The sequence below is a fragment of the Klebsiella sp. WP3-W18-ESBL-02 genome, assembly GCF_014168815.1.
In the GTDB taxonomy this organism is placed as follows: Bacteria; Pseudomonadota; Gammaproteobacteria; order Enterobacterales; family Enterobacteriaceae; genus Kluyvera; species Kluyvera ascorbata_B.
Genome location: NZ_AP021972.1, coordinates 857690 through 1319062, shown reverse-complemented (window position 1 = coordinate 1319062; position 461373 = coordinate 857690). Strand labels below are relative to the sequence as shown.

The window sequence follows — 461373 nt, the reverse complement described above, 5'->3', positions numbered from 1 at the left end:
AGCATCGACGTACGGCGTCCAACCTTATCTGACAGCAGACCAAAGAAGGGCTGTACCAGCATATAAACAAACAGCGCAGCCGTCATTATCACGCTTGCCAGATTAGCGCTCATTCCGGCCGTGTTTACCAGGTACTTCTGCATGTAGGTTGTAAAGGTATAGAAGCTCAGCGAGCCTGCTGCGGTAAAACCTAGCACCATCAGAAACGCTTTGCGGTTACGCCACAGGCCTTTGAACGAGCCCGCTTCCTTCAGCGTGCGGGTTTCTTTTTGCGAGGTTTCATCAAGCTGGCGGCGCAGCCACAACGCAACAATAGCCAGCACCGCGCCCATCGCAAACGGTATGCGCCATCCCCAGGCGTGAAGGTCTTCGCTGCTGAGAACGTTTTGCAATATCACGACCACCAGAACGGCAAGCAGTTGGCCGCCAATAAGAGTGACGTACTGGAATGATGCGTAGAATCCCTTGCGTCCTTCGACTGCGACCTCGCTCATATAGGTCGCGCTGGTGCCGTACTCCCCGCCCACGGAGAGCCCCTGGAACAGACGAGCGAGCAGCAGTAGCGCCGGAGCCCAGGTGCCGATAGCGCTGTAGCCGGGCAGGCAGGCAATCACCAGCGAGCCAAAGCACATCATGCACACGGAGATCAGCATCGAGACTTTACGGCCACGGCGATCGGCAATTCGCCCAAACAGCCATCCTCCGATAGGACGCATCAAAAAACCCGCGGCAAAGACACCTGCGGTTTGCAGTAGCTGAGTGGTGGTGTTACCGGACGGGAAAAAGATGTGAGCAAAATAGAGCGAGCAGAATGAGTAGACATAAAAATCAAACCATTCAACAAGATTCCCTGATGATGCTCCGACGATTGCCATGACGCGACGGCGAGTATCGCTATCGGTTAGCGTCCTTTCTGGGGTTACACTGGTTACGGCCATTTGTTAACTCCTGCCAAAAGCGCCCTCCTGCCTTACCGGGCGTACACGTCACACAGGCAGGTATTTTAGTAAATGAAATGTTATATAATTGTTATATTTAATTTAGTGACGAACATCACGTTTTTTATTAGCAGGATCACGATTTAGGAATAGGTGCAGGCAATGAGGGGCGGTTAACGTGAAAAAGTTTGAGTAGGCCGGATAAGGCGAAGCCGCCATCCGGCAATATGCACAATGCCGCATTTCACAAAACACAGACGCAAAAAAGCCCATCCGTCAGGATGGGCTTCTTCACTTAATTGATGCCTGGCAGTTCCCTACTCTCGCATGGGGAGACCCCACACTACCATCGGCGCTACGGCGTTTCACTTCTGAGTTCGGCATGGGGTCAGGTGGGACCACCGCGCTACGGCCGCCAGGCAAATTCTGTTATTAACCCGCTTTTCGCCGGTCAATGTAATCTGTAATCAAGCTGAATATGATGTCTGTCTCTTCGCCAAAACAGCTTCGGCGTTGTAAGGTTAAGCCTCACGGTTCATTAGTATCGGTTAGCTCAACGTATCGCTACGCTTACACACCCGACCTATCAACGTCGTCGTCTTCAACGTTCCTTCAGGACTCTTAAAGAGTCAGGGAGAACTCATCTCGGGGCAAGTTTCGTGCTTAGATGCTTTCAGCACTTATCTCTTCCGCATTTAGCTACCGGGCAATGCCATTGGCATGACAACCCGAACACCAGTGATGCGTCCACTCCGGTCCTCTCGTACTAGGAGCAGCCCCCCTCAATTCTCCAGCGCCCACGGCAGATAGGGACCGAACTGTCTCACGACGTTCTAAACCCAGCTCGCGTACCACTTTAAATGGCGAACAGCCATACCCTTGGGACCTACTTCAGCCCCAGGATGTGATGAGCCGACATCGAGGTGCCAAACACCGCCGTCGATATGAACTCTTGGGCGGTATCAGCCTGTTATCCCCGGAGTACCTTTTATCCGTTGAGCGATGGCCCTTCCATTCAGAACCACCGGATCACTAAGACCTGCTTTCGCACCTGCTCGAGCCGTCACTCTCGCAGTCAAGCTAGCTTATGCCTTTGCACTAACCTCCTGATGTCCGACCAGGATTAGCTAACCTTCGTGCTCCTCCGTTACTCTTTAGGAGGAGACCGCCCCAGTCAAACTACCCACCAGACACTGTCCGCAACCCGGATCACGGGTCTACGTTAGAACACCAGCCATTAAAGGGTGGTATTTCAAGGTTGGCTCCACACGAACTGGCGTCCGCGCTTCAAAGCCTCCCACCTATCCTACACATCAAGGACCAGTGTTCAGTGTCAAGCTATAGTAAAGGTTCACGGGGTCTTTCCGTCTTGCCGCGGGTACACTGCATCTTCACAGCGAGTTCAATTTCACTGAGTCTCGGGTGGAGACAGCCTGGCCATCATTACGCCATTCGTGCAGGTCGGAACTTACCCGACAAGGAATTTCGCTACCTTAGGACCGTTATAGTTACGGCCGCCGTTTACCGGGGCTTCGATCAAGAGCTTCGCGTTGCCGCTAACCCCATCAATTAACCTTCCGGCACCGGGCAGGCGTCACACCGTATACGTCCACTTTCGTGTTTGCACAGTGCTGTGTTTTTAATAAACAGTTGCAGCCAGCTGGTATCTTCGACTGATTTCAGCTCCATGGGTAAACCACTTCACCTACATATCAGCGTGCCTTCTCCCGAAGTTACGGCACCATTTTGCCTAGTTCCTTCACCCGAGTTCTCTCAAGCGCCTTGGTATTCTCTACCTGACCACCTGTGTCGGTTTGGGGTACGATTTGATGTTACCTGATGCTTAGAGGCTTTTCCTGGAAGCAGGGCATTTGTTACTTCAGCACCGTAGTGCCTCGTCATCACACCTCAGCGTTAAAAGAAGTCCGGATTTACCTAAACTTCCCGCCTACATGCTTAAACCGGGACAACCGTCGCCCGGCTAACATAGCCTTCTCCGTCCCCCCTTCGCAGTAACACCAAGTACAGGAATATTAACCTGTTTCCCATCGACTACGCCTTTCGGCCTCGCCTTAGGGGTCGACTCACCCTGCCCCGATTAACGTTGGACAGGAACCCTTGGTCTTCCGGCGTGCGGGTTTTTCACCCGCATTATCGTTACTTATGTCAGCATTCGCACTTCTGATACCTCCAGCAAACCTCACAGTTCACCTTCAACGGCTTACAGAACGCTCCCCTACCCAACAACACATAGTGTCGCTGCCGCAGCTTCGGTGCACAGTTTAGCCCCGTTACATCTTCCGCGCAGGCCGACTCGACCAGTGAGCTATTACGCTTTCTTTAAATGATGGCTGCTTCTAAGCCAACATCCTGGCTGTCTGAGCCTTCCCACATCGTTTCCCACTTAACTGTGACTTTGGGACCTTAGCTGGCGGTCTGGGTTGTTTCCCTCTTCACGACGGACGTTAGCACCCGCCGTGTGTCTCCCGTGATAACATTCTTCGGTATTCGCAGTTTGCATCGGGTTGGTAAGTCGGGATGACCCCCTAGCCGAAACAGTGCTCTACCCCCGAAGATGAATTCACGAGGCGCTACCTAAATAGCTTTCGGGGAGAACCAGCTATCTCCCGGTTTGATTGGCCTTTCACCCCCAGCCACAAGTCATCCGCTAATTTTTCAACATTAGTCGGTTCGGTCCTCCAGTTAGTGTTACCCAACCTTCAACCTGCCCATGGCTAGATCACCGGGTTTCGGGTCTATACCCTGCAACTTAACGCCCAGTTAAGACTCGGTTTCCCTTCGGCTCCCCTATACGGTTAACCTTGCTACAGAATATAAGTCGCTGACCCATTATACAAAAGGTACGCAGTCACCCCATAAAGAGGCTCCCACTGCTTGTACGTACACGGTTTCAGGTTCTTTTTCACTCCCCTCGCCGGGGTTCTTTTCGCCTTTCCCTCACGGTACTGGTTCACTATCGGTCAGTCAGGAGTATTTAGCCTTGGAGGATGGTCCCCCCATATTCAGACAGGATACCACGTGTCCCGCCCTACTCTTCGAGTTCACAACCTGTGCATTTTGGTGTACGGGACTATCACCCTGTACCGTCGGACTTTCCAGACCGTTCCACTAACACACAAGCTGATTCAGACTCTGGGCTGCTCCCCGTTCGCTCGCCGCTACTGGGGGAATCTCGGTTGATTTCTTTTCCTCGGGGTACTTAGATGTTTCAGTTCCCCCGGTTCGCTTCATTACGCTATGTATTCACGTAATGATAGTGTGACGAATCACACTGGGTTTCCCCATTCGGAAATCGCCGGTTATAACGGTTCATATCACCTTACCGACGCTTATCGCAGATTAGCACGTCCTTCATCGCCTCTGACTGCCAGGGCATCCACCGTGTACGCTTAGTCGCTTAACCTCACAACCCGAAGATGTTTCGTAAAACACCATCGTGTTGCGAAAATTTGAGAGACTCGAACACACCGCTTATCTGTTCTTATTACGGAGAACAGACACAGTGTGTCGTTTCAATTTTCAGCTTGATCCAGATTTTTAAAGAGCAAATATCTCAAACAAGACTCGGAAGTCTGTTTTGAGATACTAAGGTCGGCGACTTTCACTCACACTAACCAGCAAGTGGCGTCCCCTAGGGGATTCGAACCCCTGTTACCGCCGTGAAAGGGCGGTGTCCTGGGCCTCTAGACGAAGGGGACACTGAAGTCTCAATCGCAAGACGCCTTGCTATTTACTTTTCATCAGACAATCTGTGTGAGCACTTCAAAGAACGCTTCTTTAAGGTAAGGAGGTGATCCAACCGCAGGTTCCCCTACGGTTACCTTGTTACGACTTCACCCCAGTCATGAATCACAAAGTGGTAAGCGCCCTCCCGAAGGTTAAGCTACCTACTTCTTTTGCAACCCACTCCCATGGTGTGACGGGCGGTGTGTACAAGGCCCGGGAACGTATTCACCGTAGCATTCTGATCTACGATTACTAGCGATTCCGACTTCATGGAGTCGAGTTGCAGACTCCAATCCGGACTACGACATACTTTATGAGGTCCGCTTGCTCTCGCGAGGTCGCTTCTCTTTGTATATGCCATTGTAGCACGTGTGTAGCCCTACTCGTAAGGGCCATGATGACTTGACGTCATCCCCACCTTCCTCCAGTTTATCACTGGCAGTCTCCTTTGAGTTCCCGGCCGAACCGCTGGCAACAAAGGATAAGGGTTGCGCTCGTTGCGGGACTTAACCCAACATTTCACAACACGAGCTGACGACAGCCATGCAGCACCTGTCTCAGAGTTCCCGAAGGCACCAAAGCATCTCTGCTAAGTTCTCTGGATGTCAAGAGTAGGTAAGGTTCTTCGCGTTGCATCGAATTAAACCACATGCTCCACCGCTTGTGCGGGCCCCCGTCAATTCATTTGAGTTTTAACCTTGCGGCCGTACTCCCCAGGCGGTCTATTTAACGCGTTAGCTCCGGAAGCCACTCCTCAAGGGAACAACCTCCAAATAGACATCGTTTACGGCGTGGACTACCAGGGTATCTAATCCTGTTTGCTCCCCACGCTTTCGCACCTGAGCGTCAGTCTTCGTCCAGGGGGCCGCCTTCGCCACCGGTATTCCTCCAGATCTCTACGCATTTCACCGCTACACCTGGAATTCTACCCCCCTCTACGAGACTCAAGCTTGCCAGTTTCAAATGCAGTTCCCAGGTTGAGCCCGGGGATTTCACATCTGACTTAACAAACCGCCTGCGTGCGCTTTACGCCCAGTAATTCCGATTAACGCTTGCACCCTCCGTATTACCGCGGCTGCTGGCACGGAGTTAGCCGGTGCTTCTTCTGCGAGTAACGTCAATCACTAAGGTTATTAACCTTAATGCCTTCCTCCTCGCTGAAAGTACTTTACAACCCGAAGGCCTTCTTCATACACGCGGCATGGCTGCATCAGGCTTGCGCCCATTGTGCAATATTCCCCACTGCTGCCTCCCGTAGGAGTCTGGACCGTGTCTCAGTTCCAGTGTGGCTGGTCATCCTCTCAGACCAGCTAGGGATCGTCGCCTAGGTGAGCCGTTACCCCACCTACTAGCTAATCCCATCTGGGCACATCCGATGGTGTGAGGCCCGAAGGTCCCCCACTTTGGTCTTGCGACGTTATGCGGTATTAGCTACCGTTTCCAGTAGTTATCCCCCTCCATCGGGCAGTTTCCCAGACATTACTCACCCGTCCGCCACTCGTCACCCGAGAGCAAGCTCTCTGTGCTACCGTTCGACTTGCATGTGTTAGGCCTGCCGCCAGCGTTCAATCTGAGCCATGATCAAACTCTTCAATTTAAGTTTGATGCTCGTGAATTAAACTTCGTAATGAATTACGTGTTCACTCAGAGACTTGGTATTCATTTTTCGTCTTGCGACGTTAAGAATCCGTATCTTCGAGTGCCCACACAGATTGTCTGATAAATTGTTAAAGAGCAGTGCCGCTTCGCTTTTTCTCAGCGGCGCGGGGTGTGTATATTACGCCACCCCACCACGAAGTCAAGCTTTTATTTTCGCTTACTTCGCTGAAGTTCTTGAAAGAACTTCGCTGACCCGGCGACTTGTTTGTCGTTGTTCCGTGTCAGTGGTGGCGCATTATAGGGAGAAAATGAGAAGCTGCAAGCATAAAATAGGAAAAACTTTTCGTTCGTCTATTTTTCATCCAATCATCTTATTTTCGCCTGGTTTATAAACAAAAACGAGCCCTTTAGGGCTCGTTTTCTTCTTTTTGTGACTTACTGCACTGCCACAATATGGTCGTCTTTCACTTCCAGGCGGATAGTTTTCCCCGGCAACAGCTCGCCAGACAAGATTTGCTGTGCCAGCGGGTTTTCAATCTGCTGCTGGATAGCACGTTTCAGAGGACGTGCGCCATATACCGGATCGTAGCCATTTTTACTCAGCAACTGCAGAGCTTCATCGGAGATCTGCGTTTCATAGCCACGCTCTTCCAGGCGCTGGTACAGACGCTGCAGCTGAATCTGGGCAATTGATGCGATGTGTTTTTCCCCCAACGGATGGAATACCACAACCTCATCGATACGGTTAATGAATTCTGGGCGGAAACTGTGGCTTACAACACCCAGCACCAGATCTTTCATATGCCCGTAGTCCAGTTCACCGAAACGCTCCTGAATCAGATCCGAACCCAGGTTCGAGGTCATGATGACAACCGTATTGCGGAAATCGACCGTTCTCCCCTGCCCGTCGGTCAGGCGACCATCGTCCAATACCTGCAGCAGAATGTTGAACACATCCGGGTGCGCTTTTTCCACTTCATCCAGCAGGATGACGGAATAAGGACGACGGCGTACCGCTTCTGTCAGATAACCGCCCTCTTCATAGCCGACGTATCCTGGAGGTGCACCCACCAGACGCGACACGGAGTGTTTCTCCATAAACTCGGACATGTCGATACGCACCATCGCGTCATCGCTGTCGAACATAAAGTTAGCCAGCGCCTTACACAGCTCAGTTTTACCTACCCCGGTTGGCCCCAGGAACAGGAATGAACCGATCGGACGGTTAGGATCGGACAGCCCGGCACGGCTACGGCGAATCGCGTTCGATACCGCTTCAACCGCTTCGTTCTGCCCAATCACGCGGCTGTGCAGATCCTGCTCCATACGCAGCAGTTTCTCACGCTCGCCTTCCAGCATGCGGGCAACCGGAATCCCGGTCCAGCGTGCCAGTACTTCGGCAATCTCGGCATCCGTCACTTTATTACGTAACAGGCGCATGGTTTTACCTTCAGACTGCGTGGCCGCTTCCAGCTGTTTCTCCAGCTCTGGAATTTTGCCGTACTGCAGTTCGGACATCCGCGTCAGGTCACCGACGCGACGCGCCTGCTCGATGGCAATTTTCGCCTGCTCCAGTTCAGCTTTGATTGTCTGAGTGCCAGAAAGCGAGGCTTTCTCTGCCTTCCACTCTTCTTCCAGCTCGGAATACTGACGCTCTTTATCATTCAGCTCGTCATTAAGCATGTCGAGACGTTTTTTACTTGCCTCGTCAGACTCTTTCATCAGCGCCTGCTGTTCCAGCTTGAGCTGGATAATACGACGGTCGAGTCTGTCAAGTTCCTCCGGCTTGGAGTCAATCTGCATACGAATGCTGGAGGCCGCTTCATCGATCAGGTCGATGGCTTTGTCCGGCAACTGACGGTCAGCAATGTAGCGATGAGACAGCGTTGCCGCCGCTACAATTGCCGGGTCAGTAATCTGCACGTGGTGGTGCAGTTCATAACGTTCTTTCAGACCACGCAGAATCGCGATGGTGTCTTCTACCGAAGGCTCAGCAACGAATACTTTCTGGAAACGACGTTCCAGCGCCGCATCTTTCTCGATGTACTGGCGATATTCGTCCAGCGTAGTGGCGCCGACGCAGTGCAGCTCACCACGAGCCAGCGCCGGTTTCAGCATATTACCGGCATCCATCGCGCCGTCGGCTTTCCCCGCACCTACCATCGTATGCAGCTCATCGATAAACAGGATAACGTTGCCTTCCTGCTTCGCCAGATCGTTCAATACGCCTTTCAGACGTTCTTCAAACTCACCGCGGTATTTCGCCCCAGCCACCAGCGCGCCCATATCCAGCGCCAGTACGCGACGGCCTTTTAAACCTTCCGGGACTTCACCATTAATGATTCGCTGCGCCAGCCCTTCGACGATCGCCGTTTTACCGACGCCCGGTTCACCGATTAACACCGGGTTATTTTTGGTACGACGCTGCAGTACCTGAATGGTACGGCGGATTTCTTCATCACGGCCGATAACCGGGTCGAGTTTGCCCTGTTCAGCACGCTCGGTCAGATCGACGGTGTATTTTTTCAATGCCTGACGTTGGTCTTCGGCACCCTGGTCATTCACGCTTTCACCTCCGCGCATCTGTTCAATTGCCTGAGTGATATTGGCGGTGGTAGCGCCTGCCGTTTTTAGCAGGTCGGTCAGTGTGCCACGAGACTCAAGCGCCGCCAGAACGAACAGTTCCGACGAAATAAAGTTATCGCCGCGTTTTTGCGCCAGCTTGTCGCAAAGATTCAGCACGCGCATCAGATCCTGCGACGGCTGTACGTCTCCCCCGGTACCTTCTACCTGGGGTAAACGGCTCAGCGCCTGATCGATAGCCGTGCGTAGCTGGCCGGCGTTGATGCCCGCGGACGTTAATAAAGGACGTACCGAGCCCCCTTCCTGATTCAGCAAGGCGCTCATTAAATGAAGAGGTTCGATAAATTGGTTGTCGTGCCCCAGCGCGAGCGACTGGGCATCGGCAAGAGCAAGCTGGAATTTATTGGTAAGACGATCCAGACGCATGACTCCTCCCATAATAGGTCAATTTTGCTACAGGAGATTAAATGAGGTCATCCCTCAATTATTCAAGGTTAAATGACCTAATCGATGAGAAAAAACTGTCTGCCTTCTGGATCGTCTTGATTCTATAGGTTATATCAGCCAGATGAAACTTGCCATACGACCCGTAATACGGTCGCGGCGATAAGAGAAAAAATCATCCTTTTCGCTGAAGGTACAACGGTCGCCGCCGAACACGGCATTCACGCCGACGTTGCCCAGACGTTGGCGCGCCAGCTGATAAATATCGGCGAAATATTTATCGCCTGCGGGATAGAATGCGCTTTCCGCGTTGGCATCTTTCGCCATAAACGCCTCACGCACTTCCGGCCCGACTTCAAACGCCCGCGGGCCAATTGCTGGGCCAAACCAGGCAAGAAGGTTTTCAGGACTATCGTTAAAGCAGGCGACGGTTTCTTCCAGTACGCCATCGCACAGACCGCGCCAACCCGCATGCGCGGCTGCCACTTCGGTCCCCGCGCGGTTGCAGAACAGCACGGGCAGGCAGTCCGCCGTCATCACCGCACACACTGTCCCGGGCGTATTGCTGTAGGAGGCATCTGCACGCTTTGAGGCATAAGGCTCACCGGTGAGGTGCAGCACGTCTTTACCGTGGACCTGCTCCAGCCATACCGGTTTCGACGGCAGTTTGCCCGCCGCAAACATACGCTTGCGGTTCTCTTCAACGTGCTCGAGGTTATCGCCACAGTGGGCGCCGAGATTCAGAGAGTCCCACGCGCCTTCGCTGACGCCGCCGACGCGCGTTGAACTACAGGCGGCCACGCCTTGCGGCAGCGGCCATTCCGGGACAATGATTTTGGTCATAACCAGTCTACGTCATCCTTATGTTCTTCAAAGTCAGCGCGCATCGCAGCGATCAAATCGACCATATCCTGCGGGATAGGCGCATGCCATTCCATTTCAATGCCCGAGATCGGGTGATACAGACGCAGCATGGTCGCATGCAGCGCCTGGCGGTCAAACTTACGCAGAACCGAAATGAACTCATCCGATGCGCCCTTCGGCGGACGCGGACGGCCACCGTAGACCTGATCGCCCACCAGCGGATGGGTGATGTGCGCCATGTGCACGCGGATCTGGTGCGTACGCCCGGTTTCCAGACGCAGCCGCAGACGCGTGTGCACACGGAAGTGTTCCATAATGCGATAGTGCGTCACCGCCGGTTTCCCCATAGGGTGAACCGCCATGTGGGTGCGTTTGGTCGGGTGACGGCTGATCGGTTCCTCAACGGTACCGCCAGCCGTCATGTGACCAATCGCCACCGCTTCATACTCGCGGGTGATTTCACGTAGCTGCAGCGACTCAACCAGACGCGTTTGCGCCGGAACGGTTTTCGCCACCACCATTAAACCGGTCGTGTCTTTATCCAGACGGTGGACGATGCCCGCACGCGGTACATCGGCAATCGGCGGATAATAGTGCAGCAGCGCATTCAGCACCGTACCGTCCGGGTTACCGGCGCCAGGGTGAACCACCAGGTCGCGCGGCTTGTTGATGACGAGAATATCTTCATCTTCATATACAATATCGAGTGGGATATCCTGCGCTTCAAAGCGGATCTCTTCATCGATTTCCGCATCGATAGCGACGGACTCGCCACCCATGACTTTTTCTTTCGGCTTGTCTGAAACTTTGCCGTTGACCTGAACGCGCTGGTCGAGGATCCACTCTTTTATGCGCGATCGCGAATAATCAGGGAACATTTCGGCCAAAGCCTGATCTAAGCGTTGACCGAGTTGTGACTCGGACACCGTTGCGGTGAGTTGTACTCGTTGTGCCATATACAGCTTCTTCGTTAACGTTGGGTTTTTACGGCTTCGCCGTTTAATATAGTGTGCTATTGTAGCTGGTCTTAATCGGGAACAGGAACTGTGAATATCCCGTATAAACATTTTGAGGAAAGTCAAAACGTCATGACGCGCATGAAATATCTGGTGGCAGCGGCCACGTTGAGCCTGGCTTTGGCGGGGTGCTCTGGTTCAAAGGAAGAGGTTCCTGATAATCCGCCTAATGAAATCTACGCAACTGCTCAGCAAAAGCTGCAGGACGGTAACTGGAAACAGGCAATAACGCAACTGGAAGCGTTGGATAACCGCTATCCGTTCGGGCCATATTCTCAGCAGGTACAGCTGGATCTGATCTATGCATACTACAAAAATGCCGATCTGCCGCTGGCCCAGGCCGCGATTGACCGTTTCATTCGTCTGAATCCGACGCACCCGAACATCGACTACGTCATGTACATGCGCGGCTTAACCAACATGGCGCTGGACGATAGCGCGCTGCAGGGCTTTTTCGGCGTTGACCGCTCCGATCGCGATCCGCAGCATGCCCGTGACGCGTTTAACGACTTCTCGAAGCTGGTGCGCGGCTACCCGAACAGTCAATACGTCACCGACGCCAACAAACGTCTTATCTTCCTGAAAGACCGCCTGGCGAAGTACGAACTTTCCGTTGTTGATTACTACACCGCGCGTGGTGCATGGGTTGCGGTAGTAAACCGCGTCGAAAACATGATGCGTAACTATCCAGATACGCAGGCAACGCGTGACGCCCTGCCGAAAATGGAAAATGCCTATCGCCAAATGCAGATGACGGCGCAGGCGGACAAAGTGGCGAAAATCATCGCCGCCAACAGCAAGACCACCCAGTCCTGATTCGGATCTGTAAAAGTAAAACGGCAGCCCGATGGCTGCCGTTTTTTTATCCATTTTAATGACTTGCTGAAGCGCTTTAGCCTCAAGTCATCCTATCAAATATGGCCGTATTTTCCCGCGCCGACAAGTAAAAAATCACGTCTTCCTGTTCTGACTCACAAAAAGAATGCACTGACAAAAAGTGACAAAATAATGTGATATTCATCACACATTTTAACCAAATCCGAGGTATGCTGGAATCACCAAGACGGAAAGACAAGAGGTAAAATTTATGACAATGAACATTACCAGTAAACAAATGGAAATTACTCCGGCTATTCGCCAGCATGTCGCAGACCGTCTCGCAAAATTGGATAAATGGCAAACCCACTTAATCAACCCACATATCATTCTGTCTAAAGAGCCACAGGGATTTGTAGCGGACGCCACGATGAATACCCCGAACGGGCATCTGGTCGCCAGTGCGAAACATGAAGATATGTACACCGCCATTAACGAATTGATCAACAAGCTGGAACGGCAGCTCAATAAGGTGCAACACAAAGGGGAAGCCCGTCGTGCCACCACATCGGTGAAAGACGCAAGCTTCGTGGAAGTTGAAGAAGAGTAAACTGTACTTTAATGTGTATCGCCAACGCGCCTTCGGGCGCGTTTTTTATTGACAGAACGAAAACAGAACGAGTACTGTAAAACCTCATCACGCTAAGGATTTAAGCCAACTGTGAAACGTCTACCGTTTTTCTTCGCATTCTTTTTTACCTTCCCCTGATTGGGAGGCGTTTCGTCGTGTGATAAAGAATGCGAAGACGAACAACAAGGCCTCCCACTCCGGGGGGCCTTTTTTATTGATAACAAGAAAGGCAAACATGATGACTTCGGAAAACCCGTTACTGGCGATACGCGATAAAATCAGCGCGCTGGATGAGAAATTAGTGAGCCTGCTGGCCGAGCGACGCGGTCTGGCTATCGAGGTGGGTAAAGCGAAGCTGGCCTCTCACCGACCGGTGCGCGACATTGACCGCGAGCGCGATCTGCTTGAGCGCCTGATTACGCTCGGCAAAACCCACCAGCTCGACGCGCATTATATTACCCGGCTGTTCCAGCTCATCATTGAAGATTCCGTTCTTACCCAACAAACGCTGCTTCAGCAGCATCTGAACAAGATTAACCCCCACTCGGCACGTATCGCGTTCCTTGGCCCGAAAGGCTCCTACTCGCATCTTGCGGCCCGCCAGTATGCCGCTCGCCATTTTGAGCAGTTTATTGAAAGCGGCTGCCTGAAATTTGCCGATATCTTCAATCAGGTCGAAACCGGCCAGGCCGACTATGCGGTGGTGCCAATTGAAAATACCAGCTCCGGCGGCATCAACGACGTCTACGATCTGCTACAGCACACCAGCCTGTCGATCGTCGGCGAGATGACGGTACCCATTGACCACTGCGTCCTGACCAACGGCAGCAGCACGCTGGAAACCATTGAAACGGTCTACAGCCATCCGCAGCCGTTCCAGCAGTGCAGCCAGTTCCTGAGCCACTATCCGCAGTGGAAAATTGAATATACCGAGAGCACCTCGGCGGCGATGGAGAAAGTCGCGCTGGCCAACTCACCGACCGTCGCGGCGCTGGGCAGCGAAGCCGGTGGCAAGCTGTATGGTCTGCAGGTGCTTGAACATTGCCAGGCCAACCAGACGCAGAACATTACGCGTTTCCTGGTTCTGGCGCGTAAAGCGGTAAACGTCTCTGACCAGGTGCCGGCGAAAACCACGCTGCTGATTGCAACCGGCCAGCAGGCCGGTGCGCTGGTTGAAGCACTGCTGGTGCTGCGTAACCACAATCTGATCATGACCAAGCTCGAATCGCGTCCGATTCACGGCAACCCGTGGGAAGAGATGTTTTATCTCGACGTCCAGGCGAACCTGGACGCACTGCCCATGCAAAAGGCGCTGAAGGAACTTTCCGGCATTACCCGCTCAATGAAAGTGCTGGGCTGCTATCCCAGCGAAAACGTCGTACCGGTCGATCCGGTCTAACGTTCGATAAACGGCCGCTTCTTCATGCCTGCCACCGCAACCGGCAGGGTGAAGATAGCCCCGGAAAGTGGATATTTTGCCACCTCCTGTGCCGACATATTCTCACGGGTGGTGGTGATAAACAGCGTCCGCATATCCGCGCCGCCGAAACAAACCATAGTTGGGCAACGCACCGGTAGGTGATACTCAGCAAGCTGCTCTCCCGTTGGTGAAAAGCGCGCGACACGCCAGCCGTCAAACATGGCGCTCCAGTAGCATCCTTCTTCATCCATCGCCGCCCCGTCCGGGATCCCCTCACCCTCGCTAAACACGCGAAAAACGTCTCGTACGCCGGGCTCACCGTCCGCATCCAGCGGCGTACGGTAAATGACGCCGTTGGGCGTATCTGAGGTGTACATCCAGCGCTTATCCTCGCTGAATGCCAGACCGTTGGCGCCATGAATATCGCACTGAATCACCTTCGGTTTGAGTTGATTATCGATCCGCATCAGCAGCGCACCGTTATAGTCGCCTGGCCCCCAAAAGGTTCCTGCGTAGAAGCGCCCGTCTCTGTCCGTTCCACCGTCGTTGAACCGCGCAAGCTGGGGGTTACTCGGGTTATCACAGATTTTATGCTGTAGCAGGCCGCGGCTGTCGGCCAGCCAGATAGCGCTGCGCAGCGCGACGATAAAGCCACCTTTTTCCCGCAGCGCGAAGCAGCCAACTTCTTCCGGAAACTGTAAGACCTGATGCATGCCGGTCGCGGGCACATAGCGGTGAATTTCACACTCCATGATATCCGCCCAGTATAGCGCCTGTTCGGCACCGCTCCAGGTTGGGCATTCCGGCAGGTGTCCGGTGTAATCAAACAGCAGGTTTACATCAGCCATTGTCTTTATCCCATAAAAAAAGCCAGAGGATTTCCCCTGGCTTTCAAGTATATACAGTTTTTACTTACTGCCGACTGTCATTCGCCTGGCGTAACAAGACCCGGCTCTCACTCTGGAAACGTTGTGCGTAGTCGCCGAACCAGTGTTCAACCTTACGGAAGCTATCAATAAACGCCTGCTTATCGCCCTGCTCCAGCAGGCCAATCGCCTCACCAAAGCGCTGGTAGTAGCGTTTAATCAGCGCCAGGTTGTTGCCGGACGACATAATAATGTCGGCATACAGCTGCGGATCCTGAGCAAACAGTCGCCCGACCATTGCCAGTTCAAGGCGGTAAATCGGCGAGGAGAGCGCCAGCAGTTGCTCCAACTGAACGTTTTCTTCCGCCAGATGCAGCCCGTACGCAAAGGTAGCAAAGTGACGCAGCGCCTGGATAAACGCCATATTCTGGTCATGCTCAACGGCGCTAATACGGTGCAGACGCGCTCCCCAGACCTGAATCTGCTCCAGGAACCACTGATAGGCCTCTGGCTGGCGGCCATCGCAATAGACCACTACCTGCTTCGCCAGACTGCCGCTGTCCGGGCCAAACATCGGATGCAGCCCGACAACGGGCCCCGAATGCGCCGACAGCATCGCCTGCAACGGCCCGGCTTTTACCGAGGCCAGATCAACCAGAATACAGTCCGCCGGCAGCGGCGGCAGCTTCGCAATCACCTGTTCGGTAATGTGAATAGGGACGCTGACAATCACCATACCGGCATCCGCCACAATGTCCGCCGCACGCGGCCAGTCTTCTTTTTCCAGCGTCCGCACCTGGTAGCCGGAAAGGGTCAGCATCTTTTCAAACAGCTGCCCCATCTGGCCACCGCCGCCAACAATAACCACCGGGCGCAGCGACGGACGCAGCGTTTTGAACCCCTTGTCGTTTTCGCTGGAATAAGACTCACGCATGACGCGACGCAGCACGTCTTCAATCAAATCGGGCGGCACGCCCATCGCCGCCGCCTCTTTGCGGCGCGAAGCCAGCATCGAGGCTTCACGCTCCGGTACGTAAATGGGCAGGCCATACTGACTTTTTACTTCGCCAACTTCGGCCACCAGCGCCATACGCTTCGCCAGCAGGTTCAGCAACGCCTTATCGACTTCATCAATTTGATCGCGTAACGCGGTCAGTTCAGCAACCATACAATCCTCTTACGCCAGACGAGCCGCCAGATGGCCGCGTAAATCCTTGTCGAGTTCACGCAGCAGCGCATCGGTGGTTTCCCAACTGATGCAAGCATCGGTCACCGAGACGCCGTATTGCATCTCACTGCGCGGCTGCTCGGAAGACTGACTGCCTTCGTGAATATTACTTTCAATCATCAGACCAATGATAGAACGATTACCGTCCTTAATCTGCGCGACAACGGATTCCGCCACCGCTGGCTGACGGCGGTAGTCTTTATTGGAATTACCATGGCTGCAATCTACCATTAGCGATGCACGCAGTCCCGCCTGTTCCATCTCTTTTTCGCACTGCGCCACATCTTCCGGGCCGTAGTTCGGTTTTTTACCGCCACGCAGAATCACATGGCCATCCGGGTTACCATGGGTACGCAGCAGGCAGACCTGACCGGCCTGGTTGATGCCCACAAAACGGTGCGGCATTGCCGCCGCGCGCATCGCGTTGATCGCCGTCGCCAGCGAGCCATCTGTGCCATTTTTAAAGCCAACCGGCATCGACAGGCCTGAAGCCATTTCACGGTGAGTCTGCGACTCCGTCGTACGTGCACCAATCGCCGACCAACTGAACAGATCGCCAAGGTACTGCGGGCTGTTCGGATCCAGCGCCTCGGTGGCCAACGGCAGCCCCATGCTCACCAGTTCAACCAAAAGACGACGAGCGATTTTCAGACCGCCTTCCACATCAAACGAGCCATCCATATGCGGATCGTTGATAAGCCCTTTCCAGCCGACGGTGGTACGCGGCTTTTCAAAGTAGACGCGCATCACCAGGTAGAGGCTATCGCTGACCTCTTCCGCCAGTGTTTTAAATCGACGCGCATATTCAATCGCAGCTTCCGGATCGTGAATGGAGCAAGGCCCGCATACCACCAGCAGGCGCGGATCGCGGCCGGCAATAATGTCAGTAATCGTTTTACGTGACTGGGCGATTTGCGCTTCCTGCTCAACGGAGAGCGGGAATTCAGCTTTCAGCTGATCCGGCGTGATCAAAACTTCTTCATCGGCGATATTTACGTTATTCAGCGCGTCTTTTTGCATGATGGCATTACCTGTTATGACTCGTTTGCGATAGTTGTTGCCTCAATGAGGTAGAACCTACAATACCACAGAAAGTAAAGATTTCAATCCAAAATACGTACACTTATATTTACACTTGCAAATTTATTGCCGAAAACAGCCCATAAAATGGTAAACTAATTGTTACACCTCATTGCTATAGGATCGTTATCCGCCGTAAAAAATGGCTCCCACCGCGTTTAACTCCCGACGGTTGCCCGATAGATATCCGCTCCCCCTCGCAGGCCAAAACGCCTACGATGACATTCGACTTAAAGAAAACCTGAAGTTAGCCGATAAATTTAACAATACGGCCAACCATCCCTTATAAATAAGCCTATAGTGAGATCGATGGCCCACAGGAAATGGATAACCCGACATTTATCCATCGCAAAGAATTAGCGGGCGAACCTTTTCCCTTTGCGGCTCACTCACTACGCTGCGCCGGAAGCCGAGGAGATCAACATCGCCACCAGCCGTAATTTATTGCCTTTTGACATGCTGAAATAAATACAACTGTGGGATTTAACCTAAATTTCATCAATCGAATTTCTGACATAATGATGGTTTTAATAAACAATGATCTTCTGCCTACAACTCCCCCGGGTAACACGCTCCAGAGCGGTATGGCGGATTCTCGTGAGAAATTCATTCTTGATAGCTTTGTCCCGACTGATTCTACTGCTGATGCTGCCACTATCGTTGGCCTCGGTAAGCGCCGCTCCGCTGACTGAAACCGATAAATCGGTGCGCTCGATTGTCTCCGGCATCGTCAGCTACACGCGATGGCCGTCACTTTCCGCGCCTCCCAGACTCTGTATCCTGACCTCTTCCCGATATGTCGACGCCCTCAGTATGTCCGGTGGTCTGCCTTATACGGCTGAGCGGGTCGGTAACGCTCAGCAGGCCGTCGCCGCAAAATGCGATGGTATTTACTTTGGCACCGAGTCGCCTGAACAACAGCTTGAATTAATCAACCAATATCGCAACCGACCGTTACTATTAATCTCCGAACATAACCCTGAATGTGCTATTGGCAGCGCGTTTTGTTTAATAATAGAGGACGATGAGGTCCGGTTTTCCGTTAATCTGGATGCACTGTCTCGCAGCGGCGTAAGAGTGAATCCGGATGTATTAATGCTTGCCCGGAATAAAAAGCATGAATAAGGATTTCACCTTCACTCCGCGACCTACGTTTAAAAGAACGCTGCGCCGGATTAACATAATAAGCGTCATCATAACCATGACCTTTATATGGCTTTTGCTGTGCCTCGCGTCGGTGGTGACATTAAAGCAATACGCGCAAAAGAACCTCGAGTTGACCGGTGCGACAATGAGCCACACCCTTGAAGCATCGCTGGTTTTCAACGATCCGCAGGCGGCAAATGACACCCTGGAAACGCTCGGGAAACAGGGGCAGTTTGCGATGGCGGAGGTCTACGATGTGCATAAAAAGCGCTTTGCTCACTGGTCGTGGAACCCTGAAGACAATACCGATACATTGGGCGCGCTGGTCAGTCGCTGGCTGTTTCCGGAACCCATCGCTCAGCCCATCATGCATAACGGCAAGCCAATCGGCGAAATTTATCTGACCGCACGCGACAGCCTGATTGGTCACTTTATCTGGATGTCCTTTGCCGTCCTCACCGGTTGCATACTTTTCGCTTCAGGCATCGCGCTCACGGTTACCCGCTCCCTGCACCACGGGATGGTTGAGGAAATGCAAAATATCACCGATGTCGTACATGATGCGCGCACCAATCGCAACTTCTCCCGTCGCGTCAAGCAGGGTCGAATCGAAGAGTTTCACCGTTTCGGCGAAGACTTCAACAGCCTGCTGGCTGAAATGGAAGAGTGGCAGCTGAAACTGCAGGAAACCAATGCTCAGTTGCTCCGTTCCGCCATGCACGATCCCCTTACGGGTCTGGCGAACCGCGCGGCGTTCGGCAACCGCATAGCGGCGTTAATGAATGATGACGTTGCTAAAACACACTCAGCCCTGCTTTTTCTCGATGGGGACAACTTTAAACACATTAACGATACCTGGGGGCACAACGCAGGCGACTTCGTACTGACAGAAATTGCCAGTCGAATGATTGCGTTCGGCGGTCAGCGTCATCAATCGTACCGCCTTGGCGGCGATGAGTTTGCCATGGTGCTCTCCGGCGTCCATTCAGAACACGACGTTCAACGGATTTGTCACGCGCTGGCACAGCAGTTTACCCGTCCGTTCGATCTGCATAACGGCCAAAATACATCGATGTCTCTCAGCATCGGCTTTGCGCTAGCGTGGGAAAGTACCTCGCTGGAGGTACTACTGGAAAAGGCAGACCGCAATATGTATCAAGCCAAAAATCAGCGGTCTAAGACACTATATTAGAAAGGAAAACGATATGTTAAAGCGATATCTTGCTCCATGCTTACTGGCATCACTGCTGCTGACCGGTTGTCAGACACCGCAGGGCAAATTCACCCCTGAACAGGTCGCAGCGATGCAATCTTATGGCTTTAACGAATTAAATGGCGACTGGTCGCTGGGCCTCTCGGATAAGATTCTGTTCGATAAAAACGAAGCCGGGCTGCGACCTGAAAGTGAAACACAGATCCAGGCCATGGCGTCACGCCTCGCGGCAACCGGTTTAAACCACGCCCGGATGGACGGGCACACAGACAATTACGGCGAAGACCGCTATAACGAAGTCCTATCGCTGAAACGCGCGAATGTCGTCGCCGATGCCTGGGCAAAAGGCGCTCATATTCCGCGCAGCAATCTCACCACGCGCGGCTTAGGCAAAAAATACCCTGTCGCCAGCAACAGCACCTCGCAAGGGCGCGCTGAAAACCGCCGTGTGGCGGTGGTGATCAGCGCGCCGTAAGGTTACTCGACGGACGATTCGACGAGCGGCATCCGCACAGCCGCTCGCCAGCGTAGCCAGTCAAACAGCATAAACAGCGCCAGACTGATGCCCATAACCGGAAGCGCAAACCCGCATGCTACGGCGAGTAGTAATGTGCCACAGCGGGCCGGTAGCGACAGCGCCCGCCAGCTGTGCGTTAGCGTCAGCAGTGGGTTTGTCTCCGCCTGAGACGGGCGTTTGATCCACCACAGACGATAGCCCATCACAATAGCCACGCACAACGCCAGGCCAAAGGCGATCAGCAGCAGCTGGTTCGGCAAGCCGAACAAGATCCCCATGTGAAAATCCACGCCCCAACGCGTCAACTTAGCCATCAGCGGGAAGTCAGCAAACTGTGTGCTATCGATTATCGCCAGCGACTGCGGATCGATGGCGACCGCATCAACCTGCGTTGGCCAGCGCCGATCGATCTCGGTGACCGTCCAGGCGCGATCGTCACTGCGCGGCGGGCGGATCTCCAGAGACCTTGCGTTGATGCCGCCTCGTTGGGCCACATTGAGGACAGTATCAATACTGTCCCAACCGATCGTCGACTCATGAGCAGCCTTCTCGCCATGATGCCCGCGGTGCTCCGCATGCGGATCCATCGGCATCGGGCTGGCGCCGTGCAGTTGGGTATTAACCTGTGGCGTTAACCAACCTAACGACGCCCGCAGCTTATCGACGTTGCCGCCCGCCCACTGTGACCAGGTTAGCCCGGTGGCTGAAAACAGCAGCATTCCCGCCAGCAGGCACCAGCCAAGGGTAACATGAACGCGGCGGGTATTTTGCAGGCGGTTTTTTATTCGCCGTTTTGGCCGGGTAAAAGCCCACAGCACCACACCTCCCAGTGCCGCGACCCACATCCATGAGGCAGCCAGTTCGCTATAAAGGCGTCCGACATCGCCCAACAGCAGCGAACGATGCGCGTAGTCTATCCACTGACGTAGCGGCAGAATGCCGCTGGTGCCGTAGACCGTCATGTCCCCTTTCACCGCCAGCGTGACCGGGTCGATAAAAATCGCACGGTTTTCTGATGGCTGTAGCGCAGGGTCAGCGAACATCACACGCGTCGTTATACCCGCGTCCAAAGCCGGTCGAACCGCGCTCAGACGCAGCGGTGTATCCAGCGCGCGTTCCGCGACGGCAATTTGTGCTGCAATAGGCTGACGCTCACCCTCGGTGCTGCCGTGCAGCGCCTGGTGATACAGCACGTTTTCGAGCTGAGGCGTAGCCACATACAGCGTGCCGGTCAGGGCCGCAACGAAGATAAAGGGCCCGACAAACAGGCCGATAAAAAAATGCAGGCGGCGCAGCAGGTGCACCCATGCCGCCCGCGAGGTGCAGGTTGTCATACTTTTCCTTTGTTCATGCGAAATGAAGCGTGACGCTGAAGCGTCATTTATCGTTATTAAGCAGGTAAAGCAGACCCTCGCGGCGGCGCGCGGGTATCGGGAAAGAGCCAGGGGAAGAAATGCCAGTGGCTTATCGTTGGCAGGAAGGGAACAACGTTAACGCGCAGCAGTAGCGCGCATAACAGCACGCACAACGCCAGTATCATCCCCGGCACGTGGGTCAACAAAACGCAGTAGCCGCAGGCCTCGCCATGGTCAACGGGCATGTTTTGCGGCACGGAGTGGTGTGCCAGCATAGGCATGCTCATTTCATGGTGCATGCCCGGCATCGCGCTCATCGCCGTTGGCTGGAGCGATATGGAAACCAGCGGTGCAAAAACAATCAGCGCCATAGCAAACAGCGCAAGCCAGGCGGCCCGCCGTTTAAATGCGATGATATGGGTGATTTTGCCGTTCACGCTACCCTCCAGAGAACAAGGGTATTGTAAATGATTTAGCAACCAAATGTTAACGCAAGGTGCGCATGAAGATAAAAAAAGGGCCAGCCTTTCGGCCAGCCCTTTTTAACAGGATGTCGCTTGCGCGAATCTTAGTTAAGACGCTCTTTGATACGAGCAGACTTACCAGTGCGCTCACGCAGGTAGTACAGTTTAGCTTTACGTACAGCACCACGACGTTTAACAGCAATGCTGTCAACTACCGGAGAGTGAGTCTGGAAGACACGCTCAACGCCTTCGCCGTTGGAAATTTTACGAACAGTGAATGCAGAGTGCAGACCGCGGCTACGAATAGCGATAACCACGCCCTCAAATGCCTGCAGACGTTTTTTGGAACCTTCAACAACCCATACTTTCACTTCCACGGTATCACCCGGACGGAAGGAAGGTACGTCCTGCTTCATCTGTTCTTGTTCAAGTTGCTTAATAATGTTGCTCATAATTTAATCTCTTATCCTGGGTAAACTGATATTTGGGGGTCTCAGACCAGCCCATCATGTTTATGTTGCTGTTGTGCGTGTTCCTGTTTGAACTCCGCCAGCAACCTTGCTTGCTCTTCAGTCAGAGCCAGGTTTTCCAGAAGTTCAGGTCTTCTAAGCCAGGAGCGGCCCAGCGACTGCTTCAAACGCCAGCGACGTATCTCAGCATGGTTTCCCGACAGCAGAACCGGCGGTACTTCCATCCCTTCCAACACTTCAGGGCGAGTGTAGTGCGGACAGTCCAGCAACCCATCGGCAAACGAATCTTCGAATGCTGAAGCTTCATGACCCAGTACACCCGGAATAAACCGGGAAACGGAGTCGATCAGCGTCATTGCCGGTAACTCTCCACCGCTGAGAACGTAATCGCCGATAGACCATTCTTCGTCAATCTCGGTCTGAATCACGCGCTCATCGATACCTTCGTAGCGACCGCATACCAGAATCAGCTTTTGATTCGTGGCCAGTTCACTGACGCCCGCTTGATCAAGCTTGCGTCCCTGAGGTGACAGATAAATCACCTTTGCGCCTTCACCTGCCGCGGCTTTTGCTGCATGAATGGCGTCCCGTAAAGGTTGCACCATCATTAACATCCCCGGTCCGCCGCCGTAAGGACGATCGTCCACGGTACGGTGCCGGTCATGCGTGAAGTCACGAGGACTCCAGCTCTGGATGCTCAGCAGGCCATTTTTTACTGCCCGGCCAGTTACCCCGTAATCGGTAATTGCGCGGAACATTTCAGGAAACAGGCTAATTATGCCAATCCACATAGCGCCGTCTTTTACCGTTTATCCGGTGGTTTAAAAACCAGGATCCCAATCTACTTCGATAGTACGAGTAGCGAGATCGACTTTCTTGATAACCTGCCCATCGAGGAACGGAACCAACCGCTCCTTGATACCAAATGCATCTTTCAGGTTTGCCTTAATGACGAGAACGTCATTCGACCCGGTTTCCATCATATCGATGACTTTACCGAGACCGTAGCCTTCCGTAGTCACTACCTGGCAGCCCATCAGGTCTTTCCAGTAATAGCTTCCATCTTCCAGCGCCGGCAGCTGCGAGGAATCCACGATAATTTCGCAGTTCGTCAGCAGATTCGCGGCATCGCGATCGTCAACGCCTTTCAGCTTAATGACGATATCCTGATTGTGGTAGCGCCAGCTTTCCAGCTCAACGGTCTGCCACTGACCCGCCTTCTGGATTAACCAGGGCTGATAGTCAAAAATGCTTTCGGCGTCTTCGGTGGAGGAAAACACTCTGAGCCAACCACGGATACCGTAGGAAGAACCCATTTTCCCCAATACGATCGGATCAACAGGTGCTTGTGCGGTGTGTTGCTTGCTCATCATGACCACCGTGACAGATTAAGCTGCTTTTTTAGCTTCTTTGATCAGCGCAGATACGCGATCAGAGATAGTTGCGCCCTGGCCAACCCAGTGTGCGATACGATCCAGATCCAGGCGGGTGCCTTCTTCCGAACCAGAAGCGATCGGGTTGAAGAAACCAACGCGCTCAATGAAGCGACCGTTACGTGCGTTACGGCTGTCAGTAACAACAACCTGGTAGAACGGACGCTTTTTAGCGCCGTGACGAGCTAAACGAATAGTTACCATAACATCCTCTTGTGTGAATAGAACAACCGGGCCCCATCGAGGGAAGGGGCCCGGTGTCATATTAAAAGCCCGAAAATTTTACTCATTTTTGGGCAAAATGCAATCCGTATTATCTGCCAGGGAATCCCGGGGGCATCATACCCTTCATTCCGCGCATCATTTTCATCATGCCGCCTTTCGACTTCATCTTCTTCATCATGCGCTGCATGTCATCGAACTGCTTCAATAGACGGTTCACGTCCTGCACCTGCAGGCCACAGCCCTGAGCGATACGACGCTTGCGGGAACCCTTGATGATTTCCGGCTTCGCGCGCTCTTTCAGCGTCATCGAGTTGATGATCGCTTCCATACGCACCAGCACTTTGTCATCCATCTGCGATTTGACGTTGTCAGGAATCTGACCCATGCCCGGCAACTTGCCCATCAGGCTCGCCATGCCGCCCATGTTTTTCATCTGCTTGAGCTGTTCCAGGAAGTCATTCAGGTCGAAACCGTCGCCTTTCTTCAGCTTGGTCGCCAGCTTCTCAGCCTGCGCGCGGTCAACCTTGCTCTCGATATCTTCAATCAGCGACAGTACGTCGCCCATGCCGAGAATACGGGACGCGATACGATCCGGGTGGAACGGCTCCAGCGCTTCGGTTTTTTCACCTACGCCGAGGAACTTGATTGGCTTACCGGTAATGTGGCGAATAGACAACGCCGCCCCGCCGCGTGCATCACCGTCGACCTTGGTCAGCACCACGCCGGTCAGCGGCAGCGCTTCGTTAAAGGCTTTAGCGGTATTCGCCGCATCCTGGCCGGTCATGGCGTCAACGACAAACAGGGTTTCTACTGGCTTAATGGCCGCGTGAACCTGTTTGATTTCGTCCATCATCGCTTCATCAACGTGCAGACGACCGGCGGTATCCACCAGCAGCACGTCGTAGAATTTCAGCTTCGCTTCTTTCAGCGCCGCGTTAACGATGTCGATAGGCTTCTGGCCAACGTCGGACGGGAAGAAGTCCACGCCCACCTGCTCGGCCAGGGTTTCCAGCTGTTTAATCGCCGCCGGGCGATAGACGTCGGCAGAGACCACCAGCACTTTCTTCTTGTGCTTTTCACGCAGGAATTTACCCAGCTTACCGACGCTGGTGGTTTTACCCGCACCCTGCAGGCCCGCCATCAGCACCACGGCCGGCGGCTGCGCGGCCAGGTTGAGCGTCTGGTTCTCTTCGCCCATCGCCGAAACCAGTTCGCTACGGACGATTTTGACGAACTCCTGACCCGGGGTCAGGCTTTTGTTAACTTCATGACCAACCGCTTTCTCTTTTACGCGATTGATAAAATCACGCACTACCGGCAGCGCAACGTCAGCCTCCAGCAGCGCCATGCGCACTTCGCGCAGCGTCTCTTTTACGTTGTCTTCAGTAAGGCGTCCACGGCCACTGATATTGCGCAGCGTGCGCGACAAACGATCGGTTAAATTATCAAACATTGTCTCTCGCCTGGGGTGGAAACGGTGAGTCGCTTGCGCGACCAAAAAACGGAAATTTGCGGGAGTATAACACGACACCGAGCGAGTTGTGAGGCCACGGTGGGCGCTGATATCGCGTAACGTGACATCGCCGCCTTCACATAGCCTGTGCGCCTTGATACAACTCGATGGATTTTGCGTATATACTGCTTCTCTTTCTTCTTTTTGACGACTGCCGACTCTTTATGCCTGTTTTTGCCCTGCTCGCGCTTGTTGCCTACTCCGTCAGCCTGGCGCTGATTATTCCCGGTCTGCTGCAAAAAAACAGCGGCTGGCGGCGTATGGCGATTCTCTCCGCCACCGTCGCGCTGGTATGCCACGCCTTCGCGCTGGAAGCCCGCATTCTGCCGGGCGGTGAAAGCGGGCAAAACCTCAGCCTGTTAAACGTCGGCTCGTTGGTGAGCCTGATGATCTGCACGGTGATGACGATCGTCGCCTCGCGTAACCGCGGCTGGCTGCTGTTGCCTATTGTCTACGCGTTTGCGCTCATCAACCTCGCCTTCGCGACCTTTATGCCCAACGAGTTTATTACCCACCTGGAAGCCACGCCGGGCATGATGGTGCATATTGGGCTCTCGCTGTTCTCCTATGCCACGCTGATCATCGCCGCCCTGTACGCGCTACAGCTGGCGTGGATTGACTACCAGCTCAAAAACAAAAAGCTGGCATTCAGTCATGAAATGCCGCCGTTGATGGTCATTGAACGCAAAATGTTTCACATCACTCAGGTGGGCGTCGTCCTGCTCACCCTGACGCTTTGTACCGGTCTGTTTTACATGCATAACCTGTTCAGCATGGAAAATATCGACAAGGCCGTCCTTTCCATCATCGCCTGGTTCGTCTATATCGTGTTGTTATGGGGCCACTATCATGAAGGGTGGCGAGGCCGCCGGGTAGTCTGGTTTAACGTCGCGGGCGCAGGCATTCTGACGCTCGCCTACTTTGGTAGCCGCGTCATTCAACAATTCGTGAGCTAAGTACTAAGGAATTCTCTTGGAACATATTTCTACCACCACGCTGATCGTGACGCTGATCATCATGGTGGTCATCTCCGCCTATTTCTCCGGCTCTGAAACCGGCATGATGACGCTAAACCGCTATCGGCTGCGCCACCTTGCCAAACAGGGAAACAAACCCGCAAAGCGCGTTGAGAAGCTGCTGCAAAAGCCCGATCGTTTAATCAGCCTCGTGCTGATTGGCAACAACCTCGTCAATATCCTGGCCTCTGCGCTCGGCACCATCGTCGGGATGCGCCTGTACGGCGACCTGGGCGTCGCTATCGCCACCGGGGTGCTGACCTTTGTGGTGCTGGTGTTTGCCGAAGTGCTGCCGAAAACTATTGCCGCACTCTACCCTGAGAAAGTCGCCTACCCCAGCAGCTTCCTGCTGGCACCGCTTCAGATACTGATGATGCCGCTGGTCTGGCTGCTGAATCTGATCACCCGCATCCTGATGCGCATGATGGGCATCAAAACCGATATCACCATCAGCAGTTCGCTCAGCAAAGACGAGCTGCGCACCATCGTGAACGAGTCGCGCTCGCAGATCTCCCGCCGCAATCAGGACATGCTGCTGTCGGTGCTGGACCTGGAAAAAGTCAGCGTCGACGACATCATGGTGCCGCGCAATGAGATCGTCGGCATCAACATCAACGACGACTGGAAATCCATTGTGCGCCAGCTGACGCATTCGCCGCACGGCCGCATTGTGTTGTATCGCGACTCGCTGGATGATGCCATCAGCATGCTGCGCGTGCGCGAAGCCTACCGGCTGATGACCGAGAAAAAAGAGTTCACCAAAGAGGTGATGCTGCGCGCCGCCGATGAGATTTACTTCGTCCCGGAGGGTACCCCGCTGAGTACTCAGTTGGTTAAATTCCAGCGTAATAAAAAGAAAGTGGGCCTGGTGGTCGACGAATATGGCGATATTCAGGGGCTGGTGACGGTTGAGGATATTCTGGAGGAGATCGTTGGCGACTTTACCACCTCGATGTCTCCTTCGCTCGCCGAAGAGGTTAACCCGCAAAACGACGGCTCGGTGATTATCGATGGCGGCGCCAACGTACGCGAACTCAATAAAGCCTTCAACTGGCATCTGCCGGAAGACGAAGCGCGTACGATGAACGGAATGATTGTCGAAGCGCTGGAAGAGATCCCGGCGGCAGGCACGCGGGTGCGTATCGCCCACTATGATATTGATATTCTCGACGTGCAGGATAACGTGATTAAGCAGGTTCAGGTGAACCCGATAAGACCGCTGCGCGACAGCGTCGCGGAGTAAGACGCACCCTCTCCCCTGGCGGGGAGAGGGTTAAAACAACGTCAGGCCTTCGCCTTCGCGACGGACACCATCGCCGCACGAATGGTTCGGCCGTTCAGGGTATACCCCTTCTGCATCACCATCAGCACGTTGCCAGCGGCAACGTCATCGGACTCAACCATCGCAATGGCCTGGTGTACGTTCGGGTCCATCGGCACATCGATATCCGCAACCACCTGCACGCCAAACTTCGCCACCACATCCAGCATCGACTTACGGGTCAGTTCGATCCCTTCGACCATTGCCGCCATGGTTTCGTTGTCTTTGTTCGCCACTTCCAGCGCGCGGTCCAGGCTATCCAGCACCGGCAACAGTTCGTTGACGAATTTTTCCAGCGCAAACTTATGCGCCTTCTCAACGTCAATCTCAGTACGACGACGCAGGTTTTCCATCTCAGCCTTCACGCGCAGCACACTTTCACGCTCGCGGGTTTCAGCTTCCGCTAACTGCGATTCAAGGTTCGCAATTTTTTCATCGCGCGGATCCACCTGTTCAGCAGAAGCGTTTGGTTCAACCGCCTCAACTTCTTCGTGCTGTTCCATGATAATTTCTTCCGGGGATTGCCCCTCAGGCGTTTTCTGTTCTTTACTACTCATGAATTTCTCCGCGTTTTTTCGCAATCATCTCGCTAACCTGGATTATTATGGGGATCTGATTCCGGGTTTCAAGGGAAGCTCTCACATTGTCACCAATCTTCGACACAAGGACATTCAGAAAATGAACAATCATTTCAAGTGTATCGGTATTGTAGGACACCCCCGTCACCCGACGGCCCTGACGACACATGAAATGCTCTATCGCTGGCTGAGTACCAAAGGCCTCGATGTGATTGTCGAACGCCAGATTGCCCAGGAGCTCAAGCTGGACAATGTGAAAACCGGCACGCTGGCAGAAATTGGTCAGAAAGCGGACCTGGCGGTGGTGGTGGGCGGCGACGGCAACATGCTTGGCGCAGCGCGTACGCTGGCCCGCTACGACATCAGCGTCATCGGCATTAACCGTGGCAACCTCGGTTTTCTTACCGACCTCGATCCGGACAATGCCCATCAGCAGCTTGCCGACGTGCTGGACGGCAACTACATCGCCGAAAAACGCTTTCTGCTGGAGGCGCAGGTCTGCCAGCAAAATTGCCAGAAACGCATCAGTACCGCCATCAATGAAGTGGTGCTGCACCCGGGCAAAGTGGCGCACATGATTGAATTTGAAGTCTACATTGATGAGACTTTCGCTTTTTCACAGCGCTCCGATGGCCTGATAATCTCCACGCCGACCGGTTCTACCGCTTATTCACTCTCCGCCGGAGGCCCGATTCTCACGCCGTCGCTGGACGCCATCACGCTGGTCCCCATGTTCCCACACACGCTCTCGGCGCGCCCGCTGGTGATCAACGGCGACAGTACCATTCGCCTGCGCTTCTCGCACCGCCGTAGCGATCTGGAGATCAGCTGTGACAGCCAGATAGCCCTGCCTATCCAGGAAGGTGAAGATGTGCTGATTCGCCGCTGCGATTATCACCTGAATCTGATTCACCCCAAAGACTATAGCTATTTCAACACATTAAGCACCAAGCTCGGCTGGTCAAAAAAATTGTTCTAATTTTACCGCCACCTCTTTACTGGATAAAAAACCAGTCTATACTGTATGAAAACACAGTTATGGGTTTTCATACAGGAAAGCGGCTATGTTGGCACAACTGACCATCAGCAATTTTGCAATCGTTCGTGAACTTGAAATCGACTTCAACAGCGGCATGACGGCCATCACCGGGGAAACCGGTGCCGGTAAATCTATTGCAATTGATGCCCTCGGCCTGTGCCTGGGCGGCCGCGCAGAGGCCGATATGGTACGCGCCGGTGCCAGCCGTGCCGACCTATGCGCACGCTTCGCCCTAAAAGATACGCCTGCCGCCCTGCGCTGGTTAGAAGAAAACCAGTTGGAAGACGGCCGCGAGTGCCTGCTCCGCCGCGTCATCAGCAGCGACGGTCGCTCACGCGGCTTTATTAACGGTACCGCGGTACCGCTCTCGCAGCTACGGGAGCTGGGCCAGCTGTTGATTCAAATCCACGGCCAGCATGCGCACCAGCAGTTGGTCAAACCCGAACATCAAAAGCATCTGCTCGACGCCTACGCCGGCGAGTCCGAACTGGCTCGCCAAATGGCGGAGCACTACCGTCAGTGGAACCAAAGCTGCCGTGACCTTGCCACCCATCAGCAGCAAAGTCAGGAACGAACCGCCCGCGCAGAGCTGCTGCAGTACCAGTTGAAAGAGCTTATCGAGTTCAATCCGCAGCCGGGTGAATACGAACAGATCGATGAAGAATACAAACGCCTTGCCAACAGCGGGCAACTTATCGCAACCAGCCAGCACGCGCTGGCTATTCTGGCCGACGGCGAAGAGGTCAATCTACAAAGCCAGCTTTATACCGCGCGTCAGTTAGCCGGAGAGCTCGCCAGCATGGACGGTAAACTGTCCGGCGTGCTGTCCATGCTGGAAGAGGCCGCAATTCAGCTGAGCGAGGCCAGCGATGAACTGCGTCATTACTGCGACCGTCTGGATCTCGATCCTAATCGCCTGTTTGAGCTGGAGCAGCGGCTGTCTAAGCAGATTTCGCTTGCGCGGAAACATCAAATCGCGCCGGAAGCCTTGCCGGAATACTACCAGTCATTACTTGATGAGCAGCAACAGCTGGACGATCAAAGCGACTCGCTGGAGACGCTGAAACTCGCGGTCTCGCGCTATCACGATCTGGCGCTGGAAACCGCACGTCAGCTGCACGATCAGCGACAGGCAAGCGCTCAGGAGCTGGCACAGCTGATTACCGACAGCATGCACATGCTCTCCATGCCGCACGGCGTCTTTGATATCGACGTTAGCTTTGAAGAACAGCACCTGACGGCTGAAGGCGCTGACCGTATTGAGTTTCGCGTCACGACCAACCCGGGCCAGCCGCTGCAGGCCATTGCGAAAGTGGCGTCCGGCGGTGAACTGTCACGCATTGCGCTGGCCATTCAGGTCATCACGGCGCGTAAAATGGAAACCCCGGCGCTGATTTTTGATGAAGTGGACGTCGGCATCAGCGGTCCGACGGCGGCGGTTGTTGGCAAACTGCTGCGCCAGTTGGGTGAATCAACGCAGGTGATGTGCGTTACCCACCTGCCGCAGGTGGCTGGCTGCGGTCATCACCACTTCTACGTCAGCAAAGAAACCGACGGCGCCATGACTGAAACGCACATGCAGCCGCTGGACAAACGCGCGCGCCTGCAAGAGCTGGCACGCCTGTTAGGCGGCAGTGAAGTCACGCGGAATACGCTGGCGAATGCGAAAGAGTTGCTGGCCGCATAAACTTTTTGGATTTCTTACAGTCTGAGTTCACAATAAAAACGCCGTCAGACCTGATATCAAAGGTTTCCAACTTACCTCAGGTCTATTATCATCGGCACATGACATATGAGCCGCGTACTGCTCGGGCCCGAAAAGGAATCAAATCACTATGCGCTGTAAAACGCTGACTGCTGCCGCAGCGGTTCTTCTGATGATGACTGCAGGCTGTTCCACTCTGGAGCGAGTGGTTTACCGTCCTGATATTAGTCAGGGGAACTACCTGGCACCTAACGATGTAGCCAAAATCCATACGGGTATGACCCAGCAACAGGTAGCCTACACCTTAGGTACCCCGATGATGACCGACCCGTTCGGCACCAACACCTGGTTCTACGTGTTCCGCCAGCAGCCAGGCCATGAAGCCGCGACCCAGCAAACGCTGACGCTGACCTTCAACAGCAGCGGCGTGTTGACCAATATCGACAACAAGCCAGCGCTGACCAAATAAGCTAGCCTGTAATGACAAAAAAGCGCTCACTGAGCGCTTTTTTATTGTCCATTCGTTAGCGGCGGCTATCCCTTTTTCTGTGCTGATTTCTCGGCACGCTGGCGACGCAGCTCTTTCGGGTCGGCAATCAGCGGGCGATAAATCTCAACCCGGTCGCCGTCATGAACTTCGTCCTGCAGCTTCACCGGGCGACTATAAATACCCACCTTATTTTTGCTCAGGTCGATATCATCACGCAGCGCCAGCAGCCCGCTGGCTTGAATAGCGTGTTCTACCGTCGCCCCTTCATCGAGCATCACGCGCTGCAGATACTGCTTTTGCGGCAGCGCATAGGCCACTTCAACGGCTATTTTACCCGACACGGTAAACCTCTCTCGCGCGCATCGTAAACGCTTGCACCATGTTCAGCGCCAGCTCTTTAAAGATGCGACCAAACGCCAGCTCTATCAGTTTGTTGGTGAACTCAAAATCGAGCTGAAACTCAATCTTGCAGGCGTCAGCACTTAACGGCGTAAACTTCCAGCCGCCGATCAACGTCTTAAACGGCCCATCGACCAGATGCATCAGGATGCTTTGGTTATCGGTTAACGTATTGCGCGTGGTAAAGGTCTTACTGATGCCAGCCTTTGAGACATCGACCGCCGCCGTCATCTGCGTAGGACCAGACTCCAGAACGCGGCTGCCGGTACAACCAGGCAGGAAATCCGGGTAGGCATTCACATCATTCACCAGTTGATACATTTGCTCTGCGCTGTAGGGCACCAGCGCAGTACGGCTAATCTGAGGCATAGCAATTTCCATGATCAAACACGGCGTAAATAGTATCATTTATCTCCGGTTAAAAAAAACGGACGCGGGCTATATCGTGCTAAGATAGCGTATTGCGCCTCGCGGGAGCTTGAGGCTATGTTTATCAGATTAGCGATAACTTCAGGATATTATGACAAAGAAAAAAGCACACAAACCTGGATCGGCCACCATTGCGCTGAATAAACGCGCCCGCCACGAATACTTTATCGAAGAAGAAATTGAGGCGGGTCTCGCCCTCCAGGGTTGGGAAGTCAAATCTCTGCGCGCAGGTAAAGCCAACATCGGCGACAGCTACGTCATTCTGAAAGATGGCGAAGCTTTCCTGTTCGGTGCCAACTTCACGCCGATGGCCGTGGCCTCCACCCACTACGTCTGCGATCCCACGCGTACCCGTAAACTGCTGCTTAACCAACGTGAGCTGGATAACCTGTACGGCCGCATCAACCGTGAAGGCTATACCGTCGTCGCCCTCTCCCTGTACTGGAAGAACGCCTGGTGTAAAGTCAAAATCGGCGTGGCGAAAGGGAAGAAACAGCACGACAAGCGTTCCGATCTGAAGGATCGTGAATGGCAGCTGGATAAAGCTCGCATTATGAAACATGCCGGGCGCTAGGCCATAGGCCATTTCTATAACCCCGATATTCTCCAGCAGCAACAGAGAGTATCGGGTTATCGGTTCTTGCCGTGGGGGGAAACCGTCAGTTATTTTCTCACTGACCGATGTTTATCCTTATTTGAAAAATAAAAATAACCTCTGTTTATTATTCATATCATCAATAATGAATAATATCTTTAACCCGTAGCTTGCTGAATATTTAAATAATCATGATATAGCATATATCATATTTCAAATGGCTTATATAAACATTACCCAATCAGGCCATTTCTTCATTTAAAATCAATTCAGACATTTCCTAAGACAGCAATTAAAACATAAATACCCACAATGATTAAGTAAGTACTGTCGCATGCCCTTAGCGCATGATTTAATATAAAAGCAGCGTGAATCAAGAGATTGATTACCTTCAACGCTTTCGCAAGCATCGTTTAACCTTGCTGTATTCAATGAAAAAAAAGCGCAATTCATCAGCTATTAACCATAGTTAAGTCATGCTTAATTTGTGATATGCGTTATTTTTAAGCTATACCGTAATCAACGGATAATTTAAAAACCATGGACGATCGCACAGCAATCGTCGTTATAAAAACAACGACAACCTAAATCAAATTTTAATTTGAGAATTATCTTAAAAACCCGTTCTGCAAGCGGGGCGGGATATTTTTGTCTGAAAGCCAGAAAACATTTATGCATTAACCAAAAAGTGATTTTAAAAACGACAGGCACTATCAGTTGATACCTCACTGAATGGAGTGAACCTATGGGCACCGTATCCGTCATTTCAAAATTGACCGCTGTCGCCAGCAACGTTGATGGCAACGTTATCACCCTCACTTCGCCTTCCATCGTGAAGCTACATCTGGATAGGTCCGATATCGCCTCCATGAAGCAGGTAAACCACGATCTGGTAATTACCCGACACTCTGGCGAAACGATCACCATTAAAAATTTCTACGCGGCCACTGGCGCCGATGCAAACCAACTGGTGCTTGAGGATGGCCAGGGGGCGCTATGGTGGGTGCAGGATACGAATGGAGCCGTTCATTTCGAGCACCTTGATAACATTGATGCACTGTTAGCCCTTTCAGGAACTCAACATGAAGGGGCCGCCGTTTGGCCGTGGGTGCTGGGCGGTCTGGGTGCAGCAGCCGGTATCGGGCTGGCTGCCGGTGGCGGTGGTGGTAACTCAAGCGGTGCAAGTACCGGCTCGTCGACCAATAGCAACGGCAACAACGGCGGTACCAGTAACAATAATAATGGCGCTGGCGATAATGGCGGCACCAGTAATAATAGTAGTGGTAATGATAATAGCCTGAATAACACCGGCACCCCGCCAGCGGCTCCGGCTATTGTTAGCGTAACCGAGAGCAACAAGCCAACGACGCCGATGGTCACCAGCGGTGTCGCAACTAACGATAGCCACCTGCAAATTAACGGTACCTCCGTTGCAAATGCCAAAATCATTATTTACAGCAACGGTACGGCTATCGGCAGCACCACCGCCGACGCCAACGGTAACTGGTCCTATCGTCCGGCAGACGGAACCTTTAAAGACGGGCAATACCAAATCACCGCCACCGCATCGGTGCTCGGCCAGGAAAGTAAAGAATCCGGCACCTTTGTACTGGTGCTGGATATGAGCGCGCCGGACGCCCCGCACAACCTGCAAATCTCTGCCGACGGCCTGCATCTCAGCGGCATTGGCGAAGTGGGCAGCACCATTACCATCACATCAGACTCCGGCAAAGTGCTCGGTACCGTCGTCGTTACCGACAGCGGCGGGGCGTTTACCGTCGATCTGAGCAGCAAACAGCTGAACGGCGAAACGCTGGACGCTTACGCGACCGATAAAGCAGGCAACACCAGCCTTCCCGGGATTATCGTGGCTCCGGACACCACGCCGCCGGACGCGCCTGTTCTGTACAGCCTCTCCGTTGACGGAACGCACCTTTATGGCCTGGCCGAAATCGGCAGCACGGTTACCGTCACCGACGGTCACGGCACGCCCATTGGTTCTGTGAAGGTCACGTCTAACGACGGCAGCTTTACGATCGATCTGAATCCGGCACAGCTCGCTGGTGATTTATTGACCGCCGTTGCCAAAGACGCGGCCAATAATATCAGCCTGCCGTCAACGATCCTGTCCACCGACTTAACCCCGCCAACCGCACCGGACCAACTCCAGATTGCCGACAACGGCGCCACGCTCAGCGGCCATGCGGAGGCCGGTAGCCTGGTGATTATCACCGGGCCAGATACCCACGAAATCGGCCGCGGCTACGCGGATGAATCAGGTCATTTCAGCATCGCACTGCAGCCGCAGCAAATTAACGGCGAGCTGCTGAGCGTTACCGCCACCGACGCCTCGCACAATCAGAGCCTGCCGGCAACGATCGCCGCGCCGGACATCACTCCGCCAGCTCAACCCGTCATTACCGCGCTGGTTAACGATGCCGAGGCGCTGATTGATAAATTAACCAATGACGCCACGCCAAAACTGACCGGTACCGCCGAAGCCCATGCGACGGTAAAAATCTACGATAATACCAACACCTACCTCGGCTATACCCAAGCAGATGGTCAGGGTCACTGGAGCTTCACGGCGAACGGCAATCTGCCCAATGGCGGCCATGTGTTCACCGCCGTCGCCGTCGATAGCGCGGGCAATCTCAGTATACCTTCGGCCCCGGTGAGCGTCGTTATCGACACGATCCCGCCGACAACGCCAGCGATCATTCAGCTCAACGACGCGGTTTCCCCGGCCGTTGGCGCCGTACTCAATAACGGAGCAACCAACGATCCGGCCGCGAAGCTCACCGGCAGCGGCGAAAGCGGCTCCACCGTACATATCTCGCTGAATGGAACCGAGGTGGGTACCGCACTGGTCGATCAAAACGGCGTCTGGTCATATACCCTCAGCGCCATGCAAAGCGATAAAACTTACGTTGTAACGGCGACGGCAACCGATGCGGCGGGCAACACCAGCGGTATCTCCAACAGTTTTACCTTTACCTTCGATAACACGCCGCCAGCAGCGCCGGTCATCACCAGCGTCACCGACGATGTCGGGCTGTATCAGGGGACGATTAATCCGCTGAAGCCCATCACCGATGATACCAAACCCACGCTGAACGGCACCGCCGAAAAAGGTGCCGTCAGCGTCAGTATCTATGAGGGTTCCCGCTATCTCGGCAGCGCAACGGTTGATAGCACAACCCACACCTGGAGTTTTACCTTAGACGTACCGCTCACTAACGGTGACCATACCCTCAGCGTCTTCGCCGTCGATGCGGCCGGTAATGTCAGCACCACCTCCGCAGACTTTACGCTGAACGTCGATACGATTGCGCCAACCGCGCCTTTGTTCACGGTGACGGATGATTCAAGTGGTATTGGCCTGCCGCTGATTACGGGCCAGGTGACCAAAGATACGACCCCGACGCTCAACGGTATCGCGGAGGCGGGTTCGACGGTCGATATCTATGACAACGGTAACAAAATTGGCACGATTAACGTGGATAGCAGTCTCATATGGTCATTTAGCCCGACGCTGAGCGCGGGTTCCCATACGCTGACCGCTACCGCTACCGATGCTGCGGGCAACATCAGCAACGCCGCCGGGCCGTTTAACCTGTATGTCCAGAGCCCGACCGACACCGGGCCGGTCATCGTGGCAATTATCGACGATACGCCCCTCAATATCGGCAGCCTGGGTGATAATCAGGTGACGAACGACACGACCCCGCTCCTGACCGGCCTCGGCACTGCGGGGCAGTACGTCACCATCTACGTCGACGGCAAGGTAGTTGACTCGGTGTTAGTCGGTCTCGACGGCCAGTGGAGCTACGAGCTCTCGCTGAGCGAAGGTGCACACACCTTTTACGTCACTGAGCCGGACTTTGTCGACCCAAGTCCTCTCTTCCATACCACCATCGATATCACGCCGCCGGCGGTTTCAACGTTAGTGATCACCGACAACACCGGTGTCCTGAAAGGGCCGATTCTTAACGGTACCGTCACCGATGAAACACACCCCACCATCAGCGGTAAGACGGAGGCCGGCGCGCAGGTTATCATCTATGACAACCTCCTCGAACTGGGCCGCGTTACCGCCGACAGCAACGGAAACTGGTCATTTACGCCGGATAGCACCTACGCCGCCGGGTTGTTCCACAGCGTGTACGTCACCGCCACGGATGCCGCAGGCAATACCAGTACATCGCTGCCGATCGCCTATACAGTCTTCACGGTTCAGCCGCTGGCGCCGACAATTTTGACCGCAGATGACGACGTCGGAACCCTCCAGAATGTGCTCTATAACGGCAGCGCTACCGACGATAGTCGCCCTCTGCTGCACGGCACAAGCTTCGAAAGCAATGCCACGATCGCCATTTACGACAACGGTGTCTTTGTCACGAATGTAACCACCACGGTACTCGGTATCTGGTCCTGGCAGCCGTCCACCCCGCTGAAAGATGGTCCGCACAGCTTCACCGCCACGGTCACTAACGCTATCGGGGTAACCAGCGTAGCGTCCGGCTCATTCACCCTAACCATCGATACCGTTGCGCCGTCCGCACCGATTATTCTGCAGGCCAGCGACGGCAGCACGCCTATCGTCGGCATCCCAACCAATAAACCCAATCTGACGCTCAGCGGTACCGGGGAGGCTGGCGCCAAAATTATCATCTACGACAACGTGACCCACTCCGCCATAGCGACAACCACAGTCAACGCCGACAACAGCTGGAGCGTCTCCTTGACGGGGCTGTCTGACAACACCCACACGCTGACCGCGACGGCAACGGACGCCGCAGGCAACACCAGTATTGATTCGTCACCTTTCACCGTGATCGTCGATACCCAGCCACCGCAGGCTCCGATTATTATCACCGTGCATGATGATGTCGGCACACTGCAAAACGACCTGACGCAAAATCAGGTCACCGACGATAATCGTCCGACGCTTACCGGTACGGCAGAGCCGGGGGCAACCGTCACCATTTATGACGGCAACAAATCGATTGGCCAGGTGAAAGCGGACGCCTTAACCGGCGTGTGGTCCTTTACCCCAACCACCGCGCTGGCAGATGGCTCCCACACCTTAACCGCGAAAGCGACCGATGCCGCAGGCAACACGGGATTAGCCTCTAACTCGTTCACCGTCGTGGTCGATACCGCGGCCCCCAACGCGCCGGTCATCACGACCATTCTGGACGATACATTGCCGCAGGTCGGTAACGTAGCGGATCAGGGGGCCACCAACGACGTCATTCCGGTGCTCTCCGGTACAGCGGAAAAAAATACGCTCGTTGAGATTTTTGACAACGGCAAAAGTATTGGCACGACCACCGCCGACGGCTCCGGTAACTGGACATTTACGCCGCTCGTGCCGCTGCTCACCGGTACTCACGTGTTAACGGCGAAAGCCACCGATGCGGCTGGCAACGTGAGCGGCAGCTCCTCCAGCCGTACGCTAACCGTCGATTTGATCGCGCCGGATGCGCCAAAAGATCTCAGCGTCAACCTGGCAGGCAACATCCTTTCAGGAAGCGCCGAAGCTGGCAGTAAAGTCACCGTGGTGAGCGCCACCGGCGTCGTATTAGGCACCGGCACCGCCGACGCCACGGGCAAATTCAACATCACGCTCTCTCCGACGCAATCTAACGGAGAAAAACTGAGCGCCTACGCGACCGATGCGGCGGGTAACCAAGGGTTGCCGACCGACGTTTATGCACAGTTCAGCACCCTACCGGGCGCGCCGGTGATTAGCGCCATCATCGATGATTTTGGCAGCATTCAGGGCAGTATCGGCAACGGTAAAACAACCGACGATACCCTACCGACCCTCAACGGCACCGCCCAGGCGCGCGCCAGCGTCAACATCTATGACAACGGGAAACTGCTCGCCACCGTTACCGCAGACAACAACGGCGTCTGGCAGTATCAGACCACCACCGCGCTGGTAGAAGGCCCCCATATCTTTACCGCCACGGCGACCAACAGCACCGGCACCGGTCTGGCATCTGCTGCAATAACCATCATCGTCGATACCACCGCCCCCGCAGCACCGGATGCGCAGGTCAGCGCCGACGGCTATAGCATCAGTAACACAACGGGCACCCATACGGAAGCCAATGCGACCATCACCATCACGCTGCCTAACGGGAGCAAACTGACGGTGACGGCCGATGCCAGCGGCAACTGGTCCACCCTGCTGCCTTCACGGCTGGTGAGCGGCGAAACCCTTATCGTCAGCGCCACCGACGCGGCGGGGAATAAATCAGCGAATACCACGATCCACGCCCCCACGCTGCCGATCGCCGCTAACGATGACATCATCAACCTGACCGACATTACCACCAATGCCGTTGTCACCGTCAAACAGGCCAGCGGCTACGGCGCGCAGCTGATTAACGCGCTCGGCAACACCATTACCGTGCTGGCGGATAAAGTGGCGAAGGCAGAATTCACCGTCGACGCCAATAACACCGGCAGCGCCACCATCAATGCTATTGCGACCGGCACCGTCCTTTCACTGCTCAGCTCGCAGCTGATTGTGGTGCAGGTGTTTGATACCAATCTTCAGGCGTGGACAACCATTGTCGACTCCTCCCAGGCACAGTTCGCCAATCTGCTGACCCTCGGCGCCAGCGGTATATCTCTGCAAATGGACGGGCTGGCGGCGGGTAACTACCGGGTACTGAGCTACAACACCAGCATTCTGGCCGTTGGCGCCTATACCGGCATTAACGTCACGCTGACCGAAACCACCCCGGGAGTACTGACGGAAACGACGCCGCATCAGGGCAATCTGCTTACCGAAGGCAACGACGTCGCGCCAATTGGTACCGTCGTCTCGGCGATTACCCTCAACGGCGTATCCACCCCTGTCACCGCCGACCCGGCCGGAACGACCATTAACGGGAAGTACGGTAAGCTGGTGATTAACGCCAGCGGCGACTACACCTATACCCTTTATCCCACCACCACGGCGACGGCCCTCGGGCATTCCGACAGCTTTACCTACACCATCGTGCAGGGGGGCGTCAGCAGCTCCGCCAACCTGGTGATTACCCTGGGTGCTGGCAGTACCAGCGCGCTCACCGCGGTGGATGACAGCGTCAGCATGATTTACAACACCCAGGTCAACGCGGCAACGGCGGCTACGCTGCCTGCCAGCCAGACGAGCTATACGATCGTCAGCCTGGGTCTGGGAGACGTCATCTCCGTCGGCCTGCTGAAAGATATGCGTAACCCCACGCTGCTGAGCGTGGCCGAAGGTACCGACCGCGTCATCACTCTGCAAAGCTCTGCGGGCGGCGTGATGATCGGCGCGACCTTTGACCTCTATGTTTACCGCCTGAACGTGGTCACGCAGCAGTACGAGCTGTTCCAGTCAAAAACCAACTGGCTCATCGTGCCGCTGCTGGGGGGAAAATCGGACGCCACCACCCTGACGCTGCCGGGAGGCGAGTACCTGATTGTGATGAACTCCGCGCAGGGGCTGAACCTGCTGGGCGGCTACACCATCACTTACCTGGCGGACTACACCTATCGCGTCGATAGCCTTAGCGCGGCCGCCAGCGGCAACGTTCTGAGCAACGATGCCGGCATCGCCGCCACCGGCGCCCACGTCACCCAGGTCAACGGCGTCACCGTTGCCGGCAGCGGGACGACATCGATCGTCGGCAAATTCGGTACGCTGGTGATTGATGCCAACGGTAACTATACCTACACGCTGAAAAGCGGGGTCAGCGCAGGCAGCATTACCTCGCCGGACAGCTTTATCTACACCATCACCGCGCAAAACGGGACACAGGCCTCCGCGACGCTGAATATTCAACCTAGCGCACACGCGCTTGATGCGGTAGATGACGTCAGCAGCGCCATGTCGCTCAGCACCACGCAGGTCACGACCGCCGGGGCCAGCCTCATCGGCGCGGCCACCACGCTGGCAAAATCGACGTCGCACCTGGAAACCGATACCACCTTTACGGTGGCCGCCGGAACGGCGCTGAAGGCGGTGTCTATCAGCTTCAGCGTTGCCTCAAGCGTCGCCATCAGCAGCCTGGCGCTGAAATGGGTGCTGTATGAAGATGGCGTCCAGGTCGCCACTAACAGCGTCGCGAAAGGGGCGTTAACGCTGTTCAATAATGTGAATACGCTGAGCCTAAGCGGGTTGGAACTGAGCGCTGGCCATACCTATACCCTGCACCTGATTGCCGATATGGGCATTCCACAACTGGGCGCCATTACCATCACGCCGTCGTTCGTCGGCACCTCGTACGATCTGGACAACTTCCTGATCACCGGCAGCCACAACGTGACGGGGAATATTTACGACGGCAGCGACGCCGCTGGGGCGATGGACCAGCTCTCCGGCTCGCACACCACATTAACCATTAGCGGCTTCAACGGTAGCGTCGCCACCCTGACGCCGCTGCTCAACGCCACCACCACTAACCCGCTCAGCAGCCTGACCAGCGCGACCATTACCGGGCATTACGGTACGCTGACCGTCAATATTGACGGGTCGTACTCCTATACCCTGAACAGTAACGTGCACCCGTCCGACATCGTCAATAAAGAGGTGTTCACCTATACGCTGAACGATCAAAACGGCCACACCGATACCGCCACCTTAACCATTAACATGAATCCGCTGTTCACCAGCACTAACCAGTCGGACGTGATTATCGGCTCTGCTTACGGCGATACGCTGATTTATAACCTGCTGAACAGCACCGATGCTACCGGTGGTAACGGCGTGGATCACTGGAGCAACTTCTCGCTCGCTCAGGGGGACAAAATTGACATTCACAGCCTGCTGGTTGGCTGGGACGGCCAGTCGTCATCATTAGGCAATTTCCTGACGGTAACCGACACAGGAAAAGGGACGGTGATCTCAATTGACAGAGATGGCGCCAGCGGAACGAAATATTCTTCTACAGATTTGCTGGTTCTTGACGATGTACACAATATCAAGCTTAGCGATCTCGTCGAACAGAACCATATTGTTGTCGGATAAGTCATCGGCAAACGCCGGGCGCGGCCACGCCCGGCGTTAAACAATAGGGAACTGTGCCGTTTTTATAAGGATCCATAATGAGCATTAAAATACCCGTCAGTTGGGGTCTACTCTGTGCCTTATATTCCGCTCCGCTTCTGGCGCAAAACGCCGCATTGCCGATTTCCCCGCAAGGACTGCAAGACCAGCAGGAACTCCCCGCGCTCGACGGCGCACGCGCGCTGCCGCTAAACGATGCCATTCCCGGCGTCCTCACGCTGAACGACGCGGTAAGCCGAGCCGTCAGCTGGCACCCTTCCATCAGCGAAGCCATCGGTAAGCTAGCCAGCCAGAACGCGCAGGTCGATGTCGCCAAATCGAAATACTATCCGCAGGTCAGCGCGGGGATGAACAACGGCTACACCAACACCTATCTTGATCACGGCTTCAGCCCTTCGCTGGTGCTGTCGCTTTCCCAGATGCTCTACGACTTCGGCAAGGTGGCAAGCCAGGTCCGCGCCGAAAGCGCAGGCGTCGCGCAGCAGCAGGCTAACGTCCTGCTGGCGATTGACACCGCCGGGCACAGCACCGCCAGCGCAATGGTGCAGGTGCAAACCTGGCAACAGATGGTTGACGTCGCCAAAGAGCAGCTCGACGCGCTCATGGCGATAGGAAAACTCACCCAACAGCGCAGCGACGAAGGCGCGACGTCGCAGTCCGACGTCGTACAAACCAACGCACGCATCGAAGCCGCGCGCGCCCAGCTCTTACAATACCAGGCGACGCTCGACAGCGCGCAGGCCACGCTGATGAGCTGGCTGGGATGGCAGAACCTGAATGGGATCAGCAATGACTTCCCCGCCAAACTGGGCAACAGCTGTGAAGTGGCCCGGACGGATGACCGGCTGGTGCCCGCGGTGCTGGCGGCCTGGGCGCAGGCCACCGCTGCACAGGCTAACGTCGACTACGCTAACGCGCAGATGACGCCCACGATCTCGCTTGAACCGCAGGTGCAGCACTACCTGAACGACAAATACCCCAGCCACGAGGTGCTTGACCGCACGCAGTACTCCACTTGGGTGAAAGTCGAAATGCCTATCTATCAGGGCGGCGGGCTGACGGCGCGGCGCGACGCCGCCAACTATGCGCTACAGTCGGCGCAGGCGACCGTCCAGCGCGTTCGGCTGGAGGTCCGGCAAAAGCTGCTCGAATCGCGCAGCCAGTCGATGAGCCTGATGAGTTCACTGCAGGTGCAGTACCGCCAGCAGGCCCTGAGCACCCGCACCCGCGAGCTGTACCAGCAGCAGTATCTTGACCTCGGCTCCCGCCCGCTGCTCGACGTACTTAACGCCGAGCAGGAGGTGTTTCAGTCGCGCTTTGCCGAACTGCAAACCGAAAACCAGCTGCACCAGCTGCAGCTTAACTGCCTGTATAACACGGGACGGTTTCGCCAGGCGTTCGGGTTAGAACATCACAGCATCCAGTCCGTGGAGATCCAGCCATGAATCGCGCCGACATCAGCGAAAGCTATCTTAACGAGAAAACGTTAAGCCACTGGGCGCGGGCGATGAGCTATGTCGCCGCGCACTATCGCATCGCCTGCTCGCCGGGCATGCTTCAGGCCAACGCCCCGTGGTTTAAGGACAAAAGCCTGCTGCCCGCCCTCACCCAGCTCGCCCGCCAGGCCGGGCTTTCGGTACAGCTGCTGGAGGCCAATTCCACCACCCTCGGCAGCTGGCGCCTGCCGGTTGTGGCAACGCTCGACGATGGGCAGTTGGCCATCGTCGAGCGCTTTGACGGCGAAAGCACCGTTGACGTCTGTTTTATTGATGATGAGCACCAGCGTAACCGGCTGCCTCTCGCCGACCTGATGCCGCGTATTGAATATGTTGTGGCGCTGCGCCCGCTTTCCGCCCTGCGCGACAGCCGGGTGGACAACTACGTATCCCGCTTCAGCCCCGACTGGCTTAAGGTACTGGTCCTGAAGGATCTGCGCCCCTACGGCCCGGTCATGCTGGCCGCCTTTCTCGTCAATGTGCTGTCGCTCGGCGGGATCATCTTTTCAATGCAGGTGTATGACCGGGTGATCCCCGCGCAGTCCTACCCGACGCTCTACGTGCTGGCTTTTGGGGTGCTGCTGTCGGTGATCTTCGGCTTTATCCTGCGCGTCGCCCGTAGCCACATCATGGATGTGCTCGGCAAGCGGGCGGACCTGCGCATTTCCGACCGCATCTTCAGCCACGCATTACGCCTGCGTAACAGCGCTATCCCGCGTTCTACCGGCAGCTTTATCTCTCAGCTGCGCGAGCTTGAGCAGATCCGTGAAACCATCACTTCATCGACGCTGTCGACGATCGTCGATCTGCCCTTCTTCTTCCTCTTCGTGGTGGTCCTCGGCATTATCTCGCCGCCGCTGGCGTGGATTGCCCCGGTCGCCGCCATCGTCATGGTGCTGCCCGGTATCCTGATGCAAAAACGGCTGGCGAAGCTGGCCAACCAGAGCGCCCATGAATCAACCCTGCGCAACGCGGTGCTGGTTGAGAGCGTGCAGGGACTTGAAGACATCAAGCTGATGCAGGCGGAAAACCGCTTTTTACAGCAGTGGAACAGCTACATTCGCATTACCTCGGAATCGGCGCTGCGTACCCGCGAGCTGAGCCAGGGACTGATTAGCTGGGGCATCACCGTACAAAGTCTGGTCTATAGCGCCGTCATTCTGTTCGGCGCGCCGATGGTGATTGAAGGCGAGCTGACGACCGGCTCGGTGGTCGCCGCCTCAATGCTGGCGTCAAGAATGATTGCGCCAATGGCCAACCTGTGCGGCGTGCTGACCCGCTGGCAGCAGGTAAAAATCGCCAAAGCGGGGCTGGACAGCATTATGCAGCTACCGACGGAGACCCAGCGCAGCGGCAGTGTCGTGCACCGGGAGATTTTCCACGGTCATTATCTGCTGGAAGAGGCCCAGTTCCGCTACCACAGTGAAGATCAGCGCATCCCGCTGAAAATTGCGCGTCTGGAAATCCGTCAGGGCGAGCGAGTGGCGCTGCTTGGCCGCAACGGCGCGGGAAAATCGACCCTGCTGCACGCGCTGGCGGGCGGTATTGATTTAGTCAGCGGCGAGGCGCGGCTCGACGATCTCAGCCTCGCGCAGATCGACGTCGCCGACCTACGACGCAACATTGGCCTCCTGAGCCAGAATGCGCGGCTGTTCTACGGCACCCTGCGCGAAAACCTGACGATGGGCGCGCCGCACGCCAGCGACCAGGACATTTTTGATGCGCTGGACATCGCCGGTACCAGCCAGTTCGTCCAACGGCTGCCTAAGGGTCTGGATCACCTGATTATGGAGGGCGGCAACGGTCTTTCCGGCGGCCAGCGCCAGTCAATTCTGCTGGCGCGCATGCTGCTGCGATCCCCGAATATCGTGCTGCTCGACGAACCAACCGCCTCGCTTGACGATCATACCGAGCGCGAATTTATCCAGCGGCTGAATCAATGGCTGGGCAATCGTACGCTGATCGTTGCCACCCACCGCGTGCCGGTGCTGGATCTGGTCGATCGGGTCGTGGTGCTTAATGACGGATATATCGCCATGGATGCGCCAAAATCACAGGTGTTAAACCAGGGTCGCGCCAGCGCGCAGGCTGTAAGCGGGAAGGAGTGGAAACATGAAAACCAGCCAACATGATAGCGCGATGGAGGACCTGGACATCGGCCGCGACGTGGCCTTTTCCGGCGCCAGCCGCATTGTCCTGCTGAGCACGCTGATGTTTATTGCGCTCGGCGTCTGGTCGTGGTTCGGTACGCTCGACGAAGTGGCCACCGGCACCGGCAAGGTGATTCCCAGCTCACACGAGCAGGTGCTGCAATCACTGGACGGCGGCATTCTGGCCGAACTGAACGTCCGCGAGGGCGATAAGGTGCACGCCGGGCAGATTGTCGCCCGCCTCGACCCTACCCGTTCGGAATCCAACATGGGCGAAAGCACCGCGCGCTACCGCGCGTCGCTGGCCTCCAGCGCCCGCCTGTATGCGGAAGTAAACGACAGTCCGCCGATCTTCCCAAAAGAACTGAAAGCCTGGCCGGACCTTATCGCCAGCGAAACGCGCCTCTATCGTACCCGCCGCGCGCAGCTGTCAGATTCTGAGGCTGAGCTGAAGGATGCGATGGTGTCGGTGGATAAAGAGCTGGCCATCACCCAACGCCTTGAGAAGAGCGGTGCCGCCAGCCACGTGGAAGTGCTGCGCCTCCAGCGCCAGAAAAGCGATCTCGGGCTAAGGCTTACCGACCTGCGATCGCAGTACTACGTACAGGCGCGCGAGGCACTTTCCAAGGCCAACGCTGAAGTCGACATGCTGCAGGCGATCATTCGCGGTCGTGAAGATTCGGTCACCCGTCTGACGGTGCGCTCCCCGGTGCGCGGGATTGTGAAAAACGTGCAGGTAACCACGCTCGGCGGCGTCATCCCACCGAACGGTGATCTGATGGAAATAGTCCCTATTGACGATCGGCTGCTGATTGAAGCCCGCCTGTCGCCGCGCGATATTGCCTTTATCCACCCCGGACAGCGGGCGCTGGTTAAGCTTACCGCCTACGATTACGCCATCTACGGCGGGCTAGACGGAGAAGTTGAGACTATCTCGCCGGACACCATTCAGGACAAAATTAAGCCTGAAATCACCTATTACCGCGTGTTTATCCGCACTCATCAGGATTACCTGACCAACAAAGCCGGACGCCATTTCTCCATTACCCCAGGAATGGTCGCCAGCGTCGATATCAAAACCGGTGAAAAAACCATCTTTGAATACCTGATGAAACCGTTCAACCGGGCAAAGGAGGCGCTACGTGAACGATAAATGTACGCTCAACGGCCTGTTACGCCACGTTTTTCACTGGCAACGGCACGCCTGACTCTGTTATACTTGCTGTACACATTGGGGCTGATTCTGGATTCGACGGGATTTGCGAAACCCAAGGTGCATGCCGAGGGGCGGTTGGCCTCGTAAAAAGCCGCAAAAAATAGTCGCAAACGACGAAAACTACGCTTTAGCAGCTTAATAACCTGCTCTGAGCCCTCTCTCCCTAGCTTCCGCTCTTAAGACGGGGATCAAAGAGAGGTCAAACCCAAAAGAGATCGCGTGGAGGCCCTGCCTGGGGTTGAAGCGTTAAAACTAATCAGGCTAGTCTGGTAGTGGCGTGTCTGTCCGCAGGTGCCAGGCGAATGTAAAGACTGACTAAGCATGTAGTGCCGAGGATGTAGGAATTTCGGACGCGGGTTCAACTCCCGCCAGCTCCACCAAAATTCTCCATCGGTGATTACCAGAGTCATCCGATGAAGTCCTAAGAGCCCGCACGGCGCAAGCCCTGCGGGCTTTTTTGTGCCTTCAATTTGTCCTGCGAAGTCTGATGCCAACTAATTAAATCCGAACCTTTTAGGCACCTTGTTAGGCACCTCATAAAGCTTTATTGTTTTTGAGGTGCCTAAAACTATGGAAACCCGGCAATGGCAAGACAAACCAAACCTCTATCCGTTAAAGAAATCGAATCTGCTAAACCTAAGGAAGCGGACTACGTTCTCTATGATGGCGATGGCCTTGAGCTACTTATCAAATCCAGCGGGAGTAAAATCTGGCAGTTTCGCTACATTCGCCCTGTCACCAAGAAACGTGCGAAGAAGAGCATAGGCCCCTACCCGTCAGTTACGCTTGCCGATGCCAGAAACTATCGAGCAGAGTCACGCTCTCTCCTGGCGAAACAAATCGACCCACAGGAACATCAGCAAGAACAACTTCGCAGTTCGCTGGAAGCCAAAACCAATACTTTCCAGCTCGTGGCTGAACGTTGGTGGAATGTGAAGAAAGCCAGTGTGACCGAAGACTACGCAGAGGATATCTGGCGCTCTCTTGAGAGAGATGTCTTTCCTGCGATTGGTGACATTAGCGTTACAGATATTAAAGCTCATACACTGGTTCAGGCCGTCCAACCGGTTCAGGCCAGAGGAGCTCTGGAAACCGTTCGTCGCCTGTGCCAGCGCATTAATGAGGTCATGATCTATGCCCAAAACACAGGGCTGATTGATGCTGTTCCCAGCGTTAATATCGGTAAAGCCTTCGAGAAACCTCAGAAAAAGAACATGCCCAGCATTCGACCGGATCAGCTACCACAACTGATGCAGACAATGCGAACAGCCAGCATTAGCCTTTCCACACGCTGCCTTTTCATGTGGCAACTTCTTACTATTACCCGCCCTGCCGAAGCGGCTGAAGCTCGCTGGGAAGAGGTAGACATAGAAGCGCGAGAGTGGAAGATTCCTGCAGCACGCATGAAAATGAACCGCGACCATACTGTTCCATTGTCAGATGAAGCAATTGCGATACTGGAGATGATGAAGCCGTTAAGTGGAAATCGAGAATTTATCTTTCCCAGCCGCATCAAGCCAAACCAGCCGATGAACAGTCAAACCGTTAACGCATCGCTGAAACGCTCAGGTTTTGGTGGGGTGCTCGTTTCACACGGTTTGCGATCTATTGCCAGTACAGCTCTCAACGAGCAAGGTTTTCCGCCTGATGTGATTGAAGCTGCATTAGCCCACGTGGATAAAAATGAGGTTCGCCGTGCTTATAACCGCAGCGATTACCTGGAACAGCGTCGCCCGATGATGCAATGGTGGGCTGACTTCGTTATGGCTGCTGAGCACGGAAGTATAATTGGAGATGGCATTCGAGGTATAAGGCTTGTCGGCTAAAAATGGTGTAAGCGCTCAGCACGGGCGCTTACACCTTTGTCGGTAATCTGGATTTTCATTTAATCATCTTAGTTTTGTTATTTTTTGATACCTTAGCATTAAAGGCATGTTTCACATCATCAATCTGTAATGACCATCTTTTTAAGATTATCTCGCGCAGTGATTCTTCACTGCTTACATGTGTTCCTTGAAAGTTATTTTTTTCGATGAAATCCCACAATGGATTTATGACATCATCAATCACAGCGCTCTTGTTTTTCCAACCATCCTCAGGAGAATTTTTATAAATTAACCTCACAAGCTCCCCCTGTATAATTTTATATACATCGGCCTTCTTAGTACCTCCTTTTTTTCCTGCGTTAAACCTGATCTTAGAAAGATTCTTTATTTTATCATCTTCGATTTTAAACCAAACCATTCCGAGACATTTATCTAATAGCTCAGAAGCCATAAGTAGTGCATCAAACGCAACTTGTTCATCATCTTGTATAATGGATACTCCCCACTGATACGACATTGAGGCGTACACCAAATGTGAGATGAATACATCTTCTATCGAACTATCTAAGACAAATGGTCTCATTGTCTCCCTAAAAATCCGATTTTCTAAATCTCTCCAACATTCTTTTATAGGATTATATATTGCGTTGTACTCGTCCTTTCTTTGCAGAACTCCGTTGACCTGATGGTGTCTGGATACTCCTTGTGGTGGCTCAACATACGACGATACTTCTGTACCCATCCTTGCAGGATCAAAATACACCAATTTCATTCTTGCAAGCTCCTCCTGCATCGCTGGGCAATGTTCATCCAATGCGTGAGCGTGTTCCTTCCATTCGCAACCAGTCATCGCCTGCGAGAGCTGTTCAAACTTACGTCTACTTTTTTCATACAACTTATCAAGAGATATCATTTTTACCTTTTATATCAACAAATTAATTCATGTAAAAAATGTTTTTTTGGTAGCTGCATTTTTTACATTTCTGATCCCAGCTAATCTCTCATAACTAAAGTGAACCAATGAGAGGCAAACAAGTATGATCCCTTCACATGCAGTCAGAATACTCCGATTACCTGCTGTTATCCATAAAACAGGCATATCACGGGCTACGATTTACGACTGGTTAAATCCTAAATCACCACGTTACGATCCAACCTTTCCTAAGAAAAGAAAACTTGGGACACAATCTGTTGGTTGGCTTGAATCAGAAATCGATGAGTGGTTGTTGCATCGTAGTTTTATTAATTAACCTAAAAGAGGAGCCAGATAGGATGTATGTATAAAAAAAACAGCTCAACGCAAAATAAAGAACTCACACTCAAATTTCAGACGCTACCCACTTTTGCACAACGGTTGATCAGTTATATACATTATAAAACAGGCGCTGCGGCTGAGCTTATTTTAATAGTATTGCTTGGAGCCATGGCATATGCCTGCCAGGATAAATTTGATGTTCAGCTTAAAAATGGGAGAACCTTTACATCGCTTTATCTCATGCTTTTAGCAAGGTCTGGTAGCAGGAAATCAACAGTATTCAAAATGTTGATGGAAACAATCTATCGACTCGAGAAAGGGCTGAAAGATGACTTTCTGGTTGAGAAAATGCTTTATGAACGGAAACGAGCAGCCTGGAAAGCTGAATTAAAAAAGCTTAACAAGAAATTCAACAAAGCTGATGCCGCTGAAGAGTTCGAAGCTCTCAAAGCACTGGAGGAATGCCAGGGAAGAGAGCCAGTAGAGCCCGTGAGGCCGCGTCTTATTATTCATGATTCAACAATTGAGGGACTTATAAAGGCATTAGCATTGGGTTCTCCTTCATTGATGCTCGGTTCTGATGAAGCTGGAGGGCTATTTGACGGTAACCTATTCCGCAACACACCAGCACTCAACTCTATTTGGGGGGAAGGGAGAATTGCAGACAGCAGGGCTTCACGAGACAGTTATGATGTTGATGACGCGCGGCTAAGCATGCTGCTAATGATGCAACCTAGTTTATTTGATTACTATCTTGGAAAACAGGGAAAAATTGCAAAAGACTCAGGGTTCTTAGCCCGTTTATTATTGATTGATCTGGAGCAAGTTCCTGAACTATGCGACATTCCTGATGCGTGTTCATGGTCTGATGAACCAGGACTTGATGGTTTTTTCTCTATTCTCGTTAAGCATTTGCAAGACGGGATAGAGCGTAGAGAAAAAAATGAAGAACGTATCTGTATTACTTTATCTGAAGAGGCGAAAGCGTTATGGGATACACAAAGTAAACGAATCAGGGAACTCATGCAAAAAGGAGAGGAGTTGCATCACTATGATGATTTCGGTTCCAGAATTATGGAACAAGGTACGAGAATCGCAGCAGTAATGCAAATGTTTATTACACCCGACTTGCCAATAATTACTAAGGAGACATTAGAATCAGCTACTAAAATAACACAATGGATTATTAATCATCTTATCACTAAGGTTGATGCGACCCGAGAGCCTACAACTACAGAAAAATTGGTATGGTTCATGGAAGATCATCTTGTTAGTAATGGTTCTTACGACTTCAGGAGGAATGATCTCATTAAAAAAGGCCCATATTCAGCCAGGCGTTCTGAAATTCTGATGCCTGCTTTAGAAAAACTTGAATCTGAAGGAATAGTTCAATTATTTGAGCGAGGTGGGATTAATTATGTCAAGTTTATTGGTTCTAAAATGGAACCAGCCGAATTAGCTGAAAGAACTAATATCCCGTTAATAAACTCAGGATCAGTTGCGATGAATAAACTACGTTTACCTGAATAACTTCAGAGTAACTGAAGTCTTTCTTATTAATGTTTTTTTGTTCTTAAGACCAGTAACGCTGCGGCTTCAGTTTAAATTACCAGGGAGGGTAACCCATGAATTTAAAGTGGTATATGTAATATATCTTGATTAAGGAACCATACCTAATCAGTACTTATCAATAGTAATAGTAACTCCCCTACAGGAGTTATATCCAACATCACATGGGTAGCGTGAGGGCTACCCATTATCCAAAGATTATTTACATACTTAAGGATTATTATGGAATCACAATATTCACTTACCAATGAAGAAATCGAGGAATTGGTAAGTACAGCAGCCCAAAAGTATAAATCCCCTATTGACCTCAATATTCTCAACCGACTGCTTAACATGGTCTACGGCACACTGGTGCAGAATAACCGAATACTCGGTATTCGTACTGACTCGAGATTCGCCCAGTCCCATGTACCAGGGGAGCCTGACCTACCAATATGCTTCCAGCGGGATGATGAGCAGGCAATCACTCGCTTCTACGAGTCACTGAAAAGCCAGTTACGAGCAGATCATAACCGGTCCAGAAGACCGGGAGATCCGACATTACCATCTTATGGATGGTGCAGGGAACGCGATACAAGCGTACACCCACATTATCACCTTGTGTTGTTGTTCAATGCAGACGTCTATGGGTACCTGGGGAATTACCAGGACCCCGATGCTGACAATATGGCTACCCGAATACAGAAAGCCTGGTGCAGTGCTTTAGGGAAGGTGCGAATAAGCAGGTCATTTCTTCCCAAGCTGACTCGCTGATTAAAATTTCGCGGATCTGGGCCGATTTTTTTCCCGCAAATACATCGAATCAGCCTATTTAGGCTATTTTTTCCACCATTTCTGGCGTTATTTCCGGTTTTTACTGAGATCTCTCCCACTGACGTATCATTTGGTCCACCCGAAACAGGTTGGCCAGGGTGAATAACATCGCCAGTTGGTTATCGTTTTTCAGCAGCCCCTTGTATCTGGCTTTCACGAAGCCGAACTGTCGCTTGATGATGCGAAACGGGTGCTCCACCCTGGCCCGGATGCTGGCTTTCATGTATTCGATGTTGATGGCCGTTTTGTTCTTGCGTGGATGCTGTTTCAAGGTTCTTACCTTGCCGGGGCGCTCGGCGATCAGCCAGTCCACATCCACCTCGGCCAGCTCCTCGCGCTGTGGCGCCCCTTGGTAGCCGGCATCGGCTGAGACAAATTGCTCCTCTCCATGAAGCAGATTACCCAGCTGATTGAGGTCATGCTCGTTGGCCGCGGTGGTGACCAGGCTGTGGGTCAGGCCACTCTTGGCATCGACACCAATGTGGGCCTTCATGCCAAAGTGCCACTGATTGCCTTTCTTGGTCTGATGCATCTCCGGATCGCGTTGCTGCTCTTTGTTCTTGGTAGAGCTGGGTGCCTCAATGATGGTGGCATCCACCAAAGTGCCTTGGGTCATCATGACGCCTGCTTCGGCCAGCCAGCGATTGATGGTCTTGAACAATTGACGGGCCAGTTGATGCTGCTCGAGCAGGTGGCGGAAATTCATGATGGTGGTGCGATCCGGCAGGGCGCTATCCAGGGATAATCGGGCAAACAGGCGCATGGAGGCGATTTCGTACAGAGCATCTTCCATCGCGCCATCGCTCAGGTTGTACCAATGCTGCATGCAGTGAATGCGTAGCATGGTTTCCAGCGGATAGGGCCGTCGGCCATTGCCCGCCTTGGGATAAAACGGCTCGATGACAGCGGTCATATTCTGCCATGGCAGAATCTGCTCCATGCGGGAGAGGAAAATCTCTTTTCGGGTCTGACGGCGCTTAGTGCTGAATTCACTATCGGCGAAGGTGAGTTGATGGCTCATGATGTCCCTCTGGGATGCGCTCCGGATGAATATGATGATCTCATATCAGGAACTTGTTCGCACCTTCCTTAGGGCTTGATTACCCAGATTACGCAGCATTAACTGAATTTCCACCAAATACTGTTTACAGGTTTAGCAGATTTGATGCACTGGATCGTAACCCAGTCTACTGGAATTTCCTGGTTCGACTGGCGTATTTGGCCAAAACCAGAACTAAGGATGTCCACAGCGGTTACCGCAACTTTGGCACAAGCCAATACTCAGGCTAATTATTCGTAAGGCATAGTGCTCAACCCAATAACCGTTGCGCCGGGAAAGATGTGATCTTACTCGCATAAAAAACACTCTCCCTAGCGAAGAAATTTTAAATCGTGAATCCAAACCCTGCTACAACCCGCTACATGTAGCAGCTGTAGCAGCCTTTCAGAAAACAAGACGTAAGCGATACGGCTTATAACAACCGGCTTGAACGTTCAAATATCAGCTATCAGCGTAAACAGGCGATGTACACGCGGATGGCAGCCTTCCCGGCGGTAAAGACGTTCGAGGAGTACGACTTCACCTTCGCCACCGGCGCTCCTCAGAAGCAAATCCAGTCGCTGCGATCCCTGAGCTTCATAGAGCGTAATGAAAACATCGTGTTGCTGGGGCCATCGGGCGTGGGAAAAACGCATCTGGCGATAGCCATGGGCTACGAAGCAGTACGGGCGGGCATCAAGGTTCGCTTCACAACAGCAGCGGACCTGCTGCTACAGCTGTCCACTTCACAGCGTCAGGGCCGTTACAAAACGACTCTCAATCGTGGTGTCATGGCCCCGAAGCTGCTTATCATCGATGAAATAGGTTATCTGCCGTTCAGTCAGGAGGAAGCCAAGCTGTTCTTCCAGGTCATCGCCAAACGTTACGAGAAGAGCGCGATGATCCTGACCTCCAACCTGCCGTTCGGGCAGTGGGATCAGACGTTCGCCGGTGATGCAGCGCTGACATCGGCGATGCTGGACCGGATCTTACATCACTCACACGTCGTGCAAATAAAAGGGGAAAGCTATCGACTGAAGCAGAAACGAAAGGCCGGGGTTATCGCTGAAGCTAATCCTGAGTAAACAAGGTGGATCAATATTAAACCGTTGGTGGTGGCGGTAAGTGGATCACTTTTTACCCGTTGTTGACACCCAGCTTCGGCTTCGCGGAGAATACTGATGATCTGTTCGTCGGAAAAACGCTTCTTCATGGGGATGTCCTCATGTGGCTTATGAAGACATTACTAACATCGGGGTGTACTAATCAACGGGGAGCAGGTCATGGGTATTCTGGTTGGCTCCTTGACAAGTTTTTCGCGTATCCCTAAGGATCATTAGCTCATTTCCTTTTTGTTTTAGGCGGATTCAAGTCCGAAGATAAGCGTTAAGCCGCCCATTATCGTCATGCTAATATTGCCGATGACTGCATGTTCCTCAGACACTGGTTCAGTCTGCTGCTTCACGCGCTCAGATAAGCTAATCGTAGCTAAGTATCTTACCTCAAAGCATTACACGGCCGTTCTCAGATGAGAACTAACGCCGTATTACAAAAGCAAACAATAGATGCCGGATGAAAGCTCAGATGTGGCCATGTGTATAGGTGGCAATTTGTGTACGCCATAATCTCCCCACCACATGGCCAATCCTTTGTATCTTACTTCACCACTTCCATCAGCTTACCGAAGCTATCCACTACGTCATACTTCACGTTTTCTGGAGCAAACTTCTTGTTAATCTCATCGAAGAACTTACGGGCACATTTAATCTTGGTGGCTTCAATAGGCCGTAAATCCAGTGACGACATCGAGCCCTTGGTCTCAGCAACGAAATACACATGCTTGACCGAGCCTTCTTTAAAGGAAATGGCCCAGTCGGGGTTGTAATCGCCGACTGGGGTTGGGATCAGAAAACCACGTGGTAACTTGGCATATACCACCACATCCTTGCTGGTATCCAGCTCTTCGACGAACTTGCGCTCAATCGCAGAGTCGGTAAGCACGTAATCATAGATGTGATTTTGCAATTTATTCCCAGCCTTACTGAGATCCTGTTTGCTCTGACCCGTGGTAAAGATGTCCAAATCAAACTTGTCTTCTAGCGTGTCATAGGCCAAATGCTCGATAATGACATTGGCCTTTTGTTCGTTGACCAAGCGAATGGCTTCGGCAATGAAGCTTTCCGGGTTGTTCTTGAATTGTGCGAAGACGTCGGCATTGAGGCCTTTAAGAATTTCGGCAACGGTGCGTCTTGTAAGCAAAGTCCCCTCTGCTAACTTGCCAATCAGATCGTACTGCACAGCGGAGTGGATGGAGACGTTGTGCGATTCTGTTTCGGTAACTTTCAACTCGAAGGCATTACCCTTTTTGAGGTCATCGTAAGTTGCCGTATCAGCCTGCTCGCCACGGTGAATGGTGTATTGCAACGGCGTCACTCGCAACCCAGCATTCTTGTCATTGAGCGCCTTGATCGCATTGTTCACTAGCTCAACATCATCAAACAACACGTTGTAAGTAGCCTTGCGATTGATTCGCCCCCACAGCGCCTTAAATTCCTGTTTTTCAAAGTTGGCGTTGGTCTGCAGTCTTTTGGGCTTGCGACCATCGTCTATCTGCATGAGTTGGCTTTCGCTGAATACGCTATCAATCAGCTGAAATATCTGCTCTGCATAGGGTTGCAGTTCATCCGGCAATGCCTCCAGCGTGCCGTCTTTCTTAGCTTGATGGTACTTCTCCGTGATATTGCGTTTTTTATCGACGTAGCCGTTCTGGATCAAATAAAACTCAATGTCCGTGGCCTGGTCGTCTGAGACCGTAACCGGGCCTTCGTTCGTGTTCAGCATCTTGCCCGTGAAGTAGGCCTTATCCGCCACACGCGGACGAGCTGACAAGGACTCGCTAATGTCCTTCTGCAAGGCTGTTACGAAGTCCTTGTAACTTTCGCTGGCCACAACTGTCAGTACGTTAATGTCATGAACAATGGACGGGTGATCCATGCGATCACCATTCTGATTGACGGACAAACGCAGGCCACGCCCGACCTCCTGGCGACGTGAAATGGTGTTATCACTATGCTTGAGCGTGCAGATAACAAACACGTTCGGGTTATCCCAACCCTCACGCAAGGCCGAGTGTGAGAATATAAAACGCACCGGCTCAGCGAGTGATAATAGCCGTTCCTTGTCTTTGAGGATCAGATCATAAGCATCTACGTCATCAGACAAGCCCGCATTTTCACCGCGTGCAGCGGTCTTGGGATCGGTGAGGCGCTTGCTCTTCTTGTCGATGGAAAAGTAGCCGCTGTGCGTCTTATCGGCCGCAATGCGGCGTAGATATTTAGCATAAGGGGCATCCCCCTCCATAAACCCATTATCAAAGGCTTCTTGAAGGTGCTTAGCGTACTCCTCTTCAAAGATTTTTGCGTACTCGCCTTTTTCATCGGCAGCAGAGTAGTCCCGGTATCGGGCTACTTCGTCGATAAAGAACAACGAGAGGACCTTCACTCCTTTATCGAAGAGCTCCATCTCCTTGTCAAAGTGCGCCTTGATCGTCTCACGGATCTGAATACGGCGCAGCGCTATCTCGGAAATATCACCAGTCGCATCACCCACCGTCAGCTCTACGCCATTGGTAAAGCTCAAGGTGTCCGTATTGGCATTTATGTCCGATACCACAAACCCATCGCGGTATTGATCCAGCTCGTTCGATATCACAAACAGATTGTCACCTTTGCCCAGCTTGCGGGTGACGCGCTTGATGTTGCCACCGCTGAGTTTCTGTTCGAACTCCACAACCGCGACTGGCGGTTTTTTGTTTGAGATTTCGATGGCTTGTAAATAGAAATAGGCATTGGTTCCCGCCAGTCCCTTCACCGAGATCCCGCGCACCTCAATCTTCTTCACCAGCTTCTGGTTGTAGGCATCAAGCGCATCCAGGCGGTGGATCTTGTTGTGTGTGGTCTTGTGGGTAGCGGAATAGCGCAACACCATCAGCGGTTTGAAATTTGCGAGGGAATCCAGCGTCTTGCTCCCCTCCATCCGCTGTGGCTCATCGAGGATCAAGATGGGCCGGTTTGCGCTGATCACATCGATCGGGCGACGTGACTGAAAATCATCGAGCGCTTCGTAGATGCGGCGATTATCTTTGCCGGTGGCGTTAAACGCTTGTACGTTGATCACCATGACATTGATACCAGCATCGGAAGAAAAACTCTCAAGATGGTGTAGCTGCTTAGAGTTGTAAATAAAGAAGCGCGCCTTCTTGTGGTAGGTCTCCTGAAAGTGCTCAGCCGTGATTTCCAACGACTTGGTGACACCCTCGCGGATGGCAATGCTCGGTACCACTATGACGAACTTACTCCAGCCGAACTGTTTGTTCAGCTCGAAGATTGTTTTGATGTAGCAATAGGTCTTACCAGTACCCGTTTCCATCTCGATATCAAGATTTAGCTTGGCGACCTTGGTCTTGACTAAGTTCTCCGATAACGGCAGGTTTTGCTGGCGCTGCACCTGTTGGATGTTATCACGCAAGGCAACCTCACTGAGGGTTAGCTCAGCATTTTTAAAACCAGTATCTACCGCAAACAGATCCCCCATGCCGTTTTTGGTATTACCAGGATCAAGGCGATAGCTCTTGGCTGAATCAGAGGCCGGTGGCTGCCCCTGAAAAATATCTACGACCGCCTGCACGGCGGCAGCCTGATAGGGCTGATGTTTGAATTTAAGCTTCATTGCGCGCCTACTCAGATACATTTCACTTCGGTGACGGGCGACACGAGCTTGAAAATCTGCTCGACGTTGATCTTGGCCGCACTGTTCTTGTAGCCCGCGTCGCGGAACACCACGCGCAAAGGCTGATGCTTGGCCAGTTCTTTCACAAAAGCTTCGTCGATGCTGCCACTGGCGTCAAAGCAGGCTGCAAGCACATTGTCATCAACAAAGAACACGTCTTTGCCTTGAATAGACTGTTTGTTGATGGGCAGGGATAAATCGACCCCCCAATCCAGCATCACCTGGAACAGTAGATCTTCAGGCGTGCGATCAGGCTTGATGTTGTCAACGAACAGGTCGAGGTTGGCCTCGTGCAGCGCGTCGGGTGTGTAATAGACGTCGGCCATGTTGGAGGTGTCGATTTTGAAGACACGGAAGCCAACATCGATACTATTAACGTCAGCAATTTCTCTTAGTTCTGTACCGGCACGACAAAGTCGCTCTTTAGTGATTTCAGAAATATGTGCAGTCTTCCCAAGCTTAGTCAGGGTCTTAATGGCGCTCTTGGCACCTTTGGCCTTTGGATTGATTGCTTCTGGAAGTTGAACAAGGATGAAGCGCAAATTTTTTTTCTCGGTTGCCGCAATTTGCATTACAGCGTGCCCTGTTGTTCCAGAACCAGCGAAGAAATCAAGTACGACATCCCCCTCCTCTGTCCCGACATAATTTATCCATCGCGCCAATACTTCACGGTCTTTCGGATTGCTGAATATTTTAGAGCCAAACATTTTTGTTAGCTCGCTACTGGCCTGGAGCCCCCTCTGTCAGGATAGTTGTCACCCCCATCGAAAATACTAATGACAAGATGGGAACAGATCGTGAAACGAATTTCACCAGAACGTAAATCGGCTGCACTGGCTAAATTACTACCGCCTTACAACATGACCGTCACCGCAGTTGCGCAGATGGAAGGGATATCGGAAGCTACCCTTTATTACTGGCGTAACAAGGCGAAAGCAGAGGGAATACCGGTGCCGGGTGCAAACAAAACTACAGACCAATGGTCAGCCGAAGCCCGGCTGGCTGTGATTATCGAAACAGCTACACTCAGCGAAACAGAACTCGCGCAATACTGCCGTAAAAAAGGGCTTTACCTGGAACAGATTAGTCAGTGGAAACAAGGCTTTTTGCAGGTGTCTTCGCCCACTGACAAAGCGGCGCTCAAACAAAGCCAGAAAGAAGTTAAACAACTAAAACGCGAACTGCTTCGTAAGGAAAAGGCGCTGGCGGAGGCGGCAGCGATACTGGTGCTGCGAAAGCAGTTGCGGGATTTTTACGGGGAAACCGACGAGGACGACTGACGCCCGGAACAGAGCGGCAGGCACTTATCGGTTACGTGCGGGACGCGATGGCGTCAGGAGCTCGGCTGTCAATAGCGCTGACGGAAGCGGGATTAAGTGAACGGACGTGGCGACGCTGGCAAACGTCGTGGGAAGACAAGCGTGTCAGCACGGTCAGGCCCTCCCCGGTGAACCAGTTAAGTGAGCAAGAAGAGCAACAGATACTGGCAGTGTGCCATCAGCCAGACTACGCCAGCCTCCCCCCGTCACAAATCGTACCGGCGTTGGCGGATAAGGGGATTTATCTGGCAAGCGAGTCAACCTTTTACCGGGTACTGCGTCGTCATGGAGAGGTGCATCGCCGGGGACGGCAACGGGCAGCGCAGAAAGTCACCCCGGCTACGAGTTGGCAGGCCAGCGGGCCGAATGAGGTGTGGACATGGGACATTACATGGGTTCCGTCAACCGTAAAGGGGCGCTGGTTTTACCTGTATCTGGTGGAAGACCTCTACAGCCGAAAAATCGTGGGATATGAAGTGCATGAAACTGAAAGTGGTGAGCAGGCGGCAGCCCTGATACAACGCACGGTCCTTCGGGAAGGATGCTGGCAAAACCCGCCGGTACTGCATGCGGACAACGGCGCGGCGATGAAGTCACAGACGTTGCAAATGAAGCTACACGAGCTGGCGATAACCCCCTCTCACAGCCGGCCGGGAGTGAGTAACGATAATGCGTATGTGGAGTCGCTGTTCCGGACACTGAAATATGTCCCGCAGTGGCCGTCATCAGGGTTCGGCAAGCTGGAGGAGGCGCGTGAATGGATAGAGGTTTTTGCTCAGTGGTATAACGAAATGCACAGACATAGCGGCATCAGGTATGTGACGCCGGGTCAGCGACATCGTGGAGAAGACGGTGTGTTGCTGAAAAATCGGGATGAGGTGTACAAAAAGGCAAAAGCGGAACGGCCTGAACGCTGGTCTGGCAGAACACGAAACTGGCATCCGGTAGGCAAGGTAATGCTGAATCCAGAACGGGAAAAACAGGCAGCCTAAATCAACCGGGGGTGCCAACTACCTTGACACTTACCGGGAGCGCGCTTCTATAGAAATAACTTCCAGCCACTTGAATTGGGAGGTCTTCCGAATCATCAGTTTCCGACAGGTCATCCGAATCGATATCCTCATCTTCTTCTGCAGATTCAATATCTGTTTCGATTAGGTAGGTTTTCCGAATTGGGGGCTCTGAGTGGTCTTCCCTGAAGACAACTTTCCCTTGATTTATCATTTCCTGCATCTTTTCTGTAGTGCTATATCTCCATCCTCCATCAGGAATGGCACACGCCAACCCTGTCACCGGATGCAGAACCTCATATCTCGGACCGTCTCCACCAGGCCAAGACATATTGTCGTCACGCCATACACCTTTCTCATCAACTTTGTTGTATCGAGAATGCTTTTTCGATGGGTGTGTTTTAGGGAGGGAATCGTAAAATTCACGCAGTGCTGCCTCCACTTTTTGATTATCTTTACCATAAATCTTTCGCAGGCGAAGATATTCATCGTGGATCTCTCTTGCGCCCGGCTTCGCTTCTCGCCACTTTGTTTTTCTCTGTTTCAATAGCTCCTTATTCTTGCAATAAAGAAGAATGTACTCATGGCCGACTGATACAAGTTTTGCGTCATTTTTCCTGCCCTTCTCCCAAATCAAGCTGGCAACAAAATTCGACTCGCCAAAGATTTCAGAGCAAATTGACTTCAGGTTGGAAACTTCTGAGTCATCAATGCTAATCATGATGACACCATCCTCCTTAAGCAGGGTTCTGGCAATCTTCAGGCGTGGATACATAAAACTAAGCCAGTCCGAATGAAAGCGGCCATTGCGCTCAGTATTGACTACTAGCTTGCCTCCGTCGGTGGAGACCTGATTTGAAGATTTCAGGTATTCATCTGAATTTGTCGCAAAATCATCTCGATAAACCAAATCGCTCCCAGTGTTATAGGGTGGATCGATGTAGATAACCTTGACCCGGCCAAGATAGTTCTCTTGCAACAACTTAAGCGCATCGAGGTTGTCGCCTTCTATAAACAGATTCTTTGTGTCATCGAAGTCCACGCTTTCCTCGCGGCAAGGCCGCAGCGTTTTGGCAATCGGTGCGTTGGCCGCCAGCAAGGCCTCACGCTTACCAGGCCAATTCAGGTGATAGCGTTCCTGCGGCCCTTCCACAACCGACTCAGCAAGCTCCTGCCGCAGTTGGTCAAAATCCACCACCAGCTTCACGCTGCCGTCTTCGCTCTTGGCTTCGGTAACACAGCCGGGAAATAGATCGCGAATGTGGGCGATGTTGTCCTGCGTGAGATTGGGTGAATGCATTTTTAGCTTTTCCATGTTCTTTTCCTCTGGACGCCGCACTATTGCGCAGTGTCCTAATTCTTTCTGGGCTGGCTTTATTCGGCGTCAGAATTGTTTTGGTGTTTGAGCTCGGCAAATTTGGCGGCCATTGTTGGGTTGCCGCGGGTGAGCCGCTTGACCGTCAGGTCTTCAGCTTTGTCGTTGGCAAGCCGTAGATTGTTGGCAGACTTGTGCAGGGCTTCTTTGGTCTTTTCAAGATCCTTAATGGCTTCGTCGATGCGTTTGACCGCTTCTTCAAACCCATCTGAAGCCAAACGCCAGTTGCGACCGAATGCGGTCTTGAAGTCATCGAGCTGGGTTTCAAATTGGGTGATGTCGATGTTCTGCGCCTTCACCAGCGCCAACTCGGACTTGTATTGAAGTGACTTCATCGCCGCATTGCGTAGCAGCGTGATGATGGGGATGAAGAACTGCGGCCGGACGACGTACATCTTCGGGTAGCGGTGAAACACGTCAACGATCCCAGCGTTGTAAAGCTCACTGTCGGGCTCCAGCAGGGATACCAGCACGGCGTATTCGCAACCTTTTTCGGTGCGGTCCTTGTCGAGCTCCTTGAAGAAGTCTTCGTTTTTCTTCTTGGTGGCTGTTTCGTCACCTTCGTTCTTCATCTCGAACATGATCGAGACGATCTCGGTGCCTGTATCATCCATGTCCCGGAAGATATAGTCGCCCTTGCTGCCGGTGCGCACGTCGTTGTCTTTTTCGAAGTAGGCCTTTGGGAATGCGGTGGCCCGGAGACGGTTAAACTCAATCTCGCAATGCTGCTCCAGGGTTTCCCCAATCATCTTGGTCGACAGCCGTGCCTTCATGTCCCGCAGACGTACGATCTCACCATCGCGATCCTTGAGCTGTGTTTCGTATTTATCCTTGAGCGCAGTCTCGGCAAGTTGCTTCTCCAGAGCCGCTCGATCTAGTCCGCTTTTGAGTTCGTCACGTTCCTTAGTAACCACGCTGACAGCTTCGGTGAGCGCGAGCTTTTGCGCTACTTCGCCTGCTGCAAGCTTGGCCTGCAGACGCTGAATCTCCGCATCCTTGGTGGCCTCGGCTTGCTGTAGCTCACTTAATCGCTTCGCCTCGGCCAGTTGAGCTTTAGTTTCATTCTCTTGCTTTGCTTTTTCCAGCGCGTTCGCCAGCGCATCGCGATCTTTTTCTACCGCGCTCAGCGCCTCACTGACAGCAAGCTTTTGCGCCACCTCTCCTGCATCCAGCCTAGCCTTTAATGCCTGGATTTCGGCATCCTTTGCAGAAGCAGCCTTCTGCAATTCACTGGTAATCTTGGCTTGAGCCAGCTCGACCGCATTTTGCTTGTCCGTCTCGGCCAGCTCAAGGCGTTCATGTAGCTGCTTCTCAAAGTCAGCATCGCGAACCTGTTTCAGAATGTCTGCGTAACCAGTTTCATCAATCTTGAAAGCCTTGCCGCAATGGGGGCAGATGATTTCATGCATGGTCATTCTCCTTTTGCCTTGGCTAAGATTTGCTGGAGCATCTCTGGCACCGCCCCTGCGGCTTTGAGTGTCGCCGTGCGGTATGCTAGTTGATTCTTCGAGAGACTGATACCTGTGGCAGCCTCGATTTCACTGCAGGCGGTTAGCCACTCAGTCCAGTTGGCTACGAGAAATGATTCCAGATGGTCTTCAAAAATGGCGACTGTGTCGCCGACGACAGCGTCTGGAAAATCCTCTTCAGCAATGCCGAAGTATCTCAATGTTGTCCGGTTTTCTCGGGCGTTTTTTGCAATTTCTTCATCGATCTTGTTTTGCTGTTTTCCTTTGGCTTTTGCTCGTGCCTCACATGCTCTGTCAGCATCGAAAAGCGCATAAACCGGGATGCCGAGCGCGGACAGGATGGCATGGACAAGAGGGATCGACGTCTTGCCTCCAACGGGGACAATGGAAATGCCAGCGGCTTCAAGCGCACCAAAAGATATTTTGTCGCCTATACCGTGGAACACCGATGACTCGGTGGTACCCTCCACCAGAAAAGCGCGATGGGCAAAGAGCGCTACAGCCAGTTGATCTGAAACGATGCCATCTAACTGACGTTCGACAACATCAGCGTTCACTATCTGGAGCAGTCTGGTCTTCACATCATCAACGGAGGCAAAGTGGATAGTCACAGTTGGAGTCTCTCCAGATGATCGTGTCAATCGCCTAACTTGATCAAAATGGCGGGCCTCAAGGAAATAAGGGCTATGTGTCGCATACGTCACCTGGATGCACTTGTCGGGGTCTTCGACAAGTGAGCGGAGCACTTTTGCAAACGCCTGTGCCTGAATCGGGTGCTGAAAGAGTTCTGGCTCCTCGATTGCTAAGCAGATGACTCCGTCGGCTGATGCAGAGCCGGACTGTGCCAAGAGCTGGAGCGCCGAGATCAAAATCGTCCGTTGAAAACCATGCCCCTGTCGTTCTACCGCAGTTTCGGTTGTGCCATCGAGCACGGCTACTTCGAACGTGGTTTTGGGGGCTTTGAGCTCCACATCTGCCGGGGAAACAGTGACTGCCCGACCCGGTGAGTAGGACGCAACGACGGCATTAAGCTGAGTCGTCATAACATCAAGTTGCGCTTTGAATTTCTCGTCGTACACTTTTTGCTGCTGTGTTCGTGATTCCTCGACGATCTTCGCAATCTCTTCATCAGCCGAAGCACGATCAACCGAACGCTCAAGAATACGTCCAATGATGCTCGACTTTCCGTCGATTGATTCTTCACTTGCGCGAAGGTCTGCAGTCACCAACACAAAATCGAAAAGGCCGCTCATCTTGCCGCTGCTGTTGAAACCGAAAAAGTTGGTCTGAAGTGATTCGGGGGCGTCTACAAGTTGTTCTGTATGTGCCGCTTCCCAAGTAGTCATTGCATGTTCAATAGCAGTGCCGGTTGTGGCTGTCGGGAGTTCCAGCTCTGGGCGACTAGCTCTAAGATTGGCATAAAGCTCCCTCTTTGCGGCTACGCTATTTGCAGTTTTGATGGCGTTGAACTCTGGGAATCCCTTTGCGTTTGCAGAAAGCACATCAGTCCCGTCAGGTGAATGGCGCCTCCACGCAGTGAATTTGGTGGCACCCTCTGGAGTGTACTTACCAAGCGCCTCCCGATCCTTTTCGGTGAGATCTGCGAACGTGACTTGCACCTCGATGTCTTCGTCAGTCTCTCCAAAAAAGCAGTCTTTTTCTGTAAGCGAACCGGGCTTGCCGTTGAAGAACCAATCGAGTGCCCGTAGCACTGTCGACTTGCCAGCTCCGTTCGGCCCAATGAATGTCGTGACGGAGTCGAAGGGGATCGTGACGTCTTTGAGTGCACGGAAGTTCTTGATGCGAACGGATTGAATTTTCATTTCAGTTTTATTCCCTTACACCTGTTGTGATCTATCAATGTTTGAGCTCTTCCAGTTCAATTTTCAATATCCGCAGTTTGGCGTTGATCTCTACCTTGCGGTTGAATTGTTTTTCTTTGGCAAGTCTGCTGGCGGCTTTTTCAACCTCACGCTGCTTGGCTGCAATCAGTTCGACACGTGCGACCAAGTCCGCGAGACTTTCTTGTGGGCGCACAGGGGGGGGGATCAGGCGGTGAAGCATATGTTCATACAAACCGCCCAAGTCGAGAGCCAGGGGCATGGCGGCGCGCTCATAGTCACTCGGCAACCAGGCTGTCGCAAAGTAGTCACTCAAGACCCAACGGCTGCCGTCTGACTCATTCGGTCGTTTGTATGCAGCGATCACCTTTGTTCGGCCATCAAAGCTCAGCTCGAAGATGATGGGAAACTGCACCGCACCATCGATGCAACGTAAAACGTCCATATTCAGCTCCAATGTCTTGAGCTGAATTGAGAAAATCTGAAGCTCTGGTACTCCCGGCCTGGCGGGCAGGTTGATCGTTTCCGGAGCCAACTTGTATTGCCAGACGATTTGCTCCACCTGCTCGACGAACAAGTCCTTCAGCCTTGTATTAGCGCCGCTGTGTTCGTAGATCTTATTCTTTGGCAGGGTACGACCAAAGACAGCCTGCTTCGGATAGTTAATGAAGGCGGTATTCGACTCAAATCGCGCAGACTGACTCATCCGGCCTCCTGAATCACGAGGAAGGTAATCAGTTCGAAGTCGTCCAGTCCGACGATAGTATTGACCAACGCGGTGGTCTTTCCGCTACAGAAGAGGCTGTCCAGATCCTTCTCTTCCTTCACCTCGATCATTGAGCGGATGGCCTTGCCAAGCAGGTCCGAATACATATGCATCTTGCGGCCATCGGCCGTTTCCTTATTGAACAAGAGACAGGCATCTGTAATAGGCTGGGCTTGTCCCTTACAGCATGTGCGAACCAGATCCAGCAAACGTTTGACTTCGGTGTGATCGTGAATGACTTCCCCCTCGCGATTAATGTAGACGAGGTAATAAGGGTGCAGGCGGTTGTGTTGACTGACGTTGACGCTTGGATTCCGGTTGCGTAGCGTGAAGATCACACCCGGGCGTAGGCCCATCTCCGGCTTGGCAGGCACTACGGCGTGCATCCCGCTTGGCACGTTGCTCAATTCGCCATTGACCTTCACATAGTTGAGCAAGTCCATTCGGAAGTCATTGAGCCCGAGATCAGTAATCGACACTCCGGTTTTCAGGTCTTCCAGCTCAATCACTTCCTCTTGCAAACGTCGCAATTGCTCTTTGCGATAAGACACATCGTTGGCTTGGGCGCTCAGCACATTGTCATCACCAGTGGCTGTAACATCGGCAATCATCATTCGGCTCTCAACCCGTTCCTTCAGGTTGATGTATTCGTCGAGCGAGATGTCTGGCCAGTAGTTAACCAGTTGGATGCTGCTGTTGGGTGAGCCGATGCGATCCACACGGCCGAAGCGCTGGATGATGCGCACGGGATTCCAGTGGATGTCGTAGTTGATGAGGTAGTCGCAGTCCTGCAGGTTCTGACCTTCAGAGATACAATCGGTGCCGATCAACACATCTATCTCTGCCTCCTCATTTGGCAGCACGATGGCTTTCTCCTTCGAGTGCGGCGAGAAGAGGGTAAGCAGTTCCTGGAAGTCATAGCTCTTCTTGAGCGTGCTCTTCGGTGCCCCTTTGCCGGTGACTTTTGCACTGTGCAAGGTCTGTGTAGCCAGCAATTCCTGAGCCAAATTGGCATACAGATAGTCAGCGGTGTCGGCGAAGGCGGTGAAGATCAGCACCTTCTTGTTGCCGGGATTCAGAGGTGCTGCGATCTTCTCCAGAACCAGTGTCTTGAGATGCTGCAGTTTGGCATCATCGGCAGCCGTGATCTTGTTCATCGACGTCAGCAAAGCATCAATGATTTCCAGATCGACCTTCAGCTCGTGCTCCCAAGAAGGCAAGTCCATATCGGCGAGGCTGATTTTGACCTTGCCTCCGATCTCACTGTCGCCATTGATTGGCAGGTCGTCGTCCGCGTCGAGGTTTTCTAACTGGTCGGTGAGGTCATTGATTCTGCTGTCAATGCCACTGAGGCCGCCAGTCTCATTGAAAGTGCTGATCTTGCCTAGTGTATTCGTGTGGTTCGCACGCAGGGACTTGAGCGTCAAGCGGAAAGACTCAATCGAGCTTTCCAGGCGCTTGAGCAGGTTGGTCGTCATCAATGCCTGCAGGCTCTTTTCTCGGTCGACTTGTTTAAGCTTGCCTTTCCCTGCAACCTGAGTGTCATACATTTCCTCGTACTTCTTGAGCCGACTGGGCAGGATGTAGCTGATCGGCGCGTAAACAGCGAGCTTGAGTAACGACAGCTGCTCGAAAATTTCGTTGAAGCTCATCACATCCGTTCGCTGCGTGAGCGGGCTATGGAACGACAAGGGTTTGCGGCGCTCAGGGAATTGGCCGATTTCCTTGGTATCATAGAAGGTCTGAATATGCTTGCGCGAACGTGCGATGGTGACGCTGTCGAGCAATTCGAAGAAGTCGAAATCCAACGAATCCAGGATGGCCCGCGCTGTGCGCTCTTCCGATGGAAGCTTTGCCCACGCATTGAAGCTGGCCTGTGCACTACGGAAAATGTCCTCTACCGTCTTGCCGGTGCGCAGCTTCTTGCTGAGGTTTTCGGAGTCGCCTTCGTAGGCCAGTGCCAGTTGGTTGCGCAGGTCGTTGAAGCGGTTGTTCACCGGGGTGGCCGAAAGCATCAATACCTTGGTTTTCACTCCCTCCTTGATAACCTTGTTCATCAGCTTCTGGTAGCGGGTTTCCTTGTCCTTATAGGCGTCATTGTTGCGGAAGTTGTGCGACTCGTCGATGACGACAAGGTCGTAGTTGCCCCAGTTGATACGATTCAGCGGTGTGCCGAACGACTCACCGCTCGTACGGCTGAGGTCGGTATGACAAAGCACGTCGTAGTTGAACCGGTCGCGAGCAAATATGTTGGTCTTGAGGTTGCGGCTGTAGTTCAGCCAGTTGTCCGCCAGCTTCTTAGGGCATAAAACCAAAACTGACTTGTTGCGCAGTTCGTAATACTTTACCACGGCCAGCGCGGTAAAAGTCTTTCCCAAACCCACGCTGTCGGCCAAGATGCAGCCGCTGTAGCTTTCAAGTTTGTTGATGATCCCGGTAGCAGCATCTTTCTGGTAATTGAAGAGTTTGTTCCAGATGAGCGTGTCTTGATAGCCCGTGCGGTCGTTCGGCAGGACATCCTCGTTGATGTCGTCCAGAAACTCATTGAAGATATTGTAGAGCATCAGGAAGTAGATGCTCTCTGGCGAGTTTTCCTGGTAGACGGATGCAATTTGATCGCAGATCTGCGCCGTTACATCCTCCAGCTTCTCGGGGTCCTGCCAGATCTGGTTAAACAGACTGAGGTAGGTCGCCGTAAATGTCGGTTCGTCCATCTTGTTGACAAAGTTGGAGACAGCGTTGCCCTGCTGATAGCCGAGATCGACGGCGGTAAAGCCGTGCAGTGGCATGTAGGCAGTATCTGCGGCAGCAGCCTGAATGCAAGTAAACTGCTGCATCGGTGCCTTGCTGCGATTGGACTTGAATGTTGCCTTGCGCCGCATCCAGTCCGCGCACTCTTTTGCAATTGCGCGCTGGGTCAGTTTGTTACGCAACTGAATTTCGAACTCACTCCCGTACAAGCTCCGTTCGCGGTCAGCCTTCGGTATGTGGAATTCTCTGCGTTCCTTGCGAATCTTGTCGGTAACCTCGTTAGCGGTAAACGTCGGCGAGGTAAAGATGAATTGCAGCTCGTCGATTTTTTCCAGCTCTGCTTTGAGCGCTTCGAACGCGTACATCGAAAAGCAGGAAGCGGCGATCTTCAGGCGAGCACCAGGTTTGAGCGTCTGCTTTAGGTCGTCTCCGAGCAGGCGGTTGATATTGTCGATCAGTTCCATTAATAGTCAGCCTTCTTAGTGGCGCTATAGCCTGGTGCCAGTAAGGCATTTTTTACGCCGTAAATTGCGAGATGATCTTTGAGCCATAACCGGTACTCCGGTCCACGAAGGCAATGATCGGGTGAGCAGTCTACCCGCCAGCGCTGCAACATATAGCCCACCACCGCAGCGCGAACGCGCATTCTGATCGAACCATCTGTCATCCCGTAGTCCATCTTGATAATATCGGGCCGCTCAACGCTCGGGTGCGGCACTAAATCTAGCTCGACGATGCGCGTCCACTGGATGTCGTTATCCTGCCGTTCGTTGTCCTGTGGCTCCTCGTCGAGCAATGTTGGTACTTCGATGCGGGTGACGACGAAATCCCGAAACTCTCTACTCTTGCGATCAAAGGCCCGGACGTGCCAGCGCAGGCCGGTATCAACCAAGGCAAAGGGCACAATTACCCGCTCGGACTCGCCGCCGCTCATCGAGTGGTAGCGGATGGCGACAGGTCGCTTGGCGTGGATGGCTCGGCAAATCGCTGCTAACACATCCATCTTGGGGATGCACAGGGCTGCGGGGGATTCACATGGTAGCAGCGCCTGCATTGAGCCGTTCACGCCATCGCCAAAGCCGAAAGCTAGCGCAGACAGAACACGCTGCGATACGTGTTTGAACAACGGGGAAAACGCCTGCCCGATGCGATAGATCTTGTTGCTACCATCGAAGGTGATGTTATGCGGCACGATTTCCCGGTACAAAGCCAAATCGCGTGTCGCCCCTGCTGGAGCCACGCCGAAGCGCTCAATCAGATCTGGGCGACCGATCTCACCGAAGAAGTAGAGCCGAAAATCGATGTAGGCCAGCCGCTCTCGCTGGGCCACACTCAAGTCCTCAAGCCGCTTAGAAGGGGAGCTAGGCATAAATCATCACTATAGGGAAAAAATGATATTTAAGGAAGGTGCGAACAAGTTCCTGATATGAGATCATCATATTCATCCGGAGCGCATCCCAGAGGGACATCATGAGCCATCAACTCACCTTCGCCGATAGTGAATTCAGCACTAAGCGCCGTCAGACCCGAAAAGAGATTTTCCTCTCCCGCATGGAGCAGATTCTGCCATGGCAGAATATGACCGCTGTCATCGAGCCGTTTTATCCCAAGGCGGGCAATGGCCGACGGCCCTATCCGCTGGAAACCATGCTACGCATTCACTGCATGCAGCATTGGTACAACCTGAGCGATGGCGCGATGGAAGATGCTCTGTACGAAATCGCCTCCATGCGCCTGTTTGCCCGATTATCCCTGGATAGCGCCCTGCCGGATCGCACCACCATCATGAATTTCCGCCACCTGCTCGAGCAGCATCAACTGGCCCGTCAATTGTTCAAGACCATCAATCGCTGGCTGGCCGAAGCAGGCGTCATGATGACCCAAGGCACTTTGGTGGATGCCACCATCATTGAGGCACCCAGCTCTACCAAGAACAAAGAGCAGCAACGCGATCCGGAGATGCATCAGACCAAGAAAGGCAATCAGTGGCACTTTGGCATGAAGGCCCACATTGGTGTCGATGCCAAGAGTGGCCTGACCCACAGCCTGGTCACCACCGCGGCCAACGAGCATGACCTCAATCAGCTGGGTAATCTGCTTCATGGAGAGGAGCAATTTGTCTCAGCCGATGCCGGCTACCAAGGGGCGCCACAGCGCGAGGAGCTGGCCGAGGTGGATGTGGACTGGCTGATCGCCGAGCGCCCCGGCAAGGTAAGAACCTTGAAACAGCATCCACGCAAGAACAAAACGGCCATCAACATCGAATACATGAAAGCCAGCATCCGGGCCAGGGTGGAGCACCCGTTTCGCATCATCAAGCGACAGTTCGGCTTCGTGAAAGCCAGATACAAGGGGCTGCTGAAAAACGATAACCAACTGGCGATGTTATTCACCCTGGCCAACCTGTTTCGGGTGGACCAAATGATACGTCAGTGGGAGAGATCTCAGTAAAAACCGGAAATAACGCCAGAAATGGTGGAAAAAATAGCCTAAATAGGCTGATTCGATGTATTTGCGGGAAAAAAATCGGCCCAGATCCGCGAAATTTTAATCAGCGAGTCAGCTTGGGAAGAAATGACCTGCTTATTCGCACCTTCCTTAATACGGTAATCCATAAAGTGCCATGATTATAATCAAATTGATGACAATCAGCATTAATACTTATGTAACAGCAAGAATTTATGTCTTGAATGTAGGCAGTCATCGTATGGGTTGATGTTTCTATACCGTTAAATTGATGCCATCCAACTATAAAACCTTGCTGCCCAAGGCCCTATAGCCCCCTCAGGCAATTTGCCCTTATCCACTATTTTGGTATTGGGATGAGGGATACCAGAATAACCTAACGACTCAGGGACCGGGATCACAGGCGGCTGTGGCTCGTCGCTTACCTTAATTCAAATTATTTTCAGATAGATATCATTCTTCTGAACATACCCGATTAACGGCAGAATCTCACGATTCTGCCGTTTTTGTATTATTTTTCAGAGGAGTAGTAATGAACAATTCTGAAGGTTTGAAGTCGTTTCACCAATCGCTTTCTGGTCTGCCACAGTGGGCATCAGAGCGGATTCTGCAGCAAATAAACCAGTTAACCGACTACGAGCCAGTGATCGGCATTCTGGGTAAAACCGGCGCGGGAAAGAGTAGCCTTTGCAATGCCTTGTTTGTCGGCGAAGTATCGCCGGTCAGCGATGTGGCGGCCTGCACCCGTGAACCTTTACGCTTTCGTCTGCTGGTTGGCGACCGCCATATGACGCTGGTGGACCTGCCCGGTGTGGGCGAAAGTGGCGCTCGCGATAACGAATATGCTGCGCTGTATCGCGAACAGCTTCCCCGGCTTGACCTGGTGCTGTGGCTGATTAAGGCCGATGACCGGGCGCTGGCAGTGGATGAACACTTTTATCATCAAGTGATTGGGGAGGCATACCGGCATAAGGTGCTGTTTGTTATCAGCCAGTCGGATAAGGTCGAGCCCACCAGCGGTGGGGGGCCATTGTCCAAAGAGCAGAAGCAGAATATCAGCCGTAAAATCTGTCTGCTGCATGAGCTGTTCCAGCCCGTACATCCAGTGTGTGCCGTGTCGGTCCGTCTTCAGTGGGGACTGCGGGTGATGGCCGAGCGAATGATTAAGTGCCTGCCACGTGAGGCCACCAGCCCGGTGGTGTCGCAACTCCAGCCTTCCTTTCGCACGACGGTAGTCCGGGAACAGGCGCGTAGCGATTTTGGTGAAACCGTCGGTGCTGTACTCGATAGCATCAGTGCCTTTCCCCTGATACCCGCCCCGGTGCGGGCCGTCATTCAGGCCGTGCGCACCACCGTGGTGTCAGTGGCCCGTGCCGTCTGGGATTTCTTCTTCTGAGTATTTAACCCATCCCTGTTATTTCCCTAACCCTGTCGCCGATGCGACGGGGATTTCTTTTATTTGTTTTCCCATTATGAGGAGTCTGCTTATGACCCGTCTGGCTTCGCGCTTTGGCGCAGCAAACCTTATCCGTCGCGACCGCCCGTTAACCCGTGAGGAGCTGTTTCGCGTGGTGCCCAGTGTGTTCAGCGAGGACAAACATGAATCCCGCAGTGAGCGTTATACCTATATACCTACCATCTCCCTGCTCGACAGCTTACAGCGAGAAGGCTTCCAGCCATTCTTTGCCTGTCAGACCCGGGTACGTGACCCGGGTCGTCGTGAACATACGAAACACATGCTGCGCCTTCGTCGGGAGGGGCAGATTACCGGTAAGCAGGTGCCGGAAATCATTTTGCTGAATTCACATGATGGCACCAGTTCGTACCAGATGTTGCCGGGACTATTTCGCGCAGTTTGTCAGAACGGGCTCGTCTGTGGTGAGTCGTTTGGCGAGGTGCGGGTGCCGCACAAGGGGGACGTGGTGAGTCAGGTAATTGAAGGCGCGTATGAGGTACTGGGCATTTTTGACCGTGTGGAAGAGAAGCGTGATGCGATGCAGTCGCTGATGCTGTCGCCCCCTGCACAACAGGCGCTGGCACAGGCTGCACTGACGTACCGTTTCGGGGAAGACCACCAGCCGGTTGCACCGTCACAGGTGCTTTCTCCGCGCCGCTGGCAGGATGAAAGTAACGACTTGTGGACCACGTATCAGCGTATTCAGGAGAACCTGATTAAAGGCGGGCTCAGTGGCCGGAGTGCGAAAGGCGGACGAACGCATACCCGTGCGGTGCACGGCATTGACGGTGATGTGAAGCTTAACCGGGCACTGTGGGTGATGGCGGAAGCCATGCTCAGTGGTTTCCGGCCTGCGTGAGTTCACATTTTACCTCTGGCATGGTTATGAAAATGTGAATAAATGACACACCCTGTCATTTCGGGTGCACAGAACTTGCCGGTTAAATCATCCGAAATCCGCGCAGGCTTGATAATCACAGGCTTCATGTACTTCCCAAAATAGTTCCCGCCGTGGACATATCCTGTCAACGCCCTCCTTTAGAATCTTATTTCTTTCAGTCAGTTAACAATACGGAGGAACCACCATGCCACTGACAGAGCGCCGCTACGACAGGCTGGCGGTCAGACTGTCGCTGATTATCAGCCGTCTTGTGGCGGGTGAAACGTTAGAGATGCAAAAACTGGCGACCGAGTTTGATGTGTCGGTCCGTACCCTGTACCGGGATTTTCGCGAACGACTGATGTACCTGGACCTCGAATGTCATCAGGGATGCTATCGCCTGCGGACCGGTGCAGGTCCGCAGGGTGAACTGGATGTGCTGACTTTTGCATACCGGGCCGGGCTGGCCGATATCTTTCCGGGGCTGGACCGGCGTCTGGCGGGCGCACTGCTGGCATCGGATGGAACCCCTTGCCTGGTGTGGCAGTCACCACAGCCGATAACGACCACCAGCCCGCTGGTATTTTATCGACTGGTCAGCGCCATCACCGGCAGCCAGCGTGTATTGCTGCTCGCGGACGGTGAACGTTGTGACGGACTGGCCCCGTACCGTCTGATATTTCTCGACGGCTGCTGGTACCTCACCGGTGAACTTAACGGGCATATAACCGTGCATCCTCTGGCGACCATCCATGCAGTGACAATCCTGAACACCACTTTTACCCCTCGAAAACGACTCAGCCTGTTAACCACTCAGGCAGGCTTTATCCGGGCACTTCCTCACTTCAGCTGTATCCGTGAAGTTTTGTCACAGGCTGCCGATAACGGGGGATCGGGATGAGCTTTGGTTTAATGACCTCTGTTAACAAGGAAAAACAATGATATGGTATTACGAGATAAATGGCGTACGTCACGACAATGTGACCGAAGACGACATCACCGGCCTGATTGTTCACGGTGAACTGACTGCCGCCACTCTGGTTTGGCGACAGGGAATGACGGAGTGGCAACCGGTCTCCGCCACCCCACTAGCTTCGGTGCTACTTCAGAGCGCCATACGCGAGCATACGCCCACAGCCCCTGACGCATCAGGGGTTTTATAAGGAGTCTTATAATGAAAAGAAAATCTTTCTCTGCAAATGTGAAATGGAGTTGGTTGGCATTGTCTGTGGCACTGATGGCCCCGACTGTAGTCCAGGCAACCGCAAAAACGGCGGTAGAAGCCAAGAACTGTCAGTCAGAAAACAATACCTGCCCATATCCTTTCGACCTGTACAAAACCGACCCAGCGTACAAAAAGTCGTTTGATGAGACCATGAATCAGAATGGTTTACCGGCGATGCTCGACGAGATGAATGGTCCAGCGGGTCCGATGGAACCAGTAAAAATTGACGGTAAAGTCTACCTGAAAGGTTTTATGTGTGAAGACGGTAACTGTGGTAACCACAATCTGACATTCTTGTACCAGCCTGACCTCAATAACTTCGTGGGCTTCTACAGCAACGGTAAAGATGGGCAGTGGGTTAACACCCCAAGTGATGGTGAGTTGAAAGTTTTACGTGCATTAGTCAATGGGACTGCGGAACCAACACACACGCCAACCGCCACTACCACGTCCAATGATGCACCACCAGCGAATACCATCTGGGAATTTACCGGGGGTAACGGTGACACTCTGTGGAACATGTGCGGCGGTAAACATAACAGTTGTGTGATTGTTGGTAATACCAAACACGTGGCCGCCGTGTTAAATCACAAATCTGCAAGTGGGTGTTCATTAGGTGATTTTTACATCATTGACAAGGATGACCGTTCCTGGCAACAGCGAGATACTGGAACCTGTAGTCCAAATGCCTGGGTGCGCAAAGGCTCCATTAAAGGTGGTCAATATCTGTCTGTTGACATCGGCGTCGGTGATGAAACTGTTATCCAGTACCCTATCGGTTACTGGTCAGACATGAAAGAGTTTTCCGGCCCGAACCGACCATCCTGGGAAAAAGCAAAACAAGCTGCTAAGCAGTAGTGTTATCGTTACGACACGAAACATACCCTATTTTTCCTTCCTCTCTTTCAGTCCCCTGTCGCTTTTGCGACAGGGGATTTTGCTTTTAAGGTACACCGAATGTCTGAACCTAAATGGTTACCACCGGGACCTTTCATCCGACAGCAGGCCGAAGCGATTACCCGCCGATATCACAACATCGCCATTGAAGACGACCAGGACAGTCACTTCCGTCTGGTGGTTCGCGACCCCGAAGGCCGGATGGTCTGGCGGGCGTGGAACTTTGAACCGGATGCCGGTACGGCCCTCAACCGGTATATCGGGCAGGATGGCATTTGCAGAGCATTATCCACCGACTGACTGCAGTCATTTTTCAGACCCTGATTACCCCACCTCATACGCCAGCCATCGCCGCTGGCGTTTTTTATTGACGGAGAAACCCTATGACAACACAGACACAGCACGAGTTTGTTCCCGCTAACGAACCGCAGTTCACCCTCAGTGCCACGCTGGTACCCGACGAACAGCGTATCAACTTCTGGCCACTGCACTTTGGCGCTATCCCGCAGTGGATAACGCTGGAACCCCGTATTTTCGCCTGGATGGATCGCTTCTGTTCGACCTACAGCGGTGGTATCTGGTCCTTTTACACCCTCAGCAATGGCGGGGCGTTTATGGCTCCCGAGTCTGACAATGATGAGATATGGCGTCTGTTTAATTGCCTGAACGGCAACGATGCCCAAATGAGTGCAGAAGCCGCAGGTATTGCTGTCTGCCTGATTGCGTACAGCCATCACGCCTGTCGCACCCAATGCGATGCCATGACTGAACACTATTACCGCCTGCGGGACTACGCCCTGCAGCATCCAGAGGCCCACGCCATTCTGCGCATTATCGACTGACCGAAGGAGCAACAGATGAAACAGCTTTCCTTTTTACCCGGCGAGATGACGCCACAGGACCGGCGTCTCATTCAGCGGGCGCTCAGGGCTCTGGACCGCCACCTGCATGAGCCCGGCGTGGCCTTCACCTCTACCCACGCCGTACGTGAATGGCTGCGACTGCATATGGCCGCGCTTGAGCGGGAAGAGTTCCGTGTGTTGTATCTGGACAACCAGAATCAGTTGATTGCCCATGAGACGCTCTTCACAGGCACGATTAACCGTACCGAGGTGCATCCCCGGGAAGTGGTAAAACGTGCCCTATACTTCAACGCGGCGGCGGTGATACTCGCGCACAACCATCCCTCTGGTGAGACAACACCCAGCCAGGCTGACAAAACCCTCACGCAGCGACTGGTGCAGGTGCTTCAGCTGGTGGATATCCGCGTCCCTGACCACTTGATTGTCGGCGGCAGGCAAATCTATTCGTTCGCAGAACACGGTCTGCTGTGAGGTATGACATGAAAATTATCAGTAAACGCCGGGCAATGACGATATACCGCCAGCATCCTGAGTCCCGAATCTTTCGCTACTGCACCGGAAAATATCAGTGGCACGGTAGCGTCTGCCATTACACCGGCAGGGACGTTCCGGATATCACAGGAGTCCTGGCTGTGTACGCCGAACGCCGCCAGGACCGCAACGGGCCTTATGCCTGCCTGATGAGCATCACCCTAAACTGACAATAGTGGAGAACTGTAATGAGCAACATCACTTGGGGCTTGCAGCGCGATATCACGCCGCGCCTGGGAACACGTCTGGTGCAGGAGGGCAACCGGCTGCACTACCTAGCTGACCGGGCCAGTATCACCGGTAAGTTCAGTGACGCCGAATGCCAGAAGCTGGATGAAACATTCCCGCACTTTATCCGCCAGATGGAATCGATGCTGACCACCGGTGAACTCAGCCCCCATCATGCCCACTGCGTCACCCTGTATCACAACGGTTTTACCTGCGAAGCCGACACCCTTGGCAGTTGCGGCTACATATACATCGCCATTTACCTCACTCAGCGTTAATTACCTTCACGAGAGCAAATATGAAAACTTTACCTGCAACAACTCAGCGGGCGGTGAAGCACTGCCTGTCACCCGTGGCTGTCTGGCAAATGTTACTGACACGTTTGCTGGAACAGCACTATGGCCTGACACTGAATGACACGCCATTCAGTGATGAAACTGTGATTAAGGAACATATCGATGCCGGTATCTCTTTAGCCGATGCCGTTAATTTTCTGGTGGAAAAATACGAACTGGTTCGCATCGATCGTAAGGGGTTTAGCTGGCAAGAACAGTCGCCTTTTATTACTGCTGTAGACATTCTAAAAGCCAGACGGGCTATGAGGGAAATGAGAACTTAAGTAGTGTCAGTTTTCTTTCCGCAACCCACCTCTTTACTGAGCAAAAAGGGGTGAAAAAATTTTTAGGCACCTATATAGGCACCAAAGAAAAGTTGAATTAGAAGTTAGCTAATTTATTTCAATTAATTACAGCACCAATTCAGACTCCGCCAGCCCACCAAAATTCTCCATCGGTGATTACCAGAGTCATCCGATGAAGTCCTAAGAGCCCGCACGGCGCAAGCCCTGCGGGCTTTTTTGTGTCTGTCGCTTCCAGGAATAACCCGCCAGAAGCCCATAAAATCGGTACCCGCAATGCAGCGGTCTACCGAACGTGCACCCATGATAAAAGGGAGCCAGACCAAGCGCGCATCACCGCCTTTTCACCAGCAATGCGCTCCTGTGCGCGTCAGTCACCTGCCCATCGCGCACAGCCTGCATTTGCTTAATAACTCCAGCGCCGCCTGCAGCATGGTCATCAGGCGTTACGACCCGCCATCACGCCGCCATCGATATCCCAGATAGCACCGGTGACCCACTCAGTCTTATCAGAGAGCAGGAAGGCAATAGTTTCAGCAATATCCTCCGGCGTTCCCACGCGGCCAATCGGGTGGAAGCTGTCGAAGCTATTCATCACATTCTTCACGTCAGCTTTCGCAATAAAACCTTCATAAATTGGCGTGTGAACAACCGCCGGAGAGACGGCATTGACGCGGATGCCTTTCCCTCCCAGCTCAATGGCCAGGTTTTTAGTCAACGCATGCAGGCCCGCTTTCGCCATAGAGTAGGCTGAAGACGGGGTAGCACCGATAGCCTGCTGCGCCCACATAGAGCCGATGTTAACGATGGAGCCTTTCAAACCGCCGTCAACCATATTACGCACCACATCGCGGGTGATGAAGAAGGTCGCGCGGTTGATACTCATATACTTATCGTAATCAGACATGTCATGTTCGGTGAACGCTTTCGGAAAGAACACGCCAGCCGCGTTGACCAACAAATTGATATCTTTATGTTCAGCGTTAATGGTCTTCATCACTTGCTGCATTCCGTCTTCTTTCATCAGGTCTGCAACGATGATGGAAACCTGCCCATCAGCGGCCAGCGCCCGGCGAGCCTGCTCGGCTTTATCCTGACGATGGCCGATCAGTACCACGCTGCCACCATTTTTCAGGATCAGCCTCGCCGTTTCGAACCCCATACCACTCGTCCCGCCAACCACTAACAGTTTTTTACCGGCAAAAGATGCGTTCATCGCTAACCTCGTTCAAATCATCTGGTTGTCATTGATGAAGAGCGCTGCTTTTCATCGTGTGGCAGCAGAATGTCACCCAGAGCGGTGATTGACGACTGAGAAGAAATAACGGCACAGAAAAGAAAATCTTTCTTGGCGGCGTATACTGAAGAAAATAATCAATCAGGACAGAGGTCATGCGATCGCTTAACCGACTGAAATGGCTGCACGCCTTTGAAGCCACCGCTCGGCACGGCAGCTTTACCGGCGCAGCACAGGAACTGGGCGTCACATCTGCGGCCGTAGGCCAGCTTGTTCGCTCGCTGGAAGACTGGGTTGGGCATCCGCTGCTTCACCGTACCCGTTCAGGTAAGGAGCGTCTGACGCTGGTGGATGAAGCGCAGGACGCCTTACAGGACATTACCCAAGGGCTTGATAAGCTGGAGTCCGGATTAAATAAACTACGTGGGCGGCGGGCTCGTTCTGTTGTTGTCGTAACCGCCTCACAGGTGCTGATGATGAACTGGCTGATGGAACGGCTGAATCGCTTTTCTGAAACCCATGAAAGCATTGACCTACGGCTCAACGTCACCGAAAAGCTCATGGACGTGTCACACGGCGAAGCCGATATAGGCATTCGCTGCGGTCAGGGAGACTGGCCGGGCGTGAATAAAACCTGGCTAATGGACGAAGAAGCGGTGCTGGTCTGCAGCCCGCGCCTGGTACCCGCGGAGAAAACCACCTGCGGTGAATGGCTCGCCGCGCAGAAACTGATCCATGATGACACGCCGCACCCCGGCGCGCATTTTCCCTCATGGGATGATGTCCTCAGCGCGGTCGGCGCGCCCGCGGCCCATGAAAACGGCTTGCACATCAATTCCACAGCCGCCGTCGTTTTGTCGGCCCTGAGCGGACGTGGAGTGGCAATTGTACGATACGCGCTGGTGAAGCAGCTTATCGCAACCGAACAACTGGTCCTGCTGCACCCCAGGCATCGCTGGCCGCTCACATGGTCCTATTATCTGGTGACCCCGCAACATCACACCATGCGGCATGAAGTAAAAATATTCCATGACTGGCTGGTCCAGGACGTGATCGCCGAAAAGGCTTAATCCCCTACTCAACCATTGTGCCGTGTACCCAGACGGCACAATACGCTACCGACCGCGAAGAGAATAAAGGCCTGAAATTTAAATTCGGGAGAAGACTTTTGAGCAGCAGCCATTAATATCACCATCACTGCTGGCTGGATTTATTTTTATAAAAATTACAAAGATAAAAAATCTGCCATAACGGCAGATTCTTTTAATATATAATTAGAGATTTGCAACGTTATGATAAACTTTCTGAACATCATCGTCATCTTCAAGGGCATTAACCAGCCCTTCAAAGACTTCTAAATCTTCTGGCGAAAGTTCAATTTCTGATTGCGCGATCAGTTCTAATTCTGTTGATGTGAACTCAGTAATCCCGGCTGCTTTAAGCGCTGCAATGCCTTTATGAAGATCAGTTGCTTCGGTATAAATAACGATATTCCCTTCTTCTTCGGTTACATCGCGAACATCAACTTCAGCTTCCAGCAAAATTTCAAAAATACGGTCAGGATCGGTTCCTTTAAATACGATCACGCCAGTATTGTCAAACATATAGCTGACAGAACCCGTCGCACCAATATTTCCGCCTTTTTTATTGAAAATGTTGCGAACATTAGCAATGGTACGGTTTACATTGGAAGTCAGCGTTTCAGCGATAACCATGGAACCATTCGGCCCAAAGCCTTCATAACGCCCTTGTACGAACGTTTCGTCGCTGCCACCTTTAGCTTTATCAATGGCTTTATCGATAACGTGCTTTGGAACCTGCGCTTGCTTCGCACGTTCAATAACGAATTTTAAAGCTGAGTTTGATTCCGGGTCCGGCTCACCTTGTTTCGCAGCAGCATAGATTTCCACACCGAACTTTGCATATACGTTAGATGTTGCACCGTCTTTGGCGGTTTTTTTAGCAACAATGTTGGCCCATTTACGTCCCACTGGAATAGTCTCCTCGAAAATTTATTCACATTACATACCGGTTAATAACCCGCATGTTTTTCCGCCGCATTATATCATGACAGTTAAATACTCGTCTATGAAAATGAAAACACCTCGATTTTACGAGGTGTTACTTTAAATTCAACAATAGTTAACATTATGGATAAACCCTTTCAAATTCACCTTCCTATTCCTCTTTCATTATTCATAATTGGACCATCGTAATAATATTTAAAACCACAGCAATAACATTGGGAACTCTGGTATTAAAGCTGTTTATATCTTAGCGCCTCAACAATGACATTGAACGCCGCCGACGATTTCAAGCGACTGGTATAATATAAATAATATTCCGGATAGGTAATGGTGAAACGTTCAAGTACCGAGAGCAGTTTGCCAGAGGTAATATCATGTTGCACTAATGCCTGCGGAACATATGCAAATCCATAGCCGTCAAGGCAGGCTTGATGAACTTGATTAATGCCGTTAACAATAATCTGCCCCTGCACGCGTAACTTTTGCTCCTGCCCATTAATCAAAAACGTCCATGACAAATTCTGCCCATGCGTAGGCAACTGCAAATTAATACAGGGTAATGCCAGTAGCTGTTCCGGGTTTTCTGGTAAACCTTGCGCGGGCAGATGATCGCGCGACACCACGACCGCCATACGATGCTCGGCGCTAATCGGTATCGCAACCATATCCTGGGCGATCAGCCCTCCTCGGCGTACGCCAGCATCGAAACGCTCTTTGGCAATATCCACCAGGCCGTAATCCGTGATGAGCTCAAGGTGAATATCGGGATAGTTTCTCAGCACCGGCGCCAGTTTCGGCCACAATACCTGCTGGATAGCATATTCATCGGCGGAAATGCGCACCCTGCCCGCAGGCTTATCCCGCCATTCAGCCAGCTGATCCAACCCCTCGGCAATCTCTTCAATGGCTGGGCCAATCCGCTGCGCCAGACGTTCGCCCGCTTCGGTTAGCGTCAGGCTTCGGGTGGTGCGATTGAGCAATTTAAGCTGCAAACGGGCTTCCAGATTACTGATGGTCTGGCTCACCGCCGACTGCGACGTCCCGGCTTTTGCTGCGGCGCGCGTGAAACTGCCTTCCCGAACCACCGTCAGGAATATGAGGAGATCGTTGAGGTTCTCTTTGATCATATTAATAAGCCACGCTAATAACTGACATCACATTATTCCGTCTAATCAAAAGCAGTGTCCAGCCCTATCATCACTTCATCGTCACCGCACACGTCGCCCACGCTTTCGAAAACAGCGGAATGAATGACGATGGTCCGTTCGCCAAGGCGTCGTGTATTACCGCGGATAAACTGGCGAATGACGCAGGTAGCTGTTTGAAAGCAACAGTACGTTAGGCACCGCAACCCGTTTCAGGAGTTCATACAATGACGAACCAACAATCCGTTTCCTTTAGGCACAACAGCTGGCAGGTTGCAGCGACTCTCCGCTTCCCGGAGGGATTTACCCCGCATCAAAAATACCCGGCCATTGTCTGCGCTCACCCCATCAGTAGCTGCAAAGAACAGACATCGGGCGCAATCTATGGGCAAAAGCTGGCTGAGGCGGGATTTATCACTCTGGCTTTTGATGCGTCGACGCAGGGCGAAAGCGGGGGCGAGCCGCGTTTCAGCGAAAACCCGGCCACTCGGGTGGAAGATTTTCGCTGCGCCATCGACTATCTCGTGACCTTACCCTATGTCGATGAAGATCGCATTGGCGTATTAGGCGTCTGCGGCGGCGGCGGGTATGCCGTGAATGCCGCGACCACTGACCACCGTTTCCGTGCAGTGGCAACCGTGGTTGCTGCCAACTATGGACGCATCTTGCGTGAGGGAGACGCGAGCCCTGATGCCGCACTCAAGACGATTGAGGCGCTGGGTAAACAACGCACCGCGGAAGCCCGTGGAAGCGACCCTCTGGTGGTGGGCTACATTCCTGCCGATATGGCTGAGCTGGCCGAATCAGGCATTACCGATATCGACATCGCTGAAGCGGTGGATTATTACACCACCCCACGAGGACGTCAGACCGGCTCACCTAACAAACTGCGCTTTACCAGTATCGCCCCTGCGTTAAATTGGGATGCATTTGCCTTTACGGAAAAATTACTGACGCAGCCGCTGCATATTGTTATTGGCGATGTTCCCGGCGGTTTTGGCTCATACCGCGACGGCTATGAGCTGTATCAGCGCGCCCGCTCCACGGAAAAAACGCTTCAGGTTGTACACGGTGCCTCTCACTACGATCTGTACGATCGCCCGGAAGCCACGTCGCAAGCGCTGGCGCAGCTTATTCCCTTTTACCATCGGTATTTAGGTTCACCGGCAGGGCAGCCATCCTGATATTCCTGACGCACCAGCTCCGTGCCGGGATGGGCCTGGTGCGTTGAGTCAACGGCCGCCAATGTGGCACGCTGTCTCGCTACCAGCTCCCTCCCCGCCAGAGGTAGAGCGCCGCCGCTACCGCCGCGAGGTTTAAAACCACGCTGCCAAAAAACCAGCGTCTGAACGGCTGTTTCTGCGTTTTGTGGCGGAACGCCTGCTGCGCAAGCCAGGCGGCAGGCCACCCGCCTGCCAGCCCAAACGCCAGCAGCGTTTTTTCCGGTACGCGTTGCCAGCTTTTGCGGGAGGCAAGCTTATCCGCACCGTAAATCAGAAAGGTCAGGATGTTGATCAGTAGCAGCCACGCCAAAACGGGATAAACGAACCCAAAGCTGGCTATCAACGCCAGCACCAACAACCCCCAGCAAATTTTATTTATCATCACCCGCTAATCACCCAGAACCATGACGTCTCTACTCCCCTGAAAATGCAAACCGGAACAGTTTACCTGACGGGTCGCTACAGCGTTACTCGGCCGCCGGCTTTCCCGGCAAAAAGCCGAAAAAATTAGGCGCATAATTATTAACAGTGACAGGTAATTAACTGGAAAAACAGTCTGTTACCACCTGCATAAATTGACCAAAATCAAAGATGCATTTCGTTTGAATGTTCAATGCTGGACGCAACAGACCTTCATATGTAAGTCTATTTGATACTAATTATCATTATCATACTCATATACATTTACAGGTTTAATGATGCTACACACCGTCTCACGGGGGTCATTCGCACTCTCGGCCCTAGCGATATGTATTTCCACCACCGTGGGCACGACCACGGCAAACGCAGCACAAAACGCAGCGCCTAAAGAAGAAACGCTTGTGGTGACGGCGAATCGTGCGCAGAGCAGCCTCTGGGAAAGCCCGGCAACCATTCAGGTGATTGACCAGCAAACGCTGAAAAATGCCACCAGCACCTCCATTGCTGACGATCTGCAAGATATCCCCGGCGTTGAAGTCACCGATAACTCGCTGGCCGGCCGTAAGCAGATTCGCATTCGTGGCGAAGCCTCTTCTCGCGTATTGATCCTCATTGACGGGCAGGAAGTAACCTACCAGCGTGCTGGCGATAACTATGGCGTCGGTCTGCTGATCGATGAATCGGCGCTGGAACGTATTGAAGTCGTGAAAGGCCCTTATTCCGTGCTCTATGGCTCACAGGCCATCGGCGGCGTGGTGAACTTTATCACCCGGAAAGGCGGCGACAAGCCCATCGCGGGAACCGTAAAAGCGGTCTACAACTCCTCAACCGCAGGCTGGGAAGAGTCGGCCGCGGCCTGGGGCAGCATCGGACAATTCGACTACCGCATTAACGGCAGCTATTCCGACCAGGGCGACCGAAAAACCCCTGACGGCCGCCTGCCGGATACCCACAACCGCAATAACAGCCAGGCTATCTGGCTGGGCTATAACCTCGACAACCAGCACTTTGGCCTGTCGCTGGATCGCTACCGACTCTCTACCCAGACCTATTTTGAAGATACCGAAGGGGCTTATGACGCCTTTAGCGTAAAAATTCCGAAGCTGGAGCGCGAAAAAGTGGGCCTGTTCTACGATATAGACGTAGACGGCGACTACCTGAAAAAGATCCATATTGACGCTTATCAGCAGACGATCGAGCGCCAGTTTGAGAATGAGGTGAAAACCACGCAGGCCATTCCGAGCCCGATGATTCAGGCGCTGACCGTGCATAATCAGACCCACACGCACGATAAGCAGTATACCCAGGGCCTTACGCTGCAAAGCAATTTTACCCTGCTAGCGGATAACAACCTGGTGCTGGGCGCACAGTATAAACGCGACCGGGTATCTCAGACGTCAGCCGGGAATACCACCAATCAATCGGCGACCGGTTTGATCAATACCGCAACGCAAACCCGTTCTTATTACGAGTCAGAACAAAGCAATACCTCCCTGTTTGCGCAGAACGACTGGCACTTTGCCGACAACTGGACGTGGACGCTGGGCGCTCGCCAGTACTGGCTGTCATCAAAACTGACCCGCGGTGACGGTCAATCAACCGCTTCCGGCGTCACCAGCGATGCCTCGATCCCAGGGCAGTCAGCGCATGACAGCGAGCTGGTTACGTCGACCAGCCTGCGCTACTCCGGTTTCGACAACGTTGAGCTGCGCGCAGCGTTTGCCCAGGGCTACGTATTCCCTACGCTTTCGCAGCTGTTTATGCAAACGTCCGCCGGCGGCAGCGTGACCTACGGGAATCCGGACCTGAAAGCAGAACACTCCAATAATGTCGAATTGGGCGCTCGCTACAACGGTAACATGTGGCTGGTCGACGGTGCCGTCTACTATTCCGAAGCCAAAGACTATATCGCCAGCGTAGCCTGTGCAGGGGAAGCCGTCTGCAAAGGCAATAGCGCCACCTCACGCGGCGGCTACTATTACTACGACAACATGGACAAAGCCAAAACCTGGGGAATGGAGCTAAGCGCGGAATATAACGGCTGGGCCGTTTCCCCTTACATCAGCGGTAACCTGATTCGCCGCCAGTACGAAACCGCGACGCTGAAAACCACTCACACCGGTGAACCCACGATCAACGGCCGCGTTGGGCTCAAACACACGCTGATGCTAAACGCCGCGAACGTCACCTCTGACGTCTTTATCCGCGCTGCCTCAAGCGCTAAGGACGACAGCAGCGGTACCGAAACACGCAGCCCCGGCTGGGCAACGCTGAACCTGGCCGTCAATACCGAATTCGGTGCTAACGACCAGTATCAGGTCAACCTTGCTCTCAACAACCTGACCGATAAACGCTACCGCACGGCGCACGAATCCATTCCTGCGGCGGGCTTTAACGCGGCCATCGGCTTTGCCTGGAACTTCTGATGATGAAAAAACTCGCCATAGGATTACTGGCCTTAACCTGTGCGCTTAGCGCGCAGGCAGCCGAGCGCATTGTGGTTGCGGGCGGTTCGCTGAGCGAACTGATTTATGCCATGGGCGCGGGTGACCGCGTAGTCGGCGTTGATGAAACCACCAGCTACCCGCCAGAAACCGCGGCCCTGCCGCATATTGGCTACTGGAAACAGCTCAGCAGCGAAGGCATTTTGTCGCTGCGACCCAGCCGCTTTATCACCTGGCAGGACGCGGGGCCGCAGCTCGTCTTCGATCAGCTCCGGGCGCAGAAAGTAGACGTCGTTACGCTGCCGCGCGTTCCGGCAACCGTCGAGCAGATGTACGCCAATATTCACGCACTGGCGAAAACGCTGAACGAAGACGACAAAGGCAACGCGCTGGTTAACAACATTCGCCAGCGTCTGGCCAACGTCGCCCAAAGCACCGCCAGCCAGCCGGCGCCGGTTACCGCCCTGTTTATTCTCAGCGCTGGCGGCAGCGCGCCGCAGGTTGCCGGACAAGGCAGCGTTGCCGACGCCATTATGACGCTCGCGGGGGCGAAAAATGTCGCTCAGCATCCGCAGTATCGCAGCTACAGCGCCGAAGCGCTGATCGCCGCCAATCCGCAGGTCATTATCGTTACCTCACAGATGGTAGAAGGCGATATCAACCGCCTGAGCACCATCGCTGGCATCACGCGCACCGCCGCGTGGAAAAATAAACGGATCATCACTCTCGATCAGGCACTGATCCTGGGAATGGGCCCGCGCGTCGCCGACGCCGTTGAAACGCTGCACCGCCAGTTGTGGCCAAACTAAAGGATGTTGAAATACCCGTTATGCTGAATACCGACAACGAACTGGATCTCACCCCGCACTTCGCGCAGGAGGGCGGTCAGCCCTTCAAAGATCGCCGGGCGACGATGCCCTGGCGAGGCGCCGTTCCGATCGCCAAAGAACAGCTGGAGCCCACCTGGCAGCAGGTACTGAGCCAGGCCGCGCCGCCGCGCAAACGCCTGCTGTATCTGCACATTCCGTTTTGTGCCACCCACTGTACCTTCTGCGGCTTCTATCAGAACCGTTATGAAGAAGATAGCTGTGCGCGTTATACCGACGCGCTGCTGCATGAAATTGCGATGGAAGCCGATAGCGTTTTGCATCAGTCCGCGCCGATTCATGCGGTCTACTTCGGCGGCGGCACGCCTTCTGCGCTCTCCGCTCGCGATCTGGCACGCATTATTACCGCCCTGCGCGAACGTCTGCCGCTGGCACCGGACTGTGAGATAACCATTGAAGGCCGCGTGCTGAACTTTGATGACGCGCGCATCGACGCTTGCCTGGACGCGGGGGCAAACCGTTTCTCGATTGGTATTCAGTCATTTAACAGCAAAATCCGTAAAAAAATGGCCCGCACCTCCGACGGCCCTACCGCCATCGCCTTTATGGAAGGCCTGGTGCGCCGCGATCGCGCCGCGGTGGTGTGCGATCTGCTGTTTGGCCTGCCGGGACAGGATACCACGCTGTGGGGCGAGGATCTGGCGATCGCCCGCGATATCGGCCTGGACGGCGTAGATCTCTACGCATTGAACCTGTTGCCAAATACGCCGCTCGGCAAAGCGGTTGAAAATGGGCGCACTCAGGTACCGCAGCCAGCGGAGCGCCGCGATTTGTACCTCCAGGGCTGCGACTTTATGGCGCAGGCCGGATGGCGCTGTATTAGCAACAGCCACTGGGCGCGCACCACCCGCGAACGCAATCTCTATAACCTATTGATTAAGCAAGGCGCAGACTGCCTGGCGCTGGGTTCCGGCGCGGGCGGCTCAGTCAATGGCTATTCGTGGATGGTCGAACGCAATCTGAACAACTGGCATGACGCCATCGCTGCCGGCAAAAAGCCGCTGATGATGATGATGCGTACCGCCGACCGCGGCTTCCAGTGGCGACATACGCTACAGGCTGGCGTTGAAACGGCTCGCGTACCGCTGGACGATCTGACGCCACACGCCGCCCGTCTCGCTCCGCTGCTGGCACAGTGGCACCGCGCGGGATTAACCCAGGACGCTTCCACCTGTCTGCGTCTGACCAACGAAGGCCGTTTTTGGGCCAGCAACATTTTACAGTCTCTTGATGAACTGATTCAGGAGCTTAACGCACCGCGTATTGCGGTAGAAACCCCATAACAGGAGCTAATGATGAGCAACGTTTCTCTGCACGACTTTTTAAAAACCGAGCCCGACGGCACGCTGGAAGCCATCGCCGGGCAATACAACACCACGCTGCTGGACGTGGTACGCCATCTGCCGTCCCACACGCTGGTGAGCGGCGATCGGTTTGACACCATCTGGGACAGCGTTTGCCAATGGGGCAAAGTCACCACGCTGGTGCATACCGCTGACGTCATTCTGGAATTTACCGGCGAGCTGCCGTCCGGTTTCCACCGCCACGGCTACTTCAACCTGCGCGGTAAAAAGGGGATGACCGGCCACATCAAGGCGGAAAACTGCACCCACATCGCGCTGGTCGAACGTAAATTTATGGCGATGGATACCGCCTCAATCTTGTTCTTCAACGCCGCGGGTAGCGCGATGTTCAAAATCTTCCTCGGCCGCGATGATCACCGCCAGCTGCTGAGCGAGCAGGTTGATGCCTTCCGTACCCTGGCCGCCGCGCTGAAAGGGGATGCCTGATGAGCCCGTGGCTGATTTTTGGTGCCGGTGGACAGGGCGTGGGGGCCATGACGCTTGAGCGCGCGCGGGTCGAAAAACGCCCGGTCGTGGCGCTTGTGCGCACCGCTGAGGCCGCTGCACGTCTACAGGCTAGCGGCGTAACGACAATCGTCGGCGATGCCTGCGACGCCGAGTGCGTTGCGCAGGCCTGCCTGGCCGCGGGCCCGTCGGCCACGGTGATATCCACCATGGGCGGCGCGCACGACTACCTGGCGCACCGGACGGTCATTGATGCCGCGGAGCGCGCGGGTATCCGCCGGATGATTCTGGTGACCTCACTGGGCTGCGGCGACAGCTGGCCGTTCCTTTCCGAACGTGCGAAGGCGGCATTTGGTCAGGCGGTCAGAGAAAAAACGCTGGCGGAAAGCTGGCTTCAAACCAGCACGCTGGACTATGCCATATTGCGCCCCGGCGGCCTGCTTAACGGCGCGGGCAGCGGCAAAGCGCAGCGCATTCAGCAGCAGGAAGTACATGGTTTTGTGCAGCGTGCCGACGTGGCGGCGCATATTCAGGCGCTGGCCAGCGCCCCAACGCTCAATCATCAGGTTTACAGCCTGATCGAGCCGGGCCTTAAACCGGCCTAATCCCTTCGCGGCGCTGCCCGGCAGCGCCGCATCGATGTTATGGAGATTTGCGTGTTCAAGGATTCACTCTCATCCTTCAGCGTTTTTATCGGCCTGCTGCTGATACTGGCGATGCTCGTACTGGTTGGCGCCAGCCAGGGGGCGCTAAAAATCACCTTCACCTCCCTGCTGGACGAGCAATATCGCGATATCTGGCTCAATATTCGCCTGCCGCGCGTGCTGCTGGCCGTGCTGGTTGGCGGCGCGCTGGCAACGGCGGGGGTCATCATGCAGGGACTGTTCCGCAATCCAATGGCCGATCCGGGCCTGTTGGGCGTCAGCAGTGGTTCGGCGCTGATGGTCGGCATGGCGATTATCTTTCCGCTTTCACTCCCCGCGGTGATGATGCTGTATGAACAGATGATCTTCGCCGTCGCCGGCAGCCTGGTGGTTTGCGCGGTGATCTTTCTCATCAGCCTGCGCCACACCCACGGCGGCATGATGCAGCTGCTGCTGGCGGGCATCGCCATCAATGCCCTGTGCGGCGCGGCGATAGGTATCCTGAGCTACATCGGCGACGAGCAACAGCTGCGCCAGCTTACGCTTTGGATGATGGGCAGCCTCGGGCAGGCGCAGTGGCCCACGCTGATCGTAGCAGCCTCCTTTGCGCTTCCCGCCATGCTCGCCACCGCCTGGCTGGCAAACACGCTTAACCTGTTACAGCTCGGGGACGAAGAGGCGCACTACCTCGGCGTCAACGTCAAACGCAGGCGCCAGCAGCTGTTATTGCTGAGTTCGCTGCTGGTCGGCGCGGCGGTATCGGTCAGCGGGGTGATTGGCTTTATTGGTCTGGTTATCCCGCATCTTATCCGCATGACCATCGGCGCCGACCACCGCTGGCTCATCCCCTGCTCAACGCTGGCAGGTGCCAGCCTGCTGCTGGTCGCCGACACCCTGGCGCGTACGCTGGTCCAGCCCGCAGAAATGCCGGTAGGTCTGCTGACCAGCCTGATCGGCGGCCCCTACTTTTTATGGCTGATTTTACGTACCCGGAGAGCGCTATGATTGACGCCCGTAACCTGACGTACAGCATTCAGGGGCGACGCCTGACGAATAACGTCTCTCTGACGCTACCCGGCGGCGAAATTGTGGCTATTCTCGGGCCGAACGGCGCGGGGAAATCCACCCTGCTACGCCAGCTAACCGGTTATCTGCAGCCGGATAGCGGCCAGTGTTCGCTGTTAGGTAAGCCACTTAGCGAATGGCCAACGGCAGAGCTGGCGAGAACGCGAGCGGTCATGCGCCAGAACTGTCACATGGCCTTTCCGTTCAGCGTGATGGAAGTGGTGCGTATGGGCCGCCACCCTCACCGAACCCGCAATCCGGGTGACGAAAGCGAGCGCATTCTGGCACTCTGCGGCTGTAGCGAGCTGGCCGCTCGCGACTATCGCCATCTTTCCGGTGGCGAACAGCAGCGGGTGCAGCTGGCACGATTACTGGTACAGTTGTGGGAGCCCGAGCCCTCGCCTAAATGGCTGTTTCTTGATGAACCCACGTCGGCGCTGGACATTCACCACCAGCAGCACCTGTTTCGCCTGCTCCGTCAACTGGTGCAGGAACGTCAGTTTAACGTCTGCTGCGTGCTGCACGATCTCAACCTCGCCGCACGCTACGCCGATCGCATCATACTGCTGGAAAAGGGGCGAGTCGTCAGCAACGGTACGCCGCAGGAGGTGTTGACCGAACCGGCGCTGCGCAGCCTTTACCAGGCCGAAATGCGCGTTACGCAGTCCCACGATGACGCGCCGCTCATCGTGCTGGAACGATGATAATTGTCAGGTGGTGAAAACCGCCTTGGGAACACAATGATTCAATTACAGTTTATTCCTAGAGCCGCATCAGAATGTCTGTGCCATGCTTTCTAACGCTCACAAACTGATGAGGATTTAAGATGAAAAAAACAACGATTGCACTTTCAGCACTCCTGCTGGCTTCCCCGGTTTTCGCTGCGACCACACACGCTACCGATGAGACGGTCGCCGAGGCTCAGGCGCACGCGAATACTGCCAAAGAGAAACTGCATCAGGCGCAAAATCAGGGCGAAGAGCTAAAACTGAAATCCAAACACGCCGCTGAAGGCAAAAGCGACAGCGTCGGCAGTCAGGTCAGCGAAGGCGCTCAGAAGACCTGGCACAAAACCAAAGAAGGCACGGAAAAAGGGTGGGATGCCACCAAAGAAGGTGCGCAGAAAGGCTGGAACAAAACCAAAGAGACGTCCCAGAAAGGCTGGGACGCCACGAAAAAAGGTGCTGAAGAAGGCTGGGATAAAACCAAAGAAGGTGCCGCTGACCTGCAGAAAAAAGTTAGCGAATAACGTTCTTCCCCCGCTCGACACCCGACGCCCAATGGAAACATTGGGCGTTTTTTTTCGCCTGATCTACCCCTTCGTTATATATTGACTTATATATCGAAAGCTCACATCATATTCATCACACAAATAATAATAGCTGTTCCCCTCATGCGTCGATGGTAACTCGCTTACCACCAGTCTTTCCGCTAACACACTGAATTCAAAATGTTCTCTTATAAAAGCAAACCGTTCAATATGGGCCTACTGGCGCTGTCATGCCTGGCCATCACCCATCCTGGCTACGCTGAAGACACCATGGTGGTCTCCGGTAGTTCCACAGCGGCAGCAGAAGGCACGCAGCAAGAGCCGCTGGCCTCACAAAAAGAAGCCACGATCGGCGGGCTGGGTAAGCGCGCACTGATTGATGTTCCATGGTCGGTACAAACCCTGTCGTCGTCGTTGATAAACCAACAGCAGCTAAAAAGCGTTAAGGATGTTTACCGCTATATGCCTTCCGTTCAGGGAGAGGGCGTCCGACCGCAAACCCGTGGCATGCAGGGCAGCGTGGTGCAAAACCATATGATTGATGGCCTGAACGCTGTCTCCACCACAGAATACGCCGCTGAACAGTTCCAGAGCGTGGAGGTCCTGAGCGGTCTTGCGGGATCGCTTTATGGCCCAGCCAACCCTGCCGGGATGTTTAATCTGGTCTCCAAACGCCCCACCGACACTCCGCTGCACCGCGTCACTGTAGGTGCTAGCACCGGCAACGGCGCGTTAACCGCGCTGGATTTCAGCGGACCGATTGACGACGGTGACCGCGTCAAATATCGCCTCAACCTGCTCAATGACGAGGGCCATGGCTATACCAGCGGCAGCCATAAACGCCGCCAGCTGGCGAGCCTGGGCCTGGACTTCCAGCTGACCGATAAAACGGTACTGGAGAGCAACTTCAGCTACTACCACTATTATGAAAAAGGCATGGCCGGGTCGTTTGCATTGGCCAAAGGCGTACACTTCCCTTCCCCGCTTGACGCAACCAAAGCGAAATACGGTCAGCGCTACGCAGGTAATGACGATGAAACCAGCACCGCCAGCCTGCATCTGAAGCATGATTTCGACGGAAACTGGCTGCTGGACGTCGGCGTGCTGCGCCAGATAGCGGATCGGGAATCAACCACCGTGACCAACACGCTGACCGACAATCGCGGCAGTTACACCACCACCACCGCCAACTCGGCCGCCAGCCGCTTTACGATCAATAGCTATATGGCTAACCTGACCGGCAGCGTCGACACCGGCTGGTTAACGCACGATATCAGTACCGGCGTACGCGGCTTCGTGTGGAAAAACTATAATCCGGTAAACGGAGGGACCTTCACGCTCGGTCACTCCTCGCTGGATCAGCACCCAACCTATCCACGACCGCCGTACCCGGACTTTAACCGTCGCTATCAATCCGCCACCACGACTCAGCACGCTTTTCTGCTGAGCGACACGCTGCACTTTAGCCCGCAGTGGAGCCTGCTGCTTTCCGGCAGTGAAAACCTGTTCACGGTCAGTAACTACAATAAGTCCCGTCAGCAGACCAGCGATAAAAAGGATCGCGGGGCCAGCGGTTCAGCCAGCCTGATGTATAAGCCACTGGACAATATCACCCTGTACACCACCTGGGCTGATAGCATGCAGCAGGGTGATACCGCACCGGCAGGCGCCAGCAATGCCGGACAGATCCTCGACCCGTACCGTAGCCATCAAATTGAAGTGGGGGCCAAATATGCTCCGATTGACGATCTGATGCTCTCTGCCGCGTTATTCCAGGCGAAACGTCCGTTCGCCTACACCAATGAGAGCGGCGATTTTGCCGAAGACGGCACGCAGAAAAACCGAGGTCTGGAGCTGATGGCTGACGGGCACGTCACGCGTAACCTGCGCCTGTTCGGCGGTGCCACCTGGCTCGATCCGCGTCTGCACGACACGGCAAGCGCAAGCGCTAACGGCAAACAGGTCGTCGGCCTGCCGCGATTCACCGCCAGCATGCTGGCGGTATATAGCCTCGAGCAGTTGCCGGGCGTCGATGTTGACACCAATGTACGCTACGTCGGTCGCCGCGCGACCGATAATGCCAACGATAGCTGGGTCGGAAGCTATACGACCGTCGACGTAGGCGGGAGCTACGCGACACGCATGTTCAATACGCCGGTCACCTTCCGTCTGGACATCACCAACCTGACCAATCGCCGCTACTGGACCAACGTGGTCCCGGGCGCGCTGACCGGTTATACCGGCGCGGGCTACGCCAGCGCACAGCTGGGCGCACCGCGTCAGGCTGAGCTCTCCATGCAGATTGATTTTTAAGGAGCACTCATATGAAACGTCGCCATGCGTGGTTACTCTGCGCGTGGCTAGCCTTCCCCGCCCTGGCCTCACGTCAGGTCGGGGATGATGCTGGTCATACCGTAACAGTACCCGATCGGGTTAGCGCAATTGCCGACGGCTGGTTTGCGCACCATTCGGTGCTGATGACCCTGGGTGCAGGCAGCCTGATTGTCGCCACCGTTAACCATCCCGAAAGCCAGCCGTGGATGTTTAAAATCACCCCGACGCTCCATCACGCCCTCCAGGTTCGCGGCACGGCCTTTAACCCGGAAAGCCTATTGGCAAAACGGGTGGATCTGGTCTTTACCGCCAGGGGTAACGATCGCGCAGAAAGCTACCGTCAGGCTGGCTTACCGACGCTCGAGATGGCATTTACCGATTATCCCTCATTGATGAAATCCGTCACTACCACCGCTGAAGCGCTGGGAACACAAACGGCACGTCAGCGTGCGGCGGATTACAACCAGTATCTACAATCGGTCCTCCAGAACGTGCAGCATAAAACGCAGGGGCTTACCGACGCACAGCGTCCAACGGTACTGCATATCCAATCGCTCAAGCCGTTGAAAGTGGACGGAAGCAAAACGCTGATCGACACCTGGATAACGCTGGCCGGCGGCAAAAATGCGGCGGCGGGTATAGAGGGAAATATGAGAGAAGTCTCGCCGGAACAGGTACTGGCCTGGCAACCCGATGTGATCATTCTGGGCGCGAACTGCGGTTCTCTGGCGAATTCTGCCTACGCCGGGCTGTTCGCCGGGCTGAAGGCGGTGAAAAACAATCGAGTGCAACAGAACCCTGCGGGCGTTTTCCCGTGGGATCGCTATGGCACCGAAAGCGCGCTACAAATTCAATGGGCGGCAGCCATGCTGCATCCAGACTTATTTCCGGACGTTAACATGGCAAGCGTGACGCAGGCGTTTTACCGCCGTTTCTTTGACTACCCGCTGAACGACGCAGAAGCGCTGCGCATTTTACAGGCGCTGCCGCCATCCGACGTTTAGCCGCGCCGGATGGCGCGGCATAGCAACGGCAAGCGTCAGTTATAAATCAGCGTAAATGTCGCCATGCTGTTGGCCGTGCCGGCACTCACGGTACTGCCCGTCTGTACGTACTGCGCAGTAAAGTTGATACGCTCGGCGCTGGAGACGCTGCTGGCCTTCACGTTCTTCAGCACCGGCAGATTCGCCGATTCGTTAAGCTTCACCGCGGTGCCAGCGGTCGGTGCCGGCGCGTCGTTACTGCCATAGCTCAGCTTAATACCCACGCCTTTAGCCGTACCCTCGCCCTGGGTTAATGCCAGCGTATCCGGCAGGCTGGCGTCGGCCTCCAGGCCGAAAAAGCCGATGCGTACGTCCGTTGGCTGCGAGCAGTACACCGGGATGGCAAAGTTTTGCGCGCTGCCGCCGGTGGTATTGACGCCTTTGAACGCGGATTTATTGACTGATCCCAGGCCAACATTGATGGTCGTTGTCGCGACCTCGCAGCTGCCGCTGGAGCCAATATCCACGTTCAGGGCCGACAAACTCAGGAACGTCGGCGACGAGGTGGCCGTGCCGTTTCCTGAAGCATCCTGCTGTTCCATATACAGCTTCCCGACCTGCGGCTGCGACTCCACGTTAGCGTGGTTACCGCTGACCAACTGCACATCGCCAATTTTATAGAAGGTGACATACGCCTTCACAATAATCTCACGCTCGGAAAGCAGTGAAGGCAGATCGGCACTGTCGCACACGGTGACCGACTCTTTCCCTGCCGGAGAAGACGTGCCATCGATGTAGTGCACCGCCCCGCCGTTGCACTGAAAGCCCAGCGAATAGCCCAGCCCGCTGAGCTTACTGGCAAAAATGTGCACCCCGTTCACCGCGATAGCGGCACCGGAAGTATCTACCTGCTGGTAAATCAGCCTTTTCCAGGCGGAAGCCGGTGCCTGCAGGTCACAGGTAAAGTGAATACCGCTGCCGTTATCCGCCAGCGAATGCGACATCTGCGAATTGACCGGCAGCGTCGGCAGGTACTGCACGTTCTGGGTGTTAATGGTCATGTCGCCAACGGTGGTGTTGCAGCTTTCCGCCCACACCCGTGGGCTGCTGATCCCCGCGACCAGCAATATCAGCCAGCCAAAAAGAGCATATCTTCGATTCATATTCGCGACCTTTTATAAACAGGTGACGCTGGCGGTTTTGACCGGCCGACGTTGCTGATTGTCAGGAAGATGGAAGTGGGCCACGCAGGTTTGCGTAGCGTTATGGTCATCCCAGCGCACCTCAAGGGTGCCTTCATCCGGCACGCCGCTCAGGTACACCTGCCCCTGATCGGCGACGATACCGGTCGCCGCATCGTCATCGCCTTTAACCCTCGCGCTGGCGCCAAACGGCAGCGGCCCGCCGCGTCCGCGCAGGGTGAACAGCACCCGATTCCCCAAGTGCGTGGCATAATCCGCCTCGACGATAGCGCCGCCGCCAGGGATGACCGTTTGTCCCAGCAGCTCCACGTCGGCATCATCTGGAATGGTTTCGGTATTCAGGCTGATGTCGTTTTTACGGTAGGCGGTCAGCGTGGGCACAATCGCATAGCCGCGCCAGTCGGTGTGCACGTCCGTGCCATTCTCGATATCCACGTTGTCGGCGCCTGGCGCGCGAACCACGGCAAAGCTGTCGCCGGTGTACTGGCCGAAAGTGACGCCGTGAGGATGGGCTACGATGGAACCGGAAGCGCCCCAGGTTATCTGATTGCTGATTTTGTCATGCTGGTAACCCACCTGCGCTTCACCGTAGCCGCCGCGATAGTCCAGAGACACGCCGCTGTTGCTGCCCTGGCCGTTGTTACCGTACCCCTGCTGCACGCTGTAGAAGAGATTGTTTTTCTCCAGCGCCGAGCCGTAGAGTGAAGCCTGCTGCGAGGCGTGGCCTGCGTTATCGGTGGTGCTGCTGTAGCTGACAGAGCTGCCCGGCAGCATTTTGCCCAGCGGTACGTTCAGATTAAATGACCACGAGCGATCGGCTTTTTTATATTCTGACGATGCGGTGTAGTAGTAGCCCACGCCCCAGGAGACGCCTTTCCAGGCGCTATAAAAACCGACGTGCACTGTCTCATCATGGCCGCGAGCGTGCCAATAAGTCTGCGTCCAGGCCGATGCGGACAGGCTGCCAAGGCTGCCCAGCATTTGTGAAAGCGAGAACTCTTCGCGCGTGCGTTTATTATCCGTGACGCCGTAGCGGCCTTCCAGCGCATTCGCCTCGCTGAAGTCATAGTAACCGCTGGAGGAATAGCGATAGCTTGCCAGGCTGAGCGATGTGCCGCTGCTGGCAAACTCTTTCTGGTACTGCAGGCGCGCTGAGTTGCCGCTGTAGCGCCGATTTGACGGCGTGCGGGTCGTCGCGCGGATGTAATCAAAGCCTAACGATCCCAGTTCGCCAAAACCGTGTCCCAGCCCGGCGGACCAGGCCTGATAATCGTCCGCCACCTGCGCGCCGCCGTAGAACGTGATATCGGCAGGCAGCCCGTAGAACAGCGTCGACTGCACAAACTGCGGCTCACGGGTCTGTGGCTGCGTGGAATAAAAGCGTCCGGCGCTGACGCTGTACTTCACCCGTCCCTGTCGCAGCATAAACGGCACGGCGGAAAACGGCTGGGTAAACTTTCGCTCAGAGCCGTCGCTTTCTTTAACCGTCACCTCCAGATCGCCGCTCTGCGAGGTCGGATAAAGATCGTTAATCGCGAACGCGCCGGGGGCGACGAAGGTTTCATAAATCACATAACCATGCTGGGAGACGGTTACTTTGGCATTGCTGTGGGCCATACCGCGAATAACCGGGGCGAATCCGCGCTGGCTGTCCGGCAGCATCTCTTCTTCCGACATCAGCTGCGCGCCGCGGAACTGCACGCTATCAAACACGTCGCCGCTGGTATAGGTATCACCAATGCGCAGCTGGCTCTTCAGCGCCCGCACATCGTGCTGCAGGTAGGTACTCTGTGAACGCCAGCGGCGGGTTTTGTCATACTGCATGGAGGCAATATTACGTAGCCGCCAGCCGCCGAGGTTAACGCCGCTGCGCAAATTGAGGTAGTCCGTTTGCGTTGTGCGTTCGTCTTCATGGGACTGGGCGCCGCTGAGGTTATAGTCAACAAACGCCGCCGGAATGCCGTCGTCCCAGCGTGACGGATCGACGTACCCGCGGCTTTTAAGGTTCAGCGCCGCCTGCGGAATGCTCAGATTCAGCCGCTGGCTGGCGAAATCAAAATGGCTGCTGGCATCGGGGATAAAGCGTTCAATATGGGTTAACGTTTCGCCATCATGTAACTGCTCGAACGCGGGGAAGGCGCTGATGTTGACGCCATAATCCGCCAGCTTCTCTGGCGTAAGCACCGGCAGCAGACCATCACCGCCGTCGATAAATTCCACCGTCTCCTGTGCAACCTGCTGGTTGTTCACCCACACCGTTACGGGGTAGCTCCCCGGCTGCTGGCCGCCCGACCTGGCGAAGTAATGTAAATCGGCGGTTTTTTGCTGCGGGTCAGACAATTCAACGGCCGCCGGGTCAAAGTAATCGTCAGCCCAGACTGCAGGGTTGTAACACAAGACGAACAGTGCCGTCGGCACGCAGGCCAGCAGCACGGCGGTACCGAGTGTAGTATCGTCGTTCCGGGAGTCTGAGGTTGTCGTCTTCACGCTGGGGCCCGTAATAATTACCGTTGAGTGAAATCAGTCACACCGCCAAAATCATTTATCGCCCGCCATTTCACGGTACCTAAGCGGCTAATCGGCCACGTTTTGTCGCTGAACGGCGCAATCATGCCCGGAGACTCCAGCTCCTGACCGCCGACCGAAAGGGAGAAAAATGAAACAAAATAAGGGGTAGGATTATGAGCGGTCAGTTCTGAACCCACGGAATGGAACGTTAGCTGTTTCCAGGCTTCCGTCACATCACCGGCAAGATGATTTGGCCGATAGAAGATCTTAAATTTTGACTTAATATTGACCTGTAATTTATTGTCTTCACCCTGTTTCGAGGGGGCGATACTTTTAACGTTTAACCAAAATACGGACTCACGGTCGTTGGGTAAATTTGCGCCAGTGTAGTTAATACGTAGTATATTTTTTTGTTCAGGGTCAAGGCGAAACAATGGCGGGGTCACAATAAAAGGCGGCTGACTTTTATCTGTGGCGGAAAAATTCTCCACCCACGACTGTACTAAATAGGGTGTAGACGTATCGGCATTACTTACCGAAATAGAGGCTTCTCGTTTTCCTTCTTGGTAAATTACGCGAGTTCCTCCCATGACAATACCGGCCTGAGCCGTCGTCGATAAAATAAATGCAGAAAGAGCTATGCTCGCGATAAATCGATTCATAGGAATGACCAGCGTTATTAGATAAAGCAAAAATTGAGCAGAAGTTGCCTTCTGCTCACGGCTTAATTAGTTATAAACCATATTAAAATCGGCCACGCCATTCGCGGTACCGGTCGTTACCGTTGCGCCTGTAGAGGCGTAGTCAGCGTAGAAGGTCAGATCGGCAGAGCCGGCATCATCGCCTTCAACAACCGCGTGTTTTGCCGACACGACGCCAGGGATAACCTGTTTAGTCTGGTCATCTTCATACAGTTTGATGCCCACGCCGGTTGCGCCAGATTCAACGGCCAGCAGGGAAGAATTGATTTTATCTTTGTTACCGTCAAACAGTACGGAGACCTGCTCTACGGAATCCGGGCAGTCTTTGACCTTGATGTGGAAAGCGGTTTTGGTGGTTTCAGTGCCTACGCCGGTGAAATAGGATTTTGCCCATTTACCAAGGTCGACGGTCTGGTTAGCGGTGCTGCTATCAACGTTACAAGATGAATCGGTGATTGAACCGGTGAATTTTACCTGGCCGCCGGTGCCCTGTGTACCCGCATCGGAACCTGGGTTCGTCGATACGGACGCGATAGCTGCGCCAGATACGAGTGCGGCTACGACACATGCCATAATGCGGAGTTGTGATTTCATTCTTGGTCTCTTCTTAACTTAATATTTATGCAGGAATATCTGAGAATAAATATTATTCCCCAGCGTCCCGCCGTCATATCCTCCCTGTTTATATGGTTTTGTTCCGTCTGTAGAGTATAACGTATTCATTCGACTCAAATAATAACCAGTAAAGGCCGAATAATTATTATTCAGCAAGATCGGTTAATCATTAATGTATTAGGAATACGTAGCTAATAATATTCTTATTTAGATATGATGCAACCTGTGATTAAGTAAAATACCCGTGACAGTATTTAATTCAGATACAAAAGTTTCAACAAGCGTGACCACATGTTGTATTTGAAATTACATCACACAAAACTCCCAGCGAATCAGAGCTATTGAATTTAACACTTAATGAGATAATTTAACCGAGTTAACGTTGTTATGCATATTCTCGCCTGTCTTTTATGACAAAAAATGCGGTGCTCAAATAAAACTAGGAATATTCCCATTATTATTCCGTTTATTTATTTTCAACTCACTTAACCATTAGCATACTAATGAGTTTGCCGACTGCGCAAATATCTCTCGCAATGTATTCCCGATTAGTTTAGCATTTACTAAATTAAGTAAAACCTAAACTAACTATGACCCCAAATGAACTGCTTCAGTCCCTTGCCGGCGAGGCCGCCGCGCTACTCAAAGCGATGAGCAACCCTCGCCGGCTGCTGATCCTTTGTATGCTCTGCGACGCACCGGGCACCAGCGCAGGCGATTTAGCCAAAGCCTGCGGGTTAAGCCCGTCCGCGACTTCACAGCACCTTGCGCGCATGCGGGAAGAGCGGCTGGTTGACTGTCGGCGCGAGGCACAGCGTCTTCACTATTTCATCAAAAACGAGGCGGTGCAGCAGATAGTCGCCACCTTAAAAACGCTCTACTGCCCCTGAGGAGCCCCTGCATGACGACCGAAACGATTTCCCCGAAAGAAGCCTTCGCCCTGACCGAACAGGGTGCTCTGCTGATTGATATTCGCGACGCCGATGAATATGCCCGCGAACATATACCTGCCGCTCGCCTGCTTCCGCTCAGCGCCATTGAGCAAGGTGCAACCGTGCAGGCGTCCGCAGCGGACGTGGTGATTTTTCACTGCCAGTCCGGTAACCGTACCCGTAACAATCTCGCCCGCCTTGTCGCAGCGGCCGCGCCTGCACAGGTGAACATTGTTGAAGGTGGGATTGATGGCTGGCGTCAGGCCGGTCTGCTCACCGTTGAAGATAAATCACAGCCGCTACCCCTAATGCGCCAGGTACAGATTGCGGCTGGCGTGCTAATTTTACTGGGCGTTATCCTCGGCTATAGCGTTTCCAGCGCCTTCTTCCTGCTCAGCGCATTCGTTGGCGCGGGCTTAACCTTTGCCGGGGTGACGGGTTTTTGCGGCATGGCGCGGCTGTTAGTCTCGATGCCGTGGAACCGTCGTTGACGGCTGCCGCCGCGGCGACAAGATATCACCCTCTATAACAAAGGAGTTCGTGGATGTTTGCACCTGGCGATCTGGTTCAGTCCAAAATGGGCGGACCAAAACTCAAAGTCATTGAAGCGCATGAAGATAGCATCGTCGCCGTACAGGCAAGCGATGAGCACGGTAAACAATACACCCTGAAAAACGACGACGTTGCCCCGTACCATGAAGAGGGAGACTTTGGCGTCTGCTGAGTGCTTTCTGCGGTGAGCATCGCTCGCCGCTTCCTTCCCCCCTTCAGTTGCATGATTACCCAAATTTCACGCATATCTCAAAAATCTAACATCCAACATTTAATGCTAATAAAAAGCCCAAAATCTGGATAAAAAAACCAATAGCGATAGCGATCACAATAAAATCAGCATCGCACGCCGACGCGTGAATCATGCCGGCATTTACGCCCATCACACTCCGGCGAACTCACCACATAACACAATGATTTTAATCATTAAAATAACCTTCAAAAACAAAAATAGCGTAGCGCTCAAAAAACAATCAACGGCAGAGTATTTTATTGACAAAAACGCATTAAATAAAAATATTTCACTAGTTGTTTGTTTTATTGTAGATGGATAACCTATACGCGTCGTACAAACCAATCCAAAACGCCTAAAAAAACGTTTTCACTCAGTTATAACGTCCATTTTCGAGGAGCATACCGATGTTCTCTGCGCAGTCACGCCTGCGTCATGCGGCAGCAGACACTTTCGCCATGGTGGTCTACTGTTCCGTCGTGAACATGATGATTGAAATATTTCTCTCGGGAATGACCTTCGAGCAGTCACTTTCATCACGTCTGGTTGCTATTCCGGTCAACATTATTATTGCCTGGCCATACGGTCTGTATCGTGACTTTATTATGCGCCAGGCGGCGCGTATCAGCCCGGCAGGTTGGGTGAGAAGAGCGGCGGACCCGCTGGCGTACGTGACCTTCCAGTCGCCGGTGTACGTTATGATTCTGCTGAGCGTTGGCGCCGACTGGCACCAGATTGCCGCGGCGGTCAGCTCTAACGCGGCGATCTCGCTGGTGATGGGGGCGGCTTACGGCTACTTCCTCGATTTCTGCCGTCGCCTGTTCCGTGTGGAACAATATACCCAGGCAAAAGCCTGATAGACGCGCAATAAACGACTGGCGATGCCAGTCGTTTATTCATACGTTCTCGCCAAATAACCCATCTAAAAAGCGTTCTAACGCCATTCGTGAACTAAAACCGTGCGGAATGCCGTAGTGCTGTTCAACATCGCCGCCGAGATACAGCGGGAACTGTTCATAGTGATCGCAAGCTTTAATATCAGACGCCGGTTCGGCAAATTTATAGCTTCGGTCTTTAAGCCCCGGATGAATAATCAACGCAGTGCGCCCCATCCGCGCTTCGCGGTTAACGTAGACGTAATTCTCACCGCGGCGATAGCCGTAGGCTTTGGGGGTTACCGCATCCATGGTAAAGCCCGCTTTTTCAAGCACGCGCGCTACCTCGTCAGGTCGTAAATACATATTTTTTCCTCGTTATCTTTTACTGCATCGCCACCTTACATGAATCAGTATTCGTCTCGCTTTCAGATAATTCCAGAAACTCATTAATTCCCGGCAATTTATAGCGTATGGCCTACACTTAACGCTCAATACAAATTCGAGGAGGCCGAGATGCCAAAGTTGTTTAATCGCAATGAAGCTGACGACGAAGTACAAGATATTCATAACGATGTCAGCCAATTAGCCGACAGTCTGGAAGATATTCTGAAGAGCTGGGCCAGTGAAAATAAAGATGAGGTAGATACCGCTCGTCGTAAGGCTAAAGCGTTACTCAGCGAAACCCGCGCACGTATTCACGGCCGTAGCCGCATACAGCAAAGCGCATGCGACGTTGCCGAAACGGCAGACAGCTATATTCGCGATAAACCGTGGCAAAGTGTGAGCGCGGCCGCGGCGGTAGGTATTTTTATTGGCGTATTATTGGGATCGCGCCGATAATATAACCACAATGATGTTGATAATAAAAACGCGTCTCCCCCGGAGTGTCTCTGATGCTCCGGGGTTTTTATTTTAGCGCCCGCCGTAGCGCCGCCACCTGCTCGTCAGCCATCGCCTGCGAAATAAGATTCGTAAAGCTCATTATCAGCCCGCCTCGTCCACCTGTCGCTATCCGCCAGTCGCTGATAGCCTGTACCGCCAGGCCAGCCTCACGGGCCCTGCGCGCCATCGCGAGATCGTCCCCCTCGACCGTCACCACCAGTTGAATGCCGCCGGATTGCGCCACAACCTGAAAACCCTGAGCCACGAGCGCGGTTTCCAGCCAGCGGCGACGCTGGGCATAGTGAATGCGCATTTTCTTCAGATGGCGCCAGAAGTGACCTTCGCGTAGAAAGTCTGCCAGCGTGTGCTGCCAGAGCAGCGGCACCGGGCAGGCCGCACGCTGAGCCTGACGACGAAACGCCGCCACCAGCGGCAGCGGAACCACCAGCCAGGCGGTCCGCAGCGCTGGAAACAACGATTTGCTGAACGTCCCTACATAAATCACCCGCTGTGGCGCATCCAGACTCTTCAACGGCGGCAGCGGCTTGCCGTGATAGCGAAACTCGCTGTCATAATCGTCTTCAATGACCCACGCCCGCTGGTGTGCCGCCCAGTCGAGCAGCTGTCGCCGACGCGGCAGCGACAGCGCCACGCCGGTCGGGCTCTGGTGAGCCGGAGTTAATAGCGCAAATCGCGCGTCGCCGGCATGCTGTAATGCCCAGTCAATATTCATCCCCTCGTCGTCAACCGGCACCGGGTGCAGGCTTACGCCCTCCTCTGCCAGCGTCGGGCGGATCAGCGGGAAGCCGGGATCTTCTACCCACATGCTCTCACCGCGCCCATCCAGCGCTTTAAGCGCCAGGCTCATAGCCGCCGCATAGCCCGAAGTGATAAACACCTGACCGGCATCGCACTCAATGCTCCGCGACAGCCGCAGGTACTCGACTATCGCCTGACGCAGCGCCAGTTCACCACACACATCGCCCAACGCGAGGTCAAAGCGGGTTTGCGTACGCAGCCTGCGCCCCATTACCCGAGCCCATAGCCCGCGCGGAAAGAGATCCAGCGCGGGCAAGCCAAGCTGGAACGGCAGCGGCTGGAACTGCTCGCCGCCAAAACCAAGCGGCTCCGCTGGCGTGGCTTCCAGCGTTAAGTGATGACTGACATACGTCCCTGCCTGCCCGCGTCGTTCAAGCCACCCCTGCGCCACCAGCTCCGCATAGGCGTTCTCCACCGTCACTCTGGAGACACCAAGCTCCTGAGCGTAGAGGCGACTGGACGGCAGACGCCTGCCCGCACTCAGTTCACCTTGTTCAATCGCCGCCTTCAGCTGACGAGCGATTTGCTGGTATCGCGGTACATGGCGCGTTTTCATGGTCTTATTTTTTACCCAGAATATGGCTATCTTTTTAGGGCCATTATAGTGCTATTTTTGTCTCATCTTGAACGAGGAGAAAGACAATGACTGCACTACGCCAACCCTATAGTGAACTGAGCCCAGCGGTCTATGCCGGGCTGGTACAGGCGAGCATCGCGCTGGAAAAGAGCATGCTGGAACGCCCGCTGCTTGAGCTGCTGTACCTGCGGGTGTCACAAATTAACGGCTGCGCGTTTTGCCTGGAGATGCACAGCAACGCGCTGCGCAAAGCCGGTGTGGAACAGACCAGGCTGGACGCGCTAGCTGGCTGGAGAGTGAGCGATCGCTTCAGCGATGCAGAACGCGCCGCGCTGGCCTGGGCGGAAGATCTGACGCACATCGCCGAAACACACGCCGAAGATGACGTCTACCAGCCGCTGCTGGCGCATTTTAGCGCGGAACAAATTAGCGATATGACCTTTGCTATCAGCCTGATGAACGCCTTTAACCGTCTGGCTGTCGGTATGCGGATGTAAGCCAGAATCGCCCGTGACTATTCATCATTCACGGGCGATTTGACGTTGTAAATAATGCCTCAATCCTCGCCAATATACGCCCACATTTTTCGCCGGGATATTTCTTATCAAACGGCCATGATCATACAAATAACTCACGCTAATTCACGGTGATTTTTCCGACAATATTCATGCCATTTTTCCGATCGCCTGCAAATTTTCCAGCTTAATTTACAAAAAAATCAACAGGCGCTAATTTGCGGCTCAGCCCTTATATCATGGGAAATGAGCGCACGATCGCCCTGCCTGATATTTCTGATAAGAACAGGTTGAGGGTTGTCACATCATCTGAATGTGCTAGGGTATAAAAAGGTAATTATTCTCATCAGGTACCATATCGACATAAACTAAAAACAGGAAAACGCATATTGCATGGCAGTTAAATTAGAAGTTAAGAATCTTTATAAAATATTCGGCGAGCATCCACAGCGAGCATTTAAATATATCGAGAAGGGTTTCAGCAAAGAGCAAATTCTGGAAAAAACAGGGTTATCGCTTGGCGTCAAAGACGCCAGTCTGGCCATTGAAGAAGGCGAGATATTTGTCATCATGGGGTTATCCGGCTCCGGCAAATCCACCATGGTACGCCTTCTCAATCGTCTGATTGAACCCACCCGCGGTCAGGTGCTGATTGACGGTGTGGATATTGCCAAAATATCCGACGCCGAGCTCCGCGACGTGCGCCGCAAAAAAATCGCCATGGTATTCCAGTCGTTTGCGCTGATGCCGCACATGAGCGTGCTGGATAACACCGCATTCGGCATGGACCTTGCGGGCGTGCCGGTACAGGAGCGCCAGGAAAAAGCACTGGACGCCCTGCGTCAGGTGGGCCTCGAAAACTACGCGCACGCTTATCCGGATGAACTGTCCGGCGGGATGCGACAGCGCGTCGGTCTGGCGCGTGCTCTGGCCATCAACCCTGATATTCTATTAATGGATGAAGCCTTCTCGGCGCTCGATCCCTTAATTCGTACTGAGATGCAGGATGAGCTGGTAAAATTACAGGCGAAACATCAGCGCACCGTGGTATTTATTTCCCACGATCTCGATGAAGCAATGCGAATTGGCGATCGCATTGCCATTATGCAAAATGGCGAAGTCGTTCAGGTGGGTACTCCGGATGAAATTCTGAATAATCCGGCCAATGATTATGTCCGCACCTTCTTCCGCGGTGTGGATATTAGCCAGGTGTTTAGCGCCAAAGATATTGCACGTCGTAATCCGGATGGCTTAATCCGTAAAACGCCGGGCTTTGGCCCACGCTCCGCGCTGAAATTATTGCAGGATGATGACCGCGAATTTGGCTACGTCATTGAACGCGGAAATAAGTTTGTCGGTATTGTCTCCATCGACTCCCTGAAAGAGGCGTTAAAAGCTAACCAGGGAATCGACGCGGCGCTGATTGACGAGCCTCTGGCCGTTGATGCGCAGACGCCGCTCAGCGAATTGCTCTCTCATGTGGGCCACGCGCCCTGCGCCGTTCCGGTGGTGGGAGAAGAACAGCAGTACGTCGGCGTGATTTCAAAACGCATGCTGCTACAGGCATTAGATCGCGAGGGGGCAAACAACAATGGCTGATCAATCTAACCCGTGGGATACCACACCGGCCGCAGACAGCGCGGCAAATTCTGCCGACGCCTGGGGCTCTCCGGCATCGACGCCGTCCGGCGGTAGCGCAGACTGGCTGCACAGCGCGCCCGCTCCGCAGGCTGAGCATTTTAATATTATGGATCCGTTCCATAAGACGCTGATTCCACTCGATAGCTGGGTGACTCACGGCATTGACTGGGTGGTCACGCACTTCCGCCCGCTGTTCCAGGGGATTCGCGTTCCCGTCGACTATATTCTGAGCGCCTTCCAGCAGCTGCTGCTGGGAATGCCCGCACCGGTGGCGATTGTGATTTTCGCCCTCATCGCCTGGCAGATCTCCAGCCTCGGCATGGGCGTAGCGACCTTTATCTCGCTGATTGCCATCGGTGCGATTGGCGCCTGGTCACAGGCCATGGTGACGCTGGCACTGGTACTCACTGCGCTGCTGTTCTGTGTGTTAATCGGCCTGCCGCTCGGTATCTGGCTGGCGCGAAGCCCGCGGGCGGCGAAGATTATTCGTCCGCTGCTTGATGCCATGCAGACGACTCCCGCGTTCGTGTACCTGGTGCCGATTGTCATGCTGTTCGGTATTGGTAACGTCCCGGGCGTCGTCGTGACGATTATCTTCGCCCTGCCGCCCATTGTGCGCCTGACCATTCTTGGAATTAACCAGGTGCCTGCAGATCTTATCGAGGCATCGCGATCCTTCGGCGCTAGCCCACGTCAGATGCTGTTTAAAGTGCAGCTGCCGCTGGCAATGCCGACCATTATGGCGGGGGTCAACCAGACGCTGATGCTGGCCCTGTCAATGGTCGTGATCGCCTCCATGATCGCCGTCGGCGGTCTCGGCCAGATGGTCCTGCGCGGTATTGGCCGTCTGGATATGGGGCTGGCAACGGTTGGCGGCGTGGGGATCGTTATCCTCGCCATCATTCTCGACCGCCTGACCCAGGCCGTTGGCCGCGACTCCCGCAGCCGTGGCAATCGCCGCTGGTACAGCACCGGCCCGCTGGGTCTGCTGCTCCGCCCTTTCACTAAGTAACCATCGTGTTGGCCTGCGCTGCGGGCCAACGCTCCACGACTATCACTATTAAAGGAACAACGATGCGACACTCATTTGTTTTTGCGACAGCGTTTGCCACGCTGGTTTCCACCAGCGCCTTTGCCGCCGACCTGCCGGGGAAAGGCATGACCGTACAGCCGGTACAGAGCACCCTGTCCGAAGAAACGTTCCAGACGCTGCTGGTCAGCCGCGCGCTGGAAAAGCTCGGTTACACCGTCAGTAAACCCAACGAAGTCGATTACAACGTCGGCTACACCTCTATCGCCGCCGGCGACGCGACCTTTACCGCCGTCAACTGGATACCGCTGCATGACGATATGTATGCAGCGGCTGGCGGTGACAAGAAATTTTACCGCGAAGGGACGCTGGTTGGCGGCGCGGCGCAGGGGTATCTGATCGATAAGAAAACCGCCGACCAGTACCACATTACCAATATCGAGCAGCTTAAAGATCCGAAGATTGCCAAACTGTTCGATACCAACGGCAACGGTAAGGCCGATCTGACCGGCTGTAACCCAGGCTGGGGCTGTGAGGCGGTGATTAATCATCAGCTGGATGCCTATGATCTGACCAAAACGGTCGAGCATAATCAGGGCAACTATGCGGCAATGATGGCCGATACCATCACCCGCTTTAAAGAAGGCAAGCCGATTATCTACTATACCTGGACACCGTATTGGGTGAGCGACGTGCTGAAACCGGGGAAAGACGTGGTCTGGCTGCAGGTGCCGTTCTCCTCCCTGCCGGGCGTACAGAAAAATATCGACACCAAGCTGGCTAACGGCGCGAACTACGGCTTCCCGGTAAGCACTATGCATATCGTCGCCAATAAGGCCTGGGCCGAGAAAAACCCGGCGGCGGCGAAGCTGTTTGCCATTATGAAGCTGCCGCTGTCCGACATTAACGCACAGAACGCGATGATGCATGACGGCAAGGCTTCAGAAGCCGACGTTCAGGGCCAGGTTGATGGCTGGATTCAGGCTCACCAGCAGGTATTTGACGGCTGGGTAAAAGAGGCGCTGGCCGCGCAGAAGTAGGCCTGAACAGCCTCGTGCCATCAGGCATGCCCACTCGGGGCGGCATAAAGCAGCATCCGAGTGTGGCGATGCCGAGAATGTACCTGAGCCGCCTCCGACTGCCGGATGGCGGCTTTGCCTTATCTGGCCTACAGACACTTTGCTTACCCGGCCTACGGAAAGATAGGGCCCCGTAGCCAAAAAGCACATTCCGCTACGCGACATTTTCCCCGCCCTTCCCGCCTTTGGTTATTATCACTCTCTCTTTCTTAATCATTTCAGCCATTATGACTAAACCTGCCCACGGGCTTAGCCCAGCCTTAATTGCCTTAATGTCCGTCGCCACCGGCCTGGCCGTTGCCAGCAACTACTACGCGCAGCCGCTGCTGGAGACCATTGCCCGCCACTTTTCGCTTAGCGCAGGACAGGCCGGGTTCATCGTTACCGCCGCACAGCTTGGCTATGCCGCCGGGCTGCTGTTCCTGGTGCCGCTGGGCGATATGTTTGAACGTCGCTCGCTTATCGTGACCATGACGCTGCTTGCGGCGGGTGGAATGCTCATTACCGCAAGCAGCAGCACTCCGGCCATGATGATCCTTGGCACCGCACTTACCGGGCTATTCTCCGTCGTTGCCCAGCTGCTGGTGCCTATGGCGGCAACCCTTGCTTCGCCGGAAAAGCGCGGTAAGGTCGTCGGCACGGTGATGAGCGGGCTGCTGCTCGGCATTTTGCTGGCGCGAACCGTTGCTGGCCTGCTGGCGAATCTGGGCGGCTGGCGTACCGTCTACTGGGTTGCCGCCGTGCTGATGGTGCTGCTGGCCTTTGCCCTGTGGCGCGGCCTGCCGAAACTCAAGCAGGAGACGCATCTCAATTACCCGCAGCTGCTGGGCTCTATCTTCAGCCTTTTTGCCCGCGATAAGCTGCTGCGCACCCGTGCTATCCTCGGCTGTCTGACCTTTGCCAACTTCAGCATTCTCTGGACCTCGATGGCGTTCCTGCTCTCCGGCGCGCCGTTCAACTACTCGGAAGGGGCTATCGGGCTGTTCGGGCTGGCGGGCGCGGCTGGCGCGCTGGGCGCACGTCCGGTCGGCGGGCTGGCGGATAAGGGCAAAGCGCACCTGACCACCACCTGGGGCCTGTTGCTACTGCTGCTTTCCTGGGTGGCTATCTGGTACGGTCACACCTCCGCTATCGCGCTGATCGTCGGTATTCTGGTGCTCGACCTGATGGTACAAGGCGTGCATATCACTAACCAGACGGTCATCTATCGCGTGCAGCCCGATGCCCGTAACCGTCTGACCGCGGGCTACATGACCAGCTACTTTATCGGCGGCGCGGCCGGGTCGCTGCTTTCCGCTGCGGCCTGGCAGCACGCAGGCTGGGCCGGCGTATGTGCGGCGGGTGCAGCAATCTCTCTCGCTAACCTGCTGGTCTGGTGGTGGGGCTATCACCGTCAGGAAGCCGAATAACACAAATGCGATGAGCGTTACGTATACAGCATCTCTATGTCATAGGTAAATCACATAAATTACGGGCATTAATTCATTTACTTTATTTGTCACCATCGTTACTATATCGACTGTAACTAATGAGGTAATGCCCAGATGGATAGTTCGTTTACGCCCATTGAACAAATGCTGAAATTTCGCGCCAGCCGCTGCGAAGAGTTTCCTTTCCAGGAAATTCTTCTGACACGCCTTTGCATGCACATGCAGGGTAAGCTGCTGGATAACCGCAATAAAATGCTGAAAGCTCAAGGGATTAACGAGACGTTGTTTATGGCGCTAATCACGCTGGAGTCTCAAGAAAACCACAGTATTCAGCCTTCCGAGCTCAGCTGTGCGCTGGGGTCATCGCGTACTAACGCGACCCGCATCGCCGATGAGCTGGAAAAGCGCGGCTGGATTGAACGTCGTGAAAGTGACAACGATCGTCGCTGCCTGCATCTGCAGCTGACCGACAAAGGTCGTGAGTTCCTGAACGAAGTTCTGCCACCGCAGCATCACTGCCTGCATCAGCTCTGGTCGTCGCTTAGCCCGGCCGAGAAAGATCAGCTCGAACATATCACCCGCAAACTTCTTACTCGTCTGGATCAGATGGAAGAGGACGGCTCAGTACTTGACGCCCTGCGCTGATACTACCGCGATAACAATGAAAACAAACAGGCCAGCAGATAACCCCTGCTGGCCTTTCTGGTAAACAGGTCGGCGTCGCCGATATTAATAATAAGAATGTGGAGAATCACATGAGCGCAAATGCGGAGACTCAAACCCCGCAGCAACCCGCCAACAAGAAAGGCAAACGCAAACGCGCCCTCGTCTTGTTGACCTTGCTCTTTGTTATTATTGCCGTGGCCTACGGGGCCTACTGGTTTTTGGTACTGCGTCACTTCGAAGAAACCGATGACGCATACGTGGCAGGGAACCAGGTTCAAATCATGTCGCAGGTGTCCGGCAGCGTGACGAAAGTCTGGGCCGACAACACCGACTATATCCAGCAGGGTGATGTTCTGGTCACGCTCGATCAGACCGATGCTCAGCAGGCGTTTGAAAAAGCGCAGACGGCGCTGGCTTCCAGCGTGCGTCAGATGCGCCAGTTGATGATCAACAACAAACAGCTGCAGGCCAATATCGATATCCGTAAAACGACGCTGGCGCAGGCGCAGACCGACCTCAACCGTCGTATCCCACTGGGTAACGCCAACCTGATCGGCCGCGAAGAGCTGCAGCACGCGAAAGATGCGGTCACCAGCGCGCAGGCGGCTCTCGACGTCGCTATCCAGCAGTACAACGCTAACCAGGCGATGATCCTGGGAACGAAACTGGAAGAGCAGCCGACCGTGCGTCAGGCGGCGACGGAAGTCCGTAATGCATGGCTTGCCCTGCAGCGTACCAAAATCGTCAGCCCGATGAGCGGCTACGTCTCTCGTCGCTCCGTTCAGCCTGGCGCACAGATTAGCCCAACCACGCCGCTGATGGCGGTGGTGCCGGCCAATAACCTGTGGGTCGACGCGAACTTTAAAGAGACCCAGCTGGCCCATATGCGTATTGGTCAGCCGGTCACCGTGATCAGCGACATCTACGGCGATGACGTGAAGTACACCGGGAAAGTTGTCGGCCTCGATATGGGTACCGGTAGCGCCTTCTCCCTGCTGCCGGCGCAGAACGCCACCGGTAACTGGATCAAGGTCGTGCAGCGTCTGCCGGTACGTATCGAACTGGATGCCGACCAGCTGGCGAAACACCCGCTGCGTATCGGCCTGTCTACGCTGGTGAAAGTAGACACGTCCAACCGCGACGGACAAATTCTGGCCAACCAGATTCGTAACAGCCCGGCATACGAGAGCAACGCGCGTGAAATCAGCCTCGATCCGGTTAACAAGCTGATTAACGATATCGTTCAGGCCAACGCCAACTAATGCTGGGGTGCGCGTAATGCAACAGCAAAAACCGCTGGAAGGCGCGCAGCTGGTCATTATGACCATTGCGCTGTCGCTGGCTACCTTCATGCAGGTGCTGGACTCCACCATCGCTAACGTGGCCATCCCCACCATTGCCGGGAACCTTGGCTCATCGCTGAGCCAGGGGACGTGGGTCATCACCTCGTTTGGGGTCGCTAACGCCATTTCCATTCCGATTACCGGCTGGCTGGCAAAGCGCGTCGGTGAGGTGAAGCTGTTCCTGTGGTCAACCGTCGCCTTTGTCATTGCGTCATGGGCGTGCGGGATGTCCAACAGCCTTAGCATGCTGATCTTCTTCCGCGTTATTCAGGGGATTGTTGCCGGGCCGTTGATCCCACTGTCGCAGAGTCTGCTGCTGAGTAACTATCCGCCAGCCAAGCGCTCTATTGCGCTGGCGCTGTGGTCGATGACGGTCATCGTTGCGCCTATCTGCGGGCCAATTCTCGGCGGCTACATCAGCGATAACTATCACTGGGGCTGGATCTTCTTTATCAACGTGCCCATCGGCGCGGTGGTCGTGCTATTAAGCCTCCAGACCCTACGCGGGCGCGAAACGCGAACCGAACAGCGCCGTATCGACGGCGTGGGCCTGGCGCTGCTGGTGCTCGGGATCGGTAGTCTGCAGGTGATGCTTGACCAGGGTAAAGAACTCGACTGGTTTAACTCGACCGAGATCATCGTTCTGACCATCGTCGCGGTGATATCGCTGAGCTTCCTGATTGTCTGGGAGCTGACCGACGATAACCCGATTGTCGATTTGTCGTTGTTTAAGTCGCGAAACTTCACCATCGGCTGCTTGTGTATCAGCCTGGCCTATATGCTCTACTTCGGCGCGATCGTTTTACTGCCGCAGCTATTGCAGGAGGTCTACGGCTATACCGCGACCTGGGCCGGTCTGGCATCGGCACCGGTCGGGGTGATCCCCGTGATTCTGTCGCCGATTATCGGCCGCTTTGCCCATAAGCTGGATATGCGCCGTCTGGTGACCTTCAGTTTTATTATGTACGCCGTGTGCTTCTACTGGCGCGCCTACACCTTCGAACCGGGAATGGACTTCGGTGCGTCGGCGTGGCCGCAGTTTATTCAGGGCTTTGCCGTGGCATGCTTCTTCATGCCGCTGACCACCATCACGCTTTCCGGGCTACCGCCCGAGCGTCTGGCGGCCGCCTCGAGCCTGTCGAACTTCACGCGTACGCTGGCGGGCTCCATCGGGACGTCAATTACCACAACGCTTTGGACCAACCGCGAAGCCATGCACCATGCGCAGCTAACGGAGTCGGTAACGCCGTTTAACCCTAACGCCCAGCAGATGTACGATCAGCTACAGGGTATGGGGATGACGCAGCAGCAGGCTTCCGGCTGGATAGCCCAGCAGATCACCAACCAGGGGCTGATTGTTTCGGCCAACGAAATCTTCTGGATTTCAGCGGGGATCTTCCTCGTGCTCCTGGGGCTGGTGTGGTTTGCCAGGCCGCCGTTTGGCGCCGGGGGCGGGGGCGGAGGCGCTCACTAGTTAAAAAGCCAGCTCGGTTGAGCTGGCTTTTTTTTGCCCTGTCGCGTCAGGCGACGGAAGATTAATGCGATGAGTTCGCGAATGCCCCTTGTTTAAGGTCGTCCACAATATGGTTCATTCGGCTTTCATTGAGCCCATAGAATTTAATGGAAAATGCCGTGAGGACATAAAAGAGAGCCGGCACCAGCGTAAATAGCAGCATGACACCTTGCGCCGCCGACGCCGACTGTACGGCAACGTTAGATTCATAATGGAAATAAGCCAGTACCCAACCTAATACCGCTCCGCCAACGGCGACGCCCAGCTTAATCACAAATATATTGGCTGCCACATTCATACCTGTAATTCGTCGCTGCGTTTTCCATTCACCATAATTATTTGCATCAGTAATCATTGACCACTGCAGCGCGCCGTTGCCGCCCTGGATCAGCATAATAATCAAATGAATTAACAGCACGACAATCCATAACTCCGGCGGCATAAAGAAGCATAGTACGCCGAATACCGCAATCAGCAGGTTGATCCAGAAAGACAGTTTTACCTTGCAGAAGCGGGTGCCAAAGGGTTTAGCAAGAACGGAGCCAGCCATTGATGCGAACATACCGCCCAGCATAAACAGCGTGATGATATCCGAGCCTTTATTCAGCACCGTATTAATGTAGTACACCACCGCGCCGCCGCGCAGCACCACGGCCACCAGCATCATGAAGTTGTAGACCGACATAATCAGCCACTGATCGTTTTTGAACAGAATCTTCACGTCGCGCACGATGTTCAGGTTCTCCTCTTTCACCGGCTGCACGCGCTCTTTGGTTGTAAAGAAACAGACGATGAACATCAGGCAGCCTATCACCCCGAACAGCGCCATCGACACCTGAATACCGGTAGCGCGGTCACCCGGATAGAGGAAATCCGCCAGCGGTAGAATCAGCGCAGTCCCTAGCGCGCCGCCGATAGGCGTTATCGCAAAGCGCCACGACTGCAGCGACAGGTTTTCACGCGGATCGGCAGTAATCGCTGCGCCCAACGAGCAGTAAGGGATATTAATGGCGGTGTACATCAGCGTCATAAAGATATACGCCACCACCGCATAAACCACCTTCCCGGTGTCGGAGAATGACGGGATGGAGTAAACCAGTACGCAGCTGACCGCAAACGGGATGCAGATAGCCAGCAGCCACGGGCGGAAGCGCCCCCAGCGCGTCGAGGTGGCATCGGCAATCGCCCCCATGATGGGATCGGTTATCGCATCCAGCAGGCGCACCAGCAGGAACATGGTGCCCATCACCGCCGGCGGCAAACCATAAATATCGGTGTAGAAATAAGCCAGAATAGCAACCGATGAGTCAAACACGATATGACTGGCGGCATCTCCCAGGCTATAGCCAATTTTTTCCTTAATAGAGATCCTATCCCCTGAAGACATATAAACTCCTGTATTTTTAGCGAATGCAACCGATTTCAACAGGCGCTATTTTTTACGCATTCAGGAACAGGATCTATTATGTTTTTCGGCTAACTGATTATGTTTTTCATTTTATGTGATCGATATTTATCTTAATCCCACTATTAAAGAGAGATTTTATTTTCTGCGCGCGCCTTCCGCCTCAGATAAATACATAAAATAACTATCTTCTATTTTTATTATTTTATTTATGAATATGCTTTCGCGCATAAAAAAGCCCCTGCGCTCGCGCAGGGGCTCGATATTATCGATACCAACAGAAACTAGATGTGCAGTTCCTGCAGTTTTTCTTTCGGCAGCGCCAGTTCATCATTGCTGTTGATACGAACGTCGCGTTCGATAATATGACGGGCAATGTCCTGCGCTTCGCTCAGGGAGTGCATTTCGTAGGTACCGCACTGATACACGTTCAGCTCTGGGATCTGGTTTTGATCCTTCACCTTCAGCACGTCAGCCATCGCCGCTTTCCAGGCATCCGCAACGCGCTGCTCGTCCGGCGTACCGATCAGGCTCATGTAGAAACCGGTACGGCAGCCCATCGGAGAAATGTCGATAATCTCAACGCCGTTACCGTTCAGATGATCGCGCATAAAGCCCGCAAACAGGTGCTCCAGGGTATGGATCCCTCTTTCCGGCATCACTTCTTTGTTCGGCACACAAAAACGCAGATCAAAAACGGTGATCGCATCGCCGTGCGGCGTGTTCATTTTCTTCGCAACGCGAACGGCTGGGGCTTCCATACGGGTATGATCGACTGTGAAGCTATCTAACAACGGCATTTCGTAACCTCCGATATCACCTTCATGCTCCCGGGCGTGCAATTTTTTCTATCCGATTATCAACATAACCATTTGAATAGAATCAATTTTCTGTAATACGCCGCGTTCTGCTTCAGGTTAATGTGATTTTTTTTAAAATAAACTGAACTCTTTGTTCCCATGCCAGTCTTAGTATATGAAAGACGCGCATTTGTTATCATCATCCCTGATTCAGAGATGTATATTTTGGCCACAGTGATGTGGCCTTTTTCTTTTGTATCAGGCGTGTCTTGCCAGCAGCGCTTCAAACGATTCGTTATCCGCAGCTTCAATCTGACGCTGACGCGCTCTTGAAGCATCCCGCTCGTTGGCAAAATCCTCTTCGCTGAGAATCTCCAGCGGCTCTTCACGCAGCATCGTGCGGTACTGTTCCGCCAGAGCCTTACCGGTCCCCCCAATGCCCTGATCAAGCATAGAACGCAGAATGCGCGCCGAGAAGGTTAAATCCGGATTATCAAAGCAGGCCACCAGTTCATCGCATACTTTCTGATACGCCGTCCCGCCATTCATACCGTCCATAGTCTGGGCTACGCGTTTCAGATCGTGGAACAAATCTTTACCCACTTTGGTCAGCGGGAACTGCGCCGTTTCACAGCCAATCCCCAGCGTCAGCCCCGGCTTACGCCCTTCCAGAATCACGCGATTCCAGTTAGTGCGAGTGCACAGCAGCTCATCGCTGCTCATCTCCGGCGCATCGGCCAGCACGCACCAGACCATAAACAGGTCGAGGAAGCGAATCTGCTGCTCGTCCACGCCAATCGGTGAGAACGGGTTGATGTCCAGCGAGCGTACTTCGATATATTCGATACCGCCGCGCAGCAGCGCATCGGATGGGGTTTCGCCATCGCGGGTCACACGTTTTGGGCGAATCGGTGCATACAGTTCGTTTTCAATCTGCAAAATGTTGCTGTTGATTTGCAGATGCTTGCCGTCTTTCTCCAGACCAATACGCGCATATTCTTCAGACGGTGTTTTAATCGCGCGCTTCAATCCTGCCACATACTCGTGCAATTCGTTAAACGTAATTCCGAGATTGCTTTGCGATTTATTGGTATAGCCAAGATCGCTCAGACGCAGCGAGGTTGCATACGGCAGGTAGTACATGCCGCAGTCGGTTTTCTCAAACGGCAGCGTCGTCGGCTTGCCCTGCAGGAAAGAGGAACAGATTGCCGGAGACGCCCCGAACAGGTACGGAATCACCCAGCCAAAACGGTAGTAGTTACGAATCAGACGGAAATAGCCGGCGGAAATGGCCTCTTTATCGTGTACGCCGCATTTCGCCTGCCAGAATGCCATCGGTAGCGAGAAATTGTAGTGTACCCCGGAGATGGTCTGCATCAGCGCGCCGTAGCGGTTTTTCAGCCCTTCACGGTACAGCGTTTTCAGACGGCCGATGTTAGACGTACCGTACTGTGCCAGCTCAATATCCTGACCCGGTGCGATGTAGCACGGCATGCTCAGCGGCCACATGCGCTCGTCGCCCAGCTGGCGTGCAGTATGACGATGCACGTCGCGCAGGAACGTCAGCATGTGATTGATATCGCCGTCGACCGGAGTAATAAACTCCAGCAGCGCTTCAGCGAAGTCGGTAGTGATCCATTTGTGGGTCAGCGTGGCGCCCAGCGCCTCCGGATGACCGGTTGTTGCCAGAGAACCGTCTGCATTAACGCGTAGGGTTTCGCGCTCAAGACCGCGCTGGATCCCTTCAAGAGCCTGAGGGTGTTTTTCCAGCCAGGTCAGCGCCTGTGATACGTCCGGGATCAAATTGACCTCCCGCCTGTCGAATTCATGTTATTAAGCATAATTGTCATCGTGGAGATGAGGACTGCTCCACAAGCCATCCAATTAGTGCCACCACGTCATGCCTTGCAGCGTCAGCGCCGCCACTGCGATATAGCGCAGCGCCTTACCCAGGCATAAAAAAAAGAGTACCGGTCCCCAGGATATGCGCATCCAGCCTGCGAGCAGGCACAGCAAATCACCGATAACGGGCATCCAGCTCAGCAGCAACGTAGCCGCGCCGTAGCGGCGCAGCCATCCCACTGCTTTTTCCTGCCAACGCGATGTTTTGCGTAATGGAAAAAAACGACCAAGAATAACGTTAGTAGCCCCGCCAAGGCTATTACCCATTGTTGCTATTACTACCAGAAGCCATGGCTTACTCGCGCCCGCAAGCAGCAGCCCGACCAGCACGGCTTCAGAGTTCCCCGGCAGCAGCGTCGCGCTGAGGAAGCTGCTTGCCAGCAGCGATCCCAGCGCCAGAAGTTCATTCACAGCAGGCGTACGTCGACGGCGTCCATCCCCGCAGCGGCAGCAGCCTGAAGGCCAAAATCGGCGTCTTCAAACACGATGCAGCGTTCCGGCGCCACGCCCATCCGCTCCGCGCACAGTAAGAACGTGTCCGGTGCGGGCTTATGCAGCTTAACGTGATCGGCGGCGACAACGGCATCGAAATAGTGACGCAGCCCGAGGTGCGCGAGCAGCGCCTCGGCCACCGCGCTTTCGCTGCCGGTACCAACGGCCATAGGCCGACGGCCGTGCCACGCTTTCACGACTTCAATAAGCGGCAGCGGTGTCACAGAATCGAGCAGCATGGATTTCACCGCATCGGTTTTTTCGCGAGCGAGAAGATGGGGATCCAGATCGGCCTGATGACTGTCAATAATCGCCTGCGCAATCCGCCATGTTGGCGAACCGTTAAGCGCGACCATCGCCTGTTCGTCAAAACGCATTCCATAACGACCCAAAACCTCACGCCAGGCCTTACGATGCGTGGGCTCTGTATCCAGAATGGTGCCGTCCATATCAAAAATCAATCCAGCATAGCGTTCGTACATCGTCTTCTCACCCGTCGGATAATGTGACGTTACTTTATCGTAAATAGGGATGGTTGTCGCTGTTAGCCGCAGGAACAACAAAGGCGCTCTCCGGCGCCTTATCGCTACCGCTCGCTGCGGATTATTTAATTTGCATATCGTTTTCAACTACTCGTACGCCCTGAACCCGTCGGGTAACTTCGACCGCACGTTTGGCATCCGCAGAGGATGACACAAAGCCGCTTAGCTGTACGCGACCTTTAAAGGTCTGCACGTTGATCTCACTCGATTTGATGTTTTTATCGCTGAACAGCGCCGTTTTAACCTTTGTGGTGATCACCGTATCGTCAATATAGCCACCGGTGCTTTCTTTCGTTGACGAGCCAGCACAGCCGGACAACGAGATAGCCACCAAAAGCGCAGCGCAAAACGCTGACGTTGCCTTGAACCATTTCATGGATTTCTCTCCTTGCAGTCATGTCACCAGGATAAAGGCGTATACAAGGATAAATTATAGAGGAAAGAATGGGTTGCCAATGGGAAAAGCGTGAAGAAGATTTTACGATGAAAAAAACAGAGAGGGAACTACGGAGAAGATGGTGCATCCGGGAGGATTCGAACCTCCGACCGCTCGGTTCGTAGCCGAGTACTCTATCCAGCTGAGCTACGGATGCATCGGTAAAACCAGATTGGAGAAAACAAGAGATGGTGCATCCGGGAGGATTCGAACCTCCGACCGCTCGGTTCGTAGCCGAGTACTCTATCCAGCTGAGCTACGGATGCATCGGGAAACTTGCTTTACTGCCGATATTGATACCGCTAAGAAAGCGACATCAAGTAAGAGATGGTGCATCCGGGAGGATTACTCGGCTGCGCCTCGCCCTACGGGTCGTTGCTAAAGCAACGCTATTCTCCCTGGTGCTAGCGATCATCTCGCAGACCTTGAAACAACAGCGTAGCTGCTATTCCGGAGAATATGGTGCATCCGGGAGGATTCGAACCTCCGACCGCTCGGTTCGTAGCCGAGTACTCTATCCAGCTGAGCTACGGATGCATCGGGAAACTTACTTTACTGCAGATTCGATACCGCTGCTAAAGCGCTATCTGTTTTCTGTTACAACGCTAATGCGTTATCTCAGAGAAGATGGTGCATCCGGGAGGATTCGAACCTCCGACCGCTCGGTTCGTAGCCGAGTACTCTATCCAGCTGAGCTACGGATGCAAATGGCGGTGAGGCGGGGATTCGAACCCCGGATGCAGCTTTTGACCGCATACTCCCTTAGCAGGGGAGCGCCTTCAGCCTCTCGGCCACCTCACCAACAACACCTCTTGCGAGTGCTTCGAAGAACTTGTTTCTGCTCATCGTCGCTGTGTGGCGCACATATTACTTTCTGGGACTTATAAGTCAAACAATTTTCCGCAGATTTTTTTCGTTTGCACATTTCACAGACAATCAGGCGTTAAAAAAAGCAGAACGGGCGTTTTATCAACAGATAAAACGCGATTACGGCCGCAAAACGGCAATACGAAAAAATGGCGCTAAGGGAGAGAACAGAAGAAAAAAGGGCTGACGCAGAAGATAAAACGGGAAAAACGGCGGGAGTTGCGTCTCACCCGCTGGGTGAGACGCGAGAACTTAGTAACTGGACTGCTGGGATTTTTCAGCCTGGATACGCTGGTAGATCTCTTCACGGTGGACAGAGACTTCTTTCGGGGCATTTACGCCGATGCGCACCTGGTTACCCTTCACTCCTAAAACTGTCACAGTGACCTCATCTCCGATCATGAGGGTCTCACCAACTCGACGAGTCAGAATCAGCATTCTTTGCTCCTTGAAAGATTAAATGAGTCGGGTCTCTCTGTATCCCGGCATTCTCCATCATATAACGCCAAAAGGTCAGCGATGACAAACACCTTATGTGTAAGCAGTCACGGCATCACATTCTGTTAAATGTAAGTCTAGCCGATTTACATGACTTCAACCTGACTTTATCGTTATCAGTACCGCATATGCAAGACGCCTGAACAGATAACGTTAGGCGTCTGCATGCGTTTATTGTTATTACAGTTTAGCGCTTACCCAGCCCTTCACGCTGGCCAGTGCAGCCGGGAGAGCCGCAGCGTCGGTACCGCCAGCTTGCGCCATATCCGGACGACCGCCCCCTTTGCCGCCCACCTGCTGAGCGACCATACCAATCAGTTCCCCTGCTTTCACACGGTCGGTCACGTCCTTAGACACGCCCGCAATCAGAGAAACCTTACCTTCTGCAACCGTCGCCAGCACGATAACCGCCGAACCCAGCTGGTTCTTCAGATCGTCGACCATGGTACGCAGCATTTTCGGCTCAACGCCGGCAAGTTCGCTCACCAGCAGATTAACGCCGTTAATCGTCTCAGCTTTGCTGGAAAGATTCGCGCTTTCCTGGGCTGCGGCCTGCTCTTTCAGCTGCTGCAGCTCTTTTTCCAGCTGGCGGGTACGTTCGATAACGGTACGTACTTTCTCCGTCAGGTTGTGGCTATCACCTTTCAACAGCTGAGCAATGTCGTTTAAGCGATCGCTTTCAGCATGCAGAGAGGCTATTGCACCCTCACCGGTAACGGCTTCAATACGACGCACGCCTGCCGCTGTGCCAGATTCCGACACAATGCGGAACAGACCGATATCACCGGTACGAGAAGCGTGGGTACCTCCACACAGTTCGGTAGAGAAGTCGCCCATGCTCAATACACGCACGTGGTCGTCATATTTCTCGCCAAACAGCGCCATTGCGCCCTTCGCTTTCGCCGCATCCAGATCCATGATGTTGGTTTCGATCGGCAGGTTGCGACGAATCTGGGCATTGACCAGATCTTCAACCGCGCGGATCTCTTCCGGCTTCATGGCTTCAAAGTGGGAGAAGTCGAAACGCAGCACTTTATCGTTAACCAACGAGCCTTTCTGCGCCACATGCGTGCCCAGAACCTGACGCAGCGCCGCGTGCATCAGGTGCGTAGCGGAGTGGTTCAGACGGATGCGAGCACGACGTGCGTCATCCACGTCAGCCTGCACGGCATCGCCTACTTTCAGCGCGCCGGTCGCCAGCTTGCCAAGATGGCCAATAGCCTGACCGTATTTCTGGGTATCGCTAACGGCGAAGCTAAAGCCCGCGCCTTTCAGCTCACCCTTGTCGCCAACCTGGCCGCCGGATTCCGCATAGAACGGAGTCTGGTCCAGAACGACAACGGCTTCCTGGCCCGCAGCAATAGACTCTACCGCTTTACCGTCAACGAACAGGGCGGTGACTTTACCGTTCAGTTCCAGATGGTCGTAGCCTTTAAACTCAGATGCGCCGTCAACGCGGATCATGGCGTTGTAATCCGCGCCAAAACCGCTGGATTCACGCGCACGACGGCGCTGTTCTTCCATTGCGGCTTCAAAGCCAGCTTCGTCAACCTTGATGTTACGTTCACGGCAAACGTCCGCCGTCAGGTCAACCGGGAAACCGTAGGTGTCGTACAGGCGGAAAGCGGTTTCGCCATCCAGCGTATCGCCGGTCAGCTTCGCCAGCTCTTCGTCGAGCAAGGCCAGGCCGCGCTCCAGCGTACGAGCAAACTGCTCTTCTTCGGTTTTCAGAACCTGTTCAACCTGCGCCTGCTGGCGTTTCAGCTCTTCGCCTGCGGCACCCATCACGTCCACCAGCGGGCCAACCAGCTTGTAGAAGAAGGTGTCTTTCGCGCCCAGCATGTTGCCGTGGCGGATTGCGCGACGAATGATACGACGCAGCACATAGCCACGGCTTTCGTTGGACGGCATCACGCCATCGGCAATCAGGAACGCACAGGAACGAATGTGGTCCGCGATGACGCGCAGCGACTTGTTGCTCAGGTCGGTTGCGCCAGTGACTTTAGCCACGGCATCAATCAAGGTGCGGAACAGGTCGATTTCGTAGTTGGAGTTCACGTGCTGCAGAACGGCAGTTATACGCTCCAGACCCATACCGGTGTCCACGGACGGCTTCGGCAGCGGTTCCATGGTGCCGTCAGCCTGACGGTTGAACTGCATGAAGACGATGTTCCAGATTTCGATATAGCGGTCGCCGTCTTCTTCTGCGGATCCCGGAGGCCCACCCCAGATGTGGTCACCGTGGTCGTAGAAAATCTCGGTGCACGGACCGCAAGGACCGGTGTCACCCATCTGCCAGAAGTTATCGGATGCATACGGCGCGCCTTTGTTGTCGCCGATGCGAATAATGCGCTCACGCGGAATACCGACTTCTTTTTCCCAGATTTCGTAAGCTTCGTCATCGCTCTCATACACGGTAACCCACAGGCGCTCTTTCGGCAGCGCAAACCAGTTTTCACCGGTCAGCAGCTCCCAGGCGTACTGGATAGCATCGTGTTTGAAGTAGTCGCCGAAGCTGAAGTTACCCAGCATTTCGAAGAAGGTGTGGTGACGTGCGGTGTAGCCGACGTTTTCCAGGTCATTATGTTTACCGCCCGCACGCACGCAACGCTGCGCGGTGGTCGCGCGCGAATAATTACGTTTGTCGAGACCGAGGAACACGTCCTTGAACTGGTTCATCCCGGCGTTGGTAAACAACAGAGTGGGGTCGTTATTCGGCACAAGGGAGCTGCTGGCAACTACCTGATGGCCTTTACTATGGAAAAAGTCGAGAAACGCCTGACGGATCTCAGCGGTGCTCTTGCTCATAATTATCCTGAAATCAAGCTACACTTCATCCTTCAAACCGCCTCTTCGTTGGCTGCGCTCGATCACCCCAGTCACGTACTTATGTACGCTCCTGGGGATTCACTCACTTGCCGCCTTGATGCGGCTTGAATGATTTCGTGTATTTAAGGAATATTCGTCGCAGACGCGGGCCGCCGTAAAAGCAACCCGCATCCAAACGGAAAAAGTGGGAATAAGATAAGTTTTCTTTAAAGGGAAGTAAAATCCCGAGTGCGGTCAATCAGCAAAATTTCGCCATATTTCCTGGATATCTTCCATAAGGTAGCCGCGGTAGAGCAAAAAACGCTGGATTTTAACCTTCTCGGCAAACAGCGTCGGCAACGGATCGCCGTATTTTCGCTGCGCCTGTTCGCGCGCAAGCATCCCCCAGTCGATCTCGCATTCCCGCATCGCCTGTTCGATATCGTGACGGTTTATCCCTTTTTGCCCCAGCTCCTGGCGAATGCGCGCCGGGCCATAGCCTTTACGGCTACGGCTGGCGAGAAACTGCCGCACAAACCGGAGATCGTCCAGATAGCGGTTTTCAAAGCACCAGGCAATCACCTTTTCAACATCTTCCGGCGGCGCGTCAACGGCTTCCGGGCCATTTTTGGTCATCACCGGAGCGGTCAGCTTGCGCCGCAGCTCCTGCTCACTGTGGTCACGCATCGCCAGAATGCGGATTGCGCGGTCCAGCAGACGGGCATAGGCGGAGCGGCGCGGTGAGTTTTCGGTCATCGTTTTTCTGCCATTGTGATAAATGCAAAAAGGGCTGCATCAGCAGCCCTTCGTCTTCGTTCTGAGGTTATCAGAAGTCTTCGTTGGTTTCTTCAACGTTGTTGTTATCAACAACGAAGTCAGGTTTATCGTCCTGGTTATTGAGCAGCAGTTCGCGTACCTTCTGCTCAATTTCTTTCGCCGCAGCCGGGTTTTCTTTCAGCCAGGAGATCGCGTTCGCTTTGCCCTGACCGATTTTATCGCCGTTGTAGCTATACCAGGCACCTGCTTTTTCAATCAGCTTCTCTTTCACGCCGAGATCGACCAGTTCGCCGAAGAAGTTGATGCCTTCGCCATAGAGGATCTGGAATTCAGCCTGTTTGAACGGCGCCGCAATTTTGTTCTTCACAACCTTCACGCGGGTTTCGCTGCCGACAACGTTGTCGCCCTCTTTCACCGCGCCGATACGACGGATGTCCAGACGAACGGAGGCGTAGAACTTCAGCGCATTACCGCCGGTCGTGGTTTCCGGGTTACCGAACATCACGCCGATTTTCATACGGATCTGGTTGATGAAGATAAGCAGGGTGTTGGACTGCTTCAGGTTACCCGCCAGCTTACGCATCGCCTGGCTCATCATACGTGCCGCGAGGCCCATGTGAGAGTCGCCGATTTCGCCTTCGATTTCCGCTTTCGGCGTCAGCGCCGCGACGGAGTCGACCACGATAACGTCTACTGCACCGGAACGTGCCAGCGCGTCACAGATTTCCAGCGCCTGTTCGCCGGTATCCGGCTGGGAGCACAGCAGGTTGTCGATATCGACGCCCAGCTTGCGCGCATAAACCGGGTCCAGCGCGTGTTCAGCATCGATGAACGCACAGGTTTTACCTTCACGCTGAGCTGCGGCGATAACCTGCAGCGTCAGGGTCGTTTTACCGGAGGATTCAGGACCGTAGATTTCGACGATACGGCCCATTGGCAGACCGCCTGCGCCCAGCGCGATATCCAGTGACAGCGAACCGGTGGAGATGGTTTCCACATCCATGGTACGGTCTTCACCCAGACGCATGATGGAGCCTTTACCGAATTGCTTTTCGATCTGGCCCAGCGCTGCCGCCAACGCTTTCTGTTTGTTTTCGTCGATAGCCATTATTACTCCTGTCATACCGGATGAAACCGGATAGTGAATTCTGTTCTGTTGAGGCAATTATACTGTATGGTCATACAGTATCAAGTATTTTGTAGAAATTGTTGCCAGAGGAGTTTTAGCGCGAAAGCCGTCGCCTGTCGGCGCACTGATTCACGGTCGCCGGAGAAACATTCACACTGGGTCACCCCCTGCCCGCTGGCGCTGGCAACGCCAAACCACACGGTGCCTACCGGTTTTTCCGCGCTGCCGCCGTCCGGCCCGGCAATGCCGCTAACCGAGACCGCAAAGTCTGCTCGTGCCGCGCGCAGCGCGCCAATTGCCATTTCGACGACCACGGGCTCGCTAACCGCACCGTTCTGTTCCAGCGTCACTTCCCGCACGCCGATCATCTGCGATTTAGCCTCATTGCTGTAGGTGACAAAACCGCGTTCAAACCATGCAGAACTGCCCGCTACGTCGGTGATGGTTTTGGCAATCCAGCCGCCGGTGCAGGACTCGGCGGTGGTCATCGTCGCGCCGCGCGCTTTCAGCGCCAGGCCGACCTGCTCACTCAGCTGCAGTAATTCTGAATCTGTCATTGTCGCTCCGCTTAAGCCGGATAAAGAGGCCATCAAAGATAGCACTTTCAGCACAGATATGGGGATGGGGTGGCGATTTTACGAGGGGCATTCCGAAATTGCATCGCCCCGACGACGTCGGGGCGAAACGGCGAGAAATTTAGCGCATGCTGGCGGCAATCAACTGGACATTATGACGCAACATTTTCACGTAGCTGTCTGCCACGCCGCCGGGCTTTGACAGCGCTTCGGGATAAAGTTCGCCACCCGGCTGCGACCCCGTGGCCGTGGCAATCTGTTGCACCAGACGCGGATCGAGCTGGTTTTCCATAAACCAGGTGTGCACGCCGTCGGCCTGAATCTGCTTAATCAGCGCCGCAACCTGCGCCGCACTGGCCTCGCTTTCCGACGACAGCCCCTGCGGAGCCAGGAAGGTCACGCCGTAGGCGCGGGAGAAATAACCGAAGGCATCGTGGCTGGTTAAGACTTTACGTTTCGCCTGCGGAATGCCGTCGAACTGTTTTTTCGCCCAATCATGCACTTCGTTCAGTTGCCCGATATAACGCTCGCCGGAGGCTTTTAACGCCGCGCTATCCTGGGGGTCGGCCTTGATCAACCCGTTCATGATGTTTTGCGCATACAGCGCGCCGTTAGCCGCGCTGTTCCAGGCATGCGGGTCGGTCACTATTTTTCCATCCTCATCCAGCGTGTGCGTCTTCACGCCGGTTGATGCAACCACCAGCTCCCCTTTAAAGCCAGAGGCTTTAATTAACCGGTCGATCCACCCCTCGAGCCCCAGCCCGTTCACCACCACCACATCCGCCTTGCTGAGCAGCGCGCTGTCTTTCGGCGACGGCTCAAAGGTATGCGGGTCGCCGTCCGGACCAACCAGCGTGTCGACATGTACGTGCTCGCCGCCAATTTGCTGCACCATATCCCCCAGTACGGAAAAACTGCTGACCACGTTCAGCGTTTTCGCCATTACCCCCTGCGCCGTTAGCCCGAGCGCCAGCGCCAGAATCACCCCAATACGCTTCATGTTTTCCCCTTATCGTCTTCAATTTCGCCAGCTGACGGTCAGCCGACTACGCTTGCCAAAAAATACCGAAACCAAAAAAACGCCGCTGGCGGTCAGCACAATCGACGGTCCAGCGGGGAGATTAGCCGCCCACGACAGGCTCAATCCCATCCACGCACAGACGCTGCCCATCAGCGCCGCCAGCAGTAAAATCCCCGGCAGCGTTTGCGCCCAACAGCGTGCAGCCACGGCAGGCAGCATCATCACGCCCACGGCCATCAGCGTACCGAGCACCTGAAAACCGGCGACCAGGTTAAGCACCAGCAGCGCCAGGAACAGCCCATGAAGCACAATCGGCAGCCAGCGTGCATTGACCTGTAGCCAGGCGCTGTCAAAGGCTTCGCTCACCAGCCCACGATAAAACAGCGCGATACAGATAAGCGTCAGGCTGGCAACGCCCGCCACAAACAGAGCCGCGTTGCTGTCCACCGCCAGTATTGAGCCAAAAAGCAGGTGCAGCAGGTCGACGTTAGAACCGCGCAGCGAGACCAGCGTGACGCCCAGCGCCAGCGAGCCAAGATAGAACCCGGCAAAACTGGCGTCCTCCTTTAACGGCGTTCGGCGGCTCGCCCAGCCGGCAATCAGCGCCACCGCTATTCCGGCGATAAAACCGCCGACGGTCATCGCCAGCAGCGACATGCCGTTCACCAAATACCCCACCGCCACGCCCGGCAGAATGGCATGCGACAGCGCATCGCCCATTAAGCTCATGCGCCTTAGCAGCAGAAAAACGCCGAGCACGGTGGTACTCAACGACAGCGCCAGGCAGACCACCAGCGCACGGCGCATAAAGCCAAACTCAATAAAGGGTTGAAAAAAGGTATGCCAGATCATGCGCGCCTCAACGATTCAAACGCGGGCAATACATCATGGGTATGCCCCCAGCAGGCGTTGTTTTCCGCCAGCAGCAGCGTTTGCGGAAAGTAATCAGCCACCCGCTGGTTATCGTGCAGCACCGCCAGCACGGTCTGCCCCTGCTGATGCATTTCCTCAATCACCCCCATCAAATCAAACGTGGTCGCTTCATCAATGCCGGTAAACGGCTCGTCCAGCATGACCAGCGGCGCGCGTTGCACCAGTACGCGGGCGAACAGCATGCGCTGAAACTGACCGCCGGAGAGGGACTCAATCGGTGCGGTGGCCATGGCCGCCAGCCCAACCCGCGCCAGCGCGGCCTGGATGCGGCGCCGTACGTCGCGGCCAATTCCGCGCAGCAGCGAAATCCGCGGCCAGGCTCCCTGGCTGACGACATCAATCACCGTCAGCGGGAACTGCGACTCCAGCGCGTGACGCTGCGCCAGCCAGCCGATCGTTGGCCGCGACGGCGTCCAGCGCATAACGCCGCTGACCGGCGGAATAAATCCGGCCAGCGTTTTTAACAGGGTAGATTTGCCGCAGCCGTTCAGACCGACAATGGCCGTCATGCTGCCCTTGTGAATCATGCCGCTGAGAGCAGGCGTAATCGCCCGCCCTTCATAGCCGACAACGAGGTTATCGAGTTCAATCATGGCAGCGCGACCGCCCACCATACCGCCAGCCACAGCGCAGCCAGCAGCATCCCCGCCAGCCAAAGCCGCGCGCCGGCGGAAGCCATAAAAACAGGAGTCAAAATCTTCGCCTCATAATTTAATGTTATAACATAACAATATAGAATGAGCGCTACGATGTAAACGGCTGGAAATGATGCAAGATGTAACTGACACCTCTCCGGACGGAGAGGTGCAGGAGAGGAAAGATTACTGCGCGCGAGCCTGAGACACCGCCAGGCCTAGCTGCCACACCGCCATAGCGTAGTGGGTGCTGTGGTTATAGCGCGTGATGGTGTAGAAGTTCGGTAAGCCGTACCAGTACTGATAGCCAGTACCGATATCCAACCGCAGCAGGCTGGCCTGCTGGTGGTTACCTAAAGGCTGCATCGGCGTCAGGCCAGCCGCCGCCAGCTGCGATACGCTGTATTTGGTTTTAAAGCCGTTGTCCAGGCCCGGCGCCTGACCCATCGCCTGTACGGCCACCGCATCGCCGCTCACCCAGCCATGCTGCTTGAAGTAGTTTGCCACGCTACCGATGGCATCTTCAGGGTCCCACAGGTTGATATGGCCGTCACCGTTGAAGTCGACGGCGAACTCCTTATAGGACGACGGCATAAACTGTCCGTAGCCCATCGCACCGGCGAACGAGCCTTTCAGATCCAGCGGATCGTCTTGTTCATCACGCGCCATCAGCAGGAAGGTTTCCAGCTCGCCGGAGAAGTACGCCGCGCGGCGCGGGTAGTTGAAGGAGAGCGTCGCCAGCGCATCAAGAATGCGGGTTTTACCCATTACACGGCCCCAGCGGGTTTCAACGCCAATAATACCGACGATGATCTCAGGCGGCACGCCGTACACCTGCTGCGCGCGCTGTAACGCGCCTTGATACTGGTTCCAGAACGCCACGCCGTTCTGCACGTTATCCGGGGTAATAAACTGTTTGCGATAGCGCAGCCACGCACCGTTCGGCCCGGTCGGCGGCAGACCGGTCGGCGCCTGTCGGTCCATCAGGCGCAGAACATAGTCCAGACGTTTCGCCTGAGAGAGAATTTCGTGCAGCTGCTGTCGGTCAAAGCCGTGCTTGCTCACCATCTTGTCGATGAACTGCTCCGCCGCCGGATTATTGGCAAAGTCGCCGCTCGGCATCATGGCATTATGCTGGGGTTCAAGAAGGAAACCGCCGGAGGTTTGTGCCGGTGATTCAGCCGTTTTCGGTTTGCTGCTACAGGCAGCGAGCAGGACACACAGGGGGAGTAAAGCCAGAACGCGACGCTTCAACATGGGACTTCCATTTAACAATATCAGCAAGAGTTAAATATGGTAAAGCATCCGCCGCGCTGCAAGGAAGCGCCTTCGCATCCGGCGGGGAAAAAAATCGCCGCCGTCGAACAATCATGATGCAATCGATGATCTCAACGGCCGGAATGTTTTATCATCGCCGCGCAAAACGGACCGTGTACGCGCTAATTATCGGAGAAAGTCATGAGTGATTTTTTGTTAGACGCCGGGCGTAAGGCCCTGTTACTGGAACTACAGGAAGCCAGCCGCCTGCCCGATCGCCTCGACGATACCTTTGTTCAGGCGGCAAAAGCCATTCTCGGCTGCCAGGGCAAACTGATCGTTTCCGGAATGGGCAAATCCGGCCATATTGGCAAAAAGCTGGCCGCCACCTTTGCCAGCACCGGCACCCCGGCTTTCTTCGTCCACCCTGCAGAAGCACTGCACGGCGACCTGGGTATGGTTGAAAGCCGCGACGTCATGCTGTTTATCTCCTACTCCGGCAGCGCCAAAGAACTCGACTACATTATTCCGCGCCTCAAAGAGAAAGCAGTTACGCTGCTGGCGATGACCGGCAAAGCCAATTCACCGCTGGCGCTGGCCGCCGACGCGGTGCTGGATATCTCCGTCGAACGCGAAGCCTGTCCAATGCACCTGGCGCCGACGTCCAGCACCGTCAACACCCTGATGATGGGCGATGCGCTGGCGATTGCCGTTATGCAGGCGCGCGGCTTTAGTGAAGAAGATTTTGCCCGCTCGCATCCGGCCGGCGCGCTCGGCGCGCGTCTGCTTAATCGCGTGCACCACCTGATGCGCAAAGAGGCTGATATTCCCCAGGTCAACGTGCATGCCAGCGTGATGGACGCCATGCTTGAACTGAGCCGCACCGGTATGGGGATGGTGGCGGTGTGCGATGATGTTTTGCAGGTTCACGGCGTGTTTACCGACGGCGACCTGCGCCGCTGGCTGGTGGGCGGCGGTTCACTGGCCGATAGCGTCAACGAGGCGATGACCAAAGGCGGCGTAACGATTCACGACCAGGCGCGCGCGATCGACGCCAAAGAAAAGCTGATGAAACTGAAAATCAGCGCCGCCCCGGTGGTGGATGAAGAACACCGTCTGGTCGGCGCGATTAACCTGCAAAACTTCTATCAGGCCGGGATCCTTTAATCCTTCAGGCCCAGACGCTTCGCCAGCCGATGCAGGTTGGCGACGTCTGTCTCCAGCGCTCTGGCGCTGGCCGCCCAGTTATTCTGATGCGCCGACAGCGCCTGGCGAATCATCTGCCGCTGAAAATGCTCGGTCGCATCGCGCAGGTTTTGCACCGTTGGCGCAACCGGCATTGTTTCAACAACCGCCGTATGCGCGCCTTCCTGTAAGGCAAAATGCGGCGCCTCCAGCACCACTTCACCGCTGCTGCGGGTCGCCCGCGCCAGCACCACCGCGCGATGTACCGCATGTTCCAGCTCGCGTACGTTTCCTGGCCAACCATAGTTTTGCAGATGCGCACGCGCTCCGTCGCTCAACACTACGCGGGAAAGGCCCAGCCGCAATCGGCACTGTTCGCAAAAATAGCCCGCCAGCAGCAGCACATCGTCGCCACGCTCGCGCAGCGGCGGTACGGAAAGCGGAAACACGCTCAAACGATGGAACAGGTCGGCGCGGAAGTGACCGGCCAGCACTTCTTCACGCAGATCGCGGTTGGTCGCCGCCAGCACGCGCACGTCAACCCGCAGGCTTCGGTCATCGCCCACTCGTTGAATATCGCCATACTGCAACACGCGCAGCAGCTTGGCCTGTAGCGCCAGCGACAGCTCGCCAATTTCATCTAAAAACAGCGTGCCGTTATCGGCCATTTCAAACTTGCCGCTGCGGTTGCTGATGGCGCCGGTAAACGCGCCTTTCACATGGCCAAACAGCTCGCTTTCGGCCACGCTCTCCGGCAGCGCGGCGCAGTTAAGGTACACCAGTGGGCTGACCGCCCCCTCTGTCAGGATAGTTGTCACCCCCATCGAAAATACTAATGACAAGATGGGAACAGATCGTGAAACGAATTTCACCAGAACGTAAATCGGCTGCACTGGCTAAATTACTACCGCCTTACAACATGACCGTCACCGCAGTTGCGCAGATGGAAGGGATATCGGAAGCTACCCTTTATTACTGGCGTAACAAGGCGAAAGCAGAGGGAATACCGGTGCCGGGTGCAAACAAAACTACAGACCAATGGTCAGCCGAAGCCCGGCTGGCTGTGATTATCGAAACAGCTACACTCAGCGAAACAGAACTCGCGCAATACTGCCGTAAAAAAGGGCTTTACCTGGAACAGATTAGTCAGTGGAAACAAGGCTTTTTGCAGGTGTCTTCGCCCACTGACAAAGCGGCGCTCAAACAAAGCCAGAAAGAAGTTAAACAACTAAAACGCGAACTGCTTCGTAAGGAAAAGGCGCTGGCGGAGGCGGCAGCGATACTGGTGCTGCGAAAGCAGTTGCGGGATTTTTACGGGGAAACCGACGAGGACGACTGACGCCCGGAACAGAGCGGCAGGCACTTATCGGTTACGTGCGGGACGCGATGGCGTCAGGAGCTCGGCTGTCAATAGCGCTGACGGAAGCGGGATTAAGTGAACGGACGTGGCGACGCTGGCAAACGTCGTGGGAAGACAAGCGTGTCAGCACGGTCAGGCCCTCCCCGGTGAACCAGTTAAGTGAGCAAGAAGAGCAACAGATACTGGCAGTGTGCCATCAGCCAGACTACGCCAGCCTCCCCCCGTCACAAATCGTACCGGCGTTGGCGGATAAGGGGATTTATCTGGCAAGCGAGTCAACCTTTTACCGGGTACTGCGTCGTCATGGAGAGGTGCATCGCCGGGGACGGCAACGGGCAGCGCAGAAAGTCACCCCGGCTACGAGTTGGCAGGCCAGCGGGCCGAATGAGGTGTGGACATGGGACATTACATGGGTTCCGTCAACCGTAAAGGGGCGCTGGTTTTACCTGTATCTGGTGGAAGACCTCTACAGCCGAAAAATCGTGGGATATGAAGTGCATGAAACTGAAAGTGGTGAGCAGGCGGCAGCCCTGATACAACGCACGGTCCTTCGGGAAGGATGCTGGCAAAACCCGCCGGTACTGCATGCGGACAACGGCGCGGCGATGAAGTCACAGACGTTGCAAATGAAGCTACACGAGCTGGCGATAACCCCCTCTCACAGCCGGCCGGGAGTGAGTAACGATAATGCGTATGTGGAGTCGCTGTTCCGGACACTGAAATATGTCCCGCAGTGGCCGTCATCAGGGTTCGGCAAGCTGGAGGAGGCGCGTGAATGGATAGAGGTTTTTGCTCAGTGGTATAACGAAATGCACAGACATAGCGGCATCAGGTATGTGACGCCGGGTCAGCGACATCGTGGAGAAGACGGTGTGTTGCTGAAAAATCGGGATGAGGTGTACAAAAAGGCAAAAGCGGAACGGCCTGAACGCTGGTCTGGCAGAACACGAAACTGGCATCCGGTAGGCAAGGTAATGCTGAATCCAGAACGGGAAAAACAGGCAGCCTAAATCAACCGGGGGTGCCAACTACCTTGACACTTACCGACCGCGCGCGGTGAACCTTCATGAATCGCTTTCGCTACCAGCTCCTTCCCGGTGCCGGTCTCACCGCTGATCAGCACGTTAAGATCAGAGGCAGCAACAATCTCAATCTCTTTTTTGAGCTGCATCATGCCCGGCGACAGGCCAATCATCTGCGTCTCTTTTACCTGCTCAAAATCGCCCGGCGTACCCGGTAACATGTTCTGGCTTTCGAGCTGTTCAATCAGCAGCGCGTTACTCAGCGCACCGGCCGCCAGCGCAGCAATCAGCCTGAGCTCTTCATCGCTGAAGATGTCGAACTGATCCGGTGACATACCGTCGAGCGTCAGCGCACCAATCAGGTTCTGCCCGGCAAATAGCGGCAGACCAACGCAGGCGTGCACTTTGAGGCTCTCCTGGCCGGGAATCAGCCCGTCGTAGGGATCGGGCAGCGAGCTGTCCGCCGGGAAACGCACGACGTCCCCCGCACGAGCAATCGCCTCTAACCGCGGGTGGCCCTCCAGCGTAAAGCGCCTGCCCAGCACATCTTTGGCCAGGCCATCAATGGCCAGAGGAATAAACTGCCGCGCTTCATAGCGCAGCAGCGCCGATGCATCGCACTCCAGCACCTGGCGCAGCGTGGTAATCAGCCGCTGGAAGCGATCCTGATGGCCGACACCGCGCTGCAGTTCGATGGCAATACCGGCCAGTACGTTAACGGAGAAACTCATCGCTACCTCACTGTCATTTTGACAATGCATCATGTCATATTGACAATATAATGCATAGTCATTTTGACTAACAAAAAAGAGGTATAAATAAATTAAACTATAAAAATCAATGCATTAAAAAGTTGGCACGCAACCTGCAATTAGCAATACATCTTTTTTGAAAAACGCTGAATTAATTGAGGTTGCTATGTCTATTCTGGTTAAAAATAACATTCATTGGGTTGGCCAACGTGACTGGGAAGTGCGCGATTTCCACGGGACGGAATACAAAACGCTGCGCGGCAGCAGCTACAACAGCTACCTGATTCGCGAAGGCAAAAACGTCCTGATCGATACCGTTGACCATAAATTCAGCAGTGAATTCGTCCAGAACCTGCGCAGCGAAATCGACCTTGCCGATATCGACTACATCATTATTAACCACGCGGAAGAGGACCACGCCGGTGCGCTGACCGAGCTGATGTCGCAAATCCCGGACACCCCCATTTACTGCACCGCCAACGCCATTGACTCCATCAACGGTCACCACCATCATCCGGAATGGAACTTCAACGTGGTCAAAACCGGTGACAGCCTGGACATCGGCAACGGTAAACAGCTGATCTTCGTCGAAACCCCGATGCTGCACTGGCCGGACAGCATGATGACCTACATGACCGGCGACGCCGTGCTGTTCAGTAACGACGCCTTCGGCCAGCACTACTGCGACGAACGCCTGTTCAACGACGAAGTTGACCAGACCGAGCTGTTCGAACAGTGCCAGCGCTACTACGCCAATATCCTGACGCCGTTCAGCCGTCTGGTGACGCCAAAAATCACCGAGATCCTCGGCTTCAACCTGCCGGTCGATATGATTGCCACCTCCCACGGCGTGGTATGGCGCGACAACCCGACGCAGATCGTTGAGCTGTACCTGAAATGGGCGGCGGATTATCAGGAAGACCGCATCACCATCTTCTATGACACCATGTCCAATAACACCCGCATGATGGCGGATGCGATTGCCCAAGGGATCAACGAAGTCGACCCGAACGTGGCGGTAAAAATCTTTAACGTCGCCCGCAGTGATAAAAATGAAATTCTGACCAACGTTTTCCGTTCTAAAGGGGTTCTGGTCGGCACCTCCACCATGAACAACGTGATGATGCCGAAAATTGCCGGCCTGGTGGAAGAGATGACCGGTCTGCGCTTCCGTAACAAACGCGCCAGCGCCTTTGGGTCTCACGGCTGGAGCGGTGGTGCGGTCGACCGTCTGTCCACCCGTTTGCAGGATGCCGGTTTCGAGATGTCGCTGAGCCTGAAGGCGAAATGGCGACCGGACCTGGATGCGCTGGAGCTGTGCCGCCAGCACGGTCGTGAAATCGCCCGGCAATGGGCGCTGGGTCCGCTGCCGGAAATGACCGCCGCTTCCACCAGCGCAAAAGAAGCGTGCGCCTGTGCCGCAGCAGCTGCTGCCGACCTCGGCCCAAGCATGCAGTGCAGCGTGTGTCAGTGGATCTATGACCCAGCCAAAGGCGAACCGAATCAGGACGTCCAGCCTGGCACCCCGTGGAGCGACGTTCCGGATAACTTCCTGTGCCCGGAATGTTCATTAGGCAAAGACGTCTTCGACGTACTGGCAACGGAGGCAAAATGACTCATGGCATTGTGATCGTTGGCTCGGGCTTCGCCGCCCGCCAACTGGTGAAAAACATCCGTAAACAGGATGCGAGCGTCAGACTGACGCTCATCGCCGCCGACAGCATCGACGAGTACAACAAACCGGATCTGAGCCACGTGGTCAGCCGGGGGCAAACGGCCGCCGACCTCACGCTGCAAACCGCCGGCGAGTTTGCCGAGCAGTACAACCTGAATCTGTTTCCGCAGACCTGGGTGACCGGAATTGATGCCGAGGCCCATACGGTGAAGAGCCAGAATCAGGTCTGGCAGTACGATAAACTGGTCCTCGCCACCGGCGCCTCGGCGATGGTACCGCCGGTACCGGGCAAAGAGCTGATGCTGACCCTTAACAGCCAGCAGGAGTTCGGGGCCGCACAGAGCACCCTGCGCGATGCACAACGGGTGCTGATTATTGGCGGCGGTTTGATCGGCAGCGAGCTGGCGATGGATTTCTGCCGCGCCGGTAAAGCCATTACCGTCGTCGACAGCTCAGCCAGCATTCTGGCGTCGCTGATGCCGCCGGAAGTCAGCAGCCGCCTGCAGCATCGCCTGACCGACATGGGGATCCATCTGCTGCTGAAAACCCAGCTACAGTCGCTGGAACAAACCGCCACCGGCATTCGTGCCCGCTTCGATCGCGATCGCCACATTGAAGTCGATGCCGTTGTGGCCGCCGCCGGCCTGCGCCCGGAAACGGCGCTGGCCCGCATGGCGGGTCTGGAGATTAACCGCGGCGTGAAGGTCGACGGTACGCTGCGCACCAGCAATCCGGATATCTACGCGCTGGGCGACTGCGCCGAGATTAACGGCGCGGTAATGCCATTCCTGCAGCCGATTTTAATGAGCGCCATGTGCCTGGCGAAAAACCTGCTCGGTCAGTCCGGGGAGCTGAAGCTGCCAAACATGTTGGTGAAGGTGAAAACGCCGGATCTGCCGCTGCATCTGGCCGGTGAAACCCGCCGTCAGGATTTGAACTGGCAGATCGAAACCCGCGCCGACGGTATGCTGGCGCAGGGCTACGATGCCGACCAAAAATTACGAGCGTTCGTGGTCAGTGAAGAGAGAATGAAGGAAGCGTTTGGGTTGTTGAAGCTGCTCGCCAGCTAAGCACGAGCAGCTTGCCGGATAGCGGCGTAAACGCCTTATCCGGCCTACCGCACCACCAGCGCGTCATAATTACGCCAGCGATAGTTCACCATCGACACCAGCCAGCACAGAGCGAACAGCCCAATCACCACAAACCCCGCATTACCGAGGTTATCGCTCAGCACGGCAACGTCATTCCACAGGCCGCCGGTCAGCCCGAACTTATCCATAATCAGCCCCAGCGCTTCCAGCCCGCCAATAAACAGAGCCACCACCACAGAAGCACCGGTAATGGTCATATTGTAGTAAAGCTTACGCTGCGGCTTATTGAAGGCCCAACCATAGGCGCCGACCATCAGAATATTATCCAGCGTATCCACCAGCGCCATACCGCTGGCAAACAGTGCCGGGAATACCATAATCGACCACATCGACATCCCGCTGGAGGCGCTGGCGGCAGAGATACCCAGTACGCCAATTTCGGTCGCTGTATCAAAGCCCAGGCCAAACAGGAAGCCGACCAGGTACATATGCCAGCTTTTGCCAATCAGCCGGAAGGTACGGCTGAATAGCGCGTTCATCAACCCACCGGAGATCGGTGCGTCAGCGGAAACCGATTCCCCTTTCTTCAGCGCCTGGAAGCTGCGCCACACGCCGCGCAAAATCACCAGGTTCACCAGCGCCATCGCCAGCAGGAACACGGCGGATACGGCGGTACCAATAATGCTGCCGGTGTCGTGGAACCAGCCCATCTTATGCTGGAAGGCCGTCGCCGTCGCGGCAATCGCCACTGACGCTAACACCACAATCGAGGAGTGCCCCAGCGAGAACCAGGCGCCGACGCCAAACGGACGTTTGCCCTGCTGCATCATTTTGCGGGTGACGTTATCAATGGCCGCGATATGGTCCGCATCGACCGCATGGCGCAGACCGTAGCCCCACGCCAGCAGGCTGGCGGCCATCAGCGCGCCGTTATGACCAAATGCTTGCCATGCCCAACCCCAGGCCAGTAAGTTCGCCATCACCAAAGCCAGCACCAGCAGCGACGCACGCGGCTGTTGACGAAGAACATTCCACAACATGAATTACTCCTTTAAATCAGATGACGAGCCGCCGCAATCACGGCCTGTCCGTATGAAATTGCTCCGTCCCCGGCGGGTAACCGCTTCGGAAAAAGCAAAGTGAAATCGTGTAAATAGTGCATCAGCCGCGCACGCAGCAGCGCGTTGTGCAGCACGCCGCCGCCGAAGGCCAGGGTGGAGACGCCTGCCTGCCGCGCGTGATGGCGCATCAGCTCGGCGATGCCCTGCGCCAGCGTGTCGTGAAACGCCCACGCTTTTTGTGCAGGCGTCGCCTGCCAGCGCAGCCAGGTTTCCCAGAACGACGCAAGATCGAGATAGCGCTCGCGTACCGGCATCGTGACCGGGTGGCGAATGCCGTCACAGACCGCGGCCAGCGCTTCAAGCCGGCATGCTGCTTCGCCTTCATAGCTCAGCGTCTGCGGCGCACAGCCCAGCGCGCAGGCCACGGCGTCAAACAGTCGGCCACAGGAAGAGGCCTGCGGGCTATTGATCCCGCGCGCCATAGCCTGCTTCAGCAGCGGCCAGTTTTGTTGCTGTAAAGTCCGGGTTTCGCTGAAAGACAACCAGTCAGGCACAAACGCCAGGCATTGAGCCAGCAGGTTACGCCACGGCTGCTTCGCCGCCAGATCGCCCCCCGGCAGCGCTACCGGCGGCAGACCGCCGAGATGTTCGCATTCCCGGTAGCTCACGCGCAGGCACTCGCCGCCCCACAGCGCGCCGTTTTCCCCCATGCCGATGCCATCGAGCGCCATCGCAATCACTTCTCCGCCGTCAAGCGGCCAGTCGTGCTCCGCCAGGCAGGCGGCAATATGCGCGTGATGATGCAACACGCGCTGTACCGGTAGCGGGCTGTGTTCGGCCCAGTGTGACGAGCGGTAGCCATCATGCGCGTCAGCCACAACCGCCTGCGGCGTAAAATCATAGATGGCCTGCATCAGGCCCAGCGCCTGCCGCCACTGGCTTTCTACGCCGTCGTCGGTCAGATCGCCAAAGTGCTGGCTCACCACCGCCTGGTCACCGCGCACCAGGCAGAAAGTATTTTTCATGTCTGCGCCAAGACACAGCATGGGCGGCACGTCGCGAAAGCCCGGCGGCAGCGGCAGCGCGTCCGGCACAAAGCCACGTGAACGGCGCAGCATTTCGCCGCTCTGACGCACCACGGAGTCATCCATACGCTGCACGATATCGCGGTTGTGCAGCAGAAAACCGTCGGCAATGTCCGCCAGATCCGCCAGCGCCTGCGCGTTACTCAGCGCCGGTGGTTTGCCGCTCAGATTGCCGGAGGTCATCACCAGCGGGCGATCCGCGCCCTGTATCAGCAGGTGCTGAAGTGGGTTGGCGGGCAGCATCACCCCCACCTCGGCAAGCGCTGGCGCAATGGCCTCGCAAAGCTGCGCCACGCGGGCTTTATCGACCAGCACAATCGGCGCGGCGGGCGTTTGCAGCAGCGAGCGGGCATCCATCGGCAGCGCATCGGCGTTTGCTAGCATCACCGCCAGCGGTTTCGCCGGGCGACGTTTTCGTTCGCGCAGTCGGGCTACGGCCTCGCCGTTTGTGGCATCACAGGCCAGATGAAAACCGCCAATGCCCTTTACCGCCACGATGCCGCCGGCCTTCAGCAGCGCGATGGCGGCGGTCAGCGCGGCCTCTTTCTGCTCGCGCTGGTCGCCGCTGTGCCACGTCAGCCAAGGCCCGCATTCCGCGCAGGCCACCGGCTGGGCGTGAAAGCGCCGATCGTAAGGGTTGCGATACTCCGCCGCGCACTGCGGGCAAAGCGGAAACGCCGCCATCACCGTGAAAGGTCGGTCATATGGCATGGCGTTGATAATGGTAAAGCGCGGCCCGCAGTGGGTGCAGTTAATAAACGGATAGCGGTAGCGCCGCTGCTGCGGGTCGTTCATTTCCGCCAGACAGGCTGGACAGGTTGCGGCATCCGGCACGATTTGCGTGCTCATCGCCCCCGCGCCGCTCTGACGGATAGTAAATTCGCTGGGTAAGGTCGGCCACGCAAAGGGCTCGACCTGGGTACTGTCGATGCGTGCAAGCGGCGGACAGTGCTGGTACAGCGCGGCGATAAAATCGACTTCATCGCCGTACAGGCGCAGCAGTACGCCCGCGCCGTCATTACAGACATCGCCCAGGCAGCCGCGCTGCTGCGCCAGCTGCCACACAAAGGGCCGGAAGCCCACGCCCTGTACTTTTCCGCAAATGCGGATCTGCACACCGTTTGCACGCATAGTGATTTACCCGTGTACCGCCGCTTTCAGACGCATTTTCATCGACTGATAGCTTTGTAACGCATGATTTTCGGCCCAGTGTTGATCCTCAATCGCTTCCACTTTTACCGCGCAGTACTTGGTTTCCGGCGTTTTGGAAATCGGGTCGAGATTGTCCTGGGTCAGTTCGTTGCAGGCGCCAATCCACCATTGGTAGGTCATGTATACGCTGCCTTGGTTGATACGTTCGCTGACGTTAGCGCGGGTGATAACTTTGCCACGGCGTGAAGAAACCCAGACCAGCTGTTTGTCCTGCACGTTCAGCAGTGCGGCATCCTGCGGGTTAATCTGCACGAAGCCAGGTTCATCGGCCAGCGACTGCAGCGCTGCGCAGTTACCGGTCATCGAGCGGCAAGAGTAGTGCCCCACCTCACGCACCGTACACAGCACCAGCGGGAATTCGGCGTCCGGGCTTTCCGCAGGCGCACGCCACGGCGCGGCAAACAGATGGCCCTTACCGTCCGGCGTGGCAAACGCGTTGCCTTCATAGAGGTATGGCGTACCGGGATGGTCCAGCGTCGGGCAAGGCCACTGCACGTGGCCCATGTCACCCATTTTTTCGTAGGTCACACCGTAGAACAGCGGGCACAGCTCGCGCATTTCGTCCCAAATCTGCTGGTTATTGTCATAGTGCATCGGATAGCCCATTTCGGTGGCGATCAGGCTGATAATGTCCCAGTCACGCTTCACGTTATAGGTCGGTTCGATGGCTTTTTCGAAACGCTGGAAGCCGCGGTCAGCACAGGTAAAGACGCCGCCGTGTTCGCCCCAGGAGGTCGCTGGCAGCAGCACGTCCGCCTGTTCGGCGGTTTTGGTCATAAAGATGTCCTGCACCACCACGAAATCGAGCGCCTCAAACCCTTTGCGCACCAGGCCCAGATCGGCCTCCGTTTGCAGCGGATCTTCGCCCATGATGTAGTAGGCTTTGACCTTCCCTTCGAGCGTCAGGTGCGGGACTTCGGTAATGCGTACGCCGACTTTGTCATCCATTACGCTGGCATCAATGCCCCACGCCTTGGCGAACTTCGCGCGTACCTGCGGGTCAACCACATCCTGATAGCCGGGGAACTGGTTTGGCAGCACGCCCATATCACAGGCGCCCTGTACGTTGTTCTGTCCACGCACCGGGCCCACGCCAACGGCTTCGCGCCCGAGGTTGCCGGTCAGCAGCGCCAGGCTTGCCAGCCCTTTCACCACGTCAACAGCCTGACCAAACTGGGTCACGCCCATCCCCCACATAATGGTCGCCGACGGTGCCGCCGCATAGGTGCGCATCGCCTGACGTACCTGTGCAGCAGGAATGCCGGTCAGCGATTCCACCGCTTCCGGCGCGTAGTCTTTCACCACTTCACGCATCTCTTCCAGCCCGGTGGTGTAGCGGGCGACGTATTCTTTGTCGTACAGCTCTTCTTCCAGCAGCACGTGGGCAAACGCGTTCACCAGCGCCATGTTGCTGCCGTTACGCATCTGTAAGTGCTGATCGGCAATGCGCGCGGTTTCAATTTTGCGCGGATCGCAGACGATAATTTTGGCCCCTTTCTCTTTGGCCTTAATAACCCGACGCGCCACGATCGGGTGCGAGTCAGCGCAGTTGTAGCCAAAGACCAGCAGGCAGCGGGAGTTTTCAATATCGCCGATGCTGTTACTCATCGCGCCGTTGCCCAGTACGTCCTGTAAACCTGCGACGGATGGGCCGTGGCACACGCGGGCGCAGCAGTCGACGTTATTGGTATGCAGCACGCCGCGGGCGAATTTTTGCATCACATAGTTGGTTTCATTGCCGGTACCGCGCGATGACCCGGTAGTCATAATGGCGCGCGGGCCGAATTCAGCTTTAATGTCGCCAAGGCGCTTCGCGGTGTAACGAATCGCTTCATCCCAGCTCACGGGGGTCAGTTTGCCGCCCTTCTCATAGCGGATCATCGGCTGCGTTAAGCGAGGCGTCAGCAGCTGGGTGTCGTTAAGGAAGTCCCAGCCGTAGTAGCCTTTCAGGCACAGCTCGTTCTGGTTGGTTTGGCCGTTGGCGGCTTCGGCACGAATAATTTTACCGTTGTCGACAACCAGTTTCAGTTTGCAACCCGCGCCACAATAAGGGCATACGCTCGTGATTTTTTTCATCAGTAACAGACCTGTTAAAAGAGAAATCTAAGGATGATTAAAGAGAGATAGACGCGGCGCTTTCCAGCGCGGCGCGACGGCGTTTTTCCGCGCTCAGCTGTTCCAGCTTGTCGCGGTCAACGCAAAACAGCGCGTGTGTCGGGCACGCTTCCATACAGGCAGGGCCGGCTTCACGATGGAAACAGAGGTCGCATTTATTGGCTTCCGCTTTTTCCGCGCGTACCTTCAGGCCCGCGCCGCTGTCGCGAACGACCGGACGCACCACCACTTCCATGGCGCCGTACGGGCAGGCCACCACACAGGTTTTACAGCCGATGCAGCGCTCCTGCATGACGTGAATAAACCCTTTGTCGCGAATGATAGCGCCGTTCGGACAGACGTTGGCGCACGGCGCGTCTTCGCACTGACGGCAGGCGGTGGCGGTCGATACATCCACGCCTTTGATAACGTGAATACGGGGCAGGAAAGACTGTGGCGTCAGTGCGGCGCAGTCCTGGTCCTGCTGGTGAGAAACAACGCAGGCGACTTCGCACGTACGACAGCCAATACATTTACTCGCATCAGCGATGATGAAACGGTTCATCAACTTCTCCAGCTATGACAGTGATTGCGCGGGAGGATGCATTATTCGAGCCAACTTTTACAAAGTTGATTTTTAAGGATATTCTTTAGATTAACCGTGAAGATTCGCTGTCATCGTCACTAATGACGATGACAGCTGACGACGCTAGCGGTGGGGACCCGCCGCGATGGAGTCACGGGCGATCAGTTCACCGGGGAAGGTTTGCTGGTATTTAAAATCGCCGCCGTCGAGCATAAAAATAAGCCGGTGGATGGTCTCTTTAATCATTTCCGTCACCGGAATACGTACGCTTGAAAGTGACGGAACCATATAGGGTGCCAATGTGATATCGTCGAAGCCAATCACCGACACCTGCTGTGGCACCGCGATATCGCGATCGTGGAGGCGCTTGATTGCCCCCACAGCCATATCATCGTTACTTGCCACCAGCGCACTAAACGGCACCTGCCGCGTCAGCAGCGTGTCAACGCCCGCGGCACCGGTGGCCGGCGTCCATTTACCTTCAACAATCAGCGCGTCACGCACCGCAATGCCGTGCTGAGCCAACGCGTCTTTGTAACCCGAGAGGCGCTCAATGCCGGTTGGCGAATCGAGCGAGCCGGTAATAAACGCAATATCGCGATGGCCCAGCGCGATTAAGCGCTCCACCGCCATCTGGCTGGCATTTTTTTGATCGCAATAGACACAGTGGCTGCTGTTGCGCCGCAGCCGACGGTTAATCACCAGCACCGGCTGGGGCTGCTGCTCAATCATGTCGTCAATTTCGTCGACGCTTAAAAAACGCGGATAAATAATAATGCCGTCGCAGCGCAGGTCGAGCAGATACTGAATGGCCTCCCGCTCTTCCTCCGCGCTGTGCTTGCCGTCCGCCAGCACCAGCCGTCGCCCCTGATCTTCCGTCATGCTTGCCGCGTGGTACAACAGTTCACTGAAGTACACGCCGTGATAAAGGGTATTGGTGACCACCAGCCCCAGCGTCTGCGTCTTTTTCGTCGCCAGGTTACGCGCCAGCAGATTCGGCCGATAGCCGCTCTCTTCAATGGCCAGAAACACCCGATCTTTTGTTTCCTGGCTGACGTAACCGTTGCCCGATAGCACCCGCGATACGGTGGCTTTCGATACGCCCGCCCGTCGTGCCACCTCTAGCATCGTCGTCATCGTTGTTCCTTTAAGAAATGATCTGTCAGCAGTGTACTTCACCGTCTGAGGATTTTCAGCAACGGCAAAACCGCGGCAAAAGGGGTCTTCGCGCTTTCATGTGATCGGTTTCACGAATTAATTAAAAACAAAAATTAGATCTTGCCGCAACAAAATAAACACCAGATGATTATGTGGAACCGGTTTCCTATACAACGTTTCATCGCCGACCAGCCTCGGCCGATGCGCGACAAGTACCCTACTGATAAAACAGGATTTTCCGATGGCTAAAAATTATGCGGCTCTGGCGCAATCCGTGGTGAACGCGCTGGGCGGCGTGGATAATATCGCCGCCGTCACACACTGCATGACCCGTCTGCGCTTCGTGCTCAAAGACGATTCGCAGGTTGATAGCGCCACGCTTAAAGGCATCAGCGGCGTGATGGGCGTGGTACGTACCGACAGCCAGTGCCAGGTGATCATTGGCAACACCGTCTCGCAGGCCTACCGCGAAGTGGTCAGCCTGCTGCCCGGCGATCTTCAGCCAGCCGTTCCGGTCGGGAAGCCCAAACTCACCTTCAAGCGCGTCGGCGCGGGAATACTCGACGCGCTGATCGGCACCATGTCTCCGCTGATCCCGGCGATTATCGGTGGATCGATGGTCAAACTGCTGGCCATGATCCTCGAAATGACCGGCGTGCTGTCGAAAGGTGCGCCAACGCTGACCATTCTGACCGCGATCGGCGACGGCGCGTTCTTCTTCCTGCCGCTGATGGTCGCCGCCTCGGCGGCGGTAAAATTCAAAACCAATATGTCGCTGGCAATTGCTATCGCCGGGGTGCTGGTGCATCCCAGCTTTATTGAGTTGATGGCAAAGGCCGCTCAGGGCGAGCACGTTGAGTTCGCTTTTATTCCGGTGACGGCGGTGAAATACACCTACACCGTGATACCGGCGCTGGTGATGACCTGGTGCCTGTCTTATATCGAGCGCTGGGTCGATCGGATCACACCGGCAGTCACCAAAAACTTCCTGAAACCCATGCTGATCGTGCTGATTGCCGCCCCGCTGGCGATCGTCCTGATCGGCCCGATTGGCATCTGGATCGGTAGCGCTATCTCCGCGCTGGTGTACACCATTCACGGCTATCTGGGCTGGCTGTCTGTCGCCATTATGGGCGCCCTGTGGCCGCTGCTGGTGATGACCGGGATGCACCGCGTGTTTACCCCCACCATCATTCAGACCATCGCCGAAACCGGCAAAGAAGGGATGGTGATGCCGTCAGAAATCGGCGCTAACCTGTCGCTCGGCGGCTCGTCACTGGCGGTCGCATGGAAAACAAAAAACCCGGAGCTGCGCCAGACCGCGCTGGCGGCAGCGGCTTCGGCGATTCTTGCCGGTATCTCTGAACCGGCGCTGTACGGGGTGGCGGTTCGCCTGAAACGCCCGTTAATCGCCAGCCTGATTAGCGGCTTTATCTGCGGCGCCGTCGCCGGTATCGCCGGTCTGGCGAGCCACTCAATGGCCGCACCGGGTCTGTTCACCAGCGTACAGTTCTTCGATCCCGCCAATCCGATGACTATCGTATGGGTGTTTGGCGTCATGGCGCTGGCGGTGGTGCTGTCGTTCGTGCTGACGCTGATCCTCGGCTTTGAGGATATTCCGGTAGAGGATGCCGCCGCCGATGCGCGTCAACGCCAGGCAACCGCCCCGGCCGCCGCGGCCCGCGTGGCATAATTTTTAATAGCGAGGTAACGCATGTCGACATTTCCGCAAGGATTTCTCTGGGGCGGCGCCATTGCCGCCAACCAGGCCGAAGGGGCCTATCTGGAAGGCGGTAAAGGCCTGACAACCGTGGATATGATTCCGCACGGCGCCAACCGTCTGCCGGTCAAACTCGGCCAGGAAAAACGCTTTGCGTTGCGCGATGACGAGTTCTATCCAAGCCATCAGGCCATCGATTTCTATCATCGCTACAAAGAAGATATTGCCCTCATGGCAGAGATGGGCTTTGGCGTATTCCGTACCTCCATTGCCTGGAGCCGTCTGTACCCCAACGGCGATGAACTGACGCCAAATGAGGAAGGTATCGCCTTTTACCGCGACCTGTTCCGCGAGTGCAAAAAATACGGTATCGAGCCGCTGGTCACCCTGTGCCACTTTGATGTTCCGATGCATCTGGTGACCGAATACGGTTCGTGGCGTAATCGCAAAATGGTGGCGTTTTTCACCCGCTATGCGCGCACCTGCTTTGAGGCGTTCGACGGGCTGGTGAAATACTGGCTGACCTTCAATGAAATCAACATCATGCTCCACAGCCCGTTCTCCGGCGCCGGGCTGGTGTTTGAAGAGGGGGAAAACCAGGATCAGGTGAAATACCAGGCCGCGCATCACGAACTGGTGGCCAGCGCATTGGCCACCCAAATTGCCCACGAGGTCAACCCGCAAAACCAGGTCGGCTGTATGCTGGCGGGCGGTAACTTCTACCCGTACTCCTGTAAGCCTGAAGACGTGTGGACAGCGCTGGAGAAAGATCGCGAGAACCTGTTCTTTATCGATGTACAGGCGCGCGGCGCGTACCCGGCCTATTCCGCCCGCGTTTTCCGCGAGAAAGGCGTCACCATCGCGAAAGAAGCGGGAGACGACGAGGCGCTGAAGCACACCGTCGATTTCGTGTCGTTTAGCTACTACGCCTCGCGCTGCGCCTCGGCGGAGATGAACGCCAACAACACCAACGCGGCAAACATAGTCAAGTCACTGAAAAACCCGTACATCGAGGCCAGTGAATGGGGCTGGGGCATCGACCCGCTCGGCCTGCGAATTACCATGAACATGATGTATGACCGCTACCAGAAGCCGCTGTTCCTGGTGGAAAACGGCCTGGGCGCCAAGGACGTGGTCAACGCCGACGGGCAGATCGACGACGATTACCGCATCAGCTATCTGCGCGAACATATCCGCGCAATGGGTGACGCCATTGAAGACGGCGTACCGCTGATGGGCTACACCACCTGGGGCTGTATTGACCTGGTGGCAGCCTCTACGGGGGAGATGAGCAAGCGCTATGGGTTTGTCTACGTTGACCGCGACGATGCGGGGAACGGCACGCTGGCGCGGACGCGTAAAAAGTCGTTCTGGTGGTATAAGAAGGTGATTGCCAGCAACGGGGAAGATTTGGCGTAAAAATAGGGTGCCGGATGGCGGCGTTGCCTTATCCGGCCTACCAGAAACGTGCCGTACGTAGGCCGGATAAGCGAAGCGCCACCCGGCATCACAAACGGATCAACACGACTCGTCGTCCTCAGCCTCTAACTGCGCAAACCCGCCGTTCTCCTGCCAGTTTTCCAGCCGCTGATACACCACCTCAACCGCGTCTTTAATGGCCTGAGTCATTGGGTAATAAAAGCCCACGATATCCGGCTGAATGCCGAGGAAAATCACCTCGCCCACGTCGTCTTTCAGCTGATCGACCAGATAGTTCAGCGGCATATTGTGGGTGGTCATCATAAACATCTCGGCGATGTCGTCCGGATCGATAATACGTATTTCGCCCGGATTCAGCCCCATATCGGTAGCGTCAACAATCAGCAGACGTGCAGGGTTCAGCTCGCGAATCGCCACGATGTCATTTTCCGGCGCACTGCCGCCGTCAATCACGACCCACGCCCCTTTCGGCTGGGCGGCGCACATTTCAGCGAGCAGCGGACCGGCGCCGTCATCGCCCATCATGCTATTGCCAACACAGAGTAAAACGTCAGTCACGGAGCCTCCTGACCATCAGGTAGATGGCGCTTTCTTGATAAATGGCATGCAGCATATTGAGCATCGCTTCGCTCCACGCCTGCTGTTCCGGCGTCTGGCGTGCGCGCGCTTTGTCAAACGCGTTGGCCAGCATCGACACGTGGTTACTGTCGATAACAATTTCGCCGTATTTCGGCACCCCTTCCATTTTCCGCCGCGCCGTACTGCCCTCTTCCAGCGTAGCTATCCACGCCCGATAGTCATCCCACGGGCAGGTCAGCGCGGCTTCCAGGCAATCGATGACCCCAAGGTGGTGGCCAATCGCCAGGCTGTAATAGACAACCTGCTGCGCCTCGGAAGGCGTTGCATCGTTCTCATCAATGAATTTACGGCTCAGTTGACTGAACACCACCTGTTCGCTCATCGAATTCGCGCTCCTTCTACCACATGGCCCAGCTGCGTGACGATTTCCGTCAGACGCGGATCGTTTTCTGCCTCCAGCCACTGCTGAACCCGCTCGTCACCCTGCCCCAAATGCAGCATATAGTCGTCCGCAATCTGACGACCGTAGCGGTAGCCCGCCAGGCGACGCGCGGCGCGGTCAACCTGAACGCGCAGCGGCTGCACCATATCCGGATGGAGGATTTCGGCAGGCTGGGCATCCAGCTCGCCCGGCGCGCGGGCATGGATTTTCTGCTCCAGCAGACCCAGCGCCATGGCAAAGCCGTACAGCGTAGCGGCAGGCGTTGGCGGGCAGCCGGGGATGTACACGTCGACCGGCACGATTTTGTCGGTGCCGCCCCAGACGCAGTACAAGTCGTGGAAGATACCGCCGCTGTTACCGCAGGCTCCGTAAGAGATACAGATTTTCGGGTCCGGCGCAGACTGCCAGGCGCGCAGCGCCGGTGAGCGCATAGCGCGCGTCACCGCACCGGTAAACAGCAGAATGTCGGCGTGGCGCGGCGATGGCACCACTTTAATGCCAAAACGTTCAGCATCAAACAGCGGTGACAGCGTGGCGAAAATTTCGATTTCGCAGCCGTTGCAGCCGCCGCAGTCGACGCGGTAAACGTAGGCGGAACGCTTAATGTTTTTTAGCAGCGACGCTTTCATGCTGGCGATAGATTCGTCTACCGTCATCGGCACTGGCATGCCGTTATCGTCGCGTGGCCCGATTAAGTTGCTCATCAGATGGCCTCTTTCATGTGGCGAGTCAGGTCAATACGATCGGAGGGCACCAGACATTTCTGACGCTTACATTCCGGGCAGGTTTCAAAGCTTTCACGGTGGTGTTCCGCGCGGCTGTCACCGTTGTGCTTGAGAATTTCAATCGCGTAATCAATCTCTTTTTGCACCGCAAACGGACGCTGACACACGCGGCAGTTGCAGATATCGAAGCGAGACTGCTGGAGGAAATCTTCTTTTTTCCACACCGCCAGCTCATATTCCTGAGACAGCTTGATCGCCGCGGTCGGGCACACTTCCTCACAGCGACCGCAGAAAATGCAGCGACCGAGGTTGAACTGCCACGCCAGCTGATTGGCGGCGAGATCGGTTTCCACCGTCAGCGCGTTCGACGGGCAGGCGTTGACGCACGCCGCGCAGCCAACACACTGCTGCGGGTTGTGTTCCGGTTTGCCGCGGAAGTTTTTATCCACCGGCATCGCTTCCAGCGGATAAGACGAGGTGGTCACGCCGGTTTTAATGGCTTTTTTAATAAAGGTAAACATAGTTGCTCCCGGATGCGTGCGGGGTTTTACCCTCACCCTAGCCCTCTCCCTGAAAGGGAGAGGGAACAGATCGGCGTTGTCAGTGAATACGCACGCGATCTGCCCTTCCCCCTCGCCCCTTTGGGGAGAGGGTCGGGGTGAGGGGCCCCCACGCAATGCCCCAATTATTTCAGCGGCGAGTTCTTACGCTCGATGCTGTAGCGCTCAAGCTCTTTATACGGCACGACCTTGCTTTTCTTCTTACGCACGTCGACCACGGTCATGCGGTCGGTACAGGAGTAGCAAGGATCGAGGCTACCGATAATCAGCGGCGCATCGGAAACGGTGTTACCACGCAGCATATAGCGCAGGGTCGGCCAGTTGGCGTAGGTCGCCGCACGGCAGCGCCAGCGGTACAGCTTCTGGTTGTCGCCGGTCATGCTCCAGTGGATATCATCGCCGCGCGGCGCTTCCGAGAAGCCCAGCGCAAAGCGATGCGGAATGTAGGTGAAACCTTCCACCGCCAGCGGGCCGCCCGGCAGGTTATCAAGGCCGTAGTCAATCATGTTCAGCGCGGTGAACACTTCGTTGATACGCACTTTCAGACGGGAAATCACGTCGCAGCCCTGTTCGCTGTGCACTTCCATCGGCAGCAGACCGTAACCGACAAACGGGTGATCGGCGCGGGTGTCGCGGGCGTGGCCGCTGGCGCGGACCATCGGGCCGACGTTACTGAAGTCACGGGCGATTTCCGGGTCCAGACGGCCGATACCGACGGTACGCTGTTCCATGTTCGGCGTACTCAGCAGAATATCCACCAGATCCTGCACGTCGCGGCGCATCTGCTGCGCCAGCTGACGGGTCTGGATCATGTCGTCTTTCAGGAAGTCACGACGAATACCGCCAATCAGGTTCAGGCCGTAGGTTTTACGCGCGCCGGTGAGGATTTCTGCCATTTTCATAGAGGCTTCACGCACGCGGAAAAACTGCATAAAGCCAGAGTCAAAGCCGGTGAAGTGACACGCCAGGCCGAGGTTCAGCAGGTGCGAGTGCAGGCGCTCAACTTCCAGCAGGATGGCGCGAATCATCTGTGCGCGTTCCGGTACCACGATGCCCATCGCATTCTCGACGGAGGTGGTGTAGGCGGTGCTGTGGGCAAAGCCACAGATGCCGCACACGCGGTCAGACAAGAAGGTGACTTCGTTGTAGCCCATACGGGTTTCCGCCAGTTTCTCCATGCCGCGGTGGACATAGAACAGACGGTAGTCGGCGTCGATAATGTTCTCGCCGTCAACGAACAGACGGAAGTGTCCCGGTTCGTCGGACGTCACGTGCAGCGGGCCAATCGGCACCACGTTGTTTTTCTTGGTGCCCAGCTCGTTGATGAACTCGTAGGTTTCCGCATCGGTGGTCGGTGCCGGGCGCTGGCGGTAGTCCATGCTGTCTTTACGCAACGGGTACAGCTCGTCCGGCCAATCGTCCGGCAGCACCAGACGACGCTCGTCCGGCAGGCCGACCGGGCGCAGACCGTACATGTCACGCACTTCGCGTTCGCCCCATACGGCGGCAGGTACGCGCGGCGTAACGGACGGATACTCCAGGGTGTTGGCGTCCACTTCGACGCGCACGGTGATCCAGCACTTAGTGCCCTTCTCCATCGACAACACGTAGTAAACGGCGTAATGACCGTTCAGCTTACGTTCATCGTTGCCAAACAGCACCGACAGCCAGCCGCCCTGGTGGTAGTAAAGAAACTCGACGACTTCCGGCAGGTAGTTCACCTTCACGGTAATCGTTAACTGGTCTTTGGTCTGCCAGGCTTCGTCCAGCACCACGCCCGGGTAGGCCTGGTGCAGCGCGGCGAGGTAGTGTTGACCCACTTTTTCTTCAGACATGCTCACAACTCTCTTATCACGCCACCAGCAAGGAGACGAAGGCTAAAAAGGCTAAACCGAACCCGGTCCAGGTAATGCGGCCGGTGATATCCAGACGCAGACGCGCCATGCTGTTTTCGAACAGGGCAATAATCAGCACCCCGACCACCAGCTTGACGATGGCGGCAATCACCGCAAGAACCAGGCCGCCGACGCTAAAGCTGGTCATCTGTCCCCACGGGATGAAGACGCCAACAAACATCTGCAGCACCACCAGCTGTTTGAGGCTGATGCCCCACTTCAGCACGCCAAAGCCGCTACCGCTGTACTCGGACAGCGGGCCTTCCTGCAACTCTTGCTCTGCTTCCGCGAGATCGAACGGCAGTTTGCCCATTTCGATAAAGGTGGCGAAGGCGCAGGCGCAGAAGGCCAGCACCAGCGGAATGCTGCGGCTGACCGGCCAGTGGTACAGGGTGTTGGTGATATTGCTGATATGAGTAGAGCCCGCAACCAGCGCGGCGACCCACAGTCCGAGCAGCAGGATAGGTTCCACCAGCACGCCGAGCATCGCTTCACGGCTGGCGCCGATGGCGGTGAACGGGCTACCGGTGTCCAGACCGGCAATGGCGAAGAAGAAACGCGCCACGGCGAACAGGTAAATAAGGGTGATAAGGTCGCCCAGACCCGGCATCGGGGAAGCGACCGTCACCACCGGCAGCGCGGTCGCGATCGTCAGCATCACGCCGACCATCACAAACGGCGTCAGGCGGAACACCCAGCCGGAGGCATCCGGGCCAACGCTCTGACGGCCCAGCAGTTTGATGATGTCGCGATACTCCTGCATCACGCCCGGGCCGCGACGGTTATGCAACCGTGCGCGCAGCACGCGGGTGATACCGGAAAGCAGCGGCGCGACGGCGAATAGCACCAGCGCCTGCAGTACAGCAAATAGGAACGTCATGTTCAGGCTCCTCGAGAGATGACAATCACGACCAGCACCGCCAGTTCAACCAGCGCCAGACGTTGCAGCAGCAGCGGCGCCGCCGCGTTCTGCCAGCCCGGAACCCACGACACCGGATTCAGCCATTGACGCAGCTTCAGCACCGGTGCAAACGCCTGTTTCACCGGCATCGCGAAGCCGTGTGCGGTAATGACCATTGATTTTTCATGGTCGTAGCCGCACACCCACGCCGCGCCGCGCGAACGGCTCGGCAGACGGTTGCCTTTAAACAGCGCCAGAATAATGAACGGCAGCAGTGGGCAAGCAATCAGCAGCAGGGTAATCATCGGCTGGGAGACCACGGTATGTGCGGTTGCCATCGGCAGCGGCACGGCGGTACTCAGCATGGGCAACAGCCACGGTGCAGCAACACCGCCGACGATACACAGCAGCGCCATCGCGACGGTGCTCGCCGACATCAGCAGCGGCGCGCAGCAGGCGTTTTCCGCTTCTTGCGTCCGCGGCGCGCCCAGGAAGGTGACGCCGTAGACTTTCGCCATACACATCACCGCCAGCGCACCGGTGATCGCCAGGCCAACCGCCAGCAGCGGGCCAAGCAGACGGCCGATAAACGCGCCGCTGGTGCTCAGTTTGAAGAACGACTGATAGATAACCCACTCACCGGCAAAACCGTTCAGCGGCGGCAGCGCGGCCATCGCCATCAGCCCTACCAGCATCGCCAGCGAAATCATCGGCATACGCTTGCCGATGCCGCCCAGTTTTTCGATATCGCGGTGGCCGGTACGGAACCAGACCGCACCCGCGCCGAGGAACAACGTGGTTTTAAACAGACTGTGATTGAGCAGATGGTACAGGCCACCGACCAGCCCCAGCGCCACCATCACCGGCTGTTGCAGCGCCAGGCCGGTGATGCCCACACCTAAACCGAGCAGAATAATGCCGATATTTTCCAGCGTGTGGTACGCCAGCAGCCGCTGGATATTGTGTTCCATTAACGCGTACAGGCCGCCCACGAAGGCGGTGATCATCCCCAGCACCAGCAGGGCTATCCCCCACCACAACGGCTGTGCGTTACCCAGCAAAGACACGGTGAGAATGCCGAGCAGTCCCACTTTCATCACCACGGTAGAGAACAGCGCGGCGGCCGGTGCGCTGGCGTTGGCATGCGCCTGTGGCACCCAGCCGTGCAGCGGGATAATCCCGGCCAGCAGGCCAAAGCCGATAACGCACAGCAGCCAGATGTCGGAGCCAATGGGCAGCTGCTGCGCGCGTTCATTCAGCAACAGCAGGTCCTGCGTGCCGTAGCGCTGCCACAGCAGCAGGCAGGCAATCGCCAGCAGAATCGTGCCCAGTCGACCTAGCGCGAACCACAGCTTGCCGGATGAAGCACAGCCGGTAAGAAATGCACCGCACAGCGCCATAATTTCGGCCATCACCACCAGTGAGCCTACGCTGCTGGCGACAATCGCGCACACGGCGGCGGCCAGCAGGACGTTAATCAGCAGGCCGTTATTACGCACCTTCGGATGACGATGCCAGTCAATGTTGTACAGGCTGACAAACAGACCACACAGGCCCAGCGCTATCAGCCAGACCGCATTCAGCGGGGTGACCAGTACGCTGTAGTGCACCAGCCGTAGGCTGCCCATCGCCGGGAAGCCACGAACCAGCACCTGCACGCCAGCCAGCAGCGCGCACAGGCTACCCAGTGCGCCACCGATACCGGCAATCACACCGCTCAGCGATTTTTTCAGCGACAGTAAAAAGGCGAATACCGCGGCAAAAGCAAACCACGCCACCGCGCTATTAATTAAGGTCATCACGCTCATTTCACCTCTCCTTGTTGCGCCTGAAACAGCGAAAGATCGCCCAAATCAGTGTGGAAGGTCAGCTCACGCTTGCGTTTGCTGGCGCGGGCGATGTCCATGTTATTGACCAGATGCAGCGCTTTCGTTGGGCAGGTGCGTACGCAGGCCGGGCCCTGTTCATCGAACTGGCACAGATCGCACTTCACCGCGATGGCGCGAACGCCCGGCACCCAGTCCAGTAACGTACTGACGCGAGCCGGCGCCGGCGGAGCCGGTAGCGCTTTTGGCGTATTGGCGTTGGCCGGGATATCCAGCGGACGGCTGCCGGAAAATTCAATGGCGCCAAACGGGCAGGCAATACCACACAGTTTGCAGCTCACGCAGAGGCTTTCATTCAGCTGAACGGCTCCGTCTACGCGGGTAATAGCATTCACCGGACAAACGCCAGCGCACGGCGCGTCTTCGCAGTGGTGACACATCTGCGGCGCGGATTCTTTTTCATTGAGCATGACTCTGAGCCGCGGCATGGATTGCAGGCCGTGCTGGCGGTGCGTTTCCGCACAGGCCGCTTCACAGGTGCGGCAACCAATACAAACGGTAGAGTCAGCAATTACAAAACGATTCACCAGGTCTTCCTCAGGTGACAGTCATTTTTGACGAAATCATGCAGAGCAGGTGTCATTTCGACACCCGTCGACACACCAAATATTCAGGCGATGGATGCCCGATGAGGGTCCTGCGCCAGTTTGTCGAAACTCACCGGGCTGTCGCTCTCCAGCGCGGCATACAGGGTGTCGTATACCGGCGAGATTTTGTCCAGATAGTGTTCCAGCACCTGCTCGCGATCGCGGATGTTGACCGTACCGTCGATAAAGCCGCTGTCGCTCAGCTCAGCGCGCGCAACGCATTCTTTATTCAGGCCATCTCGCGTTTCCACGTAGTACTCAACGGTGTGGCTGTTAAAGTTGTCAGCCAGCGTAACGGAGACGATGAAATGCTTGAACAGCACGAAGCTCAGCTCTTTATCCGGTGCGCAGTTCATTGCATGATGCAGACGCGCTTTTGACAACGTGATCCCTTGAACCAGAGCGTTACAGTACACACGCCATTGATCCTGATGGCGGCGGTGACGATCGGCGATGTAATCGGCCTTCTCGCTAATTTCCCAAATAGTCATGTCGGTTACCCGGTTAATAGAAACAAGCCTCCTAAGCAGATTTCATGCCATGTTTTTAACCAATTGATTTTTATTATATTTATATAAATGACATGCCGTAGACGACATGTCATTTCGTCAGCATGACATCGTCATCGACAGTCTTTTACGACGCCATTCCATCTCTGGCATCGTTATTGCATTACATCTGCGAGTCATCAAAAACGAGAGGCGATATGCACGAAATCACGCTCTGCCAGCGCGCGCTGGAAATTGTCGAACAGCAGGCGAGACAGAACGGCGCTAAGCGCGTGACTGGCGTTTGGATCAAGGTCGGGGCGTTTTCTTGCGTAGAGACCAGCGCGATGACCTTTTGTTTTGATCTGGTGTGCCGCGGCACGCTGGCTGAAGGCTGTACACTCCACGTCGAAGAGCAGGAGGCAGAATGCTGGTGTGAAGCCTGCCAGCAGTATGTCCAGCTCGTGTCGGTACACGTCCGCCGCTGCCCACAGTGCAACAGCGACAACCTGCGTATCGTCGCCGACGACGGTTTACAGATTCAGCGAATTGAAATTGATCAGGAGTAATGTATGTGTAGCACCTGTGGTTGTGCTGAAGGCAACCTCTATATAGAGGGCGATGAACGTAACCCGCATTCGCTGTTCCGCAGCGCCCCCTTCGCACCGGCGGGCCGTCCGGCTCTGTCGATTACCGGCGTCAGAACACAAGAATTTCAGCCGCAGGCCGCGGACAACGGCGACCTGCACTATGGCCACGGCGAGGCGGGCACCCACGCGCCGGGCATGAGCCAGCGCCGGATGCTGGAAGTGGAAATTGACGTGCTGGATAAAAACAATCAGATTGCCGCACGTAACCGCGCGCGTTTTGCCGCCCGCGAACAGCTGGTGCTGAATCTGGTTTCCAGCCCGGGATCCGGTAAAACCACCCTGCTCACCGAAACCCTGATGCGCCTGAAAGACCGCGTCTCCTGCGCCGTCATCGAAGGCGACCAGCAAACGGTTAACGATGCCGCGCGCATTCGCGCAACCGGTACGCCGGCCATTCAGGTCAACACCGGTAAAGGCTGTCACCTTGATGCGCAGATGATTGCCGATGCCGCCCCGCGCCTGCCGCTCGAGAGCAACGGGATTCTGTTTATCGAAAACGTCGGCAACCTGGTTTGCCCGGCGAGCTTTGATTTAGGCGAACGACACAAAGTCGCCGTGCTGTCGGTCACCGAAGGTGAAGACAAGCCCCTCAAGTACCCGCATATGTTTGCCGCCGCGTCGGTCATGCTGCTCAACAAAGTTGACCTGCTGCCGTACCTCAATTTCGACGTTGAGAAGTGCCTCGCCTGCGCGCGTGAAGTGAACCCGAATATTGAAATCATCCTGCTCTCCGCTACCAGCGGTGAAGGCATGGAGACCTGGTTAAACTGGCTGGAGGCGCAGCGATGTGCATAGGCATTCCAGGACAAATTGCCGCCATTGACGGCGTGCAGGCGAAGGTTGACGTTTGTGGTATCAAGCGTGATGTCGACCTGACGCTGGTCGGCGCAACCGATGAACACGGCCAGCCGCGTATCGGTCAGTGGGTACTGGTGCACGTAGGCTTTGCTATGAGCATTATTAACGAAGACGAGGCTCGCGATACCCTCGCGGCGCTGGAAAACATGTTTGAAGTCGAGCCGGACGTCGGCGCCCTGCTCTTTGGCGAGGAACGGTAATGCGCTTTGTTGATGAGTACCGTGCGCCGGAACAGGTGATGCAGCTCATCGCCCACCTGAAAAACCGGGCACAGCGTCTGGCCTACACCGCCGAACGCCCGCTGCGTATTATGGAAGTGTGCGGCGGCCACACGCACGCGATTTTTAAATTCGGTCTCGACCAACTCCTGCCAGAGAATATCGAATTTATTCACGGACCAGGCTGCCCGGTATGCGTGCTGCCTATGGGGCGAATTGACGCCTGCATCGAGATTGCCAGCCACCCCGACGTCGTTTTCTGTACCTTCGGCGATGCCATGCGCGTGCCGGGGAAAAACGGCTCGCTGATGCAGGCGAAATCACGCGGCGCGGATATCCGCATCGTGTATTCGCCAATGGACGCCCTCAAACTGGCGCAGCACAATCCGGATCGTAAAGTGGTGTTTTTCGGCCTCGGTTTTGAAACCACCATGCCGACAACGGCAATTACCCTCCAGCAGGCCAAAGCGCAGAACGTGGGTAACTTCTTCTTTTTCTGTCAGCACATTACGCTGATTCCAACCCTGCGCAGCCTGCTCGATCAGCCGGACAACGGCATCGATGCTTTTCTCGCACCGGGCCACGTCAGCATGGTGATAGGCACTCACGCCTACGGTTTTATCGCCAGCGACTACCATCGCCCGCTGGTGGTCGCCGGGTTTGAACCGGTCGATCTGCTCCAGGGGGTGAACATGCTGGTGGAGCAGAAGATTGCCGAAGCGCCTTGCGTGGAAAATCAGTATCGCCGCGTGGTGCCGGACGACGGTAATCGGCTTGCGCAAGAGGCCATTGCTGCCGTGTTTGCCGTGAAAGGCGACAGCGAATGGCGCGGCCTGGGGTTAATTAACGACTCTGGCGTGCAGCTGACGCCCGACTATCAGCGCTTCGACGCCGAAGCCCACTTTAAGCCACAGCCGCAGCGCGTCTGCGACGACCCGCGCGCCCGCTGTGGCGACGTATTGACCGGCCGCTGTGGCGACGTATTGACCGGCCGCTGTAAGCCGCATCAATGCCCGCTGTTCGGTGCCACCTGTAACCCACAGAGCGCGTTCGGCGCGCTGATGGTGTCATCCGAAGGGGCGTGTGCCGCCTGGTATCAATATCGCAGTCAGGAGTCCGAAGCATGAAGACAATCCAGTTAGCCCACGGCAGCGGCGGCCTGGCGATGCAGCAGCTGATCGACAGTCTGTTTATGAAGGCGTTCGCCAACCCCTGGCTGGCGGAGCAGGAGGACCAGGCGCGTCTGTCGCTGGCTTCTCTGACCGCCCACGGTGACCGTCTGGCCTTTTCTACCGACAGCTACGTGATAGACCCCCTGTTCTTCCCCGGAGGCAATATCGGCAAGCTGGCGGTCTGCGGCACGGCGAACGACGTGGCGGTCAGCGGTGCGGTACCGCGCTATCTTTCCTGCGGTTTTATTATTGAGGAAGGGCTAGCGATGGAGACGCTGGAGGCCGTGGTCAACAGCATGGCGGCGACCGCCCAGGCGGCGGAAATCGCCATCGTCACCGGCGACACCAAAGTGGTCGGTCGCGGCGCGGCGGACAAGCTTTTTATCAACACCGCCGGAATGGGCGCCATTCCGGCGGATATCCACTGGGGCGCGGCAACGCTGACGCCAGGTGACGTGCTCATCGTCAGCGGTACGCTAGGCGATCACGGTGCGACCATTCTCAACCTGCGTGAACAGCTCGGCCTCGACGGTGAACTGCAAAGCGACTGCGCGGTATTAACGCCGCTGATTCAAAGCCTGCGGCCCATCGACGGCGTCAAAGCGCTGCGTGATGCCACTCGCGGCGGGGTCAATGCGGTCGCCCACGAGTTTGCCGCGACCTGCGGCTACGGCGTTGAAATCCAGGAACAATACCTGCCGTTAAAAGATGCCGTACGCGGCGTGTGCGAATTATTGGGGCTGGACGCGCTTAACTTTGCTAATGAAGGTAAACTGGTTATCGGCGTCAGCCGGGAGGCCGCCGATACGGTACTCGCCGCACTGCGCGCGCACCCACTGGGCGCGGATGCCGCCATCATCGGCGAAGTGACCGAACGTCGAGGCGTTCGCGTGGCCGGGCTCTACGGCGTGAAGCGCACGCTGGATCTCCCCCACGCCGAACCGCTGCCGCGAATTTGTTAACCGGCCGCTCAAGGTCAGCATTTTATTATTATTATTATTTATCGCACCCAACGCGGTGCATTTATGGGCAAGTTACATGTCGTATACACCGATGGGCGATCTCGGGCAGCAAGGGCTGTTCGATATTACCCGGACTCTTCTTCAACAGCCGGATCTGGCTGCGCTAAGCGAAACGCTGGCGCATCTGGCTAAACAGGCGGCGCTGGCCGACAGCGCAGCAATTATCCTGCTCCAGCCGGGCAACCTGCGTGCGGGCTATCATACCTCGCGCGGCGCGGGCCAACCGCTGGCCTACGAGGACGATAATATCCTGGCCAACGGCCCGGTCAGACGTCTGCTCTCGCGCCCCGACGCGCTGCACTGCAGCTACAGCGAGTTCAACGAAGCCTGGCCACAGCTGGCCGCCAGCGAGCTGTATTCGCCTTTCGGTCACTACTGCCTGCTGCCGCTGGCGGCGGAAGGGCGCATTTTCGGCGGCTGCGAGTTTATCCGTAAAGACGATAGCCCGTGGACGGAAAAAGAGTACCAGCGTCTGCATACCTTTACGCAGATCGTCGCCGTGGTCACCGAGCAGATCCAAAGCCGGGTCACCAACAACGTTGATTACGATCTGCTGTGCCGCGAGCGCGATAACTTCCGTATTCTGGTGGCTATCACCAACGCCGTGCTATCGCGTCTGGATATGGATGAGTTAGTCAGCGCGGTCGCCAAAGAGATCCACTACTACTTCAATATTGACGCCATTAGCGTGGTGCTGCGCGGCAACCGCAAAGGCAAACTGAATATCTATTCGACGCACTACATCGACGTTAACGATCCGGTGCACGATCAAAGCGAAGTTAACGAGTCCGGCACGCTGACGGAGCAGGTATTTAAGAGCAAGGAGATGCTCAAGCTCAACCTCGACGAGCGCGATAAGCTGGCGCCGTACGAGCGCCATCTGTTTGAAATGTGGGACGACAAAATCCAGACGCTGTGCCTGCTGCCGCTGATGTCGGGCGACAAAATGCTCGGCGTGCTTAAGCTTGCCCAGTGCGACGAAAAGGTCTTTTGTGCCGCCAACCTGAAGCTGCTCAAGCAGATAGCGGAGCGCGTCTCCATCGCCGTTGATAACGCCCTCGCCTATCAGGAAATCCACCGTCTGAAAGAGCGCCTGGTGGATGAAAACCTGGCGTTGACCGAATAGCTGAACAACGTCGACGGCGAATTTGGCGAAATCATCGGCCGCAGCGAAGCGATGTTCAACGTGCTTAAGCAGGTTGAGATGGTTGCCCCAAGCGACAGCACGGTGCTGATCCTCGGGGAAACCGGCACCGGGAAAGAGCTGATCGCCCGCGCCATCCATAATCTCAGCGGCCGCAACACCCGCCGAATGGTGAAAATGAACTGTGCCGCGATGCCAGCCGGCCTGCTGGAAAGCGACCTGTTTGGCCACGAGCGCGGCGCGTTTACCGGCGCCAGCACCCAGCGAATCGGCCGCTTTGAGCTGGCGGATAAAAGCTCGCTGTTCCTCGACGAAGTGGGCGATATGCCGCTGGAGCTACAGCCTAAGCTGCTGCGCGTACTACAAGAACAGGAGTTTGAACGCCTGGGCAGCAATAAGCTGATCCAGACCGACGTACGCCTGATCGCCGCCACCAACCGCGATCTCAAGCAAATGGTGCTCGATCGCGAGTTCCGTAGCGATCTTTACTATCGTCTCAATGTGTTCCCGATCCACCTGCCACCGCTGCGCGAACGCCCGGAAGATATTCCGCTACTGGTGAAGGCGTTTACCTTCAAAATCGCCCGTCGGCTGGGCCGCAATATCGACAGTATTCCAGCGGAAACGCTGCGCATCCTTAGCCAGATGGAATGGCCAGGCAACGTGCGCGAGCTGGAAAACGTGATTGAACGCGCGGTGCTGCTGACGCGCGGCAGCGTGCTGCAGCTGTCCATGCCGGAGCTGGCGTTTGCCTCAGATGACGCGGAGCCCGTTCCGGCCGCCGAAGCGCCGAAAGAAGGCGAAGACGAATATCAGCTGATCGTTCGGGTGCTGAAAGAGACGAACGGCGTGGTCGCCGGGGCGAAAGGCGCGGCGCAGCGTCTGGGGCTTAAGCGCACCACATTGCTCTCAAGAATGAAACGTCTGGGCATTGATAAGGATTCGTTAATGTAGAAACTGTGGCTATACTGACCTCTGATTCGATAACAAGTGAATGGAGGCAGTATCGTATGGCAGTTTCAGCACGTAACCAATTAACGGGCACCATCAGCGCAGTCTCAACCGGCGCGGTCAACGACGAAATCGAACTGACCCTGCCGGGCGGCGCAAAGCTGGTGGCTATCGTCACCCACAGCAGCAAAGAAGCGCTGGGCCTGGTCAATGGGAAGGAAGCCATTGCCCTGATTAAAGCCCCGTGGGTAACGCTGGCAACCGAAGACTGCGGTCTGAAGTTCTCTGCCCGCAACCAGTTTGCCGGTGAAGTGACCCAGGTCACCGAAGGCGCGGTAAACGCGACCGTGCATATCAAAACCGACGCAGGCTTTGAGATTGTTGCGGTCATCACCAACGAAAGTCAGAGCGAGATGAAGCTGGCGAAAGGCAGCCGCGCTATTGCGCTGATCAAGGCTTCTGCAATCCTTATCGCCACACGCGCGTGAGTTTTCCCCGGCGTCGCGCTGCTCAGTTGGGCTACGCGACGCCGGGAATAACACCCACCTCACACCTTCTTGTTTCTCTATTTATGAAACACCATTGTGTGAATGCATTCCCGTTCTCACAATTTAATGGATGATAAATAAGCGTTTTCCCCGTGGAGACGTTTATGATGCGCTTACCTCTGTCCGCTGCTCTTGTTCTGGCATTTTCCGCGCAGGCGGCTTTTGCCACTCTGCCTGTCCTTTCCGTCTGGCCCAATGGCGAAGCGCCGGGGGCTAAAAACAGCCCGGTAACCTACGCGCTGGTGGAACGTAGCAAAGATCCCAAACTGCCGGATCGCGCCGTGACCGGCATCCGCGCGCCACAAATCACCGTCTACGCTCCGGCACATCCGAACGGCGTGGCGCTGCTGGTGACGCCGGGGGGCTCCTATCAGCGGGTGGTGCTGGATAAAGAAGGCAGCGATTTAGCCGCGCCGTTTAACGCCAAAGGCTACACGCTGTTTGTGATGACCTACCGCATGCCCGCCGACGGTCATGCCGAAGGGGCCAATGCGCCACTGGCTGACGCCCAGCGAGCGCTGCGCACCGTGCGCGCTAATGCCACAAAGTGGCATATTAACCCGCAAAAAATCGGCGTGATGGGCTTCTCTGCGGGCGGGCACGTGGCGGCAAGCCTTGAGACGCGCTACGACGAAGCGGTTTACTCGCCGCTCGACGATGTCGATAAACAGAGCGCACGTCCTGATTTTGTGGTGCTCGGCTACCCGGTTATTTCGATGGATAAAGCCATTGCTCACCCCGGTTCACGCACCGCATTAATTGGCGACACGCCATCCGCCGAGCAGATTAAGCGCTACTCTCCTGAGCTGAATATCACCGCTCAAACACCGCCAACCTTCCTGATGCACGCGGTGGATGACCCGTCAGTACCGGTCGAAAATTCGCTGGTGATGTTCAACGCCCTGCGCGCGCATAACGTGCCGACGGAGTTGCATCTGTTTGCCGAAGGTAAACACGGGTTTGGCATTCGCGGAACCAAAGGCCTGCCCGCCGCCGCATGGCCGGAGCTGGCGATGAATTGGGTTGCTTTGCTGCATTAGTCGCGCCTGATGGCGCTGCGCTTATCAGGCCTACAAACCCAATAACGGCACGGATCTGTAGGCCGGATAAGGCGAAGCCGCCATCCGGCAATCTGGTTTACCACCCAGACAAAATTGAGATCTCATTTTTCCCTTTCGATCACAATAATCCAGTAAATCACCTCATTCTCTTCTGTCTCCCAGCCCTGCATTTGCCTAACGTAGAAGCCATAAGAAACGTCAGGTTAATCTCCCGAGGAGCCCGCAAAATGACTAATCGTATCCAGCGCCTGAAAGACGCCCTCTTTGCCAACCCGCGCGAAATCTCCCTTGAGCGCGCCGTCCTCTACACTGAAAGTCACCGTCAGACCGACGGCGAGCCGGTCATCATTCGCCGCGCCAAAGCCACCGCTCATATTCTCGATAACGTCGCCATCAGCATTCGCGACGATGAACTGATTGCCGGCAACCGCACCATCAAACCGCGCGCCGGGATTATGTCGCCGGAGATGGACCCGTACTGGCTGCTAAAAGAGCTGGACCAGTTCCCAACCCGCCCGCAGGACCGTTTTAATATCAGCGACGACGACAAGCGCCTGTACCGCGACGAGCTGTTCCCGTACTGGGAAAAGCGCTCGATGAAGGACTTCATCAACGCGCAGATGACCGACGAAGTGAAAGCTGCCGTCAGCACGCAGATATTCAGCGTCAACCAGACCGACAAAGGCCAGGGCCATATCATCATCGACTATCCGCGCCTGCTGAATAACGGCCTGGACGCGCTGGTTAATGAGATGCACGCCCATCTGCGCGAACAGCCGGATAACGCCTTTTACCAGGCGGTGCTGATTCTGCTGGAAGCCTCCCAGCGCCACATCCTGCGCTACGCCGCGCTGGCCAATGAGATGGCGAGCCGTTGCCCTGACCCGCAGCGTCGTCAGGAACTGGAGACCATCGCTAGCGTCTCGCGCCATAACGCCGGGCAGAAGCCGGAAAACTTCTGGCAGGCCTGCCAGCTGTTCTGGTACATGAACATCATTTTGCAGTATGAGTCGAACGCCAGCTCCATCTCGCTCGGCCGCTTTGACCAGTACATGCTGCCGTTCTGGCAGGCATCGCTGAACCACGGCGAGGACCCGGCGTTCATGCAGGAGCTGCTGGAGTCATTGTGGGTGAAATGCAACGACATCGTGCTGCTGCGATCCACCAGCAGTGCCCGCTATTTCGCCGGTTTCCCGACCGGCTACACCGCCCTGCTCGGCGGCCTGACCGAAAACGGCCGCAGCGCGGTGAATATCCTCTCCTTTACCTGCCTGGATGCCTACCAGAACGTGCGTCTGCCGCAGCCGAACCTCGGCGTGCGGGTCAACGAACTGATCGACCGCCCGTTCCTGCGCAAAACCGCCGAAACCGTGCGCCTCGGCACCGGCATTCCGCAAATCTTCAACGATGAGGTCGTGGTGCCCGCGTTCCTCAACCGTGGCGTGTCGCTGGAAGATGCCCGCGACTACGCGGTGGTGGGCTGCGTCGAGCTATCGATTCCTGGTCGCACCTACGGTTTGCACGACATCGCGATGTTCAACCTGCTGAAGGTCATGGAGATCGTTATGCTGGAGCACGAAGGCGATGAGCACCTTACCTACGACGGCCTGCTGGCCAGCATTCGCGATAAAATTCGCCACTACATCAAGCTGATGGTGGAAGGGAGCAATATTTGCGATATCGGCCACCGCGACTGGGCGCCGGTGCCGCTGCTCTCTTCGTTTGTTGAAGACTGTATCGCCAACGGCAAAGACATAACCGACGGTGGCGCGCGCTATAACTTCTCCGGCGTGCAGGGCATCGGTATCGCCAATCTGAGCGACTCGCTTCATGCGTTGAAAGGCATGGTGTTCGATCAGCAGCGCATGAGCTTCGATGAGCTGCTGACGGTGCTGAAGGCCAACTTCGCCACGCCGGAGGGGGAAAAAGTCCGCGCGCGGCTGATTAACCGCTTTGAGAAGTACGGTAACGACATCAATGATGTTGATAACATCAGCGCCGATTTGCTGCGTTTTTACTGTAAAGAGGTCGAAAAATACCGTAACCCGCGCGGCGGTCAGTTTACCCCTGGATCTTATACCGTTTCCGCGCACGTGCCGCTTGGTTCGGTCGTCGGCGCGACGCCAGATGGTCGTCTGGCCGGCGAACAGTTGGCGGACGGCGGGCTGTCACCAATGGTCGGCCAGGACGGTCAGGGACCCACGGCGGTGCTGAAGTCGGTGAGCAAGCTGGATAACTATCTGCTTTCAAACGGCACGCTGCTGAACGTTAAGTTCACCCCGGCGACGCTGGAAGGGGAAAGCGGGCTCAACAAGCTGGCGGATTTCCTGCACGCCTTTACCAAGCTCAAGCTCCAGCATATTCAGTTCAACGTGGTAAACGCCGAGACCCTGCGCGAAGCCCAGCAACGACCGCAGGATTTCGCCGGTCTGGTGGTGCGCGTCGCGGGCTACAGCGCCTTCTTTGTTGAGCTGTCGAAGGAGATTCAGGATGACATTATCCGCCGCACCGCGCATCAGCTGTGAGGTGATTGAGACGCGCGCCGACACGGCGCGCATTTTCAATATCCAGCGCTATTCGTTAAACGATGGTCAGGGCATCCGCACCGTGGTGTTCTTCAAAGGCTGCCCACATACCTGCCCGTGGTGCGCCAACCCGGAGTCGATGTCGCCAAAAATTGAGACCGTCCGCCGGGAAAGCAAGTGTCTGCACTGCGCCACCTGTTTGCAGGATGCCGACGAATGTCCGTCGGGCGCGTGGGAGCATATTGGCCGCGACGTGACGCTGGAGTCTCTCGAACGGGAAGTGCTCAAAGATGAGGTGTTCTTCCGCGCGTCCGGCGGCGGGGTGACACTCTCCGGCGGCGAAGTGCTGATGCAGGCCGAGTTCGCCACCCGCTTTTTGCAGCGCCTCAAACAGTGGGGTATTCGCACCGCCATTGAAACTGCGGGCGATACCTCCCCTCGCCGCCTGCTGCCGCTGGCACAGGCCTGCGATGAAGTGCTGTTTGATCTCAAAATCATGGACTGCGCGCAGGCGCGCCAGGTGCTGAGCATGAACCAGCCGCGGGTGCTGGAGAACTTTCGCCTGCTGGTCGCGGAAGGTATTAAGGTGATTCCACGGCTGCCGCTGATCCCCGGTTACACCCTCAGCACCGAGAACGTCGCCCAGATTCTGGCGTTTCTGGCACCGCTACCGGTTGAGGAAGTGCATCTTCTGCCGTTCCATCAGTACGGCGAGCCGAAGTATTCCCTGCTGGCGCGTGAGTGGGCAATGGCAGGGATAAAAGCGCCGGAAGCCGAAGAGATTGCGCCAATTCGGGCGAGGGTGGAACAGGCGGGGTATCGGGTGGTGATGGGGGGCTAGTCCCGCACAAAACCTGTAGGCCGGATAAGGCGTTTACGCCGCCATCCGGCACGGCACAACAAATTGCCCGATGGCGCTACGCTTATCGGGCCTATAAAAAACGCTAATGCATGGCGTTATTCCACATCCAACAGCCACTTCTGCGCCGGGGTTAACCGGCTCGCCGTTTCCGGCGTTAACCAGCGGCGCTGATCCTGCTGCGCGGTATCCGCCCGGTCGATATACAGCCCGTGCAGCACGCGGCGGCGCGAGCCTTCGCGGTTCGTGGTGCCACCGTGCCACGCGTGGGCGTTGTAAATCATCACGCTGCCCGCTGGCGCAGCAAAAATCACCTCATCCGGATGCGGTGCTCCTACGTCTTTCAATACATCTTCCGGCAGCTCCGGGCGCAGGTGCGTAGCGGGGATGATACGCGGCGCGCCGTTGGCGGCGTACAGGTCATCAATCGCCCAGATAGTATTCACCAGATGCACCTTCGGGAAGTCGGGACGCGGTTTTTTCCAGTCGGCATGCAGCGGCTGATGACCGCCGTTATACAGCGCCTCACGGGCGTTGAGGCTGGACACTTTAAATCCTCCGTCAAAGATATAGCGACACGCTGACAGAATCAGCGGATGCGACCAGACCTTTTCCCAAACCACGCCCTTGTTAATCAGATTCGCCACGCGCGTCGCCGTCTCTTCCTGATGGTGTTCCACCGCCAGGTTCTCGCCTTCCAGCTCCACCAGATAGTCAATACGCTCGCGCATCGCATGTAGCCAGTCGGCATCCGCCACGCCGTGCACAATCGTATAGCCCTGGGTATCCAGCTCATGTTTCATCGTGGCCGACAGTTCGCCGTTGGCGCCCAGTGCATCCAGCCAGAATGCCGCTTGCTTGTCCATATCGCCTCTCTTTTGTTAACTATTTCACAACATGTATGAAAAGTTACTGCACGAGCGGTCGGCATTCTGTATGAGATAGCTACACAACGCTGGATTTTTGTGTACAGCAAAATAAAGTGTGATGAGATTCAAAATCCAGAATAATAACCAGGACATGAGCATGTCAGAGCAATCCCTCGTCCCCGTGCTGGAGCAGTTGCTTGCCCGCCAGGGTGAACTGGTCGTGCGTTTTCCGCAAACGTTGCAGCCCGCACCGGAGCTGGCCATGAGCGTATCATTCCCGCGGCTGGAGATCGTATTGGACGGTGAACTGGTAGACGGCTGCCTACAGGAACCGCTTGGCCCGATGCAGGCACTGTATATACCAGGCAATCGCTGGAATGCCCCGCGGTGGCACGGCCCTGCCACCACGCTGAGCGTTCTGTTCAGTAAGCAGAAGCTGGGCTTTAGCCTGCAACGCTTCGACGGCAAAAAATTCGTTGAGATTCGCAAACAGCACGTCGCCAGGCTAGGCCCGCGAGTGGGGTCGTACCTGCTACTGGCGTTAAACGAGCTGGCCATTCGGCCGGTGGTGCCAACGGCACAGATTGTCCTCAGCGGGCTGCTGAGCCACTGTATCGATCAGCTTACGCATCTGGCCGATACGGTCAGTAAAAGCAAAGAGCTGTTTCTGGCGATTCAGGAGTACATCGACGAACACGCCGCCGAAGCACTCAGCCGTGAAACCGTCGCGCGGAAGTTCCACATTACGCCAAACTACCTGTCGCACCTGTTCCAGAAATCCAGCACCGTTGGTTTTAATGAATACCTCACCGCCGTACGTCTGGAGCTGGCGAAGAAATTACTGCGCGGGTATGAACTGAAAATTAAAGAGATTGCCCACCACTGCGGCTTTGAGGACAGCAACTATTTCTGCCGGATTTTTCGCAAGCACACGGCGCGATCGCCGACGGAGTATCGCCGTCACTGCCGCACCCTGTGAGGGCTATTTTTTCGGCCGGTATTTCTCCGGCAGTTCGGGCACCGGACGCCGGTCATCAAGCAGATGAAGAATCGTGAGGATCGGATGGCGCCAGAGCATGCGCGGCCCGGCCCAGCGCATAATCTGCTTCATCTCTTCACGCTTGGCCGGCTGATAGCAGTGCACCGGACACTGTTTACAAGCCGGTTTCTCCTCGCCGAACACGCACTTATCCAGCCGCTTATCGGCATAATCGTTGAGCGCCTGATAGTGCCCGGCGTCATCCAGCGCCTGCGGGCAGCGGCGCTGATACAGCGTAATCATGCTGCTGATGGTCTGTTTTTCACGACGAATGCGATTGCCTGGCATAGTCCGTTCCTCACCATTAAAGATGCATTAATAATACACATTTAGTGATGCGTTGGCAGCCGCTTTATCCGTCGTGCTTGTCCACGTGGCCCAGCGGTTTCTCCGGGAAGCAGACGTCGCGTACCCGGCGCTTAAGCTCGGCGGCATCCGGGAAGCCCTCGTCCCGCTTGCGATCCCACACCAGCATCTCGTTCACGGTAATCGTAAAAATTCCGCCGGTTCCCGGCACCAGCGTAACGGCGGCGATATCGGTACTGAAGGTGTGCAGCAACTCCTGCGCCATCCAGCTGGCGCGCAGCATCCAGTTGCACTGAGAGCAGTAGGTAATCGTAATGGCGGCTTTCTGCGTCATAACGTTCTCACAAAAGATTAAAGCTTAAAGTGTAAATAAATTGTTGCATAGAGACAGAATTATTTGCAAACATTATTGCAAATGATAATACCTATCATTACTATTCGCGTTGATAAAAATGGGACAACGTCATAACGCTTAAGGAAAAGCCGACGCTGGGAGCGTCGCGTGAGCCAATACTAATAACGATGAAGGCATGGCAACTATGTACAAATCTATTCAATCAGAGGCGTGGCACAAGAAAAGCCTACTGGTGACCTCATTGCTCGCAGCACTCTATCAGACGTCCGCGGGCGCGGCTGAAACACAGGATAAAACCGCCGCCGTAGATAGCGCGGAACAGATGACCGTTACCGCGCCCGCGCCGCTTCTCAAACCGGGTAGCCAACATGCGGTCAGCGCGCAGGAGCTGCAGGATAAAGGGGCCAACGATTTTGGTTCTATCATGCGTTACGAACCGCTGATCGGCGCAACCGGCGCCAGCGGCGGTTCAGGTAACGGCAAGAGCGGTTTCGACCGCGGCGGCTACACGGGTTATAACATCCGCGGTCTGGAGAGCAACCGCGTCGGCATCGATGTTGACGGTATCGCCCAACCGAACGCAACCGGACGCAGCTATGTCAGCCGCGCCGGGCTGAATACTTTTGGCATCGGTCGTGACTACATCGATCCGTATATGTACGGCAGCGTGGATATTCAGTCCGGCGCAACCGACACCGAAACCGCCAACACGTCCATCGGCGGTAACGTCTCCTTCAAGCCAAAATCGGCAGATGACTACCTGCATCCCGGCAAAACCAGCGCCTTCAGCTACCGCAGTGAGTATGACTCTTCGGACCGCAGCTGGCACAACGGCCTGACCGCCGCAGGCGGCGACGATACCCTGCGCGGGATTTTCGTCTACAGCCGTCGTGACGGCCAGCAGACAACCACCAACAGCACCCGTGTTGATGCTTATCCGGCAAACTGGCACTCCGACGCCTTTATGACTTCCGGGATCTGGCAACCGAACGATGAACACAAGCTGACCGGTACCCTCGACTACTACCATAAAACGAATCACACCCATTACGATGTGTGGAACGACAGCGGCAGCAAAACTATCGGCGATGCGCAGCAGACCAGCCAGACCCGCCGCTGGGGCCTGAGCCTCAAAGACGACTGGACGCCGATGAATGACGTTATCGACAGCGTCTCAACCAAAGTGTACTACCAGCACACCGAGGCACATGACCGCACCTGGATGCCAGACAGCAGCAGCGGAACGATGGAGACGGTGTACTCCAACTACGACACCGATACCTGGGGTATGCAGACGGCGCTGGCGAAAACCCTTGGCCGCCATGACCTGAGCGCGGGCTTCAATGCCAGCACCACGAAAACTCAGCGTCCGTTCAGCCAGTCGCCGATCCCGAGCGTCTACAGTGAGATCATGCAGCCGGAAGCGGACAGCCGCGATTACACGATCGCCGGTTTCTTACAGGATCAGATCAACTTCGATCTCGACAGTCACAACTTTGCGGTGATCCCCGGCATTCGCGTCGTGCATCAGTCAACCAAGCCGGAGAATCTCTCCAGCCTGACCACCAACAGCACGGTGCTGACCGAATCCTCGGTTGCCACGCTGTACGGGAAAAATGCGGATACCCAGGCGCTGCCGTCGCTGACCTTCCAGTACGACATCACGCCGCGCATGATGACCTACCTGCAGTACAAACGCGGCGCGGAATTCCCGAACACCAGCCAGTTGTACGGTTCATGGAATCTCGGTTCCAGCTATGCGGGCCGCGGCCAGTATGCGCTGATCGGCAATACCGATCTGAAAACCGAGACCAGCGACAACCTCGAATGGGGAATGAAGGGCGAAGTCACTGAAGGGATCACCCTGCGTACCGCCCTGTTCTACAACAGCTATAAAAACTTTATTGCCTACACCCGCTACACCCGCTCGAATAACCCGAGTCAGTTCACTAACGTACCGTCAAACATTTACACCATTTATCAGGCGGAAAACCGCGATAAAGCCTATATCTACGGCGGGGAGATCAGCACGAAGTTCAACTTCGGCACCTGGTTTGAACAGGTCGACGGGCTGAGCGCAACGCTGGCCTACGGCTACAGCGAAGGGAAATCGAAGTCCAGCTACTACGGCGATAAGTACGTTGATCTCGACAGCGTAGCGCCAATGAAGGCCATCGTTGGCGTCGCGTGGGATGACCCGGCGAAACGCTACGGCACCGCCCTGACCGCCACCTTTGTGAAGGGTAAGCGTGCGACTGCCACCAACCGCGAAACCTATACCAATACCGGCAGCGCAATCACCGATTCCACCAGCCAATACATGCGCGTACCGGGTTACGGCATGCTCGACTGGACGGCCTACTGGCGCGTGGCGAAGAACGTCCGTATCAACGGTGGCGTGTATAACCTGACCGACCGGAAATACTGGGACTATCTGAGCAGCCGCAATATTGAAACGTCAACAAACCAGGATGCCAACGATAAGTCGCTGGCGGTCATGCCGGGCCGCACCTGGCAGCTGGGCATTAACGTCGACTTCTGATAACAACATACCCTAAACCTGCACCCGGCCGCTGGCCGGGGAAATTATAAGGAAGAGAGCCATGCAAAACACACCCGCCGAACTGTGGCAGCGCTATCAGGCCGTGAAAGCCAACGGCACCGCCAAATACGCCCGCGACATCGCCGCGGAAATGGGTATCAGCGAAGCCGAGCTAACCGCAGCCCGTGTCGGCCACGACGCCGTACGCCTGCACGATAACGCCCGCGCGCTCCTCGCCGCGCTGGAGAGCGTCGGCGAAACAAAATGCATCTGCCGTAATGAGTATGCGGTCCACGAGCAGGTGGGAGCCTTTACCCACCAGCATCTCGACGGCCACGCGGGCCTGGTGCTGAACCCGCGCGCGCTCGATCTGCGTCTGTTCCTGAGCCAATGGGCCAGCGCGTTTTACCTCAACGAGGCGGGACGTGAGAGCATCCAGTTCTTCGATCCGCACGGTGATGCCGTACTGAAGGTTTACACCACCGATGCCACGGACCACACAGCCTGGCAGGCGCTGATTGCCGAGCATACCCAGAATACCCCAACGCCGCTGGCTATCCGCCCTGCGGAAAGCGCCCGCTACGCCGACACAGCCGACGGCGCGGCGCTGGAAAAAGCGTGGCGCGCGATGACCGACGTTCATCAGTTCTTCGTGCTGCTGCGCAAATACAACCTCTCGCGCCAACAGGCCTTCCGCCTGGTAAGTGACGATCTCGCCTGCCGTATTGATACGGATGCACTGCCCCGCCTGCTGGAGACCCTTCAACAGGACGGCAACGAATTTATGATCTTCGTCGGCAACCGCGGCTGCGTACAGATCTTCACCGGCACGCTGGAAAAGCTGACGCCAATGCGTGGCTGGATCAACATCTTCAACCGTACGTTTACGCTGCATCTGCGCGAAGAAACGATTGACGAAATCTGGGTGACACGTAAACCGACCGTCGACGGCCACGTCACCAGCGTGGAGCTGTTTGCTAAAGACGGCACACAGATTGCTCAACTGTACGGCCAGCGCAGCGAAGGTCATCCGGAACAGGCACAGTGGCGCGCGCAGGTCGACAGTCTGACCGCGGAAGGCCAGACCGTATGAAACGGCTAGTGATTCTGCTGGCGGCCCTGCCGCTGTTCGCCAACGCCGCCGAGCGCATTATCACCCTCGGCGGCGACGTCACGGAAATCGTCTATGCGCTGGATGCACAGCCTCAGTTGGTGGCGCGCGACAGCACCAGCACCTGGCCCACGGCAGCACAATCGCTGCCGGACGTAGGATACCTACGCCAGCTCAACGCGGAAGGTATTCTCTCGCTGCGCCCGACATTAGTTCTGGCAAGCAGCCAGGCGCAGCCGTCGCTGGTACTGCAAAAGGTAGAAGGCAGCAAGGTGAAGGTGGTTAACGTGCCTGGCGGCTACGACACCGCGGCGATGGAACGCAAAATCAGCGTTATCGCCGACGCGCTCGACAAACGGCCGCAGGGCGAGGCGCTGCGTAAAACGCTCGATGAGCAGATGGCAAAAATCTCGCCTCAGGCGCTGAACAAACGGGTGCTATTCATCCTCAGCCACGGAGGTTCCGGGGCGCTGGTCGCCGGCCAGCAAACGGCCGCAGACGGAGCGATAAAACTCGCCGGTTTGCAAAACGCCATGCAGGGCTTTGACCACTATCGCACGATGTCGCAGGAGGGGGTGATTGCCAGCCGTCCGGATCTGGTGGTGATTTCCGCCGATGGGCTGAAGGGCATGGGCGGCGAAGCCTCGTTGTGGAAGCTGCCGGGCCTGGCGCAAACGCCCGCCGGTCGTCATCAGCAGGTGCTGGTGATTGACGACATGGCGCTGCTGGGCTTCGGCCCCCGTACGCCTCAGGCGCTGCAACAGCTGCGGCAAAAAGCGGAGCAGCTGCCCTGATGCGCATCACCGTCTCCCGCCAGCTGTGGCTCATGGTACTGCTATTGCTGGCCCTGACGATGCTGGCTACCACGCTTGGTGCCATGCGGCTGCCGTTAACCAGCCTGTGGCCGTCCGGCGATGAAGTGCTGCGTCATATCTGGCTCACCATCCGTCTGCCGCGGGTGCTGCTGGCGCTGGTAGTGGGCAGCGCGCTGGCGCTCTCTGGCTGCGTGATGCAGGGCCTCTTTCGCAACCCGTTAGCCGACCCGGGGTTACTCGGTATCAGCAGCGGCGCGGCGCTAGCGGTTGCCTTCTGGCTGATTCTGCCGATTTCGGTCCCGATGCTGGTGGCGCTGTATGCCCCGATGCTGGCAGCGTTTATCGGCAGCCTGGTGGTGATGGCGGTGATTTTTATCCTCAGTAAAACCGGCGGCGGTTCGCTCTCCCGGCTACTGTTGGTTGGCATTGCCATCAATGCGCTATGCGGCGCGCTGGTTGGCATGCTGTCGTGGATCAGCAACGACACGCAGCTGCGCCAGCTTTCACTCTGGGGAATGGGCAGCCTCGGGCAGGCCGAGTGGCCGACGCTGCTGGTCGCCGCGACGCTGATTATTCCGTCATCCCTCGCGGTGTGGTGGATGGCCTCGCGCCTCAACCTGCTGCAATTGGGTGATGAAGAGGCCCACTACCTCGGCGTTAACGTCCGCATGGTGCAGCGTCTGATGCTGCTGTGCAGCGCCGTGCTGGTCGCCGCCTCGGTCGCCATCAGCGGCGTGATTGGATTTATCGGTCTGGTGGTTCCGCACCTGATGCGTATGTGGCTGGGGCCAGATCACCGCGGTCTGGTGCCAGGCTCGCTGCTGGCGGGCGCTATCCTGCTGCTGATTGCCGATACGCTGGCCCGCACCGTCGCCGCGCCCGCCGAAATGCCGGTGGGGCTACTCACCAGCCTGCTTGGCGCGCCGTGGTTCCTATGGTTGATATTCCGCCAGGAGAGATCCGCTCATGGATAAACACTATATTGCCCGCGCGCTGTCGCTACGCCTGGGGAAACGGCGGGTGATTGATAGCGTTTCACTCACGCTGCGGCCCGGTGAAGTCACCGCGCTTATCGGCCCTAATGGCGCAGGAAAATCGACTCTGCTGCGGCTGCTGACCGGTTTTTTAGCCGCCGACAGCGGCGAACAGCGCATAGAAGGCAAGCCGCTTAGCGAATGGTCCGCTGCCGCCCTCTCCCGCCGTCGCGCGGTGATGTTGCAACGCACTCAGCTGAACGCCAACTGGCCGGTTGAAACGGTCATCGCCATGGGGCGCGCACCGTGGGGGGCGCAGGACGATTCCGCGCTCATTCAACGCGTCATGGTGGAAACAGGCTGCACTCATCTGGCGGGACGCCCTTACCCGGCGCTTTCCGGCGGCGAGCAGCAGCGCGTTCAGCTGGCACGCAGCCTGGCACAGCTGTGGCACGGCGATGGGCCAAAGGGCTGGCTGTTTCTCGACGAGCCCACCTCAGCGCTGGATCTCTTTTATCAACAGCATTTGCTGCGGCTGCTAAAAAGACTTACCCGTCGCAACGAGCTGCACGTCTGTGTTGTGCTTCACGACCTCAACCTTGCCGCACTGTGGGCCGATACCATTCTCTTACTGCATCAGGGTAAGCTGGTGGCGCAAGGCACGCCGCATGAGGTCATCCAGCAGTCGATCATCCATCGCTGGTACGGGGCGGATATCAGCATGAATACGCACCCGGACGCGGCGGTTCCGCAGGTTTATCTGGCGCCCTGACGGGCGTTAGATTCATCTACTGAATCAATCGTGACCAGATTCACAATTGAATAGGTTGGGAATAGACAAAAATATTAAATCTAATAATGTATGCCTGTGTCTAATGGAGAACATACATTATGAACATCCGCACGCTAACCTATAACACGTCAAAGTGGTTTAATATTGACAGCATTATTGTCAATCACCGTCCTTAACGCCTCTCACGCCTCCTGATAAATATTTCTGACAACAGATTTATCATTATCTGTTTCGGATACCTATACCTATTTCATGATTTCTGATTAAGGTCAGCAATATTGTTGCGCCGGTTATTATACGCGCCGTATTTATTGCAACCAAAATACAGAAAGCGGAAGCGGGCATGCTTATTACGTTAAAAATGACGTATTGATTTTTATCGACGTCAGCGGAATACGCTTGCCAAAAAATTGAGGATAACACCATGAATAACTTTAAACATCTGCCAGAGCCTTTCCGTATTCGCGTTATTGAGCCAGTAAAACGCACCACCCGTGAGCACCGCGACAACGCCATTATTCAGGCTGGAATGAACCCGTTCCTGCTCGATAGTGAAGACGTCTTTATTGACCTGCTGACCGACAGCGGCACCGGTGCGGTAACGCAAAATATGCAGGCGGCAATGTTACGCGGCGATGAAGCCTACAGCGGCAGCCGCAGCTACTATGCGTTATGCAACGCGGTAAAAGAGATTTTTGGTTACCAGCACACTATCCCCACCCACCAGGGGCGCGGCGCCGAGCAAATTTATATTCCGGTACTGATTAAAAAACGCGAGCAGGAAAAAGGCCTCGACCGCAGCAAAATGGTGGCGTTCTCCAACTATTTCTTCGACACCACCCAGGGCCACAGCCAGATTAACGGCTGTACCGTACGCAACGTGTATACCAAAGAAGCGTTCGACACCGCCGTACGTAATGATTTTAAAGGCGATTTTGACCTTCAGGGCTTAGAGCACGGCATTGAAACCGTTGGCCCGAATAACGTGCCGTATATTGTTGCCACCATTACCTGTAACTCTGCGGGCGGCCAGCCGGTTTCACTGGCAAACCTCAAGGCAATGTACGCGATTGCTAAAAAATACGATATTCCGGTGGTGATGGACTCCGCGCGCTTTGCGGAAAACGCCTACTTTATTCAACAGCGCGAGCCGGGCTATCAGGACTGGAGCATTGAAGAGATTACCCGCGAGACGTACAAATATGCGGATATGCTGGCCATGTCGGCGAAGAAAGACGCCATGGTGCCCATGGGCGGCCTGCTGTGTATTAAAGACGACAGCTTCTTCGATGTTTATACCGAATGCCGAACCCTTTGCGTCGTACAGGAAGGCTTCCCGACTTACGGCGGTCTGGAAGGCGGTGCGATGGAGCGTCTGGCCGTAGGCCTGTACGACGGTATGAATCAGGACTGGCTGGCCTATCGTATTGCGCAGATTCAGTACCTGGTCGACGGCCTGGAGGCGATTGGCGTGACCTGCCAGCAGGCGGGCGGCCACGCGGCGTTTGTCGATGCTGGCAAGCTGCTGCCGCACATCCCGGCCGAGCAGTTCCCGGCCCAGGCGCTGGCCTGCGAGCTGTATAAAGTGGCGGGGATTCGCGCCGTCGAAATCGGCTCTTTCCTGCTGGGCCGCGACCCGAAAACCGGCAAACAGCTGCCGTGTCCGGCTGAGCTGCTGCGCTTAACTATTCCGCGCGCCACCTACACCCAAACGCATATGGACTTTATTATCGAAGCGTTCGGCCACGTTAAAGAGAATGCGGCCAATATTAAAGGTTTAACCTTCACCTACGAGCCGAAAGTACTGCGTCACTTTACGGCAAAATTAAAAGAAGTCTAATTAACCACTGACCCGAATGGCCCTGCTGATAGCGGGTCATTCGGGTTCTTGTTACCTGGCGTCATAGTTTGTTCCTGACGAAAGCATTGACTTAAACGTTATCAACAAGGGAAAGCCATGGACGAAGATTCAAATACAAAACATTCCTCATTCTGGGGAATTATGGTCATTGCCGGCACCGTCATCGGCGGCGGAATGTTTGCTTTGCCGGTTGACCTTGCCGGAGCCTGGTTTTTTTGGGGCGCATTTATTTTAATTATTGCCTGGTTTTCAATGCTTCATTCCGGCCTGCTTTTATTAGAAGCTAATCTTAATTACCCCGTTGGCTCAAGCTTTAATACCATAACGAAAGATCTGATTGGCAATAAATGGAATGTGCTTAGCGGTATTACCGTGGCCTTTGTGCTGTATATATTGACCTACGCCTATATTTCAGCCAACGGCGCGATTATCAGTGAAACCATCGCCATCAACACCGGGACGCACGTCAACCCGCGTATTGTCGGCATCGGCAGCGCCATTTTTGTCGCGGCAGTGCTGTGGTTCAGCTCGCTCGCCGCCAGCCGCATTACCTCTTTTTTCCTCGGCATCAAAATTATCGCCTTTATCGTGGTATTTGGTTCGTTTTTCTTCCAGGTCGACTACTCCATTCTGCGGGACATTGCCGCGCCGGAAGGCCATAGCAGCTACTTCCCGTACATACTCATGGCGGTGCCGGTTTGCCTTGCCTCGTTTGGCTTCCATGGCAACATTCCCAGCCTGATCATCTGTTACGGCAAGCGCAAAGATAAGCTAATCAAAAGTATCGTATTCGGTTCGCTGCTGGCGCTGGTGATTTATCTGTTCTGGCTATACTGCACCATGGGCAATATCCACCGCAGCAACTTTAAGGAAATTATTGCCTCGGGTGGCAACGTTGACTCGCTGGTGAAATCGTTTTTAGGCACCAATCAGCGCGGCGTCATCGAATTCTTCCTGCTGATATTCTCTAACCTGGCGGTTGCCAGCTCGTTCTTTGGCGTCACGCTGGGGCTGTTTGACTATCTGGCAGACCTGTTCAAAATGGACAACACCCCCGTCGGCCGCTTCAAAACGCTGCTACTGACCTTTTTACCGCCCGCCGCACTGTACCTGATTTTCCCCAACGGTTTTATTTACGCCATCGGCGGCGCCGGGCTGTGCGCGACAATCTGGGCAGTCATCGTCCCGGCCTTCCTCGCCCTGAAATCGCGCGAGCGTTTTCCGGATAAAATATTTACCGTCTGGGGCGGTAAAGCGATTCCTGCCGTGGTGATTCTGTTTGGCGTGACGGTCATTCTGTGCTGGTTTGGCAGCACTTTTAACCTGCTTCCGCGCTTTGGCTAACACCATCCGGCGGCGCGCCGTTTTGGCGCGTCGCCGGACATATGCCCAGGGGCGCATCCCCGTTAAACGGCGATCCCGACTTTCGATTTCGCCGCTTTCCCTGAAATAGCTATCTCCGTTATCATAGCCACCCCTTGCGACAAAAACGAAAATGAAAAAGTTCGCTTTACACTATTAATCAGGGATCTGGATAACACCCCATGAGTAAAATCGACAATCTCGACGCCCACACCCCCATGATGCAGCAGTATGAAATTAAATAAGCAACTAATTGTATTTTAGGTTAATTTTATAATTTAGAAAAACTTAGCATACATATGGCATACATTTTATAATGTGTAAAAAAGACTTTAAGATCAATCAGATTTCTGGTAAAAATTAGTTGTGGGACGAATACCTCACTTGATGAAAATGGAAGCGTTAAAGCAAGAAGACCTGTCCTTAAGTCTAGGACGACCGAAAGGTCTTTCTGGGTGCACTCTGGCGAGCCATGCGAAAGCTAGACCACGGAGTACAGTACACAGTTGGAAAAAGTTAGTGAAGGTGGGGTGGACTTTATACTCTTGCGTTGCTTCCCTCGGATTCAACTGCCCTTCCTGGCCGTGAGGACGCTAACTTTTATCTAAGAAGGATCACATGGCTAAGGATTTCTCTTTCAAAAACACTTTCACCCCCATTCAGAAGAAAGAAAGCTTATTTGCCTTATTGGGTATAAGTGATATCGATAAATTTGAAAAGCTGATTTCCGATGGTGTAGAAAAAGCTTACTACATAAAGCCACCAATTGAAAAAAAGAACGGTGGTCATAGAATTGTATATGCACCAAACCGAATGCTGAAATCGATTCTAAGAAAAATAAACAATAAAATTTTCAGCCAAATTAATTTTCCAGATTACCTTTACGGCTCTATTCCTGACAAAGAAAATCCTCGCGATTATATCTTGTGTGCCCAACAGCACTGCAAATCTAAAATCCTTGTAAAAATGGATATCGAAAATTTTTTCCCAACGATGAAGTCAAAATTTGTTTATCAAATTTTTAAAGAGTTATTCAGATTTTCAGATGAAGTTTCCAATATATTAACAACTTTAACAACATATGAAGGTTTCGTTCCTCAAGGCGCACCAACGAGTACTTATTTAGCCAACTTATATTTTCATGATTGTGAGCCAAGCAAAGTCAGTTATCTTCGTAAGCTTGGATTCAGATATACTCGTTTGATTGATGACATAACAATATCCCGTTTAAATAAAGAGGAAGATTGGAAGTTTGTTGAGTCTGTTATTTCTAACTTTATTAAACAAAAAGAATTGACTGTAAATAGTGAGAAAACAAAACTTCTATCTGCTAAATCGCCACAATCATTTAAAGTTCACGGATTATGTATTGAGCATGATACGCCACGATTTACTAAAACTGAAAGAACTAACATAAAAACACAAGTACACCAAGTTGTAAGGACCGGTTATGGGCGAGATCAAATCCGAATGCAACCAAGTTATCACAAGAAATATTTTTCTGTGAAAGGTAAAATAACGAAACTTAAGCGTGTAGATTGTCCTGATTACCCAGTTCTTAAAAATCTTCTAAAAAAGCATTGCGATCCTCTTCCTGAGCATAAAGAAATAAAAAGAATTAATCGTGTTATATCAAACTTGTCGAAAGATCATGTTAGCATTGGTCATACAGAAAGATACAAAAGTAGGTACTTTCAAGTTGTTTTTCGTTTAGATATATTAAAAAAACTATATCCAGTTGAAGCAGATGAATTTAGAACACGGTTAAGACAAATAGGTCCAATTAAGAATGAGAATTAAAAAGCCTTTAACTGATATAATTTCCTATACCATCATCATAATTGTAACATTGTGTTTCATCTCAATGATTACCGCTGCGATAATTGTCTGCATAGATATAGTTAGGACAAGAGATTTACATCTTTGCTTCTCTGAAAATTGCGTATTAAATGCTCAAGAAATTTTTAAAACTCCAATATCTCTTCTGAAGCAATCATTAATACTCATACCTATTTTTGTATTTTTTATAGGCCTATATAATTATAAACTGGCGATAATAAATGCGAAAAACAACAACACACTGAACAAAGAGCGTGATTTTTATTCTTATTTAAAAGAAAATACAAGCGAACACAAGGAATTGATAGAAACACTTAACAAGAAAAAACTGTACAACGCACTTTTTGATGAGCAGTTAAACTTCAAGGCCGACGCCCAAGAAAAAATACATTTCTATCTGAAATTAAGAGGAACGACTGGCTTACTCGGCGAACTCAATGGTGATAAAAAAACGAATTATGAAGAAGTTCTAGCTTCTATTACAATACACTTCGGTTTCAACATCGAAGAAGAAGTTGATATAAAACGCTTTGATGCAATCACTAATAATATATGTATTCTATTGATAGAAATTATTGAGGTATGGTTTAATATCAACATATCAAAAAAATAGCTTCATATATAAAAGCAAGGGCTAACTCATCGAAGCTCCGCTTCTTTGAGTTCCCTTGTTTTTCGCCCTTCGGTTGAAAAAGAAAGTCAAAGTCTAACCTAACTCATTGACATGAATTGCATTTCCACTATAAATATATAATGTGTTGCAAAGGAATTGCTCACTTTAAAGCGAATAAATATATAAAAAGGAGTTTATATGGGTAAAATGATAACATTGTCGTATACAAATAATTTCAAGCCTATTAGCGATAATAAATCTCAATCATTGCGAATACACTGTGTAAGTGTACGATTAAATAAAGAAGAGTTAGAGCTTCTCAATGCAAGCCGTGGTGATAAACGCAAAGGTGAATGGCTTCGCATGGCATCACTTCAAAAGCTTCCTCCGACCATTCCTGCAATCAATTTAGAAGTTTGGCAATCATTGTCTGATATATCTCAAAAGCTAAATCGTCTAATAATCCACCTTGATACTAAAAGCAGTAATAGTGAACTGACGAAAACAGAGATCTTCGCTGTTAAAAAGCAGATTAAAGAGCTTCGCTCATGTCTTACAGGTTCTGATCCGTCCGTAAGGTAGTTTTTCGCATGAAAGGAATGCAGAAGATCAAAAGGGGTAAGAGCTTCTCAGGTGTGGTTCTCTATGTGTTAAAGCCAGGCTCACACCATAGAACCGTTCCAGAAGTAATTGGTGGCAACATGACAGGTGATTGCTCACAAGAGTTAATCGACGAATTTAACCTTACGAAAGAGCTTCGCTCAGATGTGGCAAAACCTGTGTGGCACAATTCACTTCGATTACCCCAGGGAGAATCTCTTACCAACGAACAATGGAAGCGAATTGCTGACGATTACATGAAGCGAATGGGGTTCGGTGATACACACCTCCGTTGCTATGTTCTTCATGATGATCAGGCTGGTCAGCACATACACATTATTGCAAGTCGCATAGATCTCAATGGCGGGAAGCTCTACTTAGGCAAGAATGAGAACCTTATCAGCACTCGAATCATTAGTGAACTCGAAACCAGATATGGTCTCATTGAGACAGCCCAGCATAAGAAGCCAAGGCAAGTAAAGCGGAGAAAAATCTCCCGTAATGAAGAGATGCTATCCCGAAGAACAGGCATTCCCTCCCCTAAAGAAGCTCTCCAACAGATACTTGATAAAAGTTTGGCAAATACACCTGACCTTTTAACTTTTATCAAGAGGCTGGAAGAAGCAGAAGTAGGCTGGACGGCGAATGTCGCAAGCACAGGTAAAATGAACGGGTTCTCTTTCGAATACACAGGAATAGCTTTCAAAGCTTCCCAGTTAGGCAAGAGCTATTCATGGGCAAATCTTCAAAAGCAGCTTAACTACAACCCGGATCACTTAGAAGCTCTGCGAAAGGATATACAGACCAAGGAAGTTCCTGTTCCTGTTCCTGTTCCTGTTCCTGTTCCTGTTCCTGTAGAACAGATTGCCAGAGCGACTGTGCGAGGCGAGAGCATAGGCGACAAAATTGCTGAAATCGAACTGCGACTCAGCGAAGACAGACGAAACGAGATCGTTGAAAAGATTCTTCAAAAGAATGCAGTTAAACAGCAAAAGCATCTCAGTTTCGTAGCGTGGCTTGCTTCTCTAAAGCAATACATTGAGCTTCTGAGAAGCTTTGGTAAGACCATTCTTCACAAAACCCACACGACCTTCTCAAATATCTACTCAATGAAACCTTTAAACAACGTGATAAAAATTCGTTTATAGACAGTCAATTACAAATTCCTTTCGTAAATGCACTCTATCACATAGTAATAGATTTATGTTTAGTCAAGAAAATATTGATCGTTATTACAGATCTATAACTCAATTATGATAGATATAACCTATCGACCAACGATCATCGATCGGTACAAGTGATTTTACTTTAGACAGCCAGCCATCGAGAATCCCTACAAACACGCAGTAAATCTTCTACCCTGGGGTTGCTATGAAAAACGAAACAATTAAGTGCCCGTTCTGCTTTCAGGAGAGTCCGTTTGGTGTCCGTGTCTGCACCGGTTGTCATTCAACCATCAAATATGGAGCCGTTTCAGCCTGGTTAGCTTTACTAATAGGAATTGTGCTGTTAGCGATTGCTTTCTTCATATTCGCTATCAGTCAAAGTTTTATATTAACTGTCGTTATCTATTTTGCATCAGCAATTTCTTTGAGATTTTATTTACGTAAGAAATTTGCACACAGAGCCGTTTTCACACATAAAAGCTAACCCTGGTCAAATATAATAAGGATCATTAAATGAAAAAAATTATTGTTACATCCTTTTTTATTGCAATATGCTTAATTACCGGTTGCTCAACATCAGGGAACCAAAAGATTAAAAATGAAACTGCTCAAAGTCTACAATCAAAAATAATTAAAAACAAAACAACTAAGGCAGAGCTACTTGCTCAACTTGGTGAGCCTGACACTAGAACGACTCTTGACGATGGCAACGAGCAATGGAGATATTTCATGTATAACAATCAGTTCAATGCCTCGACTTTTATCCCTGTTGTCGGTTTGCTAACGGGCGGTTCCCAGACTCAGTCTAGAACTCTCGAAATCGACTTCAATGGAGAAACCGTAAGCAAATGGACATTCTCTACTGATAATAACAATACAAAATCTGGCATTCTCCAGTAAAATACTTAATCAGGAACAAGTCTAATGAAAATATCTTCGGTTCTTGCTGTTATTATTTCTGCTTTTGTTCTTACTGCATGTAGCAGTGAGCCTTCCCAAGATGATATTTTTAAAGCTATGCGAAAATGGACTGGAAGCTATCTGACTTCAGTAAAAAAAGTAGATTGCACAAAAGAATCTGATATAAGCTATAAGTGCAATATAATTATGGATATGAGCGGAACAAAGCAAGCTGGAACAGTTAAATTAATAAAATCAGATGATGGCTGGCAAGTAGGAAGTTATTAATAAAGTAAATTAGTAGGATGAAGCTCCCTTTCGGGAGCTTTTATAATCTAACATTTTTTACTCTAACAACTTCATGGGTTAGTTCTTTCTCTATTGCTTTTATCTCATATTGAGTTTTAAAGGCTGTATAGATTTCTTCTGCTTTTTCTTGATTATCATCTATATAATTAACAAGAGAGTTTAGTTCTCTAAGAACAGCTTCTTTATTGTTTAATCGCTGTAACAGATTACTTGTAAGGCATTTATATACTGAACTAAACATCGTCATGATGTTGTCTATGTTTCGATTAGAACGGGTGTAGATCTGTCTGGGATAAAAATATTTCAAATGGTACCCAACAAATATCAAATACAACTGGTGAGAAAAACTTTTATCATGTGGCTGATATCGTTTCGAGATATACTTATCTACGATGACAATAAGCTGTTCTTCAAGTGTCATTACTGAATTAAAATTGTTTTTGTTCATAAGTTGCATCCTTGCAAAATTTGATTTTGTCTTCCTGACAATACATATATAATTACCACACATTTAAAAAATATCAATAGACAAAACCTATTAATATTAAAATTATTTTTTGTTTTTGGAAAAAATTTGATCTTCTCTAAGACCTTTGCTGTATGCGACCATCTGAAGGTCTCTAACCATAACAAGAAGTCTATTATTCTCATTTAGTAATCTCGCATTTTCATGTTCTAATTTATTGATTTTATTCGAAGCATAGGCAAGACTTTGAGGACTTTTAATATGCTTAACAGTTTCACCTTTACTTTTCTTTTTCTGCTGATATGCATAAGCTATTACTGCATGTCTTGAAAGAGCTTGTCGTGATGGTTTTTTCCCAAAATGCTCTTCAAGCGAGCCACAAATGCCAATCCAAGTTATATCCCCTTCCCAACTGTTTATTTTATCAAGAATAAATTCAAGATCTTTACTACTAAACTTTTTGCTCATGTTCGTCACCTTTATTGTAATATCTAATGATATGGTTTATGATTTTATCGATTTCTTTAATTTCCTTAATAAGTATTTTCACTCGTTGATTATCATGCTGGCTTTTATATAATTCATAATTATTGCGCAGTGATTCTAAATTCTCTTTGATCTTAGCAATTAGTTCAAATCTAACTCCTTCTCCTAAATCAGATAACATTTCTTCGGAAAATAACACCTTCCTCTCGATATTTCTCAATTCTTCCCAACTTCTGTTGTCATAAACACTATTTTGTTCCACACTTCGTCTTCCTGACCAAAATGCTATTTCCACCTCAGATAACATAGCCCTTTGAGCAAGCGTATTCAAAAGATGCCGTGGCTGATGGCTTCTAAACACTTCTTTCATACCATCTGGTTGTAACGATTTATGCCTTTGAAAGAAATTTAAAGCACTATCTTTCCCTGCACCTGATCTTTTCTTGAAGTCTGCAAAAAATAATTTTTTAGTTGCAGGTGCAACATGAAATAAGTCACTTCCCTTTTTCATATGCAATTGATCTTTAGCTAACAGTAAGAGTTTATTGCTGAGTTTGGTAGGAATAAAAAAATCATTCCAATGATCTGTTTTTTCCACATAATTTAAAACTTCGTTCCAAAATTCTTTTGCACTAATTCTCTCCTCTTCGACCTTTGCCAAGACATTTTGTGTTCTGATATTAAAGGGGTTTTTTTTTTTTTATATTCAAAATATCGCACAGCTTTGTATAAAAATCATTTGCCTCTGGTTCTGTTCCTAACAGGTTGTAAAATTCTAATTCACCATTTTCGCGGATAGCAGCGATAGCCCTTGCTGTATGAGATAAATTTTTTAACCTTTGGATAGCTAATCTGGCTATTGGTTTCATATTACTTGGAATCCACTTAATACTATCACCATACCCTTTTGCGCAGAAATAGCGAATGCCATAAGTAGCTTTTCCCTCAGAATCAGTCCCTTCAACTTCACAATCTACTTCAAGGTTTATGATCTCAGATATTCTCGTAGGGGCACAAAGAAGTAAAGCTATAATAGAGGTGGTAAATATATCTCGTTCACTTTTTTCTTCAGAACGAAATACTCTACCTATAAAATCAATCACATCGTCTTCGGGTAACTTCTTTTTAACATTATTGTGTTCTGAAATATCCCTTGCTGATTTATTTGAAATCCCTCTCAACCTGGTGTTAAACCTGCTGAGTCTTGGGTTTATTATGTTTTTGGTTGCTAAGACTTCTAAAATTTCTTTCAGTGTTTTTTCTATTGCACATGCACGATTGATTGAGTAATGTTTTTCAGCTTGATCTACAATATTGAATATAATTTCAGAATTTAAGTTAACGATATGAAGATCAACATTTAATTCCATATATGAATATTCCATAAGCTTGATTGTTGTCAGATAAATCAGTGATTTATGCACATTAGGGAAACATTCTCTATATATAAGGACTTTCGCTAACTGTTGAAAATGCTCCCCCATATTTATATCATTTATTTTATAACTAAACTTTTTGAAAGCCACTCCTTTCCCCCATGATAGGCTACTCCAGTTTATTATATTGTCTCTTTCTGCTTGAACTCTTACTTCATTTGCGAAAAAATCATAATTTTTAAAATACATGGTATTTATTCCTCTTCAGTGTTAAGAAACTTTATTATTGTATTGATTTTACTCTCTACACTTGCGAATAAAGCAACCAATAGTTCTACTTCTGATTGTTTTGAATGATTGGATATTAATTGATTAGTTAGTTTATTTATATTAATCAAATCCTCAACCATTTTGAATGTGATACCCTCACTATCCATTAGAAATGAAGAAGCATAGGGGCTTATTGATTCATTAATTGCTTGTTCTATTCTGAACGAAAACTCCTCGTTATTTTTCGCATAAGATAGTACGGATTTCAAATTTGTATGATCCAGAACTTTAGCTAAAGTACTTAACCCATATCCTCTTTGAGCAAGTCTTGTTGCCAGAGTAATCCTTAACTGTCGGGAGTTTATTGTAGAATTTTTATTACCACTAACTCTACGGTGAACAGATTGCAATCGACTTGTAATTGTCTTTGAACTCATATGCAAGTTTACAAAGTTATTTTCATAAAATTCGTTAATATTATAACCAGAATTAAAAAAGCTTGGGTCAATAAATAATGGGAGATTATCTAATTCTTCTTTGCTTAATTTATCCTGAGCTTCATTTTGTGCAAAAGCTTTAACTATGGCTTTAAGCTCGGATAATGAATCAAATAAATTATCACTAATTTTCAATTCAGTGAAATCAGTTCGAAACTTCCCACCTTGTTTTAATCTCGGAATATTTAAATAATTACCTTCATTTTTAATATAAAGGTCTTTTATCTTAAGTTGTGCTATCTGCATTGGTCTTCGACCAGTATAAATTAGTAGCATAACCAAAAGATAATCATTCATGGTTATGTTGCCTTCATTATATTCTTTTGTAATACTAAATATTAAGTGCTTCATTTCATTATCAGGCAGTGGCCTTAAGTATTTTTGCCTTTCATTATAGGCCGTAGTTGTCCTGGGTTTTGCGACTTTCCATTTTGAGATTAAATCTATAACCTCTTGTTTTAAGACTTTATTGTGTAACTCATGAAATTTTATTAGAAAGTACTTCATACTTTCTACATGCGTATAGTTTATTTTTAAGAATGTATTGTAGAACCGTTTCAACAAACCACACTCAAACTCTTTCAACTCACCATTATTAAATACAATTAATTTCTTAATGGCAAAGTAGAACTTTCTCGTATAAGCAGAGCTAAAATGTACAGCGGTATATGCAAGAGTTTCTTTTACAAGTGATAATAAAGATAAGTTGATTGTATTTTCTAAATATAACAAATTCAACTTTATGTCTTTACTAAGAACCCAAACATTATCATTTACATTGAATTCAAATCCGCTATCTTTTACTTTTAATACCGAGAGTTTTTCTAAAATCGATTTCTCCATTCACTCCTCCTTTATTATTATTTATTTTTTCTTCTTTCAGTAAATCTGCTTCCTGGAAAGCCCTGGAAGCCTCTTCGCTTATAAATCTATTATTATAAATCAGAACTGATTTTGAGTTTACTTTCCAACCCATTCTAATGCACCGGATTCTATCTAACTCGTTTAATTTATATGGGTCTGTTACACCTATATACTTTAAGCTGTATATATAGTTCCATGTATGTCGTAAACAATGTCCAGTGAAGTGTCTGAAAGAGCTTCCTTCATGTTCAATTTCTTTTATTTTTCTCATAATTTTGTTATATGCACTTATGGTTAATGGTAATCCCTCTGTAACTCCGGATTTGTGAGTAACCAATAGATAATCATGATTCTTACATTTAGCATGATATGATCTCTCACCTTCAATATATGAACTTATCTGCATACATAACCTTTCACTGATATTAATCTCTCTCTCAACCGTTTTTACGAGTGGTTGAAATACTCTGGGATCTTCTGGGTCATTTATTCTTTTGGATATTTTCAGATATCTTTGCTTTCTTTTAAAATCTGATATCTTTAAGTTTAAAAGCTCCCCTCCTCGCATTCCAGTTTCATAAAGTATTAATATAGCAAGTTGATTTCTTTTCCGACAATTCCTCTCAAATGGATTGTATTCGCTTTCAGGACTGACACATTCCAGTAGAGCTTCTACAGTTTCTTTTTCTAAGAACCTATCCCAAAAGGAATTGTCAGATAATAAAATATGATAATTTCTGAGGGCGAAGCGTGGCGGGCAACAAGTGGCAGATCAGTGATGGACTCTGGGAGAAAATGGCTCCACTCATCCCGGAGCATAAAACTCAACACCCGCTGGGTACGCACCGCAAGCGGGTTGATAATCGCGCTGCAATGAACGCCATTTTCTTCGTACTCAGGACGGGCTGCCAATGGAATGCGCTGAATGCCACCGGTATATGCTCGTCAAGCTCTGCTCATCGCCGATTTCAGGAGTGGCGAGATGCTGGAGTATTTGAACGCTTCTGGCAAAATGGGTTGCTTGCTTGCGAACAGTTGGACTCTATTGACTGGTCGTGGCTGTCGATGGATGGTTGTATAACCAAATCACCGCTGGCAGGCTCAAAAAAACAGGCAGGAACCCTACAGACCGGGGGAAACAGGGCGTAAAGCGCAGTCTGATGACTGACGGGAACGGGCTACCGCTTGCACTGGTTGTTGCCGGAGCAAATACGCACGACATAAAGTTGGTTACGGATACGCTCGATGCCCTCCAGACGGGCAGACCGGGCAAGAGGCTCCGGTTGTGCATGGACAAAGGGTATGAAGCGGAATGGCTGGAATCGTATCTGAAAAGTCGTCGCTATGAACCTCATATCCAGTCACGAAAGGATGAGTCAGAGGCCATCAAATACACGGATTTTAAGGCTCACCGCTGGGTTGTAGAGAGAACACACAGTTGGATGAATCGCTACCGCCGTGTCCTGACTCGTTGGGAGAAGAAGGTCGAGAATTATGAGGCGATGCTGCATTTTGCCTGTGGTGTCATTGTCTGGAACAAAACCCTATTGGGATAGGCTCTAAAGATTTGAAATTATCGCTCATATAAGAATATGAAGTTATCTTAGGTTTATGCTTTTGAAAGTTGGATTTAATGAATTTTAGCAATGAATTTGTTTCATACACAGAACCTCTATAAAACGAGTCATAAATCCATGATATATAGTCGCTAATAACTGTAAGTCGATAATGTAGGTTTTCTTCGTTAACCTTTTTGTATGTTACCATATCAATTATTTTACGTTTCTTCCTTTTCACTCTAAGAAACTCTGATAATGAATATAACTCTGTATAGCTTAAAAAAGTCTTGTTACTTACTCTTTCGAGTATACTTATATTTTCCTTAATCAAGTATTTTTCAAAAAGGATCAAAACATAGGCGTTTCTCAATATAGTATTGAACGACTTATTTTTCTGTCGCCCAAGCAAACCAAGATATATATTTTGATAGTATAACGGCAGGCCAGAGTTTGAATTTAATATCATACAAAATCTTTCTCCCCCTTTCGTCATTATTTTTTTAACTAAATATTCACTTTTCATTGTTACCCCATAATTTAATTTTTATTTATAGGTAACATAATTTTTTAGCAAGTTACAAATTTATTTTCCATTATTTTCAACAACCTTATTAATTGCGGCTCCAATAACGAATCGGCCATATATTCACCTTAAGGTGAATATATAGTCCCCTATATTTACCTTAAATAGTAACCAATTGATTTTAAATATTAAAATAGGATATTGTAATTCATTTTGTAATGTGCAAAATGAAAATTGACATTTTTATTAGCTACTAATTTGGTGAACCTTAATTTGTTAATAATAGTTTAATTTTCTTTGTATGCTTTCTAAGTCATATGATATATTATATATTAATGAATGAAGTTAAGTGCTATCTACTTCTTAATCATAACATAACTAGACGTTAATCACTGTAATATAGTAACGTTGATAACCTATTATGAGAGTTCTCATTACAGTATCGTTTGTTGCAGTAGTATCGTATTTTATCAATGCTCATTTTAGGCAACTTATGGAAAGACTTGTTGACCTATAAAAATGTCATTTTTCTAAAGGAACAGTGATGGAATTTAAAGATATTGATTTAAAAAAAAGACAACATTATGTACCGCAGTTTTACTTATCTCATTGGCTCGGTCGAGAAGGTATATTGGTGCGGAATAATATATCTAAAAAGTCTTACCCCAAAAAAAACACCATAGAGATTGCTGAAGAAAACCTTTTCTATGGTATAAAGATGGACGATGTCGTATGGGATCTGTTGTTATATAAATACTCTGATGACATTGATTCCAATCCATATCTTAAAAATTTATTCAATGATTTAGCATTGTTAAAAGATGCTGATGCCGTTATCAATAAAGGATGGTTAGTAGTTAATGATGACGAAGAACTCATGAAGTTCGCCAAAAGGAATCTCGATATATTGAATAAAGTTTTCCTTGAAAATAAATACTCTGATATTGAAGGTGCTATTTCTGAAATAATAAAAGAAATGATAAAAGAACAAGAGTCTAAAATCATTACACCGATCAATGACAAGATGTACTTAAATCTTTTGATTTTTTACAGCCTGCAATTATTCAGAACAAAAAAAATGATATCAGCGGCTCAAGAAAATATTGAGAAGTTGACTTTGGTACGAGGGAATGTAGAAATAGTATTAGATAATTGTCAAAAGGAAACCTTCCTTAAATGTATGCTATATATAATGTCTTTCCAATTTGCTCTTAAAATAGAGAAAGAATGCTTCAGTATCAAAATACACAAAAATCATACTAAAATTAACTATATAACATCAGATTCGCCTGCAATATATCACAATGATGGTTCTATTGCTGCGATGCCACTTTCACCTCGTTTATTTGTAAACTTCAGTTTGAATAAAAATACAGAAGCAATCCCACCGACAAGCGGTAAGTGTCAAGGTAGTTGGCACCCCCGGTTGATTTAGGCTGCCTGTTTTTCCCGTTCTGGATTCAGCATTACCTTGCCTACCGGATGCCAGTTTCGTGTTCTGCCAGACCAGCGTTCAGGCCGTTCCGCTTTTGCCTTTTTGTACACCTCATCCCGATTTTTCAGCAACACACCGTCTTCTCCACGATGTCGCTGACCCGGCGTCACATACCTGATGCCGCTATGTCTGTGCATTTCGTTATACCACTGAGCAAAAACCTCTATCCATTCACGCGCCTCCTCCAGCTTGCCGAACCCTGATGACGGCCACTGCGGGACATATTTCAGTGTCCGGAACAGCGACTCCACATACGCATTATCGTTACTCACTCCCGGCCGGCTGTGAGAGGGGGTTATCGCCAGCTCGTGTAGCTTCATTTGCAACGTCTGTGACTTCATCGCCGCGCCGTTGTCCGCATGCAGTACCGGCGGGTTTTGCCAGCATCCTTCCCGAAGGACCGTGCGTTGTATCAGGGCTGCCGCCTGCTCACCACTTTCAGTTTCATGCACTTCATATCCCACGATTTTTCGGCTGTAGAGGTCTTCCACCAGATACAGGTAAAACCAGCGCCCCTTTACGGTTGACGGAACCCATGTAATGTCCCATGTCCACACCTCATTCGGCCCGCTGGCCTGCCAACTCGTAGCCGGGGTGACTTTCTGCGCTGCCCGTTGCCGTCCCCGGCGATGCACCTCTCCATGACGACGCAGTACCCGGTAAAAGGTTGACTCGCTTGCCAGATAAATCCCCTTATCCGCCAACGCCGGTACGATTTGTGACGGGGGGAGGCTGGCGTAGTCTGGCTGATGGCACACTGCCAGTATCTGTTGCTCTTCTTGCTCACTTAACTGGTTCACCGGGGAGGGCCTGACCGTGCTGACACGCTTGTCTTCCCACGACGTTTGCCAGCGTCGCCACGTCCGTTCACTTAATCCCGCTTCCGTCAGCGCTATTGACAGCCGAGCTCCTGACGCCATCGCGTCCCGCACGTAACCGATAAGTGCCTGCCGCTCTGTTCCGGGCGTCAGTCGTCCTCGTCGGTTTCCCCGTAAAAATCCCGCAACTGCTTTCGCAGCACCAGTATCGCTGCCGCCTCCGCCAGCGCCTTTTCCTTACGAAGCAGTTCGCGTTTTAGTTGTTTAACTTCTTTCTGGCTTTGTTTGAGCGCCGCTTTGTCAGTGGGCGAAGACACCTGCAAAAAGCCTTGTTTCCACTGACTAATCTGTTCCAGGTAAAGCCCTTTTTTACGGCAGTATTGCGCGAGTTCTGTTTCGCTGAGTGTAGCTGTTTCGATAATCACAGCCAGCCGGGCTTCGGCTGACCATTGGTCTGTAGTTTTGTTTGCACCCGGCACCGGTATTCCCTCTGCTTTCGCCTTGTTACGCCAGTAATAAAGGGTAGCTTCCGATATCCCTTCCATCTGCGCAACTGCGGTGACGGTCATGTTGTAAGGCGGTAGTAATTTAGCCAGTGCAGCCGATTTACGTTCTGGTGAAATTCGTTTCACGATCTGTTCCCATCTTGTCATTAGTATTTTCGATGGGGGTGACAACTATCCTGACAGAGGGGGCAAGAATACAATTTGAGATTGTAGACATCTACGATCCTGAAAAAATAAAAATCACAAATAGACTCGTCCATGAATTTTCTAATAATTTTTTGTTTGCTAAGAAGAATGTAGACTTGAAGTTTGATCTTTAACTCTAAACTCAACAACAGTTTTCATCTCTTCGTCTATTGAACATGGATTTAGGAAAGGTTAATAGCCTATAATTTATGGTAGGATCAGTATTGTAACATCATGTTTGGTATTGTTTTATAATGTTTTCTTTACTGTTCGCATTGCTTAGACTTAGTACCGAGACTCAAAAAGCTGTGGTTCTCATTTTCTAACATTCAAATGATAAGGAATCTATGTATGGAAAAATTTTCCAATAACGATAAAAAAAGAACTTGTTGGTTAATTTTATTTTGTTCTATTATCCTTCTGTTAATTGGGTATAGATTACAGGCTAATTTTTTTGGTTACATATTAATATTCTTGCCTTTAATATTTTCATTGGTATTAACGCATTTTGTTTATCCGAAATATAGCAAATCTTTAAAGGCTGTCGTAGATTTTATCATTTATATACCTACATCTATTGCTGCTTCTGTTTTTTTGCTAAGACTTGCGTTGGATATTCCTGTGTCAACTCTAACTGTTCTCTTTAATTCATATCTAATTGCAGGATATGCATATTTTATAGCAATTGCTGTAGCAACTAAGTGCTGTATCTCTTTTTGTGATGCGGTATTTTCTTATAAATCAGAACATTCCACACACATAGATTCAAAAAAATAACGGACTTATGCCTGAATGTATTTATATATGTTCAGGCTTTTTTTTGCTCGTGGTCATCAATGCTTATAAAAACAATTATTGGGAAATAAGCTGCTGAAAACGCAAGTATCAGTGAGGATAATACCCCCTGAAAGTCAGTTACATATAAGGAACCTTCACTTAACAAATGAAGTACAGAAATAATATTTATTATAATGAATATTAATAGTGCGATTTTTTTCATTTTATATCTCCTTTTTAATAAAATATATTCACATTTAATTTCCCTTGTCAAATTTAATTTATATTTCGATGATTTGCATTTCAAAAAGACAAGCACCTTTAAATTCTATTTCTTAATTTTCTAAATTCTCCTGTACGTTCTTCATAGTAGTCATAACGATTATATGATTCCTTCTACACCTTTCAGTTTACGAATTTAGTCATTCCTCTGCTATGTGCGGTTGTATAAGGCTACAAATACATTTACCAGTGAGTCAGCAAACCCTCAATAAAATCATATAATAAGCCAGTACTTTAGAACAGTGTAAAACATCATTAGTAAACCAGTTTATTTCTTGCATCTCCTGAATTACTGATATTGTAATTTATTTTAAAATTGGTTTATCAAATTCCCTTTAATAATTAAGTAATAACTGACAATCACAATCAACTATTTAAACAAAAACTAATTATTTCTTGAAAATATGATTTATTTCAAGAAGTTCTTGTGCTGAGTTCGAAAGCTGGATCAGGTTATTCAGCAACTCAACGAAAGAATCATTGAATACTTGTCGTTCATTCAAATCCGTCCAATCCCAGGATAAAGCTTCTTCTATTGACACCCAAACAATGTGTACTCGTTCTTCATTTAAATAAAGTTTAAATCGTTCGTCTGGTGTTCTAAGTGCATGTGATAAAATTTTATTTCGATTCTGTAACTCAGCAGAATTATTAATTTGCCAGAATGGTTGCGGGATCGTGAAGTCGATCAGTGAATTGAATGCCAATCCACGAACTTGCGCCGCTTTCATCGTACTTACTACTTTATTCCCATTCCTCCAAATCCTTAAATCACCCAGCAAATAATTTACTCGCTGATTTCGAGCCTTACTGTTACCTGTTGGATATTGAATGTAAGGTGGTCCATCACCATTTTGGCGATATCTTGCTAAGGTCTTAACACTGATTCCCAGGTAAAGGGCCGTTAATTCAACATTCAGTGTCGTATCGTCAGGCATATCACCGAATAGCTTCCAGACTTCCGATAATTCTCTCAGTGTCTCAATGATCTTCATATTTCATTTCTCCCGATAAAGATAGAGTGTATTTAAAACTAATCATCCAGTCTGCTTAGATAAATCATCGCTCACCGATAGAAAGAATTCGCCTAAAATTCTCTTCTAATTTATACTCAACAGTTTCTGAATCACACCCCCATATTTCGGATATACCTCTAATGGCTTTATCAACATCCCAAGGGAATAGATTTTTTCCGCTGAATTTTGCGAAAGGTGCATCTGTCTCTGTTAATAATCTATCTTTTGGTATTAATCCTATTATCTCTTTTCCTTTTTTTGAGTTTAACATTGCAGGACCAACTGAGAACCAGGCCCCAATATCTATGGCTTTATCCAGCTCAGCTTTTGTGCCAGTAAACCAATGAAATATTGGAACTCCATCAATCCCCTTCAATTCATCCACAACTTTATCTGCACTACCTCGTGAATGTATTGACATAATCTTCCCGCCCCGATGATGAACCTTTCTTAAAATATGTCTAAAAACTTTCAGTTGGATCTCAGCATGTTTTTTATAATCTTGTCCACCATCAAGTCCTATCTCGCCAACATACTTTACTTGGGGTAGCAAAATATCAAAGATAGCTAACTCTTCGTGCCGCAAGTGTGCCAACTCAGGATGTAGTCCTAAAGCAGTTTTTATTCTTTTACAGCCAGAAACAAGCCTATTGCTACCAATATACGCATTTGGTGTAGTCGTGACAGAAAGAACATATAGTCCTTTCTTATCACATTGATAAATAATATCCTTTGGATCTTTGTATAGATCCAAATGACAATGCATATCAAACTTCAAACTAATTTTTCCTTCTTCAAGAAAGCTTCTACTTCTTGTAATCCTTCAATGAATACATTTTCATACTTGCCAATATCCTGCTCTTTAAGCTTTCCAGATTTCAATACCCACGCCTTCAAATTACTTTTTTTAGCATTTTCAATAGCCATTATCACTGAAAAGATATCATCTCTTCCATCTTGTTTATTTTTAACAAAATTCAGTAAATTAGCATATGAAGCTTGATGATATGTTATTGATTCTTTTACTCCCCCTCTTAATAGGGAGGCTCGTCTAATCATGCAAGGCACACAGTAGCCACATTGCTGATGCTTTCTTTTCCAATGACTGCACGAAACTGTAGAATCAACGATATCAGCGAGTATATTCTTATCTTTGCATTCACTAACCATTTGTCCTTTTGTTTTGAATTGGTACGGGTTAGTAAACTTCATCTTAAAACCAACGTTATCAAAAATAGTTTGTATCATTTCGATAAAATATGGATGAGTAGTTCTTGTGCTAAGAGAGCCAATTCTTCGATTTGTCAATGGTGCATTCAATGAGATAAAACCATTCTCAGGTACATATATAGATATATTATTTTTATTATTAGCTTTCATCACAGCATCTGCACCAACAGCAGCAAATGCTAAGAAATTCAAGCTACGTGTTCTCATCGTAATATCTCTTTGCATTCCCCTTCCTATAGGATTTGCACTGGTGCAAAGCCTTGAGAAATCCCCCTTACCTTTGATCCTTTTTGATATTTGTTCCTGTTTTGCCTTATCTCCTTTGTATGAATGACTTATTAATAACGGTTTCTCACCTGTTGTTAAAATATCAATAACACCGATTGCACTGTCTAACCCACCAGAAAACAGAGAAATACAATCTAATCCATCTAAATTTATTAATCTACGCCCATTGACTGGTTTAAATGGAACAGGAGGTTTCATTCCATCTTTTTTAAAATCGAATTTCCAGACATCTCCACTTAAAAACTGTAATGCTTTTTCAATATATGCTTTATTCTTTATCCAGATAGTTGGATTTATGACCCTAACAGATACGTTTATATCCCGTGTCCAACCATCAAAACAATCATCACGAACTATAAAGGTGTCAGCGGCTGTCACAGCCATTGATATTGTCAGGAAATCCATTACCTCGTCTGATATTTGAACTCCTAATCTTTTAATTGCGTCATATACAGGCTTTCCTATTGTTGCAATATCATTTCGAGGCTTTATTCCATTTTTGGCAACGACTCCATCTCTCGAATAAATTTGAACTGAAATCGTAGAATCATTCGATGCAGGCAACCGACTATAATCATGGTCTATATAAATATTCATTCGCTATACCCCTTCCATTCATCCCAAACTTCAGTAATAACATCTTTTTGAATTTTAATTATATCTGATTTTGAAAACGATCTAATGTTTTTACTTATTTTGGGTTCCATATGGTTATCAACTATTGCACTAATATACTCATGCAATTCATTTTCTGCTCTCTGCAATTCTTTCGCTGACTGTGCATTATTCCAAGATTTTCCTGCGTCCATTGTAACTTGAATAAAAATACTATCAGTTAAATAGCAAATCATCGTTTCAATAAGAACATCGTCTGTAATATCTTGTGGGTTAAACGTGGTCTTTCCATCTAAAGCTTCAACTAAAGCATCATTCATTGCAGTTTGAATTTTATCAGCATCCTCACTGCCATCAGAAAGGGCTTGGGATATTCTTGCAATTGCGTCTTCACATGAGAGCCCATTAAGGCTACTTAGGTCAATAATAGGATTACTGTTCTGATCGTTTACAACCCCATCATTCAGTAATTCAAATAAGCCACCACCAGCACTAACAATATTACCAAGTCGTTCGTTAGCTGAATCTCCTCCACCTGTTACTTGTCGAGAATAGCGTCCAAGAGCACCTTTTAGTGAAGAGATATCTCGGCTTCGAGCAAATCTACCAAAAAGAGTTCTAAAACCGCTTAGATTTTTATTTCCTCCATTTTTTGCTTGATCTGCCCAAGGTGGAACAAGTGGATTCCCATTTTTAGGTCCTTTACTTGACTGTGACGTTCCCATATCTTCTCCTTATTTAAACCATTTTTTTTCTTTTATAAGAGCATTCATCCAATGCGGATTATCGTTTATACCACTTATAAATCTTTTAAAGACTTTCCCTGCTTCGATATGCTTATCTGCAACTAATACAGCCCCAGCAAAACCAGCAGGTTGTTTGCTCCATTCAGTTATAGTTCGAAGGTGTTCAATCAAACTTTCCATAACTGGAACAAATTCATCTTGAGATATATCCCGTAATGCAGTTACAGCAGCTTGAGAACTTTTCCTTGTCGTAGTAATCAATACACTTAACGCATCTCTTGCTTTTGGAGACAAACCTATTACATAATGGGCTGCTGGCATTGTTTCGCGTGATAAATATATTGACGCTCGTAAATCCTTATCACTCAGTTTTGGTTCGAGATCAAACCACTTTAAAATAAAATCACTGGTTGCATCATCTTTCGTCCAAGATTCTGGTACAGAATCAGGCAAATTCTTTGGTTTCGTGCTTTCTATTTCACTAAATAATTCCTTGTAGCCTTTATTAGTATCTATCATTGAATATAAATCATTGGCAGCAGTCTCTCCTGCACATCTTTCAAAGATTACTAACTTCGTAATGACATTCTCATCTAATGAAATACTTCTTCTTCTAGCAATGTTTGATCTCATTTTTACAATATTTAGTAATCTCTTAACTATTCTTGGATTGCCATGTATTATTGGTGAGGTAGCAAATATAGGTGCCAACCGGTCTACTTGATCATATGCCCTTGCTAATTCTAAATTATTCTCTCCTTCTAATATTTTTATTGCATCTTCTTTCTTCATAGGATCTTTATGCCATGATTCCTGTAAAGATTTTTCCAATGCTATCCTTAGCTTTTCTACCAAATTACTATCTACCCCTGCATTTACTGCATGAAGCATGAAAAGATACGATCTTATTTCTAAAAGGCCTGTTCTTGGGACTCGGATAGGGACTTGTATTAGTTTATCCAAATAATCAATATGATGTCTTGCTGATGTTCCTTTGAAATACTCTGATACGGATGTTCTTATCATGTCTTCATCAGCAGCAATCACAAATGCCGTATTTGGTAGGAATAAAAATAATCGTATTGCTTCTAATGTTTGTATAGCATTTTGTGGTAAACAACGATCTAGGTTATCTATAAAAACAATTAAATTCTTCCCTAACTCTTTTAAAATACCACTATATTCATCTCTAAATAAATTTATTTGCTGTGGTGGGGTCAATGCTTCTTTATCTTTAATTAACCCACTATTTGCAACCTCCTTACCTGTACTAATGGCTTCTTGGTATGTATTTTCATTAACACCGTTACTAAAAATATTTTTAATTGCCCCAACCCCCTTAGAAACCATTCCCCCAGTAGGAATCCCCATAGCTAATGCAATTCCTTCAAGGGTGTAACCTAATGCCCTCACTTTATCTACTCGGTTAAATAAACTGAATGTCTTCTCTACAAGGTTTGGATTTCCTTGGGCTGCTTCGTTAAGTTTTGTTGCAATAACTTCCAGTAATGCAGCCCTTGCGTCATCATAGCCTTGATACAGCCAAGCATCGAAATTTACAACTAAGATATCTTTACCATCTTCTTGATTTATCTGTTTTTCTATAATTTTAAGTAATGATGATTTTCCAGCCCCCCAGTTACCAAATATTCCAATAGACACTGGCAACATATTTTCAGACTTCAATATATCTACTGCGAGACTTGAAACTTCGCCAAAATTTAAGTAATCAATGTTGGATTCTACGTCAGCCCACATACACACTCCCTATTGTTAAATGGCTAACAAACACTTTCATTAGTTTCAGCTTGTAATTATTTCGTGGTAATATATTTACAATGCAACAGTATTAACTAACAAGTTTCGTTTAAGGGGGGATACTTAGCCGAAGCAAGTAACACATTGTATAATTTAGGAGCAGTCATAAGCATATGCAACTCAATCCTTTGTAATGCTTCAAAAATCCGTTCTTGATCAGGTTCTGCATACCTTTCTGTTGGATCTGTTGTATTTCTGTGATTGAGCAGTCTCTTAACGACGGCATATGAAACAAGTTCTTCAGCAACCCTACCAAATGTCCTTCGTAGATCGTGCATACCAAGCTTCAGGATTCCCGCCTCTTGGCAGATATATTCCCTTAGACTTTTGCTATCGGAATAGTGACCAACTTTACTTCGAGAAGAACGGGCCGGGAAAACCCACTTCTGTTTGTCCTTCCGGGTTACCGTATCGTTTACTATGTCTCTTCTATCTTCCAAAATTCTTTTGACGGCATCACAAATCGGAAGCTCGTGATCGTTTCGATTCTTAGTGTCGTAAAAACGGATAGTTCTGTTACTCAGGTCAACATAGCTTGTCGTTTTTGCTTCTTCATTGGTGAGAGCTTCCCTCCAACATAAAGATGCTGTTTCTTCCTTACGAGCACCTAAGAGAACGGTGAGTAGCAGATAATCGCACCCAAGGCGGTTGAAGCTTCTCTTGTTATGCAATGCAGTCAAAAACCTACCTAAGGTGTCTTTTGGAGAAAGTGGGTTTCTTACACCTTTCGCACGATAGCTATCTTCCAGTTCAGAACGAGTCCTGAACTTCTTCTGCACTTTTAAAATGGAAAAAGGGTTATATGACAATGAAGGTTGTCGTTGTTGTGTCTGGGCATTGCTGGCTTCAATTTCGATTGCATGTCTGACAGCAACATTGGCCCAACGGAAGGTTTGTTCAGCAGCGGTTCTTGCTCTACTTGCGATTTCATCAAACTTACGAAGAATTTCATTACCGGTTAAATCCTTCACTCGAAGCCCTGACCATTCAGAAAGCCTGTTTTCTGCTTTGTTCAGGACATTAAGTGTGTTGGGTTTAGCTGGTTTAGACCTGCCAAGAAGGTGTTGACGATATTGAGCAAACACTTCACTGATAGTGAGCTCAGAAGCATCGGACTCCCGTTTTATCTTGTTAGGGTTCCTTTTGGTCAACTTCATGGTTTGAACTAAATTGCGAGCAACCTCGCGGGCTTGATCGATGTTAGCGAAATCAGAGACATTGCCAATTGTAGACCTGATAACCTCCGATGGAGATTTCCCCCCTGTCTTAGGGCGATTGCCAGGAGAAGACACTCGTCGCTGAACGATATAGGTCTTTTTCGTTGCACTGATTTTGACACCGAAACCGACTGGTGAATCACGATGGCTGTCAGTGATAAGATAAGGTTTTCTATCTATGTTGGGTAAGTACACTACTCGCCCATCTTGATCGAGACCTGGTTTGACGTCGATAGATAACTTATTGATTATAATCGACTGATTGAGTGTCATTTTCATCGATGTATACCAGCAGTTCAAGTGTGTATACCAGATAGTAGCTAGAATACTTCTGGTATACAAATTTAACGATTCACATGGGTTTTAAAGGGTTTCACATGGGGTCACCTGAGTACCCAAAAGACTTAAAAAACGAGTAAAATCAATATGAATGAGTCTATTGACAAGGATCTATCAGACCACACACCAATGATGCAGCAGTATCTGAAGCTAAAAGCACAGCACCCGGAAATTCTGCTGTTCTACCGCATGGGCGACTTCTATGAACTGTTCTACGATGACGCAAAGCGCGCATCGCAGCTGCTGGACATCTCGCTGACCAAGCGCGGCGCCTCCGCCGGGGAGTCGATTCCAATGGCGGGTATTCCGCATCACGCGGTAGAAAACTACCTCGCCAAGCTGGTGAATCAGGGGGAGTCGGTCGCGATTTGTGAACAAATTGGCGACCCGGCCACCAGCAAAGGGCCGGTTGAACGTAAAGTGGTGCGTATCGTAACCCCCGGCACCATCAGCGATGAAGCGCTGTTGCAGGAGCGTCAGGACAATCTGCTGGCGGCTATCTGGCAGGATAACAAAGGCTACGGCTACGCGACGCTGGACATCAGCTCCGGGCGTTTCCGCCTGAGCGAACCCACCGACCGCGAAACCATGGCGGCAGAGCTGCAGCGTACCAATCCCGCCGAGCTGCTGTATGCCGAAGACTTCGCCGAGATGTCGCTGATTGAAGGCCGTCGCGGCCTGCGCCGCCGCCCGCTGTGGGAATTTGAAATCGACACCGCGCGCCAGCAGCTGAATATGCAGTTTGGCACTCGCGATCTGGTTGGCTTTGGCGTCGAAGGCGCCCCCCGGGGTCTGTGCGCCGCTGGCTGTCTGTTGCAGTACGTAAAAGATACCCAGCGCACCTCGCTACCGCACATTCGATCCATCACCATGGACCGCCAGCAGGACAGCATTATTATGGACGCCGCCACCCGCCGGAATCTGGAAATTACCCAGAACCTGGCCGGGGGCGTAGAAAATACGCTGGCAGCCGTGCTGGACTGCACGGTAACCCCAATGGGCAGCCGCATGCTCAAACGCTGGCTGCATATGCCAGTACGCGACACAAAAATCCTTACCGAGCGTCAACAAACCATCGGCGCCCTGCAGGATGCCACCGCCGAGCTGCAGCCGGTGCTGCGCCAGGTAGGCGATCTGGAACGTATTCTCGCCCGTCTGGCGCTGCGTACCGCGCGCCCGCGCGACCTTGCCCGTATGCGCCATGCTTTTCAGCAGTTGCCAGAGCTGCGCGCTCAGTTGGCTAGCGTCGACAGCGCGCCGGTGCAGATGCTGCGTGAAAAAATGGGTGAATTTAGCGAACTGCGCGAGCTGCTGGAGCGGGCGATCGTTGATGCGCCGCCGGTGCTGGTCCGCGACGGCGGGGTTATTGCCCCCGGCTATCACGCCGAGCTGGACGAGTGGCGCGCGCTGGCCGATGGCGCGACCGACTACCTTGACCGTCTGGAAATTCGCGAGCGTGAACGTACCGGGCTGGACACGCTGAAGGTGGGCTATAACGCCGTCCACGGCTATTACATTCAGATCAGCCGCGGCCAAAGCCATCTGGCGCCCATCAACTACGTACGCCGCCAGACGCTGAAAAACGCCGAGCGCTATATTATCCCCGAGCTGAAAGAGTACGAGGACAAAGTGCTGACCTCAAAAGGCAAGGCGCTGGCGCTGGAAAAACAGCTGTATGACGAGCTGTTTGAGCTGCTGCTGCCGCATCTGGCCGATCTTCAGCAGAGTGCTAGCGCGTTAGCCGAGCTGGACGTGCTCATCAACCTCGCCGAGCGCGCATATACGCTGAACTACACCTGCCCTACCTTTACCGACAGGCCCGGCATTCGCATTACCGAAGGCCGCCATCCGGTAGTGGAACAGGTGCTTAACGAGCCGTTTATTGCCAACCCGCTAAACCTGTCGCCACAGCGCCGGATGTTAATCATCACCGGCCCCAATATGGGCGGTAAAAGTACCTATATGCGGCAAACGGCGCTGATTGCGCTGCTGGCCTATATCGGCAGCTACGTGCCGGCGCAAAGCGTCGAAATTGGCCCCATCGATCGTATTTTCACCCGCGTGGGCGCGGCGGACGATCTGGCATCCGGCCGCTCGACCTTTATGGTCGAGATGACTGAAACGGCCAACATTCTGCATAACGCCACCGAGCACAGCCTGGTCCTGATGGACGAAATTGGCCGCGGAACCTCAACCTATGACGGCCTGTCGCTGGCGTGGGCCTGCGCCGAGAGTCTGGCAAATAAAATCAAAGCGTTAACGCTGTTTGCCACCCATTACTTTGAGCTGACCCAACTGCCGGAAAAAATGGAAGGCGTAGCTAACGTGCACCTCGATGCGCTTGAGCACGGCGACACGATTGCCTTTATGCATAGCGTGCAGGACGGTGCGGCGAGTAAAAGCTACGGGCTGGCGGTCGCCCAGTTGGCTGGCGTGCCGAAAGACGTGATTAAGCGCGCGCGGCAGAAGCTGCGCGAGCTGGAAAGCCTCTCGCCAAATGCGGCTGCGACCCAGGTTGATGGTACGCAGATGTCGCTGCTGTCGGTACCAGAAGAGGTGTCGCCGGCGGTAGAAGCGCTGGAAGGTCTGGATCCGGATGCGTTAACCCCACGTCAGGCGCTGGAGTGGATTTATCGGTTGAAAGGCATGGTGTAAATCGTTCCCGATGCCGCAGCGCGCGGCCGGGCTACGCCTGTAGCCCGGCAGGTGGAAATAAATGGGTGCTGGAGGGTAAACCCGGGCAGTCAATACGCGGGGTTGCCCCCGCGTCGTCGCTACTTCTTCGGTTCGTAAGCGAGAATAGCTTTAAACTCCATACCACGCTCCCGGATACTCAACTCACACAGCGAATCGCGCACCATTAGCGTGAACCCTAGTGCTGTGGCACACAGCACGATGATTGCCACCAGGGCATACTTCGTCAGCATATCTGTTAACACCAAGCTGTAATGTCCCCTTTGAACCATTCTAAAATGTCCCCAGACAATTCTCTGGGGGATTTTTCATGATCAAAGAGACTGTTACGATGAGTCATAAGGAACTCGACCGACTTCACATTATTCAGGAGTCACTTAATCGCCATATTACTCAGGAACAAGCTGCGGCACGCATTGGCATTTCTATTCGGCAGGTTAAACGTCTGGTGCAACGGTATAGAAATGAAGGGCCTTCTGGTCTAGTTTCCCGCCGACGTGGAAAGCGTCCCAATAATTCCTTTTCTACCGAATTCAGAGCAACAGTAATTTCACTCCTCAAAGGCCGCTACGCTGATTTTGGACCTACGCTTGCGTGCGAAAAATTGCGCGAGATACACGGCTTGTGTTTATCCATTGAAACTCTCAGGAAGTGGATGGTAGAGGAGGGTATATGGCGCGAACGTCGTCGTAAGTTTGCCCGAATTTATCAGCGCCGGATGCGGCGCCCATCCTACGGTGAACTCATCCAGATTGATGGCTCGCCTCATGACTGGTTTGAAGGTCGGGGCCCCAAATGCACACTGATAGTCTTTATCGATGATGCTACCAGCGCTCTGATGGCGCTACGATTCGCTCCTGCAGAAACAACCCGGGCTTACATGGAAACCCTCCGGGGTTACCTTAATGATCATGGCGTACCACTGGCTCTCTATTCTGACAGACACAGTATATTCAGAGTAAATAACCCGGAGCGGGAAGGAGAGTTGACTCAGTTCACACGTGCGATAAAGACACTGGGCATCGAGCCAATCCATGCCAACAGCCCGCAGGCAAAAGGGCGGGTAGAGCGTGCCAATCAGACACTGCAGGACAGGCTGGTCAAAGAAATGCGGCTTCAGGGTATCAGTGATATTGAAACAGCAAACGCATGGTTGCCGACCTTTATTGAAGCCTATAACAACCGGTTTGCTACGCCGCCTCGTATTGCTGATAACGCCCATCTTGATGTACACCATTCTGAAGAGGAACTGGGTTATATCTTCAGCCTCCAGGCGAAGCGCGTTCTCTCCAAAAATCTCACTTTCCAGTACAAAAGCAGTGCGTTTCAGATTCGCAGTGAAGGCCGGGGATATCGACTTCGGCATTCGGTTGTCACGGTATGCGAAAGCTTTAACGGTGAAATTAAGGTTCTGTATGATGGGAAAGCGTTGGGATGGGAAAAATATGTTGATGGCCCGGAGCCTATACCACTGGATGATGAAAAAAGTGTCCATGAACGTGTGGATAATGCCCGTTTTGATTTACGCTCAAAATTCTACGTAAAACCTAAAGCTGACCATCCTTGGCTCACGCGCCGCACGCAAAGTAATCAGCAAGTGAAGCCCCCTAAATTACCCAGAAAGAAGGCTGATCCCGATAAAATGGACTGAAACCAGGCGTTATTCAGTTGAGTGCATATCCAGTCATAGGATAGATTCTTACGTAGCGTTTCTGGCGTGCATTTTCGGGTGGTTTGTTACTGTTTTTAACGGGGACACGTCAGAAACGCGCTCAGGCCGTCTGAGCGGTACGCGTAATGCGGCGTTATGGTAAATAGCCTATGCTAATGTCCGCTAAGAGCGAGAAGCGGACATTGCAGACTGCCCAGTAGAAAAAGTGCTATCAGAATTATCTAAAGGAAGATCGTATTTACCATGTCTCATTCTAACTGTTTAATAAATTACAAAAATTAAAATTTCCATTTAATATCATCGCGTTAAGCAAGAGAATTAAACCTCTCATTTAATTTATGATTCTTATTTAATTCATGAGTTGGTGTAAAAATAGGTTGCCGCACTATAGAAAGACACATATTTAAACCCAGCAGGAAATCATATTTGAAAGTAATGTGTTTAAGGGGCTGCGTAACAAGAACAGCAAGTAAACACATAGTAATAACAGTTACCATTCCCATTTCGCAAGTGGCCATATCAGAGGTGAACTAATGCCTGCTGCAATTTTAAGAATTAAGGTTATCCTAATAATTCTTTTGTATGATTAAGATCATCGATAAATTTACTAAGGACTCATTAATGAAATTGCGACTCTGGAATCTATTACCCCATGATTACGCTCCTTTTTTTCGTATTCTTCACATCATTGTGGCATTTCTAATATTATCACAAATTATTAACTCTAATCTGACAGAGACCGAAGCAATTGGTGAACATAGTCTTGAAGGAGTTATAACCTGGATGCACATTATTTCAGGGTTAGGACTGATTATTTGTGGTTTTATTATGTTAAGTTGGATGCTTACTCAAAGAGGTTTTACTTATTATTTTTCATGGGTAGGGCTTGACTTTAGTGGTATTAAGCAAGATATAAAAACGTTGACTAGTTTCCGACTGCCCGATGCACATTCGGGAGGTATTGCCAGTACAATCCAAGGATTTGGAGTTCTAGCATTGCTAATTGTAGCACTTTCAGGTGGCCTATGGTTCTTGTTGAATACCATGCAGTCAAATCTGGCTGAAACAGTAATCCACTGGCATAAGTTCTTTACTACTTTCATTGAGGTCTATTTTTATGCACATGGTGCAATGGGAGTTTTGCATATTTTAATTGAAAAATATAAAAGCCGCTCAGTTAACCTAAGTGACTAATCTGTTGTGAGATAATATTACTTCAAGTTGAAGAAAACCCTAAAAATAAAATTTAGTTTACTAGAAGATGAAACAGCACTTGCAGAGACTTTTTAATTAAATTTAATAAAAACGAAAAAATATTCATGGCGAAATGATTGTTTAATTATCTATCATGGATAGAAATGTGAGTTAGTCGTCCTATTTTAGGAAGTTAATAATGACTAAAACAAAAGGGTTACCTCGTCCGCTGACGCACTACGCTTGGCTTTCCATTGCCACGGCTATTGCCACTATCGGACTCAAAGGTGTGGCGTGGAAAATGACCGGTTCGGTCGGTCTGCTATCTGATGCCATCGAATCCGTAGTTAACCTCGCAGGAGCCCTAATGGCGCTCTGGATGCTGACCTTGGCTGCGCTTCCGGCCGATGAGAACCATGCATATGGGCACGGCAAAGCCGAATATTTCTCGAGTGCTTTCGAAGGATTTCTGATCCTATTGGCGGCAGCCAGTATCGCCTATACCGCAGTTGAGCGGATGTTAACTCCACAGCCGCTTGAGGAGATTGGTCTCGGATTACTGGTTTCAACAGTCGCATCAATCCTTAATTTTGTGACGGCTCGCATTTTGTTAAGGGCTGGCAGGCAGCACAACTCTATCACTCTTGAGGCAGATGCTCATCACCTGCTGACCGATGTCTGGACGTCGGTCGGTGTCATTTTTGGTGTCGGACTGGTTTATCTGACCGGCTGGTTTTGGGTCGATCCGATCGTTGCATTGCTGGTCGCAGCCAACATCGTTTAGACTGGTTATCAGCTTATGAGTCGTTCAGCTGCAGGTCTGATGGACGTATCGCTACCCACGGAAGAACTCAAAAAAATCGAGTCACTGCTGGCAGGATATCGTGAACAGGGGCTTGATTTCCATGCACTACGTACACGCCAGGCTGGCGGGCGGGCGTTTATGACAATGCACATCCTAGTTCCTGGGCGATGGACTGTTCAATATGGGCACGACTGGGCCGAGCGTATAGAGAATGATATCCGCACCGCACTGCCTTTTATCCATATCACCACTCATGTGGAACCGTTGGAAGATCCCGCGTCAATGAACGACCAAACGCTCGACATTTCTGATCACTAAACTAACCACATGTCGCTGGTCGGGCAGGGTAACAAACCTCGCTCTACAAAAATTTCAGGTATTCTCTATAATTCTGAGGGTACTTGATGTGACCTGCGCCCAATTGTTGGGCACGCAATATTTTTAAAAAGTCCGCTTCTGGCACAAAGCGGACAGTGATCACCGTTCTTACGACTACTTTCTGACTTACTTCGTGACTTGCCCTAAGCATGTTGTAGTGCGATACTTGTAATGACATTTGTAATTACAAGGGGTGTAAGACATGGGTAGCATTAACCTACGTATTGACGATGAACTTAAAGCGCGTTCTTACGCCGCGCTTGAAAAAATGGGCGTAACTCCTTCTGAAGCGCTTCGTCTCATGCTCGAGTATATCGCTGACAATGAACGCTTGCCGTTCAAACAGACACTCCTGAGTGATGAAGATGCTGAACTTGTGGAGATAGTGAAAGAACGACTTCGTAATCCTAAGCCAGTACGTGTGACGCTGGATGAACTCTGATGGCGTATTTTCTGGATTTTGACGAGCGGGCACTAAAGGAATGGCGAAAGCTGGGCTCGACGGTACGTGAACAGTTGAAAAAGAAGCTGGTTGAAGTACTTGAGTCACCCCGGATTGAAGCAAACAAGCTCCGTGGTATGCCTGATTGTTACAAGATTAAGCTCCGGTCTTCAGGCTATCGCCTTGTATACCAGGTTATAGACGAGAAAGTTGTCGTTTTCGTGATTTCTGTTGGGAAAAGAGAACGCTCGGAAGTATATAGCGAGGCGGTCAAACGCATTCTCTGAACCAAAGCATGACATCTCTGTTTCGCACCGATGGTGACACTTCTGCTTTGCGTTGACAACTTCGTCAGCATATCTTGCCTCCCTGCAAAGAAGAGGCTAACATCTGAACTGTTCGGGTTCAGTCGCTAGCCTCAGGTTGATAGAAATATCGTCTGGGGCTTTCGTCTTTCTGGAACCCTGAAAATGCTCAAAGCCCACAAAGCCTCAAGCACCCGCCGCTATTCTATGTCCGCTTGCCGCATCGCGAATAAATTCAGTCCGTTGCTACGAGGCTGCTCGCAAAATAAAAAAGCCCGGAGAGTCCGAGCTTTAGAGAGAGCGGGATGGCCTGATGGCGCTTCACTTATCAGGCCTACCGACAGTTTGCCGACCCGTTTATCAGCGCTTATCTTCCGCCAGCAGCGGCGGAATGCTCGGCACCATCGGCGCGTCGTCGATATCCTTCTGCGTCATGCGGAACGCTTCCGGGTAATGTTCGCGATGGGTGCGGCGTAGCGGCTCGGTATCTCGCCAGGTGTACAGACAGTGCTGGCACTGGTATACGGTCCAGACATCTTTGACCGGCGATTTTGCCATGATTTCAATATGTTCATCGGCGCAACGTGGGCAAATCATCATTTTCTCCTTACTTGCGGTTAGCCAACATAGCTGTCAGTTTTTCAGCCCATGCTTTCGTTTCAGGCAGATCCTGTACGGGCTGGCTGTAGTGACCGCGGTTGTCCGGCGCAACCGGGGTCGTCGCGTCGATAATCAGTTTGTCGGTAATTCCCGCCGGGCTTGATCCCGGATCGAGTTCCAGTACCGACATGTTCGGCAGTTGCACCAGATCGCCCGCCGGATTGACCTTCGAGGAGAGCGCCCACATCACCTGCGGCAGGTTGAACGGGTCAACGTCTTCGTCAACCATAATCACCATCTTCACGTACCCCAGGCCGTGCGGCGTCGTCATTGCACGCAGCCCGACCGCGCGGGCGAAGCCGCCGTAGCGTTTTTTAGTGGAGATAATCGCCAGCAGGCCGTGGGTGTACATCGCATTCACCGCCTGCACTTCCGGGAATTCAGCCTTCAGCTGCTGGTACAGCGGCACGCAGGTCGCCGGCCCCATCAGGTAATCGATTTCGGTCCACGGCATGCCGAGGTAGAGCGATTCAAAAATCGGTTTTGTACGATAGGAAACTTTGTCGATGCGCACCACGGTCATGTTGCGACCGCCGGAGTAGTGACCGGTGAATTCACCGAACGGACCTTCAATTTCACGCTTACGGCCTTCTATTACCCCTTCGATAATCACTTCCGAGCCCCACGGTACGTCGAAACCGGTCAGCGGCGCGGTGGCAATGGGGTACGGGCTTTCACGCAGCGCGCCGGCCATTTCATATTCGGACTGATCGTACTTCAGCGGCGTGGCGCCCATCAGGGTGATGATCGGGTCGTTGCCCAGGGTAATGGCGATCGGTAAATCCTCACCGCGCTCTTCCGCTTTATGCAGGTGCAGCGCAATGTCGTGCATCGGCACCGGCTGCAGGCCAAGCTTGCGCTTGCCCTTCACTTCCATACGGTAAATACCGACGTTCTGCTTGCCGAAGTTATCCGGGTCCAGCGGGTCACGCGAGACAACGCACGCTTTGTCGAGGTAGAAGCCCCCGTCGCCGTCATTCAGGCGGAACAGCGGTAGGATGTCGAACAGGTTAATGTCGTCACCGTCGACGGTGTTTTCCGCCCATGCCGGGTTAGCACGGCGTTCCGGGGCAATCGGGAAGTTGTCCCAGCGGCGAATAAATTCATCAATCTGCTTTTTAACCGGCGTGTTGATTGGCAATCCCATCGAGATGGCATGGTTCTGCCATGAGCCAATCGTGTTCATCACCACACGCGCATCGGTAAAGCCGCGAATATTGTCAAACCACAGCGCAGGTGCGCCGTCGCCAATGCGCCCGGTCGCATTGGCCGCCGCCGCCAGATCCGGCTCGGCGTTAACCTCTTCGCTTATTTTGAGCAGCTGACCCTGGTCCTCCAGCGCCTGCAAGAACCCGCGTAAATCATCAAAAGCCATTATGCATTCTCCTGTGAAAGTGGTGTCGCCGTCGACAGCCCCTGCCAGCGGCGCGCCTTATCATGTTTGAGGCCGAACTGATCGAGCACGCGGGTCACCACGTGCTGCACGATGTCGTCCACCGTTTCCGGATGGTTATAAAACGCCGGCATAGGTGGCACCATGGCAACGCCCATGCGCGAGAGCGCCAGCATGTTTTCCAGATGAATGGTGCTAAGCGGCATTTCGCGCGGCACCAGCACCAGCTTGCGCCCTTCTTTCAATACGACGTCGGCCGCACGGCCAACGAGACCATCGGCATATCCCGCGCGAATACCGGCAAGCGTTTTCATACTGCAGGGGATCACAATCATGCCGTCGGTCTGGAATGAGCCGGAAGAGATGGTCGCAGCCTGATCGGCCGGGCTATGGCTGAAGTCGGCCATTGCCGCCACTTCGCGCACAGTCCACGGGGTTTCCAGTTCGATGGTGGTTTTGGCCCATTTCGACATCACCAGATGCGTTTCCACCTCCGGCATGTCGCGCAGCGCCTGCAGAAGCGCAACGCCCAACGGTGCGCCGGTTGCGCCGGTCATGCCAATAATCAGTCTCATCGTTCACCTCAAATTCGTTCGTGTACGAACAATGTACTTAACCTACTCCTGTCGACGGTATCTGGCAAGGTCGTTCGCATTTTTTGTTCAATGACTCGTGAGCGGCTATCATAGTCGCAGGGTTATCGTCGGAGAGCGTTCGTGGAAATTAAAAATGAAGCCTTTCACCTGCTTCGCCATCTTTTTCAGCAACATACATCACGCTGGCAGCAAGAGCTGCCCGAGCTGACGAAACCGCAATACGCGGTGATGCGCTCCATTGCCGAATGCCCCGGTATTGAGCAGGTGGCGTTGACCAGCGTGGCTGTCAGCACGAAAGCCACGCTGGCTGAGATGTTGAGCAGGATGGAAACGCGCGGATGGGTCAAACGCGAGCACGATCCCGACGATAAGCGCCGTCGGTTCGTCTTTTTAACGCCGGAAGGTGAAGCGCTGCTGGCGGCCAGTCAGCCGGTGGGGAATCGTGTCGATAATGAATTTTTACAGCGCTTAACCGCCGAAGAGCAGCAGCAGTTTACGCAGTTGATTCGTAAAATGATGGACTAGCGCGGAAAAATGGCAAAGAAAAAGGCCAGTCTCTCGACTGACCTCTTTGAATAAAACAGGCTTATTCGCGGAACAGCGCTTCGATATTCAGCCCCTGCGTCTGCAGGATTTCACGCAGACGGCGCAGACCTTCAACCTGAATCTGACGCACGCGTTCGCGGGTCAGGCCAATCTCGCGGCCGACATCTTCCAGCGTCGCTGCTTCATACCCCAACAGACCAAAACGACGCGCCAGCACTTCTCGTTGTTTGGCGTTCAGTTCGAACAGCCATTTCACGATGCTTTGCTTCATGTCATCGTCCTGCGTGGTGTCTTCCGGACCGTTTTCATTTTCATCGGCCAGGATATCCAGCAGCGCTTTCTCAGAATCGCCCCCCAGAGGGGTATCAACTGAGGTGATGCGTTCATTGAGACGCAGCATACGGCTAACGTCATCAACCGGCTTATCCAGCTGTTCAGCTATCTCTTCTGCGCTCGGTTCATGGTCCAATTTATGGGACAGCTCGCGCGCAGTACGCAGATAGACGTTCAGCTCTTTAACGATATGGATAGGCAGACGGATGGTACGGGTTTGGTTCATGATAGCCCGTTCAATCGTCTGACGAATCCACCAGGTGGCATAGGTTGAGAAACGGAACCCACGCTCCGGGTCAAACTTCTCTACGGCACGAATCAGCCCCAGGTTGCCCTCTTCGATCAGATCCAGCAGCGCCAGACCACGATTGCCATAACGGCGGGCAATTTTCACCACCAGACGGAGGTTGCTTTCAATCATCCGACGGCGTGAGGCCACATCGCCACGCAGAGCACGGCGTGCAAAATAGACTTCTTCTTCAGCGGTCAATAACGGAGAATAGCCGATCTCGCCTAAGTACAGCTGGGTCGCATCGAGTACACGTTGAGTAGCACCCTGCGATAAGAGCTCTTCTTCTGCGAGTTCGTTGTCACTGGGTTCCTCTTCATTTAAGGCCTTCTCATCGAACGCCTCTACTCCATTCTCATCAAATTCCGCGTCTTCATTTAAATCATGAACTTTCAGCGTATTCTGACTCATTTTAAGGTGGCTCCTACCCGTGATCCCCAGGCAATGCACCTTATCATGTCACTCTTCAGGCGACCTCTGCGGCTGCCGATGCCGCCTGAAAGCGTTCATGTGAAGGACTTTGCCGACTTATCGCTGCGGTAAGTACTGCAGCGGGTTGACGGATTTCCCCTTGTAACGAATTTCAAAATGCAAACGTGTTGAACTGGTTCCGGTGCTACCCATGGTAGCGATTTTCTGCCCCGCCTTGACGTCCTGTTGTTCCCGGACCAGCATTGTATCGTTATGAGCGTAGGCACTCAGGTAATCATCGTTGTGTTTGATGATAATAAGATTACCGTAACCGCGCAGTGCGTTACCGGCATAGACGACGCGCCCATCGGCGGTTGCGACGATTGCCTGTCCTTTACTGCCCGCAATATCGATGCCTTTATTGCCACCGTCGGTGCCGCTAAAGTTTTCGATGATCTTGCCGTCAGTCGGCCAGCGCCATGAAGAAATTGGCGAACTGGTTGAAGTACTGCTGGCAGTCGGTACGGTCGTGCTCGCAGTCGGTGCCGTTACAGGCGCTGTGACAGTCGTCGCAGGCTTGTTGTTAGGCAACATTTTGTTAGCACTTTGTTCACCTGAATCCTCAGAATACGTAATTGTCGGAGTCGACGCAACAACCGCGGTTGATTTTTGTGCAGGTTTTGAGACTAATCCGGTATTTCCACCGCTGGCCTGCGCGCTGGCCACAGCGACCGGGTTATTGCCGGTAATCGGTTGGCCGGAAGCGTTGCCGACCTGCAGTACCTGACCCACGTTCAACGCGTACGGGGCCGCCACGTTATTACGCTGCGCCAGGTCACGGAAGTCGTTGCCGGTCACCCAGGCAATGTAGAACAGCGTGTCGCCGTGTTTGACCGTATAGGTGCTGCCACCGGTGTAGCTGCCTTTTGGAATATCGCCGTATTTACGGTTGTAGACGATATGGCCGTTCTGCATCTGCACCGGCTGCTCGGCAACGGGCTGAGACACGCGAGGCTGGGTTTGAACGGGCTGGGTCTGCACCGGCTGTACCGGCTGAATCTGAGGCGTTGACTGCGCCGTGCTGCCCATTTTTGGCGGCGGCGTAATCAGCATGCCGGAGTTGGTGCTGCTGGTGCCTCCGCTGTTCACGGAGCTCACTGGCGCTGGCGCATTATTTGAAGAAGAACAGCCGGCCAGCCAAAGTGAAACCAGTGATAATGCCACAACACGATTGACGGTAAATTTAGGGCTTCCCGCGCTCATTTATCCCCCAGGAATAGGTTAACTGCCAGTGACTTAATACCGTGCAACGCAGGTGATGAACACTGGAAAATATGCTCACCATACGCTGAATTGGGCTGAAAACCCTCAGAAAAATCCGGGTCTCAGGCCAGTTCCCCCTTAACAAGAGGAACGAAGCGAACGGCCTCAACGGTATCAATAATAAATTCGTCTCCCCGCCGATGAACGCGCTTAAGATACTGCTGATCATCGCCCACGGGTAAAACGAGAATTCCGCCTTCATCCAGCTGCGACATCAGCGCAACCGGGATCTCCAGCGGAGCTGCCGTCACGATGATGGCGTCAAACGGGGCGCGTGCCTGCCACCCCTGCCAGCCATCACCGTGGCGGGTAGATACATTATGCAAATCAAGCTGCTTCAGGCGACGCCTGGCGTGCCATTGCAGACTTTTGATGCGCTCAACCGAGCAGACGTGATGCACCAGATGCGCCAGAATCGCCGTCTGATAGCCTGAACCGGTGCCGATTTCCAGCACCCGGGACTCCGGCGTCAGCTCCAGCAGCTCGGTCATCCGCGCCACCATATACGGCTGCGAAATCGTCTGCCCCTGACCTATCGGTAGCGCAACGTTCTCCCACGCATTGTGTTCGAACGCTTCATCAATAAATTTATCGCGCGGCACCTGCGCCATTGCCTCAAGCACGCGCTCATCGCGTATGCCCAGCTGACGAAGCTGATTAAGCAGGCTCTGGATACGTTTACTGACTACCATTGTGTATCGACCCTCGCCTGCTCAAGCCAGCCGGTGACCACGTCGTGGGCGCTGTGTGCCGTGAGATCGACATGCAGCGGCGTAACCGACACGTAGCTGGCATCAACGGCAGCAAAATCGGTATCCGGGCCGGCATCGCATTTGTCGCCCGGCGGGCCAATCCAGTAGAGCGTATTACCGCGCGGATCCTGCTGCGGGATGACTTTATCCGCCGGATGGCGGCTGCCACAGCGGGTAACGCGAATCCCTTTGATTTGATCGAGCGGCAGATCCGGAACGTTCACGTTCAGGATACGCCCGGTACGCAGCGGTTCGCGAGAAAGCGCCCGCAGCAGCGAGCAGGTCACGGCGGCAGCAGTATCGTAGTGCTGATGACCGTTCAACGACACCGCCAGCGCGGGAAAGCCTAAATGGCGGCCTTCCATCGCGGCCGCCACCGTGCCGGAGTAAATGACGTCATCGCCCAGATTGGGCCCGGCATTGATGCCGGAGACCACGATATCAGGGCGCGGGCGCATCAGCGCATTGACGCCCAGATAGACGCAGTCCGTCGGTGTGCCCATTTGTACGGCGATGTCGCCATTATCGAAAGTGAAGGTACGAAGCGAGGATTCCAGCGTCAGTGAGTTCGATGCGCCGCTGCGGTTACGATCGGGTGCAACTACCTGAACCTCGGCAAACTCCCGCAAGGCTCTGGCCAGCGTCTGAATACCTGGCGCATGGATCCCGTCATCGTTACTCAGCAATATTCGCATAATCACCTGTTGTATTGATAAGTTCCCTTACCACGCTGGTTGCAAAGCTGCCCGCCGGAAGCCAGAAACGCAGTTCGACGGTAACGTCGTCCCACCAGTTCCAGCTTAGCTGCTGTGGATACAGCAGCATCGCGCGACGCGCGGCCTCGACTTTTTCGCGCAGCAGCAGCGACTGCAACGCCGTCTCGTCGGCCAGCACGGTCTGTTCAAATTCCAGGGCGCTACGCTGTGGCCCCCAGTCGCCGCTCCCGGGCAGCGCTGCGGTAATCATCAATTCACGCGCGTCGACGCGAGCCTGCAATTCGGCCCGCTCTTCTTCGCTGGCAACAAACCAGCTGCCGCGTCCCGCTAATTGTAGCGCATCGCCGTCAACAACTTGATTAAAGTCCGGTTTTTTTAGGCGCTCGCTCACTAGCTGATTAAACAACGCGCTGCGGGCCGCCGACAACCAAAAACTGCGTTTATTCCGATCGCGTACCGGCGCGCCGCTTTCTGCCCAGCGCAGTGCGCCCTGCAGGTTGCTGCCGCCGATGCCAAAACGCTGGGCCCCGAAGTAATTTGGCACGCCGCGCTCGGCGATGGCCTGCAGGCGCGCCTCAACGTCGTCACGCCCGCGAACCTCGCGTAGCACCAGCGTAAACTGGTTGCCCTTCAGCGCCCCTAAACGCAGCTTACGCTTATGGCGGGCATATTCCAGCACCTGACAACCTTCAAGCTGAAACTGGCTTAAATCCGGCATGGTATTGCCCGGCACGCGTGCGCATAGCCACTGTTCGGTCACCGCATGCTTATCTTTCTGCCCGGCAAAGCTCACTTCGCGGGCGTGGATTTTCAAAAACTTCGCCAGCGCGTCGGCCACAAATCGGGTGTTGCAGCCATTTTTCAGGATGCGCACCAGAATATGTTCGCCTTCGCCGTCAGGCTCAAAGCCTAAATCTTCGACCACCAGAAAATCTTCCGGATTGGCCTTTAACTGCCCCGTCCCCTGCGGTTTACCGTGCAGCCAGGTGAGTTCATCAAACTGAATCATGACGTTGCCTTATGCAGCAGTGCGACCGCCTCACAGGCGATACCCTCGCCGCGCCCGGTAAAGCCGAGCTTCTCGGTGGTGGTCGCTTTGACGTTAACATCGTCCATATGACAGCCGAGGTCTTCGGCAATAAAAACGCGCATCTGCGGAATGTGCGGCAGCATTTTCGGCGCCTGGGCGATAATCGTGACGTCGACGTTTCCCAGCGTGTAGCCTTTGGCCTGAACCCGTTTCCACGCTTCGCGCAGCAGCGCGCGGCTGTCGGCGCCTTTAAACGCCGGATCGGTGTCCGGGAACAGCTTGCCAATATCACCCAGCGCCGCAGCGCCGAGCAGCGCGTCGGTCAGCGCGTGCAGCGCAACGTCGCCATCAGAGTGCGCCAGCAGCCCTTTTTCGTAAGGGATACGCACGCCGCCAATGATAATCGGGCCAACGCCCCCAAAGGCGTGTACGTCAAAACCGTGTCCAATTCGCATTATGCATTCTCCGGGTTACCCGAGCGGGTGAGGTAAAATTCAGCGAGCGCCAGGTCTTCCGGGCGAGTCACTTTAATATTATCAGCGCGTCCGGCGATCAACTCGGGGTGAAAGCCACAATATTCTAATGCCGATGCTTCATCAGTGATCGACGCACCGTCGTTCAGCGCGCGGGTCAGGCACGCTAACAGCAGCTCGCGCGGGAAAAATTGCGGCGTCAATGCGTGCCACAGATCGTTACGATCGACGGTATGCGCAATGGCCACTTTCCCCGGTTCGGCGCGCTTCATGGTATCGCGCACCGGTGCGGCCAGAATTCCGCCCACGCGGCTACGTTCGCTGAGCGCGAGCAGACGAGCAAGGTCGTCCTGATGCAGACACGGGCGTGCGGCATCATGCACCAGCACCCATTCGGCATCATCAATCGCACGCAGGCCCGCCAGCACGGAATCGGCACGTTCGGCACCGCCTTCTACGACGGTAATCTGAGGATGTTGCGCAAGAGGAAGCTGCGCGAAGCGTTCGTCTCCGGCAGAGACGGCGATAATCACCCGCTGGACGCGGGCGTTAGCCAGCAGCGCATCCACCGAGTGTTCAAGAATCGTTTTGTTACCGATTGAGAGATATTGCTTTGGGCAGTCCGTTTGCATGCGGCGGCCAAATCCGGCTGCCGGCACCACGGCGCATACGCCCGGAAAAGTCACGGCCATGTCGTCATCCTGGGACTGGTTATCGATTAGTTTGCGTTTGCCCCGCGCTCTGCGTGCGCTTAGACGCATCCGGAACCAGACGATAAAACGTTTCGCCCGGACGGGTCATGCTGAGTTCGTTACGCGCGCGTTCCTCGATCGCTTCCTGACCGCCGTTGAGATCGTCAATTTCAGCGAAAAGCTGATCGTTACGCGCTTTTAATTTTGCGTTCGTTGATTGTTGTACGGATACATCATCACGGACCCTGCTAAAGTCATGCAGGCCGTTTTTTCCAAACCACAACGAATATTGTAGCCAGACCAGCAAAGCCAGTAATAGCAGCGTTAATTTACCCATCCTGCCCCCTGAAAAACGGCACTATCATCCCATAACTCGCCGTCATACTCCACTCCGGCCGCGGGCAATACCGTATATCGCCGGAAATGTACCACATTTCACCCGCACAGGGGACCGGCTAACGCGCTGGACCAGGCCGACTGCGCAAGGATTAACTCATAATCCACATAAATAACAAGCTGCACAGCACGGCAACGGTCAGCAGCGTGGCAACAATAGTGTAGGCAAGTTTGCCTTTCATCAGCGAATGAAAAGCCACGCCAACGACAACCGATACCGGCATCAGGGCAAGGAAAAAAGGCCAGGTGTAGAGGAAGAAGAACAGCGTGTTATTGCCGTAGTGCAGGTAGGGAATTCCCAGCGCCATCAACCACGCCGCAAAGCCAACAAAGGCCCCTGACAAAGACCAGGTGGTTTCGTCATAAGCAGGGGCGAGTGACTCGGGCGGGGCCACGTTGATGTTCTGAGTATTACGCATAAATAATCCTGTTAGGTCGGAGCAGGCACACGCCGACACGTTTTCAGGATCTGATAATATCGCTCTGCCTCAGTAGATCTAATAATTGAGCCACCAAATTTGTTACTAATTGTTCACCGTCGAGATGGATTGCTGGTCGCTCGGGAGATTCATATGATGAATCAATCCCGGTAAAATTACGCAGCTCGCCGGCGCGCGCTTTTTTGTACAACCCTTTTGGGTCGCGCGCTTCGCAAATGGCCAGCGGCGTATCAACGAACACTTCAAAAAAGCGTCCTTCGCCGACGCGTTCACGCACCATCTGACGCTCAGCGCGGTGTGGCGAGATAAAGGCCGTTAATACCACCAGCCCGGCATCCACCATCAGCTTTGCCACTTCGCCAACGCGACGGATGTTCTCTTTACGAGAGTCATCAGTAAAGCCCAGATCGTTGCACAAGCCGTGACGTACGTTATCGCCGTCCAGCAAATAGGTGCTGACGCCCAGCTCGTGCAATGCCTCTTCCAGCGCTCCGGCTACGGTTGATTTGCCCGATCCCGACAGACCGGTAAACCACAGCACAACGCCACGGTGACCGTGGAGTTGTTCGCGCTGCTGGGCGGTGACGGGATGCGCGTGCCAGACCACGTTCTCGTCGTGTGCCGCCATTATTTGCCTCCCAGCAAATCGCGCGCGCCCCAGTGCGGGAAGTGCTTACGCACCAGCGCATTCAGCTCCAGCTCAAAGGCACTGTAGTCAGTATTGACCACCGCCTGCTGGGTATTGGGCTCGCGAACCATACCGGCACCCACGGTAACGTTGCTTAACCGATCGATAAAGATAAGCCCGCCGGTCACCGGGTTTTCCTGGTATTTATCCAGCACCAACGGCTCGTCAAAGGTCAGATCCACCAGACCTATCCCGTTCAGCGGCAGCGCTTCCACTTCACGCTGGGTCAGGTTGTTGATGTCCACCTGGTACTGAATGCCGTCGACACGTGCGCGCGTCTTCTTGCCGGCAACCTTAATGTCATAGCTCTGCCCCGCCGCAAGCGGCTGTTCGGCCATCCACACCACATCAACGCTGGCGCGCTGTACCGACGGCAGCGCGTCCTTTGCGTCAAGCAGCAGGTCACCGCGGCTGATGTCGATTTCATCTTTCAGCACCAGCGTAATGGCTTCACCGGCGGCCGCTTCCTGCAGGTCACCGTCGAAGGTGACGATACGCGCAACGGTTGACTCAACGCCTGACGGCAGCACCTTGATGCGCTGGCCGACCTTCACGGTGCCGGAAGCCAGCGTGCCGGAGAAGCCGCGGAAGTCCAGGTTCGGGCGGTTAACATACTGTACGGGGAAACGCATCGGCTGGCTGTCGACCGTGCGGCGAATCGCTACAGTTTCCAGTACTTCCAGCAGCGTCGGGCCGCTGTACCACGGCAGCTTTTCGCTGCTGTTGGCCACGTTATCGCCTTCCAGCGCGGAGAGAGGCACAAAGCGAATATCCAGATTGCCCGGCAGCTGCTCAGCAAAGGTCAAATATTCTTCGCGAATGCGGTTAAAGGTCTCTTCGCTATAGTCGACGAGATCCATTTTGTTGACTGCCACGACCAGGTGTTTGATACCCAGCAGCGTTGAAATAAAGCTGTGACGACGAGTCTGATCGAGCACACCTTTACGCGCGTCAATCAGCAGGATCGCCAGGTCGCAGGTGGATGCACCGGTGGCCATATTTCGGGTGTACTGCTCGTGCCCCGGGGTGTCGGCGATGATGAATTTGCGCTTCTCAGTCGAAAAATAGCGGTAGGCCACGTCAATGGTGATGCCTTGCTCACGCTCGGCCTGCAGGCCATCCACCAGCAGCGCCAGATCAAGCTTCTCGCCCTGGGTACCGTGGCGTTTGCTGTCATTGTGCAGCGAGGACAGCTGGTCTTCGTAAATCTGGCGCGTGTCGTGCAGCAGGCGGCCAATCAGCGTACTTTTACCGTCATCCACGCTGCCGCAGGTCAGAAAGCGCAGCAGGCTTTTATGCTGCTGAGCGTGCAGGTATGCTTCCACGCCGCCTTCGTCGGCAATTTGTTGTGCAATAGTGGTGTTCATGGCGGCTCCTTAGAAATAACCCTGACGTTTTTTAAGCTCCATGGAGCCGGCCTGGTCGCGGTCAATCACGCGCCCCTGGCGTTCACTGGTGGTTGAGACCAGCATCTCTTCGATGATTTCCGGCAGCGACTGCGCGTCGGACTCTACCGCGCCGGTCAGCGGCCAGCATCCCAGGGTACGGAAACGCACCATGCGTTTTTTGATCACTTCGCCTGGCTGCAAATCAATCCTATCGTCGTCGATCATCATCAGCATGCCGTCACGCTCCAGCACCGGACGCTCGGCGGCCAGGTACAGCGGAACAATCTCGATGTTTTCCAGATAGATATACTGCCAGATATCCAGCTCGGTCCAGTTAGAGAGCGGGAACACGCGAATGCTTTCACCTTTGTTGATCTGGCCGTTGTAGTTGTGCCACAGCTCCGGGCGCTGATTTTTCGGGTCCCAGCGGTGGAAGCGGTCGCGGAAGGAGTAAATGCGCTCTTTAGCGCGCGACTTTTCTTCATCGCGACGCGCGCCGCCGAATGCGGCATCAAAGCCGTATTTATTCAGCGCCTGCTTAAGGCCTTCGGTTTTCATAATGTCAGTATGCTTGGCGCTACCGTGGACGAACGGGTTAATGCCCATCGCCACCCCTTCCGGGTTTTTATGCACCAGCAGCTCGCAGCCGTAGGCCTTGGCGGTACGATCGCGAAACTCGTACATTTCACGGAATTTCCAGCCGGTATCGACGTGCAGCAGCGGGAACGGCAGCGTACCGGGGTAAAACGCCTTGCGCGCCAGATGCAGCATCACGCTGGAATCTTTACCGATGGAGTACATCATCACCGGATTGGAAAATTCGGCGGCCACCTCACGGATGATATGGATGCTTTCCGCCTCCAGTTGCCGCAGGTGAGTAAGTCGTTTTTGGTCCATAACCGTTCCTTAAGCCTGATTCATTGCACGTCTGTTGTGTTGAGGGCCGATCTTGTCGTTGGCGCTTATTGGGTCGTGCTACAACTCGCTAACAATCAGCAATAGAGGGACTATAGGGGTAGGTTTAGACCAAATGAAATTACGAAAAGGAATGAGTAGTTACTCAAAGGAATAACGCCCTGGAAAAGCAAATATCAAAAAGTGCTTAACATGCTATTTTTCGGGCATTTAAGCGTATTGGAAATTGTGTAATGAAAACCTTGGTTTCATACTAGGCGCGTCTATTTTTTTGCACTGTTGTAAGGACGTCCTATGTTCTCCGCACTGCGCCACTGCATGGCAGCCCTGGTGCTCGGCGTATGTCTTACCCTCCCGGCGCACGCGGCATCCGCTTCGCTGGGCGCTATCGCCAATACGCAGGCTCGCTATATCGCCACTTATTTTCCCGGCCGCATTACCGGCACACCGGCGGAAATGCTCTCCGCAGACTACATTCGCCAGCAGTTTGCGCAAATGGGCTACCAGAGCGATATCCGCACGTTTCACAGCCGCTATATCTACACCAGCAAAGATAACCGTAAGAACTGGCATAACGTGGTCGGCAGCACCGTCATTGCCGCGCATGAAGGTCAATCCAGTCAGCAAATTATCATCATGGCACATCTGGATACCTACGCCCCGCGCAGCGACAGCGACGTTGAGCAGAATTTTGGCGGCCTGACGCTACAGGGCATTGATGATAACGCGCTGGGCCTGGGCGTGATGCTGGAGCTGGCTGAGCGCTTTAAAGATATTCCCACCCAGTACGGTATTCGTTTTATTGCCACCAGCGGCGAAGAGGAAGGCAAACTCGGCGCAGAGAATTTACTTAAACGCATGAGCAGCGCGGAGAAGAAAAATACTCTGCTGGTCATTAACCTCGATAACCTCGTCGTTGGCGATAAACTCTATTTTAACAGCGGCGTAAAAACGCCTGCCTCGGTGCGCAAACTCACCCGCGATCGCGCGCTGACGCTGGCCCGCAGCCACGGTATTGCCGCCGCGACGAATCCGGGCCTTAATCCTCAGTATCCGCAGGGCACCGGCTGCTGTAACGACGCAGAAGTGTTTGATAAAGCAGGTATTCCTGTCCTGTCTATTGAGGCGACTAACTGGTCGCTCGGCAAAAAAGACGGTTACCAGCAGCGCGCCAAAAGCGCCAGCTTCCCGGACGGCACCAGCTGGCATAATGCGCAGCTCGATAACCAGCAGCATATTGATAAAGCGCTACCGGGGCGCATTGAGCACCGCAGCCGCGATGTGGTGAAAGTGATGATGCCGCTGATGAAAGAGCTGGCGAAGGCGGGAAAGCACAGCTAACCCGTCTCCCTTAAAAAAGCCCCCGGTACGGAGCCGGGGGCGTGAAATGTGCAGAAAAAGACCTTAGCCTTCGTGCAGCCCGCACTCGCGCTTGAGCCCAAAGAATCGCGTCTCTTCTTCCGCCATCCCCGGTTCCCACTTACGGGTGGTATGCGTATCGCCCACCGACAGATAGCCCTGATCCCACAGCGGATGGTATTTCAGGCCGTGCTTTTGCAGGTACTGATACACCGTGCGGTTATCCCAGTCGATGATCGGCAGCACCTTAAAGACCCCGCGCTGAATCGCCAGCACCGGTAGCGTGGCGCGGCTACCGGACTGTTCGCGGCGCAGACCGGCAAACCAGGTTTGCGCGTTGAGCTCTTTCAGCGCCCGGTTCATCGGCTCAACCTTGTTGATGTCATTGTATTTCTCAATGCCTTCGACGCCCTGCTCCCACAGCTTACCGTAGCGTGCTTCCTGCCAGGCCGCGCTCTCTTTCGCGCGATAAACCTGCAGATTCAGCTTGAGTTTGTCCGTTAACTCATCAATAAACTGGTAGGTTTCCGGGAACAGGTAGCCGGTATCGGTCAGGATCACCGGGATATCCGGGCGAATCTGATTCACCAGATGCAGGCTTACTGCGGCCTGAATACCGAAGCTTGATGACAGCACATATTCACCTGGCAGGTTTTCCAGCGCCCACGCCACGCGTTCCTCGGCGCTCAGCTTTTCCAGTTCGGCGTTGGTTTCAGCCAGCGCCAGCACGCGATCGACTTTTGGCAGGTCGTTCAGCGCGTTGAGATCGAGTTTGGACATATGTTCCTCGCTGTTTGCCTTGCCTGATGGCGCTGCGCTTATCAGGCCTACGCGGTTGGTAGGCCGGATAAAGCATTTATGCCGCCATCCGGCAGTTCAGGTTATTCCCAGAAATCACGCGCGGGATCGAGCACCGGGCGAATGATGCCCGCACGCACCGTAAAGTCACCGAAGCCTTCACCCGCTTCGCGCTCTTTCGCCCAGCGCCCGACCAGTTCGTCAACGGCGTCGAGAATTTCCGATTCCGTAATATTTTCGCGATACATACGCGGGATGCGCGTGCCCATGCGGTTACCGCCCAGATGTACGTTGTAGCGGCCCGGTGCTTTACCCACCAGCCCCAGTTCCGCCAGCATCGCGCGGCCACAGCCGTTCGGGCAGCCGGTGACGCGCATCACGATATGCTCGTCAGGAATGCCATGCTTTTCCAGGATCGCTTCCACTTTGTCAGTGAATGACGGCAGGAAACGTTCGGCTTCGGCCATCGCCAGCGGACAGGTCGGGAACGACACGCAGGCCATCGAGTTTTCACGCTGCGGCTTCACTGCATTCATCAGCCCATGATCGCGCGCCAGCTTCTCTACCTTCGCTTTCTGGCTTTCCGGTACACCGGCAATAATCAGGTTCTGGTTAGCGGTAATGCGGAAATCGCCTTTGTGGATCTTCGCGATCTCCAGCAGCCCGGTTTTCAGCGGACGGCCCGGATAATCCAGAATACGACCGTTTTCAATAAACAGCGTCAGGTGCCAGTTATTGTCGATCCCTTTCACCCAACCAATGCGATCGCCACGACCGGTGAACTCGTACGGGCGGATCGGCTCAAACTTGATCCCCGCACGGCGCTCCACTTCCTCTTTGAACGTGTCGATACCAACGCGTTCAAGGGTGTATTTGGTTTTGGCATTTTTACGATCGGTACGGTTACCCCAGTCGCGCTGGGTCGTGACCACCGCTTCCGCCACCGCCAGGGTGTGCTCCAGCGGCAGGAAGCCGAATTCGCTCGCGGTACGGGCATAGGTTTTCTTGTTGCCGTGTTCGATTGAGAGACCGCCGCCGACCAGCAGGTTAAAACCGACCAGCTTGCCGTTTTCGGCAATCGCCACGAAGTTCATGTCGTTGGCGTGCAGATCGATATCGTTCTGCGGCGGGATCACCACCGTAGTTTTAAACTTACGCGGCAGATAAGTTGAACCGAGGATCGGCTCTTCGTCCGTCGTCGCGACTTTTTCCTGATCGAGCCAGATCTCTGCATAGGCGCGAGTACGCGGCAGCAGATGTTCGGAGATCTTTTTCGCCCACTCATAGGCTTGCGCGTGCAGCTCGGACTCATATGGGTTCGAGGTGCACAGCACGTTACGGTTCATGTCGTTGGCGGTCGCCAGTGCGTCCAGGCCAACGGAGTGCAGCATCTGGTGCACCGGCTTCACGTTCTTCTTCAGAATACCGTGGAACTGGAAGGTCTGACGGTTAGTCAGACGGATGCTGCCGTAAATGGTGTTATCCGCGGCAAATTTGTCGATGGCCTTCCACTGGGTTGGGGTGATCACCCCGCCCGGCAAACGGCAGCGCAGCAGCATGGCGTGACGCGGCTCCAGCTTCTGCTCGGCACGTTCGGCGCGGATATCGCGGTCGTCCTGCTGGTACATGCCGTGGAAACGGATCAGCAGGAAGTTATCGCCGTGGAAGCCGCCGGTCAGGCCGTCGTTCAGGTCTTCCGCGATGGTGCCACGCAGGAAATTACTTTCACGCTTCATGCGCTCGGCGTCAGTCAGTTTGCCTTCGACCACTAAAGGCCCTGGGTATTTTTCGCTCATTAGTAGACATCTCGCTGATAACGGCGCTCAATGCGCAGCTCACTTAAAAATTCATCCGCCGCTTCGATGTCCATTGCACCGAATTCAGCAATCACTTCCAGCAATGCCTGCTCAACGTCTTTCGCCATGCGATTAGCGTCGCCGCAGACATAAATGTGGGCACCGTCATTGATCCAGCGCCACAGCTCTGCGCCCTGTTCGCGCAGTTTGTCTTGGACGTAGATTTTTTCTTTTTGATCGCGAGACCAGGCCAGATCGATTCGGCTCAGCACGCCCTCTTTTACATAGCGCTGCCATTCCACCTGATACAGGAAATCTTCGGTGAAATGCGGGTTGCCGAAGAACAACCAGTTCTTGCCTTCGGCGCCATCGGCCGCACGCTGCTGCATAAAGGCGCGGAACGGGGCAATACCGGTGCCCGGGCCAATCATAATCACCGGCGTCTGCGGGTTTGCCGGCAGGCGGAAGTTATCGTTGTGTTCAATGAACACGCGAACTTCACCTTCTTCTTCCACGCGATCGGCGAGGAAGCTGGACGCGCCGCCTGCGCGGGCGCGCCCTTCAATGTCATAACGCACGACGCCGACGGTCACGTGCACTTCACTTTCGACTTCCGCCTGTGCCGAGGCGATGGAGTAAAGGCGCGGGGTCAGCGGACGCAGCAGGCCGATTAACGCTTCGGCGTCGAGCTGTGCCGGGGAGAAGCGCACCATATCGACGATTGGCGTGGTCGCCGCATATTGCTGAAGCTGGGCTTTATCACCGACCAGCGGCAGCAGCGATTCACTGCGCGTTAAGGTGGCATAGTTTTCCACGATATTGGCGGTGTTGACCGTCAGCTCAAAGTGCCACTGCAGGGCTTCCGCCAGCGGCAGCGTTTTGCCATTAACCGTGACCGGTTCATCGCCCTTCAGCCACAGCAGTTCAACCAGCTCTTTGACCAGCGAGGGATCGTTCTGATACCACACGCCCAGCGCGTCGCCCGGCTGATAGCGCAGGCCGGAGTCACCGAGATCGATTTCGATATGACGGACATCTTTTTGCGAATCACGGCCGGTGATTTTCTGGTTCACCGAGAGCGATGCCGATAGCGGCGCTTCTTTGGTGTACGGGCTGGAGTGAACCTCATTGACCGCACCGCTTGCCACGGCCGCGACGGAAGACGCTGCTGGCGCACGGGCTTTTAGCACCTCAACCAGACGCTCGCGCCACTGCGCAGCCGCGGTCTGGTATTCGACGTCGGCATCGACGCGATCGAGCAAACGCTCGCCGCCCAATTCAGCCAGCTTGCTGTCGAAGTCTTTCCCCGCCTGGCAGAAGAACTCATAAGAGGTATCGCCCAGACCCAGCACCGCAAAGGCGGTATCGGTCAGCTTCGGCGCTTTTTTCGAGAACAGGAACTTATGCAGCGCAACGGCCTCTTCCGGCGTTTCCCCTTCACCCTGCGTAGAGGTCACTATCACCAACAGCTTTTCTGACGCGATTTGTTTGAATTTATAATCCCCGGCGTTCACCAGGTTCACGTTCAGTTTGGCGGCCAGCAGATCGTCACGCAGCGCTTCGGCAACACGGCGCGCGTTGCCGGTTTGCGAGGCGGAAATCAGCGTGATGCTCGGGACTTCAGCGGCTACCGGCGCGGCTGTTGCGACCGCTGCGCCTGGCTGCTGGTTAAGCACGCCCCAAAAATAGCCGGAAACCCAGGCAAGCTGGGTCGGTGTTAAATCGGTAGTGGCGGCCTGTAAGCGCGCCAGCTGCTCCGGATTAAGCGGGAGCAAAGCTGAAGGGGGAGACTGTGTTGTCATGCGTCGTTATGTTCCAGTAGCAAAGCTGTTTCTAATCAGGAAAAACAAAACTGAATGTAAGGTTAACGACGACGATAATAACAATTAAAGAAGTGATAGAAATATCAAATAACCAAATGGACTAACCTGTTTTCCTGGTAGTTAATAGCGATAAAACAGATTTAATAACCAATTGATATAATTGAAAAATAATTATCACCATGACCAATATTTGCACGCATTGCCCGTTTAGCCGTTTTAGTTAATGCAGAAAAATGTGCATTCGGGTACTATGCGGCGTTTTTTTTTCCGCAAGACTGAGAGTTCATGATGTCCACCACACTGTTTAAAGATTTCACCTTCGAAGCCGCCCACCACCTGCCACATGTGCCAAAAGGGCATAAGTGCGGTCGCCTGCACGGCCATTCGTTTATGGTGCGTCTTGAGATTACCGGTGAAGTCGATCCCCATACTGGTTGGATCATGGATTTTGCCGAACTGAAAGCGGCGTTCAAACCGACCTACGATCGTCTGGATCACTACTATCTGAACGATATCCCTGGCCTGGAGAACCCGACCAGTGAAGTGCTGTCCCGCTGGATCTGGGAACAGGTTAAACCGGTTGTGCCGCTGCTGAGCGCGGTCATGGTTAAAGAAACCTGCACCGCTGGCTGCGTTTATCGCGGCGAGTAATTTCTCCCGCACGCGGGGAGCCGGTACACGACTCCCCCGCCTCGTTCACCATTTCCGCTATCGTCCTCATTTCACTGATTTTTCATTCTGCGGCCTGCCGCGCGGAAAAATTGCCCGCATCTGCCAGACTCATTAGGTTGGTAAATACATAATGAGGAAATAGGGATGAAGAAAACGTTTCTTGCGGTAGCGCTCTCTGCGCTGTGCATTGCCTCTGGCGCGAGCGCCGCGACAACGACCGAGGATGGGTATCAGCTTCAACAGGTGCTGGTGATGAGCCGTCACAACCTTCGTGCACCGCTTGCCACTAACGGCAGCGTGCTACAACAGTCGACGCCAAACGCGTGGCCTACGTGGGAAGTTCCTGGCGGCCAGCTCACCACCAAGGGCGGCATTCTGGAGGTGTATATGGGGCACTATATGCGCGAGTGGCTGGCGCAGCAGGGTCTGGTCACCAGCGGAGAATGCCCGCCGCCGAACAGCGTTTACGCCTATGCCAATAGCCTGCAACGTACCGTCGCCACCGCTCAGTTCTTTATCAACGGCGCCGTCCCCGGCTGCGATATTGTGGTCCACCATCAAGAAAAAATGGGCACAATGGACCCTACGTTTAACCCAGTGATCACCAATGATTCTGACGCCTTCCGCGAAAAAGCGGTGCAGGCGATGGAAAAAGAGCGCCAGGGTAAACATCTGGACGAAAGCTTTAAACTGCTGTCGCAAATCATTCGCTATCAGGACTCTCCGTCCTGCAAAGAAAAACAGCAGTGCTCTCTGAGCGAAGCAAAAGACAGCTTTAGCGCTAACTACCAAAAAGAGCCGAGCGTGAAAGGCCCGCTGGCGGTGGGTAACTCGCTCGTCGATGCGTTTACGCTGCAATATTACGAAGGTTTCCCGCTGGATCAGGTGGCATGGGGTGAAATTAAAACGGATAAGCAGTGGCAACTGCTGTCGCAGCTGAAAAACGGCTACCAGGATAGCCTGTTTACCTCAACGGAAGTGGCGCAGAACGTCGCAAAACCGCTGGTAAAATATATCGATAATGCGCTGGTGACCGAGGCGGCAAAAGCGCCAAAAGTGACCGTATTAGTCGGCCATGATTCCAACATTGCTTCGCTGTTAACCGCGCTCGATTTCGACGCCTACACGCTTCCTGGCCAATATGAGCGTACGCCCATTGGCGGAAAAATCGTTTTCCAGCGCTGGCATGACGCAAAAGAAAATCGGGACTTAATGAAAATTGAGTACGTTTATCAGAGCACCGAACAGTTGCGTAATGCCGATAAGCTGACGCTGGAAACACCGCCACAGCGCGTCACGCTGGCGTTGAAAGGCTGCCCGGTGGATGCCAACGGTTTCTGTCCGATGGACCGTTTCTCGAAGCTGATGAATGAGGCCGCCAGGTAATAATCAGCAGGCCTGCTAAGCGCAGCGCAATCAGGCACTACGGTGCAAATTGACCAGTGCCGGCGTCGCCTTATCCAGCCGACGAAAAAACCACGGGCGAGGCGGATTGCCCCTCGCCCTGGGTTAAGAACAGCGTCTTAGGCGATATTCAGATACTTATGCGTCTGCATCGATAAACGCCAGTTACGTGCGATACAGGTTTCAATGCACAGGCGCGTAGCGTCTTCTTTCTGGCTGATAGGCTGCAGGGCAATAATGCGGGGCTTATCGTCGGAGAGCGTCTCAAGCAGTTCGTCCAGCGCTTCGATGTCGCGCACGCGGCCTACCGGGTGCTTGATTTCATCGGCGCGGGCCAGCGCCTGCGACAGCACGTCGAAGCCGCCGCGCATATTCACTTTTGGTGAGACGGTAACCCAGGTACTGTGTGAACAGCGCACTTCATGCGTGCCGCTGGTTTCAATCTGGCAGCTGAAGCCATTCTGCTCGAGCATTGTGGTAAGCGGGGTCAGATCGTGAATACACGGTTCACCGCCGGTAATAACCACGTGGCGCGCCGTCCAGCCCTGGCGGCCAATAATCGCCAGCAGGTCTTCGCTACTTGCCGCGCCCCATTTATCGCTCTCTTTGGTTTTTGCCAGGATACTGAACAGAGAAACTTCCCGATCCTCGAGCTTCTCCCAGGTATGTTTAGTGTCACACCAGGCACAGCCTACCGGGCATCCCTGTAAACGAATAAAAATGGCGGGAACGCCAGTAAAATAACCTTCGCCCTGCAGGGTCTGGAACATCTCGTTAATCGGGTACTGCATCGTCAACTCTTCAATAGTGGTAAACCGTTATTATTGCATACTTCGCCCCAACGATCCCGCGCACTTCTTGCGCAACCGCGAGTACACGCCGCACGCCGCGCTTCTGATTAAAGATATCTTTTAAAACGACACGCCGCGAAAATGAATTAACTCCGTTGTCGAAACGTTGATTGTATTATTATTCAATTTAACCATACCAACCATTATAAAACTTAGCCTGCAAACATTTCGCCACTAAAACCGGATAATTCATTTATTTCACAAAGAAAAAATGCCACTTTTGATGTAACAAATAATGTTTTAATTTACAACTCAGAAATTAATAAAATTACAATAAAATCAACAATATATAATTATAATTAATTTTTATTTAATTTTTACAAAGCGCGACTTGTCGAATGTAATCCACATTAATGCCGAGTCTTAAAATAAGCTTAAGACACGCCATAAAGAGGCCATTCTTTATTTAATCACCGTTTACTTTTCTCATCCTAGAATCCGCAAACCAACCCTGATGAGACAGTACTCATGAATACATTATTAGTGACGGGCGTTACCGGTTTTTTGGGTGGAGCGGCGCTGGAAGCGATCCTCAATGGCAATAACCATCCTCAATTACTGCTTTTAGTACGTGCTGAAAACGGTGCAGAGGCTGTCGCACGGGTGAAAGCAAACCTGCGCAAGTTCAATCTCAGCGAGGAGCAGCTCGCGGGTTTAAGCGAACGCAATATCCTGCTGGGCGATTTAGCCACACCGGAAGGGTTTCTTAATGACCCACGTCTGGCGCAGGTTACCCACGTGCTGAACTGTGCCGCCGTAGCGTCATTCGGTAACAACCCGCTGATCTGGAAGGTCAACGTGGAAGGTACGCTGAAGTTTGCCCAGCGCATGGCACAGGTAGAAGGCCTGCAGCGTTTTCTCCACGTTGGCACAGCGATGTCCTGCTCGCCGGAACCAGACTCTCTGGTAGCCGAGAGCGCCGCATTTCGCGAGCGCGCGGAACACCTCGTCGAGTACACCCATTCTAAATCGACCATTGAACAGCTGATGCAACAACAGTGCCCTGCGCTGCCGTTAGTTATTGCTCGCCCCTCAATCGTGGTGGGTCATACTCACCACGGCTGCCAGCCGTCCAGCAGCATCTTCTGGGTGTTTAGCATGGGGCTGATGCTGCAAAAATTTATGTGTTCAATGGAAGACCGCATCGACGTGATTCCGGTGGACTATTGCGCCAGCGCGCTGCTGATGCTGCTTCATTCACCGCTCGCACAGGGGGAAGTGGTGCACATCTCCGCCGGGGAAGAGAACAGCGTTCGTTTTGCCGACATTGACAGTGCGATGGCGACAGCGCTGGAGCAGGCACCGGTTGGCGACCGCTATGCGCAGGTAAGCTATGAGACGCTGGTGAAAATGCGCCGCGAGCTTAAAGGCATCTTCGGGCCCTGTAACGAGCGGCTGATGTTGAAAGCCATGCGGCTGTACGGCGCGTTCGCCACGCTGAACGTGCGCTTCAGCAACGATAAGCTGCTGAGCATGGGCATGCCCAAACCCCCTCGTTTTACCGACTATATCGATCGCTGCGTGCAGACAACCCGCGGGCTATCGATCCCTCAGCAGATGGCGGTCGATTTCAAATAAAAAAAATGCCAGCCCGAAGGCTGGCATTTTTATATCAGATAAAGACAGGATTACGCCTGGCCTTTGATCTCTTTACGACCGTTGTACGGAGCCTGTGCACCCAGCGCTTCTTCGATGCGAATCAGCTGGTTGTATTTAGCAACGCGGTCAGAACGGCTCATAGAACCCGTTTTGATCTGGCCAGCAGCGGTACCAACAGCCAGGTCAGCGATGGTAGCGTCTTCAGTTTCGCCAGAACGGTGAGAGATGACAGCGGTGTAGCCAGCGTCTTTCGCCATTTTGATCGCAGCCAGAGTTTCGGTCAGAGAACCGATCTGGTTGAATTTGATCAGGATGGAGTTAACGATGCCTTTTTCGATGCCTTCTTTCAGGATCTTGGTGTTGGTTACGAACAGGTCGTCACCAACCAGCTGGATTTTGTCGCCCAGTACTTTAGTCTGGTATGCGAAACCATCCCAGTCAGACTCGTCCAGACCATCTTCGATGGACACGATCGGGTACTGTTTGGTCAGTTCTTCCAGGAAGTGAGTGAATTCTTCGGAGGTGAATGCTTTGTTGCCTTCGCCAGCCAGAACGTATTTACCGTCTTTGTAGAATTCAGACGCTGCACAGTCCATCGCCAGAGTGATGTCTTTGCCCAGCTCGTAGCCAGCTGCTTTAACCGCTTCAGCGATAACAGCCAGAGCTTCAGCGTTGGAGCCCAGGTTAGGAGCGTAGCCGCCTTCGTCACCAACAGCAGTGTTCATACCTTTAGCTTTCAGAACTTTAGCCAGGTTGTGGAACACTTCGGAACCCATACGTACGGCTTCTTTCAGGGATTTCGCGCCAACTGGCTGAATCATGAATTCCTGAATGTCGACGTTGTTGTCAGCGTGCTCGCCGCCGTTGATGATGTTCATCATCGGAACCGGCATGGAGTATTTGCCCGGAGTACCGTTCAGCTCAGCGATGTGAGCGTACAGCGGCAGGCCTTTAGCGGCAGCTGCTGCTTTGGCGTTTGCCAGAGAAACGGCCAGGATTGCGTTCGCGCCAAAGTTGGATTTGTTTTCAGTACCGTCCAGATCGATCATGATCTTGTCGATGCCAGCCTGATCTTTAGCATCTTTACCCAGCAGAGCCTGAGCAATCGGACCGTTAACAGCGGCAACCGCTTTCAGTACGCCTTTACCCATGAAACGGGATTTGTCGCCATCGCGCAGTTCCAGCGCTTCGCGGGAACCAGTAGAAGCACCTGACGGGGCAGCTGCCATACCGACGAAACCACCTTCCAGGTGTACTTCTGCTTCAACAGTCGGGTTACCACGGGAGTCGATGATTTCACGACCGATGATTTTAACGATTTTGGACATTAGGTTTTCCTCAGTACAAGTTAAACTAAAACTCCAGACAAACAACGCCCCTCGTGGGGCGCTGCCGTTCTAACTTTTTTTACTTCGCCTGGCGCTTCTGGTACTCGCCTGCGGCTTTCACAAAGCCAGCAAACAGCGGGTGCCCATCACGCGGCGTGGAAGTAAACTCCGGATGGAACTGACAAGCAACGAACCACGGGTGATTCGGTACTTCGATGATCTCGACCAACTGATCATCACCGGAACGGCCCGCAACGCGCAGACCTGCAGCTTCAATCTGTTTCAACAACATGTTGTTGACTTCATAGCGGTGACGGTGACGTTCAACGATAGTGGGTTCGCCGTACATCTGACGTACCAGGCTGTCATCGCTAAGCTGGCACTGCTGCGCGCCAAGGCGCATGGTGCCGCCGAGGTCGCTCTTTTCAGTACGAACTTCGACATTGCCTTCTTCATCACGCCATTCGGTAATGAGCGCCACAACCGGGTACTTACAGTCTGGCACAAATTCCGTGGAGTTGGCGTTGTCCATCCCCGCAACGTTGCGCGCAAACTCAATCAGCGCAACCTGCATACCCAGGCAGATGCCCAGATAAGGAATATTATTTTCACGCGCATAGCGCGCGGTCGCGATCTTACCTTCTACACCACGGTAGCCGAAGCCGCCAGGGATCAGGATAGCATCCAAATCTTTCAGAATTTCGACGCCGCGCGTTTCCACATCCTGCGAGTCAATCAGCTTGATGTTGACGCTAACGCGGTTTTTCAGACCACCGTGCTTCAGCGCTTCAATCACGGATTTGTAGGCGTCCGGCAGTTCAATGTACTTGCCGACCATACCAATCGTGACTTCGCCTGCCGGGTTCGCTTCTTCGTAGATAACCTGTTCCCATTCGGCCAGGTTTGCTTCCGGGCAGTTTAAGCTGAATCGTTTACAAATATAATCGTCCAGCCCCTGAGATTTCAACAGGCCTGGAATTTTATAAATGGAATCGACGTCTTTCATCGAAATAACCGCTTTTTCTGGCACATTACAGAACAATGCAATTTTTGCACGTTCGTTGGCCGGAACCGCGCGATCGGAGCGGCAGATCAGAATATCTGGCTGAATACCGATAGAAAGCAGTTCTTTGACGGAGTGCTGAGTCGGTTTAGTTTTCACTTCACCGGCAGCCGCCAGGTAAGGCACCAGAGTCAGGTGCATGAACAGCGCGTGTTCACGACCAATATCAACCGCCAGCTGACGAATCGCTTCCAGGAACGGCAGGGATTCGATATCACCTACGGTACCGCCGATTTCGACCAGTACCACGTCGTGACCTTCGCCACCGGCAAGGACACGCTCTTTAATGGCGTTGGTAATGTGAGGAATGACCTGTACGGTCGCGCCCAGATAGTCACCGCGGCGTTCTTTACGCAGAACGTCGGAGTAGATACGACCGGTCGTGAAGTTATTGCGGCGCGTCATTTTGGTGCGGATGAAACGCTCGTAGTGACCCAGGTCCAGGTCGGTTTCAGCGCCGTCTTCGGTAACGAACACTTCCCCGTGTTGGATCGGGCTCATGGTGCCTGGATCGACGTTGATGTACGGATCCAATTTCATCATGGTCACGTTGAGGCCACGGGCTTCAAGAATGGCTGCCAGGGAGGCTGCGGCAATGCCTTTACCCAGAGAGGATACGACCCCGCCGGTCACAAAAATATAGTTCGTTGTCATGCTGAACCTGAGAAGTTAGGGTGAAACGATGGAATAACCAAGACGGGAAAGTAGTATACCCGAACATGGCGAGCGCCACAAACTTTCATTCTCGCTCCTCAATCGCCGCAGAAACAAACATGGGGAGTGAGAAAATAGCCCCTTTTGGGTAAATGTTTTTGACGCAAATCAAGCGCTTGTCATTTAAGATTTCGCACTTTTCGCCCTTCCCCGCAAAAATTCTTTAGAGATCATGTTCCTGCTGCTTTACCTGCTGCCAAACTTCTTCCATCACATCGAGGTCTACGCCGGTCATTTCCAGGCCGCGCGCCGCGACAATTCGCTCCACTTCGCGGAAACGGCGTTCAAATTTTTCGTTGGCTTTTTGAAGCGCGGTCTCGGCTTTTACCCCTAAATGGCGAGACAGATTAACGGTCGCGAACAGCAGATCGCCCATCTCCTCTTCCAGTTTAGCCTCATCAACCACCGCCTGCCTGGCTTCGTCCATGACTTCGTCGATCTCTTCGTACACTTTGTCCAGCACCGGGCCCAGCGTCGTCCAGTCAAAGCCGACAGCCGAGCAGCGCTTCTGGATTTTGTGCGCTCGCATCAGGGCCGGGAAAGCGCGTGGAATGTCGTCCAGCGCAGAATGCTGCGCCTTTTCCGCGCGTTCGGCGGTTTTGATTTGCTCCCAGCGGGCCAGCACTTCCTGGCTGTTGCTGGCGCGCGCGTCGCCAAAAATATGCGGATGGCGGCGTTCCAGCTTGTCGCAGATGGCTGCGCAAATATCGTTGAAATCAAAGCGCCCTTCTTCCTGGGCCATCTGGGCGTAAAACACGACCTGGAATAGCAGGTCACCCAGCTCGCCGCGCAGGTCGTCAAAGTCTTCGCGCGCAATCGCATCGAGCACTTCGTATGTCTCTTCGAGGGTGTAAGGGGCAATAGAGCTGAACGTCTGCTCTTTGTCCCACGGGCAGCCGTTTTCCGGGTCGCGCAGGCGCTGCATGATGCCGAGCAGTCGGTCGATTTGAGTCATGTGACAATCCTGGAAATTTAAAAATAGCAGGCCGGATAAGGCATTTATGCCGCCATCCGGCGTGGTGAAATTGCCGGATGGCGGCTTCGCCTTATCCGGCCTACAGAAAGATTACCCGCCGTGCAGGCGGCGCGCGTCGATCACGTCCGGCACCTGATTGAGCTTGCCAAGCACGCGTCCCAACACCTGCAGGTTATAGATTTCAATCGTCATATCGATAGTTGCCATCTGCTGTTTGGTGTCGCTGCGGCTGGCAACGCCCAGCACGTTAACCTTCTCGTTGGCGAGAATCGTGGTGATATCACGCAGCAGGCCGCTGCGGTCGTTGGCCTGCACGCGAACCACCAGCGAGTAGCCCGCCGAGTAGCTTTCGCCCCAGACGGCATCAACGATACGCTCAGGGGCATGCGACTGCAGCTCCGCCAGCTGTTCACAGTCGGCGCGGTGTACGGAAATCCCGCGTCCCTGAGTAATAAAGCCAACAATCTCGTCGCCGGGAATCGGCTGGCAGCAGCGGGCAATGTGGTGCATCAGATTACCCACGCCTTCTACCACCACGCGGCCGTTATCTTTGCTGCGATTCTGCGGCGTGTAGGTTTTCTGCTGCAACTGCTTGAGCGCTGCCGCGTCCTGCTCGGCGGCGCTTGGTTTATTGAACTGCGCCTGCAGGAAGTTGACCATCTGGTTGAGGCGAATGTCGCCGCCGCCAATGGCCGCCAGCAGCTCTTCAACGTCGTTAAAGTTGTAGCGCGGCAGCAGGTGTTTTTCGGCTTCCTTGAGGCTGATCCCCAGCTGCGCCAGCTCGTCGTCGAGGATTTGTCGACCGGCCAGCACGTTCTTGTCTTTGTCCTGTTTGCGGAACCAGGCGTGGATTTTTGAACGCCCGCGGCTGGTCGTTACGTAGCCCAGGTTCGGGTTCAGCCAGTCGCGGCTCGGGTTCGGCTGCTTCTGGGTGATGATTTCAATCTGATCGCCCATCTGTAGCTGGTAGGTAAACGGCACAATACGCCCGCCAATTTTCGCGCCAATGCAGCGGTGACCGACGTCGCTGTGAATGTGGTAGGCAAAGTCCAGCGGCGTTGATCCCGCCGGCAGATCCACCACGTCACCTTTTGGCGTAAACACGTAAACGCGGTCATCAAAGACCTGGCTGCGCACTTCGTCGAGCATTTCGCCCGAGTCAGCCATTTCTTCCTGCCACGCAATCAGCTTACGCAGCCAGGCAATACGATCTTCATGGCCGGAGCGTGGCCCGCTGGCAGTACCTTCTTTGTACTTCCAGTGCGCGGCGACACCCAGCTCGGCATCTTCATGCATCTGTTTAGTACGAATCTGGATCTCAACCGTTTTGCCACCCGGCCCCAGTACTACGGTATGGATAGACTGATAACCGTTGGGTTTTGGGTTAGCCACGTAGTCGTCGAACTCATCAGGGAGGTGGCGATAGTGAGTGTGCACTATCCCCAACGCGGCGTAGCAGTCCTGTAAACGCTCGGCGACGATGCGCACCGCGCGCACGTCAAACAGCTCGTCGAAGGCGAGGTGTTTTTTCTGCATTTTGCGCCAGATGCTGTAGATATGCTTCGGACGGCCATAAACCTCGGCCTTCACCCCTTCGGTTTTCATTTCGCTGCGCAGGTGGCCGACAAACTCATTGATGTAATGTTCGCGGTCGATGCGGCGCTCGTGCAGCAGTTTGGCAATGCGCTTGTACTCGGCCGGGTGCAGGTAGCGGAAGCAGTAATCCTCCAGCTCCCATTTCAGTTGGCCAATGCCGAGACGGTTGGCGAGCGGAGCGTAGATGTTGGTACACTCTTTCGCCGCCAGCACGCGTTCATCTTCCGGCGCGTCTTTCACTTCGCGCAGGTGAGCAATGCGCTCGGCGAGCTTAATCACCACGCAGCGAAAATCATCGACCATGGCCAGCAGCATGCGGCGCACGTTGTCGACCTGTTCGGAGGATACCGCGTCGGTATGCGTCGCCTTCAGCTGACGAATCGCCGCCATATCGCGCACGCCGTGAATCAGGGTAACAACCGATTTTCCGGCGCTCTCGCTGAGCACTTCTTCACTCACCACGTTAGCGTCGACTAACGGGAACAGCAGCGCCGCACGCAGCGTGTCGTTATCCATACTCAGCGTGGAGAGGATCTCGACCATCTCAACCCCGCGCCAAAGCATCAGCTCGGCGTCATCGCGCCCTACGGTCTGTCGGCGACAATAATCCCAGGTCTCGGCTAAGCGTTCACACGACTGCTGGCTGGAAATTCCCAGACTTGCGATCCATTTCTGTGGGTCAAACTCACCAGCTTTATTGAGATGTGCACTTCTTACCGCAACCATTGTCCTCTCCTTTCAGGGACCGGCCTGTCGAAGTCGACAAGCCACCGTTATTACCGACGCTCAAACAGCACCATAGATTCCTGGTGCCCAGTGTGCGGGAACATATCAAGCATTGCCAGACGCTGAATTTGGTAACCCGCACTCAGCAACGCCTCGCTATCGCGCGCAAGTGTAGCCGGGTTGCAGGACACGTACACCACCCGCGTCGGCGCTAATTTTATAACATGCTGCATCACGCCCGGTGCGCCAGCACGGGCAGGATCGAGTAAAACTTTGTCAAAACCATGCTTCGCCCAGCTCTGACGGGTGACGTCGTCCTCCAGATTCTCATGGAAGAAAGTGACATTTTCGAGATGATTCTGCGCGGCGTTCTCACGCCCCTTCGCCACCAGCGCCGGAACGCCTTCTACCCCGACGACGCTCGCCGCACGCTTCGCCAGCGGCAGCGTAAAGTTACCCATACCGCAGAACAGATCCAGCACTCGGTCTGTGGGCTGAACATCCAGCCATGCTAATGCCGTGGCCACCATCTGCTGGTTTACGCCGTCGTTCACCTGAATAAAATCACGCGGGCTGAAGGTTAAGCGTAGACCGTCTGAAGAATACCAGGGGGCTTCACCGGTAACGCGTTCAAGTATCTCGCTTTCCGGCGCCAGATACAGCGCCACGCCGGAAGAATGCGAAAAGCGTTCCAGTTTTTCTTTATCGTCGTCGCTCAGCGCCGCGGTGTGGCGCAGCACCATCAACGCGCCGTTGTCCGCGCCCACCAGCTCCACATGTCCGAGCTGACGTTGCCCCTTCAGGTTACTCAGGCATTCACGCACCGCCGGCAGCAGCGCCTCAAGAGCGGGCACCAAAACGGGGCATTGCACCACATCGATAATATCGTTCGAATTCGCCTTGCGAAAACCCATCTGCAACTGTTGGGTCTTCGGCTGATAATTCAAGCTCAGACGCGCACGGCGGCGGTATCCCCAGGCGTCACCGGCGATAACCTCATCAACCTCATGCTTCATTAAACGATTAAGCGCCGCGCGCTTGCTGCGCTGTTGTAGTGCAACCGCAGCATGCTGCTGCTGGCAGCCGCCACAGACGCCAAAGTGCGGGCAGCGCGGCAAAACGCGCTCCGGGCTGTCGTTCAGACGACGTTTGACCTGGCCGCGCGCATACTGTTTTTTATCTTCCGTGAGGGTAATTTCAGCCCGTTCTTCTGGAAGTAAGCCATTGATGAATAATGCTTTACCGTTGTGGCGCGCCACACCTTGCCCAAAGGGATCAAGATCGCTGACTGTCACGGTTATGATCTGACGCGTCGTCACGCGCCGTTTTGCAGAGTAGAATTGCGCCATCGTAGAGATTTTTCTCAATCAAATATATTGCCCTGATTCTCCCACAACGGACCTCCATGACCAACTACAGCCTGCGTGCAAGAATGATGATTTTGATCCTGGCGCCGACCGTACTTATCGGTTTACTGCTCAGCATCTTCTTCGTCGTACACCGCTATAACGACCTGCAGCGTCAACTGGAAGACGCCGGCGCGAGTATTATCGAGCCGCTTGCCGTCTCCAGTGAATACGGTATGAACTTACAAAACCGTGAATCGATCGGTCAGTTGATAAGCGTACTTCACCGCCGCCATTCCGATATCGTGCGGGCCATTTCAGTTTATGATGAACACAACAAGCTGTTTGTCACCTCGAACTATCAGTTGGACCCCGGCGAGCTTCAGCTGCCGCGCGGTATGCCTTTCCCGCGAAGGCTAAGCGTGACGCGCCACGGCGATATCATGATTCTGCGAACGCCGATTATTTCCGAGCACTACTCGCCGGATGAGTCGCCGCAGTCAGATGCGAAAACCCCGGTCAATATGCTGGGCTACGTCGCGCTGGAGCTGGACCTCAAATCCGTGCGTCTCCAGCAGTACAAAGAGATCTTCATCTCCAGCGTGATGATGTTGTTCTGTATCGGCATTGCGTTAATCTTCGGCTGGCGATTGATGCAGGACGTGACCGGGCCGATTCGCAACATGGTGAATACCGTTGACCGTATCCGTCGTGGGCAGCTCGACAGCCGCGTTGAAGGCTTTATGCTCGGCGAACTGGATATGCTGAAAAACGGCATCAACTCGATGGCCATGTCGCTGGCGGCCTACCATGAGGAGATGCAGCACAACGTCGACCAGGCCACCTCGGACCTGCGCGAAACGCTGGAGCAGATGGAGATTCAGAACGTCGAGCTGGATCTGGCCAAGAAACGCGCCCAGGAAGCGGCGCGCATCAAGTCTGAATTCCTGGCGAACATGTCGCATGAGCTGCGCACGCCGCTGAACGGCGTGATTGGCTTTACTCGCCTGACGCTCAAAACCGAGCTGAACCCGACCCAGCGCGATCACCTCAATACCATTGAACGATCGGCCAACAACCTGCTGGCGATCATCAACGACGTGCTGGACTTCTCGAAGCTCGAGGCCGGTAAACTGCTGCTGGAAAGCATCCCGTTCCCGCTGCGCAATTCGCTGGATGAAGTGGTCACGCTGCTGGCGCACTCGGCGCACGATAAAGGTCTGGAGCTGACGCTAAACATTAAAAATGACGTGCCGGACAACGTCATCGGCGATCCGCTGCGTCTTCAGCAGGTGATCACCAACCTGGTCGGCAACGCCATCAAGTTCACCGAGAACGGCAATATTGACGTACTGGTCGAACAGCGCGCCGTCAGCAATAACAAAGTGCAGATTGAAGTCCAAATCCGCGATACCGGCATCGGCATTCCGGAGCGCGATCAATCGCGGCTGTTCCAGGCCTTCCGCCAGGCCGATGCCAGCATCTCCCGCCGCCACGGCGGCACCGGGCTGGGGCTGGTTATCACCCAGAAGCTGGTGCGCGAGATGGGCGGTGATATCTCCTTCCACAGCCAGCCAAACCGCGGTTCGACCTTCTGGTTTAACATCAATCTCGATCTCAATCCGAACGTGATCGCCGACGGGCCCGATACCCGCAGCCTGGCAGGCAAACGTATCGCCTACGTCGAGGCTAACGCCGCCGCCGCGCAGGCGACGCTGGATATTCTGGCCTCAACGCCGCTGGAGGTGGTGTACGCGGTGAGCATTGCCGCCCTGCCCGCCGAGTTCTACGATATTCTGCTGGTTGCCGTACCGGTGTCGGTACGCGACCTCGCAATCCACCGCGATAAGCTGAACGCCGCGCTGGGGATGACCGATCATCTGGTGCTGGCGCTACCGTGCCACGCACAGGTCGACGCTGAGTCGCTTAAACAGAACGGTGCGGCGGCCTGCCTGCTGAAACCGCTGACCTCAACCCGCCTGCTGCCGGTGCTGCTGGAGTTCAACCACGTCACGTCGTCAACGATAGCGCTGCCAACCAGCGAACATCGCCTGCCAATGACGGTGATGGCCGTAGACGATAACCCGGCGAACCTGAAGCTCATCGGCGCGCTGCTTGACGATCAGGTGCAGCACGTCGAGCTGTGTGAAAGCGGTCAGCAGGCGGTTGAGTGCGCCAGACAGATGAAGTTCGATCTGATTCTGATGGATATTCAGATGCCGGATATCGACGGTATTCGCGCCTGTGAGCTGATTCGCCAGCTTCCGCACCAGCAGCAGACGCCGGTGATTGCCGTCACCGCCCACGCGCTGGCTGGGCAAAAAGAGAAGCTCATGGCCGCCGGCATGAATGACTATCTGGCCAAACCGATTGAAGAAAAGCGGCTGCACGACCTGCTGCTACGCTACAAACCCGGCCTGAACACTCCGCCGCGCCCGCTGCAAATGGAGCCGATAGAACCGCCGGTGGATCTTAACGCCACGCTGGACTGGCAGCTGGCGCTGCGTCAGGCAGCCTACAAGCCAGACCTGGCGCGCGAAATGCTGCACATGCTGATCGCCTTCCTGCCGGAAGTCCGTAACAAAGTTGAGGAACAGCTGGTCGGTGAAGAGCCGGAAAATCTGGTCGATACCATTCATAAACTGCACGGCAGCTGCGGCTATAGCGGCGTGCCGCGTCTGAAGCATCTGTGTTATCTGATTGAAAGCCAGCTGCGCGGCGGCACCCCGGCAGAGGAGCTGGAGCCTGAACTGCTGGAGCTGCTTGATGAAATGGATAACGTCACGCGCGAAACAAAGAAAATGCTGGGTTAGCGCAAACAGGGCGGCCTGATAAGCACCGCGCCATCAGGCCGCCCGGCGCACATTGCCGGATGGCGGCGTTGCCTTATCCGGCCTACAGAGACTGCCCAATCTTGATGACTGCGGCAATATTCCTCGCCGCCATCCGTACGTTTGCTCCCGCTTCCGCCAGCGCGTCGTCCAGCGAACAAATGCGATACAGCACGCTAAACACGGCATCAAGACCATGCTGATGTACCACGCCAACGTCTGCCGTCAGGCTGCCCGCAATACCAATCACCGGGATCCGGTGGCGCTTAGCCACCCGCGCAACCCCCACAGGGACTTTGCCGTGGATGGTCTGGCTGTCGATACGCCCTTCACCGGTAATGACCAGATCCGCATCCGCCAGCAGCGCATCAAGGTGCAGCGCTTCGGTGACAATATCAATCCCCGGACGCAGCTGTGCGCCGCAAAAAGCGTACAGCGCGGCGCCCATTCCCCCCGCGGCACCACCGCCTTCCAGAGTCAGCACGTCGAGCCCTAAGTCGTCGGCAATATGCCGGGCATAATGTGCCAGCGCGTGGTCAAGCTGGGCGACCATCTCCGGCGTGGCGCCCTTCTGTGGGCCAAAGATGGCCGATGCGCCTTCTTCACCAATCAGCGGGTTCGTCACATCACAGGCTACGTCAATCCGACAGCGCGCCAGGCGTTTATCCAGCCCGCTGATATCGATTTTCGCTAACGTCGCCAGCGCCGCGCCGCCGGGGGCGAGCGGCTGACCGTCGGCGGTCAACAGTTTCGCCCCCAGCGCCTGAACCATGCCAGCGCCACCGTCATTGGTCGCGCTACCGCCGATGCCGATAATGATCCACGTCACGCCAAGATCCAGCGCATGGCGGATCAGCTCACCGGTTCCCCATGAGGTGGTCTTAAGCGGATTACGTGCTGCGGGCGGAAGCAGCGCCAGCCCGCTGGCGGCGGCCATCTCGATAAATGCACAGCGCTCATCGCCGGAGATACCGTAAAAGCCCGCCACCGGCTCGCCAAGCGGGCCGGTCACCGTCACCTGCACCACGCGGCCTTGGGTGGCAGCCACCATCGCTTCCACCGTGCCTTCACCGCCGTCGGCAACCGGCACCTTGATATACTCGGCATCGGGGTATATCGCCCGAAATCCGTCCTCAATGGCGCTGGCCACCTCAAGGGCGCTCAGGCTTTCCTTGTACGAATCAGGGGCAATCACAATCTTCATAAGCAGTCCTTGTACGAAGTAGCGGCTGTAAGCTTAGCGCACCATGCAGGGACGTTTATTATCAAACGTCCAGTTTGGGATCAGATACTGCATGCCTATCGCATCGTCGCGAGCCCCCAGGCCGTGCTTTTGATACAGCGCGTTGGCCTGCATCACCCGGTCCATGTCCAGCTCAACGCCCAGCCCTGGCTTATCGGGCACCTGCACTTTGCCGCCCGCAATGACCAGCGGCTGTTTCGTCAGACGCTGGTTGCCCTCTTGCCAGATCCAGTGAGTATCAATGGCGGTAATGTTTCCCGGCGCAGCGGCGGCCACGTGGGTGAACATCGCCAGAGAAATATCAAAGTGGTTGTTTGAGTGAGAACCCCAGGTAAGACCAAACTCATGGCACAGCTGCGCCACGCGCACCGAGCCCTGCATCGTCCAGAAGTGCGGGTCCGCCAGCGGGATATCGACCGACTGAAGTGCCAGCGTGTGCCCCATCTGCCGCCAGTCGGTGGCAATCATATTGGTGGCGGTCGGCAGGCCGGTTGCCCGACGGAACTCGGCCATCACCTCACGGCCGGAAAAACCCTGTTCAGCGCCGCACGGATCTTCCGCATACGCCAGCGTCCCCTTCAGATATTTGCCGATCCGAATCGCTTCATCCAGCGACCACGCGCCGTTCGGATCCAGCGTCACGCGCGCCTGCGGGAAACGCCTGGCCAGCGCCACGATAGACTCGGCCTCTTCCTCCCCGGCCATTACGCCACCCTTCAGCTTGAAGTCATTGAAACCGTATTTTTCATAGGCCGCTTCCGCCAGGCGCACCACCGCATCGGGAGTCATCGCCTCCTCATGACGCAGCCGGTACCACGCGCAGTCGTCGTCAGGTTGGCTCTGGTACGGCAGCGGCGTTGCCTTACGATCGCCGATAAAGAACAGGTAGCCCAACATCTGCACTTCGCTACGCTGCTGCCCGTCGCCCAATAGCGTCGCGACGTTCACGCCCAGATGCTGCCCAAGGAGGTCCAGCATGGCCGCTTCAATAGCGGTCACAACGTGGATCGTGGTGCGTAAATCAAAGGTTTGCAGGCCCCGACCGCTGGCATCACGGTCAGCAAAAACGGCGCGCACGCGGTTAAGGACGTTTTTGTATTCCCCGAGCGTCTTCCCGACCACCAGCGGCACGGCCTCTTCCAGCGTGGAGCGAATCTTCTCGCCGCCGGGAATTTCCCCCACGCCCGTATGCCCTGCGTTATCCTGAATAATCACAATATTGCGGGTAAAGAACGGCGCATGGGCGCCGCTCAGGTTCATCAGCATGCTGTCATGCCCGGCTACCGGAATGACCTGCATGGCCGTTACCACGGGCGTGGAAGAGTGAATCGTCATGGTTAAATCCTTGTCTACTGAAATGACGGCCGAAAGCAGGACATCGTCCGGCCCGACGCGTCGGAGCGAGAAATCTCGCGATCGTCAAAATGATGCTAAACGCAGTATAGGAACAGGCGAGCGACAGCTCATCGTGCATATGCACAATATTAGAGGGGAAATTTCTTCAATAGTGTGGCCGATCAACAAATAGCAACCGGTACGACGCCGTCGTACCGGTGTGGAAAGGAGAAAGGGCTATTTCAACAGCGCCGCCCACTGCGTGACCCACGGATTAGAGACGCTTTCCGGCTCCGGGTCTTCCGAGGCATCAATCATCAACATCTCGCCAATGCGCTGCGCGCCCTGCTCCTGCAACAGCGCGTCGAATCGCTTGCCGCCGCCGCAGAAGTTCGCATAGGTGCTATCGCCGAGGGCGATAATGCCGTAACGCAAATGAGGCTGGTACATATCCTGGAGATCGTTAAACAACGGCACGATACTGTCAGGCAGATCGCCCTGGCCGGTCGTCGACGTGACGACCAGCGCATATTTCCCGGTGTAGCTTTCCCAATCCGCGACCGTCGGATCTTCAAAGACCGCCGCCTGATGGCCCAGCCCTTCGAGAATCGTCTGCGCTTCTTCCGCCACCAACAGCGAATTGCCGTACATGGTGCCGACAAAAATCCCTACTTCAGCCATGATTTAACTCCCTGTTTACTTCTGGATAGCTTCATCCTGACCGCAGTCGGCAACAAACTCAACCCTTTCATTATCGGGGAGAAGCCCGCGCCAGCCGAAATGTGATAAAGCCTGCATCCAGACCTCGTCCAGCCCGGCGCGAAGGGTCAGCGGCTCGCCGGTGAACGGGTGCGTCAACGACAGCTGGCTGGCGTGCAGCATCAGGCGGTGACAGCCGAAGTGTTCAGCGGCGCTGCGATTCTGGCGCAGATCGCCGTGCTTGCTGTCGCCAATGATCGGGTGACGCAGGTGCGCCAGGTGGCGGCGTAGCTGATGCTTACGGCCGGTCTGCGGGTCCAGCTCGACCAGCCCATAGCGGGTCGTTGGGTAGCGGCCGGTCGCGACCGGCATTTCCACCGTTGCCATACCGCGATAGTGCGTCACCGCAGGCTGCGGGTCTTTATTCTCGCGGGCAAACTTATCGGCGATTTTATCCAGCTCTTCTACCAGCGGGTAGTCCAGCGTCGCCTCATCGGTCAGCCAGCCGCGCACGATAGCGTGATAGCGCTTGCGAATTTGGTGCTGCTCAAACTGCTGGGACAGCAAACGCCCGGCTTCGCTGGAGAGCCCCATCAGCAATACGCCGGAGGTTGGGCGATCGAGGCGATGGGCGGTAAAGACGTGCTGGCCAATCTGGTCGCGTACCGTCTGCATCACCACCACCTTCTCGTCGCGATCGAGCCAGCTACGGTGCACCAGCCAGCCGGACGGTTTATTGACCGCCACCAGCCATTCATCCTGGTAGATAATTTCCAGCATCAGTGAGGGTCACTCGTAAAGAAGGCATCCAGCTGTTCAAGCGGCGGCAGAATGATGGCGCGCAGCGGGTGCGCGGCGTCAAGCGCCATCTCGTAGTAGGGCGCGATGGCGAAATCTTTTGGCAGCGGCATTCCGCTGTCCAGCAACTGATGCATACGTGGAATCAACACCCATTGCAGCCACTCAAGCGGCTCCAGGGTATCCATGCAGAACGGCTGGTCGCTGGCAAAGGCGCTTTCGTGCGGCGCATCATCCTGCCAGTGCTGATGCTGGCGAAGCAGCGTTTCAATAAGCAGGAGTTGGTCGCGAAGGCTATCGTGGCGTGTCATGGAAAACCTCTGAGGAAACAAAATCGCGCGCAGGATACCACTAGTTGGTGGGAAACAAAAAAAGGGAGCACTGTAAAAACAGTGCTCCCGGTTCGTTTCGCAGCAATCCAGCTACTTTTAGTGCTCCCTGCTCATCCGTGACAACTTTTCCTGTGGTCTCCTGACCAGTTCATCCTTAAACGGTTGCTTCCTGCATCACACCACCCCGATGCGATTTCACCCAATCCTTGAGTGTGTCCCGATCTTCCTGATCCACCAGATATCCTGTCTGGCTCTCATTCTCCGTCCTGGAGGTGTCCTTTAACGCGCTCCTGCGCTATCCTCTTGCTTCTTCCTGAAGCCTTTCCTTGAATCACCTTCCCGGTGTGTCCTATGAAGCGTCATCATCCTGATGTTCACTTCATTGTGCGACTCCCTGTCGACGTAGATAGAATCCGCTATTTCCCTTCGTCTTACAAGCGTCTTACAGGCAAATCCTTAAGGCTTACAGACGTAAAAATTGCCTGACAAAATTAATAACATATTGAAATAAAAAAGAATTACTAAAATGATGGGATAAGTGTCTTACTGATATTCTGGCGATCTCTCACAGAGCGTGTAAGAGATCTCTCACAAAGGGATGGGTACATTTTCCTACAGAATTGGCTCAAGTTGAGTCAGAAAGCTCGCAAGAGAGGAGGCAAGAGGCAGGCGATTGCGCGTTCCGAGCGTCTCTTTAACCACTTCACCGGTCACGTTGCAGACGGAAATCACGTCGAGCTCGCTGTCCAGCGTGGCAATAAATAGCGTCGGCGAAAGCTTCAGGCGCTTTTGCGTGACCAGGTGACCAATCAGGTTTTCCTGCACGCGCCGAAAGTCTTCGGGGCTCCACACCTGCAGCAGCATCAGGGGTTCCCCCATGAAAAGCGCTTGCATATCACCCGCATACTGAGTGGTATAATATGTGTGAATGGGTTGTTGTACCACAATATCCATAGCCCGTTCAACGCCATTTACATTCTGCTCGCCGTCAAACGCCTGCGGCTGCCAGTACACCGCCTCGCCGGTGGTAGACACCTGACACGGTGAGGGAATACCGTACAGCTCTTCGCTGCGCGGCAGGCTGCCATAGGTGCGCTGCCAGGCATCGCAATAGCGTTGGGTAAATGCGTGTAATGCGTCTGCGGTCTGCTGATCCACGAATTTCTCTCTTCAGGTTAGCCAGGGTACACTTAAAACCATAGTGTACCTGCTTTATAACGGTGAAACATGTCTTCTTATGATAACCATCAGGCGCTTGCCGGCCTGACGCTCGGTAAAACCACAGATTACCGTGATACCTACGACGCCAGCCTGCTGCAGGGCGTCCCGCGTAGCCTGAACCGCGATCCGCTGGGGCTGCATGCCGATTCCCTGCCGTTTCACGGCGCGGACATCTGGACGTTGTACGAACTCTCCTGGCTCAATGCCAAAGGCTTGCCGCAGGTGGCCGTCGGCCACGTTGAGCTCAGCCATGAGACGGAGAATCTGGTCGAATCGAAAAGCTTTAAACTCTATTTGAACAGTTTTAACCAAACGCGTTTTGCCTGCTGGCAGGACGTGCAGGAAACGCTGGAGCGCGATCTGAGCGCCTGCGCGCAGGGTAAAGTCACCGTAGCCCTGTACCGCCTCGACGAAATCGAAGGTCAGCCTATCGCCCATTTCCACGGCAGCTGCATTGACGATCAGGATATTGAGATTGATAGCTACCAGTTCAACGCCGACTACCTCGACGGCGCCGCCGGTGAAAAGGTGGTGGAAGAAACGCTGGTCAGCCATCTGCTGAAATCAAACTGTCTGATTACCCATCAGCCAGACTGGGGCTCGGTGCAAATTCAGTATCGTGGCCCCAAAATCGACCGCGAAAAGCTGCTGCGCTATCTGGTCTCTTTCCGTCACCATAATGAATTCCACGAGCAGTGCGTCGAGCGTATCTTCAACGATATTCTCCGCTTCTGCGCGCCGGAAAGCCTGAGCGTTTATGCCCGCTACACCCGTCGCGGCGGGCTGGATATCAACCCATGGCGCTCAAATGCGGAATTCGTGCCGGCTATTGGCCGCCTGGTACGTCAGTAACGTGAACAATGTCTCAATGTGTTGCACATTGTTCCGCATCTAAGGTTGTCGTTCCCGCGCCAGCAAGGCTATTGTAATCACTAAGGAAGACGATTTTCGTCCCGTTAAGGAGTTCACTTGATTACACATATTAGCCCGCTTGGCGCAATGGATATGTTGTCGCAGCTGGAAGTCGACATGCTTAAACGCACGGCCAGCACCGACCTGTATCAATTGTTTCGCAACTGCTCATTGGCCGTACTGAACTCAGGCAGCCTGACCGATAACAGTAAAGAACTGCTGTCCCGCTTCGAAAGCTTTGACATCAACGTACTGCGCCGCGAACGCGGCGTGAAGCTGGAGCTTATTAATCCGCCGGAAGAGGCGTTCGTTGACGGGCGTATTATCCGCTCGCTGCAGGCCAACCTGTTTGCGGTGCTGCGCGATATTCTGTTCGTCTACGGGCAGATCCATAACACCGTGCGTTTCCCGAATCTGGATCTGGAAAGCTCAACCCATATTACCAACCTGGTGTTCTCCATCCTGCGTAACGCGCGTGCGCTGCACGTCGGCGAAGCGCCAAGCATGGTGGTGTGCTGGGGCGGCCACTCTATCAATGAAAACGAGTACCTGTACGCGCGCCGCGTAGGTAACCAGCTTGGCCTGCGCGAGCTGAACATCTGCACCGGCTGTGGGCCAGGCGCGATGGAAGCGCCGATGAAAGGCGCCGCGGTCGGCCATGCGCAGCAGCGCTACAAAGAAGGCCGCTTTATCGGTATGACCGAACCGTCCATCATTGCCGCCGAGCCGCCTAACCCGCTGGTTAACGAGCTGATCATCATGCCCGATATCGAAAAACGCCTTGAGGCGTTTGTCCGTATCGCCCACGGCATCATTATCTTCCCGGGCGGCGTGGGAACGGCGGAAGAGCTGCTGTATCTGCTGGGTATTCTGATGAACCCGGCAAACAAAGACCAGGTGCTGCCGCTGATCCTGACCGGCCCGAAAGAGAGCGCTGACTACTTCCGCGTGCTCGACGAGTTCGTCGTGCACACGCTGGGTGAAGGCGCGCGTCGCCACTATAAGATCATCATCGACGATGAAGTCGAAGTGGCGCGTCAGATGAAAAAAGCGATGCCGCTGGTCAAAGAAAACCGCCGCGACACCGGCGATGCCTACAGCTTCAACTGGTCAATGCGCATTGCGCCCGATCTACAGATGCCGTTTGAGCCGTCGCACGAGAATATGGCTAACCTCAAGCTCTATCCGGACCAGCCGGTGGAAGTGCTGGCCGCCGACCTGCGCCGCGCCTTCTCTGGCATCGTTGCCGGAAACGTGAAGGAGGTGGGCATTCGGGCAATTGAAGAGTTCGGGCCGTACAAAATTCATGGCGATAAAGAAATGATGCGCCGTATGGACGAACTGCTACAGGGTTTTGTGGCGCAGCACCGTATGAAGCTTCCCGGCTCTGCCTATATTCCTTGCTACGAAATCTGCGCCTGACCGTCAGCCACAGCGCATTTCACTTCTCACCGGCGGATTTTCCGCCGGTTTTTTTTTAGCTAAAACATCGCTAAAACTGTGTTACAGCTCTCATGCCAATCGTTTGCGTGCAAATGCCAACCGCATTTTATTAGCAATAATTATGATTGGGCGCTAAAAAACGCCATTTTCATCATTTTTATCAGCAAAAACATCGTATTTACCCCTATCCCCATTTACCACACATACTGCCAATGCTAGCCTTCGCGCCCATAAATATCCGCTTAAAGAGTTATCACAGGAAAATTACCTGCCATATCCCGCACTAAAAGTGGATTATTACATTTGAGATCATGATCACTGATACATTCACCAGTTAAATGTACATTTGCGCTCGTCAAAACGGCGTTGGGTAAAAATCACAAAAACACCGACACTTATAAAATTTAATATTACTTTTATCTTTTTTTTCACTTTATTTGACTAAAAAATTAGCATTTTTCCTTCCTCCAGGAGATACAGATGGAAAACACTCAAACCAGCACTATCGTCACAGCAGAATCTGCTAGCGGATGGCGCAAAACAGATACAATGTGGATGCTGGGTCTTTACGGCACCGCAATCGGTGCAGGCGTACTGTTCCTGCCAATCAACGCCGGCGTAGGCGGTATGATTCCGCTGATCATCATGGCAATCCTCGCCTTCCCAATGACCTTCTTCGCACACCGCGGCCTGACCCGCTTCGTGCTCTCCGGTAAAAATCCGGGTGAAGACATTACGGAAGTGGTTGAAGAACACTTCGGTGTCGGCGCAGGTAAACTGATTACCCTGCTCTACTTCTTCGCCATCTACCCTATCCTGCTGGTTTACAGCGTGGCTATCACCAACACCGTTGAGAGCTTCCTGGCTCACCAGCTGCACATGACGCCGCCGCCGCGCGCTATCCTGTCTCTGATTCTGATCGTCGGTATGATGACTATCGTTCGCTTCGGTGAGCAGATGATCGTTAAAGCGATGAGCATCCTGGTGTTCCCGTTCGTTGCGGCACTGATGGTGCTGGCTCTGTACCTGATTCCTCAGTGGAGCGGTGCGGCGCTGGAAACGCTGTCCTTTAGCAGCGCAGCTTCAACCGGTAACGGTCTGTGGATGACCCTGTGGCTGGCGATTCCGGTCATGGTGTTCTCCTTCAACCACTCACCGATCATCTCCTCCTTCGCGGTAGCGAAGCGTGAAGAGTACGGCCAGGGCGCAGAGAAAAAATGCTCCTCTATCCTGGCACGTGCCCACATCATGATGGTGCTGACCGTAATGTTCTTCGTCTTCAGCTGCGTACTGAGCCTGTCCCCAGCGGACCTGGCGGCGGCAAAAGAGCAGAACATCTCCATCCTGTCTTACCTGGCGAACCACTTTAACGCACCGGTTATCGCCTGGATGGCGCCGATCATCGCGATTATCGCTATCACCAAATCTTTCCTGGGCCACTATCTGGGCGCTCGTGAAGGTTTCAACGGGATGGTTATCAAGTCTCTGCGTAGCAAAGGCAAATCCATCGAAATCAACAAACTGAACAAAATCACTGCGCTGTTCATGCTGGTTACCACCTGGATCGTGGCAACCCTGAACCCGAGCATCCTGGGTATGATTGAAACCCTGGGCGGCCCAATCATCGCGATGATTCTGTTCCTGATGCCGATGTATGCGATTCAGAAAGTACCGGCAATGCGTAAATATAGCGGTCACATCAGCAACGTCTTCGTTGTCCTGATGGGTCTCATTGCTATCTCCGCCATTTCCTACTCTCTGTTTAGTTAATCCCCCTGCGCCGCCTTTCGGGGCGGCGCACCTCGATACACAATGGACGCCTCATGATTAGCGTATTCGATATTTTCAAAATCGGCATTGGTCCTTCCAGCTCGCACACCGTCGGGCCAATGAAAGCAGGCAAACAATTCACGGACGACTTGATTGCGCGTGGGATCCTGACTGATATCACTCGCGTGGTCGTCGATGTTTACGGTTCACTTTCTCTGACCGGTAAAGGTCACCATACGGATATCGCCATTATTATGGGTCTGGCAGGAAATCTGCCGGATACGGTTGATATCGACGCCATCCCAGCGTTTATTCAGGACGTGAATACTCACGGCCGACTGATGCTGGCTAACGGCCAACACGAAGTGGAGTTCCCGGTTGACCAGTGCATGAACTTCCATGCGGACAATCTCTCTCTGCACGAAAACGGCATGCGCATTACCGCACTGGCGGGCGACAAAGCCGTGTACAGCAAAACCTACTACTCCATCGGCGGCGGTTTTATCGTCGACGAAGAACACTTTGGCCAGCAGTCCGAAGCGCCGGTCGCGGTGCCATACCCGTACAGCAGCGCCGCCGACCTGCAGCGTCACTGCAGCGAAACCGGCCTGTCGCTGTCCGGCCTGATGATGCAGAACGAACTCGCGCTGCACAGCAAAGAAGAGCTGGAAAAGCACTTCGCCGACGTCTGGGCAGTGATGAAGGGCGGAATCGAGCACGGCACCACCACCGAAGGCGTTCTGCCTGGTAAACTGCGCGTACCGCGCCGCGCCGCCGCGCTGCGCCGCATGCTGGTCAGCCAGGATAAAATCAGCAGCGACCCGATGGCGGTGGTTGACTGGATTAACATGTTCGCGCTGGCGGTCAACGAAGAGAACGCTGCCGGTGGCCGCGTGGTCACCGCACCCACCAACGGTGCCTGCGGGATTGTCCCGGCGGTTCTGGCCTACTACGACAAGTTTATCCGCGAAGTGAATGCTAACTCGCTGGCACGCTATATGCTGGTTGCCAGCGCCATTGGCTCACTTTACAAGATGAACGCGTCCATCTCTGGTGCCGAAGTCGGCTGCCAGGGCGAAGTCGGCGTCGCCTGCTCCATGGCGGCCGCGGGTCTGGCCGAACTTCTGGGTGCCAGCCCGGCCCAGGTGTGCATTGCTGCGGAAATCGGCATGGAACACAACCTTGGCCTGACCTGTGACCCGGTAGCCGGTCAGGTACAGGTGCCGTGCATTGAGCGTAACGCCATTGCATCGGTGAAAGCGGTCAACGCCGCGCGTATGGCCCTGCGCCGTACCAGCGAGCCGCGCGTGTGCCTCGATAAAGTGATCGAGACCATGTACGAAACCGGCAAAGACATGAACGCGAAATACCGCGAAACCTCACGCGGTGGCCTGGCAATGAAAGTGGTTGCCTGCGACTAACGTTTGTTCGCCACAGAGGCCTCGTTTTGCGAGGCCTCTTCCCGTTTTCCCCCCCACCAATAGCCTCTCCTGCCCTTGAATGTTACCCTTAGCGCCCTGTCTGTTAGGGAGAACGCCCGTGGCCGTCCATTTGCTTATCGTTGACGCACTCAACTTAATTCGCCGTATTCATGCCGTTCAGGGTTCGCCCTGCGTCACGACCTGTCAGCACGCGCTGGACCAGTTGATTGCGCACAGCCAGCCCACTCATGCGGTGGCGGTATTTGACGATGAGGCCCGCAGCAGCGGCTGGCGGCACCAGCGCCTGCCGGATTACAAAGCCGGGCGCCCGCCAATGCCGGAAGATCTCCACGCCGAGATGCCCGCCCTGCGTGCCGCCTTTGAGCTGCGCGGCGTGCGCTGCTGGGAGTCGAGCGGCAACGAAGCCGACGATTTAGCGGCAACGCTGGCGGTTAAGGTCGCCGGTTCAGGGCATCAGGCCACTATCGTGTCGACCGATAAAGGCTACTGTCAGCTGCTCTCCCCGACGCTGCGCATCCGCGATTATTTCCAGAAGCGCTGGCTGGATGTCCCGTTTATCGAAAAGGAGTTTGGCGTCCAGCCGCAGCAGCTACCGGACTATTGGGGATTAGCCGGTATTAGCAGTTCGAAAGTCCCGGGCGTCGCCGGTATTGGTCCGAAGAGCGCCACGCAGCTGTTGACGCAGTTCCCTACCCTGGAGGCGCTGTATGCGCATCTCGATGAAGTGCCAGAGAAGTGGCGTAAGAAGTTGGTAGAGCACCAGGAAATGGCGTTTTTATGCCGCGATATCGCGCGGCTACACACGGATTTGCACATTGATGGCAATTTGCAGCAGCTGCGGCTGGCGCGTTAGTGGCGTTGCCGGATGACGGCGTGAACGCCTTATCCGGCCTACAGGATGGTGTAGCATGTAGGCCGGATAAGCGCAGCATCATCCGGCAAAATCACCATGCCGCCTGATACAACCCGACGATATCCGCAATACTCGCCTCGCGGGGGTTCCCTCCCGTACAGACATCGTCAAAGGCGGCTTGCGCCAGCGCCGGAATATCCTCTTTACGCACGCCAACATCGCGTAAATACAGCGGGATCCCAACATCGCGGTTAAGCGCAAATACCGCATCAACGGCAGCATTACGCGCCTGCGCCAGGTTCAGCGATTCAACCTTCTCCCCCATCGCTCGCGCAATATCACGAAACTTCTCGCCGGTATGCTCGGCGTTATAGCGCATGACATGCGGGAGCAAAATAGCATTGGCCACACCGTGCGGCGTGTTGTAGAAAGCCCCCAGCGGATGAGCCATCCCGTGAACCAGCCCCAGACCCACGTTGGAAAACCCCATTCCGGCTACGTACTGCCCCAGCGCTATCGTTTCCCCGGCGCTGCGTTCACCGGCAACAGAGCCCCGCAGCGCGCCCGCAATCATCTCGATGGCTTTAATATGCAGTGCATCGGTTAACGCCCACGCGCCGCGGGTGATATACCCCTCAATGGCATGCGTCAACGCATCAACGCCGGTTGCTGCCTTCAGCGCTGGCGGCATGCCGTCCATCATATCGGCATCAATAAACGCAACCTGCGGAATATCGTGCGGATCGACACAGACAAATTTCCGCCGTTTCTCCTCATCGGTGATGACGTAGTTAATGGTCACTTCCGCCGCCGTGCCTGCCGTCGTTGGAATGGCCATCACCGGAACGCTGGGCTGACGCGTTGGTGACAATCCTTCAAGGCTGCGAACATCCGCAAACTCCGGGTTATTGCTGATGATACCGATGGCTTTACAGGTGTCCTGAGGTGAGCCCCCGCCAATCGCAACCAGATAATCAGCCCCACTCTGTTCAAAGGCCTTCAGCCCCTCCTTTACGACGCGGATCGTCGGGTTAGGGATCACGCCATCGTATATTTCCCACGCCAGCCCCGCTGCCGTCATTTTGCCCGTCACATTTGCCACCACGCCGCATTCCACCAGCGTTTTATCAGTGACAATCAATGCCTTATGATAGCCGCGACGCGCCACCTCATCGGTTAACGCCGCTACCGCGCCACGACCAAACCAGGCCGTTTCGTTCAAAATCATTCTGTTTGCCATTGCCCTTCTCCTGTTCGCGCGCCACGATCACTCTTCAATACGCAAGCCATAGGTTTTGAATTTTTCCAGCACAATGGCGATGGCTTCATCATCCAGCACCGGCACCGGATCGGTAATAGCCAGCGTGCTGAGGTACAGCTGAGCCAGAACCTCAACCTCATGGGCCAGCCACAGCGCTTTTTCCAGATTCTCTTCGCAGGCGATCAGGCCATGATGCTGCAATAGCGTCGCTTTGCGATTTTTAAGCGCAACGGCCACATACTCGGACAGTTCACGCGTGCCAAACGTGGCATACGGCGCACAGGGAATAGAATTCCCCCCGGCAGCCGCAATCATGTAATGGATGGCCGGGATAGGACGGTTGAGGATAGAAACGGCGGTACAGTGCACCGCATGGTTATGGACCACCGCATGGGCATCCGGGCGCGTCTGATAGGCGGCCATATGAAAACGCCATTCGCTGGAGGGCAGTTTTCCCTGTTCATGCTGACCGTTGGCATCAATGTAAACAATGTGCGACTCGGTCAATTTTTCATAGGGAATTCCCGTTGGCGTAATCAGCATACCGCCCTGATAGCGGACGCTAACGTTGCCAGCCGTACCCTGATTCAACCCCAGGCGAGTCATTTCCAGGCAGGTATCAATAATCTGCCGAGCCAGTTTATTTCGTTCCATTTATTACCTCTCTTGATGATTCAAACCACCAACAGAACAATCATATTTATTCTGTTGCACTAACCGTGAATTTGTTCACCATCATCATATTGAAAAGCACCAATGGAATTTTCATGGCTTTATTTTGTGACCCCCATCAATTAACACCGTTAAAACCAGCCATTATTGACATAACATCAGCCATGTGAAATGACCGCAATTAATAATATTTATCAAAACGGGCATTTTATTTTTCCCGAAGGCAATAAATGCCCGTTTTTTGCGTAATAAAATAAATCGGTCATCAGCCCTGTGGTTTTTAAGATTTATTTTCTCAAACGGGCATTACTTTTAACAAATTAAAGTGACAACTATCACATAAAGACAGTGCATTATCATTAAATGTGACCATCATCATATTAAACAACCTTTTTTACTCGAAAATGAATTCATGAGTTCACTCCTGGCAACCGTTTTATACCGGCGAGCAAAAAGAACTCTTCAGTTTTTACGGTCTGATAAGCAAGAACGACCACACTCTGACGCTTCTGAACCAATGAGGATGTTATGGGAAACACAACAATACAAACGCAGAGTTTTCGTGCGGCTGATGCCGGACAAACTCAGCGCTACATTATTCCATTCGCTCTGCTTTGCTCACTCTTTTTTCTTTGGGCTGTCGCTAACAATCTGAATGACATTTTATTACCCCAGTTTCAGCAAGCCTTTACCCTAACCAATTTTCAAGCGGGGCTAATCCAATCCGCGTTCTATTTTGGCTATTTCGTCATTCCAATCCCGGCAGGGATACTGATGAAAAAACTGAGTTATAAAGCAGGTATTATTACCGGATTGTTCTTATATGCTTTCGGTGCCGCTTTATTCTGGCCTGCTGCTGAAATCATGAACTATACCTTATTCCTGATCGGCCTGTTTATTATTGCCGCTGGATTAGGTTGTCTTGAAACTGCGGCCAATCCATTTGTTACGGTATTAGGCCCGGAAAGCGGCGGTCATTTTCGCCTTAACCTGGCGCAAACATTTAACTCTTTCGGTGCCATTATTGCCGTTGTGTTTGGGCAAAGTCTTATTTTGTCTAACGTGCCACATCAATCTCAGGATGTGCTCGATAAAATGTCGCCCGAGCAGTTGAGCACCTACAAACACAGCCTGGTGTTATCCGTACAAACGCCTTACATGATCATCGTGGCCATTGTGTTACTGGTCGCCCTGCTGATCATGTTGACAAAATTTCCGGCCCTGCAGAGTGACGATCATACCGATACCACGCAGAGTTCATTCTCGGCCTCCCTTTCCCGTCTGGTACGCATTCGCCACTGGCGCTGGGCGGTGTTGGCGCAGTTCTGCTACGTCGGGGCACAAACCGCCTGCTGGAGCTATTTGATTCGTTACGCTATTGAAGAAATCCCCGGTATGACGCCCGGTTTCGCCGCCAACTACCTGACCGGCACCATGGTGTGCTTCTTTATCGGCCGCTTTACCGGCACCTGGCTTATCAGCCGCATCGCGCCGCACAAAGTCCTGGCAGCCTATGCTCTGCTGGCGATGGTGCTGTGCCTGATATCCGCATTCAGCGGCGGTCATATTGGCCTGCTGGCGCTGACGCTGTGTAGCGCATTCATGTCCATTCAGTACCCAACCATCTTCTCTCTCGGGATCAAGAATCTGGGCCAGGACACAAAATACGGCTCGTCATTCATCGTCATGACCATTATTGGCGGCGGTATCGTCACCCCGGTCATGGGCTTCGTCAGCGATGCCGCAGGCAATATTCCGACAGCAGAGCTGGTTCCAGCGGTGTGCTTTGCCGTCATCTTTATCTTCGCTCGTTTCCGTTCACAAATGGCAACGCGCTGAGCATCTTTCCGAATAACGTGAGGAATCTGTCATGAAAAAAATCAGCTTACCGAAAATTGGTATCCGCCCAGTGATTGATGGTCGTCGCATGGGAGTGCGCGAGTCGCTGGAAGAACAAACCATGAATATGGCCCGCGCCACCGCCGCGCTGCTGACGGAAAAACTCCGCCACGCCTGCGGCGCGCAAATTGAATGCGTGATTGCCGACAGCTGCATTGCCGGAATGGCTGAATCAGCCGCCTGCGAAGAAAAATTCAGTAGCCAGAACGTGGGCGTCACCATTACCGTCACGCCGTGCTGGTGCTACGGCAGTGAAACCATCGATATGGACCCGATGCGTCCGAAGGCCATCTGGGGCTTTAACGGCACCGAACGCCCGGGGGCCGTTTATCTCGCCGCGGCGCTGGCCGCACACAGCCAGAAAGGCATTCCCGCCTTCTCCATTTACGGCCACGACGTGCAGGACGCCGACGATACGTCCATTCCTGCGGATGTCGAAGAAAAGCTGCTGCGCTTTACCCGCGCGGGCTTAGCGGTGGCCACCCTGAAAGGCAAAAGCTACCTCTCCGTCGGTGGCGTATCGATGGGGATTGCGGGTTCCATCGTCGACCATAACTTCTTCGAGTCCTGGCTGGGGATGAAAGTCCAGGCGGTCGACATGACCGAACTGCGTCGTCGCATTGATCAGAAAATTTATGATGAAACCGAGCTGGAAATGGCGCTGGCCTGGGCGGATAAAAACTTCCGCTATGGCGAAGATCAGAATGCCCAACAGTACAAGCGCAACGAAGAGCAAAGCCGCGCGGTGCTTAAAGAAAGTCTGCTGATGGCCATGTGCATCCGCGACATGATGCAGGGTAATGAAAAGCTGGCTGAAAAAGGGCTGGTTGAGGAGTCGCTCGGCTATAACGCCATTGCGGCGGGCTTCCAGGGGCAGCGCCACTGGACCGATCAATACCCGAACGGCGATACCGCCGAAGCGCTGCTCAACAGTTCCTTTGACTGGAACGGGGTGCGTGAACCCTTTGTTGTCGCCACCGAAAACGACAGCCTGAACGGCGTTGCGATGCTGATGGGGCATCAGCTAACCGGCACCGCTCAGGTGTTCGCCGACGTCCGTACCTACTGGTCCCCTGAGGCCGTAGAACGCGTGACCGGGCAAGCGCTTAGCGGGCTGGCCGAACACGGTATCATCCACCTGATTAACTCCGGCTCTGCGGCGCTGGACGGTTCGTGTAAACAGCGCGGCAGCGACGGAAAACCGACGATGAAGCCACACTGGGAAATCAGCCAACAGGAGGCCGATGCTTGCCTGGCCGCCACCGAGTGGTGCCCGGCGATCCACGAATATTTCCGTGGCGGCGGATTCTCTTCCCGTTTCCTGACCGAAGGCGGCGTACCGTTTACCATGACCCGCGTGAATATCATTAAAGGCCTTGGCCCGGTACTGCAAATCGCCGAAGGCTGGAGCGTCGAGCTGCCAAAAGAGATGCACGACCAGCTTGATGCACGCACCAACTCCACCTGGCCAACCACCTGGTTTGCCCCACGGTTAACCGGCAAGGGGCCATTTACCGATGTATATTCCGTGATGGCTAACTGGGGCGCAAACCACGGCGTACTCACCATCGGTCACGTCGGTGCCGACTTTATTACCCTTGCATCCATGCTGCGTATTCCGGTCTGTATGCATAACGTGGAAGCGTCGGCTATCTATCGCCCTTCCTCCTGGGCCGCGCACGGCATGGACAGCGAAGGCCAGGATTATCGTGCCTGCCAGAACTACGGCCCGCTGTATAAACGTTAATGCGGCTTTGCCCGGTGGCGCAAGCTTACCGGGCCTGCGGGTGTGTGAGCCGTAGGCCGGATAAGCGCAGCGCCATCCGGCGACGTTTATGGAGTTATATATGAAACAAGACGTTATCCTGGTCCTCGACTGCGGTGCTACCAACGTCCGGGTGATTGCCGTCAACCGGCAGGGGAAAATTGTCGCCCGTGCCGCCACCGCAAACGCCAGCGAGATCGCCGTCGAGAATAGCGCCTGGCACCAGTGGTCGCTTGAGGCTATTTTGCAACGCTTTGCGGACTGCAGCCGAAAGCTGACGGCTGAGCTCTCATCCTGCCAGATTCGGGGAGTGACGGTGACGACCTTCGGCGTGGACGGTGCGCTGGTTGATGAACACGGTAAGCTGCTCTACCCGGTTATCAGTTGGAAATGCCCACGAACCGCAGCCGTCATGGAAAATATCAGCCGTTTAATACCCGAGCAGCGGCTTCAGGCCATCTCAGGCGTCGGCGCGTTTGCGTTCAACACGCTCTATAAAATGGTGTGGATAAAAGAGAATCATCCGCAGCTTCTTGAACAGGCGCACGCCTGGCTGTTTATTTCATCGTTGATAAATCATCGCCTGACGGGCGAGTTCACCACCGATATCACCATGGCGGGTACCAGCCAGATGCTGGATATCCACCAGCGAGATTTCAGTGCAGACATTCTCCAGGCCACCGGCCTGCCGCGTCGTCTGTTCCCACGGCTGGTTGAAGCGGGAGAGTACATTGGCACGCTGCAATCCGATGCCGCAAACTTGCTCGGTCTTCCCGCAGGTATTCCGGTTATCTCTGCCGGCCACGACACCCAGTTTGCCCTCTTTGGTGCGGGTGCCGGCCAGGATGAACCGGTCCTCTCATCCGGTACGTGGGAGATCCTGATGGTGCGTAGCGCCAGGGTTGATACGCCGCTGCTGAGCCACTACGCCGGCTCAACCTGCGAGCTCGATAGCCTGCCAGGGCTGTATAACCCCGGGATGCAGTGGCTGGCGTCGGGCGTACTGGAGTGGGTGCGCAAACTGCTGTGGACGGAAGAGACGCCGTGGCAAACGCTGATTGAGGCCGCTCGCCTCGTTCCCGCGGGAGCAGAAGGGGTAAAAATGCACTGCGACCTCCTCGCCTGCCAGAACGCAGGCTGGCAGGGCGTCACCCTCAACACCACGCGCGGCCATTTTTACCGCGCAGCGCTCGAGGGGCTAACCGAACAGCTGGCCCTGAACCTTCGTACGCTGGAAAAAATTGGTCATTTCAACGCCACTGAACTGCTGCTGGTCGGCGGTGGCAGCCGCAATGCGCTATGGAACCAGATCAAAGCCAATATGCTCGACATCCCTATCAAGGTGCTCGACGACGCAGAAACCACGGTGGCGGGCGCTGCAATGTTCGGCTGGTTCGGCGTCGGCGAATTTACCAGCCCCGAGCAGGCACGAGCGCAGGTGCACTATCAATATCGCTACTTCTATCCGCAAACTGAACCCGAACTTATTGACGGAGTGTGAGATGCTAAAAACGATTTCCCCTTTAATCTCGCCCGAACTGCTGAAAGTGCTGGCTGAAATGGGCCACGGCGATGAAATTATTTTTTCTGATGCCCATTTCCCCGCCCACAGCATGGGGCCACAGGTTATTCGTGCCGATGGGCTGAAGGTCAGCGACCTGCTGCAGGCTATTATTCCGCTGTTCGAACTCGACAGCTACGCGCCGCCGCTGGTGATGATGGCAGCGGTCGAGGGGGATGCGCTCGATCCCGCCGTCGAGACTCGCTATCGCGAGGCGCTATCCTGCCCGTCCCCTTGCCCGGAGATCAGCCGTATTGACCGCTATGCGTTTTATGAACGTGCGCAAAAAGCCTTTGCGATCGTTATCACAGGTGAGCGCGCTAAGTACGGGAATATTCTTTTAAAAAAAGGAGTAACGCCGTAATCTCTTGCCGGTGCGCCCGCCCAATGCGGGCGCGTATCGAATGATGGGGTGAGAAAAGATGAAAGCGGCACGCCAGCAAGCGATAGTAGATCTGTTAATTCAGCATCAAAGCCTGACGACGGAAGCGTTATCCGCTCAGCTTAACGTCAGCAAAGAGACTATTCGCCGCGATCTCAGCGAGCTCCAGGCGCAGGGCAAAGTGCTGCGCAATCACGGTCGCGCCAAATACCTCCACCGGGAAAACCAGGACAGCGGCGATCCTTTCCATATGCGCCTGAAGAGCCACTTCGCGCACAAAGCCGATATTGCCAGAGAGGCGCTCAGCTGGATCGAGGCAGGCATGGTGATCGCACTGGACGCCAGCTCCACCTGTTGGTATCTGGCGCGGCAGCTTCCCGATATTGATATTCAGGTCTTTACCAACAGCCAGCCGATTTGTCTGGAGCTGGGCAAGCGCGAACAGATTCAGCTTATTAGCTCCGGCGGTAAGCTTGAGCGTAAGTACGGCTGCTACGTTAACCCTTCGCTTATTTCACAATTAAAGCCATTGGAAATCGACCTGTTTATCTTTTCCTGCGAAGGGATAGACGGCCACGGCGCGCTGTGGGATTCCAACGCCATCAATGCCGACTTTAAGTCCACGCTGCTCAAGCGCGCGTCACAGTCTTTACTGTTGATTGATAAGAGTAAATTTAATCGCTCGGGGGAAGCGCGGATTGGGCATCTGGATGACGTGACGCATATTGTGTCTGACGAAGTAGGCCTGATAAGCGCAGCGCCATCAGGCAATTCGCCATAACTTCACGGTATCGCTGCGCTTGTTATTGCCGGATGGCGGCTTCGCCTTATCCGGCCTACCTTATTAACGTTCGTCGCGACGCCCGCCAACCGCAGCCCACAGGCGGCGCACGTGGACGGTCACTTCTTCACGGTCATGGTACAGCTGTCGCGCCTGAATCTGCGCATTAATGCCGTGTTCGTCCAGTTTGGCCTGGATGTGCGCCAGGTTCTGCGACAGCTCCTCATAGCGCTTTTTCATCGGCAGCTTCAGGTTGAAGATGGTCTCGCGGCACCAGCCGTTGACCAGCCATTCAGCCATCAGCGCGGCGACTTTCGCCGGCTTCTCTACCATGTCGCACACCATCCACGAGATGTTGTTGCGCGTCGGGCGGTAGCGGAAGCCATCTTCACGCAGCCAGGTCACCTGGCCGGTGTCCATCAGGCTTTGCGCCATCGGGCCGTTATCCACGGAGGAGACCCACATGTTGCGCTTCACCAGTTGATAGGTCCAACCGCCAGGGCAGGCGCCCAGATCGACCGCGTACATGCCGTTTGCCAGACGTTCATCCCACTCATCGGCCGGGATAAAGACGTGGAACGCCTCTTCCAGCTTCAGGGTTGAGCGGCTTGGCGCATCGGCCGGGAACTTCAGGCGTGGAATACCCATGTAGAACGGCGAGTTATTGTTGCTATAGGAGTACCCGGTATAGCAGCAGCCCGGCGCGATAAAGAACACGTGCACCACCGGACGCTTAGTGGTTTCGTACGGCGCCAGCACGTTAGCTTCGCGTAGCGCAGCACGCAGCGGCACGGTGAATTTACGGCAGAACTTCATCAGCTCTTTGCTTTCGTTGGTGTCTGCCACTTCCACGCGCAGATCGCCACCTTTCTCCACCACGCCTTGCAGCATGCCGACAACCGGCGTTACGCGGTCTTCGGCAGGTAAATCTTTCAGCAGTTCGCCAACCACAATCATCTGGCGGGCAAACACCAGCGAGCTAAACGGCAGCTCTCGCGCCAGCTTATCGGCGTCCCCTTCCTGATAACATTCGAAAATCACATAGCCGGAGTTATCTTTAACGCGCGCAAAGCCATATACCTCGCGGCGACCGGCTTTATCGGTAATTTCCGCAGCACACTCTTTCTCAAACCCAGGGCGGCAATACAGCACAACCTTATTCATGAACAACACCCTTACGCTTAAGTCGAATAGCACCAATTAACATCAAAACCCAGCCGGCAAGGAAACTGACGCCGCCGACCGGGGTAACAAACGCCCACAGGCGTAAATGCGAGAGCGCAAGGCAGTACAGGCTGCCGCTGAACAGCACGGTTCCCAGCGCCAGGAACACGCTGCTCCAGTAGAACCAGATACTGATCCGACGCTGCATGGCAACCGCCAGGCCAAAGATGGCCAGCGTGTGAAACGCCTGGTATTCCAGACCGGTCTGGATCCACCCCATTTCAACAACGCCGAGTGATTTACTCAGCACATGTGCGCCAAACGCGCCCAGTGCCACAAAGATGAAGCCGCTGATGGCGGCAAAAATCAGCATAAAACGGCTGGTCATGATGGTCTTACCCTAAATTCATTTATTGTTCGTAACGGAAACGAAAAGTTTCTTGCTCATGGGCCGCTTTCGCCAGAATCCACTGACGAAAGGCCGCTATTTTACCCAGTTCTGCCTGACTGTCATGACAAACCAGATAAAAAGCGTTCTTACTGACCAGAACATCATTAAACGGGCACACCAGACGGCCTGCCTCTATCTCTGACTGCGCCATGACGTTATTGGCCAGCGCAATCCCCTGTCCGTGGATAGCAGCCTGAAGCACCATGGCGCTGTGGCTGAAGATCGGTCCCTGTTGTACGTTAATATGGGTGAGCCCCAGCTGGCGCGTATACGTTTGCCAGTCGCGGCGGGAGGCGTCGTGCAGCAGCGTGTGCTTGGCCAGGTCGGCAGGCGTTTTTAACGCCTTTTCGCCGGTGAGCAGCAAAGGGGAACAAACCGGGAGCAGATACTCAGCGTACAGTTTTTCTACCCGCAGCCCCGGCCAGTTGCCGCGACCGTAAAAAATTGCCACGTCGACATCGTCCGCCAGCTTGTCTTCCTGACGGTCTACCGCCTGGATTCTGACGTCGATTCCCGGATAAGCTGAGTTAAAGCTTGAGAGGCGCGGCACCAGCCATTGAATGGCGAAACTGGGCAATAAACTCACGGTTAACGCCCCTTTAGCGCTTCGTGCCTGTAGTTTACGCGTTGCCTCTGTTAATTGCGAAAAGATCTCTTTGATATCCTGAAAATAGCTCTGCCCCTCTTCGGTCAACAGCAGTGAGCGATTGCGGCGGCGAAACAGTTTCAGCCCCAGAAAATCCTCGAGAGACTTGATTTGGTGGCTTACTGCGGCCTGCGTCACAAAAAGCTCATCGGCCGCGCGGGTGAAGCTTAAATGACGCGCGGCTGCATCAAATACACGTAATGCATTAAGAGGTGGCAAACGCTTTGACATGGTCCCAGAACCCAATTGTTAATTGAATTTAACAAATAGGAAACAACAGTTAACCTATTAGTTTTTTTTATCTGAGCCATTATAATTTGTCCGTTGAGCTTCTACCAGCAAATACCTATCATGGCGGCACTTCCTGAGCCGGAACGAGAAGCTTTTTTCGGAATGCGTGTTCTGAAGGGCTTTTGGCTTACGGTTGTGATGTTGTGTTGTTGTGTTTGCAATTGGTCTGCAATTCAGATCACGGTAGCAAAGCTACCCTTTTTCACTTCCTGTACATTTACCCTGTCTGTCCATAGTGATTAATGTAGCACCGCCTGATTGCGGTGCTTTTTTTTGCCCGGACGATCGCCCCTTATTTCTCCAGCGCGACCATCTCTTTCACTTCGCTGTGATTAATCTGCTGTTTCACACCGTTCGCATCTTTATACGAAATCAAACCGGTATCATTATCCGTCTGCGGTTTCCCTTCAGACACGATGCTTCGACCATCATTGGTGTGTATCACGTAGTTCGGCCCAGCGCAGGCGCTCAGCGCGAAAGTCAGCATACAGGCAGAGATAATGGCGGCAGTCTTTTTCATTTTTTCTCCTTACAGCGACTTATGCTATTCAATATTAGATTAACAACAGGGATTAATTTTTCCCCAACACTAAACAGCATAAGACACTGACGCGGCTGCGTATGCAGTTCCGGATAATTCCGACGATGAGCACAAGTCTTGTATCAACGCGCATTTTGCGCGACGATCTCCTTATTGATATGAGGAATTCCATGAACGCCTTCTCCCCAGCACAGTTTCGCGCCCAGTTTCCCGCCCTGCATGATGCCGGGGTGTACCTTGATAGCGCCGCCACCGCGTTAAAGCCACTGGCGGTGATCGAGGCGACAAATCATTTTTATTCGCTCAGCGCGGGTAACGTGCACCGCAGCCAGTTTGCCGAAGCCCAGCGCTTAACCGCGCGCTATGAGGCCGCTCGCGAGCAGGTAGCCCGCTGGCTGAACGCCCCGAGCGGCAAAGACATTGTCTGGACGCGCGGCACCACCGAGGCCATCAATATGGTGGCCCAGTGCTACGCCCGCCCGCGTCTGCAGCCGGGCGATGAGATTATTGTGAGCGTGGCCGAGCACCACGCTAACCTGGTGCCATGGCTGATGGTTGCCGAGCAGACCGGCGCAAAGATTGTGCAGCTGCCTCTCGGCACCGATCGTCTGCCGGATGTCGAGCAACTGACGACGCTCATCACCCCGCGCAGCCGCATTCTGGCGCTGGGGCAAATGTCGAACGTGACCGGTGGCTGTCCGAATTTATCGCGCGCCATTGCCCTCGCCCATCGGGCAGGCATGGTGGTGATGGTGGACGGAGCCCAGGGGGCGGTGCACTTCCCCGCCGACGTTCAGGCGCTGGATATCGACTTCTACGCTTTTTCCGGCCATAAGCTCTACGGGCCCACCGGCATCGGCGTGCTATACGGTAAAAGCGAACTGCTGAATGCCATGACCCCATGGCTCGGCGGCGGCAAAATGATTAGCGAAGTGACCTTCGACGGTTTCACCACTCAGCCGGTGCCTTATCGTCTGGAGGCCGGTACGCCAAACGTTGCCGGAGTGATTGGTCTCAGCGCGGCGCTGGAGTGGCTGTCCGATATCGACATGGAACAGGCCGAATCCTGGAGCCGGGGTCTGGCGACGCTTGCGGAGGAAGAACTGGCAAAACGCCCGGGCTTCCGCTCTTTCCGCTGCCAGGACTCCAGCCTGCTGGCCTTTGATTTTGCTGGCGTTCACCACAGCGATATGGTGACGCTGCTGGCCGAATACGGCATCGCCCTGCGCGCCGGTCAGCACTGCGCTCAACCGCTGCTGGCGGCGCTGGGCGTGAGCGGTACGCTGCGCGCCTCGTTTGCCCCTTACAATACGCAGGACGACGTACAGGCGCTGGTCAGCGCCGTCGACCGTGCGCTCGAACTTCTGGTGGACTAATGACGACGTCTTCACTCGCCGGGCACCCGTTCGGCACCACCGTAACCCCAGATACGTTACGAAAACAGTTTGCGGCGCTTTCGCAGTGGGAAGAGAAATACCGCCAACTGATCCTATTAGGAAAACAGCTTCCAGCGCTGTCGGAAGATCTAAAAGCGCAAGCGCGCGAGATCCCCGGCTGCGAAAACCGCGTCTGGCTGGGTTATACCCAGGCGCCAGACGGCACGCTGCACTTCTTTGGCGATAGCGAAGGAAGGATTGTACGTGGGCTGCTGGCGGTGCTGCTGACGGCGGCAGAAGGCAAACAGCCTGCGGAGATTCTGGCAGGCGATCCGCTCAACCTGTTTGATGAACTGGGGCTACGTGATCAACTGAGCGCCTCTCGCTCTCAGGGCCTGATGGCCCTGAGCGAGGCCATGATAGAAGCCGCGCGTCAGACGCTAGCCTGACGCTCCGCTTTCGCCAGCATCTTTTTCAGCGCATGGGACACCGCGACAAAACCAAAGGTTGCGGTCACCATGGTCGCCGCGCCAAAGCCCGAGGCGCAGTCCATGCGTTTAGGGCCCTCAGCGGTGCTTTTCATGGCACACACTGACCCGTCAGACTGCGGGTAGACCAGCGCTTCGGTGGAAAACACGCAGTCCACACCCAGCTTACCTTTGCTGTTCTTCACCACGCCAAATTCGCTTTTCAGCCGCTCACGCAGCTTGGCCGCCAGCGGGTCCTGAATGGTTTTCGCCAGATCGCTGACCTGAATCTGCGTCGGGTCGATTTGCCCGCCCGCCCCGCCGGTTGTGATCAGCGGCACTTTATAGCGACGGCAGTAAGCAATCAGCGCCGCCTTCGGCCGCACGCTGTCGATGGCATCGACCACGTAGCTGTAGCCCGCGCCCATGTATTCCGCCACATTATCCGGGGTGACAAAATCGTCTACGACACTCACGCGGCACTCGGGGTTAATCAGCCGGATACGCTCCGCCATGACCTCAGCTTTTGCCAGCCCAACGTTGCCGCCAAGGGCGTGGATCTGACGGTTAGTGTTGGTAACGCACACGTCATCCATGTCGATAAGCGTGATCGCACCGATGCCGGTACGCGCCAGCGCTTCCGCCGCCCAGCTGCCTACGCCGCCAATACCGACCACGCACACATGCGCGTCAGCAAAGACCTGTAGCGCTTTTTCACCGTACAAACGTGCCGTGCCGCCAAAACGCTGGCGCCAGGCGTCACTGATAACCACAGACATAAAACCTCAAACTCATAAATTTCGCGCGATATTACCGCCTGATGGCGGCTACGCCTTATCAGGCCTACTCAATCATGTAGGCCGGATAAGCGAAGCGCCATCCGGCACTAGCCGCTAAACACATTCCCGCCGTTAGACGCTGTCTTCAGCACCCACACGCGTCCGTAGTGATTATACCAGCCTGCGCGATGCCCGGCATCCGGGCCGATGCCCTGGTAGATATCGAAGTGCTGGCCTTTAATCGCGCCGCCGACGTCCAGCGCCACCATCAGACGCAGCTCATACTGGCCGTTAAACTTGCCGTTGTTATCCAGTTGCGGAACTTCAGCCAGCAGCGTCGTGCCCGGCGGAATCACGTTGCGGTCGGCGGCGACCGACGCTCGGCCCACCAGCGGTACGGCGCTGGCGCCTTTTACCGGCGCAAAGGACTGCGGTTTAAAGAAGACGAACGACGGGTTTTGCTCCAGCAGCTCGCGCACTTCCGCTTCGCTGTGGGTTTCACCCCAATGGCGAATCGCCTGCATCGACATGTCTTCGCGCTTCACTTCGCCGCGGTCGATCAGCACTTTGCCAATGCTTTTATATGCCCAGCCGTTTTTCCCTGCGTAGCTAAAGAAGTTCAGCGGCGAGCCGTCGCCGAAATCAATATAGCCGCTGCCCTGTACGTCCATGATGAAGTTATCCATCAGCGAGTTGCTGTAGGCAAGAATGTAGTCATCACTCAGCTGTCCGGCGTAAATGCCGGCGCGGGAAGGCAGCTTACCGCGCTTAGGCGGCATGCGGTAAATCGGGTACTGGAATTCGCCCTGTCGCGTATGGCGCGCCTCAACCACCGGCGTGTAGTAACCGGTAAACTGGACGTTACCGTAGTTATCTGTCCCTTCCATCTGCCAGGCATCAAGACCGTACTGGCGCAGGGTGCGGGTATCGCCGCCGGCGAGCAGCCACTGCTGCACGGCGCTATAAACGTTGCTCTGGTTGCCGTAAAGGCGCGGAGAGGCGTTTCGGATATGGCCGACCTGCTGCGCAAAGTCGCCGGCATTAATCGGCGCGCCCACGGCATCAGGCTGGTTGACTAAAGAGAAAGGCTGGGTGAATTTCCCGTCTTTATACTGTTGACCGCGATCGGTCGGTTTTGACGAACAGGCGGCCAGCATTGCCAGCATTGCGCCCGTTGCCACATATTTAACCCAACGTCCTTTCATGGTGTCTTGTATTCCGCATAATCGTAAGTGCCCGCTGAAGATAACAAACCGCCAGGGGTATTGAAATGCGATCGCGCATGCTTGTCATAATTACGTACAAAAAACAGGCAAATTGTGTCGTATACGTACAAGTCATAAAAAAATGAGTGATTTATCTCAAAAATGGGTTGCAACAAATGCTCAGCAGAGTATAGTGCGCATCCACGGACGCGGGGTGGAGCAGCCTGGTAGCTCGTCGGGCTCATAACCCGAAGGTCGTCAGTTCAAATCTGGCCCCCGCAACCAATTAAAATCAGAAGCAGTAACGTTACTCGATGGAAGAGTAATGACGGACGCGGGGTGGAGCAGCCTGGTAGCTCGTCGGGCTCATAACCCGAAGGTCGTCGGTTCAAATCCGGCCCCCGCAACCAATTAAAATCTGATGCAAGTTTACTCGATGAAGAGTAAAGACGGACGCGGGGTGGAGCAGCCTGGTAGCTCGTCGGGCTCATAACCCGAAGGTCGTCGGTTCAAATCCGGCCCCCGCAACCAATTAAAATGACACCCTTAAGGGTGTTTTTTTTTGCCCGTCGTTCAGCCAACGCAGCGCCACCCGGTTGAATGGCGCCCCCTTCCCTAGGCTTCTCGATACTCGCGCATAATCGTATAAATCTTTTCAATATCAATATGCTGACGCATCGATGCTGCCAGGATATCAAACTGCTGCGCCTTATATTCTGCATAGTGAAAATCGTGGTTAAGCGCCGCCAGCCCTTTGCGCTCACGTAAGCCGTTAACCAGCGCGCGGGTAAACGCATCGCTGTCGAACAGGCCGTGCAAATAGGTGCCAAAGACCAGCCCATCTTCGCTGACCGCGCCATCCGCGCTGTACTGACCGTTTTTACACAGCTGCATCAGCGCACGACCGTCTCCTGACGGCGTGGTTTCACCCATATGAATTTCATAGCCGCACAGCGGCAGACCAGAGACCGGCGCCAGCCAGCCCGGCAGCGCATCGCCGAGCGTCGCGGTGGCCTGCGTGGTGGTTTTCGTCGGCGCAAAGCGCGTCACCACGTTTAGCAGCCCTAAGCCGGGCAGCGAGCCCAACCCTGACTCCACGTCATCGATGAGCGTATCGCCCAACATCTGATAACCGCCGCAAATACCCAGCACCGGCACGCCCTGACGCTGCGCCAGTAAAACGCCGTGCGCCAGCCCGTTATCCTGCAACCACAGCAAGTCGCCCAGCGTATTTTTACTGCCGGGCAGGATAATCAGGTCAGCGCCGGACAAATCTTCCGCATGCCGGACATAGCGCACCCGCACGTCCGGCTGCGCCGCCAGCGCGTTGAAGTCGGTAAAGTTAGAGATATGCGGCAGTTGCACCACCGCCACGTCAATCTCATACGCTGCCGCGTGACGGTATTTGCCCTTTTGCAGCGCCACGCCGTCTTCATCTTCCAGGTCAACTTCCAGCCACGGCATCACGCCCAGCACCGGCACATGAGTCAGCGCTTCAATCTGTTCAATACCAGAGTGCAGCAGCGCAACGTCGCCGCGAAACTTATTGATAATCACCCCTTTCACCCGCGCCCGTTCGTGCTCGCGCAGCAGCGCCAGGGTACCGTAGATAGCGGCAAACACGCCGCCCCGGTCTATATCGGCCACCAGAATCACCGGGCACTGCGCCATCTCGGCCATGCCCATATTGACGATATCGCGGTCACGCAGGTTAATCTCCGCCGGGCTGCCCGCCCCTTCCAGTACCAGCACCTCATACTCGCTCGCCAGACTCCGGTAGACGCTGAGAATCTGCTCGCGCAGGCGCGGCTTGTAGTCGTGATAGCTGACAGCGTCCATATCGCTCGCCACTTCGCCCATCAGTACAATCTGCGCTTTGCGGTCGCTGGTTGGCTTGAGCAGAATCGGGTTCATCCGCACATCCGGCGCAATGCCCGCCGCTTCCGCCTGAAAAATCTGTGCGCGCCCCATCTCTTTGCCATCTGGGGTAATGCCGGAATTGAGCGCCATATTCTGCGATTTAAACGGCGCGCAGCGCAGGCCATCCTGATAAAAAATCCGGCATAGCCCCGCCACCAGCATACTTTTCCCAACATCGGAGGCGGTGCCCTGCAACATAATGGCCTGTGTCATACGGTTCCTTTTTCACGCATCCGGCGGAAAAATTCCGCCTCGGTTTTACACAGCGGCAGCCCCAGCTCCGCATGCAGCTTCACCAGCCATGGCTGGCTCAACCCCGCTTGTTCAATCAGTGCTGTACGGGCAAACACCTCGCCCGGCTCGCCCTCAGCCAGCACTTCGCCGTGGCGCAGCACGTATACTGCGTCGCTAACTTCATAAATTAAATCAATATCGTGGCTGGAAATCACCACATGATTTCCCTGCGCCACGATGCGTTTGATGATATCGATCATCTGCGCGCGCCCGGAGGGGTCCAGCCCGGCGGTCGGTTCATCCAGCAGCAGGTAGCGCGCCTGTAATACCAGCGCACCGGCAATCGCCACCCGTTTTTTCTGCCCGTGGCTCAGGCATTGAATCGGCTGCTGACGGAAGTGCTGGGCATCAACCAGCGTCAGCGCGTCGTCTACCCGGCGGGCAATTTCCGTTTCCGGAACGCCCAGATTACGCAGGCTAAAGGCGATATCGCTATCAATATCGGTGTAGAAAATCTGCTGCTCCGGGTCCTGGAATACGGTCGCTACCTGCTGGCGCAGCGCCAGCAGCCCGCGCTTACTGTAGTCCAGCGGCTTGCCCTGCCACAGCACTGCCCCCTGCTGTGGGCGCAGCAGCCCGCTGAGGTTCATAAACAGCGTCGATTTTCCGCAGCCGTTCGCCCCAACGAGGCCGGTGACGGCCTGGCGCGAGAAGTCCAGCGTCAGCCCTTTGAGCGTCGGTTCCTGCTGGTAGCGAAACCAAAGGTCAGTGGTAGCCAGCATGGCGTTCCTTAGAGGTGAAAATCACCTTGATACAGTTTGATATCCAGTACGGTGCTCATCTGCTGATAGCGGATTAAAACACGCGTAAACAGCAGGCTGACCAGCATCGCCAGCGAGCGGTAGCCCAGACGAACGTTGCGATAACCAAAGCGCAGCGTCTGCGCCCGGTGGATCGCCATCGCCTCGTCCAGCAGGATAAAGATAAAGCGCCAGGTCAGCAGGATCTGCTCGATCAGCAGGCGCGGCACTCGTCCGCGTTTGAGCAGCACGATAAGCTGCGGGAACGGCAGATTCAACACCAGCCAGAAGGTCGCGGACAATGCGGCCAGGCTGCGCCAGAAGGTCGCGTTGGCGGTCGCAAGCCCGGCGGTGGTGATGCCGAGCGAGAACGAACCCAGCGGCACGCTCACCAGCAGCGCGTGCGGGTCGCGGCTGACGCTAAAAACAATCGTCACCACGCCTACCAGCAGAAAGCCCAGCGGCAGCGCCATCCAGCGAAGCCAGCGCCACAGCGAGATACGCAGCAGCCAGCAGGTAAAACCCGCCGTCAGTGCCATCAGCAGCGCCTGTCCGAGCGGCGGCAGGCTAAAGGCCAGCACCATCATCAGCAGCCAGAGCAGAAACTTTCGCTCTGGCTGCACGTGAAACCAGCGGCTTTGGTAACTCAGCCTATCAAGCCCGGTCATCATGGCGCTGGCGGCCCTTGTAGTAGCCGAGAATGTAGAAAATCACCGCCGCGCCGAGGGAACCCTGCAGGGTAAATAGCAGGCTCTCAATTTCGCCGCTTGCCGGTTCATAGAGCGGCTGGAACCACGGCTTATAGCCTGGATCAACGGCGCTAATCACGCCTTCAGCCTGATCGTCAGAACCACCGTATTCGCCGCCATGGTTGATAAAGAACGGCAGGATAACCAGCGCAATCACCATCGCCAGCAGGATTAATGTCTTTTTCATTTTAGCGCCCCTCAGTGGCGATCAGCTGTCGCTTGGTTAACTGGTCGTAGATCATCACCGTCAGCAAGCCTTCGGCAATGGCGATAGGAACCTGAGTCAGGCAAAAGATCCCCATAAACTTCAGGCTCGATCCAACAAAGCCCGCCTGCGGATCCGGAAAGGCCACGCCCAACTGGAGAGAGGTGACAAAGTAGGTCGCCAGGTCCGCCAGCATGGCGCACAGGAACACCGACACATCGCGGCGGAACCCGGCCTTACAGGCCATCTTCCACACCAGATAGCCGACGATTGGCCCAATTACCGCCATTGACATGCCGTTAGCGCCAAGCGTCGTCAGGCCGCCGTGAGCCAGCAGCAGCGCCTGGAACAACAGTACGATCGCCCCCAGAATAGCCACTACGCCCGGCCCGAACAAAATGACTGCCAGCCCCACGCCGGTCGGGTGCGAGCAGCTCCCGGTGACGGACGGGATCTTCAATGCCGAGAGGACAAAAATAAACGCCCCGCACAGCGCCAGCAGCACCTTCTGGTTGCTGTCTTCCTGCACGATGCGGCGCAGGCGAACCAGCCCGTACCATAGGCACGGCAGGAACAGCAGCCACCAGGCCAGCGCCCACATCGGCGGCAGGAAGCCTTCCATGATGTGCATCGCAAAGGCTTCTTGCGGTACCACCAGCAGCAGTATCGCCGCCGCGAATCCACTGAGCGATAACTGCTTCAGCTGTTGTTCCAGTTTCATTTTCCTTGCTCCCACTGTTTATTCACCAGAATGGTGGAGAAATACGGCAGCGGCAGGTCGTCAGCGACCTCGCCTAAATGCCGCCAGCACTGTTCACCCGGCAGCGTCGCCTCGGCCATCAGCAGTGCGTTATCCAGCAGTCCTGCTTTTGCCAGCAGCGCTTTAATACGCGGAAAACGGCCATAGACTTTCATCAGCACCAGGCTGTCGTGCTGCGCCAGCGCGCGTTCAATCTCGTCTTCCGGCGCGGTGCAGGCGACCACCGCCAGCGACTGCTGTTCCATTGCCAGCGGCGTTTTGCTGCGCGCGGCAATGGCAGCGAACGAGGTCACGCCGGGCACAATCTCCAGCCACTCAGGGCTGCCAATGCGCTGGAGTAAAAAGACCCAGGTGCTGAACAGCATCGCGTCACCGAGGGTGATAAAGCCCACGCGCTTCCCGGCTTCCACTTCGCGTACCAGCGCCGCCGAAACGTCATCCCAGACGGCCTCTTTTTCAGCGCTGTCGGCGCTCATCGGGAAGTGGCAGCAGCGTACTTCGGTCTGTTCGCCGAGGTATTCGCGCACGATGGAGAGCGCCAGGCTGTCGCCGCCTTTGCGGCCAGCCGGGGCGTAAAGAATATCCAGCGAGCCCAGAATGCGCGCCGCGCGAATGGTAATCAGGTCAGACGCACCCGGCCCGGTGCTCAGGGCATACAGTTTGCCGCTCATGCTGCCTCCAGAGACTGCTGTAAATGGTCAACAAACATGGCGCGCACCACCGGGTTTTCGCCCAGCCCGCACAGCCACGGCGTAGCCGGAATGCCCGCCGCGTTAAACAGCGTCTTCCACGAATCTTCTTCGTCGGAGGCCATGTCGTTGATAGCGTGGTCGCCCGCCACCAGCATCAGCGGCATCAGGTGTACGGCGCTGACGCCCTCTCTGCTCATGCTCTCAATCAGCACCTCCACTTCCGGGTAGCTCTCCACCGCGCCAACCCGCGCCGGGAAGCGCTGGGCGGTCATCATATGGTCGAGGCAGGCGTAGGCAGCAAAGGCGTGGTGGCTGGCGCCGTGGCCCATAAACACCACCTTTTCGTTGGCGTTCAGCGCAGGCATTTGTTGGGTGAGCGCCTCCATCAGACGCACATAGTCGTCGTGGCCGCTCAGCAGCGGCGTGCCGAGGGTCAGGCGTTTAAACAGCGGGCGCAGGCTCTGTACTTCGCGGGCAATTTTCTCGTACTCGTCGCCATTGATAATGTGCAGCGACTGAACCGCCACATCGTCATAGCCGAGGTCCGCAAGCTTTTGCAGCGCCTCAAGCGGCGTATCGGTTTCAATGCCGTCGCGGGCTTTCAGCTTGCGGATAATCATGCCCGAGGTAAAGGCGCGGAACAGGTCACGATCGGGGCAACTGGCCGCCAGTTCGCGTTCGCAGGCGACAATATTCTTCTCGCAGGTATCGTGGTAGCTGGTGCCGAAGCTCACCACCAGTAGGGCTTTTTTCATGCTTGATTCCTTTTGTCGTCGGCCAACCAGCGCGCTAAGCGCTCGGCAAAGGCGGACTGACTTTCCAGTAGTTCATCGCCGGACACCAGCGGTGCCGGACGGGTAATCACGATGCAGGGAAGTCCGGCGTCCAGGCAGGGTTGTACCTTCTCCAGATAGCCGCCTTCCGCGCCGGAGGCTTTGGTCACCACCACGTCGGCGCGGCAGTGACGATAAAACGCGGCGTTAAATTCCGCGCTGAACGGCGCGCAGATAGCAAAAATCTCGCCCACGCCAAAGCCGAGGTCGGCGCACTGCTGCACCACGTTCGGCACCGGCAGCACGCGGGCCAGCAGCGTTTTTTCCGGCAGCCCGGCGCGCCACAGTGCCAGGTCTTTGCTGCCAGTGGTCAGCAGCACCCGCTGGCCCAGCGGTTTAATCTGCTCACAGGCTTCATCAATGCTGCCGACGTAGTGCAGCAGCGGGTGCGTCAGTTCATCCCGTTGATCCGGGCGCTGGTAGCGACTCAGCAGGACACCCGCTTGCGCACAGGCGTCCAGCACGTTGCGGCTGACCGCTTCGGCATACGGGTGCGACGCATCAATCACCCAGCGTGTGTTGTGTTCACGAAGCCAGGCGACCATCTCTTCCCGCTCCAGACGACCGCAGCGCACCTGCCCCTGAATATCGCCCGCCAGCGCTTCGCCGGTGGGTGTCGCCACCGACACGGTGTAGCGCACCTGCGCGGCATCCAGCTGCAGGCAAAGCGCGCGCGCATCGCTGGTGCCGCCCACCACCAGCACGTCACCGAAACTCACAGCACGTAGCCTCTAGGCGTGATCATCAGGCCGTCCTGCACATAGGTGGTTTTATTGCCGACGATGACCAGGCTGGTCATGTCCACCGGTTCAAAGTCCATCGCGCCGAGCGTAGTGAGCCATTTTTCCTGCTTTTTGCGCCCGGCCGACTTCACCACGCCCACCGGCGTATCGGCGCTTTTAACCGCGGAAAGCAGTTCAAAGGCGCGCGCCAGATGCCCTTCGCGACCCCGGCTGCGCGGGTTGTAGAAGCAGATAACGAAGTCGGCTTCCCCGGCGGCGATAATACGTTTCTCGATCACCGGCCACGGGGTGAGCAGGTCGCTCAGGCTGATATGGCAGAAGTCGTGCATCAGCGGCGCGCCCAGCAGTGAGGCCGCCGCAATGCTGGCGGTCATGCCCGGGATCAGGCGCACTTCCACGTCCAGCTTCTGTTTGCTGACCAGTTCCAGCACCAGCCCCGCCATGCCGTAAATGCCCGCATCACCGCTGCTAATCAGCGCCACGTTGTGCCCGGCCTGCGCCAGTTCAATCGCCGCCTGACAGCGTTCAATCTCTTTGCACATCCCGGTTTTGATCACCTGCTTATCGCCGGTAAAGGCTTTCACCAGGTGGGTATAGGTTTTGTAGCCGACGACGATTTCTGCCGCCTGCAGCGCCTCGACGGCCTCCATGGTCATCATGGCCTGCGAGCCAGGGCCGATCCCAATTACGCTTAACATCAGTATGTGACTCCCAAAGTAATGGTGATCCCCTGTTCACGCAGGGTTCCACCGAGTAAGTGCCCATCGCTTAACAGCCATGCCGACGGGCCGGAAACGCTGCCAACGCCGACCGTTTGTTTGACAAACAGCGATGAGGGAAAACGGTGCTCATGCTCGCGCAGAGCGGACACGCTAAACACCTCAAACGGTACGTCGAGGTCGCTTGCCAACTGAATCAGCCCCAGTTCATCCTGCTTAAGGACAATGCTGCCGATAGCCTTCAGCGCCAGCGGGTCCAACTGCTGAAGTGCCAGCTGGCGCATCAGCAGCGCGCTAATCAGCTCGCGCGGGGTGCCGCGACGGCAGCCAATGCCCGCAACGATGCGCCGCGGGACCAGCTTCCAATGGGGCACCGGCAGATCGGGTAACGTTTTACGCAAGGTGATACACACCAGCCCATCGAGGTCGGGCAGCGTATGAAGATCGGTAACCGGAATAAAACCGCGTAGGTCGCAGCGGCGAATATCAGCGCTAAAACGGTCGTCCCACCACAGCCCAACCCGCTGCTGGCTGACGAGCATTTGGTTAACCGCCTTTACCGCGGCGCGAAAGTCGTGCATCCGCGCGTTGAGCTGACAGGCCAGCGTATCCAGCGCCGCCACCTCATTCACGTCGGTGGCGGTGGTGATGACCGGCTCCACGTCGAGAATGCCCGCCAACCGTCGTGCCAGGTCGTTCGCGCCGCCCACGTGGCCGGAAAGCAGGCTAATCACGTGCTGGCCGCGTTCATCAATCACCACCACCGCCGGGTCGCGGAGCTTATCAACCAGCAGCGGCGCCAGCACGCGTACCGCGATGCCGGTCGCGCCGATAAACACCAGCGCTGAATAGTGCGTAAATGCCCGCTGCACGGTACGGGAAAAGCTGCCGTCAAAAGGCAGGAATCCCTCCACCACCAGCCCTTCGCGGGTAAAGCAGGTCATCGGCAGCGCCGAGTGTAGCCGCCTGGCCAGCGCGACGCCGCCGGGGGTCAGGCAGAACAGCGCAATGCGCTCAGGCTTTGCGGTATTCATGGCTAAAATCTGCGGCGTAGAGGCGCGAGTAGTGGTATTCCTCGCCGAGAAAATCCCCGACCAGGATCAGCGCCGTTTTACGGATGTCGGCATCGCGCACTTTATCGGCGATATCCAAAAGCGTACCGCGTACGGTCTGGCTCTCGGGCCAGGTAGCCTTGTAAATCACCGCCACCGGCGTGGTCGCCGGGTAGCCGCCGTCAATCAGCCGCTCGGCGACTTTGTTGATGCGCTGTACGGAGAGGTAAATCGCCATTGAGGTGCGATGCTGGGCAAAGGATTCCAGCTGTTCGCGCTCTGGCACCGGCGTACGCCCTTCCAGGCGAGTGATGATCAGGCTTTGCGAGACTTCCGGTACCGTGTACTCGACGCCCAGCTCCGCCGCCGCGCCGAGAAACGCGCTGACGCCCGGCACCACCTGCCAGTCAATGCCGCGACGGGTCAGCTCTTCGCCCTGCTCGCGCACCGAACCGTACAGCGACACGTCGCCGGTTTGCAGGCGCACCACCGTTTTTCCGGTCTTCACGCCCGCTTCCATCAGGTCGAGGATTTGCTCAAGGTGCAGCTCGGCGCTGTCGTGGCACTCGGCTTCCGCCGGGCAGTAGCTCAGCAGTTCGGGGTTAATCAGCGAACCGGCGTAAATCACCACCTGCGCCTGTTGCAGCAGGCGGTAGCCTTTCAGAGTAATCAGTTCGCGGTCGCCCGGCCCGGCGCCGACGAACCAAACGCAGCGTGTATCAAAAGCCTCAGCCATGGTGTCGCTCCTTGTGACAAGCAAGCACAAAAACGGGATTGTGCGGTTTAAAATAGTGACCGGTGCCCAGCGCCGTCAGCGTTGAAACATTCAACTGCTGGCAGTCAACCGCCGGGACTCCGACGCGCTGGAGATGCTCGAGAGCACAGTGCAGGTTCTCCTGCAAAATAAAGGTCATCACCAGACGCCCGCCCGGGCGAAGCTGGCGCAGAGACCAGTCGATAAGCGCGCAGAGATGGCCGCCGCTGCCGCCCATAAAGACCGCGTCGGCGAGCGCATCAACCGTCAGCGGCGCTTCGCCTTCTACGATGTGAATATTCCGGCACTCAAAGCGCTGACAGTTTTCCGCCAGCAGATGCAGCGCCGCCGGATTGCGCTCAATCGCCGTCACCGTCAGCGCCGGATTTTGCAGCGCGGCTTCAATCGACACGCTGCCGGTGCCTGCGCCAATATCAATCAGGTGACTCGCACCGTGCAGCTCAAGTTTTGAGAGCGCCAGCGCGCGCACTGCCTCTTTGGTCATCGGCACCTTTTCGCCGCGTAAAAACAGCTCATCTTTCATCGAGGATCACCACCGTGTTCATCTCATAATCGCGCTCCACGGCGCTAACCGGCAGCCAGTGGATGCGTTCGTTGTCCTGCGCCAGGTTTTCGCCAATCACCATCCAGCGGTGTCCCTTACCGCGCGCCACCAGTTCAGCGGCGATGGCTTTCGGGCCGCAGCGTTTGTCGGTGACCATCGCCACCTTGCGGTGGCTCGCCAGCCTGTCGAAATCCACCTCGCGCCCGTGGCTGCTGGTCAGCCACATGTCGTTCATATCAATGCCCGCCTGCGCGCACAGGTATTGCACGGCGCTGACGCCGGGGATCACCCGCACGTTTTCACGGCCAAAATGGGCAATAAGCCGCGTGCCGATGCCGTAAAACAGCGGGTCGCCGGAGGCCAGCACCACCACGTTTTGCGCCTGTCGCGCCTCAATCCACGCCAGCACCTGGGGAATATTGGCGCCCAGCGGGCAGCGTTCACCATCAAACGCCGGAAACTGCGCCAGATGGCGCACGCCGCCAACCAGCGCATCAGCTTGTTTCACCGACTCCACGGCCTGCGGCGTCATCAGCTGTACGCCCGCCGGGCCCATTCCGACGACGGTTAACATTGCATGTCCTTGACGATCTCGTTGACCGGGCGATTGCTGCCGAGGATCTGGTTATCAAAGGCAAACATGATGGCATCGCAGATGGGCGGATTTTGCGTGAAGCGCAGCCGCTCCAGCACACGCTGGCAGATGCGCTTGGCCAGATGGTTGTAGATTTTCTGGAAGCCGTGAGCGTCAATGTGTTCCATTGCCGCTTCGGTGGTGTCGCACTCGCTCACCAGAGTGAGCAGTTCAAGGGGCGCGCCGAGCAGCGCCAGATGGGCCACCAACGTCTCCATGCGCCCGTCGGCGATATGGCTGTGGGTGTGGAAAATCCCGGCGGCGATTTTGACCAGCTTGCCGGGGTGGCCAATCAGCACAATCTGGCGGAAGCCAAGGCGCACCGACTCTTCAATCATGTAGCCGACAAAGTTGCTCATGGTGACCACCACCTGCGAGTCAATGCCCATCTGCTCGCGTACGAAGCGTTCGCCGTGGTTGCCCGGTACCAGCACCACGCGCGCCAACCCGGCGGCACGTTTCATCTCCAGTTCCAACGCCAGCGAGCGTTTCCAGCTCTCTTCCGACATCGGCGTCACGATACCGGTGGTGCCAATAATCGAAATGCCGCCCAGAATGCCCAGCCGCGCGTTATAGGTTTTCTTCGCCCGCTCTTCGCCCTCTGGGGCAAAAATCTCCACCTCTGCGCCGCGCGCCGGGCCGATGGCTTCACGAACGGCGGTTTCAATGGTGTGTCGCGGGGTACGATTAATCGCCGCGCTGCCGATGGGCAACCCGATGCCTTTGCGGGTAACGGTGCCAACACCTTCGCCGCCGCGCAGGATAATCTCGCCGCTGTCGTTGACGGTGACGCGAGCAAAAATCAGCATCCCGTGGGTAGCGTCGATATCATCGCCGCCATCTTTGCGGATGGCGGCAATACCCTGCTGGCCTTCGACGTGCGGGGATTCGACATTCAGGTTTAGCGTCACGCCCGACGGCGTGACAATCGAGATCTGGTGAATCAGGTGCTGGCGCATCACCATCAGCGCGGCGACTTTCGCCGCCGCCGTGGCGCTGGAGCCGGTGGTGTAGCCTTTGCGCAGCGCTTTGCCGTTATGCCACACCGGGGCATCAAAGGCGGGCTCGCTCATCGCGCCCCCTGCAGATGGTAGAGAATGGCGTTGACGATCGCCGCCGCAACGTTGCTGCCACCTTTACGCCCCAGCGCGGCAATGCCCGGCAGGCTGCTTTTGCTCAGCGCCTCTTTGGATTCCGCCGCACCGACAAACCCGACCGGCACGCCAATCACCCCGCCGACCTCCAGCGCGTTATGCTCCATCAGGCGAAACAGCGCGGTTGGCGCATTACCGAAGACAAACACTTTGTCGCCCTCCTCTTTGGCGGCAATGTCCACCGCCGCCATCGAGCGGGTAATGCCCTGCGCTTTGGCCTCGCGCACCACGCGCGGGTCGCTGATGTAGCAGCGGCACTCGCCGCCGAAGGTGGCCAGCAGGTTTTTGTTGATGCCGGAAAGTACCATGGTGGTGTCGGTGTAGAGCGTGCACGGGCGGCTCAGCGCCTCGCACAGGCGGGTTAATGCATCCGGCGAGAACCACAAAATATCCAGCCACTCGAAGTCGGCGGTGGTGTGGATCACCCGTTTGATAATCGCTTCGTGCAAGGGGCTGGCGAAGCGATACTCCGGGCGCGTTTGCGCGATAATCTCGCTGATAATCTCGAAGCTTTTGCGCTCAATCGCTTGCGGTTGCTGGATATAGTTCATGCAGTGCTCCTCAGGCCACGCCGATAAGCCAGAACCTGACCGCCATAAACAGCAGCAGGGCCAGCGTTGACGCTACCCACATCAGTCGAATCGTTCGGGAAATATCATCAATGGCAATCGGGCGATGCGCGTCGCCAATCCACGGCTTGTTCACCCGCTCGCCAAAATAGTCGTTAGGGCCGCCAAGACGGATGCCCAGCGCCCCGGCGACGGTCGCTTCAGACCAGGCGCAGTTGGGGCTGCTGTGGTTTTTACGGTCGCGCCAGCCGATACGCAGCGCGCGCGCGCCATTATCGCGGCAGATAAAGGCGGCAAGGCCAATCAGCAGCCAGCTCAGACGCGCGGGAATGAAGTTCGCCACGTCGTCGAGACGCGCGCTGACCATGCCAATTGCCCGGTATTTTTCGTGCTTGTAACCCACCATCGAGTCGAGGGTGTTCACCGCTTTGTAGGCCATCGCCAGCGGCGCGCCGCCGAGCAACAGGAAGAAGAGCGGCGCGATAATGCCGTCGACGGTGTTTTCCGCCACCGTCTCCACCACCGCGCGGTTGATCTGTTCCGGCTGTAGCTGTGAGGTATCGCGCCCGACAATCCACGACAGCTTGATACGGCTTTCGGCAAGATCGCCTGCCCGCAGCGGACGTTCGACCGCCTGCGCCGACTGCGCCAGGCAGCGCCCGGCCAGCACCGTGAAAATCATCCACACCTCAACGCCAAAACCCAGCCACGGATGCACGCTCGCGGCGAGGTGCAGCACGCCCCAGGCAACGGCGTAACTCAGCCCCACCACCACCAGCCACATCACCCCGCCGCCAATACGCAGCGCAAGGTCGGTATGACACATCCTGCGCACCGCGCGCTGCACGGCGTTAATCAGGTTGCCTATCCAGCGCACTGGATGCGGCCAGCTGTGCGGGTCGCCGATGATGAAATCAAGCCCCCAGGCCAGGCACCAGGCCAGCAGCGTCATTGGGCACTCCTTGCGGCGGCAAACCAGTGGTTGAGCATCGACGGGTTCTGAGCAAAATGGAGATGCAGGTAGCTGGCAAAAGTATTGCCACGTTGCCAGCCACCGGCCCACTGCTGGAGCACCGCGCCGTCGCGGGTTTTACGGCACGCCATCACCGCAGGCGTCTGGGCGGTAAAATCGGAATAGTGGAATTCGTGGCCGCGCAGCACGTCGCCGGGAGCAGCGAGCAGCGTTGGCTGCTGCGCCTGCGCTTCGCAGTAGCCAAAGCGGGTCAGCCGGGAGCCCATTTTGCTGTGGCCGGGCAGAATATCGGCCATTGCGTAGGTATCACCGTTCTTATCTTCCAGCGTGGTGCCAAGGTACATCAGGCCGCCGCATTCGGCGTAAATCGCCACGCCGCGCTCGTGCGCCGCGCGCAGCTGCGTCAGCATTGGCTGGTTATCTGCAAGGGCACGGGCGTGCAGTTCCGGGTAACCGCCGCCGAGCCAGATCATCTGGCAATCGGGCAGCACCGCGTCATGCAGCGGGCTAAAGCGCACAATCTTCACGCCAGCACGCAGCAGCAGTGCCAGATTGTCCGGGTAGTAGAAGTTGAAGGCTTCATCATCGGCAAGGGCGAGCGTCAGCCCCGCGCCGGAGTCCGGCATGGGCGGCCATTGGCCGGAAGGTAAAGTGCGCAATGCGCTCAGTTCAAGCAGACGATCGGCATCCAGCGTTCGCTCCAGCACGGTAGCAAAGTCTTGCCATGGCCCATTGTCGAGCGCCGATTCTCGGGCAGTGACCAGCCCAAGATGGCGCTCCGGCAACGATACGCCGTCCACGTGCGGCACATAGCCCAGCACAGGAAGGCCGCAGTAGCGTTCAATGGCGTGCTTAAGCAGCTGGAAGTGGCCCTCGCTGTTGACGCGATTCACGATGACGCCAGCGATATTCAAGCGGGGATCGAAGTGCTGAAACCCCATCACCGTCGCGGCAATAGAAGTTGAAACCGCCTTACCGTCCACCAGCAGAATCACCGGACAGCCCAGCTGTTTCGCCATCGCCGCGCTGCTGCAATAATCAGGGTCGGTGCCGTAGCCATCGTAAAGGCCCATGACGCCTTCAATGACGGCAACATCGGCCTGCTGCATATGTTCGCAGAACAGCGCATTAAGCGTGGGGGCAGGCAGCATATAGCTGTCGAGATTATGGGAGGTAACGCCGCTAAGGGCGCTGTGCCAGCCGGTATCAAGGTAGTCCGGCCCGACTTTGTAAGGCTGAACGCGCAGGCCGCGTCGCTGTAACAGCGTAAGCAGACCCAGCGTTACCGTGGTTTTACCACAGCCGCTGCCGGTCCCGGCGAGAACAAATGCGTGCTGTCTGGCTGCCATACCCTGACCCTATGCAGGGTGGTCATCGGGTATAGCCGTGCGTGCGCCCGGTCCGGAGACCGTTCGACTCAAAGCAACCCACTTCCCACCGAAGTTGTTGTTAATGGCCAACAGGCAGGTCTTCTGGCTTAGCGTCATCCTCGCCCGTCCTTCCCGATCTGTCGATCAGTGGTGTGTACGGGGTTGTCAGCATCACAGCAGCGGGGGCTGCGGAGGGTTTACACCTCCTTCCCTGGCACATAATCTATGCCAAACCTGTTGGTTGCAGATTTATACCGGCACGTCGGCCCGCATAAAATAAAAACAGGTTACTCTAGCGCCGCAAAAGAAGGATTTCGTTGCGCTATGACAATACCGGCAGATTTATTTACGGTAGTTATATTTCGTTCGGCAAAGCAAGGAAAATCATGAGCGTGGCGCGCTGTCCCGCCTCCTGTGGGGAACTTATTCAGGGCTGGATTCTCGGCAGTGAGAAGCTGGTTTCTTGCCCGATTGACTGGTACAGCACGGTGGAAGTGCGCGACGGAACGCCGCTTGCCGACGAGCGCCCCCTGGCGCGGGCGATGCTCAACCGGCTGCTAGCCCAGTTGGGCTATCCACAGGCGCTAAGCCGTTCGCTGCGCATAGAGATTCACTCAACGATTCCGTTGGCTAAGGGAATGGCCAGCAGCACCGCCGATATCGCCGCCACCGCCGTTGCCGCCGCGCATCATCTGGGCCAGACGCTCAGCGAATCGGCGCTCGCCGCGCTATGCGTTTCGCTGGAGCCGACGGACAGCACGCTATTTTGTGCCCCCACCCTGTTCGATCATCATCACGCGCGCACGCAAATTGCCTGCCAGCCCGCGCCGCATTTCGACCTTCTGGTACTGGAAAGCCCGCTACGGCTTCGCACCGTCGACTATCACCGATTACCCCGCCAGGCGGTGCTGGAGGCAAACGCCGGGGTGCTCGATCTGGCATGGGAAAAAGTGCAAAGCTCCTGCAGACGTCAGGATGCTGGCCTGCTGGGCGAAGCGGCGACGCTCAGCGCCACCGCCAGCCAGACTCTGCTGCCCAAGCCGGGGTTTGCGGCGCTGCTGGCACTGGTTGAATCATGCAGCCTGTATGGCCTGAACGTAGCGCACAGCGGCAGCGTTGTCGGGTTGATGCTCGACCGCCGCCGTCACGATGTAGAGTATCTGCGCTGGGCGCTGGGGCAACGTTCGTTAGCGGCGCACTGGCCGCAGCTGCATCTGCGAACGTCGGTATCGGGTGGCGTTCAGCTCAGTACCTGACTCAGCGCCGCCAGCAGCCGCTGGTTTTCTTCGGCGCTGCGGATAGCCACCCTGAAGTAGCGCCCGTCGAGCCCCGGGTAGTTAGCGCAGCTGCGAATTAAAATCTGCTGTTCCAGCAGCGCGTATTGCAGCTCAAGGTCGGGGCGCTCGCAGCGCAGAAACAGGTAATTGGCTCGCCCGGGGTAAACCGTGATCCCGTCAATCTTACTGAGCGCACGGTAAAAGCGCGCCCCTTCATCGGCCAACCAGCGGCGAGTGGCCTGCTGGTAGGCGCTATCGTTGAGAATCACCTCGCCGGCCAGCGCGGCGAACGCATTGATTGACCACGGCATCTGCCGCTGGCGCAGCCTTGCGACCGCCCGTTCATCGCCGTTGAGCAGGTAGCCAAGGCGCAGGCCGGGAATAGAATAGAATTTGGTCAGTGAACGCAGCACCCAGACGTGGGGATACTCCGCCAGTAGAGGAATAAATCCCGGCGCATCGGGGATAAAATCAAGGAAGGCTTCGTCGAGAATCAGCGCGATGTCCAGCGCTCGGCAGCGTTCAGCAATGGCCGTCAATAGCGTGTGCTCCGGCATCAGCCCGGTTGGATTGTTAGGCGTGCAGAGAAACAGGCAGTCGAGTTCAGCCGTCAGCGCCGGGAGAATCGCCTCGCTCAGCTGCCAGCCGTCCTCTTCGCGCAGGTAAAACGTGTCGATAACGCAACCCTGCGTTTCCAGCGCGCGACGATATTCGGCGAACCCAGGCGCAACCACCATCGCCCGGCGCGGCTGCAGACCGTTGACGAGGGTAAAAATAGATTCCGTCTCGCCGTTACCTGCGAGAATCCACGTTGCCGGAACCCCGTGATGTGCCGCTAGCGCCTGATGCAGCTGCTGATACTCAACGTCGGGATAGCGTTCCGCACAGCTTAGCTGAGCCACAATGGCCTGTTTTAAGCTCTCGGGCATACCCAGCGGATTAATGTTGGCACTGAAATCCAGCAGCTGGTCAGCGGCGACACCTATCAGCGCAGCCGCTTCACGCGTATTCCCGCCGTGGGCGCATTTCAGACGCGACATGGCAAGTTACCCGCGCCGCGCAAGGGTCGCGCCGTCGGCGAAGTAGGCTTTGATCCCGGCGAGGATGGATTCGGCCACTTCCTGCTGGAATTTGGCGGTCTTCAGCTTGCGCTCCTCTTCAACGTTACTGATAAATGCAGTTTCGACGAGGATCGATGGAATATCCGGTGCTTTCAGCACCGCAAAGCCTGCCTGCTCAACCTGGTTTTTATGCAGATTGTTAATCTGCCCCATCTTCTTGAGCACCGCTTTACCGAATTTCAGGCTGTCGGCAATGGTCAGCGACTGCACCATATCAAACATGGTGTGGTCAACGTAACGGTCGCCGCTCTTGCTCACCCCGCCGATCAAATCCGAGGCGTTCTGGGTCTGCGCGAGATATTTCGCCGCCGTACTGGTGGCCCCCTTAGTGGAGAGCGCAAACACCGACGAGCCGCTCGGCTGACGGCTGGTGAAGGCATCCGCATGAATCGACACGAACAGGTCGGCGCGCTGCTTTTGCGCCTTCGCCACCCGCACCCTCAGCGGAATAAAGATATCTTCATTGCGCGTCATGTAGGCTTTCATATTGCCTTCTTTCTCAATCAGCGCGCGCAGGCGACGGGCAATTTGCAGCACCACGTCCTTTTCCCGCGTTTTATACAGCCCCACCGCACCCGAGTCTTCGCCGCCGTGACCCGGGTCAAGCATGATTACGATTGGCCGGTCACGTCCGGCTTTCCCCGGCTGAGGCCCGCTCTGCGCAGGCGGTACCTGCTTTTCGAGGCCGTCTTTATTGTACTCTTCCAGCAGCGCCAGCAGCGGATCCTGCACATCGTTGCTGTTGGCCGGGTATAGATCCATCACCAGACGCTCTTTGAAGCTGGCGACCGGCGCCAGGGCAAACAGCTGCGGTTTGACGTCCTGCTTAAGCTCAAACACCATGCGCACCGTCTGCGGGTCAAACTGCCCCACGCGCGCGGATTTAATAAACGGATCGTCGCCGCGGATCTGCGCGGCCATCCCTTTCAGCACCGAGTTAAGATTCACCCCTTCGAGATCGACCACCAGGCGATCCGGGTTGCTTAACGCAAACTGCCGGTACTTGAGCACGCGGTTGGATTCCACCGTAACGCGCGTGTAGCTGGACGCAGGCCAGATGCGGACCGCCACCACCTGACTGACGGCAGCAAAACCAACCTGACTGACACTTAGCAACCACATGGCGCCCGCCCCTTTTAACAGGCGGCGACGACTCAAAGACTGACTTCCGGACATGCTCCATCCCAGGCAAAAAAAGACGATTGTAATTTACGCATAATACGATTGACCGAAAACTCTAACCAATGAGGGATAAACTGTCATCTATAAAAGGGTAAACATTCGTTGGTTAAGCGAAATTCGACGCGAATTTTTGCCATCCTGAGGTAAATTCTGGCTTGCGTTTAGCGGCAAAACAGAATAAAAATACACTTATTACGAATAATCATGCATTGAGGGTTGCGCCGTGGTGAAGGAACGTAGAACCGAACTGGTCGAGGGGTTTCGTCATTCAGTCCCCTATATTAACGCTCACCGAGGGAAGACGTTTGTCATCATGCTCGGCGGCGAAGCCATTGAGCATGAGAATTTTTCCAGCATTGTCAATGACATAGGCCTACTTCACAGTCTGGGTATTCGCCTGGTGTTGGTGTACGGCGCGCGCCCGCAGATTGATGCAAACCTGGAAGAGCATCACCATCAGCCCACGTATCATAAACATATTCGCGTGACGGATAGCAAAACCCTTGAACTGGTTAAGCAGGCGGCCGGTCAGCTGCAGCTGGATATCACCGCGCGTCTGTCGATGAGCCTGAATAACACCCCGCTGCAGGGGGCACACATCAACGTGGTGAGCGGTAACTTTATTATCGCGCAGCCGCTTGGCGTGGACGACGGTATTGATTACTGCCACAGCGGGCGTATTCGTCGTATTGATGAAGAGGCCATTCACCGCCAGCTCGATAGCGGCGCGATTGTGCTGATGGGGCCGGTGGCCGTCTCCGTGACCGGCGAAAGCTTTAACCTGACTTCGGAAGAAATTGCCACCCAGTTGGCGATTAAGCTGAAGGCTGAAAAAATGATCGGCTTCTGCTCGTCGCAGGGCGTGTATAACGAAGCGGGCGAAATTGTTCCCGAGCTGTTCCCGAACGAAGCGCAGGCGCGCATCGAAGAGCTGGAGCAGGAAGGCGATTACCTTTCCGGTACCGCGCGCTTCCTGCGCGGCGCGGTGAAAGCCTGCCGCAGCGGCGTGCGCCGTAGCCACCTGATAAGCTATCAGGAAGACGGCGCTCTGCTGCAAGAGCTGTTCTCCCGCGACGGTATTGGTACGCAAATCGTGATGGAGAGCGCCGAGCAAATTCGCCGCGCCACCATTAACGACATCGGCGGTATTCTCGATCTTATCGCCCCGCTGGAGCAGCAGGGTATTCTGGTGCGCCGCTCCCGCGAACAGCTGGAAATGGAGATCGATAAATTCACGATCATTCAGCGTGATAACACCACCATTGCCTGCGCCGCGCTGTATCCGTTCCCGGAAGAAAAAATTGGCGAAATGGCCTGCGTGGCGGTACATCCGGACTACCGCAGTTCATCGCGTGGCGAGGTACTGCTGGAGCGGATAGCCGCTCAGGCGAAGCAAATGGGGCTGAATCACCTGTTTGTACTGACCACGCGCAGCATTCACTGGTTCCAGGAGCGCGGGTTTAAGCCGGTAGACGTGGAATTGCTGCCGGAAAGTAAGAAACAGCTTTATAACTATCAGCGACGGTCGAAGGTGCTGATGACGGACTTAGCATAGCGGCGCCGAACTGTCCCCTCGCCCCTATGGGGAGAGGGTTAGGGTGAGGGGAAATTCTGGCTCGGCGTTAAACCCTCACCCCAGCCCTCTCCCTTAAAAAGAGAGAGGGGGCACACCGCGCCCCTCTTCACCACTCTATTCCATCTCTGCAAAAATCGCCGACAGGCCGCTACGCCGTTCCGTACGCGTGGCAATCGCCTGCGCCAGCAGGTTTTCATCGGCATACATCGACAGCCGCGATTTTGCGCGGGTAATGGCGGTATACACCAGTTCGCGGCTCACCACCGGAACCAGCTGTGTCGGCAGAACCAGCGCCGCGTGCGTGAATTCAGACCCCTGAGATTTATGCACCGTCATCGCCCACGCGGTGTCGTGCTCCGGCAGGCGGCTTGGCTGTACCGACTTAATCGTGCCATCCGGCATCGGGAACCAGACGCGCATCCCCTGCCCGCGGTCCAGTGCGATACCAATATCACCGTTGAACAACCCCAGGGCGCTGTCGTTACGGCTGATCATGACCGGGCGGCCTTCATACCAGCGCGAATGGCGCTGCGGCACGATCTGACGATGACGGGCCAGCAGTTGCTCAAACTGGGCGTTTAGCCCGCCCACGCCCCACGGCCCTTCGCGTAGCGCGCACAGCAGCTGGTACTCACCAAAGGCCGCCAGCACTTCTGCCGGGTCAGCCTGCTCGCGCAGTCGCTGTAAATAGTGACCGTAGCCGGCGCGTGCATCATCGAGCATCGCGGCATAATCATCCGTCGAGCGCAGCGGTTTCAGTTCGATATCGTGAAAACCACGGGCGAAGACTTCACCGACGGCGTTCTTGTCGCCTCGGTTCACCGCGCCGGCCAGTTGCCCGATACCTGAATCACTGCCAAAACGGTAGCTGGTTCGCAGCAGGCACAGGCTGTCACGCAGTGCGCCGGCGACCGGACCGTCGCCCGCCGGGACCGTCGCCCCCACCAGACGGCTCAGCTGTGCCGCTCGTTCGGCGGTATACCCCGCGCTGACCCAGCTACAGATATCGCCCAGCACGGCCCCCGCCTCAACCGATGCCAGCTGGTCGCGGTCGCCGAGGAAAATCACCCGCCCATGCGACGGCAGCGCGTCAATCAGCCGCGCCATCATCGGCAGGTCAATCATCGACGCTTCGTCGACAACCAGCACGTCAAGGTGCAGCGGGTTACCCGCGTGATAGCGCATCTTCTGGCTGCCGGGCTGCGCGCCCAGCAGACGGTGCAGCGTACTGGCTTCCGTCGGTAGCATCGCCTTTTGCGCCTCATTCAGGGCGAGCTTGCGCAGCGCCGCGCCAAGGGACTCGGTTAATCTTGCCGCCGCTTTACCGGTTGGCGCCGCTAAGCGGATACGGCATTTTTCGCCCCCAGCCATCTGCACCAGCGCCGCCAGCAATTTGGCTACCGTCGTGGTTTTACCGGTGCCCGGCCCGCCGGAAATCACCGAAATACGCCGCGTCAGCGCCACGGCGGCAGCGACTTTTTGCCAGTCGACGCTTTCGCTCGCGGGAAATAGCGCGTTCAGCGTTGCGTTAAGCTGCGCGTCGTCCACTGCGAACGGCAGTTGGGTATCGTTGAAGAAGCGCGCGACCGTCAGCTCATTACGCCACATGCGGTTAAGGTACAGGCGATCGCGGCTGAGGATCAGCGGCGACGGGCGTTCGCCAGCGCTCACCGCCGCCGAGGCCAGCAGCAGCGTGGCCCAATCGTCCGGCGCATCGGCTTCGGCAAACAGCCGTTGCCAGAGTTCGCGCACGCGGCCTTTCGGCTGCGCGACAGGCGTCAGGTGCGACAGCGGCAGGCAAACATGCCCTTCGCCGGTATCACGGCTGAGCATCGCCGCCGCCAGCATCACCGCCGGGTGTTCATCTTGTGCGACCATCAGCGCAAACTGTACGTCCAGCGGGCGAAGCAGCCGTAGTTCCACGGCTTCCAGCAAACGTTGTTCCAGCGTCATGCGTCCATCTCCTCGCCTTCTCCGGCGAACAGCGCATCCATTGCTGCGATCAGCGCCGGGTCAGGTCGGGTGGTAAAAATCCCCTGCTGCCCCGCGTCGCCGTTAACGCCGCGCAGGAACAGGTAAATAACGCCGCCAAAGTGGCGTTCATAGTCATAGTCGGCAAGGCGGTGGCGCAGATAGCGGTGCAGCGCCAGGCTATAGAGCTGATACTGCAAATCGTAGCGATGCGATTGCATGGCCTCCGCCATCGCCTGCTGGGTGTAGGCTTCGCCGCTTTCCCCGAGCCAGTTGGATTTGTAGTCCAGCAGGTAATAGCGCCCGTCGTGGCGGAAAACCAGGTCGATAAAGCCTTTCAGCATGCCGCGTACCTGGCGGAAGTCCAGCGTTGGGCAGCCTGCCGAGAGAGGATCATAGCGGCGGGTTAAGGCATCCAGCGCCAGCGGATCAAGCGGGCGGCTTATCGGCAGATAGAACTCCATTTCAACCTGTTTTTGCTTTGCACTCAATTGATTGAGCGCAATGCCCGTATCCGCCAGCGGAGCGGCCAGCACCTGAGAAATCCACGCCGTCAGTACCGGCTCCCACTCTTCGCCAAAACCGTTGCTTTGCAGTTTTTCCGCCATCCATTCCGCTGAAATGGGCTGAGTGAAGTCGAGGTCTTCAAACAGACTGTGCAGGAAGGTGCCCGGCGATGCACCCCGCGGGAAATTATGCGGCGTCAGCAGCTGCTCCGGCGGCGTTTCTGCCGTGCCCGCAGCATCAATATCCAGCCTCGGCAGCAGATCCTGCGCCACGCTGTGACCACGCTGCTGAAGGCCGGAATAGCTGGTCACCCGCCAGTCGTCCACGACGCGACGCAGCACCTGCCGCGCCGCCAGTTCAGGTGCAGGTGCTTGTGTCGCCTGCCAGCGCTCGCCGTTCGGCGGCGTCGCGAGCGTCAGCGCAATATGTTCATCGCACAGCGCGCGCAGACACGCCTCCAGGCCAGCGGCATCCCGCACTTCGCCTTTCTGCATCAGCCTTCCCGGCGCGCTGTGGTGTAATTCGGAATCCGTGGGTTTATCGCTGCGTCGCGCGGTCAGCGGCGCGAGCCCCAGGCTGCAGTGCCAGACCGCTCGGGTTAAGGCGACGTACAGCAAACGCAGATCTTCAGCCAGACGCTCGGCCTCCGCCAGTTCAAGGCTTTCATCGCTTTCGTTGAGATCCAGCACCGCCGCGAACGATTCCCGGTCGTGATAAAACGCCTGCTTCTCTTTACGGAAGCGAGCGATAAACGGCAGCCACACCAGGGGATATTCCAGCCCTTTCGATTTGTGGATAGTGACTATCTGCACCAGGTGCTTGTCGCTCTCCAGACGCATCTGCTGACTGGACGCATTGGTATCCGGTTCCGCAATCTGCTGGTTCAGCCAGCGCACCAGCGCGTGCTCGCTCTCCAGTGCGCTCGCCGCCTCCTGCAGTAATTCACTCAGGTGCAGAATATCCGTTAAGCGCCGCTCACCGCCGTGGGTCGCCAGCAGATTTTCTGCCAGCGAACGCGCGCTCATCAACGCGCGAATCATCGGCATCACGCCGCGCCGCTGCCAGATAAGCCGGTAATCGCTGAACTCTTCAACCAGCGCATCCCAGGCCTGTTCATCCTGATTTAACCGTTCGATATCCCGCGCGTTGAGGCCAAACATTGCCGTCGCCAGCGCGCTGCGCAGCGTATTTTCACGCTCCGGCGTCAGCACCGCCTGCAGCACCCACAGCAGCTCCTGGGCTTCCGGGGTTTCAAACACGCTGTCGCGGTTGGAGAGATAGACCGACGGGATCGCCAGCGCGTTGAGCGCATCGCGAACCAGCGATGCCTCCTGGCGGTTACGCACCAGCACCGTAATATCCGAAGCCTGCACCGGGCGGGCGCTGTCACCGCGCCACAGCAGGGCCGTGCCGCGCTGGCCACCGTCCAGCCAGTCGCGAATCTGCGCCGCGCACTGCTGAGCCATAAAGTTCTGGTAGTCCCCCGCGCTAACGCCTTCGCCGGGCATCAGCCATAGGTTCATGGCCGGCTGATTTTCGCCGTCAAACTCAAAGCGCAGCGAGGCATTTTTCGCCGCCGACTTCACCGGCTGAAACGGAATATCACGGAACATGAAGGGGTTATCAACCAGCCCGAACAGGCGGTTGACGCTCGCCACCATGCCCGGCGCGGAACGCCAGTTGGTGTCGAGCGTGTAATGGGCGGCCACGTCGCTGCGTGCCCGCATGTAGGTAAAGATGTCCGCGCCGCGGAAGGCGTAAATCGCCTGCTTCGGGTCACCGATCAGCAGCAGCGCGGTGTCCGGCTGCTGACGCCAGATACGGCGAAAAATACGGTACTGCTGCGGGTCGGTATCCTGGAATTCATCGATCATTGCTACCGGGAAACGCTGACGGATAGCGGCAGCCAGCGCCTCGCCGCTTTCACTCTCCAGCGCTTCATCCAGGCGGCTTAGCATGTCGTCAAAGCCCAGTTCACCGCGGCGGCGTTTCTCACGAGCGACCGCTTCACGAATCTCTTTCATCGCCTGGGCGATGACCAAATCGTTCAGCGTCAGCGGCGACTCAAGCAGGCGCTCAATAGCACTGAACAGGGGGTGGACGGGAACCTTGCCGCCGGCTTTGGTGCGCTCGGCGAGGAACGACTGGCTGAATTTTTCCAGCGCGTCGGGCAATTGGTAGGTTTTGCTCTCTTCCTGCGCCCAGTTGCTGATCTTATCGATCCACTTTCCCTGGTTGCCACGGTTGAACTTGCGGCGATCGAGATCCGATCCTTCCAGCAGCGGCTCCAGCTCACCTACCGCCGCCAGCCACTGCTGTTTGATAGCGTTGATGTGCTCGAGGATCTGCTGATGCCGTGATGCCAGCGTTTCTGTCGTACTCAGCGGCATCTTCAGCTGCGGCGCTTCCCCTTGCAGGTAGCGGTCAATCGATTTCAGCAGATCCTGCGGCCCTTTCCACGACTCGACAATCACCTGTGCAATATCGCGGTTCAGCGGGTAGCAATGACGTCGCCAGAAGTCGGCGCAGGCCTGATAGCGTAGCTGGGATTCATCCTCAATCAGCTGCTGCTCGAACAGCATGCCCGATTCAAACGCGTTGAGACTGAGCATTCGCTGGCAGAAACCGTGGATGGTAAACACCGCTGCGTCGTCCATCTGCCGCTCGGCCAGCAGCAGCACGTTGGCCGCCTGCTGGCGGTCATCGATTTCCGCCAGCAGGCTGGCGTAGAGCGGGTTATCGGTGGCGTTGCGCAGGCAGGCGACGCGCAGCTCGTGAATATTGCTGCGAATGCGCCCACGCAGTTCTTCGGTTGCCGCTTCGGTAAAGGTGACGACCAGCAGCTCTTCGACGTTAACCTGCCGAGGAAAGGCGGCTTCTCCGCCCAGCCCCAGCAGCAGCCGCAGATAGAGTGCGGCGATGGTGAAGGTTTTTCCAGTGCCCGCTGAGGCTTCAATCAGGCGCTCACCGTAGAGGGGCAAACGCAGGGGATCAAGGGACTCGGCGGTTTCGGTCATTCGTTCTCTCGTATCGGTAAAGTTTGCTGCAACGCGCTGATGCTTTCCCATGCCTTCCAGCCCTTAGGACGCGCATAGTCCGCTTTGCCGTTCTGGCTACCGGAAACCTGCGAAAGTACCGTCATGCCCTGCGGCGCAACGACCGTCTGGTGGAAGAAATCGGCCAGCTTTTGCGGCGTTAACCGTTTAATCTGGGCCACTACTTTAGCACGTGAATCAAAGGCCATATTACCGCGATCGAAATCTTTGCTCAGTTGCGAGGCTTCATCGCCCAGCGTTTGCGGTGCCTGAAGCATGTCGGCAATCACTGCCTGCTGAATTTGCGCGAACTCTTCCGGCTTCATCACCCTCAGCTTTTGCTCAGCGGTCGGGAAGAAAGCCTTAAAGCGCTGCCATAAAAACGCAGGCTGCTTCTCGTTGCTTTGCAGCAGGAAGCCCATGCCCCACTGGCGACCTATGTTCATTGAGAAAGCAAAGACGGCGTAGCCAAGCTGCTCTTCAGTGCGCAGCTGGTTATAGAACCAGGGCTGAACAATCTGCGCCAGCATCGCGCTGGCAGCCGAGCTGGAGAACTCGTCGACGTTAGGCGGTACAAACACCGCCGCCAGCGCGGAGTCGGTGCTATTACCCGCTTTCTCGATGATAACGTTCTGCTTTTTATCAACCAGTACGTCTTTGTTGCGGCACCACTCGCTGCCGTTAGCACCAAGCTGAGACTGGACCGCACGCGCCAGCGTCGTCGACTGCTCGGCGCTGAGGTTGCCAATCACCATAAACTCCGGCCGGCCGCCGGTTTTCAGGCGATCGCGGTAGGCCACAATATCCTGCAGCGTAATCGACGGCAGCAGCGCTTTACGCTCTTCACGCTGGAAGTACGGCACCTGTGAAATCATCTGTACCGGCATAATCGCCTGTTCATAGGCTTTGCCTTTGTCAGCAGAGTCGAGCATCTGCTTATACCAGGACTTCGCCTGCTCAAGCTGCTCTTCTGTTGCTGCATAGCTGAAGTAGCCCTGCAACAGCGCTTCGAAAAGCTGCGGCAAGCGCTGGGTGTAACCATTGGCATTCAGCATCAGGCCATTATTCGCACCGGTAGAGAAGCTGATGCCGCCCACCGCCGCCTGGTTGCTTAACTGGTCAAGCGCAATGCCCGCCAGATAGTCGTTCAGGGCAAACATCACCTGATTTTTCGCGCTGTCCATCGCCTGCGGGTTACGCAGGATCATGGTGATATCAGCCTTCGGCTCGCTGGCAAAATAGCGGCTCGGCATATAGACCAGGCGCAGGTTGGGCTCATCGACAATAAGCGTTGGGTGCGTAGCGGTCTTTTCGTTTTTAATCAGCGCGAAATCATCCGGAATATACGGGTTCAGCTGCGGTAAATTGAGGGTAATGCCCTCGCCCGCCTTCTGCCATCTGGCAAACGTCTCCGGCGTAATTTTATCCACCTGATAAGGCGCATCAACAAAGTAGGCCACCTTGTTATGCGGCTCTTTCTGGCTGATGTACCAGACTCGCGCATTCTGCGGCGTCATCATCGCCAGACGATCTTTGATTGCCTGTGCGTCATAGCGATCGGCAATATTGACCGCATCCAGCGTGTGCTGCACCGGCACGCGGATCATGGTATCCGCCAGCCATTCGACATAGTCCATGTCGCGGTTGATTGACGGGTAGCGGAAGTCGAGGTCCAGCACGTGCGCCAACTCGTCGAAATAGCGTTTATCCACGCCCTTCTGGCGCAGCATCTCAAGGTAGCTAAAGATAGCCGCTACGACTTCATCGCGGTGGGCAAGGCCTTTGTCGGTTAAGGTGGCGGAAATTGCCAGTACGCCGCTGTTGCCGTTCACTACCGGGTCAGAGTCGGCACGGATCCCTTCCACCAGCCCCTGTTTTTGCAGCCAGTCGGATAGCGTGCCCGGCGTGCGGTTGCCGATAAGATAGGTGATCAGTTCGTCGGTTTTGCTGCGGAACTGCGCAGAGTTGTTATCAATACGAAACTCAACGCGCAGCACTTTTCGCGGCAGCGCCGGCACGTAGTGGATAACAATCCCTTTCTGCGCATCGGTGACGACCGGGACGGTAATTTCCGGACGTTCAATCGCTTTATCAGGGACGCGGCCATAGGTCTGCGCGGCGATCTGCGCCAGCTCCGGCAGCGGTTTGTTGCTGTAGATAACCGCCTTCATCAGATTGGCAGAATAGTATTTGTCGCGGAATGCCAGCAGCGATTCGTAAACCGGGCTGCCGGGCTTATCGCTCAGCGTTTCAAGGTTGCCGCCGGAGAAACGCGCCCCCGGATGCGCCGGGTTAATGGTTTCTGCGCTGACTTGCGCCATGCGCATCCCGTCTCGGGTACGCGCCATGGTCAACTCGGCATTCACCGCATTGCGTTCTCGATCGGCGTATTTTTTCTCCAGTAGCGGCGAGGCTATGGCGTCCGCCAGGCGGTCAACGGCTCCCTGGAGTGCATCATTTTCCACTTCAAGATAGAACGCCGTCCGGTACGGCGCGGTGCTGGCATTATGGCTGCCACCGTGCAGCTTGAGAAATTCCGAGAGGCTATCGGGCTGCGGGTAATGCTTTGAGCCCATCAACGTCATATGTTCAAGGAAATGCGCGAGCCCGGGGTGTGCGTCAGGATCTTCCAGCGAACCGACCGGCACCACCAGCGCCGAGAGCGATTTTACCGCCTGAGGATCGGACACCAGCAGCACCACCATGTGGTTATCCAGCGTAATCGCCTGATACTGACGGGTGTCTTTTTCACTTTTGCGGATGGTTTCCTGAATCGGCTGCCATCCGGTGTCTGCCTGACCTACGGTCGCCCAAAGGGCGGTAACAAAAACAACGATACTCAACCAGATACTGCGGGGCATTCACGGACCTCACCATTAACAAATACAGCTGAATCTTAATGCTTATGCGGGCAGTTCCTGGCCAGGGCGCTGGCTTTGGCTGGCTGCCACTCATCGGTCCGTGACGCGTTATGCATACTAAATGAACAACTCAGATTGCGCAATTTTTATACAGCCACTGCGATTGATGAAACCGAAACAGCGGCAGCAGATACGGCGTCGTCTGTTCAACTATTGCCTCATACTGCGCGGGTTCCAGGGTACGCCACAGGCGTTGATACCAGACATCGGCCCCTTCGCCGCTCACCACCATATTGCCTTCATACGCCTGCATAAACTTGCTGCGCGCTTTTTGCTGCGTGTCCTCGTCCCTTAAGATGGCACCTTTTTCGGCATCGTAACAGGCTTTTATCCATGCCCCGCCGCTTTCGGGTAAGAACAGCAGCGGCTGGCACATTCCCTGTCGATAACCTTCCACCAGCTGCGAGAGATAGGTTTTCGCCTCATCAATCGCCAACGGTGGGAAGCACCATTCACCTTCTTTACGCAGCAGCAGCCGGCTTTCACCGTTGCCGCCGCTAGCACAGTAGACAAGGTGTTCCAGCCAAAGTTGCATTCCTTGTGCCACGCTAAGCAAAGATGGCCGCCAACGCAACAATCCATTCTCCTGAACCTGTGGTAACCATCCCGTTATGTTAACCCCGTCGCAATCAAGGTCTATTTCCATGCTTTTTCCCACCCGGCGATATTCAATAACCCGCGCAGCCAGTGCGGCCATCTCCTGGCGCTGAGCTTCCCAGGCAATTTCACCGAACGGCCCGTAGGGGAGCTCGCCCGCCGCGCGATAGCGGCGATACATCGGTTCTGCCTCCTGCTCTTCAATCAGGGTATTGAGCAGTTGCTGGTTAAGCTGGTAGCGCGTCAACCCTTCCAGCGTGAACGGCTCGGTATCCGGGATATCGTTCTCCTCGCTGCGGAAATTAACCTGCAGACGCAGTTGGAAGAAGGCGCGAACGGGGTGCTTCCAGAAGCGCTGGAGCTGCTCCAGCGGCAACGTGGTCAGTGCGAGAGGCTCCAGCGGCTGGATAAATTCACCGTGGGCTTCTCCCTGTCGGCCAGCTGCCGCCAGCCACTCACGGGCATAGCTTTGCCGCTCGTTAGCCTGGTAGTTTTCGGCATCAAACGGCATTCGGCTATGCAGGTGCATAATATGCTGCTTCACCCGTCGCTCGCTTTCGTCGCAGTTGAGCGCCTCGTCACCTTCCAGACAGTGGCTCTGGCCGACGTAGTCCAGCAGCTCCTGCACCAGCACCGACGGATAGCGCTCGCTGTTATCCTGAATAGAACGGCCGATATAGCTGATATAAAGCGCTTTTTCCGCCGACATCATCGCCTCAAGGAACAGATAGCGGTCATCATCGCGGCGGCTACGGTCACCACGAACCGGTTTCTGACTCATGAGATCGAAGCCCAAAGGAGCCAGCGCGCGTGGATAGATACCGTCATTCATCCCCAGCAGACACACCACCTTGAACGGGATGGAGCGCATCGGCATGAGGGTACAAATATTAATAGGGCCCGCCAGGAATCGCTGGCTGATACGTTCCTGATCGAGGCGCTGCGCCAGTTCGTCTCGCAACAGCGTCAGCGGCACATCGCCCGCATACTGTGACTGCACGCCTTGGGCAATAATCGCCTGCCACTGCTGTTCAATCAGGGTCAGCGCCGCTTCGGTATCCTGGTCCGGCAGGAAGAAATCATTAAGCATGTCGCGGCATACCGGCAGCCATTCCTCCAGCGAACGCGCCTGCGTCAGCACCTGACGCCAGCGGTTCAGTTGCATCAACAGCGAGGCCAGATGCCCCACCAGCTCGGCAATCAGCCCGCTGGATTCATCGTACGGCAGCACCTCCTGCCACTCCCCCTGGCTGCTCTCCATGGCATAGCCCAGCAGCATGCGCGTCAGACCAAATCGCCACGTGTGCTGCCCGGTTGCCGGCAGGTCCAGCTCGCGTACGTTGTCGTCGTCCATCCCCCAGCGCACGCCGGATTCACTCACCCATTGGCGCAGATGCTGTAGCCCCGCTTCATCAATATTAAAACGCGCCGCCAGCACCGGCACGTCGAGCAGCGCCAGCACGTCTTCGCTGGTAAAGCGGCTGTCCGGTAAGGAGAGCAGCGTAATAAACGCCTGCATCGCCGGATGCGCCTGACGGGCGCGGCGGTCGGAAATAGCGTACGGCAGAAAGCGTTCACCGGTTGCGCTGCCGAACACCGCCTGAATAAACGGGCTGTAGCTGTCGATGTCTGCCACCATCACGATAATGTCGCGCGGCGTCAGCGTCGGGTCGGCCTCAAGCATCGCCAGCAGACGGTCATGCAGCACTTCCACTTCGCGCTGCGGGCTGTGGCAGACGTGGACGGTCAGGCTGCGGTCATCATGGGCCAGCGCGCGCTTGTGACCACTCCACGCAAACTCTTCGGCGGTGCGCCCGGCTACGGCGCTATTTTTGAGTTCCAGCACATCGTACTGAAGGTTGTGCAGCAGGTTATCCGGCTCAATGTCAACGAAGGCGTCCAGCTCCTGATAACGCTCCAGCCCCGCCAGCAGATAAATATAGTCGCGCCCCAGCTTGCCCCAGGAGGCCAGCATCGGGTTGCCGACGTCCTGTTCCCCGTCATCGTTAAACAGCCCCGGTGCGCGGCTGGCATCCTGGAACAACGGCAGCTCGCGCTGTTCGCGGTAATGCCGACGCTGGCGCGCCATCAGGCGGGCAAGAAACGCGGGGTCTTTAATATCGCCCCAGTAGTAACGGCACGGGTTGGTAAACAGAACGTAGATATCAACATGTTTGCCCAACGCCTGTAGCGCATGCAGGTACACCGGCGGCAGCGCGGAGATACCACAGATAAACACCCGTGACGGCAGCCCGGCAGGTGCTTCAGCACTGTTTTCCAGCGTGTCGATAAAGCGCTGATAGAGATTGGCTCGATGCCACTGCGGCTGCCCCAGCGCAGCAGTATGTTCAACCAATGCTTTCCACAGCGGAGCCTGCCACTGCTGCGCCTCGCCGACGCCGTCAACGAATTCACCAGCCTCCCATTGGGTCAGCCACTGCGGTCGATACACCAGATACTGGTCGTAAAGGTCCGCCACGCGGGAAGCCAGCTGGAACAGCTTGCGTTTATCCGCGTCGTCGGTCAGATAGTGGCGCAGCGGCGTAAAGGCTTCCTCATCCAGCATGCCCGGCAACAGCGTCATCAGCTTCCAGCTCATGCTCTGTTTGTTAAAGGCGCTTTCGCCTGGAATATCGGGCAACACGCGGGTAAACATGTCCCAGATAAAGCTCGCGGGCAGCGGGAAATCGATGTTGGCGGCAATGCCAAATCGCTGAGAAAGCGTCATCTGGAGCCACTGCGCCATACCGGTGCTCTGCACGAGGATCATTTCAGGCTCGAAGGGGTCAGCCAGCCGGTCCTGCTCAACGATAAATTCCATTAGCGCTTCCAGCACGTCCAGACGGTTGGAGTGGTAGACCCTTAACATATTCGCTCCTGACTACTGACTGACCGGGCAATGCAGACGCGTCATGCGTCCCTGCCTGCCCATGGGGGTGGTAATAGTAGCACTGATGCTGACACAACGTTGTGACGTTGTCTGTACCCGCTGGCTGCGCCAGCCTTCCGGCAGCACCGTAGGCTGCGGCTGCGTCTGCTCCCAGGCATAGAGCCACAGCTGGCGATACTGGCTAAGCTGAGCGCTAGCGGTAGCCAACGCCCGGTAATAACCGCCAAGGGCCGTGACGACCAGCACCATCAACGCCATCGCCAGTATGACCTCCGGCAGGCTAAAACCGCGTGTTCTCAGGGTATCTGACATAGCACCGCCTCTTTTAACGGGCAAAAATCACTCCAGCCGTGGGTCGAAAACTGCAGGCCGCTTGCGGCCCAGCGCCCGGATTGCCACAGCTGAAGATCGCCATTTTGCGCAATCAGCAACAGCCTGCCGTCGTTCTGCAGACGCGCGCAGACGCGGCTTTCGCCCAGCGACAGGCACTGGATGCCCGCCTCCACCCGCCAGGGTTGGCCTATTCCCCACTGCAACGCGGAATGCACCTGTGACGTGCGCTGCAATGCCCTGCTTTCGTCGGTGACCGTCGCCAGCTGGCGGCGCTGCGCCTGATTCAGCCCTTGTAGCATCAGGCTACCCAGTACCAATAGCATCAGTACCATGGCAAGCGCAGAGGCGCCGCGCTCGCGGTTCACAGGTTGTATCCCGTCACGCTGTACTGCGCGCTCACCGTATTGCCGCGCGTATCGCGAGCGGAAAGGACGATAGCAAGCTGTGGCATTAAGCTAACCCGCGCGCTACGCGTGACCTGAAAGTCGGTAACCGTGAGGGCCGCGGGGTCCGTCATTTTATCCCATCCGCCCCCTTCACAGGCGGTCGCACCGCGCCGCGTTTCCAGCACGCCGGTCTGTAAGCGAAAACCAATGCTGTCAGCCTCATCGGCGGGCGCGGTTTGCCAGGCACCGTTGCTGTCGCCATCCCAGCGAATAATCACGCACTGCCCCTGACGCGCAATGTACAGCGCATCATCACCGCAGCGCTCGCCGCCGCAGTACCCCGCTCGCTGTAAATGCTTCGCGAGGGTAAACAGCCGCTGCCAGACCTCCTCCTCCAGCGTTTGCTGCTGTATTTGCGCCAGCACGCCGCGCTGCAGGGCAGGCAAAAAGCGTGATGCGCCCAACAGCAGTATGCTGCTGATTGCCATCGCAACCAGCACTTCCAGCAGTGAGAACCCTCGCATCAGCATGCCCCCTCTTCACACAGACGTATTCGCCCCCAGTTTGAAACAACCACGGTCCAGCGTCCCGCCTCGCTGGCTATCGCAAGGCTACCGGCCCATGCGGTATTGCGCAGGCCAAAGAAGGCCAGATTTGGCGTCATTTTGCTGAGCGAGACTTCTTCCCACTCGGGCTGAAATACCGCAGGATTCCCCGCCGGGCAGCCTTCCAGCACCGCGTCATCTGCCGTAAGACACCAGCGCTGAGCGGTACGGTTTACCCGTAGCCGACGATCGCGGTTGTGCCAGTTGGCATCGTTACGCAGGTAAATCAGATAGTCCCGGAGCGCCGACGCCGTTTGCCATAGCCGTTGCTCCTGCTGCCAGCTGCGCCAGCCGTACAGGCCGGTAGCGCTGAGGATCAGCACCAGCGCCACGGCGGCTAAGGTTTCGATAAGGGTGTAGCCTCGTTCTCTGTTCATGCCGACAGTGTGCGGCGGTGCCAAGGGGATGACGAGAGGCGGTCGCGCATTTTTGCGGGGCGCGATGAGGTAAATATGAGGGCGTTGCAACCCGCGACAAAAAAATCGGAAGCAGCCTTCAAAGAATAAAAAAACGGCGCTGAAATCAGCGCCGTTTGTCATGCCCGGAAGCTTAGATGGCAACCGGCGCTTTGATACCCGGATGCGGGTCGTAGCCTTCGATTTCAAAGTCTTCAAAGCGATAGTCGAAAATCGAGGCCGGTTTGCGTTTAATCACCAGCTTCGGCAACGCGCGCGGTTCGCGAGTGAGCTGCAGCGCAGTCTGTTCCATGTGATTGTTGTACAGGTGAGTGTCACCACCGGTCCAGACGAAATCACCCACTTCCAGGTCGCACTGCTGTGCCATCATATGCACCAGCAGCGCGTAGCTGGCGATGTTGAACGGCAGGCCGAGGAACACGTCGCAGGAGCGCTGGTACAGCTGGCAGGAGAGCTTGCCGTCCGCCACGTAGAACTGGAAGAACGCGTGGCACGGCGCCAGCGCCATTTTGTCCAGCTCGCCGACGTTCCAGGCCGAAACGATGATACGGCGCGAGTCCGGGTCGTTTTTCAGCTGGTTCATCACGGTGGTGATCTGGTCGATATGACGGCCGTCCGGCGTCGGCCAGGCGCGCCACTGTTTACCGTAGACCGGGCCAAGATCGCCGTTTTCATCGGCCCATTCGTCCCAGATGCTGACGTTGTTTTCATGCAGATAGGCCACGTTGGTGTCGCCCTGCAGGAACCACAGCAGCTCGTGGATAATCGAGCGCAGGTGGCAACGTTTGGTCGTCACCAGCGGGAAACCTTCTTGCAGGTTAAAGCGCATCTGGTGGCCAAAAATGGAGACGGTACCGGTGCCGGTGCGGTCATTTTTCGGGGTGCCCTCATCGAGCACCTTCTGCATCAGTTCAAGATACTGTTTCATGCTTCCTCAGGAGATCTGTTGCTGCGGACGGCGAAACGCCCAGACCATCATAATGATACCCGCAAGCACCATCGGAATCGAAAGAATCTGCCCCATGCTGATGTACTGCACCCACTCGCCGGTGAACTGCGCATCCGGCTGGCGGAAGAGTTCGCAGATGATACGGAACAGGCCGTAGCCAATCAGGAACAGGCCTGAGACCGAGCCCGCCGGACGCGGTTTACGGATAAAGAAGTTCAGGATCAGGAACAGCACCACGCCTTCCAGCGCCATCTCGTACAGCTGTGACGCGTGACGCGGCAGCGAGCCGTAGGTATCAAACAGCGTTTGCCATTCCGGGTGCGACGGCAGCAGCGCCAGGTCTTCCGCACGGGAGCCTGGGAACAGCATGGTGTAGTGGAAGCTTGGGTCCACGCGGCCCCACAGCTCGCCGTTGATAAAGTTACCCAGACGACCGCAGCCCAGGCCAAATGGAATCAGCGGCGCAATGAAGTCGGAAACCTGGAAGAAGGTACGCTTGGTGCGGCGGGCGAAGATAATCATCACCACGATCACGCCAATCAGGCCGCCGTGGAAGGACATACCTCCGTCCCAGACGCGGAACAGATACAGCGGGTCCTGCAGGAAGGAATCGAAGTTGTAGAACATCACGTAGCCGATGCGCCCGCCGAGGAACACCCCGAGGAAGCCCGCATACAGCAGGTTTTCAACTTCGTTTTTTGTCCAGCCGCTGTTCGGGCGATTCGCACGACGCGTCGCCAGCCACATCGCGAAGATAAAGCCCACCAGGTACATCATGCCGTACCAATGTAGGGAGACCGGTCCGATGGAGAAAATTACCGGATCGAAGTCCGGGAAACGCAGATAACCACTATTCATCTGTCACCACAAATGCTTGTTATTCCGCCGAAAGTGGACAGCGGTAGAGATGCGCGCCGTAGGCTTCAGGCGCTCCAAAGGTGCGAATGATAGCATAAGGCGGATGAGAGGTGATGCGCCGAAGATGTAAAAGATATGTATAAGCAAGCAGCTTCGCTCGACCAGGTTACGCAATGGTGCTGCATGTAGGCCGGATAGCGCAACGCCGCCATCCGGCAAATGGCGCAGGAGCAAGATGGCGCTGCGCTTATCAGGCCGACAAAGGCAATCAGAGACCGCCGCGAATCAGGCCGCCAAGGCCACGACGTTCCATAAAGGCCGCCACCTGATGACGCACTTCAGTCGCCATCTGCGCTTCGAGGCTGCGCTGGGCCAGAGTCTGGGCATCTTCGAGTTCGATATTGCGCAGCAGATACTTCACGCGCGGTACCGAGCGGCCGTTCATCGACAGGTGGCGGAAACCCAGGCCAATCAGGATAGTCACGCACATCGGATCGCCGGCCATTTCGCCGCACAGACGTAAATCGATACCGTAGCGTTCGGCTTCCTGCACGATCATCGACAGCACGCGGATCATGCCCGGATGCAGGCTATCGTAGATACTGGCCACGCGAGTGTTGTTGCGATCTACCGCCAGCACGTACTGGGTAAGATCGTTAGTGCCTACCGAGATAAAGTCGATACGGCTGGCCAGATGCGGCAGCATAAAGACCATCGACGGAACTTCCAGCATGATACCAATGCGCGGTTTCGGAATCGCGTAGCCGATCATCTCTTCCACTTCGCGACCGGCGCGGTCGATCAGACGACGCGCTTCGTCCACCTCTTCAAGACTGGTGACCATTGGCAACAGAATGCTCAGGTTGCCGGTGGCGGCATTGGCGCGCAGCATGGCGCGAACCTGAACGAGGAAGATTTCCGGCTGATCGAGCGTAATGCGGATCCCGCGCCAGCCCAGGCATGGATTCTCTTCGCTAATCGGCATATAAGGCAGCTGCTTATCTGCGCCAACGTCCAGCGTACGCAGCGTTACCGGCTTGTCGTTGAACATTTGCAGCATCCCCTGATACTGCGCCACCTGCTCCTCTTCAGACGGGAAGCCGCTTTGCAGCATAAAGGGAATTTCAGTCCGGTACAGGCCAATACCGTCAATGCGACGGCCCAGCTTTTGTTCATGTTCCGGGCTCAGGCCGGCGTTGAGCATCACCTTCACGCGTTCGCCGCTTTTCAGCTCCGCCGGGCGTTCAACGTCCCCTTCCGCCAGGCGGCTGAGCTCGTTCTCTTCGCTGATAAGGCGCTGGTATTCCTGTAACAGGATCGGTTCAGGATCGACCAACAGCTCGCCGCGGTAGCCGTCTACCACCAGCGTGCGGCCGTGCAGTACCGATGGCTGAATATCGGCGCCCATCACCGTTGGGATCCCCAGCGCACGCACCATGATCGCCGCGTGGGAGTTGGCTGCACCGTCGCGAACGACCACCCCCGCTAAACGATCCTGCGGCACTTCCGCCAGCGTGGTGGCAGAAAGCTCATCCGCGACCAGCACAAAACGCTGCGGCCAGCCGTTGGCCCCTTGGGTTGTGTCATCGAGATGGAACAGCAGACGCTGCCCCAGCGCGCGCAGATCGCCCGCCCGTTCTTTCAGGTAGCCGTCGCTGAGCGCAGCAAACTGCTCGGCAAATTTTTCAACAACCGTTTTGACCGCCCATTCGGCTACCGAACCTTTATCTACCGCGGTAAACAGCGCGCGGCGCAGGCTGGCGTCGGACAACAGGTGAGAGTAAAGGTCAAAAATCGCCGCCGTCTCGGTTTGTGCCCCGGCGGCATAGCGCTTGCTGTAGCGACGAAATTCGTTGGCCGCCTCTTCCAGCGCGCCGGTCAAACGCTCACGCTCTAGCTGGACATCCAGCGATGAGGCTTCATAAACCTGCTCCATCAGCGGCAGGGTGGCATCCATCCAGCCTTCGGCAATCGCCACGCCCGGCGACGCGGGCAGCGCGCGAATACGCGTTTGTCGATACTGCCCGAACAGCGCCGTCAGCTGCGACTGCGACAGAATGGCCGCCATTTGAGTGGCCAGCGTCACCAGGAAGGATTCTTCGCTTTCGTCGAACTGCCTTAGCTCACGCTGCTGCACCACCAGCACGCCCAGCAGCTGGCGGCGCTGAATGATCGGCACGCCAAGAAACGCGCGGAAGCGTTCTTCTTTGACTGAGGGGATGTATTTATAGCTGGGGTGTTTTTGCGCATCGGCAAGGTTGATAGGTTCGGCCAGGCGGCCAACCAGCCCGACGATACCTTCATCGAAGGCGAGCGTAATGGTACGACCGCGCGGTTTTTTCAGGCCGCGGGTCGCCATCAGGTAGAAGCAGCGTCGATCGTTGTCGGCAAGATAGACGGAACAGACCTCGGTCTCCATGGCCAGGCAGACGTCGGTGACCAGAATATCCAGCGCCTCGTTCAGCCGAGGCGCGCTTGCGACCTTCTCAACAATTTCGCGTAAGCGCGTGAGCATAATATGCGTGGCTTAACCTCTTTTACGTCGATAAGCAGGCGCGCTTTGCGGTTTTGGCGCGCTCTCCGCAAGCGCCATCACAACGCTGGCGAACTCTTTCATTACCCGGCGGTAGACGTCGCGTTTAAACGACACGACCTGGCGCACCGGATACCAGTAACTCACCCAGCGCCAGCCGTCGAACTCCGGCGTGCTGCTGGTTTGCATATTGATATCCGCGTCATTGCCGATCAACTGCAAGAGAAACCACTTTTGTTTCTGGCCGATACAAACCGGCTTTGTGTCCCAACGCACCAAACGTTTAGGCAACTTGTAACGCAACCAGTTTCGGGTCGAAGCGAGGATCCGTACATCCTTACGGCTTAATCCTACTTCTTCGAACAGTTCCCGATACATCGCCTGTTCTGCTGTCTCACCGGGGTTTATGCCCCCTTGCGGGAATTGCCAGGAGTGCTGACCATAGCGCCGGGCCCACATAACCTGGCCCTGACGATTGCAAATTACAATACCAACATTTGGGCGGTAGCCATCGTCATCAATCACCGGACTACCTCAAAATAAGCTTCAATGTGAATGATTGTTTCACACTCGCTGGAAACGGTAAACCACTCTATTACAGCACGACCACCGAATAACATTTGAATAACTCACAGTAATCATCAGAGTTATAAACAGCGAACGCGGCTGACCGTCGATTTTATTCACTTTTTCTGTGGATAGAGTTGTGAAGAAGTATGGAATTACCCAGGGAAAACCCAGAGTACTCTGAATAATCGCACGCAACCACCGCACAGTAAAACGATATTTTTCATTATGTTATTATAGTTCATCTTGATGCATTAGCGCATAACGTGATGATCATCACATAGGCGATCCTCCAACTGATGAAAGATCGAGCAACGTTGGTTTTATCCACAGAATGTGCCAACAAGTTAGGCATCTTTTGTGCGAAAATTCGATTTTCATCGCACGTCAAGGCTGTAAATTGAAACAGTAGTGGGGCTTTTCCCCAGTTATCCCATTTTTCTGTGGATAACATGGTGTAAGATCCTGTTCATTGTCAGTGACCAGAATTGGAAAACCTTTTTTCACGCCGTTTTTTTAGCGCATGGCATTCATAAAAATGCAATACAATCATAGCGTTGTTATATTTACCCAGAAAAAGTTAAACTCTATCCACACCCGGTAAAACTGTCGTTCATTTTTTAACCAAAAGGCGCATTGTCATGTCAACGCTCGCTCCACTTTGCGAATCACCGAAAACCCAGGCCGATCTGCTCGCGCAGGCACAGCGGCTGGCGGGCTATTCGCTGGGTGAGCTGGCGGCGATGGCCGGTATCGTGGCACCCAACGATTTAAAGCGGGATAAAGGCTGGATTGGCGTGCTGCTGGAAATCTGGCTTGGCGCCAGCGCGGGCAGCAAACCGGAGCAGGATTTCGCGGCGCTCGGGGTCGAGCTGAAAACCATCCCCATCGACCGCCTGGGGCGGCCGCTGGAGACCACCTTCGTTTGCGTTGCACCGCTGACCGGCAACTCCGGCGTGACCTGGGAAAACAGCCACGTGCGTCACAAGCTCAAACGAGTATTGTGGATCCCGGTCGAAGGCGAACGGACAATCCCGCTGGCGGAGCGCCGCGTCGGCGCGCCGCTGTTGTGGACGCCCAGTTCGGAAGAAGAACGCCAGCTGCAAATGGACTGGGAAGAACTGATGGACCTCATCGTATTGGGTCAGGTCGAACGCATTACCGCGCGCCACGGCGAAGTGCTACAGCTGCGGCCAAAAGCCGCCAACAGTAAAGCGCTGACCGAAGCCATCGGCGCCCACGGCGAGCCAATCATGACGCTACCGCGCGGCTTTTACCTCAAGAAAAACTTCACCGCCGCTCTGCTGGCGCGCCACTTTATGCTGCAACCGCATTAATCTTTTTGTCCTACCGCGCGGCGGGATTATACTCCTCGTGCTGCTGGCAACGGAGTTGCCGAACGGCGGCACCTACAACGTACTTCAATTGAATCTTTCGTTTTTTTGGCAGGACTTACCTAATGTTATTTGCATGGATCACCGACCCCAACGCCTGGCTTGCGCTCGGAACGCTGACGCTGCTGGAGATCGTTCTGGGGATCGATAATATTATTTTTCTCTCTCTGGTTGTTGCCAAACTCCCCACCGCGCAACGAGCCCATGCCCGCCGCTTAGGCTTAATGGGGGCCATGATCATGCGCCTGGGGCTGCTGGCCTCGATCGCCTGGGTGGTCAAACTCACCAACCCGCTGTTTACGGTGTTCGATCAGGCGATTTCGCTGCGCGATCTTATCCTGCTGCTTGGCGGGCTGTTCCTTATCTGGAAGGCCAGTAAAGAGATCCACGAATCCATTGAGGGCGATGAAGAAAGCCTGAAAACCAACGTGCATTCGTTCCTCGGCGCCATCGTGCAGATTATGCTGTTGGATATCATCTTCAGCCTCGACTCGGTGATTACCGCCGTCGGTCTGTCCGATCATCTGTTTATCATGATGGCGGCCGTGGTCATCGCCGTAGGCGTGATGATGTTTGCCGCACGCAGCATCGGCGAGTTTGTCGATCGCCACCCATCGGTGAAGATGCTGGCGCTGTCGTTCCTGATTCTGGTTGGTTTTACGCTGATTCTCGAAAGCTTTGACGTGCACGTGCCGAAAGGCTACATCTATTTTGCGATGTTCTTCTCGATTGCGGTGGAAAGTCTCAATCTGCTGAGAAATAAAAAAAATCCGCTCTAATCTGTTGCCCATAGCCCTCTTTTGAGGGCTATGTCTGATTTTTTTAAGATTTTCCTGCTTTATGCTAACCCTAAGGTCGGTTATTACTAGACTGTTAAGAGTGCGGCGATGAAGGGGAAAACGATGACAAAATGGGCAGTTTTGATTTCCGCAGTAGGTTTAGCGTTTGCTGTTTCCGGCTGTAGCAGCGATTACGTCATGGCGACGAAAGATGGCCGGATGATCCTGACCGACGGTAAACCGGAAGTCGACGACGACACCGGGCTTATCAGCTATGAGGATCAGCAGGGCAATAAGATGCAGATCAACCGCGATGACGTATCGCAAATCATTAAACGATAACGACGAAGGTCAGCCGCCTGCTGGCCTTTTTTCATTTTCTGCTTTCCCTTTTTCTTCCCCTCTGCCATTTTTATATTCCTTTGTCGGGACTCTTTCCCGACGTTGTTGATAAAAGGAAGCCGGCTTATGCAGTACCACCGTATCCCCCACAGCTCGCTTGAGATAAGCACCCTTGGGCTTGGCACAATGACGTTTGGTGAACAGAACAGCGAAGCCGACGCCCATGCACAGCTCGATTATGCCGTCAGCCAGGGCATTAATCTGATCGATGTCGCCGAAATGTACCCCGTACCGCCGCGGCCGGAGACTCAGGGCCTGACCGAGACCTACGTCGGCAACTGGCTGGCGAAGCACGGCAACCGTGAAAAGCTGGTTATCGCCTCTAAGGTCAGCGGCCCGTCGCGCAATAACGACAGCGGCATTCGCCCGAATCAGGCGCTGGACCGCAAGAACATTCGCGATGCGCTGCATAATAGCCTGACGCGCCTGCAAACCGACTATCTTGATTTGTACCAGGTACACTGGCCGCAGCGCCCCACCAACTGCTTTGGCAAGCTCGGCTATACCTGGGCTGATTCCGCACCGGTGGTCACGCTATTGGAAACGCTGGAAGCGCTCACCGAATATCAGCGGGCCGGTAAAATTCGCTATATCGGCGTCTCTAACGAAACCGCGTTTGGCGTGATGCGCTATCTGCATCTGGCGGATAAACACGATCTGCCGCGCATTGTCACCATCCAGAACCCGTACAGTCTGGTTAACCGCAGCTATGAAGTGGCGCTCGCAGAAGTGAGCCAGTTTGAAGGCGTAGAGCTGCTGGCCTATTCCTGCCTGGCGTTCGGCACCCTCACCGGTAAGTATCTGAACGGCGCAAAACCGGCCGGCGCGCGCAACACGCTGTTTAGCCGCTTTACCCGCTACAGCGGCGAGCAAACGCAAAAAGCGGTAGCCGCCTACGTGGATATCGCCAAACGTCACGGCCTCGATCCGGCGCAGATGGCGCTGGCATTTGTTCGTCGTCAGCCGTTTGTCGCCAGCACGCTGCTCGGCGCAACCACGATGGAACAGCTGAAAACCAACGTTGAGAGCTTACATCTGGAATTGAGTGAAGAAGTGCTCGCGGAGATTGAGGCGGTGCATCAGGTTTATACCTACCCTGCACCGTAATTTATCGGCCGGATAAGTCGGTTACGCCGCTATCCGGCAATGTGCGCCGGGATGCCTGATGGCGCTGCGCTTATCAGGCCTACAGAACGGGTGTAGGCCGGATAAGGCGGTCACGCCGCCATCCGGCAATTTGAGCGCTGCGCTTGCCGCTCTGTCAACGGCGCTTACCCCACAGCCACAGCGCGATAATCGCCAGCGCAAACAGCACGCCAAAGCCCACGCCCACGCCGACAACCGGCACGTCGACCGCCACCGCCAGCGAGTAAAGCCCCAGCATAATCAGCATTGCGCTGTTTTCACCAAGGTTCTGTACCGCAATGGCGTTGCCTGAGCCCACGGTATGTTTACCGCGATCCTGCAACAGCGCATTCAACGGCACGATAAAGAAGCCGCCGCAGATACCGATGATAAACAGCAACACGTAAGCGGGTAGAATGGCATGCTGAAGAGCGAAAATCGCCACCACGACGCCAATCAACACCCCGGCAGGCAAGCAACGAGCCACCGTTTCCAGCGTCACCAGCTTCGCCGCTGCCGCCGCGCCCACCACGATACCCACTGCCACCATGGCGTTAAGATAGGTTGGCGTCGCGTTATCGGTCACGCCTAGCGCCACCGGCACCCACAGCACCAGCAGAAAACGCAGCGTCACGCCCGCGCCCCAGAACATGCTGGTACCGAGCAGCGAGAAACGCGTTTCGCCGTTATGCCACAGAACGCGACAAGCGTTGAAAAAGCTGGCGGTCATCGAACGAAAACGCCAGGACTGGCCCGGGCGCGCCGCCGGCAGCTTCGGGATAAAGATATTCGCCACCACCGCGCCGCCGTAAACCATCGCGCACAGCGCCAGCGCCCCGACCACGCTCCAGTCGGCCACCACGCCGCCCGCCACGGAGCCGATAAGAATAGCCGCGATGGTGGAGGCTTCCATCAGACCGTTGGCTTTCACCAGCTTATCGCCGGTGGTCATTTCGCCCAGAATGCCGTACTTGGCAGGCGAGTAAGCCGCCGCGCCGATGCCCACCAGCGTATAGCCAATAAACGGATTAAACCCGATGCAAATCATCGCCGCGCCCGCCAGTTTCAGACCGTTGGCGAACATCATCACCCGGCCTTTACCGTAGCTGTCCGCCACCTGGCCGACAAACGGTGCGAAGAGAATGTAAGCGCCCACAAACACCATCTGCAGCACCGGCTGGCTCCAGTCCGGATAGTACTGCTGTTTCATGAGTGCCAGCGTGGCAAACAGCAGCGCGTTGTCGCCAAAGGCCGAAAGGAACTGGGCGGCAATGACCGCCATCATGCCTTTTGACCAGATTGCGGTGTTAGTGTGTACTGACTCACTCATGCGGCTGTTCCGTTTCTGCAACCATGCTTTTAAGGGTGACGAAATCCGGTTTACCACTGCCCAGCAGCGGCAGCTGTTTCAGCCAGCGAATGTCGCGAGGGACCGCCAGCTCCGGCACGCCGTGAGCCCGCGCGTACTGTAAGAGACCGTCACGGGTCAGTTCATTATCGGTGGTAAACAGCACCAGCGCCTCGCCTTTGCTGGCGTCGGTTTTCACCGCGGTCGCGTGCATCTTATCGGGCGACACGGCCAGCGCCATCAGTTCGACCGTTTCCAGCGACACCATTTCGCCCGCAATTTTGGCGAAGCGTTTGGCACGCCCCTGAATCTGTACGTAGCCCTGGGCGTCGAAAGCAACAATATCGCCGGTGTCATACCAGCCGGTTTCCCGCTCACCATGCTGATTTTCCGCCGTTGGCGCTTCCAGTACGCCCGGATTTTCTACACGCAGATAGCCGCACATCACGTTCGGCCCTTTCACCTGCAGACGACCGCCCTGCTCAATGCCCGGAACGGCCAGCAGACGAGCGTCCATCCCCGGCAGAATTCGCCCTACCGTACCCGGCTTCGCCGCCATCGGCACGTTGATCGACACCACCGGCGCGCACTCGGTTACGCCGTAGCCTTCAAGAATGCGCAGGCCGAATTTGTCCTGCCATAAATCTTTGGTGCTTTGCTGAAGCTTTTCCGCCCCGGCTACGACATAGCGTAGACGATAGAAATCGTACGGGTTGGCGAAGCGCGCATAGTGACCTAAAAACGTCGAGGTGCCGAACAGCACGGTGCAGTTACGGTCGTATACCAGCTCCGGCACCATACGGTAGTGCAGCGGGCTCGGGTAAAGGAACACTTCCGCGCCGGTCAGCAGCGGCGTAAACAGACCCACCGTCAGGCCGAACGAGTGAAACAGCGGCAGCGCCGACATAAAGCGGTCGTTGGCGGTAAAGTCGGCGATGGTTTTAATTTGCTCGACGTTAGCCAGAATGCTTTTGTGGCTGTGCACCACGCCTTTAGGGTGACCTTCCGAGCCTGAGGTAAAGAGCACCATTGCCGGGTCTTCCGGCTTTTGCGGCACCTGCGCCAGATGCGGCATCAGCACGCGCGAGAAGATCCACAGCTTGTCGGCGGTGGTGACGTCGCCTTTTAAATCTTCCAGAAATACCCAGCGCACCTGGGTGAGTTGCTCGGTGAGATGCCAGAGCTTGCCTTTATCGAGGAACGTACGCGAAGTGAAAATAGTGCCGATTTGCGCCGCGGTAATGGCGCTGGACAGCCCTTTGACGCCCGCGGTGTAGTTCATCATCGCCGGAATGCGACCCCGCGCGATGGCGCCGAAAATCACCGCGGCGCTGATACCGGCATTGGGCAGCATCAGACCGATCTTTTCACCCTTCTGGCTGTATTTTTCGAGAATACGTGCCACAAACAGCGTTTTGGTGAGCAATTTGCGGTAGCTATCGGGCTGGAAGTTAATGTCTTCAACGCAGTGCTTTTTCTCACCAAAGCGGTAGATTGCGCTCAACAGCGATTCATACAACGTTTCGCGCGGTCGCACCGCCATTCGAGCTTCCATCATGATCTGATGCAGCATTTCGCCGGCAATGCGGCGGCGGTCACGCGCGCGCGGCGCCTCAGGCATCGGCAAGGTGGTCGGTGGCAGCAGGTGCAGCTGAATGCGCGGGAACATCCGGCGCTTAACCAGCCCTTTCAGGCGACTGAAGTAGCTCAGCTCGGCCCCTTCAATGCGCACCGGGATAATCGTCGCCCCTGATTTTGCCGCCACAAAGGCTGCGCCATCGTAAATTTTCATCAACGATCCCGACACCGAAATGCGCCCCTCCGGGAAAATCACCACCGGACGGCCCTGTTCAATCAGCCTGACCAGATGTTTGATAGACATCGGTTTTGTCGGGTCCAGCGGGACAAAATCGATGATCGGCGTCAGCCAACGCATGAACCATTTTTGCGAAATAGAGGTGTAGACGGCGAAAACCGGGCGAACGGGGAGAAACAGCGCCAGCAGAATGCCGTCGATAAACGAAACGTGGTTAGGCGTAATCAGCACCTTTGGCTGGCTGAGCGCCTCGGTGTTACCGGTCATCCGTACCCTGAATAACACCTTGAAAAGCTGTCGGAAGAAACAGAGAAGCATACCAACTCCTTTTGCCGTAGTTTTGTCTTTGCAAGGGTACACGAGAAAACCGGGGAAAAGCAGCAGACTGGCGGGTAGAGGCAAAAAAAAACCTGCGCATCTGCGCAGGTTGGTGTAATTAAGCGGTCAACCTTGTGGGCGACTTCACCTATCAATACCTCTGGGATAATCAGATTAGCAATTCCCGTAATGCGTTCTCCAGCGGACATTCGCAACAGCGTCTCGCAAAGTGTAAGCAAACGTTTGAAAGTTCCTGTTTGCTTGCACAAAGCCGGTGTAACTCTTCCACAAAACGCAATCTGGCCCTTATTATTGTGCAATCCACCACAGACTCAGCCTTGAATCACACCGGGATTTCCGTAAAACTGATAGGGTGTAAGCGTTTACCCACCGAATCTTCTTTAAGGCATATTATGGCGACAATTAAAGATGTGGCCCGGATGGCAGGCGTCTCTGTCGCCACCGTGTCCCGCGTCATCAACAACTCCCCTAAAGCCAGCGATGCCTCGCGTCAGGCCGTTCAATCCGCCATGGAGACGCTCAACTATCACCCGAACGCCAACGCGCGCGCGCTGGCGCAGCAGTCGACGGAGACCGTCGGCCTGGTCGTCGGCGACGTCTCCGATCCGTTCTTTGGCGCCATGGTGAAAGCCGTGGAACAGGTTGCCTATCACACCGGTAATTTCCTGCTGATTGGTAACGGCTACCACAATGAAATGAAAGAACGCCAGGCCATTGAGCAGCTGATTCGCCACCGCTGCGCTGCGCTAGTGGTGCACGCGAAGCTGATCCCCGATGCTGAACTGGCGGAACTCATGAAACAGATTCCCGGCATGGTGCTGATCAACCGCATTCTGCCCGGTTTTGAAAAACGCTGCGTGGCGCTGGACGACCGCTACGGCGCGTGGCTGGCCACCCGCCACCTCATTCAGCAGGGCCATACGCGAATTGGCTATATCTGTTCCAACCACGCCATTTCCGATGCGGAAGACCGCCTGCAGGGTTATTACGATGCGCTGAAAGAACACGGTCTGCCGTGCAACGACCGGCTGGTGACCTTCGCCGAGCCGGACGAAAGCGGCGGCGAGCAGGCGATGACCGAGCTGCTGGGTCGCGGTAAGCAGTTCACCGCCGTGGCCTGCTATAACGACTCCATGGCCGCAGGCGCGATGGGCGTACTAAACGATAACGGCATCGAGGTGCCGCAGGCGATTTCGCTGATTGGTTTCGATGACGTGCTGGTGTCGCGCTACGTGCGCCCGCGGCTGACAACCATCCGTTATCCCATCGTCACCATGGCGACCCAGGCCGCCGAGCTGGCGCTGGCGCTGGCAGAGAAGAAACCGCTGCCGGATATTACCCATCTGTTCAGCCCGACGCTGGTGCGCCGTCACTCGGTGATTGCGCCACCGGAAGAGCTTAAAGCGTAACGATAGAGATGCACGGCGGTGTCCGGGTAATCCAGGCCATCGCCGATATACTGCCAGCCAAAACGTTCGTAAAAATCCCGGCAGGCGGAATAGAGATACAGCTCGTCAAATCCCTGCTGCGCGGCATAGTCGATGACGTGCTGTTGCAACTGCCCGGCCAGGCCGCGCCCGCGCGCTTCTGGCGCAACGTACAGCGCCGCCATCCACGGCCACAGATCCTGACGGCTAATGAGATCGCAGCGCCATAGCCCCACGGTACCGATGAGCCGATCGTCTTCGACGGCAATGAACGTGAGCGGCAGCGCATTCGGCCGCTGGCTACGCTCGACGATGCTGGCAAAAAACGCGCGCGGCAGGCCGTCGCCGCCGAAGGCCTGCCACAGCCAGTCGGTCACCGCTTCGGCATACTGCGGCCTGGCGTAAAGCGGTAAAATCGTCACATCAGTTTTCCCTGAAAAATAGGCACTGATTCAAACAGATAACCGTCAAAGTCCGGCGCGTCCTCGTCAGACAGCTCCATCAGGCTATTTTTGACGTTCTCAAGATGCTGCCACATCGCCTGCCACGCCCCCATCACATCGCGGCGGCGCAGCGCGGCCAGAATCGTTTGCCGATCGCCCAGCCACTTCAAGCGATAGGTACGGCTGGCAATGTGCGCGTTAAACTGCTGCCATAGCGGGCTGCTGTCCATTTGCAGCCATACCCGCTCAATGGTCGCCAGCAGCATCTGGTTTTGCGTCGCACCGGCTAGCACCAGGTGGAACAGTCGACTGTTATCCTGGCTGGTGTCGTTTAGCGCAATCGCCCGCTGTTCTTGTTCAATTATCTGCTTAAGGTTGTCGATATCTGCGCGGGTCGCCATTTTTGCGGCAAAGGCGGCAATATTGCTTTCCAGCAGTTGGCGCGCCTGGAGGATCTCAAACGGCCCCACGTCGCTACTCAGCATCTGCTCTTCCTCACCGTCGTCTTCGTGCGGAATGCGCATCACGTACACGCCGGAGCCCTGGCGAATATCCACCGTCCCCTGTAATTCCAGCATCAGCAGCGCCTCGCGCACAATGGTGCGGCTGACGCCGTAGGTTTCGGCAATATTGCGTTCAGGCGGCAGGCGCGAGCCAACGGCATAGCGGCCCTGCATAATCTGCGCACGCAAATCGTCGCCAATCTCCTGGTAGGGTTTCTTTTCCGGCGGCACGGTAGCCTTCTCCACAATATCACCTGTACGTTATGCCAACACCGGCGCTATCTTAGCAAAAATTAACGCCATTCATCATCGATATCCATCGTTAACACGCGGCTATCGCGCAGTTGACGAAACCAACTGGCCGAGGCTTTTGGCCGCCGCGCGCGGTCGGCGTCAAGATCGATTTCAATCAGGCCGTAGCGATTCTTAAAGGCGTTCATTGGCGAAACGTTGTCGGTGAACGCCCACAGCATATAGCCGTGGCAGTTGGCGCCGTCTTCACGCGCGCGCAGCGTTTGCCACAGATGATCGCGAATAAACCGGATCCGGTAGTCGTCGGCAATCACGCCGTCGGCGTTACGGAACTGAGCCTCATTTTCCACGCCCATGCCGCTTTCAGCGACAAACCACGGAATATTGCGATAGTCGCTTTTGATGCGCATCGCCATGTCATAAACAATCTGCGGATAAATTTCCCAGCCGCGCGAGGGGTTCATCTTTCTGCCCGGCAGGTCGAATGGCTCGTAATACCAGGCCGGATGGAACGGCGTATCGGGATGCCAGGCGCGAGATGGGGCTTTGACCCGATGCGGGTAATAGAGGTTAATGCCCAGCTCATCAACGGTATTGTCACGGATCATCGCCAGCTCTTCGACACTGTAATCCCAGTTTACGCCGTGTTTTTCCAACAGCGCGAACAGCTCTACCGGGTAAACGCCGTGCACCAGCGGATCGAGAAACACCCGATTGTAGAACAGGTCGTACACCTCGGCCGCACGCCTATCGTGGGCCGCGCTGGAGCGTGGATAGGTGACCTCCGGATTAAGAATGCAGCCAACCGTTCCCCGATAGCCTTTCTCACGGAACAGCTGCACCACTTTCGCCGTCGCCAGCACCTTATGGTGGTTCCACTGCATCCATTTGCCGGTGTTCTGCTCATACGGCCAGCGCAGCGCGTCCAGGTAGACGCGGGTCTGCACCACAATCGGCTCGTTAAAGGTGAACCAGCGCGCCACCTTATGGTGGTAGCGGGCGAACACCTGCTCAACGTAGCGCACGTACAGTTCGACTACCTTTTTCGCGCCCCAGCCGCCGTACTGCTCCAACAGGTATCCCGGCAGCTCGTAGTGCTCAAGGCAGATCATCGGTTCGATGCCGTTGGCCAGCAGTTCGTCAAATAGCTGGTCGTAATAGGCGGCATACTCTTCGTCTACCGTGACGGCCTCGTAGTCGGTCAAAAAACGCGACCAGTTGATCGAGGTGCGATAATGGGTGAGCCCCGCCAGCTTCATCAATTGGACATCTTCACGAAAGCGGTTGATAAAGTCAGTGGCGATTGCCGGACCATAGCCGTTGTGCCAGACATGGCGATCGTTCTTGTACCAGAGATCGGGCCAGGAATCCTGCCCCGCTTTCTTTCCACTCCAGCCTTCCGTCTGCCAGGCCGAAGCCGCGGCCCCGAGGATAAAATCATCGGGGATAGTCATCCGTTGTGTACTCATAGCGTCCTCAAAGGTTATCGGTAGCGGGCGTTTTGGTCGCCTGGCGCTCGGAGAGCTCTGCGCGGCGGGAAGCAATCTTGACGAACGGCAGGTAAATCAGCACCGCCACCACAATGCAAATAAGCTGGGTGACCACCGCGCCCATCGAACCGGCGGTAGAAAGCCAGGCGTTAATCAGCGGCGGCGTCGTCCAGGGCACCATCACCACCGCCTTCCCGGCAAACCCGGTGACGGTAGCGAAGTAGCCGATGCTGCCGGTGACCAGCGGCGTAATGATGAACGGAATCGCCAGGATCGGGTTCAGCATGATCGGCATACCGAAGATCACCGGCTCGTTGATGTTAAAGATCCCCGGGCCGATCGACAGCTTGGCGATCTCTTTCATCTCTTTGCGCTTGGTGGCAATCATCACCGCGATCAGCAGGCCGATCGTCAGCCCCGATCCGCCAATGCTCATATACACATCCCAGAACGGCATGGTGATGATATTCGGCACCTCTTTACCCTGCTCAAAGGCGCTCATATTGACGGTAATCGCCCCCAGCAGCAGCGGTTCGCGGATGGGCTTAATCATCTGGTTGCCGTGAATGCCAATCACCCAGAAAATCTGCGCAACGAACATCAGCAGCAGAATCCCCGGCAGGCTCTGCATCACCCGCTCCAGCGGCTGCTGTACCACTTGATAGACCGCGTCGTACAGATACATCCCGGTGAGTTGATGGAAGATAAACCCGAAGGTGGCGATCGCCGTGACGGTAATGATCGCCGGGATCAGCGCGGAAAACGAGGCGGCGACGTTCGGCGGCACGGTGTCCGGCATTTTGATCTTCAGCCCGTTGCGCGTTTCCAGCCAGCAGTAGATCTCGACCGACAGAATGGCGATAAACATGCCAAGGAACAGGCTACGGGTATCGGAGAACTGACGCAGCAGCACATCCTTGACCTCATGCATCTGGCCATCGACCATCATCTGTACGGTTGTCGGCGTGACGCAGATAAAGCAAATGACCGCCAGCAGGCCGGGAAACAGCGTCTTGATGCCGTTAATACGCCCCAGTTCGATACCTATCAGAAACACCGCGCCAATGTTGAGGAAGTTCAGCGTGGCGTAGTTGATAGCGCCGGTAATCGGCTTGAGCGCCGCCAGAAACGACAGCGACTGGAAGCTGGCGAGGCCGTTTTTAGGATCCAGCACCATGTTGGAGATCAGTACGGAGAAAGCGCCGACGATGATCACCGGCATCAGCGTAATAAAAGCGTGTTTGATCGCCATAATATAGCGATAGCTGTTGAATTTCGTGGCGAAACTCCCCAGCGAATCAATCAATTTTTCCTGCAATGCCATAGAAAGTACCTCAAGTTTAAGGGCTTTATCGCGCATCCGGTGTACAGCCAAACACCTTTTGGTATACCAAAAATAATCACCCTTGCTAAAAAGTTCTGTGATTGAGCTCGCAACCTCCATTTTGGTATTCCAAAACAAAAAATGTAGGGTTATTGGTATGCCGCATGTGGCCGGCGCATTTTTTGCCACGAATAACTACAAAAGCGTGATCGCGATGGGTTTTTTAGCCGCAGCGGAGTTCATATCACCGATGAATGTCTGTGATAAACTGCGTGCCATCACGGAGTTTCAGGGATTAACAATGGCAACAATGCTGGATGTCTCAATACGCGCGGGCGTGTCGAAAGCAACGGTCTCCCGCGTACTGAACGGTACGGGTCAGGTCAAAGAGAGCACGCGTAAGCAGGTGTTTAAAGCAATGGAGGAGCTAGGCTACCGGCCTAACTTTCTGGCGCGCTCGCTGGCCAACCGCACCAGCAACAGCATTGGCCTGGTGGTTTCAACCTTCGATGGCTTCTACTTTGGCCGCCTGCTACAGCAGGCGTCTCGCCAGACCGAGGCCTGGGGCAAGCAGCTGATCGTCACCGACGGCCACGATACGCCGGAGCGCGAAGAACAGGCGGTCCAGATGCTGGCCGATCGCCAGTGCGACGCCATCGTGCTCTATACCCGTCATATGAGCGAAAAAGCCATTATGGCTCTGGTGAACAGTACCCCGATGCCGCTCGTCGTGATTAACCGTGACGTAAGCCAGGCGCGCGACCGCTGCGTCTTCTTCGAACAGCAGGACGCCGCGTTTCAGGCGGTCGAGTATCTGATTTCCCAGGGGCACCGTGACATCGCCTGCATTACCGTACCGATTCACACCCCGACGGGCAAAGCGCGTTTGCAGGGCTACCGTCGCGCGCTGGAACAAAACGGTATCAAATGGGATCCGGCAAAGGTGAAGCACGGTGATTCCACCATGAACTGCGGCTATGACATGTGCAACGCGCTGCTGAATGAGAAAGTCACGTTTAGCGCCCTGTTCGCCTGTAACGACGATATGGCGCTGGGCGCATCGAAAGCGCTGCATCAGGCGGGGCTGCGGATCCCGCAGGATATTTCATTATTTGGTTTTGATGATGCCCCTAGCGCCAAATGGCTGGAGCCGGGGCTGTCGACGGTCTATCTGCCGATCGACAATATGATCGTCACCGCCATCGACCAGGCAATTAAGCTGGCCGCTGGCGAAGAGATTGAAACCATTCCACCGTTTACCGGCACGCTGGTATTGCGTGATTCCGTCACCACCGGGCCCTATTTTAAGTAACCCGCCGAAACGAATGTACCGGTTCAGCGCAAGCGCCTGTAGGCCTGATAAGCGCAGCGCCATCAGGCATCCTGATGCACATTGCCGGATGGCGGCACAAGCGCCTTATCCGGCCTACAGGGCCATGGCGCCATCGGACGTCTTTCTCTGACTCAAATCAATTCCAGCGCCAGCAGTTCTTCTATCGTCTGTCGACGACGAATCAGCCGCGCCACGCCGTTATCAAACAGCACTTCCGGCAGCAGCGGACGGCTGTTGTAGTTTGACGACATTGACGCACCGTACGCGCCGGTATCATGCAGCACCAGGTAATCACCCGGAACCACCGCTGGCAGCAAACGGGTTTCGACTTTGCCACCTTCCTGCTGGGTAAAGACATCGCCGGATTCACACAGCGGCCCGGCCACAACGGTTTCGATCTGCGCGGCCCGCTCCAGCGAGCGTCCGTCGCCCGCCAGCGCTGAAATATGGTGATAGCTGCCGTACATTGCCGGACGCATAAGATCGTTAAAGCCCGCATCGATCAGCACGAAATGACGGCTGCCCATCGCTTTGACGCTGCGCACCTGTGCCACCAGCACGCCAGACTCGGCCACCAGGAAACGCCCCGGCTCAATCTCAAGCGCGACTGGGTGCCCCAGATGCTGTGCGATCTGCTGGCGCGCCGCGTTCCACAGACCAAAGTAATGATCGGTATTGATCGCCTCTTCCCCTTCACGATACGGGATAGACAGCCCGCCGCCCGCGGAGATCGCTTCAAGATCCTGACCAAATTCAATAACCTGACGCACCATCGCGCCGCAAACCTGCTCGAGGTGGCCGTAGTCTACGCCGGAGCCAATGTGCATATGAATGCCCACCAGCTTCAGCTGATAACGCTGAATAACCGCCAGCGCAGCAGGCAGGTCGCTATACCAGATACCGTGCTTGCTGTTTTCACCACCGGTGTTGGTTTTCTGGCTATGGCCGTGGCCAAAGCCCGGGTTAACGCGCAGCCATACGCGATGGCCCGGGGAAACGCCGCCCAGCTGCTCCAGCATATCCACCGATCCGGCGTTCACCGGAATGTGCAGCTCGCGCACACGGTCGAGCGTCGCCTCGTCAATCATGTCGGCGGTGAAGACAATGTCATCACGCCCTTCCCCCGGCACAAAGCCCGCCGCCAGCGCGCGCTCAATCTCGCCGAGTGACACGGAGTCCACCTTCACGCCCTGTTCGCGCATCAGGCGCAGAATGTGAATGTTTGAACATGCCTTCTGGGCAAAACGCACCACGTCAAACTGGTTGAGTTTGGCAATCTGCGTGCGAATGATTTGCGCATCGTAAACCCACACCGGACAGCCGAATTCGGCAGGCAGGCGCAGCAGGTTATCAGCGGTCAGGTCGGTGTCAGTGTTGTTGAGCGGGCGTGGCATAGCAAACTCCGGTATGGGTCTTTTTCATGATTACGCCACAGCCCGAAGAGAATAAAAAATATCGTTTTATCGCGAGTCTATGCAAAAATGATATGGACTATTGCCTGTGAGGATCGCCGATGCCCGCCGTAAACCTACGCCACATTGAAATTTTTCACGCCATCATGACGGCGGGGAATCTAACGGAAGCTGCGCGAATGCTACACACCTCTCAGCCAACGGTCAGCCGTGAACTGGCGCGCTTTGAACAGGTTCTCGGCCTGAAGCTGTTTGAACGCAGCCGCGGGCGCCTGCACCCTACGGTACAGGGGCTGCGGTTATTTGAAGAGGTCCAGCGCTCCTGGTACGGGCTGGACCGCATCGTCAGCGCCGCCGAGAGTCTGCGCGAATTTCGCCAGGGCGAGCTGTCGATTGTCTGCCTGCCGGTTTTCTCACAATCTTTTTTACCGCTGCTGCTGCAGCCGTTCCTGGCGCGCTATCCGCAGGTCAATATTCAGATCGTGCCCCAGGAGTCGCCGCTGCTGGAAGAGTGGCTGTCAGCGCAGCGCCACGACCTCGGTCTGACCGAGACGCTGCATACGCCAGCCGGCACCGAACGTACGCCGCTGCTGACGCTCAATGAAGTGTGCGTCCTGCCGCAAGGGCATGCGCTGGCGGCCAAAACGGTGTTGACGCCCGCAGATTTCCAGGGCGAGAACTACATCAGCCTGTCGCGCACCGACAGCTATCGCCAGCTGCTGGATGCCCTGTTTAATGAACATCAGGTGAAGCGACGTATGGTTGTCGAGACTCACAGCGCCGCATCGATTTGCGCGATGGTCAGAGCGGGCGTGGGGATTTCGGTGGTTAACCCGCTGACGGCGCTGGATTACGCCAACAGCGGCGTGGCGATTCGCCGTTTTAGCGTCGACGTACCGTTCACGGTCAGTCTGATTCGCCCGCTGCATCGCCCGGCATCAGCGCTGCTGGATACCTTTACCGCGCATCTTCAGGCCCATCTCTCGCGCATTACCGACCCGCTGGAGTCGGTGCTTAGCGAGACTAAGACAGCATAAACGCCACCGCATCTTGCGCATGGATCGCCGCCGTATCAAATACCGGCAGCGGGCTGAGCTCTGCGGGCACCAGCAGACCAATTTCGGTACAGCCGAAGATAACGCCTTCCGCGCCCTGCTTTGCCAGCGCGTCAATCACGCCGAGGTAATAGTCGCGCGATGTCGCGCTGAATTCTCCCAGGCACAGCTCGTCAAAAATAATCTGGTTAATTTTCTGCCTTTCATCCGCCTGCGGTATCAGCGTGCTGATGCCAAACGCCTGCTGCAAACGTCCGCGGTAAAAATCCTGCTCCATGGTGTAGCGCGTGCCCAACAGCGCAACGCGGCGCATCTGTCGTTGCTGAATGGCACGGCCCGTGGCATCCGCGATATGCAGGAAAGGTACATCGCAGGCGGTTTCAATCGCTTCAGCCACCTTATGCATCGTGTTCGTACACAGGACGATGCCTTCCGCTCCCGCCTGCTGGAGGCCGATCGCCGCCTGCGCGAGGATGTCGCCCGCGCGCTGCCAGTCGCCCTGTGACTGACAGCGTTCTATGTCGTGAAAATCTACGCTGTGCAGCAAAATCTGCGCCGAATGCAGGCCGCCAAGACGCTGCTTTACGCCTTCATTAATCAGGCGGTAGTAGGGAATCGTAGACTCCCAGCTCATGCCGCCCAACAGACCGATCGTTTTCATAGTGATTCCTTGTTCGTTACCGTCGCTCCAGTGAAGCAAAGTTGTGATCAACTTTCCACATCTGCGGCTCGCGTTTTCTTTTTGATCGTTTCTGATATAAATTTAATGAAACACCGTTTCAACATACAACAGGACTGCCGGATGTTTATTTTTCATAAAGAAACCACTCTTGAAGATCTGGGCAATGGAGTTACCCGCCGCATTCTCGCACACGATGGCAAGATGATGGCGGTTGAGGTGAACTTCGAACAGGGCGCTATCGGCCCGATGCACAACCACCCGCACGAGCAGCTAACCTACGTACTGTCCGGCGAGTTTGAGTTCACCATCGGCGACGAAAAACACGTCGTGGCCGCCGGCGATACGCTGTACAAACAGCCGAACATTATGCACGGCTGCGTGTGCCTGAAAGCCGGGACCCTGCTCGATACATTCACCCCTATGCGTCAGGATTTCCTGAAAGCATAATCCCCTGCACCTCGGCCGCTTTTTCTGACAAAAAGCGGCTGTTGTTGCCATCATGTTCTTTTCTCATCACTGAAGCCTCAGCCGAAAAATTCACCCTTTCATATGAGATCTAACGTCGATTTTCATCACAGCCCTCTGTAATTAAATCACGCTATTCTGGCAAGTCACTGCCGTACCAGCATATTTAATAAAAGGGACTGTTATGAAATTGCTAACGCTTGATGAGCTACATCCAGCGGACGTACTGCTTTTCTCTGCCGAAAAGAAAAGTTTTATTTCCTGGGCAATGACCTTTCTGACGGGCGCACCGGTGAGCCATACAGCGCTGTATTACGACACGCTGCCGCCCACCATTATTGAAAAAATGCCGCCGCAGGTGGCCACTACCCCTGCAGCACCTCGCTTTAGCGGGCGCACCGTTCATGTCTATCGCCATACCGGCCAAGGAGTGCTGACTCCGGTGATTGATGCCGCGCGTCAGTACCTGAATAATCAGGAACCCTATGATCATGCCGGGTTGTATATGGTTGGCCTGTTACTGATGTATAAAAAATTCTCGATTACCCGCGCCAGGCAGCAGGTCGTGATTCGGATTTTGCAAAAGCTGACCGCCACCCTCACCCGCTTTATTCAACAACATCAGACTCCACACCAACACCCGATGGTCTGTTCACAGTTTGTTGCCCAGTGTTTTGACGATGCCGGCAGCACCTTTCGTCTGCAGTTCCGCCATGCTACGCAGGTCGATTCGGCGATTGGCGAAACGCTGCTTGATAAAGCCATAGAGTGGACAGCGCAGCGCCGGCGCGCCGTGGGTGCATATGATCTGACAGAAGAAGTAGAAAAGGCCAGCGATGAAGCACTGTGCGAAGCACTACACAATGCGTTTATGGAAAACGTGTCACGGCCAACACCACCGATGACCGACGCGTTAGCCGAATCCATTTACCACTTTGCGCAAGCGCATGCGGCGTTATTAAACCTCGATACGACGGCTAAGAAATATCATCCGCTTACAGCCCTGAGGGCGCATAACAATATGTTTATCGCTCCTGGCGATCTGATGCGGAGCTGCAATAATTTAATGCCAATGGGCATTGTGATGATTTAGCGATCATCATCACAAAAACCTCATTATATAAATTTCCACCGCTTACCCAAGATAAAGCCTCATCGGGTTTACTGAGGTTTTATTTTTAATTAACCAACACATTAGTTAGCGAATTAATGATTAAATCAGTAAATTATATCGTTTATTCCAATCTAAATACCCCCTGTCAACTTCCATACCAGAAGCCCCTAACGGTGCCGCCTGAGCGGTAAAAACGCCATCGCCGTCACTATAATGAAACATCGTTTCGACTCCGATCACATTTTCATGATTAATCGAATGACGTGGAAACAAATCGCAATAAAATAAATTTAAAACGGTGTTTTATAAAATGATTGTCGCAAAGCATGAGATTTTAAAACGCAACAACACCGACCAAAGGATTACGTTAAATTTTATTGAATTACATTCACTTACAGGGAAAGGCTGCATGACTGACACCAAGTTAACGCTTTAAACGCTCTGGCGCCAGAAGGCGCGAGGGATGTAACCAACACCCAATCCGTTTGACACACTTGTTCGCCAGGTAGGTATGTATGAATGAAAACAGAATGCTGGGTTTGGCCTGGATTTCACCCTATATAATCGGGTTGATAATCTTCACGGCCTTCCCGTTCGTTTCATCTTTCTTCCTCAGTTTTACTGAGTATGACTTGATGAGTCCACCGGTGTTTAATGGCATCGAAAACTATCGCTACATGTTTACCGAAGATACCCTCTTCTGGAAATCCATGGGCGTGACCTTTGCCTACGTATTTTTGACCATCCCTTTAAAACTCGCTTTTGCTTTAGGGATTGCGTTTGTTCTTAACTTTAAATTACGCGGTATCGGCTTCTTCCGTACGGCTTACTATATTCCGTCCATCCTCGGTAGCTCCGTGGCTATCGCCGTTCTGTGGCGCGCCCTGTTCGCCATCGACGGCCTGCTGAACAGCTTTATCGGCGTTCTCGGTTTCGATCCGGTCAACTGGCTGGGCGAGCCGTCTCTGGCGCTGATGTCCGTTACCCTGCTGCGCGTATGGCAGTTCGGCTCTGCGATGGTTATCTTCCTGGCCGCGCTGCAAAACGTTCCACAGTCTCAGTACGAAGCGGCGATGATCGACGGCGCCTCTAAATGGCAGATGTTCATGAAAGTGACCGTGCCACTGATTACGCCGGTTATCTTCTTCAACTTCATCATGCAGACCACCCAGGCATTCCAGGAGTTCACCGGTCCGTACGTCATCACCGGCGGTGGCCCAACCTACTCAACGTACCTGTTCTCGCTGTACATCTACGACACGGCGTTCAAGTACTTCGATATGGGTTATGGCGCTGCGCTGGCATGGGTACTGTTCCTGGTCGTTGCGGTCTTCGCCGGCATCGCCTTTAAGTCTTCAAAATACTGGGTGTTCTACTCCGCCGATAAGGGAGGCAAAAATGGCTGATATCCAACAAATCTCCGACGCTCAAAGCATCGCTGAACGTGAGGTTGCCCGCACCCTTCGTCGTGAGAAGATCAACGCATGGGTTCGCTATACCATCCTGCTGATCGTCGGTTTGTTAATGCTTTACCCGCTGGCGTGGATGTTCTCGGCGTCGTTCAAACCGAACCACGAGATCTTCACCACCCTGAGCCTGTGGCCAGCACACGCGACCTGGGACGGCTTTATTAACGGCTGGAAAACCGGTACCGAGTACACCTTCGGTCATTACATGCTGAACACCTTCAAGTATGTCATTCCTAAGGTGATCCTGACCATTATCTCCTCCACCATCGTGGCGTACGGCTTTGCCCGCTTCGAGATTCCGTGGAAGAAATTCTGGTTCGCCACGCTCATCACCACCATGCTGCTGCCGAGCACCGTACTGCTGATTCCTCAGTACCTGATGTTCCGCGAAATGGGCATGCTGAACAGCTACATGCCGCTGTACCTGCCGCTGGCCTTCGCCACGCAAGGGTTCTTCGTCTTCATGCTGATTCAGTTCCTGCGCGGCGTACCGCGTGACATGGAAGAAGCAGCGCAGATTGACGGCTGTAACTCCATCCAGGTGCTGTGGTATGTGGTCGTACCGATTCTGAAGCCGGCGATTATCTCCGTCGCCCTGTTCCAGTTCATGTGGTCCATGAACGACTTTATCGGCCCGCTGATCTACGTCTACAGCGTTGATAAGTACCCGATTGCACTGGCACTGAAAATGTCCATCGACGTCACTGAAGGGGCGCCGTGGAACGAAATTCTGGCAATGGCGAGCATCTCCATTCTGCCATCCATCATTGTGTTCTTCCTGGCACAGCGCTACTTCGTACAGGGCGTGACCAGCAGCGGAATTAAAGGTTAAGAGGGATATATCATGGCTGAAGTTATTTTCAACAAACTGGAAAAAGTGTACTCCAACGGCTTCAAAGCGGTACATGGTATCGACCTGAAAATCGCAGAAGGTGAGTTTATGGTTATCGTCGGTCCGTCCGGCTGCGCCAAATCCACCACCCTGCGTATGCTGGCAGGACTTGAAACCATCAGCGGCGGCGAAGTCCGCATCGGCGAAAAAATCGTCAACAACCTCGCGCCGAAAGAGCGCGGGATTGCGATGGTGTTCCAGAACTATGCGCTGTACCCGCACATGACCGTGCGTGAAAACCTGGCGTTCGGCCTGAAGCTGAGCAAAATGCCTAAAGATCAGATCGACGCCCAGGTCAATGAAGCGGCGAAAATCCTCGAGCTGGAAGAGCTGCTGGACCGTCTGCCGCGTCAGCTCTCCGGTGGTCAGGCACAGCGTGTGGCCGTAGGCCGCGCGATTGTGAAAAAGCCGGACGTGTTCCTGTTCGATGAACCGCTGTCTAACCTTGACGCTAAGCTGCGTGCATCAATGCGTATCCGTATTTCCGACCTGCACAAGCAGCTGAAGAAATCCGGCAAGCCAGCGACCACCGTTTACGTTACCCACGATCAGACCGAAGCGATGACCATGGGCGACCGTATCTGCGTGATGAAGCTGGGCCACATCATGCAGGTCGATACCCCGGACAACCTGTACCACAAGCCGAAGAACATGTTCGTTGCTGGCTTTATCGGCGCGCCGGAAATGAACATTCGTTCCTGCAAACTGGTGAATAAAGAAGGCCGCCTGAACCTGAGCATCGGCGACGAGTTCATGCCGCTGAGCGAAGATCTGCACCAGAAATTGAGCGGCCACGATAACGAAGAAGTGTTCTACGGCATTCGCCCGGAGTTCGTTTCCCTTTCCGATGAGCCGTTCGCTGAAGGCGGCTGCAGCGGTGAGATGGTTCGCGTCGAAAACATGGGTCACGAGTTCTTCGTTTACCTGAAAGTCGCGAACTACGAGCTGACGGCACGCATCCCTTCAGATGAGGCTAAGCCAATGATTGATAAGGGGCTTCATCGTAAGGTGTACTTTAAGTTTGACATGAACAAATGTCATATCTTTGACGCTAAAACTGAACAGAACCTCTCTCTCTAATCTGGAGTATTACAATGAAAAAAGTGCTTTTAAGCGCAGCAATCTCCGCTACCCTGGGCCTCACGGCCCTCCCTTCTATGGCAAAGGATGTCGACCTTCGCATGTCCTGGTGGGGCGGTAACGGCCGCCACCAGGTCACCCTGAAGGCGCTGGAAGAGTTCCATAAGCAGAACCCGGACATTAACGTCAAAGCAGAATACACCGGTTGGGACGGCCACTTATCCCGTCTGACCACCCAGATCGCAGGCGGCACCGAGCCTGACGTCATGCAGACTAACTGGAACTGGCTGCCGATTTTCTCTAAAACCGGCGACGGCTTCTACGACCTGAACAAAATGAAGGATGTCATCGACTTAAGCCAGTTCGATGCCAAAGAGCTGCAGTCCACCACGGTGAACGGCAAGCTGAACGGGATCCCAATCTCCGTGACCGCGCGCGTGTTCTACTTCAACGATGAAACCTGGAAGCAAGCGGGCGTTGAATACCCGAAAACCTGGGATGATTTGATGGCGGCGGGCAAAACCTTCGAGAGCAAACTGGGTAAACAGTACTATCCAGTGGTTCTTGAGCACCAGGATACTCTGGCGCTGCTGAACTCGTACATGACGCAGAAATACAATATTCCAGCCATCGACCAGGAAGCGAAGAAATTCTCCTACAGCAAAGAGCAGTGGGTTGAATTCTTCCAGATGTACAAAAAACTGGTCGACAGCCACGTGATGCCGGACACCAAATACTATGCGTCATTTGGTAAGAGCAACATGTACGAAATGAAGCCGTGGATCCAGGGCGAATGGGGCGGTACTTACATGTGGAACTCCACCATTAACAAGTACTCCGATAACCTGAAGCCGCCAGCCAAGCTGGAACTGGGTAGCTACCCAATGCTGCCAGGCGCCACCGACGCGGGTCTGTTCTTCAAACCAGCGCAGATGCTGTCTATCGGCAAATCCACCAAGAACCCAGAAGCGGCAGCGAAAGTGATCAACTTCCTGCTGAACAGCAAAGAAGGCGTGGATACGCTGGGCCTGGAGCGCGGCGTGCCGCTGAGCAAGGTTGCGGTGAAATACCTGACCGAAGACGGCATTCTGAAAGAAGACGATCCGTCAGTATCCGGCCTGCGTCTGGCGCAGTCTCTGCCGGCTAAACTGAGCGTGTCTCCGTACTTTGACGATCCGCAGATCGTGGCGCAGTTCGGTACCACGCTGCAGTACATCGACTACGGCCAGAAAACCGTTGAAGAAGCCGCGGCCGACTTCCAGCGTCAGGGTGAACGTATCCTGAGACGCGCCATGCGTTAATTGCTGTTAATGCGTTAATACCCTGCAACTTCCGGTTGCGGGGTATTTTTTTATTCAAGGAGAAAGGACATGAAAGGCAAAATCATCCCGCTGAATTTCCGTCACCAGAAGGACAGCGAAACCGGTCACGAAGTGATCCGGATGACGCCACCGCATATCATTTGCCATCGTAACTACTTCTACCAAAAATGCTTCACCCGCGACGGCGGCAAGCTGATTTTTGGCGGTGCGTTCGAGGGGCACTGGAACTACTACTTGCTGGATATTGCCGCGCAACAGGCAACCCAACTGACCGACGGCGCCGGGGATAACACCTTCGGTGGTTTTCTTTCCGATGACGACCAATCGCTGTGGTATGTAAAAGATACGCGCCAGCTTAGACGCGTCGATCTGACCACGCTGGAAGAGTACGTGGTCTACGAGGTGGATGACGAGTGGGTTGCCTACGGCACCTGGGTAGCAAACTCAGACTGCACAAAGCTGGTTGGCATTGAGATTAAAAAAAGCGACTGGCAGCCGCTGACCGACTGGTCGAAATTCCGCGCGTTCTACTTTACCAACCCGGAATGCCGCTTAATCAATATCGATCTAAAAACCGGCGAGCAGCGCACCATTTTGCAGGAAAAACGCTGGCTGGGGCACCCGATCTACCGCCCGTTTGACGACGCGACGGTGGCGTTTTGCCATGAAGGTCCGCGTGATGCGATCGACGCGCGTATCTGGCTGGTGAACGAAGACGGCAGCAACGTTCGCTGCGTGCGTCAGCAGCAGCCGGGAGAAAGCTTTACCCATGAATTCTGGGTTCCGGACGGTTCGGCGCTGTATTATGTCGCCCATCAGGAGAATAACCCGCACCGCTATCTCTACAGCGCCGATCCCGCAACGCTGGAAAACCGCCAGTTGATGGAGATCCCGCCCTGCTCTCACCTGATGAGCAACCACGATGGCTCGCTGATTGTAGGCGACGGCGCACCGCATAACACCGGTGATATTAGCCTGAACGATCCGTTTATCTGGGTGTTCGATCTGCAAACCGGCGGCAAGAAAGCCATTTGCCAACACAACAGCAGCTGGAAAGTGCTGGACGGCGACCGCCAGGTGACGCACCCGCATCCGTCGTTCTCACCGGACGGTAAGTGGGTGCTGTATACGTCCGACGCGGAGGGGATGCCGGCGCTGTATTTAGCGAAGGTATAAAAAAAGCCGGGTGGCGGCTACGCCTTACCCGGCCTACGTTTGGCGCTACCTTGTAGGCCCGGTAAGCGTAGCGCCACCGGGCATTCCATCAGACGCCGATATTGCGCAATTTCTCGCCTTTCATCAGCTTGCGTTCAATGTGCTCCAGCGTAACCCCTTTGGTTTCCGGAATCAGCCAGAACGTCACGCCGATAAAGGCGATATTCAGCGCGGTGTACAGCCAGAACGTCCCTGCCGCACCAATCGAATCCAGCAGCGTCAGGAAGGTCGCGCCGATAATCATATTCGATACCCAGTTCGTCGTGGTTGAACAGGTGATACCAAAGTCGCGACATTTCAGCGGCTGAATTTCGGAACACAGGATCCACACCACCGGCGCAGCGCTCATCGCATAGCCTGCAATGCACATCATGGTCATGCCCACCGACAGCCAGGACAGCCCGCTTGAGGCGGTGCCGTTATCAAACTGCATCAGGCAGTAGCCCAGCACCAGCGTACCGAGCGCCATCACGGTAAAGCCGATTTTCAGCGCCGGTTTACGCCCCGCTTTGTCCACGGTAAACACGGCAATAAAGGTGGCGAACATGAAGGTCAGCCCAACCACCAGCGTGGCAATCATCTGCTGTTCGGTGGTGGTGAAGCCCGCCATTTTAAAAATACGCGGCGCGTAGTACATGATGATATTCATGCCGGTGAATTGCTGCATCGCCTGCAGCAGCATGCCAAGAAATACGGCGCGGCGGACGTTGCGATTGATCTTAAACAGCGCCCAGCCGCCCTGCTTCAGCTTCAGGCTTTCACGAATTTCGTTCAGCTCATCGCGCGCTTTCTCAGAGGTGTCGCGCAGCATCCGCAGTACCTCTTCGGCCTCAATATGGCGGCCCTTTTCCGCCAGCCAGCGCGGGCTGTTAGGCAGGAAGACAACCAATACAATCAGGACAACCGCCGGTAGCGCCAGCACGGCAAGCATCGCACGCCAGTTGCCGCTGTAGCTGAACGCGGTATCGGACAGGAACGCCATCACGATCCCCAGCGTCACCATCAACTGGTACATACTGATCATCTTACCGCGAACGTGCTCGCTGGCCATTTCCGACAGATACAGCGGCGCGGTGTAGGAAGCGATCCCCACGGCCACGCCGAGAACCACCCTGGCAACCAGCAACATTTCCACATTGACGGCAAAACCCGATCCCAGCGACCCCGCCACAAAAAGCACGGCCCCCACCATCAGGCTGTATTTCCGTCCCAGGCGGAAAGAGAGCCAGCCGTTAAACAGGGCACCAATTGCTGCGCCCAGCATCATGCTGCTGACCACCCATTCCTGCAGACGATTAGACAAGACGAAGTGGTCGGTAATAAAGGGCAGCGCACCCGCAATCACCCCGATATCCAATCCAAAGAGCAGCCCGGCCACCGCGGCGGCGAATGAGACAAACCAATTCATGCGCCGGGTATCACGCTGTGCGCTCGGCATTACCGTAGAGTCGTTACTGATTGAAGTCATTTTTTTCCTGCCAGACAGAGTAAGACATACGCATAAAGTACGGGGAGGACGCGTAACGTTGTCAGGTAAGAAAGGTCAAGGATATGGACTATATTGCTGGGTAGAGTGATTTTGTGATGGATATTTGACTTTCAATGATGCGCGACATTTGTTACATCACCTCTGCGCGTCAATAAAATTAGCCTTTATCAGATATGACAATCTGGGCAGCATGGATAATTCATGCATTTCGATATGGATAAATACAATACTACGCGGGAGGCCTTCCGCCGCCGTGCGGGAATAAAAAAACCTGCCGTAGCAGGTTTTTTTATCGCGAGCGAACGCTTAGCGCGCCAGCCAGCCGCCGTCTACCGCAACGGTATAGCCGTTGATGTAGTCAGATGCCGGAGAAGCCAGGAAGACGATCGGCCCCATCAGGTCGCTCGGCAGACCCCAACGCCCCGCCGGGATACGGTCAAGGATTGCAGCGCTACGCTCTTCGTCAGCACGCAGCTGCTGGGTGTTGTTGGTCGCCATATAGCCCGGAGCAATCGCGTTGACGTTGATGCCGTGCTTCGCCCACTCGTTCGCCATCAGGCGGGTTACGCCCATTACGCCGCTTTTAGACGCGGTGTAAGACGGAACGCGGATGCCGCCCTGGAAGGAGAGCATGGAAGCGATGTTGATGATTTTGCCGCCTTTGCCCTGCGCGATGAAGTGCTTCGCCGCAGCCTGGGACATGAAGAACACGCTCTTGATGTTCAGGTTCATGACGTCGTCCCAGTCTTTTTCACTGAAGTCGATCGCATCTTCACGGCGAATCAGACCCGCGTTGTTAACCAGAATATCGATATGGCCGAATTCAGCTACCGCGCGCTCCAGCAGTGCCGGGATGCCGTCAATCTGACGCAGGTCAGCGGTCAGGCTCAGGAAGCGACGGCCCAGCGCGGTAACGCGCTCGATGGTTTCAGTCGGCTCAACGATGTTGATACCCACGATATCGCAGCCCGCTTCCGCCAGACCCAGCGCCATACCTTGACCCAGACCCGTATCACAACCGGTGACAACGGCAACTTTGCCCTGCAGAGAGAATGAATCCAAAATCATTTTTTTATTCCTTGTCATTAGCGCCTGTACCGGACAGGCATTGTTAATCTATACACATCGTCATTCGGCGCTTGATGTCGACCGAAAGGTTCTGTGTACAATGCTGTCCGCGACTAGCGCAGATCCTTAACGGCCACGTGATCCATGTCATCAAAGACCTGGTTCTCGCCCACCATCCCCCAGATGAAGGTATACGCCTTAGTACCTACGCCCGAGTGGATTGACCAGCTCGGTGAGATCACCGCCTGTTCGTTATGCATCACAATGTGACGCGTTTCCTGTGGCTGCCCCATCATGTGGAATACGCAGCTGTCTTCATCCATGTTGAAATAGAAATAGACTTCCATGCGGCGCTCGTGAGTATGGCACGGCATGGTGTTCCACAGGTTGCCCGGCGCCAGTTCGGTCAGCCCCATGCTGAGCTGACAGGTTTCCAGCACGTCCGGAACAAAGTATTTGTTGATGGTACGACGGTTGCTGGTGAGGTTATCGCCCAGCGTGACCGGCGCAACGTCGGCCGGAGTGACTTTTTTCGTCGGGTACGTGGTGTGTGCTGGCGCACAGTTGTAGTAAAACTTAGCCGGTTTCGCCGCGTCGACGCTGGCGAACACCACTTCTTTTGCCCCTTTACCCACGTAAAGCGCGTCGCGATGACCTATCTCGAAGCACTGGCCGTCAACGGTAATCGTGCCCGCGCCGCCAATGTTAATGACGCCCAGCTCGCGGCGTTCCAGGAAGTAGCTCACGCCGAGCTGCTTACCCACTTCACCACCGACGGATACGGTTTTCGCTACCGGCATGATGCCGCCAACGATAATGCGATCGATGTGGCTGTACACCATGGTGTATTCATCAGCGACAAATACCTGCTCAACTAAAAACTCTTCGCGAAGACCCTGCGTATCCAGCGTTTTAGCATGAGCGCTATGAATGCTCTGTCGTACTTCCACCTGAACCTCCAGGAAAATGTGGTGTGATGCTCTTTATAAGAACGAAACTTCGTTCCGCTTTGTTAATGCTCGTATCTTATCTCTGATGAAATGGGTTTTCAATTGCAAATAAAACATCGTTTCATTTTTTCTGTGAATTAATATCAAAAATGCAAATGAGATCACGAATACGCCATGCAGCGGCATGCAGGAAAAATAAAAAACAATATTATTCATTTAGTTACATGTTTCTTTGAAAAATACTCTCTATGGAGTAAAGGAGGGTGCAAAAACAAAGATGCGCTTGACTGGGGGGCAAAAGCCTTACCAAAAAAGTCGCAGAAATGATGATTTTTCGTATAAACTGCGTCTGACATCACAAACATTGAAACGGTGTTTTGATAAATTAACACCTAATTTTTAAAATGACATCCATATCGGCTAGCGGGGTTGATAGCACCTCGTGACCGCATCAGTAAAAGGAGAGCATCATGGCTAAAGGCATGCGGGTAAAATTGAATTATGAGGTCAGCCGCGACCCGGACACCGGCGCGGAAATCACCCGCTTAACACCACCAGAAGTCACCTGTCATCGTAACTACTTCTATCAAAAGTGCTTCTTTAATGATGGCAGCCATCTGCTGTTTGCTGGTGAGTTCGACGGCCATTGGAACTACTACCTGCTGGATGTGGCGAACGCCGAAGCCGTACAGCTGACCGAAGGCGCAGGCGATAACACCTTCGGCGGCTTCCTGTCTCCGGATGACCAGTCCCTTTATTATGTGAAGAACGACCGCACGCTGCTGGAAGTGAATCTGAAAACGCTGGTCGAGCGCGAAGTGTACCGCGTGCCGGAAGAGTGGGTAGGTTACGGCACCTGGGTCTCTAACAGCGATTGCACCAAACTGGTCGGCATTGAAATCGCGAAAAGCGACTGGACGCCGCTGAACGACTGGCAGCTGTTCCACGATTTCTTCCACAAAGGCCCGCACTGCCGTCTGCTGCGCGTCGATCTGCAAACCGGCGAAAGCGCGGTGATCCACGAAGAGAAAAACTGGCTTGGCCACCCGATTTACCGCCCGTTTGACGACAATACCGTCGCGTTCTGCCACGAAGGTCCGCACGATCTGGTTGATGCACGTATGTGGCTGGTTAATGAAGACGGCAGCAACGTGCGTAAAGTGAAAGAGCATGCGGAAGGCGAAAGCTGCACGCACGAGTTCTGGGTACCCAACGGTTCGGCACTGGTTTACGTCTCCTACCTGAAAGGCAAGCAGGGTCGTACCATTTACCGCTTCAACCCGGATACCAACGTAAACGAAGCGCTGATGCAGATGCCGGCCTGCTCGCACCTGATGAGCAACTTCGACGGCACCATGCTGGTCGGCGATGGCTCCGGTACCCCGGTCGACGTTAAGGACACCAGCGGCTACACCATCGACAACGATCCGTATCTGTATGGCTTTGATGTCGCGAAAAAAGCCTACTTCCCGATTGCGCGCCACGACACCTCGTGGGCAACGGTACAAAACAGTCGTCAGGTGACTCACCCGCATCCGTCCTTTACCCCGGACGACAGCGCGGTGCTGTTCAGCTCTGACAAAGACGGCAAACCGGCGCTGTATATCGCCAAACTGCCGACCGAACGTAAGTTAGTACAAGCTTAAAATTCTGAGTTTAGTGTTTCTGTAACTGGCCTTGCCCTCCTTCTGGAGGGCCTTTTTTTGCCTGTCATATTATGCCCGATAAGCGAAGCGCCATCGGGCAAGACATTACGCGCACAATACTGGCGCACGGACACGAAAAACGAAAACCCCCGGCCAAATGCTCCGGGGGGAAAACGGATGAGGGTCCGATTTTGTTAATGTCAGAAGGAGTACGCTACCCCAACGCGCAGACGGGTCTGGCGTTCATCGGTAGATTTGACGCCCACGTTCCCCACTTCAAAATACGGTGACCAGTTTTTATCCCACTTGTAGGCCATCTTGGCGTTGTATTCGTTGCTGTATGGTTTGTTATTGTTGCGGTACAGGCTCTTATGCTGAGCATCAGCCTCAGTACTGCGCGCATAAACGTAGTTCAGCTCGACGCGCCAGTCACCCATCGCCCAACCCACCCAGGTATCGAGTTTGTTGACTTTATCATCCACGCCGCCGTTGCTTGACGTTGCCGGAACGCGCGTATATTCGTAGCGGTAACGCGCAGCGACATAGAAACCGCTGTCGAAGCTGTACTGCGCATGCAGATAAGGTTTGTAGATAGAGAAGCTATCTTTACTTTCGATGTTAAAGCCCGGGTTCAGGGCAAAATTATTGGTCACTTTCCAGCGCCAGTTAATGGACTCTTCGTGACCATTACCCACGATTTCGTTGAACGGGCGGTCCTGTTTATCAGTATCACCACCGGTCTTCCACTTCGCTTCAACACCAAAACCAAGACCGTTATCAAAACGATGAGATACCGCAACGCGGTCGGCGTTGGAACCGCTGTCAATATATTCATGACGCAGGTCAACGGTGACCGCCGATGCGGCGAAAGACATACCGGATAATACAGCCAGGGCCAGAGTTTTCTTAAGCATTTGCCATCCCTCAATTGAAATTATGTTTCTTTTTTATGGAATTGGATTTTATTTTTTCCAAATATCTATTTTAGTGATCAAGATCGTAATTATTTGTTTCAGAAAAACTGGCACAAAGAGGACGTGATAAAGCTCAATAAAAAACCTACATAACCCTTAAAAAATAAAACTTAGATCACAAAGATTTATTTAAACTGAATTAAATTTTCAATATTTTACTTAAATAACAGATAGTTATCACAAAACTAATAACGTGAGTTATTTTTAGCAGGCGAAATATTCAATTTTCTACTTATATCCATGCTAAGGATGAACTGATTCACAATGCTTACATCTGAAACAAATATGAATAAAACGCCAAAGAAGAGAACTAGACAAAAACACGTTTATTGTCTGGCAGTTCGGCGGGAATAAACAAAAAAGACCTCAAATGAGGTCTTTCTGAAAAGAAAAAATATGAGGGAAACTAAAGATAACTTACTGAATATCGCGCTCAACGGCGAGCGCCACACCCTGACCGCCACCGATACACAGCGTCGCCAGCCCTTTACGGGCATCACGCTTAATCATCTCATGCACCAGAGAAACAAGAATACGGCAGCCAGATGCACCGATAGGATGCCCGAGCGCAATTGCCCCACCGTTCACATTGACCTTCTGCGCGTTCCATTCCAGCATTTTACCCACCGAAATCGCCTGGGCGGCAAACGCCTCGTTAGCCTCAATCAGGTCGACATCATTCAACTGCCACCCGACGCGCTCCAGACAACGGCGCGTGGCATACACCGGAGCAATCCCCATCAGCGCCGGATCGACGCCCACGCTGGCAAAGGCGCGGATGCGCGCCAGAATCGGCAGCCCCAGTTCAAGCGCTTTGCTTTCGCTCATCATCAGCACTGCCGCCGCGCCGTCATTAATGGATGACGCGTTCCCCGCTGTAACCGAACCGGCGTGGTCGAAGGAAGGGCTTAAACGCGCCAACGCTTCGGCGCTGGCATCCGTTTGCGGCTGTTCATCGGTATCGACAACCTGCCTGCCGCCGTCCGGCAGCGGGTTAATCACCGGCACAATTTCATCACGAAAGCGGCCTGAATCAATGGCCTTACGCGCTTTGTGCTGCGAGCTAAGCGCCCATGCATCCTGCTGCTCGCGGCTAATACCGTATTCACGCGCCAGATTTTCCGCCGTGACCCCCATGTGGTAGTCGTTAAAAGCGTCCCACAGGCCGTCGTGAACCAGGCTATCAATCAGTTGACTGTTGCCAAGCTGCGCGCCGGTGCGGCTGTCGGTCAGCACGTGCGGCGCGCGGCTCATGTTCTCCTGTCCGCCGGCAATCACCACATCTGCTTCACCGCACTGAATCGCCTGGGTCGCCAGATGCAGCGCCTTCAGCCCAGAACCGCAGACGTCGTTGATGGTAATGGCCGAGACGGTATTCGGCAGACCGCCTTTTATCGCAGACTGTCGCGCCGGATTTTGCCCGGTTCCTGCGGTCAAAACCTGACCAATAATCACCTCATCGATCGACGCGGCGGAAATACCGCTGCGTTCCACCAACGCGTTGATCACCAGGCTACCCAGTTCGACGGCAGAATGGCGAGCAAGCGCCCCCTGAAAACAGCCGATGGGCGTACGGACTGCACCTACGATAACGACATCTTTCATCTTGACCTCAGCGCAAAATAACCTGCGTATAGTAGATGATTGTTATCAAATATTTTCGCAATTGTTTAAAAAAAGTGAGTTTTATCACAAAGGAAATTCATCTCATCCGCGTTACGCCGACGCCTGCTGTAGATACTGCCGCAGCCAGCTTCCGGCAGCGCCCAGCGGGGCTTCTTTATGCCACAGCAGATCGATAGAAACCGCCATCGGCCAGCCCGCAATATCCAGCATCTTCAGCTCCGCCGATCGAGAAAACTCCTCTACCAGCGCGCAGGGCAGCGCACACCAGCCTAACCCCTGCGCCGCCATGCTCAGCAGCATCAGGTAGTTTGGTGCCGACCACACCGGGCCGCGCGCGGGCGTGGCGCGATTTTCCAGATAAGTATTCAGCCGGAGCTCGCGCCAGGTTCGCAGCTGCTCCCATTCCACTTTCGACTGCGCGGCCAGCGGGTGCCCCGGCGCAACGTAAATCGCCATATGCGTGCGCATCGGCAGGCGAGTATGGCCAATGTCGGTGGGATAGTCGTCGCGCGCCTCAATCAGCCCCACCTGCGCGCGGCCTTTTTGCAACAGATCGACCACATCGTCGTCTTCACCCACCAGGCACTCAAACTCCGTATGCGGAAACCGCAGGTCGAACTGCGCCAGAAGATCTTCCAGCACGTCAGGATGCAGCGTATCGGAGAGCACAAACGCCAGCCGTGCCTCGGTTTCACCACTCAGCGACACGGCCAACTCATCGAGCCGTTCGCTGGCAGCCAGAATGGCCTGAACATAGCTTAATACCCGCTGGCCTTCCACCGTCAGTACCGGCTGACGCGCGGAGCGATCGAAAAGCGTGACGCCAAGATCCACCTCCAGGTGGGCGATGGCCGTACTGACCGTCGATTGGCTCTTGCGCAGTCGACGGGCAGCGGCCGAAAACGAGCCGCAGGAAACGGTTTCAACAAACGCGGTCAGTGCTTCGGGGGAATAGCGCATGAAGTATCTACTTTATCGATGGATTCTATCTTTTACTTATCACATTTCTCCATAAAATGCGCACAACCGTATTCCATAAAACAAAGGTCATCACATGCAGCAAGATTTATTACATCGCAGAAAACTCCCGGAGCGTATTTTTCATGCCGTTTGCTTTGAAGGCATCGCCACCGCGATCCTTGCGCCCACCGCCGCATGGCTGATGCAGCGTTCGGTGCTGGAAATGGGCGGGCTGACGATTATTCTCGCCACCACCGCCATGGTGTGGAACATCATTTATAACGCCGTCTTCGATCGCCTGTGGCCCGTCACCCGCGTGAAGCGCACGGCAAAAGTCCGAGCCCTGCACGCTTTAGGCTTCGAGTGTGGGTTTATTGTTATCGGCGTCAGCATTGTCTCGTTCGTGCTCGGCGTCACGCTGCTCCAGGCGCTGACGCTGGAGATCGGTTTCTTCCTGTTCTTCCTGCCCTACACCATGCTCTACAACTGGGCGTACGACACCCTGCGCGATCGCATCATGAAGCGTCGCCAGCAGAATCTCTACGCACAAAATTAATCCTCTTTTCAGGCCGATAGCCGTCGGCCTGGAAATGTTCAGCCACACGAAAAGCTAATTATGGTAAATTATCCGCCATTTTTTTGGTTTTATGGTTGATACATTCGAATAATGTCTAAAATCTGGTCTAAAGAAGAGACTCTATGGAGCTTTGCCTTATATGGCACTGCCGTCGGGGCGGGAACCCTTTTCCTGCCCATCCAGCTGGGCGCCGCCGGCGCGGTTGTGCTGTTCATCACCGCGCTGGTTGCCTGGCCATTAACGTACTGGCCGCATCGCGCTTTATGCCAGTTCATCCTCTCCGCTAACACGCCGGCTAGCGTGGGTATCACCGGTGCCGTCACCCATTACTATGGGAAAAAGATCGGCAGCCTGATCACCGCGCTCTACTTTATTGCGTTCTTCGTGGTGGTGTTGATCTATGCGGTTGCCATTACCAACTCACTAGCGGAACAGCTCTCCCGCTATCGGCCGGTTGATTTGCCGCTGCGCGCGCTCATCAGCCTGGGCGTGGTCGTGCTGCTGAACCTGATTTTCCTGACCGGTCGCCAGACCACCATCAAGGTGATGGGAATGCTGGTATTCCCGCTGATCGCCTACTTCCTGTTCCTGTCCGTATACCTGACCGGCAGCTGGCAGCCTTCGCTGCTGACGACGCAGATGGAGGTCAACACCCATACGTTACACCAGGTGTGGCTTTCCATTCCCGTGATGGTTTTCGCTTTTAGCCATACGCCGATTATTTCGACCTTCGCCATCGACAGGCGAGAGAAATACGGCGAGCAGGCCATGGGTAAATGCAAAAAAATCATGAAGGTGGCGTATCTGATTATCTGCCTGAGCGTGCTGTTCTTCGTCTTCAGCTGCCTGTTGTCGATTCCGCCGTCATACATTAATACAGCGAAAGAGGAAGGCGTGACCATCCTTTCTGCGCTGTCGATGATGCCCAACTCGCCTGGCTGGCTGTCGATTTCCGGCATTATTGTCGCGGTCGTGGCGATGTCGAAATCGTTCCTCGGCACCTACTTTGGCGTGATTGAAGGCGCAAGCGAGATGGTAAAATCGTCGCTCAACCAGGTGGGCGTACGCAAAAGCCGCTCGTTCAACCGCGGCCTGTCGATCCTGCTGGTGTCCACGGTGACGTTTATCGTCTGCTGCATCAATCCGAACGCGATATCCATGATTTATGCTATCAGCGGCCCGCTGATTGCCATGATTCTGTTTATCATGCCAACGCTGTCGACCTACCTGATTCCGGCGCTGAAACCCTACCGCTCTATCGGCAGCCTGATTACGCTGATTGTCGGCGTGATGTGCGTGTCGGTGATGTTTTTGGGTTAAGACCCTCATGACGTAAAAAAAGACCTGCCGGGGTAACCGTCAGGTCTTTTTTATTATTCAGGTCAGCCGCGAGGCTTACAGCGCCATATCATGCTGCGGCGAGGCGGTCGCCGGCTGTTCTACCGGTTTAGCCTGCGCGACCGGTGCGGCGGGCATCTGAATAACCGGCGGTTTGGTCAGTTGCAAGGTGGCGGCCGTGTCATCCCATACCTGCTGGGTGAGCGCGGTATTACCATTCAGATTCTGGCCAAAGCTCGGCACGATGCTGCGGATTTTGCTCTGCCATTCCGGCGAGTTAAACTGCTCAGGGAACAGCTTTTTAATCACGTTCAGCGTAATCGGCGCAGCCGTTGACGCTCCGGGCGATGCGCCCAGCAGTGCAGAAATCGTGCGCTGCTGGTCAACCACAACTTCGGTCCCCAGCTTCAGCACACCGCCTTTGTCAGCGTCTTTCTTAATAATCTGCACACGCTGACCGGCCTGGATCAGCGTCCAGTCTTCCTTACGTGCTGCAGGGTAATACTCTTTCAGTGCCGCAAAACGATCGTCGTCGCTTAACATCACCTGGCTGATAAGATATTTCACGAGATCAAAGTTATCCAGGCCAACGTGGGTCATCGGCATTACGTTGCTGGTCGTGGTGGTGCTTAGCAGATCGAAGAACGATCCCTGCTTCAGGAACTTGGTGGAGAAGGTCGCAAACGGCCCGAACAGCACCACGCGCTTACCGTCGATAAAGCGCGCATCAATATGCGGTACCGACATCGGCGGCGCACCCACGGACGCTTGCCCGTAGACTTTTTCCAGATGCTGGCGAGTGACATCCGGGTTCTCAGTCATCAGGAAGGAACCGCCCACCGGGAAGCCCGCATAATTATCCGCTTCCGGAATACCGGTTTTCTGCAACAGCTTCAGCGCGCCGCCACCAGCGCCAATAAACACGTACTTCGCGTCAATCGCGTGCTGTTTACCGCTACTCACATCTTCAATGGTCACATGCCAGGAGTTATCGCCGTTGCGCTTAAATTCGGTCACTTCAGAGGAGGTTTGCAGTGTGAAGTGCGGGTTCTTTTGCAGGCTGCCGATCAGCTGGCGAGTAATTTCACCGTAGTTAACGTCCGTCCCCACCGGCGTCCAGGTCGCGGCCACCTTCTGCTGTGGGTCACGGCCAGCCATAACCAGCGGCGCCCATTCGGCAATTTGCTGATGATTGGTTGAGAATTTCATGCCCTGGAACAGCGTGGTTTTTTGCAGCGCATCGTAGCGTTTGCCGAGGTATTCCACGTTTTTATCGCCCCACACGAAACTCATGTGCGGCGTCGAGTTAATAAACGCATGCGGATTATTCAGCACGCCGCGCTTAACCTGTGCCGACCAGAACTGGCGGGAAATCATAAACTGTTCGTTAATTTCCAGCGCTTTGCTTACGTCGATAGTGCCGTCCGGGCGCTCCGGCGTGTAGTTTAATTCCATGTTGGCCGAGTGGCCGGTTCCGGCATTATTCCAACCGTTAGAAGATTCCAGGGCCACCTTGTCGAGTTTTTCGACCATGACCTGTTTCCAGTCAGGCTGTAATTCCTGCAGCCAGGTGCCCAGTGAGGCGCTCATGATGCCGCCGCCGATCAGCAGAACATCGGTTTTTTCCGGCGTATCGGTATTGGCGTAAGCGGTTGAATTCACCAGCAGCGCAAGCGCGGCCAGCGAGAATAGTTTTTTATTAATTGCAGGCATAATGATGATATTCGCATAGCAGAATGTATTGAGTGCGACAATAGTAGCGCACTTTTACATTATTTTAAAATATCACCCATATTTAATTAAAAACATTAACAATATTCCCCTGCCCGCTTTTTTTAATTAAAAAAAGCAGCCGCATTCTTTGCAAGGAAATAAAGTTAATATTCTCCTTTATTCGAGTATCAATTAATGCAGGCCAAATTCTGCCATTAACTGTTGGCGAAGACGGACAAATTCGCTGCTGCTGCGTTCGCGCGGACGCGGCAGCGTGACCTCAATGGTACGAATCGGATCGCCCTTGATTTTTGGTAATATCAACACCCGATCGGCCAGATAAATCGCCTCTTCGAGATCGTGCGTCACCAGCACCATCGTCATTTTTTCCGCGTCACGGATGCGCACCAGCTCTTCCTGCATGGTGATTTTAGTCATCGCATCCAGCGCCCCCAGCGGTTCATCCAGCAGCAGGATCTCTGGCTGAATCGTCAGCGCTCGCGCAATCCCCACGCGCTGCGCCATGCCGCCGGAAAGCTGGTTCGGCAAGGCCTGCTCACAGTGGCTCAGCCCCACCAGTTCAATCGCCTCTTTCGCCCGCGCCCTGGCCTGCTTGCGCGCAACGCCTTGCACATCCAGGCTGAAGCTGACGTTTTCCAGCACCGTCAGCCATGGCAACAGGCGCGGCTCTTGAAATATGACCGCCCGCTCGCGGCTCATACCGTGCACCGCCTGACCGTCGATAATCACATCGCCGGCGTCAGGTGTTTCCAGCCCCGCCAGAATACGCAGCAGCGTGGTTTTCCCGCAACCGCTCGGCCCGACGATAGCAATACTCTGGCCGCTTTCAATCTGTAAATTGAGGTCGCGGAAGACATCAAACGGCTTGCCTTCAAGGGAGAAGGTCTTACGCAAGCTGCGAATTGAGATATCGCCGCGCGGGGTTTGTAACGTCGCCGTCATCATACACCTTCCGTTTTGAGCAAAATGTTTGAGGCTTTTAACTGGCCTTTTTTCAGCACGCCGTCGCGCTCAAGAATATCCAGCCAGAACTGCACGTCGTGCGGCTCAGACTGCCCGCCCTTACGCACGCCGTAGCCGGTGAAGTACTTCGCCACTTCCGGGTTTTCACCGCGTTCTTTGAGGATGTTAGCCATAATTTCGCGCACTTTTTCCGGGTTATCACGGGCAAAGTCCAGCGCACGCGCAGATTCCACAACGAAGACGCGCGCTGCGTCAGGATGCTGCTTCACGAAATCCGCACGCAGCACCGTAAAGCCGCCGGCAATCGGGCCGAGCACATCAGCATCGTTGAAAATAGGACGCAGGCCGCCGTGGCTACGCGCCGCGCCTTCAAAGGTGGTTTGCCAGTAGCCAAACGCCGCCACGTCCACCTGCCCGGAACGCAAGGTCTGCTCGAGCTGTGGGCCCGGCACCGCAACCGGCTTCGCCGCGTTTTCCGGCAGGTTCGCCTGGTGCAACGCTTCACGCAGGGTGTAGTCCAGATGCGCACCCAGGGTATTCACAGCGACGCTTTTTCCGACTAAATCTTTGATGGACTTAATCGGGCTATCTTCCTTCACGTAGAAGATAGATTTGGTGGTCTCATTGATGCCGTTGGTCGGGTATGCCGCCACGAAGTCGTTGCCGTTGGCGATGGCGTTAATCACCGCAGGCGTCGCCGCCGAGCCAATATCAATGCTGTTAGAAGCCAGCGCAAATAACGACTCCGGGCCACCGCTGGCGTAGCCGGCATTTTTGATCGCTACGCCGGTGCCTTTAAAATACCCCAGCGCTTCCGCTAATTCGTGCGCGGAAATACCGCCGTAGCTCGCCATATAGCGCATCGTGACCTCTTCCTGCGCCCGTACGGAGGCACTCATGCCAACGAGAAAAAGGACCGCTACCCACACAAAATAGATCTGTTTTTTCATTATTTATATTCCCGTCAGGCTAGATGTAAAAACGCAAAATAACGTGCAAAATTAATGGTTACGAGAGTTCCAGCGACACAGTCGGCGTTGCAAAATGACCAGAATGGCATTCGCTAATAACCCGGCAAAAGCCAGCAGAAATATTGCCGCGAACATCATGGGAATTTGGAAGTTATATTGCGCATTCATCACCCGAAAACCGATGCCCTGATTAGCGCCAATCATCTCAGCGGCAATCAGCAACAGCAGCGCAGTGGTCGCGGGCAGACGCAGGCCGACAAAAATAGAAGGAACGGAAGCCGGGACAATCACCCGGTAAAACAGCGTCAGACGGCCTGCGCCGAAAGTGCGCGCCATTTCCAGCAGCTTACCGTCCACCTCTTTCACGCCGCTAATGGTCGACAGCAGAATCGGGAACAGCGCCGCCCAGAAGATGACGAATACTTTTGAGGTTTCCCCCAGCCCCAGCAGCAGGATAAAGATCGGGTACAGCGCCAGCGCAGAAGTCTGACGGAAGAGCTGTAAGATGGGGTCCAGCGCCTGTTCGAGCGGGCGAATTTGCCCCATAAACAGTCCCAGCGGAATGCCCACCACAATGGCAGCGGCAAAGGCCAGACCGGCTCGCTGCAGGCTAATGGTGATGTCCCCCAGCAGCGCCCCTTCGGTTATGCCGTTCCACAGCGCGACGAAGATTTTATCCAGCGGCGGGATCACCGCGGCGTTCAACCAGCCCGCGGTGCTGGCGATTTGCCAGCCGGCGAAAAACAGCGCCAGCAGGCCATAACGGGCAATCAGCGACAAACTGCGCTGATACCACAGACCGTAGGCCGGCGCGGCGGCGCGGCGGGCCTTCAGACGAATACGCGTAGCGGAATAAAACATAGCTCCTCCTCAGGCCACTTTGGCGTTGCGCGCAGCGCTGTAGCGGTTTTCGGCAAACGGCAGCCCCAGATTTTCGCGCAGCGTTGTGCCTTCATAGCGAGTGCGGAACACCCCGCGCTTTTGCAAAATAGGCACCACCAGCTCGATAAAGTCATCCAGCCCGCCCGGCAGCCAGGGCGGCAGCACGTTGAAACCGTCGGCCGCTTCGTTCTCAAACCATTCCTGCAGCGTATCGGCCACCTGCTCAGCGCTGCCGACCACGGTAAAGTGCCCGCGCGCGGTCGCCACCCATTGGTACAGCTGGCGGATAGTGAAATTGTTGTCATCGGCGATCTGGCGGATCAGCTCAGGACGCGACTTCATGCCTTCCGTCACCGGCAGCGGCGGCAGCGGGCCATCAGGATCGAATTTCCCCAGATCGATCCCGCCACCGGCCAGACCGTTCAGTAGCGCAATGCCATCGGCTTCGACGATAAGCGAAGTCAGCTTGTGGTATTTTTCTTTGGCTTCTTCCTCGGTACGCCCGATAAACGGCGCAACGCCTGGCATGATCAGCACGTGATCCGGATTACGGCCGACCGCCCTGGCGCGAGATTTGATGTCACGATAAAAAGCCTGCGCCGTCTCGAGATGTTGGTGGGAGGTAAAGATCACTTCCGCCGTGGCTGCCGCCAGCGCCCGACCGCTCTCCGATTGCCCGGCCTGTACGATAACCGGTTGACCTTGCGCCGAGCGCGCGACGTTCAGCGGGCCGCGTACTTTAAAGAATTTGCCGACGTGGTTGGTGTCGTGCACCTTTTGACGATCGAAGAACTGCCCGGAGGCCTTATCGCGCAGGAACGCATCATCTTCAAAGCTATCCCACAGTTTTTTCACCACCTCAACGTGTTCTTTCGCCCGCTGATAGCGGTATTCATGCGGATGCTGGGTATCGAGGTTGAAATTGTGCGCTGCCGCTTCCGTCGCCGTGGTCACCACGTTCCAACCCGCGCGGCCGCCGGAGATCAAATCCAGCGAGGCGAACTTTCGCGCCAGATTATAGGGTTCTTCATAGGTGGTGGATGCGGTGGCGATAAAGCCGATATTTTTGGTCAGCGGCGCCAGCGCGGAGAACAGCGTGAGCGGCTCAAAACCGGCTACCTTCGCCGTGCCGCCGTCGGTTACGCCAGAGGCCGGGATCGCCAGACCATCGGCCAGAAAGTAGGCATCAAACAAGCCGCGCTCGGCGGTCTGCGCCAGCTGCTTATGAAATTCGAAACTGGTTGCGCCGTCGGCAGGCTGATCCGGATGCCGCCACGCCGCAATGTGTTGACCGCCGCCGGGAAGAAAAGCGCCTAATTTGATTTGTCTGCTCATTCTGGTTTTCTCCTGATTCATTGCCGGGGAGTGGGCTGAAATCAAGATAGCCAGAATGAGCCGCCATTTTGAAATAACAAATATTGAGTTCGTTATTTACATTTTTGCAATAAGAAATCCATGCTGTTACAACAATACGTTATTAGCTATCCGCTTTTGCTTCTTCGGTCCGGGCATGTTCGCGAGCATTTTTACGCTGCCAGGCAGGCAGTTCCGACAGCGCAATCCCTTCCGGTACCACCTGATGCTTCAGGCAGGCAACCCGCTGAGCCCGATAAATACCGGTATAGCCAGAGACCAGATAAGCCATCACGCAGGCCATCGCCGCGTACACGCCAACGTCGGCGCCGAACAGCTCAATAGCCATCAGGGTAGAAGCCAGCGGCGTGTTGGCGGCACCGGCAAAGACCGCGACAAAGCCCAGCCCTGCCAGGAAGGCAAACGGCAGATGCAACAGCGGCGCCAGCGCATTACCCAGCGTCGCGCCGACATAAAATAGCGGCGTCACCTCGCCGCCTTTAAAGCCGCTACCCAGCGACACGACGGTAAAGACCAGCTTGCCGAGAAAATCCCACGGTGCCAGCGGGTGCTGGAAGGCATCAACGATGGTCGGTATGCCAAGGCCGATATAACGATCCGCGTGCAGCAGGTAAACCGCCAGCGCTACCATTATCCCGCCAATAAACGGGCGCAGCGGCGCATAGGCCACGTATTTCTTCATGATGCCGCCAATCAGGTGCGTGGCATCCGCGAACGCGCGCGCCGCCAGGCCAAAACAGCCGCCGGCGATAATCACCGCACCCAGCGTCCAGAGCGACATCGGCGGGATCAGCGACATTGCATAGTGCGTATGGTGCACGCCCCACATCAGGCCAACCTGGTCGGCAATCACCGCCGCCAGCAGGCAGGGGAAGATGGCGGTGTAGTGCATCCGGCCAATCGCCATCACCTCCATCCCAAATATCGCCCCGGCCAGCGGCGTACCAAAGACGGAAGAAAAACCGGCGCTCACCCCGGCCATCAGCACCATTCGCCGCGCATCGTTATCAAGATTCAACAACGGCGTAAAACGGTCGGCGATAGAGGCGCCCATTTGCACGGCGGTGCCTTCGCGGCCGACCGAAGCACCAAACAGATGCGAAACCACGGTGCCGATAAACACCAGCGGCGCCATTCGCAGCGGGATCGTATTCGCCGGATTATGCACTTCTTCGAGGATCAGATTGTTTCCCGCCTCTACCGAACGGCCAAAGCGCAGGTACAGCCAACCGACGGCAAACCCGGCGAACGGCAACAGTCCGATCAACCAACGATGGCCGATGCGTGTGGCGGTGGCCCAATCAAGCGAAAAGAGAAACAGTGCGGAAGCCGAACCGACAAGCACGGCAATCACCGTAGCCACAAGCAGCCACTGCACAAGAAAGAAAAGCGTATTTTTACGTGCGAAACGTTCAGAGATCATTGACGCATCCTTAGATGAATTGATCATCCTGGACGCGGTAGAGGTGTGCCTGTTCATTCCCGGTCCAGGAATAAAAACAGGCATCATCAGCCACACGGCGGTTCAAGGGGGAATGCCATCCCCTGTCGCGCTATATTAGCACACGAATCGTTTCAGCCAAGCACTTTGCGCACGAAACTATTTCAGCGTTTCCAGCGGAAACGGCCGGTCCTGCACCACGGTTTTCATCACCAGCGTCGAACGCAGGTGCTGTACTCCCGGCATCGCCGAGAGCTTTTGATCGTAGAGCTGCTGGAACGAAGAGAGGTCGCGCGTCACGACCTGCATTAAATAGTCCGGGTCGCCAAATAAACGCTGCGCCAGCACAATCTGTGGGATATCTTCGACCGCTTCTTCAAAGGCGCTCACCGCGTTACGATCGCCCTCTCTCAGCGTGGCAAACACCAGCGCGACAAAATTAAAGCCCATCTTGCCCGGATCGAGATTGGCGCGATAGCCGGTAATCACCCCTTCCTGCTCCAGCGCACGCAGGCGCCGATGGCACGGCGACAGGCTCAGATTCACCCGTTCGGCGAGTTCGGTAATCGATAAACGACCATCGGCCTGGAGCTCAGCAAGAATTTTTCGATCGATACTGTCCATTTAGAAGATTCTCTCTCTTACCATCCATTTCAAGCATAACATTGAAAGCTCATTGCGCGGCAATACCGTTATTCTTTCTCGACCACGACTCAAGTGATTCGAAGAATAACGCAATGACAAATCATAAAGGATGTCCACCATGGCAATGAGCTTTGTCGCCGGCTTCTGGCTGGTGTCGTTTCTGCTGATCGTGACGCCGGGGGCCGACTGGGCCTACACCATCAGCGCGGGTATTCACGGACAGCGCATCGTACCGGCCGTCGCGGGGCTTATCTCAGGGCATCTGCTGGCGACCCTCGTGGTGGTAGCCGGCGTGGGTGTACTGATTGCCGGGCACCCGATGGCGCTAACGGCAATAACCCTGCTGGGGGCAGCCTATCTGCTGTGGCTCGGCATCGCGCTACTGCGTCGCCCGGCAACGATATCCACCGCCCGCCAGCTAAGCGGCGGCTGGAATCAGTGGGCGCTGAAGGGACTGTGTATCAGCGGCCTGAATCCAAAGGTTTTTCTGCTGTTCCTTGCGCTGCTGCCGCAGTTTACCGACCCTCACGGCCAATGGCCGGTGGCGCTGCAGATGTCGGCGCTGGGGCTGATGCACCTGATCACCTGTACACTCATCTATTTACTGGTGGGCTACGGTTCGCGCGCGCTGTTGGCCAGCCGCCCGCAGGCGGCGCGGGTCGTCAGCCGGCTCTCCGGGGGATTGATGGTGATTATCGCGGCAATTCTGCTCGTTGAGCAGCTGCGCTAATGGGTGAGAGCTGCGCCAGCCGGGCTGGCGCAGGGGTTCAGGCGCGAATATCGTCGTATTCGCGAGTGTTATCAAATTCATGTTTCGCAAACGGGCACAGCGGAATCACTTTACGCTGCTCCTGGCGCATTTTCGCCACCACTTTTGCCACCAGCTGTTTGCCAACGCCCTGCCCTTTAAGGCTAGGATCAACGTCGGTATGCTCAATAATGCTCAGATGCTCGCCCGTTGGTACAAAGACGATTTCGGCGACCTGATTACCTTGCGCATCGTTCACATAAAACTTGTTATGCCCTTCCAGTATTTCCATCGCACCCTCGTTTAGTCATGATGACGGTATTTCAGCGCCCCGCTTGGGCAGGTATCAATCACCCGCACCACCGTAGCCACATCCACTTCGTCCGGGATAATCCACGGTTTACGCTTCAGGTTAAACAGTTTGCTGCTGCCCCTGACACAGTTACCGGAATGCTGACAAATGCCAGTATTGAAATAGACATCGATTTTTTCCCCGGTATAGACGCGATACTCCGCATCCAGTAGTTCCTTATCCATGACATTGCCTCTATTTATTTATATGGTTCGAGGCTAAGCATAGACCTGAGGCAATGGGGATCGCCACTCATTTCACCGTCACTTCATTGCGGATGCGGTTCTGGAACTCGGTCGACAGGGCGGCAAACTTCTGCATTTTGTCCGAGAGCTCGCGGATCACCCGCGCGCTGTCGTTAGATCGTCCGTAGACATAGTCAAAATAGACCGTGCAGTCTGCCAGTTTGCAGAGCTTGGCGTAATCATCCTGTAAATGAGGGAAGTAGATAAAGATCAGTGCCTTGATTCTGGAATGCAGCTGGGTGTTATCACCGTTAATGCTGGGGTGGGTACTACGGTATTCTGCATCCTGTTTTTTCTTTATTTTGGCGAGAAAAAAATGAATGCTTGCCAGCCGCTGAGTATGCCATTCGATTTCCATTGCCAGCAGCTCCTCATATTTTTGCAGCATCTTCTGCTGCTTTTCCTCTTCTCTTTTTAGTTCGAACTCATCTCGCATCTTTTTTTCAATTTTCAGTTCGGTGCGCATGATAAGAAACCATCCACCTCCTAAAACTAAAAAACTCACGATGAGCAGTAATACTACGGCAATAGCGTTGTCCATACACAAACCTCTTCGATGATGTGAATACGAAAGACGTGGGGTAAGAGCGACACAACGGCGTAGTAACATTAATTAATTTGTTCACGCGATACGCGGTGGACGTTTTGCGGCGAGGAAAAAGAGAACCCCGGCATGCTTCGCCGGGGGTTTCACTGATGCTGGTAAGCGTTAGAAGGAGTAAGCGACGCCTACGCGGAAGCGGGTCTGGCGGTCGCTACGGTCGTTAACGCCCACGTTGCCCACTTCACCGTATGGCGCCCAGTTTTTGTCAATTTTGTACGCCACTTTCACGTTGTATTCCTGGGAGTACGGCTTGTTGTTGTTACGCGCATTGCCTTCAGAGCTACGTGCATATACGTAGTTCAGCTCGGTACGCCAGTCGCCAAACACATAGCCAGCCCATGCGTCACCACGGTTTACCTTATCGTCGTCTTTATTCGCATTTGACGGGTAGCGGGTATAGTCATAACGGTAGCGTGCCGCTACATAGAAGCCGTTGTCAAAGCTGTATTGCACTCGCAGGTTTGGCTTATAAATAGAACGGCTGTCGTTACTTTCAATATTAAAGCCCGGCTGAATAGAGAAGTTTTTATTAAATTTGTATTGATAGCTAATAGACTCTTCATGACCATTACCGACAAAGTCGGCAAACGGCTGATTAGTATTATCACCACCCGATTTCCATTTTGCTTCTACCGAGAAACCAAAGCCATTTGCGAAACGATGAGAAACCGAAACACGGTCGGCGTTAGTTTTATCTGTTTTGCCACCATCAATAAACTCATGACGCAAATCGACCGTTACCGCAGAGGCTGCGAAGGATGCACCACATAATGCCATCAGGACCAGAGATTTTTTAAACATGCAATAACCCTCAATTGGAATTGTGTTTCATTTTTATGGAATTGCATTTTATTTTTTTGCGAAAGATATTTTAGTGATCGAGATCGTAAAGATTTATTTCATAACCGCACGAAATGAAAGGACGTGACAGGTGTCAAGAAAATAGGGATTGACGAACAAAAAACACCGCCACAGATCACACCAAAGATTAATTTACATTGAGCTTACATAACTTTAGATAAGATATTTATTCATTTATTTTCAATGGCTTAAATTACAATAATTTCATGCGTTATTTTTTTATTATCAATAATTCACCTTCCCAACAATATAAATATTAAGAATTAACCAAATAACATTGCAGCATTTGACACACTTTCAGGCGATATCTAACGGCATCGATTGAACTTTTCTGGATCACATTTCTCAGCTTCTCTCATTCTCACTTTTTCCATCTCTGCCATGTTTATTCGGTTATTCCTTATCATCTCACGCCGAGGCCTGCATGCTGGAGAATGTCATCATCAGATAATCAGCTTCCCGCTCTTTCAGACCAGGCTGGTTATCGCTGCGCTTAAACCCCTCTCCCGTTCGTTCTCTCTGTCGCGAGAGCGAACGCGACGCGCTTTCTTGCGTGCCAGCTGACTCACAATGTGAATGCCGTGGGTGAGAGATGACAGCAGGCGCACCATTATGCATAATCGTGCAAATTCAAGGTTAAACAGGCAAAAGACATGTTAGCCAGCCAACGAAAACAGCAGATCCTGGCCATACTGGCACGAGATAAACAGGTGCAGTCGACCGGGCTTAGCCAGCACTTTAATGTTTCTGAAGATTCCATTCGCCGGGATTTACGTGAACTTGCCGCCGCCGGGTTACTCCAGCGCGTCCACGGCGGCGCACTGCCGGTTTCCGCCGCGATCGCGCCGTTCGAAACAAGAAAAAATGTGCAAATAAACGCGAAGAAAACCATTGCCCGGAAGGCCGTCGCGTTAATCAACCCAGGGCAAGTCGTCATTATCGACGGTGGCACCACCACCTCAGAGATGATCGCACTGCTGCCAAAGGCGCTGCCTCTCACCGTTGTGACCCATAGCCCACATATCGCCGTTGGATTGGTTGACTACCCGGAAGTAGAGGTCATTCTGCTCGGTGGTACGCTGTTTAAACACTCGGTGGTTACCACCGGAGCGGCAATGGCTGAAGCCGCCAGTAGAATCAACGCCGATCTGTTCTTTATGGGCGTGACGGGCGTGCACCACCGCGCGGGCTTTACCACCGGCAGTTTCGAAGAAGCGAGCGTAAAACGACTGCTTAGTGAGAGGGCTTCAGAGACGGTCGTGATGGCCTCCCACGAAAAAATCAACGCCGCCTCCGCCTTCGCCATTGGCGAACTTAGTCTGGCCAGCACGCTTATCGTCGACGGGGAGCTGGACGCATCGCTGTCCGAGGCGCTGGTTCGCAGCAACGTCGCGCTTATTAACTAACCAGGGCTAACCACGTCCTCTCCAGGCTTATCCTTAGAATGGCCTCTGCGCTGGCGAGCGGCGTTATGATCGACGCCACCTTTGCCACTCTGGCAGGCCGGTGACAAAACTATCCCTATATATGCTAGCCATGAGGCCATTGATAAATAACCTCTCGCATAGTTCAATGAATGCATAAGAACTTACGCATTGATTGTTTTAAGGAAGCTTATGTCCGTATCCCATTATTACCTGACTAAGCCGGATGGTTATGTTCGCTTCGAACAATCAGGAAAGTCTATGGAGGGCGAGTTCTACCGTTATGAGTCATTTGGTCAAGATAGTGATCCAACGTGGGGTTATATCAGGCCGTTTAATCGGGTCATCAGGCAACAGCTCATCGACAATTTACAGGCGCAACATGGCATCGACCTTCAGACGTTCACCTCTCAAGGTGACCTGATCACCTGTGATGCATTTGTGACCCACAAAGATTTGCAAGCAAGACACCAGGTGGTGCTTGATGCCTTCGAATTTATTGATCAATCGGAGCTGACAACTGAACAAGAACTCATTGCTCACTGCCGGGTCGATTTACTCCGACGCCAATACATTGTTGGTCGTCAGCTAAACGAGCCCAAAGAGACGTTAGATAACCTCAATGCCGAGTTTCTAAAATGGGTCACCCCTTTCTACACGCCGCTGCGCTATGAGCGGAAATGGCTAACCCGGCATCGTGAAGGGCTGTTTCGTTTGGCGATAGTGGTTACTGCCGCTGTTCTCGCCTATTTTCACTTTAGCTAACCAGGACATTCACAACATTAGCGCCACCATCGGCCATGGCGATATTCCCGGCGCTAGCCACGAGGGTATTTTTCCCCACAAACACCGAGACGACACCGCCATTGCTGCCGGTGACGTCATCGCGCTGATGCGCTTTTCGTGTCGAAAAGCGCCATCCCTGAAGGCAGGTAAATACCTTTCGAAAAACAGCGGCCCGGCTTAAAGTGCCGGGCCGCTGTCGACGGACAAACATCCCTATCAAAACACGAACATTACTCAGCCAACGTGCCCTGCAAAATAGCCAGCGCGGCGGTAAATTGTTTTTCCGTAATGGTCAGCGGATAAAGGAAACGAATGACGTTGCCATAAGTCCCGCAGGTCAGCAGCAGTAAGCCTTTTTCCAGCGCACGCTGCTGGACTTTTTGCGCCAGCGCGGCGGAAGGCTCGCCGCTTTTAGGGTCGACAAACTCTGCCGCCACCATCGACCCCAGGCCACGCACCGCGGCAATGCTCGGGTTACTTTCTTTTGCCGTAACCAGCGCCTGGGTCAGCCGTTCACCCAGCCGACGCGCGCGATCGCAGAGCGACTCTTTCTCAATGATATCCAGCACCGCGTGTGCGGCAGCGACCGCCAGCGGGTTACCTGCGTAAGTGCCGCCCAACCCGCCCGGCGCTGGCGCATCCATGATTTTCGCATTGCCCACTACGCCGGACAGCGGCATACCGCCCGCCAGGCTCTTGGCCATGGTCATCAAATCAGGTTTATCGGCATAATGATCCATGGCAAACAGTTTCCCGGTACGGGCAAAACCACTCTGCACTTCATCGGCGATCATCACGATCCCGTGCTCATCGCACAGACGACGAATCGCGCTGACCAGCTCTTTCGGCGCGACGTTAAAGCCACCTTCCCCCTGTACCGGCTCAAAAATAATCGCCGCGACTTGTTTAGCGTCGATATCCGCTTTAAACAGACGTTCGATGGCTTTCAGCGAATCTTCAACGGTGATGCCCTGCAGTTCAGAAGGATACGGTGCATGATAGACCGACCCCGGGAACGGGCCAAAGCCCAGCTTGTAAGGGGCCACTTTACCGGTCAGCGCCATGGTCATATAGGTGCGTCCGTGGAAACCGCCGCTAAACGCAATCACGCCGGGACGGCCCGTATAGGCGCGGGCGATTTTTACCGCGTTCTCTACCGCTTCGGCGCCGGTGGTGAAAAAGGCCGTTTTTGCCGGGCCGCTCACCGGTGCCAGCGTATTGAGCTTTTCGGCCAGGCTGACATAGCTTTCATAAGGCACGATCTGGTAGGCCGTATGGGTAAACTGCTGGAGCTGCTTTTCAACCGCCGCGACCAGATCCGGATGGCGATGTCCGGTGTTCAACACCGCGATACCGGCGGCGAAATCGATGTACTCTTTACCTTCGACGTCGGTGAGCGTCGCGTTTTCCGCCGACTGCGCGAAGAAGTTGCACATCACGCCAACGCCGCGCGGCGTGGCAGAAAGACGACGTTGATGAAGTTCGTTATTGCTCATGTTTTCAGACCTTTTGGTTATTCATCGTTAATCGAATTAATCACACGCCCAGACGATCGCGCAGGCTGTAATAGGCCGCGCCCATCGCGGTAAACGGTACGCGCAGCGTCCGCCCGCCCGGGAACGGGTAGTGCGGCAGATTGGCGAACGCATCAAAACGCTCCGCGTCCCCGCGCAGCAGTTCCGAAATCAGCCGTCCGGCCAGGTGGGTACAGGTCACACCATGGCCGCTGTAGCCCTGCATGTAATAAATATTTTTATCCAGTCGACCGAACTGCGGCATGCGCGAAAGCGTCAGCAGGAAGTTACCGGTCCAGCGATAGTCGATTTTGACCCCTTTCAACTGCGGGAAGGTTTTCAACAGTTTCGGGACCACCAGTCGCTCAACGTCATCAGGATCGCGCGCCCCGTAAACCACCCCGCCGCCGTAAAGCAGACGGTTGTCGGCGGTCAGGCGGTAGTAATCAAGCAGATAGTTACAGTCTTCGACGCAATAGTTATTCGGCAGCAACGAACGCGCCAGCTCATCGGACAGCGGCTCGGTGGTAATCACCTGGGTGCCACACGGCATGCTGCGTTTGGCTAGCTCAGGTTCCACTTTGTCACCCAGATACGCGTTACCCGCGACGATCACGAACTTCGCCGTCACCTGTCCTTTGGCGGTCGTGACCACCGCCGGCGAGGTGTGCTGGATGCCGGTGACTGCCGACAGTTCATAAACGCGGCCGCCGTTCAGACGAATAGCGTCGGCTTCCCCGATGGCAAGATTCAGCGGATGAATATGCCCGCCGCTGTGATCCAGCAGCGCGCCGGTGTAGCGCTCGCTATCCACCTCACGGCGGATCGCCTTTTCATCCAGCAGCTCCAGCTGCGTATTACCGTAGCGCTCCCAGTTCTCTTTTTGCTCTTCCAGCGTCGCCAGCTGCTTGTGATTCATCGCCACAAACAGCCCGCCCGGACGGTAGTCGCAGTCGATCTGATAACGCTGAATGCGTTCACGGATAATCTCACCGCCTTCAAACATCATGCTGCCGAGCATTCTCGCCGTGTCCATACCGTAGCTTTTTTCGATAACATCAATATCGCGACTGTAGGAGTTAACCAGCTGCCCGCCGTTACGCCCGCTGGCGCCGAAGCCAATCCGCGCGGCCTCCAGCACAACCACGTCGTACCCCGCTTCGGCCAGATGCAGCGCCGACGACAGGCCGGTATAGCCGCCGCCCACCACGCAGACGTCGCAATGAATGGACTCATCAAGGGTCGGGAATGGCGCATATTTATTGGCGCTGGCGGCGTAATAACTGGTGGTATGTTCGGTCATGATTAAGCCTCCAGGCTGATCCAAATGGTTTTAAGTTCAGTGAATTTTTCAATGGCGTGCAGCGATTTATCGCGACCATTACCGCTCTGCTTGTAGCCGCCGAACGGCACCGTCATATCGCCATCGTTATAGTTGTTCACGAAGACCGAGCCGGCCTTCAGGCGGCGGCTCATGCGGTGAGCGCGGGACAGGTCGCGCGTCCATACCGCCGCGCCCAGTCCGTATTGGCTATCGTTGGCCAGCGCAAGCGCCTGCGCTTCGGTTTTAAAGCGAGTGACCACCAGCACCGGGCCAAAAATTTCTTCCCGGCTGAGGGAATCTGTAGGGTCAACGTCAACGAAAATGGTCGGGCCGATTGCCGCAGGCCACGGCGTCTGACGACCGTCCACCAGCAGCTGCCCCTTGCGCTCGCCTTCACGAATAAAGGTGTGCACGGTGTCAGCATGGGCGCAATCGATCAGTGTCCCCATGGTGGTGGCCGGGTCGAGAGGATGGCCAGGCTGCCAGTTGCGCGCCTGCGCTTGTAAAAGGTCTAAAAACGCATCGGCAATGCTGTCTTCAAGCAGCAAGCGCGTACCGGCAATGCACACCTGCCCCTGGTTGTAGAAAATACCGCCCGCCGTGGCGTTGACGGCCTGCTGTAAATCAGGGCAATCGGCGAAGACGATATTGGCGCTTTTACCGCCCGCTTCCAGCCAGACGCGTTTCATATTGCTGTCGCCGGCATCTTTCAGCAGTTGTTTGCCGGTGCGGGTGGAGCCGGTAAAGGCGATCGCATCGATATCCGCATGCAAGGACAGCGCCTGCCCGGCTTCATGCCCGAAGCCGCTTACCACGTTCAGCACGCCGTCAGGAATGCCCGCCTCTTTTGCCAGCCCGGCCAGGCGCAGTGCCGTCAGCGGGGATTTTTCCGACGGTTTCAGGATGACGCTGTTGCCCGCTGCCAGCGCGGGGCCTAATTTCCAGCAGGTCAGCAGCAGCGGGAAGTTCCACGGGACAATGGCAGCAATCACGCCAACCGGCTCGCGCACAATCATCGCCAGCTCATTACTGCTCGTGGTGGCGACTTCGCCATACACTTTATCCAGCGCCTCGGCGTACCAGCGAATCGCGCGCGCCGCGCCAGGAATATCATCGCGCAGGCTATGACGAATCGGCTTTCCGGTATCCAGCGTTTCCAGCAGCGCCAGCTCTTCCGCATGGGCTTCTATTAAGTCGGCGAGTTTGTTCAGCACCGCCTTACGTTTCGCCGGCGCCGCCTGCGACCAGTCGCCGCGTTCAAATGCATCGCGAGCGCCTTGTACCGCGCGATCCACGTCGGCGTGTTGACCACGGGCAATGTTTGCCAGCGGAGCCTGGGTAAGCGGGTCAAGGGTTTCAAAGGTCGTATTGTCGGCGGCAGCACAATATTCGCCGTTAATAAATAACCGGTTTTCAATGGCGAGACTTAACGCTTTATCCTGCCAGTAAGCCAGATGATGGAAATTCATTTTGACTCCTGATTTTCGTATTCAAATACGCTTGATGGGTGAACGCCGGGCAACAGCAGGCCGCAAAGCGCCCCGGGTCAATAACCCGTATTTGCGCTTATGACGTTCTTTTTAATTACGTGTACTTTTTTACCCCGCCGGGAAATACATCCCGGCGGCGAAAAATAATCCGTTATGACGGCGATAGAACAGCCATTGCATCAGCCAGAGCGGCCAGGGGAGATTAAAACGTGGTGGGGGTATGGGCGCTGATAATCCGGCAAATTCCTGCCGATGTATTACTGAAGCTGTGCGGTATGCCGGTATTAATGGCATAGCTCTGCCCAGCGACCAGGTGATATGTCTGACCGTTAATCGTCAGAACCACTTCACCTTCCAGTACAGTGCCTATTTCCTCACCCTGATGCTTTATTCTTTCCCCGGTGGTGGTGCCCGGTTGATACGTTTCAAAAATCATTGCCAGCGTGCGATTAGGGTTACCGTTATGAACCAGCTTCATCGACACCCCCTGACTGCCCATTTCAATCAGGTCATCCTGATTAATAACGACCTGCGGCTCATCAGGTTTTTCCGGCTCGGAAAAGAATTCCGAGAGTGACAGACCATAAACTTTCAGCAGCTTTTGCAGCGTACTGATAGCAGGGCTGACTTTATCTTGCTCAATCGTGCTGATAGCACTGTGCGTCAGTCCAGAGAGTTCGGCGGCACGACGTTGTGAAAGTCCCTGCTTCTGGCGGATTTCCGACAAACGTTTTCCTGGCGCCAGTCCGTCATCACTCATAATATGCATTTCCTTAAGTGTAGGGGTCAGAGTCGCGGTTTTTCCGCGATATGGTTCTGACAAGCGGTGATAAAGCCCTCAAACAATATACGCGAAAGCGCGTACTCGCTACTGTTCCATTCCGGGTGCCACTGTACGCCCAGCGCGAAAGGATGGTCATTCACGCTGACCGCTTCCACCAGCCCATCCGGCGCACGCGCCTCAACACGCAGCCGAGGGCTGACCACTTTAGCTCCCTGACCGTGCAATGAATTGACCCAAAAGCTACTGCAATCCGGTAACAGGCGGGATAACAACCCGCCCGCCACCACCTGAACTTCATGCGACGGCGCGTATTGCTGCTCAATGGGCAGCTCCGGATCTTCCCGGTGCTCCAGCAGCTCCGGCTGTTCACACAGCTTGCGATGCAACGACCCACCGGTCGCCACCACCATTTCCTGGAGTCCACGGCAAATGGCGAAAATGGGGATGCGCCTTTCGAGCGCTGCGTTGATTAACGCCATGCTCAGAAGATCTCGCCCGGGATCGGCGTCAGGCTCATCGCCGTTTTCACCATAAAGGTGCGGCTGCACATTGCTGGGGCTTCCTGGCAGGTAGATACCGTCCAGTCTGGGAAGGAGTGCGTTCAGGTATTCAGGCTCTGCCAGCGCATGCGGCAGCGCAATGGGCAACCCGCCCGCACGAATAATGGCATTCAGGTACTTTTCTTGCAGGGTTTGGGTCTCATGACCCTTAAGCCTGTTCCTGCACATCACGATACCGATAACCGGCTTGTACATTATATTTTCCATGATCGCCCTCACAAAGTGGACTAAATTATAGCCATTACTGCCGTTAAATTGACCTTTATGTTCAATATTTTTTCAATCTAGCAGTGAGATTTCGTATTTGCAAACTTAATTTAACATTTGACAAACATTTCGTTTGCATACAAATTCGAGTAATGGTCATTATATTTTACACCTGAACGCGGGTGGGCAACAAAACCAAAGGCGAAGAATCATGGAAACTAATATCGTTGAAGTAGAGAGCTATGTTCAGCAGTCAGAAGAGAGGCGGGGCAGCGCGTTTGCGCAGGAAGTAAAACGCTACCTTGAACGCTATCCCAACACGCAGTCCGTCGATGTCTTACTGACCGATCTGAACGGCTGTTTCCGCGGTAAGCGCGTGCCGGTCTCCAGCCTGAAAAAACTCGAAAAAGGCTGCTATTTCCCGGCGTCCGTGTTTGCCATGGATATTCTGGGCAACGTGGTTGAAGAAGCGGGGCTCGGACAGGAGATGGGTGAGCCTGACCGCACCTGCGTGCCGGTGCTGGGGACCTTAACGCCTTCGGCGGCAGATCCTGAATACGTTGGGCAGATGTTACTGACCATGGTCGATGAAGATGGCGCTCCCTTTGACGTTGAGCCGCGGAACGTACTCAACCGCCTGTGGCAGCAGCTACGCCAGCGCGGACTGTTCCCGGTAGTAGCGGTAGAGCTGGAGTTCTATTTACTCGACCGTCAACGCGACGCCGAAGGTTATCTGCAGCCACCGTGCGCGCCGGGAACCGATGACCGCAACACCCAGAGCCAGGTCTACTCCGTCGATAACCTCAACCACTTTGCCGACGTACTCAACGACATCGATGAACTGGCACAGCTGCAGCTGATCCCCGCCGATGGCGCGGTCGCCGAAGCCTCTCCGGGCCAGTTTGAAATCAACCTTTATCACACCGATAACGTGCTCGACGCCTGCGATGATGCGCTCGCCCTGAAACGCCTGGTGCGCCTGATGGCGGAAAAGCATAAGATGCACGCCACTTTTATGGCTAAGCCTTATGAAGAGCACGCGGGCAGCGGTATGCACATCCATATCAGCCTGATGAATAACCGCGGTGAAAACGTGCTGGCCGATGCCGATGGCGAAGATTCTGCGCTGCTGAAAAAGGCGCTGGCGGGCATGATCGACCTGATGCCGTCTTCCATGGCGCTGCTGGCACCGAACGTGAACTCGTATCGTCGCTTCCAGCCGGGCATGTACGTGCCGACCCAGGCATCATGGGGCCACAACAACCGCACGGTTGCGCTGCGCATTCCGTGCGGCGATCGCCATAACCATCGCGTGGAGTATCGCGTGGCGGGGGCCGACGCCAACCCATATCTGGTGATGGCGACCATTTTTGCCGGTATTTTGCACGGCCTCGATAACGATCTGCCGTTGCAGGAAGAAGTGGAAGGTAACGGGCTGGAGCAGGAAGGGCTGCCTTTCCCCATCCGCCAGAGCGATGCGCTGTGGGAATTTATGCAAAACGCCCCGCTGCGTCACTATCTGGGCGAACGTTTTTGCCACGTTTACCACGCCTGTAAGAACGATGAACTGCTGCAATTTGAGCGGCTCATCACCGAAACAGAAATTGAGTGGATGTTGAAAAACGCATGACGCCCCTTCACGGGGCGGTAATACCGGCCTGAGTGGAACCTGGCCTGAATCTTCTGGTAATCCAGACATTTCCCGTATGTCGCGTTATGGAACGCAGGCGGCAACGGGCTTCCGTTAACGATTAAGACTGTGACGAGGAAATGAGATGATGCCGATGTTTACGTCCCCACAGGGGGAGGGAGGTTGCGAACATGAAACCGCCCTCACCGACTGCATGTTATCCCCACCGACGCCATTACTTCCCCTGCTAAACAGGTTTGATTTCAGGTCGACGCGACCGCAAACCCCGTTACGCAGTGGAGGTAACGCGCATGGCAACTAACACTTCGCTGAATATCCCTATGCAGCCGGGAAAAACCCGTCTGCGTAAATCGCTGAAGCTGTGGCAAGTGGTGATGATGGGCCTGGCCTATCTCACGCCGATGACCGTGTTCGATACCTTCGGTATTGTGTCCGGCATCAGTAATGGCCACGTGCCGGCGTCCTACCTGTTAGCGCTGGCCGGGGTGCTGTTTACCGCCATCAGCTACGGCAAACTGGTGCGTCAGTTTCCCGAGGCAGGCTCTGCCTATACCTACGCGCAAAAATCAATTAGCCCCCACGTGGGCTTTATGGTCGGCTGGTCATCGCTGCTGGATTACCTGTTCCTGCCGATGATTAACGTCCTGCTGGCGAAGATTTATCTTTCGGCCCTCTTTCCCGGCGTGCCGCCATGGGTGTGGGTGGCCACGTTCGTGGCAATCCTGACCGCCGCGAACCTGAAAAGCGTTAACCTGGTGGCGAACTTCAATACCCTGTTCGTGCTGGTACAGATAGCCATTATGGTGGTCTTTATCGTACTGGTCGTGCAGGGGCTGCACAAAGGCGAAGGCGTGGGGACCGTATGGTCACTACAGCCGTTTGTCAGTGAAAATGCGCACCTGATCCCTATCATTACCGGGGCGACGATAGTCTGCTTCTCGTTCCTCGGCTTTGATGCGGTGACCACGCTTTCAGAAGAGACGCCGGACGCCGCGCGCGTGATCCCCAAAGCCATCTTCCTGACCGCGGTGTACGGTGGGTTAATCTTCATTGCCGCGTCGTTCTTTATGCAGCTTTTCTTCCCGGATATCAGCCGCTTTAAAGACCCTGACGCCGCGCTGCCGGAGATTGCCCTGTACGTGGGCGGCAAGCTGTTCCAGTCCATCTTCCTGTGCACCACCTTCGTTAACACGCTGGCTTCAGGCCTGGCGTCGCACGCCAGCGTTTCGCGTTTGCTGTACGTGATGGGCCGTGACAACGTCTTTCCGGAACGCGTGTTTGGCTACGTGCATCCGAAATGGCGGACGCCAGCGCTGAACGTGATCATGGTCGGGGTTGTGGCGCTGTCGGCGCTGTTCTTCGACTTAGTCACCGCCACAGCGTTGATTAACTTCGGCGCGCTGGTGGCGTTTACCTTCGTCAACCTGTCGGTGTTCAACCATTTCTGGCGACGCAAAGGCTACAACAAAAGCTGGAAAGATCACTTCCATTACCTGCTGATGCCGCTTATTGGCGCGTTGACGGTCGGCGTGCTGTGGATCAACCTGGAAGTCACATCGTTAACGCTGGGTTTGGTCTGGGCAATGCTGGGGGGAATGTATCTTTGGTATCTGATCCGACGCTATCGCAAAGTACCGCTGTATGACGGCGAGCAGCGGATAAGCACTGTTGGGGAAAGCTAACCGAAATGCCCGATGGCGCTACGCTTATCGGGCCTACGGGGATTGAGATCGACATTCTTTGTAGGCCGGATAAGTCGCTTGCGACGCCATCCGGCACTCCGCTTTCTGAGCGGCGCAGCATCACTGCGCCGCTGTATTCAGGGCTACGCCGTTTTATCCAGCACCACCACACACTGCCCCGCGCGTACCGATGATCCCGGCTGTACGCGGACCTGGCTGACCACCCCGTCCTGCGAGGCCAGCAGCGGGATTTCCATTTTCATCGACTCCAGAATGACCAGCACATCGCCTTCACGAACGGTGCTGCCCACGTCGACGTTGACCTGCCAGAGGTTACCGGAGATCGGGCTTTCAATCCCCTCCTGCCCCGGCTTAAGCGGCGCATCCTCACCTTCCGCCTCCCGCGCATCGCTGCTGTCAAAATGTGCCTGGCCGTTGGCAATCCAGCGCTCGCGCTCTGCGTCGAATGCGCCTTGTTGATGATGACGGAACGCCTCAATGCCCGCCGCTTCCGTCGCGAGGAATTGCTGATACTCCGCGAGTTTCAGGGTGGTATGTTCAATACGCAGCGGATAACGACCTAAGGGAAAATCACGACGAATCGTCAGCAGTTCGTCGGCAGAAACCGGGTAGAAACGGATCTGGTCGAAGAAGCGCAGCAGCCACGGCTTACCGCCGAAATCGTCCACCGCATGATAGCGATTCCACATTTGTAGCGTGCGACCAACGAACTGATAGCCGCCCGGGCCCTCCATGCCGTAGACGCAAAGATACGCCCCGCCGATACCGACCGAGTTTTCCGCCGTCCAGGTTCGTGCCGGATTGTACTTGGTAGTGACCAGCCGATGGCGCGGATCGAGCGGCGTGGCCACCGGCGCGCCGAGGTAAACATCCCCCAGCCCCATCACCAGGTAGCTGGCATCGAATACCGTTTTATACACCGCATCGACGTTAGCCAGATCGTTGATACGGCGAATAAACTCCAGATTGCTCGGGCACCACGGCGCATCACGGCGCACCGTGGTCATGTACTTGTCGATAGCTTTCTGACACGCCGGATCGTCCCATGATAGCGGCAGCCAGACAACGCGCGACGGCACCTCCAGAGAGCCCTGTTCACAGACCGACTGCCATAGCCCGGTCACCACATCCAGCAACGTCACCAGGCTCAGCGCCTCCGGCTGATAGTGAATCTGTAGCGAACGGATACCCGGCGTCAGATCGATAACCCCCGTTAACGCCCGCGCCTCCAACGCCTGCATCAGCGCATGCGCGCGAAAGCGCAGTACCAAATCCAGTTCCGGATCGCCAATCTCCAGCAGCAAATGGGTATCACCGGAGAGCCGCGCCACCAGCCGTTTATCGCGCTCGCCGCAGTCCAGCACCACCGGCGATGGCAGGCCCGCAGGCTGCCAGGGTGTAATCTGTGAGGTCAGGCTGGCGATTTCCCGCTCCTGGGCCTGCGCCAGCCGCCGGGCGGTGGCGATATCAACCGGCACAAAGCGCACTTTGTCACCGGCTTTAAGCTGCCCCATGGCGTGCAGATCGGCCTCAATAATCGTCGCCGGGCAGACAAAGCCGCCCAGGCTCGGCCCGTCTGGCCCGAGGATCACCGGCATATCGCCGGTAAAATCAATCGCCCCGATGGCGTACGGGTTGTCATGAATATTTGAAGGATGCAGCCCCGCCTCACCGCCGCTATCGCGAACCCATTCGGGTTTCGGGCCAATCAAACGCACGCCGGTACGGCTGGAGTTGAAGTGGACTTCCCAGTCGGTCGCAAAGAAGGTCGCCATATAGCGCAGCGTAAAATACTCCGGCGCCGCGTGCGGGCCATAAATCACCCGCAGTTCGCGCACTGGGGCCAGCGCGGTGCCAAGCGATGGCGGCAGCACCGCGTCCGGACACGGTGCGGTGAGCGGCGCCAGATGCAGCACGTCGCCGGTGCGCAACGCCCGCCCGCCGTGGCCGCCAAACTGACCCAGCGTAAAGGTACTTTTGCTGCCGAGATAATCCGGCACCTGAAAACCGCCGCGCAGGCACAGATAGCTGCGCACGCCATCACCCTGGATATCGCCCATCCGCAGCGTCATACCGGCGCGCACGAGGAAGGTGCGGTTGTTGGCCTGCGGGACGCCGTCCAGCGTCAACGCAATCGCCGCGCCGGTCACCACCACCTGCGCATCACAGTTAAATTTTAGCGTTGGGCCGCTGAGGGTAATTTCCAGCGCGGCCGCGTCGGCGGCATTTCCCAGCAGGCGGTTGCCAAGACGCAGCGCCCTGCTGTCCATCGGCCCGGACGGCGGCACGCCCACCGCCCAGTAGCCTACGCGGCCGGGGTAATCCTGTACCGTGGTTTGCGTACCGGCGCTCAACACTTCCAGCGTAGCGGCCTGATAATTCAGCACTTCCAGGCAACGGGTCCACGGCTCGCCGCAGGCAAACGGCGTAAAGGTCAAAATTTGCTGCAAATAGCTGCGGTTAGTCTCCACGCCGTACAGACGGGTTTCGCCCAGCGCGGTATGCAGCGCGTGGATTGCCGCTTCACGCGTCGGCTGCCAGGCGATAATTTTCGCCAGCATCGGGTCAAAAAACGGCGGCACCTCGCAGCCAGATTCCACCCAGCTGTCGATGCGCAGCGTCACGCGGTCGTCGGTTGGGAACACCACTTCGGTGAGCAGACCGGGCGATGGCTGGAACTGACGGCCCGGATCTTCAGCGTAAACACGCGCCTGAATCGCATGCCCCTGAGGCTCAAGGCGGTCACGCAGCTCGCCCAGCGGCGGTAATTCACCGGCGGCAAGGGCAATCATCCAGCGCACCAGATCGACGCCCCACACCTGCTCCGTCACCCCGTGCTCGACCTGTAGCCGCGTGTTCACCTCGAGGAAGTAGAAGCGGGCGGCATCGCTGTCGTAGACAAATTCCACGGTACCAGCGCTACGGTAGTTTACCGCTTTACCCAGCTTGATTGCCGCCTCGCATAACGCTTGCGCCATGCCTGCGGGCAGGTTGGGCGCGGGCGTCTCTTCCAGTACTTTCTGGTTACGGCGCTGTACCGAGCAGTCGCGCACGCCCAGGGCAATAACCTCACCGTTGCCGTCGCCAAAGAGCTGTACTTCCAGGTGGCGCGCGCGTTCGATGTATTTCTCAATAAACACGCCCGCGTTGCTGAAGTTATTTTTCCCCAGCCGCACCACCGCGTCGAAGGCCTCGCTGAGCTCAGCAGCGCTATAGCAGACGCGCATCCCAATGCCGCCACCGCCCGCCGTGCTTTTGAGCATCACGGGGTAGCCTACGCGTTCGGCGGCCTGTCGCGCTTCGGTGACATCCGCCAGCAGTTCGGTGCCTTCGAGCATCGGCACGCCGTGCGCTTTTGCCAGCGCCCGGGCGGTATGCTTAAGGCCAAACAGGCGCAACTGTTCCGCCGTGGGGCCGACAAAGGCGATACCGGCCTGTTCACAGGCGTCGGCAAAGTCGGCGTTTTCCGAGAGAAAACCATAGCCCGGATGAATCGCCTGTGCGCCGTTGGCCTTCGCCGCCGCGATGATCTTGTCACTGACCAGATAGGTGTTGGCGGCCGGGCCATCGCCCAGGCTTATCGCCTCGTCGGCTTCACGAATATGCAGGCTGCTGATATCAGCGTCGGAATAAACCGCCACGCTGCCAATGTCCATAGCACGCAGCGTGCGCATAATGCGGCAGGCAATCGCCCCGCGATTCGCAATCAGGAGTTTCGTTAACATAGGTCAGACTCAATCGTGGCGGGTCGTCCCGCCCAAAAATCGGCTCACCGCATGGTCGTCCATGGGGAAAAAGCGTTTAAGGCAGGAGGCGTCCGGCACGCACTTCAAACAGGCGATAGATCATTTTTCGCAGGCGCTGCCAGCGGGTTGGCGTCAGTTCCATACCAGCACCTCCGCTGGCGTGGGGTTCCAGCCGTTGCAGGGATTATTCAACTGCGGGCAGTTGGAAATCAGCACAATGACGTTGCACTCGGCGCGCAGCTCGACGTATTTCCCCGGTGCGGAAATACCGTCCTCAAAGGTCAGGCCACCCTGCGGCGTCACCGGGACGTTCATAAAGAAATTGATGTTCGCGCCAATATCGCGTTTTTGCAGGCGACCATCGTGCAGGCAGGCGCACAGGAAGTTATCGCGGCAGCTGTGCATATGACGCTTATCGAGCGCATAGCGCACGGTGTTGCTCTCCTGCGCGCAGGCGCCGCCGAGCGTATCGTGGCGACCGCAGGTATCGGCCACAATCGTCAGCAGCGGGTTGCCCAGATTGGAATAAAGCACGCTGTCGCAGGTCAGGTAGGCGTTGTTCTGGCGGCGCAGCGTGCGCTGGGCATCGTAGCGTTCACGCGGGTTATCGGCGTTATAGAACAGCGTGTCGATAGCCTGATTACCTTCCAGATCGAGCAGACGCAGGGTTTGCCCTTTTTTCACCTCAAACAGGTAGGGTTCTCCCGCCGGGATCACGTGGCGGAAGGCGGCATACTGAGCATGTTTTTCGCTGGCAGCGGTCATTTTTCGGCTCCTTACAGGGCAAAAAGTTGCGTATTGGTGAAGGCGCGCTGGTTTTCCGGGCGGGTTAAAAGCGCGTTAACCGCGGCCTCTTCATCCTCGGCCCGACGCCAGCTGAGCGCGACCGGGCGCGGCGTATATTCGCGCGAAGGGTCCATCGGGTGCGGCAGTGCGGTCATCACCATCAGGACGTCCATGGGCGCATACAGTTCCACGTAGCTGCCCGGCTGCGAGTGGCCGCTGTGGAAGCTGAACTGCCCGTTTTCATCCACGGTCACTTTGCTAAAGAAGTTGACCACCATCAGCAGATCTTCAAGATTCAGATCCCATTTCCCCATCTCCACCAACAGGTTATCCGTGCCGTTGCGGTAGAAGGCATTGCGCAGTTCCTGATAGCGCCCCTGCCCGTATTTCTCCGCCGCTTCGGCGGCATTGAGTACGCCGCCAAACGGGTCGTGCCAGCCGCTGGTGTCGGCGGTAATGCCAGCCAGCACGCGGCCCATATCCGAGTAGAAGCAGTGCCCGGCGGTCAGGCGCGCGGTGTGCTGGCCTTTGAGCGTGTCCGGCAGATTCAAGCGTTCGCTTTTCTCATGCGGGTTTAACATCATCAGGCTGACGTTAGCGCCGCCGTCGATGTCGGTCATCCGCAGGATCTGCCCGCGCTTGAGAATAAAGGAGAGATGCCCACCGGCGGGGAGCGTCTCTTCGCGTAATGTTGTCGTGGTATTCACTGTTAACCCCTTAATGCATAAACGTTATCGGGAGCCGTACCGCCGAGCGCGGAAAGCCGCGTCTCGTTGAGCGGGATATCGTAGGTAATGCGCGCGCCGAAGGCGTTCGGCGCCTGTGGGTCAATGCGCACTTTGTCGAACACCAGCAGGCGGGTGCCGAGGTTAAAACCTTCCGACAGATCGTGCGTCACCATAAAGACGGTCATGCGGGTTTCGCTCCACAGCTGCAACAGCAGCGCGTGCATGTCTTTACGGATCCCCGGGTCAAGCGCGCCAAACGGTTCGTCCAGCAACAGGACGCGCGGTTGCATAATAAATGCCTGGGCGATGGCTAAACGCTGCTGCATACCGCCCGAGAGCTGAGCCGGATATTTATCGAGCGCGTGGCTTAGCCCAACCTTTTCCAGCATTTCGGCGGCCCGCGCGCGCGCCGCGCGTTTTTTGCCGCCAAACAGCCGCCCGCACAGCGGCGATTGCGGCAGCTCCAGGCCAATCGTGACGTTGTCCAGCACGTTCAGGTGCGGGAAAACGGAGTAGCGCTGAAACACCACGCCGCGGCTGCTGTCCGGCTCGGCGTTGAGCAGCTTTCCTTCCAGCGTAATGGAACCGCGGCTTGGCGCCTCCTGGCCGAGCAGCAGGCGCAAGAAGGTGGATTTTCCGCAGCCGGATGCGCCCACCATGGAGCAAAACTCCCCTTCTTTAACCTGCAAATTCAGGCGTTCCAGCACCACGTGGTCGCCGTATTCCTGCCAGATATTATTGATACTGATAAAGCTCATGCCTTCCCTCCTTCCGCCCAGGGAAAACAGGTTTTGTGTAGCTGACGGAGCGCCAGATCCATCAGCCATGCCAGCAGCGTGATCCACAGGACGTAAGGAATAATGACGTCCATCGCCATGTAGCGGCGCACGAGGAAAATGCGGTAGCCCAGCCCGGCGGTTGAGGAGATAGCCTCGGCTGAAATCAGGAACAGCCACGCCGACCCCAGCAGCAGCCGCAGCGAAGTCAGAAGCCGCGACAGCAGCTGCGGCAGCACCACCCGTAGCACCAGCGTCCAGCTATTCGCGCCTAAGGTCTGCGCTTTAATCAGGATCTCCTGCGGAATGTCGCCCGCTCGCTGTTCCAGGTCGCGAGCCAGCATCGGGGTGATGCCAATGACAATCAGCATCACTTTCGACAGTTCATCCAGGCCGAAGACGATAAACAGCACCGGTAAAATCGCCAGCGGTGGGATCATCGACAGCACGGTCATCAGCGGCGACAACGACGCCCGCCACAGCGGGAATACGCCGGACATCACGCCGATGCATAGCCCCACCAGCGACGCAATAGCCAGACCGGTCAGCAAACGGGCCAGGCTGACCAGGGTATCAACCCATAGCAGGTACTCACCGCTGCGTTTATCCGGGGTAAACGCCATCCGCGATATGGCATCCAGCATCTGCTGGAAACCGGGCAGCAGTTTGTCGTGCGGGTTGGCGTCCAGCCGTACCGCCGAGCCGAAGAAATAGGCCATCAGCAGCAGGATGAACGGCAACATCACAAGCATCAGACGCATGCCGGGTTTGGGATGACGATTAATATGTCGCATGGAAACTCCGTCAGTCATCACAGCGTGCCGGCAGCGGCCATTTTCACGAAGCTGTCGTCAAAGCGCAGCTTCACGTTATTGGCATCGCCCCAGCTCACCTTGCCGGGGAAGGTCATACCGATAAAATCCGCGCTCTGGGCGCCCTCGCCCAACAGCCCTTTATCAAATGAGAACGAGGCCACGCGCTGCATGGTTTTCGCCAGCTCCGCCGAGGTGATAAACGCGATGTTGTCCTGCGGGGTGTAGAACAGGTGGGTGGTTTTTAACTGCGCCTGATAACCGGCCAGATCGGTGCCGGAGGCGGCGGCCATCGACGTTAACGCGTGGGTATCCTGCGCCTTCATCAGGCCCATCATCTCGTACCATGCGCCGGTCAGCGCTTTGCCAAGCGCAGGGTTATCCTTCAGGGTTTCGCTATTGACGACCATCATGTCAATAAGCTCGCCGGGGACCTGCGAGGAGCTAAAGACTTCGGTGGTTTTTGGCGTCCCTTTGATAACGGAGAGCTGCGGGTTCCAGGCCACGGCAGCCTGTACGTTTGCCGTGCTGAACGCCGACACGATATCCGCATCGGAGGTGTTCACGACGGTGACATCTTTTTCCGCCAGGCCCGCTTTTTCCAGCCCGCGCACCAGCAGGTAATGGGAAACAGAAAGCTCCGGCAGGTAGACTTTCATCCCTTTCAGATCGTTAAGGGTTTTGCCCTCACCTTTCATCACCACGCCGTCGTTGCCTTCCGAATAGCTGCCGAGGATCAGCGCAGTGGAGTCCACGCCGCCCGCCGCCGGGATCGTCAGCGCGTCCATGTTGGTCATGGTGCAGCCATCAAACTGACCGGCGGTGTACTGGTTAATCGACTCGATATAATCATTAAGCTGGACGACGTTGATTTTAATGCCGTATTTATCCGCCCATTTATCGATGATTTTGCTACTGCTGATGGTGCCCCAGGGCATCCATCCGGCGTAGATGGTCCAGCAGACGTTAAACTCTTTCTTTACGGCAGCAAAAGTGGGAAGACTGACCAGCATCGCCAGCGACAGGACAAGAGCGCGGTATAATGACGTTTTCTTCATGTCTAACCTCTGATAGGCAAAAATTAGGGGCAGCGCGACACCATCAGGTGCTGCTGTCTCCCGGGTTTTTGTCCCGCCGTGTAACCTCTCAGAGGTCGCCAGCTCTTGGACCAGCCGTTCACCGCGGTGAACCGGAACCCTAGCCAGCTATTTTTCAGATTGTGTGTTGCACTGCGAAGTGAGATTTGCAAAGGCTATGCCAGGTTTATTTTTGCTTATTATCAGTGCATTAGGCGTTGGTTCGTGAGCCACATCCCTTTTGTGGTGCGCAAAAAGAAGGCAGTGCTCCACAATGGTGCTGGTGGGGATGGGCGTGGTTTTATCAGCAAGGGGAAAGCATTCAATATGTTTACCGTGGCGTTATCAATATCGCAGCGTTTTCTATCCTTTTCGCTGCGCGCCAGAATAGTGCTGAGTAAACAGCAAATCGAACTGCTGCTTTTTTTTCTGTAGGCAAGGAAACATTTTACTGTAGCTGGTGATAAATTCCGGGGTGATCAGGCTATGCAGATCCTCATTCGCCAGCCACTGGCTGCGGATAAACTGCGCGGGCGTCACGTGCCACTCGGCTTCCGGCTCGCAATATGCATAGCAATGACCACGATGATTAAACTCAAAAAACTCCTGGCCATTATTCAACGAAAAATAGCAGTTCTGCAGGCCGTTAATCGTGAGATTCATAAAGTAAGCATCTTTGATAAAGCGGGCAATATCGTGAGAAATGACGAATACCGCCGTCGGTATGTCATGGCTAAGGAGATCGTTAAAGTCTTTCAGCGTGGTGATTTCAGGAGTCAGTTCATCAGACTCCAGGAATACACAAAACATGGTGGTAACCCTCTGCATACTGCTACCCGGGCGATGAAATCTGGAGAGGCCGTGAGAGCCTCTCCAGCAGAGTGGTTTAGAACTGATATACCGCACCGATACCGACGACGTTATCCGTGCTCAGACCCAGGTTCTTCACGGCCGCGTTGTCTTTATCCAATAGGTTGATTTTATAATCGACGTAGGTGGCCATATTTTTATTGAAGTAGTATGACGCGCCCACTTCCATGTATTTCACGACATCCGCGTTTCCTTTGATGCCCTGGTTGTCGTTGCTCGCTCGCGATTGCAGATAAGCAATGGATGGACGCAGGCCGAAATCGAACTGATACTGAGCAACCAGTTCAATATTTTTGGTTTTGTCGGTAACGAAATCCCCGACCTTTGTCATATTACGGGTTTCGGCGTAAGTCGCGGCCAGGTAGATATTGTTAGCATCGTATTTCAGGCCGCTGGCCCATGCTTCCGCGTTTTCAGCATCGTTATAGGTCAGGCGCTGCTGATCGTCAGTACGCTTAGCGCCGGAATAGGCCGCCGTCGCGCTGACGCCCGCACCAATCTCATACGCCACGGAAGCGCCCCAGCCTTCACCATTCTGCGCGAAGACATCGTCACGGCCGTTAACGTTTTCACTCCCCCCACCGTTTTTGCCCTGGTACTGAATCGCGAAGTCCAGACCATCTACCAGACCAAAGAAACCGCTATTACGGTAGGTTGCCAGGCCGTTTGCACGGTTATTCATAAAGTTATCGGTGGTTGAATAAGAGTCCCCACCAAAGACAGGGAGCATATCCGTCCAGGCTTCAACGTCATAGATGACGCCATAGTTACGGCCATAATCAAACATACCGTAATCGCCCGCTTTTAATCCGGCATAGCCCAGACGGGTCGCGGTTTTCGCGCCATCTTCTGTACCGTTACCCTGAATGTTGTATTCCCACTGACCATAGCCGGTCAGCACATCATTAATTTGTGTCTCACCTTTAAAGCCCAGACGAATATACGTTGCATCACCATCGCTTCCCTTTGCATCAGAGAAGGTGCGACGGGCATCAACTTTCCCATATAAATCCAGCTTGTTACCGTCTTTATTATACATTTCGGCTGAATGCGCTGCACCCGCAGCCAGTAATGCTGGAATAATCACTGCAAGAATTTTTTTCATAATGGCTTCATCATTTGTTAGTTATGTTGAAATCAATAGACCGCCTGGCTATTACATGTAGACAGGCGCTCTCAAACACTGCCTGTAAACATTTAAGGAAAAGTTCATAAAACAAAACTAATAACATGTAATAATATGTAAAACACCCTGTCACATCTCTTTTTCTGAGATGCCAAATAAATTCATTCACAATAAAACTACATTTAAAGAAAAACCTCATAATATAAACAGACGATCTCTGCTTTTTTTTGCAAATACATCAAAAAGACTAACCCATTACCATAAAAACTATTAGCCTGCGTGCATTTGTTATGTATAAAAAGAATCATTCCATCAAGTCATTTCCACACCGACAGCAGACTTTGATGCCATAAAAATCAATTATTATAGTCAAATAAATTGATAAATAGCTTATGTTTCAAATTATTATCTTGTGTAATGTTGCTTTGTCGGGATTGAAAGAATTCATCAATCTGCTATCAATAGAATGCCCCCTATAACTATCACCTTCATTGGTTATCGGGAACGGCAGCAAACGCGACTATGATGCCTTTATATTGCCTTAGTTGATTCTTATCGCTCTACAGGAAGCGTATTACTTCCCCCTTTTCCCTGATGCGCAAAGTGGCGCGCAGAGAAGATATTTATGCACCAACTCGGCGCACCATGCGTGGCGGTTAAACTGAACGCAGGGGAAATATTAAACTAAATGAGATGCCTGACGGCAGACAAATATATTGAATGTAAACAAAAATGATAAAACAGGTAAAGATAAGGAACATTCACCCAACATATAGCACGTTACTTTCGTCAAACATCAACCAGACAAATAAATTGGAATCAATAACAAATAAATTGTTAATCACGACATGCGTGATTAATAAATAAAAGACTAATCACTCCAACATTAATTTTATATAGGTTTTTTATGCCGATAGCCCCTGGTAATAATGAAGTTCAGAGCGTAAAAAGACAGCGCCTCTCGCGCCTGCAAAAAATGCTGCTGGTAGAGACGGTAAAACAGCCGTCAGGAAAACCCCTCACGCGTGATATCGAGCGGGCATTACAGCTAAAGTCATCAATCAGGACATACAGCAGCAATGTCCGTAAGACCTTTCATCTGATGGAAAAAAAGGGCCTGGTGCGGATCTATCGCAGGAACGATCTCCAGCTTATGGTTCTGCTGACGGCGGAAGGCCAGAGTCTGGCGAATCAATTGATTAAAGAGGAAAACCGCACCGATTGTCTGAACGATGTCGCGGGTGAAGAGCATCTCCCGTATCGCAAAACGCCTAAGGATGGCACGAAACTGGTATCGATTTCGTTGCTAGGGCAGGAATACATCACCCGCCAGGCGGCGCTGGTGATCTACGCCCAGGGGAATACCGGTTTGAAACTGTGGCTCGAAGAAAATGAGACCGTGACGATTCATGGCAGCCTGTCGACCACCGTGGAACTGTACAGAATGTGCTATCAGACCGGCCTCCCCGTTCATACGGTTGCGCTCGTCGCGGATGACATGCCAACGACTGCGGCTGAGGAAGCGGGGCGAGCGTAAGCCCTGCATACGGAGTGGCTCATTCCTGGCCCCATTTCTATGCCACACAGGCTGTTGATTGGGGGTAAGGCAGGTTGAACTCGGTTGACAGGAAAATGCCAAAAAGCCGAATTAAATCATGGTGTCGTTGAATTCAGTGGAGAGATAGAGACTTGAGATTGGAGCGGGCGAAGGGAATCGAACAAAGAACTTAACTCATTGTAATGAAATTATTTTTATTACATTACATCAATAGCTATACACATTCGTATACAGTAATTCTTCCGCTTGGATTTTCACAGAACTGCACATAGTTTGGTTGCCAAACAGGGAACCCAACTACCACAACATAATCAAGCTAGCATCCCCGGATAGTGCCTGGCAATGATATCGTTCAGTCGCTCAATCAACTCGGGACGTTTGAACACTATGTGCGCACTCCCCTTCTGAAAATAATGAATTCTGAATAGCTCATCGTCATACACCGTCGAAGTACGCTGCTGACCGATATGGTCACTCAGCCGACAGGCAATATCAGATCGGTTATCCGGCAGCGGCTTGCCGTTAAGCAGAGTCAGCATACGCTCCAGATCGACAAGTTGGTCACGTCGATATCCATGAGTTAAGTTAAACCCCCAACGGTTGTAAGAAACCAGCCCATCCACGATGATTTTCTTACCAAACTTACAGGGTGAGTTCGTTTTATAATCCCACGATAACGCTTTAAAAACGTTGATAACACCACGCTCAAATACCTCACCTTTGCTCTTATGCAGTTGCTCAAAGGTACTCAGGATATTGGCCTCGCAGATCGCTGGGATATCGCCTTTCTCCAGGCTTTTGTGCCACTCGTCACGGGCCTCAGCATCCATCAGTGCTAGCATGCCTGATTTATTCATCAGCTCTCGCCAGATGCGGCGATCAATATTGCGGGTCATCGCTTTCATTGCTTTATCGGTTTTTTCCGTGAACCAACAATCGTAGCGATGGCCCTCCCGCATTCCCCACTCTTGTGCTGTACCACCGCCGATATCGTGGGTCAGAATGGAGATATCATCAAGTTCACTGATAAGGCTTTGAATCCGTGTCAGCGCAGCATTACGGCCTGTGACAATACGTTCAATGCTGGTGGAACAAATCACCCCGGTGTGCCCGGTTAACACTTCGGGTTCAGTAACATTTTGCACGACCATTATTTTTCTCCTTCATAGTCAGAAAAACACCAGCCAGTCAGGGCTGGTGCTTATGTACTTGTGGGACGCGGTTCGTTTTATCCACATCATCGCTTGCCTGAAGTGCGTGCCTGCGGATGTTGTCCTCTGGTAATAGCCGTCACCTCTTTATACGTACCACGGTTCATCAGCCCCGTAGCCTTTCTGGCCCGGAGGATATCAATCGCCGTAATAAACGGAGACTGCTCCATGATGCTGAAGCCTGGCCGGTCAGTGCGGACCAGTTCATACTTCTCAACGATAAAATTCAGGGCATCGACCAGCGAGATACCCGCATCGATATGCTGCTGAATCACCTGTTCATCACTGAACGGCGTGTCGTTAAGCGTGAGACCATAGTGGTGTTCCAGCAGGCAGGTCAGGAGAGTCCGCCAGACATCAACGGGAGACGGACGTGACGATGCCGCCCGCATGAAGGGTAATTTCGTTTGCATAAACGTTATCTCTTTAGTGGAAGATGTAGTTTGCTGAAGGGCGAAGTAGTACGGTGTTATTCTGTGGTGACGGGAGCGGGATAAATCGCGATATAAACGTAGCCATGCGAACCCAGCGTATCAGCCTCGCAGGTCAGACCTTTTGCATACAGTGTGACGCAGTGCTGATGACGGGGATTCAGTTCACCGCAGGTGAGCATTAACTCCAGCTGTTTCATCAATACCGGGAAAGCCTGGTCAAGATGGCGTAAATCCGCATCACAGAACTGTCCGCTAACATTCGCCCGGTCAGCCAGGTAATGCAGGCGGTTTCCCTCCTGGACCAGACGGGCACCAAAACACGGGGAAACACTGCGTCTGAGTCCCCACCAGGGTTCGCTGATATCATGTGTTGTTATCGTGGTATTCTTCGACAAAATGTCGCTCTCCTTAATCGTGAATTAATTCAGGCTTACGCTGCGTAATACGACATACGGGCCGTTGCGGTCCTGGCGGCGCTCTGCGAATACGGCCAGTACACCACTGATATCTTCCACCTCACGACCGGCATAGTGGCAGATGCTACCGGACCATTTATATTTACCGGTACAGAAGCGAAACAACCGGGACTGTGGATGCTGGCGGTATATCGCCATTGCCTGACGCTTACTGATAATTTTCATTAATGACTCCTCCCTTATAACCAGCCCCGTTCGGCAAACGAGACAATATCCATTCCGCCGATAACGAGGTGGTCCAGGAGACGCACACCCACAAGGTCCAGAGCATTCTTCAGTCGCTCAGTCACCCGTCTGTCAGACTGGCTGGGTTCGGCATGGCCTGAGGGATGACAGTGAGCAACAATCACCGCTGCCGCATTGTATTTCAGGGAGGCCTTCACCACTTCCCGTGGATGGACTTCGGTATGGCTGATGGTGCCTTTGAACAGCGTTTCGTGCGTAATCAGGCGGTGCTGGTTATCCAGCAGCAGCAGAACAAATGCCTCTCTTTCCTCCATAGTCAGATGAAGCCGTAACCAGTCACGTACTGAGCTGCCGGAGGTAAACGACGCGCCGGGCTCACGTAACTGGCGCTCCAGCAGAGTCAGCGCCTCGCGGATGGTCTGTTGTGCTGATGCCGTCAGTTCATATGCAAACAACGGTAACTGTTTTTCCATGGTGCAGTACCTCAGTCGATGATGTGCATAATGGCGTTGCACTCAGGGTGGTTCAGCGCATAGTCGCGCAGACGGTAATAATGCTCTGTCATGGCATCGCACTCCGTGCGGCAGGCATGGTGGCTGTAAGCAATCAGGCAGGCGGCAATACCCGCAGCTTCAGCACTCATTTCAGCCCCGTTACCATTCAGGATATTAAACAGAGACCATAGACCTTCACTCTCTTCCGGAGCCATAAAGGCACCACCGTTGCTGAGAGTGTAAAAGGCCCAGACGCCACCGCAGTAATCCGCACACAACCGGTCCATCCACGCAAAGATACTGGACTCAAGGGTTATCCATTGCGGGATGGAGCCAAAGCGCTGAGGCCAGAAACGAAGGCGCTGTTCATCCGGTACGTTAGTGGCTGCGAGGATGAATGGCTCTGTCACCTCAGGGGGCTGCGAAATGTGTTTATCCATTAATATATCTCCTGTAATCAAAATGACTGGCATCAACGGCCAGACAGGGCTAGCATGTTTTCGGTCATCACCCACAGGGCCCGGTTGAGCTTTACGTCCCCGTCAATGCCGTTCACGGCGCGGGTTCGGCTGCGTTTACCCTGTGCGTTCCGTCCTGACAGTCCTCCCTTCATCAGGTTCTCCTGCACACGCTGGTAAACGGTCCAGAGGTCATCATTGCGGTCTTCATAGCGACGCGGTGTGAGTACCTGGGCGGCAGTCACCGGCTGGTGGTCTTCACCAAAGCGATACGCCAGCGCCGCTTTAGCCAGTACCTGCTGTGCGGGTAGCGGTAATATCAGGGACTGCATCGCATCGCGCTTCTCCTCCACCCGGTCAAATATCCCCAGCACCTCATAGGCCCCTTCAATAACTTTCTCAACAACATCTCCTTTGTGGGGGACACGCACTTCGCCAAAGGACTCACCGCAAATTAACCCGTTCTGACATACAGCCCTGAAAATCCCAGGTAACATTTGATAGCTACTCGAACCATCATGGCTGTTAAGCAGGATGATCTCCGGCACCTGTTTGTCGGTGATTTGGCCTTTACGGCGTAACCGCAGCATATGTTTGGTGTGTTCGCGTTTGCTCTGGTCGCGCACACGGGTCTGACAGGCGAAGAACGGCTGAAAACCTTCACGTTGCAGGTTATCCAGTAGGGTAATTGTCGGAATATAAGTATAGCGATCACTGCGTGATGCATGCTTTTCCTCACTGAATACGCTGGGGACGACACAAAACAATTCATCGCGAGTTAAAGGACGGTCGCGGCGGATTACATTCACTTTACCAAAGCGGGAAGCTAAACGAGTCATTTTTCATTCCTTTTAAACTGGTATAAAAAAACCACCCCGAAGGATGGTTTTTTAGATAAGAGAGAATTAATAAAACACTGCTTATAAAAACAAGGTAGTTTTATTAACACGTGAATCATATATACTTTAAAAAGTATGCATGTGAATCTTACTTGCATAATCCAGCAGGTATGGAAGTTGACCTGCTATAGATGTAGTTATTTGGAACTTATCCTATTTTTTCCACAGTCGAATGCCAAGTTCCATACGGGTATGTTTTTTTAGGGAGTTCTCATCTACAGATACAACGGACTGACTCATGAATATTTTAATGTATTGTCCATTTATATTGCTAACATCCTTTTTACATTTAAAATCATTAACATAGTTTGTCATTTCATCTAATGTTCGTGGGCGATGTAAAAACCCAACAAAGTAACCACGATTCCTGATGTAATCAGTAAAACCCTCCAGATATATTAGTCGGTGATATTTGTTTCGTGCAATATGCCCTTTGGCTATAGCTGCGAAAGATTTAAATTGTATATTATCAAAGTCAAGAAGCCTGAACAAAAGATCTTTCTCAGCATAAAAAGAGGGAAATCTCTTAATAGAATAAGAAACACTAATGTATAACTGAACCATATTATCAACAATGCCTAGCACTGAAATATCAAGCCTACTAACCATGAATAAATTAATGTCTGCCTTTCCATATGCATGAGTTTGAGCAATTTCAGAGTCCCAAAACGTTTCATTTATGTTTGGAACGATTGATTTAAATTCATCATGCAAAATTTCAATAAGCTTTGGCTTTAGATGCTTAATTAAAGAGTAAGGGTTGTCAATTGTATAATTCATGAAACTATAAACAAAGCTATGAGTATCGCTAATGTTAGATATTTTGCTCTTTTTCTTTACATCTTTATGTCCATCAGCAGTATGACTTTCTTTTATTATTACCTCTGTATTTTCCATTTGATACCATATGGCATCAAATGTTTTCTTCATTATCTCTTTTCCCGCAGATGCTTTAAGCAATTCAGCAGTAGTCATTTCATTAAAATCATTTTTAAAGAAACGCTCATTTTCAAAATAATGCTTTCTTTTACTGTAAAAGTATTCTTCTTCATATTTTTCTTTCAATACCTGTAATATGAATCGTGAAATACTTTTACTTTTCCCTTTGCCATCTTTATTTTTTGTCTTGGGAGCAGCTGTCTTCTCAAGAAACTCGAGGAAAGACACATCGTCAAAGTTTACTGAAACTCTTTTTTCACTCGGCATAGACACCTCTAAGGAAGGTGCGAATAAGCAGGTCATTTCTTCCCAAGCTGACTCGCTGATTAAAATTTCGCGGATCTGGGCCGATTTTTTTCCCGCAAACACATCGAATCAGCCTATTTAGGCTATTTTTTCCACCATTTCTGGCGTTATTTCCGGTTTTTACTGAGATCTCTCCCACTGACGTATCATTTGGTCCACCCGAAACAGGTTGGCCAGGGTGAATAACATCGCCAGTTGGTTATCGTTTTTCAGCAGCCCCTTGTATCTGGCTTTCACGAAGCCGAACTGCCGCTTGATGATGCGAAACGGGTGCTCCACCCTGGCACGGATGCTGGCTTTCATGTATTCGATGTTGATGGCCGTTTTGTTCTTGCGCGGATGCTGCTTCAAGGTTTTTACCTTGCCGGGACGCTCGGCGATCAGCCAGTCCACATCCACCTCGGCCAGCTCCTCGCGCTGTGGCGCTCCTTGGTAGCCGGCATCGGCTGAGACAAATTGCTCCTCTCCATGAAGCAGATTACCCAGCTGATTGAGGTCATGCTCGTTGGCCGCGGTGGTGACCAGGCTGTGGGTCAGGCCACTCTTGGCATCGACACCAATGTGGGCCTTCATGCCAAAGTGCCACTGATTGCCTTTCTTGGTCTGATGCATCTCCGGATCGCGTTGCTGCTCTTTGTTCTTGGTAGAGCTGGGTGCCTCAATGATGGTGGCATCCACCAAAGTGCCTTGGGTCATCATGACGCCTGCTTCGGCCAGCCAGCGATTGATGGTCTTGAACAATTGACGGGCCAGTTGATGCAGCTCGAGCAGGTGGCGGAAATTCATGATGGTGGTGCGATCCGGCAGGGCGCTATCCAGGGATAATCGGGCAAACAGGCGCATGGAGGCGATTTCGTACAGGGCATCTTCCATGGCACCGTCGCTCAGGTTGTACCAATGCTGCATGCAGTGAATACGCAGCATGGTCTCCAGCGGATAGGGCCGTCGGCCATTGCCCGCCTTGGGATAAAACGGCTCGATGACAGCGGTCATATTCTGCCATGGCAGAATCTGCTCCATGCGGGAGAGGAAAATCTCTTTTCGGGTCTGACGGCGCTTAGTGCTGAATTCACTATCGGCGAAGGTGAGTTGATGGCTCATGATGTCCCTCTGGGATGCGCTCCGGATGAATATGATGATCTCATATCAGGAACTTGTTCGCACCTTCCCTAACCCACAAAGTACAGCACTTATTTTTACTAAAAAAGTACAGCACTTTTCTTTAATAGTCCACTATGCCTGTAACTATACTTCTCGCCAAGTCGACATAGCTACCAGCTTCACCAAGTTGTAAGGCTGGTAAAAAACTGAATGGAACACCATATCGCTTCCACGATGCCTATTACTTTCAAGCTCCGTATAAAAATACTGCTACTTCAATTAAAAGAGCTTTTACTATCTCTGACGCACTGGCAGTAAATTCAAGCCCCATTCCTGCATGCCCAAAACTCCCCGACAGGCCACACTAACTTGAGAGTGATTTCAGTGGGTGTCGATAGAAGTTTTCCTTCATTTTTAGGTTTTCTTTCTTCTATTGCCATTCCCTTCCTTTTCCCTTCTGTTCCTTCGTATTGTTAATAATGGACGTAGATGTAGTAGACATAGGTATCAGTAAGCAACAAAGACATACGGAAGTAGATCTACATAAGGGGATATGAGTACCCGTAACCATCCCGTTAGGGGAAATCTATAGGAAGTGGAGTAGTGGCATATCGCAAGGAGAAGAGATTAGTAGATTTCAGCATTCCTTAAATCATTACCAGGTATCCGATGAGCTGAGTTCAATCAGCTAAGGACACCACGTAATGAACACCAAGAACCAAAGCCGGTATGGGGAACTGAATCAAACCTATGTGCACGGTATCACCAGAACAATTGACAGAGCGTTAAAACAGTATCCCCGGCTATTGGCAATCAGATTCGATCTGCGCTTCCCTGACGAAGAAGAGCGTCCAGATTGCCCTACACAGTGTTATACAGGCTCTGAGGTCATCACTCGCTTCATCAACTCGGTAAAAGCACAGATCAAAGCGGACATTAATCGTAAGAGAAAAGCGGGTAAGAAGACCCTGACATGCAACATGAGATTTGTATGGGTACGGGAATTTAATCAGGAAGGGAGCAAGAAACATTATCACGTATTGCTTTTGCTCAACAAAGACGCCTATGCATGGCCGGGGAAGATTAAACAAGATCCTGGTAATACCTTCAACCAGAGTGTTTTTAATATGGTTGTTCGGGCATGGATACGGGCAATCAAACGAGAATACGCGGAAAGCAAGTATGTGGGACTGATTCACATCCCACCAAGCGGGTTTTATCAGTTAAACCGTAATAACCGTTACTTCGAGGACACTTACGAAGATTTGACCTCAAGAGCAATTTATTTGGCTAAAGAGTACAGCAAAGACAACTCCGATGGTCAGCGTAACTTTGGCTGCTCTCAGAACTGATACGTAATTTTTTACGAGGGAGTGGATGTTGAGAAGGAGAATGCGTCAACCGTCAACCACCAGCAATGGCGCGTCTCCTGATTCACTCAATATCAGTATGGAGACAACCCCATGAGCAACAACGACCAACAATCCTACCTCGCCAACGACAAAATGGTCGATATGGCATTTATCACCAGCTTTACGGGCTTAACCGATAAATGGTTCTACAAGCTGATCAAAGACGGAGAGTTTCCGAAGCCAATTAAACTGGGTCGTAGTTCCCGCTGGATGCAAAGTGAAGTGGAGGCCTGGGTTCAAAACCGCATCAATCAGTCGCGACAGTAATATAACTGAGAATAAATCTGATAAGTTAACTCGAGCTACTGACTCAAACCGCCCCAAAGCCTTCATTGAAGCTTTACGCTTTAACACTAACGAGTTACACATCTTAAAAAGAAAACCGGTTAGAAATGCATGTAGCGCATTCTACGCATATCGAAAATAACGACAGAGGTACACTGGGCATGTACACATCTCATCTGATTGTCATCCCCGTCTCATCTGTATGAAACTAAAAGGAATCATAGCCATGCCCAAGATAAACATATTGCGGGTAAAGCAGTATCTGGCACTCGACGCTGACAATCATTACGTTCCTGCAAAAGAGGTTCAGCCCGGAACTGACAATCTGTGGCGCTGTCCTGATTGCCATTGTCCTGTAAGGCTGCAGGACAACATCATTGGTGAAGAAGCCTGGTTTGAGCATTTTCCGCCTACTAAAGTCACTAAAGCCGATGTGTCAAAATGTGGTTACATTCGGGCAGAAATCAGGAGGCAGGCTTTTCTTCTACGATTACGCGCACTGGTTGACAGTATGGATACCATCAACCCGGTTACGCACTGGTTCTGTGTCTGGTGCAATACTCACTATCAGGGGGAGAAACATTGTAAGACCTGCAAAACGGGGATATACAGCATCAGCAGAGGAGACTGGAGCTGGAATTATAACCAGCCGGAAGGTAAATCGAATTCGGGGAATAAAGCGACAGCTCAGATACCGCCCTCAGGCGACCGGTAAGCCACCCTGAAGGCCGTTGCTCACCATAGCGGAATCCCACGATCTCATCATCAAAACAGCCAGAAATGCGCTTACAGGCCCACACTATCCCTTTATTTTGACCGCCTTACTGGTAGCGAGAGAAGGATGAAATACAGAACTCAGGCCACCTTGCTGAAAAGCATGGATAATTTTGGTTTTATTTTCAACGTCCAAAGCGTCGAAAATAAGGCCCCACCATTTTTTGATATCTTCTTCTGAAAAGTGTTCCTGCTTGGCGTTGTCCGTAAAGGGGTCGCCTTCCCCCGTAATAAGCCAGGTCAGAGAACGTCCGGTACAGGCGGCAATCATAGCCACGCTATCGATACCTGGCTCTGTACCGGTTTTAAGGTATTTTCTCATGGATGCTTCGGAGACCCCGCAATCCCTGGCAAAAGAAGCGACAGACTGCTTTCCTATAACAGCTTTGAGACGCTCGCCGAAATGCTCCGGTCCTTTCGGGATAGGGCGCTCCCCCCAACTGAGCTGACTATGATTACTCTTCATACTGATCAATCCAAGCTATTAGAAAGAAAACTATAGTGCGATACTTAACTTAATTAATAGTAATATTTTACCGAAATCATAGTTATTCGTCTTTATTATTAGCTTTATGCCGTAATATAGTACGGAAAATTCATTTCATTATATTGCAACCGGAAGATTTGTTGAAGGTGGCAGTACGAACCTACACTTTGGAAAGCAATCCATCCAAAAGCAACGAAAAAAATTACTTCTTACCTGTCATCAGTAATCACAACGTAAGTTGCGCTATGCCCCTGATATCATTAGGCCGGGGTTTTGATACCACGAAATTGAGATAGAATCGCGTTAACAGCAGATGCCAAGGACAGATCACAGGATAAAAAATGACAAGCCTTCAACAGTGTGCAGAACTACATCGTCAAATCAGGGCCATTGCCAACGATGTCAGAGGCTCAGTAGATGGGTGGAATTTTAAACAGTATATTCTCGTGCGCTTTTTTACCGCTTTATCAGTGAAAACTTCTCTAATTACATCGAAGCCGGTGACGATAGTGTCCACTATGCTGCGCTCGACGACAGCATTATCACTGATGACATTAAAGAAGATTCAATCAAAACCAAGCGTTATTTCATCTAAAGTGATGCCGTGGAGAAAAAGCATTGCGTAGAATGTATTCTTAGATAAGTGATCTGAACGTCAGCCATGTGCAAAATATAGTAAACCACTACACTACATTATTGATAACAATAAGCTGTGTAAGACTGTGATCCTCTCATGGTCCAATCCAATTCTGGCATGCTTTCAGTTGCCATCTTCAGATGATAAAATATGCAAAACCTTTCTAATTCAAAAAGGGCTGCTTGTGGATAATTCATTTCGTGCAGAAATAAAGGTTCTTTCCGTTTTCGACTTTGATGGAACGCTTACCCGACATGACAGCTTTATCCCCTTTTTGCGCTTTGCCTTCGGTAACAGTGTCTTCACCCGCCGGTTGGTTAAACTCGCTCTTCCTACCCTGCGGTGTTTGAGTCGCAAACTAACTCGTGATGAACTCAAAGAAATTTTGATATCAACGTTTCTCACTGGTATCGAGGAAAAGTGGGTCAAGGAGAAAGCTGAAGCCTATTGCAACATTTATTGGGGGCGTCTGATGAGAGCATCAGGCCTATTGGCTGTGGCATCAGAAGTGTCTAACAATGTTGAGGTGACACTCTGCTCAGCCTCACCGAGGCTTGTACTTGCTCCGTTTGCTGAACGACTGGGGATCAAGCTCATCGGTACAGAGCTGGAAAGCGTTAATGGTATCCTGACCGGGCGCATTACAGGGCACAATTGTCGTTGCATACAGAAAATTAACCGGCTGGAGTCTATTTACGGACCATTAGATCAGTATCATCTTAGAGCCTGGGGGGACACTCGAGGCGATTATGAATTGCTGGCAGCCGCCAAAGATGCCCACTGGCGGCACTTCCATCCTCGTTGGGACAGAAAAAAAGCTTTTATACACCGCTTAAAAAAGGAGTCGTTCAGGGTCTAAAATCGCACCACATGAACGTTTTAAAGAATAGACCGGGTTAGCTTTCACAGTTTCCTCCATGACCAGTGGTTGACCGTTGATACCTTTAAGACCCAGCCAGCTGGGTCTCTCGCCAGAGCCCTCTAATTAAGCTTATCCGGAAGCAAGCTAAAGGATATTTAACCTTTTTGTTTCATCTATCCACGGTCTAAATTCTTCCAGTAAGTTATCGTATAATTTTTCATCGCTGATAGAGCCGAAGTCATCCATTGCAAAGAAATGGGTGTTATCAACGCGGCGGTCTGTAAAATCATCCAGGTTTTTCAGGATTCCGTAGCTAGACCCACCGAGGCCGACAAATTTCCAGAAGATCGGGAAGTTGGCTGAGCGCCGGATAGCATTCTTAATTGCTCCGGTTTTGCTTATCCCGCCATCGGTAATAAACACTATGTAAACCGGGATTTTTGAGTCTTTGAAGTAGTCGACAATTTCTTCCATTACCGGTGGTTCATTGTTAGTACCACCAAGCCCCGGCAAATTTTCCCAGGCTGAACGCTTTCCGGAGCCACGAATGGTCTGAATGTAATCGTCAAGGTTATCCAGAGTGACGTTTGGATACTTCTTATGCTTCTCTCCAAACCCCCAGACATCCATCTCGCCATCGTCATCGAACTGGGCAGCAAGGACGGCTATGCGATCCAGCACGGACTGAACGTTGCCCTTACTGAACTGGCCACTCATTGAACCGGACGCGTCAAGAACAAACGCAACTGCTGCCTCCAGGGTGTCCAGCTTATTTTTAGTGAGGCTGACTGAGGCCTTTTTAGCGAGACTTACAAGTCGCGGAGATTTTGTTTCGAGTTTCTTTTCCAGACTGATACGAGCAGGTTGTGCTGGCTGCGGAGCTGTCTGTGCGACATCAACACCATAACTCATCGCCAGGGGCTCAAGCCCACCATTGAAACCGAGGCCAAGTGCCCGTAGCTTCCAGCTGCCGTTATGGCGATACACCTCCGCCACGATAATAGCTTTCTCGCTGCGCCCTGCTGTTTCGGGATCAAACGATGCGATACCGGAGGCCTGCAAATTCAGATTCTGCAAGCCTGTAATAGTATCGCTTCCGTCGATCACGAGGGTTATGGCGATTTTCTGAACAGCCGAGGAAACGCGGTTAAGTTCAATATGTACGCTTGATTGCTGCGTCCCTGCCGTCAGTTTTAAAGCCCCCTCCGGTGAACTCAGGTTATTGAAAAAGATGAAATCGTTATCACCGCTCACCTTACCTTGTGCGTTGAGCATGAAAACGCAGGTGTCGGGTTCGCCGTTAAAACCGGGACGTACCGGGTATCGCAGATTAAGAGTGACTGATGATGAAGATAGAAGGATATTTTGACCTGACTGTAATTGCATGACTCTGTTCCTTGTTTAGTAACCGTAGTCTCTGCCACCCTTTACCCGGGTTCTGGCCTGAAGTGCTGAAATACACTCATCGCGCTTTTGCTTGTTCGAAAAGTTGATGCGTCGGGATCCAAAATCACCATGAATATAGAAGTTGACACCTTTCTCGCGTGTGATATTCGATATTTTTCGAATCTCAATGCTGTCCTGCTCGCCCATTCTGCTCAGAAACTTGAGGCGAAGCCGGTCACCCAATCCCATATTACCTATATCAGCAGGAAGAATCATCGTCCTGTCATTGTCGTTAAAAATTATGCCGAAATATTCGATGGCGATGCGTTCTGCCATTTTTTTTCATCGGCCAGATCATTACAATCGGATAGAGAACTAATATAACTCCTGCAATATTACGTGATGTTTCCGGGGATAAATTTTTCGCAAGAAGCCCACAAAATTGTAGAACGAGCACTGCTGAAACCACAATAACAACGATGGAGGCACCCAATGTTTTAAACAGGACGCCAATATCATATACACGCTGAATGTTAGGGATTGCTGAATATTTTCTTTTTAGTTTCCGGTAGAAAAATATCCCGAATATCAGGAACGGTAGAAACACAAAAAAAGCCACAACAAAAAGTAGCATTACAGCTGAACCATCATCTTTTTTCTTTGCCATGTGCTAACACCTATAAAAAACCCCGGTGACAGCACCGGGGTTGAGTTTATTTTTATTATTAAATATTCACGCCGTGCTGGGTTGCCAGTGCAGATAACCCGCCAGCAAAGCCCTGACCGACAGCTTTAAACTTCCATTCAGCGCCATGGCGGTACAGTTCGCCAAAGACCATTGCGGTTTCGGTTGAAGCGTCTTCAGACAGATCGAAACGAGCAATTTCCGCGCCGTTGTCGTTGTTGTACACGCGCATGAAGCTGTTACTCACCATGCCGAAGTTTTGTTTACGCGCTTCTGCATCATAGATGGTAACGGCAAACACCAGTTTTTTGATGTCTGCTGAGACTTTGGTCAGATCGATTTTGACCTGCTCATCGTCGCCGTCGCCTTCACCGGTACGGTTGTCACCCTGGTGCTCTACTGCGCCATCAGGACTGGTTTTGTTATTGAAGAAAATGAAATGGGCATCTGACAGCACTTTACCGTCTTCGCCTACTGCAAATACGGAAGCGTCCAGGTCAAAACCCTGACCGTCGGTTACACGGGCATCCCAGCCCAGGCCAACCATAGCGACATTCATGGTTGGTGCTTCTTTGGTCAGAGATACGTTGCCGCCTTTTACGAGAGAAACTGCCATTTTAAGCTCCTGCAAACAGTTGAATTAGGGCTGAATAAACAGCCCAGGATAAGAAAAGTAACTTTTCGATCAGGACGCGTTAATGCCGTACTGAGCACAAACAGATGCCAGACCACCAGCATAACCCTGGCCGACTGCGCGGAATTTCCACTCACTGTTGTTGCGATACAGCTCGCCAAACAGCATGGCGGTTTCAGTCGATGCATCTTCGGTCAAATCATAGCGAGCGACTTCAGTCTGGTTATCGTCATTGACCAGACGAATAAATGCACCCGATACCTGACCAAAACTCTGGCGACGAGCCTGAGCATCATGGATCGTCACAACGAAGATAACCTTGTCAACATCAGAGGGGACGGCGTCCAGTTTAATTTTCAGCGACTCATCATCACCATCACCTTCACCGGTACGGTTATCACCAGTATGCGTTACGGAACCATCAGAAGACGTCAGGTTGTTGTAGAAAATGAAATCAGCGTCACCCCGGACTTTACCGTTAGCGGCCAGCAGGAATGCTGATGCATCAAGGTCAAAGTCCTGACCGTCAGTTGAACGCGCATCCCAGCCAAGGCCCACCAGGACGTTTTTCATTGTAGGAGCTGCTTTACTCAGGGAGACGTTCCCGCCTTTTGAAAGAGAAACACTCATAAAATAACCTCTTCGATTAGTAATTGTTTAGGTTAACACTTAAGGGGATTAGCTCCCCTTTTCCTCAGATTCAGGTTTGCCCGGGAACATGACGCTTGCAATGATACCCAGCGCCAGAACACCCAATACAACATACAGGCTGGTTGTGGCCGCGATGCTGTAACCATGATGCCAGATGTGATCGGTCGCATTCAGCCCAAGTTTTGCCGCAATGAAGAACAGCAGCACGATAACGGCCTTCTCCAGATGAACCAGATACTGTTTCAATGCCTCAAGGACAAAGTACAGGGTACGCAGGCCCAGGATAGCAAACATCATGGCACTATAGACGATTAGCGGTTCACGGCTGACGGCAATAATTGCCGGTACCGAGTCAAACGCAAACATAACATCCGAAAGTTCAACCACGGCCACACACAGGAACAGCGGAGTGGCATACAGCGCCGCCTTTTTACCACGGCCAATGGTCACATCGCTGTTTTCTGGCTTCGCCAGCTCGGCATCCACTTCCTTCTGATTAAGCAGGAAAGCATGACCTCTGAGCTTCGGCCAGATGGGGAAGAAGCGTTTAACCATGCGGTAAGCCAGATGCTGAGAATAATCCTCAATTTCATCATCATCACCACTTTTAAGCATCATGACCGCCGTCCAGGCAACGATGATAGCAAAGATGACTTCAACGTACGGCCCCAGGCTCAGCAGGCTCGTACCGATGGCGACAAAAATGCCCCTGAAGACAATGGCACCAATGATCCCCCAGTACAGAACGCGATGGCGATAACGATCCGGTACGGCGAACCAGGAGAAAATGGCCATCATGACAAACAGGTTGTCAACCGACAGCACTTTCTCCAGCGCATAACCCGTAACAAACAGGCTGGCAACCTCAGCACCGTGGTGGATGTAGAGGAAACCGGCAAATGCCATCGCAACCACAACCCAGAATACGGACCAGAGTGCCGCACTCTTCAGGGAGATGGGCTTATCATCACGGTGCATAAACAGGTCAATAAAGATGGCACCGACTGAAAGTGCAATGAAAACAATGACCGTTTCAGTCGGGAAGCCGATGTGTGTTGAAACCATATTTTACCCTTAGGGATGTAGATCAGAGGCCAAATTCAGCCGGGTCGAAGCCCAACGCGATAGCGATCTCGCGGGAGGCCAGTTTCTCATCCTGATCGAAGTTACCGTCGCTCTTCGCAACAGCAATACCAACACGTAAGGCCAGCTGAGCGGCCTCAGGCTGATCCTTCAGCGCCAGGATGTATTTCATTGTTTCGCCCTTGCCGATTTCCACATCGAAATCGAAGCTTGAAACCAGTTTATTGAAAAACTCGATCACCTCATTGGTATCGAAGACCTTCAGCTCTTCTGAAGAGCGCAGAAAGCCCATCATTTTCTGCTTTTCTTCTGAGCTCACGCCGTCACTGGATACGGCAATACGGGCGCAGACAGCAACGGTGCCCTGCATAAATTTTTTGTTTTTGAAACAGCCAACCTGGCGGGTCAGTTCGTCCCGGCCGGAGTTAATGGCACCTTTAACTTTGTCGAAAAAACTCATACTTGCTTCCTTTGTTGCTGTGTTATTTAGAACCGGCGCTCCAGCGAAATCCCCAGCCAAATGCCCGGTCCATTTCGTCCTGGCCTTTGAAGTACTGGTTGATACGCTCGACCTTAATCGCGCCGTTTTCGTTTACGAGTCTGGCAATGGCGCACAATGTGCGACGGTTTTCACCTTCTGTCAGGCGGGTCTCAATCGGGGGCTGATCCGGAACGTGAATGGTGACCACACCATCTGTCTTATCCCAGCTGGGAACTCCTTCGTAGATAAAAGCGTAAATCAGCACTTCACGGATATGCTTCCATTCACGGCCATTGATATGCAGCCACTCGCCGTCTGACACATCCCCCGTACGATCATCGCCCTTGAGCTGAACATAAGGCTCATCACGATAATCACCGAAAGCATTACCCAACGCCTGAATGACCGACTTATAACCATCCTGAAGCTCAACAAACGCCCCCAGGTCCAGGTCGATTCCTTTGGAGCCGAACATGCCTGCAAGCCCGGATTTACTGCTACCCCGGTGCCAGTTCAGATTAATCCGGATTTCACCGAAGTTATCCCGCTTGGTCAGGCTGATTGCAGGCTTCTCTTTTGTCAGAGATACCTTACTCAGGCTGATTTTTGTCTCAGCGGGTGGAGGGGTTGCAACTGGCGGAGTCGGGGCTGCGGGGGCTGGATCATCGGCAATATTTACGCCGAAATGTTCTGCCAGTGGTTTGAGTCCACCGTTGAACCCTTGCGCAACAAAGCGAAATTTCCAGTCATTATTACGACGGTAAAATTCACCCAGAATTAAGGCTGCTTCCTGACGGCCGCTCAGGTCGACAATGCCGCTAACCAGGCCGGTAGCCCCCTGCTCCACGTCGATGGAAAGATTACGAAGACCAGATACCGTCTGCCCACCATCACAGGTCACGGTGAACGCAATTTTCTGAACATCAGATTTCAGCCGGTTGAGCGCGACAGTAAACGTTGAGTACTGGCCTTCACTGACCAGGCTGACGGTACCATCATCGTTACGTGGCTGGCCATAGAACACCATGTCCGCATCACCCTGCACCTTCCCGTCTGCGAACAGTCGAAACGCAGAAGCATCCACCTGGCCACCCGAGGTGATCCGGACCCGCAATTCCTGGGCTGGAACGGGGGCATTGCCCCCCGGCGTCAGATTCATTAGCGGATTACCACTGAAACGATATCGGAGTGCATATCGTCGATTGTGCGGCCGCGACAGGCATGGCCAAGGGCAGTAAAGTCCCAGTTGCCGTTATTACGACGCAGCGAAGCAATAACGATCCCGGTATGTGAGCCCTGCTCAGTCAGCTTGTAGTTAGCCAGCTCTTTGCCGGTTTGATCGACCACACGGCAGAAGGCATTTTCGACGTCATTGAACGACTGACCACGGAAGCTGTTAACCGTAAACGCCAGGTATTCAGCATTTGCAGGCAAGCGGGACAGGGTGACATTAATCACTTCATCATCGCCATCACCCTCACCAGTCAGATTATCGCCACTGTGCACCACAGAGCCGCAGGTGGATTTCAGTTTGCGGAACCAGATGGTGTCAATTTTTTTACCGGTGCTGTCCATTAATACGCAGCCAGCATCGAGATCGATTGAGCCGTTGCCACCTAACAATCCGCCAAGAAAACCTTTTTTCTTAATCGGATCCCAACCGAGACCGAATTGAAGCTGGCTTAACGCAGAAGATTGTTTGCTGAGTGATACCGTCTGGTTCTTACTTAATGAAACCATATATTATTCCTTAAAATGGTAATGACCGAGACAATCAAAGGTATGTTTATTAACTGACGAAAAAATCATATCATGATGAAGTTCACTGACAAGGGAAATTTTGGTAGGTTTCTGAAAAAACACGAATAAAAGATGCTCCAATCCTTGTTTTAATCAAATAAAAACCTTTAAATTCAACATTATGAAAAATTAAGTAAAATCTCAACACTCAATTTTTAGAAGATTGATAAATCATATTATGATTGACATGTAGCAAGGTCACCCATAGACTCATTTCTCAATCACAATACTGCATGGCGTTCTGGATAATAAAAAACTATGAACAAAAAAATTTGGTTTATGGAAGGCTTGTCCTCACAACGAGATATTATTCAGGGGGTAAAGTCATTTGCACAAAAAAATAACTTTGGAATTACCGTTTTTGCCTCCCACCGTAACGAAAGAAATGAAATTCTTTCCGTTGCCGATTATTCGTTGACTGAACCTGAAGACCCGCAAAAACGCCTTCAGTTTATTCAGGAAACCATCCAGAACCATGGCATCCACCATATTCACACGGGCCGTAATACCCAGTGGTTTGAGGAACACCGCACAGCCATTGAGTCGACAGGTGCCACCCTTACTACCGGTGCAACCGGAGCCGACTGGCTTACCCTGGCAGACGAAAAAGTTACTTTTGCTCAGTTCATGGAGCAAAACGGCCTCCCGGTCGTGCCCTCCTGGCGCGTGAATACCCTTGCTGAATTAAAGGCGCACCTCGTGGCCCCACCGTTTTCTGACAGTCCGGTATGCGTGAAGCCGGTGACGGGTATTTATGGCATGGGATTCTGGCGCTTTGATGACAGTGCATCGCCCATGGCCGTCTTTAATCATCCAGAACATCGCCTGGTCAGTCCGCAACAGTATATTGCAGCAGCATCGGCCTCTGAGTCGTTTAAACCCCTTGTTTTGATGCCATACCTGCCAGGCCCGGAATTTTCCGTTGATATCCTCGCAGCTAAAGGTGAAATTCTCGCAGCTGTGGGGCGTCGTAAAGAGGGGGCTATCCAGTATCTGGTGAACGAAGGATGCGCCTGGGAGCTGGCGTGCGCCTGTGCCCGAATTATGAAAGCGGACGGGCTGGTGAATGTTCAGACGCGAAACGATGTACATGGCAACGCAGTGCTACTTGAAACAAACATGCGTCCGTCAGGAGGGGTCGGTTACACGCTTCACAGCGGGGTAAACCTTCCCGGGCTGTTTGCTGCCTTTAAGCTTGGTCTGATGTCTAAAGATGCGGTGATCCAGAGCGCTACAAACACCTTTTCTCCGGTTGCAGTCAGATCCATCACGGATGTAATCGCATACCCGGAATTACTCTCTAACCGACTGAATTAAGGCGAATTTATGTCTGAATCCCTCGAAGATATGATTTATCGCCGTAAACTCTCAAGCGGCACTATCCAGGTTACCCGGGACCGGGGTGAAATCCCGCTCGATGACCTGTTTGATATCGCTGAAAGACGCAACCCGAAACGGGCCTTTCTGTTTGTCAGCAAAGTTCTCGGCAGGCATATTCCCGTTCCACCCTCAGTCATGCGGCAGGCCTACAGGCAGCTTGCCAACCAGTTTCCATCAACACTGGCAGGGCCCGTGCTGTTCATCGGCATGGCTGAAACGGCCGTTGGGCTTGGTGCAGGTGTGTTTGATGAAGTACGCCATCAGCATCATGAATCTGTCTATCTGACGTCTACCCGGCACCCGGTTGATGGCTCGTTGCTTTGCGAGTTCAAGGAAGAACACAGCCATGCCACCGATCATCTGATTTTTCTGCCAGATGATGAAGAGAAAAGACGCCGGGTTACCGATGCGCGAACGCTGGTTTTGATTGATGACGAAGCAACGACCGGTAATACCTTTGTTAACTTGCTTTCTGCCCTGCGTAATACCGGCAAACTCCAACATATCGAACAGGTTATCGCCGTAACACTTACCGACTGGAGTAGCAATGCCCTGCCGGAGCGTAGCCCCTTGCCTGTCCGTTCAGTTTCTCTTGTAAGCGGTCGGTGGGGATGGACCCCATTACCTGATGCACCTGTGCCAGACATGCCGAAGGTCAACGTAACTTCGCGCGGAGAATGGGACATTCAGGGAAAACAGTCCTGGGGGCGACTGGGGATGCTCGCACCAGCGGCCGATCTCGGTCATGGGGTATCAGTCCGCCGGGGAGAACGTATTCTGGTTCTCGGGACCGGGGAATTCGTCTGGGAACCGTTCCTGCTCGCTGAACGGCTCGAAGCTGCCGGGGCACAGGCATTTTACGGCTCGACCACCCGCTCCCCTATCGCTGTTGGTTATGCCATTGAGTCCGCGATTTCATTTACTGATAACTACGGGCTGGGCATCCCCAATTTTGTCTATAACGTAGCCCACCAGCAGTTTGACCGTATTCTTGTTTGTACTGAGACTTCCGCAGAAAGTATTGATAGTCAGCTTATGAACGCGCTGGCTGATGTTGCCCCCGTCGTTGAGATTGTTACCTATGAATAAACCCGTTGTTCTGAGCGACCTTGACGACACGCTGTTTCAGACCCGTCGTAAAATGGTAGACGAGCTGGCCCTGGAACCATTTCGTACCGGTGCCGTTGATCGCACCCTGAATCCACGAAGTTTTATGACAGAAGAACAGTCCATGCTGGTGGACTGGCTCCTTGAGCAGGCTGAGCTCATTCCTGTTACCGCACGGGGAACTGAAGAAATAAGCCGCGTCAGGATCCCTTTCCGCTCCTGGGCAATCACAACGCACGGGGCCGTCATTCTAACGCCAGAGGGAACGCCCAACGAGGAATGGAAGGCCCTTATGCTCGACCAGTTAGCGCCCTACCAGGAAAGGTTAGAGTCTATGCAACGTCTGATCACTGAAATGATGGACGCAAAGGGTATCAAGGCCTGGGCAAGGCTTAACTATGAATATGATGAAACTCCGGTTTATATGGTCATGAAACACCGGGACAGCACACGCCTCGATGAGCTCACTGCTATTGCTGATGAAATTGAAAAGGTGTTCTCAACGGAAGGTTTCTACATCCATCGAAACAGTAATAACGTAGCCTGGCTCCCCACGCCGGTTGAGAAGGGGCGAGCTGTCAGCTGGCTGCTCGAAAAGCTTCGCGCTGAGCGAGGGGTTTTCCCCGTAATAGGTCTGGGTGACAGCCTGAGCGATCACCGTTTTATGAAACTGTGCAGCTGGTTTGGCCTTCCGCGACAGAGTCAGTTTGCAGAGGCCATTTCACAGCGAATTTTTGGAGAAGAATAAAATGCAGCTACATGAAACATTCGCTGGCTCATACCAGCCCGGTGACGTGGAGTTTCTGCTAAAGCCGGTAGTCATTGAGATGACGCCGGTTGAGCAAAAAGAAGAGCTGATTCAGTCCGGAAAGAAACATTATTCGGACATGCTCAGCAAGGAGCCAGCGCCAACAAAATGGCATCTTGATTTGTTTCACCGGGCGCTGGATCGGGGTGCAGACAGGCTTGCAAAAGAAGTCACGCAGCTCGCTATTGCTCTGGCCGAACGCTTCGGTGATGAGCCCATCGTTCTGGCCAGTCTTGTCAGGGCTGGCGTGCCCCTCGGCGTTATGCTGCACCAGGCCCTGCGTGATATGGGGAAAACCTCATGGCATTACGGCATCAGCATCATCCGGGATCGCGGAATTGACAGTACAGCACTCGACGTCATTGAAGAGCGACATGGTACCAGCGGTATTGTTTTTGTTGACGGATGGACAGGTAAAGGTGCAATTACCGGAGAACTTGTACGCGCACTGAAAGATCGCCCAGGCTATCCTGAGCAGCCGCGACTGGTTGTCCTGGCGGATCCCTGTGGCTGCTCCTGGCTTGCTGCCAGTGATGACGACTGGCTCATCCCTTTTGGCATCATGGGTGCGCCGGTGTCAGGCTTGATCTCCCGATCAGTATGGTCCTCCGAAGGGTTACATGGTTGCATGGTTTGCGAGCATCTCAGCGAATACGAATGCAGCCGTATGCTTGTTGATACCATCGCTCATTTCCGTAAGAAGTTAGCGCCGTCATCCCTCGCACCTCTGAACTGGAATATGGAATCAGCCCGGGCCTTATGGCAGACGAGTCGTGACGTTATCGCGTTCCTGGCCGATGAATTTAAAGTGGACAGCGTCAATCGTATTAAGCCAGGCATTGCTGAAGCAACCCGGGCCGTTTTACGTCGGGTACCGGATCATGTTTTTGTGCGTTCAATTGATGACCCGGACGTTGCACTGCTTGTAGGGCTTGCTCGTGAAAAGGGAATAGTTGTTACAGAAATGGGGGGAACCCTCGGCCAGTATCGGGCTGTAACCATTATCAAGAAGGTACACTGATGAAAAATCGTCTTTCTCCCTGGAATCTGGGGGCAACGCTATACATGCCTGCAACCCGGGAAAATATTGCTGATGCCGTTCTGCACGGGAAAATCCCAGGCTTACGATCTCTGGTCATTTGCCTTGAGGATGCTGTCAGTGAAGCAGACATCCCCGTTGCCCTCAAAAACCTTGAGCAGTTGCTGCACGAGCTCAGTAACAGCATGCGTAGCCGGGGTAAAAATGACTGGCCTCTGGTGTTTATTCGTCCCCGGCATGCCGAAATGGGCAAATGGTTAAAAGAGCATTATGATCTTTCTGCTGTCGATGGATTTGTGTTGCCTAAATTTACCCTCAGTTCGTTAACTGAATGGTGGGATATCATGGGCGGGACTCACCTGTGCATGATGCCAACACTGGAAACAGAAGACGTCTTTGACGTGGTTCAGATGCGCGTGCTGGCCACCCGCCTCATGGAACATCCCTGCCACGAACGCATTATTGCACTCCGAATCGGCGGCAACGATCTTATGAACGTTGTGTCGCTTCGCCGTCCCCGGGATCTGACGCTGTATGACAGCCCGATGGGTTACGTCATCAAAATGCTCGTTTCGGTCTTCGGGCCGCGTGATTTTGCCCTGACCGCACCCGTGTGTGAGCATATTGACGATCATGCCGTTATGGCCAGAGAGTTGGCTCTTGATATGGCGCATGGGCTCGTGGGTAAAACAGCCATTCATCCGCGTCAGATAGAGGTCATTCAAAACGCGCTGATGGTCACCCAAGGTGAGCACTCTGACGCTCTGCGGATCCTGAACTCTACCCAGGCTGTGTTTAAGTCGCAGGGAGCAATGTGTGAACCCGCTACACATCGCCGCTGGGCGGCGGATATTCTGGACAGAGCTCGTTTTTACGGATTACAGAATGAGCAAAGCGCTGATGGAATCAGATTACTTACCGTGACCCAGCATCATTAAGGAAATCATAATGGGGTTCAGGTTCAGAAAATCGATCAATATTATTCCGGGTGTTCGCCTCAACCTGAGTAACGGAACACCGAGCCTGAGCGTCGGGCCGAGAGGTGCTTCCGTTTCTTTTGGTAGCCGGGGGACCTATGCCAATCTGGGCTTGCCCGGTACCGGGCTGAGTTACCGTACCCGACTTGACCGGGCAGCGCGTTCCGGAGGAAGGAACCGGTCGGCAACCGACCCGGGGCTCAGACAATCTCTTGAGCAGGAAGCAGCTGAACTCATGTCAGCTGTGACCGCAATCCGTAATATTCATGAACTGACGCCAGACCCAAAAACAGGCATCAGCCGGACGGAACTGGAGGCAGTATACCTGCAAAACAGAGCGTCGCCTTTTCAGGTCCCGGCACCAGTTCGGCCTGAAAAGCCAGAATACCTTTCATTGCCGGAAGAGCCTGCCGGGAACGAAGGCATTAGTTTTCTGGGTAAATGGTTTGAATCGGAATCAGCTAAGGCTGAGCGCCATGCCGAGAATCTTCGCCGGTGGCAGCAGGAGCTGATTGATGTGGAGCGTGATAATACCCTCCGACAGCATCGATACCAGCAACAACGGACGGCCTGGGCCGAACAGTATGCAAACTGGAAGTTTGATGCTGAAGAACATGAAAAACGGCTCGCCACGGCTCAGGCAGATGCCCGACAACAGTTCCGGACAGATGCCGCGTTTTTTGAATCATACCTGGCGGGAGTGCTTGCAGAAACTGAATGGCCGCGTGAAACGCTTGTAGCATTTGAAGTAAAACCCGATCAATCGACTGTCCTGCTGGATGTTGATTTAGCTGAGATTGAAGATTTCCCTGATAAGATTTACGGCGTCAATGCCCGGGGCACGGAGCTGACGGAAAAAGCCATGACGCAAAAAACCGTACGCGAAAACTATGCCCGCCACGTTCATGGATGCTTGTTCCGCCTGGTCGGTATCGTTTTACATACGCTACCGTTCGACAACGTGATTGTGTCAGGCTTTACTCAACGGGTAAGTAAGCGGACCGGCTACCTGGAGGATGAGTATATTCTGTCCTGCAAATGCACTCGCAGCCAGATGTCATCGGTGAATTTTGAGGGCATAGAACACGTTGATCCGGTTGAAGCATTAGGCAATCTCACGGTTATTCGAAAGATGAGCAGTACATTCATTTTTCAGCCTATTGAACCACTAACCCTTTAAGCAGGCTAAATCTAACGATGCAATTAAATACCAGACAGGCCCGGATTTTTCAGCTTGCCAACTTACTGGGCACCGGCAAGCCTGTTTCCGCTGCCGACATTATAACCAGTCTGGAATGCTCAGAGCCGACGTTAACCCGGGCACTAAAAGAGCTACGCGAGTCATATTCTGCGGAAATCAAATACAGCAAGGCTGGTCATTCCTACCATCTCGTTAATCCGGGTCAACTGGATAAAAAGGCCCTACGCCGGATGAATGAAGCGCTCGCACAGAATGCTGAACTGAAAACCAGTGAGTCTGTAGGAAAGGTCGTTCTGGACAAGGATAAAAAAACGTCCGTGTCATTATCACTACGAATGCGGATTTTAAGAAAAATTGACCGCCTGGCAGCACTCAGTGGAACCACCCGAAGTGAAGCGGTTGAGAAACTGGCTTTGCGCGCCGTTGACGAACTGATAAAAGAATATAACGTAAAAAAGTCCTGACGCTAAATCTCAAACCGGGGCGGAAACCCCGGTTGTCTCATTTTTCACATCTGTCTTGATATGACATAGTTTTCGTCGAATATCTTGTCAGCAAGGCAACTGCTCCTTTCTGCCTACAAAACCTGGTGTCTTGACAGCCACTTGTGCTACACATCAATCTTTGCGCGATTTACACTCCATACATGCAGATCTGTGATGTATGATGATTTTCATGCACATGACAGTTTATTTTTGCCGGAGTTTTTTCAGAAACCTTATATTTCTGTCCGGTCTGAATTATTTTCTGTTGATAAGAGGCCATTCAGATGTCGGTAATTAAATGGTGGTTAACCAATTACTCTAAAGTGGCTTCTGAGCCAACGCCTGAGTATATACCCCCCTCCCCCCCCCCCGACTGATGCCGTCCCGTTTTATCAAATCAACAAACTCTAGCATCATCCTGAAACTACTTTCCTCTTCCGATCTCTTAAGAAGGAATTACATTTGAGACGCTTACCCGTATATCTGCTACTCGACACGTCCGGCTCTATGCACGGAGAGCCTATCGAGGCGGTCAAGAACGGCGTTCAGACGCTGCTTACCACGCTGAAACAGGATCCGTATGCACTTGAAACGGCCTTTGTATCAGTTATCACCTTTGACTCTTCTGCCCGACAGGCAGTCCCCCTGACAGACCTCCTGAGTTTCCAGTTGCCAGCACTAACAGCCAGCGGTACCACGTCTCTTGGCGAAGCGCTTTCTCTCACGGCCAGCGCCATTGCCACTGAAGTACAGAAAACGACTGCTGACACAAAAGGTGACTGGCGTCCCCTGGTATTCCTGATGACGGATGGGAGTCCGAATGATGACTGGCGTAAAGGTCTAAATGAGTTTAAAGCGGCCAGAACTGGCGTTGTTGTGGCATGTGCAGCCGGGCATGATGCTGATACCAACGTTCTCAAAGAAATCACTGAAATCGTGCTTCAGCTGGATACGGCTGACAGTTCGACAATTAAAGCTTTCTTTAAATGGGTAAGTGCGAGCATTTCGGTAGGCAGTCAGAAAGTTGAGTCCAATAAAAAAGAAGTAATCGGTCTTGAAGACTTGCCACCACCACCACCTGAAGTGAATGTGGTTTTATAATTTTATTGATTAAGGGGATGTTATGTCTGTCAGTCTGAGCAAAGGTCAGGGCGTAAGCCTGAAAAAAAATGAATACGATCTCTCGTCCGTTACTATCGGCCTCGGTTGGGATATTAATGAGGAAAAGAAAGGTTTCCTTGGTGGGATCTTTGGCAAGAAAGAAGAAGAATACGACCTTGATGTGATCGCTTTCCTGTGTAATTCAGCCGGAAAAGTGACCGATCTCGGCAATGTGGAAAATGGTAAACCTACGCTGGTGAATGGCGATATTATCTTTTTCAATAGCCTTCGCCATAAGTCAGGCAATATCTGGCTGACGGGCGACAACCGAACTGGAGCCGGTGATGGTGACGATGAGCAAATTATCGTTCGCCTGAATTCCCTTGATGCTCAGTACGAGAAAATTGTGTTTATCGTTCAGATCTACAATGGAGAAAAACTACAGCAGCACTTTGGCAAGGTTCAGAATGCCTTCATCCGGGCAGTTGATGCCCGTAATATTGAAATGGCACGATTCGATCTTTCTGGCGGACCCGCCTTCGCCAGCCAACGTTCCATGGTTTTTGCCGAGCTGATACGCGAACCTACAGGCTGGAAACTCAGGGCAATTGGTGAGCCTTCAGAATCAGATTCGTTTGTATCACACCTGAGGAATTACATCTGATGCGTCGCCTGCCTGTTTACCTTGTTATCGACACATCCGGCTCAATGCGCGGTGAGTCCATCCATTCCGTTAACGTTGGAATTCAGGCGATGCTTAACGCTCTCCGCCAGGATCCATACGCCCTCGAAAGCGTTCATGTCTCCATTATCACCTATGACAATGAGGCACGTGAGTTTATTCCTCTCACGCCGCTGGAAGACTTCCAGTTTTCTGACATCGTAGTGCCAAGCGCTGGCGGGACGTTCACCGGTGCTGCCCTTGAATATCTGATGCAGTGTGTAAACCGTGATGTGCGTCGCTCGGATGGCGATACAAAAGGAGACTGGCGTCCCCTGGTATTCCTGATGACTGATGGTACGCCTTCTGATGCCCTGGCGTACGGTGAAGCAGTAAAAGCTATTCGCGGGCGAGGATTCGGCTCCATCATTGCCTGCGCCGTTGGTCCTAAAGCAGGCCACGAGCACTTAAAACAGCTCACCGATAAGGTTGTGTCTCTGGAGACTCTCGATTCAACCGCATTTGCAGGTTTCTTTAAATGGGTTTCGGCCAGCGTTTCTTCCGGCAGCACAAGCGCGGGGATCAATACCGGAACAGATACCCTCCCACCTCCTCCACCAGAAATACAGCTGGTGCTCTGACAGACAGGAAGGTGCTACTTTACCCGGCGGCGCCTTCCTGTACAGAACCGTTTTCTGCTGGCTGTTACCAGCCGTACGAGGAATATTATGAGACGCCTTCCCGTTTTTTTTGTTCTGGACTGTTCAGAGTCCATGATCGGTGAAAACCTGAAAAAAATGACTGATGGTCTGCAAATGATCGTCGGAGATTTAAGAAAAGATCCACACGCACTTGAAACAGCTTGGGTCTCGGTAATCGCCTTTGCCGGAATAGCCCGCACGATTGTACCTCTGCACGAAATTGCATCGTTCTACCCTCCACGCCTTCCCGTTGGCGGCGGCACGAGCCTTGGGGCTGCATTGCGTGAGTTGACCGTGCAAATTGATACCCAGGTAAGAAAAACCACTCATGAGACTAAAGGCGACTGGAAACCCGTAGTGTATCTCCTTACCGACGGGCGCCCTACTGACGACACAACCGCAGAAGTGAAACGCTGGAAAAATCACTACGCGAGTAAGGTGAATCTCATTGCCGTTGGCCTGGGCCTATCAGCGGACCTGAATATCCTGCGACAGCTGACAGAGAATGTCATGCTATTCACAGAATCACAGGAAGGTGACTTTACCCGTTTCATCAAATGGATCACGGCCTCGGTTACCGCCCACAGCCGCAGCGTCGGGGACGAAAAACAACCGGAGCTCAGCCAGACTGAATACGTAGTTCGCCTGTCCAAAGACGAATATGTAAAAGCGTACGACGAAAACTGCGTTACGCTCACCGGCCGTTGCAGCAAGACCCGTCGACCGTACCTGATGAAATATGAACGGCCACCAGCAAGGGTTTCCGGACTCGATTTCAACCTGAACCTGAACAGCTTTAATATTGCCGGATGCTATCCCATCGATGAGGACTATTTTGCGTGGTCAGATGCCACCGCTACCGGTTTGCAGGTAAACACCAGCGAACTGCATGGCGTACCGGGTTGCCCCCACTGTGGTAATGCCAGTGCGTTTGCCATGTGTTCATGCGGGAAGCTGCTGTGCATTGACGGCCCTGATGACGTGATCTGTCCATGGTGTGAAAAAGGCCTTTCATTCAGCAATGATGGCGGAAACACTAACTTCGACGTAAACAGAGGGAGAGGTTGATGTCGCAAGATACTTCACTTGAACAGAAGATTATCCGCTTAGTACTGTCTGAGTTGGGCCACGCTGTAGAAGCGGAGCGGCTTTTCCATCCATCGCAGGATCCAACCCTCTCCGGCGAGGTTATGCAGCTTATAAAGCGGATTGAGAACCTTGCACAGGGCTCATCTGCCCGGGTTAACGAAGGTGAGAACGAATCAGCGGCTGCCGTCTCGTCTGCTCCCGGCCTTTCCGATCAGCAACAGAAGGTCGGAGCTGATGCTGATCACCCGGACAACGACACTACCACTAAACCAGAGACGCAAACAGTCACAGATAATGAAATCAGCCCTACCTTCTGGAAATTGATGCCTTTTTACGAACTTCAGAAACCAGCTAAAAATGAAACTGCAAACCTGGCTTCTCCGATACTAAAACCTGGGCAGGTACCGGCAGGCCAGCAGCGGACCGGGTCAGAAGTGCAATTTGTAATGCCCCCGAAAGCGAGAATAACCATACCCAACGCCCGCGCAGGCGAACGTTTCTCTTCGCCGGTTGCCATCATACTGGATGAGGGTGGGCTGGCGACGATAAGAGACGTCGTCTTTCCCCGGGACATTGGCCTGTCGTATAAAAAAGAACAAGGGTTGCTCACTGGCATCCCCACTGAAAGTGGCGATATTGAGCTTTCAGTACTGTGGTCATGCACTTCGCACGACGAATGCGAAACAAAGTTACTTTTTGTAGTAAACCCGGATCCGAGAAGCCTGTGGAAGGTAATAGAACCACCAGCAGACGCTCCCTACCCTAAGTCCCATCTGGACGCTGCTAGCCTGGTCAGGGATAACATACGTATTGCTGCCGCCAGTCGCCGGGGGCGCTCTCACGAGCATGCCGGGAGCTTCAGAGATGATGACTTCTATATCAACCACTGCCAGGAAACAGGATGGTCTGTCATGCTGGTCGCAGACGGGGCCGGTAGTGCAGTAAATTCCAGAGAAGGATCGCGAATTGCCGTCAGGACGGCTGGCGATTACCTTTTCAATCAGCTCAGTGGAGTAAAAGGCGTCTATTTAAAAGAGCATATCTCGACGTGGGAAGGGAGCGATCGGCAGGCAACCATAAACGCGATGCTTCATCATTTTAAACAGGCAGCTACGCTCGCGGTCAATAGCATCCAGAACGAAGCCATTTGCGCAGAACAACCGGTGAAATCCTATTCAACAACCCTTCTGGCAACTGTAGCACTGCGAACTGATACGGACCTGTTTGCAGCTGCTTTCTGGCTTGGCGATGGTGCGATAGGTGCATACAGCCCTTCAGGTAAAGTCAGGATACTGGGAAATCCCGATAGCGGAGAATACGCAGGACAAACCCGCTTCCTTGACCAGAGCATTATCGCAGACCCACTATTTACCGGCCGCATCAGCGTGGGTAAATGGAATGACGTATCTCACTTGATCCTCATGACCGACGGCGTTTCAGACCCTCTGTTTGAGACGGATAACGGGCTTCGCAGTGACGAAAAATGGACCCGCCTCATTAATGAGCTCTCCCCTGTCCTCGCAGACGCCAGTATTGCGTCTGAGAGGTTAGGCGATTGGCTAAACTTTTTCTCCACTGGGAACCATGATGACCGCACTATTGCGGTGTTGTGGTAAGGGATACGCTTTTTCGGTGATCAATATGGCAAATATCGTTACGTGCAAAACAAAGGACGGCGAAACAGTCCAGTATGTTGACGAGGTGATTGGTTCAGGCTCGATGAAGGATGTTTACTTTTCCCCTGATAAATCTTACGTCGTCGCTTTTTATCATAAACCGCAGAATGAGCAGGCCCGGGATCGTATTGATATGATCACCGGCCGCTACAGGCAAAACATTTTTGGCCAATCCGGTGGCGAATACTGGAAGGATCTGTTTTGTTGGCCGACCCACGTTGTTGAGCATGGGAATAAAATCGGTATCGTGGTTCCAACCTACCAGAACCATTTTTTCTTTAAATATGGTTCCAAAAACGATGATTTCCTGGACATTAAAGGCCGGGAGAAAGAAGGCAAATGGTTTGCCAGCGCCAGCAACCAGAATAAATTCCTCGATCCGCGTGAACGAGGCAATACGCTTACCTATCTCAAAGTCTGTCTGCTGCTGACAAGAGCTGTCAGGAGGATGCATGCAGCGGGCCTCTGTCACAGCGATCTCAGCTATAAAAACGTGCTGATTGATCCAGAAATGGGCCATGCCTGCATCATTGACGTAGACGGTCTTGTCGTTCCAGGAAAGTATCCTCCCGATGTGGTGGGCACTCCGGATTTTATCGCTCCGGAGGTGGTGAAAACCAGCCATCTTTCTAAAGAAGATCCTAACCGCTTACTGCCAAGCATTACTACTGACCGCCATGCGCTGTCGGTGCTTATCTACATGTACCTGTTTTTCCGTCACCCTCTACGTGGCGGAAAAATACATGACATGTTGGATGAAGTACGTGATGAGACCTTATCAATGGGTGAGAAGGCACTCTTCATTGAACATCCGACAGACAAAAGTAATGCAGTCAAACTCAGTCAGTTATCCCCCTTTTCACTACCTTGGGCTGACCCAGATAAAATTCCATACACCATCATGGGCCCCTATCTGACACCGTTGTTTGAACGAGCCTTTATTGATGGCTTACATGATGCCACTAAACGCCCTACCGCAGATGAATGGGAAAGCGCTCTGGTAAAAACAGTGGATCTGATACAGCCGTGCCAAAACAAGGGCTGTGAACAGAAATGGTATGTTTTCTCGGGTAAGACAAAGCCGGTCTGTCCTTACTGCGGTACGCCGTATAAAGGTAAATTGCCAGTGCTTAATTTTTATTCTTCGCGAAAAGAAGGCAGCTATCGTCCTGACGATCACCGGTTGATGGTCTGGAGCGGGCAGTCTATCTATGCGTGGCATGTGAATCGTCTTATCGCGCCAAATGAACGTACAACGGGTGCACAAAGGAAACGGGTTGGTTATTTTGTTTACCATAACGATCAATGGTGGTTGGTAAATGAAGGCATATCAGGACTAATGTCATTACCGGATAAGCGGCAGATTATGGTTGGGGAAAAAATAGAACTGACGAATAACGCTCAATTTGTTTTGTCAAAAGAGGAAGGTGGCAGGCTGGTAGTTGTTCAATTAGTAGAAAACTAACAAATATCTCTCACCAGATTATAGCAGCTACGGTATTCACGTGATCGATAACCATGGTCAGTAATGCCATGATCTTCACCATGTCGACCGCACCCGGACTGAGTATCAGCCATCTGTGCATCTGCATTTCTGATGTTGTTTGCGGGGCTTTTGGTCGTTGATACTGGTTTTGTCATGAGTCACCTCTGATTGAGAGTTTACTCACTGAGTCGCGTATCCACTAATGGTGGGTAAGATCAACCAGACCTGTGCGAATGACAAAGAAGTCATATCCAATTACGGCTTAGGCCGTAGCTGCCCCCGGTGCGACAAGGCCAGTGAAAGGAATTAGCGAGCCATTAACCAGGGATGGTCTGAATATGGCCAGTGTTTACAGGCCCGCGAGGAAAGTGCCCGTACCTACAATCTGGAATTCCCTTCGTCTTTAGATAAAATGAGGTTATGGACATTGCTAAATGGACGATGAATAATTTCACTTATGACTCTTTTACCAAACTTGATATTATTCGACATAGCTCACAAACTCAGTTAATTTGGGAAAGAAAAGATGGACTTACTGGCATGGTTAATTGTGAAGAAGGTAGTAGGCCAATCGTAATCATTGTTCTAGAATCTTTACCACAAAGGATGATCGTGGATTAACATGAATGTAAGTTGCAATGCTTTTTTAGAAAAAACAAATAATAATTTCATTAATTGTCATTAAGTGGATTGTATGAAAAAAATAACATTGATTCTCCCCATGGCTATCATTCTTGCTGGATGTGGGGAAAAAAACATTGAGTGTTCTTCTGATGTCAGCAAAGATACAGTCATTGATATAATCAGAGATTCATCTACCAATAATCTAAATGGTTTTTTTAAACGAAATAACATCATTAATGATTTTAGCGATAAGTTAAAAAAATCAACCTTGGATGATCTTGATTTTGATGTTTCAGAAGTAACTACAATTAAGAAAGACCCTAACAGTAACATTAGAGAGTGTGAGGCGGTTGTAAGTATAAATGTTTCGCCTTCGGAATTTAATAAATTAAAACTAGAGTACAGAAATTATTTTTCTAATGGAGATCTTGATTCGTTAATAGGTCGCAATGGATTAAAAAATAACTCCGGGATTATATCTACCACTGTATATTATACAGTGAAGCCAACAGATGATAAAGAAAATGTATACGTTACCGTTACAGAAAGTGACCGTCTTTCATATGTCTCTGGGTTTATTTCTTTTCTTCAAATAGCAGAAAAGAAATTAGAAGAAAAAATAGCTGAACAAGAAAGAATTCAGAAGGTGCAGGCAGAGCAGCAAGCACAACGGGAGGCTGAGCGACAGGCACAACAACAGGAAAGAGAACGAGTTTATAAAGAGCAATTGCAAGCCGAGCAGGCACAACAACAAGAAAATGAAAGGGTTTATAAAGAACAGTTGCAAGCCGATCAGGCTCTGCGGGAAGCTGAGCAAGCACAGCGGGAGGTTGAGCAGGCACAACAGCAGCAGCCAACAGGTGGTCAGGAAGTAGCCCCTACACCACCTAAAGAAGAAACGGTTAGTACTGCAAAAAGTAAATTTATTATTTCAGATCAGGAGCTCAATAAAAATTGGCGAGCGTTGGATCCAACCGCTAAAAAAAATCTTCTTAATGAACAGAGGCAGTGGTTGAAAAACAAAGATATGACTTGTGGAAAAGTTGATATGCAAGCCACTGACTCAATGACTATAAAGATGTTCAATTGTCAGTCCGAATGGACACAAAAAAGAGCCGCTGAACTTCTAAATATACATTGAGTATTTTTAGGGGCCTGGAAACGGAAAATAAACCACGCCAAGACTACTTTTTAATCAGGATGGTTTTGCCTGTACCCCGAACGGCGTGGTTACGACGTTTTTAGGTCAGAAACGGAGATATTATGATAACGAGTTCAAAAGTAAGCAAAATCTTTAACAGATAGGAAAATGGCCCGTCAGGTGATGGAGCATCATGGGTATCAGCTTGACCAGATGGGAGTTCGTCTCAGAAGAAATGAGCTTTTCCTTAGCGCGGCACGCTATAAAAAGTAAAAAAATAAGAGCGCCATTAATGGCGCTCTTATTTATATGTAAAACAACTAACCTTGGTGTTGGCTGAAAATGATTTTGTGTTTCTGGTACTCAGATTCCATACTGTTAACGCAGTAAACGATGTAATAGACGTTGAAAAGGAATGTGTAAAATACGTTCATTTTGAGTTCAAACTTGAACTCTTTCAAAGCGTAAGCCTGTAATGAGGTCTTAGCCTTAAAACCCCAGATGATATACATAACAACGGATACGAATGACAGCAGCGCGGCGAGGTAGTCCAGAATGGTATCTTTGTCACTGATTTCATAGCTGAAATCCGACAAAAACCACCCCAGACCCGTAGCAACGGCTATCCATAGCGGGTAGTTGCTATCGACAAAGTTATCCCTCATTGCTTCGGTTAATTTCCTCTGATTGAGAAATAACCACATTAATGGGTAAATACCCCCCGTAACAGCGGTCAACAGAACAAAATTTAATACCTTAGTATCAATGCTTCTCTTTAATAAATTTATATCGTTCATAGTTAATTTTTCCAGCGGAAGGTTGAAATACCTTTATTGGTTTCAATAAGGGCTTCACGAGGTCTGCACTTGCCATAATCACTGTCAGAAGAAACCGTAAAGTAATAGACGCCACCAGTGTTAAGATCCCAGTCTGTACGGGGCATTTCATTGTCTTCTGAAATCTGATTCCGTCCACCATTATGCAACCGATCAAGCATATTGTGCTCACGTGCTTTGGTCATAAAGACTCGTTTCTTTTCATTTATCAGGCAATGTCCACTGTTGACAGTGATTTTATTAATTGTAAGATTATCCACGTTACTAATTAATTGATATTTCCAGAAGTAATATCTCCCTGCCGGGACATCTTTGTATTTAGATGACACATTAAGTGTAATAGTGTCATTAGCATTAGCATTAGCATTAGCATTAGCATTAGCATTAGCATTAGCATTAGCGTTATTTGAGAATTTCTCTATGTGATTTTCCAGCGTATCTCCACTCAATTCAATTTCACTAATAAGTTTCTGCTGTTTCCATACCTGAATAGATGAGCCACCACGCAGGGATTCACCCACAGTGTAGCTGTAGTCACCATTAGGAATGGTTACGCTCTGATCGCCATTCCCGGATATAGTGAATTTAACTTTATCCGCAGGTACATTTAATAAAATATCCGGCTTTCCTGAATCCTTACCGTACACATAACGAACATTTCCAGCGACATGACACACACCAACGTGCTTACCGCCCTTAATGGCATATGCATCAAAGATAGTTTGTTCACCATCACAGGAATCAGCCGGGTTTGCATAAACAGGCACAGAGAACATTCCTACACTTAATAGCATGGCACTGCCGAGTAATCTTTTCATATGTAATCCTTCAATGAGAAATGCCTCCTGAGATTCAGGAGGCTGAACAGGCTTTTAACCGAAGAAGAAATTCCAGGCTTTCTTTAACCCACTGACAACCATTGTTTTGGCTGCTTTCACCACATTTGCCACTGGCTTAGGAAGAGAGGCATCAATGAATTCATCAATCACACGATCAACGGTGTCTCCGAACCCTTCTGTTGCTTCTTCTATTACGCTTTTTGTTTTGTGCTCTTCCTTTACCTGCGACGCTACGCCGCTTTGTGCGTGCTTTGGGAGTGCCCGCACCATTGCCTCAACTAGTTGAGTGACGTTATAGCCCTCGCTGGCAGCAACAGCGATGACAGGATGATCAGTAAAACCGAGTCGGTGAGTAATGTAGGTTTTCTTATCGATGATGTTTTTTATCTGAGCTGGCGAGGGTTGAGCATTCTGTACATCCCATTCACGGAAAGGCTCAATCTTGTCTACCTGATTAAGCACAAACAGCGTCTTCTCTTCACCCCCGGCAGGTTTCAGAACGTTTTTGTAAAAATGTTCATCTGCTGAAAATGCTCGATCATCCCCTTTAATGACCCAGAGAACGAGATCGAGCTTCGGTAGTAATTCCCGATAAAGCTTCTCGTACTCACCATCACGCACTGCACTTTCACCTACTCCCGGAATATCAATCAATCTGATTGCGCGTTTACCAAACTGGATGCGTACTTCCTGCGTTTCTCGTGTACATGCTTCCACATCACTGACAGCACAGATATCCCCTTTGAAGATCGCATTACACAGGCTGGATTTACCCGCCCCGGTCTTACCCATGATGCCAATCACTGGCTCATAGTTGATGACCTCATTTATTCGCCTTGAAATACTCTCCCTGATATTTTCAGGTAAAATCTCCAGTGCATCTTTGACCGGGTTGAAACCGCCTTTCTCTTTGTATTCCATTAACTCCCTCTCTTTACTAATCAGTCCAGACGAAAATCTTGCTGCGAAAATCATCGAACAACGTCCAAAACTCCCAACAGATAACTCGCTGATGAAGACAAATTTTTGTGATTTTTTCAGGAAGGTAGGGTGGTGTAAAATTGTTAATACCGATCGAAACATTGAAATTGATCTGTTTAGCCTATTGATAAAAACGATCAATTATAAAAAATCAATAGTTATAAACTATTAAAATGCCAAGTACCGATCGGTATAGCAGATCAATAAGAAAAAGTAATTAAGAAAATGAATGGGTATTTACAGAGTTTTTTGGTGAGTAGGTAGAAGGAAAACCAAAGCTAATTAGTCAAAAGTATGTTCACAGTTACGACATTCATACTGATCGAACAGGACGCCATCAAGCGATGCTCCTGTTACCGCTCCAGCCGTCGCACCGGCGACAAATCTTCCCAGTATTGCGCCAATGACAGCCCCTGTAGCTGTTCCCACCACCGGAACAACAGAACCTATTGCTGCCCCCGTACCTGCACCACTAAGTGCTCCTGCCACGCCTCCAGCGATACCTCCTGCCTTCCTGCCAATATTTCGCTCACTTACACGGTCAGAACCACATTGCGGGCATATCGTAGTCATTTGTTATTCTCCTGATTTACGGTTGTTAAAAGCAAAAAGGCACCCAAACGTTAATGGACGGATGCCTTAACTATTTGATGTACAGCTTTACTTACGAAGCTTTCAGTGAGTCTAGATAATCCGCATACCACTGCATCATCTCTCTCCTGCCATCCAGATACTGCGCATGGTTGTAAGTGCCGCGAATGCTGTTCTTATCCACATGGGCAAGCTGTAGCTCAATCCATGCTGAATTAAAGCCCTGCTCATGCAAAATGGTACTCATCGTGTGGCGGAAACCATGCCCGGTAGCCCTGCCACCGTAACCGACACGACGAATTAGGACGTTAAGAGACATATCGCTGATCGGCTTAACCTTCTCAAGCCTACCGGGAAAAACGTATTGATAACCACTCGTCATCGTTTTCAGTTCTTCCAGAATAGCCAGCGCTTGTCGGGATAGCGGAACGAGGTGTGGTCGTCGCATTTTCATTCGCTCTTCAGGAATGCTCCAGAGGTTATTTTCAAAGTCGAACTCTGACCATTCCGCTTTACGTAGCTCACCGGGACGAGTCCCCGTCAGTATCAGAAGCCTCATGGCCAGCTTAACGAGTATATTTCCCGTGTACGCCTGCAACACAGTAAAGAAGCCTGACAACTCCGAAACTTCCAGGTGCGCATAATGTTCTTTCTTATGGGGCATCATCACGCTGGCAAGATCTGGTGCAGGGTTAGATAGAGCACGTCCTGTTGCGATTGCATATTTCCATACCTCACCGCAGCGCTGACGTACTTTGCGCATTTTCTCCGTTGCACCTCGTTTCTCAAGGCGGGTCAAAACTGCCATCAGCTCCATAGGCGTAATCGAATCTATTGGACGATGACCGATATGAGGAAAGACATCCTTCTCAAAAGTAGCGATCATTTCAGTGCGGTACGACTCGGCCCAAAGATCGTAACGCCGCTGATACCACTCACGGGCAATCGCCTCAAAGGTATTCCCCAGCCTGTCCTGCTGAGCCAGTTTCTTCTCTTTACGCGAATCACTGGGATTGATACCCGTAGCCAGCAGATCCTGAGCCTCATCTCGCCGTCTACGCGCTTCGGATAAGGAAACCTTCGGGTATGTCCCTAAAGAAAGCATTTTAGCTTTACCTTCGAAGCGGTAACGGAATCGCCATCCCTTTGAACCGTTGGGCTCAATTTGTAGAGACAGACCGTTGCCATCGGCTTTGGTATACGTTTTTTCCGCAGGCTTCGCGCGGCGGATCTCAAGGTCAGTAAGAGGCATATGTATAGTTTTCTCCTCTGAAATTTCGCTATGTGTATAGTTCCAGAGTGTATAGGAGAACCTATACACATTTCTATGCAACACAGGCTATTGATTTGGGGTAAGCCAGATAGAGTTCAGTTGACAAGAAAATGCAAAAAAAACCAGTAAAATCAGGAGGTAGTTGAATTCAGTGGAGTTCTGGAGAGTTGAAAATGGAGCGGGCGAAGGGAATCGAACCCTCGTATAGAGCTTGGGAAGCTCTCGTTCTACCATTGAACTACGCCCGCAAAGGTGTGCGAGGAGCATTATAAACGTTACTCCTCGTCTGGCAAGCTATCATGTTGCTAAGTGACGATAAAATAACCACTTAGCACTTCGGCGGGCTGCCCTGTGGCGGCAAATAGCGTAGCGGATCGATAGCCGTCGCCCGGTAGCGAATCTGGAAATGCAGCCGCACCGAGTCCGCATCCGAACTGCCCATCGTGGCAATTTGCTGCCCTATCTTCACGCTCTGACCGTTATTCACCAGCAGCTTATCGTTGTGTGCGTAGGCGGTGATGTAATCCTCGTTATGCTTGATCATCACCAGGTTGCCGTAGCCGCGCAGCTGATTGCCAACGTACACGACCTTCCCGGCTCCGGCAGCATAGACCGGCTGACCGCGGCTGCCGGCGATATCAATACCTTTGTTTCCGCCTTCCGAAGTGGTATAGGTCATCACGACCTTACCGCTAGCAGGCCAGCGCCAGCAGCGTTGCCCCACCGGCGGCCATGAAGACTGGGGCACTGCGGAGGAGGGAACCACTTTCGCCGTTTTGCTGGCGGTCGATTTTTTCGCCGAGGAAGCCGCGCCGCTCACCTTCAGCTTTTGCCCGACTTCAATGGTGTACGGCGGAGAAATACCGTTCATTCGCGCCAAATCTCGCACGCTGGTGCCCGTCATACGCGAAATACGCGACAGCGTATCGCCGCGCTTTACGGTATAAACCGAACCGCTGTAGCTGCCTTCTGACGAGTTTCCGGCGCAGCCGGACAGCGCCAGGCCGATAGCCAGGCACATTGACAGTCGTAATGGGGAAGAGATTTGGCTTCCTGCTCGCAAAACGTATCCTCAGGTCATCAACGATCGGGACACCTATGATAGCAGGCTCACGCAGGATGCCAAACCATCAGGAAAGTGAATGATTGCCAAATGGGAAACCTTCCGCCACCAGCTCCATGACCTGTGGGCACCAGTTGGCTGCGGGTATTTTTACCATGGCCGGATAAAAAATCTGCGGCGCAGGGAAGACGTCTACCACGTAGCATTCATGCAGCTTCTCTGCACACACCTCGGACGACGGCAGCAGCGTCGCCGCCGCCAGCCCCGACTCCAGCCAGTCGATAATCACCCCCGGCTGGGTGATGTGCATAATCACCTTCGGGTTCACGCCCGCTTTGCGGAACAGGTCGATCAGCATCTCGTAAGTGCCAGAGTCTTTCGCGCGGTGCAGCAGTACCAACGGCAGCTCGCCCAGTGCATTGTAGTCAAACGGGTTAGCCGGCGCTTGCGGCAGGCATTTTTTGTTGATCACGGCCACCAGCTTCACCGGATCAAACGACACATAGTCGAAGCCTTCGCTGCGATAGGGGCGCTGGATAAATGCCAGATCGATCGCGCCCTCATTAAGCAACATCTCCAGGTGGCTGGAATCGGTGACGGAGATATTCACCTCGATTTCGGGGTAGCGCTGATACAGCGCCAGCAGCAGCGGTTTGAAATAGGACTGAAACAGATGGCTCATCCCAAAACGAAACTGCAGGCGATCTTTCTGAGCGATCTCCATGGTTTCACGGGCCGTATCTTCGACCTGCCGCAGAATCTCACAGGCCTTACGGTAAAGGAAAAAACCCGCTTCCGTTGGCTCTATGCGGTTGCCGTGGCGCAAAAACAGCGGCGTTTGCAGCTCGTCTTCCAGCTCCTGAATACGTTTGCTCAGCGGCGGCTGAGCCATGTTCAGAACCTTTGCCGCCTGGCTTATTGATCCCTGTTCTACCACCCGACAGAAATAGCGTAACCGTTTTAAATCCATATCGCCCCCGCGCCTGAAATGACTTGCCCTAGTGTACGCACGATGCCGCGCCGGGTGTAGCCACATCTTTTTGATCTACCGAGACCAGGCTAAACGGTATTTGCCCCTTCCCGGTGTAGGGAATAGGGTGATCGCAGCAATTCTTACCGATGATAAACAGGAATACACCGTGAAAAATAACACGACCGTACGCGATCTGCGCTCCGCGCTCGCGCTACTAAAAACGCTGCCTGGTGAATACGTTGAAACCGACACCGAGGTTGATCCACACGCTGAACTGTCCGGCGTTTACCGTTACGTTGGGGCCGGCGGCACCTGCCAGCGCCCGACGCGTAAAAACGGCCCGGTAATGATGTTCAACAAAATTAAGGGATTCGATGATATCAGCGTCGCAATTGGTATCAACGGTTCTCGTAAACGCGTCAGCCACTTCCTGAACTGCCCGCCGGAAAAACTGGGCCACCTGCTGAAAGACTCCGTCCAGAGCCCGATTCCACCGGTGCTGACCACGCAGAAAGCGGTCGCTCAGGAAGTGGTTCACCTGGCCACCGATGCCGATTTCGACCTGCGCAAACTGCTGCCTGCACCGACCAACACCGAAGAAGATGCCGGTCCTTACATCACCATGGGCCTGTGCTACGCGTCCGATCCGGAAACGCACGAATCCGATATTACCATTCACCGCCTGTGCGTACAGAGCCGCGATGAGCTCTCCATGTGGCTGACCCCGGGCCGCCACATTGACGCATTCCGCATGAAGGCCGAAGAACTTGGTCAACCGTTGCCTATTTCAATTAGCATCGGCGTTGATCCGGCAATTGAAATTGCCGCCTGCTTTGAACCACCAACCACGCCGCTGGGTTTTGATGAGCTGAGCATTGCCGGTTCCCTGCGCGGCCAGGCCGTTGAAATGGTGAAATGCCTGACCATCAATGAAAAAGCCATCGCGCATGCCGAAATCATCATTGAAGGTGAGCTGCTGCCTGACGTCCGCGTCCGCGAAGACCAGAACACCAATACCGGCCGCGCGATGCCGGAATTCCCTGGCTATACCGGCGAATCAAAAGATGCGCTGCCGGTGATTAAAGTCAAAGCGGTCACCCATCGCCACAGCCCAATCTGGCGCACTACCGTAGGTCCAGGTGAGGAACACGTCAACATGGCGGGTATCCCAACGGAAGCCAGCATTCTGGATATGGTGGGCCGTGCAATGCCGGGCAAATTGCTGAACGTCTTTGCCCACTCTGCGGGCGGCGGCAAACTGCTGGCGGTGATGCAGTTCAAAAAATTCTCACCGGCTGATGAAGGCCGCCAGCGCCAGGCCGCGCTGCTGGCATTCTCCGCCTTCCCGGAACTGAAACACGTGATTCTGGTGGATGAGGACGTGGATATTTTCGATAGCGACGATGTGCTGTGGGCAATGCAGACCCGCTACCAGGGCGATGTCGATACCATTACTATCCCTGGCGTACGCTGCCACCCGCTGGACCCGTCTCAGGTACCGGAATACAGCCCAAGTATTCTGCAGCAGGGCATGTCCTGCAAAACGATTTTCGACTGCACCGTACCGTTCCACCTGAAACATCACTTTGAACGTTCTAAATTCAAAGAAGTTGACGTGAAACGCTTCCTGCCGGACTTCGAGTAAGAGGAACAGACAATGACACCACGCATCATCATCGGCATTAGCGGCGCTTCCGGTTTTCAGTATGGCGTGAAGGCGCTGGAACTGCTTCAGCCCCTTCCGCTGGAGGTTCATCTGGTCGTCTCTAAAGGCGCGGAAAAAACCTGCGAACTGGAAACGGACTACCGTCTGGACGAGGTGATGGCGATGGCTGACGTCGTGCACCCAATTGGCAATCTGGGGGCGGCTATCTCCAGCGGCTCCTTCAAAACGCTGGGCATGCTGGTCGCGCCCTGCTCCATGCGCACACTGGGCGCGATAGCGCATTGTCTGACCGATAACCTGCTGACACGCGCGGCCGACGTGGTGCTCAAAGAGCGCCGCCGTCTGGTACTGCTGGCACGTGAAACACCGTTAAACCTCGGCCATATTCGCAATATGGCCGCCGTGACGGAAATGGGCGGGATTATCTTCCCGCCGGTTCCGGCTCTCTATCAACGTCCGCAAACTGCGGACGACATTATTACGCATAGCGTCAACCGCGCGCTCGACCTGTTCGACATCGACGTGGATAACATCCCGCGCTGGGGCGAAGGTTCGCTGCGCCACGACGGCTAGAGCGACAAAGGAAATCCTCACCATGTTAATCGGTCCTTATGTAAACGGGTCCGCCGTGATTATCGGCGGGCTGATTGGTGCCCTTGCCGGCGGTAAGCTGCCGGATCGGGTCAAAACGGCGCTGCCGATGACCTTCGGTCTGTGCTCCGTAGGCCTGGGTATTACGCTGGTACTGAAAGTGAAATACATGCCGGCGGTTGTGCTGGCCATGATCGTCGGCGCCCTCCTGGGCGAACTGATGCATCTGGAGAGCGGCATTGGTAAAGCCGCGGGGTCAACCCGAGGGCTTATCAATAAAGTCTTTCCCCCGGTTCAGGGCCTCAGCCATGAAGAGTTCACTGAGAAATTCGTCGCGATTCTGGTGCTGTTCTGCGCCAGCGGCACCGGCGTATTCGGGGCGATGACGGAGGGGATGAGCGGCGATCCGTCGATTCTGTACATCAAGACCATTCTCGATCTATTCACCGCCGGGATTTTTGCCACCCTGCTCGGCTTTGCGGTCATCACCATTGCGATTCCGCAGTTGATTATCCAGCTGGCGCTGGCGATGCTGGCGGTGTTCCTGATGCCAATGATTACGCCGTCGATGATGGCCGATTTTTCCTGCGCAGGCGGGCTGCTGATGGTTGCAACGGGGCTGCGTATTTGTAACATCAAGCTCTTCCCGGTTGCCAACATGTTACCAGGGCTTGTTTTGGTAATGCCTTTTTCCCATTTATGGGCTACGCTGGTTGCCTGAGTATATGACCCGGTGGGTTTATGCCGGGTCATCTTTTATTTTCAGGAGTTGTCATGGCAGGCGAACACGTCATTTTGCTCGATGAGCACGATAAACCTTCCGGTATTCTGGAGAAGTACGCCGCTCACACCCTTTCCACTCCGCTGCACCTTGCCTTCTCCTGCTGGTTATTCAACGAACGCGGCCAACTGCTGGTCACCCGCCGCTCTTTAAGCAAAGTCGCCTGGCCCGGCGTATGGACCAACTCGGTATGTGGCCATCCGCAGCAGGGCGAGACCTTTGAGCAGGCGATTATTCGCCGCTGCCGCTTTGAGGTGGGCGTTGACATTGCCGATATCACTGCTGTTGCTACCGAGTTTCGCTATCGCGCCGTCGCACCCAATGGCATCGTGGAAAACGAGGTGTGTCCGGTGTTCGCGGCGCGCGTCACCAGCCCCGTTCAGGCAAACCATGACGAAGTTATCGAATATCAGTGGGGCGAACTCGACGCTATTTTTGAGGCGCTGAAGCTGACGCCATGGGCCTTTAGCCCATGGATGGTGATGGAAGCGGCCGATGACAACGCGCGTCAGGCGCTTATTGCCTTCGCAGGCCGCTGAGTCGTTTCACAACCGTAGGCCGGACAACGCCATCCGGAAATCTGAGATGGTTCGCCTGATGGCGGCTTTGCCTTATCAGGCCTACGCAATACCGTTCATTTCGTTTCGCGCAGACATAAAAAAACCCGGCCAGGCCGGGTTTTTGCTTTTCGCTATTGCGATTATTTCACCGGACGCATCGCCGGGAACAGGATAACGTCGCGGATGGTGTGGCTGTTAGTAAACAGCATGACCATACGGTCGATACCAATACCTAAGCCCGCGGTCGGCGGCAGACCATGTTCCAACGCGGTAACGTAGTCTTCGTCGTAGAACATCGCTTCGTCATCGCCCGCTTCTTTGGCGTTAACCTGATCCTGGAAACGCTGCGCCTGGTCTTCAGCATCGTTCAGCTCGCTGAAACCGTTACCGATTTCGCGGCCGCCGATAAAGAATTCGAAGCGGTCGGTGATTTCCGGGTTCACGTCGTTACGGCGCGCCAGCGGAGAAACCTCTGCCGGATACTCGGTGATGAAGGTCGGCTGAATCAGATGCGCTTCTGCCACTTCTTCGAAGATCTCGGTCACGATGCGGCCCAGACCCCAGCTCTTCTCAACGTGAATGCCGATGCTTTCAGCAATCGCCTTCGCAGAGTCGAAGTTATCAAGGTCAGCCATGTCAGTTTCCGGACGGTATTTCTTGATCGCTTCGCGCATGGTCAGTTTTTCAAACGGCTTGCCGAAGTCGAAGGTCTGATCGCCGTAAGGCACTTCAGTGTGGCCCAGAATATCCTGCGCCAGGGTGCGGAACAGCGATTCGGTCAGTTCGATCAGATCTTTGTAGTCCGCATACGCCATGTAGAGTTCCATCATAGTGAACTCAGGGTTATGACGAACGGAGATACCTTCGTTACGGAAGTTACGGTTGATTTCGAACACGCGTTCGAAGCCGCCAACCACCAGACGTTTCAGATACAGTTCCGGCGCAATACGCAGGTACATATCCAGATCCAGCGCATTGTGGTGGGTGATGAACGGACGGGCTGATGCGCCGCCAGGGATCACCTGCATCATTGGGGTTTCAACTTCCATAAAGCCGCGGCCAACCATGAACTGGCGAATACCGGCCAGGATACGGGAACGGACTTTAAAGGTATGGCGGGATTCATCGTTAGAGATGAGATCCAGGTAACGCTGACGATAGCGCGCTTCCTGATCCTGAAGACCGTGGAATTTGTCCGGCAGCGGGCGCAGCGCTTTGGTCAGCAGACGCAGCTCGGTGCAGTGAATAGACAGCTCGCCGGTTTTGGTTTTGAACAGCTTACCTTTAGCGCCCAGAATGTCGCCAAGGTCCCATTTTTTAAACTGTTCGTTGTACACGCCTTCCGGCAGATCGTCACGCGCAACGTACAGCTGAATGCGACCGCCGACGTCTTGCAGCGTAACAAAGGAGGCTTTACCCATAATACGGCGAGTCATCATACGACCCGCAACGGAGACTTCGATATTCAGCGCTTCGAGCTCTTCGCCTTCCTTACCATCGAATTCAGCGTGCAGTTGGTCAGAGGTACGGTCGCGACGGAAATCGTTCGGGAACGGGATGCCCTGCTGACGCAGTGCAGCCAGCTTCTCGCGGCGTGCCTTCATTTCGTTGTTAAGATCGACTACCTCGTCAGCGCCTTGTGCGTTTTGTTCAGACATGTTGGTTCCTCATAACCCTGCTTTCAAACTTGCTTCGATAAATTGATCCAGACTTCCGTCCAGTACCGCCTGCGTATTGCGGGTTTCAACCCCGGTGCGCAGGTCTTTAATGCGGGAATCGTCCAGGACATAAGAACGAATCTGGCTACCCCAGCCGATATCAGATTTGGTGTCTTCCATCGCCTGTTTTTCTGCGTTCTTTTTCTGCATTTCCAGTTCATAAAGCTTTGCTTTCATCTGCTTCATGGCCTGGTCTTTGTTTTTATGCTGGGAACGGTCGTTCTGGCACTGCGTCACAATCCCGGTCGGGATGTGGGTAATACGCACCGCAGATTCAGTACGGTTAACGTGCTGACCGCCCGCGCCGGAGGCACGGTAAACGTCGATACGCAGATCCGCCGGGTTGATGTCGATATCGATATCGTCATCCACTTCCGGGTAAACAAACGCGGAGCTAAAAGAGGTGTGGCGACGGCCGCCGGAATCGAACGGGCTCTTACGCACCAGACGGTGAACGCCGGTTTCGGTACGCAGCCAGCCGTAGGCGTAATCGCCGGAGATTTTAATGGTCACGGATTTAATCCCGGCCACTTCACCTTCGGACTCTTCGATAATTTCAGTTTTAAAGCCGCGCGCTTCTGCCCAACGCAGATACATGCGCTCAAGCATGCTTGCCCAGTCCTGCGCTTCAGTACCGCCGGAACCGGCCTGGATATCAAGGTAGCAATCGGCGTTGTCGTACTCGCCGGAGAACATACGACGGAATTCCAGCTGTGCCAGCTTATCTTCCAGCGTATCCAGCTCGGCAACGGCTTCGTTGAAGGTCTCTTCGTCGTCGGCTTCTACAGCCAGTTCCAGCAGGCCGGAAACGTCTTCCAGACCCTGCGTCATTTGATCGAGGGTATCGACAATCGCTTCAAGGGAGGAACGCTCTTTACCCAGCGCCTGCGCGCGTTCGGGTTCGTTCCAGACATCCGGCTGTTCCAGCTCGGCGTTTACTTCTTCCAGACGCTCTTTCTTAGCATCATAGTCAAAGATACCCCCTAAGAACGTTGGCACGCTCCGTGAGGTCCTGAATGCGATTATTTACCGGGTTTATTTCAAACATGGTCTATTTTCTTTTAATGGACGAGAAAAATGCGGTTATAAGAGCGGAATCTTAGCGGATTCCGGTCCTTAATTACAGTATAAGAGATGCTAAATTGGCCACAGATGTTCGATGATCAGCTGTAAGCTGCGGTTGCCACGAAACTCGTTGATGTCCAGCCTGTAGGCCAGCGTCACTTCGCGCACGCCGTTATCCGGCCAGGCGGCGGTGTCAACGTTAAAAGCAATACCGTCCAACAGCGGGCCGCCGCCGACCGGTTCAACCATTACCTTCAGGTGACGTTCACCCACCAGCCGCTGTTGCAGCAGGCGGAAACGGCCGTCAAACAGCGGTTCCGGGAACATTTGCCCCCATGGCCCAGCTTCGCGCAGCGCCTGCGCCGTCTCCAGCGTCATCTCTTGCGGGCTGAGTTCTCCGTCAGAAAGAATCTCGCCTTGCAGCAGCGCCGGATCCAGCCATTCGGTTGCCAGCTCGCCAAAGCAGCGCTGAAACTCTTCAAATCGCGCTTCTTCCAGCGAGAGCCCGGCCGCCATCGCGTGACCGCCAAACTTCAGCATCAGCCCCGGGTATAGCGTATCCAGACGCTCCAGCGCATCGCGCATGTGCAGCCCCTGAATGGAACGCCCGGAGCCCTTAAGCTGGCCGTTGCCAGCCGGTGCAAAGGCGATCACCGGGCGGTGGAAACGTTCTTTAATGCGCGAGGCCAGAATACCCACAACCCCCTGATGCCACTCGGGATGATACATCGCCAGCCCGCCCGGCAACTCGGCGCGGCTGCGCTCAAGCTGCTCGCACAGGGTCAGCGCTTCCGCCTGCATCCCCTGTTCAATCTCTTTACGAGTCTGGTTTAAGGCGTCCAGTTCGTTCGCCAGTACGCGCGCTTCACCGAGGTTATCGCACAGCAGCAGCGCGACCCCAACCGACATATCGTCGAGGCGCCCGGCGGCGTTCAAACGCGGCCCAAGCGCAAAGCCCAGATCGCTGGCCACCAGCTTGGCCGCGTCGCGGTTGGCTATCTCCAGCAGCGCCTTAATGCCCGGGCGGCACACGCCCGCCCGAATGCGGCTCAGGCCCTGCCAGGTCAGAATACGGTTATTGACGTCCAGTGGCACCACGTCGGCCACGGTGCCCAGCGCCACCAGATCGAGAAACTCAACGATTTTTGGTACAGCAATACCGCGAGACTCAAACCACCCTTTCTCTTTCAGATGGTTACACAGCACCAGCATCAGATAAAAAGCAACGCCTACGCCCGCCAGCGATTTAGACGGGAACGGGCAGTCCACCAGATTTGGGTTAACCATCGCATCGGCGTTGGGTAATGTTTCACCCGGCAGGTGATGATCGGTAACCAGCACGGAGATCCCCAGCTCATGGGCACGATCGACCCCCGCATGGGAAGAGATCCCGTTATCGACCGTCATGATCATTTGCGCGCCGCGCGCGTGGGCCTGATCGACCACTTCCGGGCTCAGACCGTAGCCGTCTTCAAAACGGTTCGGCACCAGATACTCGACGGCGCGACAGCCCATGGCGCGCAGCGACAGCACGCTCAGCGCGGTGCTGGTGGCGCCATCGGCATCGAAGTCGCCCACGACCATAATGCGCAGGTTGTTCTCAAACGCATCATGCAGCATTTCGACGGCCTTCTCGACGCCGGTGAGGGTACGCCAGTGCAGCATACCCTTCAGCCCGCGTTCGAGTTCGTCCGGCGATTTTACGCCACGGCTGGCGTACAGCCGACGCAGCAGCGGCGAAAGCGCGTCGGGCAACGTGATGGCATCATCCACCACCCGACGGCGAAGTTGAGTCTGTTTTTTCACGCGAATTATTTACCGCTGGTCTGTTTCTGATGTTCGTCGAGGAACGCTTTCATCTCTTTCGGACCCTGATAGCCCGGCACCATGAAGCCATCGCTCAGCACGATTGCCGGGGTACCGGTTACGCCAAACTGCACGCCCAGCGCATAGTGGTTGGCGAGGTCGATATCACAGCTTGCCGCCTGGACGCCTTTGCCGTTCATCGCGTCATCGAACGCTTTATTCCGGTCTTTGGCGCACCAGATAGATTTCATGTCCTGCTCGGCCTGGCTTTGCACACCCTGGCGCGGGAAGGCCAGATAGCGCACGGTGATCCCCAGCGCATTGTAGTCTTTCATCTCTTCATGCAGCTTGTGACAGTAGCCGCAGGTGATGTCGGTAAAGACCGTAATGACATGTTTTTGCTGCGGCGCTTTGTACACAATCATCTCTTTTTCCAGCGCCTTCAGGTGAGTCATCAGCAGGGCATTGGTCACGTTAACCGGCTGGGCGCCGCTGACGTCGTACATCGGCCCCTGGATAATATGTTTGCCGTCATCGGTGACGTACAGCACGCCACTGTTGGTCAGCACGGTTTTCATTCCTGCCACCGGCGCAGGCTGAATGTCGGTGCTCTGCACGCCAAGCTTCGCCAGCGACTGCTTGATAGCGGCATCGTCAGCGTGCGCCAGACCGGAGAACGCCGCGGCCAGCAGGGTAAACATCATTAAACCTTTTTTCATATCCAATCCTTTTAAATCAGCATCATGCACGCGGATGGTGCTGTTGATGAAGTTGACGCAGCCGCTCGGTGGCGACGTGCGTATAAATTTGAGTGGTCGATAAATCGCTGTGCCCTAATAGCATTTGCACCACGCGCAGGTCCGCGCCGTGGTTGAGCAGATGCGTGGCAAATGCATGGCGTAACACGTGCGGCGAGAGCTTTTCGCTGTCGATTCCCGCCAGTTGAGCATAGTGCTTAATACGGTGCCAGAACGTCTGTCGGGTCATCTGCTGGGCCCGCTGGCTGGGAAACAACACGTCAATCGCCACGCCGTTCAGCAGCCACGGGCGGCCATGCTCCAGCCATTGTTCAACCCAGTAAATCGCCTCTTCGCCCAGCGGTACCAGCCGTTCTTTATTGCCCTTACCAATAACCCGCACCACGCCCTGACGTAGGCTGATATCGCTCATCGTCAGGCCTACCAGCTCCGACACGCGTAGCCCGGTGGCATACAGTACCTCAAGCATAGCTTTATCGCGCAGCTCCAGCGGCTGATCGACCAGCGGTGCCTGTAGCAGGCGCTCGACCTGTGCTTCGCTCAGATCTTTTGGCAGCCGCTGGGGTAGCTTGGGCGAGGCCAGCAGCGCGCTGGGGTCGTCCGGGCGAATTTTCTCACGGTAGAGATGCTGGAAGAAACGACGCATCGCGCTTAGCAAACGCGCTGAACTGGTCGCTTTGTAGCCGCCCTGCTGCCGCTCGGCGAGAAGGTTTTGCAGATCGTCGCTTTGTGCATTCTCCAGCGTCAGGCTGCGGTGCGCTAGCCATTCTACAACCATCGTCAGATCACGACGGTAGGCGCTAAGGGTGTTTTCCGCCAGATTTCGCTCCAGCCACAGCGCATCGAGAAACTGTTCGATTCGTGCAAGATCCTTATCCACTTCGAGCCCTCTGCGTGTTAAATCAGCACCATTATGCCTGAAACAAGCCCCTTTCTGGTACACTGACGGCATCGTCATCGCAAGAATCGAGAGCAGTACGTCATGAATATCGGTCTTTTTTATGGTTCCAGCACCTGCTACACCGAGATGGCCGCGGAAAAAATTCGCGACATTATCGGCCCGGAACTGATCACATTACACAATTTGAAAGATGACTCTCCGGCCTTAATGGAGCAGTACGACGTGCTCATTTTAGGCATCCCAACGTGGGATTTCGGTGAGATTCAGGAAGACTGGGAAGCGGTCTGGGCGCAGCTTGATACGCTGAATCTGACAGGCAAAATCGTCGCGCTTTACGGCATGGGCGACCAGCTTGGCTACGGCGAGTGGTTCCTCGATGCGCTGGGCATGCTGCACGACAAGCTGGCCACGAAAGGAGTGAAGTTCGTGGGCTACTGGCCGACCGAAGGCTATGAGTTTACCAGCCCGAAACCGGTTATCGCCGACGGCCAGCTGTTCGTAGGCCTCGCGCTGGACGAAACGAACCAGTACGATCTTAGCGACGAACGCATTCAAAGCTGGTGCGAGCAGATACTCGGCGAAATGGCCGAGCAGTTCTCCTGAAGCTAGTCTTTGGTGGCCGCGGGCTGCTGCATAAGTATCCGCCGCAGGTCGCGCCACTCTTCCGGATTCATGCTGTCCGCCGCGAGCCATAAATGCTGACGCCGCCCGCCAGGACGGCGAATCCGCAACATCATGCCGGAATTCAGCATCCACGGAGCCCCCTGAATATCCCACTCCTGATTACGCCAGCGCAGCCGGGAATCCATCAGTAGCTTAATTTCCCCCTGGTGGGAATGAATGCGCCGCTGGCTGCGAACGCAGTCAAACACCACCAGCGACAGCAAAATAAGCCACAGAGGGGTATAGCTCAACGGCCAGGGCATCAGCAGCACAAAAGCCGCCACCAGGCCGTGGAGCAATAAAGAGAGCCACTGTGAGCGCCAGGAGACGCGTAAATCAGATTGCCACAGGACCACGTTCCCGATTCCGTGTCTGAATAAGTTGCACCATGCGCTGGAGGTTAGCGTCAGCCGGTTTGCCGTGATTCATCAGCCAGTTGAAGAGGTCAGGATCGTCGCATTCCAGCAGACGAATAAAGAGTGCTTTATCTTCGTCGCTCAGCGTGTCGTACTCGTGCTCAAAGAACGGCATGATGGAGATATCGAGTTCGCGCATACCGCGGCGGCATGCCCAGTGGATACGGGCTTTATTATTGATGTCCATAATTTCCTTCCAGCATTACGTTGAGTCTAGTTTAACGTGTTTTTTGCAGTTACTTTACTGGAATCTCACGTTCCGCGCGCCATATTCATAAAAAAACCATGATAAATGAAAGGGATTCATATTATTACGAGCGGCTTCGCAGAACGCGCGGACGGCACAAAACGGCCATTAAAAGCGCTTGCAATGGCGGGCATCTCTTTTACCATGAGGCAATAAGCGCGTTACTCAATTCAGGATATCAATATGGCTTTTACTCCTTTTCCTCCGCGTCAGCCTGCCGCCTCCGCGCGTTTACCGCTGACGTTAATGACGCTTGATGATTGGGCGCTGGCGACCATTTCCGGCACCGACAGCGAAAAGTACCTGCAAGGCCAGGTGACGGCGGACGTCGCGCAAATGGATGCGCATCAGCACCTGCTGGTCGCCCACTGCGACGCCAAAGGTAAAATGTGGAGCAACCTGCGCCTGTTCCATTATCAGGACGGTTTTGCCTGGATTGAGCGCCGCAGCGTACGTGAAGCGCAGCTGACTCAGCTGAAGAAATACGCCGTTTTCTCGAAGGTGACCATCGCCGCCGCTGACGATCGGGTGCTGCTGGGCGTCGCCGGTTTCCAGGCGCGCGCCGCGCTGGCCAATCTTTTTGCCGAACTGCCGAGCGCCGAAAAGCCGTGTCTCCAGCAAAATGAAACTGCCCTGCTGTGGTTTGATCACCCGCAGGAACGTTTCCTTCTGGTCACCGATGCCGCCACCGCTGAGCGCGTAACCGATGCCCTGCGCGGCGAAGCTCAGCTCAATAACAGCCAGCAGTGGCTGGCGCTGGACATCGAAGCCGGTCTGCCGGTTATTGATGAAGCCAACAGCGCGCAGTTTATTCCGCAGGCCACTAACCTGCAGGCGCTGGGCGGCATCAGCTTTAAGAAAGGCTGTTATACCGGGCAGGAAATGGTCGCTCGTGCGAAATTCCGCGGTGCCAATAAGCGCGCGCTGTGGACGCTAACAGGAAAAGCCAGCCGCGTACCGCAGGCCGGTGAAGATTTAGAAATGCAGATGGGCGACAACTGGCGTCGTACCGGTACCGTGTTGGCCGCCGCACAGCTTGAAGACGGCCAGTTGCTGGTGCAGGTAGTGATGAATAACGATATGGAAGCCGATAGCGTGTTCCGCGTGCGCGACGATGCGTTTACGCTGAGCATCAAACCGCTGCCGTATTCGTTAGACGAAGAGTAACACAGGAATATGTCATAGGCCTGAAAGCATAGCGCCATCAGGCCATTCGGCGCAGGTTGCCGGATGGCGGCGTTGCCTTATCCGGCCTACACGACCCCGTGCGTCCGGATATCCCGTAGGCCTGATAAGCGCAGCGCCATCAGGCAATTCGGCGCACATTGCCTATGCGTGTTGCCCCACATACAAATAAATCGCCAGGAAATGGCAGGCACTACCGCCCAGCACAAACGCGTGCCAGATGGCGTGGTTGTATGGAATGCGTTTGCAGACGTAGAAAATCACGCCCAGCGAGTACACCACCCCGCCTACCGCCAGCAGCGTGACGCCGCCAATCGCCAGCTTCACCGCCAGCTGATACACCACAATCAGCGACAGCCAGCCCATCGTCAGGTAGGTCACCAAAGACAGCACCTTAAAGCGGTGCGCAATGGTCAGCTTAAACAGGATCCCCAGCAGCGCCAGGCTCCAGATAACAATCATCAAACCTCGCGCCAGCGGCGAGTCCAGGCCCACCAACAGGAACGGCGTATAGGTACCGGCAATCAGCAGATAAATGGCGCAGTGGTCAAATTTTTTGAGCCAGACTTTCGCCCGCTGCGAAGGAATGGCGTGATACAAGGTTGACGCCAGAAATAGCAGAATCATACTGCCGCCATACAGGCTATAGCTGGTTATCGCCGTGGCGCTGGCGTTGGCGTCAACCGCCTGAACCAACAGCAAAACCAGCCCGACGATCCCCAGGACCAGGCCGACACCATGACTAATGCTATTAGCAACTTCCTCAGCCAGAGAGTAACCCTGCTGAATGAGTGGTTTCTTATCCATTACGCGCTCCGGGCGAACGACAAATCAAGCAACGGCACTAGCGTAACTGAGAATAGTTCCAGTGAACACCTGTAAGCTAAAATAAAAAGATGATTTTTTGTAAATCCAATATAATCAATATGTTGTATATTTTATTCACCTAACAGATGTACATGATTTTACTCAATGCATTTAAATTCAATGACATAAAAAGTGTCTTCGCCGGGGTAGATATCGGCAATAACCTGTTTCAGCTGCGGTAGCGTCATATTTTCCTGCTCAGCGTGGCGCTCGGTCAGTGTGTCCATGGTAACGGTCGACGTGGCCAGAACTTCAATCGTGCAGAAATAGCCGTCGTCTTCATAGCGCCCGACGCGCAAAATATCACCGGTTTTAAAATGAGATTCGGCCGCATCGCGCAGCGTGATGGTCTTGCGCCCGGCAACAATGTCATTCTGAAAGCGCTGAAAAAAAGTGATGTCGTTAGGCTGCATGGTATTATTCCCTATAGGTTTTCAAATTAACGAGTATCCGCCACCGTGAGCATGTTCTCCCACGCCGCTATTGCCAGCCTCAATAATCTTGAGATGATGGTCTACCAGTACGTGATCAAAAATCGCGACACGGTGATGTACATGACCATACGTGAGCTGGCCGACGCAGCGGGCGTCTCCACCACCACGGTCATGCGCTTTTGCCGCAAGCTTCACTGTGAAGGCTACTCGGAGTTTCGCGTACGCTTCAAGCTCTATCTGGAGCAAGATGAGCCCCAGCAGGCTAATTTCGGTGCCAGTGAAATTATCAGTTTTTTCAAAGGCGTCAATAATGATGAGTTTGATAAACTGCTCGATCGCGCAGTCGAGGTTATTCTCGCCTCTGAACGTATTATATTCGTCGGAGCAGGCACTTCCGGTTCACTGGCAAAATATGGTGCACGTTTCTTTTCTAATATCGGGAAATTCAGCAACCATATCGACGATCCTTATTTTCCGGTGACTAACGACATGGCTAAAAACGCACTGGCGATCGTCCTTTCCGTTTCTGGTGAAACCGAAGAAATCCTGCGTTTCGCCAGCCAGTTCAGCCTGCATCGCTGCAAGGTTATGTCGATTACCAGCCATGAACACTCGCGCCTGGCGAAACTTGCTGACTTCAATATCTCCTGGCACGTACCGCAAACGCGTATTGGCGGTGTTTACGATATTACGACACAGATTCCGGTTATTTATATTCTGGAATCATTAGGCCGCAAACTGGCGAAGAAATTAGCATAAAAATACAGGGTGTTTTTTTGATGTAACATATACCCTACAGGGTAATTTGTTATATCGTGACATTTAATATTGCTTTGTTAGACTCAGGTTTATTAAACACAATCAATGAGCATAGCAAAGATGAAAAAACTGACCTTACCGAAAGACTTTTTATGGGGCGGCGCAGTGGCAGCGCACCAGGTTGAAGGTGGCTGGAATAAAGGCGGCAAAGGCCCCAGCATCTGTGACGTGCTTACCGGCGGCGCTCACGGCGTTCCGCGCGAAATCACTCAGGAAGTGGTGCCGGGTAAATACTACCCTAACCATGAAGCCATCGACTTCCACGGCCATTACAAAGAAGACATCAAACTGTTCGCGGAAATGGGTTTCAAGTGCTTCCGCACCTCTATCGCCTGGACGCGGATCTTCCCGAACGGCGATGAAACGCAGCCGAACGAAGAAGGGCTGAAGTTCTACGACGATATGTTCGATGAACTGCTGAAATACCATATCGAACCGGTTATCACCCTCTCCCACTTTGAAATGCCGCTGCATCTGGTTCAGCAATACGGCGGGTGGACCAACCGTAAAGTGGTCGATTTCTTTGTCCGTTTTGCCGAAGTCGTCTTCGAGCGCTATAAGCATAAGGTCAAATACTGGATGACCTTCAACGAAATCAACAACCAGCGCAACTGGCGAGCACCGCTGTTCGGCTACTGCTGCTCCGGCGTGGTTTATACCGAACATGAAAACCCGGAAGAAACGATGTACCAAGTGCTGCACCACCAGTTTGTGGCCAGCGCTCTGGCGGTTAAAGCCGCACGCCGTATTAATCCGGAAATGAAGGTGGGCTGCATGCTGGCGATGGTCGCGCTCTATCCGTTCTCCTGTAAGCCGGAAGACGTAATGTTTGCCCAGGAATCCATGCGCGAACGCTATGTCTTCACTGACGTCCAGCTGCGCGGCTATTACCCAAGCTACGTGCTTAATGAGTGGGAGCGTCGCGGATTCAACATCAAAATGGAAGCGGGCGATGACGTTATTCTGCGTGAAGGTACCTGCGACTACCTCGGCTTTAGCTACTACATGACCAACGCCGTGAAGGCTGAAGGCGGCAGCGGCGATGCGATTTCCGGCTTTGAAGGCAGCGTACCGAACCCGCACGTCAAGGCGTCAGACTGGGGCTGGCAGATCGATCCGGTAGGTCTGCGCTACTCTCTGTGCGAACTGTATGAGCGCTATCAGAAGCCGCTGTTTATCGTGGAAAACGGCTTCGGTGCCTACGATAAAGTAGAAGAAGATGGCAGCATCAACGATGACTACCGCATCGACTACCTGCGCGCGCACGTTGAAGAGATGATCAAGGCGGTAACCTACGATGGCGTTGACCTGATGGGCTATACCCCGTGGGGCTGTATCGACTGCGTCTCGTTCACCACCGGGCAGTACAGCAAGCGTTATGGCTTTATCTACGTCAATAAGCACGATGACGGCACGGGCGATATGTCGCGTTCCCGGAAGAAGAGCTTTGAGTGGTATAAAGCAGTGATTGCCAGCAACGGCGAAAATCTGTAAGCAGGTTTCCCCTCACCCTAACCCTCTCCCCAAAGGGGAGAGGGGACCGATAGTGCAAATGCTGACGTTCGGTTTTCTCCCTCGCCCCTTTGGGGTGAGGGAAACGGCACCACACTACTTCCCGCCCGCCAGCTCAATAAAACTTCCCGTCACGTACGACGCCTTCTCACTCAACAGCCAGACAATCGCCTGCGCCACCTCTTCCGGCTGGCCACCGCGCTGCATTGGCAGCACCGACTTCACACGGTCAACGCGCCCCGGTTCCCCACCATCGGCATGCATTTCGGTGTAAATAAATCCAGGGCGCACACCGTTCACGCGGATTCCCTGCGCCGCCACCTCCAGTGATAATCCTGTGGTCAGCGTATCAATCGCCCCTTTCGACGCAGCATAATCCACGTACTCCCCCGGAGAACCAAGGCGCGCAGCCGCCGATGAGACGTTCACAATCGCCCCGCCCTTCCCGCCGTGGGGTATCGCCATGCGCTTTACCGCTTCCCGACAGCACAGGAAATAGCCAGTGACGTTGGTGGTTAACACCCGATTAATGCGTTCAGCGGTTAACGCCTCTACGCGGCTTTGCGTAAACAATATCCCGGCATTATTAACCAGTGCCGTCAGCGGCTCCGGCTGCGCGTCGAGCTGGGCAAACATCGCCTCCACCTGCGCTTCATCGCCAATATCCGCCTGAACGACAAAGGCCTTGCCACCCTGCGCAATAATCGCCGCCACCACCTCGCTGGCGGCGGCTTCGTTGCGATGATAATTCACTGCTACCGTATACCCTTCCTGCGCCAGCTGTAATGCCGTCGCCTTGCCGATTCCCCGGCTAGCGCCGGTGACCAATGCCAGTGCCATACGTTTCTCCCAAAAAATAAAGGCGCCGCAGCGCCTTTAAAAGATAGTGCAATCAAATGATTACTGGTATTCGCTCATGGGTACGCAGGAGCAGAACAGGTTACGGTCGCCGTAAACGTCATCAAGGCGTTTCACCGTCGGCCAGTACTTGTTCGCCGCGCCCGCCGGGAAGACCGCCAGTTCACGGCTGTAGCCGTGGTTCCACTCCGCCACCAGCTCATTCTGCGTGTGCGGCGCGTTGACCAGCGGGTTATCTTCCAGCGTCCATTCACCCGCTTTTACGCGGTCAATTTCACCACGAATCGCCAGCATCGCGTCAATAAAGCGGTCGAGCTCGGCTTTGCTTTCCGATTCAGTCGGTTCGACCATCAGCGTGCCCGCTACCGGGAAGGACATGGTCGGCGCATGGAAACCGTAGTCAATCAGGCGCTTAGCAATATCCAGCTCGCTGATGCCGGTTTCTTCTTTCAGCGGGCGGATATCCAGAATACATTCGTGCGCCACGTGGCCCTGGCTGCCGGTATACAGCACCGGGTAGGCGTCTTTCAGGCGCGTAGCAATGTAGTTGGCGTTAAGGATCGCCACCTGGCTTGCCTGTTTCAGCCCTTCCGCACCCATCATGCGGATGTACATCCAACTGATGGGCAGAATGGACGCGCTGCCGAACGGTGCAGCGGATACCGCGCCCTGACGGGTCAACATACCTTCAATATGCACCACGCTGTGGCCCGGCACGAACGGCGCCAGATGCGCTTTCACGCCGATAGGGCCCATACCCGGGCCGCCGCCACCGTGCGGAATGCAGAAGGTTTTGTGCAGGTTGAGGTGCGAGACGTCCGCGCCAATAAAGCCCGGAGAGGTGATACCGACCTGGGCGTTCATGTTCGCCCCATCGAGATAAACCTGGCCGCCGAACTGGTGCACAATTTCGCACACTTCACGGATCGTTTCTTCATAGACGCCGTGGGTGGACGGATAGGTCACCATAATGCAGGACAGGTTTGCCGCGTGCTGCTCTGCTTTCGCGCGCAAATCCGCCAGATCGATGTTACCGTTTTTATCACAGGCCACGACCACCACCTGCATCCCCGCCATCTGCGCGGAGGCCGGGTTAGTACCATGCGCCGAGCTTGGAATCAGGCAGATATCACGGTGACCGTCGTTGCGGCTTTCGTGGTAGTGACGAATCGCCAGCAGGCCCGCATACTCGCCCTGAGCACCGGAGTTCGGCTGCATGCACAGCGCGTCGTAGCCGGTCAGTTTCACCAGCCACTCGGAAAGCTGACCGATCATCTGATGGTAACCTTCGGCCTGATCAATCGGGCAGAATGGGTGCAGCTCGGCAAATTCAGGCCAGGTGATCGGGATCATTTCCGCCGCGGCGTTCAGTTTCATCGTGCAGGAACCCAGCGGGATCATCGCCTGGTTCAGCGCCAGATCTTTACGCTCCAGAGAGTGCATATAGCGCATCATCTCAGTTTCGCTATGGTAGCGGTTAAAGACCGGGTGGCCGAGGATCGCATCGTCACGCAGCATCGCCTGCGGAATTGAGCGACTATCCAGCGCCACGTCTTTATCGAGGGTGTCGATATCCAGACCATGGTTGTCGCCAAGGATCACGCTAAACAGCGCCAGTACGTCTTCGCGGGTGGTCGTTTCATTCAGCGTGATGCCCACTGCGTTATGAATATCGCTACGCAGGTTGATTTCCGCAGCCTGCGCACGCGCCAGGACCGCGGCTTTGTCTGCCACTTCCACACACAGCGTGTCAAAGAAGTGCGCATAGCGCAGCTTCTGCCCTTTTTGCTGCAGGCCGGTGGCCAGAATATCGGTCAGACGATGAATACGGTTCGCGATACGCTTCAGGCCCACCGGGCCGTGATAGACCGCGTACAGGCTGGCAATGTTAGCCAGCAGTACCTGCGAGGTGCAGATGTTGGAGTTCGCTTTCTCGCGGCGAATATGCTGCTCACGGGTCTGCATCGCCATGCGCAGCGCGGTATTGCCCGCCGCATCTTTCGATACGCCGATAATACGGCCCGGCATGGCGCGTTTGAATTCATCTTTCGCGGCAAAGAATGCCGCGTGCGGGCCGCCGTAGCCCATCGGGACGCCGAAGCGCTGAGCAGAGCCGAAGACAATGTCTGCGCCCTGTTTGCCCGGTGCGGTTAACAGCACCAGCGCCATAAAGTCAGCCGCGACGCTGACCACCACCTTGCGGGATTTCAGTTCGGCAATCAGCGCGCTGTAATCATGCACTTCACCGGTCGTACCAACCTGTTGCAGCAGCACGCCGAAGACATCCTGATGTTCCAGCGCCTTGTCGGCATCGTCGACAATCACATCAAAACCGAAGGTTTCCGCACGGGTGCGCACCACGTCCAACGTTTGCGGATGAACGTCTGCCGCCACAAAGAAACGGTTGGCGTTTTTCAGCTTGCTCACACGTTTAGCCATTGCCATCGCTTCAGCTGCGGCGGTCGCTTCATCCAGCAGGGAGGCAGAAGCCATGTCCAGACCGGTGAGATCCAACGTTACCTGCTGGAAGTTCAGCAGCGCTTCCAGACGGCCCTGCGACACTTCCGGCTGATACGGCGTATAGGCGGTGTACCAGCCCGGGTTTTCCAGCATATTACGCAGGATCACCGGCGGCAGCTGTACAGGCGCATAGCCCATGCCAATGTACGACTTAAAGCGCTTGTTACGACCGGCAATCGCCTTCAGCTCCGCAAGCGCGGCAAATTCTGTGGTGGCGTCACCTACCTGAGGCGGCGTAGCAAGCTGGATATCTTTCGGCACGATCTGTCCAATCAGTGCGTTTAATGAATCCGCGCCAACCGTTTTGAGCATCTCTTGCTGCTGCTGGGCATCCGGCCCGATGTGACGTTCAATAAACGCGCCACGGTTTTCAAGCTGGCTTAAAGTCTGTGTCATGTGCGATGTTCCTGAAACGTGCGGTGAATCGTGATTGTCTAACTGACCTGCCCGGTGGCGCTTCGCTTACCGGGCCTACACGATGCAGGCCGGATAAACGCAGTGCCATCCGGCACAACCTTACTCGTCTTCTAATAATGCTTCGTATGCGGTCGCATCCAGCAGCGCGGCCACTTCCGCTTCGTCGCTGGCTTTGATCTTGAAGATCCAGCCGCCCGCATACGGTTCACTGTTGACCAGCTCCGGCGAGTCACCCAGTTCGTCGTTCACGGCAACGATCTCACCGCTGATTGGCGCATAGATGTCGGATGCCGCTTTAACGGACTCCGCTACCGCACAGTCGTCGCCCGCGCTAACGGTCGCGCCCACTTCCGGCAGGTCAACGAAGACCATATCGCCCAGTAATTCCTGCGCGTGCTCGGTAATGCCAACGGTATAGCTGCCGTCCGCTTCTTTGCGCAGCCACTCGTGTTCTTTACTGTATTTCAGTTCTGCTGGTACGTTGCTCATCAAAAAATCTCCAGAATAAAAAGGGCTTACGCGACGGCCTTGCCGTTACGCACAAAAATAGGTTTTGTCACTTTGACCGGCATTTCGCGGTTGCGGATCTGAACGATCGCCGTCTCGCCGATCCCTGCCGGGACGCGAGCCAACGCAATACTATGGCCTAAGGTTGGCGAGAAAGTCCCGCTGGTGATCACACCTTCGCGCGCATTGCCGTTCGCATCGGTAAAACGTACCGGCAGTTCGCCGCGCAGTACGCCTTTCTCGGTCATCACCAGACCAACCAGCTGCTCGGTGCCTTTTTCGCGCTCCAGTTCCAGCACGTCGCGACCAATAAAGTTGCGGTCAGCGGGCTCCCAGGCAATGGTCCAGCCCATGTTAGCCGCCAGCGGGGAAACGCTTTCATCCATTTCCTGACCGTAGAGGTTCATACCCGCTTCCAGACGCAGCGTATCGCGCGCGCCCAGCCCGCATGGCTTCACGCCCGCCTGAACCAGCTGCTGCCAGAAATCTGCCGCCTGTTCTTTCGGCAGCGCAATTTCATAGCCAGCTTCGCCGGTATAGCCGGTCGTCGCGATAAAGAAGTCACCGGCCTGCACGCCAAAGAACGGCTTCATGCCTTCAACCGCATGGCGCTGCGCGTCGCTAAACAGCGTGCCCGCTTTTTCCTGCGCGTGCGGCCCCTGCACCGCGATCAGCGACAGGTCGTCACGAACGGTGATATCAATGGCATAGGGTTCAGCGTGTTGGGTAATCCAGGAGAGGTCTTTTTCGCGAGTGGCAGAGTTAACAACAAGGCGGAAGAAATCATCGGTAAGGTAGTAAACGATAAGGTCATCTATCACGCCGCCTGACGCATTTAGCATGCCGCTGTAGAGCGCTTTGCCCGGCTTAGTCAGCTTCGCGACGTCGTTTGCCAACAGATAGCGAAGGAACTCGCGGGTGCGCGGGCCGTGTAGGTCAACGATGGTCATATGCGACACATCGAACATCCCGGCATCGGTACGCACCGCGTGATGCTCATCAATCTGCGATCCATAGTGCAGCGGCATCATCCAGCCGTGGAAATCTACCATGCGCGCGCCACATAACACGTGCTGGTCATACAAAGGCGTTTGTTGAGCCATCATGTCCTCGTTGAATATATCGCACCACAAAACCCAACGCCGACGCCTGTCCAGGCACCGACGCAAACGTTCTCTTTTCCCTGAACTTACCACCGAACACCGTGGTAAACCATCATGAAAAAAGGGGCATCACATTAGCTTATGGCTAAAAGGCGAGAAAAAGCATACAGAGGAATCAACTGGTAAAAAGCGAATTACACCACATTTAATTAACAACAATGGTTAATAATTCAGCATAAGATAATATTTCCTGCGAAAAACAGGGCGACTTTCCCGTAACATAAAAAATGACGGATTAATAAATCTAATGCGAAAAAAGAGGTGAAATTAGAATTTTTCAAATGAGGGGAAAGGCTCCCGGTAGAACCACCGGGAGTACAAGTGTGAGCGACTTAACGAAGCCACTCCGGCAGGTCATTCAGGCCCATCGCTTGACGAATAAGCTGCGGTTTGACGCCGGGTAGCGTATCCGCGAGCTTCAGGCCAATATCGCGCAGCAGCTTCTTCGCGGGGTTTTCACCGGCAAACAGCTCGCGGAAGCCCTGCATTCCCGCCAGCATCAGCGCAGCGCTATGCTTACGGCTGCGCTCATAGCGACGCAAATAGAAATGCTGGCCGATATCTTTCCCCTGCGTATGCAGGCGCTTGAGCTCGTCAATCAGCTCGGCGGCATCCATAAAGCCGAGGTTCACACCCTGCCCGGCCAGCGGATGAATGGTGTGCGCGGCGTCACCCACCAGCGCCAGACGGTGCGCGGCAAACTGCCGCGCGTAGCGACCGGTAAGCGGATAGACCTGACGCTCGCTTTCCACGCGGCACAGCCCTAAACGGTTATCGAAGGCGATATTCAACGCTTTGTTAAACTCAGCTTCGTCAGCCTGCTGCATCCGCTGCGCCTCTTCCGGCGACAGCGACCAGACAATCGAGCAAAGATGGGGATCGCTGAGCGGTAAGAAGGCCAGAATACCATCACCGTGGAAGCTCTGGCGCGCAACGGCTTCATGGGGGTCATCGGTACGAACGGTGGCGACCAGCGCATGATGGCGATAATCCCAGAAGGTCAGCGGAATATCGGCTTTACTACGCAGCCAGGAGTTGGCGCCATCGGCTCCCACCACCAGACGCGCGGTCAACATTCCGCCGTCTTTCAACGTCAAAAACGCTTCGTTTTCGCCCCAGACCACCTGCTGCAGTTCCGCGGGGGCCATCAGCGTGATATCCGCGCTGCGCTCGGCTTTCTGCCACAGCGCGTGATGGATAACCGCATTTTCAACGATATGTCCCAGATGGCTGTAGCCCATGCTGCGATCGTCAAACGCAATGCGGCCAAAGCTGTCTTTGTCCCACACTTCCATGCCGTGATAACGGCTGGCACGCTGCGCGACAATCGCCTGCCAGACATCGAGCTTTGACAGCAGCTTTTCGCTGCCGGCATTAATAGCGGACACGCGAAGCGCAGGCGGCGCATCGGCGGCGAGCGCCTGCGGCAGCGATTGCTCCAGCACCGCCACCCGCAGGCCGCTGCCCTGTAAACCGCAGGCTACCGCCAGCCCAACCATACCACCGCCTACGATGGCAACATCAACACTTTGCACATTAACTCCTTACAGCTCTTAACGGGCGACCCAGCCCAGCGTCCGCTGCGCCAGCACATCGCGTGCAGGGGTAAATAATTCCATCGCCATCAGCCCCGCATTGCGCCCCGCAACCAGCGGCGCCCAGCGGTTAGCAAACAGGTGCACCAGCCCATCGGTTACGCCAATGGTAGCGGCTTTATCTTCTGCCCGCTGGCGCTGATACTGGCAGAGCAGCGCATAATCGCCGATATCTGCGTGAGCAGCGTTGGCCTGCGCCAGATTCTCCGCCAACGTCATCACATCGCGCAGACCAAGGTTAAAGCCCTGCCCGGCGATCGGATGCAGCGTCTGCGCGGCGTTCCCCACCAGCGCCAGACGATGGGACACCGTGCGTGTAGCGGTGGTCAACGATAGCGGATAAACGCTGCGTGCCCCCGCGTGGGTAATACGGCCTAAGCGCCAGCCAAACGCGCGCTGCAGCTCGTCGCAGAAGCGCGCGTCGGACCAGCCCAATACCTCATCATGTTTCGAGCGGGGGTGGCACCACACCAGCGAACAGCGGTTTTGCGACATCGGTAGCATCGCCAGCGGCCCGTATTCAGTAAAGCGTTCGAATGCGCGCCCCTGATGCGCAACAGCGGTGGTGACGTTAGCAATCACCGCCAGTTGGTTATACGGCTCTTGCTGCCAGTGAATGCCGCAACGTTCGCCCAGCATAGAGCGTGAACCGTCAGCGGCCACCAGCAGCTTACCGTGTAGCGTGTCACCATTATCGAGCGTAACGCTGACGCCGTCGGCACGGCGCTCAACCTGCGTCACCCGCGAGGGGCAATGTAGCGTGACGCCGCGCGCCTTGCGTAGCAGGCTAAACAATCGCAGCCCGACTTCGTGCAACTCGACCACGTTGCCCAGCGCAGCCAGCCGATAATCGGCCGCGTCCAGCGTGACGAACCCGGCATGGCCACGGTCGCTCACATGAACGGTGGTTATCGGCGTGGCGCAGTCGGCAATCGCCTGCCAGAGATCGATCTTCGACAGCTGCTGGCAGGTTCCCGCCGCCAGCGCGATGGCCCGAGCGTCAAAGCCCGGATGCCGCGCGGCGTTGATATCTGCCGCTTCAATCACGTGCACCGGCAGACGGCCCGACGTCAGATGCGATACCGCCAGCGCCAGCGTCGCGCCGGTCATCCCGCCGCCGACAATAATCAGGCTCATGGCTGGCGCGCCGCCGCCATCAGCGCTTCGATAGCATCGGCGTCCTTCACCACGCTGGCCGTGAGGTTTTCATTGCCGTTTTCGGTAATCAGAATGTCGTCTTCGATACGAATACCAATGCCGCGATACTCCGCCGGGACGTCCGCATCCGGCGCGATATACAAACCCGGTTCAACGGTCAGTACCATGCCCGGCTCCAGCACGCGGGAACGCTCTGCGCCGTACGCACCTACATCATGCACATCCAGCCCCAGCCAATGGCTCAGACCGTGCATAAAGTACGGGCGGTGGGCATTGTCGGCAATCAGTTGGTCGACTTCACCGTGGAGAATCCCCAGTTTCTGCAGACCGGTAATCATGATACGTACCACTTCCGTGGTCACTTCCTGAATGGACGTACCGGGGCGATACAGCTCCAGCGATTTGTACAGCGATGCGAGCACGATATCGTAGATAGCGCGCTGGGCAGGCGTAAACTTACCGTTTACCGGGAAGGTCCGGGTGATATCGCCGGCATAGCCTTTGTACTCACAGCCAGCATCAATCAGCACCAGATCGCCATCACGCAGCTCCGATTCATTTTCGGTGTAGTGCAGAATGCAGCCGTTTTCACCGCCGCCCACGATAGTGTTGTAGGACGGATAGCGCGCGCCATGACGCGTAAACTCGTGCAGGATCTCGCCTTCGAGCTGGTATTCAAACATCCCAGGGCGACATTTTTCCATCGCGCGGGTATGCGCCAGCGCGCTGATTTCCCCGGCGCGACGCAGGATGTCAATTTCTTCGCCGTCTTTGAACAGGCGCATTTCATGCACCATCGGACGCCAGTCAATCATCGAGTCCGGCGCGGTCAGGTTCTGGCGCGAACCTTTGCGCAGCTTATCCAGCGCGGTGAAGACTATCTCATCCGCCCAGGCGTATTCGCCCTGCGCGTGATAAATCACGTCGAGGCCGTTCAACAGCTGGAACAACTGCTGGTTGACTTCGCTGAACGCCAGCGCGCGGTCTACGCCCAGTTTTTCCGGCGCGGCATCCTGCCCAAGGCGACGGCCGAACCAGATTTCTGCCGTCAGATCGCGAACACGGTTGAACAACACGCTGTGATTGTGGGTGTCATCGCTTTTAATCAGCACCAGCAAGGCTTCCGGCTCATTGAAGCCCGTGAAGTACCAGAAATCGCTGTTCTGGCGATAAGGATACTCAGAATCAGCACTACGCGTGACTTCTGGCGCGGCAAAAATCAGCGCCGCGCTGCCAGGCTTCATTTGCGCCAGCAGTTGCTGACGGCGGCGGAGAAACGCTTGCTGTGTCATGACATCTCCTTTCAATCCCTTCGCGCTCCGACATGCAGAGCAGGTGTTATGATTAGTGTAATGTTGGCTTCTGGACTTCCGGGGCCGTCGGCTGCGGATGCGTGAAGGTATCGTGGCACAGCAGCGCCGCTACGCGAACGTATTCGATAATTTCTTCCAGCGACATTTCCAGCTCTTCCTGATCTTCATCTTCTTCATAGCCAAGCTGTGCAATATTACGCAGATCGTCAATCGCTTCGCCCGTCTCACCTTTCACTTTATCCAGCTTCGGCTGCACCATGCCCAGCCCCAGAAGGAAGTGATTCACCCAGCCAGAGAGCGCATCGGCGCGGTCAAAGACGCTGACGTCATCGCCGTCAGGCAGATAAAGCTGAAAAAGGAAGCCATCATCTTCCAGCGAGTCGCTGGTCGCTGAATGCATGGAACGCAGCGATTCGGCCAGCTCGTGGCCAAACGCCAGTCCTTCGTTAGTCAGGTCGTGAACCAGCGGCTGCCATGAGCTATCTTTGTTTCCGCCGCAGAGCAGACCGCTGATCAGACCGTGCATTTCCGCAGGCGTCAGGCCTACCCCTTGTTGGTTTAACAGCTGGTTCAGTAGGGTGTAACCAGGCATTTCGTTCTGTATAGACATGCGCATTCGTCATTGTTGGGTGGAATTCATGGTATGCTACCACTTTGGACCCTGGAGACACCAGAAAAGGGCTTGTATCTTCTTACCAGGGTAGCTATAGTGTCGCCCCTTCACATCCTGAGAGTGAAGGACGCGCAGTCAATCAGCAGGAAGGTGGCATGTCTGCACAACCCGTCGATATCCAAATTTTTGGCCGTTCACTGCGAGTGAATTGCCCGCCTGAACAAAGAGATGCTTTGAATCAGGCCGCGGACGATCTGAATCAGCGGTTGCAAGATCTGAAAGAACGCACTAGAGTCACAAATACTGAGCAGCTGGTTTTCATCGCCGCGTTGAACATCAGCTACGAGTTAACTCAGGAAAGGGCAAAGACGCGTGACTATGCTTCAAGCATGGAACAGCGCATTCGGATGCTTCAACAGACCATTGAACAGGCATTGCTTGACCAGGGTCGCATATCCGATAAGTCTGCACCCAACTTTGAATAACACTTTGCAGTTTACTGTGGTAGAGTGACTGTGAAGACAAAATTTCTCTGAGATGTTCGCAAGCGGGCCAGTCCCCTGAGCCGATATTTCATACCACAAGAATGTGGCGCTCCACGGTTGGTGAGCATGCTCGGTCCGTCCGAGAAGCCTTAAAACTGTGACGACGCATTCACCTTGAACCAAGGGTTCAAGGGTTACAGCCTGCGGCGGCATCTCGGAGATTCCCCTTCTACCTACCCGGTCTTATGACGCACTCATCTGAGCAACAAAACTCCCGACAACATATTCGCCAGGTCATCCGGCAACGTCGTCGTGCGCTCACGCTCCAGCAACAAATTTTGTACGGCGAACAGGCCGCCGATCGCATGATGGCATGGCCTCCCGTTGTGATGGCAAAAACCGTGGCGCTGTTTCTGTCTTTTGATGGCGAACTCGACACACAGCCGCTTATTGAGCAGCTGTGGCGCGCGGGTAAACGGGTCTACCTTCCAGTGCTTCATCCGTTCAGCCCCGGTAACCTGCTGTTTCTGCATTATCATCCGCACAGCGAACTGGTGGTCAACCGCCTGAAAATTCGGGAACCAAAGCTCGACGTGCGCGATGTGCTACCGCTCGATCAACTGAATGTGCTGATTACGCCGCTGGTCGCCTTTGATCAACAAGGACAGCGCCTGGGGATGGGCGGTGGCTTTTACGACCGTACGCTGCAAAACTGGCGTCAGCATGGTATCCAGCCCGTCGGCTATGCCCACGATTGTCAGTTAGTTGACGCATTGCCGATTGAAGAGTGGGATATTCCCCTACCCGCCGTGGTCACACCGTCGAAAGTGTGGCAGTGGTAAGCATTTTCTGCCGATTGACATCGATTCTTTTTTGACCTAAATTCCTCGGTAAAGGGTGAGGGAGGCGAACCTCCCTCCTGCGTTCATACTGTTAATATGCTGGGTGAGCGATGATTAACAGAATCAGCAGTATGATGACGAGTCTCATCATTGTCCCTTTCCTTTCAAGGCCCCTGCTTCGGTAGGGGCTTTGCCGTTTCAGCCCCATGCTGAGCCCCCATCGTAAATCCCTTTTGCTAAGACACAATGTGCGGCGGCGCCTTTAATCAACGTTTGCGGCGAGGCGCGTAAAGTGAATGTACGCGTTGCAAAAAAGCGAAAAAAAACGGGCAGACCAATGGCCTGCCCGTTTTATCAGTGCGGGAAAATCAGTACAGCAGACGCGCGCGAACGGTGCCCGGAATCGCCTTCATGCTCTGCAGCGCTTTCTGCGCCACGTCCTCTTCGGCTTCAATATCGATAACCACGTAGCCCATCTGCGGAGTCGTTTGCAGGTACTGTGCCGCGATGTTAACCCCCTGCTCCGCGAAAATCTGGTTCAGCGCGGTCAGCACGCCCGGGCGGTTTTCGTGAATATGCAGCAGACGACGACCGCCGTGCAGCGGCAGCGACACCTCCGGGAAGTTAACGGCAGACAGCGTCGAGCCGTTATCGGAGTACTTAATCAGTTTACCCGCCACTTCCAGACCGATGTTCTCCTGCGCTTCCTGGGTTGAACCGCCAATGTGCGGAGTCAGGATAACGTTGTCGAACTCGCACAGCGGCGAGGTAAACGGCTCGCTGTTGGTCGCCGGCTCGGTCGGGAAGACGTCAATGGCCGCCCCAGCCAGGTGCTTACGCGCCAGCGCGTCACACAGCGCAGGGATCTCAACCACGGTTCCGCGAGAGGCGTTGATCAGCAGCGAACCCGGTTTCATCAGCGCCAGTTCTTCTGCGCCCATCATATTTTTAGTCGAGGCGTTTTCCGGCACGTGCAGGCTCACCACATCGCTCATGTTCAGCAGGTCAGAAAGGTGCTGCACCTGGGTGGCGTTGCCCAGCGGCAGTTTGCTTTCGATATCGTAAAAATAGACGTGCATCCCCAGCGATTCTGCCAGAATACCCAGCTGGGTGCCGATATGGCCGTAGCCGATGATCCCCAGCTTTTTACCGCGCGCTTCATAGGAGCCCGCAGCCAGTTTGTTCCATACGCCGCGATGCGCTTTGGCGTTCGCTTCCGGAATGCCGCGCAGCAGCAGCAGCAGCTCGCCGATGACCAGCTCCGCCACGGAACGGGTATTTGAGAACGGCGCGTTAAATACCGGCACGCCGCGCTGAGCGGCCGCCTTCAGGTCAACCTGGTTGGTGCCGATGCAGAAACACCCTACCGCCACCAGCTTCTCAGCGGCGGCAAAAATTTCTTCTGTCAGATGAGTACGGGATCGCAGACCAATGAAATGGGCATCACGGGCAGATTCCTTCAGCTGCTCGCTGTCCAGCGCGCCTTTGTGGAATTCGATATTGGTGTAACCTGCTGCGCGAAGGCTATCCAACGCTTTCTGGTGCACGCCTTCAACCAGCAGAAATTTAATTTTGTCTTTTTCCAGTGATACCTTAGCCATTTCCCCGTCCCGTCTTTGTTTTACTGATGTTGTGGTGAACGAAAGTTCACCTAAGCAACATATCAAAAAAAATTATTGCGGCAATATGAACGTTTGCGTCGGCGTCATGAAGAAGGCTCACGCAGAGGAAAAAGCCAGCATAAAATGCTGAGCGACTGGATAAACGTGGGATGTTAATCAGGCAGAAGAGTAAAATGTGACACAAGTCACCGAATACAGCCTCAATAAAAAAAATAGGGGAATTTATGCTTCCCCTATATCAGATCATTTAGTAATGGTTTTCACACCATCAGCCGTACCAATCAGTGCCACATCTGCACCGCGGTTCGCAAACAACCCGACGGTCACGACGCCCGGGATACCGTTAATGGCATTTTCCAGCGCGATAGCGTCCAGAATTTCCAGGCCGTGGACATCAAGGATCACGTTACCGTTATCGGTGACCACGCCCTGACGGTACTCCGGACGGCCACCAAGCTTCACCAGTTCGCGCGCGACGGCACTGCGCGCCATCGGAATCACTTCCACCGGCAGCGGGAAGTTACCCAGAATATCAACCTGCTTAGAGGCATCGGCAATACAGATAAATTTATCGGCTACTGATGCAATAATTTTCTCACGCGTAAGGGCCGCGCCGCCGCCTTTGATCATCTGCATGTGGCCGTTGATTTCGTCTGCGCCGTCCACATAGATGCCCAGACGGTCAACTTCGTTCAGGTCGAAAACGGTGATGCCGAGGCTTTTCAGCTTCTCGGTAGAGGCATCAGAGCTTGAGACCGCGCCCTCGATTTGTCCTTTCATCGTGCCCAGCGCGTCAATAAAGTGCGCCGCGGTAGATCCCGTGCCTACACCGACAATCGTACCCGGCTGTACGTATTGAAGTGCCGCCCAGCCTACTGCTTTTTTCAGTTCATCCTGCGTCATGATCGTTTTCGCCTGTGGTGTCATCAACTGCCGCGCATTATAGAACATATCTCAATCATAATTCGACCTGCGGGTAAACCTCTGCGTACGCCCGCCGGACAACAGCTCCAGCCTGTGACAGGTATCACAGCAAAGTGCAAAACAATTTCGTCTGTATCCAGGGTAAATTTATGTCATAGTGCAGGATATACCGACAGGGGGGTACCGCAGATCAATGAAACGTCCGGACTACAGAACACTACAGGCGCTGGATGCCGTTATCAGGGAACGAGGGTTTGAGCGCGCCGCGCAGAAACTGTGCATCACTCAGTCCGCCGTCTCTCAGCGCATTAAGCAGCTTGAGAATATGTTCGGACAGCCGCTGCTGGTGCGTACCGTACCGCCGCGCCCTACCGAGCAGGGGCAGAAGCTGCTGGCGCTGCTGCGCCAGGTTGAGCTACTGGAAGAAGAGTGGCTGGGTGATGAGCAAACCGGCTCGACTCCGCTGCTGCTGTCGCTGGCGGTCAACGCCGACAGTCTGGCGACCTGGCTGCTGCCTGCGCTAGCCGATGTGCTGGCCAACTCCCCTATTCGCCTGAATCTTCAGGTTGAGGACGAAACCCGCACCCAGGAACGCCTACGTCGTGGCGAAGTGGTCGGCGCGGTAAGTATTCAGCCACAGGCGCTGCCAAGCTGCCTGGTGGATCAGCTCGGCGCGCTGGACTACCTGTTTGTGGGCTCCAAAGCCTTTGCTGAACGCTACTTCCCTAATGGCGTGACCCGTTCAGCGCTGCTTAAAGCCCCCGCCGTTGCCTTCGACCATCTGGACGATATGCACCAGGCGTTTTTACAGCAAAACTTCGATCTGCCGCCGGGTAGCGTTCCCTGTCATATTGTGAACTCATCGGAAGCATTCGTGCAGTTGGCTCGCCAGGGCACGACCTGCTGTATGATTCCGCACCTGCAAATTGAAAAAGAGATTGCCAGCGGTGAGCTGATCGATCTGACCCCTGGCCTGTTCCAGCGGCGGATGCTCTACTGGCACCGCTTTGCGCCGGAAAGCCGCATGATGCGCAAAGTCACCGATGCCCTGCTCGCGTACGGGCATAAGGTACTGCGACAAGATTAAGCACAACGAAAAACCCCTCGCCGGGCGAGGGGTTAGGGAAATTACTTCGCGGCTGCGGGCGCTGCTGCCGGAGCCGGAGTGGAAGCCTGTTCAGGCTGAAGCTGGAATACCACATCTACCTGGTCGTCAAACTGAATGGTCGTTTGCTCGTAGGTTTCCTGAGCGGATACCGGTGCCGCATCGGCCTTCATCATGCGCACCATCGGGCTCGGCTGGTAGTTAGAGACGTGATAGCGCACGCTGTACACCGGCCCCAGCTTGCTGTGGAAGCCTGCTGCCAGCGACTGAGCCTGATGAATCGCATCATCAATCGCCGCTTTACGCGCCTTATCTTTATACGCATCCGGCTTCGCCACGCCCAGCGATACGGAGCGGATCTCGTTCAGACCCGCCTTCAGTGCGCCGTCCAGCAGCGAATTCAGCTTATCGAGCTGACGTAACGTGACTTCTACCGTGCGCACCGCGCGGTAGCCCTTAAGCACGCTTTTACCGTTTTGATAATCGTAATCCGGCTGAGTACGCAGGTTGGCGGAGCTAATGTCGTTTTTGGCGACGCCATTCTGCTCAAGGAAAGAGAGGTATTGCGCAACGCGCTGATCGGCCTGTTTCTTGGCGCTTGCTGCATCTTTAGCCGCAATATTAACTTCAATCGCCAGCGTCGCGATATCCGGTACTGCCGCCACGCTTGCTGTCCCCGACGTGACGATATGCGGGCCATCAGGCAACTCATTTGCCTGTACGGACATTGCGCTAAACCCGATTGCAGCGGCCAGAGCCATCACTTTAAACTTCACTGTTGTATCTCCTTGGTTATCACCCGACAACGGGGTCTTGCCTGCAAGCTTAGCCATTGCCGGGAGAAAGTCCATCAGATGAGGCCTAGTTCATAAGCGCGTGCAGGTGGCCAACCCCCTCTTTTGCCAGCTGAAAAGCGATAAACCACATCACGATCCCAACGACGAGGTTGATAATGCGCTGCGCCTTCGCGGTGCGCAAACGCGGTGCCAGCCAGGCCGCCAGTAGCGCAAGCGCGAAAAACCACAGGAACGAGGCGCTGATGGTGCCCAGAGCGAACCAGCGCTTAGGCACGGCCTCCAACTGGCCCCCCAGACTGCCCAGCACCACAAAGGTGTCAAGGTAGACGTGCGGGTTAAGCCAGGTCACCGCCAGCATAGTCACGATGATTTTCCAGCGCCCCTGCTTCATCACTTCCGCGGTGGCCAGTTCAATGTTGCTGCCCATCGCGGTTTTCAGCGCGCCGAAGCCGTACCACAACAGGAACGCAACGCCGCCCCAGGTGACCAGTGCCAACAGCCACGGAGAGGCCATAAGCAGCGCGCTGCCGCCGAATACACCCGCGCAGATAAGTAACATGTCGCTGACGGCACACAGCAAGGCAATCATCAGATGATACTGGCGGCGAATACCCTGGTTCATCACAAAAGCATTCTGCGGGCCGAGCGGAAGTATCATGGCTGCACCAAGTGCAAGACCTTGAAAATAATAAGATATCACGATAGTTTTCTTTAAGTAGTTCAGGAATGGCGCTGACTATAACGCGATAGAATCATTAGCGGAAATTGATATTTTTAATCAGTAATAAGTTTAGCTAATTATAAATTGAAAATACGCGCACCGATGCAGGCCGGATAAGACGTTTACGCCGCATCCGGCATTAATGCGCTCGGTCAGTGCCTGATGGCGCTACGCTTATCAGGCCTACCTTGGTTGGTCGCCCATAAAAAAACCGGGCATCAGCCCGGCCTTATTACTGCTTAGAAGCGGTTACTGCTGGGCAGAACTGCCAGGCTGCATATGCACGTCTAGCTGTGGATAAGGGAAGCTAATGCCGTTGGCATCGAACTCGCGCTTAATTTGCTCCAGCACGTCCCAGTAGACGTTTTGCAGGTCGCCGCTCAGGCTCCAGGCACGCACGACAAAATTTACTGACGACGGCGCCAGTTCATTTAAACGCACGGTAATATCGCGGTCTTTGAGAATACGGTTATCCGCTTCAAGAATACGGGTGAGGATCTGCTTAACTTTATCAATATCCGCATCGTAAGAAACGCCAATAATAAATTCATTACGGCGCGCAGGTTCGCGCGAGAAGTTAATGATATTGCCAGCGATAATTTTGCCGTTAGGGATAACGACAATTTTGCCATCAACGGTACGCATGGTAGTGGAGAAAATCTGCACGCTCAGCACGGTACCGGCCACGCCGCCCAGGTCAACGTATTCACCCGCACGAAACGGGCGGAACATCACCAGCAGCACGCCTGCGGCCAGGTTAGACAGCGAGCCTTGCAGCGCTAGACCTACGGCTAAACCCGCGGCACCCAATACGGCAATAACGGAGGCTGTTTGTACGCCCACGCGCCCCAGCGCAGCGATCAGCGTGAAGGCAATCACCGCATAGCGCACCAGCGCTGAGAGGAAATCAGCCACGGTGGCATCAATTTTACGCGCCAGCATCAGGCGGTTGACGGTGTTCGAAACGATGCGCGCCGCAATCATCCCCACAATGATTATCGCGATTGCCGCAACGATATTGACCGCGTAGCTCAGCAGCAATTCCTGGTTGCGCACCAGCCATGAACCGGCGTCATTTATGCTATCGACAACGTTTAAATCTTCCATTCAATATTCCTTATGGATACCCGGATGGGAAACGAAAAACGGCCTGCAACAGTACAGGCAGGTATAAAGGGTAACCAAAAAAGGCGACTTTTGCCAAGTTGATCACGTTTTTATACCGTTCCATCACTTTGAAAAGACAATAAAAAAAGCCCACCTTTCGGCGGGCTTTCAGGCAAAAATCAGGTTTTCTTACAGAACGTCTTTCGCGTTCAGTTCAGCAAAAGCCTGTTCCAGACGCGTAATCATAGACGTCTGAGCAGCGCGCAGCCATACGCGCGGATCGTAGTATTTCTTGTTCGGCTGGTCTTCGCCTTTCGGGTTGCCCAACTGGCCCTGCAGGTAAGCTTCGTTAGTTTTGTAGTACTGCAGGATACCGTCCCAGGTTGCCCATTGGGTGTCGGTATCGATGTTCATTTTCACTACGCCGTAGCTAACGGAGTCTTTGATTTCCTGAGCAGAAGAACCGGAACCGCCGTGGAAGACGAAGTTCAGGCTGTTGTGCGGCAGGTTGTGTTTCTTAGAAACGTATTCCTGAGAATCACGCAGGATAGTCGGGGTCAGAACCACGTTACCTGGTTTGTACACGCCGTGTACGTTACCGAAGGAAGCTGCGATGGTGAAACGCGGGCTGATTTTGCTCAGTTCAGTGAACGCGTAATCAACGTCTTCTGGCTGAGTGTACAGTGCAGAAGCGTCCATGTGGCTGTTGTCCACGCCGTCTTCTTCACCGCCGGTGCAACCCAGTTCGATTTCCAGAGTCATGCCCATTTTGGACATACGCGCCAGGTATTTGGAGCAGATTTCGATGTTTTCGTGCAGGGACTCTTCGGACAGGTCGATCATGTGAGAAGAGAACAGCGGCTTACCGGTAGCAGCAAAGTGTTTTTCACCCGCGTCCAGCAGACCGTCGATCCACGGCAGCAGTTTTTTAGCGCAGTGGTCAGTGTGCAGGATAACCGGAACACCGTAGTGTTCAGCCATCTGGTGAACGTGATGCGCGCCAGAGATCGCACCCAGGATAGCCGCGCCCTGAGGAACGTCGGTTTTCACGCCTTTACCCGCGATGAACGCAGCGCCGCCGTTAGAGAACTGAACGATAACCGGAGCTTTAACTTTTGCAGCGGTTTCCAGTACGGCGTTGATGGAGTCAGTGCCCACGCAGTTAACTGCTGGCAGAGCGAAATTGTTTTCTTTTGCTACCTGGAAAACTTTCTGTACGTCATCACCGGTGATAACACCTGGTTTTACGAAATCAAAAATTTTAGACATGTTACGTAGTCCTGTATCTTCGGCCGTTAGAAAAGGTGCGAGCTCTATAAAGCGCGCTGAAAATTGGGCAGGTTTCCCTGCCCTTGAATGACTTACTTCTTAGCGCGCTCTTCGAGCATTGCTACTGCTGGCAGTACTTTACCTTCCACGAATTCGAGGAATGCGCCGCCACCAGTGGAGATGTAGGAAATTTTGTCAGCGATACCGAACAGGTCGATTGCAGCCAGGGTGTCGCCGCCGCCTGCGATGGAGAACGCGTCGCTGTCTGCGATTGCGTTAGCCACGATTTCAGTCCCTTTGCGGAAGTTCGGGAATTCGAACACGCCTACCGGGCCATTCCACAGGATAGTTTTCGCGTTTTTCAGGATTTCAGCCAGTTTCTCAGCGGACGCGTCGCCCAGGTCCAGAATCTGCTCGTCATCTTTGATGTCGTTGACAGATTTCAGGGTTGCGGTCGCGGTTTCAGAGAACTCGGTCGCTACGCGAACGTCGGTCGGAACCGGGATGTCACAGGTGGTCAGCAGACGCTTAGCTTCATCAACCAGGTCAGCTTCGTACAGGGATTTACCGACGTTGTGGCCTTGCGCAGCAACGAAGGTGTTCGCGATACCACCGCCCACGATCAGCTGGTCAGCGATTTTAGACAGAGAGTCCAGAACGGTCAGTTTGGTAGAAACTTTAGAACCACCAACGATAGCCACCATCGGGCGAGCTGGTTCTTTCAGTGCTTTACCCAGCGCGTCCAGTTCTGCTGCCAGCAGCGGGCCTGCGCACGCAACGTCAGCAAATTTGCCGATACCGTGGGTGGAAGCCTGTGCACGGTGTGCAGTACCGAATGCATCCATTACAAACACGTCGCACAGTGCAGCGTATTTTTTGGACAGCGCTTCGTCGTCTTTCTTCTCGCCTTTGTTGAAGCGAACGTTTTCCAGAACAACCAGCTCACCGGCAGCAACTTCAACGCCGTCCAGATAATCTTTAACCAGACGAACCGGAGCAGACAGTTTGTCTTTCAGGTAATTAACAACCGGCAGCAGAGAGAATTCTTCGTTGTACTCGCCTTCGGTCGGACGACCCAGGTGAGAAGTCACCATCACTTTCGCACCCTGTTTCAGCGCCAGCTCGATAGTTGGCAGTGAAGCACGGATACGCGCGTCGCTGGTTACTTTCCCTTCTTTAACTGGTACGTTCAGGTCCGCACGGATGAAAACGCGTTTACCAGCCAGATCCAGATCGGTCATCTTAATTACAGACATGGTGAATCCTCTCGTTGATACTTAAAGTTTTGTCGACGCTCAAGCGTCGAGCCTGAAACCAATAGCGGCCATTGCTAACGTGGTGTCGAGCATTCGGTTAGCAAAGCCCCATTCGTTATCACACCAGACCAGCGTTTTGATCAGATGCGCTCCACTCACCCGCGTCTGCGTGCCATCGACGATGGCGCTGTGCGGATCGTGGTTAAAATCAGTTGAGACCAACGGTAATTCCGTATAGTCAACTATACCATGAAATGCACCCTGTGCTGCTTTTTGCAGCAACTGGTTGACTTCACTTGCTTTTACAGGTTTTTTCACCGTCACGCTCAGGTCAATTGCCGTCACGTTAATGGTCGGTACGCGCACCGCAATCGCCTCAAATCGGTCACTGAACTGCGGAAAAATACGGGCGATGCCCGCTGCAAGTTTGGTATCAACCGGAATGATAGACTGGCTCGCCGCACGCGTGCGACGGAGGTCGGGATGATAAGCATCAATCACCTGCTGGTCGTGCATCGCAGAATGAATGGTTGTCACCGTTCCGGACTCAATGCCGTAGGCATCATCCAGCAATTTGATGACGGGAATGATGCAGTTCGTGGTACAGGAGGCGTTGGACACAATACGATGTTCCGCACGCAGCTCATGCTGATTGACCCCATAGACGACGGTTGCGTCGAGATCGTTGCTGCCAGGATGTGAAAAGAGCACCTTCTTTGCGCCTGCGGCGATATGCGCTTCACCGTCTGCACGGCTACCGTATACGCCGGTACAGTCGAGCACCACATCAACCGACAGTTCACGCCAGGGGAGCGCGTCAATAGAGCGCTCGTGCAGAAGACGGATAGCATCATCGCCGACAAACAGCTGCTCGCGCTCCTGGCGAACATCCCAGGCGAAGCGCCCGTGGCTGGTGTCATATTTCAACAAATGCGCGATGCCAGCGGCATCGGCCAGTTCGTTGATGGCCACCACGGTGATTTCCGCACGGCGTCCGGATTCATACAAAGCACGAACCACATTACGTCCAATGCGGCCGAAGCCGTTAATCGCTACGCGTACGCTCATAGGTCTCCTGCAAGGTTGTCCCGACGCTAAGTGGCAAACAGAGTAATGCAGCCGCACGTTCAGGGAAACCTTACCCGCCACAAACCGTGACTGAATGGTTAAATGTCGAACAATTCATCGACTGAAACGCTTCAGCTAGAATAAGCGAAATATGGAATAAAAGGAATGTTTGTCCAGACAAACGCGCCAGTAATCTGACATACATCACATTTTTACAGGAATAATCTGCGGAGAAATTCCATGCCGCCCTTCGCTTATCCCCCTTCTCTGTAACCGGCGTCGGCAATCAACCTCAACCGCACCAGGCTAATATTATTAGCTAAAGATGACTTTATCGCTGTGCGAGTCACAGAATCCTCTTTTCGTAATGATACACTCACCAGCCAATATAAAAACGCCCGAAAAATAAGCATACGCTTTAATTAATAAATATCACAAAAATATATCAACCGAAAATATATTCATTAAAGAAATATTTCTGACGCTAATGACGAATTTCATTATTCACCCACAATTATCGCCATTATTCCGGTTTAAATATTCACAAGGATGATTTATGAAGCAGCAAATGCAAATGATTGGGCAAGCCATGCTGGTCCCCATATCAATTATTACTATTGGTTCCATGTTTATGGGATTCGGCAGTGCATTGACGAATAAAGAAACGCTGGAGGCATTACATCTCGGCGCTTTATTTAATCAAGAATCACTATGGTTTATCACGTTCAGCGTAATGAAAGCGACGGGGGACGTGGTATTTCGCAATTTACCGCTGTTCTTCTCGATCGGCGTCGCCTTTGGTCTGGCAAAAAAAGAGAAAGGCTGGGCCGCCTTTTCCGGCGCCGTTTGCTTTATGTCGATGCATTTCATCCTCAGCACATTACTTACGCTTCATGGTCTTAGTGAACAAACGACGACGGCCAGTTGGTTTATCAATCAGCGCCACCTCGACCCGGTCGCCGCGGTGCAAGAAGCCTCTATCTATACCACCGAATTAGGCATGTTCACCTACCGCATGAGCGTCTTTGGCGGCATGGCGGTCGGTCTTGTGACTGCCTGGCTGCATAACCGACTTTACAACGTAAAGCTACCGATGGTGCTCTCCTTCTTCGCCGGTACGCGTACCGTGCCTATCGTCACGCTCGTCGTCGGTGCACTGATGGGGTCAGCGCTCTATCTCATCTGGCCGCCTATCGGCTGGATGCTGGCGCAGTTCAGTAAGCTCATCGGTGATTCCGGTTTATTTGGCACCTTCCTCTGGGCAGTGGCCGATAAATCGCTGCTGCCGGTAGGCCTGCACCACCTGATCACAACCCCCATTCGCCTGACCGAGCTCGGCGGTTCAATGGAAGTGTGCGGCAATCTGGTCAGCGGTACCACCAACATCTATATGGCCCAGTTGGGCTGTAGCGACACGCAAGAGCTGCTGGTGCGCGGCTTCCAGTCCGGACGCGTCGTCACCCACTTCGGCGCGTTGCCGGGAGCCGCGCTTGCCATGTACCACTGCTCCCGCTCTCAGCATAAAAAGGTCGTTGCGGGCCTTCTGCTGCCGGTGGTGGCAACGATGATACTATTTGGCGTAACGGAACCTATCGAATATACCTTCCTGTTTGTCGCCCCCTGGCTTTTTTATCTGGTCCACGTACCGCTCACTGGTTTAATTTTCGTTTTAACGGAAATGGCTAACGTTTCTGTCTACGGCGGCTGCCTGAAAGATATTCTGCCGGTATTGCTTCAGCCCAATAAATTAAACCTGTGGGGATATCTCTGGTTAACCCCTCTCTTTTTTGTCGTCTACTATGCGCTATTCCGCTATTTAATTACTCGTTTTAACGTGATGACCCCGGGCCGTGAAGAAGAAGTTACCGGCGGTGATGACGTGAAGCTTTTCAGCAAACAGGATTTTAAAAGTAAAAGCGCAGCATCCCCGGTTAAAGCACCGAGCGATGAATTTTCCATGCAAATTATTGCCGCTTTCGGCGGCAAAGAAAATATTTCTCAGTTCGATAATTGTATTTCCCGGCTACGCGTCGAGGTGATCGATCCTTCACGCGTCGCAGACGATGACGTGTGGAAGAAAAACCTGCGCGCCAAAGGCGTCGTGCGCGTCGGCGAAACCGGCTGGCAAATTATCTACGGCACCGAAGTGGTAATGATTGCCGGCGACTGTAAAGAACTGCTTGAGGAGGACTAATGGATAACCTCTCAACGGAGCATATTGAGTACGTCGCACATCCCTACGAACAAAAACGGCTTATCGCGCTGCCGTTCGATCCCGGGCCCGACGTTGAACGACTGGAAATCAGCTACCGCGTCAACGACGGTAACGTGGTCGATTTAGGACTAAAAATCGGTGAAGAAACCCTCGGCTGGAGTGGCGGAGCGCGGCAACACATTGCGGTCAGCGAAAACTTCGCCACGCCCGGCTACCGGCGAGGCGCGTTGCCCCGAGGTAAAGGATACGTGCTGCTGGGGCTGCATAAAATCACGACCGTGTGCCGCATTCAGGTCGAGATCGTGCGCTACAACAAGGCGCTACGCTGGCTGCGCGGGGATACACATATGCACTCCGAGCACAGCGACGGCAAGCTAAGCATAGCAGCGCTGATCGCCAGAGCTCGCTCACTTAATCACGATTTTCTCTGCTTTACCGACCATAACACCATGACGCAAAACCGGGAGATCGACGGCATCAACGTACCACAATGCCTGATTCCCGGTATGGAGCTCACCACCCAGCTCGGGCACGTCAACTTTCTCGGCGTTGCTCAGCCTGTGCACAGTTTTCTGCCCAGCTTCAGCGCAGCGGAGATCGCACAGAAGATGGCCGAAGCTCGCAGCAACGGCGCCTGGATTGGCATTAATCATCCGTTCTGCCAGCACTGCCCATGGCTGCTGCCCTTTATCAATTTCGACTGGCTTGAATTGTGGAACGGCCCCTGGGAGGCAACGACCCATAACGAAGCCACGTTTCAGTACTGGCTACAGCAGCTGCGCCTGGGGCAGAACATTGCCGTTACCGCCGGCAGCGATTTCCACAAAGAAAAATCGCTGACGCTGCCTACTCTTGCCGTGCACAGCCGCAGCGCTGAACGCCGCGACATTCTGCATGCCATCGCCAGCGGTCGCAGCTATATGCAGAGCCACGATGATATTCGGCTGCGGCGTTTTGCCGCCGGAGACGCCGGGGCCGGGGACACGACAGTAAGCCCGGCACTGCATGTCGATCTCAACGTGCCAGCCCACCACCAGGTGCTGCTCTATACCGAGAAGCAGGTGATTGAATTGCCGCACCGCAGCGGCGTAGTACAACGGGACATTCACTGGGCCAACAGCCGCTTTGCCTTTTTACGGGTGAACGATGGCTCCCGCGCCCAACTGATTAGCAACCCCATTTTCAGGGAGTGAACATGCAGCGCGTGCATATTATTTATAAAACGCATCTCGATATCGGCTTCACCGATTATGCCCAGACAATTGAAGATAAATACCTGACGGAGTTTATTCCGGCAGTGATAGCGCTTGCCCGCGAGGTGAACGCCGGAGCAGAGAAAAATTTTATCTGGACCTGCGGTTCCTGGCTTATCCACCGCTACCTGCAGCGCGCGGCTCCCGAGGATCAGGCCAGGCTTTGCGAGGCCATAGCGGCTGGCAACATCGTCTGGCACGGTCTGCCGTTTACCACCCACAGCGAGCTGTTGACGCCCACGCTGATGCGCCACGCGCTCTCCTATAGCCAGGCGCTGGACGCGCGTTTCCAGCGCCGGACGATTGCCGCGAAAATGACCGACGTCCCGGGTCACCCGCAGGCTATCGTGCCATGGCTAGCCGACGCCGGGCTGCGCTACCTGCATATTGGCGTGAATGCGGCCTCCTGCCCACCGGATGTTCCGCCGCTGTTTATCTGGAAATACGGCCAGCGCGACATCGTCGTCAACTACTCTTTCGGCGGCTACGGCAACGAAACCTGGTGTGAAGCGCTGGACGAGCTGCTGGTCTTTTGTCACGCCGAAGATAACTGTTCACCGCCGACGGCAGCCGACGTCATGCAGCTCATTGAACGCTACCGCCAGCGTTATCCCGAAGCACAGGTCAGTGCTTCGACGCTGGACGCGTTCGCCGCCCGCGTGGAAACCCTCCGCCCGACTCTGCCGATCATCGATGCTGAAATCGGCGATACCTGGAACCACGGGCTGGCCAGCGACCCGGGGAAAGTCAGCCGCTATCGCCGTTTAAGCCGCCGTCTGCAGCAGGAAATTGTCTGCCCGCCTGAGGCCCTTGATGCCCTTCTGATGGTGCCGGAGCATACCTGGGGAATGGATCTCAAACTGCATCTTCCCGATTACTGTCATTACCTGCCAGAAGCGTTCAGCGCCGCGCGCGCCGCGGACAGCATTCACGCCCCGGTGCCGGAAAAATATGCATCGCTGAGTCAGTTTATTACGCAGTCTCCCCACCAGGCCACCCGCAGCTATGGTCACTTTGCACGGTCGTGGGAAGAACAGCGACGCTATCTCGATAGCGCCTGCGCACATCTGCCCGCGCCGCTGTGTGACATCGCCGGAGCAGGCCCTATCGTCGCCAAAGGGATGGCAACCGAACTGCGTCAGTTCACCTTCGGCGACTACGACTTTGCCCTGGCGAATGACGGCAGCCTGTCGTCGCTCGACGTTGACGGCAAGCCGATGCTCGACGCTCCGTTTGCCCGCCTGATCTATCGGCAGGTCGGGCCGCAGGAGTATGACCATTTTCGCGACCGCTACCTGCAAAATCTCGATGCCACCGCCCCATGGGCGCTCTCTGACTTCACCCGGCCCGGTCTGGAGCTCACCCCACGTCCGGTCACCACTCAACAGGTCAACTTTGCACTTAAGCAGGTGCGCTTTCGCGGCGAGCTGAATGCCTGGTACGTGCAGGCCACCGTCCGGCCCGACGCCGCGCCCGGCATTGAATTACGGCTGCCTGAAGAGATCGTTCTGGAATACGGCTTTAGCAAGGTCCGCCGCGCACTGTCGCTGCGGGTCAGCATCCGCGGGAAACAGGCCAACCGCCTGGCGGAGGAAATCTGGCTACAGCTGGGGCTGGCCAACGTGGGCCAGAGCATGTGCCAGAAACTGGGCTACCCCACCGACTGGTTTAACGTGGTCAGAAACGGCAACGCCAATCTGCACGCGGTGGAGTTTGCGCGCACCGAACAGTGGACGCTGGAGCCTCTCGACGCGCCGCTGCTGGCGCTATACCAGCCGAAGATCCTTTGCTTTGGCGAGCCGACCGCTTCACGCGTCAGCCTCTACGGGCAGCTCTATAACAACATCTGGGGCACCAACTTCCCGATGTGGTACGACGACGATATTCACGCGAAGTACCGCGTCTATTTTAAAGACAAAGGGGAGGCGCAATGAACGACGTCCGCACCATCCACGCCGTCTCGCATACCCATTGGGATCGCGAATGGTATTTCTCCACGCTCGACACCCAGCTTTTCGCGCTCAAAGCCTTCAGCGAGCTCATTGAAGCGCTGGAAAACAACCCCCGCTTCGTTTTCCATCTTGATGGCCAGAGCTCAATCTTTGATGATTTTATTCGCCTTAAACCCAAAATGGCCGAGCGGGCGCGCAGGCTCGTTCAGCAAAAACGGCTGCTGATCGGCCCGTGGTACACCCAGCCGGATCTGTTTAACATCGCCACGGAATCGATGTTTCGTAACCTGCGCATCGGCATCCACCACGCGCGTGAAGCAGGCTACTGCATGTCGGTGCTGTACCTGCCGGACACCTTTGGCAGCCACGCCCAGTTGCCGCAGATTGCCCGCGCGTTCGGGCTGCGGCATATCCTGCTGCGCCGCGGTTACGATCCGCAACTGATGGGGCCAACGGAGCTGTGCTGGGAGGCGCTGAACGGCGATTGCGCCACCACCGTGATAACGCCCTTTGGCTACTCGCTTGCCCACCCCGAACGCGGTGGCCGCTGGCGCAACTTCCGCCCCGCGCATTTCGACGAAGAAACGTTCCCACTCATTACCCGCATGAAGGCGCTGTCGGCGTCGCCG

The 461373-nt window shown here is 54.1% G+C and carries 418 protein-coding genes, 10 tRNA genes, 3 rRNA genes, 2 other RNA genes, 9 pseudogenes, 3 riboswitches and 1 other annotated feature (2 of these 446 only partly in view); of the genes and pseudogenes, 186 read left to right on the top strand and 256 right to left on the bottom strand.

The annotated features are described in order from the left end of the window. The 8 genes from H7R56_RS06345 to rluD all read right to left on the bottom strand — a co-directional run. Positions 1-938, bottom strand: partial view of an MFS family transporter gene (locus tag H7R56_RS06345; protein WP_106924034.1) — the 5' portion only. 361 nt of this gene lie to the left of the window's left edge; the window shows 938 of its 1299 coding nt (coding positions 1-938); its start codon is at positions 936-938; the stop codon falls past the left edge of the window. 304 nt (positions 939-1242) lie between these two features. After that, positions 1243-1358 (bottom strand): 5S ribosomal RNA (rrf, locus tag H7R56_RS06340). Between the two features lie 97 nt (positions 1359-1455). Then, positions 1456-4362 (bottom strand): 23S ribosomal RNA (locus tag H7R56_RS06335). A gap of 219 nt (positions 4363-4581) precedes the next feature. After that, positions 4582-4657 (bottom strand) — tRNA-Glu (locus tag H7R56_RS06330). 85 nt (positions 4658-4742) lie between these two features. Beyond that, positions 4743-6282 (bottom strand): 16S ribosomal RNA (locus tag H7R56_RS06325). Together the 16S, 23S and 5S rRNA genes with 1 tRNA gene alongside form the textbook arrangement of a ribosomal RNA operon. A gap of 437 nt (positions 6283-6719) precedes the next feature. Then, a complete protein-coding gene (gene clpB, locus H7R56_RS06320) occupies positions 6720-9293 on the bottom strand; it encodes an ATP-dependent chaperone ClpB (protein WP_182928557.1) in 2574 nt (857 codons plus the stop codon). Between the two features lie 129 nt (positions 9294-9422). After that, positions 9423-10154: a purine nucleoside phosphorylase YfiH gene (gene yfiH, locus H7R56_RS06315; protein WP_106928430.1), complete on the bottom strand. Its 732-nt coding sequence runs from the start codon at positions 10152-10154 to the stop codon at positions 9423-9425. Beyond that, positions 10151-11131, bottom strand: coding sequence for a 23S rRNA pseudouridine(1911/1915/1917) synthase RluD (gene rluD, locus H7R56_RS06310; RefSeq protein ID WP_106928428.1), 981 nt, complete (start codon positions 11129-11131; stop codon positions 10151-10153). Before rluD ends, yfiH begins: the two co-directional genes overlap by 4 nt. A 132-nt stretch (positions 11132-11263) precedes the next feature. On the opposite strand from rluD, the gene bamD reads away from it, so the two are divergent. From bamD to pheA, 4 genes are all read left to right on the top strand, one after another. Then, on the top strand, positions 11264-12007 hold the full coding sequence (gene bamD / locus H7R56_RS06305; protein ID WP_106928448.1) for an outer membrane protein assembly factor BamD: 744 nt from the start codon (positions 11264-11266) through the stop codon (positions 12005-12007). Between the two features lie 271 nt (positions 12008-12278). After that, positions 12279-12617: a ribosome-associated translation inhibitor RaiA gene (gene raiA, locus H7R56_RS06300; RefSeq protein WP_106928426.1), complete on the top strand. Its 339-nt coding sequence runs from the start codon at positions 12279-12281 to the stop codon at positions 12615-12617. A gap of 110 nt (positions 12618-12727) precedes the next feature. Continuing rightward, positions 12728-12853: a sequence feature (Phe leader region), on the top strand. After that, positions 12729-12776 (top strand): pheA operon leader peptide PheL, encoded by a 48-nt coding sequence (gene pheL, locus H7R56_RS06295; protein WP_100279143.1) that lies wholly within the window; start codon positions 12729-12731, stop codon positions 12774-12776. (Overlaps the previous feature by 48 nt.) 23 nt (positions 12854-12876) lie before the next feature. Further along, positions 12877-14037, top strand: coding sequence for a bifunctional chorismate mutase/prephenate dehydratase (gene pheA, locus H7R56_RS06290; RefSeq protein WP_182928679.1), 1161 nt, complete (start codon positions 12877-12879; stop codon positions 14035-14037). Here the strand turns inward: pheA and H7R56_RS06285 are convergent. The 3 genes from H7R56_RS06285 to aroF form a co-directional block, all read right to left on the bottom strand. Next, positions 14034-14906: an SMP-30/gluconolactonase/LRE family protein gene (locus H7R56_RS06285; RefSeq protein WP_106928422.1), complete on the bottom strand. Its 873-nt coding sequence runs from the start codon at positions 14904-14906 to the stop codon at positions 14034-14036. The two genes, pheA and H7R56_RS06285, sit on opposite strands and share 4 nt — an antisense overlap. 64 nt (positions 14907-14970) lie before the next feature. Next, on the bottom strand, positions 14971-16092 hold the full coding sequence (gene tyrA, locus H7R56_RS06280; RefSeq protein ID WP_106928420.1) for a bifunctional chorismate mutase/prephenate dehydrogenase: 1122 nt from the start codon (positions 16090-16092) through the stop codon (positions 14971-14973). A 9-nt stretch (positions 16093-16101) separates the two neighbouring features. Next, positions 16102-17172, bottom strand: a complete 1071-nt coding sequence (gene aroF / locus H7R56_RS06275) for a 3-deoxy-7-phosphoheptulonate synthase AroF (protein WP_106928418.1) — start codon at positions 17170-17172, stop codon at positions 16102-16104. Positions 17173-17829: 657 nt separating this feature from the next. On the opposite strand from aroF, the gene H7R56_RS06270 reads away from it, so the two are divergent. Genes H7R56_RS06270 through H7R56_RS06260 form a run of 3 tightly spaced genes read left to right on the top strand, consistent with a single transcriptional unit; the run spans position 17830 to position 20066 of the window. Then, complete coding sequence (locus H7R56_RS06270) at positions 17830-18357, top strand: regulatory sequestration protein YfiR (RefSeq protein WP_223878948.1); 528 nt, start codon at positions 17830-17832, stop codon at positions 18355-18357. Further along, positions 18350-19570: a diguanylate cyclase DgcN/YfiN gene (gene dgcN, locus H7R56_RS06265; protein ID WP_106928414.1), complete on the top strand. Its 1221-nt coding sequence runs from the start codon at positions 18350-18352 to the stop codon at positions 19568-19570. The genes H7R56_RS06270 and dgcN overlap by 8 nt, the downstream gene beginning before the upstream one ends. A 13-nt stretch (positions 19571-19583) precedes the next feature. Then, positions 19584-20066 (top strand): OmpA family protein, encoded by a 483-nt coding sequence (locus H7R56_RS06260; RefSeq protein ID WP_106928412.1) that lies wholly within the window; start codon positions 19584-19586, stop codon positions 20064-20066. 2 nt (positions 20067-20068) lie between these two features. On the opposite strand, the gene H7R56_RS06255 is transcribed toward H7R56_RS06260, so the two are convergent. From H7R56_RS06255 to ffh, 7 genes are all read right to left on the bottom strand, one after another. Next, positions 20069-21442 carry a PepSY-associated TM helix domain-containing protein gene (locus tag H7R56_RS06255; protein WP_106928410.1) on the bottom strand — a complete coding sequence of 458 codons (1374 nt, stop codon included), beginning with the start codon at positions 21440-21442 and terminating at the stop codon, positions 20069-20071. Between the two features lie 56 nt (positions 21443-21498). Beyond that, the gene (locus H7R56_RS06250; protein WP_223878947.1) at positions 21499-21900 is read right to left on the bottom strand and encodes a DUF2946 domain-containing protein; all 402 of its coding nucleotides are present in this window, start codon (positions 21898-21900) and stop codon (positions 21499-21501) included. Positions 21901-22031: 131 nt separating this feature from the next. Next, positions 22032-22379, bottom strand: coding sequence for a 50S ribosomal protein L19 (gene rplS, locus H7R56_RS06245; protein WP_006687325.1), 348 nt, complete (start codon positions 22377-22379; stop codon positions 22032-22034). A 41-nt stretch (positions 22380-22420) separates the two neighbouring features. Continuing rightward, positions 22421-23188: a tRNA (guanosine(37)-N1)-methyltransferase TrmD gene (gene trmD, locus H7R56_RS06240; protein WP_106928408.1), complete on the bottom strand. Its 768-nt coding sequence runs from the start codon at positions 23186-23188 to the stop codon at positions 22421-22423. A 30-nt stretch (positions 23189-23218) separates the two neighbouring features. Then, positions 23219-23767: a ribosome maturation factor RimM gene (rimM, locus tag H7R56_RS06235; protein ID WP_035894946.1), complete on the bottom strand. Its 549-nt coding sequence runs from the start codon at positions 23765-23767 to the stop codon at positions 23219-23221. Positions 23768-23785: 18 nt separating this feature from the next. Beyond that, entirely contained in the window at positions 23786-24034 is a 249-nt protein-coding gene (rpsP, locus tag H7R56_RS06230; RefSeq protein WP_181358019.1) for a 30S ribosomal protein S16, read from the bottom strand. Between the two features lie 109 nt (positions 24035-24143). After that, positions 24144-25508 carry a signal recognition particle protein gene (gene ffh / locus H7R56_RS06225; protein WP_064543362.1) on the bottom strand — a complete coding sequence of 455 codons (1365 nt, stop codon included), beginning with the start codon at positions 25506-25508 and terminating at the stop codon, positions 24144-24146. 224 nt (positions 25509-25732) lie between these two features. On the opposite strand from ffh, the gene H7R56_RS06220 reads away from it, so the two are divergent. Beyond that, positions 25733-26524: a cytochrome C assembly family protein gene (locus tag H7R56_RS06220; protein ID WP_106928444.1), complete on the top strand. Its 792-nt coding sequence runs from the start codon at positions 25733-25735 to the stop codon at positions 26522-26524. Between the two features lie 16 nt (positions 26525-26540). After that, positions 26541-27827: an HlyC/CorC family transporter gene (locus H7R56_RS06215; protein ID WP_106928404.1), complete on the top strand. Its 1287-nt coding sequence runs from the start codon at positions 26541-26543 to the stop codon at positions 27825-27827. Between the two features lie 41 nt (positions 27828-27868). Here H7R56_RS06215 and grpE read toward each other — a convergent pair whose 3' ends face one another. Further along, on the bottom strand, positions 27869-28462 hold the full coding sequence (gene grpE, locus H7R56_RS06210; RefSeq protein WP_106928402.1) for a nucleotide exchange factor GrpE: 594 nt from the start codon (positions 28460-28462) through the stop codon (positions 27869-27871). A 121-nt stretch (positions 28463-28583) separates the two neighbouring features. On the opposite strand from grpE, the gene nadK reads away from it, so the two are divergent. The 3 genes from nadK to bamE all read left to right on the top strand — a co-directional run bounded on the left by nadK (position 28584) and on the right by bamE (position 31696). After that, positions 28584-29462, top strand: a complete 879-nt coding sequence (gene nadK / locus H7R56_RS06205; protein ID WP_106928400.1) for an NAD(+) kinase — start codon at positions 28584-28586, stop codon at positions 29460-29462. Between the two features lie 85 nt (positions 29463-29547). Further along, positions 29548-31209, top strand: a complete 1662-nt coding sequence (gene recN / locus H7R56_RS06200) for a DNA repair protein RecN (RefSeq protein ID WP_106928398.1) — start codon at positions 29548-29550, stop codon at positions 31207-31209. Positions 31210-31357: 148 nt separating this feature from the next. Next, positions 31358-31696 carry an outer membrane protein assembly factor BamE gene (gene bamE, locus H7R56_RS06195; RefSeq protein ID WP_106928396.1) on the top strand — a complete coding sequence of 113 codons (339 nt, stop codon included), beginning with the start codon at positions 31358-31360 and terminating at the stop codon, positions 31694-31696. 65 nt (positions 31697-31761) lie between these two features. Here bamE and H7R56_RS06190 read toward each other — a convergent pair whose 3' ends face one another. Together H7R56_RS06190 and H7R56_RS06185 are read right to left on the bottom strand one after the other, a co-directional pair. Further along, entirely contained in the window at positions 31762-32058 is a 297-nt protein-coding gene (locus H7R56_RS06190) for an RnfH family protein (protein WP_106928394.1), read from the bottom strand. Beyond that, positions 32048-32485 (bottom strand): type II toxin-antitoxin system RatA family toxin, encoded by a 438-nt coding sequence (locus H7R56_RS06185; RefSeq protein ID WP_197974850.1) that lies wholly within the window; start codon positions 32483-32485, stop codon positions 32048-32050. Before H7R56_RS06185 ends, H7R56_RS06190 begins: the two co-directional genes overlap by 11 nt. A 151-nt stretch (positions 32486-32636) precedes the next feature. Between H7R56_RS06185 and smpB the strand changes: the two genes are divergently transcribed. The 7 genes from smpB (at position 32637) to H7R56_RS06150 (ending at position 48883) form a co-directional block, all read left to right on the top strand. Then, entirely contained in the window at positions 32637-33119 is a 483-nt protein-coding gene (gene smpB / locus H7R56_RS06180) for an SsrA-binding protein SmpB (protein ID WP_106928390.1), read from the top strand. A 766-nt stretch (positions 33120-33885) separates the two neighbouring features. Continuing rightward, a complete protein-coding gene (locus tag H7R56_RS06175) occupies positions 33886-42156 on the top strand; it encodes a BapA/Bap/LapF family large adhesin (protein ID WP_106928388.1) in 8271 nt (2756 codons plus the stop codon). A 77-nt stretch (positions 42157-42233) separates the two neighbouring features. Continuing rightward, entirely contained in the window at positions 42234-43640 is a 1407-nt protein-coding gene (locus tag H7R56_RS06170) for a TolC family outer membrane protein (RefSeq protein ID WP_106928386.1), read from the top strand. Next, positions 43637-45823, top strand: a complete 2187-nt coding sequence (locus H7R56_RS06165) for a type I secretion system permease/ATPase (protein ID WP_106928384.1) — start codon at positions 43637-43639, stop codon at positions 45821-45823. The genes H7R56_RS06170 and H7R56_RS06165 overlap by 4 nt, the downstream gene beginning before the upstream one ends. 7 nt (positions 45824-45830) lie before the next feature. After that, on the top strand, positions 45831-46994 hold the full coding sequence (locus tag H7R56_RS06160; protein ID WP_106928442.1) for an HlyD family type I secretion periplasmic adaptor subunit: 1164 nt from the start codon (positions 45831-45833) through the stop codon (positions 46992-46994). 80 nt (positions 46995-47074) lie between these two features. Continuing rightward, positions 47075-47437: a transfer-messenger RNA gene (gene ssrA / locus H7R56_RS06155) on the top strand. 204 nt (positions 47438-47641) lie between these two features. After that, complete coding sequence (locus tag H7R56_RS06150; protein ID WP_139949627.1) at positions 47642-48883, top strand: integrase; 1242 nt, start codon at positions 47642-47644, stop codon at positions 48881-48883. Between the two features lie 55 nt (positions 48884-48938). Here the strand turns inward: H7R56_RS06150 and H7R56_RS06145 are convergent, their stop codons facing one another. After that, positions 48939-49796, bottom strand: coding sequence for a hypothetical protein (locus tag H7R56_RS06145; RefSeq protein ID WP_182928556.1), 858 nt, complete (start codon positions 49794-49796; stop codon positions 48939-48941). Between the two features lie 124 nt (positions 49797-49920). On the opposite strand from H7R56_RS06145, the gene H7R56_RS06140 reads away from it, so the two are divergent. The 3 genes from H7R56_RS06140 (at position 49921) to H7R56_RS06130 (ending at position 52460) form a co-directional block, all read left to right on the top strand. Further along, positions 49921-50133, top strand: a complete 213-nt coding sequence (locus tag H7R56_RS06140) for an AlpA family transcriptional regulator (RefSeq protein ID WP_182928555.1) — start codon at positions 49921-49923, stop codon at positions 50131-50133. Between the two features lie 26 nt (positions 50134-50159). Then, entirely contained in the window at positions 50160-51668 is a 1509-nt protein-coding gene (locus tag H7R56_RS06135; RefSeq protein WP_182928554.1) for a YfjI family protein, read from the top strand. A gap of 261 nt (positions 51669-51929) precedes the next feature. Next, on the top strand, positions 51930-52460 hold the full coding sequence (locus tag H7R56_RS06130; protein WP_182928553.1) for an inovirus Gp2 family protein: 531 nt from the start codon (positions 51930-51932) through the stop codon (positions 52458-52460). A 100-nt stretch (positions 52461-52560) separates the two neighbouring features. Here the strand turns inward: H7R56_RS06130 and H7R56_RS06125 are convergent, their stop codons facing one another. Further along, entirely contained in the window at positions 52561-53541 is a 981-nt protein-coding gene (locus H7R56_RS06125; protein WP_033544729.1) for an IS5-like element ISKpn26 family transposase, read from the bottom strand. A gap of 53 nt (positions 53542-53594) precedes the next feature. On the opposite strand from H7R56_RS06125, the gene H7R56_RS06120 reads away from it, so the two are divergent. Together H7R56_RS06120 and istB are read left to right on the top strand one after the other, a co-directional pair. Next, positions 53595-53810 carry a YagK/YfjJ domain-containing protein gene (locus tag H7R56_RS06120; RefSeq protein ID WP_227674729.1) on the top strand — a complete coding sequence of 72 codons (216 nt, stop codon included), beginning with the start codon at positions 53595-53597 and terminating at the stop codon, positions 53808-53810. A gap of 216 nt (positions 53811-54026) precedes the next feature. Continuing rightward, positions 54027-54644 (top strand): annotated as a pseudogene (istB, locus tag H7R56_RS06115) (IS21-like element ISSen3 family helper ATPase IstB); the annotation flags it as partial. Between the two features lie 571 nt (positions 54645-55215). Here the strand turns inward: istB and H7R56_RS06110 are convergent. Next, positions 55216-58287 carry a type III restriction-modification system endonuclease gene (locus H7R56_RS06110; RefSeq protein WP_182928552.1) on the bottom strand — a complete coding sequence of 1024 codons (3072 nt, stop codon included), beginning with the start codon at positions 58285-58287 and terminating at the stop codon, positions 55216-55218. Between the two features lie 11 nt (positions 58288-58298). Further along, positions 58299-59054, bottom strand: a complete 756-nt coding sequence (locus H7R56_RS06105; protein ID WP_182928551.1) for a DNA methyltransferase — start codon at positions 59052-59054, stop codon at positions 58299-58301. A gap of 90 nt (positions 59055-59144) precedes the next feature. On the opposite strand from H7R56_RS06105, the gene H7R56_RS06100 reads away from it, so the two are divergent. Then, a protein-coding gene (locus H7R56_RS06100; protein ID WP_370673415.1) for an IS3 family transposase occupies positions 59145-60658 on the top strand; the annotation gives its coding sequence in 2 pieces (ribosomal slippage) (positions 59145-59595 and positions 59595-60658; 1515 coding nt in all). Between the two features lies 1 nt (position 60659). Here the strand turns inward: H7R56_RS06100 and H7R56_RS06095 are convergent. Genes H7R56_RS06095 through H7R56_RS06070 form a run of 6 tightly spaced genes read right to left on the bottom strand, consistent with a single transcriptional unit; the run spans position 60660 to position 70247 of the window. After that, a complete protein-coding gene (locus tag H7R56_RS06095) occupies positions 60660-61991 on the bottom strand; it encodes a site-specific DNA-methyltransferase (RefSeq protein ID WP_182928550.1) in 1332 nt (443 codons plus the stop codon). Between the two features lie 59 nt (positions 61992-62050). Further along, positions 62051-63460 (bottom strand): DUF2130 domain-containing protein, encoded by a 1410-nt coding sequence (locus H7R56_RS06090; protein ID WP_046495790.1) that lies wholly within the window; start codon positions 63458-63460, stop codon positions 62051-62053. Positions 63461-63462: 2 nt separating this feature from the next. Beyond that, complete coding sequence (locus tag H7R56_RS06085; protein WP_046495793.1) at positions 63463-65343, bottom strand: ATP-dependent nuclease; 1881 nt, start codon at positions 65341-65343, stop codon at positions 63463-63465. Between the two features lie 34 nt (positions 65344-65377). Further along, positions 65378-66067: a DUF4391 domain-containing protein gene (locus tag H7R56_RS06080; protein WP_151237136.1), complete on the bottom strand. Its 690-nt coding sequence runs from the start codon at positions 66065-66067 to the stop codon at positions 65378-65380. Next, complete coding sequence (locus tag H7R56_RS06075; protein WP_182928549.1) at positions 66064-69342, bottom strand: helicase-related protein; 3279 nt, start codon at positions 69340-69342, stop codon at positions 66064-66066. Before H7R56_RS06075 ends, H7R56_RS06080 begins: the two co-directional genes overlap by 4 nt. After that, on the bottom strand, positions 69342-70247 hold the full coding sequence (locus H7R56_RS06070) for a helix-turn-helix transcriptional regulator (RefSeq protein ID WP_049015599.1): 906 nt from the start codon (positions 70245-70247) through the stop codon (positions 69342-69344). Before H7R56_RS06070 ends, H7R56_RS06075 begins: the two co-directional genes overlap by 1 nt. Before the next feature lie 101 nt (positions 70248-70348). Here H7R56_RS06070 and H7R56_RS06065 point away from each other — a divergent pair, with 101 nt between their 5' ends. The 13 genes and pseudogenes from H7R56_RS06065 to H7R56_RS06010 all read left to right on the top strand — a co-directional run bounded on the left by H7R56_RS06065 (position 70349) and on the right by H7R56_RS06010 (position 78043). Then, a complete protein-coding gene (locus tag H7R56_RS06065; protein WP_033544729.1) occupies positions 70349-71329 on the top strand; it encodes an IS5-like element ISKpn26 family transposase in 981 nt (326 codons plus the stop codon). Then, positions 71311-71505 (top strand): hypothetical protein, encoded by a 195-nt coding sequence (locus H7R56_RS27915; protein WP_320108820.1) that lies wholly within the window; start codon positions 71311-71313, stop codon positions 71503-71505. Before H7R56_RS06065 ends, H7R56_RS27915 begins: the two co-directional genes overlap by 19 nt. Positions 71506-71876: 371 nt before the next feature. Further along, on the top strand, positions 71877-72740 hold the full coding sequence (locus tag H7R56_RS06060; protein ID WP_049015602.1) for a GTPase family protein: 864 nt from the start codon (positions 71877-71879) through the stop codon (positions 72738-72740). A gap of 91 nt (positions 72741-72831) precedes the next feature. Next, positions 72832-73659 (top strand): DUF932 domain-containing protein, encoded by an 828-nt coding sequence (locus tag H7R56_RS06055; RefSeq protein WP_182928548.1) that lies wholly within the window; start codon positions 72832-72834, stop codon positions 73657-73659. A gap of 226 nt (positions 73660-73885) precedes the next feature. Then, complete coding sequence (locus tag H7R56_RS06050; RefSeq protein WP_054626378.1) at positions 73886-74581, top strand: hypothetical protein; 696 nt, start codon at positions 73886-73888, stop codon at positions 74579-74581. Between the two features lie 37 nt (positions 74582-74618). Next, positions 74619-74840, top strand: a pseudogene (locus tag H7R56_RS06045) (DUF4339 domain-containing protein); the annotation flags it as partial. A gap of 14 nt (positions 74841-74854) precedes the next feature. Next, positions 74855-75763: an Ivy family c-type lysozyme inhibitor gene (locus H7R56_RS06040; protein WP_182928547.1), complete on the top strand. Its 909-nt coding sequence runs from the start codon at positions 74855-74857 to the stop codon at positions 75761-75763. Between the two features lie 99 nt (positions 75764-75862). Next, positions 75863-76102 carry a DUF905 domain-containing protein gene (locus H7R56_RS06035; protein WP_054626379.1) on the top strand — a complete coding sequence of 80 codons (240 nt, stop codon included), beginning with the start codon at positions 75863-75865 and terminating at the stop codon, positions 76100-76102. An 83-nt stretch (positions 76103-76185) separates the two neighbouring features. Continuing rightward, entirely contained in the window at positions 76186-76644 is a 459-nt protein-coding gene (locus tag H7R56_RS06030; RefSeq protein WP_128347215.1) for an antirestriction protein, read from the top strand. Between the two features lie 15 nt (positions 76645-76659). Next, on the top strand, positions 76660-77136 hold the full coding sequence (locus tag H7R56_RS06025) for a JAB domain-containing protein (protein WP_046495838.1): 477 nt from the start codon (positions 76660-76662) through the stop codon (positions 77134-77136). 8 nt (positions 77137-77144) lie between these two features. Next, complete coding sequence (locus H7R56_RS06020) at positions 77145-77366, top strand: DUF987 domain-containing protein (protein ID WP_000691995.1); 222 nt, start codon at positions 77145-77147, stop codon at positions 77364-77366. Between the two features lie 18 nt (positions 77367-77384). Then, positions 77385-77702, top strand: a complete 318-nt coding sequence (locus H7R56_RS06015; RefSeq protein WP_182928546.1) for a type IV toxin-antitoxin system YeeU family antitoxin — start codon at positions 77385-77387, stop codon at positions 77700-77702. Positions 77703-77722: 20 nt separating this feature from the next. Next, positions 77723-78043 carry a TA system toxin CbtA family protein gene (locus H7R56_RS06010; protein WP_181541707.1) on the top strand — a complete coding sequence of 107 codons (321 nt, stop codon included), beginning with the start codon at positions 77723-77725 and terminating at the stop codon, positions 78041-78043. Between the two features lie 457 nt (positions 78044-78500). On the opposite strand, the gene H7R56_RS06005 is transcribed toward H7R56_RS06010, so the two are convergent. Then, a complete protein-coding gene (locus H7R56_RS06005) occupies positions 78501-79277 on the bottom strand; it encodes an SDR family NAD(P)-dependent oxidoreductase (RefSeq protein WP_106928382.1) in 777 nt (258 codons plus the stop codon). Between the two features lie 176 nt (positions 79278-79453). On the opposite strand from H7R56_RS06005, the gene H7R56_RS06000 reads away from it, so the two are divergent. Beyond that, positions 79454-80368, top strand: coding sequence for a LysR substrate-binding domain-containing protein (locus tag H7R56_RS06000; RefSeq protein ID WP_106928381.1), 915 nt, complete (start codon positions 79454-79456; stop codon positions 80366-80368). A gap of 204 nt (positions 80369-80572) precedes the next feature. Here the strand turns inward: H7R56_RS06000 and H7R56_RS05995 are convergent, their stop codons facing one another. Next, entirely contained in the window at positions 80573-81289 is a 717-nt protein-coding gene (locus H7R56_RS05995) for a YebC/PmpR family DNA-binding transcriptional regulator (protein WP_106928379.1), read from the bottom strand. Between the two features lie 266 nt (positions 81290-81555). Further along, positions 81556-82452 carry a LysR family transcriptional regulator gene (locus H7R56_RS05990; protein WP_223878946.1) on the bottom strand — a complete coding sequence of 299 codons (897 nt, stop codon included), beginning with the start codon at positions 82450-82452 and terminating at the stop codon, positions 81556-81558. 245 nt (positions 82453-82697) lie between these two features. On the opposite strand from H7R56_RS05990, the gene H7R56_RS05985 reads away from it, so the two are divergent. After that, positions 82698-83654 carry an alpha/beta hydrolase gene (locus H7R56_RS05985; protein WP_106928377.1) on the top strand — a complete coding sequence of 319 codons (957 nt, stop codon included), beginning with the start codon at positions 82698-82700 and terminating at the stop codon, positions 83652-83654. 79 nt (positions 83655-83733) lie between these two features. On the opposite strand, the gene H7R56_RS05980 is transcribed toward H7R56_RS05985, so the two are convergent. Next, complete coding sequence (locus H7R56_RS05980) at positions 83734-84078, bottom strand: DUF1294 domain-containing protein (RefSeq protein WP_106928375.1); 345 nt, start codon at positions 84076-84078, stop codon at positions 83734-83736. 313 nt (positions 84079-84391) lie between these two features. On the opposite strand from H7R56_RS05980, the gene H7R56_RS05975 reads away from it, so the two are divergent. From H7R56_RS05975 to H7R56_RS05930, 10 genes are all read left to right on the top strand, one after another. Beyond that, positions 84392-86539, top strand: coding sequence for a TonB-dependent receptor (locus tag H7R56_RS05975; RefSeq protein ID WP_106928373.1), 2148 nt, complete (start codon positions 84392-84394; stop codon positions 86537-86539). Between the two features lie 2 nt (positions 86540-86541). Further along, positions 86542-87366 (top strand): heme/hemin ABC transporter substrate-binding protein, encoded by an 825-nt coding sequence (locus H7R56_RS05970; protein ID WP_106928438.1) that lies wholly within the window; start codon positions 86542-86544, stop codon positions 87364-87366. Positions 87367-87389: 23 nt separating this feature from the next. Then, on the top strand, positions 87390-88727 hold the full coding sequence (hutW, locus tag H7R56_RS05965) for a heme anaerobic degradation radical SAM methyltransferase ChuW/HutW (RefSeq protein WP_106928436.1): 1338 nt from the start codon (positions 87390-87392) through the stop codon (positions 88725-88727). A gap of 12 nt (positions 88728-88739) precedes the next feature. Continuing rightward, positions 88740-89234 (top strand): heme utilization cystosolic carrier protein HutX, encoded by a 495-nt coding sequence (gene hutX, locus H7R56_RS05960; protein WP_106928371.1) that lies wholly within the window; start codon positions 88740-88742, stop codon positions 89232-89234. Then, on the top strand, positions 89234-89857 hold the full coding sequence (locus H7R56_RS05955) for an SDR family oxidoreductase (protein ID WP_106928369.1): 624 nt from the start codon (positions 89234-89236) through the stop codon (positions 89855-89857). The genes hutX and H7R56_RS05955 overlap by 1 nt, the downstream gene beginning before the upstream one ends. A 51-nt stretch (positions 89858-89908) precedes the next feature. Further along, complete coding sequence (locus H7R56_RS05950) at positions 89909-90901, top strand: FecCD family ABC transporter permease (RefSeq protein WP_227673946.1); 993 nt, start codon at positions 89909-89911, stop codon at positions 90899-90901. After that, on the top strand, positions 90898-91665 hold the full coding sequence (locus tag H7R56_RS05945; RefSeq protein WP_106928367.1) for a heme ABC transporter ATP-binding protein: 768 nt from the start codon (positions 90898-90900) through the stop codon (positions 91663-91665). The genes H7R56_RS05950 and H7R56_RS05945 overlap by 4 nt, the downstream gene beginning before the upstream one ends. A 122-nt stretch (positions 91666-91787) precedes the next feature. After that, complete coding sequence (locus H7R56_RS05940; RefSeq protein ID WP_106928366.1) at positions 91788-92210, top strand: hypothetical protein; 423 nt, start codon at positions 91788-91790, stop codon at positions 92208-92210. 201 nt (positions 92211-92411) lie between these two features. Next, entirely contained in the window at positions 92412-94544 is a 2133-nt protein-coding gene (locus H7R56_RS05935) for a TonB-dependent receptor (protein WP_106928364.1), read from the top strand. Between the two features lie 11 nt (positions 94545-94555). Continuing rightward, positions 94556-95569 (top strand): ABC transporter substrate-binding protein, encoded by a 1014-nt coding sequence (locus H7R56_RS05930; RefSeq protein WP_106928362.1) that lies wholly within the window; start codon positions 94556-94558, stop codon positions 95567-95569. A 35-nt stretch (positions 95570-95604) separates the two neighbouring features. On the opposite strand, the gene H7R56_RS05925 is transcribed toward H7R56_RS05930, so the two are convergent. From H7R56_RS05925 to H7R56_RS05910, 4 genes are all read right to left on the bottom strand, one after another. Further along, positions 95605-96711, bottom strand: coding sequence for a fimbrial protein (locus H7R56_RS05925; protein ID WP_106928360.1), 1107 nt, complete (start codon positions 96709-96711; stop codon positions 95605-95607). Positions 96712-96723: 12 nt separating this feature from the next. Then, complete coding sequence (locus tag H7R56_RS05920) at positions 96724-99237, bottom strand: fimbria/pilus outer membrane usher protein (protein WP_106928358.1); 2514 nt, start codon at positions 99235-99237, stop codon at positions 96724-96726. 17 nt (positions 99238-99254) lie between these two features. Next, a complete protein-coding gene (locus H7R56_RS05915) occupies positions 99255-99920 on the bottom strand; it encodes a fimbrial biogenesis chaperone (RefSeq protein WP_106928356.1) in 666 nt (221 codons plus the stop codon). Positions 99921-99986: 66 nt separating this feature from the next. Continuing rightward, positions 99987-100553 carry a fimbrial protein gene (locus tag H7R56_RS05910; RefSeq protein WP_106928354.1) on the bottom strand — a complete coding sequence of 189 codons (567 nt, stop codon included), beginning with the start codon at positions 100551-100553 and terminating at the stop codon, positions 99987-99989. 611 nt (positions 100554-101164) lie between these two features. Between H7R56_RS05910 and H7R56_RS05905 the strand changes: the two genes are divergently transcribed. The 4 genes from H7R56_RS05905 to H7R56_RS05890 all read left to right on the top strand — a co-directional run bounded on the left by H7R56_RS05905 (position 101165) and on the right by H7R56_RS05890 (position 103147). Beyond that, positions 101165-101464 (top strand): ArsR/SmtB family transcription factor, encoded by a 300-nt coding sequence (locus tag H7R56_RS05905; protein WP_106928352.1) that lies wholly within the window; start codon positions 101165-101167, stop codon positions 101462-101464. A gap of 11 nt (positions 101465-101475) precedes the next feature. Beyond that, positions 101476-101997, top strand: a complete 522-nt coding sequence (locus tag H7R56_RS05900; RefSeq protein ID WP_106928350.1) for a rhodanese family protein — start codon at positions 101476-101478, stop codon at positions 101995-101997. A gap of 53 nt (positions 101998-102050) precedes the next feature. After that, positions 102051-102230 (top strand): hypothetical protein, encoded by a 180-nt coding sequence (locus H7R56_RS05895; protein ID WP_106928348.1) that lies wholly within the window; start codon positions 102051-102053, stop codon positions 102228-102230. Positions 102231-102697: 467 nt separating this feature from the next. Beyond that, positions 102698-103147, top strand: coding sequence for an L-alanine exporter AlaE (locus tag H7R56_RS05890; RefSeq protein WP_106928346.1), 450 nt, complete (start codon positions 102698-102700; stop codon positions 103145-103147). A 39-nt stretch (positions 103148-103186) separates the two neighbouring features. Here H7R56_RS05890 and H7R56_RS05885 read toward each other — a convergent pair whose 3' ends face one another. Continuing rightward, complete coding sequence (locus H7R56_RS05885) at positions 103187-103531, bottom strand: DUF2002 family protein (RefSeq protein ID WP_106928344.1); 345 nt, start codon at positions 103529-103531, stop codon at positions 103187-103189. A 150-nt stretch (positions 103532-103681) separates the two neighbouring features. On the opposite strand from H7R56_RS05885, the gene H7R56_RS05880 reads away from it, so the two are divergent. After that, positions 103682-104008 carry a DUF883 family protein gene (locus H7R56_RS05880; protein WP_106928342.1) on the top strand — a complete coding sequence of 109 codons (327 nt, stop codon included), beginning with the start codon at positions 103682-103684 and terminating at the stop codon, positions 104006-104008. A 67-nt stretch (positions 104009-104075) separates the two neighbouring features. On the opposite strand, the gene H7R56_RS05875 is transcribed toward H7R56_RS05880, so the two are convergent. After that, entirely contained in the window at positions 104076-105425 is a 1350-nt protein-coding gene (locus H7R56_RS05875) for a MocR-like pyridoxine biosynthesis transcription factor PdxR (RefSeq protein WP_106928340.1), read from the bottom strand. Between the two features lie 86 nt (positions 105426-105511). Between H7R56_RS05875 and H7R56_RS05870 the strand changes: the two genes are divergently transcribed. The 8 genes from H7R56_RS05870 to emrB all read left to right on the top strand — a co-directional run bounded on the left by H7R56_RS05870 (position 105512) and on the right by emrB (position 114624). Further along, on the top strand, positions 105512-105943 hold the full coding sequence (locus H7R56_RS05870; protein ID WP_106928338.1) for a carboxymuconolactone decarboxylase family protein: 432 nt from the start codon (positions 105512-105514) through the stop codon (positions 105941-105943). A gap of 411 nt (positions 105944-106354) precedes the next feature. Then, positions 106355-107560: a glycine betaine/L-proline ABC transporter ATP-binding protein ProV gene (proV, locus tag H7R56_RS05865; RefSeq protein ID WP_106928336.1), complete on the top strand. Its 1206-nt coding sequence runs from the start codon at positions 106355-106357 to the stop codon at positions 107558-107560. After that, complete coding sequence (gene proW, locus H7R56_RS05860) at positions 107553-108614, top strand: glycine betaine/L-proline ABC transporter permease ProW (protein ID WP_106928334.1); 1062 nt, start codon at positions 107553-107555, stop codon at positions 108612-108614. The genes proV and proW overlap by 8 nt, the downstream gene beginning before the upstream one ends. Before the next feature lie 62 nt (positions 108615-108676). Further along, the gene (gene proX / locus H7R56_RS05855; RefSeq protein ID WP_106928332.1) at positions 108677-109672 is read left to right on the top strand and encodes a glycine betaine/L-proline ABC transporter substrate-binding protein ProX; all 996 of its coding nucleotides are present in this window, start codon (positions 108677-108679) and stop codon (positions 109670-109672) included. 266 nt (positions 109673-109938) lie between these two features. Beyond that, complete coding sequence (locus H7R56_RS05850; RefSeq protein ID WP_106928329.1) at positions 109939-111120, top strand: MFS transporter; 1182 nt, start codon at positions 109939-109941, stop codon at positions 111118-111120. Positions 111121-111255: 135 nt separating this feature from the next. Continuing rightward, positions 111256-111786 (top strand): transcriptional repressor MprA, encoded by a 531-nt coding sequence (mprA, locus tag H7R56_RS05845; protein WP_106928327.1) that lies wholly within the window; start codon positions 111256-111258, stop codon positions 111784-111786. 110 nt (positions 111787-111896) lie between these two features. After that, the gene (gene emrA, locus H7R56_RS05840; RefSeq protein ID WP_106928325.1) at positions 111897-113069 is read left to right on the top strand and encodes a multidrug efflux MFS transporter periplasmic adaptor subunit EmrA; all 1173 of its coding nucleotides are present in this window, start codon (positions 111897-111899) and stop codon (positions 113067-113069) included. A gap of 16 nt (positions 113070-113085) precedes the next feature. Continuing rightward, positions 113086-114624: a multidrug efflux MFS transporter permease subunit EmrB gene (emrB, locus tag H7R56_RS05835; RefSeq protein WP_106928323.1), complete on the top strand. Its 1539-nt coding sequence runs from the start codon at positions 113086-113088 to the stop codon at positions 114622-114624. A gap of 61 nt (positions 114625-114685) precedes the next feature. Here emrB and H7R56_RS05830 read toward each other — a convergent pair whose 3' ends face one another. The 20 genes from H7R56_RS05830 to mltB all read right to left on the bottom strand — a co-directional run bounded on the left by H7R56_RS05830 (position 114686) and on the right by mltB (position 130740). After that, positions 114686-116050, bottom strand: a complete 1365-nt coding sequence (locus H7R56_RS05830; RefSeq protein WP_106928321.1) for a glycoside-pentoside-hexuronide (GPH):cation symporter — start codon at positions 116048-116050, stop codon at positions 114686-114688. A 302-nt stretch (positions 116051-116352) separates the two neighbouring features. After that, positions 116353-116868, bottom strand: a complete 516-nt coding sequence (luxS, locus tag H7R56_RS05825; protein WP_106928319.1) for an S-ribosylhomocysteine lyase — start codon at positions 116866-116868, stop codon at positions 116353-116355. A gap of 258 nt (positions 116869-117126) precedes the next feature. Beyond that, positions 117127-118671, bottom strand: a complete 1545-nt coding sequence (gene gshA / locus H7R56_RS05820) for a glutamate--cysteine ligase (RefSeq protein ID WP_106928317.1) — start codon at positions 118669-118671, stop codon at positions 117127-117129. Positions 118672-118752: 81 nt separating this feature from the next. Beyond that, positions 118753-119181 (bottom strand): YqaA family protein, encoded by a 429-nt coding sequence (locus tag H7R56_RS05815; protein WP_106928315.1) that lies wholly within the window; start codon positions 119179-119181, stop codon positions 118753-118755. Further along, positions 119178-119744 (bottom strand): fructose-1-phosphate/6-phosphogluconate phosphatase, encoded by a 567-nt coding sequence (gene yqaB, locus H7R56_RS05810; protein WP_106928313.1) that lies wholly within the window; start codon positions 119742-119744, stop codon positions 119178-119180. The genes H7R56_RS05815 and yqaB overlap by 4 nt, the downstream gene beginning before the upstream one ends. Before the next feature lie 121 nt (positions 119745-119865). Beyond that, positions 119866-120180: a BON domain-containing protein gene (locus tag H7R56_RS05805; protein ID WP_106928311.1), complete on the bottom strand. Its 315-nt coding sequence runs from the start codon at positions 120178-120180 to the stop codon at positions 119866-119868. A 140-nt stretch (positions 120181-120320) separates the two neighbouring features. Continuing rightward, positions 120321-120397 (bottom strand) — tRNA-Arg (locus tag H7R56_RS05800). Positions 120398-120429: 32 nt separating this feature from the next. Further along, positions 120430-120506, bottom strand: a tRNA-Arg gene (locus tag H7R56_RS05795). A gap of 194 nt (positions 120507-120700) precedes the next feature. Next, positions 120701-120777: transfer RNA gene (locus H7R56_RS05790), tRNA-Arg, on the bottom strand. Between the two features lie 91 nt (positions 120778-120868). Continuing rightward, positions 120869-120945, bottom strand: a tRNA-Arg gene (locus tag H7R56_RS05785). Between the two features lie 3 nt (positions 120946-120948). Beyond that, positions 120949-121041 (bottom strand) — tRNA-Ser (locus H7R56_RS05780). Positions 121042-121359: 318 nt separating this feature from the next. Next, a complete protein-coding gene (csrA, locus tag H7R56_RS05775) occupies positions 121360-121545 on the bottom strand; it encodes a carbon storage regulator CsrA (protein ID WP_000906486.1) in 186 nt (61 codons plus the stop codon). A gap of 240 nt (positions 121546-121785) precedes the next feature. Beyond that, complete coding sequence (gene alaS / locus H7R56_RS05770) at positions 121786-124413, bottom strand: alanine--tRNA ligase (RefSeq protein ID WP_106928309.1); 2628 nt, start codon at positions 124411-124413, stop codon at positions 121786-121788. 255 nt (positions 124414-124668) lie between these two features. Beyond that, positions 124669-125169, bottom strand: coding sequence for a recombination regulator RecX (gene recX, locus H7R56_RS05765; protein WP_106928307.1), 501 nt, complete (start codon positions 125167-125169; stop codon positions 124669-124671). A gap of 70 nt (positions 125170-125239) precedes the next feature. Next, positions 125240-126298, bottom strand: coding sequence for a recombinase RecA (gene recA / locus H7R56_RS05760; protein ID WP_106928305.1), 1059 nt, complete (start codon positions 126296-126298; stop codon positions 125240-125242). Between the two features lie 80 nt (positions 126299-126378). Next, positions 126379-126876: a nicotinamide-nucleotide amidase gene (gene pncC, locus H7R56_RS05755; RefSeq protein WP_106928303.1), complete on the bottom strand. Its 498-nt coding sequence runs from the start codon at positions 126874-126876 to the stop codon at positions 126379-126381. Between the two features lie 139 nt (positions 126877-127015). Next, positions 127016-127894 (bottom strand): metal ABC transporter substrate-binding protein, encoded by an 879-nt coding sequence (locus tag H7R56_RS05750; protein WP_106928301.1) that lies wholly within the window; start codon positions 127892-127894, stop codon positions 127016-127018. Positions 127895-127912: 18 nt separating this feature from the next. Next, positions 127913-128767, bottom strand: a complete 855-nt coding sequence (locus H7R56_RS05745; protein ID WP_106928299.1) for a metal ABC transporter permease — start codon at positions 128765-128767, stop codon at positions 127913-127915. Continuing rightward, entirely contained in the window at positions 128764-129462 is a 699-nt protein-coding gene (locus H7R56_RS05740) for a metal ABC transporter ATP-binding protein (RefSeq protein ID WP_374956745.1), read from the bottom strand. The genes H7R56_RS05745 and H7R56_RS05740 overlap by 4 nt, the downstream gene beginning before the upstream one ends. A 207-nt stretch (positions 129463-129669) precedes the next feature. Beyond that, positions 129670-130740 carry a lytic murein transglycosylase B gene (mltB, locus tag H7R56_RS05735; RefSeq protein WP_106928295.1) on the bottom strand — a complete coding sequence of 357 codons (1071 nt, stop codon included), beginning with the start codon at positions 130738-130740 and terminating at the stop codon, positions 129670-129672. 201 nt (positions 130741-130941) lie between these two features. On the opposite strand from mltB, the gene gutQ reads away from it, so the two are divergent. Then, on the top strand, positions 130942-131907 hold the full coding sequence (gene gutQ, locus H7R56_RS05730) for an arabinose-5-phosphate isomerase GutQ (RefSeq protein WP_106928293.1): 966 nt from the start codon (positions 130942-130944) through the stop codon (positions 131905-131907). Here the strand turns inward: gutQ and H7R56_RS05725 are convergent. Then, positions 131904-132719, bottom strand: a pseudogene (locus H7R56_RS05725) (sigma 54-interacting transcriptional regulator); the annotation flags it as partial. The gene gutQ and the pseudogene H7R56_RS05725 overlap by 4 nt on opposite strands. Before the next feature lie 62 nt (positions 132720-132781). Between H7R56_RS05725 and H7R56_RS05720 the strand changes: the two are divergent. Beyond that, positions 132782-134295 (top strand): IS3 family transposase gene (locus H7R56_RS05720; protein ID WP_370673415.1). Its coding sequence is split into 2 segments (ribosomal slippage): positions 132782-133232 and positions 133232-134295, totalling 1515 coding nucleotides; the frame shifts between segments, so codons are not numbered across the junction. Positions 134296-134330: 35 nt separating this feature from the next. Here H7R56_RS05720 and H7R56_RS05715 read toward each other — a convergent pair. Continuing rightward, positions 134331-135038, bottom strand: a pseudogene (locus H7R56_RS05715) (GAF domain-containing protein); the annotation flags it as partial. A gap of 187 nt (positions 135039-135225) precedes the next feature. On the opposite strand from H7R56_RS05715, the gene norV reads away from it, so the two are divergent. Then, positions 135226-136674 carry an anaerobic nitric oxide reductase flavorubredoxin gene (norV, locus tag H7R56_RS05710; RefSeq protein WP_182928545.1) on the top strand — a complete coding sequence of 483 codons (1449 nt, stop codon included), beginning with the start codon at positions 135226-135228 and terminating at the stop codon, positions 136672-136674. After that, positions 136671-137804, top strand: a complete 1134-nt coding sequence (gene norW, locus H7R56_RS05705; protein ID WP_106928287.1) for an NADH:flavorubredoxin reductase NorW — start codon at positions 136671-136673, stop codon at positions 137802-137804. Before norV ends, norW begins: the two co-directional genes overlap by 4 nt. Before the next feature lie 44 nt (positions 137805-137848). Here the strand turns inward: norW and H7R56_RS05700 are convergent, their stop codons facing one another. From H7R56_RS05700 to H7R56_RS05680, 5 genes are all read right to left on the bottom strand, one after another. After that, positions 137849-138865 carry a HoxN/HupN/NixA family nickel/cobalt transporter gene (locus H7R56_RS05700; protein WP_106928285.1) on the bottom strand — a complete coding sequence of 339 codons (1017 nt, stop codon included), beginning with the start codon at positions 138863-138865 and terminating at the stop codon, positions 137849-137851. Positions 138866-138876: 11 nt separating this feature from the next. Next, complete coding sequence (gene hypF / locus H7R56_RS05695; RefSeq protein WP_106928283.1) at positions 138877-141102, bottom strand: carbamoyltransferase HypF; 2226 nt, start codon at positions 141100-141102, stop codon at positions 138877-138879. A 6-nt stretch (positions 141103-141108) separates the two neighbouring features. Further along, positions 141109-143259, bottom strand: coding sequence for a formate dehydrogenase subunit alpha (fdhF, locus tag H7R56_RS05690; protein WP_182928544.1), 2151 nt, complete (start codon positions 143257-143259; stop codon positions 141109-141111). Between the two features lie 37 nt (positions 143260-143296). Then, a complete protein-coding gene (hydN, locus tag H7R56_RS05685; RefSeq protein ID WP_106928279.1) occupies positions 143297-143842 on the bottom strand; it encodes an electron transport protein HydN in 546 nt (181 codons plus the stop codon). 144 nt (positions 143843-143986) lie between these two features. Further along, a complete protein-coding gene (locus H7R56_RS05680; protein ID WP_106928277.1) occupies positions 143987-145000 on the bottom strand; it encodes a LacI family DNA-binding transcriptional regulator in 1014 nt (337 codons plus the stop codon). A gap of 262 nt (positions 145001-145262) precedes the next feature. Between H7R56_RS05680 and ascF the strand changes: the two genes are divergently transcribed. Then, positions 145263-146714 (top strand): PTS cellobiose/arbutin/salicin transporter subunit IIBC, encoded by a 1452-nt coding sequence (ascF, locus tag H7R56_RS05675; protein WP_106928276.1) that lies wholly within the window; start codon positions 145263-145265, stop codon positions 146712-146714. 21 nt (positions 146715-146735) lie between these two features. Further along, the gene (locus H7R56_RS05670; protein WP_106928274.1) at positions 146736-148160 is read left to right on the top strand and encodes a 6-phospho-beta-glucosidase; all 1425 of its coding nucleotides are present in this window, start codon (positions 146736-146738) and stop codon (positions 148158-148160) included. Positions 148161-148259: 99 nt separating this feature from the next. Here the strand turns inward: H7R56_RS05670 and hycI are convergent, their stop codons facing one another. The 9 genes from hycI to hycA all read right to left on the bottom strand — a co-directional run bounded on the left by hycI (position 148260) and on the right by hycA (position 156247). Then, on the bottom strand, positions 148260-148739 hold the full coding sequence (gene hycI / locus H7R56_RS05665; RefSeq protein WP_106928272.1) for a hydrogenase maturation peptidase HycI: 480 nt from the start codon (positions 148737-148739) through the stop codon (positions 148260-148262). Beyond that, positions 148732-149142, bottom strand: a complete 411-nt coding sequence (locus H7R56_RS05660) for a formate hydrogenlyase maturation HycH family protein (protein WP_106928271.1) — start codon at positions 149140-149142, stop codon at positions 148732-148734. Before H7R56_RS05660 ends, hycI begins: the two co-directional genes overlap by 8 nt. Continuing rightward, entirely contained in the window at positions 149139-149906 is a 768-nt protein-coding gene (locus tag H7R56_RS05655; RefSeq protein ID WP_106928269.1) for an NADH-quinone oxidoreductase subunit B family protein, read from the bottom strand. Before H7R56_RS05655 ends, H7R56_RS05660 begins: the two co-directional genes overlap by 4 nt. Beyond that, entirely contained in the window at positions 149906-150448 is a 543-nt protein-coding gene (locus H7R56_RS05650; protein ID WP_106928267.1) for a formate hydrogenlyase complex iron-sulfur subunit, read from the bottom strand. The genes H7R56_RS05655 and H7R56_RS05650 overlap by 1 nt, the downstream gene beginning before the upstream one ends. A 164-nt stretch (positions 150449-150612) precedes the next feature. After that, positions 150613-152322: a formate hydrogenlyase subunit HycE gene (hycE, locus tag H7R56_RS05645; RefSeq protein WP_106928265.1), complete on the bottom strand. Its 1710-nt coding sequence runs from the start codon at positions 152320-152322 to the stop codon at positions 150613-150615. Positions 152323-152338: 16 nt separating this feature from the next. Further along, entirely contained in the window at positions 152339-153262 is a 924-nt protein-coding gene (locus H7R56_RS05640) for a respiratory chain complex I subunit 1 family protein (RefSeq protein WP_106928263.1), read from the bottom strand. A 2-nt stretch (positions 153263-153264) separates the two neighbouring features. Continuing rightward, positions 153265-155091 (bottom strand): formate hydrogenlyase subunit 3, encoded by a 1827-nt coding sequence (gene hycC / locus H7R56_RS05635; protein ID WP_106928261.1) that lies wholly within the window; start codon positions 155089-155091, stop codon positions 153265-153267. Beyond that, the gene (locus tag H7R56_RS05630; protein WP_106928259.1) at positions 155088-155696 is read right to left on the bottom strand and encodes a 4Fe-4S dicluster domain-containing protein; all 609 of its coding nucleotides are present in this window, start codon (positions 155694-155696) and stop codon (positions 155088-155090) included. The genes hycC and H7R56_RS05630 overlap by 4 nt, the downstream gene beginning before the upstream one ends. Positions 155697-155779: 83 nt before the next feature. Then, on the bottom strand, positions 155780-156247 hold the full coding sequence (hycA, locus tag H7R56_RS05625; protein WP_182928543.1) for a formate hydrogenlyase regulator HycA: 468 nt from the start codon (positions 156245-156247) through the stop codon (positions 155780-155782). A gap of 215 nt (positions 156248-156462) precedes the next feature. Here hycA and hypA point away from each other — a divergent pair, with 215 nt between their 5' ends. The 10 genes and pseudogenes from hypA to H7R56_RS05575 all read left to right on the top strand — a co-directional run bounded on the left by hypA (position 156463) and on the right by H7R56_RS05575 (position 167234). Beyond that, on the top strand, positions 156463-156813 hold the full coding sequence (hypA, locus tag H7R56_RS05620; protein WP_106928255.1) for a hydrogenase maturation nickel metallochaperone HypA: 351 nt from the start codon (positions 156463-156465) through the stop codon (positions 156811-156813). Between the two features lie 3 nt (positions 156814-156816). Then, a complete protein-coding gene (gene hypB / locus H7R56_RS05615; RefSeq protein WP_106928253.1) occupies positions 156817-157689 on the top strand; it encodes a hydrogenase nickel incorporation protein HypB in 873 nt (290 codons plus the stop codon). Continuing rightward, positions 157680-157952, top strand: a complete 273-nt coding sequence (locus H7R56_RS05610; protein WP_106928251.1) for a HypC/HybG/HupF family hydrogenase formation chaperone — start codon at positions 157680-157682, stop codon at positions 157950-157952. Before hypB ends, H7R56_RS05610 begins: the two co-directional genes overlap by 10 nt. Then, on the top strand, positions 157952-159097 hold the full coding sequence (hypD, locus tag H7R56_RS05605) for a hydrogenase formation protein HypD (RefSeq protein WP_106928248.1): 1146 nt from the start codon (positions 157952-157954) through the stop codon (positions 159095-159097). Before H7R56_RS05610 ends, hypD begins: the two co-directional genes overlap by 1 nt. Then, positions 159094-160104: a hydrogenase expression/formation protein HypE gene (gene hypE, locus H7R56_RS05600; RefSeq protein WP_106928246.1), complete on the top strand. Its 1011-nt coding sequence runs from the start codon at positions 159094-159096 to the stop codon at positions 160102-160104. Before hypD ends, hypE begins: the two co-directional genes overlap by 4 nt. Before the next feature lie 76 nt (positions 160105-160180). Beyond that, positions 160181-162262: pseudogene (gene flhA, locus H7R56_RS05595) on the top strand (formate hydrogenlyase transcriptional activator FlhA). 56 nt (positions 162263-162318) lie between these two features. After that, positions 162319-162747, top strand: a complete 429-nt coding sequence (locus tag H7R56_RS05590; protein WP_106928242.1) for a TOBE domain-containing protein — start codon at positions 162319-162321, stop codon at positions 162745-162747. 164 nt (positions 162748-162911) lie between these two features. Continuing rightward, the gene (locus H7R56_RS05585) at positions 162912-163847 is read left to right on the top strand and encodes an alpha/beta hydrolase (protein WP_106928240.1); all 936 of its coding nucleotides are present in this window, start codon (positions 162912-162914) and stop codon (positions 163845-163847) included. 248 nt (positions 163848-164095) lie between these two features. Beyond that, positions 164096-166393 carry a formate C-acetyltransferase gene (locus tag H7R56_RS05580; RefSeq protein ID WP_106928238.1) on the top strand — a complete coding sequence of 766 codons (2298 nt, stop codon included), beginning with the start codon at positions 164096-164098 and terminating at the stop codon, positions 166391-166393. Beyond that, a complete protein-coding gene (locus H7R56_RS05575; RefSeq protein ID WP_106928236.1) occupies positions 166359-167234 on the top strand; it encodes a [formate-C-acetyltransferase]-activating enzyme in 876 nt (291 codons plus the stop codon). The genes H7R56_RS05580 and H7R56_RS05575 overlap by 35 nt, the downstream gene beginning before the upstream one ends. A gap of 116 nt (positions 167235-167350) precedes the next feature. Here H7R56_RS05575 and H7R56_RS05570 read toward each other — a convergent pair whose 3' ends face one another. After that, entirely contained in the window at positions 167351-168118 is a 768-nt protein-coding gene (locus tag H7R56_RS05570; protein WP_106928234.1) for a phytanoyl-CoA dioxygenase family protein, read from the bottom strand. A gap of 160 nt (positions 168119-168278) precedes the next feature. On the opposite strand from H7R56_RS05570, the gene H7R56_RS05565 reads away from it, so the two are divergent. Further along, on the top strand, positions 168279-169100 hold the full coding sequence (locus H7R56_RS05565) for a helix-turn-helix transcriptional regulator (protein WP_106928232.1): 822 nt from the start codon (positions 168279-168281) through the stop codon (positions 169098-169100). Positions 169101-169103: 3 nt separating this feature from the next. Here H7R56_RS05565 and H7R56_RS05560 read toward each other — a convergent pair whose 3' ends face one another. Both H7R56_RS05560 and H7R56_RS05555 read right to left on the bottom strand, forming a co-directional pair. After that, positions 169104-169448 (bottom strand): nitrous oxide-stimulated promoter family protein, encoded by a 345-nt coding sequence (locus H7R56_RS05560; protein ID WP_106928230.1) that lies wholly within the window; start codon positions 169446-169448, stop codon positions 169104-169106. A 64-nt stretch (positions 169449-169512) separates the two neighbouring features. Next, complete coding sequence (locus H7R56_RS05555) at positions 169513-169800, bottom strand: Rdx family protein (protein WP_106928228.1); 288 nt, start codon at positions 169798-169800, stop codon at positions 169513-169515. 205 nt (positions 169801-170005) lie between these two features. Between H7R56_RS05555 and H7R56_RS05550 the strand changes: the two genes are divergently transcribed. From H7R56_RS05550 to H7R56_RS05480, 15 genes are all read left to right on the top strand, one after another. Next, positions 170006-172363, top strand: a complete 2358-nt coding sequence (locus H7R56_RS05550) for a TonB-dependent receptor domain-containing protein (RefSeq protein ID WP_106928226.1) — start codon at positions 170006-170008, stop codon at positions 172361-172363. Between the two features lie 61 nt (positions 172364-172424). Then, positions 172425-173456 (top strand): hemin-degrading factor, encoded by a 1032-nt coding sequence (locus H7R56_RS05545; protein ID WP_106928224.1) that lies wholly within the window; start codon positions 172425-172427, stop codon positions 173454-173456. Next, positions 173453-174268, top strand: coding sequence for a heme/hemin ABC transporter substrate-binding protein (locus H7R56_RS05540; protein WP_106928222.1), 816 nt, complete (start codon positions 173453-173455; stop codon positions 174266-174268). Before H7R56_RS05545 ends, H7R56_RS05540 begins: the two co-directional genes overlap by 4 nt. Then, positions 174268-175263, top strand: a complete 996-nt coding sequence (locus H7R56_RS05535; RefSeq protein WP_106928220.1) for a FecCD family ABC transporter permease — start codon at positions 174268-174270, stop codon at positions 175261-175263. Before H7R56_RS05540 ends, H7R56_RS05535 begins: the two co-directional genes overlap by 1 nt. Then, positions 175256-176035 carry a heme ABC transporter ATP-binding protein gene (locus tag H7R56_RS05530; RefSeq protein ID WP_106928218.1) on the top strand — a complete coding sequence of 260 codons (780 nt, stop codon included), beginning with the start codon at positions 175256-175258 and terminating at the stop codon, positions 176033-176035. The genes H7R56_RS05535 and H7R56_RS05530 overlap by 8 nt, the downstream gene beginning before the upstream one ends. A gap of 119 nt (positions 176036-176154) precedes the next feature. Continuing rightward, on the top strand, positions 176155-176232 hold the full coding sequence (gene tnaC / locus H7R56_RS28025) for a tryptophanase leader peptide (RefSeq protein WP_106928434.1): 78 nt from the start codon (positions 176155-176157) through the stop codon (positions 176230-176232). Between the two features lie 248 nt (positions 176233-176480). Further along, positions 176481-177896 carry a tryptophanase gene (tnaA, locus tag H7R56_RS05520; RefSeq protein WP_106928216.1) on the top strand — a complete coding sequence of 472 codons (1416 nt, stop codon included), beginning with the start codon at positions 176481-176483 and terminating at the stop codon, positions 177894-177896. Between the two features lie 117 nt (positions 177897-178013). After that, positions 178014-179261 (top strand): low affinity tryptophan permease TnaB, encoded by a 1248-nt coding sequence (gene tnaB, locus H7R56_RS05515; protein ID WP_106928214.1) that lies wholly within the window; start codon positions 178014-178016, stop codon positions 179259-179261. Between the two features lie 636 nt (positions 179262-179897). After that, entirely contained in the window at positions 179898-181079 is a 1182-nt protein-coding gene (locus H7R56_RS05510; protein WP_001547650.1) for a reverse transcriptase family protein, read from the top strand. Then, a complete protein-coding gene (locus tag H7R56_RS05505; RefSeq protein WP_182928542.1) occupies positions 181069-181731 on the top strand; it encodes a retron Ec48 family effector membrane protein in 663 nt (220 codons plus the stop codon). Before H7R56_RS05510 ends, H7R56_RS05505 begins: the two co-directional genes overlap by 11 nt. 198 nt (positions 181732-181929) lie before the next feature. Next, positions 181930-182313, top strand: a complete 384-nt coding sequence (locus tag H7R56_RS05500) for a hypothetical protein (protein WP_001547652.1) — start codon at positions 181930-181932, stop codon at positions 182311-182313. Between the two features lie 8 nt (positions 182314-182321). After that, entirely contained in the window at positions 182322-183479 is a 1158-nt protein-coding gene (locus tag H7R56_RS05495) for a relaxase/mobilization nuclease domain-containing protein (RefSeq protein ID WP_163424524.1), read from the top strand. Between the two features lie 223 nt (positions 183480-183702). Then, complete coding sequence (locus H7R56_RS05490; protein WP_071592644.1) at positions 183703-183981, top strand: hypothetical protein; 279 nt, start codon at positions 183703-183705, stop codon at positions 183979-183981. 29 nt (positions 183982-184010) lie between these two features. Then, entirely contained in the window at positions 184011-184397 is a 387-nt protein-coding gene (locus H7R56_RS05485) for a hypothetical protein (protein ID WP_001547654.1), read from the top strand. A 24-nt stretch (positions 184398-184421) separates the two neighbouring features. Beyond that, on the top strand, positions 184422-184685 hold the full coding sequence (locus H7R56_RS05480) for a hypothetical protein (protein WP_001514484.1): 264 nt from the start codon (positions 184422-184424) through the stop codon (positions 184683-184685). A gap of 40 nt (positions 184686-184725) precedes the next feature. On the opposite strand, the gene H7R56_RS05475 is transcribed toward H7R56_RS05480, so the two are convergent. The 6 genes from H7R56_RS05475 to H7R56_RS05455 all read right to left on the bottom strand — a co-directional run bounded on the left by H7R56_RS05475 (position 184726) and on the right by H7R56_RS05455 (position 189392). Beyond that, positions 184726-185154: a hypothetical protein gene (locus H7R56_RS05475; RefSeq protein ID WP_001547655.1), complete on the bottom strand. Its 429-nt coding sequence runs from the start codon at positions 185152-185154 to the stop codon at positions 184726-184728. Positions 185155-185256: 102 nt separating this feature from the next. Next, positions 185257-185640, bottom strand: coding sequence for a hypothetical protein (locus H7R56_RS05470; RefSeq protein ID WP_001547656.1), 384 nt, complete (start codon positions 185638-185640; stop codon positions 185257-185259). Next, complete coding sequence (locus H7R56_RS27630) at positions 185624-186319, bottom strand: hypothetical protein (RefSeq protein ID WP_227674728.1); 696 nt, start codon at positions 186317-186319, stop codon at positions 185624-185626. The genes H7R56_RS05470 and H7R56_RS27630 overlap by 17 nt, the downstream gene beginning before the upstream one ends. A 19-nt stretch (positions 186320-186338) precedes the next feature. Beyond that, on the bottom strand, positions 186339-187283 hold the full coding sequence (locus tag H7R56_RS27625) for a hypothetical protein (protein WP_227674727.1): 945 nt from the start codon (positions 187281-187283) through the stop codon (positions 186339-186341). A gap of 5 nt (positions 187284-187288) precedes the next feature. Next, positions 187289-188644, bottom strand: a complete 1356-nt coding sequence (locus H7R56_RS05460) for a site-specific integrase (RefSeq protein WP_001547659.1) — start codon at positions 188642-188644, stop codon at positions 187289-187291. Continuing rightward, entirely contained in the window at positions 188595-189392 is a 798-nt protein-coding gene (locus H7R56_RS05455) for a tyrosine-type recombinase/integrase (RefSeq protein WP_227674738.1), read from the bottom strand. Before H7R56_RS05455 ends, H7R56_RS05460 begins: the two co-directional genes overlap by 50 nt. 23 nt (positions 189393-189415) lie before the next feature. Between H7R56_RS05455 and H7R56_RS05450 the strand changes: the two are divergent. Then, a pseudogene (locus H7R56_RS05450) lies at positions 189416-190221 on the top strand (IS5 family transposase). A 1070-nt stretch (positions 190222-191291) separates the two neighbouring features. Continuing rightward, a complete protein-coding gene (locus H7R56_RS05445; RefSeq protein WP_182928541.1) occupies positions 191292-192182 on the top strand; it encodes a DUF4238 domain-containing protein in 891 nt (296 codons plus the stop codon). Here the strand turns inward: H7R56_RS05445 and H7R56_RS05440 are convergent. After that, a protein-coding gene (locus H7R56_RS05440) for an IS3 family transposase (protein ID WP_370673415.1) occupies positions 192179-193692 on the bottom strand; the annotation gives its coding sequence in 2 pieces (ribosomal slippage) (positions 192179-193242 and positions 193242-193692; 1515 coding nt in all). The two genes, H7R56_RS05445 and H7R56_RS05440, sit on opposite strands and share 4 nt — an antisense overlap. A gap of 411 nt (positions 193693-194103) precedes the next feature. On the opposite strand from H7R56_RS05440, the gene H7R56_RS05435 reads away from it, so the two are divergent. Next, the gene (locus H7R56_RS05435) at positions 194104-194529 is read left to right on the top strand and encodes a hypothetical protein (RefSeq protein WP_001547663.1); all 426 of its coding nucleotides are present in this window, start codon (positions 194104-194106) and stop codon (positions 194527-194529) included. Positions 194530-194560: 31 nt separating this feature from the next. Here H7R56_RS05435 and H7R56_RS05430 read toward each other — a convergent pair whose 3' ends face one another. The 7 genes from H7R56_RS05430 to H7R56_RS05400 form a co-directional block, all read right to left on the bottom strand. Then, a complete protein-coding gene (locus H7R56_RS05430; protein WP_001514492.1) occupies positions 194561-194752 on the bottom strand; it encodes a hypothetical protein in 192 nt (63 codons plus the stop codon). 448 nt (positions 194753-195200) lie between these two features. Next, a complete protein-coding gene (locus tag H7R56_RS05425) occupies positions 195201-195806 on the bottom strand; it encodes a hypothetical protein (RefSeq protein ID WP_001547665.1) in 606 nt (201 codons plus the stop codon). Between the two features lie 64 nt (positions 195807-195870). Then, entirely contained in the window at positions 195871-196605 is a 735-nt protein-coding gene (qatD, locus tag H7R56_RS05420) for a Qat anti-phage system TatD family nuclease QatD (protein WP_001547666.1), read from the bottom strand. After that, a complete protein-coding gene (gene qatC / locus H7R56_RS05415) occupies positions 196602-197942 on the bottom strand; it encodes a Qat anti-phage system QueC-like protein QatC (protein ID WP_001514495.1) in 1341 nt (446 codons plus the stop codon). Before qatC ends, qatD begins: the two co-directional genes overlap by 4 nt. Next, complete coding sequence (locus tag H7R56_RS05410; RefSeq protein WP_001514496.1) at positions 197939-198685, bottom strand: hypothetical protein; 747 nt, start codon at positions 198683-198685, stop codon at positions 197939-197941. Before H7R56_RS05410 ends, qatC begins: the two co-directional genes overlap by 4 nt. Positions 198686-198694: 9 nt before the next feature. Next, the gene (locus tag H7R56_RS05405) at positions 198695-200464 is read right to left on the bottom strand and encodes a KAP family P-loop NTPase fold protein (protein WP_001514497.1); all 1770 of its coding nucleotides are present in this window, start codon (positions 200462-200464) and stop codon (positions 198695-198697) included. Positions 200465-200559: 95 nt separating this feature from the next. Beyond that, the gene (locus H7R56_RS05400; RefSeq protein ID WP_001547667.1) at positions 200560-202020 is read right to left on the bottom strand and encodes a tyrosine-type recombinase/integrase; all 1461 of its coding nucleotides are present in this window, start codon (positions 202018-202020) and stop codon (positions 200560-200562) included. A 147-nt stretch (positions 202021-202167) separates the two neighbouring features. On the opposite strand from H7R56_RS05400, the gene mutS reads away from it, so the two are divergent. Next, positions 202168-204735: a DNA mismatch repair protein MutS gene (mutS, locus tag H7R56_RS05395; protein ID WP_182928540.1), complete on the top strand. Its 2568-nt coding sequence runs from the start codon at positions 202168-202170 to the stop codon at positions 204733-204735. Between the two features lie 119 nt (positions 204736-204854). Here the strand turns inward: mutS and H7R56_RS05390 are convergent, their stop codons facing one another. Then, on the bottom strand, positions 204855-205007 hold the full coding sequence (locus tag H7R56_RS05390) for a Hok/Gef family protein (protein WP_106926090.1): 153 nt from the start codon (positions 205005-205007) through the stop codon (positions 204855-204857). A 77-nt stretch (positions 205008-205084) separates the two neighbouring features. Between H7R56_RS05390 and H7R56_RS05385 the strand changes: the two genes are divergently transcribed. From H7R56_RS05385 to H7R56_RS28020, 3 genes and pseudogenes are all read left to right on the top strand, one after another. Continuing rightward, positions 205085-206425: an ISNCY family transposase gene (locus tag H7R56_RS05385; RefSeq protein WP_000589001.1), complete on the top strand. Its 1341-nt coding sequence runs from the start codon at positions 205085-205087 to the stop codon at positions 206423-206425. 642 nt (positions 206426-207067) lie between these two features. Continuing rightward, entirely contained in the window at positions 207068-207640 is a 573-nt protein-coding gene (locus H7R56_RS05380; protein WP_001515348.1) for a cytochrome b/b6 domain-containing protein, read from the top strand. Between the two features lie 199 nt (positions 207641-207839). Next, positions 207840-208763: pseudogene (locus H7R56_RS28020) on the top strand (cation diffusion facilitator family transporter). 121 nt (positions 208764-208884) lie between these two features. Here H7R56_RS28020 and H7R56_RS27610 read toward each other — a convergent pair. After that, positions 208885-209001: pseudogene (locus H7R56_RS27610) on the bottom strand (hypothetical protein); the annotation flags it as partial. Between the two features lie 24 nt (positions 209002-209025). Here H7R56_RS27610 and relB point away from each other — a divergent pair. Both relB and relE read left to right on the top strand, forming a co-directional pair. Further along, positions 209026-209265 carry a type II toxin-antitoxin system antitoxin RelB gene (relB, locus tag H7R56_RS05370; RefSeq protein ID WP_000534858.1) on the top strand — a complete coding sequence of 80 codons (240 nt, stop codon included), beginning with the start codon at positions 209026-209028 and terminating at the stop codon, positions 209263-209265. Beyond that, positions 209265-209552 carry a type II toxin-antitoxin system mRNA interferase RelE gene (gene relE, locus H7R56_RS05365; protein ID WP_000323025.1) on the top strand — a complete coding sequence of 96 codons (288 nt, stop codon included), beginning with the start codon at positions 209265-209267 and terminating at the stop codon, positions 209550-209552. The genes relB and relE overlap by 1 nt, the downstream gene beginning before the upstream one ends. Positions 209553-209930: 378 nt before the next feature. Here the strand turns inward: relE and H7R56_RS05360 are convergent, their stop codons facing one another. The 3 genes from H7R56_RS05360 to H7R56_RS05350 are packed head-to-tail and all read right to left on the bottom strand — an operon-like array spanning position 209931 to position 212198. Further along, a complete protein-coding gene (locus H7R56_RS05360) occupies positions 209931-210167 on the bottom strand; it encodes a non-oxidative hydroxyarylic acid decarboxylases subunit D (protein ID WP_106926088.1) in 237 nt (78 codons plus the stop codon). 10 nt (positions 210168-210177) lie between these two features. After that, positions 210178-211605: a non-oxidative hydroxyarylic acid decarboxylases subunit C gene (locus H7R56_RS05355; RefSeq protein ID WP_106926086.1), complete on the bottom strand. Its 1428-nt coding sequence runs from the start codon at positions 211603-211605 to the stop codon at positions 210178-210180. Then, positions 211605-212198 (bottom strand): non-oxidative hydroxyarylic acid decarboxylases subunit B, encoded by a 594-nt coding sequence (locus H7R56_RS05350; protein WP_106926084.1) that lies wholly within the window; start codon positions 212196-212198, stop codon positions 211605-211607. The genes H7R56_RS05355 and H7R56_RS05350 overlap by 1 nt, the downstream gene beginning before the upstream one ends. 141 nt (positions 212199-212339) lie before the next feature. On the opposite strand from H7R56_RS05350, the gene H7R56_RS05345 reads away from it, so the two are divergent. After that, positions 212340-212744 carry a MarR family winged helix-turn-helix transcriptional regulator gene (locus H7R56_RS05345; RefSeq protein ID WP_106926082.1) on the top strand — a complete coding sequence of 135 codons (405 nt, stop codon included), beginning with the start codon at positions 212340-212342 and terminating at the stop codon, positions 212742-212744. A gap of 61 nt (positions 212745-212805) precedes the next feature. On the opposite strand, the gene rpoS is transcribed toward H7R56_RS05345, so the two are convergent. From rpoS to cysD, 12 genes are all read right to left on the bottom strand, one after another. Then, entirely contained in the window at positions 212806-213798 is a 993-nt protein-coding gene (rpoS, locus tag H7R56_RS05340) for an RNA polymerase sigma factor RpoS (RefSeq protein WP_106926080.1), read from the bottom strand. A 117-nt stretch (positions 213799-213915) separates the two neighbouring features. Further along, positions 213916-215061: a murein hydrolase activator NlpD gene (gene nlpD / locus H7R56_RS05335; RefSeq protein WP_106926078.1), complete on the bottom strand. Its 1146-nt coding sequence runs from the start codon at positions 215059-215061 to the stop codon at positions 213916-213918. A gap of 122 nt (positions 215062-215183) precedes the next feature. Further along, positions 215184-215813: a protein-L-isoaspartate(D-aspartate) O-methyltransferase gene (locus H7R56_RS05330; RefSeq protein ID WP_106926076.1), complete on the bottom strand. Its 630-nt coding sequence runs from the start codon at positions 215811-215813 to the stop codon at positions 215184-215186. After that, positions 215807-216568: a 5'/3'-nucleotidase SurE gene (gene surE / locus H7R56_RS05325; RefSeq protein ID WP_106926074.1), complete on the bottom strand. Its 762-nt coding sequence runs from the start codon at positions 216566-216568 to the stop codon at positions 215807-215809. Before surE ends, H7R56_RS05330 begins: the two co-directional genes overlap by 7 nt. Continuing rightward, positions 216549-217598 carry a tRNA pseudouridine(13) synthase TruD gene (gene truD, locus H7R56_RS05320; protein ID WP_106926072.1) on the bottom strand — a complete coding sequence of 350 codons (1050 nt, stop codon included), beginning with the start codon at positions 217596-217598 and terminating at the stop codon, positions 216549-216551. The genes surE and truD overlap by 20 nt, the downstream gene beginning before the upstream one ends. Next, on the bottom strand, positions 217595-218074 hold the full coding sequence (ispF, locus tag H7R56_RS05315; protein ID WP_106926070.1) for a 2-C-methyl-D-erythritol 2,4-cyclodiphosphate synthase: 480 nt from the start codon (positions 218072-218074) through the stop codon (positions 217595-217597). Before ispF ends, truD begins: the two co-directional genes overlap by 4 nt. After that, a complete protein-coding gene (gene ispD, locus H7R56_RS05310) occupies positions 218074-218784 on the bottom strand; it encodes a 2-C-methyl-D-erythritol 4-phosphate cytidylyltransferase (RefSeq protein ID WP_106926068.1) in 711 nt (236 codons plus the stop codon). Before ispD ends, ispF begins: the two co-directional genes overlap by 1 nt. A 19-nt stretch (positions 218785-218803) precedes the next feature. Then, complete coding sequence (ftsB, locus tag H7R56_RS05305) at positions 218804-219121, bottom strand: cell division protein FtsB (protein WP_106926066.1); 318 nt, start codon at positions 219119-219121, stop codon at positions 218804-218806. Positions 219122-219272: 151 nt separating this feature from the next. After that, on the bottom strand, positions 219273-219599 hold the full coding sequence (locus H7R56_RS05300; RefSeq protein ID WP_106926064.1) for a DUF3561 family protein: 327 nt from the start codon (positions 219597-219599) through the stop codon (positions 219273-219275). A gap of 43 nt (positions 219600-219642) precedes the next feature. Continuing rightward, positions 219643-220248, bottom strand: a complete 606-nt coding sequence (cysC, locus tag H7R56_RS05295) for an adenylyl-sulfate kinase (protein WP_106926062.1) — start codon at positions 220246-220248, stop codon at positions 219643-219645. Beyond that, entirely contained in the window at positions 220248-221675 is a 1428-nt protein-coding gene (cysN, locus tag H7R56_RS05290; protein WP_106926059.1) for a sulfate adenylyltransferase subunit CysN, read from the bottom strand. The genes cysC and cysN overlap by 1 nt, the downstream gene beginning before the upstream one ends. Before the next feature lie 9 nt (positions 221676-221684). Next, entirely contained in the window at positions 221685-222593 is a 909-nt protein-coding gene (gene cysD / locus H7R56_RS05285) for a sulfate adenylyltransferase subunit CysD (RefSeq protein WP_106926057.1), read from the bottom strand. A gap of 312 nt (positions 222594-222905) precedes the next feature. Between cysD and H7R56_RS05280 the strand changes: the two genes are divergently transcribed. Then, positions 222906-223952: an aminopeptidase gene (locus H7R56_RS05280; protein ID WP_106926055.1), complete on the top strand. Its 1047-nt coding sequence runs from the start codon at positions 222906-222908 to the stop codon at positions 223950-223952. 63 nt (positions 223953-224015) lie between these two features. Here H7R56_RS05280 and cysH read toward each other — a convergent pair whose 3' ends face one another. The 3 genes from cysH to cysJ form a co-directional block, all read right to left on the bottom strand. Further along, entirely contained in the window at positions 224016-224750 is a 735-nt protein-coding gene (gene cysH / locus H7R56_RS05275) for a phosphoadenosine phosphosulfate reductase (protein WP_106926053.1), read from the bottom strand. Between the two features lie 101 nt (positions 224751-224851). After that, positions 224852-226564, bottom strand: a complete 1713-nt coding sequence (gene cysI, locus H7R56_RS05270; protein ID WP_106926051.1) for an assimilatory sulfite reductase (NADPH) hemoprotein subunit — start codon at positions 226562-226564, stop codon at positions 224852-224854. Continuing rightward, entirely contained in the window at positions 226564-228366 is a 1803-nt protein-coding gene (gene cysJ / locus H7R56_RS05265; RefSeq protein ID WP_106926049.1) for an NADPH-dependent assimilatory sulfite reductase flavoprotein subunit, read from the bottom strand. The genes cysI and cysJ overlap by 1 nt, the downstream gene beginning before the upstream one ends. Positions 228367-228672: 306 nt before the next feature. Between cysJ and queD the strand changes: the two genes are divergently transcribed. Both queD and agp read left to right on the top strand, forming a co-directional pair. After that, entirely contained in the window at positions 228673-229038 is a 366-nt protein-coding gene (gene queD, locus H7R56_RS05260; RefSeq protein ID WP_181357981.1) for a 6-carboxytetrahydropterin synthase QueD, read from the top strand. Between the two features lie 165 nt (positions 229039-229203). After that, a complete protein-coding gene (agp, locus tag H7R56_RS05255) occupies positions 229204-230445 on the top strand; it encodes a bifunctional glucose-1-phosphatase/inositol phosphatase (RefSeq protein WP_106926047.1) in 1242 nt (413 codons plus the stop codon). Between the two features lie 137 nt (positions 230446-230582). Here the strand turns inward: agp and queE are convergent, their stop codons facing one another. Then, positions 230583-231254: a 7-carboxy-7-deazaguanine synthase QueE gene (gene queE / locus H7R56_RS05250; RefSeq protein WP_106926045.1), complete on the bottom strand. Its 672-nt coding sequence runs from the start codon at positions 231252-231254 to the stop codon at positions 230583-230585. A 528-nt stretch (positions 231255-231782) separates the two neighbouring features. On the opposite strand from queE, the gene H7R56_RS05245 reads away from it, so the two are divergent. Next, entirely contained in the window at positions 231783-232892 is a 1110-nt protein-coding gene (locus H7R56_RS05245) for an SDR family oxidoreductase (protein WP_106926043.1), read from the top strand. A gap of 50 nt (positions 232893-232942) precedes the next feature. On the opposite strand, the gene eno is transcribed toward H7R56_RS05245, so the two are convergent. The 5 genes from eno to rlmD form a co-directional block, all read right to left on the bottom strand. Further along, on the bottom strand, positions 232943-234241 hold the full coding sequence (eno, locus tag H7R56_RS05240; protein WP_106926041.1) for a phosphopyruvate hydratase: 1299 nt from the start codon (positions 234239-234241) through the stop codon (positions 232943-232945). Positions 234242-234320: 79 nt separating this feature from the next. Beyond that, on the bottom strand, positions 234321-235958 hold the full coding sequence (pyrG, locus tag H7R56_RS05235) for a glutamine hydrolyzing CTP synthase (RefSeq protein WP_106926039.1): 1638 nt from the start codon (positions 235956-235958) through the stop codon (positions 234321-234323). 223 nt (positions 235959-236181) lie between these two features. After that, entirely contained in the window at positions 236182-236973 is a 792-nt protein-coding gene (mazG, locus tag H7R56_RS05230; protein ID WP_106926037.1) for a nucleoside triphosphate pyrophosphohydrolase, read from the bottom strand. Positions 236974-237084: 111 nt separating this feature from the next. Continuing rightward, complete coding sequence (relA, locus tag H7R56_RS05225) at positions 237085-239316, bottom strand: GTP diphosphokinase (protein WP_106926035.1); 2232 nt, start codon at positions 239314-239316, stop codon at positions 237085-237087. Between the two features lie 50 nt (positions 239317-239366). After that, a complete protein-coding gene (gene rlmD / locus H7R56_RS05220; protein ID WP_106926033.1) occupies positions 239367-240665 on the bottom strand; it encodes a 23S rRNA (uracil(1939)-C(5))-methyltransferase RlmD in 1299 nt (432 codons plus the stop codon). A 56-nt stretch (positions 240666-240721) separates the two neighbouring features. On the opposite strand from rlmD, the gene barA reads away from it, so the two are divergent. Further along, positions 240722-243475 carry a two-component sensor histidine kinase BarA gene (gene barA / locus H7R56_RS05215; protein ID WP_106926031.1) on the top strand — a complete coding sequence of 918 codons (2754 nt, stop codon included), beginning with the start codon at positions 240722-240724 and terminating at the stop codon, positions 243473-243475. Positions 243476-243557: 82 nt separating this feature from the next. Here the strand turns inward: barA and H7R56_RS05210 are convergent, their stop codons facing one another. The 6 genes from H7R56_RS05210 to syd form a co-directional block, all read right to left on the bottom strand. Beyond that, on the bottom strand, positions 243558-244697 hold the full coding sequence (locus H7R56_RS05210) for a glycerate kinase (RefSeq protein ID WP_106926029.1): 1140 nt from the start codon (positions 244695-244697) through the stop codon (positions 243558-243560). Between the two features lie 33 nt (positions 244698-244730). Next, on the bottom strand, positions 244731-246071 hold the full coding sequence (gene gudD / locus H7R56_RS05205; RefSeq protein WP_106926027.1) for a glucarate dehydratase: 1341 nt from the start codon (positions 246069-246071) through the stop codon (positions 244731-244733). Positions 246072-246308: 237 nt separating this feature from the next. Continuing rightward, positions 246309-246752, bottom strand: coding sequence for a flavodoxin (locus H7R56_RS05200; RefSeq protein WP_106926025.1), 444 nt, complete (start codon positions 246750-246752; stop codon positions 246309-246311). A gap of 15 nt (positions 246753-246767) precedes the next feature. Continuing rightward, positions 246768-247550, bottom strand: coding sequence for a tRNA pseudouridine(65) synthase TruC (gene truC, locus H7R56_RS05195; protein WP_106926023.1), 783 nt, complete (start codon positions 247548-247550; stop codon positions 246768-246770). Continuing rightward, positions 247550-247879: a YqcC family protein gene (locus H7R56_RS05190; RefSeq protein WP_106926021.1), complete on the bottom strand. Its 330-nt coding sequence runs from the start codon at positions 247877-247879 to the stop codon at positions 247550-247552. The genes truC and H7R56_RS05190 overlap by 1 nt, the downstream gene beginning before the upstream one ends. A gap of 633 nt (positions 247880-248512) precedes the next feature. Then, positions 248513-249058 (bottom strand): SecY-interacting protein, encoded by a 546-nt coding sequence (gene syd / locus H7R56_RS05185; RefSeq protein WP_106926019.1) that lies wholly within the window; start codon positions 249056-249058, stop codon positions 248513-248515. Between the two features lie 69 nt (positions 249059-249127). Here syd and queF point away from each other — a divergent pair, with 69 nt between their 5' ends. The 5 genes from queF (at position 249128) to xni (ending at position 255541) form a co-directional block, all read left to right on the top strand. Further along, positions 249128-249973: an NADPH-dependent 7-cyano-7-deazaguanine reductase QueF gene (gene queF / locus H7R56_RS05180; RefSeq protein ID WP_106926017.1), complete on the top strand. Its 846-nt coding sequence runs from the start codon at positions 249128-249130 to the stop codon at positions 249971-249973. A 117-nt stretch (positions 249974-250090) separates the two neighbouring features. After that, positions 250091-251455, top strand: coding sequence for a nucleotide 5'-monophosphate nucleosidase PpnN (gene ppnN, locus H7R56_RS05175; RefSeq protein WP_106926014.1), 1365 nt, complete (start codon positions 250091-250093; stop codon positions 251453-251455). Between the two features lie 501 nt (positions 251456-251956). Next, complete coding sequence (locus tag H7R56_RS05170; protein WP_106926012.1) at positions 251957-253246, top strand: HAAAP family serine/threonine permease; 1290 nt, start codon at positions 251957-251959, stop codon at positions 253244-253246. Between the two features lie 53 nt (positions 253247-253299). After that, positions 253300-254667 (top strand): L-serine ammonia-lyase, encoded by a 1368-nt coding sequence (locus tag H7R56_RS05165; protein WP_106926010.1) that lies wholly within the window; start codon positions 253300-253302, stop codon positions 254665-254667. 118 nt (positions 254668-254785) lie between these two features. Next, positions 254786-255541 carry a flap endonuclease Xni gene (xni, locus tag H7R56_RS05160; RefSeq protein WP_106926008.1) on the top strand — a complete coding sequence of 252 codons (756 nt, stop codon included), beginning with the start codon at positions 254786-254788 and terminating at the stop codon, positions 255539-255541. 91 nt (positions 255542-255632) lie between these two features. Here xni and fucO read toward each other — a convergent pair whose 3' ends face one another. Continuing rightward, positions 255633-256781, bottom strand: a complete 1149-nt coding sequence (gene fucO, locus H7R56_RS05155) for a lactaldehyde reductase (protein WP_106926006.1) — start codon at positions 256779-256781, stop codon at positions 255633-255635. Between the two features lie 27 nt (positions 256782-256808). After that, positions 256809-257456, bottom strand: a complete 648-nt coding sequence (gene fucA / locus H7R56_RS05150; RefSeq protein WP_106926004.1) for an L-fuculose-phosphate aldolase — start codon at positions 257454-257456, stop codon at positions 256809-256811. Positions 257457-258002: 546 nt separating this feature from the next. Here fucA and fucP point away from each other — a divergent pair. The 5 genes from fucP (at position 258003) to fucR (ending at position 263862) form a co-directional block, all read left to right on the top strand. Continuing rightward, complete coding sequence (gene fucP / locus H7R56_RS05145; RefSeq protein WP_106926002.1) at positions 258003-259313, top strand: L-fucose:H+ symporter permease; 1311 nt, start codon at positions 258003-258005, stop codon at positions 259311-259313. 31 nt (positions 259314-259344) lie between these two features. Further along, the gene (gene fucI / locus H7R56_RS05140; RefSeq protein ID WP_106926000.1) at positions 259345-261120 is read left to right on the top strand and encodes an L-fucose isomerase; all 1776 of its coding nucleotides are present in this window, start codon (positions 259345-259347) and stop codon (positions 261118-261120) included. A 100-nt stretch (positions 261121-261220) separates the two neighbouring features. After that, positions 261221-262639, top strand: a complete 1419-nt coding sequence (gene fucK / locus H7R56_RS05135; protein ID WP_106925998.1) for an L-fuculokinase — start codon at positions 261221-261223, stop codon at positions 262637-262639. A gap of 1 nt (position 262640) precedes the next feature. Further along, complete coding sequence (gene fucU, locus H7R56_RS05130) at positions 262641-263063, top strand: L-fucose mutarotase (RefSeq protein ID WP_106925996.1); 423 nt, start codon at positions 262641-262643, stop codon at positions 263061-263063. Positions 263064-263121: 58 nt separating this feature from the next. Continuing rightward, positions 263122-263862, top strand: a complete 741-nt coding sequence (gene fucR / locus H7R56_RS05125) for an L-fucose operon activator (RefSeq protein ID WP_106925994.1) — start codon at positions 263122-263124, stop codon at positions 263860-263862. Between the two features lie 63 nt (positions 263863-263925). Here fucR and rlmM read toward each other — a convergent pair whose 3' ends face one another. The 4 genes from rlmM to H7R56_RS05105 all read right to left on the bottom strand — a co-directional run bounded on the left by rlmM (position 263926) and on the right by H7R56_RS05105 (position 266934). Beyond that, positions 263926-265026, bottom strand: a complete 1101-nt coding sequence (gene rlmM / locus H7R56_RS05120; RefSeq protein WP_106925992.1) for a 23S rRNA (cytidine(2498)-2'-O)-methyltransferase RlmM — start codon at positions 265024-265026, stop codon at positions 263926-263928. After that, the gene (locus H7R56_RS05115; protein ID WP_049850475.1) at positions 265019-265414 is read right to left on the bottom strand and encodes a DUF423 domain-containing protein; all 396 of its coding nucleotides are present in this window, start codon (positions 265412-265414) and stop codon (positions 265019-265021) included. Before H7R56_RS05115 ends, rlmM begins: the two co-directional genes overlap by 8 nt. Positions 265415-265436: 22 nt before the next feature. Continuing rightward, positions 265437-266354 carry a glycine cleavage system transcriptional regulator GcvA gene (gene gcvA / locus H7R56_RS05110; protein ID WP_106925990.1) on the bottom strand — a complete coding sequence of 306 codons (918 nt, stop codon included), beginning with the start codon at positions 266352-266354 and terminating at the stop codon, positions 265437-265439. Between the two features lie 352 nt (positions 266355-266706). Then, entirely contained in the window at positions 266707-266934 is a 228-nt protein-coding gene (locus H7R56_RS05105) for a YgdI/YgdR family lipoprotein (protein ID WP_106925988.1), read from the bottom strand. 191 nt (positions 266935-267125) lie between these two features. On the opposite strand from H7R56_RS05105, the gene csdA reads away from it, so the two are divergent. Beyond that, positions 267126-268331: a cysteine desulfurase CsdA gene (gene csdA / locus H7R56_RS05100; RefSeq protein WP_106925986.1), complete on the top strand. Its 1206-nt coding sequence runs from the start codon at positions 267126-267128 to the stop codon at positions 268329-268331. Then, complete coding sequence (gene csdE / locus H7R56_RS05095; RefSeq protein WP_106925984.1) at positions 268331-268780, top strand: cysteine desulfurase sulfur acceptor subunit CsdE; 450 nt, start codon at positions 268331-268333, stop codon at positions 268778-268780. The genes csdA and csdE overlap by 1 nt, the downstream gene beginning before the upstream one ends. Here csdE and tcdA read toward each other — a convergent pair. Continuing rightward, positions 268765-269577 carry a tRNA cyclic N6-threonylcarbamoyladenosine(37) synthase TcdA gene (gene tcdA / locus H7R56_RS05090; RefSeq protein ID WP_106925982.1) on the bottom strand — a complete coding sequence of 271 codons (813 nt, stop codon included), beginning with the start codon at positions 269575-269577 and terminating at the stop codon, positions 268765-268767. The two genes, csdE and tcdA, sit on opposite strands and share 16 nt — an antisense overlap. A gap of 107 nt (positions 269578-269684) precedes the next feature. Further along, positions 269685-270782, bottom strand: coding sequence for a murein transglycosylase A (mltA, locus tag H7R56_RS05085; protein ID WP_106925980.1), 1098 nt, complete (start codon positions 270780-270782; stop codon positions 269685-269687). A 208-nt stretch (positions 270783-270990) separates the two neighbouring features. On the opposite strand from mltA, the gene H7R56_RS05080 reads away from it, so the two are divergent. The 3 genes from H7R56_RS05080 to H7R56_RS05070 all read left to right on the top strand — a co-directional run bounded on the left by H7R56_RS05080 (position 270991) and on the right by H7R56_RS05070 (position 271313). Further along, a tRNA-Met gene (locus H7R56_RS05080) sits at positions 270991-271067 on the top strand. A gap of 48 nt (positions 271068-271115) precedes the next feature. Beyond that, positions 271116-271192 (top strand) — tRNA-Met (locus H7R56_RS05075). Positions 271193-271236: 44 nt separating this feature from the next. Continuing rightward, positions 271237-271313, top strand: a tRNA-Met gene (locus H7R56_RS05070). A gap of 84 nt (positions 271314-271397) precedes the next feature. Here the strand turns inward: H7R56_RS05070 and H7R56_RS05065 are convergent. Genes H7R56_RS05065 through H7R56_RS04985 form a run of 17 tightly spaced genes read right to left on the bottom strand, consistent with a single transcriptional unit; the run spans position 271398 to position 285487 of the window. Continuing rightward, the gene (locus H7R56_RS05065; RefSeq protein ID WP_106925978.1) at positions 271398-272915 is read right to left on the bottom strand and encodes a cobyric acid synthase; all 1518 of its coding nucleotides are present in this window, start codon (positions 272913-272915) and stop codon (positions 271398-271400) included. Then, a complete protein-coding gene (locus H7R56_RS05060; RefSeq protein WP_106925976.1) occupies positions 272912-273718 on the bottom strand; it encodes an energy-coupling factor ABC transporter ATP-binding protein in 807 nt (268 codons plus the stop codon). Before H7R56_RS05060 ends, H7R56_RS05065 begins: the two co-directional genes overlap by 4 nt. 8 nt (positions 273719-273726) lie before the next feature. Next, positions 273727-274404, bottom strand: a complete 678-nt coding sequence (locus tag H7R56_RS05055) for an energy-coupling factor ABC transporter transmembrane protein (protein ID WP_106926119.1) — start codon at positions 274402-274404, stop codon at positions 273727-273729. Continuing rightward, positions 274391-274672 carry an energy-coupling factor ABC transporter substrate-binding protein gene (locus H7R56_RS05050; protein WP_106925974.1) on the bottom strand — a complete coding sequence of 94 codons (282 nt, stop codon included), beginning with the start codon at positions 274670-274672 and terminating at the stop codon, positions 274391-274393. The genes H7R56_RS05055 and H7R56_RS05050 overlap by 14 nt, the downstream gene beginning before the upstream one ends. Position 274673: 1 nt before the next feature. Further along, positions 274674-275411: a cobalt ECF transporter S component CbiM gene (gene cbiM / locus H7R56_RS05045; protein ID WP_106925972.1), complete on the bottom strand. Its 738-nt coding sequence runs from the start codon at positions 275409-275411 to the stop codon at positions 274674-274676. Beyond that, the gene (locus H7R56_RS05040) at positions 275408-276121 is read right to left on the bottom strand and encodes a cobalt-factor II C(20)-methyltransferase (RefSeq protein ID WP_106925970.1); all 714 of its coding nucleotides are present in this window, start codon (positions 276119-276121) and stop codon (positions 275408-275410) included. The genes cbiM and H7R56_RS05040 overlap by 4 nt, the downstream gene beginning before the upstream one ends. Continuing rightward, positions 276118-276897, bottom strand: coding sequence for a sirohydrochlorin cobaltochelatase (cbiK, locus tag H7R56_RS05035; protein ID WP_106925968.1), 780 nt, complete (start codon positions 276895-276897; stop codon positions 276118-276120). Before cbiK ends, H7R56_RS05040 begins: the two co-directional genes overlap by 4 nt. Further along, positions 276894-277694, bottom strand: coding sequence for a cobalt-precorrin-6A reductase (locus H7R56_RS05030; RefSeq protein ID WP_106925966.1), 801 nt, complete (start codon positions 277692-277694; stop codon positions 276894-276896). The genes cbiK and H7R56_RS05030 overlap by 4 nt, the downstream gene beginning before the upstream one ends. Then, entirely contained in the window at positions 277691-278416 is a 726-nt protein-coding gene (locus H7R56_RS05025; protein ID WP_065358106.1) for a precorrin-3B C(17)-methyltransferase, read from the bottom strand. Before H7R56_RS05025 ends, H7R56_RS05030 begins: the two co-directional genes overlap by 4 nt. Continuing rightward, positions 278416-279471 carry a cobalt-precorrin 5A hydrolase gene (cbiG, locus tag H7R56_RS05020; RefSeq protein WP_106925964.1) on the bottom strand — a complete coding sequence of 352 codons (1056 nt, stop codon included), beginning with the start codon at positions 279469-279471 and terminating at the stop codon, positions 278416-278418. The genes H7R56_RS05025 and cbiG overlap by 1 nt, the downstream gene beginning before the upstream one ends. After that, positions 279452-280225, bottom strand: coding sequence for a cobalt-precorrin-4 methyltransferase (locus tag H7R56_RS05015; protein WP_106925962.1), 774 nt, complete (start codon positions 280223-280225; stop codon positions 279452-279454). The genes cbiG and H7R56_RS05015 overlap by 20 nt, the downstream gene beginning before the upstream one ends. Beyond that, positions 280218-280787 (bottom strand): decarboxylating cobalt-precorrin-6B (C(15))-methyltransferase, encoded by a 570-nt coding sequence (locus tag H7R56_RS05010; protein ID WP_106925960.1) that lies wholly within the window; start codon positions 280785-280787, stop codon positions 280218-280220. Before H7R56_RS05010 ends, H7R56_RS05015 begins: the two co-directional genes overlap by 8 nt. After that, positions 280777-281382: a cobalt-precorrin-7 (C(5))-methyltransferase gene (locus H7R56_RS05005; protein WP_182928539.1), complete on the bottom strand. Its 606-nt coding sequence runs from the start codon at positions 281380-281382 to the stop codon at positions 280777-280779. The genes H7R56_RS05010 and H7R56_RS05005 overlap by 11 nt, the downstream gene beginning before the upstream one ends. After that, positions 281376-282515 carry a cobalt-precorrin-5B (C(1))-methyltransferase CbiD gene (gene cbiD, locus H7R56_RS05000; RefSeq protein WP_106925956.1) on the bottom strand — a complete coding sequence of 380 codons (1140 nt, stop codon included), beginning with the start codon at positions 282513-282515 and terminating at the stop codon, positions 281376-281378. Before cbiD ends, H7R56_RS05005 begins: the two co-directional genes overlap by 7 nt. Beyond that, the gene (locus H7R56_RS04995; RefSeq protein WP_106925954.1) at positions 282512-283147 is read right to left on the bottom strand and encodes a cobalt-precorrin-8 methylmutase; all 636 of its coding nucleotides are present in this window, start codon (positions 283145-283147) and stop codon (positions 282512-282514) included. Before H7R56_RS04995 ends, cbiD begins: the two co-directional genes overlap by 4 nt. Positions 283148-283157: 10 nt before the next feature. Next, positions 283158-284117, bottom strand: coding sequence for an adenosylcobinamide-phosphate synthase CbiB (cbiB, locus tag H7R56_RS04990; RefSeq protein ID WP_106925952.1), 960 nt, complete (start codon positions 284115-284117; stop codon positions 283158-283160). After that, the gene (locus H7R56_RS04985) at positions 284114-285487 is read right to left on the bottom strand and encodes a cobyrinate a,c-diamide synthase (RefSeq protein WP_106925950.1); all 1374 of its coding nucleotides are present in this window, start codon (positions 285485-285487) and stop codon (positions 284114-284116) included. Before H7R56_RS04985 ends, cbiB begins: the two co-directional genes overlap by 4 nt. Before the next feature lie 95 nt (positions 285488-285582). Continuing rightward, positions 285583-285761, bottom strand: a riboswitch (cobalamin riboswitch). A gap of 133 nt (positions 285762-285894) precedes the next feature. On the opposite strand from H7R56_RS04985, the gene H7R56_RS04980 reads away from it, so the two are divergent. Next, a complete protein-coding gene (locus H7R56_RS04980) occupies positions 285895-286764 on the top strand; it encodes a GHMP family kinase ATP-binding protein (RefSeq protein WP_106925948.1) in 870 nt (289 codons plus the stop codon). Here the strand turns inward: H7R56_RS04980 and cobD are convergent. Then, positions 286749-287825, bottom strand: a complete 1077-nt coding sequence (cobD, locus tag H7R56_RS04975; RefSeq protein WP_106925946.1) for a threonine-phosphate decarboxylase CobD — start codon at positions 287823-287825, stop codon at positions 286749-286751. The two genes, H7R56_RS04980 and cobD, sit on opposite strands and share 16 nt — an antisense overlap. Positions 287826-287831: 6 nt before the next feature. After that, the gene (gene amiC / locus H7R56_RS04970; protein WP_106925944.1) at positions 287832-289082 is read right to left on the bottom strand and encodes an N-acetylmuramoyl-L-alanine amidase AmiC; all 1251 of its coding nucleotides are present in this window, start codon (positions 289080-289082) and stop codon (positions 287832-287834) included. A gap of 229 nt (positions 289083-289311) precedes the next feature. On the opposite strand from amiC, the gene argA reads away from it, so the two are divergent. Further along, positions 289312-290643, top strand: coding sequence for an amino-acid N-acetyltransferase (argA, locus tag H7R56_RS04965; RefSeq protein ID WP_106925942.1), 1332 nt, complete (start codon positions 289312-289314; stop codon positions 290641-290643). Positions 290644-290778: 135 nt separating this feature from the next. Here the strand turns inward: argA and recD are convergent, their stop codons facing one another. The 12 genes from recD to rppH all read right to left on the bottom strand — a co-directional run bounded on the left by recD (position 290779) and on the right by rppH (position 309190). Then, positions 290779-292617: an exodeoxyribonuclease V subunit alpha gene (gene recD, locus H7R56_RS04960; protein ID WP_106925940.1), complete on the bottom strand. Its 1839-nt coding sequence runs from the start codon at positions 292615-292617 to the stop codon at positions 290779-290781. Continuing rightward, the gene (gene recB, locus H7R56_RS04955) at positions 292614-296159 is read right to left on the bottom strand and encodes an exodeoxyribonuclease V subunit beta (RefSeq protein ID WP_106925938.1); all 3546 of its coding nucleotides are present in this window, start codon (positions 296157-296159) and stop codon (positions 292614-292616) included. Before recB ends, recD begins: the two co-directional genes overlap by 4 nt. Next, positions 296156-299038, bottom strand: a complete 2883-nt coding sequence (gene ptrA / locus H7R56_RS04950) for a pitrilysin (RefSeq protein WP_106925936.1) — start codon at positions 299036-299038, stop codon at positions 296156-296158. The genes recB and ptrA overlap by 4 nt, the downstream gene beginning before the upstream one ends. Before the next feature lie 130 nt (positions 299039-299168). Then, positions 299169-302564: an exodeoxyribonuclease V subunit gamma gene (recC, locus tag H7R56_RS04945; RefSeq protein WP_106925934.1), complete on the bottom strand. Its 3396-nt coding sequence runs from the start codon at positions 302562-302564 to the stop codon at positions 299169-299171. Between the two features lie 12 nt (positions 302565-302576). Then, positions 302577-302897 carry a prepilin-type N-terminal cleavage/methylation domain-containing protein gene (locus H7R56_RS04940; protein ID WP_182928538.1) on the bottom strand — a complete coding sequence of 107 codons (321 nt, stop codon included), beginning with the start codon at positions 302895-302897 and terminating at the stop codon, positions 302577-302579. Then, a complete protein-coding gene (locus H7R56_RS04935) occupies positions 302882-303283 on the bottom strand; it encodes a DUF2509 family protein (protein WP_106925930.1) in 402 nt (133 codons plus the stop codon). The genes H7R56_RS04940 and H7R56_RS04935 overlap by 16 nt, the downstream gene beginning before the upstream one ends. Further along, a complete protein-coding gene (locus H7R56_RS04930; protein ID WP_106925928.1) occupies positions 303280-303834 on the bottom strand; it encodes a prepilin peptidase-dependent protein in 555 nt (184 codons plus the stop codon). Before H7R56_RS04930 ends, H7R56_RS04935 begins: the two co-directional genes overlap by 4 nt. After that, entirely contained in the window at positions 303828-304286 is a 459-nt protein-coding gene (locus tag H7R56_RS04925) for a prepilin peptidase-dependent protein (RefSeq protein ID WP_106926117.1), read from the bottom strand. Before H7R56_RS04925 ends, H7R56_RS04930 begins: the two co-directional genes overlap by 7 nt. 172 nt (positions 304287-304458) lie before the next feature. Beyond that, complete coding sequence (gene thyA / locus H7R56_RS04920; RefSeq protein WP_106925926.1) at positions 304459-305253, bottom strand: thymidylate synthase; 795 nt, start codon at positions 305251-305253, stop codon at positions 304459-304461. Between the two features lie 6 nt (positions 305254-305259). Continuing rightward, positions 305260-306132: a prolipoprotein diacylglyceryl transferase gene (lgt, locus tag H7R56_RS04915; RefSeq protein ID WP_106925924.1), complete on the bottom strand. Its 873-nt coding sequence runs from the start codon at positions 306130-306132 to the stop codon at positions 305260-305262. A 268-nt stretch (positions 306133-306400) separates the two neighbouring features. Beyond that, positions 306401-308647, bottom strand: coding sequence for a phosphoenolpyruvate--protein phosphotransferase (gene ptsP, locus H7R56_RS04910; protein WP_106925922.1), 2247 nt, complete (start codon positions 308645-308647; stop codon positions 306401-306403). Positions 308648-308659: 12 nt separating this feature from the next. Further along, the gene (rppH, locus tag H7R56_RS04905; protein WP_035893962.1) at positions 308660-309190 is read right to left on the bottom strand and encodes an RNA pyrophosphohydrolase; all 531 of its coding nucleotides are present in this window, start codon (positions 309188-309190) and stop codon (positions 308660-308662) included. A gap of 453 nt (positions 309191-309643) precedes the next feature. On the opposite strand from rppH, the gene H7R56_RS28015 reads away from it, so the two are divergent. The 5 genes from H7R56_RS28015 (at position 309644) to H7R56_RS04885 (ending at position 312914) form a co-directional block, all read left to right on the top strand. Next, on the top strand, positions 309644-309787 hold the full coding sequence (locus H7R56_RS28015; protein WP_374956736.1) for a hypothetical protein: 144 nt from the start codon (positions 309644-309646) through the stop codon (positions 309785-309787). A gap of 86 nt (positions 309788-309873) precedes the next feature. Continuing rightward, a complete protein-coding gene (mutH, locus tag H7R56_RS04900; RefSeq protein WP_106925918.1) occupies positions 309874-310569 on the top strand; it encodes a DNA mismatch repair endonuclease MutH in 696 nt (231 codons plus the stop codon). A 122-nt stretch (positions 310570-310691) separates the two neighbouring features. Beyond that, positions 310692-311405, top strand: a complete 714-nt coding sequence (locus H7R56_RS04895) for a TerC family protein (RefSeq protein WP_106925916.1) — start codon at positions 310692-310694, stop codon at positions 311403-311405. 123 nt (positions 311406-311528) lie between these two features. Beyond that, positions 311529-311747: a YgdI/YgdR family lipoprotein gene (locus H7R56_RS04890; RefSeq protein ID WP_035893968.1), complete on the top strand. Its 219-nt coding sequence runs from the start codon at positions 311529-311531 to the stop codon at positions 311745-311747. Between the two features lie 126 nt (positions 311748-311873). Beyond that, positions 311874-312914, top strand: coding sequence for an NADP(H)-dependent aldo-keto reductase (locus H7R56_RS04885; RefSeq protein ID WP_106925914.1), 1041 nt, complete (start codon positions 311874-311876; stop codon positions 312912-312914). A 154-nt stretch (positions 312915-313068) separates the two neighbouring features. Here H7R56_RS04885 and lplT read toward each other — a convergent pair whose 3' ends face one another. Both lplT and aas read right to left on the bottom strand, forming a co-directional pair. Then, positions 313069-314262 (bottom strand): lysophospholipid transporter LplT, encoded by a 1194-nt coding sequence (gene lplT / locus H7R56_RS04880; RefSeq protein WP_106925912.1) that lies wholly within the window; start codon positions 314260-314262, stop codon positions 313069-313071. Then, on the bottom strand, positions 314255-316414 hold the full coding sequence (gene aas, locus H7R56_RS04875) for a bifunctional acyl-ACP--phospholipid O-acyltransferase/long-chain-fatty-acid--ACP ligase (protein WP_106925910.1): 2160 nt from the start codon (positions 316412-316414) through the stop codon (positions 314255-314257). Before aas ends, lplT begins: the two co-directional genes overlap by 8 nt. A 413-nt stretch (positions 316415-316827) precedes the next feature. Between aas and galR the strand changes: the two genes are divergently transcribed. Continuing rightward, positions 316828-317844, top strand: coding sequence for an HTH-type transcriptional regulator GalR (galR, locus tag H7R56_RS04870; protein ID WP_106925906.1), 1017 nt, complete (start codon positions 316828-316830; stop codon positions 317842-317844). On the opposite strand, the gene H7R56_RS04865 is transcribed toward galR, so the two are convergent. Genes H7R56_RS04865 through H7R56_RS04850 form a run of 4 tightly spaced genes read right to left on the bottom strand, consistent with a single transcriptional unit; the run spans position 317805 to position 321874 of the window. Next, positions 317805-318284, bottom strand: a complete 480-nt coding sequence (locus H7R56_RS04865) for a GNAT family N-acetyltransferase (protein WP_106925904.1) — start codon at positions 318282-318284, stop codon at positions 317805-317807. The two genes, galR and H7R56_RS04865, sit on opposite strands and share 40 nt — an antisense overlap. Then, the gene (locus tag H7R56_RS04860) at positions 318281-319054 is read right to left on the bottom strand and encodes a GntR family transcriptional regulator (protein WP_106925902.1); all 774 of its coding nucleotides are present in this window, start codon (positions 319052-319054) and stop codon (positions 318281-318283) included. Before H7R56_RS04860 ends, H7R56_RS04865 begins: the two co-directional genes overlap by 4 nt. Positions 319055-319101: 47 nt before the next feature. Further along, positions 319102-320529, bottom strand: a complete 1428-nt coding sequence (locus tag H7R56_RS04855) for a glycoside hydrolase family 1 protein (RefSeq protein ID WP_106925900.1) — start codon at positions 320527-320529, stop codon at positions 319102-319104. A 7-nt stretch (positions 320530-320536) separates the two neighbouring features. Further along, positions 320537-321874 carry a PTS sugar transporter subunit IIC gene (locus tag H7R56_RS04850; protein ID WP_106926115.1) on the bottom strand — a complete coding sequence of 446 codons (1338 nt, stop codon included), beginning with the start codon at positions 321872-321874 and terminating at the stop codon, positions 320537-320539. Between the two features lie 310 nt (positions 321875-322184). Here H7R56_RS04850 and H7R56_RS04845 point away from each other — a divergent pair, with 310 nt between their 5' ends. Then, positions 322185-323186 (top strand): LacI family DNA-binding transcriptional regulator, encoded by a 1002-nt coding sequence (locus tag H7R56_RS04845; protein WP_182928677.1) that lies wholly within the window; start codon positions 322185-322187, stop codon positions 323184-323186. A 152-nt stretch (positions 323187-323338) separates the two neighbouring features. Here the strand turns inward: H7R56_RS04845 and lysA are convergent, their stop codons facing one another. Next, positions 323339-324601: a diaminopimelate decarboxylase gene (gene lysA, locus H7R56_RS04840; protein ID WP_106925898.1), complete on the bottom strand. Its 1263-nt coding sequence runs from the start codon at positions 324599-324601 to the stop codon at positions 323339-323341. A 119-nt stretch (positions 324602-324720) separates the two neighbouring features. Here lysA and H7R56_RS04835 point away from each other — a divergent pair, with 119 nt between their 5' ends. Then, positions 324721-325656, top strand: a complete 936-nt coding sequence (locus H7R56_RS04835) for a LysR family transcriptional regulator (RefSeq protein ID WP_106925896.1) — start codon at positions 324721-324723, stop codon at positions 325654-325656. On the opposite strand, the gene H7R56_RS04830 is transcribed toward H7R56_RS04835, so the two are convergent. Further along, positions 325643-326335, bottom strand: coding sequence for an aspartate/glutamate racemase (locus H7R56_RS04830; RefSeq protein ID WP_106925894.1), 693 nt, complete (start codon positions 326333-326335; stop codon positions 325643-325645). The genes H7R56_RS04835 and H7R56_RS04830 overlap by 14 nt on opposite strands. A 141-nt stretch (positions 326336-326476) precedes the next feature. Between H7R56_RS04830 and H7R56_RS04825 the strand changes: the two genes are divergently transcribed. The 7 genes from H7R56_RS04825 (at position 326477) to H7R56_RS04795 (ending at position 333874) form a co-directional block, all read left to right on the top strand. Further along, positions 326477-326803 (top strand): cupin domain-containing protein, encoded by a 327-nt coding sequence (locus H7R56_RS04825; RefSeq protein ID WP_106925892.1) that lies wholly within the window; start codon positions 326477-326479, stop codon positions 326801-326803. 202 nt (positions 326804-327005) lie between these two features. Beyond that, positions 327006-327914, top strand: coding sequence for a hypothetical protein (locus H7R56_RS04820; protein ID WP_106925890.1), 909 nt, complete (start codon positions 327006-327008; stop codon positions 327912-327914). 536 nt (positions 327915-328450) lie between these two features. Next, positions 328451-329341, top strand: a complete 891-nt coding sequence (locus H7R56_RS04815) for a carbohydrate ABC transporter permease (RefSeq protein WP_035893990.1) — start codon at positions 328451-328453, stop codon at positions 329339-329341. Continuing rightward, the gene (locus H7R56_RS04810; protein ID WP_106925888.1) at positions 329334-330236 is read left to right on the top strand and encodes a carbohydrate ABC transporter permease; all 903 of its coding nucleotides are present in this window, start codon (positions 329334-329336) and stop codon (positions 330234-330236) included. Before H7R56_RS04815 ends, H7R56_RS04810 begins: the two co-directional genes overlap by 8 nt. A gap of 12 nt (positions 330237-330248) precedes the next feature. Beyond that, on the top strand, positions 330249-331376 hold the full coding sequence (locus tag H7R56_RS04805; RefSeq protein ID WP_106925887.1) for an ABC transporter ATP-binding protein: 1128 nt from the start codon (positions 330249-330251) through the stop codon (positions 331374-331376). Between the two features lie 14 nt (positions 331377-331390). Next, positions 331391-332677: an ABC transporter substrate-binding protein gene (locus H7R56_RS04800; protein WP_106925885.1), complete on the top strand. Its 1287-nt coding sequence runs from the start codon at positions 331391-331393 to the stop codon at positions 332675-332677. 69 nt (positions 332678-332746) lie between these two features. Then, complete coding sequence (locus H7R56_RS04795; protein ID WP_106925883.1) at positions 332747-333874, top strand: oligogalacturonate lyase family protein; 1128 nt, start codon at positions 332747-332749, stop codon at positions 333872-333874. 88 nt (positions 333875-333962) lie between these two features. Here the strand turns inward: H7R56_RS04795 and H7R56_RS04790 are convergent, their stop codons facing one another. The 3 genes from H7R56_RS04790 to kduI form a co-directional block, all read right to left on the bottom strand. Beyond that, positions 333963-335381 (bottom strand): arabinose-proton symporter AraE, encoded by a 1419-nt coding sequence (locus H7R56_RS04790; RefSeq protein WP_106925881.1) that lies wholly within the window; start codon positions 335379-335381, stop codon positions 333963-333965. A 327-nt stretch (positions 335382-335708) separates the two neighbouring features. Next, entirely contained in the window at positions 335709-336470 is a 762-nt protein-coding gene (kduD, locus tag H7R56_RS04785; protein WP_052282041.1) for a 2-dehydro-3-deoxy-D-gluconate 5-dehydrogenase KduD, read from the bottom strand. Positions 336471-336583: 113 nt separating this feature from the next. After that, a complete protein-coding gene (gene kduI / locus H7R56_RS04780; RefSeq protein WP_106925879.1) occupies positions 336584-337420 on the bottom strand; it encodes a 5-dehydro-4-deoxy-D-glucuronate isomerase in 837 nt (278 codons plus the stop codon). Positions 337421-337890: 470 nt separating this feature from the next. Between kduI and H7R56_RS04775 the strand changes: the two genes are divergently transcribed. Continuing rightward, positions 337891-339066 (top strand): oligogalacturonate lyase family protein, encoded by a 1176-nt coding sequence (locus H7R56_RS04775; RefSeq protein WP_106925877.1) that lies wholly within the window; start codon positions 337891-337893, stop codon positions 339064-339066. Between the two features lie 200 nt (positions 339067-339266). Here H7R56_RS04775 and H7R56_RS04770 read toward each other — a convergent pair whose 3' ends face one another. From H7R56_RS04770 to H7R56_RS04760, 3 genes are all read right to left on the bottom strand, one after another. Beyond that, complete coding sequence (locus tag H7R56_RS04770; protein WP_106925875.1) at positions 339267-339980, bottom strand: oligogalacturonate-specific porin KdgM family protein; 714 nt, start codon at positions 339978-339980, stop codon at positions 339267-339269. A 477-nt stretch (positions 339981-340457) separates the two neighbouring features. Beyond that, positions 340458-341645 carry an acetyl-CoA C-acetyltransferase gene (locus tag H7R56_RS04765; RefSeq protein ID WP_106925873.1) on the bottom strand — a complete coding sequence of 396 codons (1188 nt, stop codon included), beginning with the start codon at positions 341643-341645 and terminating at the stop codon, positions 340458-340460. Positions 341646-341756: 111 nt separating this feature from the next. Beyond that, complete coding sequence (locus H7R56_RS04760) at positions 341757-342626, bottom strand: LysR family transcriptional regulator (RefSeq protein ID WP_106925871.1); 870 nt, start codon at positions 342624-342626, stop codon at positions 341757-341759. Positions 342627-342720: 94 nt separating this feature from the next. Between H7R56_RS04760 and H7R56_RS04755 the strand changes: the two genes are divergently transcribed. Together H7R56_RS04755 and H7R56_RS04750 are read left to right on the top strand one after the other, a co-directional pair. Further along, complete coding sequence (locus tag H7R56_RS04755) at positions 342721-343182, top strand: multidrug/biocide efflux PACE transporter (RefSeq protein ID WP_106925869.1); 462 nt, start codon at positions 342721-342723, stop codon at positions 343180-343182. A 111-nt stretch (positions 343183-343293) separates the two neighbouring features. Beyond that, positions 343294-344523 carry an amino acid permease gene (locus H7R56_RS04750; protein ID WP_106925867.1) on the top strand — a complete coding sequence of 410 codons (1230 nt, stop codon included), beginning with the start codon at positions 343294-343296 and terminating at the stop codon, positions 344521-344523. 75 nt (positions 344524-344598) lie between these two features. Here H7R56_RS04750 and mqo read toward each other — a convergent pair whose 3' ends face one another. The 7 genes from mqo to H7R56_RS04715 form a co-directional block, all read right to left on the bottom strand. Next, complete coding sequence (gene mqo / locus H7R56_RS04745) at positions 344599-346254, bottom strand: malate dehydrogenase (quinone) (protein ID WP_106925865.1); 1656 nt, start codon at positions 346252-346254, stop codon at positions 344599-344601. Between the two features lie 192 nt (positions 346255-346446). Continuing rightward, on the bottom strand, positions 346447-347220 hold the full coding sequence (locus tag H7R56_RS04740; RefSeq protein WP_181357980.1) for an ABC transporter ATP-binding protein: 774 nt from the start codon (positions 347218-347220) through the stop codon (positions 346447-346449). Beyond that, positions 347217-348188 (bottom strand): ABC transporter substrate-binding protein, encoded by a 972-nt coding sequence (locus H7R56_RS04735; RefSeq protein ID WP_106925863.1) that lies wholly within the window; start codon positions 348186-348188, stop codon positions 347217-347219. The genes H7R56_RS04740 and H7R56_RS04735 overlap by 4 nt, the downstream gene beginning before the upstream one ends. Positions 348189-348239: 51 nt before the next feature. Beyond that, positions 348240-349070, bottom strand: a complete 831-nt coding sequence (locus H7R56_RS04730) for an ABC transporter permease (protein ID WP_182928537.1) — start codon at positions 349068-349070, stop codon at positions 348240-348242. A gap of 9 nt (positions 349071-349079) precedes the next feature. After that, entirely contained in the window at positions 349080-350426 is a 1347-nt protein-coding gene (locus H7R56_RS04725) for an LLM class flavin-dependent oxidoreductase (protein ID WP_182928536.1), read from the bottom strand. 142 nt (positions 350427-350568) lie between these two features. Continuing rightward, on the bottom strand, positions 350569-351888 hold the full coding sequence (locus tag H7R56_RS04720; RefSeq protein WP_106925857.1) for a voltage-gated chloride channel family protein: 1320 nt from the start codon (positions 351886-351888) through the stop codon (positions 350569-350571). A gap of 70 nt (positions 351889-351958) precedes the next feature. Next, a riboswitch (Fluoride riboswitch) is annotated at positions 351959-352020 on the bottom strand. 45 nt (positions 352021-352065) lie between these two features. Further along, entirely contained in the window at positions 352066-352530 is a 465-nt protein-coding gene (locus tag H7R56_RS04715) for an Lrp/AsnC family transcriptional regulator (protein ID WP_106925855.1), read from the bottom strand. Between the two features lie 139 nt (positions 352531-352669). Here H7R56_RS04715 and H7R56_RS04710 point away from each other — a divergent pair, with 139 nt between their 5' ends. Further along, positions 352670-353281, top strand: a complete 612-nt coding sequence (locus H7R56_RS04710) for a LysE family translocator (RefSeq protein WP_106925853.1) — start codon at positions 352670-352672, stop codon at positions 353279-353281. Positions 353282-353318: 37 nt separating this feature from the next. On the opposite strand, the gene H7R56_RS04705 is transcribed toward H7R56_RS04710, so the two are convergent. The 4 genes from H7R56_RS04705 to H7R56_RS04690 form a co-directional block, all read right to left on the bottom strand. After that, complete coding sequence (locus H7R56_RS04705; RefSeq protein WP_106925851.1) at positions 353319-353591, bottom strand: GNAT family N-acetyltransferase; 273 nt, start codon at positions 353589-353591, stop codon at positions 353319-353321. A gap of 11 nt (positions 353592-353602) precedes the next feature. Beyond that, a complete protein-coding gene (gene yjdI / locus H7R56_RS04700; RefSeq protein WP_106925849.1) occupies positions 353603-353836 on the bottom strand; it encodes a 4Fe-4S mono-cluster protein YjdI in 234 nt (77 codons plus the stop codon). Between the two features lie 67 nt (positions 353837-353903). Next, positions 353904-354437 carry a hypothetical protein gene (locus H7R56_RS04695; protein ID WP_146145707.1) on the bottom strand — a complete coding sequence of 178 codons (534 nt, stop codon included), beginning with the start codon at positions 354435-354437 and terminating at the stop codon, positions 353904-353906. Between the two features lie 168 nt (positions 354438-354605). Next, positions 354606-355301, bottom strand: a complete 696-nt coding sequence (locus H7R56_RS04690; RefSeq protein ID WP_106925845.1) for a porin — start codon at positions 355299-355301, stop codon at positions 354606-354608. Between the two features lie 713 nt (positions 355302-356014). Here H7R56_RS04690 and H7R56_RS04685 point away from each other — a divergent pair. Both H7R56_RS04685 and H7R56_RS04680 read left to right on the top strand, forming a co-directional pair. Further along, on the top strand, positions 356015-356767 hold the full coding sequence (locus H7R56_RS04685) for a DeoR/GlpR family DNA-binding transcription regulator (protein WP_106925841.1): 753 nt from the start codon (positions 356015-356017) through the stop codon (positions 356765-356767). A gap of 210 nt (positions 356768-356977) precedes the next feature. Further along, complete coding sequence (locus H7R56_RS04680; RefSeq protein WP_106925839.1) at positions 356978-357550, top strand: hypothetical protein; 573 nt, start codon at positions 356978-356980, stop codon at positions 357548-357550. Between the two features lie 251 nt (positions 357551-357801). Here H7R56_RS04680 and puuE read toward each other — a convergent pair whose 3' ends face one another. The 5 genes from puuE to puuD all read right to left on the bottom strand — a co-directional run bounded on the left by puuE (position 357802) and on the right by puuD (position 363438). Further along, the gene (gene puuE / locus H7R56_RS04675) at positions 357802-359067 is read right to left on the bottom strand and encodes a 4-aminobutyrate transaminase (RefSeq protein ID WP_106925837.1); all 1266 of its coding nucleotides are present in this window, start codon (positions 359065-359067) and stop codon (positions 357802-357804) included. A 40-nt stretch (positions 359068-359107) separates the two neighbouring features. Next, positions 359108-360388 (bottom strand): gamma-glutamylputrescine oxidase, encoded by a 1281-nt coding sequence (gene puuB, locus H7R56_RS04670; RefSeq protein WP_106925835.1) that lies wholly within the window; start codon positions 360386-360388, stop codon positions 359108-359110. 2 nt (positions 360389-360390) lie between these two features. Beyond that, positions 360391-361878, bottom strand: coding sequence for an aldehyde dehydrogenase PuuC (puuC, locus tag H7R56_RS04665; protein ID WP_106925833.1), 1488 nt, complete (start codon positions 361876-361878; stop codon positions 360391-360393). 223 nt (positions 361879-362101) lie between these two features. Next, entirely contained in the window at positions 362102-362659 is a 558-nt protein-coding gene (gene puuR / locus H7R56_RS04660) for an HTH-type transcriptional regulator PuuR (protein ID WP_106925831.1), read from the bottom strand. Between the two features lie 26 nt (positions 362660-362685). Continuing rightward, entirely contained in the window at positions 362686-363438 is a 753-nt protein-coding gene (puuD, locus tag H7R56_RS04655) for a gamma-glutamyl-gamma-aminobutyrate hydrolase (protein ID WP_182928676.1), read from the bottom strand. A 223-nt stretch (positions 363439-363661) separates the two neighbouring features. Between puuD and puuA the strand changes: the two genes are divergently transcribed. Further along, positions 363662-365080, top strand: a complete 1419-nt coding sequence (gene puuA, locus H7R56_RS04650) for a glutamate-putrescine ligase (protein WP_106925827.1) — start codon at positions 363662-363664, stop codon at positions 365078-365080. 311 nt (positions 365081-365391) lie between these two features. Then, positions 365392-366783, top strand: a complete 1392-nt coding sequence (puuP, locus tag H7R56_RS04645; RefSeq protein WP_106925825.1) for a putrescine/proton symporter PuuP — start codon at positions 365392-365394, stop codon at positions 366781-366783. Positions 366784-366926: 143 nt separating this feature from the next. Here the strand turns inward: puuP and uca are convergent, their stop codons facing one another. The 8 genes from uca to ompC all read right to left on the bottom strand — a co-directional run bounded on the left by uca (position 366927) and on the right by ompC (position 376706). Further along, on the bottom strand, positions 366927-370529 hold the full coding sequence (uca, locus tag H7R56_RS04640) for an urea carboxylase (RefSeq protein WP_182928535.1): 3603 nt from the start codon (positions 370527-370529) through the stop codon (positions 366927-366929). A 153-nt stretch (positions 370530-370682) separates the two neighbouring features. Continuing rightward, a complete protein-coding gene (locus H7R56_RS04635) occupies positions 370683-371315 on the bottom strand; it encodes an urea amidolyase associated protein UAAP2 (protein WP_106925821.1) in 633 nt (210 codons plus the stop codon). Positions 371316-371326: 11 nt separating this feature from the next. Beyond that, positions 371327-372043 (bottom strand): urea amidolyase associated protein UAAP1, encoded by a 717-nt coding sequence (locus tag H7R56_RS04630; protein ID WP_106925819.1) that lies wholly within the window; start codon positions 372041-372043, stop codon positions 371327-371329. Between the two features lie 2 nt (positions 372044-372045). Then, positions 372046-372822 (bottom strand): ABC transporter ATP-binding protein, encoded by a 777-nt coding sequence (locus H7R56_RS04625; protein ID WP_106925817.1) that lies wholly within the window; start codon positions 372820-372822, stop codon positions 372046-372048. Continuing rightward, a complete protein-coding gene (locus H7R56_RS04620; RefSeq protein WP_106925815.1) occupies positions 372819-373634 on the bottom strand; it encodes an ABC transporter permease in 816 nt (271 codons plus the stop codon). The genes H7R56_RS04625 and H7R56_RS04620 overlap by 4 nt, the downstream gene beginning before the upstream one ends. Positions 373635-373651: 17 nt before the next feature. Next, positions 373652-374710, bottom strand: coding sequence for a putative urea ABC transporter substrate-binding protein (locus H7R56_RS04615; RefSeq protein ID WP_106925813.1), 1059 nt, complete (start codon positions 374708-374710; stop codon positions 373652-373654). A gap of 55 nt (positions 374711-374765) precedes the next feature. Further along, positions 374766-374864, bottom strand: a riboswitch (guanidine-I (ykkC/yxkD leader). A 227-nt stretch (positions 374865-375091) separates the two neighbouring features. Continuing rightward, positions 375092-375538: a hypothetical protein gene (locus H7R56_RS04610; protein ID WP_106925811.1), complete on the bottom strand. Its 447-nt coding sequence runs from the start codon at positions 375536-375538 to the stop codon at positions 375092-375094. A 76-nt stretch (positions 375539-375614) separates the two neighbouring features. Then, positions 375615-376706: a porin OmpC gene (gene ompC / locus H7R56_RS04605; RefSeq protein WP_146145706.1), complete on the bottom strand. Its 1092-nt coding sequence runs from the start codon at positions 376704-376706 to the stop codon at positions 375615-375617. 994 nt (positions 376707-377700) lie between these two features. Here ompC and H7R56_RS04600 point away from each other — a divergent pair. Then, complete coding sequence (locus H7R56_RS04600; protein ID WP_146145705.1) at positions 377701-378261, top strand: hypothetical protein; 561 nt, start codon at positions 377701-377703, stop codon at positions 378259-378261. A 332-nt stretch (positions 378262-378593) separates the two neighbouring features. Here H7R56_RS04600 and H7R56_RS04595 read toward each other — a convergent pair whose 3' ends face one another. The 10 genes from H7R56_RS04595 to H7R56_RS04555 form a co-directional block, all read right to left on the bottom strand. Beyond that, complete coding sequence (locus H7R56_RS04595; RefSeq protein WP_048213142.1) at positions 378594-379433, bottom strand: DUF4942 domain-containing protein; 840 nt, start codon at positions 379431-379433, stop codon at positions 378594-378596. A gap of 86 nt (positions 379434-379519) precedes the next feature. Continuing rightward, positions 379520-379906: a TA system toxin CbtA family protein gene (locus H7R56_RS04590; RefSeq protein ID WP_182928534.1), complete on the bottom strand. Its 387-nt coding sequence runs from the start codon at positions 379904-379906 to the stop codon at positions 379520-379522. A 56-nt stretch (positions 379907-379962) separates the two neighbouring features. Next, the gene (locus H7R56_RS04585; protein WP_320108819.1) at positions 379963-380322 is read right to left on the bottom strand and encodes a type IV toxin-antitoxin system YeeU family antitoxin; all 360 of its coding nucleotides are present in this window, start codon (positions 380320-380322) and stop codon (positions 379963-379965) included. Positions 380323-380346: 24 nt separating this feature from the next. Continuing rightward, positions 380347-380568, bottom strand: coding sequence for a DUF987 domain-containing protein (locus H7R56_RS04580; protein WP_004192297.1), 222 nt, complete (start codon positions 380566-380568; stop codon positions 380347-380349). Between the two features lie 14 nt (positions 380569-380582). Then, entirely contained in the window at positions 380583-381062 is a 480-nt protein-coding gene (radC, locus tag H7R56_RS04575; protein ID WP_048213145.1) for a RadC family protein, read from the bottom strand. Between the two features lie 11 nt (positions 381063-381073). Beyond that, on the bottom strand, positions 381074-381523 hold the full coding sequence (locus H7R56_RS04570; protein WP_048213146.1) for an antirestriction protein: 450 nt from the start codon (positions 381521-381523) through the stop codon (positions 381074-381076). 32 nt (positions 381524-381555) lie between these two features. After that, on the bottom strand, positions 381556-382380 hold the full coding sequence (locus H7R56_RS04565) for a DUF932 domain-containing protein (protein WP_182928533.1): 825 nt from the start codon (positions 382378-382380) through the stop codon (positions 381556-381558). Between the two features lie 213 nt (positions 382381-382593). Then, positions 382594-383646, bottom strand: a complete 1053-nt coding sequence (locus tag H7R56_RS04560) for a hypothetical protein (RefSeq protein WP_320108818.1) — start codon at positions 383644-383646, stop codon at positions 382594-382596. Continuing rightward, a complete protein-coding gene (locus H7R56_RS27910) occupies positions 383636-383824 on the bottom strand; it encodes a hypothetical protein (protein WP_320108817.1) in 189 nt (62 codons plus the stop codon). Before H7R56_RS27910 ends, H7R56_RS04560 begins: the two co-directional genes overlap by 11 nt. Then, positions 383806-384786: an IS5-like element ISKpn26 family transposase gene (locus H7R56_RS04555; protein WP_174332463.1), complete on the bottom strand. Its 981-nt coding sequence runs from the start codon at positions 384784-384786 to the stop codon at positions 383806-383808. The genes H7R56_RS27910 and H7R56_RS04555 overlap by 19 nt, the downstream gene beginning before the upstream one ends. Positions 384787-385490: 704 nt before the next feature. Here H7R56_RS04555 and H7R56_RS04550 point away from each other — a divergent pair. From H7R56_RS04550 to H7R56_RS04540, 3 genes are all read left to right on the top strand, one after another. Then, entirely contained in the window at positions 385491-386138 is a 648-nt protein-coding gene (locus H7R56_RS04550; RefSeq protein WP_075848920.1) for an inovirus Gp2 family protein, read from the top strand. A gap of 111 nt (positions 386139-386249) precedes the next feature. Next, positions 386250-386465, top strand: coding sequence for a helix-turn-helix transcriptional regulator (locus H7R56_RS04545; protein WP_075848918.1), 216 nt, complete (start codon positions 386250-386252; stop codon positions 386463-386465). A 244-nt stretch (positions 386466-386709) separates the two neighbouring features. Further along, positions 386710-387198, top strand: a complete 489-nt coding sequence (locus H7R56_RS04540) for a putative zinc ribbon protein (RefSeq protein WP_075848916.1) — start codon at positions 386710-386712, stop codon at positions 387196-387198. Positions 387199-387282: 84 nt separating this feature from the next. Here the strand turns inward: H7R56_RS04540 and H7R56_RS04535 are convergent, their stop codons facing one another. Continuing rightward, complete coding sequence (locus H7R56_RS04535; RefSeq protein WP_075848914.1) at positions 387283-387723, bottom strand: helix-turn-helix domain-containing protein; 441 nt, start codon at positions 387721-387723, stop codon at positions 387283-387285. Between the two features lie 362 nt (positions 387724-388085). Here H7R56_RS04535 and H7R56_RS04530 point away from each other — a divergent pair. Together H7R56_RS04530 and H7R56_RS04525 are read left to right on the top strand one after the other, a co-directional pair. Beyond that, positions 388086-388336, top strand: a pseudogene (locus tag H7R56_RS04530) (type I restriction-modification system subunit M N-terminal domain-containing protein); the annotation flags it as partial. 223 nt (positions 388337-388559) lie between these two features. Then, the gene (locus H7R56_RS04525) at positions 388560-389240 is read left to right on the top strand and encodes an HAD-IB family phosphatase (RefSeq protein ID WP_050875561.1); all 681 of its coding nucleotides are present in this window, start codon (positions 388560-388562) and stop codon (positions 389238-389240) included. Between the two features lie 147 nt (positions 389241-389387). Here the strand turns inward: H7R56_RS04525 and H7R56_RS04520 are convergent, their stop codons facing one another. The 9 genes from H7R56_RS04520 to H7R56_RS04480 all read right to left on the bottom strand — a co-directional run bounded on the left by H7R56_RS04520 (position 389388) and on the right by H7R56_RS04480 (position 395903). Next, entirely contained in the window at positions 389388-390629 is a 1242-nt protein-coding gene (locus tag H7R56_RS04520) for a vWA domain-containing protein (protein ID WP_123651081.1), read from the bottom strand. A gap of 15 nt (positions 390630-390644) precedes the next feature. Further along, complete coding sequence (locus H7R56_RS04515) at positions 390645-390965, bottom strand: hypothetical protein (protein WP_182928532.1); 321 nt, start codon at positions 390963-390965, stop codon at positions 390645-390647. Beyond that, positions 390922-391296 carry a hypothetical protein gene (locus tag H7R56_RS04510; RefSeq protein WP_182928531.1) on the bottom strand — a complete coding sequence of 125 codons (375 nt, stop codon included), beginning with the start codon at positions 391294-391296 and terminating at the stop codon, positions 390922-390924. Before H7R56_RS04510 ends, H7R56_RS04515 begins: the two co-directional genes overlap by 44 nt. A gap of 58 nt (positions 391297-391354) precedes the next feature. Further along, complete coding sequence (locus H7R56_RS04505) at positions 391355-391930, bottom strand: TerD family protein (RefSeq protein WP_015062975.1); 576 nt, start codon at positions 391928-391930, stop codon at positions 391355-391357. Between the two features lie 69 nt (positions 391931-391999). Continuing rightward, positions 392000-392578, bottom strand: coding sequence for a tellurium resistance membrane protein TerD (gene terD / locus H7R56_RS04500; protein ID WP_075849312.1), 579 nt, complete (start codon positions 392576-392578; stop codon positions 392000-392002). Between the two features lie 48 nt (positions 392579-392626). Continuing rightward, positions 392627-393664: a tellurium resistance membrane protein TerC gene (terC, locus tag H7R56_RS04495; RefSeq protein ID WP_182928530.1), complete on the bottom strand. Its 1038-nt coding sequence runs from the start codon at positions 393662-393664 to the stop codon at positions 392627-392629. A gap of 22 nt (positions 393665-393686) precedes the next feature. Further along, on the bottom strand, positions 393687-394142 hold the full coding sequence (locus H7R56_RS04490) for a tellurite resistance TerB family protein (protein WP_075849308.1): 456 nt from the start codon (positions 394140-394142) through the stop codon (positions 393687-393689). 22 nt (positions 394143-394164) lie between these two features. Continuing rightward, complete coding sequence (locus H7R56_RS04485) at positions 394165-395322, bottom strand: TerD family protein (protein WP_075849306.1); 1158 nt, start codon at positions 395320-395322, stop codon at positions 394165-394167. Then, positions 395322-395903 (bottom strand): TerD family protein, encoded by a 582-nt coding sequence (locus H7R56_RS04480; RefSeq protein WP_075849304.1) that lies wholly within the window; start codon positions 395901-395903, stop codon positions 395322-395324. Before H7R56_RS04480 ends, H7R56_RS04485 begins: the two co-directional genes overlap by 1 nt. A gap of 318 nt (positions 395904-396221) precedes the next feature. On the opposite strand from H7R56_RS04480, the gene H7R56_RS04475 reads away from it, so the two are divergent. The 14 genes from H7R56_RS04475 to H7R56_RS04410 all read left to right on the top strand — a co-directional run bounded on the left by H7R56_RS04475 (position 396222) and on the right by H7R56_RS04410 (position 411439). Further along, entirely contained in the window at positions 396222-397280 is a 1059-nt protein-coding gene (locus H7R56_RS04475) for an ATP-grasp domain-containing protein (protein WP_123651083.1), read from the top strand. A 9-nt stretch (positions 397281-397289) separates the two neighbouring features. Continuing rightward, positions 397290-398432, top strand: a complete 1143-nt coding sequence (locus H7R56_RS04470; RefSeq protein ID WP_075849300.1) for a phosphoribosyltransferase domain-containing protein — start codon at positions 397290-397292, stop codon at positions 398430-398432. Continuing rightward, positions 398425-399198, top strand: a complete 774-nt coding sequence (locus H7R56_RS04465; RefSeq protein ID WP_075849298.1) for a hypothetical protein — start codon at positions 398425-398427, stop codon at positions 399196-399198. Before H7R56_RS04470 ends, H7R56_RS04465 begins: the two co-directional genes overlap by 8 nt. A gap of 1 nt (position 399199) precedes the next feature. Next, positions 399200-400279, top strand: coding sequence for a cysteine protease StiP family protein (locus tag H7R56_RS04460; RefSeq protein WP_182928529.1), 1080 nt, complete (start codon positions 399200-399202; stop codon positions 400277-400279). Then, the gene (locus H7R56_RS04455) at positions 400279-401235 is read left to right on the top strand and encodes an HpcH/HpaI aldolase/citrate lyase family protein (RefSeq protein ID WP_075849294.1); all 957 of its coding nucleotides are present in this window, start codon (positions 400279-400281) and stop codon (positions 401233-401235) included. The genes H7R56_RS04460 and H7R56_RS04455 overlap by 1 nt, the downstream gene beginning before the upstream one ends. Positions 401236-401245: 10 nt before the next feature. Then, entirely contained in the window at positions 401246-402454 is a 1209-nt protein-coding gene (locus H7R56_RS04450; protein ID WP_075849292.1) for a DUF4236 domain-containing protein, read from the top strand. 17 nt (positions 402455-402471) lie between these two features. Further along, a complete protein-coding gene (locus tag H7R56_RS04445; RefSeq protein WP_182928528.1) occupies positions 402472-402939 on the top strand; it encodes a tellurium resistance protein TerW in 468 nt (155 codons plus the stop codon). A gap of 483 nt (positions 402940-403422) precedes the next feature. Continuing rightward, positions 403423-404061, top strand: coding sequence for a vWA domain-containing protein (locus H7R56_RS04440; RefSeq protein ID WP_075849288.1), 639 nt, complete (start codon positions 403423-403425; stop codon positions 404059-404061). 22 nt (positions 404062-404083) lie between these two features. Beyond that, a complete protein-coding gene (locus tag H7R56_RS04435) occupies positions 404084-404725 on the top strand; it encodes a TerD family protein (RefSeq protein WP_075849286.1) in 642 nt (213 codons plus the stop codon). Next, positions 404725-405363 carry a vWA domain-containing protein gene (locus H7R56_RS04430; protein ID WP_182928527.1) on the top strand — a complete coding sequence of 213 codons (639 nt, stop codon included), beginning with the start codon at positions 404725-404727 and terminating at the stop codon, positions 405361-405363. Before H7R56_RS04435 ends, H7R56_RS04430 begins: the two co-directional genes overlap by 1 nt. Positions 405364-405450: 87 nt before the next feature. Next, positions 405451-406491, top strand: coding sequence for a TerY-C metal binding domain-containing protein (locus H7R56_RS04425; RefSeq protein ID WP_182928526.1), 1041 nt, complete (start codon positions 405451-405453; stop codon positions 406489-406491). Then, positions 406491-408128, top strand: coding sequence for a PP2C family serine/threonine-protein phosphatase (locus H7R56_RS04420; RefSeq protein WP_050875520.1), 1638 nt, complete (start codon positions 406491-406493; stop codon positions 408126-408128). The genes H7R56_RS04425 and H7R56_RS04420 overlap by 1 nt, the downstream gene beginning before the upstream one ends. 25 nt (positions 408129-408153) lie before the next feature. Then, on the top strand, positions 408154-409653 hold the full coding sequence (locus H7R56_RS04415) for a helix-hairpin-helix domain-containing protein (RefSeq protein ID WP_182928525.1): 1500 nt from the start codon (positions 408154-408156) through the stop codon (positions 409651-409653). Positions 409654-410368: 715 nt separating this feature from the next. Then, the gene (locus H7R56_RS04410) at positions 410369-411439 is read left to right on the top strand and encodes a lysozyme inhibitor LprI family protein (protein ID WP_123651088.1); all 1071 of its coding nucleotides are present in this window, start codon (positions 410369-410371) and stop codon (positions 411437-411439) included. 320 nt (positions 411440-411759) lie between these two features. On the opposite strand, the gene H7R56_RS04405 is transcribed toward H7R56_RS04410, so the two are convergent. From H7R56_RS04405 to H7R56_RS04375, 7 genes are all read right to left on the bottom strand, one after another. After that, positions 411760-412236 (bottom strand): hypothetical protein, encoded by a 477-nt coding sequence (locus H7R56_RS04405; RefSeq protein ID WP_075849280.1) that lies wholly within the window; start codon positions 412234-412236, stop codon positions 411760-411762. 2 nt (positions 412237-412238) lie between these two features. After that, complete coding sequence (locus H7R56_RS04400; RefSeq protein WP_075849278.1) at positions 412239-413093, bottom strand: hypothetical protein; 855 nt, start codon at positions 413091-413093, stop codon at positions 412239-412241. Between the two features lie 54 nt (positions 413094-413147). Further along, positions 413148-414035, bottom strand: a complete 888-nt coding sequence (locus tag H7R56_RS04395) for a GTPase family protein (protein WP_182928524.1) — start codon at positions 414033-414035, stop codon at positions 413148-413150. 724 nt (positions 414036-414759) lie between these two features. Continuing rightward, positions 414760-415938 carry a tyrosine-type recombinase/integrase gene (locus H7R56_RS04390; protein ID WP_150872382.1) on the bottom strand — a complete coding sequence of 393 codons (1179 nt, stop codon included), beginning with the start codon at positions 415936-415938 and terminating at the stop codon, positions 414760-414762. A gap of 195 nt (positions 415939-416133) precedes the next feature. Then, positions 416134-416207: transfer RNA gene (locus H7R56_RS04385), tRNA-Gly, on the bottom strand. Between the two features lie 80 nt (positions 416208-416287). Further along, positions 416288-416980 (bottom strand): amidase activator ActS, encoded by a 693-nt coding sequence (gene actS, locus H7R56_RS04380; RefSeq protein WP_106925806.1) that lies wholly within the window; start codon positions 416978-416980, stop codon positions 416288-416290. Positions 416981-417089: 109 nt separating this feature from the next. Then, positions 417090-417992 (bottom strand): LysR family transcriptional regulator, encoded by a 903-nt coding sequence (locus H7R56_RS04375; protein WP_106925804.1) that lies wholly within the window; start codon positions 417990-417992, stop codon positions 417090-417092. Positions 417993-418161: 169 nt separating this feature from the next. Between H7R56_RS04375 and H7R56_RS04370 the strand changes: the two genes are divergently transcribed. Genes H7R56_RS04370 through idi form a run of 4 tightly spaced genes read left to right on the top strand, consistent with a single transcriptional unit; the run spans position 418162 to position 421572 of the window. Further along, entirely contained in the window at positions 418162-419640 is a 1479-nt protein-coding gene (locus H7R56_RS04370) for a UbiD family decarboxylase (RefSeq protein ID WP_106926109.1), read from the top strand. 12 nt (positions 419641-419652) lie between these two features. Next, on the top strand, positions 419653-420234 hold the full coding sequence (locus H7R56_RS04365) for a UbiX family flavin prenyltransferase (protein WP_106925802.1): 582 nt from the start codon (positions 419653-419655) through the stop codon (positions 420232-420234). A gap of 22 nt (positions 420235-420256) precedes the next feature. Then, entirely contained in the window at positions 420257-420973 is a 717-nt protein-coding gene (locus tag H7R56_RS04360) for a DUF554 domain-containing protein (RefSeq protein WP_106925800.1), read from the top strand. A 53-nt stretch (positions 420974-421026) separates the two neighbouring features. After that, positions 421027-421572 (top strand): isopentenyl-diphosphate Delta-isomerase, encoded by a 546-nt coding sequence (gene idi, locus H7R56_RS04355; RefSeq protein ID WP_106925798.1) that lies wholly within the window; start codon positions 421027-421029, stop codon positions 421570-421572. A gap of 161 nt (positions 421573-421733) precedes the next feature. Here idi and lysS read toward each other — a convergent pair whose 3' ends face one another. The 5 genes from lysS to xerD form a co-directional block, all read right to left on the bottom strand. Continuing rightward, positions 421734-423251, bottom strand: coding sequence for a lysine--tRNA ligase (gene lysS / locus H7R56_RS04350; protein WP_106925796.1), 1518 nt, complete (start codon positions 423249-423251; stop codon positions 421734-421736). Between the two features lie 9 nt (positions 423252-423260). Further along, positions 423261-424359 (bottom strand): peptide chain release factor 2 gene (gene prfB, locus H7R56_RS04345; RefSeq protein ID WP_106925794.1). Its coding sequence is split into 2 segments (ribosomal slippage): positions 423261-424283 and positions 424285-424359, totalling 1098 coding nucleotides; the frame shifts between segments, so codons are not numbered across the junction. A gap of 89 nt (positions 424360-424448) precedes the next feature. Continuing rightward, positions 424449-426182 (bottom strand): single-stranded-DNA-specific exonuclease RecJ, encoded by a 1734-nt coding sequence (gene recJ / locus H7R56_RS04340; RefSeq protein WP_182928523.1) that lies wholly within the window; start codon positions 426180-426182, stop codon positions 424449-424451. 5 nt (positions 426183-426187) lie between these two features. After that, positions 426188-426901, bottom strand: coding sequence for a bifunctional protein-disulfide isomerase/oxidoreductase DsbC (gene dsbC, locus H7R56_RS04335; RefSeq protein WP_106925789.1), 714 nt, complete (start codon positions 426899-426901; stop codon positions 426188-426190). A 22-nt stretch (positions 426902-426923) separates the two neighbouring features. Further along, positions 426924-427820 carry a site-specific tyrosine recombinase XerD gene (gene xerD, locus H7R56_RS04330; RefSeq protein ID WP_106925787.1) on the bottom strand — a complete coding sequence of 299 codons (897 nt, stop codon included), beginning with the start codon at positions 427818-427820 and terminating at the stop codon, positions 426924-426926. Positions 427821-427922: 102 nt separating this feature from the next. On the opposite strand from xerD, the gene fldB reads away from it, so the two are divergent. Then, positions 427923-428444, top strand: a complete 522-nt coding sequence (gene fldB, locus H7R56_RS04325; protein WP_106925785.1) for a flavodoxin FldB — start codon at positions 427923-427925, stop codon at positions 428442-428444. 2 nt (positions 428445-428446) lie between these two features. Here the strand turns inward: fldB and H7R56_RS04320 are convergent, their stop codons facing one another. Continuing rightward, on the bottom strand, positions 428447-428860 hold the full coding sequence (locus tag H7R56_RS04320; RefSeq protein ID WP_106925783.1) for a protein YgfX: 414 nt from the start codon (positions 428858-428860) through the stop codon (positions 428447-428449). Continuing rightward, on the bottom strand, positions 428841-429107 hold the full coding sequence (sdhE, locus tag H7R56_RS04315) for an FAD assembly factor SdhE (RefSeq protein WP_106925781.1): 267 nt from the start codon (positions 429105-429107) through the stop codon (positions 428841-428843). Before sdhE ends, H7R56_RS04320 begins: the two co-directional genes overlap by 20 nt. 243 nt (positions 429108-429350) lie before the next feature. Here sdhE and ygfZ point away from each other — a divergent pair, with 243 nt between their 5' ends. Further along, positions 429351-430334 carry a tRNA-modifying protein YgfZ gene (ygfZ, locus tag H7R56_RS04310; protein WP_106925779.1) on the top strand — a complete coding sequence of 328 codons (984 nt, stop codon included), beginning with the start codon at positions 429351-429353 and terminating at the stop codon, positions 430332-430334. Between the two features lie 162 nt (positions 430335-430496). On the opposite strand, the gene trhA is transcribed toward ygfZ, so the two are convergent. Next, positions 430497-431159 carry a PAQR family membrane homeostasis protein TrhA gene (trhA, locus tag H7R56_RS04305; protein WP_106925777.1) on the bottom strand — a complete coding sequence of 221 codons (663 nt, stop codon included), beginning with the start codon at positions 431157-431159 and terminating at the stop codon, positions 430497-430499. Between the two features lie 158 nt (positions 431160-431317). Beyond that, positions 431318-431632 carry a N(4)-acetylcytidine aminohydrolase gene (gene yqfB, locus H7R56_RS04300; protein ID WP_106925775.1) on the bottom strand — a complete coding sequence of 105 codons (315 nt, stop codon included), beginning with the start codon at positions 431630-431632 and terminating at the stop codon, positions 431318-431320. A 51-nt stretch (positions 431633-431683) separates the two neighbouring features. Here yqfB and H7R56_RS04295 point away from each other — a divergent pair, with 51 nt between their 5' ends. Beyond that, positions 431684-432412 carry a MurR/RpiR family transcriptional regulator gene (locus H7R56_RS04295; RefSeq protein WP_106925773.1) on the top strand — a complete coding sequence of 243 codons (729 nt, stop codon included), beginning with the start codon at positions 431684-431686 and terminating at the stop codon, positions 432410-432412. Between the two features lie 120 nt (positions 432413-432532). Further along, the gene (gene bglA / locus H7R56_RS04290) at positions 432533-433966 is read left to right on the top strand and encodes a 6-phospho-beta-glucosidase BglA (protein ID WP_106925771.1); all 1434 of its coding nucleotides are present in this window, start codon (positions 432533-432535) and stop codon (positions 433964-433966) included. Positions 433967-434080: 114 nt separating this feature from the next. On the opposite strand, the gene H7R56_RS04285 is transcribed toward bglA, so the two are convergent. The 8 genes from H7R56_RS04285 to H7R56_RS04250 all read right to left on the bottom strand — a co-directional run bounded on the left by H7R56_RS04285 (position 434081) and on the right by H7R56_RS04250 (position 444125). Then, complete coding sequence (locus H7R56_RS04285; RefSeq protein WP_106925769.1) at positions 434081-434824, bottom strand: SDR family oxidoreductase; 744 nt, start codon at positions 434822-434824, stop codon at positions 434081-434083. A gap of 60 nt (positions 434825-434884) precedes the next feature. Next, positions 434885-437758: an aminomethyl-transferring glycine dehydrogenase gene (gene gcvP / locus H7R56_RS04280; protein WP_106925767.1), complete on the bottom strand. Its 2874-nt coding sequence runs from the start codon at positions 437756-437758 to the stop codon at positions 434885-434887. Positions 437759-437878: 120 nt separating this feature from the next. Further along, the gene (gcvH, locus tag H7R56_RS04275) at positions 437879-438268 is read right to left on the bottom strand and encodes a glycine cleavage system protein GcvH (protein ID WP_052281990.1); all 390 of its coding nucleotides are present in this window, start codon (positions 438266-438268) and stop codon (positions 437879-437881) included. A 26-nt stretch (positions 438269-438294) separates the two neighbouring features. Further along, entirely contained in the window at positions 438295-439389 is a 1095-nt protein-coding gene (gcvT, locus tag H7R56_RS04270; RefSeq protein ID WP_106925765.1) for a glycine cleavage system aminomethyltransferase GcvT, read from the bottom strand. Between the two features lie 392 nt (positions 439390-439781). Further along, the gene (gene ubiI / locus H7R56_RS04265; protein WP_106925763.1) at positions 439782-440984 is read right to left on the bottom strand and encodes an FAD-dependent 2-octaprenylphenol hydroxylase; all 1203 of its coding nucleotides are present in this window, start codon (positions 440982-440984) and stop codon (positions 439782-439784) included. Positions 440985-441002: 18 nt separating this feature from the next. Beyond that, positions 441003-442181 (bottom strand): 2-octaprenyl-6-methoxyphenyl hydroxylase, encoded by a 1179-nt coding sequence (gene ubiH / locus H7R56_RS04260; protein ID WP_106925761.1) that lies wholly within the window; start codon positions 442179-442181, stop codon positions 441003-441005. Continuing rightward, the gene (gene pepP / locus H7R56_RS04255; protein WP_106925759.1) at positions 442178-443494 is read right to left on the bottom strand and encodes a Xaa-Pro aminopeptidase; all 1317 of its coding nucleotides are present in this window, start codon (positions 443492-443494) and stop codon (positions 442178-442180) included. The genes ubiH and pepP overlap by 4 nt, the downstream gene beginning before the upstream one ends. A gap of 52 nt (positions 443495-443546) precedes the next feature. Continuing rightward, the gene (locus H7R56_RS04250) at positions 443547-444125 is read right to left on the bottom strand and encodes a YecA/YgfB family protein (RefSeq protein WP_106925757.1); all 579 of its coding nucleotides are present in this window, start codon (positions 444123-444125) and stop codon (positions 443547-443549) included. A 158-nt stretch (positions 444126-444283) separates the two neighbouring features. On the opposite strand from H7R56_RS04250, the gene zapA reads away from it, so the two are divergent. From zapA to H7R56_RS04235, 3 genes are all read left to right on the top strand, one after another. After that, positions 444284-444613 (top strand): cell division protein ZapA, encoded by a 330-nt coding sequence (gene zapA / locus H7R56_RS04245; RefSeq protein ID WP_064542733.1) that lies wholly within the window; start codon positions 444284-444286, stop codon positions 444611-444613. Positions 444614-444654: 41 nt separating this feature from the next. Continuing rightward, a non-coding RNA gene (gene ssrS / locus H7R56_RS04240) (6S RNA) lies at positions 444655-444838 on the top strand. A 20-nt stretch (positions 444839-444858) separates the two neighbouring features. Beyond that, on the top strand, positions 444859-445455 hold the full coding sequence (locus H7R56_RS04235) for a 5-formyltetrahydrofolate cyclo-ligase (protein WP_106925755.1): 597 nt from the start codon (positions 444859-444861) through the stop codon (positions 445453-445455). A 91-nt stretch (positions 445456-445546) separates the two neighbouring features. Here H7R56_RS04235 and H7R56_RS28010 read toward each other — a convergent pair whose 3' ends face one another. From H7R56_RS28010 to rpiA, 3 genes are all read right to left on the bottom strand, one after another. Next, positions 445547-445606 (bottom strand): type I toxin-antitoxin system Ibs family toxin, encoded by a 60-nt coding sequence (locus tag H7R56_RS28010; protein ID WP_353654619.1) that lies wholly within the window; start codon positions 445604-445606, stop codon positions 445547-445549. 217 nt (positions 445607-445823) lie between these two features. After that, the gene (serA, locus tag H7R56_RS04225) at positions 445824-447056 is read right to left on the bottom strand and encodes a phosphoglycerate dehydrogenase (RefSeq protein WP_106925751.1); all 1233 of its coding nucleotides are present in this window, start codon (positions 447054-447056) and stop codon (positions 445824-445826) included. A gap of 264 nt (positions 447057-447320) precedes the next feature. Further along, positions 447321-447980: a ribose-5-phosphate isomerase RpiA gene (rpiA, locus tag H7R56_RS04220; RefSeq protein WP_106926107.1), complete on the bottom strand. Its 660-nt coding sequence runs from the start codon at positions 447978-447980 to the stop codon at positions 447321-447323. 214 nt (positions 447981-448194) lie between these two features. On the opposite strand from rpiA, the gene argP reads away from it, so the two are divergent. Beyond that, positions 448195-449088 carry a DNA-binding transcriptional regulator ArgP gene (argP, locus tag H7R56_RS04215; RefSeq protein WP_106925749.1) on the top strand — a complete coding sequence of 298 codons (894 nt, stop codon included), beginning with the start codon at positions 448195-448197 and terminating at the stop codon, positions 449086-449088. A 41-nt stretch (positions 449089-449129) separates the two neighbouring features. Here argP and H7R56_RS04210 read toward each other — a convergent pair whose 3' ends face one another. The 6 genes from H7R56_RS04210 to epd all read right to left on the bottom strand — a co-directional run bounded on the left by H7R56_RS04210 (position 449130) and on the right by epd (position 455324). Next, the gene (locus tag H7R56_RS04210) at positions 449130-449882 is read right to left on the bottom strand and encodes an oxidative stress defense protein (protein ID WP_106925747.1); all 753 of its coding nucleotides are present in this window, start codon (positions 449880-449882) and stop codon (positions 449130-449132) included. A gap of 85 nt (positions 449883-449967) precedes the next feature. Beyond that, complete coding sequence (gene argO / locus H7R56_RS04205) at positions 449968-450603, bottom strand: arginine exporter ArgO (protein ID WP_106925745.1); 636 nt, start codon at positions 450601-450603, stop codon at positions 449968-449970. A 270-nt stretch (positions 450604-450873) separates the two neighbouring features. Continuing rightward, complete coding sequence (mscS, locus tag H7R56_RS04200) at positions 450874-451731, bottom strand: small-conductance mechanosensitive channel MscS (protein WP_106925743.1); 858 nt, start codon at positions 451729-451731, stop codon at positions 450874-450876. 189 nt (positions 451732-451920) lie between these two features. Beyond that, positions 451921-453000 carry a class II fructose-bisphosphate aldolase gene (fbaA, locus tag H7R56_RS04195; RefSeq protein WP_106925741.1) on the bottom strand — a complete coding sequence of 360 codons (1080 nt, stop codon included), beginning with the start codon at positions 452998-453000 and terminating at the stop codon, positions 451921-451923. A 92-nt stretch (positions 453001-453092) separates the two neighbouring features. After that, positions 453093-454256 (bottom strand): phosphoglycerate kinase, encoded by a 1164-nt coding sequence (gene pgk, locus H7R56_RS04190; RefSeq protein WP_106925739.1) that lies wholly within the window; start codon positions 454254-454256, stop codon positions 453093-453095. 39 nt (positions 454257-454295) lie between these two features. Beyond that, entirely contained in the window at positions 454296-455324 is a 1029-nt protein-coding gene (gene epd / locus H7R56_RS04185; protein ID WP_106925737.1) for an erythrose-4-phosphate dehydrogenase, read from the bottom strand. 556 nt (positions 455325-455880) lie between these two features. Between epd and H7R56_RS04180 the strand changes: the two genes are divergently transcribed. The 4 genes in view from H7R56_RS04180 to H7R56_RS04165 are tightly spaced (at most 2 nt apart) and all read left to right on the top strand, a layout consistent with a single transcriptional unit that may run on beyond the window. Beyond that, positions 455881-457518 carry a PTS transporter subunit EIIC gene (locus tag H7R56_RS04180; RefSeq protein WP_106925734.1) on the top strand — a complete coding sequence of 546 codons (1638 nt, stop codon included), beginning with the start codon at positions 455881-455883 and terminating at the stop codon, positions 457516-457518. Beyond that, positions 457518-458732, top strand: a complete 1215-nt coding sequence (locus H7R56_RS04175) for a CehA/McbA family metallohydrolase (protein WP_106925732.1) — start codon at positions 457518-457520, stop codon at positions 458730-458732. The genes H7R56_RS04180 and H7R56_RS04175 overlap by 1 nt, the downstream gene beginning before the upstream one ends. Positions 458733-458734: 2 nt before the next feature. Beyond that, positions 458735-460726, top strand: a complete 1992-nt coding sequence (locus H7R56_RS04170) for a DUF5054 domain-containing protein (RefSeq protein ID WP_182928522.1) — start codon at positions 458735-458737, stop codon at positions 460724-460726. Continuing rightward, on the top strand, positions 460723-461373 hold the start of the coding sequence (locus H7R56_RS04165) for a glycoside hydrolase family 38 N-terminal domain-containing protein (RefSeq protein ID WP_106925728.1). Its footprint extends 1947 nt past the window's final position; 651 of the gene's 2598 nt are visible here — the first part of the coding sequence; it begins with the start codon at positions 460723-460725; the stop codon falls past the right edge of the window. The genes H7R56_RS04170 and H7R56_RS04165 overlap by 4 nt, the downstream gene beginning before the upstream one ends.

Excerpts from the sequence above, each read along its gene's own strand:
- clpB (WP_182928557.1), bottom strand. The coding sequence starts at position 9,293 with ATGCGTCTGGATCGTCTTACCAATAAATTCCAGCTTGCTCTTGCCGAT.
- yfiH (WP_106928430.1), bottom strand. The coding sequence starts at position 10,154 with ATGACCAAAATCATTGTCCCGGAATGGCCGCTGCCGCAAGGCGTGGCC.
- rluD (WP_106928428.1), bottom strand. The coding sequence starts at position 11,131 with ATGGCACAACGAGTACAACTCACCGCAACGGTGTCCGAGTCACAACTC.
- bamD (WP_106928448.1), top strand. The coding sequence starts at position 11,264 with ATGACGCGCATGAAATATCTGGTGGCAGCGGCCACGTTGAGCCTGGCT.
- raiA (WP_106928426.1), top strand. The coding sequence starts at position 12,279 with ATGACAATGAACATTACCAGTAAACAAATGGAAATTACTCCGGCTATT.
- pheA (WP_182928679.1), top strand. The coding sequence starts at position 12,877 with ATGACTTCGGAAAACCCGTTACTGGCGATACGCGATAAAATCAGCGCG.
- H7R56_RS06285 (WP_106928422.1), bottom strand. The coding sequence starts at position 14,906 with ATGGCTGATGTAAACCTGCTGTTTGATTACACCGGACACCTGCCGGAA.
- tyrA (WP_106928420.1), bottom strand. The coding sequence starts at position 16,092 with ATGGTTGCTGAACTGACCGCGTTACGCGATCAAATTGATGAAGTCGAT.
- aroF (WP_106928418.1), bottom strand. The coding sequence starts at position 17,172 with ATGCAAAAAGACGCGCTGAATAACGTAAATATCGCCGATGAAGAAGTT.
- dgcN (WP_106928414.1), top strand. The coding sequence starts at position 18,350 with ATGAATAAGGATTTCACCTTCACTCCGCGACCTACGTTTAAAAGAACG.
- H7R56_RS06260 (WP_106928412.1), top strand. The coding sequence starts at position 19,584 with ATGTTAAAGCGATATCTTGCTCCATGCTTACTGGCATCACTGCTGCTG.
- H7R56_RS06255 (WP_106928410.1), bottom strand. The coding sequence starts at position 21,442 with ATGACAACCTGCACCTCGCGGGCGGCATGGGTGCACCTGCTGCGCCGC.
- rplS (WP_006687325.1), bottom strand. The coding sequence starts at position 22,379 with ATGAGCAACATTATTAAGCAACTTGAACAAGAACAGATGAAGCAGGAC.
- trmD (WP_106928408.1), bottom strand. The coding sequence starts at position 23,188 with ATGTGGATTGGCATAATTAGCCTGTTTCCTGAAATGTTCCGCGCAATT.
- rimM (WP_035894946.1), bottom strand. The coding sequence starts at position 23,767 with ATGAGCAAGCAACACACCGCACAAGCACCTGTTGATCCGATCGTATTG.
- rpsP (WP_181358019.1), bottom strand. The coding sequence starts at position 24,034 with ATGGTAACTATTCGTTTAGCTCGTCACGGCGCTAAAAAGCGTCCGTTC.
- ffh (WP_064543362.1), bottom strand. The coding sequence starts at position 25,508 with ATGTTTGATAATTTAACCGATCGTTTGTCGCGCACGCTGCGCAATATC.
- H7R56_RS06220 (WP_106928444.1), top strand. The coding sequence starts at position 25,733 with ATGCCTGTTTTTGCCCTGCTCGCGCTTGTTGCCTACTCCGTCAGCCTG.
- grpE (WP_106928402.1), bottom strand. The coding sequence starts at position 28,462 with ATGAGTAGTAAAGAACAGAAAACGCCTGAGGGGCAATCCCCGGAAGAA.
- nadK (WP_106928400.1), top strand. The coding sequence starts at position 28,584 with ATGAACAATCATTTCAAGTGTATCGGTATTGTAGGACACCCCCGTCAC.
- recN (WP_106928398.1), top strand. The coding sequence starts at position 29,548 with ATGTTGGCACAACTGACCATCAGCAATTTTGCAATCGTTCGTGAACTT.
- bamE (WP_106928396.1), top strand. The coding sequence starts at position 31,358 with ATGCGCTGTAAAACGCTGACTGCTGCCGCAGCGGTTCTTCTGATGATG.
- H7R56_RS06185 (WP_197974850.1), bottom strand. The coding sequence starts at position 32,485 with ATGCCTCAGATTAGCCGTACTGCGCTGGTGCCCTACAGCGCAGAGCAA.
- smpB (WP_106928390.1), top strand. The coding sequence starts at position 32,637 with ATGACAAAGAAAAAAGCACACAAACCTGGATCGGCCACCATTGCGCTG.
- H7R56_RS06175 (WP_106928388.1), top strand. The coding sequence starts at position 33,886 with ATGGGCACCGTATCCGTCATTTCAAAATTGACCGCTGTCGCCAGCAAC.
- H7R56_RS06170 (WP_106928386.1), top strand. The coding sequence starts at position 42,234 with ATGAGCATTAAAATACCCGTCAGTTGGGGTCTACTCTGTGCCTTATAT.
- H7R56_RS06165 (WP_106928384.1), top strand. The coding sequence starts at position 43,637 with ATGAATCGCGCCGACATCAGCGAAAGCTATCTTAACGAGAAAACGTTA.
- H7R56_RS06160 (WP_106928442.1), top strand. The coding sequence starts at position 45,831 with ATGGAGGACCTGGACATCGGCCGCGACGTGGCCTTTTCCGGCGCCAGC.
- H7R56_RS06150 (WP_139949627.1), top strand. The coding sequence starts at position 47,642 with ATGGCAAGACAAACCAAACCTCTATCCGTTAAAGAAATCGAATCTGCT.
- H7R56_RS06145 (WP_182928556.1), bottom strand. The coding sequence starts at position 49,796 with ATGATATCTCTTGATAAGTTGTATGAAAAAAGTAGACGTAAGTTTGAA.
- H7R56_RS06140 (WP_182928555.1), top strand. The coding sequence starts at position 49,921 with ATGATCCCTTCACATGCAGTCAGAATACTCCGATTACCTGCTGTTATC.
- H7R56_RS06135 (WP_182928554.1), top strand. The coding sequence starts at position 50,160 with ATGTATAAAAAAAACAGCTCAACGCAAAATAAAGAACTCACACTCAAA.
- H7R56_RS06130 (WP_182928553.1), top strand. The coding sequence starts at position 51,930 with ATGGAATCACAATATTCACTTACCAATGAAGAAATCGAGGAATTGGTA.
- H7R56_RS06125 (WP_033544729.1), bottom strand. The coding sequence starts at position 53,541 with ATGAGCCATCAACTCACCTTCGCCGATAGTGAATTCAGCACTAAGCGC.
- H7R56_RS06110 (WP_182928552.1), bottom strand. The coding sequence starts at position 58,287 with ATGAAGCTTAAATTCAAACATCAGCCCTATCAGGCTGCCGCCGTGCAG.
- H7R56_RS06105 (WP_182928551.1), bottom strand. The coding sequence starts at position 59,054 with ATGTTTGGCTCTAAAATATTCAGCAATCCGAAAGACCGTGAAGTATTG.
- H7R56_RS06095 (WP_182928550.1), bottom strand. The coding sequence starts at position 61,991 with ATGGAAAAGCTAAAAATGCATTCACCCAATCTCACGCAGGACAACATC.
- H7R56_RS06090 (WP_046495790.1), bottom strand. The coding sequence starts at position 63,460 with ATGCATGAAATCATCTGCCCCCATTGCGGCAAGGCTTTCAAGATTGAT.
- H7R56_RS06085 (WP_046495793.1), bottom strand. The coding sequence starts at position 65,343 with ATGAAAATTCAATCCGTTCGCATCAAGAACTTCCGTGCACTCAAAGAC.
- H7R56_RS06080 (WP_151237136.1), bottom strand. The coding sequence starts at position 66,067 with ATGAGTCAGTCTGCGCGATTTGAGTCGAATACCGCCTTCATTAACTAT.
- H7R56_RS06075 (WP_182928549.1), bottom strand. The coding sequence starts at position 69,342 with ATGGAACTGATCGACAATATCAACCGCCTGCTCGGAGACGACCTAAAG.
- H7R56_RS06070 (WP_049015599.1), bottom strand. The coding sequence starts at position 70,247 with ATGCCTAGCTCCCCTTCTAAGCGGCTTGAGGACTTGAGTGTGGCCCAG.
- H7R56_RS06065 (WP_033544729.1), top strand. The coding sequence starts at position 70,349 with ATGAGCCATCAACTCACCTTCGCCGATAGTGAATTCAGCACTAAGCGC.
- H7R56_RS06060 (WP_049015602.1), top strand. The coding sequence starts at position 71,877 with ATGAACAATTCTGAAGGTTTGAAGTCGTTTCACCAATCGCTTTCTGGT.
- H7R56_RS06055 (WP_182928548.1), top strand. The coding sequence starts at position 72,832 with ATGACCCGTCTGGCTTCGCGCTTTGGCGCAGCAAACCTTATCCGTCGC.
- H7R56_RS06050 (WP_054626378.1), top strand. The coding sequence starts at position 73,886 with ATGCCACTGACAGAGCGCCGCTACGACAGGCTGGCGGTCAGACTGTCG.
- H7R56_RS06040 (WP_182928547.1), top strand. The coding sequence starts at position 74,855 with ATGAAAAGAAAATCTTTCTCTGCAAATGTGAAATGGAGTTGGTTGGCA.
- H7R56_RS06035 (WP_054626379.1), top strand. The coding sequence starts at position 75,863 with ATGTCTGAACCTAAATGGTTACCACCGGGACCTTTCATCCGACAGCAG.
- H7R56_RS06030 (WP_128347215.1), top strand. The coding sequence starts at position 76,186 with ATGACAACACAGACACAGCACGAGTTTGTTCCCGCTAACGAACCGCAG.
- H7R56_RS06025 (WP_046495838.1), top strand. The coding sequence starts at position 76,660 with ATGAAACAGCTTTCCTTTTTACCCGGCGAGATGACGCCACAGGACCGG.
- H7R56_RS06020 (WP_000691995.1), top strand. The coding sequence starts at position 77,145 with ATGAAAATTATCAGTAAACGCCGGGCAATGACGATATACCGCCAGCAT.
- H7R56_RS06015 (WP_182928546.1), top strand. The coding sequence starts at position 77,385 with ATGAGCAACATCACTTGGGGCTTGCAGCGCGATATCACGCCGCGCCTG.
- H7R56_RS06010 (WP_181541707.1), top strand. The coding sequence starts at position 77,723 with ATGAAAACTTTACCTGCAACAACTCAGCGGGCGGTGAAGCACTGCCTG.
- H7R56_RS06005 (WP_106928382.1), bottom strand. The coding sequence starts at position 79,277 with ATGAACGCATCTTTTGCCGGTAAAAAACTGTTAGTGGTTGGCGGGACG.
- H7R56_RS06000 (WP_106928381.1), top strand. The coding sequence starts at position 79,454 with ATGCGATCGCTTAACCGACTGAAATGGCTGCACGCCTTTGAAGCCACC.
- H7R56_RS05990 (WP_223878946.1), bottom strand. The coding sequence starts at position 82,452 with ATGATCAAAGAGAACCTCAACGATCTCCTCATATTCCTGACGGTGGTT.
- H7R56_RS05985 (WP_106928377.1), top strand. The coding sequence starts at position 82,698 with ATGACGAACCAACAATCCGTTTCCTTTAGGCACAACAGCTGGCAGGTT.
- H7R56_RS05975 (WP_106928373.1), top strand. The coding sequence starts at position 84,392 with ATGCTACACACCGTCTCACGGGGGTCATTCGCACTCTCGGCCCTAGCG.
- H7R56_RS05970 (WP_106928438.1), top strand. The coding sequence starts at position 86,542 with ATGAAAAAACTCGCCATAGGATTACTGGCCTTAACCTGTGCGCTTAGC.
- hutX (WP_106928371.1), top strand. The coding sequence starts at position 88,740 with ATGAGCAACGTTTCTCTGCACGACTTTTTAAAAACCGAGCCCGACGGC.
- H7R56_RS05955 (WP_106928369.1), top strand. The coding sequence starts at position 89,234 with ATGAGCCCGTGGCTGATTTTTGGTGCCGGTGGACAGGGCGTGGGGGCC.
- H7R56_RS05945 (WP_106928367.1), top strand. The coding sequence starts at position 90,898 with ATGATTGACGCCCGTAACCTGACGTACAGCATTCAGGGGCGACGCCTG.
- H7R56_RS05940 (WP_106928366.1), top strand. The coding sequence starts at position 91,788 with ATGAAAAAAACAACGATTGCACTTTCAGCACTCCTGCTGGCTTCCCCG.
- H7R56_RS05935 (WP_106928364.1), top strand. The coding sequence starts at position 92,412 with ATGTTCTCTTATAAAAGCAAACCGTTCAATATGGGCCTACTGGCGCTG.
- H7R56_RS05930 (WP_106928362.1), top strand. The coding sequence starts at position 94,556 with ATGAAACGTCGCCATGCGTGGTTACTCTGCGCGTGGCTAGCCTTCCCC.
- H7R56_RS05925 (WP_106928360.1), bottom strand. The coding sequence starts at position 96,711 with ATGAATCGAAGATATGCTCTTTTTGGCTGGCTGATATTGCTGGTCGCG.
- H7R56_RS05915 (WP_106928356.1), bottom strand. The coding sequence starts at position 99,920 with ATGAATCGATTTATCGCGAGCATAGCTCTTTCTGCATTTATTTTATCG.
- H7R56_RS05910 (WP_106928354.1), bottom strand. The coding sequence starts at position 100,553 with ATGAAATCACAACTCCGCATTATGGCATGTGTCGTAGCCGCACTCGTA.
- H7R56_RS05905 (WP_106928352.1), top strand. The coding sequence starts at position 101,165 with ATGACCCCAAATGAACTGCTTCAGTCCCTTGCCGGCGAGGCCGCCGCG.
- H7R56_RS05900 (WP_106928350.1), top strand. The coding sequence starts at position 101,476 with ATGACGACCGAAACGATTTCCCCGAAAGAAGCCTTCGCCCTGACCGAA.
- H7R56_RS05895 (WP_106928348.1), top strand. The coding sequence starts at position 102,051 with ATGTTTGCACCTGGCGATCTGGTTCAGTCCAAAATGGGCGGACCAAAA.
- H7R56_RS05890 (WP_106928346.1), top strand. The coding sequence starts at position 102,698 with ATGTTCTCTGCGCAGTCACGCCTGCGTCATGCGGCAGCAGACACTTTC.
- H7R56_RS05885 (WP_106928344.1), bottom strand. The coding sequence starts at position 103,531 with ATGTATTTACGACCTGACGAGGTAGCGCGCGTGCTTGAAAAAGCGGGC.
- H7R56_RS05880 (WP_106928342.1), top strand. The coding sequence starts at position 103,682 with ATGCCAAAGTTGTTTAATCGCAATGAAGCTGACGACGAAGTACAAGAT.
- H7R56_RS05875 (WP_106928340.1), bottom strand. The coding sequence starts at position 105,425 with ATGAAAACGCGCCATGTACCGCGATACCAGCAAATCGCTCGTCAGCTG.
- H7R56_RS05870 (WP_106928338.1), top strand. The coding sequence starts at position 105,512 with ATGACTGCACTACGCCAACCCTATAGTGAACTGAGCCCAGCGGTCTAT.
- proV (WP_106928336.1), top strand. The coding sequence starts at position 106,355 with ATGGCAGTTAAATTAGAAGTTAAGAATCTTTATAAAATATTCGGCGAG.
- proW (WP_106928334.1), top strand. The coding sequence starts at position 107,553 with ATGGCTGATCAATCTAACCCGTGGGATACCACACCGGCCGCAGACAGC.
- proX (WP_106928332.1), top strand. The coding sequence starts at position 108,677 with ATGCGACACTCATTTGTTTTTGCGACAGCGTTTGCCACGCTGGTTTCC.
- H7R56_RS05850 (WP_106928329.1), top strand. The coding sequence starts at position 109,939 with ATGACTAAACCTGCCCACGGGCTTAGCCCAGCCTTAATTGCCTTAATG.
- mprA (WP_106928327.1), top strand. The coding sequence starts at position 111,256 with ATGGATAGTTCGTTTACGCCCATTGAACAAATGCTGAAATTTCGCGCC.
- emrA (WP_106928325.1), top strand. The coding sequence starts at position 111,897 with ATGAGCGCAAATGCGGAGACTCAAACCCCGCAGCAACCCGCCAACAAG.
- emrB (WP_106928323.1), top strand. The coding sequence starts at position 113,086 with ATGCAACAGCAAAAACCGCTGGAAGGCGCGCAGCTGGTCATTATGACC.
- H7R56_RS05830 (WP_106928321.1), bottom strand. The coding sequence starts at position 116,050 with ATGTCTTCAGGGGATAGGATCTCTATTAAGGAAAAAATTGGCTATAGC.
- luxS (WP_106928319.1), bottom strand. The coding sequence starts at position 116,868 with ATGCCGTTGTTAGATAGCTTCACAGTCGATCATACCCGTATGGAAGCC.
- yqaB (WP_106928313.1), bottom strand. The coding sequence starts at position 119,744 with ATGTACGAACGCTATGCTGGATTGATTTTTGATATGGACGGCACCATT.
- H7R56_RS05805 (WP_106928311.1), bottom strand. The coding sequence starts at position 120,180 with ATGAAATGGTTCAAGGCAACGTCAGCGTTTTGCGCTGCGCTTTTGGTG.
- csrA (WP_000906486.1), bottom strand. The coding sequence starts at position 121,545 with ATGCTGATTCTGACTCGTCGAGTTGGTGAGACCCTCATGATCGGAGAT.
- alaS (WP_106928309.1), bottom strand. The coding sequence starts at position 124,413 with ATGAGCAAGAGCACCGCTGAGATCCGTCAGGCGTTTCTCGACTTTTTC.
- recX (WP_106928307.1), bottom strand. The coding sequence starts at position 125,169 with ATGACCGAAAACTCACCGCGCCGCTCCGCCTATGCCCGTCTGCTGGAC.
- recA (WP_106928305.1), bottom strand. The coding sequence starts at position 126,298 with ATGGCTATCGACGAAAACAAACAGAAAGCGTTGGCGGCAGCGCTGGGC.
- pncC (WP_106928303.1), bottom strand. The coding sequence starts at position 126,876 with ATGACAGATTCAGAATTACTGCAGCTGAGTGAGCAGGTCGGCCTGGCG.
- H7R56_RS05750 (WP_106928301.1), bottom strand. The coding sequence starts at position 127,894 with ATGAAGCGTATTGGGGTGATTCTGGCGCTGGCGCTCGGGCTAACGGCG.
- H7R56_RS05745 (WP_106928299.1), bottom strand. The coding sequence starts at position 128,767 with ATGATCTGGCATACCTTTTTTCAACCCTTTATTGAGTTTGGCTTTATG.
- H7R56_RS05740 (WP_374956745.1), bottom strand. The coding sequence starts at position 129,462 with ATGGTGGGCGGTCGCGCTGCCATGATTGAACTCGATAACCTCGTTGTC.
- mltB (WP_106928295.1), bottom strand. The coding sequence starts at position 130,740 with ATGTTGAAGCGTCGCGTTCTGGCTTTACTCCCCCTGTGTGTCCTGCTC.
- gutQ (WP_106928293.1), top strand. The coding sequence starts at position 130,942 with ATGAGTGATTTTTTGTTAGACGCCGGGCGTAAGGCCCTGTTACTGGAA.
- norV (WP_182928545.1), top strand. The coding sequence starts at position 135,226 with ATGTCTATTCTGGTTAAAAATAACATTCATTGGGTTGGCCAACGTGAC.
- norW (WP_106928287.1), top strand. The coding sequence starts at position 136,671 with ATGACTCATGGCATTGTGATCGTTGGCTCGGGCTTCGCCGCCCGCCAA.
- H7R56_RS05700 (WP_106928285.1), bottom strand. The coding sequence starts at position 138,865 with ATGTTGTGGAATGTTCTTCGTCAACAGCCGCGTGCGTCGCTGCTGGTG.
- hypF (WP_106928283.1), bottom strand. The coding sequence starts at position 141,102 with ATGCGTGCAAACGGTGTGCAGATCCGCATTTGCGGAAAAGTACAGGGC.
- fdhF (WP_182928544.1), bottom strand. The coding sequence starts at position 143,259 with ATGAAAAAAATCACGAGCGTATGCCCTTATTGTGGCGCGGGTTGCAAA.
- hydN (WP_106928279.1), bottom strand. The coding sequence starts at position 143,842 with ATGAACCGTTTCATCATCGCTGATGCGAGTAAATGTATTGGCTGTCGT.
- H7R56_RS05680 (WP_106928277.1), bottom strand. The coding sequence starts at position 145,000 with ATGACGACGATGCTAGAGGTGGCACGACGGGCGGGCGTATCGAAAGCC.
- ascF (WP_106928276.1), top strand. The coding sequence starts at position 145,263 with ATGGCTAAAAATTATGCGGCTCTGGCGCAATCCGTGGTGAACGCGCTG.
- H7R56_RS05670 (WP_106928274.1), top strand. The coding sequence starts at position 146,736 with ATGTCGACATTTCCGCAAGGATTTCTCTGGGGCGGCGCCATTGCCGCC.
- H7R56_RS05660 (WP_106928271.1), bottom strand. The coding sequence starts at position 149,142 with ATGAGCGAACAGGTGGTGTTCAGTCAACTGAGCCGTAAATTCATTGAT.
- H7R56_RS05655 (WP_106928269.1), bottom strand. The coding sequence starts at position 149,906 with ATGAGCAACTTAATCGGGCCACGCGACGATAACGGCATGCCAGTGCCG.
- H7R56_RS05650 (WP_106928267.1), bottom strand. The coding sequence starts at position 150,448 with ATGTTTACCTTTATTAAAAAAGCCATTAAAACCGGCGTGACCACCTCG.
- hycE (WP_106928265.1), bottom strand. The coding sequence starts at position 152,322 with ATGTCTGAAGAAAAAGTGGGTCAACACTACCTCGCCGCGCTGCACCAG.
- H7R56_RS05640 (WP_106928263.1), bottom strand. The coding sequence starts at position 153,262 with ATGACGTTCCTATTTGCTGTACTGCAGGCGCTGGTGCTATTCGCCGTC.
- hycC (WP_106928261.1), bottom strand. The coding sequence starts at position 155,091 with ATGAGCGTGATGACCTTAATTAATAGCGCGGTGGCGTGGTTTGCTTTT.
- hycA (WP_182928543.1), bottom strand. The coding sequence starts at position 156,247 with ATGACTATTTGGGAAATTAGCGAGAAGGCCGATTACATCGCCGATCGT.
- hypA (WP_106928255.1), top strand. The coding sequence starts at position 156,463 with ATGCACGAAATCACGCTCTGCCAGCGCGCGCTGGAAATTGTCGAACAG.
- hypB (WP_106928253.1), top strand. The coding sequence starts at position 156,817 with ATGTGTAGCACCTGTGGTTGTGCTGAAGGCAACCTCTATATAGAGGGC.
- H7R56_RS05610 (WP_106928251.1), top strand. The coding sequence starts at position 157,680 with ATGTGCATAGGCATTCCAGGACAAATTGCCGCCATTGACGGCGTGCAG.
- hypD (WP_106928248.1), top strand. The coding sequence starts at position 157,952 with ATGCGCTTTGTTGATGAGTACCGTGCGCCGGAACAGGTGATGCAGCTC.
- hypE (WP_106928246.1), top strand. The coding sequence starts at position 159,094 with ATGAAGACAATCCAGTTAGCCCACGGCAGCGGCGGCCTGGCGATGCAG.
- H7R56_RS05590 (WP_106928242.1), top strand. The coding sequence starts at position 162,319 with ATGGCAGTTTCAGCACGTAACCAATTAACGGGCACCATCAGCGCAGTC.
- H7R56_RS05585 (WP_106928240.1), top strand. The coding sequence starts at position 162,912 with ATGATGCGCTTACCTCTGTCCGCTGCTCTTGTTCTGGCATTTTCCGCG.
- H7R56_RS05580 (WP_106928238.1), top strand. The coding sequence starts at position 164,096 with ATGACTAATCGTATCCAGCGCCTGAAAGACGCCCTCTTTGCCAACCCG.
- H7R56_RS05575 (WP_106928236.1), top strand. The coding sequence starts at position 166,359 with ATGACATTATCCGCCGCACCGCGCATCAGCTGTGAGGTGATTGAGACG.
- H7R56_RS05570 (WP_106928234.1), bottom strand. The coding sequence starts at position 168,118 with ATGGACAAGCAAGCGGCATTCTGGCTGGATGCACTGGGCGCCAACGGC.
- H7R56_RS05565 (WP_106928232.1), top strand. The coding sequence starts at position 168,279 with ATGTCAGAGCAATCCCTCGTCCCCGTGCTGGAGCAGTTGCTTGCCCGC.
- H7R56_RS05560 (WP_106928230.1), bottom strand. The coding sequence starts at position 169,448 with ATGCCAGGCAATCGCATTCGTCGTGAAAAACAGACCATCAGCAGCATG.
- H7R56_RS05555 (WP_106928228.1), bottom strand. The coding sequence starts at position 169,800 with ATGACGCAGAAAGCCGCCATTACGATTACCTACTGCTCTCAGTGCAAC.
- H7R56_RS05550 (WP_106928226.1), top strand. The coding sequence starts at position 170,006 with ATGTACAAATCTATTCAATCAGAGGCGTGGCACAAGAAAAGCCTACTG.
- H7R56_RS05545 (WP_106928224.1), top strand. The coding sequence starts at position 172,425 with ATGCAAAACACACCCGCCGAACTGTGGCAGCGCTATCAGGCCGTGAAA.
- H7R56_RS05540 (WP_106928222.1), top strand. The coding sequence starts at position 173,453 with ATGAAACGGCTAGTGATTCTGCTGGCGGCCCTGCCGCTGTTCGCCAAC.
- H7R56_RS05535 (WP_106928220.1), top strand. The coding sequence starts at position 174,268 with ATGCGCATCACCGTCTCCCGCCAGCTGTGGCTCATGGTACTGCTATTG.
- H7R56_RS05530 (WP_106928218.1), top strand. The coding sequence starts at position 175,256 with ATGGATAAACACTATATTGCCCGCGCGCTGTCGCTACGCCTGGGGAAA.
- tnaC (WP_106928434.1), top strand. The coding sequence starts at position 176,155 with ATGAACATCCGCACGCTAACCTATAACACGTCAAAGTGGTTTAATATT.
- tnaA (WP_106928216.1), top strand. The coding sequence starts at position 176,481 with ATGAATAACTTTAAACATCTGCCAGAGCCTTTCCGTATTCGCGTTATT.
- tnaB (WP_106928214.1), top strand. The coding sequence starts at position 178,014 with ATGGACGAAGATTCAAATACAAAACATTCCTCATTCTGGGGAATTATG.
- H7R56_RS05510 (WP_001547650.1), top strand. The coding sequence starts at position 179,898 with ATGGCTAAGGATTTCTCTTTCAAAAACACTTTCACCCCCATTCAGAAG.
- H7R56_RS05505 (WP_182928542.1), top strand. The coding sequence starts at position 181,069 with ATGAGAATTAAAAAGCCTTTAACTGATATAATTTCCTATACCATCATC.
- H7R56_RS05500 (WP_001547652.1), top strand. The coding sequence starts at position 181,930 with ATGGGTAAAATGATAACATTGTCGTATACAAATAATTTCAAGCCTATT.
- H7R56_RS05495 (WP_163424524.1), top strand. The coding sequence starts at position 182,322 with ATGAAAGGAATGCAGAAGATCAAAAGGGGTAAGAGCTTCTCAGGTGTG.
- H7R56_RS05490 (WP_071592644.1), top strand. The coding sequence starts at position 183,703 with ATGAAAAACGAAACAATTAAGTGCCCGTTCTGCTTTCAGGAGAGTCCG.
- H7R56_RS05485 (WP_001547654.1), top strand. The coding sequence starts at position 184,011 with ATGAAAAAAATTATTGTTACATCCTTTTTTATTGCAATATGCTTAATT.
- H7R56_RS05480 (WP_001514484.1), top strand. The coding sequence starts at position 184,422 with ATGAAAATATCTTCGGTTCTTGCTGTTATTATTTCTGCTTTTGTTCTT.
- H7R56_RS05475 (WP_001547655.1), bottom strand. The coding sequence starts at position 185,154 with ATGAACAAAAACAATTTTAATTCAGTAATGACACTTGAAGAACAGCTT.
- H7R56_RS05470 (WP_001547656.1), bottom strand. The coding sequence starts at position 185,640 with ATGAGCAAAAAGTTTAGTAGTAAAGATCTTGAATTTATTCTTGATAAA.
- H7R56_RS27625 (WP_227674727.1), bottom strand. The coding sequence starts at position 187,283 with ATGTATTTTAAAAATTATGATTTTTTCGCAAATGAAGTAAGAGTTCAA.
- H7R56_RS05460 (WP_001547659.1), bottom strand. The coding sequence starts at position 188,644 with ATGGAGAAATCGATTTTAGAAAAACTCTCGGTATTAAAAGTAAAAGAT.
- H7R56_RS05445 (WP_182928541.1), top strand. The coding sequence starts at position 191,292 with ATGGAATTTAAAGATATTGATTTAAAAAAAAGACAACATTATGTACCG.
- H7R56_RS05435 (WP_001547663.1), top strand. The coding sequence starts at position 194,104 with ATGGAAAAATTTTCCAATAACGATAAAAAAAGAACTTGTTGGTTAATT.
- H7R56_RS05430 (WP_001514492.1), bottom strand. The coding sequence starts at position 194,752 with ATGAAAAAAATCGCACTATTAATATTCATTATAATAAATATTATTTCT.
- H7R56_RS05425 (WP_001547665.1), bottom strand. The coding sequence starts at position 195,806 with ATGAAGATCATTGAGACACTGAGAGAATTATCGGAAGTCTGGAAGCTA.
- qatC (WP_001514495.1), bottom strand. The coding sequence starts at position 197,942 with ATGAATATTTATATAGACCATGATTATAGTCGGTTGCCTGCATCGAAT.
- H7R56_RS05410 (WP_001514496.1), bottom strand. The coding sequence starts at position 198,685 with ATGGGAACGTCACAGTCAAGTAAAGGACCTAAAAATGGGAATCCACTT.
- H7R56_RS05405 (WP_001514497.1), bottom strand. The coding sequence starts at position 200,464 with ATGTGGGCTGACGTAGAATCCAACATTGATTACTTAAATTTTGGCGAA.
- H7R56_RS05400 (WP_001547667.1), bottom strand. The coding sequence starts at position 202,020 with ATGAAAATGACACTCAATCAGTCGATTATAATCAATAAGTTATCTATC.
- mutS (WP_182928540.1), top strand. The coding sequence starts at position 202,168 with ATGAATGAGTCTATTGACAAGGATCTATCAGACCACACACCAATGATG.
- H7R56_RS05390 (WP_106926090.1), bottom strand. The coding sequence starts at position 205,007 with ATGCTGACGAAGTATGCCCTGGTGGCAATCATCGTGCTGTGTGCCACA.
- H7R56_RS05385 (WP_000589001.1), top strand. The coding sequence starts at position 205,085 with ATGATCAAAGAGACTGTTACGATGAGTCATAAGGAACTCGACCGACTT.
- H7R56_RS05380 (WP_001515348.1), top strand. The coding sequence starts at position 207,068 with ATGAAATTGCGACTCTGGAATCTATTACCCCATGATTACGCTCCTTTT.
- relB (WP_000534858.1), top strand. The coding sequence starts at position 209,026 with ATGGGTAGCATTAACCTACGTATTGACGATGAACTTAAAGCGCGTTCT.
- relE (WP_000323025.1), top strand. The coding sequence starts at position 209,265 with ATGGCGTATTTTCTGGATTTTGACGAGCGGGCACTAAAGGAATGGCGA.
- H7R56_RS05360 (WP_106926088.1), bottom strand. The coding sequence starts at position 210,167 with ATGATTTGCCCACGTTGCGCCGATGAACATATTGAAATCATGGCAAAA.
- H7R56_RS05355 (WP_106926086.1), bottom strand. The coding sequence starts at position 211,605 with ATGGCTTTTGATGATTTACGCGGGTTCTTGCAGGCGCTGGAGGACCAG.
- H7R56_RS05350 (WP_106926084.1), bottom strand. The coding sequence starts at position 212,198 with ATGAGACTGATTATTGGCATGACCGGCGCAACCGGCGCACCGTTGGGC.
- rpoS (WP_106926080.1), bottom strand. The coding sequence starts at position 213,798 with ATGAGTCAGAATACGCTGAAAGTTCATGATTTAAATGAAGACGCGGAA.
- nlpD (WP_106926078.1), bottom strand. The coding sequence starts at position 215,061 with ATGAGCGCGGGAAGCCCTAAATTTACCGTCAATCGTGTTGTGGCATTA.
- H7R56_RS05330 (WP_106926076.1), bottom strand. The coding sequence starts at position 215,813 with ATGGTAGTCAGTAAACGTATCCAGAGCCTGCTTAATCAGCTTCGTCAG.
- surE (WP_106926074.1), bottom strand. The coding sequence starts at position 216,568 with ATGCGAATATTGCTGAGTAACGATGACGGGATCCATGCGCCAGGTATT.
- truD (WP_106926072.1), bottom strand. The coding sequence starts at position 217,598 with ATGATTCAGTTTGATGAACTCACCTGGCTGCACGGTAAACCGCAGGGG.
- ispF (WP_106926070.1), bottom strand. The coding sequence starts at position 218,074 with ATGCGAATTGGACACGGTTTTGACGTACACGCCTTTGGGGGCGTTGGC.
- ispD (WP_106926068.1), bottom strand. The coding sequence starts at position 218,784 with ATGGCCGTGACTTTTCCGGGCGTATGCGCCGTGGTGCCGGCAGCCGGA.
- ftsB (WP_106926066.1), bottom strand. The coding sequence starts at position 219,121 with ATGGGTAAATTAACGCTGCTATTACTGGCTTTGCTGGTCTGGCTACAA.
- H7R56_RS05300 (WP_106926064.1), bottom strand. The coding sequence starts at position 219,599 with ATGCGTAATACTCAGAACATCAACGTGGCCCCGCCCGAGTCACTCGCC.
- cysC (WP_106926062.1), bottom strand. The coding sequence starts at position 220,248 with ATGGCGGCACACGACGAGAACGTGGTCTGGCACGCGCATCCCGTCACC.
- cysN (WP_106926059.1), bottom strand. The coding sequence starts at position 221,675 with ATGAACACCACTATTGCACAACAAATTGCCGACGAAGGCGGCGTGGAA.
- cysD (WP_106926057.1), bottom strand. The coding sequence starts at position 222,593 with ATGGACCAAAAACGACTTACTCACCTGCGGCAACTGGAGGCGGAAAGC.
- H7R56_RS05280 (WP_106926055.1), top strand. The coding sequence starts at position 222,906 with ATGTTCTCCGCACTGCGCCACTGCATGGCAGCCCTGGTGCTCGGCGTA.
- cysH (WP_106926053.1), bottom strand. The coding sequence starts at position 224,750 with ATGTCCAAACTCGATCTCAACGCGCTGAACGACCTGCCAAAAGTCGAT.
- cysI (WP_106926051.1), bottom strand. The coding sequence starts at position 226,564 with ATGAGCGAAAAATACCCAGGGCCTTTAGTGGTCGAAGGCAAACTGACT.
- cysJ (WP_106926049.1), bottom strand. The coding sequence starts at position 228,366 with ATGACAACACAGTCTCCCCCTTCAGCTTTGCTCCCGCTTAATCCGGAG.
- queD (WP_181357981.1), top strand. The coding sequence starts at position 228,673 with ATGATGTCCACCACACTGTTTAAAGATTTCACCTTCGAAGCCGCCCAC.
- agp (WP_106926047.1), top strand. The coding sequence starts at position 229,204 with ATGAAGAAAACGTTTCTTGCGGTAGCGCTCTCTGCGCTGTGCATTGCC.
- queE (WP_106926045.1), bottom strand. The coding sequence starts at position 231,254 with ATGCAGTACCCGATTAACGAGATGTTCCAGACCCTGCAGGGCGAAGGT.
- H7R56_RS05245 (WP_106926043.1), top strand. The coding sequence starts at position 231,783 with ATGAATACATTATTAGTGACGGGCGTTACCGGTTTTTTGGGTGGAGCG.
- eno (WP_106926041.1), bottom strand. The coding sequence starts at position 234,241 with ATGTCCAAAATCGTTAAAATCATCGGTCGTGAAATCATCGACTCCCGT.
- pyrG (WP_106926039.1), bottom strand. The coding sequence starts at position 235,958 with ATGACAACGAACTATATTTTTGTGACCGGCGGGGTCGTATCCTCTCTG.
- mazG (WP_106926037.1), bottom strand. The coding sequence starts at position 236,973 with ATGACTCAAATCGACCGACTGCTCGGCATCATGCAGCGCCTGCGCGAC.
- relA (WP_106926035.1), bottom strand. The coding sequence starts at position 239,316 with ATGGTTGCGGTAAGAAGTGCACATCTCAATAAAGCTGGTGAGTTTGAC.
- rlmD (WP_106926033.1), bottom strand. The coding sequence starts at position 240,665 with ATGGCGCAATTCTACTCTGCAAAACGGCGCGTGACGACGCGTCAGATC.
- barA (WP_106926031.1), top strand. The coding sequence starts at position 240,722 with ATGACCAACTACAGCCTGCGTGCAAGAATGATGATTTTGATCCTGGCG.
- H7R56_RS05210 (WP_106926029.1), bottom strand. The coding sequence starts at position 244,697 with ATGAAGATTGTGATTGCCCCTGATTCGTACAAGGAAAGCCTGAGCGCC.
- gudD (WP_106926027.1), bottom strand. The coding sequence starts at position 246,071 with ATGACGATTCACTCTTCCACGCCCGTGGTAACGGCCATGCAGGTCATT.
- H7R56_RS05200 (WP_106926025.1), bottom strand. The coding sequence starts at position 246,752 with ATGGCTGAAGTAGGGATTTTTGTCGGCACCATGTACGGCAATTCGCTG.
- truC (WP_106926023.1), bottom strand. The coding sequence starts at position 247,550 with ATGCTGGAAATTATCTACCAGGATGAATGGCTGGTGGCGGTCAATAAA.
- H7R56_RS05190 (WP_106926021.1), bottom strand. The coding sequence starts at position 247,879 with ATGACACGCCACGATAGCCTTCGCGACCAACTCCTGCTTATTGAAACG.
- queF (WP_106926017.1), top strand. The coding sequence starts at position 249,128 with ATGTCTTCTTATGATAACCATCAGGCGCTTGCCGGCCTGACGCTCGGT.
- H7R56_RS05170 (WP_106926012.1), top strand. The coding sequence starts at position 251,957 with ATGGAAAACACTCAAACCAGCACTATCGTCACAGCAGAATCTGCTAGC.
- H7R56_RS05165 (WP_106926010.1), top strand. The coding sequence starts at position 253,300 with ATGATTAGCGTATTCGATATTTTCAAAATCGGCATTGGTCCTTCCAGC.
- fucO (WP_106926006.1), bottom strand. The coding sequence starts at position 256,781 with ATGGCAAACAGAATGATTTTGAACGAAACGGCCTGGTTTGGTCGTGGC.
- fucA (WP_106926004.1), bottom strand. The coding sequence starts at position 257,456 with ATGGAACGAAATAAACTGGCTCGGCAGATTATTGATACCTGCCTGGAA.
- fucP (WP_106926002.1), top strand. The coding sequence starts at position 258,003 with ATGGGAAACACAACAATACAAACGCAGAGTTTTCGTGCGGCTGATGCC.
- fucI (WP_106926000.1), top strand. The coding sequence starts at position 259,345 with ATGAAAAAAATCAGCTTACCGAAAATTGGTATCCGCCCAGTGATTGAT.
- fucK (WP_106925998.1), top strand. The coding sequence starts at position 261,221 with ATGAAACAAGACGTTATCCTGGTCCTCGACTGCGGTGCTACCAACGTC.
- fucU (WP_106925996.1), top strand. The coding sequence starts at position 262,641 with ATGCTAAAAACGATTTCCCCTTTAATCTCGCCCGAACTGCTGAAAGTG.
- fucR (WP_106925994.1), top strand. The coding sequence starts at position 263,122 with ATGAAAGCGGCACGCCAGCAAGCGATAGTAGATCTGTTAATTCAGCAT.
- rlmM (WP_106925992.1), bottom strand. The coding sequence starts at position 265,026 with ATGAATAAGGTTGTGCTGTATTGCCGCCCTGGGTTTGAGAAAGAGTGT.
- H7R56_RS05115 (WP_049850475.1), bottom strand. The coding sequence starts at position 265,414 with ATGACCAGCCGTTTTATGCTGATTTTTGCCGCCATCAGCGGCTTCATC.
- gcvA (WP_106925990.1), bottom strand. The coding sequence starts at position 266,354 with ATGTCAAAGCGTTTGCCACCTCTTAATGCATTACGTGTATTTGATGCA.
- H7R56_RS05105 (WP_106925988.1), bottom strand. The coding sequence starts at position 266,934 with ATGAAAAAGACTGCCGCCATTATCTCTGCCTGTATGCTGACTTTCGCG.
- csdA (WP_106925986.1), top strand. The coding sequence starts at position 267,126 with ATGAACGCCTTCTCCCCAGCACAGTTTCGCGCCCAGTTTCCCGCCCTG.
- csdE (WP_106925984.1), top strand. The coding sequence starts at position 268,331 with ATGACGACGTCTTCACTCGCCGGGCACCCGTTCGGCACCACCGTAACC.
- tcdA (WP_106925982.1), bottom strand. The coding sequence starts at position 269,577 with ATGTCTGTGGTTATCAGTGACGCCTGGCGCCAGCGTTTTGGCGGCACG.
- mltA (WP_106925980.1), bottom strand. The coding sequence starts at position 270,782 with ATGAAAGGACGTTGGGTTAAATATGTGGCAACGGGCGCAATGCTGGCA.
- H7R56_RS05065 (WP_106925978.1), bottom strand. The coding sequence starts at position 272,915 with ATGACACAGGCCATTATGTTGCAGGGCACCGCCTCCGATGTTGGGAAA.
- H7R56_RS05060 (WP_106925976.1), bottom strand. The coding sequence starts at position 273,718 with ATGCTGGCTACCACTGACCTTTGGTTTCGCTACCAGCAGGAACCGACG.
- H7R56_RS05055 (WP_106926119.1), bottom strand. The coding sequence starts at position 274,404 with ATGACCGGGCTTGATAGGCTGAGTTACCAAAGCCGCTGGTTTCACGTG.
- H7R56_RS05050 (WP_106925974.1), bottom strand. The coding sequence starts at position 274,672 with ATGAAAAAGACATTAATCCTGCTGGCGATGGTGATTGCGCTGGTTATC.
- cbiM (WP_106925972.1), bottom strand. The coding sequence starts at position 275,411 with ATGAAACTGGAACAACAGCTGAAGCAGTTATCGCTCAGTGGATTCGCG.
- H7R56_RS05040 (WP_106925970.1), bottom strand. The coding sequence starts at position 276,121 with ATGAGCGGCAAACTGTATGCCCTGAGCACCGGGCCGGGTGCGTCTGAC.
- cbiK (WP_106925968.1), bottom strand. The coding sequence starts at position 276,897 with ATGAAAAAAGCCCTACTGGTGGTGAGCTTCGGCACCAGCTACCACGAT.
- H7R56_RS05025 (WP_065358106.1), bottom strand. The coding sequence starts at position 278,416 with ATGTTAAGCGTAATTGGGATCGGCCCTGGCTCGCAGGCCATGATGACC.
- cbiG (WP_106925964.1), bottom strand. The coding sequence starts at position 279,471 with ATGAATACCGCAAAGCCTGAGCGCATTGCGCTGTTCTGCCTGACCCCC.
- H7R56_RS05015 (WP_106925962.1), bottom strand. The coding sequence starts at position 280,225 with ATGGCTGAGGCTTTTGATACACGCTGCGTTTGGTTCGTCGGCGCCGGG.
- H7R56_RS05010 (WP_106925960.1), bottom strand. The coding sequence starts at position 280,787 with ATGAAAGATGAGCTGTTTTTACGCGGCGAAAAGGTGCCGATGACCAAA.
- H7R56_RS05005 (WP_182928539.1), bottom strand. The coding sequence starts at position 281,382 with ATGTTAACCGTCGTCGGAATGGGCCCGGCGGGCGTACAGCTGATGACG.
- cbiD (WP_106925956.1), bottom strand. The coding sequence starts at position 282,515 with ATGAGCGAGCCCGCCTTTGATGCCCCGGTGTGGCATAACGGCAAAGCG.
- H7R56_RS04995 (WP_106925954.1), bottom strand. The coding sequence starts at position 283,147 with ATGAACTATATCCAGCAACCGCAAGCGATTGAGCGCAAAAGCTTCGAG.
- cbiB (WP_106925952.1), bottom strand. The coding sequence starts at position 284,117 with ATGACGCTGCTGGCCTGGTGCCTGGCCTGGGGGCTTGATTTCATCATC.
- H7R56_RS04985 (WP_106925950.1), bottom strand. The coding sequence starts at position 285,487 with ATGGCAGCCAGACAGCACGCATTTGTTCTCGCCGGGACCGGCAGCGGC.
- H7R56_RS04980 (WP_106925948.1), top strand. The coding sequence starts at position 285,895 with ATGAGCGTGGCGCGCTGTCCCGCCTCCTGTGGGGAACTTATTCAGGGC.
- cobD (WP_106925946.1), bottom strand. The coding sequence starts at position 287,825 with ATGTCGCGTCTGAAATGCGCCCACGGCGGGAATACGCGTGAAGCGGCT.
- amiC (WP_106925944.1), bottom strand. The coding sequence starts at position 289,082 with ATGTCCGGAAGTCAGTCTTTGAGTCGTCGCCGCCTGTTAAAAGGGGCG.
- recD (WP_106925940.1), bottom strand. The coding sequence starts at position 292,617 with ATGACGCTGGAACAACGTTTGCTGGAAGCCGTGGAACTACGGCTGCTT.
- recB (WP_106925938.1), bottom strand. The coding sequence starts at position 296,159 with ATGACCGAAACCGCCGAGTCCCTTGATCCCCTGCGTTTGCCCCTCTAC.
- ptrA (WP_106925936.1), bottom strand. The coding sequence starts at position 299,038 with ATGCCCCGCAGTATCTGGTTGAGTATCGTTGTTTTTGTTACCGCCCTT.
- recC (WP_106925934.1), bottom strand. The coding sequence starts at position 302,564 with ATGTTAAGGGTCTACCACTCCAACCGTCTGGACGTGCTGGAAGCGCTA.
- H7R56_RS04940 (WP_182928538.1), bottom strand. The coding sequence starts at position 302,897 with ATGTCAGATACCCTGAGAACACGCGGTTTTAGCCTGCCGGAGGTCATA.
- H7R56_RS04930 (WP_106925928.1), bottom strand. The coding sequence starts at position 303,834 with ATGCTGATGCGAGGGTTCTCACTGCTGGAAGTGCTGGTTGCGATGGCA.
- H7R56_RS04925 (WP_106926117.1), bottom strand. The coding sequence starts at position 304,286 with ATGAACAGAGAACGAGGCTACACCCTTATCGAAACCTTAGCCGCCGTG.
- thyA (WP_106925926.1), bottom strand. The coding sequence starts at position 305,253 with ATGAAACAGTATCTTGAACTGATGCAGAAGGTGCTCGATGAGGGCACC.
- lgt (WP_106925924.1), bottom strand. The coding sequence starts at position 306,132 with ATGAATAGTGGTTATCTGCGTTTCCCGGACTTCGATCCGGTAATTTTC.
- ptsP (WP_106925922.1), bottom strand. The coding sequence starts at position 308,647 with ATGCTCACGCGCTTACGCGAAATTGTTGAGAAGGTCGCAAGCGCGCCT.
- mutH (WP_106925918.1), top strand. The coding sequence starts at position 309,874 with ATGTCAACGCTCGCTCCACTTTGCGAATCACCGAAAACCCAGGCCGAT.
- H7R56_RS04895 (WP_106925916.1), top strand. The coding sequence starts at position 310,692 with ATGTTATTTGCATGGATCACCGACCCCAACGCCTGGCTTGCGCTCGGA.
- H7R56_RS04890 (WP_035893968.1), top strand. The coding sequence starts at position 311,529 with ATGACAAAATGGGCAGTTTTGATTTCCGCAGTAGGTTTAGCGTTTGCT.
- H7R56_RS04885 (WP_106925914.1), top strand. The coding sequence starts at position 311,874 with ATGCAGTACCACCGTATCCCCCACAGCTCGCTTGAGATAAGCACCCTT.
- lplT (WP_106925912.1), bottom strand. The coding sequence starts at position 314,262 with ATGAGTGAGTCAGTACACACTAACACCGCAATCTGGTCAAAAGGCATG.
- aas (WP_106925910.1), bottom strand. The coding sequence starts at position 316,414 with ATGCTTCTCTGTTTCTTCCGACAGCTTTTCAAGGTGTTATTCAGGGTA.
- galR (WP_106925906.1), top strand. The coding sequence starts at position 316,828 with ATGGCGACAATTAAAGATGTGGCCCGGATGGCAGGCGTCTCTGTCGCC.
- H7R56_RS04855 (WP_106925900.1), bottom strand. The coding sequence starts at position 320,529 with ATGAGTACACAACGGATGACTATCCCCGATGATTTTATCCTCGGGGCC.
- H7R56_RS04850 (WP_106926115.1), bottom strand. The coding sequence starts at position 321,874 with ATGGCATTGCAGGAAAAATTGATTGATTCGCTGGGGAGTTTCGCCACG.
- H7R56_RS04845 (WP_182928677.1), top strand. The coding sequence starts at position 322,185 with ATGCTGGATGTCTCAATACGCGCGGGCGTGTCGAAAGCAACGGTCTCC.
- lysA (WP_106925898.1), bottom strand. The coding sequence starts at position 324,601 with ATGCCACGCCCGCTCAACAACACTGACACCGACCTGACCGCTGATAAC.
- H7R56_RS04835 (WP_106925896.1), top strand. The coding sequence starts at position 324,721 with ATGCCCGCCGTAAACCTACGCCACATTGAAATTTTTCACGCCATCATG.
- H7R56_RS04830 (WP_106925894.1), bottom strand. The coding sequence starts at position 326,335 with ATGAAAACGATCGGTCTGTTGGGCGGCATGAGCTGGGAGTCTACGATT.
- H7R56_RS04825 (WP_106925892.1), top strand. The coding sequence starts at position 326,477 with ATGTTTATTTTTCATAAAGAAACCACTCTTGAAGATCTGGGCAATGGA.
- H7R56_RS04820 (WP_106925890.1), top strand. The coding sequence starts at position 327,006 with ATGAAATTGCTAACGCTTGATGAGCTACATCCAGCGGACGTACTGCTT.
- H7R56_RS04815 (WP_035893990.1), top strand. The coding sequence starts at position 328,451 with ATGAATGAAAACAGAATGCTGGGTTTGGCCTGGATTTCACCCTATATA.
- H7R56_RS04810 (WP_106925888.1), top strand. The coding sequence starts at position 329,334 with ATGGCTGATATCCAACAAATCTCCGACGCTCAAAGCATCGCTGAACGT.
- H7R56_RS04805 (WP_106925887.1), top strand. The coding sequence starts at position 330,249 with ATGGCTGAAGTTATTTTCAACAAACTGGAAAAAGTGTACTCCAACGGC.
- H7R56_RS04800 (WP_106925885.1), top strand. The coding sequence starts at position 331,391 with ATGAAAAAAGTGCTTTTAAGCGCAGCAATCTCCGCTACCCTGGGCCTC.
- H7R56_RS04795 (WP_106925883.1), top strand. The coding sequence starts at position 332,747 with ATGAAAGGCAAAATCATCCCGCTGAATTTCCGTCACCAGAAGGACAGC.
- H7R56_RS04790 (WP_106925881.1), bottom strand. The coding sequence starts at position 335,381 with ATGACTTCAATCAGTAACGACTCTACGGTAATGCCGAGCGCACAGCGT.
- kduD (WP_052282041.1), bottom strand. The coding sequence starts at position 336,470 with ATGATTTTGGATTCATTCTCTCTGCAGGGCAAAGTTGCCGTTGTCACC.
- H7R56_RS04775 (WP_106925877.1), top strand. The coding sequence starts at position 337,891 with ATGGCTAAAGGCATGCGGGTAAAATTGAATTATGAGGTCAGCCGCGAC.
- H7R56_RS04770 (WP_106925875.1), bottom strand. The coding sequence starts at position 339,980 with ATGCTTAAGAAAACTCTGGCCCTGGCTGTATTATCCGGTATGTCTTTC.
- H7R56_RS04765 (WP_106925873.1), bottom strand. The coding sequence starts at position 341,645 with ATGAAAGATGTCGTTATCGTAGGTGCAGTCCGTACGCCCATCGGCTGT.
- H7R56_RS04760 (WP_106925871.1), bottom strand. The coding sequence starts at position 342,626 with ATGCGCTATTCCCCCGAAGCACTGACCGCGTTTGTTGAAACCGTTTCC.
- H7R56_RS04755 (WP_106925869.1), top strand. The coding sequence starts at position 342,721 with ATGCAGCAAGATTTATTACATCGCAGAAAACTCCCGGAGCGTATTTTT.
- H7R56_RS04750 (WP_106925867.1), top strand. The coding sequence starts at position 343,294 with ATGTCTAAAATCTGGTCTAAAGAAGAGACTCTATGGAGCTTTGCCTTA.
- mqo (WP_106925865.1), bottom strand. The coding sequence starts at position 346,254 with ATGCCTGCAATTAATAAAAAACTATTCTCGCTGGCCGCGCTTGCGCTG.
- H7R56_RS04740 (WP_181357980.1), bottom strand. The coding sequence starts at position 347,220 with ATGATGACGGCGACGTTACAAACCCCGCGCGGCGATATCTCAATTCGC.
- H7R56_RS04735 (WP_106925863.1), bottom strand. The coding sequence starts at position 348,188 with ATGAAAAAACAGATCTATTTTGTGTGGGTAGCGGTCCTTTTTCTCGTT.
- H7R56_RS04730 (WP_182928537.1), bottom strand. The coding sequence starts at position 349,070 with ATGTTTTATTCCGCTACGCGTATTCGTCTGAAGGCCCGCCGCGCCGCC.
- H7R56_RS04725 (WP_182928536.1), bottom strand. The coding sequence starts at position 350,426 with ATGAGCAGACAAATCAAATTAGGCGCTTTTCTTCCCGGCGGCGGTCAA.
- H7R56_RS04720 (WP_106925857.1), bottom strand. The coding sequence starts at position 351,888 with ATGATCTCTGAACGTTTCGCACGTAAAAATACGCTTTTCTTTCTTGTG.
- H7R56_RS04715 (WP_106925855.1), bottom strand. The coding sequence starts at position 352,530 with ATGGACAGTATCGATCGAAAAATTCTTGCTGAGCTCCAGGCCGATGGT.
- H7R56_RS04710 (WP_106925853.1), top strand. The coding sequence starts at position 352,670 with ATGGCAATGAGCTTTGTCGCCGGCTTCTGGCTGGTGTCGTTTCTGCTG.
- H7R56_RS04705 (WP_106925851.1), bottom strand. The coding sequence starts at position 353,591 with ATGGAAATACTGGAAGGGCATAACAAGTTTTATGTGAACGATGCGCAA.
- yjdI (WP_106925849.1), bottom strand. The coding sequence starts at position 353,836 with ATGGATAAGGAACTACTGGATGCGGAGTATCGCGTCTATACCGGGGAA.
- H7R56_RS04695 (WP_146145707.1), bottom strand. The coding sequence starts at position 354,437 with ATGGACAACGCTATTGCCGTAGTATTACTGCTCATCGTGAGTTTTTTA.
- H7R56_RS04690 (WP_106925845.1), bottom strand. The coding sequence starts at position 355,301 with ATGTTTAAAAAATCTCTGGTCCTGATGGCATTATGTGGTGCATCCTTC.
- H7R56_RS04685 (WP_106925841.1), top strand. The coding sequence starts at position 356,015 with ATGTTAGCCAGCCAACGAAAACAGCAGATCCTGGCCATACTGGCACGA.
- H7R56_RS04680 (WP_106925839.1), top strand. The coding sequence starts at position 356,978 with ATGTCCGTATCCCATTATTACCTGACTAAGCCGGATGGTTATGTTCGC.
- puuE (WP_106925837.1), bottom strand. The coding sequence starts at position 359,067 with ATGAGCAATAACGAACTTCATCAACGTCGTCTTTCTGCCACGCCGCGC.
- puuB (WP_106925835.1), bottom strand. The coding sequence starts at position 360,388 with ATGACCGAACATACCACCAGTTATTACGCCGCCAGCGCCAATAAATAT.
- puuC (WP_106925833.1), bottom strand. The coding sequence starts at position 361,878 with ATGAATTTCCATCATCTGGCTTACTGGCAGGATAAAGCGTTAAGTCTC.
- puuR (WP_106925831.1), bottom strand. The coding sequence starts at position 362,659 with ATGAGTGATGACGGACTGGCGCCAGGAAAACGTTTGTCGGAAATCCGC.
- puuD (WP_182928676.1), bottom strand. The coding sequence starts at position 363,438 with ATGTACAAGCCGGTTATCGGTATCGTGATGTGCAGGAACAGGCTTAAG.
- puuA (WP_106925827.1), top strand. The coding sequence starts at position 363,662 with ATGGAAACTAATATCGTTGAAGTAGAGAGCTATGTTCAGCAGTCAGAA.
- puuP (WP_106925825.1), top strand. The coding sequence starts at position 365,392 with ATGGCAACTAACACTTCGCTGAATATCCCTATGCAGCCGGGAAAAACC.
- uca (WP_182928535.1), bottom strand. The coding sequence starts at position 370,529 with ATGTTAACGAAACTCCTGATTGCGAATCGCGGGGCGATTGCCTGCCGC.
- H7R56_RS04635 (WP_106925821.1), bottom strand. The coding sequence starts at position 371,315 with ATGACCGCTGCCAGCGAAAAACATGCTCAGTATGCCGCCTTCCGCCAC.
- H7R56_RS04625 (WP_106925817.1), bottom strand. The coding sequence starts at position 372,822 with ATGAGCTTTATCAGTATCAATAATATCTGGCAGGAATACGGCGACCAC.
- H7R56_RS04620 (WP_106925815.1), bottom strand. The coding sequence starts at position 373,634 with ATGCGACATATTAATCGTCATCCCAAACCCGGCATGCGTCTGATGCTT.
- H7R56_RS04615 (WP_106925813.1), bottom strand. The coding sequence starts at position 374,710 with ATGAAGAAAACGTCATTATACCGCGCTCTTGTCCTGTCGCTGGCGATG.
- H7R56_RS04610 (WP_106925811.1), bottom strand. The coding sequence starts at position 375,538 with ATGTTTTGTGTATTCCTGGAGTCTGATGAACTGACTCCTGAAATCACC.
- H7R56_RS04600 (WP_146145705.1), top strand. The coding sequence starts at position 377,701 with ATGCTGCTGGTAGAGACGGTAAAACAGCCGTCAGGAAAACCCCTCACG.
- H7R56_RS04595 (WP_048213142.1), bottom strand. The coding sequence starts at position 379,433 with ATGGTCGTGCAAAATGTTACTGAACCCGAAGTGTTAACCGGGCACACC.
- H7R56_RS04590 (WP_182928534.1), bottom strand. The coding sequence starts at position 379,906 with ATGCAAACGAAATTACCCTTCATGCGGGCGGCATCGTCACGTCCGTCT.
- H7R56_RS04580 (WP_004192297.1), bottom strand. The coding sequence starts at position 380,568 with ATGAAAATTATCAGTAAGCGTCAGGCAATGGCGATATACCGCCAGCAT.
- radC (WP_048213145.1), bottom strand. The coding sequence starts at position 381,062 with ATGGAAAAACAGTTACCGTTGTTTGCATATGAACTGACGGCATCAGCA.
- H7R56_RS04570 (WP_048213146.1), bottom strand. The coding sequence starts at position 381,523 with ATGGATAAACACATTTCGCAGCCCCCTGAGGTGACAGAGCCATTCATC.
- H7R56_RS04565 (WP_182928533.1), bottom strand. The coding sequence starts at position 382,380 with ATGACTCGTTTAGCTTCCCGCTTTGGTAAAGTGAATGTAATCCGCCGC.
- H7R56_RS04560 (WP_320108818.1), bottom strand. The coding sequence starts at position 383,646 with ATGCCGAGTGAAAAAAGAGTTTCAGTAAACTTTGACGATGTGTCTTTC.
- H7R56_RS04555 (WP_174332463.1), bottom strand. The coding sequence starts at position 384,786 with ATGAGCCATCAACTCACCTTCGCCGATAGTGAATTCAGCACTAAGCGC.
- H7R56_RS04550 (WP_075848920.1), top strand. The coding sequence starts at position 385,491 with ATGAACACCAAGAACCAAAGCCGGTATGGGGAACTGAATCAAACCTAT.
- H7R56_RS04545 (WP_075848918.1), top strand. The coding sequence starts at position 386,250 with ATGAGCAACAACGACCAACAATCCTACCTCGCCAACGACAAAATGGTC.
- H7R56_RS04540 (WP_075848916.1), top strand. The coding sequence starts at position 386,710 with ATGCCCAAGATAAACATATTGCGGGTAAAGCAGTATCTGGCACTCGAC.
- H7R56_RS04535 (WP_075848914.1), bottom strand. The coding sequence starts at position 387,723 with ATGAAGAGTAATCATAGTCAGCTCAGTTGGGGGGAGCGCCCTATCCCG.
- H7R56_RS04520 (WP_123651081.1), bottom strand. The coding sequence starts at position 390,629 with ATGCAATTACAGTCAGGTCAAAATATCCTTCTATCTTCATCATCAGTC.
- H7R56_RS04515 (WP_182928532.1), bottom strand. The coding sequence starts at position 390,965 with ATGGCAGAACGCATCGCCATCGAATATTTCGGCATAATTTTTAACGAC.
- H7R56_RS04510 (WP_182928531.1), bottom strand. The coding sequence starts at position 391,296 with ATGGCAAAGAAAAAAGATGATGGTTCAGCTGTAATGCTACTTTTTGTT.
- H7R56_RS04505 (WP_015062975.1), bottom strand. The coding sequence starts at position 391,930 with ATGGCAGTTTCTCTCGTAAAAGGCGGCAACGTATCTCTGACCAAAGAA.
- terD (WP_075849312.1), bottom strand. The coding sequence starts at position 392,578 with ATGAGTGTTTCTCTTTCAAAAGGCGGGAACGTCTCCCTGAGTAAAGCA.
- terC (WP_182928530.1), bottom strand. The coding sequence starts at position 393,664 with ATGGTTTCAACACACATCGGCTTCCCGACTGAAACGGTCATTGTTTTC.
- H7R56_RS04490 (WP_075849308.1), bottom strand. The coding sequence starts at position 394,142 with ATGAGTTTTTTCGACAAAGTTAAAGGTGCCATTAACTCCGGCCGGGAC.
- H7R56_RS04485 (WP_075849306.1), bottom strand. The coding sequence starts at position 395,322 with ATGAATCTGACGCCGGGGGGCAATGCCCCCGTTCCAGCCCAGGAATTG.
- H7R56_RS04480 (WP_075849304.1), bottom strand. The coding sequence starts at position 395,903 with ATGGTTTCATTAAGTAAGAACCAGACGGTATCACTCAGCAAACAATCT.
- H7R56_RS04475 (WP_123651083.1), top strand. The coding sequence starts at position 396,222 with ATGAACAAAAAAATTTGGTTTATGGAAGGCTTGTCCTCACAACGAGAT.
- H7R56_RS04470 (WP_075849300.1), top strand. The coding sequence starts at position 397,290 with ATGTCTGAATCCCTCGAAGATATGATTTATCGCCGTAAACTCTCAAGC.
- H7R56_RS04465 (WP_075849298.1), top strand. The coding sequence starts at position 398,425 with ATGAATAAACCCGTTGTTCTGAGCGACCTTGACGACACGCTGTTTCAG.
- H7R56_RS04460 (WP_182928529.1), top strand. The coding sequence starts at position 399,200 with ATGCAGCTACATGAAACATTCGCTGGCTCATACCAGCCCGGTGACGTG.
- H7R56_RS04455 (WP_075849294.1), top strand. The coding sequence starts at position 400,279 with ATGAAAAATCGTCTTTCTCCCTGGAATCTGGGGGCAACGCTATACATG.
- H7R56_RS04450 (WP_075849292.1), top strand. The coding sequence starts at position 401,246 with ATGGGGTTCAGGTTCAGAAAATCGATCAATATTATTCCGGGTGTTCGC.
- H7R56_RS04445 (WP_182928528.1), top strand. The coding sequence starts at position 402,472 with ATGCAATTAAATACCAGACAGGCCCGGATTTTTCAGCTTGCCAACTTA.
- H7R56_RS04435 (WP_075849286.1), top strand. The coding sequence starts at position 404,084 with ATGTCTGTCAGTCTGAGCAAAGGTCAGGGCGTAAGCCTGAAAAAAAAT.
- H7R56_RS04430 (WP_182928527.1), top strand. The coding sequence starts at position 404,725 with ATGCGTCGCCTGCCTGTTTACCTTGTTATCGACACATCCGGCTCAATG.
- H7R56_RS04425 (WP_182928526.1), top strand. The coding sequence starts at position 405,451 with ATGAGACGCCTTCCCGTTTTTTTTGTTCTGGACTGTTCAGAGTCCATG.
- H7R56_RS04420 (WP_050875520.1), top strand. The coding sequence starts at position 406,491 with ATGTCGCAAGATACTTCACTTGAACAGAAGATTATCCGCTTAGTACTG.
- H7R56_RS04415 (WP_182928525.1), top strand. The coding sequence starts at position 408,154 with ATGGCAAATATCGTTACGTGCAAAACAAAGGACGGCGAAACAGTCCAG.
- H7R56_RS04410 (WP_123651088.1), top strand. The coding sequence starts at position 410,369 with ATGAAAAAAATAACATTGATTCTCCCCATGGCTATCATTCTTGCTGGA.
- H7R56_RS04405 (WP_075849280.1), bottom strand. The coding sequence starts at position 412,236 with ATGAACGATATAAATTTATTAAAGAGAAGCATTGATACTAAGGTATTA.
- H7R56_RS04400 (WP_075849278.1), bottom strand. The coding sequence starts at position 413,093 with ATGAAAAGATTACTCGGCAGTGCCATGCTATTAAGTGTAGGAATGTTC.
- H7R56_RS04395 (WP_182928524.1), bottom strand. The coding sequence starts at position 414,035 with ATGGAATACAAAGAGAAAGGCGGTTTCAACCCGGTCAAAGATGCACTG.
- H7R56_RS04390 (WP_150872382.1), bottom strand. The coding sequence starts at position 415,938 with ATGCCTCTTACTGACCTTGAGATCCGCCGCGCGAAGCCTGCGGAAAAA.
- actS (WP_106925806.1), bottom strand. The coding sequence starts at position 416,980 with ATGTGCCTGGCTATCGGCCTGGCGCTGTCCGGCTGCGCCGGAAACTCG.
- H7R56_RS04375 (WP_106925804.1), bottom strand. The coding sequence starts at position 417,992 with ATGGATTTAAAACGGTTACGCTATTTCTGTCGGGTGGTAGAACAGGGA.
- H7R56_RS04365 (WP_106925802.1), top strand. The coding sequence starts at position 419,653 with ATGACACCACGCATCATCATCGGCATTAGCGGCGCTTCCGGTTTTCAG.
- H7R56_RS04360 (WP_106925800.1), top strand. The coding sequence starts at position 420,257 with ATGTTAATCGGTCCTTATGTAAACGGGTCCGCCGTGATTATCGGCGGG.
- idi (WP_106925798.1), top strand. The coding sequence starts at position 421,027 with ATGGCAGGCGAACACGTCATTTTGCTCGATGAGCACGATAAACCTTCC.
- lysS (WP_106925796.1), bottom strand. The coding sequence starts at position 423,251 with ATGTCTGAACAAAACGCACAAGGCGCTGACGAGGTAGTCGATCTTAAC.
- dsbC (WP_106925789.1), bottom strand. The coding sequence starts at position 426,901 with ATGAAAAAAGGTTTAATGATGTTTACCCTGCTGGCCGCGGCGTTCTCC.
- fldB (WP_106925785.1), top strand. The coding sequence starts at position 427,923 with ATGAATATCGGTCTTTTTTATGGTTCCAGCACCTGCTACACCGAGATG.
- sdhE (WP_106925781.1), bottom strand. The coding sequence starts at position 429,107 with ATGGACATCAATAATAAAGCCCGTATCCACTGGGCATGCCGCCGCGGT.
- ygfZ (WP_106925779.1), top strand. The coding sequence starts at position 429,351 with ATGGCTTTTACTCCTTTTCCTCCGCGTCAGCCTGCCGCCTCCGCGCGT.
- trhA (WP_106925777.1), bottom strand. The coding sequence starts at position 431,159 with ATGGATAAGAAACCACTCATTCAGCAGGGTTACTCTCTGGCTGAGGAA.
- yqfB (WP_106925775.1), bottom strand. The coding sequence starts at position 431,632 with ATGCAGCCTAACGACATCACTTTTTTTCAGCGCTTTCAGAATGACATT.
- H7R56_RS04295 (WP_106925773.1), top strand. The coding sequence starts at position 431,684 with ATGTTCTCCCACGCCGCTATTGCCAGCCTCAATAATCTTGAGATGATG.
- bglA (WP_106925771.1), top strand. The coding sequence starts at position 432,533 with ATGAAAAAACTGACCTTACCGAAAGACTTTTTATGGGGCGGCGCAGTG.
- H7R56_RS04285 (WP_106925769.1), bottom strand. The coding sequence starts at position 434,824 with ATGGCACTGGCATTGGTCACCGGCGCTAGCCGGGGAATCGGCAAGGCG.
- gcvP (WP_106925767.1), bottom strand. The coding sequence starts at position 437,758 with ATGACACAGACTTTAAGCCAGCTTGAAAACCGTGGCGCGTTTATTGAA.
- gcvH (WP_052281990.1), bottom strand. The coding sequence starts at position 438,268 with ATGAGCAACGTACCAGCAGAACTGAAATACAGTAAAGAACACGAGTGG.
- gcvT (WP_106925765.1), bottom strand. The coding sequence starts at position 439,389 with ATGGCTCAACAAACGCCTTTGTATGACCAGCACGTGTTATGTGGCGCG.
- ubiH (WP_106925761.1), bottom strand. The coding sequence starts at position 442,181 with ATGAGCCTGATTATTGTCGGCGGCGGGATGACCGGCGCGACGCTGGCG.
- pepP (WP_106925759.1), bottom strand. The coding sequence starts at position 443,494 with ATGACACAGCAAGCGTTTCTCCGCCGCCGTCAGCAACTGCTGGCGCAA.
- H7R56_RS04250 (WP_106925757.1), bottom strand. The coding sequence starts at position 444,125 with ATGTCTATACAGAACGAAATGCCTGGTTACACCCTACTGAACCAGCTG.
- zapA (WP_064542733.1), top strand. The coding sequence starts at position 444,284 with ATGTCTGCACAACCCGTCGATATCCAAATTTTTGGCCGTTCACTGCGA.
- H7R56_RS04235 (WP_106925755.1), top strand. The coding sequence starts at position 444,859 with ATGACGCACTCATCTGAGCAACAAAACTCCCGACAACATATTCGCCAG.
- serA (WP_106925751.1), bottom strand. The coding sequence starts at position 447,056 with ATGGCTAAGGTATCACTGGAAAAAGACAAAATTAAATTTCTGCTGGTT.
- rpiA (WP_106926107.1), bottom strand. The coding sequence starts at position 447,980 with ATGACGCAGGATGAACTGAAAAAAGCAGTAGGCTGGGCGGCACTTCAA.
- argP (WP_106925749.1), top strand. The coding sequence starts at position 448,195 with ATGAAACGTCCGGACTACAGAACACTACAGGCGCTGGATGCCGTTATC.
- mscS (WP_106925743.1), bottom strand. The coding sequence starts at position 451,731 with ATGGAAGATTTAAACGTTGTCGATAGCATAAATGACGCCGGTTCATGG.
- fbaA (WP_106925741.1), bottom strand. The coding sequence starts at position 453,000 with ATGTCTAAAATTTTTGATTTCGTAAAACCAGGTGTTATCACCGGTGAT.
- pgk (WP_106925739.1), bottom strand. The coding sequence starts at position 454,256 with ATGTCTGTAATTAAGATGACCGATCTGGATCTGGCTGGTAAACGCGTT.
- epd (WP_106925737.1), bottom strand. The coding sequence starts at position 455,324 with ATGAGCGTACGCGTAGCGATTAACGGCTTCGGCCGCATTGGACGTAAT.
- H7R56_RS04180 (WP_106925734.1), top strand. The coding sequence starts at position 455,881 with ATGAAGCAGCAAATGCAAATGATTGGGCAAGCCATGCTGGTCCCCATA.
- H7R56_RS04175 (WP_106925732.1), top strand. The coding sequence starts at position 457,518 with ATGGATAACCTCTCAACGGAGCATATTGAGTACGTCGCACATCCCTAC.
- H7R56_RS04170 (WP_182928522.1), top strand. The coding sequence starts at position 458,735 with ATGCAGCGCGTGCATATTATTTATAAAACGCATCTCGATATCGGCTTC.